The sequence below is a fragment of the Aromatoleum tolulyticum genome, assembly GCF_900156155.1.
Classification (GTDB): Bacteria; Pseudomonadota; Gammaproteobacteria; order Burkholderiales; family Rhodocyclaceae; genus Aromatoleum; species Aromatoleum tolulyticum.
The window spans coordinates 1-362,783 of record NZ_FTMD01000004.1 but is presented as its reverse complement, the minus strand read 5'-3'; the positions used below and the strand labels follow the sequence as shown (position 1 = coordinate 362,783).

General features: G+C 67.4%; 336 protein-coding genes, 4 tRNA genes, 1 other RNA gene and 1 riboswitch. Of the genes, 202 read left to right on the top strand and 139 right to left on the bottom strand.

The genetic code is table 11. The features are described from left to right. The 5 genes from BW991_RS08650 to BW991_RS08630 form a co-directional block, all read right to left on the bottom strand. Nucleotides 1–270: transposase (locus BW991_RS08650; RefSeq protein ID WP_139335906.1), on the bottom strand; the 270-nt coding region annotated here is incomplete at its 3' end. A gap of 72 nt (nucleotides 271–342) precedes the next feature. Next, nucleotides 343–2,520: an nSTAND3 domain-containing NTPase gene (locus BW991_RS08645; protein ID WP_076601671.1), complete on the bottom strand. Its 2,178-nt coding sequence runs from the start codon at nucleotides 2,518–2,520 to the stop codon at nucleotides 343–345. A gap of 615 nt (nucleotides 2,521–3,135) precedes the next feature. Beyond that, on the bottom strand, nucleotides 3,136–3,804 hold the full coding sequence (locus BW991_RS08640; RefSeq protein WP_076601670.1) for a hypothetical protein: 669 nt from the start codon (nucleotides 3,802–3,804) through the stop codon (nucleotides 3,136–3,138). Between the two features lie 15 nt (nucleotides 3,805–3,819). After that, complete coding sequence (locus BW991_RS08635) at nucleotides 3,820–4,806, bottom strand: hypothetical protein (protein WP_076601669.1); 987 nt, start codon at nucleotides 4,804–4,806, stop codon at nucleotides 3,820–3,822. A gap of 422 nt (nucleotides 4,807–5,228) precedes the next feature. After that, nucleotides 5,229–5,305: transfer RNA gene (locus tag BW991_RS08630), tRNA-Met, on the bottom strand. Between the two features lie 55 nt (nucleotides 5,306–5,360). Between BW991_RS08630 and miaB the strand changes: the two genes are divergently transcribed. The 11 genes from miaB (at nucleotide 5,361) to BW991_RS08575 (ending at nucleotide 18,135) form a co-directional block, all read left to right on the top strand. After that, complete coding sequence (gene miaB / locus BW991_RS08625; protein WP_076601668.1) at nucleotides 5,361–6,698, top strand: tRNA (N6-isopentenyl adenosine(37)-C2)-methylthiotransferase MiaB; 1,338 nt, start codon at nucleotides 5,361–5,363, stop codon at nucleotides 6,696–6,698. Further along, complete coding sequence (locus BW991_RS08620; protein WP_076601667.1) at nucleotides 6,699–7,679, top strand: PhoH family protein; 981 nt, start codon at nucleotides 6,699–6,701, stop codon at nucleotides 7,677–7,679. Beyond that, nucleotides 7,679–8,173: an rRNA maturation RNase YbeY gene (gene ybeY / locus BW991_RS08615; protein ID WP_076601666.1), complete on the top strand. Its 495-nt coding sequence runs from the start codon at nucleotides 7,679–7,681 to the stop codon at nucleotides 8,171–8,173. Before BW991_RS08620 ends, ybeY begins: the two co-directional genes overlap by 1 nt. Before the next feature lie 12 nt (nucleotides 8,174–8,185). Then, nucleotides 8,186–9,019: a CorC family transporter gene (locus BW991_RS08610; RefSeq protein WP_076601665.1), complete on the top strand. Its 834-nt coding sequence runs from the start codon at nucleotides 8,186–8,188 to the stop codon at nucleotides 9,017–9,019. Continuing rightward, nucleotides 9,016–10,548: an apolipoprotein N-acyltransferase gene (gene lnt, locus BW991_RS08605; protein WP_084205012.1), complete on the top strand. Its 1,533-nt coding sequence runs from the start codon at nucleotides 9,016–9,018 to the stop codon at nucleotides 10,546–10,548. The genes BW991_RS08610 and lnt overlap by 4 nt, the downstream gene beginning before the upstream one ends. A gap of 141 nt (nucleotides 10,549–10,689) precedes the next feature. Further along, a complete protein-coding gene (gene glyQ, locus BW991_RS08600) occupies nucleotides 10,690–11,613 on the top strand; it encodes a glycine--tRNA ligase subunit alpha (RefSeq protein ID WP_076601664.1) in 924 nt (307 codons plus the stop codon). Further along, nucleotides 11,610–13,697 (top strand): glycine--tRNA ligase subunit beta, encoded by a 2,088-nt coding sequence (gene glyS / locus BW991_RS08595; RefSeq protein WP_076601663.1) that lies wholly within the window; start codon nucleotides 11,610–11,612, stop codon nucleotides 13,695–13,697. Before glyQ ends, glyS begins: the two co-directional genes overlap by 4 nt. A 12-nt stretch (nucleotides 13,698–13,709) precedes the next feature. Next, entirely contained in the window at nucleotides 13,710–14,249 is a 540-nt protein-coding gene (gene gmhB, locus BW991_RS08590; protein WP_076601662.1) for a D-glycero-beta-D-manno-heptose 1,7-bisphosphate 7-phosphatase, read from the top strand. Nucleotides 14,250–14,257: 8 nt separating this feature from the next. After that, entirely contained in the window at nucleotides 14,258–15,028 is a 771-nt protein-coding gene (locus BW991_RS08585; protein WP_076601661.1) for a lysophospholipid acyltransferase family protein, read from the top strand. A 77-nt stretch (nucleotides 15,029–15,105) separates the two neighbouring features. Next, nucleotides 15,106–16,791 (top strand): sensor histidine kinase, encoded by a 1,686-nt coding sequence (locus tag BW991_RS08580; protein WP_244551645.1) that lies wholly within the window; start codon nucleotides 15,106–15,108, stop codon nucleotides 16,789–16,791. 132 nt (nucleotides 16,792–16,923) lie between these two features. After that, on the top strand, nucleotides 16,924–18,135 hold the full coding sequence (locus tag BW991_RS08575) for a PilT/PilU family type 4a pilus ATPase (protein WP_076601659.1): 1,212 nt from the start codon (nucleotides 16,924–16,926) through the stop codon (nucleotides 18,133–18,135). A 246-nt stretch (nucleotides 18,136–18,381) separates the two neighbouring features. On the opposite strand, the gene BW991_RS08570 is transcribed toward BW991_RS08575, so the two are convergent. The 5 genes from BW991_RS08570 to BW991_RS08550 form a co-directional block, all read right to left on the bottom strand. Continuing rightward, entirely contained in the window at nucleotides 18,382–18,948 is a 567-nt protein-coding gene (locus BW991_RS08570) for a phasin family protein (protein WP_076601658.1), read from the bottom strand. 329 nt (nucleotides 18,949–19,277) lie between these two features. Beyond that, a complete protein-coding gene (locus BW991_RS08565) occupies nucleotides 19,278–20,054 on the bottom strand; it encodes an enoyl-CoA hydratase (protein WP_076601657.1) in 777 nt (258 codons plus the stop codon). A gap of 29 nt (nucleotides 20,055–20,083) precedes the next feature. Continuing rightward, on the bottom strand, nucleotides 20,084–20,632 hold the full coding sequence (gene lptA / locus BW991_RS08560) for a lipopolysaccharide transport periplasmic protein LptA (RefSeq protein WP_425290206.1): 549 nt from the start codon (nucleotides 20,630–20,632) through the stop codon (nucleotides 20,084–20,086). Then, nucleotides 20,629–21,210, bottom strand: a complete 582-nt coding sequence (gene lptC / locus BW991_RS08555) for an LPS export ABC transporter periplasmic protein LptC (RefSeq protein ID WP_076601656.1) — start codon at nucleotides 21,208–21,210, stop codon at nucleotides 20,629–20,631. The genes lptA and lptC overlap by 4 nt, the downstream gene beginning before the upstream one ends. Before the next feature lie 57 nt (nucleotides 21,211–21,267). Next, a complete protein-coding gene (locus BW991_RS08550) occupies nucleotides 21,268–22,263 on the bottom strand; it encodes a KpsF/GutQ family sugar-phosphate isomerase (RefSeq protein WP_076601655.1) in 996 nt (331 codons plus the stop codon). 142 nt (nucleotides 22,264–22,405) lie between these two features. On the opposite strand from BW991_RS08550, the gene BW991_RS08545 reads away from it, so the two are divergent. The 11 genes from BW991_RS08545 (at nucleotide 22,406) to murA (ending at nucleotide 31,593) form a co-directional block, all read left to right on the top strand. Continuing rightward, entirely contained in the window at nucleotides 22,406–24,376 is a 1,971-nt protein-coding gene (locus BW991_RS08545) for a monovalent cation:proton antiporter family protein (protein WP_076601654.1), read from the top strand. Nucleotides 24,377–24,536: 160 nt separating this feature from the next. Continuing rightward, nucleotides 24,537–25,355 carry an ABC transporter ATP-binding protein gene (locus BW991_RS08540; RefSeq protein ID WP_076601653.1) on the top strand — a complete coding sequence of 273 codons (819 nt, stop codon included), beginning with the start codon at nucleotides 24,537–24,539 and terminating at the stop codon, nucleotides 25,353–25,355. Further along, a complete protein-coding gene (gene mlaE, locus BW991_RS08535) occupies nucleotides 25,352–26,146 on the top strand; it encodes a lipid asymmetry maintenance ABC transporter permease subunit MlaE (protein ID WP_076601652.1) in 795 nt (264 codons plus the stop codon). The genes BW991_RS08540 and mlaE overlap by 4 nt, the downstream gene beginning before the upstream one ends. After that, complete coding sequence (gene mlaD, locus BW991_RS08530) at nucleotides 26,143–26,616, top strand: outer membrane lipid asymmetry maintenance protein MlaD (RefSeq protein WP_076601651.1); 474 nt, start codon at nucleotides 26,143–26,145, stop codon at nucleotides 26,614–26,616. The genes mlaE and mlaD overlap by 4 nt, the downstream gene beginning before the upstream one ends. A gap of 28 nt (nucleotides 26,617–26,644) precedes the next feature. After that, entirely contained in the window at nucleotides 26,645–27,421 is a 777-nt protein-coding gene (locus tag BW991_RS08525; RefSeq protein WP_076601650.1) for an MlaA family lipoprotein, read from the top strand. Nucleotides 27,422–27,479: 58 nt separating this feature from the next. Continuing rightward, the gene (locus tag BW991_RS08520; RefSeq protein ID WP_076601705.1) at nucleotides 27,480–28,100 is read left to right on the top strand and encodes an MlaC/ttg2D family ABC transporter substrate-binding protein; all 621 of its coding nucleotides are present in this window, start codon (nucleotides 27,480–27,482) and stop codon (nucleotides 28,098–28,100) included. Further along, nucleotides 28,097–28,381, top strand: a complete 285-nt coding sequence (locus BW991_RS08515) for an STAS domain-containing protein (RefSeq protein WP_076601649.1) — start codon at nucleotides 28,097–28,099, stop codon at nucleotides 28,379–28,381. The genes BW991_RS08520 and BW991_RS08515 overlap by 4 nt, the downstream gene beginning before the upstream one ends. A 13-nt stretch (nucleotides 28,382–28,394) precedes the next feature. Then, nucleotides 28,395–29,291, top strand: coding sequence for an ABC transporter ATP-binding protein (locus BW991_RS08510; protein ID WP_076601648.1), 897 nt, complete (start codon nucleotides 28,395–28,397; stop codon nucleotides 29,289–29,291). Beyond that, on the top strand, nucleotides 29,284–30,051 hold the full coding sequence (locus BW991_RS08505; protein ID WP_076601647.1) for an ABC transporter permease: 768 nt from the start codon (nucleotides 29,284–29,286) through the stop codon (nucleotides 30,049–30,051). The genes BW991_RS08510 and BW991_RS08505 overlap by 8 nt, the downstream gene beginning before the upstream one ends. 11 nt (nucleotides 30,052–30,062) lie before the next feature. Then, nucleotides 30,063–30,320 carry a BolA family protein gene (locus BW991_RS08500; RefSeq protein WP_076601646.1) on the top strand — a complete coding sequence of 86 codons (258 nt, stop codon included), beginning with the start codon at nucleotides 30,063–30,065 and terminating at the stop codon, nucleotides 30,318–30,320. 10 nt (nucleotides 30,321–30,330) lie between these two features. Continuing rightward, entirely contained in the window at nucleotides 30,331–31,593 is a 1,263-nt protein-coding gene (gene murA / locus BW991_RS08495; RefSeq protein WP_076601645.1) for a UDP-N-acetylglucosamine 1-carboxyvinyltransferase, read from the top strand. 41 nt (nucleotides 31,594–31,634) lie between these two features. On the opposite strand, the gene rnk is transcribed toward murA, so the two are convergent. Continuing rightward, nucleotides 31,635–32,042 (bottom strand): nucleoside diphosphate kinase regulator, encoded by a 408-nt coding sequence (rnk, locus tag BW991_RS08490; protein ID WP_076601644.1) that lies wholly within the window; start codon nucleotides 32,040–32,042, stop codon nucleotides 31,635–31,637. Nucleotides 32,043–32,174: 132 nt separating this feature from the next. Between rnk and hisG the strand changes: the two genes are divergently transcribed. Both hisG and hisD read left to right on the top strand, forming a co-directional pair. Continuing rightward, nucleotides 32,175–32,816: an ATP phosphoribosyltransferase gene (hisG, locus tag BW991_RS08485; RefSeq protein ID WP_076601643.1), complete on the top strand. Its 642-nt coding sequence runs from the start codon at nucleotides 32,175–32,177 to the stop codon at nucleotides 32,814–32,816. Then, a complete protein-coding gene (gene hisD / locus BW991_RS08480; RefSeq protein ID WP_076601642.1) occupies nucleotides 32,813–34,126 on the top strand; it encodes a histidinol dehydrogenase in 1,314 nt (437 codons plus the stop codon). Before hisG ends, hisD begins: the two co-directional genes overlap by 4 nt. 69 nt (nucleotides 34,127–34,195) lie before the next feature. Here hisD and hisC read toward each other — a convergent pair whose 3' ends face one another. Beyond that, nucleotides 34,196–35,266, bottom strand: a complete 1,071-nt coding sequence (gene hisC, locus BW991_RS08475; RefSeq protein ID WP_076601641.1) for a histidinol-phosphate transaminase — start codon at nucleotides 35,264–35,266, stop codon at nucleotides 34,196–34,198. Nucleotides 35,267–35,416: 150 nt separating this feature from the next. Between hisC and hisB the strand changes: the two genes are divergently transcribed. The 10 genes from hisB to tatC all read left to right on the top strand — a co-directional run bounded on the left by hisB (nucleotide 35,417) and on the right by tatC (nucleotide 40,932). Beyond that, nucleotides 35,417–36,004, top strand: coding sequence for an imidazoleglycerol-phosphate dehydratase HisB (gene hisB, locus BW991_RS08470; RefSeq protein ID WP_076601640.1), 588 nt, complete (start codon nucleotides 35,417–35,419; stop codon nucleotides 36,002–36,004). Between the two features lie 54 nt (nucleotides 36,005–36,058). After that, nucleotides 36,059–36,697 (top strand): imidazole glycerol phosphate synthase subunit HisH, encoded by a 639-nt coding sequence (gene hisH / locus BW991_RS08465; RefSeq protein WP_076601639.1) that lies wholly within the window; start codon nucleotides 36,059–36,061, stop codon nucleotides 36,695–36,697. 62 nt (nucleotides 36,698–36,759) lie between these two features. Continuing rightward, nucleotides 36,760–37,509 carry a 1-(5-phosphoribosyl)-5-[(5-phosphoribosylamino)methylideneamino]imidazole-4-carboxamide isomerase gene (gene hisA / locus BW991_RS08460; RefSeq protein ID WP_076601638.1) on the top strand — a complete coding sequence of 250 codons (750 nt, stop codon included), beginning with the start codon at nucleotides 36,760–36,762 and terminating at the stop codon, nucleotides 37,507–37,509. Next, the gene (hisF, locus tag BW991_RS08455; RefSeq protein WP_076601637.1) at nucleotides 37,509–38,267 is read left to right on the top strand and encodes an imidazole glycerol phosphate synthase subunit HisF; all 759 of its coding nucleotides are present in this window, start codon (nucleotides 37,509–37,511) and stop codon (nucleotides 38,265–38,267) included. Before hisA ends, hisF begins: the two co-directional genes overlap by 1 nt. Further along, a complete protein-coding gene (gene hisI / locus BW991_RS08450) occupies nucleotides 38,264–38,665 on the top strand; it encodes a phosphoribosyl-AMP cyclohydrolase (protein WP_076601636.1) in 402 nt (133 codons plus the stop codon). The genes hisF and hisI overlap by 4 nt, the downstream gene beginning before the upstream one ends. Further along, the gene (locus BW991_RS08445; RefSeq protein WP_076601635.1) at nucleotides 38,662–38,988 is read left to right on the top strand and encodes a phosphoribosyl-ATP diphosphatase; all 327 of its coding nucleotides are present in this window, start codon (nucleotides 38,662–38,664) and stop codon (nucleotides 38,986–38,988) included. The genes hisI and BW991_RS08445 overlap by 4 nt, the downstream gene beginning before the upstream one ends. A gap of 7 nt (nucleotides 38,989–38,995) precedes the next feature. Then, on the top strand, nucleotides 38,996–39,343 hold the full coding sequence (locus BW991_RS08440) for a histidine triad nucleotide-binding protein (RefSeq protein ID WP_076601634.1): 348 nt from the start codon (nucleotides 38,996–38,998) through the stop codon (nucleotides 39,341–39,343). Nucleotides 39,344–39,353: 10 nt separating this feature from the next. Then, nucleotides 39,354–39,578 carry a Sec-independent protein translocase subunit TatA gene (tatA, locus tag BW991_RS08435; protein WP_076601633.1) on the top strand — a complete coding sequence of 75 codons (225 nt, stop codon included), beginning with the start codon at nucleotides 39,354–39,356 and terminating at the stop codon, nucleotides 39,576–39,578. Between the two features lie 104 nt (nucleotides 39,579–39,682). Further along, entirely contained in the window at nucleotides 39,683–40,174 is a 492-nt protein-coding gene (tatB, locus tag BW991_RS08430) for a Sec-independent protein translocase protein TatB (protein ID WP_076601632.1), read from the top strand. Continuing rightward, on the top strand, nucleotides 40,171–40,932 hold the full coding sequence (gene tatC, locus BW991_RS08425) for a twin-arginine translocase subunit TatC (protein WP_076601631.1): 762 nt from the start codon (nucleotides 40,171–40,173) through the stop codon (nucleotides 40,930–40,932). Before tatB ends, tatC begins: the two co-directional genes overlap by 4 nt. A 19-nt stretch (nucleotides 40,933–40,951) precedes the next feature. On the opposite strand, the gene BW991_RS08420 is transcribed toward tatC, so the two are convergent. Further along, nucleotides 40,952–42,115, bottom strand: coding sequence for a Do family serine endopeptidase (locus BW991_RS08420; RefSeq protein ID WP_076601630.1), 1,164 nt, complete (start codon nucleotides 42,113–42,115; stop codon nucleotides 40,952–40,954). Between the two features lie 73 nt (nucleotides 42,116–42,188). On the opposite strand from BW991_RS08420, the gene BW991_RS08415 reads away from it, so the two are divergent. After that, a complete protein-coding gene (locus BW991_RS08415) occupies nucleotides 42,189–42,935 on the top strand; it encodes a Nif3-like dinuclear metal center hexameric protein (RefSeq protein WP_076601629.1) in 747 nt (248 codons plus the stop codon). A 40-nt stretch (nucleotides 42,936–42,975) separates the two neighbouring features. Here the strand turns inward: BW991_RS08415 and BW991_RS08410 are convergent, their stop codons facing one another. Further along, nucleotides 42,976–44,832, bottom strand: coding sequence for a type IV pilus assembly protein FimV (locus BW991_RS08410; RefSeq protein ID WP_076601628.1), 1,857 nt, complete (start codon nucleotides 44,830–44,832; stop codon nucleotides 42,976–42,978). A 259-nt stretch (nucleotides 44,833–45,091) separates the two neighbouring features. On the opposite strand from BW991_RS08410, the gene BW991_RS08405 reads away from it, so the two are divergent. The 5 genes from BW991_RS08405 (at nucleotide 45,092) to nifW (ending at nucleotide 49,678) form a co-directional block, all read left to right on the top strand. After that, complete coding sequence (locus tag BW991_RS08405) at nucleotides 45,092–45,646, top strand: DUF2889 domain-containing protein (RefSeq protein WP_076601627.1); 555 nt, start codon at nucleotides 45,092–45,094, stop codon at nucleotides 45,644–45,646. Between the two features lie 255 nt (nucleotides 45,647–45,901). Next, complete coding sequence (gene sucC / locus BW991_RS08400) at nucleotides 45,902–47,062, top strand: ADP-forming succinate--CoA ligase subunit beta (protein WP_076601626.1); 1,161 nt, start codon at nucleotides 45,902–45,904, stop codon at nucleotides 47,060–47,062. Between the two features lie 11 nt (nucleotides 47,063–47,073). After that, nucleotides 47,074–47,967, top strand: a complete 894-nt coding sequence (gene sucD / locus BW991_RS08395) for a succinate--CoA ligase subunit alpha (protein WP_018989085.1) — start codon at nucleotides 47,074–47,076, stop codon at nucleotides 47,965–47,967. Between the two features lie 251 nt (nucleotides 47,968–48,218). Further along, entirely contained in the window at nucleotides 48,219–49,355 is a 1,137-nt protein-coding gene (gene nifV / locus BW991_RS08390; RefSeq protein ID WP_076601625.1) for a homocitrate synthase, read from the top strand. Further along, nucleotides 49,352–49,678, top strand: coding sequence for a nitrogenase-stabilizing/protective protein NifW (gene nifW / locus BW991_RS08385; protein WP_076601624.1), 327 nt, complete (start codon nucleotides 49,352–49,354; stop codon nucleotides 49,676–49,678). The genes nifV and nifW overlap by 4 nt, the downstream gene beginning before the upstream one ends. Before the next feature lie 293 nt (nucleotides 49,679–49,971). Here nifW and BW991_RS08380 read toward each other — a convergent pair whose 3' ends face one another. The 8 genes from BW991_RS08380 to BW991_RS08345 all read right to left on the bottom strand — a co-directional run bounded on the left by BW991_RS08380 (nucleotide 49,972) and on the right by BW991_RS08345 (nucleotide 56,310). After that, nucleotides 49,972–50,250: an RnfH family protein gene (locus tag BW991_RS08380; RefSeq protein WP_076601623.1), complete on the bottom strand. Its 279-nt coding sequence runs from the start codon at nucleotides 50,248–50,250 to the stop codon at nucleotides 49,972–49,974. A gap of 29 nt (nucleotides 50,251–50,279) precedes the next feature. Then, nucleotides 50,280–50,963 carry an electron transport complex subunit E gene (locus tag BW991_RS08375; protein WP_076601622.1) on the bottom strand — a complete coding sequence of 228 codons (684 nt, stop codon included), beginning with the start codon at nucleotides 50,961–50,963 and terminating at the stop codon, nucleotides 50,280–50,282. Beyond that, nucleotides 50,960–51,604, bottom strand: coding sequence for an electron transport complex subunit RsxG (gene rsxG / locus BW991_RS08370; RefSeq protein WP_084205011.1), 645 nt, complete (start codon nucleotides 51,602–51,604; stop codon nucleotides 50,960–50,962). Before rsxG ends, BW991_RS08375 begins: the two co-directional genes overlap by 4 nt. Next, nucleotides 51,604–52,731 (bottom strand): RnfABCDGE type electron transport complex subunit D, encoded by a 1,128-nt coding sequence (locus BW991_RS08365; RefSeq protein WP_076601620.1) that lies wholly within the window; start codon nucleotides 52,729–52,731, stop codon nucleotides 51,604–51,606. Before BW991_RS08365 ends, rsxG begins: the two co-directional genes overlap by 1 nt. Next, nucleotides 52,728–54,248 carry an electron transport complex subunit RsxC gene (rsxC, locus tag BW991_RS08360; RefSeq protein WP_076601619.1) on the bottom strand — a complete coding sequence of 507 codons (1,521 nt, stop codon included), beginning with the start codon at nucleotides 54,246–54,248 and terminating at the stop codon, nucleotides 52,728–52,730. The genes BW991_RS08365 and rsxC overlap by 4 nt, the downstream gene beginning before the upstream one ends. 16 nt (nucleotides 54,249–54,264) lie before the next feature. Further along, nucleotides 54,265–54,792 (bottom strand): RnfABCDGE type electron transport complex subunit B, encoded by a 528-nt coding sequence (locus BW991_RS08355; protein WP_076601618.1) that lies wholly within the window; start codon nucleotides 54,790–54,792, stop codon nucleotides 54,265–54,267. A gap of 11 nt (nucleotides 54,793–54,803) precedes the next feature. Further along, complete coding sequence (gene rsxA / locus BW991_RS08350) at nucleotides 54,804–55,391, bottom strand: electron transport complex subunit RsxA (RefSeq protein WP_050414596.1); 588 nt, start codon at nucleotides 55,389–55,391, stop codon at nucleotides 54,804–54,806. Between the two features lie 229 nt (nucleotides 55,392–55,620). After that, nucleotides 55,621–56,310, bottom strand: coding sequence for a dioxygenase family protein (locus BW991_RS08345; RefSeq protein ID WP_076601617.1), 690 nt, complete (start codon nucleotides 56,308–56,310; stop codon nucleotides 55,621–55,623). A gap of 270 nt (nucleotides 56,311–56,580) precedes the next feature. Between BW991_RS08345 and BW991_RS08340 the strand changes: the two genes are divergently transcribed. Genes BW991_RS08340 through BW991_RS08330 form a run of 3 tightly spaced genes read left to right on the top strand, consistent with a single transcriptional unit; the run spans nucleotide 56,581 to nucleotide 58,289 of the window. Next, on the top strand, nucleotides 56,581–56,778 hold the full coding sequence (locus BW991_RS08340) for a 4Fe-4S dicluster domain-containing protein (protein WP_076601616.1): 198 nt from the start codon (nucleotides 56,581–56,583) through the stop codon (nucleotides 56,776–56,778). Between the two features lie 58 nt (nucleotides 56,779–56,836). Beyond that, complete coding sequence (locus BW991_RS08335; protein WP_076601615.1) at nucleotides 56,837–57,841, top strand: hypothetical protein; 1,005 nt, start codon at nucleotides 56,837–56,839, stop codon at nucleotides 57,839–57,841. 16 nt (nucleotides 57,842–57,857) lie between these two features. Next, nucleotides 57,858–58,289, top strand: coding sequence for a SoxR reducing system RseC family protein (locus BW991_RS08330; protein ID WP_076601614.1), 432 nt, complete (start codon nucleotides 57,858–57,860; stop codon nucleotides 58,287–58,289). A 16-nt stretch (nucleotides 58,290–58,305) separates the two neighbouring features. On the opposite strand, the gene BW991_RS08325 is transcribed toward BW991_RS08330, so the two are convergent. From BW991_RS08325 to nifN, 7 genes are read right to left on the bottom strand one after another with little or no spacing between them, the layout of a single operon-like run. Next, on the bottom strand, nucleotides 58,306–58,689 hold the full coding sequence (locus BW991_RS08325; RefSeq protein ID WP_076601613.1) for a NifB/NifX family molybdenum-iron cluster-binding protein: 384 nt from the start codon (nucleotides 58,687–58,689) through the stop codon (nucleotides 58,306–58,308). Between the two features lie 34 nt (nucleotides 58,690–58,723). Next, nucleotides 58,724–59,152, bottom strand: coding sequence for a nitrogen fixation protein NifQ (locus tag BW991_RS08320; protein ID WP_076601612.1), 429 nt, complete (start codon nucleotides 59,150–59,152; stop codon nucleotides 58,724–58,726). A gap of 1 nt (nucleotide 59,153) precedes the next feature. Then, nucleotides 59,154–59,450, bottom strand: a complete 297-nt coding sequence (gene fdxB, locus BW991_RS08315) for a ferredoxin III, nif-specific (protein ID WP_076601611.1) — start codon at nucleotides 59,448–59,450, stop codon at nucleotides 59,154–59,156. Between the two features lie 35 nt (nucleotides 59,451–59,485). Beyond that, on the bottom strand, nucleotides 59,486–59,677 hold the full coding sequence (locus BW991_RS08310; RefSeq protein WP_076601610.1) for a CCE_0567 family metalloprotein: 192 nt from the start codon (nucleotides 59,675–59,677) through the stop codon (nucleotides 59,486–59,488). 11 nt (nucleotides 59,678–59,688) lie between these two features. Then, nucleotides 59,689–60,162, bottom strand: a complete 474-nt coding sequence (locus BW991_RS08305; RefSeq protein WP_076601609.1) for a NifX-associated nitrogen fixation protein — start codon at nucleotides 60,160–60,162, stop codon at nucleotides 59,689–59,691. Beyond that, nucleotides 60,155–60,580, bottom strand: coding sequence for a nitrogen fixation protein NifX (gene nifX, locus BW991_RS08300; protein WP_076601608.1), 426 nt, complete (start codon nucleotides 60,578–60,580; stop codon nucleotides 60,155–60,157). Before nifX ends, BW991_RS08305 begins: the two co-directional genes overlap by 8 nt. A gap of 22 nt (nucleotides 60,581–60,602) precedes the next feature. Next, nucleotides 60,603–61,991 (bottom strand): nitrogenase iron-molybdenum cofactor biosynthesis protein NifN, encoded by a 1,389-nt coding sequence (nifN, locus tag BW991_RS08295; RefSeq protein WP_076601607.1) that lies wholly within the window; start codon nucleotides 61,989–61,991, stop codon nucleotides 60,603–60,605. Between the two features lie 430 nt (nucleotides 61,992–62,421). Between nifN and BW991_RS08290 the strand changes: the two genes are divergently transcribed. Continuing rightward, nucleotides 62,422–65,310, top strand: coding sequence for a response regulator (locus BW991_RS08290; RefSeq protein WP_076601606.1), 2,889 nt, complete (start codon nucleotides 62,422–62,424; stop codon nucleotides 65,308–65,310). 31 nt (nucleotides 65,311–65,341) lie between these two features. Here the strand turns inward: BW991_RS08290 and nifE are convergent, their stop codons facing one another. Next, nucleotides 65,342–66,757: a nitrogenase iron-molybdenum cofactor biosynthesis protein NifE gene (gene nifE, locus BW991_RS08285; RefSeq protein ID WP_076601605.1), complete on the bottom strand. Its 1,416-nt coding sequence runs from the start codon at nucleotides 66,755–66,757 to the stop codon at nucleotides 65,342–65,344. A 256-nt stretch (nucleotides 66,758–67,013) separates the two neighbouring features. On the opposite strand from nifE, the gene BW991_RS08280 reads away from it, so the two are divergent. From BW991_RS08280 to BW991_RS08270, 3 genes are all read left to right on the top strand, one after another. Then, nucleotides 67,014–67,520 carry a TlpA family protein disulfide reductase gene (locus tag BW991_RS08280; protein ID WP_076601604.1) on the top strand — a complete coding sequence of 169 codons (507 nt, stop codon included), beginning with the start codon at nucleotides 67,014–67,016 and terminating at the stop codon, nucleotides 67,518–67,520. A 130-nt stretch (nucleotides 67,521–67,650) separates the two neighbouring features. Next, a complete protein-coding gene (locus tag BW991_RS08275) occupies nucleotides 67,651–68,289 on the top strand; it encodes a DUF47 domain-containing protein (protein ID WP_076601603.1) in 639 nt (212 codons plus the stop codon). A gap of 23 nt (nucleotides 68,290–68,312) precedes the next feature. Continuing rightward, on the top strand, nucleotides 68,313–69,320 hold the full coding sequence (locus tag BW991_RS08270) for an inorganic phosphate transporter (RefSeq protein WP_076601602.1): 1,008 nt from the start codon (nucleotides 68,313–68,315) through the stop codon (nucleotides 69,318–69,320). Between the two features lie 54 nt (nucleotides 69,321–69,374). Here the strand turns inward: BW991_RS08270 and BW991_RS08265 are convergent, their stop codons facing one another. Further along, the gene (locus BW991_RS08265; RefSeq protein WP_076601601.1) at nucleotides 69,375–69,911 is read right to left on the bottom strand and encodes a DUF924 family protein; all 537 of its coding nucleotides are present in this window, start codon (nucleotides 69,909–69,911) and stop codon (nucleotides 69,375–69,377) included. Between the two features lie 502 nt (nucleotides 69,912–70,413). Between BW991_RS08265 and BW991_RS08260 the strand changes: the two genes are divergently transcribed. Together BW991_RS08260 and BW991_RS08255 are read left to right on the top strand one after the other, a co-directional pair. After that, the gene (locus BW991_RS08260; RefSeq protein ID WP_076601600.1) at nucleotides 70,414–70,767 is read left to right on the top strand and encodes a hypothetical protein; all 354 of its coding nucleotides are present in this window, start codon (nucleotides 70,414–70,416) and stop codon (nucleotides 70,765–70,767) included. Then, the gene (locus tag BW991_RS08255) at nucleotides 70,764–71,135 is read left to right on the top strand and encodes a hypothetical protein (RefSeq protein ID WP_076601599.1); all 372 of its coding nucleotides are present in this window, start codon (nucleotides 70,764–70,766) and stop codon (nucleotides 71,133–71,135) included. The genes BW991_RS08260 and BW991_RS08255 overlap by 4 nt, the downstream gene beginning before the upstream one ends. Before the next feature lie 110 nt (nucleotides 71,136–71,245). Here BW991_RS08255 and BW991_RS08250 read toward each other — a convergent pair whose 3' ends face one another. The 4 genes from BW991_RS08250 to nifH are packed head-to-tail and all read right to left on the bottom strand — an operon-like array spanning nucleotide 71,246 to nucleotide 75,486. Further along, nucleotides 71,246–71,593 (bottom strand): 2Fe-2S iron-sulfur cluster-binding protein, encoded by a 348-nt coding sequence (locus tag BW991_RS08250; RefSeq protein WP_076601598.1) that lies wholly within the window; start codon nucleotides 71,591–71,593, stop codon nucleotides 71,246–71,248. An 11-nt stretch (nucleotides 71,594–71,604) separates the two neighbouring features. Further along, nucleotides 71,605–73,134, bottom strand: a complete 1,530-nt coding sequence (gene nifK / locus BW991_RS08245; protein WP_076601597.1) for a nitrogenase molybdenum-iron protein subunit beta — start codon at nucleotides 73,132–73,134, stop codon at nucleotides 71,605–71,607. A gap of 11 nt (nucleotides 73,135–73,145) precedes the next feature. Beyond that, nucleotides 73,146–74,591, bottom strand: a complete 1,446-nt coding sequence (gene nifD / locus BW991_RS08240; RefSeq protein WP_076601596.1) for a nitrogenase molybdenum-iron protein alpha chain — start codon at nucleotides 74,589–74,591, stop codon at nucleotides 73,146–73,148. A gap of 25 nt (nucleotides 74,592–74,616) precedes the next feature. Next, entirely contained in the window at nucleotides 74,617–75,486 is an 870-nt protein-coding gene (gene nifH / locus BW991_RS08235) for a nitrogenase iron protein (protein WP_076601595.1), read from the bottom strand. A gap of 338 nt (nucleotides 75,487–75,824) precedes the next feature. Between nifH and BW991_RS08230 the strand changes: the two genes are divergently transcribed. The 3 genes from BW991_RS08230 to draG are packed head-to-tail and all read left to right on the top strand — an operon-like array spanning nucleotide 75,825 to nucleotide 77,762. Next, nucleotides 75,825–76,031 (top strand): FmdB family zinc ribbon protein, encoded by a 207-nt coding sequence (locus tag BW991_RS08230; protein WP_076601594.1) that lies wholly within the window; start codon nucleotides 75,825–75,827, stop codon nucleotides 76,029–76,031. Further along, nucleotides 76,006–76,863 (top strand): NAD(+)--dinitrogen-reductase ADP-D-ribosyltransferase, encoded by an 858-nt coding sequence (locus tag BW991_RS08225; protein ID WP_244551644.1) that lies wholly within the window; start codon nucleotides 76,006–76,008, stop codon nucleotides 76,861–76,863. The genes BW991_RS08230 and BW991_RS08225 overlap by 26 nt, the downstream gene beginning before the upstream one ends. Further along, nucleotides 76,860–77,762: an ADP-ribosyl-[dinitrogen reductase] hydrolase gene (gene draG, locus BW991_RS08220; RefSeq protein ID WP_076601593.1), complete on the top strand. Its 903-nt coding sequence runs from the start codon at nucleotides 76,860–76,862 to the stop codon at nucleotides 77,760–77,762. The genes BW991_RS08225 and draG overlap by 4 nt, the downstream gene beginning before the upstream one ends. A 3-nt stretch (nucleotides 77,763–77,765) precedes the next feature. Here draG and nifT read toward each other — a convergent pair whose 3' ends face one another. From nifT to nifB, 3 genes are read right to left on the bottom strand one after another with little or no spacing between them, the layout of a single operon-like run. Continuing rightward, the gene (gene nifT, locus BW991_RS08215; RefSeq protein ID WP_076601592.1) at nucleotides 77,766–77,978 is read right to left on the bottom strand and encodes a putative nitrogen fixation protein NifT; all 213 of its coding nucleotides are present in this window, start codon (nucleotides 77,976–77,978) and stop codon (nucleotides 77,766–77,768) included. Beyond that, on the bottom strand, nucleotides 77,975–78,307 hold the full coding sequence (locus BW991_RS08210; RefSeq protein ID WP_076601591.1) for a nitrogen fixation protein NifZ: 333 nt from the start codon (nucleotides 78,305–78,307) through the stop codon (nucleotides 77,975–77,977). Before BW991_RS08210 ends, nifT begins: the two co-directional genes overlap by 4 nt. 12 nt (nucleotides 78,308–78,319) lie before the next feature. After that, nucleotides 78,320–79,822: a nitrogenase cofactor biosynthesis protein NifB gene (gene nifB / locus BW991_RS08205; RefSeq protein ID WP_076601590.1), complete on the bottom strand. Its 1,503-nt coding sequence runs from the start codon at nucleotides 79,820–79,822 to the stop codon at nucleotides 78,320–78,322. Between the two features lie 386 nt (nucleotides 79,823–80,208). Here nifB and BW991_RS08200 point away from each other — a divergent pair, with 386 nt between their 5' ends. Then, nucleotides 80,209–80,778, top strand: coding sequence for a hypothetical protein (locus tag BW991_RS08200; RefSeq protein WP_076601589.1), 570 nt, complete (start codon nucleotides 80,209–80,211; stop codon nucleotides 80,776–80,778). Between the two features lie 326 nt (nucleotides 80,779–81,104). Here BW991_RS08200 and nifA read toward each other — a convergent pair whose 3' ends face one another. Next, a complete protein-coding gene (nifA, locus tag BW991_RS08195; RefSeq protein WP_076601588.1) occupies nucleotides 81,105–82,745 on the bottom strand; it encodes a nif-specific transcriptional activator NifA in 1,641 nt (546 codons plus the stop codon). A 213-nt stretch (nucleotides 82,746–82,958) separates the two neighbouring features. Here nifA and ndk point away from each other — a divergent pair, with 213 nt between their 5' ends. The 16 genes from ndk to BW991_RS08115 all read left to right on the top strand — a co-directional run bounded on the left by ndk (nucleotide 82,959) and on the right by BW991_RS08115 (nucleotide 98,438). Further along, on the top strand, nucleotides 82,959–83,384 hold the full coding sequence (ndk, locus tag BW991_RS08190) for a nucleoside-diphosphate kinase (protein WP_076601587.1): 426 nt from the start codon (nucleotides 82,959–82,961) through the stop codon (nucleotides 83,382–83,384). A gap of 85 nt (nucleotides 83,385–83,469) precedes the next feature. Further along, entirely contained in the window at nucleotides 83,470–84,603 is a 1,134-nt protein-coding gene (rlmN, locus tag BW991_RS08185) for a dual-specificity RNA methyltransferase RlmN (protein WP_076601586.1), read from the top strand. Continuing rightward, nucleotides 84,600–85,400 (top strand): type IV pilus biogenesis/stability protein PilW, encoded by an 801-nt coding sequence (gene pilW, locus BW991_RS08180; protein ID WP_076601585.1) that lies wholly within the window; start codon nucleotides 84,600–84,602, stop codon nucleotides 85,398–85,400. The genes rlmN and pilW overlap by 4 nt, the downstream gene beginning before the upstream one ends. Further along, nucleotides 85,397–86,353 (top strand): RodZ domain-containing protein, encoded by a 957-nt coding sequence (locus BW991_RS08175; protein WP_076601584.1) that lies wholly within the window; start codon nucleotides 85,397–85,399, stop codon nucleotides 86,351–86,353. The genes pilW and BW991_RS08175 overlap by 4 nt, the downstream gene beginning before the upstream one ends. A gap of 6 nt (nucleotides 86,354–86,359) precedes the next feature. Next, a complete protein-coding gene (gene ispG / locus BW991_RS08170) occupies nucleotides 86,360–87,616 on the top strand; it encodes a flavodoxin-dependent (E)-4-hydroxy-3-methylbut-2-enyl-diphosphate synthase (RefSeq protein ID WP_076601583.1) in 1,257 nt (418 codons plus the stop codon). Nucleotides 87,617–87,627: 11 nt separating this feature from the next. Next, nucleotides 87,628–88,947 (top strand): histidine--tRNA ligase, encoded by a 1,320-nt coding sequence (gene hisS / locus BW991_RS08165; RefSeq protein ID WP_076601582.1) that lies wholly within the window; start codon nucleotides 87,628–87,630, stop codon nucleotides 88,945–88,947. Next, nucleotides 88,934–89,581, top strand: coding sequence for a tetratricopeptide repeat protein (locus tag BW991_RS08160; protein WP_076601581.1), 648 nt, complete (start codon nucleotides 88,934–88,936; stop codon nucleotides 89,579–89,581). Before hisS ends, BW991_RS08160 begins: the two co-directional genes overlap by 14 nt. Before the next feature lie 3 nt (nucleotides 89,582–89,584). Continuing rightward, a complete protein-coding gene (bamB, locus tag BW991_RS08155) occupies nucleotides 89,585–90,727 on the top strand; it encodes an outer membrane protein assembly factor BamB (RefSeq protein ID WP_076601580.1) in 1,143 nt (380 codons plus the stop codon). Between the two features lie 14 nt (nucleotides 90,728–90,741). Further along, a complete protein-coding gene (der, locus tag BW991_RS08150; RefSeq protein WP_076601579.1) occupies nucleotides 90,742–92,070 on the top strand; it encodes a ribosome biogenesis GTPase Der in 1,329 nt (442 codons plus the stop codon). A gap of 98 nt (nucleotides 92,071–92,168) precedes the next feature. Then, nucleotides 92,169–92,414, top strand: coding sequence for an RNA chaperone Hfq (hfq, locus tag BW991_RS08145; RefSeq protein WP_026295813.1), 246 nt, complete (start codon nucleotides 92,169–92,171; stop codon nucleotides 92,412–92,414). 35 nt (nucleotides 92,415–92,449) lie between these two features. Beyond that, nucleotides 92,450–93,610, top strand: a complete 1,161-nt coding sequence (gene hflX / locus BW991_RS08140; RefSeq protein WP_076601578.1) for a ribosome rescue GTPase HflX — start codon at nucleotides 92,450–92,452, stop codon at nucleotides 93,608–93,610. Nucleotides 93,611–93,624: 14 nt separating this feature from the next. After that, nucleotides 93,625–94,887, top strand: a complete 1,263-nt coding sequence (hflK, locus tag BW991_RS08135; RefSeq protein WP_076601577.1) for an FtsH protease activity modulator HflK — start codon at nucleotides 93,625–93,627, stop codon at nucleotides 94,885–94,887. Continuing rightward, nucleotides 94,887–95,768 (top strand): protease modulator HflC, encoded by an 882-nt coding sequence (hflC, locus tag BW991_RS08130; protein WP_076601576.1) that lies wholly within the window; start codon nucleotides 94,887–94,889, stop codon nucleotides 95,766–95,768. The genes hflK and hflC overlap by 1 nt, the downstream gene beginning before the upstream one ends. Nucleotides 95,769–95,772: 4 nt before the next feature. After that, the gene (locus tag BW991_RS08125) at nucleotides 95,773–95,958 is read left to right on the top strand and encodes a DUF2065 domain-containing protein (RefSeq protein ID WP_076601575.1); all 186 of its coding nucleotides are present in this window, start codon (nucleotides 95,773–95,775) and stop codon (nucleotides 95,956–95,958) included. A 9-nt stretch (nucleotides 95,959–95,967) separates the two neighbouring features. Beyond that, nucleotides 95,968–97,122, top strand: coding sequence for an ATP phosphoribosyltransferase regulatory subunit (locus BW991_RS08120; RefSeq protein WP_076601574.1), 1,155 nt, complete (start codon nucleotides 95,968–95,970; stop codon nucleotides 97,120–97,122). Nucleotides 97,123–97,127: 5 nt separating this feature from the next. Next, the gene (locus tag BW991_RS08115) at nucleotides 97,128–98,438 is read left to right on the top strand and encodes an adenylosuccinate synthase (RefSeq protein WP_076601573.1); all 1,311 of its coding nucleotides are present in this window, start codon (nucleotides 97,128–97,130) and stop codon (nucleotides 98,436–98,438) included. Nucleotides 98,439–98,631: 193 nt separating this feature from the next. On the opposite strand, the gene BW991_RS08110 is transcribed toward BW991_RS08115, so the two are convergent. Further along, nucleotides 98,632–98,716, bottom strand: a tRNA-Leu gene (locus tag BW991_RS08110). A gap of 147 nt (nucleotides 98,717–98,863) precedes the next feature. After that, nucleotides 98,864–98,948, bottom strand: a tRNA-Leu gene (locus BW991_RS08105). A gap of 50 nt (nucleotides 98,949–98,998) precedes the next feature. Between BW991_RS08105 and rnr the strand changes: the two genes are divergently transcribed. The 20 genes from rnr to BW991_RS08010 all read left to right on the top strand — a co-directional run bounded on the left by rnr (nucleotide 98,999) and on the right by BW991_RS08010 (nucleotide 128,108). After that, on the top strand, nucleotides 98,999–101,839 hold the full coding sequence (rnr, locus tag BW991_RS08100) for a ribonuclease R (RefSeq protein ID WP_076601572.1): 2,841 nt from the start codon (nucleotides 98,999–99,001) through the stop codon (nucleotides 101,837–101,839). Nucleotides 101,840–101,915: 76 nt separating this feature from the next. Then, nucleotides 101,916–102,638, top strand: a complete 723-nt coding sequence (gene rlmB, locus BW991_RS08095) for a 23S rRNA (guanosine(2251)-2'-O)-methyltransferase RlmB (RefSeq protein WP_076601703.1) — start codon at nucleotides 101,916–101,918, stop codon at nucleotides 102,636–102,638. A 118-nt stretch (nucleotides 102,639–102,756) separates the two neighbouring features. Next, nucleotides 102,757–103,332 carry an ANTAR domain-containing response regulator gene (locus BW991_RS08090; RefSeq protein WP_076601571.1) on the top strand — a complete coding sequence of 192 codons (576 nt, stop codon included), beginning with the start codon at nucleotides 102,757–102,759 and terminating at the stop codon, nucleotides 103,330–103,332. A 471-nt stretch (nucleotides 103,333–103,803) separates the two neighbouring features. Beyond that, nucleotides 103,804–104,988: a CmpA/NrtA family ABC transporter substrate-binding protein gene (locus BW991_RS08085; RefSeq protein WP_425290208.1), complete on the top strand. Its 1,185-nt coding sequence runs from the start codon at nucleotides 103,804–103,806 to the stop codon at nucleotides 104,986–104,988. A gap of 16 nt (nucleotides 104,989–105,004) precedes the next feature. Then, nucleotides 105,005–105,943: a nitrate ABC transporter permease gene (ntrB, locus tag BW991_RS08080; RefSeq protein ID WP_084205007.1), complete on the top strand. Its 939-nt coding sequence runs from the start codon at nucleotides 105,005–105,007 to the stop codon at nucleotides 105,941–105,943. An 18-nt stretch (nucleotides 105,944–105,961) separates the two neighbouring features. After that, nucleotides 105,962–106,753, top strand: coding sequence for an ABC transporter ATP-binding protein (locus BW991_RS08075; protein ID WP_076601569.1), 792 nt, complete (start codon nucleotides 105,962–105,964; stop codon nucleotides 106,751–106,753). 147 nt (nucleotides 106,754–106,900) lie between these two features. Continuing rightward, nucleotides 106,901–108,274 carry a hypothetical protein gene (locus tag BW991_RS08070; protein WP_076601568.1) on the top strand — a complete coding sequence of 458 codons (1,374 nt, stop codon included), beginning with the start codon at nucleotides 106,901–106,903 and terminating at the stop codon, nucleotides 108,272–108,274. 600 nt (nucleotides 108,275–108,874) lie between these two features. Continuing rightward, on the top strand, nucleotides 108,875–109,639 hold the full coding sequence (gene cobA, locus BW991_RS08065) for a uroporphyrinogen-III C-methyltransferase (RefSeq protein ID WP_076601567.1): 765 nt from the start codon (nucleotides 108,875–108,877) through the stop codon (nucleotides 109,637–109,639). A gap of 11 nt (nucleotides 109,640–109,650) precedes the next feature. Continuing rightward, complete coding sequence (gene nirB, locus BW991_RS08060) at nucleotides 109,651–112,107, top strand: nitrite reductase large subunit NirB (protein WP_076601566.1); 2,457 nt, start codon at nucleotides 109,651–109,653, stop codon at nucleotides 112,105–112,107. A gap of 17 nt (nucleotides 112,108–112,124) precedes the next feature. Beyond that, nucleotides 112,125–112,460, top strand: a complete 336-nt coding sequence (nirD, locus tag BW991_RS08055) for a nitrite reductase small subunit NirD (protein WP_088179581.1) — start codon at nucleotides 112,125–112,127, stop codon at nucleotides 112,458–112,460. Between the two features lie 30 nt (nucleotides 112,461–112,490). After that, complete coding sequence (locus BW991_RS08050) at nucleotides 112,491–113,705, top strand: nitrate/nitrite transporter (RefSeq protein ID WP_076601565.1); 1,215 nt, start codon at nucleotides 112,491–112,493, stop codon at nucleotides 113,703–113,705. Between the two features lie 104 nt (nucleotides 113,706–113,809). Beyond that, on the top strand, nucleotides 113,810–115,504 hold the full coding sequence (locus BW991_RS08045) for a bifunctional protein-serine/threonine kinase/phosphatase (protein ID WP_076601700.1): 1,695 nt from the start codon (nucleotides 113,810–113,812) through the stop codon (nucleotides 115,502–115,504). A gap of 203 nt (nucleotides 115,505–115,707) precedes the next feature. Next, nucleotides 115,708–118,470: a nitrate reductase gene (locus BW991_RS08040; RefSeq protein ID WP_084205015.1), complete on the top strand. Its 2,763-nt coding sequence runs from the start codon at nucleotides 115,708–115,710 to the stop codon at nucleotides 118,468–118,470. Nucleotides 118,471–118,534: 64 nt separating this feature from the next. Then, nucleotides 118,535–118,702, top strand: a complete 168-nt coding sequence (locus BW991_RS23850) for a hypothetical protein (RefSeq protein WP_170879066.1) — start codon at nucleotides 118,535–118,537, stop codon at nucleotides 118,700–118,702. Beyond that, nucleotides 118,699–120,834, top strand: coding sequence for a putative bifunctional diguanylate cyclase/phosphodiesterase (locus tag BW991_RS08035; protein ID WP_076601563.1), 2,136 nt, complete (start codon nucleotides 118,699–118,701; stop codon nucleotides 120,832–120,834). Before BW991_RS23850 ends, BW991_RS08035 begins: the two co-directional genes overlap by 4 nt. 199 nt (nucleotides 120,835–121,033) lie before the next feature. Then, nucleotides 121,034–122,611, top strand: coding sequence for an ArnT family glycosyltransferase (locus tag BW991_RS08030; protein WP_244551643.1), 1,578 nt, complete (start codon nucleotides 121,034–121,036; stop codon nucleotides 122,609–122,611). A 29-nt stretch (nucleotides 122,612–122,640) separates the two neighbouring features. Beyond that, nucleotides 122,641–123,567 (top strand): SdiA-regulated domain-containing protein, encoded by a 927-nt coding sequence (locus tag BW991_RS08025; protein WP_076601698.1) that lies wholly within the window; start codon nucleotides 122,641–122,643, stop codon nucleotides 123,565–123,567. A 330-nt stretch (nucleotides 123,568–123,897) separates the two neighbouring features. Further along, on the top strand, nucleotides 123,898–125,586 hold the full coding sequence (locus BW991_RS08020) for an AMP-binding protein (protein ID WP_076601562.1): 1,689 nt from the start codon (nucleotides 123,898–123,900) through the stop codon (nucleotides 125,584–125,586). Between the two features lie 71 nt (nucleotides 125,587–125,657). Continuing rightward, nucleotides 125,658–125,756: signal recognition particle sRNA small type (ffs, locus tag BW991_RS08015), an RNA gene on the top strand. 138 nt (nucleotides 125,757–125,894) lie between these two features. Continuing rightward, nucleotides 125,895–128,108, top strand: a complete 2,214-nt coding sequence (locus tag BW991_RS08010) for a patatin-like phospholipase family protein (protein WP_076601561.1) — start codon at nucleotides 125,895–125,897, stop codon at nucleotides 128,106–128,108. Between the two features lie 31 nt (nucleotides 128,109–128,139). On the opposite strand, the gene cfa is transcribed toward BW991_RS08010, so the two are convergent. Continuing rightward, the gene (cfa, locus tag BW991_RS08005) at nucleotides 128,140–129,318 is read right to left on the bottom strand and encodes a cyclopropane fatty acyl phospholipid synthase (protein WP_084205006.1); all 1,179 of its coding nucleotides are present in this window, start codon (nucleotides 129,316–129,318) and stop codon (nucleotides 128,140–128,142) included. 299 nt (nucleotides 129,319–129,617) lie between these two features. Between cfa and dnaX the strand changes: the two genes are divergently transcribed. The 8 genes from dnaX to BW991_RS07965 all read left to right on the top strand — a co-directional run bounded on the left by dnaX (nucleotide 129,618) and on the right by BW991_RS07965 (nucleotide 136,491). Next, entirely contained in the window at nucleotides 129,618–131,555 is a 1,938-nt protein-coding gene (gene dnaX, locus BW991_RS08000) for a DNA polymerase III subunit gamma/tau (protein WP_076601559.1), read from the top strand. A 25-nt stretch (nucleotides 131,556–131,580) separates the two neighbouring features. Next, entirely contained in the window at nucleotides 131,581–131,904 is a 324-nt protein-coding gene (locus tag BW991_RS07995) for a YbaB/EbfC family nucleoid-associated protein (protein ID WP_076601558.1), read from the top strand. After that, nucleotides 131,904–132,500 carry a recombination mediator RecR gene (gene recR, locus BW991_RS07990; RefSeq protein ID WP_076601557.1) on the top strand — a complete coding sequence of 199 codons (597 nt, stop codon included), beginning with the start codon at nucleotides 131,904–131,906 and terminating at the stop codon, nucleotides 132,498–132,500. The genes BW991_RS07995 and recR overlap by 1 nt, the downstream gene beginning before the upstream one ends. A 198-nt stretch (nucleotides 132,501–132,698) precedes the next feature. Then, entirely contained in the window at nucleotides 132,699–133,292 is a 594-nt protein-coding gene (gene petA, locus BW991_RS07985; protein ID WP_076601556.1) for a ubiquinol-cytochrome c reductase iron-sulfur subunit, read from the top strand. Nucleotides 133,293–133,295: 3 nt separating this feature from the next. Continuing rightward, nucleotides 133,296–134,564 (top strand): cytochrome b, encoded by a 1,269-nt coding sequence (locus tag BW991_RS07980; RefSeq protein WP_076601555.1) that lies wholly within the window; start codon nucleotides 133,296–133,298, stop codon nucleotides 134,562–134,564. Beyond that, on the top strand, nucleotides 134,561–135,313 hold the full coding sequence (locus tag BW991_RS07975) for a cytochrome c1 (protein WP_076601554.1): 753 nt from the start codon (nucleotides 134,561–134,563) through the stop codon (nucleotides 135,311–135,313). The genes BW991_RS07980 and BW991_RS07975 overlap by 4 nt, the downstream gene beginning before the upstream one ends. Before the next feature lie 94 nt (nucleotides 135,314–135,407). Continuing rightward, nucleotides 135,408–136,007 (top strand): glutathione S-transferase N-terminal domain-containing protein, encoded by a 600-nt coding sequence (locus tag BW991_RS07970; protein WP_076601553.1) that lies wholly within the window; start codon nucleotides 135,408–135,410, stop codon nucleotides 136,005–136,007. Nucleotides 136,008–136,050: 43 nt separating this feature from the next. Next, entirely contained in the window at nucleotides 136,051–136,491 is a 441-nt protein-coding gene (locus BW991_RS07965) for a ClpXP protease specificity-enhancing factor (protein ID WP_076601552.1), read from the top strand. 6 nt (nucleotides 136,492–136,497) lie between these two features. Here the strand turns inward: BW991_RS07965 and BW991_RS07960 are convergent, their stop codons facing one another. Next, nucleotides 136,498–137,694 (bottom strand): glycosyltransferase, encoded by a 1,197-nt coding sequence (locus BW991_RS07960; protein ID WP_076601551.1) that lies wholly within the window; start codon nucleotides 137,692–137,694, stop codon nucleotides 136,498–136,500. A 70-nt stretch (nucleotides 137,695–137,764) separates the two neighbouring features. Continuing rightward, on the bottom strand, nucleotides 137,765–139,030 hold the full coding sequence (locus BW991_RS07955) for a D-amino acid dehydrogenase (protein WP_076601697.1): 1,266 nt from the start codon (nucleotides 139,028–139,030) through the stop codon (nucleotides 137,765–137,767). Between the two features lie 206 nt (nucleotides 139,031–139,236). Between BW991_RS07955 and BW991_RS07950 the strand changes: the two genes are divergently transcribed. Continuing rightward, nucleotides 139,237–140,238 (top strand): class 1 fructose-bisphosphatase, encoded by a 1,002-nt coding sequence (locus tag BW991_RS07950; RefSeq protein ID WP_076601550.1) that lies wholly within the window; start codon nucleotides 139,237–139,239, stop codon nucleotides 140,236–140,238. 521 nt (nucleotides 140,239–140,759) lie between these two features. Here BW991_RS07950 and BW991_RS07945 read toward each other — a convergent pair. Continuing rightward, nucleotides 140,760–141,239, bottom strand: coding sequence for a winged helix-turn-helix transcriptional regulator (locus BW991_RS07945; RefSeq protein WP_076601549.1), 480 nt, complete (start codon nucleotides 141,237–141,239; stop codon nucleotides 140,760–140,762). A gap of 186 nt (nucleotides 141,240–141,425) precedes the next feature. Between BW991_RS07945 and putA the strand changes: the two genes are divergently transcribed. Then, complete coding sequence (gene putA, locus BW991_RS07940; protein WP_076601548.1) at nucleotides 141,426–145,085, top strand: trifunctional transcriptional regulator/proline dehydrogenase/L-glutamate gamma-semialdehyde dehydrogenase; 3,660 nt, start codon at nucleotides 141,426–141,428, stop codon at nucleotides 145,083–145,085. Nucleotides 145,086–145,142: 57 nt separating this feature from the next. After that, entirely contained in the window at nucleotides 145,143–146,915 is a 1,773-nt protein-coding gene (locus tag BW991_RS07935) for an autotransporter assembly complex protein TamA (RefSeq protein WP_076601547.1), read from the top strand. A gap of 19 nt (nucleotides 146,916–146,934) precedes the next feature. Here BW991_RS07935 and BW991_RS07930 read toward each other — a convergent pair whose 3' ends face one another. From BW991_RS07930 to BW991_RS07915, 4 genes are read right to left on the bottom strand one after another with little or no spacing between them, the layout of a single operon-like run. Further along, nucleotides 146,935–148,647, bottom strand: coding sequence for a putative bifunctional diguanylate cyclase/phosphodiesterase (locus BW991_RS07930; protein WP_076601546.1), 1,713 nt, complete (start codon nucleotides 148,645–148,647; stop codon nucleotides 146,935–146,937). A 38-nt stretch (nucleotides 148,648–148,685) separates the two neighbouring features. Then, nucleotides 148,686–150,083: a cyclic di-GMP phosphodiesterase gene (locus BW991_RS07925; RefSeq protein WP_076601545.1), complete on the bottom strand. Its 1,398-nt coding sequence runs from the start codon at nucleotides 150,081–150,083 to the stop codon at nucleotides 148,686–148,688. Between the two features lie 6 nt (nucleotides 150,084–150,089). Continuing rightward, nucleotides 150,090–152,684: an EAL domain-containing protein gene (locus BW991_RS07920; protein ID WP_076601544.1), complete on the bottom strand. Its 2,595-nt coding sequence runs from the start codon at nucleotides 152,682–152,684 to the stop codon at nucleotides 150,090–150,092. Further along, nucleotides 152,681–154,141, bottom strand: a complete 1,461-nt coding sequence (locus BW991_RS07915; protein WP_076601543.1) for an ABC transporter substrate-binding protein — start codon at nucleotides 154,139–154,141, stop codon at nucleotides 152,681–152,683. Before BW991_RS07915 ends, BW991_RS07920 begins: the two co-directional genes overlap by 4 nt. A gap of 300 nt (nucleotides 154,142–154,441) precedes the next feature. On the opposite strand from BW991_RS07915, the gene BW991_RS07910 reads away from it, so the two are divergent. Next, nucleotides 154,442–155,638 (top strand): amino acid aminotransferase, encoded by a 1,197-nt coding sequence (locus tag BW991_RS07910; RefSeq protein ID WP_076601542.1) that lies wholly within the window; start codon nucleotides 154,442–154,444, stop codon nucleotides 155,636–155,638. A 92-nt stretch (nucleotides 155,639–155,730) separates the two neighbouring features. On the opposite strand, the gene BW991_RS07905 is transcribed toward BW991_RS07910, so the two are convergent. Beyond that, nucleotides 155,731–156,954 carry a CaiB/BaiF CoA transferase family protein gene (locus tag BW991_RS07905; RefSeq protein WP_076601541.1) on the bottom strand — a complete coding sequence of 408 codons (1,224 nt, stop codon included), beginning with the start codon at nucleotides 156,952–156,954 and terminating at the stop codon, nucleotides 155,731–155,733. Nucleotides 156,955–157,436: 482 nt separating this feature from the next. Between BW991_RS07905 and BW991_RS07900 the strand changes: the two genes are divergently transcribed. From BW991_RS07900 to BW991_RS07870, 7 genes are all read left to right on the top strand, one after another. Beyond that, a complete protein-coding gene (locus tag BW991_RS07900) occupies nucleotides 157,437–158,465 on the top strand; it encodes a TRAP transporter substrate-binding protein (protein WP_076601540.1) in 1,029 nt (342 codons plus the stop codon). A gap of 15 nt (nucleotides 158,466–158,480) precedes the next feature. Continuing rightward, the gene (locus tag BW991_RS07895) at nucleotides 158,481–160,382 is read left to right on the top strand and encodes a TRAP transporter large permease (RefSeq protein ID WP_084205004.1); all 1,902 of its coding nucleotides are present in this window, start codon (nucleotides 158,481–158,483) and stop codon (nucleotides 160,380–160,382) included. Nucleotides 160,383–160,474: 92 nt separating this feature from the next. After that, nucleotides 160,475–161,668 (top strand): acyl-CoA dehydrogenase family protein, encoded by a 1,194-nt coding sequence (locus tag BW991_RS07890; protein WP_076601539.1) that lies wholly within the window; start codon nucleotides 160,475–160,477, stop codon nucleotides 161,666–161,668. Continuing rightward, nucleotides 161,668–162,450 carry an SDR family NAD(P)-dependent oxidoreductase gene (locus BW991_RS07885; RefSeq protein ID WP_076601538.1) on the top strand — a complete coding sequence of 261 codons (783 nt, stop codon included), beginning with the start codon at nucleotides 161,668–161,670 and terminating at the stop codon, nucleotides 162,448–162,450. Before BW991_RS07890 ends, BW991_RS07885 begins: the two co-directional genes overlap by 1 nt. Before the next feature lie 17 nt (nucleotides 162,451–162,467). After that, nucleotides 162,468–163,484, top strand: a complete 1,017-nt coding sequence (locus BW991_RS07880) for a phosphotransferase family protein (RefSeq protein ID WP_076601537.1) — start codon at nucleotides 162,468–162,470, stop codon at nucleotides 163,482–163,484. Next, entirely contained in the window at nucleotides 163,484–163,852 is a 369-nt protein-coding gene (locus BW991_RS07875; RefSeq protein WP_076601536.1) for a DUF6285 domain-containing protein, read from the top strand. Before BW991_RS07880 ends, BW991_RS07875 begins: the two co-directional genes overlap by 1 nt. Before the next feature lie 27 nt (nucleotides 163,853–163,879). Continuing rightward, on the top strand, nucleotides 163,880–164,557 hold the full coding sequence (locus BW991_RS07870) for a histidine phosphatase family protein (protein ID WP_076601535.1): 678 nt from the start codon (nucleotides 163,880–163,882) through the stop codon (nucleotides 164,555–164,557). 81 nt (nucleotides 164,558–164,638) lie between these two features. On the opposite strand, the gene BW991_RS07865 is transcribed toward BW991_RS07870, so the two are convergent. Beyond that, nucleotides 164,639–165,328, bottom strand: coding sequence for a GntR family transcriptional regulator (locus BW991_RS07865; protein WP_076601534.1), 690 nt, complete (start codon nucleotides 165,326–165,328; stop codon nucleotides 164,639–164,641). A 41-nt stretch (nucleotides 165,329–165,369) separates the two neighbouring features. Then, a complete protein-coding gene (locus BW991_RS07860; RefSeq protein WP_076601533.1) occupies nucleotides 165,370–167,094 on the bottom strand; it encodes a thiamine pyrophosphate-binding protein in 1,725 nt (574 codons plus the stop codon). Between the two features lie 201 nt (nucleotides 167,095–167,295). Here BW991_RS07860 and BW991_RS07855 point away from each other — a divergent pair, with 201 nt between their 5' ends. From BW991_RS07855 to grxD, 22 genes are all read left to right on the top strand, one after another. Further along, on the top strand, nucleotides 167,296–168,864 hold the full coding sequence (locus tag BW991_RS07855; protein ID WP_076601532.1) for a class I adenylate-forming enzyme family protein: 1,569 nt from the start codon (nucleotides 167,296–167,298) through the stop codon (nucleotides 168,862–168,864). A gap of 93 nt (nucleotides 168,865–168,957) precedes the next feature. Next, nucleotides 168,958–169,938 (top strand): AEC family transporter, encoded by a 981-nt coding sequence (locus tag BW991_RS07850; RefSeq protein ID WP_076601531.1) that lies wholly within the window; start codon nucleotides 168,958–168,960, stop codon nucleotides 169,936–169,938. A 230-nt stretch (nucleotides 169,939–170,168) separates the two neighbouring features. Beyond that, nucleotides 170,169–170,780, top strand: coding sequence for a QcrA and Rieske domain-containing protein (locus BW991_RS07845; RefSeq protein WP_076601530.1), 612 nt, complete (start codon nucleotides 170,169–170,171; stop codon nucleotides 170,778–170,780). Nucleotides 170,781–170,852: 72 nt separating this feature from the next. Next, the gene (locus BW991_RS07840; protein ID WP_076601529.1) at nucleotides 170,853–172,589 is read left to right on the top strand and encodes a PQQ-dependent dehydrogenase, methanol/ethanol family; all 1,737 of its coding nucleotides are present in this window, start codon (nucleotides 170,853–170,855) and stop codon (nucleotides 172,587–172,589) included. 106 nt (nucleotides 172,590–172,695) lie between these two features. Beyond that, nucleotides 172,696–174,129, top strand: a complete 1,434-nt coding sequence (gene aldA, locus BW991_RS07835; protein WP_076601528.1) for an aldehyde dehydrogenase — start codon at nucleotides 172,696–172,698, stop codon at nucleotides 174,127–174,129. Nucleotides 174,130–174,259: 130 nt separating this feature from the next. Further along, complete coding sequence (locus BW991_RS07830) at nucleotides 174,260–175,129, top strand: transporter (protein ID WP_076601527.1); 870 nt, start codon at nucleotides 174,260–174,262, stop codon at nucleotides 175,127–175,129. Nucleotides 175,130–175,177: 48 nt separating this feature from the next. After that, the gene (locus BW991_RS07825) at nucleotides 175,178–176,167 is read left to right on the top strand and encodes a quinone oxidoreductase family protein (protein WP_342067288.1); all 990 of its coding nucleotides are present in this window, start codon (nucleotides 175,178–175,180) and stop codon (nucleotides 176,165–176,167) included. After that, nucleotides 176,164–177,591, top strand: coding sequence for an ATP-binding protein (locus BW991_RS07820; RefSeq protein WP_084205003.1), 1,428 nt, complete (start codon nucleotides 176,164–176,166; stop codon nucleotides 177,589–177,591). Before BW991_RS07825 ends, BW991_RS07820 begins: the two co-directional genes overlap by 4 nt. Then, the gene (locus BW991_RS07815) at nucleotides 177,575–178,222 is read left to right on the top strand and encodes a response regulator (RefSeq protein WP_076601526.1); all 648 of its coding nucleotides are present in this window, start codon (nucleotides 177,575–177,577) and stop codon (nucleotides 178,220–178,222) included. Before BW991_RS07820 ends, BW991_RS07815 begins: the two co-directional genes overlap by 17 nt. 94 nt (nucleotides 178,223–178,316) lie before the next feature. Next, nucleotides 178,317–178,985, top strand: a complete 669-nt coding sequence (locus BW991_RS07810; protein ID WP_212566869.1) for a hypothetical protein — start codon at nucleotides 178,317–178,319, stop codon at nucleotides 178,983–178,985. 296 nt (nucleotides 178,986–179,281) lie between these two features. After that, nucleotides 179,282–179,842 (top strand): YbhB/YbcL family Raf kinase inhibitor-like protein, encoded by a 561-nt coding sequence (locus tag BW991_RS07805; RefSeq protein ID WP_076601524.1) that lies wholly within the window; start codon nucleotides 179,282–179,284, stop codon nucleotides 179,840–179,842. Nucleotides 179,843–180,354: 512 nt separating this feature from the next. Further along, nucleotides 180,355–180,645 carry a co-chaperone GroES gene (gene groES, locus BW991_RS07800; RefSeq protein WP_004311482.1) on the top strand — a complete coding sequence of 97 codons (291 nt, stop codon included), beginning with the start codon at nucleotides 180,355–180,357 and terminating at the stop codon, nucleotides 180,643–180,645. A gap of 45 nt (nucleotides 180,646–180,690) precedes the next feature. Beyond that, nucleotides 180,691–182,346: a chaperonin GroEL gene (gene groL / locus BW991_RS07795; RefSeq protein WP_076601523.1), complete on the top strand. Its 1,656-nt coding sequence runs from the start codon at nucleotides 180,691–180,693 to the stop codon at nucleotides 182,344–182,346. Between the two features lie 378 nt (nucleotides 182,347–182,724). After that, nucleotides 182,725–183,366: a response regulator transcription factor gene (locus BW991_RS07790; RefSeq protein ID WP_244551646.1), complete on the top strand. Its 642-nt coding sequence runs from the start codon at nucleotides 182,725–182,727 to the stop codon at nucleotides 183,364–183,366. After that, on the top strand, nucleotides 183,341–184,822 hold the full coding sequence (locus BW991_RS07785; RefSeq protein WP_076601521.1) for a sensor histidine kinase: 1,482 nt from the start codon (nucleotides 183,341–183,343) through the stop codon (nucleotides 184,820–184,822). Before BW991_RS07790 ends, BW991_RS07785 begins: the two co-directional genes overlap by 26 nt. 131 nt (nucleotides 184,823–184,953) lie before the next feature. Then, entirely contained in the window at nucleotides 184,954–185,262 is a 309-nt protein-coding gene (locus BW991_RS07780; protein WP_076601520.1) for a DUF485 domain-containing protein, read from the top strand. After that, nucleotides 185,259–186,974, top strand: a complete 1,716-nt coding sequence (locus tag BW991_RS07775; protein ID WP_076601519.1) for a cation acetate symporter — start codon at nucleotides 185,259–185,261, stop codon at nucleotides 186,972–186,974. Before BW991_RS07780 ends, BW991_RS07775 begins: the two co-directional genes overlap by 4 nt. A gap of 156 nt (nucleotides 186,975–187,130) precedes the next feature. Next, nucleotides 187,131–187,206, top strand: a tRNA-Phe gene (locus BW991_RS07770). A gap of 145 nt (nucleotides 187,207–187,351) precedes the next feature. Next, nucleotides 187,352–188,605 carry a glutamyl-tRNA reductase gene (gene hemA / locus BW991_RS07765; RefSeq protein ID WP_076601518.1) on the top strand — a complete coding sequence of 418 codons (1,254 nt, stop codon included), beginning with the start codon at nucleotides 187,352–187,354 and terminating at the stop codon, nucleotides 188,603–188,605. 59 nt (nucleotides 188,606–188,664) lie between these two features. Then, nucleotides 188,665–189,744 (top strand): peptide chain release factor 1, encoded by a 1,080-nt coding sequence (gene prfA / locus BW991_RS07760; RefSeq protein WP_076601517.1) that lies wholly within the window; start codon nucleotides 188,665–188,667, stop codon nucleotides 189,742–189,744. A 45-nt stretch (nucleotides 189,745–189,789) separates the two neighbouring features. After that, on the top strand, nucleotides 189,790–190,644 hold the full coding sequence (gene prmC / locus BW991_RS07755) for a peptide chain release factor N(5)-glutamine methyltransferase (RefSeq protein WP_076601693.1): 855 nt from the start codon (nucleotides 189,790–189,792) through the stop codon (nucleotides 190,642–190,644). Nucleotides 190,645–190,741: 97 nt separating this feature from the next. After that, the gene (gene grxD / locus BW991_RS07750) at nucleotides 190,742–191,062 is read left to right on the top strand and encodes a Grx4 family monothiol glutaredoxin (protein WP_076601516.1); all 321 of its coding nucleotides are present in this window, start codon (nucleotides 190,742–190,744) and stop codon (nucleotides 191,060–191,062) included. Nucleotides 191,063–191,105: 43 nt separating this feature from the next. Here grxD and BW991_RS07745 read toward each other — a convergent pair whose 3' ends face one another. The 6 genes from BW991_RS07745 to argH all read right to left on the bottom strand — a co-directional run bounded on the left by BW991_RS07745 (nucleotide 191,106) and on the right by argH (nucleotide 197,158). After that, nucleotides 191,106–192,203, bottom strand: coding sequence for a nucleotidyltransferase domain-containing protein (locus tag BW991_RS07745; RefSeq protein WP_076601515.1), 1,098 nt, complete (start codon nucleotides 192,201–192,203; stop codon nucleotides 191,106–191,108). Between the two features lie 4 nt (nucleotides 192,204–192,207). Further along, nucleotides 192,208–193,071, bottom strand: a complete 864-nt coding sequence (locus BW991_RS07740; RefSeq protein WP_084205002.1) for an HprK-related kinase A — start codon at nucleotides 193,069–193,071, stop codon at nucleotides 192,208–192,210. 36 nt (nucleotides 193,072–193,107) lie between these two features. Further along, nucleotides 193,108–193,395: a hypothetical protein gene (locus BW991_RS07735; protein ID WP_076601513.1), complete on the bottom strand. Its 288-nt coding sequence runs from the start codon at nucleotides 193,393–193,395 to the stop codon at nucleotides 193,108–193,110. Nucleotides 193,396–193,420: 25 nt separating this feature from the next. Next, complete coding sequence (locus BW991_RS07730) at nucleotides 193,421–194,173, bottom strand: hypothetical protein (RefSeq protein WP_076601512.1); 753 nt, start codon at nucleotides 194,171–194,173, stop codon at nucleotides 193,421–193,423. A 272-nt stretch (nucleotides 194,174–194,445) separates the two neighbouring features. After that, nucleotides 194,446–195,726, bottom strand: a complete 1,281-nt coding sequence (locus tag BW991_RS07725) for a serine/threonine protein kinase (RefSeq protein WP_076601511.1) — start codon at nucleotides 195,724–195,726, stop codon at nucleotides 194,446–194,448. Nucleotides 195,727–195,739: 13 nt separating this feature from the next. Continuing rightward, complete coding sequence (gene argH / locus BW991_RS07720; RefSeq protein WP_076601510.1) at nucleotides 195,740–197,158, bottom strand: argininosuccinate lyase; 1,419 nt, start codon at nucleotides 197,156–197,158, stop codon at nucleotides 195,740–195,742. 167 nt (nucleotides 197,159–197,325) lie between these two features. Between argH and BW991_RS07715 the strand changes: the two genes are divergently transcribed. Beyond that, on the top strand, nucleotides 197,326–198,090 hold the full coding sequence (locus tag BW991_RS07715) for a LytR/AlgR family response regulator transcription factor (RefSeq protein ID WP_076601509.1): 765 nt from the start codon (nucleotides 197,326–197,328) through the stop codon (nucleotides 198,088–198,090). 15 nt (nucleotides 198,091–198,105) lie between these two features. Here BW991_RS07715 and ppc read toward each other — a convergent pair whose 3' ends face one another. Continuing rightward, complete coding sequence (gene ppc, locus BW991_RS07710; protein ID WP_076601508.1) at nucleotides 198,106–200,853, bottom strand: phosphoenolpyruvate carboxylase; 2,748 nt, start codon at nucleotides 200,851–200,853, stop codon at nucleotides 198,106–198,108. Nucleotides 200,854–201,020: 167 nt separating this feature from the next. Here ppc and hemC point away from each other — a divergent pair, with 167 nt between their 5' ends. The 4 genes from hemC to BW991_RS07690 are packed head-to-tail and all read left to right on the top strand — an operon-like array spanning nucleotide 201,021 to nucleotide 205,183. Further along, the gene (gene hemC / locus BW991_RS07705; protein WP_076601507.1) at nucleotides 201,021–201,968 is read left to right on the top strand and encodes a hydroxymethylbilane synthase; all 948 of its coding nucleotides are present in this window, start codon (nucleotides 201,021–201,023) and stop codon (nucleotides 201,966–201,968) included. Between the two features lie 23 nt (nucleotides 201,969–201,991). Continuing rightward, nucleotides 201,992–202,789 (top strand): uroporphyrinogen-III synthase, encoded by a 798-nt coding sequence (locus BW991_RS07700; protein ID WP_076601692.1) that lies wholly within the window; start codon nucleotides 201,992–201,994, stop codon nucleotides 202,787–202,789. Further along, nucleotides 202,786–203,997: a uroporphyrinogen-III C-methyltransferase gene (locus BW991_RS07695; RefSeq protein ID WP_076601506.1), complete on the top strand. Its 1,212-nt coding sequence runs from the start codon at nucleotides 202,786–202,788 to the stop codon at nucleotides 203,995–203,997. The genes BW991_RS07700 and BW991_RS07695 overlap by 4 nt, the downstream gene beginning before the upstream one ends. Before the next feature lie 10 nt (nucleotides 203,998–204,007). After that, entirely contained in the window at nucleotides 204,008–205,183 is a 1,176-nt protein-coding gene (locus BW991_RS07690; RefSeq protein WP_076601691.1) for a heme biosynthesis HemY N-terminal domain-containing protein, read from the top strand. 62 nt (nucleotides 205,184–205,245) lie between these two features. Here the strand turns inward: BW991_RS07690 and hemF are convergent, their stop codons facing one another. From hemF to BW991_RS07640, 10 genes are all read right to left on the bottom strand, one after another. Further along, nucleotides 205,246–206,175, bottom strand: coding sequence for an oxygen-dependent coproporphyrinogen oxidase (gene hemF / locus BW991_RS07685; RefSeq protein ID WP_076601505.1), 930 nt, complete (start codon nucleotides 206,173–206,175; stop codon nucleotides 205,246–205,248). A 13-nt stretch (nucleotides 206,176–206,188) separates the two neighbouring features. Next, entirely contained in the window at nucleotides 206,189–207,478 is a 1,290-nt protein-coding gene (gene purD, locus BW991_RS07680) for a phosphoribosylamine--glycine ligase (RefSeq protein WP_076601504.1), read from the bottom strand. Between the two features lie 20 nt (nucleotides 207,479–207,498). Beyond that, nucleotides 207,499–209,088, bottom strand: a complete 1,590-nt coding sequence (purH, locus tag BW991_RS07675) for a bifunctional phosphoribosylaminoimidazolecarboxamide formyltransferase/IMP cyclohydrolase (protein ID WP_076601503.1) — start codon at nucleotides 209,086–209,088, stop codon at nucleotides 207,499–207,501. 72 nt (nucleotides 209,089–209,160) lie between these two features. Beyond that, nucleotides 209,161–209,397, bottom strand: coding sequence for a helix-turn-helix domain-containing protein (locus tag BW991_RS07670; RefSeq protein ID WP_050414691.1), 237 nt, complete (start codon nucleotides 209,395–209,397; stop codon nucleotides 209,161–209,163). Then, a complete protein-coding gene (gene dusB, locus BW991_RS07665; protein ID WP_076601502.1) occupies nucleotides 209,394–210,416 on the bottom strand; it encodes a tRNA dihydrouridine synthase DusB in 1,023 nt (340 codons plus the stop codon). The genes BW991_RS07670 and dusB overlap by 4 nt, the downstream gene beginning before the upstream one ends. 89 nt (nucleotides 210,417–210,505) lie before the next feature. Continuing rightward, nucleotides 210,506–212,227, bottom strand: a complete 1,722-nt coding sequence (locus tag BW991_RS07660) for a diguanylate cyclase (protein WP_076601501.1) — start codon at nucleotides 212,225–212,227, stop codon at nucleotides 210,506–210,508. Between the two features lie 79 nt (nucleotides 212,228–212,306). Continuing rightward, nucleotides 212,307–213,464 carry an FAD-dependent monooxygenase gene (locus BW991_RS07655; RefSeq protein WP_076601500.1) on the bottom strand — a complete coding sequence of 386 codons (1,158 nt, stop codon included), beginning with the start codon at nucleotides 213,462–213,464 and terminating at the stop codon, nucleotides 212,307–212,309. Then, nucleotides 213,451–214,803: an aminopeptidase P N-terminal domain-containing protein gene (locus BW991_RS07650; protein ID WP_076601499.1), complete on the bottom strand. Its 1,353-nt coding sequence runs from the start codon at nucleotides 214,801–214,803 to the stop codon at nucleotides 213,451–213,453. The genes BW991_RS07655 and BW991_RS07650 overlap by 14 nt, the downstream gene beginning before the upstream one ends. 57 nt (nucleotides 214,804–214,860) lie before the next feature. Beyond that, nucleotides 214,861–215,541, bottom strand: coding sequence for an N-acetylmuramate alpha-1-phosphate uridylyltransferase MurU (gene murU, locus BW991_RS07645; RefSeq protein ID WP_076601690.1), 681 nt, complete (start codon nucleotides 215,539–215,541; stop codon nucleotides 214,861–214,863). Nucleotides 215,542–215,549: 8 nt separating this feature from the next. Further along, nucleotides 215,550–216,554 carry an aminoglycoside phosphotransferase family protein gene (locus BW991_RS07640; RefSeq protein ID WP_076601498.1) on the bottom strand — a complete coding sequence of 335 codons (1,005 nt, stop codon included), beginning with the start codon at nucleotides 216,552–216,554 and terminating at the stop codon, nucleotides 215,550–215,552. Nucleotides 216,555–216,668: 114 nt separating this feature from the next. Between BW991_RS07640 and BW991_RS07635 the strand changes: the two genes are divergently transcribed. From BW991_RS07635 to rsmA, 4 genes are all read left to right on the top strand, one after another. Beyond that, nucleotides 216,669–219,101 carry an LPS-assembly protein LptD gene (locus BW991_RS07635; protein ID WP_084205001.1) on the top strand — a complete coding sequence of 811 codons (2,433 nt, stop codon included), beginning with the start codon at nucleotides 216,669–216,671 and terminating at the stop codon, nucleotides 219,099–219,101. Between the two features lie 29 nt (nucleotides 219,102–219,130). Then, on the top strand, nucleotides 219,131–220,450 hold the full coding sequence (locus BW991_RS07630) for a peptidylprolyl isomerase (RefSeq protein ID WP_076601497.1): 1,320 nt from the start codon (nucleotides 219,131–219,133) through the stop codon (nucleotides 220,448–220,450). Nucleotides 220,451–220,456: 6 nt separating this feature from the next. Beyond that, nucleotides 220,457–221,443, top strand: a complete 987-nt coding sequence (pdxA, locus tag BW991_RS07625) for a 4-hydroxythreonine-4-phosphate dehydrogenase PdxA (protein ID WP_076601496.1) — start codon at nucleotides 220,457–220,459, stop codon at nucleotides 221,441–221,443. A gap of 274 nt (nucleotides 221,444–221,717) precedes the next feature. Further along, nucleotides 221,718–222,503: a 16S rRNA (adenine(1518)-N(6)/adenine(1519)-N(6))-dimethyltransferase RsmA gene (gene rsmA, locus BW991_RS07620; RefSeq protein WP_076601495.1), complete on the top strand. Its 786-nt coding sequence runs from the start codon at nucleotides 221,718–221,720 to the stop codon at nucleotides 222,501–222,503. A gap of 73 nt (nucleotides 222,504–222,576) precedes the next feature. Here the strand turns inward: rsmA and BW991_RS07615 are convergent, their stop codons facing one another. The 5 genes from BW991_RS07615 to BW991_RS07595 all read right to left on the bottom strand — a co-directional run bounded on the left by BW991_RS07615 (nucleotide 222,577) and on the right by BW991_RS07595 (nucleotide 226,571). Continuing rightward, nucleotides 222,577–222,771: a YgaP family membrane protein gene (locus BW991_RS07615; RefSeq protein WP_076601494.1), complete on the bottom strand. Its 195-nt coding sequence runs from the start codon at nucleotides 222,769–222,771 to the stop codon at nucleotides 222,577–222,579. Between the two features lie 91 nt (nucleotides 222,772–222,862). Continuing rightward, entirely contained in the window at nucleotides 222,863–223,540 is a 678-nt protein-coding gene (locus BW991_RS07610) for a Crp/Fnr family transcriptional regulator (protein WP_076601493.1), read from the bottom strand. Between the two features lie 11 nt (nucleotides 223,541–223,551). Continuing rightward, complete coding sequence (xth, locus tag BW991_RS07605; protein ID WP_076601492.1) at nucleotides 223,552–224,313, bottom strand: exodeoxyribonuclease III; 762 nt, start codon at nucleotides 224,311–224,313, stop codon at nucleotides 223,552–223,554. 205 nt (nucleotides 224,314–224,518) lie between these two features. Next, the gene (locus BW991_RS07600; protein WP_076601491.1) at nucleotides 224,519–225,061 is read right to left on the bottom strand and encodes a DUF3617 domain-containing protein; all 543 of its coding nucleotides are present in this window, start codon (nucleotides 225,059–225,061) and stop codon (nucleotides 224,519–224,521) included. A gap of 112 nt (nucleotides 225,062–225,173) precedes the next feature. Next, nucleotides 225,174–226,571: an undecaprenyl-phosphate glucose phosphotransferase gene (locus BW991_RS07595; RefSeq protein ID WP_212566868.1), complete on the bottom strand. Its 1,398-nt coding sequence runs from the start codon at nucleotides 226,569–226,571 to the stop codon at nucleotides 225,174–225,176. Between the two features lie 475 nt (nucleotides 226,572–227,046). On the opposite strand from BW991_RS07595, the gene epsL reads away from it, so the two are divergent. The 21 genes from epsL (at nucleotide 227,047) to BW991_RS07490 (ending at nucleotide 249,804) form a co-directional block, all read left to right on the top strand. Further along, nucleotides 227,047–228,201 (top strand): XrtB/PEP-CTERM-associated polysaccharide biosynthesis outer membrane protein EpsL, encoded by a 1,155-nt coding sequence (gene epsL, locus BW991_RS07590; protein WP_244551641.1) that lies wholly within the window; start codon nucleotides 227,047–227,049, stop codon nucleotides 228,199–228,201. A gap of 316 nt (nucleotides 228,202–228,517) precedes the next feature. Then, nucleotides 228,518–228,988, top strand: coding sequence for a hypothetical protein (locus BW991_RS07585; RefSeq protein WP_139335904.1), 471 nt, complete (start codon nucleotides 228,518–228,520; stop codon nucleotides 228,986–228,988). 91 nt (nucleotides 228,989–229,079) lie between these two features. Continuing rightward, a complete protein-coding gene (locus tag BW991_RS07580) occupies nucleotides 229,080–229,949 on the top strand; it encodes an EpsD family peptidyl-prolyl cis-trans isomerase (protein ID WP_076601488.1) in 870 nt (289 codons plus the stop codon). Between the two features lie 16 nt (nucleotides 229,950–229,965). After that, nucleotides 229,966–230,835 carry a polysaccharide export protein EpsE gene (gene epsE, locus BW991_RS07575; RefSeq protein ID WP_244551640.1) on the top strand — a complete coding sequence of 290 codons (870 nt, stop codon included), beginning with the start codon at nucleotides 229,966–229,968 and terminating at the stop codon, nucleotides 230,833–230,835. Nucleotides 230,836–230,849: 14 nt separating this feature from the next. After that, nucleotides 230,850–232,358 carry a GNVR domain-containing protein gene (locus BW991_RS07570; RefSeq protein WP_076601487.1) on the top strand — a complete coding sequence of 503 codons (1,509 nt, stop codon included), beginning with the start codon at nucleotides 230,850–230,852 and terminating at the stop codon, nucleotides 232,356–232,358. 16 nt (nucleotides 232,359–232,374) lie between these two features. Beyond that, the gene (gene epsG / locus BW991_RS07565; protein WP_244551639.1) at nucleotides 232,375–233,232 is read left to right on the top strand and encodes a chain length determinant protein tyrosine kinase EpsG; all 858 of its coding nucleotides are present in this window, start codon (nucleotides 232,375–232,377) and stop codon (nucleotides 233,230–233,232) included. 3 nt (nucleotides 233,233–233,235) lie between these two features. Next, entirely contained in the window at nucleotides 233,236–234,198 is a 963-nt protein-coding gene (locus BW991_RS07560; protein WP_076601485.1) for a glycosyltransferase family 2 protein, read from the top strand. Nucleotide 234,199: 1 nt separating this feature from the next. Next, nucleotides 234,200–235,603 (top strand): O-antigen ligase family protein, encoded by a 1,404-nt coding sequence (locus tag BW991_RS07555; protein ID WP_076601484.1) that lies wholly within the window; start codon nucleotides 234,200–234,202, stop codon nucleotides 235,601–235,603. Continuing rightward, nucleotides 235,600–237,039, top strand: coding sequence for an Atrophin-1 multi-domain protein (locus BW991_RS07550; protein ID WP_084204998.1), 1,440 nt, complete (start codon nucleotides 235,600–235,602; stop codon nucleotides 237,037–237,039). The genes BW991_RS07555 and BW991_RS07550 overlap by 4 nt, the downstream gene beginning before the upstream one ends. A gap of 39 nt (nucleotides 237,040–237,078) precedes the next feature. Continuing rightward, on the top strand, nucleotides 237,079–237,678 hold the full coding sequence (locus BW991_RS07545; RefSeq protein ID WP_076601483.1) for a serine acetyltransferase: 600 nt from the start codon (nucleotides 237,079–237,081) through the stop codon (nucleotides 237,676–237,678). Next, complete coding sequence (locus BW991_RS07540) at nucleotides 237,675–238,880, top strand: glycosyltransferase (RefSeq protein WP_076601482.1); 1,206 nt, start codon at nucleotides 237,675–237,677, stop codon at nucleotides 238,878–238,880. Before BW991_RS07545 ends, BW991_RS07540 begins: the two co-directional genes overlap by 4 nt. Next, nucleotides 238,877–240,061: a glycosyltransferase family 2 protein gene (locus BW991_RS07535; RefSeq protein WP_244551638.1), complete on the top strand. Its 1,185-nt coding sequence runs from the start codon at nucleotides 238,877–238,879 to the stop codon at nucleotides 240,059–240,061. The genes BW991_RS07540 and BW991_RS07535 overlap by 4 nt, the downstream gene beginning before the upstream one ends. Then, nucleotides 240,058–240,807: a WecB/TagA/CpsF family glycosyltransferase gene (locus BW991_RS07530; RefSeq protein WP_076601481.1), complete on the top strand. Its 750-nt coding sequence runs from the start codon at nucleotides 240,058–240,060 to the stop codon at nucleotides 240,805–240,807. The genes BW991_RS07535 and BW991_RS07530 overlap by 4 nt, the downstream gene beginning before the upstream one ends. Next, nucleotides 240,804–241,877, top strand: a complete 1,074-nt coding sequence (locus tag BW991_RS07525; protein ID WP_170879065.1) for an SGNH/GDSL hydrolase family protein — start codon at nucleotides 240,804–240,806, stop codon at nucleotides 241,875–241,877. Before BW991_RS07530 ends, BW991_RS07525 begins: the two co-directional genes overlap by 4 nt. An 8-nt stretch (nucleotides 241,878–241,885) precedes the next feature. Further along, a complete protein-coding gene (locus BW991_RS07520) occupies nucleotides 241,886–243,313 on the top strand; it encodes an MBOAT family O-acyltransferase (protein WP_076601479.1) in 1,428 nt (475 codons plus the stop codon). A gap of 41 nt (nucleotides 243,314–243,354) precedes the next feature. Next, nucleotides 243,355–244,392: a glycosyltransferase gene (locus BW991_RS07515; RefSeq protein WP_076601478.1), complete on the top strand. Its 1,038-nt coding sequence runs from the start codon at nucleotides 243,355–243,357 to the stop codon at nucleotides 244,390–244,392. Next, on the top strand, nucleotides 244,393–245,886 hold the full coding sequence (locus tag BW991_RS07510; RefSeq protein ID WP_076601477.1) for a lipopolysaccharide biosynthesis protein: 1,494 nt from the start codon (nucleotides 244,393–244,395) through the stop codon (nucleotides 245,884–245,886). A 54-nt stretch (nucleotides 245,887–245,940) separates the two neighbouring features. After that, the gene (locus BW991_RS07505) at nucleotides 245,941–246,759 is read left to right on the top strand and encodes a polysaccharide pyruvyl transferase family protein (RefSeq protein WP_084204996.1); all 819 of its coding nucleotides are present in this window, start codon (nucleotides 245,941–245,943) and stop codon (nucleotides 246,757–246,759) included. Between the two features lie 58 nt (nucleotides 246,760–246,817). Next, nucleotides 246,818–248,140, top strand: coding sequence for a UDP-glucose dehydrogenase family protein (locus BW991_RS07500; RefSeq protein WP_076601476.1), 1,323 nt, complete (start codon nucleotides 246,818–246,820; stop codon nucleotides 248,138–248,140). A 96-nt stretch (nucleotides 248,141–248,236) separates the two neighbouring features. Further along, the gene (locus BW991_RS07495; RefSeq protein WP_244551637.1) at nucleotides 248,237–249,328 is read left to right on the top strand and encodes a nucleotidyltransferase family protein; all 1,092 of its coding nucleotides are present in this window, start codon (nucleotides 248,237–248,239) and stop codon (nucleotides 249,326–249,328) included. A 281-nt stretch (nucleotides 249,329–249,609) separates the two neighbouring features. Next, nucleotides 249,610–249,804, top strand: a complete 195-nt coding sequence (locus tag BW991_RS07490; RefSeq protein ID WP_244551636.1) for a hypothetical protein — start codon at nucleotides 249,610–249,612, stop codon at nucleotides 249,802–249,804. Nucleotides 249,805–249,849: 45 nt separating this feature from the next. Here BW991_RS07490 and BW991_RS07485 read toward each other — a convergent pair whose 3' ends face one another. From BW991_RS07485 to BW991_RS07450, 8 genes are all read right to left on the bottom strand, one after another. Then, on the bottom strand, nucleotides 249,850–251,907 hold the full coding sequence (locus tag BW991_RS07485) for a M3 family metallopeptidase (protein WP_076601474.1): 2,058 nt from the start codon (nucleotides 251,905–251,907) through the stop codon (nucleotides 249,850–249,852). A 269-nt stretch (nucleotides 251,908–252,176) separates the two neighbouring features. Next, the gene (locus BW991_RS07480) at nucleotides 252,177–252,950 is read right to left on the bottom strand and encodes a DUF2189 domain-containing protein (protein WP_076601473.1); all 774 of its coding nucleotides are present in this window, start codon (nucleotides 252,948–252,950) and stop codon (nucleotides 252,177–252,179) included. Nucleotides 252,951–253,178: 228 nt separating this feature from the next. Then, nucleotides 253,179–254,114, bottom strand: a complete 936-nt coding sequence (locus tag BW991_RS07475) for a phosphoribosylaminoimidazolesuccinocarboxamide synthase (RefSeq protein ID WP_076601472.1) — start codon at nucleotides 254,112–254,114, stop codon at nucleotides 253,179–253,181. A gap of 71 nt (nucleotides 254,115–254,185) precedes the next feature. After that, entirely contained in the window at nucleotides 254,186–255,475 is a 1,290-nt protein-coding gene (locus tag BW991_RS07470; protein WP_076601471.1) for a DUF3422 family protein, read from the bottom strand. A 118-nt stretch (nucleotides 255,476–255,593) separates the two neighbouring features. After that, a complete protein-coding gene (locus BW991_RS07465; protein ID WP_076601470.1) occupies nucleotides 255,594–256,286 on the bottom strand; it encodes a YiaD family glycine zipper/OmpA-like lipoprotein in 693 nt (230 codons plus the stop codon). A gap of 98 nt (nucleotides 256,287–256,384) precedes the next feature. Next, the gene (locus BW991_RS07460) at nucleotides 256,385–258,955 is read right to left on the bottom strand and encodes a putative bifunctional diguanylate cyclase/phosphodiesterase (protein ID WP_076601469.1); all 2,571 of its coding nucleotides are present in this window, start codon (nucleotides 258,953–258,955) and stop codon (nucleotides 256,385–256,387) included. A gap of 113 nt (nucleotides 258,956–259,068) precedes the next feature. Beyond that, nucleotides 259,069–259,767, bottom strand: coding sequence for a methyltransferase family protein (locus BW991_RS07455; protein ID WP_076601468.1), 699 nt, complete (start codon nucleotides 259,765–259,767; stop codon nucleotides 259,069–259,071). A 113-nt stretch (nucleotides 259,768–259,880) separates the two neighbouring features. Further along, on the bottom strand, nucleotides 259,881–260,429 hold the full coding sequence (locus BW991_RS07450; protein WP_076601467.1) for a glutathione peroxidase: 549 nt from the start codon (nucleotides 260,427–260,429) through the stop codon (nucleotides 259,881–259,883). A 194-nt stretch (nucleotides 260,430–260,623) separates the two neighbouring features. On the opposite strand from BW991_RS07450, the gene BW991_RS07445 reads away from it, so the two are divergent. Continuing rightward, nucleotides 260,624–262,489, top strand: coding sequence for a diguanylate cyclase (locus BW991_RS07445; RefSeq protein ID WP_076601466.1), 1,866 nt, complete (start codon nucleotides 260,624–260,626; stop codon nucleotides 262,487–262,489). Between the two features lie 72 nt (nucleotides 262,490–262,561). Here BW991_RS07445 and BW991_RS07440 read toward each other — a convergent pair whose 3' ends face one another. The 4 genes from BW991_RS07440 to pyk form a co-directional block, all read right to left on the bottom strand. Further along, complete coding sequence (locus BW991_RS07440) at nucleotides 262,562–263,233, bottom strand: hypothetical protein (RefSeq protein ID WP_076601465.1); 672 nt, start codon at nucleotides 263,231–263,233, stop codon at nucleotides 262,562–262,564. 48 nt (nucleotides 263,234–263,281) lie between these two features. Further along, the gene (fba, locus tag BW991_RS07435; RefSeq protein WP_076601464.1) at nucleotides 263,282–264,346 is read right to left on the bottom strand and encodes a class II fructose-bisphosphate aldolase; all 1,065 of its coding nucleotides are present in this window, start codon (nucleotides 264,344–264,346) and stop codon (nucleotides 263,282–263,284) included. 135 nt (nucleotides 264,347–264,481) lie between these two features. Then, nucleotides 264,482–265,237 carry a 5,6-dimethylbenzimidazole synthase gene (bluB, locus tag BW991_RS07430; RefSeq protein WP_076601463.1) on the bottom strand — a complete coding sequence of 252 codons (756 nt, stop codon included), beginning with the start codon at nucleotides 265,235–265,237 and terminating at the stop codon, nucleotides 264,482–264,484. Between the two features lie 45 nt (nucleotides 265,238–265,282). Further along, a riboswitch (cobalamin riboswitch) is annotated at nucleotides 265,283–265,488 on the bottom strand. Nucleotides 265,489–265,526: 38 nt separating this feature from the next. Then, nucleotides 265,527–266,975, bottom strand: coding sequence for a pyruvate kinase (pyk, locus tag BW991_RS07425; protein WP_076601462.1), 1,449 nt, complete (start codon nucleotides 266,973–266,975; stop codon nucleotides 265,527–265,529). A gap of 201 nt (nucleotides 266,976–267,176) precedes the next feature. On the opposite strand from pyk, the gene BW991_RS07420 reads away from it, so the two are divergent. Together BW991_RS07420 and BW991_RS07415 are read left to right on the top strand one after the other, a co-directional pair. Continuing rightward, on the top strand, nucleotides 267,177–268,052 hold the full coding sequence (locus BW991_RS07420) for a cache domain-containing protein (RefSeq protein WP_076601461.1): 876 nt from the start codon (nucleotides 267,177–267,179) through the stop codon (nucleotides 268,050–268,052). 113 nt (nucleotides 268,053–268,165) lie between these two features. Continuing rightward, nucleotides 268,166–268,414, top strand: coding sequence for a hypothetical protein (locus BW991_RS07415; RefSeq protein ID WP_076601682.1), 249 nt, complete (start codon nucleotides 268,166–268,168; stop codon nucleotides 268,412–268,414). 102 nt (nucleotides 268,415–268,516) lie between these two features. On the opposite strand, the gene BW991_RS07410 is transcribed toward BW991_RS07415, so the two are convergent. From BW991_RS07410 to BW991_RS07385, 6 genes are all read right to left on the bottom strand, one after another. Next, nucleotides 268,517–269,701: a phosphoglycerate kinase gene (locus BW991_RS07410; RefSeq protein ID WP_076601460.1), complete on the bottom strand. Its 1,185-nt coding sequence runs from the start codon at nucleotides 269,699–269,701 to the stop codon at nucleotides 268,517–268,519. Between the two features lie 78 nt (nucleotides 269,702–269,779). Next, nucleotides 269,780–270,796, bottom strand: coding sequence for a type I glyceraldehyde-3-phosphate dehydrogenase (gene gap, locus BW991_RS07405; RefSeq protein WP_076601459.1), 1,017 nt, complete (start codon nucleotides 270,794–270,796; stop codon nucleotides 269,780–269,782). A gap of 97 nt (nucleotides 270,797–270,893) precedes the next feature. Further along, a complete protein-coding gene (gene tkt, locus BW991_RS07400) occupies nucleotides 270,894–272,939 on the bottom strand; it encodes a transketolase (RefSeq protein WP_076601458.1) in 2,046 nt (681 codons plus the stop codon). Nucleotides 272,940–273,087: 148 nt separating this feature from the next. After that, nucleotides 273,088–273,963, bottom strand: coding sequence for a phosphoribulokinase (locus BW991_RS07395; RefSeq protein ID WP_076601457.1), 876 nt, complete (start codon nucleotides 273,961–273,963; stop codon nucleotides 273,088–273,090). Between the two features lie 46 nt (nucleotides 273,964–274,009). Beyond that, entirely contained in the window at nucleotides 274,010–274,279 is a 270-nt protein-coding gene (locus BW991_RS07390) for a hypothetical protein (protein ID WP_076601456.1), read from the bottom strand. A gap of 65 nt (nucleotides 274,280–274,344) precedes the next feature. Then, a complete protein-coding gene (locus tag BW991_RS07385; protein ID WP_076601681.1) occupies nucleotides 274,345–275,154 on the bottom strand; it encodes an inositol monophosphatase family protein in 810 nt (269 codons plus the stop codon). A 179-nt stretch (nucleotides 275,155–275,333) separates the two neighbouring features. Between BW991_RS07385 and BW991_RS07380 the strand changes: the two genes are divergently transcribed. From BW991_RS07380 to BW991_RS07360, 5 genes are all read left to right on the top strand, one after another. After that, nucleotides 275,334–276,056, top strand: a complete 723-nt coding sequence (locus BW991_RS07380) for a 16S rRNA (uracil(1498)-N(3))-methyltransferase (protein WP_076601455.1) — start codon at nucleotides 275,334–275,336, stop codon at nucleotides 276,054–276,056. A 12-nt stretch (nucleotides 276,057–276,068) separates the two neighbouring features. Next, nucleotides 276,069–277,556, top strand: coding sequence for a polyphosphate:AMP phosphotransferase (gene pap / locus BW991_RS07375; RefSeq protein WP_076601454.1), 1,488 nt, complete (start codon nucleotides 276,069–276,071; stop codon nucleotides 277,554–277,556). 195 nt (nucleotides 277,557–277,751) lie between these two features. Further along, nucleotides 277,752–279,068: an amino-acid N-acetyltransferase gene (argA, locus tag BW991_RS07370; RefSeq protein ID WP_076601680.1), complete on the top strand. Its 1,317-nt coding sequence runs from the start codon at nucleotides 277,752–277,754 to the stop codon at nucleotides 279,066–279,068. 58 nt (nucleotides 279,069–279,126) lie between these two features. Beyond that, entirely contained in the window at nucleotides 279,127–280,866 is a 1,740-nt protein-coding gene (locus tag BW991_RS07365) for a sensor domain-containing diguanylate cyclase (RefSeq protein WP_170879064.1), read from the top strand. 3 nt (nucleotides 280,867–280,869) lie between these two features. Continuing rightward, the gene (locus BW991_RS07360; RefSeq protein WP_076601453.1) at nucleotides 280,870–281,142 is read left to right on the top strand and encodes an oxidative damage protection protein; all 273 of its coding nucleotides are present in this window, start codon (nucleotides 280,870–280,872) and stop codon (nucleotides 281,140–281,142) included. A gap of 97 nt (nucleotides 281,143–281,239) precedes the next feature. Here BW991_RS07360 and phoU read toward each other — a convergent pair whose 3' ends face one another. The 4 genes from phoU to BW991_RS07340 all read right to left on the bottom strand — a co-directional run bounded on the left by phoU (nucleotide 281,240) and on the right by BW991_RS07340 (nucleotide 284,760). Continuing rightward, complete coding sequence (gene phoU / locus BW991_RS07355) at nucleotides 281,240–281,941, bottom strand: phosphate signaling complex protein PhoU (protein ID WP_076601452.1); 702 nt, start codon at nucleotides 281,939–281,941, stop codon at nucleotides 281,240–281,242. A 75-nt stretch (nucleotides 281,942–282,016) separates the two neighbouring features. Further along, on the bottom strand, nucleotides 282,017–282,685 hold the full coding sequence (gene rpiA, locus BW991_RS07350; RefSeq protein WP_076601451.1) for a ribose-5-phosphate isomerase RpiA: 669 nt from the start codon (nucleotides 282,683–282,685) through the stop codon (nucleotides 282,017–282,019). Between the two features lie 22 nt (nucleotides 282,686–282,707). Next, nucleotides 282,708–283,961: a molybdopterin molybdotransferase MoeA gene (gene moeA / locus BW991_RS07345; RefSeq protein WP_076601450.1), complete on the bottom strand. Its 1,254-nt coding sequence runs from the start codon at nucleotides 283,959–283,961 to the stop codon at nucleotides 282,708–282,710. A gap of 169 nt (nucleotides 283,962–284,130) precedes the next feature. Next, nucleotides 284,131–284,760: a c-type cytochrome gene (locus tag BW991_RS07340; protein WP_076601449.1), complete on the bottom strand. Its 630-nt coding sequence runs from the start codon at nucleotides 284,758–284,760 to the stop codon at nucleotides 284,131–284,133. A 121-nt stretch (nucleotides 284,761–284,881) separates the two neighbouring features. Here BW991_RS07340 and yihA point away from each other — a divergent pair, with 121 nt between their 5' ends. Both yihA and hemB read left to right on the top strand, forming a co-directional pair. After that, the gene (yihA, locus tag BW991_RS07335) at nucleotides 284,882–285,532 is read left to right on the top strand and encodes a ribosome biogenesis GTP-binding protein YihA/YsxC (protein WP_076601448.1); all 651 of its coding nucleotides are present in this window, start codon (nucleotides 284,882–284,884) and stop codon (nucleotides 285,530–285,532) included. 195 nt (nucleotides 285,533–285,727) lie between these two features. Further along, complete coding sequence (gene hemB / locus BW991_RS07330) at nucleotides 285,728–286,744, top strand: porphobilinogen synthase (protein WP_076601447.1); 1,017 nt, start codon at nucleotides 285,728–285,730, stop codon at nucleotides 286,742–286,744. A 27-nt stretch (nucleotides 286,745–286,771) separates the two neighbouring features. On the opposite strand, the gene BW991_RS07325 is transcribed toward hemB, so the two are convergent. From BW991_RS07325 to bioB, 3 genes are read right to left on the bottom strand one after another with little or no spacing between them, the layout of a single operon-like run. Beyond that, nucleotides 286,772–287,407 carry a pyrimidine 5'-nucleotidase gene (locus BW991_RS07325; protein ID WP_170879068.1) on the bottom strand — a complete coding sequence of 212 codons (636 nt, stop codon included), beginning with the start codon at nucleotides 287,405–287,407 and terminating at the stop codon, nucleotides 286,772–286,774. A gap of 31 nt (nucleotides 287,408–287,438) precedes the next feature. After that, entirely contained in the window at nucleotides 287,439–288,332 is an 894-nt protein-coding gene (locus tag BW991_RS07320) for a methyltransferase domain-containing protein (protein WP_076601445.1), read from the bottom strand. Between the two features lie 14 nt (nucleotides 288,333–288,346). Next, a complete protein-coding gene (gene bioB / locus BW991_RS07315) occupies nucleotides 288,347–289,333 on the bottom strand; it encodes a biotin synthase BioB (RefSeq protein ID WP_425290207.1) in 987 nt (328 codons plus the stop codon). A 93-nt stretch (nucleotides 289,334–289,426) separates the two neighbouring features. On the opposite strand from bioB, the gene BW991_RS07310 reads away from it, so the two are divergent. Then, entirely contained in the window at nucleotides 289,427–290,107 is a 681-nt protein-coding gene (locus BW991_RS07310; protein WP_342067241.1) for a ComFC family protein, read from the top strand. Nucleotide 290,108: 1 nt separating this feature from the next. Further along, on the top strand, nucleotides 290,109–290,576 hold the full coding sequence (locus tag BW991_RS07305) for a tRNA (cytidine(34)-2'-O)-methyltransferase (protein WP_076601442.1): 468 nt from the start codon (nucleotides 290,109–290,111) through the stop codon (nucleotides 290,574–290,576). Between the two features lie 50 nt (nucleotides 290,577–290,626). Here BW991_RS07305 and BW991_RS07300 read toward each other — a convergent pair whose 3' ends face one another. The 6 genes from BW991_RS07300 to BW991_RS07275 all read right to left on the bottom strand — a co-directional run bounded on the left by BW991_RS07300 (nucleotide 290,627) and on the right by BW991_RS07275 (nucleotide 293,662). Beyond that, complete coding sequence (locus tag BW991_RS07300; RefSeq protein ID WP_076601441.1) at nucleotides 290,627–291,622, bottom strand: NAD(P)H-dependent glycerol-3-phosphate dehydrogenase; 996 nt, start codon at nucleotides 291,620–291,622, stop codon at nucleotides 290,627–290,629. Further along, a complete protein-coding gene (locus tag BW991_RS07295) occupies nucleotides 291,619–292,065 on the bottom strand; it encodes an SH3 domain-containing protein (protein ID WP_076601440.1) in 447 nt (148 codons plus the stop codon). Before BW991_RS07295 ends, BW991_RS07300 begins: the two co-directional genes overlap by 4 nt. Nucleotides 292,066–292,070: 5 nt before the next feature. After that, nucleotides 292,071–292,538: a protein-export chaperone SecB gene (secB, locus tag BW991_RS07290; RefSeq protein ID WP_076601439.1), complete on the bottom strand. Its 468-nt coding sequence runs from the start codon at nucleotides 292,536–292,538 to the stop codon at nucleotides 292,071–292,073. Nucleotides 292,539–292,588: 50 nt separating this feature from the next. After that, on the bottom strand, nucleotides 292,589–292,852 hold the full coding sequence (grxC, locus tag BW991_RS07285; protein ID WP_076601438.1) for a glutaredoxin 3: 264 nt from the start codon (nucleotides 292,850–292,852) through the stop codon (nucleotides 292,589–292,591). A gap of 2 nt (nucleotides 292,853–292,854) precedes the next feature. Continuing rightward, on the bottom strand, nucleotides 292,855–293,271 hold the full coding sequence (locus tag BW991_RS07280; RefSeq protein WP_076601437.1) for a rhodanese-like domain-containing protein: 417 nt from the start codon (nucleotides 293,269–293,271) through the stop codon (nucleotides 292,855–292,857). A gap of 61 nt (nucleotides 293,272–293,332) precedes the next feature. Next, on the bottom strand, nucleotides 293,333–293,662 hold the full coding sequence (locus BW991_RS07275; RefSeq protein WP_076601436.1) for an ArsR/SmtB family transcription factor: 330 nt from the start codon (nucleotides 293,660–293,662) through the stop codon (nucleotides 293,333–293,335). A gap of 159 nt (nucleotides 293,663–293,821) precedes the next feature. On the opposite strand from BW991_RS07275, the gene gpmA reads away from it, so the two are divergent. The 5 genes from gpmA (at nucleotide 293,822) to BW991_RS07250 (ending at nucleotide 298,757) form a co-directional block, all read left to right on the top strand. Continuing rightward, nucleotides 293,822–294,571, top strand: a complete 750-nt coding sequence (gpmA, locus tag BW991_RS07270; protein ID WP_076601435.1) for a 2,3-diphosphoglycerate-dependent phosphoglycerate mutase — start codon at nucleotides 293,822–293,824, stop codon at nucleotides 294,569–294,571. Nucleotides 294,572–294,639: 68 nt separating this feature from the next. Next, complete coding sequence (locus BW991_RS07265; RefSeq protein ID WP_244551635.1) at nucleotides 294,640–296,004, top strand: murein hydrolase activator EnvC family protein; 1,365 nt, start codon at nucleotides 294,640–294,642, stop codon at nucleotides 296,002–296,004. 44 nt (nucleotides 296,005–296,048) lie between these two features. Further along, nucleotides 296,049–297,449 (top strand): S41 family peptidase, encoded by a 1,401-nt coding sequence (locus BW991_RS07260; protein WP_076601433.1) that lies wholly within the window; start codon nucleotides 296,049–296,051, stop codon nucleotides 297,447–297,449. A 32-nt stretch (nucleotides 297,450–297,481) separates the two neighbouring features. Beyond that, complete coding sequence (locus BW991_RS07255) at nucleotides 297,482–297,934, top strand: hypothetical protein (RefSeq protein WP_076601432.1); 453 nt, start codon at nucleotides 297,482–297,484, stop codon at nucleotides 297,932–297,934. Nucleotides 297,935–297,998: 64 nt separating this feature from the next. Further along, entirely contained in the window at nucleotides 297,999–298,757 is a 759-nt protein-coding gene (locus BW991_RS07250) for a HesA/MoeB/ThiF family protein (protein WP_076601678.1), read from the top strand. A gap of 12 nt (nucleotides 298,758–298,769) precedes the next feature. Here BW991_RS07250 and ribD read toward each other — a convergent pair whose 3' ends face one another. The 9 genes from ribD to pmbA all read right to left on the bottom strand — a co-directional run bounded on the left by ribD (nucleotide 298,770) and on the right by pmbA (nucleotide 308,691). After that, complete coding sequence (gene ribD / locus BW991_RS07245) at nucleotides 298,770–299,864, bottom strand: bifunctional diaminohydroxyphosphoribosylaminopyrimidine deaminase/5-amino-6-(5-phosphoribosylamino)uracil reductase RibD (protein ID WP_076601431.1); 1,095 nt, start codon at nucleotides 299,862–299,864, stop codon at nucleotides 298,770–298,772. After that, nucleotides 299,845–300,360, bottom strand: coding sequence for a transcriptional regulator NrdR (gene nrdR / locus BW991_RS07240; protein WP_076601430.1), 516 nt, complete (start codon nucleotides 300,358–300,360; stop codon nucleotides 299,845–299,847). Before nrdR ends, ribD begins: the two co-directional genes overlap by 20 nt. Nucleotides 300,361–300,458: 98 nt before the next feature. Further along, nucleotides 300,459–301,709: a serine hydroxymethyltransferase gene (glyA, locus tag BW991_RS07235; RefSeq protein ID WP_076601429.1), complete on the bottom strand. Its 1,251-nt coding sequence runs from the start codon at nucleotides 301,707–301,709 to the stop codon at nucleotides 300,459–300,461. A gap of 116 nt (nucleotides 301,710–301,825) precedes the next feature. After that, nucleotides 301,826–302,473: a histidine phosphatase family protein gene (locus BW991_RS07230; protein WP_076601428.1), complete on the bottom strand. Its 648-nt coding sequence runs from the start codon at nucleotides 302,471–302,473 to the stop codon at nucleotides 301,826–301,828. Next, entirely contained in the window at nucleotides 302,464–304,149 is a 1,686-nt protein-coding gene (locus BW991_RS07225) for a TRAP transporter large permease (protein WP_076601427.1), read from the bottom strand. The genes BW991_RS07230 and BW991_RS07225 overlap by 10 nt, the downstream gene beginning before the upstream one ends. Then, entirely contained in the window at nucleotides 304,146–304,754 is a 609-nt protein-coding gene (locus BW991_RS07220) for a TRAP transporter small permease subunit (protein ID WP_076601426.1), read from the bottom strand. The genes BW991_RS07225 and BW991_RS07220 overlap by 4 nt, the downstream gene beginning before the upstream one ends. Before the next feature lie 135 nt (nucleotides 304,755–304,889). Then, entirely contained in the window at nucleotides 304,890–305,972 is a 1,083-nt protein-coding gene (locus tag BW991_RS07215) for a TRAP transporter substrate-binding protein (protein ID WP_076601425.1), read from the bottom strand. Between the two features lie 146 nt (nucleotides 305,973–306,118). Beyond that, nucleotides 306,119–307,201: a TRAP transporter substrate-binding protein gene (locus BW991_RS07210; protein ID WP_076601424.1), complete on the bottom strand. Its 1,083-nt coding sequence runs from the start codon at nucleotides 307,199–307,201 to the stop codon at nucleotides 306,119–306,121. Nucleotides 307,202–307,350: 149 nt separating this feature from the next. After that, nucleotides 307,351–308,691, bottom strand: a complete 1,341-nt coding sequence (gene pmbA / locus BW991_RS07205; protein WP_076601677.1) for a metalloprotease PmbA — start codon at nucleotides 308,689–308,691, stop codon at nucleotides 307,351–307,353. A 61-nt stretch (nucleotides 308,692–308,752) separates the two neighbouring features. Between pmbA and yjgA the strand changes: the two genes are divergently transcribed. After that, nucleotides 308,753–309,331 (top strand): ribosome biogenesis factor YjgA, encoded by a 579-nt coding sequence (gene yjgA / locus BW991_RS07200; RefSeq protein WP_076601423.1) that lies wholly within the window; start codon nucleotides 308,753–308,755, stop codon nucleotides 309,329–309,331. Between the two features lie 42 nt (nucleotides 309,332–309,373). Next, nucleotides 309,374–309,964 carry a molybdopterin adenylyltransferase gene (gene mog / locus BW991_RS07195; RefSeq protein ID WP_076601422.1) on the top strand — a complete coding sequence of 197 codons (591 nt, stop codon included), beginning with the start codon at nucleotides 309,374–309,376 and terminating at the stop codon, nucleotides 309,962–309,964. 147 nt (nucleotides 309,965–310,111) lie between these two features. Here mog and BW991_RS07190 read toward each other — a convergent pair whose 3' ends face one another. The 4 genes from BW991_RS07190 to BW991_RS07175 form a co-directional block, all read right to left on the bottom strand. Continuing rightward, complete coding sequence (locus BW991_RS07190; RefSeq protein ID WP_076601421.1) at nucleotides 310,112–310,792, bottom strand: protein-methionine-sulfoxide reductase heme-binding subunit MsrQ; 681 nt, start codon at nucleotides 310,790–310,792, stop codon at nucleotides 310,112–310,114. An 8-nt stretch (nucleotides 310,793–310,800) separates the two neighbouring features. Continuing rightward, the gene (gene msrP, locus BW991_RS07185) at nucleotides 310,801–311,745 is read right to left on the bottom strand and encodes a protein-methionine-sulfoxide reductase catalytic subunit MsrP (RefSeq protein ID WP_076601420.1); all 945 of its coding nucleotides are present in this window, start codon (nucleotides 311,743–311,745) and stop codon (nucleotides 310,801–310,803) included. A gap of 100 nt (nucleotides 311,746–311,845) precedes the next feature. Beyond that, entirely contained in the window at nucleotides 311,846–312,613 is a 768-nt protein-coding gene (locus tag BW991_RS07180) for an anti-sigma factor family protein (protein ID WP_076601419.1), read from the bottom strand. 2 nt (nucleotides 312,614–312,615) lie between these two features. Beyond that, nucleotides 312,616–313,119 carry a sigma-70 family RNA polymerase sigma factor gene (locus tag BW991_RS07175; protein WP_076601418.1) on the bottom strand — a complete coding sequence of 168 codons (504 nt, stop codon included), beginning with the start codon at nucleotides 313,117–313,119 and terminating at the stop codon, nucleotides 312,616–312,618. A gap of 249 nt (nucleotides 313,120–313,368) precedes the next feature. Here BW991_RS07175 and aroG point away from each other — a divergent pair, with 249 nt between their 5' ends. Then, nucleotides 313,369–314,454 carry a 3-deoxy-7-phosphoheptulonate synthase AroG gene (gene aroG / locus BW991_RS07170; RefSeq protein ID WP_076601417.1) on the top strand — a complete coding sequence of 362 codons (1,086 nt, stop codon included), beginning with the start codon at nucleotides 313,369–313,371 and terminating at the stop codon, nucleotides 314,452–314,454. Nucleotides 314,455–314,631: 177 nt separating this feature from the next. Here aroG and BW991_RS07165 read toward each other — a convergent pair whose 3' ends face one another. Continuing rightward, a complete protein-coding gene (locus tag BW991_RS07165; RefSeq protein ID WP_076601416.1) occupies nucleotides 314,632–315,183 on the bottom strand; it encodes a cob(I)yrinic acid a,c-diamide adenosyltransferase in 552 nt (183 codons plus the stop codon). Nucleotides 315,184–315,316: 133 nt separating this feature from the next. Between BW991_RS07165 and BW991_RS23845 the strand changes: the two genes are divergently transcribed. After that, nucleotides 315,317–315,475 (top strand): hypothetical protein, encoded by a 159-nt coding sequence (locus BW991_RS23845; RefSeq protein ID WP_170879063.1) that lies wholly within the window; start codon nucleotides 315,317–315,319, stop codon nucleotides 315,473–315,475. A gap of 103 nt (nucleotides 315,476–315,578) precedes the next feature. Beyond that, a complete protein-coding gene (alaS, locus tag BW991_RS07160; RefSeq protein WP_076601415.1) occupies nucleotides 315,579–318,200 on the top strand; it encodes an alanine--tRNA ligase in 2,622 nt (873 codons plus the stop codon). 413 nt (nucleotides 318,201–318,613) lie between these two features. Here the strand turns inward: alaS and BW991_RS07155 are convergent, their stop codons facing one another. The 5 genes from BW991_RS07155 to BW991_RS07135 form a co-directional block, all read right to left on the bottom strand. Then, nucleotides 318,614–320,005 carry a phosphomannomutase/phosphoglucomutase gene (locus tag BW991_RS07155; protein ID WP_076601414.1) on the bottom strand — a complete coding sequence of 464 codons (1,392 nt, stop codon included), beginning with the start codon at nucleotides 320,003–320,005 and terminating at the stop codon, nucleotides 318,614–318,616. A gap of 160 nt (nucleotides 320,006–320,165) precedes the next feature. Further along, complete coding sequence (locus BW991_RS07150; RefSeq protein ID WP_076601413.1) at nucleotides 320,166–320,597, bottom strand: YybH family protein; 432 nt, start codon at nucleotides 320,595–320,597, stop codon at nucleotides 320,166–320,168. An 81-nt stretch (nucleotides 320,598–320,678) separates the two neighbouring features. Then, the gene (locus BW991_RS07145) at nucleotides 320,679–320,879 is read right to left on the bottom strand and encodes a zinc-finger domain-containing protein (protein ID WP_076601412.1); all 201 of its coding nucleotides are present in this window, start codon (nucleotides 320,877–320,879) and stop codon (nucleotides 320,679–320,681) included. 13 nt (nucleotides 320,880–320,892) lie between these two features. Then, nucleotides 320,893–321,813, bottom strand: a complete 921-nt coding sequence (locus BW991_RS07140) for a branched-chain amino acid transaminase (RefSeq protein WP_076601411.1) — start codon at nucleotides 321,811–321,813, stop codon at nucleotides 320,893–320,895. A gap of 114 nt (nucleotides 321,814–321,927) precedes the next feature. Beyond that, nucleotides 321,928–323,133, bottom strand: coding sequence for a citrate transporter (locus BW991_RS07135; protein ID WP_076601410.1), 1,206 nt, complete (start codon nucleotides 323,131–323,133; stop codon nucleotides 321,928–321,930). 195 nt (nucleotides 323,134–323,328) lie between these two features. Between BW991_RS07135 and BW991_RS07130 the strand changes: the two genes are divergently transcribed. From BW991_RS07130 to mnmA, 3 genes are read left to right on the top strand one after another with little or no spacing between them, the layout of a single operon-like run. Next, nucleotides 323,329–323,784, top strand: a complete 456-nt coding sequence (locus tag BW991_RS07130) for an NUDIX hydrolase (RefSeq protein WP_076601409.1) — start codon at nucleotides 323,329–323,331, stop codon at nucleotides 323,782–323,784. A gap of 11 nt (nucleotides 323,785–323,795) precedes the next feature. Next, nucleotides 323,796–324,518 carry a hypothetical protein gene (locus BW991_RS07125; RefSeq protein ID WP_170879062.1) on the top strand — a complete coding sequence of 241 codons (723 nt, stop codon included), beginning with the start codon at nucleotides 323,796–323,798 and terminating at the stop codon, nucleotides 324,516–324,518. 16 nt (nucleotides 324,519–324,534) lie between these two features. Then, nucleotides 324,535–325,644 (top strand): tRNA 2-thiouridine(34) synthase MnmA, encoded by a 1,110-nt coding sequence (gene mnmA / locus BW991_RS07120; RefSeq protein ID WP_076601408.1) that lies wholly within the window; start codon nucleotides 324,535–324,537, stop codon nucleotides 325,642–325,644. Nucleotides 325,645–325,707: 63 nt separating this feature from the next. Here the strand turns inward: mnmA and BW991_RS23840 are convergent, their stop codons facing one another. From BW991_RS23840 to glnE, 5 genes are all read right to left on the bottom strand, one after another. Continuing rightward, entirely contained in the window at nucleotides 325,708–325,884 is a 177-nt protein-coding gene (locus BW991_RS23840) for a hypothetical protein (RefSeq protein ID WP_170879061.1), read from the bottom strand. Between the two features lie 59 nt (nucleotides 325,885–325,943). Further along, nucleotides 325,944–326,876: a hypothetical protein gene (locus tag BW991_RS07115; RefSeq protein WP_076601407.1), complete on the bottom strand. Its 933-nt coding sequence runs from the start codon at nucleotides 326,874–326,876 to the stop codon at nucleotides 325,944–325,946. A 174-nt stretch (nucleotides 326,877–327,050) separates the two neighbouring features. Beyond that, nucleotides 327,051–327,503 carry a SixA phosphatase family protein gene (locus tag BW991_RS07110; protein ID WP_076601406.1) on the bottom strand — a complete coding sequence of 151 codons (453 nt, stop codon included), beginning with the start codon at nucleotides 327,501–327,503 and terminating at the stop codon, nucleotides 327,051–327,053. A 62-nt stretch (nucleotides 327,504–327,565) separates the two neighbouring features. After that, nucleotides 327,566–329,092, bottom strand: a complete 1,527-nt coding sequence (locus BW991_RS07105; protein WP_076601405.1) for a CYTH and CHAD domain-containing protein — start codon at nucleotides 329,090–329,092, stop codon at nucleotides 327,566–327,568. A gap of 121 nt (nucleotides 329,093–329,213) precedes the next feature. Beyond that, a complete protein-coding gene (gene glnE / locus BW991_RS07100) occupies nucleotides 329,214–331,898 on the bottom strand; it encodes a bifunctional [glutamate--ammonia ligase]-adenylyl-L-tyrosine phosphorylase/[glutamate--ammonia-ligase] adenylyltransferase (RefSeq protein ID WP_076601404.1) in 2,685 nt (894 codons plus the stop codon). A 184-nt stretch (nucleotides 331,899–332,082) separates the two neighbouring features. Between glnE and BW991_RS07095 the strand changes: the two genes are divergently transcribed. From BW991_RS07095 to tldD, 3 genes are all read left to right on the top strand, one after another. After that, a complete protein-coding gene (locus BW991_RS07095; RefSeq protein ID WP_244551634.1) occupies nucleotides 332,083–335,940 on the top strand; it encodes a YhdP family protein in 3,858 nt (1,285 codons plus the stop codon). Between the two features lie 5 nt (nucleotides 335,941–335,945). Then, a complete protein-coding gene (locus BW991_RS07090; protein WP_076601675.1) occupies nucleotides 335,946–336,794 on the top strand; it encodes a carbon-nitrogen hydrolase family protein in 849 nt (282 codons plus the stop codon). A gap of 75 nt (nucleotides 336,795–336,869) precedes the next feature. Further along, complete coding sequence (gene tldD, locus BW991_RS07085) at nucleotides 336,870–338,315, top strand: metalloprotease TldD (RefSeq protein ID WP_076601402.1); 1,446 nt, start codon at nucleotides 336,870–336,872, stop codon at nucleotides 338,313–338,315. A 39-nt stretch (nucleotides 338,316–338,354) separates the two neighbouring features. Here tldD and BW991_RS07080 read toward each other — a convergent pair whose 3' ends face one another. The 4 genes from BW991_RS07080 to BW991_RS07065 form a co-directional block, all read right to left on the bottom strand. Then, entirely contained in the window at nucleotides 338,355–338,696 is a 342-nt protein-coding gene (locus tag BW991_RS07080; protein WP_076601401.1) for a BON domain-containing protein, read from the bottom strand. A gap of 229 nt (nucleotides 338,697–338,925) precedes the next feature. Continuing rightward, the gene (locus BW991_RS07075) at nucleotides 338,926–340,359 is read right to left on the bottom strand and encodes a sigma 54-interacting transcriptional regulator (protein ID WP_076601400.1); all 1,434 of its coding nucleotides are present in this window, start codon (nucleotides 340,357–340,359) and stop codon (nucleotides 338,926–338,928) included. Further along, nucleotides 340,356–341,009, bottom strand: coding sequence for a hypothetical protein (locus BW991_RS07070; protein ID WP_084204995.1), 654 nt, complete (start codon nucleotides 341,007–341,009; stop codon nucleotides 340,356–340,358). The genes BW991_RS07075 and BW991_RS07070 overlap by 4 nt, the downstream gene beginning before the upstream one ends. Further along, the gene (locus BW991_RS07065; RefSeq protein WP_076601399.1) at nucleotides 340,999–342,402 is read right to left on the bottom strand and encodes a sensor histidine kinase; all 1,404 of its coding nucleotides are present in this window, start codon (nucleotides 342,400–342,402) and stop codon (nucleotides 340,999–341,001) included. Before BW991_RS07065 ends, BW991_RS07070 begins: the two co-directional genes overlap by 11 nt. 332 nt (nucleotides 342,403–342,734) lie before the next feature. Between BW991_RS07065 and BW991_RS07060 the strand changes: the two genes are divergently transcribed. Then, nucleotides 342,735–343,379, top strand: a complete 645-nt coding sequence (locus tag BW991_RS07060) for a bactofilin family protein (RefSeq protein WP_076601398.1) — start codon at nucleotides 342,735–342,737, stop codon at nucleotides 343,377–343,379. 64 nt (nucleotides 343,380–343,443) lie between these two features. Here the strand turns inward: BW991_RS07060 and BW991_RS07055 are convergent, their stop codons facing one another. Genes BW991_RS07055 through BW991_RS07045 form a run of 3 tightly spaced genes read right to left on the bottom strand, consistent with a single transcriptional unit; the run spans nucleotide 343,444 to nucleotide 346,253 of the window. Next, on the bottom strand, nucleotides 343,444–343,809 hold the full coding sequence (locus tag BW991_RS07055) for a PilZ domain-containing protein (RefSeq protein ID WP_076601397.1): 366 nt from the start codon (nucleotides 343,807–343,809) through the stop codon (nucleotides 343,444–343,446). A gap of 30 nt (nucleotides 343,810–343,839) precedes the next feature. Beyond that, on the bottom strand, nucleotides 343,840–344,484 hold the full coding sequence (locus BW991_RS07050) for a lytic transglycosylase domain-containing protein (protein WP_076601673.1): 645 nt from the start codon (nucleotides 344,482–344,484) through the stop codon (nucleotides 343,840–343,842). Between the two features lie 20 nt (nucleotides 344,485–344,504). Beyond that, complete coding sequence (locus BW991_RS07045) at nucleotides 344,505–346,253, bottom strand: proline--tRNA ligase (protein ID WP_076601396.1); 1,749 nt, start codon at nucleotides 346,251–346,253, stop codon at nucleotides 344,505–344,507. Between the two features lie 218 nt (nucleotides 346,254–346,471). On the opposite strand from BW991_RS07045, the gene BW991_RS07040 reads away from it, so the two are divergent. From BW991_RS07040 to coq7, 7 genes are all read left to right on the top strand, one after another. Then, nucleotides 346,472–347,002 (top strand): RNA pyrophosphohydrolase, encoded by a 531-nt coding sequence (locus BW991_RS07040; RefSeq protein ID WP_076601672.1) that lies wholly within the window; start codon nucleotides 346,472–346,474, stop codon nucleotides 347,000–347,002. Between the two features lie 365 nt (nucleotides 347,003–347,367). Continuing rightward, the gene (locus tag BW991_RS07035) at nucleotides 347,368–347,847 is read left to right on the top strand and encodes a CBS domain-containing protein (protein ID WP_244551633.1); all 480 of its coding nucleotides are present in this window, start codon (nucleotides 347,368–347,370) and stop codon (nucleotides 347,845–347,847) included. Between the two features lie 144 nt (nucleotides 347,848–347,991). Continuing rightward, on the top strand, nucleotides 347,992–348,411 hold the full coding sequence (locus BW991_RS07030; RefSeq protein WP_076601394.1) for a rubrerythrin family protein: 420 nt from the start codon (nucleotides 347,992–347,994) through the stop codon (nucleotides 348,409–348,411). Between the two features lie 103 nt (nucleotides 348,412–348,514). Beyond that, complete coding sequence (locus tag BW991_RS07025; RefSeq protein WP_076601393.1) at nucleotides 348,515–349,855, top strand: heterodisulfide reductase-related iron-sulfur binding cluster; 1,341 nt, start codon at nucleotides 348,515–348,517, stop codon at nucleotides 349,853–349,855. Between the two features lie 12 nt (nucleotides 349,856–349,867). Beyond that, nucleotides 349,868–350,455, top strand: a complete 588-nt coding sequence (locus BW991_RS07020) for a DUF3501 family protein (protein ID WP_076601392.1) — start codon at nucleotides 349,868–349,870, stop codon at nucleotides 350,453–350,455. Further along, a complete protein-coding gene (locus BW991_RS07015) occupies nucleotides 350,452–350,976 on the top strand; it encodes a CNP1-like family protein (protein WP_076601391.1) in 525 nt (174 codons plus the stop codon). The genes BW991_RS07020 and BW991_RS07015 overlap by 4 nt, the downstream gene beginning before the upstream one ends. Before the next feature lie 23 nt (nucleotides 350,977–350,999). Then, entirely contained in the window at nucleotides 351,000–351,617 is a 618-nt protein-coding gene (coq7, locus tag BW991_RS07010) for a 2-polyprenyl-3-methyl-6-methoxy-1,4-benzoquinone monooxygenase (RefSeq protein WP_076601390.1), read from the top strand. A gap of 61 nt (nucleotides 351,618–351,678) precedes the next feature. Here coq7 and BW991_RS07005 read toward each other — a convergent pair whose 3' ends face one another. After that, complete coding sequence (locus BW991_RS07005) at nucleotides 351,679–352,098, bottom strand: OsmC family protein (protein WP_076601389.1); 420 nt, start codon at nucleotides 352,096–352,098, stop codon at nucleotides 351,679–351,681. A gap of 528 nt (nucleotides 352,099–352,626) precedes the next feature. After that, nucleotides 352,627–354,075 (bottom strand): tryptophanase, encoded by a 1,449-nt coding sequence (locus BW991_RS07000; protein WP_076601388.1) that lies wholly within the window; start codon nucleotides 354,073–354,075, stop codon nucleotides 352,627–352,629. Nucleotides 354,076–354,331: 256 nt separating this feature from the next. Between BW991_RS07000 and rplM the strand changes: the two genes are divergently transcribed. The 4 genes from rplM (at nucleotide 354,332) to erpA (ending at nucleotide 356,771) form a co-directional block, all read left to right on the top strand. Further along, the gene (rplM, locus tag BW991_RS06995) at nucleotides 354,332–354,760 is read left to right on the top strand and encodes a 50S ribosomal protein L13 (RefSeq protein ID WP_076601387.1); all 429 of its coding nucleotides are present in this window, start codon (nucleotides 354,332–354,334) and stop codon (nucleotides 354,758–354,760) included. Nucleotides 354,761–354,773: 13 nt separating this feature from the next. Then, nucleotides 354,774–355,166: a 30S ribosomal protein S9 gene (rpsI, locus tag BW991_RS06990; protein WP_018988797.1), complete on the top strand. Its 393-nt coding sequence runs from the start codon at nucleotides 354,774–354,776 to the stop codon at nucleotides 355,164–355,166. A 134-nt stretch (nucleotides 355,167–355,300) separates the two neighbouring features. Continuing rightward, the gene (gene argC / locus BW991_RS06985) at nucleotides 355,301–356,329 is read left to right on the top strand and encodes an N-acetyl-gamma-glutamyl-phosphate reductase (RefSeq protein WP_076601386.1); all 1,029 of its coding nucleotides are present in this window, start codon (nucleotides 355,301–355,303) and stop codon (nucleotides 356,327–356,329) included. Between the two features lie 91 nt (nucleotides 356,330–356,420). Continuing rightward, nucleotides 356,421–356,771, top strand: coding sequence for an iron-sulfur cluster insertion protein ErpA (gene erpA / locus BW991_RS06980; protein WP_076601385.1), 351 nt, complete (start codon nucleotides 356,421–356,423; stop codon nucleotides 356,769–356,771). Between the two features lie 76 nt (nucleotides 356,772–356,847). Here the strand turns inward: erpA and BW991_RS06975 are convergent, their stop codons facing one another. After that, a complete protein-coding gene (locus tag BW991_RS06975) occupies nucleotides 356,848–358,170 on the bottom strand; it encodes a M23 family metallopeptidase (protein WP_076601384.1) in 1,323 nt (440 codons plus the stop codon). 70 nt (nucleotides 358,171–358,240) lie between these two features. Between BW991_RS06975 and tyrS the strand changes: the two genes are divergently transcribed. Continuing rightward, nucleotides 358,241–359,440 carry a tyrosine--tRNA ligase gene (gene tyrS, locus BW991_RS06970; protein WP_076601383.1) on the top strand — a complete coding sequence of 400 codons (1,200 nt, stop codon included), beginning with the start codon at nucleotides 358,241–358,243 and terminating at the stop codon, nucleotides 359,438–359,440. 189 nt (nucleotides 359,441–359,629) lie between these two features. Further along, the gene (locus BW991_RS06965; protein WP_076601382.1) at nucleotides 359,630–362,620 is read left to right on the top strand and encodes an EAL domain-containing protein; all 2,991 of its coding nucleotides are present in this window, start codon (nucleotides 359,630–359,632) and stop codon (nucleotides 362,618–362,620) included. The last annotated feature ends 163 nt before the right edge of the window (nucleotides 362,621–362,783 follow it).

The following is a 362,783-nucleotide window of genomic DNA, read 5'->3' as shown; positions in this document are numbered from 1 at the left end:
AAAGAGAATGTTGTAGTCGAGCTGCTCGCAAAACTGCCGATCCGAGCGAATGGAGTACAGCGCGATCAGCAATTGCCCCTTGAGCAGGCGCTCGGGCGGGATCGACGGCCGTCCGACACTCGAATACAGCGCATTCAGATCCGCCGAAATGGCTGCGAGCGCCCGATCGGCGAGCTTCTTCACCCGCCGCAGCGGATGATCCGCGGGCACGCGCGACTCGGGCGAGAAGTAATGGAACATCGAGGACTGGGGATCGAGTTGGCCGCGCATCGCTGTCAGGACGGGAGTTTCGGGAATGCCTCTATGACAATCAACTCGTCAGTTCGTTCACTGGGTTTTGCATCACCCTGCTAACTGCGCTATCGCCGTGCCGAATTGGTATCCACACTTCTTCCCCAAGTCTTCGAGACTACTTACCAGGGACTTCTTGGCGTCCAGATCATCAACGTTCCGAAGTTCTTCGCGAATCCCTTGCACCTTATACTTCTCGAAGGCGGCGTCCAGCGCGGCCCTATCTTCTTCAGTGAGGTATTCAAGCACCTTTGGCGCGTCCAAGAGCTCGACCCATTGCTCAGCATCTGCCCATTCTGCTGCAGCAATGAGCTGATTCGTCACTTCTCGCCTTACCTCATCACCCCCGTTCAAGAGATACCACGGCAGTTCGCCAAGTTCGGTTAAGAGCCGCATGGTCGACCATACGCCGTTGAATGACCTACCCATATCATCAAGCAGCGATCTGACTATCGGCTGAAGGACTCGAGCAACCTCCGCCGACTCCTGTTGGTCACACATCTCAGCCAGGAAAATCAATCGGTCGGACTTTGAAAGATCTACTGTTGCTCCGAAGGTCTTGCCGGCTGCCCCTTTGTACCAGCGATGAGTAGGTGTATCCAGGAGTTCTCTAATACGAGTAATGAGTAGCGGTTGGGTACCTTGGAACAGCTTACTAACAGATGTCCGCGGCTTTGCCTTTGCAAGCTTCCAAAGCTCTCCCAACTGTTTCATGCGAGTAGCAGAGGCCAACACATCCCCAGCCACCTGCTGCTGTGAAGCGATTACGCCGGCAACGAACTCCTTCACACTGGGATTCAGGAAGCTGATGTGGCCACGCGAGAAGGAGAGGAATGCACCATCCAGCTCGCGAAGAGCGTCCTGACAGTCGCTTGCACTTGTACGGAAGTTGTACTTCTGCGCGCGTGCTGTATGTAGCGCTTGGAAATCCAGTTCGAAGTCCACTCGCTCACGCCAGTCACCTACCGTGTACAAGCATAGTAAAGCTGACCTGGCTGCCTCTGAAATCTGGTTTCGGAAGGCATGCTCCCAAAGCAGCTCGGGATTGTCCAGAAGCGCTGAAATAAAGCCCTGGTAACCCTCGGCACCTATCGCACGCACCCGGGTGAAGTCCGTCAGCCACTCGACCAATCGAGGGCTAAAATGCTGGTGCTTGATGATAGTAAGAAAGAAGTCGTTCGCTGTAATCTGCACCTTGTGGGCTAGTGGTAAATCGCTAAAGAAAACATGGTTGTAAAGCATTCGAGCGCGGTGGCCGAATGCGTACTCCGACATTGTTAGCACGATGCGGTCCCGGAGAACGTGACTGTGGCTCAGACGCTCTGAGAGAATCACGGCGTTCTGAAGAATATGCTCCCGGGTAGTGAGAATGAACCTCGATTCGTTGGAGGACCGGACCATTTCCATGAAATCGACGATGGCCCTATCCTGGTTCCCGCCAAGATAGTCACGAGAGTCTCCAAGGAAGGTCTGACCAAGAAAGTCGTCAAAGTAGAAAAGCTGCTTCTCTGAGGACTTAAAGAGGTTCCGCCCTTCCTTAACCTTCGACTCGATCACAACGGGTTCATATCCCATATCGAGATACGCATATAGCAGCATCTCCGCCAAGGTCGTCTTGCCGATGCCGGGCGGCCCGGAGATGATGAGAACCCGGTTATCGTCAAGCATTTGTCTTGCAAGATTGAACGATTCGCTTTGAACAAATAGCGGCAGTTTTCGCCGGATCCGTTCAACTTCGAAATCGGTTCTGCAGCGCTCAGCGTTGTGCAACACATTTTCCAGCACGGCAGTGCTGGTAAGCCAGAGCTTGAAGTTCGCCTGCTCTACTCTAGGATGGCGCGATAGAAGGCTTTCGATGTCGTCGCCTCCAAATATGTCCACGGAAGGATTCTGAACGTATGGAGCCATCGCCGCTGCGATGGCTCCCTTGTTGTCTGGGGTCAGGCGAACCGTTGTAACGACTACGTACCGGCAAGGTCGAAGTAGCCTAATTTTCGGAAGCTCGTTATCGCGTAGGTGCGCAAGCAGCTTTGAGAAACCGGACTGTGCGTAGTGCTTGCACTGCACGATCGTTCCCCGTCCGGGGCCGGGTGAATATCGCAAGTCGATCCCTCGATCGCGGCCGGCACGGAACGCTTCAAGCCTGACGCCCCACTCGGCTTGAAGCAGGTCTCTCGCCAGTTCCTCGAAGTCCTGCGGTGAAAGGGCGTCGAAGTTGTAGCGTGGCATATCGTCATTCTCCCTGCGCTTACCCGGACGACCGGTCCAGATCGTGCGGCGCAATTCTTCAATCTGATGAAATAGTGAAAGCGCGACCTACATGCGCCGAACTCCGGCCAATAGCAGGATCGTATTGCGACTGCGGGGCTGGACGTGGGGGCAACGCTAATAGGCTCTCACAAAGCCGATCGAGCGTTGGCGATGCAGCTCCTGCGTTCGCCACGTAGGCAAGCTTTGCACCGCTAAACATCGAATGCATCTTCGCGCTGCCAGGATTGCCACATCGGACACGTGCCTTTTTCATCACACTTTCAAACGCATCCTTGCCGAGTGAGGCCACGAGGTCGTCGTCTACGCAACTGGACAACTCGCGGGGCCACATGGCGAAGCCCGCCTCCAAAACGGGTGCGTCGGGGAGGAGTTCTGCTTCGTTGCCCCCATTAACCGAAGCAAGGAGCGGTTATCCCGCTCATGCGATTGGCGGTACGCCTCCTTCTCGATCCGCTGTGCGCTCGCCAGCAGTGGAGGCAGTGTGTCATGACCGTTTCTTCAGTGGGTCGCGGGTGAGGTGAGAATGTCAGCGGGCCACGTCGAAATGACGGTCATGCAGCCATTTGTCGGTAATCAGGGCGACGCGGCTTGCTGATTCTTCTTTGCTCGTTCTCGCCGTCGCCGTCGCCGCCGCTCGTCGACGATATTCATCATCGTGGTCGTGTAAATGTTTGCGACGAAGGACTGTAGCAGCATCACCATGTTGACCATCACCCCAGCCGTGAGGACAAACGAGATTGCGGCGACTTGCCAGCGGACTTGTTCAGCTCCTGATGGGAGTAGTGCGAGCAGGTTGGAAAGGGCGCCGTTGGGGCTGCCGAAGAGCTGTACTGCGAGGCAGTAGAGGAGGAAGCCGATGTATACCGCCATGACCCGCAGGAAGTGAAACGCGATGTACTTGATCCACGGCAGCCCGTTTCCGTTATGGCGGCGTTCGGAGAGTGCGACCAGCATGTCCGAGTTCGTTACGGTGAGGTAAATGGTGAATCCGGCGATCAGGAAGCTGAGTATGCTGATGGTGAACGTTAAGCCAGTGTTTACCAGCTCGCGCGTCAAGGTGGCCAGTTCCGATGCCGTTTGATTGCCTAGGTAAACTGATATGGCGAGAAGGGCAGCGAAGGTGATTGTTACTCTGCGGTTCAGCTTGCTCTCAGGAAGCGCTCGCGCGCACAAGTACACTGCGTGGAGATCCTTTTCCTGTAGCAACTCCTCATCGGTAATCGGGTCGTTTGCATTTGGCATGGCGAAACAATTGCATCACAGACTTAGGAATTCGCCTATGCGGCGTAGCTTGCTCTTGACGCCGGCCGTCACCGTTGGAACGTAGATGAGGCCTTCGGCAACCTTTTCACGGAAAATGCTAACCAGTTTAGGGGTGGCGGTCTTGATGTCTGTGGGAATGTTTTCAGCGGGGATGGTGATCTTGAAGTGGTCGTTGTTCCCGGTGAGTTGATCCCCGTTAGAGTCCAGACCCCGCAGTGATACATCGGTGTTCCCGTTCTCGGTCATCTCCGCAATACGGGTCGCAGCGCCCTCAATGTTCAGGCCGGTCGTGTTCGCGTACGTAACAGAGGTGTCGGACGCCCCGAAATCACCGCCGATCTCGCGGGTGGCTTTAAGCCACTCCATCGAATCGATCTCGTCATTTGGCTTTACGAGTTCGAGCTTTACTTGCCTCAGGACACTGAACCCCTCGAGAAACTTTTCGATGCTCGACTCGTTCGACAGCGGGAGAATGGTCAGCTTCGGTTCGGGCTCGTCCTCCCGCAGTTGCTTCAACGTGATCTGCTTTTCCGTGCTTTTTTCAATCTCTGCTTTCTTCTCACGAAGGTAGGCGTTCCAGCGGTCGCGAATCGCTCTGTGGATGGTCGCCCGTAACGCCTGCAATGACGGGGCCCCTTTTGTTTCTGGGGCGTAAATTAAGCGGTGGGTGTCGAACATCAAGACGAAGATTGCAGATGGCGCGCTCGGGAGGGATGTGCGATCCTTCACGATTTCCCCGTCCACCAAGTGCTGCTCACGCACGAGCACCGTGTTGTGGATTATGCGACCCGCGAGAACAATATCGGGTACGTCGGCCTTTGAAGCCAGATTGATTACCGCGCAGTCCTTCAGAATGTATTGCGAGTCGCCATACTTTCGGACGGCCCCCTTTTCGATTGCTGGAACAATTACCTCGGCGAAGTCGAGGAACACCTGTTTGTCAGATCGGCAGACGAAATTTGCGAAGTGTAAGTTGGCCATTCGTGCGGCTACTCAACGGAGGTTAAATCGGCGCCGCCCATGCGGCCTTGGTTCGGCGCCAAGTAAAGGCGACGGCCTGGGCTGGGGTCATCGGCTGCTGGCCGATTGGGCGATCATGAGGTCTTTAGCTCGCAAGCATAGCAGGAACGCATGTGCTTCCGTTCCAACTGCGGTCGCTCGGAGTGGTGTGGGTCTCGGCGCCCGGTGTGGTGTACGCCATGGCAGATGACCGACGCATTGTTGCCCGAGGCGGCCAGATCCTCAAGGTTGGCATTGGCCGACGAGCCGTTGTCGGCGATTCGACGCGAAGATGGGCGCCGTGCGGAATCTGGCTGGACTGGAAGCGATCTAGCTGCGACCAGATATCGACCAGAAAGCAAAAAGGCCAACCCGGTTGGGTTGGCCTAAGTGCTTGAATCCGTTGGTGGTGATGGGCAGAATCGAACTGCCGACCTATGGGTTATGAATCCATCGCTCTAACCGTCTGAGCTACATCACCGCTCGAGCCTGCTAATATAGCGGTTTGGGAAACCGCGCGTCAACACCGAGTAACGATGAAGAAGCTTTACATTCGCACCTTCGGGTGCCAGATGAACGAGTACGACTCCGACAAGATGGCGGATGTGCTCGGCGCGACCGAGGAACTGGTCAAGACCGACAACCCCGAAGAGGCGGACGTGATCCTCTTCAACACCTGTTCGGTGCGCGAAAAGGCGCAGGAGCGGGTGTTCCACGACCTCGGGCGGGTGAAGCACCTGAAGCAGGCGAATCCGAACCTCATCATCGGTGTCGGTGGCTGCGTCGCGAGCCAGGAGGGTGAGGCGATCGTTGCGCGCGCGCCCTACGTCGACGTCGTGTTCGGGCCGCAGACCCTGCATCGCCTGCCGCAGCTCATCGCCGAGCGGCGCTATAGCGGCAAGTCGCAGGTCGACATCTCCTTCCCGGAGATCGAGAAGTTCGACAACCTGCCGCCCGCGCGCGTCGAAGGGGCGAGCGCCTTCGTGTCGATCATGGAAGGCTGTTCGAAGTACTGCACCTACTGCGTCGTGCCCTACACGCGCGGCGAGGAAGTTTCGCGGCCGCTCGACGACATCCTGACCGAAGTCGCCGGCCTCGCCGACCAGGGCGTCAAGGAAGTGACGCTGCTGGGCCAGAACGTCAACGCGTGGCGCGGACCGATCACGAAGAAGGGCAGCGACATGGGCGACTTCGCCTTCCTGCTCGAATGCGTCGCCGAGATTCCGGGCATCGAGCGCATGCGCTATACCACCTCGCACCCGCGCGAGATGACGCAGCGCGTGTTCGATGCCTACGCGAACATCCCGAAACTCGTGAGCCATCTGCACCTGCCCGTGCAGTCGGGCTCGGACCGCATCCTCGCAGCGATGAAGCGCGGCTACTCGGTGCTGGAGTTCAAGTCGGTGGTGCGCAAACTGCGCGCCGCCCGCCCCGATCTGTCGCTGTCCTCGGACTTCATCGTCGGCTTCCCCGGCGAAACCGAGGAGGACTTCGAGAAGACGATGAAGCTGATCGAGGAGATCGGCTTCGACGCGTCGTTCAGCTTCGTCTTCAGCCCGCGCCCCGGCACGCCGGCGGCGGATCTGGAAGATCCGGTGTCGCAGGAGACCAAGCTGCGCTGGCTCGCGCGTCTGCAGAAGCGCATCGACGAGCAGGCGCAGGCGATCAGTCGGGCGATGGTCGGTCGCGTCGAGCGCGTGCTCGTCGAAGGGCATTCGCGCAAGGACGGGAGCGAGCTCGCCGGACGCACCGACAACAACCGCGTCGTGAACTTCGCCGGCAATGCGCGCCTGATCGGGCAGTTCGTCGACGTGACGATCACCGCCGCCCTGCCGCACAGCCTGCGCGGCGAAATCGTGACGAGAGAGATCTGAATGGGCCGACCCACCGAAGTGGTGCTGGAGCCGCTGGACAACCAGCGGCTGGCGAACCTGTGCGGCGTGCTCGACGAGAACCTGCGCCAGATCGAGACTGCCTACGACGTGACCATCGCCCGTCGCGGCGAGCGCTTCACGCTGCAGGGCGGGGCCGCGCAAGCGGCGCTCGCGGCGAAGGCGCTGCACGAATTCTACGAGCAGGCCAGCGAGCACCTCAGCGTCGATGACATCCAGCTCGGCCTGATCGAGATCGCCAACCGCCGCCAGTCCGACCAGGCGGCGCCGGCGCTGATGACGCGCAAGACCGAGCTGCACGGCCGTACGCCGCGCCAGGTCGAGTACCTGCGCCACATCCAGGCGCACGACATCACCTTCGGCATCGGCCCGGCGGGTACCGGCAAGACCTATCTCGCGGTCGCCAGCGCGGTCGATGCCTTCGAGCGCCAGCTGGTCGAGCGCATCATCCTGACGCGTCCCGCGGTGGAGGCGGGCGAACGGCTCGGCTTCCTGCCGGGCGATCTCGCGCAGAAGGTCGATCCGTACCTGCGCCCGCTCTACGACGCCCTCTACGACCTGATGGGCTTCGACCGCGTCGCCAAGCTGTTCGAGCGCGGCAGCATCGAGATCGCGCCGCTCGCGTTCATGCGCGGGCGCACGCTCAACCACGCCTTCATCATCCTCGACGAGGCGCAGAACACGACGCCCGAGCAGATGAAGATGTTCCTCACCCGCATCGGCATCGGCGCGAAGGCCGTCGTCACCGGCGACCTCACGCAGGTCGACCTGCCGCGCGGCCATCGCAGCGGCCTGCTGGAAGCGCGCGAAGTGCTCGCCGCCGTGCGCGGCATCGCGTTCACCGAGTTCCAGAAGGAAGACGTCGTGCGCCATCCGCTGGTCGCGCGCATCGTCGAGGCCTACGACAACCAGGCGACGCGTGCGGCGATGCAGGCCGCACTCACCAAGAAGGATCAGGCCTGATGATCGACTCCCTCCCGCATCTCGCGCTGATCATCCAGAAGGCCATCGGCAAGGCCAACCGCGAGAACGCGCCGTCCTCCGGCGACATGCGCCGCTGGGCGCAGGCCGCGCTGCAAGGCGGCGATGCCGAAGTCACGGTGCGCCTCGTCGGCGCGACCGAGGGGCGCGAGCTCAACCGCGACTTCCGCAGCAAGGACTACGCGACCAACGTCCTGACCTTCGTCTATGGTGAAGGCGGGGGCATGCCGGATGAGGATGGCGACGCGCCGCTCGCCGGCGATCTCGTGCTGTGCGTGCCGGTCGTCGTGCGCGAGGCGGCCGAGCAGGGCAAGCCGCTGGCCGCGCATTTCGCGCACCTCATCGTGCATGGCATGCTGCACCTGCAGGGCTACGACCACGAGGACAGCGACGAAGCCGAGGAAATGGAGGCGCTGGAAACACGGATTCTCGCCGAACTGGGCTATCCTGATCCCTACGCCGAACGATCCGCCTGACCCGCCCGACATATGGACCCCGCATCACCCCGACCTAGTCTGCTCGAACGCCTCTCCGCGCTGCTGTCGCGCGAACCCGAGGACCGCGAGGAACTCCTGGCCCTGCTGCACGCGGCCTGCGAACGCAACCTGCTGGATGCCGATGCGCTGGCGATCATCGAAGGCGCGCTGCAGATGTCCGAGCTGCAGGTCGGCGACGTCATGATCCCGCGTGCGCAGATGGACATCATCCGCCTCGACGATCCGGTCGACAGCATCGCCGCGCACGTCGTCGATACCGGCCATTCGCGCTTTCCGGTCGGCAACAGCAAGGACGACATCGTCGGCATCTTCCTCGCCAAGGACCTGCTGCGCTACTACGCCGGCCGCGACTTCGACATGCCCTCGCTGCTGCGTCCGGCCGTGTTCGTGCCCGAGTCGAAGCGCCTCAACGTGCTGCTGCGCGACTTCCGTGTCAGCCGCAATCACATGGCCATCGTCGTCGACGAGTACGGCAGCGTCGCCGGCCTCGTCACCATCGAGGACGTGCTCGAGCAGATCGTCGGCGACATCGAGGACGAGTTCGACCGGCTCGAGCCCAGCGACAACATCCAGCTCGACGCGGATGGCCGCTACCGCGTCCGTGCGACGACCGAAATCGGCGAATTCAACGCCGCCTTCGGCTCCGACTTCAGCGACGCCGAGGTCGACACCGTGGGCGGCCTGCTCATCTGCCAGCTCGGCCGCCTGCCGCGGCGCGGCGAAGTCGTGATGCTCGGCAAGCTGCGCGTCACCGCGCTGCGCGTCGATGGCCGGCGCGTGCATACCCTGCTCGTGCAGCCCGTCGCCGGAACGGCCGAAGCGTGACCGACCGCGTGCGGGACTCGGGCGCCGCACCGGCGCGCGGGCGGCTGGGCGGCCTGCTGGCGGCGCTGCTCGCCGGCGGCGCATCGGTCTTCGCCTTCTCGCCCTTCGGGATCTTTCCGCTGGCGGTCCTGAGCCTCGCCGTGCTGGCGGGCCTCGCGGCACGGGAGTCCCGCGCCCGTGGCGGATTTGCGCTCGGATTCGCGTGGGGGCTGGGCGCTTTCCTTGCCGGCGTGTCCTGGCTCTACGTCGCGCTGAACCGCTACGGCGGCATGCCGATGCCGCTCGCCGCGTTCGCGATCCTGCTCTTCTGCGCCTATCTCGCACTCTTCCCGGCCGCGGTCGGGGCGCTGTTCGTGCGCTTCGGCCGTGGCGCCGCGTGGCGGCGCGCGCTCCTTTTCGCTGGCCTGTGGATCGGCGCCGAGGTGCTGCGCGGCTGGCTGTTCACCGGCTTTCCGTGGCTCGCGCTCGGGTACTCGCAGACCCCGCCCAGCCCGCTCGCCGGCTACTTTTCCGCGCTGGGCGTGTATGGCGTCGGCGGCCTCGTCGCCTTCCTTGGGGCACTCGTCGCCCTCTCCGCCTGGCGCAACGCGCGCGCCGCTGCGGTGACGCTCGGCGCGATCCTCGTCGTGTGCGGACTCGGTTACGGCCTCGGGCGCGTCCCCTGGACCGCACCCACCGGCAAGCCGCTCGAAGTCGCGCTGATCCAGACCAACATCGAGCAGGGGTTGAAGTGGCGGCCAGAACTGCTGTCCGACTGGCTGGACGGCAACGCACGCCTCGTGCGCGAACATCCCGCGGATCTCGTCGTGCTGCCCGAGACGACGCTGCCGCTGCTTGCCGACCGGCTGCCCGACGGTTACCTCGAAGAGCTCGCCGCACCGGTCGCGGCGCGCGGCGGCGACCTGGTGTTCGGCGTGTTCCTGCGCGACGCCCGTGGCGCGATCTACAACGCCGCGCTGAGCCTCGGCGCGTCGCCGTCGCAGAACTACGCGAAGCAGCACCTCGTGCCTTTCGGCGAATACTCGCCGCCGCTCTTCGGCTGGTTCTACGAACTGGTCGACATCCCGATGTCCGACCAGACGCGCGGCGCCCCCGACCAGCCGCCGCTGCGCCTCGGCGACCAGCGCGTCGCGATCAACATCTGCTACGAAGACCTCTTCGGCCGCGAACTGATCCGTAGCCTCCCCGAGGCGACGCTGATGCTGAACCTGTCGAACCTCGCGTGGTACGGCGACTCCTTCGCCCAGCCCCAGCACCTGCAGGTCGCCCGCGTGCGCGCGATGGAAACCGGCCGGCCGATGCTGCGCTCGACCAATACCGGCATGACGGCGCTGGTGCAGCCCGACGGCCGCGTTGCCGACGTACTGCCCCCCTTCACGCAGGGGGCGCTGAACCTGTCGGTGCAGGGCTACGAGGGGCTCACCCCTTATGCGCGCTGGGGCGATTCCGCCGCGCTGCTGCTCGCCGTGCTGGCGCTCGTCGTCGCGGGGCGTCCGCGCGGCAAGACGGGCGTCGGAAGCGCGATCTGACCCGGGCGCGCGCGGCGTTTCATCCGTGAGACGAGCTATTTCCGGCGGGGAACTTCGCCCTGTCGCCGGAATGCCATTAAAATCCACCCTTTGCGTCCGCCGCGCGGCGCCCTTGTCGTCGCCTACTGCTGTCGAGAGACCATGTCCCTGCACAAACCCACCTTCCAGCAAGTCATCCTGACGCTCCAGCAATTCTGGGGCGATCGCGGCTGCGTGCTGCTGCAGCCCTACGACCTCGAAGTCGGCGCCGGCACCTCGCACACCGCGACCTTCCTGCGCGCGATCGGCCCCGAGCCGTGGAACGCCGCCTACGTCCAGCCCTCGCGCCGCCCCAAGGACGGCCGCTACGGCGAGAACCCCAATCGCCTGCAGCACTACTACCAGTTCCAGGTCGTGCTCAAGCCCTCGCCGCTGAACATCCAGGAGCTCTACCTCGACTCGCTGCGCGCGCTGGGCATCGACACCAACGCGCACGACGTACGCTTCGTCGAGGACGACTGGGAAAACCCCACGCTCGGCGCTTGGGGCCTCGGCTGGGAAGTGTGGCTCGACGGCATGGAAGTCACGCAATTCACCTACTTCCAGCAGGTCGGCGGCCTCGACTGCAAGCCGGTGCTGGGCGAGATCACCTACGGCCTCGAGCGCCTCGCGATGTACCTGCAGGGCGTCGAGAACGTCTATGACCTCGTCTGGGCGGTCTACCCCGACGGTCGCAAAGTGACCTACGGCGACGTTTTCCACCAGAACGAAGTCGAGCAGTCGACCTACAACTTCGAGCACGCCAACGTCGACTTCTTCTTCTCGCTGTTCGGCAACTGCGAATCCGAAGCGAAGCGCCTGATCGAAATCGGCCTCGCGCTGCCCGCCTACGAGATGGTGCTGAAGGCCGCGCACAGCTTCAACATGCTCGACGCCCGCGGTGCCATCTCCGTCACCGAGCGCGCCGCCTACATCGGCCGCATCCGCAACCTGTCGCGCGCTGTCGCGCAGGCCTATTACGACTCCCGCGAGAGCCTGGGCTTCCCGATGCTCAACAACGCTGCAAACAAGACGGAGGCCGCATGATGACCGCCTCCCTGCTCGTCGAACTGCTCACCGAAGAACTCCCGCCCAAGGCCCTGCCGCGCCTCGGTGAAACCTTTGCCGCGAAGATCTTCGATGGCCTCAAGGCGCGCGACCTCGTCGCCGAAGACCGCGGCTTCCGCTGGTTCGCCGCTCCGCGCCGCCTCGCGATCACCGTGCCGCAGGTGCGCGTCGCCGCCCCGGCGCGCGAAGTCACCGAGAAGATCATGCCGGTGCAGGTCGCCCTCGACGCCGAAGGCCGCCCGACCCCGGCGCTGCTGAAGAAGCTCGAAGCCAAGGGCATCCCGGCCGAGGCGGTCGCGCGCTTCGAGCGCCGCATGGATGGCAAGGCCGAAGCGCTGTTCTACACCCGTAACGAGGACGGCGCCGCGCTCGACGCGGTGCTCGCCGAGATCGTCCAGGACGCCGTCAAGGCGCTGCCGATCCCCAAGCTGATGCGCTGGGGCGCGGGCGATGCGCAGTTCGTGCGTCCCGTGCACAAGCTCTCGATGCTGCACGGCGACCGTGTCGTGCCGGGCCGCGTGCTCGACCTCGACTCCGACCGCGTCACGCGCGGCCACCGCTTCATGAGCCGCGGTGACATCGCGCTCGCGACTGCCGACGCCTACGAACCGACGCTGCTCGCCGAAGGCAAGGTGATGCCGGACTTCGCCGAGCGCCGCGCCGAGATCGAGCGCCAGCTCCTCGCGACCGCAGCACGCGAAGGCTCCAGCCTGGACGAGTACGCCGACCTCCTCGACGAGGTCACCGCGCTGGTCGAGCATCCGACCGTGTACGTTGGCGAATTCGAAGCCGAATTCCTCGCCGTGCCGCAGGAATGCCTGATCCTGACGATGCGCGCGAACCAGAAGTACTTCCCGCTGTTCGATGCGGCCGGCAAGCTGCGCAACCGCTTCCTGATCGTGTCGAACATGCGCCTCGAGGACGCCTCCAACATCATCAAGGGCAACCAGCGCGTGGTGCGCCCGCGCCTGTCGGATGCGCGCTTCTTCTTCGAGCAGGACCGCAAGCACACCCTCGACAGCCGGCTGCCGCGCCTCGGCCCGGTCGTCTATCACAACAAGCTCGGCAGCCAGCTCGAGCGTGTCGAACGCCTCGAGCGCCTCGCGAGCCGCATCGCCGCGCGCCTGCATGGTGACGCCGCCGCCGCCGCCCGCGCCGCGCGCCTCGCGAAGGCCGACCTCGTCACCGACATGGTCGGCGAATTCCCCGAGCTGCAGGGCATCATGGGGCGCTACTACGCGCTCAATGACAACGAAGGCGAAGTCATCGCCGACGCGATCCAGTCGCACTACCAGCCGCGCTTCGCCGGCGATGCGCTGCCCGCGGGCAACGTCGCCTGCGCGGTCGCGCTTGCCGACAAGCTCGATGCGCTGGTCGGCTTCTTCGGCATCGGCCAGCTGCCGACCGGCGACAAGGATCCCTTCGGCCTGCGCCGCGCCGCGCTGGGCGTGCTGCGCATCCTGATCGAAACGCCGCTGCCGCTCGACCTGGCCGAACTGGTCTCGGACGCGGCCGCCGGCTTCAAGCCGGGCCTGCTGACCGCGGCCGGCTTCGAGGCGCAGCTCCTCGACTTCATGTTCGAGCGCCTGAAGAACCTGCTGCGCGACGCCGGCCACGCGGTCGACGTCGTCGATGCGGTGCTCGCGCTACGTCCCACGCGCATGGACCTCGTCCCCGCCAAGCTCGACGCGGTGCGCACCTTCCGCGCCCTGCCCGAAGCCGAGGCGCTCGCTGCCGCGAACAAGCGCATCGTCAACATCCTCAAGAAGGTCGAAGGCGAACTGCCCGAGCCGGAGGTTGCGCTGCTGCAGGAAGAGGCCGAGAAGGCGCTGTTCCACCGCGTCATCGAGGTCGCGCCGCTGGTGCGTTCGCACATGGGCAACGAGGACTACACCGATGCGCTGTGCGTGCTCGCGGGCCTGCGCGCGGCGGTCGATACCTTCTTCGACGAGGTCATGGTGATGGCCGAGGAACCCATGACGCGCCAGAACCGGCTCGCGCTGCTGCGCCAGCTCGCCGGCCTGATGAACCAGGTCGCCGACTTGTCGCGCCTGTCCGCCTGACGGGGGCTGTTCATGCCGCAGAAACTCATCATCCTGGACCGCGACGGCGTCATCAACTACGACTCCGACCAGTTCATCAAGTCGCCCGACGAGTGGAAGCCGATCCCCGGCTCGCTCGAAGCGATCGCGCGCCTCAACCAGTGGGGCTGGCGGGTCGTCGTCGCGTCGAACCAGTCGGGCGTCGGGCGCGGGCTCTTCGGCATGGACACCCTCAATGCGATCAACGAGAAGATGGTGAAGAGCCTCGCCCAGGCCGGCGGTCGGCTCGACGCGATCTTCTTCTGCCCGCATCCGGCCGACTCCACCTGCGACTGCCGCAAGCCCAAGCCGGGCCTGTTCCTGCAGATCGCCGAGCGCTTCAACGTGAATCTCGACCGCGTGCCCGCGGTCGGCGACAGCCTGCGCGACCTGCAGGCGGGCGTCGCGGTCGGCTGCAAGCCCTACCTCGTCCTCACCGGCAAGGGCATGAAGACGCGCGACGATCCCGCGCTGCCCGAAGGCACGCTCATCTACCCCGATCTCGCGGCCGTGGTCGCCGATCTCACCGCCTGAAGGATACCGTGGTCGTCCTGCGCTCCCTGCTGTTCGCCATCGTCCTGGCGATTTTCACGCCGCCGTTCGCGTTGTTCGGCATCCTCGCCTATCCCCTGTCGCCGCGCACGCGACATCGCATCGTCACGGCCTGGGCGCCGCTGATGATGTGGTTCATCCCGCGCATTCTGGGCATCCGCTACAAGGTCATCGGGCGCGAGAACATCCCCTCCGTGCCGTCCGTGATCCTGTCCAAGCACCAGTCGGCGTGGGAGACGATGGCCCTGCAGGTGATCTTCCCGCCGCTGTGCTTCGTGCTGAAACGCGAACTGCTCAAGGTGCCGTTCTTCGGCTGGGGGCTTGCGGCGATTCCCGGCATCGCGATCGACCGCGCCGCGGGCAAGGACGCGCTCGCCCAGGTCGTCGAGCAGGGGCGGGCCCGGCTATCGGAAGGCTACTGGGTCGCGGTGTTCCCGGAGGGCACCCGTACCGCGCCCGGCGCCAAGCGCCGTTACAAGGCGGGCGGGGCCGCGCTCGCGCAGCAGGCGGGTGTGCCCGTCGTGCCCGTGGCGCATAATGCCGGGGAATTCTGGGGACGCGACGCCTTCCTCAAGTATCCCGGCGAGATCACCGTCAGCATCGGACCGGTGATCGATCCGACGGGGCTGGATGCCGCCGAGGTCAATCGCCGCTCTGCGGCATGGATCGAAGGCGAGATGCGCCGCCTGTTCCCGCACCACTACCGAAGCGGGCACGACACCACCGGAGCCGTTTCCGGCGAGGTCGAAGAGGCGGAGTGAACCGGGCGGCTTCGGTCGTCCCGCAAGCCGCCCCCCGGGGCGCGGAGCGTGGAATGGAAGGGGCGGAGGAAATGCAGATGATGGATCGTCGTGGCAGGCTCTCGTCGCAGCCGGCGGAGCAGCAGGCGCGCGACGCCGTCCGACATTTCCGCCTGATGCGCTATTTCACGCTCGCAAGCCTCGTCGCGTTCGTGACCGTCGCCGTCGTGCTGTATTTCCTGCAACGCGGCGAGATCACGTTTTTCGCCCAGGTCCAGCGCGAGCAGGGGGATTTCTTCGCCCGTGCGCAGAAAAATCTGGCCGCCAAGCAGGACCAGGCCGCGCGTGCGAGCCTGATCTCCCTGCACGAAGCCAGCCATGTCACGCTCACGCGCGTGGTCGGCAATGTGTTGTGGGACTCCCACATCGCGCCGTTTGCCGCGCGTGCGCAGGCCATTTCTGCCGCTCCCTGCCGCAGCCTGCCCGCGCCCGCGGCGGGCGGTCCCGATCCGCGGCGCGCATGCTTTGCGGAGCTGGGCCGGACGATCATGGGGCTGCCGGGCTTTGCCGAGCTCGACGCCAAGGCGTATGAGACGATGCAGGCGAGCAGCGTGTTCAAGATCAAGGTTTTCGACCTGCGCGGCATCACGATCTATTCGTCGGAGCACACACAGATCGGCGAGGACAAGGCGGACAACCAGGGCTGGAAGAACGCGGCGGCCGGTGTGCCTGCCAGCGAGGTCACCCACCGCGAGCGCTTCAGCGCCTTCGAGGGCGTGGTCGAGAACCGCGACCTCATTTCGAGCTACATTCCCGTGCGCGAGCGCGGCAGCGACCGTGTCGTGGGGGTGTTCGAGATCTATTCCGACGTCACGTCCTTCCTCGGGCGCATCCAGGCCGTTTCGGCCGAGCTCGGCGGGCTCGCGCGCGCGAACCAGGAGGAGCTGGAGCGGACCCTGGCCGAAAACGAGGACAAGGTGAGCGCCAGCTCGGAAGTCTTTCTTCTGATCGTGGGCGGCACCCTGGTCGTCCTCTATGGCGCGCTGTGGGCAATCGTGCGCATCGGCCAGCGCATCATCGACGCGCAGGCGGCGGCACAGGAGCGCGCGGCGGAACGCGAGGAGCGCTGGCATCACGAGAAGATGGCGGCCCTCGCGACGATGGCCGCGAACGTCGCCCACGAGGTCGGCAATCCGCTGGCGACGATCTCGATGCTCGCGCAGGAGATCCAGTTGAACAAGCAGCGCAACGGCTGCGAAAGCTGCCAGCCGGCGCTGATCCTCGAGCAGACCCGCCGCATCGCCGGGATGACCCGACAGATCTCGGAATTCGCAGCGGCGCGGCGCGAATCGCACGAACTCGTCGATATCAACGTGATGGTCAAGTCGATCCTCGATTTCCTCGGCTTCGACCGGCGTTTCCGGTCGATCCGGCTCGAATTCAAGGGCGGCGCCGATCTGCCCGCGGTCTCGGTGATCCCCGACTACCTCAACGAGGTGTTGATGAACCTGCTGCAGGCCTGCACGGAATGTCCCGCCGGTCCGGGCGGGAAGGGGGGCACCATCGTCGTCGAGACCATGGCCAGCGGGGCGGAGCTGCTGATCCGCATCACCAGCGAATGCAAGGCCTATCCCGGTGTATGCAAGGAGCATGTCCGGTTCGAGGACAGCCGCTTCGACGTGGTGCGGCGGCGTATCGCCAGCTTGGGTGGCCGTCTCACGCGCGAACGCATGTATTACGAGATCGCCCTGCCGGCCGAAGCGCCGGTCGTGCCCGCTTCCTGATTGCCGCCCGACCGGCTTCGGGTGGCGGCACCGTATCCGGTCCCGGCGGCGATGCCCTAAAATTCCATTTTTCGTGTTCGAACCGGACCGGCGGGTGAATTGACGCCGGGCCTGCCTCCTGAAGGAATCCTTATGTCGTCCGCCCTGGGCATAGAAGAAGCCCGCGCCTACATGCACAGGCTGCTCAATGCGATGCACCAGATGGACGGGTCCGACCTGTTCATCTCGGTGGATTTTCCGCCGACCGTGAAGGCGCATGGCACGATGAAAGCGCTCAGCCAGCAGCGGCTGACGCCCGACATCACGCGCTCGCTGGCCCTGAGCCTGATGAACGAGCGCCAGCGTGCCGAGTTCGAGGCCGAGATGGAGTGCAATTTCGCGATCGCCATTCCCGGCGTGTGCCGCTTCCGCGTGAATGTCTTCGTCCAGCAGCAGAACTCCGGCATGGTCATCCGCACGATCGCGTCCGAGATCCCCACGCTCGCCAGGCTCGGGCTGCCGGAGGTGCTCAAGGATATCATCATGACCAAGCGCGGCCTCGTGCTGGTCGTGGGCGGTACCGGTTCGGGCAAGTCGACGACGCTCGCGGCGATGATCGATCACCGCAACAGCACCGCCCCCGGGCACATCATCACCGTCGAGGATCCGGTCGAGTACGTCCATCGCAACAAGCAGTGTCTCGTCACGCACCGCGAGGTCGGCGTCGATACGCATTCGTGGGAACATGCGTTGAAGAACACGCTGCGCCAGGCCCCCGACGTGATCCTGATCGGCGAGATCCGCGACCGCGAGACGATGGAGCACGCGATTGCCTTCGCGGAGACGGGCCACCTGTGCCTGGGCACGCTGCACGCGAACAACGCGAACCAGACCATCGACCGGATCGTGAACTTCTTCCCCGAGGAACGGCGCAACCAGTTGCTCATGGATCTGTCGTCGAACCTGCGCGCGATCGTATCGCAGCGCCTGATCCGCACCGAGGACGGCAAGGGGCGCAAGGCGGCGATCGAGATCCTGCTCAACACGCCGACGATCGCGGAGATGATCTTCAAGGGGCAGTTCCAGTCGATCAAGGAGATCATGGCGAAGTCGCGCGAACTGGGCATGTGTACCTTCGACCAGGCGCTGTTCGACCTCTACGACGCCGGATCAATCAGCTACGAGGAGGCAATCCGCAACGCCGACTCGACCAACGAGCTGCGCCTGCAGATCAAGCTGAAGGCCGAGCGCGGCCAGCCAAAGACCTCTGCGGCCGCCGAGTTGAGCCTGTCGATCGAGGAGGAGAAGGACGAGGACGAGGAGGCAGAGGGCGGCGCAGCTCCAGGCGCCAAGGTCGCCGGCTAGGCGGGGAGTTGTTAGTCCGGCAACCAAATACCGTTCGGGCTGAGCCTGTCGAAGCCCTGCCGCTGCCCGATAGGCTAAGGGCGAACGGTTGTAGTTGATTGTCGGCGTGATGGTTCGCGGTCGCTCGGAACCCCGCCCGTACGATTTCTGCCGTAAAGCAAAAAGCCCCGCAGATTGCTCTGCGGGGCTTTTTGTTGCCGCGCCCGCCCCTGGCGGGGCCGGCGCGTCGATTCGATCAGACGGCGATCAGGCAGCCTTCTTCGACGCGGTCTTGGCAGTGGCGCTCACGGCCTTGACGGTGGCGTTGGTCGCGGCAGCGACGTTCGCTTCGGCGATCTCGGCGACTTGCTTGGCAGCCTTGCTGACGCTGTCGTAGGCGCTGTTGGCGGCGGCGATGGCCGACTTGACGGCGGCGACGGCGACGTCCGAACCGGCCGGAGCCGACTTGGCAGCCTTGTCGAGGGCAGCGGCCAGGCTCTTGTTCAGCTCGGCGATCTGGGCTTCGACCAGCTTCGAGACTTCTTCCTGACCCTGCGAAGCGATCTCATAGACGCTACGGTTGTAGGCCACGGCCTTCTCGACCAGCGGCTGCACCAGCGAGGCCTGCAGGCCCAGGAATTCCTGGGCGTCCTTGGCGCCGAGCAGGGCCTTGGAGTTGGCCAGGCCGTCTTCGAGGATCGAACGGGCGGTGTTCAGGTTCAGGGCGGCGAAACGCTCGGCGCTGGCGAAGGCATTGTTGGCCAGGGTCAGCAGGGTCTCGACGTTGGCTTTGTTGGCGGCGGCGAATTGCTCGGGGGTTGCAAACATTTTCATCTCCTGATGAAGGTTACGTTTGGATTCGGTTTGCTTCGCAACTGCCTGAGTGCTTGGTGCGTCGCAACATTGATCTGATTATAGGTGTGTGCCACCGGCTGTCAAGCGCTTTTGTGCGGCGCACAAAAAAATTCTTACAAATTACCCGGATGCCGCGTGCTGCCCTATGTAGCTGTTTTTATTTTGTTTCACTGTGAAACAAATGCCGATGGGCAGATCGCGGTCATTTGCCATTGGCATCAATGCCGCTACGCAGCATGCGCCGCGAAGATTACACGAAAATTACATGGAGAGGGCGCCGCCGCAGGATTGCGGCGGCGCAAGAAGCATCAGCGATGCTTGAAGTCGGGCTTGCGCTTCTCGATGAAAGCGGCCATGCCTTCCTTCTGGTCTTCCAGGCCGAAGGCCGAATGGAAGGTGCGGCGTTCGAACAGCAGGCCTTCGCTGAGGCTGCTTTCGAAGGCACGGTTGACCGATTCCTTGATCATCATGATGACCGGCAGCGAGAAGCCGGCGATGACCGTGGCGGCCTCGATCGCCTCGTCGACGAGGCGATCGGCGGGAACGATGCGGGCAACCAGGCCGGCACGTTCGGCCTCGGCGGCGTCCATCATGCGGGAGGTGAGGCACATGTCCATCGCCTTCGCCTTGCCGATCGCGCGCGGCAGGCGCTGCGTGCCGCCCGCGCCGGGCAGGACGCCCAGCTTGACCTCGGGCTGGCCGAATTTCGCGGTGTCGGCGGCGAAGATCATGTCGCACATCATCGCCAGCTCGCACCCGCCGCCCAGCGCGAAGCCGGCGACCGCCGCGATGATCGGTTTGCGGCAGCTCTTCAGGCGCTCCCAGTTGCGCGTGATGTAGTCGCCCTTGTAGGCGTCCATGTGCGAGTAGTTCGCCATCGCGCCGATGTCCGCGCCTGCGGCGAACGCCTTTTCCGAGCCGGTGATGACGATCGCGCCGATTTCCTCGTTCTTCTCGAAACCGTCGAGCGCGTGGCCCACTTCATCGATCAGCTGGTCGTTGAGGGCGTTCATCGCCTTCGGGCGATTAAGCGTGATCAGGCCGACCCGTCCGCGCGTTTCGACGATGATGTTGCTGTACTCCATGCAGTCTCCTCCGTAGCAGGGTGAAGCGGTCAGTGGGTCTTCTCGGTGCCGGAATTCTTGGGCTGGATCACCGCGCGGACGCGCCCGTCGCCGGCTGCGCGCGTCTCGGTCTTGCCGGGCTGGTTGGTGACCAGATAGTTCTCGCTCAGCGAGTCGTATTCGATGTAGTGGCCGCGCACTTCGTCGGCGCCCGACTTCACGTGGGCCTGGTTGAACAGGCGCGCCCGTTCGGCGCGGCTGTCGTACTCGATGCGCTCGGCTTCGCCTTCGACGTATTCGGTGCTGCCTTCGCGCTTCTGGCGGAAGGTCGCGAGCCGTTTCTCGCTGCCGGTCGCGACGCCGGACTGGAAGCCGTCCGGACCCTGGGTCACGACCAGCTTCGCGCCCTTGATCACCAGGGTGCCCTGGGTCAGGACGACATCGCCTTCGAAGACGTGGACCTTGTTGCGGTCATCGACGGTGACGCGGTTGGCTTCGATGTTGACGGGCTGGTCACGGTCGGCGCGCTCGGCGAGTACGGGTTGCGACAGCAGTCCGAGAGCGAGCGCCAGCAGGGCGGGGAGGGAAGTGCGCATCATGGTGGGTTCCGGTTGGTGCGCGGGATTTGCACGCGCGCGTTGCCGATGAGTTCCAGGGTGCCGAAGATGTTGTCGGACTTCATGCCGTTCGCGTGGGCCGTGCTCGCGCCCTGGGTGATCGCGACCGGGTCGGACGTCGCGGCACGTTCCTCGTCGGGCCAGATCGTGAGCGAGGCGGACGCGAGCGTCATTTCGGGGCTGCCCTGCGCCGCATCGCGCCGCGCGCGCACGTCGCCGGTCAGACGCACTTCGTCGCCCTGGCGGAGCACTTCGCCCTGTTCCGAGCTGAGGTGCAGTTCGCGCCCGTCGACCTCGTAGCGCAGGCGGGGGCGCTCGAGCGCCGTGGCATCCGTCTGCGGGTGGTGTGTGATCTTGTCCGCGAGCAGTTCGTAGTGCTGGCGACCGTCGCGGTCGAAGGCGATGAGGCGCGTCCGTTCGGCGACGAAGTCGGGCTCCAGGCGCGTCTGCGACGACGGGCGGGCCTCGTCGCCGGTGGTGACCCGCTCCAGCCACAGCGAGGCGCCGGCCACGATGATCAGGCCGGCGAGGGGGTAGAGTTGCTGGATGGACGGTTTCACGGCTGGGGCGTCAGACGGTGCAGGTCGTGCGCAGACGGGCGGGCAGGGAGGTACGCATCAGATCACCTTCGCCAGCATGAGGTCGTGGGTCGTCAAGGCGCCGGCGAGGGCGCCCTGATGGTCCACCACCAACAGCTGGTTGATGCGCTGCCGTTCCATCATCTCGGCGGCGGCCGCTGCGAGTGCGTCCGGGCCGATGCTGCGCGGGTTGTGCGTCATTACCGCGGCGATCGTCGCGCTGCGCGCGTCGCAGCCGCGTTCCAGCGCCCGGCGCAGGTCGCCGTCGGTGAAGATGCCGATCGGGCGGCCATCGGCGCCGACCACGGCGGTCATGCCCATGCCGCCGCGCGACATCTCGATCAACGCGGCCATCATCGAGGCGTCTTCGGACACCTGCGGCACGCGTTCGCTCGGGCGCATCACGTCGCTGACGTGGGTCAGCAGGCGGCGCCCCAGGCTGCCGCCCGGATGCGAACGCGCGAAATCGTCCGCACCGAAGCCGCGCGCATCGAGCAACGCCACCGCAAGGGCATCGCCGAGTGCGAGCGCCGCCGTCGTGCTCGCCGTCGGGGCGAGGTTCAGCGGACAGGCTTCCTCGGCCACGGCCGCGTCCAGATGCACATCGGCCTCGCGCGCGAGCGGCGATTCCGGCCTGCCGGTGATCGAGATGAGCTTCGCCCCCTGGCGCTTGACCAGGGGCACGATGGTGAGCACTTCCTCGCTCGCGCCCGAGTTCGACAGCGCGATCACGATGTCTTCGGGCGTGATCATGCCGAGGTCGCCATGGGCGGCTTCCGCCGCATGCACGAAATAGGCCGGGGTGCCGGTGCTGGCGAGGGTGGCCGCGAGCTTGCGCCCGATGTGGCCCGACTTGCCGATGCCGGTAACGATGACGCGCCCGCGGCGCTGCAGGATCAGGTCCACCGCCTGCTCGAATTCGGCGCCGAGACGGTCCGCGAGGGCGACGACGGCATCCGCCTCGATGCGCAGCACGCGCCGCGCCAGGGCGATGGCGCCGGCTTCCCGCGCGGATTTTGGCTGGGGTGGGTTCATGGCGTTCGGAGCGGTTACACTTTTCTTTTATAGATGGCGCGGCGGGGCATGAGTCGTCGATAATCGGACGCCGCTGCGGCGCACCAAGACGGACGAGTATACCCGAACCGTCTGCCGAACCCGATGCACAACGCGGAGCCCGATGCTCAATACCCTGGAGTTGGTCCTCCTCCTGCTGGCCGCTGCGGTCGTCACGGTGGCGATCTTCCGCAGCCTCAATCTGCCGCCCGTGCTCGGTTATCTGCTGGTCGGGGCGGCCGTGGGGCCGCATGCGCTGAAGCTGGTGCCGGCCTCCGAGGGCGCGAGCCATCTCGCCGAGTTCGGCGTGGTATTCCTGATGTTCTCGATCGGGCTCGAGTTCTCGCTGCCGCGTCTGCTGGCGATGAAACGGACGGTGTTCGGACTCGGCGCCGCCCAGGTCTTCGGCTGCATTGCGGTGGTCATGCCGGTGGGGCATCTCCTGGGGTTCGGCTGGGGGGCGGGGCTCGCCCTGGGCAGTACGCTGGCGATGTCATCGACCGCGATCCTGTCCAAACTCCTTGCCGACCGGATGGAGCTCGACAGCAAGCACGGACGCGAGACCATGGGCGTGCTGCTGTTCCAGGACATCGCCGTCGTGCCGCTGCTGATCCTGATCCCGGCGCTGTCGCAGCAGGCCGAGGCGCTGGCGGAAACCCTCGGGATCGCGGCCCTGAAGGCCGTCGTTCTGCTGGTGCTGGTGCTCGGTTTCGGTCAGCGGCTGATGCGCGCATGGTTCACCATCGTCGCGCGTCGCCGCTCCGGCGAGCTCTTCATGCTCAATGTGCTGCTGATTACGCTGGGGTTGGCGTGGCTCTCGCAACTCGTCGGACTGTCGCTGGCCCTCGGGGCCTTTCTCGCCGGCATGCTGATTTCCGAAACCGAGTTCCGCTACCAGGTCGAGGAGGACATCAAGCCCTTCCGCGACGTGCTGCTGGGGCTCTTTTTCGTCACGGTCGGGATGTTCCTCGATGTCCATGTGATCGTGAGCCACCTGTTCGCGGTGCTGGGCATGGTCGCGGCGCTGCTGGTCGTGAAGTGCGCGATCGTGTTCGCGGCCTCGCGCGCCTTCGGCTCCTCCGCCGGGACGGCGCTGCGCACCGGCCTGTGGTTGTCCGCGGGGGGCGAATTCGGCTTCGTGCTGGTGTCGCAGATCGACGGCCTCGGCCTGATGCCGCCTGCGCTGCTGCAGACCACGGTCGCTGCCCTGGTCGTCTCGATGCTGCTCGCGCCGCTGATCGTGCAGGCCAGCGACCGGATCGTGCTGCGCTTCGTCGCGTCCGAATGGCTGCTGCGCTCGATGGAGCTGACCCGCGTCGCGGCGCAGTCGATGAACACCAGCAAGCACATCATCGTCTGCGGCTACGGGCGCAGCGGGCAGTACATGGCGCGCTTTCTCGAGCAGGAGAATGTCAGCTACGTCGCGCTGGATCTCGACCCCGAGCGTGTGCGCGAGGCCGCGGCGGCCGGCGATACCGTCGTTTACGGCGACGCGTCGCGCCACGAGACGCTGATGGCTGCCGGCATCATGCGCGCGAGCGCACTGGTGATCTCCTTCGGCGAGGTCGAGGCGGCGCTGCGCGTGCTGCATCGCGCGCTCGCGCTGCGGCCGGACCTGCCCATCGTCACGCGCGCCGCCGACGAGAAGGACATGGATCGTCTGTCGCAGGGCGGTGCCGCGGAAGTCGTGCCGGAGGCTTTCGAGGGCAGCATCATGCTCGCGTCGCACGCCCTCGCGCTCATCGGTGTGCCGCTCAATCGTGTCGTGCGGCGCATCCGCGACGTGCGCAACCAGCGCTATGCGCTCATGCGCGGATTCTTCCACGGTACCTCGGATGCGGCGGACGGCCCGGAGTCGCGCCAGGTGCGGCTGCACCCGGTGACGCTGCCGGCCGGTGCGCACGCGGTCGGCCGTACCCTGGGGGCGATGGCGCTCGACGAGTTCGGCGTGACCGTGTCGGCCGTGCGCCGACGCAACATCCGCGGCCTCGCGCCGAGCGCGGAGACGCTGATGCAGGCGGGCGACGTCGTCGTCCTGATGGGCGTGCCCGCGGATCTGGAGCAGGCCGAAGGGCGGCTGTTGCGGGGGAAGTGAGCCGCAGCGGCGCCATTGCCGGCGTCCGCGCCCCCGATGCGCCCTGCTGCGCAACACTGTGTTCGTGTATTCGTTCCGCATCCGGTCGGCGCCGGTGGCTGTTGATGTCTGCCCGTCTGCTAAACTAACAGGTTTTGAGGATCCCCGAGGGGGCGTCGACTTGGTTTCCGAAACCGACAATCTGCTGGTGAGCCTGAAGGATGTCCGCTTCGCCTATGGCGAGCGCGAGATCCTGCGCGGCGTCAACCTGAAGGTGCCGCGGGGCAAGGTCGTTGCGATCATGGGCGGCAGCGGTTGCGGCAAGACCACCCTGTTGCGCCTGATCGGCGGACAGCTGCGTGCGACGGCCGGTACCGTCGAAGTCGCCGGCCGCAACGTCTCGGCCCTGAACACTGCCGAGCTCTACGAGATGCGCCGGCGCATGGGCATGCTGTTCCAGTTCGGGGCGCTATTCACCGACATGTCGGTGTTCGACAACGTCGCTTTCCCGCTGCGCGAACACACCGACCTGCCGTTCGGTCTGATTCGCGACATGGTGCTGATGAAGCTCAACGCGGTCGGGCTGCGCGGCGCGGCGGACCTCATGCCGGCGGAGCTGTCGGGCGGCATGGCGCGCCGCGTCGCGCTGGCGCGGGCGATCGCGCTCGATCCGATGCTGATCATGTACGACGAGCCCTTCGCCGGCCTCGACCCGATCTCGCTCGGCGTCATCGGCCAGCTGATCCGCAAGCTCAACGACGCGCTCGGTGCGACGACGATCATGGTGACGCACGACATCATGGAGTCGCTGCAGATCGTCGATTACATCTATTTCGTCTCCGAGGGCGGCATCGTCGCGGAAGGCACGCCCGACGAGCTGCGCGCCTCCAAGGATCCCTGGGTGTACCAGTTCATCCACGCCGAGCCGGACGGCCCCGTGCCTTTCCACTACCCGGCCGACGCGCTGGACGAGAGCCTCATCGGCGGGAGGGCCGCGTGAACGGCCTGCTGAACTTCATCCGGCGCCTCGGCGCGGCCGCGGTCGAAGGCGTGTGGCGCATCGGTTTTGCCGCGCGCTTCTTCATGCTGCTGCTGCGCCATTCGGGGCAATCGCTGACGCGCATCCACCTGACGGTGCGCGAGATCTACTTCAGCGGGGTGCTCTCGCTGCTGATCATCATCGTTTCCGGTCTTTTCGTCGGCATGGTGCTGGGCCTGCAGGGCTACGAAACGCTGCAGCGCTACGGCTCGGGCGATGCGCTCGGCGTGCTAGTGTCGCTGTCGCTGACGCGCGAGCTCGGCCCGGTCGTTGCCGGACTCCTCTTCGCCAGCCGCGCCGGCCTCGCCGTGACCGCGGAGATCGGCCTGATGAAGACCACCGAGCAGCTCGACGCGATGGACATGATGGCGGTCAATCCCATCGCCCGCGTCGTCGCGCCGCGTTTCTGGGGCGGCGTGATCTCGATGCCGCTGCTGGCGGCGCTGTTCTCCGCGATGGGGGTGTTGGGCGGCTGGCTGATCGGCGTCGTGTTCATCGGCGTCGATAACGGCGCGTTCTGGTCGCAGATGCAGGCGGCCGTGGACTTCCGCTTCGACATCATGAACGGCGTGATCAAGAGCTTCGTGTTCGGCGCCACCGTCGCGCTGATCGCCGTGTTCGAGGGCTACGACTGCACACCGACCGCCGAGGGGCTGTCGCGTGCGATCACCCGCACCGTCGTGACCTCCGCGCTGGCGATCCTGGCGCTCGATTTCGTGCTTACATCTCTTATGTTCCGAGGGCAGTCATGAGGCGTACAACGCTCGACCTGTGGGTCGGTTTCTTCGTCATCATCGGCATGGCCGCGCTGATATTCCTCGCGTTCAAGGTCGGCAACCTGGGCGCGGCGAACGGCGGGGAAACCTATGTCGTGAACGGGCAGTTCGACAACATCGGCGGCCTGAAGGTGAGGGCGCCGGTCAAGAGCGCAGGCGTGGTCGTGGGGCGGGTCAAGGAGATCCGCTTCGATCCCAAGACCTATCGCGCCGTCGTGTCCCTGTCGCTCGACGCGAGTTACCAGTTCCCGCGCGACACGATCGCGACCATCCTGACCTCCGGCCTGCTCGGCGAGCAGTACGTCGGGCTCGAGCCGGGTGGCGACGAGGCGATGCTGCAGACGGGCGATGCGCTGCAGATCACCCAGTCCGCGGTGGTCCTGGAGAAGCTCATCGGCCAATTCATGTTCGACAAGGCTGCCGAAGGCTCGGCGCCCGCGAACTGAGCCGGTTGCGCATGATCTGAATCCCATAATGAAAAAAACTACGTCCCCCAGATTCGTCAAGGCATTCGCCGTCGCGTCCGCCTGCCTCGCGCTGACCGCCTGCACGGCGCGTGTCGCCAATCCGGACGATCCGCTCGAAAGCTACAACCGCGCGATGTTCACCTTCAACGAGAAGGTGGACGAGGCTGCGATCCAGCCCGTTGCCAAGGCCTACGACAAGGTCACGCCGCTGCCGCTGCGTACCGGTGTCGGCAACTTCTTCGGCAACGTCGGCGACGTGTGGATCGGCGGCAACAACCTGTTGCAGGGCAAATTCACAGATGGCCTGAGCGACCTGCTACGCTTCGCGATCAACTCGACGGTCGGCATCCTCGGTCTCTTCGATGTCGCCAGCGAGCTCGATCTGCCCAAGCACGACGAGGATTTCGGCCAGACCCTGGGCTGGTGGGGTGTGGGCGAAGGGGCGTATTTCGTCGTGCCGTTCTTCGGCCCGCGCACCGTCCGCGACGCGGCGGTCCTGCCGATCGACCTGTACGGCGACGACGTGTGGGGCATCAGCGACGTCCCGACGCGCAACAGCCTCACGGCGCTGCGCCTCGTGCATGCGCGCGCCAACCTGCTCGGCATCGACAAGACGCTCGACGAAGGCACTCTGGACAAGTACGCCTACGCGCGCGACTTCTACCTGCAGCAGCGCCGCTACCGCGTGTTCGACGGCAATCCGCCGCTCGAGGAGATCGATTTCAACGGCGCCCGGCGGCAGCAGGATGACGCCGATGTGGTCGCGGAAACCGGTGCGCAATAACTTTATGACGGACAACCGGGACGCGCGCATGGTCGCCGATGTCCCCCGAGGAGTGATGATGAAGAAGTTCCTGCTTTCCCTGTGCCTGATGTTCTCGGTGCTGCCGGCGCTCGCCGCCGACGCGCTCAAGGGGCCCGATGCGCTCGTGCGCGAAGTCAGTGACGACGTCCTGACGATCGTGCGCAAGGACAAGGCGATCCAGTCCGGCGACACGCGCCGCGTGATCGACCTGGTCGAGGAAAAGGTCCTGCCGCACTTCAACTTCCGCCGCATGACGATGCTGGCGGTCGGCAAGGACTGGCGTCAGGCCAATCCGGAGCAGCAGGGCAAGCTCGTCGAAGCCTTCCGCACCCTGCTCGTGCGCACCTACTCCAACGCACTGACGCAGTACCGCGACCAGACCATCGGCTACAAACCCGCCAAGTTCGCGGAAGCCGATACCTCGGTGCGCGTGCAGACCGAAGTCCGTCAGGCCGGTGCGCAGCCGATCAACATCGACTACACGCTGGAAAAGACGCCCGAGGGCTGGAAAGTCTTCGATGTGGTCGTCGCCGGGGTGAGCCTCGTGACCAACTATCGCGGCACCTTCGCGCAGGAAATTCGCGCCGGCGGCGTGGATGGACTGATCCGCTCGCTCGAGCAGAAGAACCGCGACCTCGCGGCGCCGGCCCATTCATGAACGCTGACGCGGGCAAGGTCCTCGCCATCGAGGGCGAGCTGACGATGGCGACTGCCGCGCAGTGGATCGAGCGCGGCCGTGCCGTGGCGCGCGACGAGGATCTCGTCGTCGACCTGTCCGCCGTGAGCGCGGCGGATTCTTCGGCGCTGGCGCTGCTGTTCGACTGGATGCGCGTTGCCCGCGCGAGCGGACACAAGGTTCGCCAGACCGGCATGCCGGCGGGGATGCTCAGCCTTGCGACGCTCTATGGCGTCGACGAGCTGTTGCCCGCCGAAGCCTGACCTCCTGCCGTCGATGACTTCTCCTGCAATACGGATCGTTTCGGCGACCAAGCGCTATGGTTCGCTTCAGGCGCTCGCCGGCGTCGACCTCGAAGTTGCGCAGGGCGAATTCTTCGGCCTGCTCGGACCGAACGGCGCGGGCAAAACCACGCTGATCTCGGCCCTCTCGGGGCTCGTGCGTCCGGACGGCGGCATCTTCGAGGTCATGGGCTGCAACGTCGTCTCGGATTACCGCAACGCCCGGCGCAACCTCGGTGTCGTCCCACAGGAACTGGTGTTCGACCCGTTCTTCTCGGTGCGCGAGCTGCTGCGCATCCAGTCCGGCTACTTCGGCATCCGCGACAATGACGACTGGATCGACGAGATCCTCGCGAACCTCGACCTGACCGCCAAGGCCGGCGCCAACATGCGCACGCTCTCCGGCGGCATGAAGCGGCGCGTGCTCGTCGCGCAGGCGCTCGTGCATCGCCCGCCGGTGATCGTGCTCGACGAGCCGACCGCCGGCGTCGACGTCGAACTGCGCCAGGGCCTGTGGCAGTTCATCCGCAAGCTCAATCGCGATGGCCACACCATCGTGCTGACGACCCACTACCTCGAAGAGGCCGAGACGCTGTGCGGTCGCATCGCGATGCTGAAATCCGGCAAGGTCGTCGCGCTGGACACCACGGAGAACCTGCTGCGGCGTTTCGCGAGCCACTCGCTCAGCGTCCGCCTCGAGCAACCCGAGGTGGCCGCGGCGCTCGGCGGGGCGGTCACGGCCGGCGGCTGGGCCGACTTCCCGCTCGATCGCTACGAGGATCTCGAGCCGCTGCTCGCGCGGCTGCGCGAGGCGGGGGCGAAAATCCTCGAACTGCGCCTGGGCGAAGCGGACCTCGAGCGCGTGTTCGTGGAGGTCATGAATCGTGCATGACGGCCTGACCGGGTTCCGCACCCTGCTGTACAAGGAAGTGCTGCGCTTCTGGAAGGTGAGCTTCCAGACCGTGGGTGCGCCGGTGCTCAACGCGCTGTTGTATCTCCTGATCTTCTCGCACGTCCTCGACCGGCACGTCACGGTGTATGGCGACGTCGCCTACACGGCCTTCCTCGTGCCGGGTCTCGTGATGATGTCGCTGCTGCAGAACTCGTTCGCGAACAGCTCGTCGTCGCTGATCCAGAGCAAGATCACCGGCAACATCATCTTCGTGCTGCTGCCGCCGCTGTCCTACCGCGAGTTCTATGCCGCCTACGTCATCGCCTCGATGCTGCGCGGGCTCTTCGTCGGCTGCGGCGTGCTGCTGGTGTCGATTCCGTTCGTCGATTTGCCGATGGCCGCGCCGGCGTGGATCTTCGCGTTCGGGCTGATGGGCGGTGCGATCCTCGGCTCGCTGGGTGTCATCGCGGGCATCTGGGCGGACAAGTTCGATCAGCTCGCGGGCTTCCAGAATTTCCTGATCATGCCGCTGACGATGCTGTCCGGCGTGTTCTACTCGATCCACTCGCTGCCGGAATTCTGGCAGAAAGTCTCGCACATCAATCCGTTCTTCTTCATGATCGACGGCTTCCGCTACGGCTTCTTCGGTCAGTCCGACGTTTCGCCGTGGCTGAGCCTTGCGGTCGTGGGTGTCTGTTTCGTGTTCCTCGCAGTGCTGACCCTGGCGATGCTCGCCCGGGGCTACAAGCTGCGGGCTTGAGGGTAGTCAAAATGTTTGAAGCTGCAGAAATCAAGCGTCTCATCGAGCAGGGTATGGCCTGCGAATTCGTCGAGATCCAGGGCGACGACGGGGTCCATTTCACCGGCATCGTCGTTAGCGCCGAATTCGACGGCAAGCCCAAGGTGCGTCAGCACCAGGCGGTGTACGCGACGCTCGGCAAGTTCATGGGCAACGAGATCCACGCGCTGCAGCTGCAGACCTACACCCCCGCCAAGTGGGCCGAAGTCCGCAGCGACTTGGGCTTCTGAGCGGGACACGATGGACAAGCTTCTGATCGAAGGCGGCGCCCGCCTCACGGGCGAGACCGCCATTTCCGGCGCGAAGAACGCGGCGTTGCCCATCCTGTGCGCGGCGCTGCTGACGCGCGAGCCGGTCACGTTCACGAACGTGCCGCAGCTCAACGACATCGGCACGCTGCTGAAGCTCCTTGCGCAGATGGGCGTGAAGGTCAGCCGCGGCAGCGGTGATGACGCCGATACCGTCACGCTCGACGCCTCGGAGCTCGACAACCCGGTCGCGACCTACGAGATGGTCAAGACCATGCGGGCGTCGATTCTTGTGCTCGGCCCGCTGGTCGCCCGCTGCGGCGAGGCGAAGGTGAGCCTGCCCGGCGGCTGCGCGATCGGCGCGCGGCCGGTGGATCAGCACATCAAGGGCCTGCAGGCGATGGGCGCGCAGGTCACGGTCGAGCACGGCTACGTGCACGCGAAGGTGCCGCGTCTCAAGGGCGCGCGCCTGTTCACCGACATGGTCACCGTGACCGGTACCGAAAACCTGATGATGGCGGCCTGTCTCGCCGACGGCGAGACGGTCATCGAGAACGCCGCACGCGAGCCCGAAGTCGTCGATCTGGCGAACTGCCTGGTCGCGATGGGGGCGCGCATCTCGGGCGCCGGCACCGACGTGATCCGCATCCGCGGCGTGGAGAGCCTGTCGGGCACGACCCACCGCATCATGCCGGACCGCATCGAGACCGGCACCTACCTGTGCGCCGCGGCCGTGACGGGGGGCGAGATCCGCCTCACGCGCACCTCGTCGGCCTATCTTGATGCCGTCATCGACAAGCTGATGGACGCCGGCTGCGACATCGTCTCCGAGCGCGACGCGATCCGCCTGAAGGCGCCGCAGCGCCTCACCGCGGTGAGCATCCGCACGTCGCCGTACCCGGCCTTCCCGACCGACATGCAGGCGCAGTTCATGGCGATCAACGCGGTCGCGAACGGTGCCGCGGTGATCCGCGAGACGATCTTCGAGAACCGCTTCATGCACGCGGTCGAGCTTCAGCGCCTCGGCGCGGACATCCGCATCGATGGCAACACCGCGATGGTGCAGGGTGTGGAGCGCCTGCAGGGCGCGACCGTGATGGCCACCGACCTGCGCGCGTCGGCGAGCCTCGTGATCGCCGGACTGGTTGCCGAAGGCGAGACCGTGATCGAGCGCATCTACCATCTCGACCGCGGCTACGAGCGTCTCGGGCAGAAGCTCGCCGACCTCGGCGCGCAGGTGCGCCGGCTCGCCTGAGTGCGAGGGGTGCCGGTCGTTGTGCCGGCGCCCCCTTTCGGTCAAAGGTCGAAGCGTCCCGCAGCCTCCGGCTGCCACATGACGTCCAGCACCTCGAGCCGGATCGGCTGTCTGGCCGAGTTCTCCCAGTCGATCGTCTGGCCGACCGACAGCCCGAGCAGGGCGCTGCCGGCCGGCGTGAAGACCGAGACCTTGCCGGCGTCCGGCACGGCATCGCCGGGATAGACCAGCGTCAGCTCGTGTTCGCGGCCATCGGGCAGTTCGCGGAAGCGTGCGCGGCTGTTCATCGTGATGACCTTGGCCGGCATGTCCTGGGGTTCGCGCACATCCGCGCGCGCGAGCTCGTCCCGCAGGCCGTTCAGGTCGCTGCGGTTGCGTGCGGCCGGTGCGGCCAGCAATCCCTCGAGGCGATCGAGGTCCTGCGAGGAGATCACGATTTCGGGTTTCATGGCGTTTCGACTCCCTGCGTCGGGCAAAAAGTAAAAAAGGCCGAACCGCAGCGCGGTTCAGCCAGTGGCCAAAGGCTATCAGAAGGGCGGGCAGGTTACAATGTCAGCCCGTTTTTTCCCGAGGCACCCTTCGTGTCCAGCATCACCCTTGCCCTGTCCAAGGGCCGCATCTTCGAGGAAACGCTGCCGCTGCTCGCGGCCGCCGGCATCACCCCGACCGACAATCCCGAGACTTCGCGCAAGCTCATCATCGGCACGAACCGTCCCGACGTGCGCCTCGTGATCGTGCGCGCGACCGACACGCCGACCTATGTCCAGTACGGTGCGGCCGACCTCGGCATCGCGGGCAAGGACGTGCTCCTCGAGCATGGCGGGGCCGGGCTGTACCAGCCGCTGGACCTGAATATCGCGAAGTGCCGCCTGTGCGTCGCGACGCAGAAGGGCTTCGACTACGCCGCGGCGACGCGTCCCGGCGGGCGCATCCGCGTCGCGACGAAGTACATCAACAGCGCCAAGGCGCACTTCGCCGCGAAGGGCGTGCATGTGGACCTGATCAAGCTGTACGGCTCGATGGAGCTCGCGCCGCTGGTCGGTCTTGCGGACGCGATCGTGGACCTCGTATCGAGCGGCAACACGCTGCGCGCGAACAATCTCGAGGAAGTCGAGGAGATCATGTCGATCAGCTCGCGCCTGGTCGTGAACCAGGCGTCGCTGAAGCTGAAGCGCGAAATCATCCAGCCCGTGCTGGATGCCTTTGCCGGAGCCGTGAAATGAGCGATCCGAACCGCAGGATCCGTCGCCTCGACGCGCGCGATCCCGAGTTCCTGACGACGCTGGACGCGCTGCTCGCATTCGAAGGCAGCGCCGACGCGCGCATCGACGCGGCCGTCACCGAGATCCTGAGTGCCGTGCGCACCACCGGTGACGCCGCGGTGATTGAATACACGCGCCGCTTCGACCGCCTCGACGTGAAATCGATGGCCGGGCTGGAGCTGCCGAAATCAGAACTGAAGGCCGCGCTCGACAGCCTCACCGTCGAGCAGCGCGAGGCCCTGCGCATCGCCGCCGACCGCGTGCGCATCTACCACGAACGCCAGCGTGCCGAGTCGTGGGACTACGTCGAGGCCGACGGCACGCGCCTCGGCCAGAAGGTCACGCCGCTCGACCGCGTCGGCCTGTACGTGCCCGGCGGGCGCGCGTCCTATCCCAGTTCGGTGCTGATGAACGCCGTTCCGGCCAAGGTTGCCGGCGTCGGCGAGCTGATCATGGTCGTGCCGACGCCGAACGGCGAGAAGAACCCGCTCGTGCTCGCCGCCGCCGCCATCACCGGCGTCGACCGCGTATTCACGATCGGCGGCGCGCAGGCCGTCGCCGCGCTCGCCTACGGCACGCAGACCCTGCCGCAGGTGGACAAGATCGTCGGCCCCGGCAACGCCTACGTCGCCGAGGCCAAGCGCCGCGTGTTCGGCACGGTCGGCATCGACATGGTCGCCGGGCCGTCCGAGGTGCTGATCATCTCCGACGGCAGCGGTCATTCCGACTGGGTCGCAATGGACCTCTTCGCGCAGGCCGAGCACGACGAGCTCGCGCAGTCCATCCTGCTGTGTACCGATCCCGCATTCATCGATGCGGTGGACGCCTCGATCGAGCGTCTGCTGCCGATGATGCCGCGCCACGAGACCATCGCCGCCTCGCTCGCCAATCGCGGCGCACTGATCCACGTCGACAGCCTGGAGCAGGCCTGCGCGATCGCGAACAGGATCGCGCCGGAACACCTCGAGCTGTCGCTCGACGAGCCCGAGCCGTGGATCGACCGCATCCGTCACGCCGGCGCGATCTTCGTCGGGCACTGGTCCGTGGAGGCGCTGGGCGACTACTGCGCCGGCCCCAATCACGTGTTGCCGACGATGCGCAGCGCGCGCTTCTCGTCGCCGCTGGGCGTGTACGACTTCCAGAAGCGCACCAGCATCATCCAGATCTCGGAAGCGGGGGCGCAGACGCTGGGTCGCGTCGCCTCGACGCTCGCCCATGGCGAGGGCTTGCAGGCGCACGCGCGCTCGGCGGAGATGCGGCTGCACAAGTGAGACACGCCGCGCCGCTCGTGCGCGCAGGGAATCACGGAAGGGCGCCCCGACGGGGCGCCCTTCCTGCGTTTACGCGAGGATTTCGCGCAGCGCACCGATCAGGGCGCCGCACTGCTCGTCGGTGCCGACGGTGATGCGCAGGAACTGATCGATGCGCGGCTGGCGGAAGTGGCGCACGATGATCGCGCGCTTGCGCAGCTCGGCGGCGAGCTCGCCCGCGTCGCGCGTCGGGTGCGTCGCGAAGACGAAGTTCGCCGCCGACGGCAGCACTTCGAAGCCGAGTGCGGACAGGTCTGAAACGAGCTGGCCGCGCGTGCGAATCACCGCCTGGCGCGTGCGCTCGAAATACTCCTCGTCCTCGATCGCCGCGACGGCGCCGACGATTGCCAGCCGGTCGAGCGGATAGGAGTTGAAGCTGTCCTTCACGCGCACGAGCGCCTCGATCAGGTCAGGGTGGCCGATCGCGAAGCCTACGCGCAGCCCCGCGAGCGAGCGCGACTTGGACAAGGTCTGCACGACCAGCAGGTTGGGATAGCGGGCCGTGAGCGGAATCGCCGACTCGCCGCCGAAGTCCACGTAGGCCTCGTCGATGACGACCACGCACTGCGGATTGCCGGCGACGATGCGCTCGATCTCGGCGAGCGGCAGCAGGCGTCCCGTCGGCGCGTTCGGGTTCGGAAAAACGATGCCGCCCGCGGCCTGCCCGTCGGTCGGCAGGTAGTCGTCGGGGCGGATCGCGAGGTTTTCGTCGAGCGGCACCGTCGCGAACTCGATCCCGTACAGCCCGCAATACACGGGATAGAAGCTGTACGAGATGTCCGGGAAGCGCAGCGGCCGATCGTGCTTGAGCAGCGCCAGGAAGGCGTGCGCGAGCACCTCGTCGGAGCCGTTGCCGACGAACACCTGCTGCGGCGTGATGCCGTGGCGTGCCGCGATGGCGGCGCGCAGCCGTTCCGAGGTCGGGTCGGGATACAGGCGCAGCGCATCGGACGCCTCGGCGCGGATCGCCTCGATCGCCTTCGGCGAGGGGCCGTACGGGTGCTCGTTGGTGTTGAGCTTGACCAGGTTGGCGATCTTGGGCTGTTCGCCCGGGACATAGGGGGTCAGGCCGTTGACGACGGCACTCCAGTATTGGCTCATCGGAGGATCGGGTGCAGGATTGTCGGAGGGGCCCCGCGCAGGCCCGGCGGCCGCTGCGGCCGGCATTGCGGCGGGACAGTCAGGCGATGGTATCATGCCGGAGAGTGACGCCCGATCGCGTCCGGAACCCTTATTTTCAAGCAGAATCCCATGCGGCAAGCCGAAGTAACTCGCGACACCCTGGAAACCCGGATCACCGTCCGTATCGACCTGGACGGCAGCGGCAAGGCCAGTCTCGCCACGGGCGTGCCCTTCTTCGATCACATGCTCGACCAGATCGCCCGCCACGGCGCGATCGATCTCGATATCAAGGCCGAAGGCGACACCCACATCGACGACCACCACACCGTCGAGGATGTCGGCATCACGCTGGGGCAGGCCTTCGCGAAGGCCCTCGGCGACAAGAAAGGGATTTTCCGCTACGGCCATGCCTACGTGCCGCTCGACGAGGCGCTGTCGCGCGTGGTCGTCGATTTCTCCGGCCGTCCCGGGCTGCACTACTTCGTGAACTACACGCGTGCGCGCATCGGCAACTTCGATGTCGATCTCGCGCGCGAATTCTTCCAGGGTTTCGTCAATCATGCCGGGGTGACCGTGCATATCGACAACCTGCGCGGCGACAACGCCCATCACCAGTGCGAGACCATCTTCAAGGCCTTCGGTCGCGCGTTGCGCATGGCCGCCCAGCGCGACGAGCGCGCGGCCGGCGTGATTCCCTCGACCAAGGGCGCCCTCTGAATTTCCGCCAAACTCCCCGCCAAACCTTCTGATTTTCCTGCGAGCGATTCCGCGATGAGCGACGTAGCCATCATCGACTACGGCATGGGCAACCTGCGTTCGGTTGCCAAAGCGGTCGAACACGTAGCCCCCGGCAAGACCGTGGTCGTGACCTCCGACCCTGCTGTGGTCGCCGCGGCCGGCCGGGTGGTGTTTCCGGGGCAGGGCGCGATGCCCGACTGCATGCGCGAACTGGATCTGCGCGGATTGCGCGCATCGGTGCTCGAGGCCGCCGCGTCCAAGCCCTTCCTCGGCATCTGCATCGGCGAACAAATGCTTTTCGAGCACAGCGAGGAGGGCGACGTGCCGGGCCTCGGTATCCTTCCCGGCAATGTCGTGCGTTTTCCCGACGCGAACATGGTCGCCGCCGACGGCGCCCGCCTGAAGGTGCCGCACATGGGCTGGAACCGCGTGCAGCAGCGCATCGCGCACCCGTTGTGGGAAGGCATTCCCGACGGCGAGCGCTTCTATTTCGTGCACAGCTATTTCGTCCGGCCGGACGAGCCGTCGCTGGTCGCGGCCGAAACCGATTACGGTTTGATGTTTACCAGTGCGGTAGCGCGGGATAACATCTTCGCGGTTCAGTTCCATCCCGAAAAGAGTGCGCAGGCGGGCCTGCGGATGCTTGCGAATTTCATTTCCTGGGCCCCCTGACGAGCGCCGTCCGGACCCGTCTGTAGCTTCCCTTCCACTCCTCTGATGCCACTCATCCCCGTATGCTGCTGATTCCCGCTATCGATCTGAAGGACGGCCATTGCGTCCGCCTCAAGCAGGGCGAAATGGACGACGCCACGGTGTTTTCCCAGGACCCGGCCGCGATGGCACGGCACTGGATCGACCTCGGCGCACGCCGCCTGCACCTCGTCGACCTCAACGGCGCCTTCGCCGGCAAGCCGAAGAACGGGGCCGCGATCCGCGCGATCGCCGATGAGGTCGGCGACGACATTCCCGTGCAACTCGGCGGGGGCATCCGCGACCTCGACACCATCGAGCATTACCTCGACAACGGCATCTCCTACGTCATCATCGGCACTGCCGCGGTGAAGAATCCGGGCTTTCTGCACGACGCGTGCGGCGCCTTCCCGGGCCACATCATCGTCGGCCTCGACGCCAAGGACGGAAAGGTCGCCGTCGATGGCTGGTCGAAGATGACCGGGCACGACGTCGTGGATCTCGCGAAGAAGTACGAGGACTACGGCGTCGAAGCCGTGATCTACACCGACATCGGTCGCGACGGCATGCTTTCGGGCGTGAATATCGACGCGACCGTGCGCCTTGCGCAGGCCCTGCGCATCCCGGTCATCGCCAGCGGCGGCATCGCCACGCTGGCGGATATCGACGCGCTGTGCGCGGTCGAGTCCGAAGGCATCACCGGCGCGATCACCGGGCGCGCGATCTACGAAGGCACGCTGGACTTCGCCGCCGCGCAGGCGCGCGCGGACGAACTCAGCGGCGAAACGGCCTGATGCTCGCCAAGCGCATCATCCCCTGCCTGGACGTGAATGCCGGGCGCGTGGTCAAGGGTGTCAACTTCGTCGAACTGCGCGACGCCGGCGATCCGGTCGAGATCGCGCGCCGCTACGACGAGCAAGGGGCTGACGAGATCACGTTCCTCGACATCACCGCCAGCTCCGACGCGCGCGACACCATCATCCACGTCGTCGAGCAGGTGGCCGAGCAGGTCTTCATCCCGCTGACCGTGGGTGGCGGCGTGCGCACGGTCGAGGATGTGCGGCGCCTGCTCAACGCCGGCGCCGACAAGGTCAGCATCAACACTGCCGCAGTGAATAACCCGCAGGTCGTTGCCGACGCGGCGGGCAAGGTCGGCAGCCAGTGCATCGTCGTCGCGATCGACGCCAAGCAGACTGCCCCCGGCAAGTGGGAGGTGTTCACGCACGGCGGGCGCAACAACACCGGACTCGATGCGATCGAGTGGGCGAAGAAGGTCGCTGCCCTTGGCGCTGGCGAGATCCTGCTCACCAGCATGGACCGCGACGGCACCAAGATCGGCTTCGATCTTGCCCTCACGCGCGCGGTGTCGGATGCCGTCCCGATCCCGGTGATCGCCAGCGGCGGTGTCGGCACGCTCGAGCATCTGGCCGAAGGCGTGTCGGAAGGCCGCGCCGACGCCGTGCTCGCTGCGAGCATCTTCCATTTCGGCCAGCATACGGTGCGCGAGGCGAAGGAGCTGATGCGCAGCCGCGGCATCGAGGTACGACTGTGAGTAACGCCAATTCCGCCCGCTGGCTCAACGAGATCCACTGGGACGACCAGGGCCTCGTGCCGGTGATCGCCCAGGAGGCCTCGACCGGCGACGTGCTGATGTTCGCCTGGATGAACCGCGACGCCCTGCAGCGCACCGCCGAGACGGGCGAGGCGATCTACTGGTCGCGTTCGCGCCGCAAGCTGTGGCACAAGGGCGAGGAGTCCGGCCACGTGCAGAAGGTGCATGAGATCCGCATCGACTGCGACAACGACGTGGTGCTGCTGAAGGTCGAGCAGATCGGCGGCATCGCCTGCCACACGGGCCGCCACAGCTGCTTTTTCCAGCGTTATCTGAGCGCGGGTTCGTGGGAGGCCGTGGACCCCGTGCTGAAGGATCCCAAGGACATCTACAAATGATCGACATCGAAGTGCTGCACCGCGTCGCCGCGACCCTCGCCGAGCGCAAGAAGGCCGACCCCGATTCCTCCTACGTGTCCAGCCTGTACGCCAAGGGCACCGACGCGATCTGCAAGAAGGTCGCCGAGGAAGCCGCCGAGACCATCATGGCGGCCAAGGACAAGGACATGCTGCACATCGTCTGGGAGGTCACCGACCTGTGGTTCCATTCGATGGTGCTGCTGTCGCATTTCGGCCTCTCGGTCGACGATGTGCTGGCCGAGTTCCGGCGCCGCGAGGGCGTCTCCGGCATCGACGAGAAGAAGGCCCGCACGACGGTCTGACGTGAATATGAGCGACTGTATTTTCTGCCGGATCGCGGCCGGCGAGATCCCCGCGAAGAAACTGTACGAGGACGAGCACGTGCTCGCGTTCCACGACATCAACCCGCTCGCGCCGGTGCACTTCCTCGTGATCCCGAAGCTGCACGTCCCGTCGATGGCGGAACTCGGGCCTGAGCACATCGAGGTGATGGGGCGGGTGATGACCACGGCGGCCCAGCTCGCGCGCGAGAACGGGTGCGGCGAAGGCTTCCGCACCATCATCAATACCGGAAGGGTGGGGCGGCAGGAAGTGTATCATCTGCACGTGCACGTCCTCGGTGGCCCGGATGTGCTTCCGGCCATGTTGAAGCGTTAAGGAGAGCAGTATGGGTTCATTCAGCATTTGGCACTGGCTGATCGTCCTGGTGATCGTGGTTCTGGTGTTCGGTACCAAGAAGCTGCGCAACATCGGCCAGGATCTCGGCGGTGCGGTGAAGGGCTTCAAGGACGGCATGAAAGAGTCGGAGAAGTCCGACGACTTGCAGCAGAAGATCGGCGGTGAAACCATCGACGCCCAGGCGCGCGAAAAGTCCGACAAGCTGCATTCCTGAGTCTGTCCGGGCGATGTCGGCGGCAAGGGGCGCGGCGTCAGTGCGCCCCTTCGTTTTGAGGCCGTCACCGTACGCTCGACCCGGCCGGCAAAGGCTTCTACATCATGTTCGATCTAGGTTTTTCTGAACTCATCGTCATCGCGGTGGTGACGCTCATTGTCGTCGGGCCCGAGCGCCTGCCGAAGGTGGCGCGGACTGCCGGCCACCTTCTGGGGCGACTGCAGCGCTACGTCGGCGACGTCAAGTCGGATATCCAGCGCGAGATGCAGCTCGAGGAGCTGAAGAAGTTGCAGCAGCAGGTCGAGCAGCAGGCGCGCGATCTCGAAACGTCGATGCGCGGGCAGGTCCAGAGCGTGGAGGCGGATCTCGCGCAGACCGCTGCGGAGGCGAAGAGCGCGCTGGACGGACCGCACGCATCGGAGGCTGCGGTGAGCGCTGCTCCCGTGGCGGAGGCGGTACCCGCCGCAATCCCGGCGGAGGCCGCGAACCTTCCGGACGCACAGCTCCCCGGGCCCGTCGTCGATAATCGTCAGCTCGAACTCGGACTCGCTCCGGCTGCCGCGCCGCTCGCGAACACGACCACGGACAAAGCATGAGCGCTGTGCAGGAAACCTTCATTTCGCATCTCGTCGAGCTGCGCGACCGGCTGTTGCGCGCGATGCTGGCCGTACTCGTGGTATTCCTGTGCCTGATGCCGTGGGCGGGCGACGTCTACGACCTGCTGGCATTGCCGATGATGCAGACCCTCCCCGAGGGGACGCACATGATCGCGACCGGCGTGATCACGCCCTTCTTCGTGCCGGTGAAGGTGACGATGATGGCGGCCTTCGTGATCGCGCTTCCGGTCGTCCTCTATCAGGCCTGGGCCTTCGTCGCGCCCGGCCTGTACGCGCACGAAAGGCGGCTGGGCCTGCCGCTCGTGCTCGGCAGCACGATCCTGTTCGTGCTCGGGATGGCGTTCTGCTACTTCTTCGTGTTCGGGACGGTGTTCAAGTTCATCGCCGAGTTCGCGCCGAAGAGCATCACGCCGGCGCCGGACATCGAGCAGTACCTGTCTTTCGTGATGACGATGTTCATCGCCTTCGGCCTGACCTTCGAGGTGCCGGTGGCGGTGATCCTGCTCGCCAAGACCGGCGTGGTCAGCGTGGCCAAGCTGGCCGCGGCGCGCCCCTATGTGATCGTCGGCGCCTTCGTCGTCGCCGCGGTCATCACGCCTCCGGACGTGGTGTCGCAGTTGCTGCTGGCGATCCCGATGTGTCTGCTCTACGAGGTGGGCGTGATCATCGCGCGGATTCTCGTCAAGGATCGGCCCGACGGCGGCGAAGAAGCGCTCGAGCGCATCGAGAGCAACTAAGCCCGCGGCGGCGCAGCGTTCAGCGCTGCACGGAGGGGGCCGGACGGCGCCCGATTTCCACCTTCAGATCGACTTCGCTGTCGGCCCGGCGCACGCGGAAATTCGCGCTGTGGCCCGGCATCAGGCCGGCGACCAGCTCCAGCATGCCTTTCGGGTCGTGGACCGGCTTGCCGTCGACGCCGATCAGGATGTCTCCCGGGCGGATGCCCGCGTGCTCGGCCGGGCTGTCGCGCAGCACGCCGGCGATGAGGGCGCCCTCGGTGCCACGAATGCCGAAGGATTCGGCGAGTTCGGGCGTGATCTCCTGGATCTCGACGCCGATCCAGCCGCGCGTGACCTGGCCGGTCGCAATGATCTGCTCGAGCACGTCGCGCGCGGTCGACGCGGGGATCGCGAAGCCGATGCCGAGCGAACCGCCCGAGCGCGAGTAGATCGCCGTGTTGATGCCGACGAGGTGGCCCTGGCTGTCGACCAGCGCACCGCCGGAATTGCCCGGATTGATCGCCGCGTCGGTCTGGATGTAGTTTTCGAAGGTGTTGATGCCGAGCTGGCTGCGCCCGAGGGCCGACACGATGCCCATCGTGACGGTCTGGCCGACGCCGAAGGGGTTGCCGATGGCGAGGACGACGTCGCCGACCTGCAGCGCATCCTGTTTCGCGAAGGTGATCGCCGGCAGCGTGCCGTTACCCTGCAGGCGGAGCACTGCGAGATCGGTCTCGGGGTCGCGGCCGACGAGGCGCGCGGGGAACTTGCGCCCGTCGTTGAGTGCGATCTCGATCTCGTCGGCACCCTCGATGACGTGGTTGTTGGTCAGGACCAGTCCGTCGGGACTCGCGATGACGCCCGAGCCCAGCCCCGATGCGCGTTGCGACGGCGCGTTGCCCTGTCGGTCACCGAAGAAATGGCGGAAGATGGGGTCGTCGAGGAGGGGGTGGCGCGGGCGCGCGATGTCCTTGGCCGTGTAGATATGGACCACGGCCGGCATCGAGCGCCGGGCCGCGTCGGCATAGGAGTTCGGCGCCGGGGCGGGCGCCGCGGAGTCGCTTCCGGGGGCCTCGAGGATGGACACGACCGCGGCGGGGGCGGCGTTCTTGAACCATTCGGGTTTCAGGGTGTTCAGTACAAACAGGACCGCGACGCTCACCGTCACGGCCTGCGCGAAGATCAGCCACAGGCGGCGCATAATGTTGCTCGAATTGGGCGAGCGCGCGGTGTCGCGCTCGCCATGAGGCCCGGAAAACAGGAGTGGAGACCGCATGCAACTCGCCGAACTGCAAGCCCATCTGGATGAACTGCTGGAAGTCCCACGGTTCTGGGATTATTCCCCAAACGGCCTGCAAGTGGAAGGACGCGCCGAGGTGCATCGGGTGCTGTGCGGCGTCACCGCGAGCCAGGCGCTGCTCGACCGTGCCGTGGAGGACGGGGTCGATGCCGTCATCGTGCATCACGGCTGGTTCTGGCGCGGCGAGGACGGCCGCATCACGGGTATCCGCAAGCGTCGCATCGCCAGCCTGCTGCGTCATGACATCAGCCTGCTCGCGTACCACCTGCCGCTCGACGCCCACCCGCAGCTGGGGAACAACGCGCAGCTTGCGGCGCTCGCGGGCTGGGTCGGCGAAGGGCGCTTCGGCGAACAGGACATTGCGTGGATAGGCCGTCCCGAACGGCCGGGGAGTGCCGCGCAGCTCGCGCGTTCCCTGGCTGCGCGGCTCGGGCGCGAGCCGCTGCTGGTGGGTGACGGCGATCGGGCGGTGAGCCGCGTCGCGTGGTGCACGGGCGGCGCGCAGGGCTATTTCGAGCAGGCGATCGCGGCGGGCGCGGACCTCTACGTGTCGGGGGAGATTTCCGAGCAGACCGTGCATCTCGCGCGCGAATCGGGCGTGCCCTACCTCGCCGCGGGACACCATGCGACCGAGCGCTACGGCATCCACGCGCTGGCGCAATATCTGGAACAGACCTTCGGCATCGAGGCGCGTTTCGTCGATCTCGACAATCCGGTGTGAGCGGCTGACGCCGCAGGACGGGGCGGAGTCCTCCGCTCGCTCAGACGAGCTGAGGGGGTGTCTCGCGAGACGCGTCGCCGTCCGAAGGCCGCGGCGGGGCGGCTTCGGGCCGGTAGGGGCCGAGCTGGTCATCGAGGATTGCTTCGAGCAGCAGGATCTCGTCGATGACGCTGAGCGGGAAGCCTTCGCGCGTCCCGTCGCGATTGTCGCGCAGCAGATGCTCGAGGTAGGCCTGGCATTCGCGCGTGCCCCACATCTGCTGGACGTTTTTCGTCACGTGCGCCATCTGTTCCATCGAGTTCGTCGCCAGGCGCGCTTCGTCGAAGCTCTCCCAGGTGACGGTCTTGACGTTGAAGGTCTTGTTGAGCTGTTGTGCGAGAGCGTCGAACTCCTCGCGCAGGTCGGCGGTCCGGTAGACCTCCATGAGCTTGAGCCAGGGCGTGACCGCCTTCTTCGGGTTCGAGGCGATGAACTCGGCGAGCGTGTCGGCTGCGCCGCGGATGCGACCGAACCCCATCATGATCTCGGCGAGCTCGATTGCCGATTCGTGCTCTTCGGCGGATTCCTCGACCGCGACGGGAGCGATCGGGGCAATGGGGTCGATCGGCGCTATCGGGGCGAGCGATATCGGGTGGGCGAAGATGTCTTCCTCGGTCTCCCATCCGAGCGGTGAATGCTCGGGGGGACGTCCGGATGCGCTCGCCTCGGGTATTTCCGGCGGGAGCACGGGGGCGGCCGGGCTGGCCGGTGCGGCCGGCTTCGCGGCGGCGGGGCGCGCGGCCGGTTCCGCACGCGGGGCGGGCGGGCGGGCGGGCGACTTCTTCCGGGCCGGCGCGGGCCTCGACTTCGCTTCCGTTTCGTCGGCGGCAGGCGCCGTTTCGCGGCGCTTGCGGAGCCACGCGAGGACGGCGGCGAGCGCCAGGGAGACGAACCCGACTGTCAGCGTGCCCTGTTTCCAGGCCTCGGCGACGCTGTGGTCGGGCTCCGGCGGTTGCGCCTTCGGTGCAGGCGGTTCCGCCTCGTCAGGTTCGACGACCGGGGCAATGCCGGATGCCGACGCGGGCGTGCGGACATGCTCGGCCATCATGCGCGACTGCACGGCTTCGAGCTGCCGGATGCGCTCGTTCAGTTCGAGCTGGGCAACGATGGTCCGGTCGATCGCCATGATCACGGACTGCTCGCGGCGCAGCTCCTCGCGCCGGGCTTCGGTCGTCGCGTCGATGCGTGCGAGACTGCCGAGTTGCGTGCTCAGGCGCAGGCCGGCGCCGGGAATCTCCGATTCGCCGCCGCCGAGTTCGAGCCGGTCGCGGCCGGTGGTCGCCGGTGTCGCGACGCGGCGGGGTGCTGCGGCGGACGTCGTTGCCGGGGCGTCGGCGGAGGGCGTGGTGCGACGGTTCTGGCGCGCCCGGCGCGGCGCTTCCTGCGCAGGGGCGTCTGCAAGCGTGCCGCCGGACTGCAGCGGCGCTTGCGTGCCCGCGGATTCCGCTGCGGCGGCGGAGTCGTCGGGGAAGGCCAGCAGCACCGTGTACTCGCGGCGCAGACGGCTGTCGCAGATGTCCTCGATGGCGAATCGCAGTGCGGGATCGAAGCTGGGCAGGCGGTGCGAGAGCACGAGCCGCGCCTTCGGTGCGCGGCCGGCGAGGTCGAGGCGCGCATTGCGTACCCGCGGCAGGCCATCGGACGCCGCCGACGGGACCGCAGGGCGCAGGCACTCGGCAACTTGCGCGAGGTCGCCCTGGAGGACGGGAATCTCGATTCTCAGGGGTTCGCCGATCTTCGATAGCGGCACGGGTTCGCCGAGAACGAAGGCGCCTGACGGCGTCGGCGCGAACGTCAGCAGCGCCGCCAGGAGCAGAGGCGCGGAATCCCTCGGGTGCAGGCACTGCTGTTTTGTCATCGTCCGTTCTTATGCTGGCGAGAGCCCGGGCGTAAAGCCATATCTTGTATCAAATCGTTGCGGAGCATTGTAACGAATTTGCATTGCCGCCGCCCGCCGAAAACGGGAGATCTTACCCCGACCTTATGACATTCGGTAATTGCGGAGCGCCGGCGGGTGGAAGACGTCGACGTGCTGCCCGGAATGGGTGCATCTGCGCGCGCGGCCAACGTCCCGATTCGCGGTAACATGCGGTTTTCCATACGTTGCCGTACGTCCGATGCCGCTCTCTCCTCCCAAGTGCGCACGTACTCCGGCGCATCTGCGCCAGATCACGGTCGAGGGTTTTCGCCGCGACGATGGCCTGCTGGAGCTCGAGGCCTGCCTGCGCGACACGAAGGCCGTCGATTATCCGCTCGCGTCCGGCGTGCGCCGCGCCGGTGATCCCGTGCACGAGATGCGCGTGCGGATCACGATAGACGAGGCGTTCAACATCGTCGATGCCGAGGCATGTTCCGATCGTGTCCCCTACGCGGGCGAATGCGACACGATCGGGCCCGCCTACGGGCGGCTTGTCGGGCTGAACCTGATCCGCGGCTTTCGCCGCAATGTCGGGGAGATGTTCGCGGACGTGCGCGGATGTTCGCACGTGACCGAGCTGCTGATGAGTCTGCCGACGGCGGCGGTGCAGACTTTCGCGACTTACCGGCGCGATAACGAGGACTCCGTCGAGAAGCCCTTCCAACTCGACAAGTGCCACGCGCTGGAAAGCTCGCGCGAGACGGTGCGCCGCTATTACCCGAAGTGGTACCGCAAGCCCCTGGGCGAGGAGTAGCGGCGGGCGGCCGGACGGTTCGCGCGGGAGTTGCCGATTCTGCACTGCGCAATTGCGGGTATAATCCTGCGATCTTGCGACCTTCAGGCCCGTTTCGGGTCCGGGTCAATAGGTCGGGCCGGGCGGCATACGACCGGTCGGGAGCGGTATGCGTCGGTCGAGGGAGACGGCGTATGTCGCGGAGCGATGCTCCGAAGCGTCCCATCAACCTGTTCGCGGCGTCCAGGGCGTCGCGGCTTCGATCGAAGGGCAATCATGAAGATTCATGAGTATCAGGCAAAAGAACTACTAAGAAAGTATGGCGTCGTGACGCCGCGCGGTTTCCATACCGTGTCGGTGGATGGCGCGGTGAAGGCAGCCGAAGAGCTGGGCGGCAAGGTTTGGGTCGTGAAGGCACAGATCCACGCCGGTGGCCGCGGCAAGGGCGGCGGCGTGAAGCTGGCCCGCTCGCTGGATGAAGTGCGCCAGTACGCGAACGACATTCTCGGCATGCAGCTGATCACGCACCAGACCGGGCCCGAAGGCCAGAAGGTGCGCAACCTGCTGATCGAGGAAGGCGCCGACATCAAGAAGGAATACTACGTTGCTGCGCTGACCGACCGCGCCACGCAGAAGGTCGCGATCATGGCCTCCTCCGAAGGCGGCATGGACATCGAGGAAGTCGCGCACAGCACGCCTGAGAAGATCCTGAAGGAATTCGTGGATCCGCTGGTCGGCCTGACCGACGCGCAAGCGGAGAACCTGGCCCGTGGTATCGGCGTGCCGGAAGCCTCGGTGGCCAAGGCCGTGGATACGCTGAAGCGCCTGTACACCTGCTACATGGAAACCGATGCCTCGCTGGCGGAAATCAACCCGCTGATCCTCGAAGGCAACGGCAACATCAAGGCGCTCGACGCCAAGTTCAACTTCGATTCGAACGCGCTGTACCGTCATCCGGAGATCGTCGATTTCCGTGACTTCGACGAAGAAGACGCGGACGAGATCGAAGCCTCGAAGTTCGACCTCGCCTACATCTCGCTCGACGGCAACATCGGCTGCCTGGTGAACGGCGCCGGTCTGGCGATGGCCACGATGGACACGATCAAGCTGTTCGGCGCCGAGCCGGCCAACTTCCTCGACGTCGGCGGCGGCGCGACGACCGAGAAGGTCACCGAAGCGTTCAAGATCATGCTCAAGAACCCCAAGGTCAAGGGCATCCTGGTCAACATCTTCGGCGGCATCATGAAGTGCGACACCATCGCCACCGGCGTGGTTGTTGCAGCCAAGGAAGTTCATCTCTCCGTCCCGCTCGTGGTGCGCATGAAAGGCACCAACGAGGACCTCGGCAAGAAGATCCTTGCCGAATCGGGCCTGCCGATCATTACCGCCGACACGATGGCGGAAGCCGCGACCAAGATCGTCGCGGCGGTCAAGTAAGGAGAGTTTGAATGTCCATCCTGATCAACAAAGACACCAAGGTCATCACCCAGGGCATCACGGGCAAGACCGGTCAGTTCCACACCGAGAAGTGCCAGGAATACGCCAACGGCAAGAACTGCTTCGTCGCCGGCGTGAATCCGAAGAAGGCGGGCGAGAAGATTTTCGACATCCCCATCTACGCTTCGGTGAAGGAAGCTGCCGCTGAAACCGGCGCGACCGTGTCCGTGATCTACGTGCCGCCGGCGGGTGCCGCCGACGCGATCTGGGAAGCCTGCGAGGCCGACCTGGATCTGGCGATCTGCATCACCGAAGGCATTCCGGTCCGCGACATGCTGGTCGTGCGCAACAAGATGAAGCAGAAGGTTGCCAAGGGCGGCAAGGAAACCCTGCTGCTGGGCCCCAACTGCCCGGGCCTGATCACGCCCGACGAGATCAAGATCGGCATCATGCCGGGGCACATCCACCGCAAGGGCCGCATCGGCGTCGTGTCGCGTTCGGGCACGCTGACCTATGAGGCCGTGGCGCAGCTGACCGAAATCGGTCTGGGTCAGTCGTCGGCGGTCGGTATCGGCGGCGACCCGATCAACGGTCTGAAGCACATCGACGTGATGCGCATGTTCAACGACGATCCGGACACCGATGCGGTGATTATGATCGGCGAGATCGGCGGTCCGGACGAAGCCGAAGCCGCGCAGTGGTGCAAGGCCAACATGAAGAAGCCGATCGTCGGCTTCATCGCCGGCGTGACCGCGCCGGCCGGCAAGCGCATGGGCCACGCCGGTGCGCTGATCTCCGGCGGCGCCGACACCGCTGACGCCAAGCTCGCCATCATGGAAGAGTGCGGCTTCACCGTGACGCGTAACCCGTCCGAGATGGCCAAGCTGCTGAAGGCGATGCTGTAAGCGTCGTTTCTTCCGCAACACGAAAAAGCGCCGGCTGGTCCGGCGCTTTTTTTTCGCCGCGATGTTCGTGACGTGACGTTTGTCTGTGTCGGGTTCGTGCCAATTGTCGTGCCGGCAGGATGCCGCCTGGTGCGCGGCGGTGGGTGAATCCCCTGAACTGGCGCCGCCTGCGGGGCGATTTGCCGGCGGATGCCGGGGTGGCATCGTCCTTGCGGTAGCAGGGCAATGCCATTCACGGGACGCAGCACATCATGGTGACGATCAACGATACGACCTTGCGTGACGGCGAGCAGACGGCCGGGGTCGCCTTCACGGCGGACGAGAAACTGGCGATCGCGCGGGCACTGGCGGCTGCCGGCGTGCGCGAGATGGAGATCGGCGTGCCGGCGATGGGCGAGGCGGAGCGCGATGTGATCCGCGCGATCGTGGCGCTGAAATTGCCGGCGCGGCTGATGGTGTGGTGCCGCATGTGCGTGGCCGATCTCGACGCGGCGGCCGATTGCGGGGCGGACATCATCCACCTGGCACTGCCGGTGTCGGACCAGCAGATCGAGCGCAAGCTGGGGCGGGATCGCGAGTGGGCTCTGGCACAGTTGCGCGATACCTTGCGCGCGGCGCGCGAGCGCGGGCTGGTGGTGTCGATCGGGGGCGAGGATGCGTCGCGCGCCGATCCGGACTTCCTGTGCCACGTGCTGGACACGGCGCAAGCGGGGGGCGCGGTGCGCTTCCGCTACGCGGATACGCTCGGCGTGCTGGATCCGTTTTCGACCCAAGCCGCGATTGCTCGCCTGCGGGCGGCGAGCGACCTGGATATCGAGATGCACGCGCACGACGACCTGGGACTGGCGACCGCGAACACGCTGGCGGCGGTGAAGGCCGGTGCGACGCACATCAGCACGACGGTGAACGGTCTCGGCGAGCGCGCCGGCAATGCGCCGCTCGAGGAGGCGGTGATGGCGCTGCGCCACCTGCACGGCATCGAGTCGGGCATCGACACGCAGCAGCTGCCGGTGATTTCGGAGCTGGTCGCGGAGGCGTCGGGACGGCCGGTGGCGGCGAACAAGCCGATCGTCGGCGGCTGGGTGTTCACGCACGAGGCGGGTATCCACGTCGATGGGTTGGTGAAAGACGCGGGCAATTACCAGAGCTTCGATCCGGCCGAGGTCGGGCGCAGCCATCGCCTGGTGCTGGGCAAGCATTCGGGGGCGGCATCGATCGTGAATGCGTGCCGCGAACTGGGGCTGGAGGTCGATGCGGTGACCGCACGCCTCGTGCTCGAGCGGGTGCGCGAACATGCGATGCGGACCAAGCGCAGTCCGGACTTGCGCGAGCTGATGCGCTTTCACCGCGAATGTCGTGCGCTGCTGACCGAAGGAGTGATGCCGTGAATACCCTTGTCGAAGACCTGAAGCACCTCGAGAGCGCGGAGGATTTCCTCAATTACTTCGCGATCCCCTACGATGCCGCGGTCGTGCAGGTGAACCGCCTGCACATCCTGAAGCGCTTCCAGCAGTATCTCGCGCGTGAGGGCGGGGTCGAGAGCCTGCCCGCCGCGTCGGCGTTCGCGACCTGTCGCACGCTGCTGGCGCGGGCGCACAACGACTTCGTCGCCTCGAGCGGCATCGAGCAGAAGGTGTTCAAGGTGTTCCAGACGGCGCAGGGCGAGCACCGCGTTGCGATCGAGGGGCTGCGGCGCAAGGCCGGGTTCTGAACGCGGGCGGCTTCAGCCGCTCCCCTCCATCATGTGTTCGATGCGGACGTAGGGCGGGAGGAGCGCAGCGAATCCCGCCTCCGAATGCCTGAACATCGCTGCAACCGCATCCCCGGCGGAACCTGCTTTTTCGCCATCAATCTCTGCGCTCGCGGCCCAACACCGCGGATCGACCAAATGAATCTCGCCGCACGGGAGCGGCGAGATTGAGGGGGGGATTGGCGGGATGCGCTGCGCTCCTCCCGCCCTACGCCAACGAGCGAGCCGCTGGGGCGATAGCCCCGGATGCAGGCTCAATCCTCGTCGCCCTCCGCGAGGTCGCGGCGCGGGACGGTCTGCGGGTCGCACGTGATGGGGCGGTAGATCTCGATGCGGTCGCCCGCGCGCAGCGGGGCGTCGAGCTTCACGAGCTTGCTGAACACGCCGATCTTCTGCGCGGCGAGGTCGATGTGCGGGAACTGCCGCAGGATGCCGGAGTGTTCGATGGCGTCGCGGACGGTGGCTTCGTCCGGGACGTCGATCGTGACCCAGGCCTGCCGGCCCGGCTCGGAGTAGGCAACGCCGACTTGCATGGGGGACTCTCCTTCGCTGGTCGTTCCGCTCACGCCGACGCCGGGCCGGGAACGGAGCAGTGGGATTCGGTGGCTTGCGCGGTCTGGCGGCGCTTCAGCTCCCACGCGCGTTTGCCCGCGAGCATGAAGCCGAGCACGGCGAAGCCGCCGGGCGGCAGGATCATCAGCAGGGCGCCGTTCCACGCGCCGATCTTCATCTCGAGGAAGGCGAAGTGGCTGCCGAGCAGCGCGCTGGCCTGCGCGAACACGGTGGCGCTGCCGAGGATCTCGCGGATCAGGCCGATGACGGTGAGCGCGAAGGTGAAGCCGAGGCCCATCGCGAGTCCGTCGATGGCGGACGCGGCAACGGTGTTGCGCACCGCGAAGGCTTCCGCACGGCCGAGGATCGCGCAGTTCACGACGATCAGCGCGATGAAGAGGCCGAGCACCTTGTAGAGCTCGTGCAGCCAGGCGTTGAGGACGAGGTCGACGAGCGTGACGAGGGTCGCGATAAGGACGACGAACACGGGGATGCGCACCTGCGCGCTGACCGCGTGGCGGATCGAGGCGACGAGGATGTTGGAGACGATCAGCACCGCGGTGGTCGCGAGGCCCATGCCGAGGCCGTTGGTGCCGGAGGTCGTGACGGCCATGGTCGGGCACATCGCGAGGAGTTGGGCGAAGACGACGTTGTTGTCCCACAGGCCGTCGCGCATCAGTTTGGCGGCGTTCATGGTTGCACTCCGAGGATTTCGTTGCGATGGGCGGCGAAGTAGTCGAGGCCGCCCTTGACGGCCTTGACCACCGCGCGCGGCGTGATGGTGGCGCCGGCGAAGCTGTCGTAGATGCCGCCATCCTTCTTGACGGCCCACTTTGCGGGGGCGGGTTCGCCGAGCGATTTGCCGTCGAAGCTCGTGATCCACGGGTTGCGGGCGATCTCGATCTTGTCGCCGAGGCCGGGCGTTTCGGTGTGTTTGAGGACGCGCACGCCCAGTACCCTGCCGGCGGGATCGACCGCCATCAGCAGGCGGATCTCGCCCGAGTAGCCGCGCTCGGCGACGTTGAACACGGCGCCGGTGACGACGCCGGCCTTGCGCGCGATGTGGATCCTGCGGGTGCTGCCGGCGGCGGGGCCGGGCAGTTCGAGGACGTCCGCGAGCAGGTCGTTGTCGGCGCTGCCGGGCGGCAGGACCTGCGCGAGCGTCATCTGCGTGTCGTGCGCCTCGGCGGCGGCGATGGGGGCGCGCGTCGCGTTGCTGGCGAGCGTGAGCGCGGTGCCGGCGACGAGGGCGACGCCGCCGAGCAGCAGCGGCTGGTAGGCGAGCCGGTCGCGCAGCGCGTCGAGCGAGAAGCCGACGGATTGATCGGTGCCCATCATGCGCCTCCGGTGTTGTCGAGCGGGGTGGGTTCGAGCGCGCGCCCGTCGCGCCGGCGGCCGAGGATGCGCGGACGGCAGTAGCGGTCGATCACCGGGGTCAGCGCGTTCATCAGCAGCACCGCGAAGGCCATGCCTTCCGGGTAGCCGCCCCAGCTGCGGATGATCCAGGTGAGGAATCCGATGCCGAAGCCGAAGACCAGTTGGCCCGCCGGGGTGTTGGGCGAGGTGACGTAGTCGGTGGCGATGAAGAAGGCGCCGAGGAGTGCCGCGCCGGAGAGGAGGTGCTGGGTGGCGGAGAGGTAGCGTGCCGGATCGACGGCGTGGCCGATGAGGGCGGGCAGGGCGATGCCGGCGAGCACGGCGGCCGGGATGTGCCAGCGGATGATGCCGCTGGCGAGGAGGTAGAGCCCGCCCGCGAGCATCAGCAGGGCGCCGGTTTCGCCGAGGCTGCCGGTGCGCATGCCGGCCCAGTCGAAGAGCGCCTGCGGGCCGCTGGCGATCGCATCGGGTATGGCGACGCCGCGCGAGAGTTCGGTCTTGCTGTGGCCGAGCAGCGACGCGGAGGTGACGGCGTCGGGGTGGGCGGGCGCTTCGGCGGTGATGCGCAGGCTGTCGATGAAGCCGGGGGCCGCTGCCGAGAACAGCGGTTGAGGCACGACCCACTGCGTCATCGCGACGGGGAAGGACACGAGCAGGGCGACGCGCGCGACCATCGCCGGATTGAAGAGGTTTTGCCCCAGGCCGCCGAAGACCTGCTTGCCGACGACGATGGCGATGAAGCCGCCGAGGAGGCCGATCCACGCCGGCGCCCAGGGCGGCAGCGACAGTGCGAGGAGCCAGCCGGTGAGCAGCGCCGAGCCGTCGCCGAGGCTGCTCCGGCGGCCCATCAGGCGTTCGCAGAAGCGTTCGGCGAGCAGGCAGGCGCCGACGGTGACGGCGAAGAGGTTGATCGCCGGCCAGCCGAACAGCCAGAAGCCGAACAGGGTCGCGGGGGTGAGCGCGAGCATCACGCGCAGCATGACCTGCGCCACCGAGACGCCGCCGTGGGCGTGGGGCGACGCGGCGAGGGGGGGCAGGGCGCCGTCGTCGGTGGAGATCGAGCCTGAGATGCGGGTGGGGCTCATGCCGGTGCTCCTTCGGAGTTGGAAGCTGCGCTGGCGGCTGCCTCGCGCGCTTTTTGCGCCTTGCGCTCGGCGGCGCGGCGGGCTGCGGCTGCGGCTTTTTCGTGCGCTTCGCGTTCGAGGCGCTCCGCGCGCGCTTCGGCCATCCGGCGCGTCGCGTCCGTACGCTTCTTGTCGCGGTCGTGCGCGGCGAGTTCGCCCTTCGCGTGGTTGAAGGCCTGCACGAGCGGGATGCGCGCGGGGCACACCCAGGCGCAGCAGCCGCAGCCGATGCAGTCGTGCAGGCCGAGTGCGACGGCGGCATCGAGCGCGCCGTTGGCGATGCGGGCGTTCATCTCCAGCGGCAGCAGGCCGACCGGGCAGGCCCGGGTGCAGCTGCCGCAGCGGATGCAGGCGTCAGGCTCGTCGCGTGCGACTTCGGCGGCGGACAGCGCGAGGATGCCGCTGCAGCCCTTGACCACGGGCACCTTGGCCGAGGGCAGGACGAGGCCCATCATCGGGCCGCCCATGACGAGACGCGCAGGTTCGAAGCGCACCCCGCCGGCGAAGGCGAGGAGGTCATCGACGAGGGTGCCGATGGGGACCTCGTAGTTGCCCGGCTGGGCGAGGGCTTCGCCGTTGAGCGTCATGACGCGGCTGACCAGCGGGCGGCCGAGGTCGATCGCCTGATGGATCGCGAAGGCCGTGCCGACGTTGTGCACGAGCACCCCGACGTCGGCGGCGCGCGATTCGGCGGGCACCTCGATGCCGGTTAGCTCGATGATGAGCTGGCGGTCCGATCCCATCGGGTAGCGTGCGGGGACGACGCACACATGCACGTCGGCGTGGCCGTCGGCGGCGGCGCGCATCGCGGCGATCGCCTCGGGCTTGTTGTCCTCGATGCCGATGCGTACCTCGCGCGCGCCGGTGGCGTGGCGCATCAGCACGGCGCCGCGCACGATGCCCGCCGCGCGTTCGCGCATCAGGCGGTCGTCGCACGACAGGTAGGGTTCGCACTCGCTGCCGTTGAGGATCAGTGTGCGGATGCGCGAGCGGTGGCCGAGACCGAGCTTCACCGAGGCGGGAAAGGTCGCACCGCCCAGGCCGACGATGCCGGCTGCGGCGACACGGCGCGCGAGTTCCTGGGGTGAGTGGGCGAGCGGGTCGGCGAGGCCATCGAGCGGCGCCCAGCGGTCTTCCATGTCGCTGCGCAGCGTGATCGCCGTCATCTCGAGACCCGAGGGGTGCGGCGCGGTGATCGGCCCGATCGCGACGATCTCGCCGGAGGTCGGCGCATGCACCGGGGCGGAGATGTTGCCCGTGGCGGTCGCGAGGCACTCGCCCTTGAGCACCTTCTGCCCGATCCGCACGATCGGCTCCGCCGCCGCGCCGACGTGTTGCGACAGCGGCAGGTAGAGGAGCGGCGGAACCGGCAGGCGGCGGATCGGCGCTTCCGAGGCCGGGCGCTTGCGCTCGTCCGGATGCACGCCCCAGGGTTCGCTGCGGGCGAGGTGGCGGAAGATCTTGTCGAAGAATCCCATGATGTGCGTTCCGGGTTCAGGCGCGGGCCGGGTTCGGCCACACCCAGTGCTGCAGCGTGATCGGGACCGGCTTCAGGCCGATGGCTTCGGTCGGGCAGCGGTCGACGCAGTTGCCGCAGCCGGTGCAGGCCTCGCGCAGTACCGCGTGGATCTGCTTGGCGCCGCCGAGGATGGCGTCGGTGGGGCAGACCTTGATGCAGCGGCAGCAGCCGATGCAGATGTCTTCGGTGACGACGGCGAGCTGCGGGCCGGCGTCGGCGACCGTCGAGAGGTCGATTTCGAGTCCCAGCTTGGCGGCGATGCTCTGTGCGAGCGCCTTGCCGCCGGGCGGGCAGCAGGTGGCCGGCGCCTCGCCGCCGACGATCGCCGCCGCCGCACCGGCACAGCCGGGGAAGCCGCACTGGCCGCAGTTGGAGCCGGGCATCATCGTCTCGACTTCGGCGACGACGGGGTTGCCTTCGACGTGGAAACGGCGGCTCGCGAAACCGAGCAGCACGCCCAGAACGGCGCCGAGGACGGTGAGGCTGGAGACGGCAACGAGCATGGTGACGTTCCTCAGGAGATCAGGCCGGAAAAGCCCATGAAGGCGAGGCTCAGCAGGCTGATGGTGATGAATGCGGACGGCGCGCCGTTGAACGCGGCGGGCACGCGGGCGAGCGCGAGGCGTTCGCGCAGGCCGGCGAAGACCAGCAGGACCAGGGTGAAGCCGAGTGCCGAGCCGAAGCCGTACAGCACGCTCTTCATGAAGCCGAAGCTCTGCTGCACGTTGAGCAGCGCGAGACCGAGCACGGCGCAGTTGGTCGTGATGAGGGGGAGGTAGATGCCGAGGCTCTGGTACAGCGCCGGGCTGGTCTTCTTGATCACCATCTCGACGAACTGCACCGCTGCGGCGATCACGAGGATGAAGCACAGGATGCGCAGGAAGCCGAGCTCGAAGGGCGCGAGCAGCCAGTGGTCGAGCATCCAGCACAGCGCTGATGCGAGCGTGATGACGAAGGTGGTCGCGAGCCCCATGCCGAGGGCGGCGTCCATGCTCTTGGAGACGCCCATCACGGGGCACAGGCCGAGGAACTTGACCAGCACCACGTTGTTCACGAGGGCGGTCGAGAGTAGCAGCAACAGGATTTCGGTCGTGGCGGTCATGGCTGGCGCGTCGTGTCGGTTGCGGCGGGGGCCGTTACGACGGCGCTAGTGCATGGAGCGTGCCACGGGCTCCGCTGCGGGCGGAAAGTGTCGCGGATTCAGCGGTTTGCGATGCTGTGCGGGTTGCCCGGCAAGCGGGCTTTGAGGTGGGGCGTGGGGGGCAATCCTGACAAAGTCGACGCCGCTGTCGTCTTTGCGACAGCCCGCGTGGACTGCCCCGGGGACCTGTTCAGCGGGCGGCGAGGACGATGTCGAAGGTGGCCGCGGCGGGGGAGCCGGCCTTCGCCGCGGTGACGTCGACGCTCAGCGCTTCGCGCTCGGGCGGGGCGTAGCCGTTGCCTTCGCGGTTGTTGCCGCGGAAGTACATCTGCGTGACGAATTCGGCGCGCCCCGGCTGGGCGACGCGGAAGTGGATGTGCGGCGGCCGCGAACCGTAGCTGCCCGGCAGGATCGTGAGGAAGCTGTAGCGGCCCTGGGCGTCCGTCATCGTGCGGCCGAAGCCCTGGAAGGCGGGGTCGCGCGTGCGCGGATCGACGCCGGGGTGGCGGTAGCGGCCGCGCGCGTCGGCCTGCCAGATCTCGACGGCGGCGTCCGCGACCGGCTTTCCGGCGCTGTCGCGCACCGCGCCGCTGACGCGCAGCGGCGTGCCTTCGACCGCAGTCCCCGTTGCGCCCGCGAGCTTCGTCAGGTCGGCGTCGATGTCGCCGCTCCAGTCGAGCGGGTAGAAGGGGCCGATGTCGTCCGCGGGCGTGGGGTGCAGCGTGGCGGCGCCGGCCGGGAGGGCGGCGGCCAGCCCGAGCGGCAGGAAGGGGAGACCGCCGAGCCAGCGCAGGATGCGGCGGCGGGTCGTGTCGCGGGTCGCGTCGGGGCCGTGGGTACGGGTAAGGGGGGCATTTTTTGCGCGGGGCGGGGGGCGCATCGTGTCGTCCTGTCGGGGCGGGCCAATGTTCGATGGCTTTGATGTCGGCAGGTTCCGTGCGGCGTGGCACGTCGCATGTCACAAACCCGACATTCGCGACGCAGCATGTCAAGGCCGCGATTGGTCGGGTTGTTATTTGTTTTCAGTGGCTTGGGTGGGTAGATCGGCCTTGGCACCGTCCTTGCGATAAGCCCCGTGAGCCTCCCGCGCCGTCGTTGTCGCGACGGCGCGGGGAATCGGATCCCATCCCCCGTCCTGAAGGAGCCCACCATGGCCATGAAGATCATCGCTGACGAATGCACCGCCTGCGGCGACTGCAAGCCCGCCTGTCCGACCAAGTCGATCACCGAGAAGGGCGGCGTCTTCCACATCACCGCCGACACCTGTACGGAATGCGACGGCGACGCGGATTCGCCGCAATGCCTGGCGGTGTGTCCGGCCGGCGAGAACTGCATCGTCTATCTGTGATGCGCGTGCAAACCGCTGCCGGGCGCAGGTCGTCCGGCCATCCGGGAACGAGGTCCGCATGAATGCGCCCACTGCCTGGGGCGAGCGCTGCCGCCAGCTTGCCGAGCCCGTCGTCGAAGCCTGCTCCGTGACCTCCGCTGCCGCAGGGCCGGCGGCGCTCGCGCACGAGATCCGCAAGTATCTGCCCGACTGGCCGTTCCGCGAGGTGTTGTGCCGCGGCGGCTGGTACCGGCTGGGGGGCGTGATCGATGCGGACGGCGTGCGCGTGTCCGACAACCTCGAGCAGTGGACCGTCGCGGAGCTGGAGGCACGCGACGGTGAACTCGGCGTGCTGCTCGACGACTATGCGGGCTCGACGCTGCGCGCGACCCACCTGCGCGGCCGCACGCATTACTTCGCCGCCGCGACGCCGGGGCGCGCGAGCACGGATTTCGTCCAGCTGGAGGTCGAGGAGTTGCAGGAGACCTGGGCGTCGCCGCTGTTCCGCGACGATGCTTCGCCCGCGACGCTGGATGAGCTGATCGACGCGCCCTGCGGCGGCGAGGCATGCGCGGGCGAGCATGGGCCGCGCTGCGGCACGCCCGTCGAGGCCGCGCATTACCGCTTCCGCCGCCTCACGCACGTCGGCGACCTGCTCGCGCGCATGCGCACGCAGGCGCTCGAGCCGCAGCCCATCCACCGCTTCGTCGCGGACTGGGACGCCTCCAGCGCGGGGCCGGCGACGGCCTTCTGCAACCACTGGGCGATCGCGCTGCGCGAGCATCTGGACCGCTTCCGGCAGACCATCGTGCGTGCGACACCGATCCCCGCGCTGACCGGCGAGGCGCCGCGCTTCGGTGCGCGCGAGGGCACGAGCGGGCTGTCGCTGCACGCGGCGCTGCTCGCCTTCGACCGCGCCGTCGGTTATCCGATGGCGTGGTATTTCGGCATGCTCGCCGGCAAGGCGGTCGGGCACTGGGTGCCGGCGGCGGTCGCGTCCGACGCGGCGGCGGGGTTTTCCTATCTTCCCGAACGCGATCTCGCGGTGGTGCGGCAGTGGCTGCACCGGCCCTACGCGTTCTGAACGGAGGCTGGCGGCGATGTCCGATGCGGTAATGCACGAAGGCGTGGTCCGGTCGGTCGACGGCGGCAAGGCCGTCGTCGCGGTGCCGGTGCAGGGCTGCTCGAGCTGCGGCGAACGCAGCCGCTGCGGCGTCGGCAAGCTCGCGGGCGGCGGCAAGGTGTCGCTCGTGACGGTGCCCGTCGCCGAGAGCGAGGGCCTCGTGCCGGGCGATGCGGTGACGGTCGCGGCCGATCCGGACGCGATCAACCGCGCGGCGCTCCTCGGCTACCTGTTGCCGGCGCTGCTGATCGTCGCCGGCGCGGTCGGCGGGGACCGGCTCGCGCACACCGACGTCGCCGCGGTGCTCGGCGCATTCGGCGGCCTCATCCTGGGCGTGCTGGTCACGCGCGCGCTGCCGCGGGTGTTCCGCGCCGCGGCGGTGCCGCTGGTGCTGTCGCGGCGCGGCTGAGCGCGCGCGCCGCGGGTCAATGCTTCGAGAAAAGATCCCGCAGTTTGCATAGCAGTAGCGACACATCCCAGCGCGGGTCGGGCAGCGCCTCGCCCGCCAGGATCTTCTGCAAGGCGGGCGCGGCGTCGGTCTCGCTCGTCAGCAGGATGCTCACGCCGCGTTTCTGCATACGGCGCAGGAAGCCGTCGCCGGCGCTGCGCGCGACGATGACTTCGACGGTATCGAGGGGATGCGCTTCATCCGCATCCCAATGATGGAACACCTGGCGGCGCTCCAGTTCGATCCGCTGCGCCGCGGGCACCCCGGCGCCGGGTTCGCAGTCGTACAGCAGCCAGTGGCGTGCCTGTCCGGCGTGGCCGGCGACCTTGTCGAAGTCGTCCGTGGCGATCGCGATCTTCATGTTTCGGGAACCCCTGAAAATGTCCGGTTGACGCTCAGGCGAAGGCGAGCAGCGGCAGCTCCTCGCTGCCGAAGCATTCGCCGTAATGTGCGCACACGCCGCAGGACGGCGCGCGGCAGGCGGTGATGCCGACCTCTGCGCACAGCTGCTTGTAGAAGAACTTCTTCCAGCGCATGCCGTTCACGTTGCGTCCGGCGAGGCGCGGGAAGTGCTCGTGCAGCAGCGCCGACAGCTCGCCGCGCGAGGGCAGGCCGAGGTCGTGCCACAGGTGGTCATCGCCCATGCAGGCGCGCGCGACGCATTCGGCCAGCGCGACCACGTCGGCGCTGCGCCCCGCGGCGCCCTGCAGCAGCAGGCGGCGCACGTCCTCGTATTCGTCGTGGCGCGCGCCGTCGGCGAACAGGCTGCCGCCGGGTTTCCAGCGCGCGTCGATCATCGCGAGCCAAGCGGCGGCGGGGCGCATGTCACATCGCCTTCGGCGCATACGAGATGCAGCGCCGCGCACAGTTGTTGTTGCAGGACTCGCAGCCGACGCAGTTCTCCGGGTGTGCGATGTGCATCACCTTCTTCTCGTACTCGTCGTCCTCGTCCTCGATGGCGAACATCTCGCCCTCGTCGTCGACGGCCATCAGCTGCAGCACCTCGCGCGCACAGGTCTTGAAGCAGCGGCCGCAGCCGATGCAGCGCTCCTGGTTGATCGCGGCGATGAAGTTGGGCGTCCAGGCGACGCCCGAGGGCAGGGTGACGGTGAAATGGGACATGGCTGCTCCGTGAAAGGGTCGGGCGGGATCCGGGTTCAGCCGGCGGCGGCCAGCCGGGTGCGTGCCTCGGCGAGCTTCGCGTAGGCTTCGAAAGTCTTCTGTGCCTGTTCGGGGATGCGTTCCCAGCCGATCGGCAGTTCCTCGGACAGGTCGTGCAGGTCCATCTTCGCCTGCGTGGCCTGGGCGTTGAGCTTCTTCACCAGCGTCTTCAGTTCGTCGCTCGTCATCGCCGTCCTCCTCAGAAATTCGCCACTTCGGGGAAGCGGTCGATCATTGCGGCGGCCTCGTCGACGATGCGGTCACCGGCTTCGCCGAGCGCCTGCAGCGTGTCGAAGCCGAAGCGATGGATGTCGCGGTGGTACTTGGAATACACGACGAGCCGGCCCGCGGTCAGCATCGCGCGGCCGAAGCCTTCGTGATTGATCTTGATCGTCGGCGAGGCGATGAGGCCCGTCCTGCGCTCGACCGCAATGCCGGCGGCGTTGTAGAAGAGCTCCACGCGCCACAGCAGCTCCGGATCGGGGTCGCCGATGATGGGAATTTCGCGGCGCGCAGCGCGATCGACGACGTAGGGCGCGAGCACCGCGGCATCGGACTTGCCGTCCCAGGCGCCGAAACTGTCCTGCGCGCGCACCATGCCGACGAGCTGGGCGAGGAAAGGCGATGCGGCGATGACCGCCGCGGGCGATGCGCTCGCGGCGGCGTCAGGCATGTTCGGTCTCGCTCACGTCGGTTTCCGCATCGAAATCGAAGCTGCGTTCCCGGCCCTTCAGCAGCACCTTGCGCAGCCACGGCGGCGGCGTGCCCCGGAGCACTTCCTGCAGGCGCTCGATGATCGTCGCGATCGGCTGCGGGCTCGGCACCTTCACCGGGTGTACGCGCAGGTTCACGACCTTCGCCGCCGCCGAGCCGCCGATCGCCGCGACGTACAGCATCGCGCAGTCGCGCACCGCGTCGAGCTTGGGCACGAGCTTGTCCTCGGTGCCGTCCTCGGCGAGATCGCCGGCGAACTCGACGACTTCGACCAGCCGGCTCGCGTCCGGCTGCACTTCGTAGATCGCGATCTTCTTCGCCCAGCCGAAGTGGGCGTCCACGTCGATCAGGTTTTCCGTTGCAAAGGCGACTTTCATGCCGAGTTCTCCCAGGGACGAGTCAGTGACCAGCGTGAGCCGGCGCATCCACGGCCGGCGCGGCGCCGGGTCGATGGAGGTCGGGCCGGACGCTGGCGGGGGTGACGTGCTGTTCATGCGCGTGCAGTTGCTCCATGAAGACATTGCCCACCTCGAAGATCAGATCGCGCGTGCCGCGATAGCCGACAGTGACCTTGTGCGCGACACCGAGCCGGTCGAAGGTCGGCAGGCCAGCGCGCCAGAAGGGGATGCCCAGCCGCGCCGCGGCCTGGCGGCCGTGCGAATGCGTGACCAGCAGGTCGCAGCCGGCGGCGTGCTCCTCGAAGTCGCCCAGATCGCCGATGCGCACCGTCTGGGCCGCGACGCGCGCGAGCACCGGGGCATCCTGCGGCGCGATCGCGCACGTCACCTGCGCCCCCATGTCGGCGAAGAAGTGCGACAGCGCGAACAGCAGGTCCGGCTCCGCGGCGATCGCGACCTTCTGCTCGCCGAAGTAGAAATGCCCGTCGAGCATCGCGTCCTGCAGCTGGCTGCGCTGGCGGCGGTATTTCGCCGGCACGTCCTGTTCGGACAGTTCCGCCAGCAGCGCGATGAAGGCGTCGCAGGCGGCGAGCCCGGACAGGCGCTCGAACACGCGGAAAGGTACGCCGGCCTTCTTTTCCAGCAGCTCCGCGGCCGGGCGCATCTGCTCGCCGACCGCGATCGTGATCGCCGAGGCGCCCATGCGCTTCACGTCCTCCACGCGCGTGCCGCCCAGCGTGTGCGGCAGGAAGGTCTCGGGAATGTGGCCGTCGAGCGAGCCCGAGAGATCCGGCAGCACGATGGGCGTGAGGCCGAAGGCTTCGACCGTCTCGTGGATCTCCTCGATGTCGCCCGGCGTCAGGTGGCAGCCGGCGAGGATGTTCACCTGCCACGGCGTGCGCACCTTTGTCGGCGGCACCAGCGCGGCGATCATCGCGGTCACGGCCTTCGCCCAGCCGTCGGAGAAGCCGCCGACGAAGTCCGGCGTCGGCGCGAACACCACTTCCGTGCCGGCGAGTTCCGGGTGCTTCTCGCGGATCAGCTTCAGGAAGCCCGCGACGTCGTCACCCTTGGCCTCGGTGATGCCGGTCGAGCACAACCCGATCAGCGCCGGGTTGGCGCGCTTCTTGATGTTCAGCAGCGCCTGCTCGATGTTCTCCAGGCCGCCGAGGATCGTCGTGACCTCGTTCATCGCAGTCGTCTGCAGCGGGATGGTCTCGCGGAAGTGGCGCACGAACAGCACCAGCCCGAACGCGGTACAGCCCTGCGAGCCGTGCAGCAGCGGCAGCGCCCGCTCCATGCCGAGGAAGGCGAGCGCGGCGCCGATCGGTGCGCTCATCTTCAGCGGGTTCGTCGTGCAGGCTTTCCTGCCGGGAATGATCGTGGCCATGATGCGTGCTCGAAAGGGTACGAGCACTGCACAGCAGGAACGGTGCCAGACGCGCATTGCCAAGAAAAACAGGGACATGGCGCGGCGGCCGGAGTGTGCGGGGAGCGCATTGGCGGATGTCCGACACGAACGTGTCGCAAGCGCCACAAAGCCCGCGCGGCTCGGGCGCAAGTCGATCCGGGCGCGGTATGATGACGGCTGGCTGGAATCTGTGCGCCACGCCCGGTGTGACGGCGAGCACGCATGCATCCGGCCGTGCCTGGCCTCCGGCACGTATGTCGATGAACGTCAAATTCAGGACACGAGGAGCGCAGATGCCCGTCTATCGGATGCCTTTCGGCCGTTCCCAGCGAATCGCGGCCTTCCCCGCCGCCGTGCGCCGCGGCGTGCCCGTCACGCGACGCCCGGCCGCGAATGGAGTCGGCCGAAAATGACGCGCGACAGCGTCGGAATCGGCTCGCCCGCCGGCGAGGCGCGTTTCCACATGCTGTTCGAAGACGCGCGCCACGCGATCGTGCTCGTCGAGGACGGCCGCTTCGTCGCCGCCAACCGCGCGGCGCTGGACCTCCTGCGCCTCGACAACCTCGACCGGCTCCTCGGTCGTACCCTTGCCGACATCTCGCCGCCCCTGCAGCCCGACGGCCGGTCTTCCACCACGCTGGCGGAGGAGACGTCGCGGCGCGCGCTCGCCGACGGCGGCGGTCGCTTCGAATGGGAACACGTGCGCGGCGACGGTACCCTGGTCGAAGTCGATGTGCTCGTCACCGTGATCCACGACGGCGAGCGCGCCCTGCTGCATTCGGTACTCACCGACGTCACCGCGCAGAAGCAGGCGCAGCGGGAACTGGCGGACTACCGCGAACGGCTCGAAGCCCTCGTCGCCGAGCGCACGGCCGAGCTCGCCGCGGTCAGCGCCTCGCTGCGCGAGGCCAACGCCGAGCAGCAGGCAATCCTCGACACCGCGACCTCGGGCATCGCGCTGATCAAGGACCGCGTGCTCGTCCGCTGCAACCGGCGTCTGCACGAGATGTTCGGCTGGCCGCCGGGCGGACTCGTCGGCCAGCGCACGGCGGTCTGGTATCCCGACGAGGCGGCGCACAAGGCGGGCGGCGACCCGGTGTATGCCGCGATCTGGCGCGGCGAGTCGCACCGGCGCGAGCAGCAGCTCATGCGGCGCGACGGCTCGCTGTTCTGGGCGCGCCTGACCGGCACCGCGGTGGACCCGTCGGACCGCAGCAAGGGCTCCGTGTGGGTGGTCGACGACATCTCCGCCGAATTCGACGCCATCGAGCGGATGCAGAAAGCCCGCGCCCTCGCCGAGGACGCCGCGCGCATCAAGTCGGATTTCCTCGCCAACATGAGCCACGAGATCCGCACGCCGATGAACGCCATCATCGGCATGACCTATCTCGCCCTGCGCACGCAACTCGACGCGCGCCAGCGCGACTACCTCGAGAAGATCCTCGGATCCAGCCAGCACCTGCTCGGCATCATCAACGACGTGCTCGACTTCTCCAAGATCGAGGCCGGCAAGCTCGTCATTGAGCGCATCGACTTCGACCTCGAGAAGACCGTCGCGGACGTCGGCGCGCAGATCGTCGAGAAAACCAACGCGAAGGGCCTCGAACTGGTCATCGACGTCGCCGCGGACGTGCCCGCCAGCCTCGTCGGCGACCCCCTGCGCATCAGCCAGATCCTGCTCAACTACGCCAACAATGCGGTCAAGTTCACCGAACGCGGCGAAATCGTCATGCGCATCCGGCGCGAGCAGTTCGTGGATGGCGAGGTCGTGCTGCGCTTCGAAGTGCGCGACACCGGCATCGGCATCGACGACGAACTACGCGACCGCCTGTTCCGCAGCTTCGAGCAGGCGGACACCTCCACCACGCGCAAGTATGGCGGCACCGGCTTGGGGCTCGCGATCAGCAAGCGGCTCGCCGGCATGATGGGCGGCAGCGTCGGCGTGGACAGCCAGCCCGGCGCCGGATCCACCTTCTGGTTCACCTGCCGCCTCGGCATCGGCCGCTGCGAGGGACATCTGCTGATGCCCGCTCCGGACCTGCGCGGCCTGCGCGCCCTGATCGCCGACGACAACCTCAGCTCGCGCGAGGTGCTCGCCGAAATGATGCGCTGCATGACCTTCCGCGTGCATGCCGTGGACTGCGGGCGTGCGGCCGTCGTCGAAGTCGAGCGCGCCGCGCATGCCGGCGAACCCTACGACATCGTCCTGCTCGACTGGCAGATGCCCGAACTCGACGGCGTGTTGGCCGCGCGCGCGATCGGACTGCTCGGCCTGCCGCGGCTGCCCGTGCGCATCGTCGTCACCGCCTACGGGCGCGAGGACGTCGCGCGCGCGGCCGTAGGCGCCGGCGTCGACGACATCCTGCTCAAGCCGGTCACCGCCTCCGCGCTGTTCGATACCGCGATCCGGCTGCTCGACGGCGCCCTGCGTCCGCCCAGGCCGCACGCCGCCGCCGGCGAAGCGCCGGCCGACCTCGCCGCGATACGCGGTGCCCGGCTGCTGCTCGTCGAAGACAACGAGCTCAACCAGGAGGTCGCGAGCGAGCTGCTCGGCGCTGCGGGCCTCCGCGTCGATATCGCCGGCAACGGTGCGGAAGCCGTCCAGCGCGTGCAGCAGGCCGCCTACGACCTCGTGCTCATGGACATGCAGATGCCGGTGATGGACGGCGTGACCGCGACGCGCGCGATCCGCCGCCTGCCCGCCTGCGCCGACCTGCCCATCGTCGCGATGACCGCCAACGCCATGGCGGGCGACCGCGAACAGTGCATCGAGGCGGGGATGAACGACCACATCGCCAAGCCGATCCAGCCCGATCGCCTGTGGGCCGCGCTGCTGCGCTGGATTTCGCCGCGCGGCGCCGCGGACGGTGCCGCCGGCACGTCGGGCGCGCCGGCGGCACCGTCCGCGGCGCCGCGCGCCATCCTCGCACGGCTCAGGCGGGTTCCCGGCCTCGATCCCGATCTGGGCGTGCGGCGCCTGATGGGGAAGGAAGACTTCTACCTCTCGCTGCTGCGCAAGTTCGTCACCGGCTACGGGGATTTCACCGCGCGCCTGGACGCCGCGCTCGCCGGTGGCGACCTCGCCGCCGCCGAGCGCCTCGCCCACTCGCTGAAAGGGCTGGCGGGGCAGATCGGTGCGACGGTGCTGCAGGAAGTCGCAGCCGAACTCGAGCGGAACCTCCACGCCGGCTGCCCCGCCGCGGACATCGACGAAGCGCGCGACCGCGCCGCGCGCGCGCTTGCCGACCTGATCGAAGCGCTGTCGCAGGCGCTGCCGGCGTCGGCGCCGGCCCTGTAGCGCCGCGGCCCTCCGAGCCGCCCGCGGCCGCTCACTCCGCCGCCACGCGCTCCCCCCAGCCTTCGGTCAGCTCCCACGGCGCCGGCTGCCGCACCTGCGACCAGATCGGGTTGTAGAGCGCCTTGTCGATCTCGGCGACGAGATTCACCACCCCGTCGTAGCCCGCATAGGCGTGATGACGCTCCTGGTTGATCTCCACCCACGGCGTCTTCGCCTTCAGCGCGACGAACTGCGAGCGCCCGCCCGAGAGCATCACGTCGGCCTGCGACTCCTTCAGCATCCGGTACATCTCGCGCGGCGGCAGCTCGTCGAACATGTGCGCGTCGGTGCCCATGATCTCGACCACCTTCGCGCGGTCGCTCTGCGTCGATTTGCGCATCGAGGTGCCGACGATCTCCATGCCCACCTCCTGCAGCGCCGACACCACGCTCCACGACTTCACGCCGCCCGTGAACAGCAGCACCCGCTTGCCCGCGAGCCGCGCGCGGTACTTTTCCAGCCGCGCCCACGCGCGCGCCTCCTCGCGCGCGATCAGCGCCTCGGCGCGTGCCGGCAGGTCCGCCGGCGCGCCGCGCTCGACCAGCAGGCGCGAGATGCGGCGCAGGCAGTCCGACATGTCCGCGATGCCGTAGAAGCTGCCCTCGAAGAAGGGGATGTCGTAGCGCTCGTCCATCTTGCGCGCGATGTTGATCAGCGCCTGCGAGCACAGCATGATCGCCGCCTTGGCGCGATGCGAGCCGGCGATGTCGCGGTAGCGCGCGTCACCGCAGAAGGTCGCCAGCACGCGGATGCCCAACTCGTCGAAGAGCGGCTTCACCTGCCAGAACTCGCCGACGACGTTGTATTCGCCGATCAGGTTGATGTCGCAGTCCGTCGTGTATTCCGGCTCCAGCGTGCCGACGACGTGGTCGAGCAGCGCCTCGCCGCCCAGCTTGTTGCCGAGGTTCTTGCTGCCCGCGAAGCCCGGCGCGTTCACCGGGATCACCGGCGTGCCGAACTTCGCGCTCGCCGCCTTGCACACCCCCTCGACGTCGTCGCCGATCATCGCCGGCAGGCAGGTCTGGTACACGAAGATCGCCGGCGGATTCACCTTGTCGATGATCTCCTTGATCGCGCGGTACAGACGCTTCTCGCCGCCGTAGATCACGTCGAACTCCGCCATGTCGGTCGTGAAGCCGGTGCGGTAGATCTGCGGGCCGGACGAATACACGTGGCGCGAATCCCACGAATTGCCTTCGCACGCGATCGGTCCATGCACCAGGTGGGCGACGTCCACCACCGGCTGCAGCGCGATCTTCGCGCCGTCGAAGGCACAGCCGCCGGCTGCCGCGCCGGGCGTCAGCGGCTTCTTGCAGCCTTCCTTGCGTGCCTTGTCGCTCTTCGCCTGGTTCGTGGCGCAGCCGGGTTCGACCAGCAGGCTGTCGATTCTCTGTTTGAGTGCGCTCATGTCGGTTTCCTGTGTGCGCCCGTGACGCGGATGTCGGGGGGCGGGGAAACCGATGCACGATCGATGCCAGACAGCGTGGTGAGTAAAATCAATGGCTTGCGAAGCGCGCACGAAATCATCGCCGCCGCTGTCGAACTCGCGACAGCGCTTTTGTCGAACTCGTGACACGCCCCCGCGGCCCCTGCGCCGCGTGGCGCCTCCTGCTATGCTCACGTTTTTCCGGCGTACCGCGCCGAGCTTCCGACCTGCAGCCAAGATGAAGAAAGCCCTCGTTTCCCTCGCCCTGTGCCTCGCCGCGCTGTCCGGCTCCTCCTTCGCCACGCCGGGCGAAGTGCCCGAAGGCGGCACCCTGCGCCAGATGCCGATGCAGGGCCTCACCGCCGGCTCCAAGCTGCTCGGCGACTATCGCGGCAAGCCGCTGATCATCAACGTGTGGGCGAGCTACTGTCCGCCCTGTCTCGCCGAGATGGGCTCGCTGGAGCGCCTGTCGAAGCGCTACGGCAAGCAGTTCAACGTCATCGGCATCTCGATCGACGACTACCCCGAGCGTGCCATGGCCTTCCTCACCCAGGCGAAGACCAGCTTCCCGCACTTCATCGACCACAAGCTCGCGCTCGAGAACATGCTCGGCGCCAACCGTATCCCGCTCACGGTGCTGGTCGACGCCGACGGCAAGGTCGTGCAGAAGGTGTTCGGCGCCAAGGAGTGGGACAGCCCGGAAACCGTCGAGGCGATCGGCAAGGCCTTCGGCCTGCGCATGTAGGCGGTCGCGGGTGGGCATATAGCCCCGGAATGCGGGATTTCCAGCTGAATTTGCGCGCGGAACATTACAGGATTGTTTCCGCTGGTAAAATCGCGCCCTAACTCCATTCGGCCGGCAGGCAAAAACAATCATGTTCTCCCGCTTCATGCCCCGTGAGGGACAGTTCTTCACCCTTTTCAACTCCCACGCAGACGAGATCGTGGCCGGCGCCAAAGCCCTGGTCACGCTGATGCAGGCCGTCGGAAAGGACGCATCGGTCGCGGTAAAGGCCACCGCCGACATCGACGAGATCGAGACCCGCGCGGACAAGCTGAACCACGACGTGATGGCGCTGATGCACTCCACGTTCATCACGCCGCTCGACCGCGACGAGATCCATCAGCTCATCTCGCACATGGACGACGTGCTCGACACGATCCAGGACGTCGCCGAAACCGTCTCGCTGTACGACATCGTCGAGGTCACCGAGGAAGCCCAGCGTATCGCCGAGCTGTCCCTGTCCTGCGCCGAGAGCGTGCGCGCCGCAGTCATTCTGCTGTCCAACATGGACAACGGCCGCGAGATCCTGCGCATCTGCCACGAGATCGACGGCTTCGAATCCGACGCCGACCGCGTCCTGCGCAAGGCGCTGTCGGGCCTCTTCCGCGAAGAGCCCGACGTCCGTGTGGTCCTGAAGATGAAAGGCGTGTACGAACTGCTCGAATCGGTCACCGATCGCTGCAAGGACGTCGCCAAGATCCTCGAGGCCATCGTGCTCGAAAACTCCTGACCCGCGATCTCCAGGAAAACGACATGGCAACTTTGGAGATCGGGCTCGCCACGGTGATGTTGCTCGTGGTGCTGGCCCTGCTGTTCGACTTCATGAACGGCTTCCACGACGCGGCGAATTCGATCGCGACGGTCGTCTCGACCGGCGTGCTCAAGCCGCAGCACGCGGTCGCGTTTGCGGCCTTCTTCAACGTCGTCGCCATCTTCATCTTCCAGTTGAAGGTCGCGAGCACGATCGGCAAGGGCACCATCGACCCCGCGGTCGTCGACCACATCGTCGTGTTCGGCGCCCTGGTCGGGGCGATCGCGTGGAACGCCATCACCTGGTACTACGGCATCCCGTCCAGTTCCTCGCACGCGCTGATCGGCGGCCTCGTCGGTGCCGCGGTCGCCAAGGGCGGTTTCGGCTCGCTGCTCGCCTCCGGCCTCATCAAGACCGTCGCCTTCATCCTCGTGTCGCCGCTGCTGGGCTTCCTGCTCGGTTCGCTGCTGATGGTGGCCGTCTCATGGTTATTTTTCCGAACGCCCCAGCGCAAGGTCGACAAGTGGTTCCGCCGTCTGCAGCTCGTCTCGGCCTCGCTGTACAGCCTCGGCCACGGCGGCAATGACGCGCAGAAGACCATCGGCATCATCTGGATGCTCCTGATCGCCGCCGGCATCAGCCAGAGCACGGACCCCGTCCCGACCTGGGTGATCGTCATGTGCTACCTTGCCATCGGCCTCGGCACCATGTTCGGCGGCTGGCGCATCGTCAAGACCATGGGCCAGCGCATCACCAAGCTGAAACCCGTCGGCGGCTTCTGCGCCGAGACCGGCGGCGCGATCACGCTGTTCCTCGCCACCGCGCTGGGCATCCCGGTGTCGACCACCCACACCATCACCGGCGCCATCGTCGGCGTCGGCTCCTCGCGCAAGGTCTCGGCCGTGCGCTGGGGGGTGGCGGGCAGCATCGTCTGGGCGTGGGTCCTCACGATCCCGTGCAGCGCCCTGATCGCCGGCGCCGCCTGGTACGTCGGCCGCATGATCCTCTGACCAGTCTGCGGTAACAGAACGGCCCGCCCGTGCGGCGGGCCGAACCGGCCGCGTTCAGAAACGTGAGCCCGGCCGCTTCAGAAAATCGACCTCGTCCGGGGTCGATTCCCTTCCCAGCAACGCATTGCGATGCGGATAGCGCCCGAAGCGCTCGATGATCGCCTTGTGCCGCAGTTCGAAGTCCAGGTCGTCCGGGATGCCGTTGCGCTCGAAGAGCTGCACCGCAACCTCGTGGATGCGCAGCGACTCGCTGTGCATGAAGGGCATGTACAGGAAGCTGCGCTCGACCGGCCGCAGCGCCTGCTCCGCCCCCGCCGCGATGGCCTCCTGCGCCAGCACCAGCGCCATCCCGTCGCACGCGAACGCCGCCGCCGAGTCGCGGAACATGTTGCGCGAAAACTGATCCAGCACGATCACCTCCGCCAGCCGCCCGGCCGCCGTGCTGCGCCAGTCGAACAACTCGCCGCGCGCTGCTTGCGTGTGCACCTCGCCGAAACGCTCGGCGACCATGCGGTCGAAGGCGGCGTCCTTCTGCCACCATTGCGCGGGTGAGGCCTCATCGAACCAGAAATTCAGGATTTGTCGGTACATGGCCTTGATTCTCCACGTGCGCAGATTCTGGATTGGCGCGCCGACTGTCGCAAACCCTGAGCCGCCCTGACGCTGAGTGGCAGGCAGGATGAATGGGTGCGGGGTTGTCTGGTACGGCCAATGCCTGCCGTTCGCAAGCATGGCTGCAGTTGTTCGCCTCTTCGAAATCTTCGTGCGCGGTTCCTGCGCTCGTGAGGCGTCATTGCGCGGATCCAGCCTGTGAATTGCCCGAGAAAGAATCTACAATGCATAAATTAGAGGGCCTGATCCGCGAAAATTGATCCTGCGCGATGCCGTACGGTTTTCCTTCGGTTCGTCGACGGAGCGGCCAATCACTATCGACTCGATAGTGCAATTCTGCTTGATATAGGAGACCCACGTGAGGGAAGTTCCAGTTCAGGATTCTCGAAGATACTTCGTACTTCCCCAGGCGCCTGAAGGGGCTTTCTATTACACGTATGGAACGCCAGGTCGTGGTGCCGGGCAGTACTCCAGCGCAAGAATGCTTACATTCATTTTTCATCTCGAGCACCGGTGGGGAGCCATTCAAAATCGCAAGATCGGTATTGGCAACATCAGCCTTGCCAACGGCGCTGCGTTTCCTCCTCACCGCAGCCATAGAAGCGGACTGGAAGTCGATATCCGCCCGATCAGAAAAGACGGACAGCAGCTTCCGGTGCGATATACCGATTCCCAATACGATCAGGACGCGACGCGCGAGCTGGTTGAGTTGATATGGCAAACTGGTATGGTACGTCGCGTCGCGTTTAATGACGTGTCCCTTTCGAGGGTGCAGGGGATGCCGGGCCATGACGACCATCTTCACGTAGAAATAATCGCTGAGGGTGACAAATGAAGCCCCATCGATCGGCATTGCTCCTGTTGTTTGTGCTGCCTCTGGAAGTGTTTGCCAACGGCTGGGAATTCGACTATCGGCCAGCTCAGGCTGGCTTTGCCACATATGGCAATAGCCTGGGTGATCCGGTCGCCGCATCGAAGCAGGATACGAAGATTGCTTTCGAAATCAGAGGCCAGGCTGCCCGCGAGATGTTCGAGGCTATGGGGCCGGATCGACAGGATTCATGCTCTAAGGCGTCTGACGTACGTTTTCGCTTCCGCGATGACGAAAAGATCGTCTGCACACGAGGGCAAGGAGGCAAGTATGCCTGCTACTTCGGATTTGATCTCAAGACCGGAAAGAGCATTGGCGGTAGCATCTGCTGATGCCGCCACAGGCGTGGGTCGAGGCGCCGTAAAAAAGCCCGCCTGAATGGCGGGCCGGGCGGCATCCGGCGCGGAGAGATCGCCGGATGCCGTGAGCGAGGTTCAGCCGCTCAGAACTTCACCACGATGTCCTCATCCAGCAGCAGGTACTGGCACGCGAGCCGGTAGCGCGGCGCGAGGTCCAGCAGTTCCAGCTCCTCGAACTCCTGCCGCGCGAGCTTGCCGGACGTGAGCAGCGTGAGCTTTTCCTTCTCGGTGAGGTGCACCGCCATCGGCGGCTTGTTGCCGATGTGGATGACCTCGACCGTGCAGGAACCGCACTCGCCTTTCTGGCACTCGCAGTCGATCGCGACGCCGTGCTCCCGGGCGACGCCGAGGATGCTCTTGCGGTCGCCCGCAGCAGCATAGACCGTGAGGTCCCGGCGCATCTTCGGCGAACTGAAGGTCACGTTGGGCATCTTGGTCCTCCTCAGCGCACCAGGTCGAAGCTGGCCGAGTCGGAGGTCTTCGCGTCCAGCGTGTCGAAGATCTTGTCGAGGATCTTCACGAGGACGTTCAGGCCGCCTTGGTAGCCCCAGATCGGGAAGCGGTGGTGGTGGTGGCGGTCGAAGATCGGGAAGCCGATGCGGATCAGCGGCGTGCCGATGTCGCGCTCGAGGTACTTGCCGTGCGAGCTGCCGATCAGGAAGTCGACCGGCTCGGTCGCGAGCAGCGAGCGCAGGTGCCACAGGTCCTTGCCCGGCCAGGCCTTGGCGTCCTTGCCGAAGGGGCTGGCGGCGAGCAGCGCGTTGATCTTCGCGGTCCATTCCTTCGTCGCGTTGGTGCAGACGATATGCACCGGCTCGGCGCCCAGTTCGAGCAGGAAGGCGGTGAGGCCCAGCAGCATGTCGGGGTCGCCGAACAGCGCGAAACGCTTGCCGTGCAGGTGGGCCTGCGAGTCGGCGATGGCATCGACGAGGCGGCCGCGTTCGAGCTCCAGCGAGGCCGGGATCGGCTTGCCGGTGAGCTCGGACACCGCCATCAGGAAGGCGTCGGTGCCGGTGACGCCGACCGGACAGTGGAGCGACACCGCCTTCTGGCCTGCCTTCTCGACGTATTCGGCCGATTTCGCCGCCGAGATGCCCTGCATGAAGACCGTGCCCTTGGCGTTGAGCGCGGCTTCCATCTGCTCGGCGGTGGTGCCGCCCGCGTACATGCGGAATTCGCCGTCGGTCGGGGTATCGAAGACCTCGGACGGGTCGGAGATGATGGTCGCTTCGACGCTCATCTCCTTCATCATCCGCTTCAGCTCGCGGTTGTTGGCGACGCAGTAGCCGTCGAAGCCGCCGTTGATGTTGATCGCGGGTGCCGTGGTCTCGCTGCGCGTCTTGCCGTCCCAGAAGCTCGTGAGGAAGCCCTTGAGCATGTTGTCGTAGCCGGTGACGTGGCTGCCGACGAAGGACGGCGTGTGCGCGAAGGGCACGCGGAAGTCCTCGGGGATCGAACCCTTCTGCTTCGCCGTCTTGATGAAGGCGTCGAGGTCGTCGCCGATGACTTCGGCCATGCAGGTGGTCGATACGGCGATCATCTTCGGCTTGTACAGCGCGTAGGAGTTCGCCAGCCCGTCGACCATGTTGTTGAGGCCGCCGAATACCGCCGCGTCCTCGGTCATCGAGTCGGACACGGCCGAGCACGGTTCCTTGAAGTGGCGGTTGAAGTGCGAGCGGAAGTAGGCCACGCAGCCCTGCGAGCCATGCACGTAGGGCAGGGTGCCCTCGAAGCCGGACGCGCACAGCACGGCGCCGAGCGGCTGGCAGGCCTTGGCCGGGTTGATGACGAGGGCTTCGCGCTTGAAGTTGATCTCGCGGTATTCCATCGTCTTGGTCCAGTCGGCGATCTCCTGGACCTTGGCTGCACCGCAGCCGCCTTCGAAGCCCTTCTTGCGCTCGAAGATCTCCTGGTATTCCGGTTCCTTGAACAGCCCGGCGTGGTCGAGGACCTTTTCAGCTGATTGAGGCATGGTCGTGCTCCTTATTTCTTCCAGGGGGCCTTGGTCATGCCCCAAACCGGCGAGTTGATCGCCATGTCCATGTCACGCGCGAAGATGGCGAAGCCGTCGTAGCCGTGATACGGGCCGGAGTAGTCCCACGAGTGCATCTGGCGGAAGGGGATGCCCATCTTCTGGAAGATGTACTTTTCCTTGACGCCGGAGGCCATCAGGTCGGGGCGGATCTTCTCGGCGAACTTTTCCAGTTCGAAGCTGGTGACGTCGTCGTAGATCAGCGTGCCGTCCTTCACGTAGTGGGTCGTGCGCTGGTAGTCGTCGCCGTGGCCGAACTCGTAGCCGGTGCCGCACACTTCCATGCCGAGGTCCTCGTACGCGCCGACGACGTGGCGCGGGCGCAGGCCGCCGACGTAGAGCATCACCTTCTTGCCCGCGAGGCGCGGCTTGTACTTGTCGATGACCGCCTGCGACAGCGCGGTGTACTTGGCGATGACCTGCTCGGCCTTCTCCTTGATCGTGTCGTCGAAGAAGGCGGCGATGCCGCGCAGCGATTCGGCGATCTTGGTCGGCCCGAAGAGGTTGTACTCGAACCAGGGCACGCCGTACTTCTCCTCGACGTGGCGGGCGATGTAGTTCATCGAGCGGTAGCAGTGCAGCAGCAGCAGCTTCGCGCGCGGCATCATCTCGATTTCCTTCAACGTCGCGTCGCCGGTGCCCTGGCCGATCACGCGCAGGCCCATCTCTTCGAGCAGGATGCGCGAGCTCCAGGCGTCGCCGCCGATGTTGTAGTCGGCCATCAGCACGACGTCGTAAGGCGTCGATTCGAACGGCGCGTTGTAGTCCGCCTTGTCGAACACCCAGTCGCGGATCGCGTCGTTGGCGATGTGGTGGCCGAGCGACTGCGACACGCCGCGGAAGCCCTCGCAGCGCACCGGCACCATCGGCAGGTCAATTTCCTTCGACTTCTTCTTCGACACCGCCTCGATGTCGTCGCCGATCAGGCCGATCGGGCACTCGGATTGCACCGAGATGCCCTTCGCCAGCGGGAAGACCTGGGTGATCTCGTCGACCAGCTTGTCGAGCTTCTTGTCGCCGCCGAAGACGATGTCCTTCTCCTGGAAGTCGGACGTGATCTGCATCGCGCCGAAGGCATCCACCCCGGTCGTGCCGTTGTAGTAGTTGCGGCGCGTGGACCAGGAATACTGGCCGCAGCCGACCGGGCCGTGGCTGACGTGCACCATGTCCTTGATCGGGCCCCACACCACGCCCTTCGAACCGGCGTAGGCACAGCCGCGGATCGTCATCACGCCGGGCAGGGACTTGATGTTGGACTTGACGCCGCAGTCGGGCTTGCCTTCCTCATACACGTTGAGGTGCTTGGCGCGCTTCTTCGCGGCCTTCTCGGGGTAGACCTCGAGCACCTCGTTGATCAACGCCTTGTTGCGCGTCTTGTCATCCAGTACCGCACTCATATCGGTTCTCCTGTGCGCGTGGAAATCAGGCGACCTTGGCCTTGCCGACGATCGACTCGTCTTCCTTCTGCATGATGCCGAACTCGAGCAGCAAGTCTTCCAGCTCGTCCATGGTGATCGGCGTCGGGATCGTGCCGTTGCCCTTGTTGGCGTGGATCTTCTGCGCCAGGGTGCGGTACTCGGCGGCCTGCTTGGAGCCGGGGTCGTACTCGAGCACGGTCATGCGGCGCAGTTCGGCGTGTTGCACGACGTTGTCACGCGGCACGAAGTGGATCAGCGAGGTGCCGAGCTTCTTCGCCAGCGCGTCCGCCAGTTCGTATTCCTTGTCGGTCTGACGTTCGTTGCAGATCAGGCCGCCCAGACGCACGCCGCCCGCATTGGCGTACTTCAGGATGCCCTTCGAGATGTTGTTGGCGGCGTACATCGCCATCATTTCGCCGGACATGACGATGTAGATTTCCTGCGCCTTGTTCTCGCGGATCGGCATCGCGAAGCCGCCGCACACCACGTCGCCGAGCACGTCGTAGGAGACGTAATCGACACCGTCGTAGGCCCCGTTTTCCTCGAGGAAGTTGATCGCGGTGATGACGCCACGACCGGCGCAGCCGACGCCGGGCTCCGGGCCGCCGGACTCGACGCAACGGATGTCGCGGTAACCGACGCGCAGCACGTCCTCGAGCTCGAGGTCCTCCACCGAGCCGGCGTCGGCGGCGAGCGACAGCACCGTGTCCTGCGCCTTGGCGTGCAGGATCAGGCGGGTCGAGTCGGCTTTCGGGTCGCAGCCGACGATCAGGATCTTCTGGCCCATCTCGGCCAGCGCGGCGAGGGTGTTCTGCGACGTGGTCGATTTCCCGATGCCACCCTTTCCGTAGAACGCGATTTGACGAAGGGACATTTCATTTCTCCTCAAGAAAAGTGAGTCCTGCTTTCACACCCGGCGAACCGGCACGACTGTCCTATGGCAAGGGCTGTGCCAATGGCGCCAAATAGTCACGAAAGCCAGTCGCAGCAAGGGATTTTGGCGGGGAGGGGAGGGCAGCAGGAGCTGCGCCGGACCTGTCGGCAACGCGACAAGGACGCGGCGAGTGTCGGACATCGGTATGTCGCGTGATGAGGCGAATGTCGCGTTTGTGCATCGGCGCAAGGGGATATGCGCGCCAATTGGCGACCGTTGCAGGCGGCATCCTTCTTGCTGCTCGATGGCCGACCCGACCCAACCATTCCGGAGCCCCCATGCCGATCTTCGACTACCGCTGTCCCGCCTGCGCCAAGACCTTCGAGTTGCTCGTGCGCGCCAGCCAGACGCCACACTGCCCCCGGTGTGGCGGCGCCGCGCTGGAAAAACAGGTGTCGGCGCCCGCCGCGCCGCCGCAGTCCGGCGAACTGGTGAAGCAGGCGCGTGCGCAGGCGAAGCGTGAAGGCCATTTCAGCAACTACTGAGGCCCGCGCCGCCGTCGCATACGGCCACTCGACCAACCTCGTCGGCATCCCGACCGGGCTCGTCGCGAGCGTCGCGTTCAACGCGCATCCGCTGCCGCTGCACATCCACGGCGTGCGCGAAACCAACCGCGCGCTGTTCGCGATGCTCGACGACGCGACGTGCGCCGACGAGGCCGTGCTCGCCTTCCAGATCTACATGCGCACCGTGTTCGAGCTGGACCTGCCGGGCGAGCGCGACGCCGTGGGGCGCAAGCGCTATCGCGCGAGCTACCTGCGCCTGTTGCGCGGCTGGGGCTTCGACGCCAACGGCCGCGAAGGGGCGGTGCTCAAGGGCTGGGCGGAGTCGCGCTTCGGCCTGCATCCGACTTTCCACAAGCGGGTGCTCGGGCGCTACCCGTCCGAGGCGTGGATGCAGTACGTCGAGGAGAAGATGAACGCGCGCTTCCACAACAACTGCATCCACGCACAGCTCGACCTGCTGTACGAGTATGCGCAGCACGTGTTCCGCCGCTGGCTGTACCCCGGCCGGCGCCACCTCACGCTGTACCGTGGCGTCAACGATTTCGCCGAGCACCAGGTCGTCGCGTGGGTGCCGCGCGTCGATGGCAGGCCGCACCGCGCGCGCGAGGCCATCGCGCGGCAGAACAATCTTGTCTCGTTCACGACACGGCGTGACATCGCCGACCAGTTCGGCGACACCATCCTCGAAGTCGAGGTGCCGCTGTGCAAGGTCGTGTACTGCAACGATCTGATGCCGGGGCCCGTGCTGGGCGGGGAGGGCGAAATGCTCGTGCTCGGCGGCGACTATCGTGTCAGGATGGCGACCTTATGACGAAGGCGAATGGCCCGGCCCTCCGCGAACGCGCCCTGGGCGCCTACCTGGGGCTCGCCGTCGGCGATGCGCTGGGCGCCACGGTGGAGTTCCTGACCCCCTCCGAGATCCGCCACCAGTACGGCGAACTGCGCGATATCGTCGGCGGCGGCTGGCTCAGGCTCGCGGCCGGACAGGTCACCGATGACACGCAGATGTCGCTCGCGCTCGGCGCCGCGATCCTGGAGTCGGGCGGGTGGGACCTGCGCAACATCGCCGGGCACTGGCTCGTATGGCTGAAATCGAAGCCGATCGACGTCGGCAACACCTGCCGGCGCGGCCTCGTGCGCTACGGGCGCGACGGCTCGCTCGCATCGCCCTTCTCGGACGGGGATGCCGGCAACGGCGCGCTGATGCGCAACCTCCCCGCGGTGCTTTACGCCTTCCGCGATGGGGCGCTTCTCGAACGCTGCTCGATCGAGCAGGCGCACGTCACGCACAACCACCCGTTGTCCGACGCCGCGACGCTGTGCTTCGCACGCATGCTCGCCGACCTGCTTGCCGGCGGCCACTGGCGCGACAACCTCGCGAAGCTGCGTGCGCACGCCAAGGCCTTGGTCGAGGCGCACCGCCAGTTCCGCTTCGACCCCTATCCGAAGCGCGCGACCGGCTACGTCGTCGACACGGCGCAGACGGTGCTGCACGCCTTCTTCGCCACCGACAGCTTCGAATCCTGCCTGATCCGCACCGTGAATTGCGGCGGCGACGCCGACACCACCGGCGCGATCGCCGGCATGCTGGCGGGGGCGCACTACGGTGTCGACGCCATCCCGGCCCGCTGGATCAAGCGGCTGGACCGCGACGTGCGCGACGCGATCATGCGGCAGGTCGACGGCCTGCTCGCGCTCGGGAGCGCCTGAAGCTCAGCCCTCGCCCAGCCTGCGTGCCTCCACCGTGATCGGCAGGCGCGTGTCGGCCGCCATCGCCGGCATCTCCAGCGTCCAGCCGTTGTCGAGTTCCACCTTGCCGCCCCAGATCGCCGGCTGCTCGGCGCTCACGATGCGCGCCTCGAGATCCTTCTTCGCCACGTAGATCGAATAGTGGCCGGCCGCTTCCTTGCGCACGGTGACTTTCATCGCATCGTTTCCTCTTCGTCGAAATGGAGTGCGTCGTCTTCGTCGCAGGTGCCCGAGGAGGGCGCATCGAGCGAGCGCAGTTCGCGCCCCTTCATGCCCACCACGTAACCCAGGTCGACGAAGTCGATGCCGTAGATGTAGAACTGCTGCAGGAAGGTGCCGATGCTCTTCACGTAGCCGACGTCGCCCTTCTTCACCAGCACGTCGCCGATCTCGCGGCCGTGGAAGGTGCCGTCGTTCCTGACGTTCTTCCGCGAGATGACCTTCTCGCCGTAGTCGAAGGCCGGTTGCCCGTCGAGTTCGACGATCTCCGAATCGCGCGCGAACATGTTCCTTCCCCCTCAGGCGGCCATGGTGGCGGCGCCCGCGACCGACTTCGCGAACCAGTCGATCAGCGAGGCCTCGATGTATTCGTGCGCGTAGTCCTCGACCGCGGCGATGCCGGCCGCGGCGAGGTCCTTGCGCGGACAGTGGCCGATCTTCGCCACGAACACCGCGCCGCAGCCCGCGAGCGCCTCGACGATGCCCGGCAGCGCCTCGTCATCGTCGTAGCCGCCCTGGCAGTACAGCGCCACCTTGCGATGGCCGACGAACTTCGCGCCCGTGGCCGACACCTCGTACACCTGGAACTCCTCGGCGTGGCCGAAGTGCTGGTTGATCCGCCCCGAACCCTTGGTCGCGACCGCCACCAGCCGCGTCTCGGCTGTCGTACCGAGCTGGGACCAGGCCGCATCCGCCGCCTCGTTCTGATCGGCGCGCTCGCGCTCGACGAAGCTGCGATAGGCCGCGCGGCTTTCCGCCATCTGCGCCGCGTCGACCTCGGCTGCGATCGCATCGATGTTCTGCGACGTGAACTCCGCGCCGCGGTCCTCGCCCAGCATCCCCACCGCATCGGCGCGGCACTGGCGGCAGTGGCGCATCATCTGCATCTCGCCCTCGCACGCATCCTGCAGCGCTTTCAGCTCCGCCGGCGTCGGCCCGCGCTGCCCCGTCAGGCCGAAATGCGTTCCGTGCGCCGGGTCCGAGATCAGCGGCATGATGTTGTGCAGGAAGGCCCCGCGCGACTTCACCGCCTCGTTCACCTCGGCGAGGTGGCGGTCGTTGATCCCCGGGATCATCACCGAGTTCACCTTCACCAGGACGTCTGCGGCGACCAGCATCTCCAGCCCCTGCATCTGGCGCTCGTGCAGGATGCGCGCCGCCTCCAGCCCGCGCCGGCGCTTGTGCTCGAAGAAGATCCACGGATAGATCTGTGCGCCGACCTCCGGGTCGATCATGTTGATCGTGATCGTCACGTGGTCCACGCCCAGCGCCTTGATGCGCTCGACGTGCTCCGGCAGGGCCAGGCCGTTCGTCGATAGGCACAGCCGGATGTCGGGCGCCGCCTCCCTGATCAGCTCGAAGGTGCGGAAGGTCTTCTCGGCGTTCGCCAGCGCATCGCCCGGACCGGCCACGCCCACCACCGACAGCTGGGGAATGCGCGCCGCCACCGCGAGCACCTTCTTCGCCGCCAGCTCCGGCGTCAGCTTCTCCGACACCACGCCCGGGCGGCTCTCGTTCGCACAGTCGTACTTGCGGTTGCAGTAGTTGCACTGGATGTTGCAGCCCGGCGCCACCGCCACGTGCATGCGCGCGAAGTGGTGATGCGCCTCCGCGCTGTAGCAGGGATGGTCGTGCACGCGGTCGCGCACATGCTGCGGCAGTCCGGCGGAACTGCCCGACCCGCAACCGCCCGTGGTCGCGGTGCTGCAGCCGCCCGTGCGCGGGGCGGCCGTCCCCGCCACGGCGAGCGGAATGATCTTGCGGGCAGGGGCTTCGGGCACAACGAGGCCTTGCGTTGACATGGGGAACTCCCTTCGCAGTGATCCATCAGGCCGCAACGGCGCGAACGCACGCCGTGCAGCGAATGCGGGGATAACTGCAATGCCTGTGCCAGTGCCGCGCGATCAATGCAATGCATTGAAACAACAGGACTATTTTTGCCGTGTCGCCCCCGCGGCACGATGTCGCATGTGCGACAGCAATGTCGCGTCGATGTCCGGAATGTCGTCCCTGCGCCGTCGTCGCCGCAGCCCGCGCGCCGCATGCGCAAACAGTCCTCAGGGCGCGGAAAGGCCCGGGAAACCAAGGCCTTGTGCGGCGATCCGGGCCCCATTTCGTGCCGTGGCGCACTTCTTGCGGATCAGTGGCCGAACCGCCTTACCCACTGTCACTGCACGAGAGATCCAACATGACCACGCCGACCCTGTTCAGCGCCCTCGATGGCAAACTCCTGTCCCCGACCTTCTCCGGCCCCACCGGCAAGACCGCCCGCTACGGCTTCCGCGGTGAACTCGGCCTCAAATTCCCGCCCTCGATCGCGGGCGAAAAGCGTCCCCCCGAAATCAAGGCCGACCAGGTCATCCTCGCCGTCGAAGGCGAAACCGTGAGCTTCCTCGCCCTGCACGTCGATTCGCTCGCCCATCTCGACGACGTCCGCACCACCTTCGGTGCCGCGCTCGTCCCGACGGGCAAGTACTTCATCTTCGCGGGCAACGTCGACATCTCGAAGAAATACCTGCTAGACATCGACGGCGTGAGCTACTACGTCCTGCCGCTGGACGAGGCGACCGTCTACAACGAGCTCCTCGAACTCCTGTACCTGGAAAAGGGCGACCTCAAGAAGATGTCCTCCGAGGCCAAGATCGACGCGATCGTCGATGCGGCGGCGAAGATCGGCGGCGGCTTCCCGCGTGCCGAGTACGCGCAGGCGCTGGCCGAGATGGGGCCGGTGAAGGTCGCGGACAACCGGCCGGTGTGAGGGGGCGACGTTCCCTCCGGCGTCCCTCGGGCGCGGCAACCGAGGTTCCGGCCGGCGTAGCCCGGGCGCGGGGGGCTCCCCGCCGGGCTGTCCGTGAGCGCCGGATCGGGGCGGCGTGCGGGGGATGAAGGCGACGCATGTCTGAGCCGGCGCAGCCGGCGAGTTTGCGTCGCCGCCCCCGCGCGCTGCCCCGATCCGGGAAGCCGAAGGCCGCGAGCGCCTGCCCGGAGGGGAGTCCCCCGTGCCCGGGCGGGTCGAAGGCACGACTTCGAAAACCCGCTAAGCCGTGGCCGCGATCCCTCCTCAATGGGATCGCCCCGCAGCCATCAAAGCTGCTTCACCTCCACGTTGTACTTGCGCAGCGCATAGCCGATCTGCCGCGGCGTGAGCCCCAGCAGGCGCGCGGCTTTCGCCTGCACCCAGCCGCAGCGTTCCATCGCATCGACCAGACGCTCGCGCTCGCTGGTCGGCGCCCTGGCGGCCGCGACCTCGTCGCCCGGATCCGCAGCCGGCGCGGCGGGTGCCGTCCGCGCGGGCGGCGCACTGCGCACCGGCACCCCGATCACCGGGAAACACGCCCGCGACTGCGCGCTCTCCAGCAGCACCGCCGAGAAGCACTGCCCCTTCTGGCAGCGCATATCCACCTCGCGGATCGTGCTCGAGCGCGTCATCGTCGCCGCGCGCTGGATGCAGTTCTCCAGCTCGCGCACGTTGCCCGGCCAGTTGCACTGCATCAGGATCTCCAGCGCCCCCGGCGTTATCGTCAGCTGGCGGCGGTTCTCGCGGTTGAAGCGATCGAGGAAGAAATCCACCAGCAGCGGGATGTCGTCCTTCCTCTCGCGCAACGACGGCATGAAAATCGTCACCACATTGAGGCGGAAATACAGGTCGGCGCGGAACTCGTTCTTCTGCACCATCTCCTCCAGGTTGCGGTTCGTCGCCGCCACCAGCCGCACATCGGCGCGCAGCGTCTTGTTGCCGCCGACGCGCTCGAACTCCTGCTCCTGCAGCACGCGCAGCAGCTTCGCCTGGAAGGCCGGCGAGATATCGCCGATCTCATCGAGGAAGATCGTGCCGCCCTTCGCCAACTCGAAGCGCCCCTTGCGTTCCGAAGTCGCGCCGGTGAAGGCCCCCTTCTCATGGCCGAAGAGCTCGGACTCCAGCAGCGTTTCGGGCAGCGCCGCACAGTTGAGCTTCACGAACGGGCCCTTCGCGCGTGGCGACAGGTAATGGATCGCATGCGCGATCGCCTCCTTGCCGGTGCCCGACTCGCCGCGCAGCAGCACCGTCGCGCCGGACGGCGCGGCCTGATGCACGTCCGCGAACACCTCCTTCATGCGCTTCGAGCGCCCGACGACGTTCTCGATGTCATAGCTCCCCTGCAACTGCTTCTGCAGGCGGGCGGACTCCTCGATCAGCACCTGCCGGTCCGCCGCCACCGACTGATGCAGGCGGTAGGTCTGCGCCAGCAGGTTCGCGACCAGCGACAGGATGCGCACGTCGCGCTCGAAGTTCACCGGCTGCTCGGCGTCGGGATGGCGGTCGGCCGAGAGAATGCCGATCACCTCGCGGTCGAGCTTCAGCGGCACGACGACGTAGGACACCCCCGCGAGCTGCTGCGGGTCGCGCCCGGTGCGGTTCGTGAAGTTCGTATCCGCGGCGATGTCGGGGATCACGATCGGCGAGCCGCTGCGGATCACTTTGGAGATCACCCCCATGCCGGGGTCGAGGATCGGCGCCTCGCTCATCGGCCACGGCACACCCGCTGCACCAAGAATGTGCAGCTGCTCGTCCGACTGCACCAGGCCGACCAGTGCGTGGCGCATGTGGAGCTGCGTCAGCAGCAGGCGCAGCACGCTCTGCACGCATTGCCTGAAGTCGAGCGATGAAGTAAGAACCTTGCTGATCTCGTAAATTGTCAGCAGATCGATGTCGGATGTGCGTCGATGATTGCCGGAATGCGTCATGGCGGGACCTGTATTTCCATGTCTGTACCATGGTCTTCCGCAAGAAGCGCGCCACGCTTGTTGCAGTGCAAAAATGGTGCATCCGGCAAGGCCTTGCGTCAGGGGCGCGTTTTTGCCGTGCTGGGAGTCCGTCAAGAAAAACTGCTAGAATCGCGAGCTACGCTTTTCGCGCCCAATTTTTCCGCTGACCGATTCAAACCGGAGTTTTTTCAAATGGCTATCGAACGTACCCTGTCCATCATCAAGCCCGACGCCGTCGCCAAGAACGTGATCGGCAAGATCTATCAGCGCTTCGAGGATGCGGGTCTCAAGGTCATCGCGTCGAAGATGGTGCACCTGTCCGAGCGCGAAGCCGGCCAGTTCTACGCCGTGCACAAGGAGCGCCCCTTCTTCAAGGATCTGGTGTCCTTCATGATCTCCGGCCCGGTGATGATTCAGGTCCTGGAAGGCGAGAACGCCATCGCCAAGAACCGTGACCTGATGGGCGCCACCGACCCGAAGAAGGCCGCGCCGGGCACCATCCGCGCCGACTTCGCCGACTCGATCGACGCCAACGCCGTGCACGGTTCGGATGCGCCCGAAACCGCCGCGGTCGAAGTTGCGTTCTTCTTCCCCGGAATGAACGTTTACGCCCGCTAAGCCTCTCAGGGCTACGCCCGCGGATCGGCCCGCGCACTTCGTGCAACGCGGGCCGATTGCATTTTGAGGGCAGAACAGGAAACACATGGAAACACCGGTCAATCTGCTCGATTTCGACGTCGACGGTCTCGTCGCCTGGTTTGCCGAGCGCGGCGAGAAGCCCTTTCGCGCGCGTCAGGTGATGCGCTGGATGCACCGTTTCGGCGAAACCGATTTCGACAACATGACCGACGTCGCGAAGAGCCTGCGCGCGAAGCTCGCCCAGGAGGCGTGCGTCCGCCCGCCGCAGGCCATCCGTGACAGCGTGTCGGAAGACGGCACGCGCAAGTGGCTGCTGGATGTCGGCAACGCCAACGCGGTCGAGGCGGTGTTCATTCCCGAGACCAACCGCGGCACCCTGTGCATTTCGTCGCAGGCCGGCTGCGCGCTCGACTGCGCCTTCTGCTCGACCGGCAAGCAGGGGTTCAACCGCAACCTCACGGCGGCCGAGATCATCGGCCAGCTGTGGCTCGCGAACAAACTGCTGGGCGGCACGTCGACGCCGGCCGGGGCCAAGGATGCCGAGGGCGACGCGGATAACGGCCGCGTTATCAGCAACGTCGTCATGATGGGCATGGGCGAGCCGCTCGCCAATTTCGACAACGTCGTCACCGCGCTGCGCCTGATGCTCGACGATCACGCCTACGGCCTGTCGCGCCGCCGCGTGACCGTGTCGACCTCCGGCATCGTGCCGGCAATGGACCGCCTGCGCGACGAATGTCCGGTCGCGCTTGCCGTGTCGCTGCACGCCCCCGACGACGCGCTGCGCGACCGCCTCGTGCCGATCAACCAGAAATACCCGCTGCGCGAGCTGATGGCCGCGTGCCGGCGTTACCTCGAACGCGCCCCGCGCGACTTCGTGACCTTCGAATACGTCATGCTCGACGGCGTCAACGACTCCGATGCGCATGCGCGCGCGCTCGTCGCCCTCGTGCGCGACGTGCCGTGCAAGTTCAACCTGATTCCCTTCAACCCCTTCCCGAATTCCGGCTTCGACCGCTCCCAGCCCGAACGCATACGTCGCTTTGCAGGTATCCTGATCGATGCGGGCATCGTCACGACGACCCGCAAGACCCGAGGCGACGACGTCAATGCCGCGTGCGGACAGCTCGCGGGGCAGGTCCAGGACCGTACCCGCCGCACCGTTCGCCTTGTCAAACCGTTGGAGGATCGTGCATGACCCGGCTCTTCGTGAAGCTGTCGCTTCCGCTGTTTGCGCTGGCGCTCGCCGGCTGCAACGCCACCGTGAACACCGCCGGCACGCCGCTGGCGGATCGTCCTGTGGCGGATACGCCGGTGTCGGGCAAGGGCGAGGCGACGGCCAAGGTGCACGCCGAGCTGGGCGCAGCCTACCTCCAACTCGGCAACTACGCCGTGGCGCTCGACGAAGCGCGTGTGGCGCTGCAGAGCCAGCCCAACTACGCGCCGGCCTATCACCTGATGGGGCTGGTGTACATGGCCATCGACGATGCCAGCGCGGCGCGCGAGAACTTTCGGCGTGCGCTCGAGATCGCGCCGAACGACCCGGAATTCAACAACAGTTTCGGCTGGTTCCAGTGTCTCAACGGAAACCCGCAGGACGGCCTGGCGCGGCTGGCGTCGTCGGCGCGCAACCCGTACTACCGCACCCCGACGCGCCCTTACACCAACGCCGGCCTGTGCCATCTGCGCCAGGGTAACGACACTGCGGCGGAGGCGGAATTCCGCCGTGCCGTGCAGACCGATCCGGCGAATCGCCAGGCGATCTACCAGCTTGCCGGCATCTCCTACCGGCGCGGCGCGTACAGCGTTGCGAGCTCCCTGCTGGTCGACCTGCATCAGCAGGGCGAACCGACGCCGCAGTCGGTGTGGCTGGGGCTGCGCACCGCGCGCCGCCTGGGCAACCGTGACGCCGAAGCCAGCTACGCGGCGCAACTGCGCGGCCGCTTCGCCGACAGTCCCGAATACCAGACGATGATTCAGGGAAATTACGAGTGACAGAAGTGCATCTGGACCAGCACGAGGCGGCATCGTCCGACCCGGCTGCTGAGATGGGCGCGCAGCTTCGGCAATTGCGCGAAGCCCGCGGCGAAACGGCGAGCGACGTCGCGCATTCCCTCAAGCTGACCAGCCGGCAGATCGAGGCGATGGAAGCGGGGCGGCTCGACCTCCTGCCGGGCGCCGCGTTCGCACGCGGCTTCCTGCGCAACTACGCCCGCTACCTCGGCGTCGATGCGGCGACCGTACTCGCGGCCTTCGAGGCCGAAGTCGCTCCTCGCGTCGTCGAACTCGCGCCGGTGTCGAACGCCGTAGGCGTGATGCCCAGCGGCAGTGGCGGGCGCTCGGTACAGATCCCCGTCGGACTGATCGCCGGTGCGCTTCTGCTCGTCGTGCTGGTGGGGTGGTACTTCGACTGGTTCCGCATGCCTGAGGAGAATGCCGAAGCCGAGGAACACGTCGTCGAGCCGGTAGCGCAGGCCGTCCCCGCCGTGACCAGCGTCGCTGCGGCGCCGCAAGGTCAGGTGTCGGAATCCGCACTCGCCGCGAGTGGCGTCGTGCCTTCGCTTCCGGCCGCTGCTCCGGCAACGCCTGCCGCGCCTGCGCCGGAAACCGCGGCGGCGCCTGCCCCGGCTCCGCCGGCACCCCCGTCCGCTGCGCTTGCGCCGGTCCCCGCTGCCGCCACGGCCGTCCCGCCGGCACCCGCCGCCGAGGGCATCGAACATATCGTGTTCCGTTTCGAAGGCGAGTCCTGGATCGAGGTGCGCGATGCGCGCGGGGCCATCGTCTATTCGGGGGTCAATGGCGCCGGCAGTTCGCGCACCGTGCAGGGCAAGCCGCCCTTCGCGCTGGTCGTCGGCAACGCCAGGCAGGTGTCTCTCGACTATCGCGGCAAGCCGTACGACATGAAGCCTCACGTGCGCGTCAGCGTCGCTAGATTCACCCTGGAGTGAGTTGAATTGGCTACAACCCCCACCCCCGACAATCACGCCGGCCCCCTGCCGCGTCACCGTACGCGCCAGGTCCGCGTCGGGCGCGTCCTGATCGGCTCGGACGCCCCCGTCGTCGTGCAGTCGATGACCAACACCGACACCGCGGACGTGCTCGGTACCGCGATGCAGGTTGCCGAGCTCGCGCGCGCGGGTTCGGAGCTGGTGCGCATCACCGTCAATAACGAAGCCGCCGCGAAGGCCGTGCCGCATATCCGCGACCGCCTGCTCGCGCTGAACATGGACGTCCCGCTCGTCGGCGACTTCCACTACAACGGCCACAAGCTCCTCACCGACTTCCCCGCGTGCGCCGAAGCGCTCGCGAAGCTGCGCATCAACCCGGGCAACGTCGGCGCGGGCGTCAAGCGCGACCCGCAGTTCGCGGCGATCGTCGAACTCGCCTGCAAGTACGACAAACCCGTGCGCATCGGCGTGAACTGGGGCAGTCTCGACCAGTCCGTGCTCGCGCGCGTCATGGACCACAACGCCAAGCTCGCCGCGCCGCGCGACGCCGGCGCGGTGATGCGCGAAGCGCTCGTCGTCTCCGCGCTCGAATCGGCGGCCAAGGCCGAGGAATACGGCCTCGGCGGCGATCGCATCATCCTCTCGGCGAAAGTGTCGAGCGTGCAGGACCTGATCGCGGTGTATCGCGAGATGGCGCGTCGCTGCGACTACCCGCTGCATCTCGGCCTGACCGAGGCCGGCATGGGCTCCAAAGGCATCGTCGCCTCGACGGCCGCGCTCGCGGTGCTGCTGCAGGAAGGCATCGGCGACACCATCCGCATCTCGCTCACGCCCGAGCCCAACGGCAGCCGTACGCAGGAAGTCGTCGTCGCGCAGGAAATCCTGCAGACCATGGGCCTGCGCGCCTTCACGCCGATGGTCACCGCCTGCCCCGGCTGCGGCCGCACGACCAGCACCTTCTTCCAGGAGCTCGCGTCGACCATCCAGACCTACGTGCGCGAGCAGATGCCCGTGTGGCGCGAGCAGTACGACGGCGTCGAGAACATGACCCTCGCCGTCATGGGCTGTGTCGTGAATGGCCCCGGCGAGAGCAAGCACGCCAACATCGGCATCTCGCTGCCCGGTACCGGCGAGACCCCCGCGGCCCCCGTGTTCGTCGATGGCGAAAAAACGGTTACGCTGCGCGGGGACAACATCGCGGCCGAATTCATTGCGATCATCGACAACTACGTCGCGACCAAATACACAAAAAAGGCGGCCTGAGCCGTCCAGTTATGAGCGAAAAGAAAACAGTAATTCAGACACTGCAGGCCGTGCGCGGGATGAACGACATCCTGCCCGACGACGCCGAGGCCTGGGAACACTTCGAAGACATCGTGCGCGACTGGCTGCGTAGCTACGGCTACCGCCCGATCCGCATGCCCATCGTCGAGCCGACGCCGCTGTTCAAGCGCGCGATCGGCGAAGTCACCGACATCGTCGAGAAGGAGATGTACTCCTTCGAGGACGCCCTCAACGGCGAGCTCCTGACGCTGCGCCCGGAAGGCACCGCGTCCTGCGTGCGCGCCGCGATCCAGCACAAGATGCTCGCGACCGGAGCCCAGCGCCTGTACTACCACGGGCCGATGTTCCGCCACGAGCGCCCGCAGAAAGGCCGCTACCGCCAGTTCCACCAGATCGGCGTCGAGGCGCTGGGCTTCGACGGTCCCGACATCGATGCCGAGCACATCCTGATGTGCGCGCGCCTGTGGGACGACCTCGGCCTCGAGGACGTCCGGCTCGAACTCAACTCGCTGGGCTCCAGCGAGGAGCGTGCGCGCCACCGCGCCGAGCTGATCGCCTTCCTGTCCGAGCACGAAGACAGGCTCGACGAGGACAGCAAGCGCCGCCTGCACACCAACCCGCTGCGCATCCTCGATACCAAGAACCTCGATATGCACGAAATCGTCGAGGCGGCGCCCAGGCTGATCGATTTCCTCGGCGAGGAATCGCTCCGGCACTTCGACGGCGTGCAGTCCCTGCTCAAGGACGCCGGCATCCCGTACCGCATCAACCCGCGTCTCGTGCGCGGCCTCGACTATTACAACCGCACCGTGTTCGAATGGGTCACGACGCGGCTCGGCGCCCAGGGCACGGTCTGCGCGGGCGGCCGCTACGACGGCCTGGTCGAGCAGCTCGGCGGCAAGCCAGCCCCGGCGGCTGGTTTCGCGATGGGCGTCGAACGCCTGCTGGCGCTGTGGCGCGACGGCGGCGGCGAGATCGAGCGTGCGCTGCCCGACGTGTATGTCGTGCATCTCGGCGAGCAGGCCCAGCGCCTCGCCTTCCGCGCCGCCGAAGCCCTGCGCGGCTACGGTTTCGCGGTGCTCACCCACTGCGGCGGCGGCAGCTTCAAGTCGCAGATGAAGAAGGCCGACGCCAGCGGCGCGCAGCTCGCCGTCGTCATCGGCGACGACGAGGCCGCAGCGGGCGAGGTCGGTCTGAAGCCCCTGCGTGGCCCCGGCGGCCAGCAGCGCGTCGCCCTCGAAGTCCTCGGCGATGTCGTCGCCGAATGCCTATTTACTGAAGAAGAAGAGGAAAACGATGGCAGTGTATGACCTCGAAGAGCAGGAACAGATTTCCGAACTGAAGGCCTGGTGGGTCCGGTACGGCAATTTCGTGACTGCGATCGCAGTGGCTGCCGCGCTGGCCTCGGTCGGCTGGCAGGGCTTCCAGTACTACAAGAATCGTCAGGCCGGCGAAGCCGGTGCGCTGTACTTCGCGCTCGAGCAGGCGATGATGAAGGGCGACGCACAGAGAACGCGTGAAGCGGCCGGTCAGCTCATCGAAAAATTCCCCTCGACGGCGTATGCGGAATTGGCTGCGCTGGCCTCGGCCGGCGTGCAGATCGAGAAGGGCGATGCGAAGAACGCGCGCGCCCAGCTCGAATGGCTGCTCGCCAAGGGCAGCGATCCCGCGCTGAAGGACATCGCCCGCCTGCGCCTTGCGGCCGTGCTGCTCGACGAGGGCGCCTTCGACCAGGCGCTCGCGCAGCTCGCGAATGCGCCCGCTCCGGCCCTGAAGGCACGTTTCGAAGACCTGCGCGGCGACGTGCTGGCAGCGAGCGGCAAGCCCGCCGAGGCCCGCAGCGCCTATCAGGCCGCGCTCGATGCGCTGGCCGTGGAGGGTGCCGACGGCAGCGATACCCTGCGCGAAGTCATTCGCGTCAAGCAGCAGGCCCTGGAGGGCTGAGCGATGAAGCGACCGATCACCGCGCTCGCCTTTGCGGCCTCGCTGGCGTTCCTCGCCGGCTGCTCCTCGCTCAACCCCTTTGCCGAATCGGGGCCGAAGCCGGCCAAACTGCCCGACTTCAAGGCCTCCGCCGAGTTGCGTCCGCTATGGCAGGCGCGCATCGGCAAATCCGGCCCCTACGTGTTCCAGCCTGCGGTCGTCGGCGAAGACGTCTATGCCGCCGCCCATGACGGCGCCGTCGCGCGCTTCAAGGACGGCAAGGCGGTGTGGACGGTCAACGCCGCCAAGCGTCTGTCCGCAGGCGTAGGCAGCAACGGCAAGCTCGCCGTCGTCGCCACCACGGCCGGCGAGGTCGTCGCGCTCGACGCGGCGAACGGTGCCGAGCGCTGGCGTGCCGCGATTGGCGCCGAAGTGCTCGCCGCCCCGGCAGTGGGCGACGCCATCGTCGTCGTGCGCGCCTCGGACAGCCGCCTGATCGGTCTCGACGCCAACACCGGCGCACGCCGCTGGGTATTCCAGCGCGCGACGCCGCCGCTGTCGCTGCGCAGCTTTGCCGGCGTCACGCTGGAAGGTCCGGCGGCAGTGGCCGGCTACCCGGGCGGCAAGCTCGTCGCGGTAAGCCTCGCCAACGGTGGCCAGCTCTGGGAGCTGACCGTCGCGACGCCCAAGGGCGCGACCGAACTCGAGCGCGTCGCCGACGTCGCCGGCACGCCGGTGATCGGCCGCAAGGAGCTGTGCGCCGTCGCCTACCAGGGGCGTGCCGCATGTTTCGACGCCACCAACGGCAACGCACTGTGGTCGCGCGACTTCTCCAGCAGCGTCGGCATGGATCGCGACAGCCGCTTCGTCGTGATCACCGACGACAACGATGCGGTCCATGCGCTCGACGGCTCCAGCGGCGCGAACGTGTGGAAGCAGGAAGCGCTGCCGCGCCGCGCCCTGTCGCGCCCGCTGATCGTCGGCGACTTCGTCGCGGTCGGCGACTTCGAAGGCTATGTCCACCTGCTCAAGCGCGACGACGGCACCTTCGCCGCGCGCACGCGCGCCGACAGCAGCTCCGTTTCCGCCGACCTACGCCGTTTCGGCCGCGACGGCTTCGTCGTCCAGACGCGCGATGGCGGCATCCATGTGTATGAGGCCCGCTGAGCGGGAATGAACGCTTGAAACCCACCATCGTCCTCGTCGGTCGTCCCAACGTCGGTAAATCGACGCTGTTCAACCGGCTCACGCGCACGCGCGACGCCCTCGTCGCCGACCAGCCCGGCCTCACGCGCGACCGTCACTACGGCATCGGCCGTGTCGGCGACCGCGACTATCTGGTCGTCGACACCGCCGGCTTCGACCCGGTCGCCAAGACCGGCATCATGCACGAGATGGCCCGCCAGGCCGAACAGGCGATCGCCGAGGCCGACGTGCTGCTGTTCCTCGTCGACGGCCGTGCCGGTCTGACTCCGCACGACGAGCAGATCGCCACGCGCCTGCGGCGTGCCGGGCGCCCCGTGCATCTGGTCGTGAACAAGGCCGAGGGCATGGAGCGCAGCATCGTCGCCGCCGACTTCCACGCGCTCGGACTCGGTGCGCCGTTGCCCGTCTCGGCGGCCCATGGCGACGGCATCAAGCAGCTCATCGATCTCGTGCTCGCCGACTTCCCGCTCGACGACGAGCCGGAGGAGGCCGAGGACCGTGGCCCGCGCATCGCGATCGTCGGCCGCCCGAACGTCGGCAAGTCGACGCTCGTGAACAGCCTGCTCGGCGAGGAGCGCGTCATCGCGTTCGACATGCCCGGCACCACGCGCGACGCCATCGCGATCCCGTTCGAGCGCGACGGCCGCAACTACACCCTGATCGACACCGCCGGCCTGCGCCGTCGCGGCAAGATCTTCGAGGCCGTCGAGAAGTTTTCCGTCATCAAGACGCTGCAGGCGATCGAGCAGTGCAACGTCGTCGTGCTGGTGCTCGACGCGTCGCAGGACATCTCCGACCAGGACGCCCACATCGCCGGTTTCATCCTCGATTCGGGCCGTGCCCTGGTCGTCGCGGTGAACAAGTGGGACAGCGTCGACGACTACCGCCGCGAACTGATCAAGCGCGACCTCGCGCACAAGCTGGGCTTCCTGTCCTTCGCGCGCTTCCACTACATCTCCGCGCTCAAGGGCGCGGGTGTGGCTGCGGTCATGAAGTCGGTCGATTCCGCCTATGCGGCCGCGATGGTGAACCTGTCGACCCCGCGTCTGACCCGGACCCTGCAGGCCGCGCTGGCGAAGCAGGCGCCCCCGCGCCACGGCATCTTCCGCCCGAAGATGCGCTATGCCCACCAGGGCGGCAACAACCCGCCGATCGTCGTCATCCACGGCGCGGCGCTCGACCATGTGCCCGTGTCTTACATGCGCTTTCTGGAACGCACGTTCATGGAGGCGTTCAAACTGCAGGGCACACCGTTGCGGATACAATTCCGCACTTCGCACAATCCGTATATCGGAAAAGATTAGATTCCAACTCCACACCGGGATCGATTGTCTGTACAAATGTGGCAGTGCAACATGAAATCCTATACATTCACAAAAAAACGCAGCCTCGAGGTTTGAAAATGAGCAACAAAGGGCAACTTCTACAAGACCCGTTCCTGAACACCCTGCGCAGGGAGCATGTCCCCGTTGCGATCTACCTGGTCAATGGCATCAAGCTGCAGGGCCAGATCGAATCCTTCGACCAGTACGTCGTGCTGCTGAAGAACACCGTCACGCAGATGGTGTACAAGCATGCGATCTCGACCGTCGTGCCCGCACGTCCGGTCAACATCCAGCAGCAGGACTCGGGTGACGGCAATAGCTGATTCCCGCCGGCGCCCCATGGACGCCAAGCTCCTCCATGTTTGAGCGCCCCGATGCCGGTGAGCGCGCGGTACTCGTCCAGCTCGACCTGAACCAGGGCGCGCTGGACGAGCGCCTTTCCGAACTCAAGCTGCTCGCACTCAGTGCCGGTGCGAGCGTCGAGGCCGTCGTCGGCGGCCGGCGGGCACGGCCCGATCCCGCGCTCTTCGCCGGGCGCGGCAAGGTCGACGAGATCGCCGAGACGCTGCGCGCCCACGATGCCGATTTCGTCATCTTCAACCATGCGCTATCGCCCGGGCAGCAGCGCAACCTCGAGCGCGCGCTGCAGTGCCGCGTCGTCGACCGCACGGCCCTGATTCTCGACATCTTCGCGCAGCGCGCGCGCAGCCACGAGGGCAAGCTGCAGGTCGAACTCGCTCAGCTCGACCATCTCTCGACCCGCCTCGTGCGCGGCTGGACCCACCTCGAGCGCCAGAAGGGCGGCATCGGCCTGCGCGGCCCGGGCGAGACCCAGCTCGAGACCGACCGCCGCCTGCTCGGCAAGCGCGTCAAGGTGCTCAAGGAACGCCTCGCCCAGATCGAGAAGCAGCGCCGCGTGCGCCGTCGCGGGCGCGAAGGGCGCAACGTGCTGTCGGTGTCGCTCGTCGGTTACACCAACGCCGGCAAGTCGACGCTGTTCAACTCGCTGACGAAGGCCGGGGCTTATGCCGCCGACCAGCTCTTCGCGACGCTGGATACGACCTCGCGCCGGCTGTTCGTGGGCGAGGGCAGCAATGTCGTCCTGTCGGACACCGTGGGCTTCATCCGTGACCTGCCGCACGCGCTCGTCGCGGCCTTCCATGCGACGCTGGAAGAAACGGCGAACGCGGACCTGCTGCTGCACGTCGTAGACTCCGCGAGCGAGGACCGCGAGGCCCAGATCGAGGCGGTCAATGCCGTCCTGACCGAGATCGGCGCGGGCGCCGTGCCGCAGATCATGGTCATGAACAAGATCGACCTGACCCGCGCCGAGCCCGGGGTCCAGCGGGACGAGTATGGTAAGATCGTGCGCGTTTTTCTGAGCGCCAGGACTGGCGAAGGGCTCGGGCTGCTGCGCGAGGCCCTCGCGGAGGCTGCGCACGACGCAGCGACGGACGCGCCGGGTGATCCCGTCGGGATCGCGCCGGATTTCACCGATAAAGACCCAATTCAAACGTGATTACAGGCGTTCTAATGTCTCTCAACGATCCACGCTGGGGTAACAACCAGGGGAATGGCGATGACAAGCGCGGTGACGACAGGCGGGGGGGCAATCAAGGCCCGCCCGACCTCGAGGACCTGTGGCGCGACTTCAACCAGCGACTGTCGGGCATACTCGGCGGCAAGCGCGGACCGCGTGGCGGCGGCGGTGGCGACGGCGGCGGTCCGCAGTTCCCGCAGCTCTCGTTCAAGCAGTTCGGCGGCGGCATCGGCGCGCTGCTGGCCCTCATTGCAGTGATCTGGCTGGCGAGCGGCTTCTATATCGTCGATGCGAACCAGCGCGGCGTCGTCCTGCGCTTCGGCAAGTATGTCGAGACGACCGAGCCGGGCCTGCGCTGGCGCCTGCCGTATCCGATCGAGAGCAGCGACGTCGTCGACCTGACCGGCGTCCGCACCATTGAGGTCGGCTATCGCGGTTCGGAGCGCAACAAGATGCTGCGCGAAGCGCTGATGCTCACCGATGACGAGAACATCATCAACATCCAGTTCGCGGTGCAGTACGTGCTGACGAGCCCGGAGAAGTACCTGTTCAGCAACCGCTATGCGGACGAGTCGGTGATGCACGCGGCCGAATCCGCGATGCGCGAGATCGTCGGCATGAGCAAGATGGACTTCGTGCTCTACGAAGGGCGCGAGCAGATGGCGTCGAGCGCGCACGAAGCGATCCAGAAGATCCTCGACCGCTACGACACGGGTATCCAGATCAGCCGCGTGACGATGCAGAACGCCCAGCCGCCCGAGCAGGTGCAGGCCGCGTTCGACGATGCGGTGAAGGCCGGCCAGGACCGCGAACGGCTGCGCAACGAGGGCGAAGCGTACGCCAACGATGTCATCCCGCGTGCGCGCGGCACGGCCTCGCGACTCATCGAGGAGGCCAACGCCTACCAGGCCCGCGTGATCGCGAACGCTGAAGGTGACGCGAGCCGCTTCACCCAGATCCTGTCCGAGTACCGGCGCGCTCCCGAAGTGACGCGCGAGCGCCTTTATCTCGAAACGATGCAGCAGGTCATGTCGAAAACCAGCAAGGTCATGGTCGATGCCAAGGGCAATGGCAACCTCCTGTTCATGCCCCTCGACAAGCTGATGCAGGCTGCAGGCACACAGGCTTCGCATGACGCGACTCCCGCGCCGGCGCCCGGCGCCGCCGCTCCCGCGCCCGCGCCGCGGGCCGATGGCTCGATGGATTCACGCAGCCGCGACCTGATGGTGCGCGACCGCGAACGGGGAGAGCGCTGATGCGTGACAAGATGCCGATTTTCGCCGGCGCGCTGCTGCTGATTGCCGCACTCGCCTCGATGACGCTGTTCACCGTGGACCAGCGGCAGTTCGCCGTGGTGTTCCAGCTCGGCGAGGTCAAGGAGGTCATCGACAAGCCGGGCCTGAACTTCAAGTGGCCCATGATCCAGAACGTGCGCTACTTCGACCGCCGCATCCTGACGATGGATACGCCGGAGCCCGAGCGCTTCATCACCGCCGAGAAAAAGAACGTGCTGGTCGACCACTTCGTGAAGTGGCGCATCGTCGATCCCCAGCTCTACTACGTTTCCGTCGCCGGTGACGAGGCGCGCGCGCGCATCCGCCTGCTGCAGACCGTGAACGCCGGCCTGCGCGAGGAATTCGGCCGCCGCACCGTGCATGACGTGGTGTCCGGCGCGCGCGACAAGATCATGGAAGACATGCGCACCCGCGCCGACCTCGACGCGCGCAAGATTGGCGTGCAGATCCTCGACGTGCGCCTGAAGCGTGTGGACCTGCCGCTCGAAGTGTCCGAGTCCGTGTATCGCCGCATGGAGGCCGAGCGCAAGCGCGTCGCCAACGAACTGCGCTCGGAGGGCGGAGCGATCGCCGAGAAGATCCGTGCCGACGCCGATCGCCAGCGCGAGGTCATCATCGCCGAAGCCTACCGCGAGGCGCAGCAGATCAAGGGCGGCGGCGACGCCAAGGCCACCGCGACCTACGCCCAGGCCTATGGCCAGAGCCCCGAGTTCTATTCCTTCTACCGCAGCCTGGAGGCGTATCGCGAAAGCTTCGCGAACAAGAACGACGTGATGGTCGTCGATCCGAGCTCCGAGTTCTTCAGGTTCATGAAGGATTCCGGCGGGGGCAAGAAGAACTGAGCTCATGAGCAACAAGCTGCTGATGGCCTTCGCACTGATGCTGGTGATCGAAGGCATCCTGCCCTTTGTCGCGCCAGCCGCCTGGCGCGAAACTTTTTTACGGCTCGCGCACATGGCCGACGGCCAGATCCGTTTCATCGGACTGACCTCGATGCTGATCGGCGTGGTGTTGCTGGTCGTGTTTTTTTGATTGAATATCATGCGCTGGGTACTTCCCGATCACATCCAGGACGCGCTGCCGTCCGAGGCCGAAAAGCTCGAGCGCCTGCGCCGGCGCCTGCTCGACGCCTTCCGCAGCCACGGCTACCAGCTGGTGGTGCCGCCACTGCTCGAATATCTCGAGTCGCTGACGACCGGCGCCGGCCAGGATCTCAGGCTGCGCACCTTCAAGCTGGTCGACCAGCTGTCGGGCAAGACGATGGGCGTGCGTGCCGACATGACGCCGCAGGTCGCCCGTATTGACGCCCACCTGCTCAACCGCACCGGGGTTTCGCGCCTGTGCTACTGCGGCAGCGTGCTGCATGCGCTGCCCTCGACGCTCACCGCGACGCGCGAGCCGCTGCAACTCGGCGCCGAGCTCTACGGACATGCCGGCATCGACGCCGATATCGAGATCGTGCGCCTGCTCTCCGAAGTGATGCGACTCGCGGAAGTGCCGGCGAGCCGCATCGACCTGGGCCACGTCGGGCTGTTCCGCGTGCTCGCGGCACGGGCCGGGATGATGCCCGAGCGCGAGGAAGAGCTCTTCGATCTGCTGCAGGCGAAGGATGTGCCGGGTCTGCGCGAGCTGTTGGCGGACGTCGCCGAGCCGACGCGTTCGGCGCTGCTGGCGTTGCCGACCCTGTATGGCGGCGTCGAGGTGCTGGACGAGGCACGCCGCTGCCTGCCCGACGAGCCCGAGATCCGCGCCGCGCTCGACGACCTGGCCACGCTCGCGGCTGCGCTCGCCGACTTGCCGATCAGTTTCGACCTTGCCGATCTGCGCGGCTACCACTATCACAACGGAGTGGTGTTCGCGGCCTACGGCAGCGGCTCGCCTGCGGCGCTCGCGCTCGGCGGGCGCTACGACCGCATCGGTCAGGCATTCGGCCGCGCCAGGCCGGCGACGGGCTTCAGTCTCGACCTGCGCGAGCTGGCCCTGCATCTGCCGGACGCGACGGAGCCGGGCGCCATCCTTGCACCGACCGTCGCGGACGAGGCGCTGCAGGCAATGGTGGCGCAACTGCGCGCGCAGGGCGAGGTCGTGATGACGGCCCTGCCGGGACATGATGGAAGCTGGAAGGAGGCCGGTTGCGACCGGCAACTGATCGAGCGTGACGGCCGCTGGACGGTCGAGGCGCTTCAGGGAGAATGAAGTAAATGTCTAAGAACGTAGTGGTTGTCGGCACCCAGTGGGGCGACGAAGGCAAGGGCAAGATCGTTGACTGGCTCACCGATCATGCCAAGGGCGTGGTGCGCTTCCAGGGCGGCCACAATGCCGGCCATACGCTGGTGATCGGCGCCAACGAATACAAGCTGAATCTCGTGCCCTCGGGCATCGTGCGCGAAGGCGTGGCCTGCTACATCGGCAACGGCGTGGTGCTCGACGCGCATCATCTGTTGTCCGAGATCCGCGTGCTCGAAGCCGGCGGCATCAAGGTGCGCGAGCGCCTGCGCATCAGCCCGGGCTGCCCGCTGATCCTCGGCTATCACGCCGCCCTCGATCGTGCGCGCGAGGCCGCGAAGAGCGACTCCGACAAGATCGGCACGACCGGCAAGGGCATCGGTCCGACCTACGAGGACAAGGTCGCGCGCCGCGCGCTGCGCGTGTATGACCTGTTCGACCGCGAGCGCTTCGCCGAGAAGCTGCGCGCGAATCTCGAGTACCACAACTTCGTGTTGACGCAGCACCTAGGTGCCGATGCGGTCGACTTCCAGACCGTGTTCGACGAGGCGATGGCCGACGCCGAGGAAATCCGTCCGATGGTCGCCGACGTGTCGGCCGAGCTGTACGCGGTGAACAAGGCCGGTGGCAACCTGCTGTTCGAAGGTGCGCAGGGCACGTTGCTCGACATCGACCACGGCACCTACCCGTTCGTGACCTCGAGCAACTGCGTCGCGGGCCAGGCTGCGGCCGGATCGGGCGTCGGCCCCGGCCGCCTGCACTACGTGCTGGGCATCACCAAGGCGTACTGCACCCGCGTCGGCGGCGGTCCCTTCCCGACCGAGCTCGACATCGAGACGGCCGGCGTGCCGGGGCACCAGATGTCGACCAAGGGGCGCGAGTTCGGCACCGTGACGGGGCGCAAGCGCCGCTGCGGCTGGCTCGATCTCGCCGCGCTCAAGCGCTCGATCATCATCAACGGCGTGACCGGCCTGTGCATCACCAAGCTCGACGTGCTCGACGGCCTGCCCGAGCTGAAGCTGTGCACGGGCTACATGCTCGACGGCCAGCGTATCGACCTCCTGCCCATGGGCTCCGAGGAAGTGACGCGCTGCGAGCCGATCTTCGAGACGATGTCGGGCTGGAGCGGCACGACCTTCGGTGCGCAGAGCTGGGATGCGCTGCCGCAGGAGGCGCGCGCCTATCTGCACCGCATCGAGGAAATCATCGAGATCCCGATCGACGTGATTTCGACCGGTCCGGAGCGCGACGAGACCATCCTGCGTCGCCATCCGTTCGGGGCCTGAGCGGGCTTGACCGGTACGGAAGCGCTGAACGACCTGGGGCCGGCACCGACCGGCGCCGCGCACCCGCCGGTTCCGGCGGGTGCGGTGTCGGGCAGCGTTGGCGGGGCAGGGGGCAGCGCTTGCGGCTGCGGCCGGTCAGAACGGGAAGCACAAAAAGCAAAAGCCGGTCTTTCGACCGGCTTTTGCTTGGATCTGGTGCCCAGAAGAGGACTCGAACCTCCACGCCTTGCAGCGCTAGTACCTGAAACTAGTGCGTCTACCAATTCCGCCATCTGGGCAAGAGCGTGCATTATAGCGACAACTTTGCGAGAGGCCAAGCGCAATAGCGACGCCTCACAGCCTTCCGGGCAAGCCCGCAGCGAGGACGCGAAGTCCGCCGCACGCGCAACAAAAAAGCCGACACTAGGTCGGCTTTCCTGTAGAACTGGTGCCCAGAAGAGGACTCGAACCTCCACGCCTTGCAGCGCTAGTACCTGAAACTAGTGCGTCTACCAATTCCGCCATCTGGGCAAGAGCCGCGCATTATAAGCGCCAAATTTTGAATGTCAACGAGCAAAAAAATGAAAAAAGAAAAAGGGAAAACGACCACGGCGGCAACTTCTGCCAGCGCCCGCAAACCCAGCGCCATCCGCCGTGCCGATCCGTTCTACGAGCGCGAGTCGGCCAGCTACGAGCATCCCCTGCCGAGTCGCGAGTATGTCGAACAGACGCTCGCCGAGCAGGGCGTGCCGATGACTTTCCAGGAACTGTGTGCCGCGCTCGACGTGAGCGGCGACGAAGCGGGACTCTTCGAGCGTCGCCTGCGCGCGATGCAGCGCGACGGCGAGCTGCTGCGCAACCGGCGCGATGCCTATCTTTTGCCGAACAAGGCGGACCTGATCCGCGGACGCGTGTCGGGTCACGCCGACGGCTTCGGCTTCCTGATCCGCGACGACGGTCAGCCCGACGTGTTCCTCGGACCGAAGGAGATGCGCGAGGTGCTGCACGGCGACCGCGTGATCGTCCGCATCACGGGGCTCGACCGCCGCGGCCGTCCCGAAGGCAAGGTGGTGGAGGTCCTGGAGCGCGCCAACACGCGCGTCGTCGGCCGCGTGCTGAACGAGCATGGGGTGCAGGTGGTCGTGCCGGAAAACCGGCGCATAGCGCAGGACATCCTGGTGGCACCGGGGGGCAAGAAAGCCCTGCCCGGCCAGGTCGTTACCGTCGAGCTGATCGAACAGCCGACCAAGTTCGCACAGCCGATCGGACGCGTGATCGAGGTGCTCGGCAACTACGCGGATCCGGGCATGGAGATCGAGATCGCGCTGCGCAAGCACGAGCTGCCGTTCGAGTTCTCTCCCGAGGCGAAGGCGGAGACGCGCAAGCTGCCGGCGTCCGTGCGCAAGAAGGATTGGGCCGGCCGCGAGGACATCACGAAGCTGCCGCTCGTGACGATAGACGGCGAAACGGCGAAGGACTTCGACGACGCGGTGTATTGCGAGCGGCAGGGGCGCGGCTATCGCCTGATCGTCGCGATCGCGGACGTGTCGCATTACGTGCAGCCGGGCAGCGCGCTCGACGATGAGGCGCAGGAACGTGGCAACTCGGTGTATTTCCCGCGCCGCGTGATCCCGATGCTGCCCGAGAAGCTCAGCAACGGGCTGTGTTCGCTCAATCCGCAGGTCGAGCGCCTGTGCATGGTGTGCGACATGAGCATCGGCCCGACGGGGGAAATCAAGGCGTATCGCTTCTACCCGGCGGTGATGTTCTCGCATGCGCGCCTGACCTACACGCAGGTCGCGGCGGCGTTGTACGACAAGGATGCGGCGGCGCGCGACGTGGTGGGTGGGTTGCTGCCCCACCTCGAGAATCTCGACAAGCTCTTCCGCGTGTTGCTGAAGGCGCGTGCGAAGCGCGGCGCGATCGACTTCGAGACGACCGAGACGCGCATGATCTTCGACGCCGAGGGCAAGATCGAGCGCATCGTCGCCGAAGTGCGCAACGATGCGCACCGCCTGATCGAGGAATGCATGCTCGCGGCCAACGTGTGCGCGTCGGAGTTCCTGCAGGAGCGCGAGCATCCGGCGCTGTACCGCGTGCATGAAGGTCCGACGCCGGGCAAGCTCGAGAAGCTGCGCGGCTTCCTCGCCGAATTCGGCTTGGGCGTGGGCGGCGGCGACGAGCCGAAGGCCGGCGACTACGCGAAGCTGCTGGAGACCGTGAAGGACCGCCCGGACGCGCAACTGCTGCAGACGGTGATGCTGCGTTCGTTGCGCCAGGCGGTGTACAGCCCCGACAACGTCGGCCACTTTGGCCTGGCTTACGAGGCGTATACCCACTTCACGTCGCCGATCCGGCGCTATCCCGACCTGCTGGTGCATCGCTCGATCAAGGCGGCGCTCGAGAACCGTACCTACGAGGCCGGCGACTGGGACGAGATCGGCCTGCACTGCTCGGCGACCGAGCGGCGCGCGGACGAGGCGACGCGCGATGTGGTCGCATGGCTGAAGTGCTACTACATGCAGGACAAGGTCGGCGCCGAATTCACCGGCAGCGTGTCGGCGGTGGTACCCTTCGGCCTCTTCGTCGCCCTCGACGACATCTTCATCGAGGGGCTGGTCCATATTTCGGACCTCGGCAGCGACTACTTCCACTTCGACGAGACGCGCCACGAACTCGCCGGTGAGCGCACGGGTGCGCGTTTCCGCTTGTCGGACCGCGTGCGGGTGCAGGTCGTGCGGGTCGATCTGGAAACGACCAAGATCGACTTCCGCCTGATCGAAGGCGCGCCGCGCGCGACCGAACGGGCTGGGAAGACGGCGAAGGACAAGGCCGCTGCAGCGAAGGCCGTGCCTGACGCCGCAGTCGCGACCTCCGCTCCGGTGGCGGCAGCGCCGAAGGCGAAAGGCGGCCGGAAGACGACGGCCGCGCCCGCTGCGGCGCCTGCAGTGTCCGCAGTGCCGGTGAAGAAGGCACGGACGACGCGCGAGGCCGGTGTCGTCGCGACCCGCGAGGAAGCGCCCGCAGCGCCGGCCAAGGGCCCCGCGCGGGGCAGGGCGAAGGCGGAGGTGGTCGCGCAGAAGCCGACCAAGCTTGCCGACGCGCCGAAGACGGCGGCGAAGGCCGCGCAGCGCCCCGAGCCGGCGGCACCCGTCAAGGCTGCGGCCGCGAAGAAGGCTGCCGCGGAAACGACGGCCCGCAAACCTGCCAAGGCCGCCGCGGTGATGAAGACGAGCAAGGCGCCGAAGACGGACAAGGCTGCTCCGAAGGCGGAGAAGGCTGCGCCGAAGGCGGAGAAGGCTCCCAAGGCGGAGAAGGCTCCCAAGGCGGAGAAGGCTCCCAAGGCGGAGAAGGCGGAGAAGGCGGCCACCCCGAAAACTGAAACTGCAGCATCTACGAGGAAAGTGAAACGCCGTGGCTAACAAACCCACAAACCGTTCCCGCCCGCAGCAGGCGGATCATGCCGAGGCGCCCGCAGCAGGGCGCACGGAGTCGCGCCTGATCTACGGCTTCCATGCCGTGCTGGGCAAGCTGCGTCGCGACCCGGAGGCGGTGTTCGAGCTGTATCTGTCGTCCTCCCGCACCGACGCACGCTCGAAGGACGTGCAGCAGCTGGCCGAGGCGCAGAAGGTGCGCATCATCCAGGCCGAGGCGGACCGGCTCGACGGCATGGTCGGCACGCGCCGGCACCAGGGCGTGATCGCGCGTGTCGATGCGCGCAGCCGCGACATCAAGCTCGCCGATGTGCTCGACGTGCTGGAAGAGAATGCACTGATCCTGGTTCTCGACGGCGTGCAGGATCCGCACAACCTCGGCGCCTGCCTGCGCGTCGCGGATGCAGCGGGGGCGCACGCGGTGGTGGCGCCGAAGGATCGTGCCGTGGGGCTCAACGCGACCGCGGTGAAGGTCGCGAGCGGTGCGGCCGATTCGGTGCCCTACATCACGGTGACCAACCTTGCGCGCGCGTTGCGCGAGATGCAGGAGGCCGGTGTGTGGGTCGTCGGTGCGGCGGGCGAGGCGGAGAAGTCGCTGTACGAGATCGACCAGAAGGGGCCGGTCGCGTGGGTGATGGGCGCCGAAGGCGAGGGGCTGCGCCGATTGACGCGCGAGACCTGCGACGAGCTGGCGAAGATCCCGATGCTCGGTACCGTCGAGAGCATCAACGTGTCGGTCGCCAGCGGAATCTGCCTGTTCGAGGCGCGGCGCCAGCGCGGCGGCTGAATGCGGTCTTGGGGGGACGCGCCGCCGGCCGTTCCCCACGAGCCGTTTCGTGCCGTCCGCTAAGCTAGACTAATCTTGTTCCGGTTCGCGGCGGCGCGAATCTTGCATCGATTTAACCATGCTGCGCGTACTCGTCATCGATGAATCCCGTGCCCGGGCGGCCGAAATCTGTGCCGGGCTGGCGCTCGCCGGTCACCAGGTGGCCGCGGTGCTGGCGTCCTCTTCGGATCTGAGTGCGCAGATCGAGTCGATCCGGCCCGACGTGATCCTGATCGAAACCGATTCGCCCTCGCGCGACACGCTCGAGAACCTTGCCGTGATGAACGCGGCAATGCCGCGTCCGGTGATCATCTTCGCGCAGGAAGGCGACGAGGAGACGATTCGCGCGGCGGTGAAGGCGGGCGTGTCGACCTACGTGGTCGACGGGCTGGATCCCGGGCGCCTGAAGCCCGTGATCGACGTCGCCGTGGCCAGTTTCGAGGAGCATCAGGCCCTGCGCAGCGAGCTTGCCGCGGCGACGAAGAAGCTCTCCGAGCGCAAGCTGATCGATCGCGCCAAGGGCTTGCTGATGAAGTCGCGCGGGATGGACGAGGCCGAGGCCTACGCCGCCCTGCGCAAGCTCGCGATGGAACGCGCGAAACCGATGGCGGCGGTCGCGCAGGATCTCATCGACATGGCGAAGTACCTGCTGTAGCAGGGCTTGTGCGCAGTCCCGGCGGCTTGTCCGTCGCCCCTCGCCCGAACGGGCGAAATTCCCCGAATCAAGCCGAAGGGTCCGCGCACGATTGGTGCAGTAACCCTTCGTTGTGCACTGCAATAGTGCGGGCGCCATGCGTTCCCACCGCATCTTCCATCATGCCTCGTTGCTAACGAAACCCTTGTCGCTAAAGGTGTCTGGCGTCGTTTGCGGTGCCTGGCATGGCATCTGCTAAACGAGTCCTGAGTCGAATCAACGGCGGTTCGACAGCGGATTGACCGGTTCCAATGCAGGGACTGGTGCAAGCTACGGACAACGGCGTCCATCCCTGCGGAACGTGTTTCGCGGGCGGTGTGCGCCGTTTTTGTTTTTCTGGCCTGCAGGGAGATGAAGATGAGCGGATTGGACGACAACGGGATGAAGCGTCGGGAGTTCGTGCGGCGCACGGTGGCGCTTTCGGGAGCGGCGATGATGGGATCGGCAGGGCTGGGCGTGAGCGGCGGCGTGTGGGCGGCAGGTTCGGACGCTCCCGAGAAGAAGGAAATCCGCGTGGGCTTCATTCCGCTGACGGATTGCTCGTCGGTCGTGATGGCTGCGGTGCAGAAGTTCGACGAGAAATACGGCATCAAGATCATTCCGACGAAGGAGGCGAGTTGGGCCTCGGTGCGCGACAAGCTGGTGTCGGGCGAGCTCGACGCGGCGCACGTGCTGTACGGCCTCGTGTATGGCGTGCATCTGGGCATCGGCGGGCCGAAGAAGGACATGGCGGTGCTGATGAACCTGAACCACAACGGCCAGGCGATCACGCTCGCGAACAAGCTCAAGGAGCAGGGCGTCACGGACGGCGCCGGGCTGAAGAAGCTGATCACCGCGAAGCCGGGCGAGTACACCTTCGCGCAGACTTTCCCGACCGGCACCCACGCGATGTGGCTGTACTACTGGCTGGCCGCGCACGACATCAATCCGCTGAAGGACGTGAAGGTCATCACCGTGCCGCCGCCGCAGATGGTCGCGAACATGCGCGTGGGCAACATGGACGGTTTCTGCGTCGGCGAGCCGTGGAACAACCGCGCGATCATGGACAAGATCGGCTTCACCGCGGTGACGACGCAGGACATCTGGACCGATCACCCGGAGAAGGTGCTCGGCACGACCGCCGACTGGGTCGCGAAGCATCCGAACGCGGCGCGCGCGCTGACGGCGGCGATCCTCGAGGCCGGACGCTGGATCGACGCCTCGCTGCCGAACCGCCGTACGACCGCCGAGACGGTGGCGCAGAAGTCCTACGTCAATACCGACATGGACGTGATCCTCGAGCGCATGCTCGGCCGCTATTCGAACGGCCTGGGCAAGAGCTGGGACGACCCGAACTACATGAAGTTCTACAACGACGGCGCGGTGAACTTCCCCTACCTGTCGGACGGCATGTGGTTCCTGACGCAGCACCGCCGCTGGGGGCTTCTCGACCGCGACGTCGATTACCTCGCTGTGGCGAAGCAGATCAACCGCATCGACATCTACAAGCAGGCGGCGACGGCGGCGAACGTGCCGCTGCCGAAGAGCGACATGCGCAGCCACAAGCTGATCGATGGCGTGGTGTGGGATGGCAAGGACCCGAAGAAGTACGCGGGTTCGTTCAAGGTCAAGGCGTGAGCGGGAGGGGGCGGCGATGACGCTGGCAGCGGTGGCGGACCGGAACGATGCCGGGACCGCGGAAGTCGGGGGGCGGCGCGCGGTGCTCGCGGCGCGCGGCAAGGGCAGGACGGTGAAGGTGGTGGCTGCCGACGCGTCCGCGGCGGTGCCGGGGCGGGGGCCTGGTGCGCGCGTGGGCGGGTGGATGCGCGCGCTGATGCGGGTGTCGCTGCCGCCGCTGGCGGGGCTCGTGTTGCTGATCGGCTTGTGGCATCTGGCGACGATGAACGGCGGCGGGATCCCGACTCCGGCGAAGACCTGGGACGCGGCGGTGGCGATCTTTGCCGATCCGTTCTACCGCGCCGGACCGAACGACCAGGGCATCGGCTGGAACGTGCTCGCCTCGCTGCAACGCGTCGCCATCGGCTTCGGCATCGCGGCACTGGTGGGCATCCCGGCGGGTTTCCTGCTCGGGCGCTTCGCGGTGCTGTCGCAGATGATGAACCCGATCATCAGCCTGCTGCGCCCGGTGAGCCCGCTGGCGTGGCTGCCGATCGGCCTGCTGGTGTTCCAGCGCGCCGACCCGGCGGCGACCTGGACGATCTTCATCTGCTCGATCTGGCCAATGATCCTGAACACCGCGCAGGGCGTGACGCGCGTGCCGCAGGACTACCTCAACGTGGCGCGGGTGCTGAAGCTGTCCGAATGGAAGGTGTTCACGAAGATCCTGTTCCCGGCGGTGCTGCCCTACATGCTGACGGGCATCCGCCTGTCGATCGGCACGGCGTGGCTGGTGATCGTCGCCGCCGAGATGCTGACCGGTGGCGTGGGCGTCGGCTTCTGGGTGTGGGACGAATGGAACAACCTCAAGGTCGAGCACATCATCATCGCGATCTTCGTGATCGGCATCGTCGGCCTGATCCTCGAGCAGGCGCTGATGCTGGTGGCGCGACGCTTCAACTACGAAAACCGCTGAGCGGCGGAGGAGACCATCATGAAGAAGATCGTACAGATCGAGAACGTCGGCCAGGTCTTCAACACGAAGAACGGCCCCTTCACGGCGTTGCGCGACATCACGCTCGACATCCATGAGGGCGAGAGCATCAGCCTGATCGGGCACTCGGGCTGCGGCAAGTCGACGCTGCTGAACCTGATCGCGGGGCTGACGCGGCCGAGCTCGGGTGTGATGCTGTGCGACGGGCGCGAGATCGCCGGGCCGGGGCCGGAACGCGCGGTGGTGTTCCAGAATCATTCGCTGCTGCCGTGGCTCACCTGCTATGACAACGTGTATCTCGCGGTCGATCGCGTGTTCGGCGCCAAGGAGGGCAAGGCGAAGTTGAAGCAGCGCACGCAGGACGCGCTGGCGCTGGTCGGGCTGTCGCACGCCGAGACGAAGTTTCCGCATGAGATCTCGGGCGGCATGAAGCAGCGCGTCGGCATCGCCCGCGCGCTGTCGATGGAGCCGCGCATCCTGCTGATGGACGAGCCTTTCGGCGCACTCGACGCGCTGACGCGCGCCACGCTGCAGGACGAGCTGGTGAAGATCCTCGCGGCGACGAAGGCGACGATGGTGATGGTGACGCACGACGTGGATGAGGCGGTGCTGCTCTCGGACCGTGTCGTGATGCTCACCAACGGGCCTGCGGCGACGATCGGCGAGATCCTCGACGTGAAGCTCGAGCGTCCGCGCGACCGGCTGGCGCTCGCGGAGCTTCCGGAGTTCGCGCACTGCCGCGCGGCGGTGCTGGATTTCCTCTACAAGAAGCAGCTGAAGCGCGCGGCCTGAGCGGAGCGGCGGCGGGAGGGGGCTGTGCGACCTCCCGCTGTCGCGCGTCCGTCGATGCGTTAGTGTGGCCCGTGTCACGACGTACGGGTGACGTGGCAATGATGCGCGGTTATCATCTCCGAAGCCCGGAACCGGAGAAAAACTGCGATGGCAATGCACTTCTACTACAACGGACATACCTACGAGATCGAGACGGCCCCGCTGACGTGGGACGACGCCTCGGCGAACGCGCTGAGCCTCGCATGGAACGACGAAGGCCGGCTGCAGGGGGCCGGTCTCGGCGGCCCGTTGATCGTTCCGTCCTATCTGTCGTTGATCGGTTCCGCTGCCGAAAACGCTGCGATCCTCAAGAACCTGAAGCCGTCGGTTCCCAAGGGGGCGACCGTGGCCACGGACGGCGGAAACGCGAGCTATCTCTGGCTCGGCGCGTCGGACGTGCAAAGCGAAGGCAGCTGGCAGTGGCTGGACGGCACGCTGCTCGGGTCGGGTTACCAGAACTGGGGTTCCGGCAGCCTCGGCGGCGAGCCGGACAACTTCGGCGGGGTGCAGGATTTCCTCGCCATCGCCACGGGCAAGTGGCCGGCGCCGGCCGGCGGCCTCGGTGCGCCGGGGCAGTGGAACGACCTGGATGGCGCGAACCTGCTGTGGTCGGTCGTCGAGTGGGACGGCCTGATCGGCACGACCGGCAACGACAAGCTGACCGGCACTGCGGGCGACGACGTCATCGACGGCAATGCCGGCAACGATACCGTCAAGGCGGGCGACGGCGACGACATCATCTACATGGGCACGGGCGATGACAACGTCCAGACCGGCAACGGCAGCAATGCGGTGTTCGCCGAAATCGGCCTGGTGGATGATAACGACGGCAACGATCGCGTTACCGGCGGCAGCGGCGACGACTTCATTGCGCCGGGTACGGGCAACGACAACGTGCGCGCCGGCGACGGCAACAATGTCGTGATCGGCGGTTCGGGCGACGACATCATCACCACCGGTGCCGGCAACGACACCATCGATCCGGATGTCTACTATGCCGAGGACGGCGTCGAGGCGTCGGGCAATGACACGATCAAGACCGGCGCCGGTGATGACGTCATCTTCCTCGGCGAGGGCGCAGACAAGGTCTGGGGTGGTGCGGGCAGCGACACCTTCGTGTTCGACACGTTGTTCACCGCGCCCAGCACCACGGTGTTCAAGCAGGACGGCACACAGGTCACCAAGGCGACGGTGCATCGCATCAACGATTTCGACGCGACCGTGGACAAGCTGGGCTTCGATGCCAACGAGTTCGTGTCCCTCGCCGGCTTCACCGCGACGAACTTCGTCAAGGGTAGCGGACTGACCGGTGCCAGCGCGAACGAGACGGGTGTGGACGATTTCCTGATCTACGACACCGCGTCGGGCAAGCTCTACTACGATGAAGACGGCAACCACGCGGGAGCCGCGCCGGTGCTCCTCGGCGTCGTGACCGGCCGCATGGCCGATCTGGATGCCTCCGATATCGTGATCTTTGCGTAAGTCCTGGTCACGGCGCCCCCTCAGGGGCGCCGCGGCGGAATCGCTCGCCGTCCGCAGGCGGGCATGACGTCCTGCAGCCGACCGGGGCGGTCCTGATTCTCCGCTCCCGGTAGTCCTGCCGAGTGGGCGCCGGGGCTTCTGCCTGGCGCCGCCCCCCGATTCTCGCCTTCCTGGCTGATCGGCGTAGATCGTCCCCCTCCCTGATCACGTGCTCCCGGCCGGACCTCCGTGCACGGTGACGATCGTTCCCGATTGCGGTCTGCATCGCGGGTGCCGCCGTCCCGCGCGCGCCTCGGGTGCCGCAATGTTGTGGTGCAGCATTCTGCGCGATGCACCTGAATGGTGCGCCTATCTTCGTTCTTCGCGCACCGCTTGCGATCCGCGGTGTGTGAGTTATTGATTTAAAAATAATGACTTGCGTGAATGCGTGGGGACTGGCACCCATTTTGCGTTAGGTGAACCGCAAGCCGGGGCAACGAGGCTCCGGCGAAGTGCTTGGTGCAGAGCATGCGGACAACGGCGTCCGTCGTTTCTTCGGGATTTCGATCCTGGGGGCGACGCGATGCCGTTTTTTTTCGCCTTACGGAGTGGAGATCGATCATGGCCAAGGTGTTTCTCGTTGGTGCCGGCCCCGGAGCTGCAGACCTGCTGACGCTGCGCGCCGCCCGCGCCATCGCGGAGGCCGACGTGCTGCTGGCCGATGCGTTGGTGACGGACGAAGTGCTCGCGCTGGCGAAGCCGACGGCACGCGTGCTGCGGGTCGGCAAGCGCGCGGGGATGAAGTCCGCCGCGCAGGAGTTCATCCATCGTGCAATGGCACGCTATGCGCGGCGCGGGCTGACGGTGGCACGCGTGAAGGGGGGTGACCCCTTCGTGTTCGGGCGCGGCGGCGAGGAGATGGATTACCTGCGCGCACTGGGCATCGAGGTCGAGGTGGTCCACGGCCTGACCGCCGGCGTCGCGGTGGCCGGTGCCGCCGGCATCCCGGTGACGCATCGCGCGCACTGCTTCGGCGTGACGATGGTGACCGGCCACACCGAGGACGGCTCCGAACCCGACTGGTCCGCGCTGGCGAAAAGCGGCACGACGCTGGTGATCTACATGGGCCTGGGCGCGCTGTCGCGCATCGCCGACAGCCTCGCCGCCGGCGGCCTGTCGCGTGCGACACCCGCTGCGGTGATCGCCCACGGCACGCTGCCGACGCAGCGGCAGGTGGTCGGCACCCTCGCCGACATCGCCGAGCGCGCACGCGAAGCGTCGCTGCCGGCGCCCGCGCTGATCGTCATCGGCGACGTCGCGGCCTACGCCGAAAACCGCTTCGCCCTGTCCGAATCCTCCCCCGAATTCGTATCTCGCGCTGCCTGAAGGAGCCCGCCATGAAAAAACAGAAACTCGTGATGATCGGTAACGGCATGGCCGGCTGCCGCACGCTCGAAGAACTGCTGAAGCTTTCCCCGGACCTGTACGACATCACCGTGTTCGGCGCCGAGCCGCACGGCAACTACAACCGCATCCTGCTGTCGCCGGTGCTCGCCGGCGAGATGACGCTGCCGGAGATCATGCTCAACGATCTCGACTGGTACCGCGACAACGACATCACGCTGCACGCCGGCAAGATGGTGACGAAGATCGACCGCATCAAGCGCAAGGTCATCGCCTCCGACGGTACCGAAGCGGACTACGACCGCCTGCTGATCGCGACCGGTTCGACCCCGTTCATCCCGCCGATCCCTGGCGCGGACCTGCCGGGCGTGCTCGCCTACCGCGACATCGGCGACACCGAGGCGATGATCGAGGCGTCGACGCAGTACAAGCACGCGGTCGTGATCGGTGCCGGCCTGCTCGGCCTGGAAGCCGCGAACGGCCTGATGCTGCGCGGCATGAGCGTGACGGTGGTGCATCTGGCCGACTGGATCATGGAGCGCCAGCTCGACAAGCCGGCCGCCGACATGCTGCAGGCTTCGCTCGAAGCGAAGGGCATGAATTTCCTGCTGTCGAAGCAGACCGAGGCGCTGATCCGCGGCGAGGGTGGGCGTGTATCCGCGGTGCGCTTCAAGGACGGCATGGAGATCCCGGCGGACCTCGTCGTCGTCGCGGCGGGCATCCGCCCGAACTACGCGCTGGCGGAATCGGCCGGCATCTACTGCGGCACGGGGCGCGTGCGCGGCATCCACGTCTCGGACACGCTGCAGACCGTGACCGACCCGCGCGTGTATGCGGTCGGCGAGTGCGTCGCGCACCGCGGCATCGCCTACGGCCTGGTCGCGCCGTTGTTCGAGCAGGGCAAGGTCGCGGCGAACCACCTCGCGAATTTCGGCATCGGCCGCTACGAGGGGTCGGTCACCTCGACCAAGCTGAAGGTGACCGGCATCGACGTGTTCTCGGCGGGCGACTTCAGCGGCGGCGCGGACACCGAGGAAATCGTGCTGCACGACAAGCAGGGCGGTGTTTACAAGCGCATCGTGATCAAGAACAACCGCATCGTCGGCTCGGTGCTCTACGGAGATACCGCGGACGGCAGCTGGTACTTCCAGCTGATGAAGGACGGTCAGGATATCCATTCGATCCGCGATCACCTGATGTTCGGCCAGAACCATCTGGGCGACGCGGGCCACAAGGGCGAGAACAAGGCCGCGGCGATGGCCGACACCGCCGAGGTGTGCGGCTGCAACGGCGTGTGCAAGGGCACGATCGTCAAGGCGATCAAGGAGAAAGGCCTGTTCACGCTGGACGAGGTCAAGAAGCACACCAAGGCGGCGTCCTCCTGCGGCTCCTGCACGGGCCTCGTCGAGCAGATCCTGGCCTCGACCGTCGGCGGCGCCTACCAGGCCGTCTCCGCGCACGACAAGCCGGTGTGCGCGTGCACCGAGCTGTCGCATGGCGACGTCAGGAAGGCGATCCGCGATCACAAGCTGCTGACGATCCCCGAGACGATGGAAACGCTGTCGTGGAAGACGCCCAACGGCTGCTCGACCTGCCGCCCGGCGCTGAACTACTACCTGATCTCGACCTGGCCGCACGAGGCGAAGGACGATCCGCAGAGCCGCTTCATCAACGAGCGCGCCCACGCGAACATCCAGAAGGACGGCACCTATTCGGTGGTGCCGCAGATGCTGGGCGGCGTGACGACGCCGGCGGAGCTCAAGCGCATCGCCGAGGTCGCGGAGAAGTACAACGTGCCGACCGTGAAGGTCACCGGCGGGCAGCGCATCGACCTGCTGGGGATCAAGAAGGAGGACCTGCCGAATGTGTGGAAAGACCTCGGCATGCCTTCGGGGCACGCCTACGGCAAGAGCATCCGCACGGTGAAGACCTGCGTCGGCGCCGAGCATTGCCGCTTCGGCACGCAGCGTTCGATGTCGATGGGCATCGACCTCGAGAAGATGCTCTTCGGCATGTGGAGCCCGCACAAGGTGAAGCTCGCGGTGTCGGGCTGCCCGCGCAACTGCGCCGAGGCCGGCATCAAGGACGTCGGCGTGATCGGCGTGGATTCGGGCTGGGAGCTGTATGTCGCCGGCAACGGCGGCATCAAGACCGAGGTCGCGCAGTTCCTGTGCAAGGTCGCGACGCGCGAGGAGGTGATGGAGTACTCCGGCGCCTTCCTGCAGCTCTACCGCGAAGAGGGCTACTACCTCGAGCGCACCGTGCATTACGTCGAGCGCGTGGGCCTGGAGCATGTGAAGAAGCACGTGCTGGAGAACGCGGAGAACCGCAAGGCGCTGTACGAGCGGCTGCTCTTCGCCTTGCAGGACGCGAAGGACCCGTGGGCCGAGCGCTACGCCGCCGACGCCGCGCCTGCCGTGCGCCGCGAATTCGAAATCCTCGAAGTCTGACATCCGGGAGCCATTCAATGACCACCATAGCAATCAGCGTCGACGCGGGCTGGAAAGAGATCTGCGCGGTCGATGACATCCCCGTGCTCGGCTCGCGCCTCGTCAAGGCGGAGCGCGGCGGCGACATCGCGATCTTCCGCAATGCGGAGAACGAGGTGTTCGCGCTGCACGACAAGTGCCCGCACAAGCAGGGGCCGCTGTCGCAAGGCATCGTGCATGGGCGGCAGGTCACCTGCCCGCTGCACAGCTGGAAGATCGAGCTCGACTCCGGCAATGCCGTGGCACCCGACGTCGGCTGCACGAAGTCCTTCGAAGTGAAGGTCGAGGGCGGCAAGGTGCTGCTCAAGGTCTGATCCGCCCCGCATCGCAAAACGAGAAACGACATGGACAAGCAATCCTTCCTCAAGGCCGGCCACCCGCCGACGCTGCTGGCCTCCTTCCTGTACTTCGACCTCGCCTTCATGGTGTGGGTCATCCTCGGGCCGCTGGGCGTGCAGATCGCCAAGGACCTGGGCCTCGACCACGCGCAGAAGGGCCTGATGGTCGCGGTGCCGGTGCTTGCCGGAGCGATCCTGCGCATCTTCATGGGCGTGCTCGTCGATCATCTGAAGCCGAAGATGGCCGGGGCGATCGGGCAGGTGATCGTGATCTGCGCGCTGTTCGTCGCGTGGCAGTTCGGCATCCACAGCTACGAGCAGACGCTGCTGCTGGGCGTGTTCCTGGGCTTCGCCGGCGCGGCCTTCGCGGTGGCGCTGCCGCTCGCGTCGCGCTGGTACCCGCCGGAGCATCAGGGCACGGCGCTCGGCATCGCCGGCGCCGGCAACTCGGGCACCGCGCTGGCCGCGCTGTTCGCGCCGGGGTTGGCGATGGCTTACGGCTGGACCAACGTGTTCGGCCTCGCGCTGATCCCGCTGGTCGCGGTGTTCGTGTTCTACCTCGTCGTCGCCAAGGACGCGCCGGAGTGCCCGCCCGCCAAGCCGCTGACCGAGTATTTCAAGGTGCTGAAGGACAAGGACGCGTGGTGGTTCATGTTCTTCTACTCGGTGACCTTCGGCGGCTTCGTCGGGCTGGCGTCCTCGCTGACGATCTACTTCAATACCCAGTACGGGCTCGACGCGAAGATGGCGGGCTACTTCACCGCCGCCTGCGTGTTCGCCGGCTCGCTGGTGCGTCCCATCGGCGGCCGCGTCGCGGATCGCGTCGGCGGCATCAAGAGCCTGTCGGTGATGTACGTGTTCGCGGCGATCTTCCTCGCGATCGTCGGCATCGGGCTGCCGGAGGCGTGGATGGCGCTGGGGGTGTTCGTGCTGGCGATGCTGTCGCTGGGCATGGGCAACGGCGCGGTGTTCCAGCTCGTGCCACAGCGCTTCCGCAAGGAGATCGGCGTGATGACGGGCTTGGTCGGGATGGCGGGCGGCGTCGGCGGCTTCTACCTGGCGTCCTCGCTCGGCTACGCGAAGCAGGCGACCGGCAGCTACCAGATGGGCTTCATGATCTTCGCCGGCCTCGCGCTCGCCGCACTGATCGGGCTGACGTCGGTGAAGACCCGCTGGCGCACGACCTGGGGTGCGGCGCACCTCACGTCGGCGCGCATCTGAGGCGCGAGCCCGAGACATAGACGGAGAGCGCAGGCATGAACAAGGTCGCGACCGTGGAGCTTCCTCCCGCGACGCCCGAGACGGCGCGCCGGGCGGGTAAGGCCATGCCGCTCTCCGTGCGCCTCGGCCACGCGACCGAGCAGGGCCTGCGCCCGCGCAACGAGGATTTCGTAGGCGCGGCGACTCCGGAAGGGGCCGAGCTGGAGGCGAAGGGACTGTTGCTGGCGGTCGCGGACGGCGTCGGCGGACATGCCAACGGTCGCGAGGCGGCCGAATACACGGTGCGCGGGCTGCTCGCGGATTACTACGCGACGCCCGACACCTGGAGCGTCGAGAAGTCGGTCGATACCGTGGTCGGCGCGATCAACCGCTGGCTGCTGGCGCAGTCGGCGAAGTCGCGCGACTACGCCGGCATGGCGACGACGCTCACGGCCGTCGTACTGCGCGGGCGGCGCTACTACGTCGCCCACGTCGGCGACTCGCGCGCCTACCTGTGGCATGACGGGGCGCTGCGCCGGCTCACCGAGGACCATACCTGGGAGCACCCCGAACTCGACAACGTGCTGCGTCGCGCGGTGGGGCTGGATGCGCAGCTGCTGATCGATTTCGATGACGGCGAGCTTGCGGCCGGCGACCGCTTCCTGCTCGTCAGCGACGGCGTGTGGAACACGCTGGGCGACGCGGGGCTGGCGGAACTGCTCGCGCGCCACGACGACCCGCAGGCCGGCGCCGACGCGCTGGTGCTGGAGGCCCTGCACCGCGGCGCGACCGACAACTGCACGGCGCTGGTCGCCGATGTCGATGCGGTGCCGGCCGACAACCTGCGCGACCGCCTCGCGAGCGGCCGTCGCCTGCCCTTGCCGCCGCGCCTGAAGGCCGGCGAGACGCTGGACGGCCTGCGCGTCGAGGAGCTGCTGCACGAATCGCGCGTGACCCTGCTGTATCGCGTGACGCGACTTTCAGACGGCACCGCGCTGGTGCTGAAGACGCTGCGCCAGGAGGAGGGCGACGAGGAGGCGATGGCCGCGCTGGTGCGCGAGGAGTGGCTCGCGCGCCGCGTGCCGGGCCACGGTTTTCCGCGTGTCTGCGACCATCCCGGGCGCGACCACCTGTACTACCTGATGAGCTGGCACGAGGGCGAGACGCTGAAGGCGAGCCTCGTGCGCGGCCACCGCTACGCGCCGCACGAGCTGGTGCCCATCGGCACCGCGCTGCTGCGCGCGGTCGCGTCGCTGCACCGGCTGGGGATCGTGCATCGCGACATCAAGCCGGACAACATCCACATCGACCGTCACGGCGAGCTGCGCGTGCTCGACCTCGGCGTCGCGGCCTCCGACGGCGCGCATGGAGCCGAAACGCTGCGCGAGATCAACAACCCCGGCACGCCGTCCTACATGGCGCCCGAGCTCTTCGCCGGGCAGCAGGCCAACGAGTCCTCCGACCTCTATGCCTGTGGCGTGACGTTGTACGAGTTGCTGACGCGCAAGTATCCGTATGGGGAGGTCGAGCCTTTCCAGACCCCGCGTTTCGGCGAGCCCGTGCTGCCGACGCGCTATCGCCCCGATACGCCGGAGTGGCTGGAACGGGTCCTGCTGAAGGCCTGCGCGCGCGCGCCGAAAGAGCGCTTCGAGACCGCCGAGGAGTTCCTCGTCGCGCTCGAACGCGGTGCGCACCGCCCGCTCGCGACCCACCGGCGTGCGCCGCTCGCGACGCGCAACCCGACGCTGGCGCTGAAACTCGTGGCGGGCGCATCGCTGCTGCTGAACCTGGTTTTGCTCTACCTGCTGAGTCGGCACTAGTAATGGAATGTATGAATTTTTCGCGGACGCACGGTTCCTCCCCCTTCAAGGGGGAGGTTAGGAGAGGAATGGGTTTCCGTTGGGACTAACCGCCGCCTGTAGCAACCCCGTCCGAAACCCATCCCCACCCCAGCCCTCCCCTTGAAGGGGAGGGAGCAAGAGCGCGGCAATAAATAAACATGACGATCCCCGGAGAGATCACGATGGAAACGAAAGCCACCTGCCCGTACTGTGGCGTCGGCTGCGGCGTCCTCATCGAACATGACGGCGCGCGCATCACCGGCGTGCGCGGCGACCCCGACCACCCGGCGAACTTCGGCCGCCTGTGCACGAAAGGCGCCACGCTGCACTTCACGGCACGCCGCGAGACGCGCCTGCTGTACCCCGAGCTGCGCAAGGCGAAGGGCGACGCTCGCCGCCGCGTGAGCTGGGACGAGGCGCTCGACACCGCGGCGCAGCGCTTCGCCGACGTCATCGAGGAGCACGGCCCCGATGCGGTCGCGTTCTACATCTCCGGCCAGCTGCTGACCGAGGACTACTACGTCTTCAACAAGCTGATGAAGGGCCTGATCGGCTCGAACAACGTCGACACCAACTCGCGCCTGTGCATGTCGAGCGCGGTCGCGGCGTACAAGCAGACGCTTGGCGCCGACGCGCCGCCCTGTTCGTACGAGGACTTCGCCGAGACCGACTGCCTGCTGATCGCCGGCGGCAACCCGTCCTACGCCCACCCGATCGCCTTCCGCCGCATCGAGGACGCCAAGGCCGCGCGCCCCGACATGAAGATCATCGTCGTCGACCCGCGCCGCACCGACACCGCGGCGACCGCCGACCTGCACCTGCCGATCCTGCCCGGTACCGACATCTGGCTCTTCAACGCGATGCTCAACGTGCTGCTGTGGGAAGGGCTTGTCGATAACGCCTTCGTGCGCGAGCACACCGAAGGCTTCGACGCGCTGCGCGAGCACGTGCGCGAAATCACGCCGGCGGTCGCGGCCGAAGTGTGCGGCCTCGGTCCGAAAGGCGCCGACGACATCCGCACCGCGGCGCTGTGGTGGGGTCAGTCGCCGCGTGCGATGTCGCTGTGGTGCCAGGGCCTCAACCAGTCGACCCACGGCACGCACAACGGCGCGGCGCTGATTGCGCTGTCGCTCGCCACCGGCAAGATCGGCAAGCCCGGCTGCGGCCCGTTCTCGATGACCGGCCAGCCCAACGCGATGGGCGGACGCGAGGTCGGCGGACTCGCGAACCTGCTGTCGGCGCACCGCGACCTCGCCAACCCGGAGCACCGTGCCGAAGTCGCGCGCCTATGGGGCGTGGCCGATGTGCCGGAAAAGCCGGGCCTCACCGCGGTGGAGCTTTTCGACGCGATGCACGAGGGCCGCATCAAGGCGCTGTGGATCGCCTGCACCAACCCCGCGCAGTCCATGCCGGAGCTCGAGCGCGTGCGCGAGGCGCTCGCGCGCTGCGACTTCGTCGTGCTGCAGGAAGCCTACGGCAACACCGAGACGGTCCCCTTTGCCGACCTGATGCTGCCGGCCGCGACCTGGGGCGAGAAGGAAGGCACGGTGACGAACTCCGAGCGCCGCATCACCCACGTCAATCGCGCGATCCCCGCCCCGGGCGAAGCGCGCGCCGACTGGGCGATCGTGTGCGACTTCGCGCGCAAGCTGGGTTCGCTGATCGGCAAGCCCGAGGCCGGGCGCATGTTCGGCTACGCCGGCCCCGAGCCGATCTTCGCCGAGCACGCGGAGACGACGCGCGGGCGCGACCTCGACATCACCGGCCTCTCGTACGCCGTGCTGGATACCGAGGGGCCGCAGCAGTGGCCCTTCCCCGAAGGCGCGGCGGCAGGCCGCAAGCGGCTTTATGCCGACGGCCGCTTCCCGACCGCCGACGGTCGTGCGCGCTTCGTCGTGCCGACCGGCAAGCTTACCGCCGAGCGCGCCGACGCGCGCTACCCGCTGCACCTCACCACCGGCCGGCTGCGCGACCAGTGGCATGGCATGAGCCGCACCGGCAAGGTCGCGCGCCTCTACAACCACGTCGATGAGGCGCGCATCGAACTCAACGCCGACGACATGCATCTGCGCGGCATCCACGACGGCGACCTCGTGCGCGTGAGGAGCCGGCGCGGCGAGATCGTGCTGCGCGCCGCGGCGTCCGGCGAGATCCGCTCCGGCCAGGCCTTCGTCGCGATGCATTGGGGATCGAATGCGCTCAACTCTGCCGGCATCAACGTGCTGACGCTGCGCGAGTTCGACCCCTATTCGAAGCAGCCGGAACTGAAGCACGCGACCGTGCAGGTCGAGAAGGCGAATCTGCCGCATCAGGCACTGATCATGCGCGGCGAGGGTGAGCACAAGCGGGGCGAGGCGACGACGGGAGCGGAAGAGGAGAAAGACCCCACCGGCGTCACGCTCGAGCGCGCCGCGCTCCTCATACCGTGGCTGGAGCGCTTCGCCTACGCGTCGCTCGCGCTCGCCGGCCGCGACCATCCGGCGGTGGTGCTGCGCATCGCGCACGACCAGCCGATCCCGCCGGCATGGCTGGACGAGCTCGACGCGCTGCTGGGTCTGGACGACGACCACTGCCTCGCCTACAGCGACGCCCGCCGCGGCATTACCAAGCGTGCGCGCATCGAGGATGGCCTCCTTGTCGGCCTGCGCCTCACCGGCGAGACCGCCGCCGCGGGCTGGCTGCGCGACGTGCTTGTCGAGCGCCAGCCGACCGCGGAACTGCGCCGCTGGATCCTCGCGCCGCTCGCGAGCCCGCCGGCCGCCGCGAAGAGCCGCGGGCGCATCGTGTGCAACTGCCTCAACGTGTCGGAGAGCGACATCGTCGCCGCGATCGCCGGCGGGGCCGGTTTCGATGCGCTGCAGGAAAAGCTCAAGTGCGGCACGAGCTGCGGCTCCTGCGTGCCGGAGATCAGGCGCATGGTCGCAGCGGGGCGCAGCGCCGCGTGAGCGATTGAATATCTGTAACAAAAACGTCAAAGAATGGCGGTGGACATCAAGACGGAGAGTGTGCATGAACCAGTCGGTGCCGGCAGGTGCCGGGAGCGGTCCCGTTCGGCCCGTGCTCGCGCTGGGGGGGCCGCGCGAGCGCCAGCCCGCCTCGGGTGACGCCCGCCTCAGGGCGGCGCGGCGCTGCAAGCTCGGCGGCGCGGATGCGCGCGCCGCACGGGAGTCCGCATGAACGCACGCGACCAGTTCGGCAGCGAACATCCCTCCGGTGCGCCCGCCGGTACGACGCTCGATAGCGGGCGGGTGCTTGCGGACCTTATCGACAAGCTCGACGGCATGGTCTGCCGCTGCGCGATCGACGGCAACCGGACCGTGCTGTTCGTCAGCGAAGGCTCGCGCCGCCTGCTCGGCTACGCACCCGGCGAGCTCGTCGGCAGTTGTCACGTCGCCTTCGGGCAGATCATTCATAGCGCCGACCGCGCGCAGGTGCGCCGGGAAATCATGGGCGCGCTTGCCGCCGACGCCCATTACCGCATCGAGTACCGCGTGCTGTGCCGCGACGGCAGCATCAAGTGGGTGCTCGAACGCGGCGTCGGTGTGCGCGACGAAAACGGAGTGCGCGTCGTCGAGGCCTTCATCCAGGACATCACGGACCAGGTCGCCATCCGGCAGCGCCTCGCGGAAACCGAAAGCCGCTACCGCAGCCTGTTCGAGAATTCGGTGATCGGCATCTTCCAGACCTCCGCGGACGGCCGCTACATCGCCGCCAACGGCGCGCTCGCCCGCATGTACGGCTACGACTCGCCGGCGGCCCTGATCGCCGACCTGCAGGACATCGACCGTCGCCTCTACGTTGCGCCCGGGCGGCGCGAGAAATTCAAGCGCCAGATCGCCGAACGCGGCTACGTCAGCGATTTCGAGTCCGAAGTGTTCCGGCACGACGGCTCCACGCTGTGGATCGCCGAGACCGCCCACGCCGTATACGGCGCCTGCGGCGAGCTGCTGTATTACCAGGGTACGGTCGAGGACATCAGCGTCAGCAAGCGTTACCGCGAGCAGCTCGAGCACCAGGCCAATCACGACCCGCTCACCGGCCTGCCCAACCGCAACCTGCTGCGCGACCGCCTCGAGCAGGCGCGCGCGGTTGTCGAACGCGAAGGCGGAGCGGTCGCGGTGGCCTTCGTCGATCTGGACAACTTCAAGGTCATCAACGACAGCCTCGGCCATGCGATCGGCGACGAGCTGCTGCTGGTCGCGGCTTCCCGCCTGAAGGGCTGCCTGCGCGCGATCGACACCGTGGCGCGCTACGGCGGCGACGAGTTCGTGCTGATCCTGCACTGCGAGGCCGTTGCCGACACGCTGCAGCGCGTGTTCGAGCGTGTGCTGCGCGAGATCGCCCGGCCGGTGCAACTGGGTGGGCACGAACTGCAGGTCACGTGCAGTATCGGCGTCGCGATGCTCGACGGTGATCAGGGGGTCGATGAGCTGCTCAAGAACGCCGATGCGGCGATGTACGCGGCGAAATCGGCCGGCCGCGCGACCTTCGCGTTCTTCGAGGCCTCGCTCAATTCCGCCGCGGTCAAGCGGCTACGGCTCGAATCCGCGCTGCGTCACGCGCTGGCGCGCGGCGAAATCGAGGTGCATTTCCAGCCCAAGGTCGATGCCGCCGGACGTGCCTGTTCGGTCGAGGCGCTGGCGCGCTGGACCGGCAGCGAGTTCGGGGCCGTGTCGCCGGCCACCTTCATCCCCATCGCCGAGGAGACCGGCCTCATCGAGCCGATCACCGAGTTCGTGCTGCGCACCGCGTGCAGCCAGGCCGCGCAGTGGCACCGCGCCGGCTTCGGCCCGCTCGCCGTCGCGGTGAACCTCTCGCCGCGGCTCTTCCGCTCCGGCAGCTTCGCCGCGCAGGTTGCCGCCGCGCTCGCCGACTACGGCCTGCCGGCCGGCTGCCTGGAACTCGAGATCACCGAAGGCACGCTGATGGACGAGGGCGTCGATGCCATCGAGCAGCTGCGCGCGCTGAAGGCGCTGGGCGTGCGCCTCGCGGTCGACGACTTCGGCACCGGCTACTCCTCGCTCGCCTACCTGACGCGCTTTCCGCTCGACATCCTCAAGATCGACAAGTCCTTCGTGTCGCGCGCGACCGAGGGCGAGGGCGAGGCGATCCTGTCGCGGGCGATCGTCACGCTCGGGCGCGACCTCGGCCTGCGCGTCGTCGCCGAAGGGGTCGAGACCGAAACGCAGTGGAAGCTCTTCGCCGGCGCCGGCTGCCACGAGTTCCAGGGCTATCTCTTCGCCCGTGCGCTGCCGGCCTCGTCCGCCGATGCCTGGCTGGCGGCGAACACCGCGACCGCATCCGCCTGAGTCGTCATTGCGTGAGGCAGCCCCTCACGCGAGTTTGACGGTTTCTTGACATCCGCCTCGGTAGAGTCGCGCCTTGCCTGCGGGCGGCCGTCGTGCCGTCTCGCGGCGATCCCGATGTCCATGGACCGTCGCCATGCGCGCCCGGCAGGATCGATCCTGACGCGTCGCGTACGGAGCGCCGGCCAAAATCGAGAAAGGCATGCGCGACGACACCCAAGTTTCGGTTCTCGGCCCGGTTCCGCTCCGGCGCCCCCTCGGGCTCACGCTCGACCGTCCGCTCGTCGAGCTGATCGCGCTGATGCTGCTGGCGCTGCTGCTGATCGGTGCCGGCCTCGGCCTGCGCGAACCGTCCAACGTCGATGAGGAACGCTTCCTCGGCGTCGCACTGGAGATGCTGCAGAACGGCTCGTGGATCATTCCGCACCGGGCCGGGCAGATCTACCCGGACAAACCCCCGCTCTTCATGTGGGTCGTCGCGTTTTTCATCCGCGTCACTGGCTCGCCGCGGGTCGCCCTGTTCCTGCCGGCCCTGATCGCCGGTGCGGTGACCACCGGATGCCTGTACGACCTCGGGCGGCGCCTGTGGAACCGCCGCACCGGCGTCATCGCCGCGCTGCTCTTCCTCGCCTGCTTCCAGACCTACAACGTGCTGCGCGCGGGCCAGCTCGACGGGCTGCTGTGCCTGTGGATCGCGCTCGGCATGTACGGCCTCGTGCGCCACCTGATGGCCGGGCCGGCGTGGGGCTGGTTCTACGTCGCCTGCGCCGCGATGGGCTTCGGCGTCATCACCAAGGTCATCGGCTTCCTGCCGCTGTTCATGCTGCTGCCCTATGCGTGGGCCGTGCGCAAGGACTGGCACGGTGTGGGCCCCGTGCCGCGCGAGCCGTGGCGCTGGGCGCTGGGCCTCGCCGCGATGCTCGCAGCGGTCGCCGTGTGGGCGGTGCCGCTCGCGGCCACCGTGCTGCTGCAGGGCGACGCGGAAAGCCTCGCCTACGTGCGCGACGTGACGTTGCGGCAGACCGCGGAGCGCTACACGAATGCGTGGATGCATCGCGAACCGGCGTGGTATTTCGTCGCCAACGTGATCCCGGAAGTCTGGCTGCCGCTCGTCCTCGGGCTGCCGTGGCTGGTGCCGGCGTGGCGGCGGCAGCTCGCCCGGCGCGACGGCCGCGTGCTCGTGCTGCTCGGCTGGGCGGTGCTGATCGTGCTGTTCTTCTCCCTGAGTACCGGCAAGCGCAAGCTGTACATCTTCCCCGCCCTGTTCGGCACGGTGCTGACGGTCGCGCCGCTCGTGCCCTGGCTGCTGCGGCGCTGGTTCGGCGGCCGCCCGCGCGCGCTGCGCATTTTCCGCTGGGTCGCCGCGAGCTGGTTCGTCGCGTGGTTCGTCGCCGGCTTCGTCGAGCCGCTCAAGGAAGGTCCGAATCCCCACCAGGCCGTGATGCGTGCGGCGGCCGAGCTGACCGGCGGCGCGGATCTCCTCCTCATCGACTGGCGCGAGGGGCACTGGCTCTTCGCCCGCCAGCCCATCGTGCATTTCGGCTTCCAGTCCCGCGCCGGCGTCGACGAGGCCGCCCGGTGGCTGCGCAGCCACCCGGGCGCGTACGCCCTCGTGCCGGCGCGCGAACTCGCCAGCTGCTTCGTTCCGGACAAGGCACGCAGGGTCGGTGGCACTTCGCGCGACGAGTGGTACGTCGTCGGTGCCGACGCCGACAACGGACAGTGCCGCAGCGATCTCAAGCCGCGCGAATTCCGCTTCGCGTGGCAATCACCGCTCTGAATCAGAACAACAAGGACCAGGAGGCCAGGATGCCCGGAATCGACCGTGCCGCACGTTATACCCGCAGACGCCTGTATGGTCTGGCGCTGATCTCCGCGCTTGCGGTCGCAGGTGTCGCGAACCACGAGCTGCACTGGGGACAGAAGACCACCTCGCAGGCTGCGGCCCGGCAGCATGCGGCGACTCGGGCAATCTCGCTGCAGGACTACGAAGTCGTCATCGACGCGAAACCGATCCCCGGCGCCGCCGAACTGTCCGGCATCACCTACGACTTCGACCGCGACCGCCTGCTCGCGATCAGCAACGACGGGCCGGCCGAGGTCGTTGCCCTGAGCCGCAATGGCGACGTGCTCGAGCGCTACCGCCTGGAAGGCTTCGACGACACCGAAGCGATCGCCTACATGGGCAACGGGCGCATCGCGATCACCAACGAAACCCTGCAGCGCCTCAACTTCGTCGACATCCCGGCGCAGTCGGGCACGATAGCCGCGAAAGGATCGCCCTTCCTCACCCTCGGCCTGAACATGCATCGCGGCAACAAGGGCTTCGAGGGGCTCGCCTACGATGCGGCCGGCGACCGCGTCTTCATCGCCAAGGAGCGCGACCCGCGCCAGCTGTTCGAGGTGGACGGCGTCGCCGCCTCGCTCGGAGGCCGGCTGCAGCTGGCCCTGCAGGATCACACCGACTGGATCGACCGGGAGGTGTCCACGGGCGACCTCGCCGACGTCTGCTTCGACCCGAAGACCGGCCACCTCGTGCTGCTGAGCGAGGAATCGAAGGAGCTCGTCGAGCTCGATGGCGACGGCCGCTTCGTGAGCTCGCGGCCGCTTTCGGGCCGGCGCTCGGGCCTCGCGCATGACGCGCCCTCGCCCGAAGGCGTGACGATGGACGCGGCCGGCAACATCTACATCGTGAGCGAGCCCAACCTCTTCTACATGCTGCGCAAGAAATCCTGAGCCGCGGGCGCCTCAGGCGCCCCTCGGGCACCGGCCCGGCCACTCGCGTGCACACGCCCGGCGCGGCGGTCCGCCGGTGTCGTGCCGCGCAGGTCCTCGAGCGATTCCCCCGTCGACGGCCAAATTGGGCAGTACCACCGCGAAGCATGGTTGCATGACGTTTACGTCAACGTCAAAATACCGCCCGGCGTCCGACCAGGGCGCTGCGAGCCAATCAAAGTCGTCTGCGGCACGCGGTCCCGGCAGCATCGTCGGGGGCGGCGGCAAGCGGGCGTACAACTGGCGCGGCGGACGGCTGTCCGGCGTGCCGCTTCTGGGAAAGGAGAGGAAATGACTGCAGTTGCCGAGTTTCTGAAAGCGCGCGACTTCCTGCTGGCCAACCGCACCGACTACGCCACCGCGTACGCCGGTTTCCAGTGGCCGCAGCTTACCGAGTTCAACTGGGCGCTCGACTACTTCGACGCCATGGCCAAGGGCAACGAGCAGCCCGCGCTGTGGATCGTCGAGGAAGACGGCCGCGAATCCAGGCTCTCCTTCGCCGAGATGTCCGCGCGCTCGAACCGCGTCGCCAACTGGCTGCGCGAGCAGGGCGTCGCGCGCGGCGACCGCATCCTGATCATGCTCGGCAACGAAGTGCCGCTGTGGGAAACCATGCTCGCCGCGATCAAGCTCGGCGCCGTCGTGATCCCCGCGACCACGCTGCTGACCCCGGACGACCTGCTCGATCGCCTCGAGCGCGGCCAGGTCAAGCACGTCGTGATCGGCAAGGCCCACACCGACAAGTTCGCCGACCTCGCCGGCAGCTACACGCGCGTCAGCGTCGGCGGTGCGACCGCCGGCTGGCTCTCGTTCGAGGATGCCTACCAGGCTTCGCCCGAGTTTGCGCCGTCGGGCGTCACCAAGGTCACCGACCCGCTGCTGCTGTACTTCACCTCCGGCACCACCTCCAAGCCCAAGCTCGTCCAGCACAGCCACCAGTCCTACCCGGTCGGCCACCTGTCGACGATGTACTGGATCGGCCTGCAGCCCAACGACCGCCACATGAACATCAGCTCGCCGGGCTGGGCCAAGCACGCCTGGAGCTGCTTCTTCGCACCGTGGAACGCCGGTGCCTGTGTGTTCCTGTACAACTACAACCGCTTCAACGCCAAGGCGCTGCTCGACGTGCTCGTGAAGTACGAGATCACCACCATGTGCGCGCCGCCGACCGTGTGGCGCATGCTGATCCAGCAGGATCTCGCCTCGGTGAAGACCAATCTGCGCGAACTCATCGGCGCGGGCGAACCGCTCAACCCCGAAGTCATCGAGCAGGTGAAGAAGGCCTGGGGCATCACGATCCGCGACGGCTTCGGCCAGACCGAGACCACTGCGCAGATCGGCAACACGCCCGGCCAGCGCCTGAAGCCCGGCTCGATGGGGCGCCCGCTGCCCGGCTACACGATCGCGCTGCTCGACGCCGACAGCAAGCCGGTGGAAGAGGGCGAAATCAGCCTCGTCCTCGCCAAGCGCCCGCTGGGCCTGATGCTGGGCTACGCCGGCGACGAAGCCAAGACCGCCGAAGTCATGCGTGACGGCCACTACCGCACCGGCGACGTCGCGAGCATCGACGAGGAAGGCTACATCACCTACGTCGGCCGCGCCGACGACGTGTTCAAGGCTTCCGATTACCGCATCAGCCCGTTCGAGCTCGAATCGGTGCTGATCGAGCATCCGGCGGTGGCCGAAGCCGCCGTCGTCCCGAGCCCGGATCCAGTGCGTCTGGCCGTGCCGAAGGCCTACGTGATCCTCGCCGCCGGCTTCGAGCCGTCGAAGGAACTCGCGAAGGACATCTTCGCCTTCACGCGCGACAAGCTCGCCCCGTACAAGCGCATCCGCCGCCTCGAGTTCTCGGACCTGCCGAAGACCATCTCCGGCAAGATCCGCCGCGTCGAGCTGCGCAAGAGCGAGGAAGGCAAGGACGGCTCCGTGCGCGGCGCGCTGGAGTTCTTCGAGGAAGACTTCCCCGAGCTCAAGGGCTGAACCGCCGCGCATTGCGCATTGCATCAAGGGGCGCGTGCAGCGGCGGCATAAGCTGCTACAATGCGCCCCGTGGCGGGTCTCCCCGCATTGCAGCGCGGTGAACCTGGTCAGGGCCGGAAGGCAGCAGCCACAGCCGTTCCCTGCAAGTGCCGGGGGTCGGGCTCGCCACCCTGATTCGCGAACGGGCGCTCCGGAAACGGGGCGCCCGTTTCATTTTGTGCCTCCTTGCGGGACTTCCGTTACGCACGCCCCGCGGTCTTGCGCTATCTTCGGTCCGTCCCCTCACTGAGCACTCACCGAGCACGCGCTTGAAACTGCGTCCCTTCGTCCTTTCCCTGCTGTGCCTGGCCGGCCTCGCCGCCGCGCCCGCGAGCGCCGAAACATCCGGGTCGCCGCCGCAGGGCGTCGCCCTCGTGCTGTCGGGCGGCGGCGCGCGCGGCATCGCCCACGTCGGCGTGCTGAAGGTGCTCGAGGACATGCGCATCCCGGTCGATTGCATCGTCGGCACCTCGATGGGCGCGATCGTCGGCGGCGCCTACGCAGCGGGGATGGAGCTGGGCGACATGGTGCGCGAGATCCACGCCGTCGACTGGGTGAACATGTTCTCCAGCAGCGTGCCGCGCGAGGACCAGCCCTTCCGCGACAAGCAGGACGCTGCGCGCAACCGCTCCGCGATCACGCTGGGCTACGGTGACGGTGCCCTGTTGCTGCCGCAGAGCGCGATCTCGGGCCAGGCGATGGACCGCTTCCTCACGCGGCTCGCCGGTGACGCCGAAGTGCTCGACACCTTCGACAGCCTCGCGCTGCCGTACCGCGCCGTCGCCACCGACCTCGAGACCGGCGAACTCGTGCTGCTCGACAAGGGGCCGCTGTGGCGCGCGATGCGCGCGAGCATGGCCGTGCCCGGCGTGTTCCTGCCGATCGAGAACGACAAGCGCCTGCTCGTCGACGGCGGTCTCGTCATGAACCTCCCGGTCGACATCGGCCGCGAGCTGTGCGGCGGGCGCGTCATCGCCGTGAACCTCGGCACGCCGCCGCACGCGCGCGAGCGCCTGCGTTCCGCGACCGACATCGCGCTGCAGGCGATCAACCTCGCCCTCGAACAGAACGTGCGCCAGCAGCTCGCGCGCCTGGGTCCGGACGACGCCCTGATCCAGGTCGAGCTGCCCGGCATCACCTCGCGCGACTTCGAGCGCGTGCTCGAGACCATCCCCTACGGCACCGAGGCCGCGCTGCGCCAGTCCGCCTCGCTCGCGCGCTTCAGCGTCGACGAGGACAGCTACGCGAAGTGGCAGACACTGCGCCAGTTCCGCTGGCACAAGCGCGCCCCCGTCGTCGCCGACATCAAGGTCGAAGGCCTCAAGTTCGTGCCCGAACGCCTGTTCGGCGCCACGCTCACGCAGAAGACCGGCGAAGCGCTCGACCCCCAGAAGCTCGAGCAGGACATCGCCCGCATCTACGAGCGCGGCGACTTCGACCGCCTGCGCTACAGCGTGTTGCACGACGGGCCGCGCGCCACGGTGCAGCTCGATGCCGACGAAAAGGCTTCGGGGCCCAACCTGCTGCGCTTCGGCGGCGGCCTCGCGGCCGACTTCGAAGGCGGCTCCCAGGTCGGCCTCTACGCCGGCTTCTCGCGCCGCTGGCTCAACACCCGCGGCGGGCGCTGGGACACCGACCTGCAGCTCGGCACCACGAACCGCATCCGCAGCGAGCTGTTCCAGCCGCTCGACCTCGACAGCGGCTGGTTCGTCGCGCCGTCCGTCGAGCTCTTCAACCGAGTGCTGCCGGTCTTCGTCGATGGGCGCAAGCTGTCCGAGAACAAGGAGAAGGGCGGCCTGATCGGCCTCGACGCCGGCTACGAGGTCGGCATGTGGGGCGAACTGCGTGCCGGCTGGCGGCGCGGCCGACGCAGTTCGGAAGTCACCGCCGGTCCGGAGCTCTACCCCGAACGCCTCATCGAGGACGGCTGGGTGCATGGCACCGCCACCATCGACCGCCTCGACAGCCCCTTCTTCCCGCGCCGCGGCTACGCCGCCCGGCTGCGCGCGGAGCTGCACTCGCCGATCTTCGGCGCCGACCAGCGCTACTTCTTCACCGAGCTCGACGGCGACGCCGCGACCTCCTTCGGCCCCAACGTGTGGCGCATGCGTGCGCTGCTCGCCGGCAGCCCCGACCGCGACCTGCCCGAAGTCGGCCGCACGCTGCTGGGCGGCCCCTTCCGCCTGTCCGGCTACCGTTACGGCGAACTCGCCGCCGACCAGGTGGCGCTCGTGAGCGCCGCCTACTACCGCCAGATCACCCGCCTGCCCGACACGCTCGGGCGCGGCGTGTACGCCGGCGCGACCGCCGAGTGGGCCGAACTGCGCAACTACGGCACCTCGCTCACGCCCGATCCCGGCCGGCATCGCGCGTATTCGCTGTTCCTCGGCGCGGATACCGCCATCGGTCCGATCTACGTCGGCGCGAGCTACTCGCCCGAAGTCGGCGACGTGCGCTACTACCTGCAGCTCGGGCAGCCGTGAGACATCCCGGCGGCCCGTCCGCACGGCCGGCTCAGGACGGCCGCCGGTAGCCGCCCGGCACGCCGTCGGGCGACAGCACGATCTGCCACACCTGCAGATCGCGTGCCCGGAAGGCGCCCGCGCACACCCGCAGATAATAGGACCACATGCGGTGGAAGCGCTCGCCGTAGCGGTCTGCGAAGCGCGGCCACGCGGCTTCGAAGCGCCGATCCCAGGCCATCAGCGTGCGGTCGTAGTCGGCGCCGAAGTTATGCACATCCTCGATGACGAAAAGGTGTTCGACCGCCCGCGCGATCTGCCTCAACGCGGGCAGGTCGCCGTTGGGGAAAATGTAGCGGTCGATCCACGGATCGGTGTGCGCGGAGGGGGAGTTGTTGCCTATCGTGTGCAGCAGGAAGAGTCCGCCGGGCCGCAGGCAGCGGCGCACGACCTCGAAGTAGGTGCGCAGGTTGCGGCGGCCGACGTGTTCGAACATGCCGAGGCTGGCGATGCGGTCGAAAGGCTCGTCGATGTCGCGGAAGTCCATCAGGCGGACCTCCACCGGCAACCCGGTGCAGCGCGCGCGAGCGTGATCGGCCTGCGCCTTCGAGATCGTCAGTCCCACGCAGCGCGCACCGTAGCGTTCGGCCGCGAACTTCATCAGGCTGCCCCAGCCGCAGCCGATGTCGAGCAGGCGCATCCCGGGCTGCAGGCCGAGCTTGCGGCACACGAGGTCGAGCTTCGCCGTCTGCGCCGCCGCCAGATCGTCCGCATCGGCCCAGTAGCCGCAGGTGTAGGCCATGCTGGCGTCGAGCATCGCCTCGAAGAAGTCATTGCCGAGATCGTAATGCACCTCGCCGACGCACTTTGCCCGGCGCGGATTCTGCAGATTCACGAGATGCGTGCGCAGCGCGTGCCACAGGAACTTCGGCGAACGCACCTTGCGGTCGAGGCGGGCGCGAATGATGCGGTGGATCATCTCGTCGACCGCCGGGGCGTCCCAGTCCCCGTCCATGTAGCTCTCACCCAGTCCCAGGCTGCCGTGCAGCAGGATGCGGTCGGCGGCCTCGGGCCGGTGCAGGCGCATGTCCCACGGGCGCTCCCCGCCGAGGCGGACGTCGGCCTCCCGCAGCAGTTCGGCCAGCAGTTCCATGCCGCCGGTGCCGGAGGTCCGCTGCGACGTCCCCGTGTCCAGGGGCCAGTGCGGTTGATTCCGATATCCTTCAGCCATATGTCGGTCCTCCTCGCCGGCATGCCGGTGCTGCGGTGCGCCCTCCCGGGCGGAGGCTTCCTGCTCACATGCCTCGACCTACAAAGGATAGATCACGTTCGCGCAGGCGCCACGCGCGCCCCGCGCCCGGAGCAGCCCGTCCTCGATCACCATCGCCGCGTCGCCGGTGGGCGCTGCAGGCACCGGCCGGGAATTTCGATCGCAGCATTCGGATCCGGCGCGGAGCACGATTGTTGCGATGTATCGACCGCCGCAATCGTCCCGGGAGCGCGGCCGGCGCTCTGTTAGAATTCCGCGCCATGAGCTATCAAGTTCTCGCCCGCAAGTGGCGGCCGAAATCCTTTGCGACACTGGTCGGCCAGGAGCATGTCGTCCGCGCGCTCAGCCATGCGCTCGCGACCGGCCGGCTGCATCACGCCTGGCTGTTCACCGGCACGCGCGGCGTCGGCAAGACGACGATCTCGCGCATCCTCGCCAAGGCGCTGAACTGCGAGACCGGCGTCACGCCCGAGCCCTGCAACCAGTGCGCCGCCTGCCAGGCGATCGACGCCGACCGCTTCCCCGACTATGTCGAGATGGACGCGGCGTCGAACCGCGGCGTCGAGGACATGGCCGCGTTGCTCGACAAGGCCGTGTACGCGCCGGTGCAGGGCCGCTACAAGGTCTACATGATCGACGAAGTGCACATGCTCACCGGGCATGCCTTCAACGCGATGCTGAAGACCCTCGAAGAGCCGCCCGAGCACGTCAAGTTCATCCTCGCGACCACCGACCCGCAGAAGATCCCGGTCACGGTGCTGTCGCGCTGCCTGCAGTTCAACCTCAAGCAGATGCCGCCGGGCCACATCGTCGAGCATCTGTCGCGCATCCTCGCGGCCGAGGCCATCCCCTGCGAGACCCCGGCGCTGCGCCACCTCGCCAAGGCCGCCAACGGCTCGATGCGCGACGCGCTGTCGCTGCTCGACCAGGCCATCGCCCACGGCTCGGGCAAGATCGAGGAAGAACAGGTCACCCACATGCTCGGCACGGTCGGCGACGACCACCTGTATGCCGTGCTCGACGCGCTCGCTGCAGCCGACGTCGCGGCGCTGCTGGCGGTCGCCGACCGCATGGAAGCGCGCAGCCTCTCGTTCGACGCCGCGCTGCAGGCCCTTGCATCCCTGCTGCATCGCGTCGCCCTGGCGCAGTTCGCCCCCGCCGCGATTGCCGACGAGGCCGAGCGCCAGCGCGTGTCGCCCTACACAGAGCTCTTCGACGCCGAATTCCTCCAGCTCGCTTACCAGATCGCGATCCACGGCCGCGACGAGCTGCCGCTGGCGCCGGACGACTACGCCGGCTTCACGATGACGCTGCTGCGCCTGCACGCGTTCCGCCCCGACCAGCCGCCGGCCCTCGGCAGCCCCGCAGCCGCCGGCGGGGGAGGGGGCGTCGCACGCAGCCTGCCGCCCGCGGCCCCGCGACCTGCAGCCGCTCCGCGCCCCGCTCCCGGCAACGCAAGCGCCCAGCCCGCCCAGCCCGCTGCCGCGGCCCCGACAGCGGCCGTCACGCCTGCGACTTCCGCTGTGCCGGCGTCCGTGCCGGAGCCGCCAGCCCGCGCCCCGGCGGCCGAACCCGTGCAACGCCCGGCCCCGGCCGCGCCAAGCGCCGCGGCGGAAGCCCGTCCGGAGCCCTCCAACTCGGTGCCGCCGTGGGAGGATCTTCCCCCCGAAGCCTTTGCCGGCCAGAGCGCCGAACCGGCCGCGCTACGGTCCGAGCCCCCGGGCGAGGCCGCGCCGCCTCCGGCCGCGGCACGACCTGCGCCGGCTGCGCCCGCGTCCGGCGGTGACGGCGACGGCGACGCTGCAGCGGACTTCGCCGCAGGCAACTGGCACGGCCTCATCCGTCGTCTCGGACTCGGCGGCCTCGTGCGCGAATTCGCCCAGCACTGCGAGTGGCTGGGCTTCGCCGACGGCGTGATCGACCTGCGCCTGTCGAACGCCCACCGCCATCTCCTCGACATGAACCCGGGCGTGGTCGAGCGCATCCAGGACCAGCTCGCATCCCTGTACGGGGCGCCGCTGCGGCTGCGGACCGCCGTCGGCGCGATCGAGGGCGAGACGCCCGCGCAACGCGACGAGGCCGACCGCCGTGCGCGCCATGCCGAGGCGGTCGCGGCCCTCGAAAGCGATCCTTTCGTGCGCGAACTGATCGAACGATTCGACGCAACCCTCGTGGAAGCGTCGGTGAAGCCTCTTTGAATCCCCAATTGCGGAGAATCGCACCATGATGAAAGGCGGAATCGCCGGCCTGATGAAGCAGGCCCAGCAGATGCAGGAAAACATGAAGAAGATGCAGGACCAGCTCGCCCTCGTCGAAGTCGAGGGCCAGGCGGGGGCCGGCATGGTGAAGATCCTCATGACCTGCAAGCATGACGTTCGCCGCGTAACGATCGATCCCTCGGTCATGGACGACAAGGAAATGCTGGAGGACCTCGTCGCCGCCGCGATGAACGACGCCGTGCGCCGCGCCGAGACGACCACGCAGGAGAAGATGGCGGGCTTCACGGCCGGCCTCAACCTGCCGCCCGGGATGAAGCTCCCGTTCTGATGAGCTCCCCCTCGAGTCTCGACGAACTGATCGAAGCCCTGCGCGCGCTGCCCAGCGTCGGCCCGAAGTCGGCGCAGCGCATGGCCTACCATCTGCTGCAGCGCGACCAGCGCGGCGCCGGCCGGCTCGCGCGGGCGCTCGCGCACGCGCTCGAAGTGCTGCGCCACTGCGAGCGCTGCAACACCTTCTCCGAGACCGACATCTGCCAGCGCTGCGCCAATCCGCAGCGCGACCACTCGCTGCTGTGCGTGGTCGAGATGCCGGCAGACCTCGCGATGATGGAGCAGACCCAGCTCTACAACGGCCTTTACTACGTCCTCATGGGGCGCCTGTCGCCGCTCGACGGCATCGGCCCGCGCGAGCTGCGCCTCGACAAGCTCCTCGCGCGTGCCTCGGACGGCGCGGTGAAGGAAGTCATCCTCGCGACCAATTTCACCAACGAAGGCGAAGCCACCGCCCATGTCATCGCCGAGCTCCTCGCCGCGCGCGGCGTCAGGGTCAGCCGCCTGTCGCGCGGCGTGCCCGTCGGCGGCGAGCTCGAGCACACCGATTCGGGCACGATCGCGCAGGCCCTGGTCGAGCGACGCGCGTTGTAACGAGGAGCGCTGCTGCGCTGCGGAAGCTGCACTGCAGCATCCGCCTCGCATCGATTCCGCCCAGCGGCGCGGGAATGCGCTTGAGCGTGATGCCAGTGGCATGCTTTCGGCATGCCCTCTTTTTATGTATCAGGCTTTTTGCTAAAATCCCGCAGTTTTTTTGTATCCGGAAACGGGTTTCTTTTCAGGGATGAGGTCATGAGCGTGGATCAGAAGATGGACAGTGGCCGTCGGCAACTGCTTGTCGCGACGTCGGCCGCCGGTGGGGTGGCTGCGGTTGCGACGGCTGTGCCGTTCGTTGCCAGCCTGACGCCGTCCGAGCGTGCCAAGGCTGCAGGTGCGCCGGTCGAGGCGGACATCAGCAAGCTGGCGCCGGGCGAGATGATGACGGTGGAGTGGCGCGGCAAACCCGTGTGGATTCTGCGTCGGACCCCGGAAATGCTGTCGTCGCTGGAAAAGACCGATGCGGTGGTCAGCGATCCGGAATCCGGCAAGGAAATGCAGCCCGAGTACGCCAAGAACAAGCACCGCTCGATCAAGCCCGAGTACCTCATCGCTGTCGGCATCTGCACCCACCTCGGCTGCTCGCCCAGCGACAAGTTCAAGGTCGGTGCCGAGAGCGGCATGGGCGAGGAGTGGCACGGCGGCTTCCTGTGTCCCTGTCATGGCTCGAAATTCGACCTTTCCGGGCGCGTGTACAAGAGCATGCCGGCGCCGGACAACCTCGAGGTGCCGCCGCACAAGTACCTCTCCGATACCACGATCCTCATCGGTGACGACTCAAAGGCTTAAGCGATGACTACGAAATCCCAAGAGCTGCTCAACTGGATCGACGATCGGTTTCCGCTGACGTCGACCTGGAAGGCGCACCTGTCCGAGTACTACGCGCCCAAGAACTTCAACTTCTGGTACTTCTTCGGCTCGCTGGCCCTGCTCGTGCTGGTGATCCAGATCCTGACCGGCATCTTCCTGGTCATGCACTACAAGCCCGACGCCTCGCTCAACGCCTCCGGCATCCCGGTCGCGTTCGCCAGTGTCGAGTACATCATGCGCGAAGTCCCGGGCGGCTGGCTGATCCGCTACCTGCACTCGACCGGCGCCTCGGCCTTCTTCATCGTCGTGTATCTGCACATGTTCCGCGGCCTGCTCTACGGTTCCTACCGCAAGCCGCGCGAACTGATCTGGATCTTCGGCACCCTGATCTTCCTCGCGCTGATGGCCGAAGCCTTCATGGGCTACCTGCTGCCGTGGGGCCAGATGTCGTTCTGGGGCGCCCAGGTCATCGTGAACCTGTTCTCGGCGATCCCGGTGATCGGTCCGGACCTGTCGGTCGTCATCCGCGGCGACTTCGTCGTGTCCGACGCCACGCTGAACCGCTTCTTCTCCTTCCACGTCATCGCAGTGCCGCTGGTGCTGATCGGCCTGGTGCTCGCGCACATCGTCGCGCTGCACGAAGTCGGCTCGAACAACCCCGACGGCGTCGAGATCAAGAAGAAGAAGGACGCCAACGGCATCCCGCTGGACGGCATCCCCTTCCACCCGTACTACACGGTGAAGGACATCGTCGGCGTGGTCGGCTTCCTGATCTTCTTCACGGCGATCGTGTTCTTCGCTCCGGAAGGCGGCGGCTACTTCCTCGAGTACAACAACTTCATCCCCGCCGACCCGCTGAAGACCCCGCCGCACATCGCTCCGGTGTGGTACTTCACCCCCTTCTACTCGATCCTGCGTGCGGTGACCTACCCGCTGTTCGGCATCGACGCGAAGTTCTGGGGCGTGGTCGCGATGGGTGCAGCGGTGGTCATCATCGCCTTCCTGCCGTGGCTCGACCGCAGCCCGGTGAAGTCGATCCGCTACAAGGGCGGCCTGTTCAAGGGCGTCCTCGCAGTGTTCGTCGTCTCCTTCTTCATCCTCGGCTACCTCGGCGTTCTGCCGCCGACCCCGGGTCGTACCTTGGTCGCGCAGATCTGCTCGGTGATCTATTTCGCCTTCTTCCTGGCGATGCCGTGGTACAGCAAACTCGACCAGTGCAAACCCGAACCGGATAGGGTGACTTTCAAATGACTATTAGCGTAATCAAGACCCTGAAGCGCCTGGCCGCTGCTGCGCTGTTTGCGCCGACGCTGGCGCTGGCCGCCGGTGCCGTGCTGCATCTGGACAAGGCGCCGGTGAGCAAGGACCAGGCCTCGCTGCAGGCGGGTGCCAAGACCTTCGTCAACTACTGCATGAACTGCCACAGCGCGAGCTTCGTCCGCTACAACACGCTGACGCAGATCGGCCTGACGGAGCAGGAGATCCGCGACAACCTGATGTTCACGGGCGAGCGCATCGGCGATCTGATGAAGGTCTCGGCCAGCACGAAGGAGCAGAAGGCCTGGTTCGGTGCGACCCCGCCCGACCTGACCCTGATCGCGCGCCAGCGCGCGTCGGAGTTCGGCAGCGGCGCCGACTGGCTGTACACCTACCTGCGCCAGTTCTATCGTGACCCGAACCGCCCGACGGGCTGGAACAACAAGGTCTTCGAAAACGTCGGCATGCCGCACGTGCTGTGGGAGCTGCAGGGCGAGCAGATCGCCAAGGTCAGCGAGCATGACGGCGTGAAGTCGATCGAGCTGGAACTCGCCAAGCCCGGCAAGCTGTCTGCGCAGGAATACGACAAGACCGTCGCCGACCTCGTCTCCTTCCTCGTGTGGATGGGCGAGCCCGTCGCCGAGAAGCGCAAGACCATCGGCGTCGTCGTGCTGATCTTCCTGGCCGGCCTGTTCGCACTGACTTTCGCGCTCAAGAAGAACTACTGGAAGGACATTCATTGAGCGTCGGCGCGAACTGATTCGGCGCCTTGAAGTCTGACGCACCACGCGAACCCCGCGTGGTGCGCTTTGTTTTTGTATCGGGAGCTGTAACACCATGATGAACCTGTATTCCGGCACCACCGATCCGTTCAGCCATCGCTGCCGGATCGTGCTGTTCGAAAAGGGGATGGACTTCGAGGTCATCGACGTCGATCTCTACAACAAACCGGAAGATATTGCCGTCATCAATCCGTACAACCGGGTGCCGGTGCTGGTGGATCGCGACCTCGTCCTGTACGAGTCCAACATCATCAACGAATACATCGACGAGCGCTTCCCGCATCCGCAGCTGATGCCGCCCGACCCGATCATGCGTGCCCGCGCACGACAGCTGCTGCACACCTTCGAACACGAGCTGTTCTCGCACATCGACACGCTCGAGAAGAACCAGAAGGCCACGGTGGAGAAGAGCCGCGCGCACGTTCGCGATCAGCTCGTCCAGCTCGCGCCGATCTTCACCAAGCAGAAATTCATGCTCGGCGACGAATTCTCGATGCTCGACGTCGCGATCGCGCCCTTGCTGTGGCGTCTCGAGCACTACGGTATCGAACTGCCGAAGGCCGCCGCGAACCTCATGAAGTACGCCGAGCGCATTTTCAGCCGCCAGGGCTTCATCGACGCCCTGACGCCGTCCGAAAAGGTAATGCGTCGTTGACGCGCAGGCGGCCCCGCGCGTCGGGGCCCCACGGATCGAATCCATGAGCAAGGTATCCACAAAACCCTACCTGGTGCGCGCCATCTACGACTGGTGCCTCGACCAGGGCTTCACGCCCTACATCGCGGTTGCGGTCGATGAGCGCACGGTCGTTCCGCCCGGCTACGCGCGCGACGGTCAGATCGTGCTCAACCTGGCGCCGGATGCGACCAACCATCTGGTGATGGGTAACGACCTGATCACTTTCCAGGCACGCTTCGGCGGTGTCGCGCATGCGCTGTCCCTGCCGGTGTCCAACGTGCTCGCGATCTATGCGCGCGAGAACGGGCACGGCATGGCGTTCGAGCCGGAGCTGGCGGGCGCTGAATCGCAGCCCGAGGAAGACGTGTCGGTAGAAGGCGGTCCGGACGACGGCGAAGGGCCTGACACTCCGTCGGGCGCCGGCCGGAGCGCGGCCCGCAATCACCTGAAGGTCGTGAAGTAAGCAGGATCAGGACAGCAGGGCAGCCGGCGCGTCGCCGGTCTGCGCTGCTGCCTCCGCATACTGTCGGTACAGGCGTGCGAGCTGAGCCGCCGTCTCGTAGGCGCTCCAGCGCCGCGCGTATTCGCGCGCCTCGTTCCCCATGCGTTCCAGACGGACCCTGTCGTCGAGCAGTTCGGCGACCACGGCCGCGAAGCCCGATGCGTGGCCCGGTGCGATGCGGCAGCCGCTCTGCGGGCCGAGGATGTCGCGCGTACCCATGGCCGCGATCGCGACCACGGGGGTGCCCAGGGCCATCGCTTCGAGCAGCACCAGCCCCTGCGTCTCCGTGCGCGAGGCGAACACGAACAGGTCCGCGGCCCGATAGCAGTCGTGGAGCTCGGTGTCGCGGTCAAGGTAGCCGAGGAAGCACACATGCCGTTCGAGCTGCCGCCGCCGCGCTTCCGCGCGTAACGCACCGACCGCGGGACCTGCGCCGGTAATCAGCAGCAGCGCCGAAGGATGAGACCGGCGCAGTTCGTCGATCATCCGGATCAGCAGGGCGATGTTCTTTTCGTGCGCGACGCGGCCGACGTACAGCAGAACGCTCCGTTCAGGGGCGATGCCGTGGCGTTGGCGGAAGGCCGCGCCATCGCCGCCGACGAACTGCACCGCGGGCAGCCCGGTCGGCAGGATCGCGCGCGGCCGCGTGACGCCGTACGCGCAGAGAACCCCGTCCATCGCGGTCGACGGCACGACCACCGCGTCCATGTCGTTGCACTGGCTGCGCGTGACCTGGCGGGCGGCTGCGCGCAGCACGCCGCGCGGCAGGAAGCGCACGTAGTGGAAGAGGTATTCCTCGAAGAAGGTGTGACAGGTCGCCATGCAGGGCAGGCCGAGTTCGCGTGCCAGAGCATGCCCCGCATAGTGGGCGACGAAGGGCGTGTGGATGTGCACGAGGTCGTAGTTGCGTGCGCGCAGGCGCGGGGCCAGCGCGCGGATCGCGCCCGTGCGCATGATGCGGTCCTCGGGGTCGAGCGGCAGGTAGCGCGACGGGATGCGCAGGATGTCGAGTTCGGGGTCGTCGACGGGGGCGCCTGGGTATGCGGGGGCGATCAGGGTGCTGGTCACGCCGTGTGCTGCCAGGGCTTGGCGGAAGGTCTGGATCGACGTGCTCACGCCGTTGATGCGCGGGAAATACACGTCGGAAATCATCAGGATGTTCATGGGCCGGGTCCGGTGAGCCAGACCCACAATGTAGGCCCTGCGCATGACGGCTTCGTTGCGGCCGGAGGGGTCAGCGCTGGCCGTCGAGGAAGGGAAAATGCTCGACCGGCGGACGACGGCCGGAGATGAGGTCGGTGAGTGCGCTCGCCGAACCGCATGCGAGGGTCCAGCCCAGCGTGCCGTGGCCGGTGTTGTACCACAGGCCGGGAATGCGGCTGCGTCCGATCAGCGGGATGTTGCCGGGTGTGGCGGGGCGCAGGCCGGTCCAGCGCTCCGCCCGGGTGAGGTCGACGGCACCGGGAAAGCGTGCCTCGACCCAGTCGAGAATCGCCTGGCAGCGTGCCGCGTTGATGTTGGTGTCGAAGCCGTTGAGCTCTGCCGTGCCCGCCACGCGCAGGCGGTCGCCGAGGCGCGAGCAGACGATGCGGCGCGATTCGTCGGTGAGGCTGACGCTGGGCGCGCGCGCGGGATCGATGACGGGCGCGGTGATCGAGTAGCCCTTGACCGGGTAGATCGGCAACTTCTCGCCCAGCGGGGCGACGAGGGCGCGGCCGTAGCTGCCGAGGCAGACGACGTAGGCGTCGGCGGTCAGCGCGCCCGCGCGGCCCTGCGCGTCGCGCACTTCGACCGCGTCGATGCGGCCGCGCGTGCATGACAGGCCGGTGATCGTGGTGTCGTAGTGGAAACGCACGCCCGCGTCGGCGGCGAGGCGCGCGAGCTCCTGGGTGAAGCGGCACGCGTCGCCGGATTCGTCTCCGGGCGCGTACAGCCCGCCGGCGAGCTGGGTGCGGGCCGAAGCCAGGGCGGGTTCGAGCGCCACGCATTCGTCGGCTTCGCACGCGCGCGCGACGATGCCGTAGGCGGCAAGTTCGGCGACGCGCCCGCGGGCATGCGCGAATTCCTCCGGCGTGAAGAAGAGGTGCAGGATGCCGCGCTCGAGGTGATCGTAAGCGAGCCCGGTTTCCGCTCGCAGCGCCCGCAGTTTCTGGCCGCTATGCACGGCGAGATTGGCGATCGCCGCAGTGTTGCGCCGCGTGCGCCCGGGCAGGCATTCGCGCAGGAAGGCGAGGGCCCAGCGCCACTGGGCGCTGTCGGCATGCGGACGGAACAGCAGCGGCGCGTCCTCGCGGCCGAGCCAGCGCAGCGCCGTGAGCGGCGCGCCGGGATTGGCCCACGGTTCCGGGTGGCTGATGGAGATCTGGCCGCCGTTGGCGCGGCTGGTTTCGAGCGCCGCTTGGGGCTCGCGATCGACGACGCTGACTTCGAATCCGGCTCTGGCGAGATACCAGGCCGTCGTGACGCCGGTGACGCCGGCGCCGAGAACCAGAACGTGCATAGTGAGTGATCGGGTGTTGCGGTCGCCGGACCGGCCGTCGCCGCCGGTGCGCGGGGAAACCCGCGGAATGGCGATCATAACCCCTTCGCCGGGCGGCCGGTGCGCGGATCTTGATGCGTTCGGCCGCGGTACGCGGGATAATCCGCATTTTTCAGCTTGCACCACTATCTGCATCCGGCCCGGCCGGATCCACAAGGAGTCATTTCATGCGACGCGTCACGCTAACCCAGTTCCTGATCGAGCAGCAGCGCGCGGGCCGGACCACGCCCGAGCTGCGCCTGCTGATCGAGGTCGTCGCCCGCGCCGTGAAGGCGATCAGCGTCAATGTTTCCAAGGGCGCGCTGGCCGGCGTGTTGGGCGAGGCCGGCACCGACAACGTGCAGGGCGAGGCCCAGAAGAAGCTGGACGTGATCGCGAACGAGATCCTGCTGCAGGCGAACGAGTGGGGCGGCCATCTCGCGGCGATGGCGTCGGAGGAGGTGGAGGAGGTGCATCAGATCCCCTTCGATTATCCGAAGGGCGGCTTCCTGCTGCTGTTCGATCCGCTCGACGGTTCGTCGAACATCGACGTGAACATCTCGGTCGGCACGATCTTCTCGGTGCTGCGCAATCCGGAGGGCGACGGCGAGCCGACGGAGCAGAACTTCCTGCAGCCGGGCCGTGATCAGGTCGCCGCCGGTTATGCGCTGTACGGTCCGTCGACGCAGCTGATCCTGACCGTCGGCGATGGCGTGCATGGTTTCACGCTGGACCGCGAGATGGGCAGCTTCATCTACACGCATCCCTTCATGACCGTGCCGAACGAGACGCAGGAGTTCGCGATCAACGCGTCGAACGCGCGCTATTGGGAGCCGCCCGTGCAGCGTTACATCGCCGAACTGCAGGCCGGCAAGTCCGGGCCGCGCGGCAAGGACTTCAACATGCGCTGGGTCGCCTCGATGGTTGCGGACGTGCATCGCATCCTGACGCGCGGCGGCATCTTCATGTATCCGCTGGACGAGAAGTGCCGCGACAAGGGCGGCAAGCTGCGCCTGATGTACGAAGCAAATCCGATGGCGATGATCATCGAGCAGGCGGGCGGCGCGGCCACGACGGGGCGCGAGCGCATCATGGATCTGCAGCCGACCAAGCTGCACCAGCGCGTGCCGGTGGTGCTGGGCTCGGCGGCGGAAGTCGAGCGCGTGACGAAGTACCATCTGGAAAGTTGAGTTTGGCGCCCCGTTCCGGGGCGCCCCGCCCGCGCGCGGTCCGGGGGCGGCTCCGGGCAGGCGCTCGTGGCCTTCGGCTTCCCGTCGCGGCGTGCGTTGCGGGAGCGGCGACGCAAACTCGCCGGCTGCGCCGGCTCAGACATGCGTCGCCTTCACCTCCCGCAACGCACGCCGCGACGGCACTCGCGGACAGCCCGGAGCCGCCCCCGGCCCGCGCACGGGCGGAAATTCGGACCATCCCATCGGCCTCGATATTCGCCCGGCCGTTCACACGCCAGGCGGTTCGGCGTCCTCTGCCGGGCTGTCCGTGAGCGCCGGTACGAAACAGTCTGCGGGGGAAACAAGGCGACGCATGTCTGAGGGCGCAACGCGCCCGAGTTTGCGTCGCCGCCCCCGCAGGCTGTTTCGTACCGGGAAGCCGAAGGCCGCGAGCGCCTGCCCGGCAGAGGACACCGGACCGCGGGGTGGTTCACGCAGGCACGGACCTAGCCTTCGACCAGGGCGGATTGGCCCGAATCTCCTCACCCCGACCGTCGTCCCTCGCCGGTCCGTATCTCTATCGTCTTCTCGTCCTTCACTACTTCCATCACCACATAGGTGTGCGTCTGCTTGACGCACGGCAGCTCCGAGATTTTCTCGCCCAGCACGCTGCGATAGGTCTGGATGTCGCGTGTGCGCACCGTCAGCAGGTAGTCGAAGTCGCCGGCGATCATCTGGCAGGTCTGGATCTCGGGGATGCGCTGCACGGCCTCGTTGAACAGCTTCAGTTCGTGCGCGGTCGTGCCGCTCAGCAGCACCTGCACGATCACGACGTGCGCGCGGTCCATCGCGACGGGGTCGAGATCCGCGTGGTAGCCGCGGATGACGCCGCCTTCCTCCAGCTTGCGCACCCGCTCGGCGCACGGCGTCTTGCTCAGGCCGACCCGGCGCGCGAGCTCGACGTATGACAGGCGGGCATCCCTCTGGAGTTCGGCGAGAATCTTGAGATCGATGCGGTCCATTCCGTTTGCCTGCAGGCTATTCGTCTGAAAAATGTGAAATATGCAGGAATTATGGCTTATTGGGAGCGAATTTTAGAGCCATAAACTAGGATGTTGGGTGAAGAATCGGGTTTTCGACGGGCGGGTAAGCCCGTTCGGGCCGGCGGCTGGAGACCCCGCCGGGAATCCTTTGCGGAGTTATTCCTCATGAGCACCCAGAACAATCCTGACCTCCTCGCCGCCATCCCTGCCGAAGCGCGTCCGGAACTGCGCCGCCATATCTTCGACGCCTACCGCAGCCCCGAGCCGCAATGCGTGCCGCCGCTCGTCGAGGCCGCGCGCGTCGACGCGGTCATGCAGCGGCGCATCCATGACCTCGCGCGCCAACTCGTCGTCGGCCTGCGCTCGAAGCGCGCCCGTTCGAGCGGCGTCGATGCGCTGATGAAGGAATTCTCGCTGTCGAGCCAGGAAGGCGTCGCGCTGATGTGCCTGGCCGAGGCGCTGCTGCGCGTGCCCGACAAGGCCACGGCCGACCGTCTGATCCGCGACAAGCTGTCGCGCGGCGACTGGCGTGCCCACCTCGGCCAGAGTCCGTCGCTGTTCGTGAATGCGGCGACCTGGGGGCTGCTGATCACCGGGCGGCTGGTCGCGACGCGCAGCGAGGAGGGGCTCGCGAGTGCGCTGTCCAAGCTGCTGACGCGCGGCGGCGAACCGCTGATCCGCAAGGGCATGGACCTGGCGATGCGCCTGCTGGGCGAGCAGTTCGTGACCGGACGCACGATCGAGGAAGCGCTGGAGCGCGGCGCAGAGCGCGAGACGCGCGGCTACCGCTATTCCTTCGACATGCTCGGCGAGGCGGCGATGACCGCGGCCGATGCGCAGCGCTACTACGACGACTACGAGCACGCGATCCACGCGATCGGCAACGGCTCCGCCAAGCGCGGCGTGGTCGACGGCAACGGCATCTCGGTGAAGCTCTCGGCGCTGCATCCGCGCTACAACTGGGCGCAGCGCGAGCGCGTGCTGGACGAACTGCTGCCGAAACTCAAGCAGCTGTGCGAACTGGCGCGCGGTTACGACATCGGCCTCAACATCGACGCCGAGGAGGCTGACCGGCTGGACATCTCGCTGGACCTGCTCGAAGCGCTGGTCGAGGACAAGGACCTCGCCGGCTGGGAAGGCATCGGCTTCGTCGTGCAGGCCTACCAGAAGCGTGCCCCCCTAGTGATCGACTGGATCGTCGATCTGGCGCGGCGCAATCAGCGCCGCCTGATGGTGCGCCTCGTGAAAGGCGCCTATTGGGACGCCGAGATCAAGCGTGCGCAGATCGACGGCCTGGAGGGCTATCCGGTGTATACGCGCAAGGTCTACACCGACGTGTGCTACCTCGCGTGTGCGAAGCGGCTGCTGGCCGCGCGCGATGTGATCTATCCGCAGTTCGCGACCCACAACGCGCACTCGATGGCATCCATCATGCACATGGCAGAGGGTGACTACCGCAACGGCGAGTACGAGTTCCAGTGCCTGCACGGCATGGGCGAGCCGCTGTACGACCAGATCGTCGGCGACCCGGCGCTGCGCCGCATGGTGCGCATCTACGCGCCGGTGGGCAGCCACGAGACGCTGCTTGCCTACCTCGTCCGTCGCCTGCTCGAGAATGGCGCCAACACCAGCTTCGTGAATCTGATCGTGGACGAGAACGTGCCGGTCGAGGAACTCGTGCGCGACCCGGTCGCGCTCGCCGAGCCGCTCGCCGGCTCGCCGCATCCGCGCATCCCGCTGCCCAAGGATCTGTACGGCCAGGGGCGGCGCAATTCGCAGGGCTTCGACCTGTCGAGCGAGCCCGTGCGTTCCGCGATCGCCGCCGCACTGGCGCACAGCCGCCGGCAGCGCCATTCGGCCGGGCCGATGGTGGCCGGTCTCGTCATCGAAGGGTCGCCGCAGCCGGTGCGCAATCCCGCCGATCTCGAGGATGTCGTCGGGGAAGTCATCGAAGCCGATCTGGCCGAAGTCGAGGCGGCGCTGCGTGCCGCCGAGGCGGCCGCGCACGACTGGGCGGCGCGTCTGCCGGTGCAGCGTGCCGAGTGCCTCGAACGCACCGCGGATCTCCTCGAACGCGACGGGGCGGCGCTGATTGCGCTGGCGGTGCGCGAAGCCGGCAAGTCGTGGTCGAACGCGATCGCCGAACTGCGCGAGGCGGTGGACTTCTGCCGCTACTACGCGCAGCAGGCGCGCGAACTGGACAACGCCCAGCACCTGCCGCTGGGCCCGGTGCTGTGCATCAGCCCGTGGAACTTCCCGCTGGCGATCTTCGCCGGGCAGGTTGCCGCGGCGCTCGGCGCCGGCAACCCGGTGCTGGCGAAGCCGGCCGAGCAGACGCCGCTGATCGCCGCGTGGGCGGTGCGCCTGTTCCGCGAGGCGGGCGTCCCGGATGCGGTCGTGCAGCTGCTGCCCGGCCGTGGCGAGGTTGTCGGGGCGGCGCTGGTGCGCGATGCGCGCGTGCGCGGGGTGATGTTCACCGGTTCGACCGAGGTCGCGATGATCATCAACCGCACGCTCGCCGCGCGCGGCGGCGACGTGCCGCTGATCGCCGAGACCGGCGGCCAGAACGCGATGATCGTCGATTCGACGGCGTTGCCCGAGCAGGTCGTCGGCGACGTGATCGCGTCGAGCTTCGATTCGGCCGGCCAGCGCTGTTCGGCGCTGCGCGTGCTGTGCCTGCAGGAGGACATCGCCGACCGCGTGATCGAGATGATCGAGGGCGCCACGCGCGAGCTGACGGTCGGCAACACCGCCGACGTGCGTGCGGACATCGGCCCGGTGATCGACGCCGAGGCGCAGGCCGGGCTGCTCGCGCACATCGCGGCGATGCGCAAGGACGGCGCGAAGGTGTTCCAGCTGCCGCTGCCCGGGGCGTGCGCGAAGGGCACCTTCGTGCCGCCGACGATGATCGAGATCCGTTCGCTGTCGCAGTTGAAACGCGAGGTCTTCGGCCCGGTGCTGCACGTGCTGCGCTTCCCGGCGCACGAGCTGATGCGCGTCGTCGACGAGGTGAACGCGACCGGCTATGGCCTGACGCTGGGCATCCATTCGCGCATCGACGAGACCATCAACGACGTCGTCGCGCGTGCCCATGTCGGCAACATCTACGTCAATCGCAACATGATCGGCGCGGTCGTCGGCGTGCAGCCCTTCGGCGGCGAAGGCCGCTCGGGCACGGGGCCGAAGGCGGGCGGGCCGCTGTACCTGCATCGCCTGTTGCGCCGTAGCCCGGGCGCGGAGTTCGTGACGGCGGCCGCGGTGCCCGAGCTCTTCGAGCGCTTCGCCGCGTGGGTGGACGAGGCGGGACGCGCGCTCGTCGAGGGCGACGACACGATGGCGCTGCGCCTGCGCGCCGAGGCCTACCGCCGCCATCATCTCGCGCATCTGCGGCTCGCGCTGCCCGGACCGACCGGCGAGGACAACAGCCTGAGCTTCAGGCCGCGCGGTACGGTCGCGGCGGTGGCGGGGTCGATGGCGGGCTACTTCCACCAGCTGATGGCGGCGCTCGCGACCGGCAACAGCCTCGTGTTGGGCGACGATGCGCTCGCGCGCAAGTTCCTCGCGGCACTGCCGGCCGAGATCGCCCGCTGCGTGCGCATCGACGCGCAGTGGTTCGACGGCGAGTTCGGGGCGCTGCTGTTCGAGGGCGAGGAGGGGGCCGCGGACGAATGGCGCGTGCGCCTCGCGCGCCGCGACGGCCCGATCCTGCCGCTGGTGCGTCCGCAACCCGAGTACGACCTCGGCCGGCTGGTGGCCGAGCGCACGTTGAGCATCAACACTGCGGCGGCCGGCGGCAATGCGAGCCTGATGGCGATGGGCAACTGAGCGTAACGGCGCCCGTTCGGGACGCCGTTGCGTGGTCGTGGCCGGTACAATCCGGCCATGACCGTCCGTCGTGTCCGAGCGTCCGGCGTGCGCGCGTTCGTGGCGCTGTGCCTTGCCGTGCTGCCGCCACTCGCCGCCGCGCAGCAGCCCCTGCACGTGCAGCTCGATGCGCCCCCGAGCGTACGCCCGCTGCTCGAACGGCACCTGCGCATCCTCAACCGCAGCGATCAGACGTTGCCCGCCGAGCGCGCCGACCGCATCGCGCTCGCACGCCGTGCGCGACGCGAGGCGGCCGAACTGCTCGCGACCGAGGGCTATTTTTCGCCCGAAGTGCGGCTGGAACGTGAGGATGAGGACGACTGGGAGCTCACCGTCGTGCCGGGCACGCCGGCGAAGATCGTCGCGGTCGACGTGCAGTTCGAAGGTGCGCTGGCGGGCGAAGGCGAGGCACTCGCGGCGCGGCGTGCGCAGCTCCGCACTGCCTGGTCGCTCGCCGCCGGACAGGTGTTCCGCCAGTCGGCCTGGGATGACGCCAAGCGGCGTCTGCTCGACGAGGTCGCATCGCGCGACTACGCGACGGCGCGGATCGCCGACAGCCGCGCCGAGGTCGATCCCGACGCGGCGACCGTGCGTCTGGCGGTGACCGTCGATTCCGGGCCGCCCTTCTTCCTCGGACCCATCGAGGTGTCCGGGCTGAAGAATCTTCCGCCCGATCTCGTCGAGCGTTTCAGCCGGCTGCAGCCGGGGCGCCCGTTCAATCAGGACGAGCTGCTGGCGCTGCAGGGCACCCTGCAGAACGTGCCGCAGTTCGCGTCCGTGGTCGTCGACATCGAGCGCGACCCGGCGCTGGCGGCGGCGGTGCCGGTGCGCGTGCAGGTTTCCGAAGCACGCTCGCGCCAGCTCGGCTTCGGCGCCGGTTATTCGAGCAATACCGGCTTCCGTGGCGAGATCAGCTGGCGCGACATGAACCTGTTCGGCCGCGGCTGGGAGCTTGCCAGCGCCCTGCGCGTGGAGCAGCTGCGCCAGTCGCTGTTTGCCGACGTGTTCCTGCCGCCCGCGCCGGAGGGCCATCGCGACAGCGTCGGCGCCGCCGCCGAGCGCAGCACCGTCGAGGGACTCACGCTGACGACGCAGGCAGTCGGGGTGGCGCGAACGAACACCCGTGCGATCGCCGGCGGCACCACCATAGACACGCGGCTCGCGCTGCGCATGCAGCAGGAGGAGCGCAAGCTCGACGGCGGCGATACGACCCGGCGCAAGGCGCTGACGCTGAACTGGTCATGGACGCGCCGCGCGGTCGATGACGCGCTCGATCCGCGCCGCGGCGACGTGCTGCAGCTCGAGATCGGCGGCGGCTCGCGCGCGCTGCTGTCGGACCAGAACTTCGTGCGCCTGTATGGCCGCTACGTGCGCTATGTGCCGGTGGTCGAGCGCGACGTGCTGATCCTGCGCGCGGAGGGCGGCGCGACACTGGCGAAGAGCCGCGACGGCGTGCCGCAGGACTTCCTTTTCCGCACCGGCGGCACCCAGAGCGTGCGCGGCTATGCGTACCAGAGTCTCGGCGTGGAGGAGGCGGATGCGATCGTCGGCGGGCGCTACCTCGCGACCGCGAGCGCCGAGTACGTGCATTGGTTCCGGCCGCAGTGGGGCGCGGCGGCCTTCGTCGATATGGGCGATGCGGCGGACGACCGCGACATTTTCGAGCTGAAGAAGGGCTACGGCGTCGGCGCGCGCTGGAAGAGCCCCGCCGGCCCGCTCGCCCTCGACCTTGCGTGGGGGCAGGCGGAGCGGCGCCTGCGCCTGCATTTCGGCATCGCGATCGCGTTCTGACCGCGAAGCGGGCGCGGGCTCACTCCGCGTTGCGGGCCTGCACCCAGGGCACGAAATCCGCCGCGGGCATCGCCCGGGCGTACAGGAATCCCTGCGCGGTGTCGCAGCCCATGCGCCGCAGTTCGTCCGCGGTGGGCTGGTCCTCGACCCCTTCGGCCACCACGCGCATGCCGAAACCGTGCGCGAGCGCCTGCACCGTCGCGACGATCGCGTGATCGCGGCTCGAGCGCAGCATGTCGCGCACGAAGAGCTGGTCGATCTTGAGTTCGCTGACGGGGAGGTCGCGCATGTAGGCGAACGAAGAAAACCCCGTGCCGAAGTCGTCGAGCGACACGCCGCAGCCGAGCGCGCGCAGGGCCTGGATCACGCGGCCGGCGCGATCGCGATCCGAGATCAGCGCGCCTTCGGTGACTTCCAGCACCAGGCGGGCGGGGGGCACGCGCCAGGTTGCGAGGGTCTGTGCGACCAGTTGGGGCAGTTCCTCATCGTGCAGGTCTTCGGCGACGAGATTGAGCGACACCGGGATTTCGAGCCCCTGCGCATCGAGTTCGGACAGCATGCGCACCGCCTGGCCGAGGAGCCAGCGCGACAGCTCCGGCATCAGTCCCAGGCGGCCGGCGATGTCGATGATCTGCTGCGGCGACACCCACTCGCCGTCCACGCGCTGCCAGCGCAACAAGGCCTCGGCGCCGGCGCAGTGGCCGTTGTCGAGCCTGATCTGCGGCTGCAGCCACAGCTGGAACGGCGGATGGGTGATCGTGCGCGCGATGTCGCGCTCGAGGTCGATCTCGTGTTCCATGCGCGCGATCATGTCGGTATGGAAGCACACCACCGGTACCCCCGCACGGATCGCGCGGAGCAGCGCAGCGCGTGCCGCGTGCTCCAGGTCGTGTGCCGTGTCGCCGTCACCGGGGGCGCATGCCGTGCCGGCGTGAATCGATCCGCGCAACTGCGGCGTGCCGTGTTCGCGCAGCTGTTCGCAGATCTCGATCAGCCTGCGCGCGGCGAGCTGGACCTGGCCGGTGCTCTTCAGGTCGGGCATGATCAGCGCCCATTCCTGGTCCGCGATCGAGCACAGCATGTCGCCGGGGCGCAGCGCGCTGCTCATGGCGTCGCTGAGCTGCCTGCGCAGCCGGTCGCGCTGCGCGCTGAGCTGTTGCGGGCCGCCGCCGCCCCATGCGAGATGCAGCAATACGAGGCCGACCGGCTTGTGCTCGGCACTGTTCATCCGGCGCTCGAGCGTGTGCACGAACTGCGCGCGCGTGGGCAGCCCGGTCAACGGATCGACGCCTTCGCCCGCCGCAAGGCGCAGATCGAGGCGTTCGAACGATGCGCTTGCAAGCATCGCCTGCACCGCCTGGGTGAGTTTCGCCGTCGCCATCAGGATGTCGCATTCCGCATTGCCGGGCGGGCGCCCGTCGGCATGCAGCGTGGCGTGCACGGCTTCGAGCAGGCGCGTGCAGGCGGCCGCAGGCAAGGTCGGCGAACTGCCGTGCTGCTGGCAGTCCAGCCACGTCGCGGCGAGCGACTCGAGCCACGCGTTCGTGCCCCACTGCGACCGCTCGAGCAGTCGCGCATACAGCACCGTGTCGCTGGGTGCGGGCGGCCGCGCGCCGCCATGGCGTTCGAGGCATGCGGCAAAGGCGGCGTCGAGCGCGTCGTCGGGGACGGTCAGCGCGAACGCCCGCAGGGCCGCTGCGTCGGCCGCGGAATAACCGACCGCGGCGAGCATTTCGGCCGCGCGGCCCGGGGGAGCGTGCAGGGTCGTGTTCAGGATAGGTAGAACTCCGACGGGTCGATGCCATGGGCGCCGGTGGGCAGTGCGCGCAGGATCCGGTACGGTTCGCCAGCCGGTGTCAGGGGCGAGTAGAGCAGATCCAGCGTCGGCGGGTGATGGTTCGGCGTCTTGTCGGCGCACAGCAGCACCAGCACCCGCGGCTGCATGCGCCGGACGCGGTTCTGTGCGATCACGACGGCGATTTCGCCGGAATTGAGTTCGACCAGCGTTCCGGCGGGATACAGGCCGATGCACTGGATGAAGCCGTCGACGACATTGGCCGAGAACTTGACGTCGCGCTGCCGGATCAGCGCTTCGAGTGCACGCTGGGTGCTCAGCGGCTCGTCATAGGCGCGCTTGCTCGTCATCGCGCAGAAGGTGTCGACGAGGCCGGCCATCTCGGCGCGCAGGCCGATGGCTCCGTTGCTCAGTCCGGCAGGGTAGCCCGAGCCGTCGAGGCGTTCGTGGTGGCGGCTGACGATGTCGACCAGGCCCGGCATGGGATGGGGATCCTGCAGGATGATCTGCGTCGAGTACTCGACGTGCGCCTTGGCGATCTCCATTTCGATCCGGCTCAGGCGGCCTGCCTTCTGCAGCACGCGCTCGGGCAGGCGGATCTTGCCGATGTCCTGCATCATGCCGGCGACGCCCAGCACGGTCGCGCCGTCCTCGGAAAAGCCCATGCTGTGAGCGAACACCATCAGGTGCACGGTGACGTCGAGCGCGTGGTGGTAGCTGTAGCGATCGTACTTCTTGAGCCGGATCAGCCACAGCAGTGCGTCGGGGTTGCGCTTGACGCTTTGCAGCATGTCGTCGACGCATTCCGTCACCTGGGTGATGTCCGGCTTGCGGTTCTCGCGCACGTCCGCGATGACTTGTTCGAACACCGCTTCGGTCTGGGCAATGAGGGGAGATGCGCGGACCAGTTCGCGCTCGACGGAGTGGGTTTCAGGCCGATTCGCGACTGCTTCGCCCGCGAGCCGGCGCGCTGCGGCGGCGTCGAGGCCGCCCTTGCGCACGAGTGCGAGTGCTTCCAGGAAACTCAACGGGTTGCCGCCGGCGCCCGGCCCGGCAGCCGTCACCGCCTGGCGCCGTGCCGCGCGGCCCGGGTGCGGCGCGCTGGCGTCGTCCTGCGCGGCGGCGTAGTGCTCCCCGACCGAGCGGCTGCGGTCGATGAAGATGAAGCGGCAACATTCGCGCAGCTGCTCGAGGGTCCTGTCGTCGTCGATCAGGAAGCCCTGCAGCAGGAAGGGGGTGCCGATCCACGGGCGGTCGAGCTCGACGACGAACATGCCGATACGCGCGTCGGTCGCCGCGATCAGCTCCCTCCGCCCGTCCGACTTGTCGTCAGCGTCCGGTCTGCCCGGTCTCGTTCCGCCGCCCTTGCCCATATCCTGTCATGATGAGAATGCCCGACGACTAGGATTGTGCACCCAATCGGCGACAAAATCTTCAGGCGGAATCGGCGGCCCGAAAAGATATCCCTGCAGGACGTCCGATTCCTGATGGGCGAGGAAGCGCGACTGTACCTCGGTTTCGACCCCCTCGGCGACCACGCGCAGGCCCAGCGCGCGGGCCATGCGGATGGCCGCGACGACCAGGGCGCAGTCCTCGGCGTCGTCGGAGAGGTCGCGGATGAAGCTGCGGTCGATCTTGATCGTGTGGAAGGGGAAGGCGCGCAGGTAGCTCAGCGACGAGTAGCCGGTGCCGAAGTCGTCGAGGGCGACCGTGACGCCGATCGCCTCGAGTGCCAGCATCGCCTCGCGCACTTCGCCCGGATTGCGGATCAACAGTCCTTCGGTGACCTCGATCTCGAGCTGGTTGCGCGGAATCGCATGGCGCTCGACGCAGGCCCGGATGGTGTCGACGAGGCCGGGCGTGGCGAACTGGCGCGGCGACACGTTCACCGCGATCACGAAGTCGCCGCCGCAGGCCTCGCGCCAGCATGCCGCATGGCCACAGGCCTGATCCAGCACCCAGCTGCCGATGCTCACGATCAGCCCGCTCTGTTCGGCGATGGGGATGAAACGGTCCGGCGGCACACGCCCGAGTACCGGGTGCGTCCAGCGCAGCAGCGCCTCGGCGCCGACCAGCCGGCCGTCGCGCGCCGCGACCAGCGGCTGGAAATGCACCTGCAGTTCCCCGCGATCCAGCGCACCGCGCAGCTCGCGCTCGATCTCCATGCGCGCGACGGAGTCGTCGTGGATCTTCTGGTTGAAGAAGCGGAAGGTGTTGCGGCCCGCATCCTTCGCTTCGTACATCGCCAGGTCGGCATTGCGCAGCAGCACGGACGGGGCGTTGCCATCATCGGGGAAGAGCGATACGCCGATGCTGGGCGAGGCCGTGAACTCGCGCCCCTCGATCTGGAAGGGGGGCGTGAAGGCCTGGATGATCTTGGTGGCGACCGCGTCGGCATCGCTCGCCTGCGCGACACCGAGGATGATGAGGAATTCGTCGCCGCCCAGGCGCGCGACGGTATCCTCCGCACGGATCACCGAGCGCAGCCGCACGGACGCCTGGCACAGCAGCTCGTCGCCGGCGACGTGGCCGATCGTGTCGTTGATCTGCTTGAAGTTGTCGAGGTCGATGAACATCACGGCGCACATCGTGCCTTCGCGCGCCGCGCGCCCGGTGGCCTGCTGCAGGCGGTCGAGCGCCAGCGTGCGGTTCGGCAGTGCCGTGAGGCTGTCGTAATACGCCTGATAGGCGACCTTCTCCTCCTGGGTGCGCCGCTCGGTGATGTCCTCGCGCATCAGCAGGAGGTGCTCGGGCCGCCCCTGCTCGGTGCGCATCGCGACCAGGCGCAGGTGCTCCCAGTATTCGCTGCCGTCGGGGCGACAGCTGCGGCGTTCGCCGTCCCAGTCCTCGCAGGCCAGCAGGGCCGCGCGGAATTCCGCGTCGACTTCCCGGCTGCGTTCGGGATCGGCCGCCTCCGGCAGCGAACTCGCAAGCTGGGTGTCGGCCGGACGGCCGGTGACGCGCACGTAGGCGGCATTCGCATATTCCACGCGCCGGTCCGCGCTCGCGATCAGCACCCCGATGGGGTTCTGTTCGACGGCCTGCGACAGCATCCACAGCCGCGCGTTGGCCGTCGCCAGCGCCTGCGTGCGCTGCGCGACGCGATCCTCGAGCTCCTCCTGGGCGGCGCGCAGGCTGTGTTCGCGCGAGACGACGATCTCCTGCATCGCGTTGAACGCCTGGCCCAGGTCGCTGATCTCGTCGTCGCCGGAGATGGCGATCGGCTCGCGCTCCTCGCCCGCGGCAAGCCGGGTCGCGGCATCGCGCACCGTGCGCAGCCGGCGCGAGAGCGAGCGCGCGAAAACGACCAGCCCCGCAGCGAGGAACAGGAAGCCGCCCAGCGACAGCATGAGGAAGAAGCGCTGCTGCCGCTGCTGCTCTTCGCGCGCCTGCCGGTAGGCTTCGGTTGCGGCCTGCTCGGTCGCGCTGACCAGTTCGCGCAGGATCGACGATATCGCCGCGTGCGCGGTGCGCGTGCGCGTGCTGGTGATCGCTTCCGCCGCTGCGAGATCCATCTTTCCCGCGAGCTGGATGACTTCCTGCAGGTCGCCGCGGTAGTTGGCCCAGTGTTTTTCCAGCCGCCGCGCGTCGTCCGGGCGCGTGGACGCGAGCGCGACGAGGAAAGGCGCCAGCTCCGCGGTCATCGCCTCGATCTCGACCTGCATGCGCTCGGCGTATTGCGGGAGCGCGAACACGTCGCGCACCGTGGGCAGTTCGAGCTCCAGCGTGCGCAGCTCGTTGCTGCGCGTCTGCAGGCGATGGGTTGCGGCGAGCGGCTGCACCTGGCGGATGACGGTATTCTCGAGCCGCTGCTTCGCATCGTCGAGCACGCGGTTGCCGATCACCAGGATTGCCGCGACGAGCAGCCCCCCGAGCGCGAACATTATGGACAGCCGCACCAGCAGCGACTGGCGGAAGGGGCTCCGCCGGGCCGGCGCGGCGACAGCCGGGGAGGGGGCGTGCGGCAGGTTCATTTGCGGTTACCGAACTGGCGGCGGAACTCCGCCCACTGCCGGATCTGCTCGGCCCGGCCGAGCTTGTCCGTGATCTGTTCCCACTCGCTGCTCGTGCGGTTCATCGCTTCCTGCGCCCCGATCTCGCCGCGGGCGGCGGCAGTCAGGTTGCGGTCGAGCGCGGCGAGATACTGCGCGTCGCCGCGCAGTCCGGTGCCGGCCGGCTGCGTCACGGCCCATTCCCCGCTGAAGGTCTCGAGCGCTTCCGGCGTGTAGATCTTGCGGATGCGTGCGTCGCGCAGGTGGTTCCAGCGATACGGGTCGGCAAATCCGCCCGCCACGCCGATCGAGCGCGTCGATACGTCGGGGTCGGTCAGCCACATCGCGTACAGGAAGGCGAGGCGCGCATTGCGTGCCGACTTCGGAATCACGAGGTTGTTGCCGTAGATCAGCGTGTTGTGGCGCACGGTGCGGTTGTCCACGCGGCCGCCCGGCAAGGGGACGGCGGCGAATTTGCCGCGCACCGCAGAGCCTTCGGTGTTGAACATGCGCGCGGCGGCGATGGTGTTCATCGTCGCGAAGGCCTTGCCCTGGGCAAAAAGCGGCAGGGTGAAGTTGTAGTTCCGGCCGGCGTCGGTGATTCCCGGCGGCGAGTACTTCACCAGCGCAATGTAGTTTTCGGTTGCGGCGATGGCGCCGGGCATGTCGAGGCGCGGCCGCATCTGCTCGTCGAACAGCTCCGCGTGCGGCGCGGCGGACGACAGGAAGCGTGGCATCCAGAACATCCAGGCGCCTTCCTCGTCGCGCTCCTCGGCCGCTCCGTAAAGGCCCTGCGCCGGACGGTGGAAGAAGCGCACCAGGTCCTCGTACTCCGCCCAGGTCTTCGGCGCCGCGAGCGCACGCCCGTAGGTCTTGCGGAACGCCGCCTGCTCCTGCGCGTTTTCCATCAGGTCGCGGCGCAGGTACAGCAGCACCACGTCGCCGTCGGCCGGAATGGCGACGGTGCGCTCGCCCACCTTCGACTGCAGTTCCGGACGGATGTACCCGTCGCTGTCGTTGTCGTCGAAGCGATAGCCGTATTCGGCCATGAACGGCCCGATATCGGTGATCAGCCCGTCCGCCAGCAGATCCGGATACTCGTGGTTGCGTGCCACGGCGATGTCGATGTCGGGCGTGCCGCGCAGCGTCTCCCTGATCGGCTGCTGCGGCACGATATGGACGTCGAGCACGATGCCGGTCAGGTTTTCCCATTCCTTCTGCAGCGCCAGATCGGTGCCGAGGAAGGCATTGACGTTGCCCTGCTTGAATCCGAGGGTGAGTCGGGAGCCCGCTGGGACCTGGCCCGAGGCGATCAGCTTGCGCGCCGCGGCCACCGCCTTGTAGGCCTGCTCGCCGGCCCGTGCATCGGGGGCGACGAGCGCTCCGGCGGCGCACAGGGCGGCCGCGAGCAGCGGAACAAGGAATCTTCTTGAAGGCATCGCAGCTTGCATCCGTTCGTGTAGCTATAACCTAAGACGTAGTCGCGCTATTGTCACACAAAGTTACCATTTCCATGTCGTAGGGATGGCTGCGACCGGCTCGGCGGCCCCCCGAGGCGCGGGTGATCGGCGGTGCCCATATGATCCTGCGCGCCCCGACTGGTGCCCGACCGGTCCGATGGGCGACGCGCGGACCCGATCGGATACACTCCCGTACTTGCCGCCTGCGCGCGCCGTGTCACTTCGGCGCCGCCGCCGGCGACCGTTCAACCCGACCGATCATCGCGGAGCCGTTTGCCCATGTTCGAACACATCGACGCCTATCCCGGCGACCCCATCCTCACCCTCGTCGAAACCTTCATGCAGGATACGCGCGCGCAGAAGGTCAATCTCGGCATCGGCCTGTACTACGACGAGGAAGGCCGCATCCCGCTGCTCGGCTCCGTGCGCAAGGCCGAGGTTGCGCTCGCCGCGACCCCGCTGCCGCGCTCCTACCTGCCGATGGAAGGCGCGGCCGACTATCGCGCCGCCGTGCAGCGCCTGCTGTTCGGCCCGGAACACGCCGCGCTCAAGGCCGGGCGTATCGCCACGATCCAGACCATCGGCGGTTCGGGTGCGCTCAAGGTCGGCGCCGACCTGCTGAAGCGCTATTTCCCCGCCAGCGAGGTGTGGGTCAGCGACCCGACCTGGGACAACCACCGTTCGATCTTCGAGGGCGCCGGCATTGCCGTGCATGACTACCCCTATTACGACGCGGCCACCGGCGGCGTGCGCTTCGCCGACATGCTCGCGACGCTGAAGACCCTGCCGGCGCGCGCGATCGTGCTGCTGCACCCATGCTGCCACAATCCGACCGGCGTCGACCTGTCGCAGGAGCAGTGGCGCGAAGTCATCGCCGTCGCGAAGGAGCGCAATCTCATCCCCTTCCTCGACATCGCCTACCAGGGCTTCGGCGACAGCTTGGACGATGACGCCTTCGCCATCCGCGCGCTCGCGGATGCGGGCGTGAGCTTCCTCGTCAGCAACTCCTTCTCGAAGAACCTCTCGTTCTACGGCGAGCGCTGCGGCGGCCTCTCCATCGTGTGCAAGGACGCCGAGGAAGCTTCGCGCGTGCTCGGGCAGATGAAATTCACCGTGCGCCGCAACTACTCCAGCCCCCCGTTCCACGGCGGACGCGTCACCGCGATGGTGATGGACGACCCGGCGCTGTACGGCGAATGGACCGGCGAGGTCGACGCGATGCGCGACCGCATCCGTGCGATGCGCCGCAAGCTCCACGAAGTGATCAGCGCGCGCGTGCCCGGGCGCGACTTCAGCTACTTCATCAAGCAGCGCGGCATGTTCAGCTACACCGGCCTGAGCCCCGCGCAGGTCGACCGTCTGCGCGAGGAATTCGCCGTGTATCTCGTGCGCTCCGGCCGCATGTGCGTCGCCGGCCTCAACACCCGCAACGTCGAGTACGTCGCCGAAGCGATGGCTGCGGTCCTCAAGGACTGAGGTCGCGCCGCCTCTCCCCCGGTCCGCCGGGGGAGGGTGGCCGGGCAGTCTCTGCCGGCCCCATCGCCGCGGGACGCCCCTTGTGCGGGCGTTCACAGCACCCCGTCGGCGCGCAGGCGCGCGATCTCCCCGTCGGTCAGGCCGAGCGCTGCGCTCAGGATCTCGTCCGTATGCTCGCCGAGCGCCGGCGGCGGAAGGCGGTAATCGGGCGGCGTCGCCGACAGTTTCATCGGGTTCGCCACCAGCGGCACCGTGCCGGCGAGCGGGTGCGGAACCGTCACCTGCAGGCCGCGAGCAAGCACCTGCGGATCGGCGAAGACGTCGGCCAGCGTATTGATCGGGCCGCAGGGCACGGCCAGGGATTCCAGCGCCGCGATCCACTCCGCCGTGCTGCGCAGCACCGTGAGCTGCTTCAGCAGCGGGATCAGCGTGGCGCGGTGCCTGACCCGTTCCGCGTTGGTCGCAAAACGCGGGTCGCCGGCCAGTTCCGGGCGGCCCGCTTCGGCGCAGAAGCGCGCGAACTGCCCGTCGTTGCCGATCGCCAGGATCATGTAGCCGTCGGCGGTGGGAAAGTCCTGGTACGGCACGATGTTGGGATGCGCATTGCCCAGCCTTGAGGGCGAGCGGCCGGTGGCGAGATAGTTGGCCGCCTGGTTGGCGAGGCAGGCGACCTGCACGTCGAGCAGGGCGAGGTCGATGTACTGGCCTTCGCCGCTGCGCTCGCGCCACGCCAAGGCGGCGAGGATCGCGTTCGCGGCGTACAGCCCGGTTAGGATGTCGGTCAGCGCCACCCCGGCCTTCATCGGCCCGCCGCCTTCCTCGCCGTCGGGGCGGCCGGTGATGCTCATCAGGCCGCCCAGGCCCTGGATCAGGAAGTCGTAGCCGGCGCGCGAGGCGTACGGGCCATCCTGGCCGAAGCCGGTCACGGAGCAATACACGAGGCGGGGATTGACCGCCTTGAGCGATGCGTAATCGAGCCCGTACTGTTCGAGGCCGCCGACCTTGAAGTTCTCCAGCACGACGTCAGCCCCTGCCGCGAGGCGCTTCACGAGTTCCTGGCCCTCGGCGCGGGTGATGTCGATCGTGACCGAACGCTTGTTGCGGTTGGCGCACAGGTAGTACGCAGCGACGTCCGTGTCGGCGCCGTGCTCGTCCTTCAGCCACGGCGGGCCCCAGCCGCGGGTGTCGTCGCCGGTGCCGGGGCGCTCGACCTTGATCACGTCGGCGCCCAGGTCGGCGAGCATCTGGCTGCACCACGGGCCTGCCAGGATGCGCGAAAGGTCCAGTACGCGGATATGCGAAAGTGCGCTTGCCATGGGGTCTCGACCTGCGGAAAGCCCCCGGCCCATGTTGCGGCCGGGTGGTGTCTTGTGAAAAACGTGAACTGCAGCATTAACAGCGCGGCATGCTTCGGTCGCGTGCCGGCGCTCGGGCCTTGCGGCCGTTCCTCCTGCCGTGCGTTGCGTCGAGGATTGGCCCGAGCTTGATGCTATGCAACGCGGCGATCGGGTGCAAACGACATCTGCGCAGGGATTTGTGCGTTCTTGTCACTTCGAGCAGGGTACGGCGATCGGATCGTGTCCTCGCCTGCAGGGCGCCCGCGCGCACGGCATGCCCGTGCCTTGGGCGCTCCTTCGGTTTGTTGACATTGTTTGAATTCAGAATACACTAAGTCGTGCGTGAGCGAATTCCGAATTCAATGTGACGAGCGCAGAAGGGAGCGCCTGCGCAAACCGATTGCGACTCGAGCCGGCAAGGAGCACCGGCCGGGCACCGATACCCAAATGGAGGAGACACCATGGCAAACATCACCCGCAGACAATTCCTGACGGTCGCCGCACTCGCAGGGGCGACGGCGGTGAGTCGTAGCGCTTTCGCCCAGGCCGCCGCGGGCAAGCCGGCGGAATTCAAGCTGAAGCTCGGGACCGACCTGCCGGTGACCCACTCGGTCAATGTCCGCTTGAAAGAAGCCATCGATGCGATCGCCGCGGAAACGAACGGCCGCGTGGCGATCCAGCTGTTCCCCAACAACCAGCTCGGCAGCGACTCGGACATGATGTCGCAGATCCGTGCCGGCGCGCTGGAGCTGGCGACCTTCCCGGGTACCGTGATGTCGACGCTGATTCCGGCGACGTCCATCACCGGCGTGGGGTTCGCGTTCGGCAACTACAAGGAGGTCTGGTCGGCGATGGACGGCGAGGTCGGCAACCACATTCGCCGTTCGATCGAGAAGGTGAACCTGGTGCCGTTCGATACGGTGTGGGACAACGGTTTCCGCCAGATCACCAGCAGCACGCGTCCGATCCGCACGCCCGAGGATCTGCGCAACTTCAAGATCCGCGTGCCGGTCGTGCCGCTGTGGGTGTCGATGTTCAAGGCGATCGATGCGGCGCCGGTCAGCCTGCCGCTGAGCGAGGCCTATCAGGCCCTGCAGACCAAGGTTGCCGACGGCCAGGAGAACCCGCTCGCGCTGATCGATTCGGCGAAGTTCTTCGAGGTGCAGAAGTACTGCTCGCTGACCAACCACGCGTGGGACGGCTTCTGGTTCATCGCCAACGCGCGCGTGTGGAAGTCCCTGCCGGCCGACGTGCAGCAGGTGATGACGAAGCACATCAACGCCGCCGCGCGCAAACAGCGTGACGATATCGCCCGCGCGAACATCGACCTGCAGAAGACGCTGGAAGCCAAGGGCCTGACCTTCAACCAGGTGGATACCGCTGCCTTCCGCCAGGTGTTGAGCAAGAACGGTTTCTATTCGCAGTGGCGCGAGAAGTTCGGCTCCGAGGCCTGGGCCCTGCTGCAGCAATACGCCGGCGATATCGCCTGATCCCGCGAGGCCGTCATGAACACGATCGCCCATTCGCTGGGCGCGGCCGAGGCCGCGCCCGGGACTGCACACGCCAGCACGAAGAGCCGCCGGCTGCAATTCGCGCATGCTGCCGACCGGGTCTTCGCCTCGGCCGTCGAGGCTCTGGCCGCGACCCTCATCGTCGTCGAGATCTGCATCCTCTTCGCCGGCGTGGTCTCGCGCTACTTCCTGCACTCGCCGCTCGTGTGGACCGACGAGGCCGCGTCGATCCTGTTCCTGTGGCTCGCGAGCCTGGGTGCGGTGGTGGCGTTCCGTCGCGGCGAGCACATGCGCATGACCGCGCTGGTCGCGAAGGCGGCGCCGCACATGCAGGCCTTCCTCGACACGATCGCGGTCGCGGCGGCGCTCGCGTTCCTGATGTTCATCCTCGGGCCGGCGTACGAGTACGCGGCCGAAGAGGTCTATATCACGACGCCTGCGCTGGAACTCTCCAACGCGTGGCGCGCCGCGGCGCTCCCGGTGGGGCTCGCGCTGATGTGCGTGATGGGGATCATCCGCTTGCTGCGCGTGGGCAACTGGCGTCTCGTCGCGTCCGCGCTGGCGACCGTTGCCGTGATCTGCGGCGCCTTCTATGCGCTGGGGCCGGTGCTGCGCGAACTGGGCAACGCGAACCTGCTGATCTTCTTTGTCGGCGTCACGGCGGCGACGGTGCTGATCGGGGTGCCGATCGCGGTGTCCTTCGGGCTGGCGACCTTCGGCTTCCTGGCGCTGACGACCCACATGCCGGTGATGGTGCTGGTGGGACGCATGGACGAAGGCATGTCGCACCTGATCCTGCTGTCGGTGCCGCTGTTCGTATTCCTCGGCCTGCTGATCGAGATGACCGGCATGGCGCGCGCGATGGTCGCCTTCCTCGCGAGCCTGCTGGGGCATGTGCGCGGCGGGCTGTCCTACGTGCTCCTCGGGGCGATGTACCTGGTGTCGGGCATATCGGGGTCGAAGGTCGCCGACATGGCGGCGGTCGCGCCGGTCCTGTTTCCCGAGATGAAGGAGCGTGGCGCCAAGTCCGGCGACCTCGTTGCGCTGCTGTCGGCAACGGGGGCGCAGACCGAGACGATCCCGCCGAGCCTGGTGCTGATCACGATCGGATCGGTGACCGGGGTGTCGATTGCGGCGCTGTTCACCGGCGGGCTGTTGCCGGGGCTGGTGCTGGGGGTCTCGCTGTGCTTCGTCGTGTGGCTGCGCTACCGCAAGGAGGACCTGTCGAAGGTGCGAAAGGCGAGCCGCCGCGAAATCGGGAAGGCCTTCGTGGTCGCGCTGCCGGCGATCGCGCTGCCGTTCGTGATCCGCGCGGCGGTGGTCGAAGGGGTCGCGACGGCGACGGAAGTGTCGACGCTGGGCATCGCCTATGCCCTGATCGTCGGCCTGCTGATGCATCGCGAGGCGAAGTGGGGGCGCCTGTTCCCGATGCTGGTGGAAACGGCGGCGCTGTCCGGCGCGATCCTGCTGATCATCGGCACCGCGACCGGCATGGCCTGGTCGCTGACGCAGTCGGGCTTCTCGACCAGCCTCGCGCAGGCGATGGCCTCGCTGCCCGGTGGCGCGCCGATGTTCCTCGCGGTGTCGATCGTCGCCTTCATCATCCTCGGCAGCGTGCTCGAGGGCATCCCGGCGATCGTGCTGTTCGGGCCGCTGCTGTTCCCGATCGCGCGCGAGATGGGCGTGCATGAGGTGCATTACGCGATGGTCGTGGTGCTCGCGATGGGCGTCGGCCTGTTCGCGCCGCCGTTCGGCGTCGGCTACTACGCGGCCTGCGCGATCGGCAAGGTCAAGCCCGAGGAGGGGGTACGGCCGATCGTGGGTTACGTGCTCGCGCTCCTCGCGGGTCTCGCGATCGTCGCCGCCGTGCCCTGGATCTCCACGGGACTGCTGTAACCCCCCGGCAAATCAATGCGCGAGCGGTGGCGGGTGACGGCGCCCGCCACCGCAGCCCGAAAACCTATCGAACGAACGCAAAGGAGCAGGTAATGGATTTCTCCCTAAGCCCGGCGCTGCAGGAACTGCAGTTGCGAGTGCGCCGATTCATCGCCGACGAGGTGATCCCGCTCGAGAACGATCCGCGCCAGACGGCACATGGTCCGACCGAGGATCTGCGCAACGAGCTGGTCGCGAAGGCCCGCGCCGCGGGACTGCTGACCCCGCACGCATCGCGCGAGATGGGGGGGCTGGGCCTGTCGCACGTCGAGAAGGCGGTGGTGTTCGAGGAGGCCGGTTATTCGACGCTGGGGCCGACCGCGCTGAACATCCACGCACCCGACGAAGGCAACATCCACCTGATGGAAGCGGTCGCGTCGGACGCGCAGAAGGATCGCTGGCTGCGTCCGCTGGTGCAGGGGAAGACGCGCTCGTGCTTCGCGATGACCGAGCCGCCGCCGGGGGCCGGCGCGGACCCGTCGATGCTCGCGACGACCGCGGTGCGCGACGGCGACGAATACGTCATCGACGGTGTGAAGTGGTTCATCACCGGCGCGGAAGGCGCGTCCTTCGCGATCATCATGGCGAAGATGGAGGACGGCTCGGCGACGATGTTCCTGTCCGACATGGACCGCCCCGGCATCGAGCACGTGCGCACGATGAACGCCCTGGACTCGTGCTTCACCGGCGGTCACGGCGTGCTGCGCTTCAACCAGCTGCGCGTGCCGGCGACCGACGTGCTGGGCGAGCTGGGCAAGGGCTTCCGCTACGCGCAGGTGCGCCTCGCGCCGGCGCGCCTGACGCACTGCATGCGCTGGCTCGGCCAGGCGCGCCGCGCGCACGACGTCGCGCTGGCACACGCGCGCAGCCGCCAGGCCTTCGGCCGCACGCTCGGCGAGCACGAGGGCGTGAGCTTCATGCTCGCCGACAACGAGATCGACCTGCAGACCGCGCGCCTGCACATCTGGCACACGGCGTGGCTGCTCGACCAGGGCGAGCGCTGCAACTTCGAATCGAGCCGGGCCAAGGTCGCGTGCTCCGAGGCCGAGTGGCGCGTCGTCGACCGCAGCGTGCAGATCCTCGGCGGGCAGGGCGTCACGCACGAAACCATCGTCGCGCGCATCTTTTCCGACATGCGCGCCTTCCGTGTCTATGACGGCCCGAGCGAAGTGCACCGCTTCAGCATGGGCAAGAAGATCGTCGCCGGCCGCGGGGATGCGAGCGTGAAGCCAGGGGAGCAGCGCTGATGGACAAGGACTATCTAGGCAACCTGTTATCGCTCGACGGCAAGGTCGCGCTGGTCACGGGCGCCTCCAGCGGCCTGGGGCGGCACTTCGCGGCAGTGCTTGCCCGCGCCGGCGCCGAAGTCGTGGTCACCGCGCGGCGCACCGACAAGCTGCGGGACCTGGTCGGCGAAATCGAAGCCGCGGGCGGACGTGCGCATGCGGTTGCGATGGATGTGACGGATGCGCCGAGCGTCACCGCCGCCTTCGACCGCGCGGCGGCTGTCGCCGGCGTGCCCGACATCGTCATCAACAACGCCGGGCAGACGATCACCAAGCCCCTGCTGCAGCAGACCGAGGCCGACTGGGACAACGTGATCGATCCCAACCTCAAGGGCTGCTGGCTGGTCGGGACCGAGGCGGCGCGGCGCATGGTCGATGCCGGCAAGGCCGGGAGCATCGTCAACATCGCCTCCATCCTCGCCGAGCGTGTCGGCGGTGGCGTCGCCCCCTACACGATCTCGAAGGCCGGCGTGCTGCAGGCGACCAGGGCGATGGCGCTCGAACTGGCGCGTCACGGCATCCGCGTCAACGCGCTGATGCCCGGCTACGTCATCACGGACCTGAATCGCGATTTCCTCACCAGCGAGGCGGGCGACAAGCTGCGCATGCGCATCCCGAGCCGGCGTTTCTGCGAACTCGCGGATCTCGACGGGCCCCTGCTGCTGCTCGCTTCAGGGGCGGGCGGGGCGATGTCGGGGGCGAGCGTAGCGGTCGACCGCGCTCATCTGGTGAGCGGACTTTGAGCAGGATGGAAGGACTCATGGAAGAAACTTCACGCAAGGCGGTCGAACGCTTCGTCGCGACCGCCGCCGGGGCCTCCTCGGTCGCGATCGTCGGAGCGAAGCTGTTGTCCGGCGGGGCGGTGCAGGAAAACTGGCTCGTCGATCTGGAGATCGAAGGCGGCCCCCGCGCCGGTCGTATCGAGTGCGTGCTGCGCTGCGACTCGCCGACGGCGGGGGTGGCGATCAGCCACGGGCGCGCACAGGAATTCGCGCTGCTGAAGACGGTGTTCGACGCCGGCGTGCGGGTGCCCGAGCCTTTGTGGTTGTGCGCGGACGCGGCGGTGATCGGCCGGCCCTTTTTCCTGATGCGGCGCATCGCCGGCACGGCCGCCGCGCACGTCCTCGTCAAGGACCGTCGCGTCGGCGGCGACCGGGTGCGGCTTGCCGAGCAACTCGGCCGCGAGCTTGCGCGCATCCACACGGTGCGCCCGCCGCATGCCGCGCTAGACTTCCTGCCGCAGTATGAAGAGTCCCCGGCGCTGCACCGCGTCGCGCAGCATCGCGCCTTCCTCGACGCGCACCATACGGCGTACCCGGCGCTGGAATGGGGCTTGCGCTGGCTCGAGCGCCACGCGCCGGCGCGCGGTCTCGTCACGCTGTGCCATGGCGACTACCGCACCGGCAACTACATGGTCGACGACCACGGCCTCACCGGCATTCTCGACTGGGAGTTCGCCAGCTGGAGCGATCCGCTCGAGGACCTCGGCTGGCTTTGCGCGAAATGCTGGCGCTTCGGCAACGCCGCGGACGAGGCCGGCGGGATCGGCGCGCGCGAGGACCTCTATCGCGGCTACGAAAGCGAATCCGGGCGCCGCGTCGATCCCGACGCGGTGCGGTATTGGGAGGTCATGGCGCACACCGGCTGGGCGGTGATTGCGATCCAGCAGGCGGAGCGCCACTGCTCCGGCGAGGAAAATTCGTTGATGCTGGCGCTGACCGGCCATATCGTCCCGGAACTGGAATGGGAAATCCTCAACATGACGGAGAACGACTGATGCGCGAACAACCGAAGGGCGACGCACTGTTGGCCTGTGCGCGCCAGGTGCTGCGTGACGAAGTGATGCCGGCGCTGCCGGCAGAGCGCAAGTACGCGCTGCTGATGGTGATGAATGCGATGTTGATCGCCGAACGCCAGCTGCGTAACGGCGACGCGCCCGAAGCGCAGGAGCTGACCGAACTGCACGCCGCGCTCGACGACTCTAAGGTCGGGCTTGCCGAAGGCAACCGGCGCCTTGCGCGGCTGCTGCGCGAAGGCGCGGGCGACCCGGGCAAGCCGCGCCGCGCCGCGCTGTTCGCGCATCTGCGCGCGGCAGGCGGGCGGCGGCTTGCCGAAAGCAATCCCAAGGCGCTGCCGAAATCCTGAGCGGCGCGGCAACAGGAGGTTGATCCGGTGAGCGTCCTGATCCTGATGCGCCACGGGCAGGCCTCGTTCGGCGAAACGCACTACGACACGTTGTCGACGCTCGGTCGGCAACAGGCACGGGCGACCGGGCACTGGTTGCGTGAACGGGCCGAAACCTTGACGAGTATCCGGCATGGCCCGAGAGCCCGCCAAGTCGATACGGCGGGACTCGTGGTCGAGGCTGCCGACTTCGGGCTGTCGCCGGAACAGGTGACGGGGCTCGACGAGTTCGCGGAAGGGGAGGAAGTGCTCGCGGCCGCGGCCGCCTTGTTCGGCCGCCCGATGAGCGGGCCGGAGGCCCCTGCGCGCCGCGAGCAGCTGCGCTGCTACGAAGCGGCGTACGAGGCTTGGTCGCGCGGGGAGCTCGACATCCCCGGGCGTGCGTCATATGGCGAGTTCCGCTCGGACGTGCGCCAGTGGTTGCGTGACGTCGTCGCCGTCCCGGCTGCCCCCTCGGGGCAGCGGATTCTCGCGGTGACCTCGGCCGGCGTGATCGCCGCGGCGGTCTGCGATGTTCTCGGCCTGCCCGAGGCGCAGTGGTGCGCACTCGTGCGCGTCATCAACAACGCATCGACCACCGAGCTCGTATTTTCGCAGGGACGCGTCGCGCTCCGCACCTTCAACAGCGCCGCCCATCTGGCGCCCGAGCTGACTTCGCCCATCTGATGCTGCGCCCGCTCGCGTAGCGAGAAGCAAAAAAGGGGCAGACCGTGGCCACGGTCTGCCCCTGTCCGCTTGAACGGCGAATCAGGCCGTTGCTTCCTCGCTCTCGGAGGCCGTGCCGTTTTCCTGCAGACGCTGGATCATGAAGTTGGCGGCCTGGGAGATATGCTGCCGTCCGAGCTCCTCCGCCTTCTGTGCGTCCCCGACTGAGATCGCGTCCAGCATGGCCTCGTGCTGCCCCCAGACGTTGCGCGGCTGCTCGTCGTAGATCAGCACTTCGCCCATCACGCGCTGGGTGTTCGTCCAGTGGGCCTCCATTGCCGGCGCAATGAAGGGGTTCTCGGACAACGCATAGATGAAGTGGTGGAAGGCCATGTCCGCGGAAATCATCGCGCTGTACGAGCCCGCGGCGACCGCCTTGCGTCCGGCGCGGATGAGCGCCGGACCCTTGGCCTTCGCCTGTTTGGCATTGAGCTCCGCCGCCCGGCGGCAAGCGAGTCCCTCGATGACGGCACGTATGTCGTACATGTCGCGGACGTACTTGATGTCGAGCGGGGCGACCAGCAGACCGCGCCCCGGAGCGTCGCGCAGCACGCCCTGGTTGCGCAGCAGCGCCAGGGCCTGCTGGACGGGCTGACGGGAGACCCCGAGCTCCTTGGCGATCTGCTCCTGAATGATCCGCGTCCCGGGGCGCAGCTTGCCGCCCGAGATCTCTTCGAGGATCGCCTTTTGGACTTGCTCGACCAGCTTGGGTTGGGTTTCAAGGATTTTCATGGAGCATAACTCTATCGCGTCAAGGGGATATCAAGCTAGTTCTATTCCTGATCGTTGCCATCGCGCCAGCGGCGCTCCGCCTCGTTCCACGCGGCCAGCGGCTGCAGATCCGGAACCCATGCGAGGCCGGACTTGGCGTCGGAGGACGCGGCATCCGGCGTCACGAGGACGTCGAGCAGGGCCGGCCGGTTGGCCAGCGCGCGTTGGATCGCACCGGGCAGATCTTCCGCCTTTTCGACCCGCTCGGCGTGCATTCCGAATGCGCGCGCCATCGCGGCGTGGTCCGAGAACTGCAGGCGCGTGCCGCACACCTTGCCATGCGTTTCCTGCTGGTCGCGCACCTCGATCGCCCACGCCCCGTTATTGGCTACGACAACCAGGACGGGCGCTTTGTGCCGCACCGCGGAGTCGAGCTCCATCGCATTGAAGCCGAAGGCCCCGTCGCCGGTCGCGACCACCACCGTGCGGTCGGGGCAGGCGAGGCTGGCGGCCACGCCGAAGGGGGTGCCGACACCGATGCAGCCGAGCGAGCCGGGGTCGAGGTAGGTGGTCGCCGGCAGGCCGACGCGCGCGAAGCTCAGGAAGTCGCCGCCGTCGGCGACGACGACCGCGTCCGCAGGCAGCGCATCGCGCAGGGCTGCCACGAGGCGATTGGGATGCATCAGTCCGTCACTGCCGTCGGGTGCGGTGCGCATCGACGTCACGAGTTTGTCGGCCCGCTCGCAGTGCTTGGCGCGGAGCGAGTAGGTCCAGTCGGCATCGGTGGCGGAGATGCGGTCGCCCGCTGCCTGCAGAATCGCTTCGAGCGCCAGCGTCGGGGTGGCCATCAACTCCACCGCGCCGCGCCGGTTGTCGCGCAGTTCCGCGGCGCAGTCGGCGATGCGCAGGAAGCGTGCGTCGCCGAACACGGCGGGCGAGCCGTAGGCGAGCTGGAAATCCAGGCGCCGGCCGAGCGTGATCACCAGGTCTGCCTGCCCCATCACGGAGCCGCGCATGGCTGCCACGACGGAGGGATGGTCTTCGGGCACGAGGCCGCGGCTCTCGCCGGTGTCGAGATAGGCCGCGTTGAGGCGGCTCAGGAGCCGGCAGAGCGCATCGCCCGAGCCCTGCGCGCCGCGTCCCGAGATGAACAGCGGGCGCTTCGCCGACCACAGCAGCTCGACCGCGGCCTGCACGGCGGCGGGATCGGGGGCCAGCGTCGGCATCGGCTTCGGCGCGAAATGCTCGGGCAGCTGCACCGCGAGCGGAACCTCGCCGCGCAGCGTGTCGACGGGGAAGTCGAGATACACCGGACCGGGCTCTCCGCCCTGGCCCACGGCGCGGGATACCGCCTCGTCCAGCTCCTGCAGCACGAGTTCGGGCTGGCGCACGGTGCGCGCGTAGCGGGTGATCGAGCGCACGAGGTCGGTGTGCACGATGTCCTGCAGCGCGCCGCGGTTCTCCTGCGGGCGCGGCGGCAGGCCGGACAGCACCAGCACCGGCACGCGGGCGACGTGCGCGTTGGCGATGCCGGTCATGGCGTTGGTGACGCCGGGGCCGGCGGTCACCATCGCGACGCCGAAGCCGCCGTTGAGCTGCGCGTCCGCGTGGGCCATGTACACCGCCGCGCGTTCGTCGCGCACGTCGATGATGCGGATGCCCTCCGCGTCGAGCCGCATCCAGATCGGCATGATGTGGCCGCCGCACAGGCTGTACACGCGCTTTACGCCGCGCTGCTTGAGAAAGCGGGCGATGACCGCCGCCGCCGACTGCTCCGAAATTGCCATGGTACTCACGGTGTCTCCTCCTGTTGTTCGTGCCTGCAGCGCCCAAGGGGTTGTGGGTGTCGGGGTCGGGCGCATCGCAAAGCGGTGTTGCAAACGGGTTCGTTTCGCTTAGAATCCTATCGCATTCTGAATTCAGAAGTCTATAATTTCTTCAGCGTTCGGAATTCTGAACCCGGACACCACCCCAAGGAGACACCGCCCATGAGCCACCTGCTGACCATTTCCGATGCCGTTGCCACCCACGCCAGACTGACGCCCGAGAAGCTCGGCACGCGGGATTCGCGGCGCTCCCTGACCTACGCGCAGTGGGACGAGCGCGCCAACCGCCTCGCTGCCGGAATGCTCGGTCTGGGCCTGCACACGGGCGACCGGGTTGCGGTGCTCGCCTACAACTGCATCGAGTGGATGGAGATGTACGTCGCCCTCGCGCGTGCGGGCCTCGTGGCGGTGCCGCTCAATTTCCGCCTGACGGCGCCCGAGATCGCCTACATCCTCGGCAACTGCGAAGCGGGTGCGCTGATCGCGGGCGCCGAGTTCGTCGACACGGTGGATTCGATCCGCGACGAGCTGGGCGGGGTGCGGGGGCGCTGCGTCGTCCTCGGCGCGCAGGCCGGGGCCGGGTGGATCGGCTACGAGGACCTGGTTGCGCAGTCGAGCGCGGCGACCGAGTTTGCGCGCGTGAATGCGGAGGAAACCTGCGCGCTGCTCTACACGTCGGGAACGACGGGGCGTCCGAAAGGGGCGATCCGCAGCCACGCGGGCAGCACGCTGATCGCGCTCGCGACGGCGCTCGAAATGGGGTTCACGCGCGACGACACGGCGCTGCTGGTGATGCCGATGTGTCATGCGAACTCGCTGTACTTCGGCACGACCTTCATCCACATGGGCGCGACCTGCGTCATCGACGACCGTCGCAGCTTCGATCCCGAGGCGCTGGTGGCGACGCTGGCGCAGGAGAAGGTGACCTTCACGTCGCTGGTGCCGACGCACTACATCATGATCCTGGCGCTGCCGGACGAGGTGAAGCGGCGTTACGACATGAGCAGCGTGGGCAAGCTGATGATCTCATCGGCGCCCGCACGCAAGGACACCAAGCTCGCGATCCTCGAATACTTCCGCAACGGCAAGCTGTACGAACTCTACGGGTCCACCGAGGCGGGCTGGGTCACGCTGCTGCGGCCCGACGAGCAGATCGTCAAGCTCGGCTCGGTCGGACGCGAATGGGCCGGCAGCGGCGCGATCCGCCTGCTCGACGAGAACGGCTGCGAGGTGGCGGACGGCGAAGTGGGCGAGCTTTTCTCGCGCACGTCCTACGTGTTCGACGGCTACTGGAAGAACCCGGAAAAGACGACCGAGGCTTTCCGTGGTGAATGGTGCTCGGTGGGCGACATGGCGCGCCGCGACGCGGACGGCTACATCTGGCTCGTCGACCGCAAGAGCAACATGATCATCAGCGGCGGCGAGAACATCTACCCGTCCGAGGTCGAAGGCGTGCTGGGCGGCCATCCCAAGGTCAAGGACGTGGCAGTCATCGGCATCCCGCACGACAAGTGGGGCGAGACGGTCCAGGCCGTGATCGTCCTGCATGACGGCCAGAGTGCCGACGTCGAGGAGATGCAGGCGTGGTGCCGGCAACGCCTGGCGGGATTCAAGTGCCCGCGTTCGGTGATGTTCATCGCGGATTCCGAGATGCCGCGCACCGCCACCGGGAAGATCCTGCACCGCGTGCTGCGCCAGCGGCTCGTTCCCTCCGAGTCTGTCCCGGCATGACGGCCAGACGGCGGCAGTCCCGGTGGGGCTGTCGCCGGATCACATTTTCGGCCTCGCTGCCCCGGGGGCGATACGGACGAGAGAGACGTTTGCATGGAACAGATCCTGTTGGTGACCTTTCCTTTTTTCGCGCTGGTGTTGTGCGGCTATCTCGCGGCGCGGCACCGGATGCTGCCGCTGGAGGCGATCCCGGGTCTGAACACCTTCGTGCTGTACTTCGCGCTGCCGTGCATGCTCTTTCGCTTCAGTGCCGGGACGCCGATCGCCAAGCTCCTCGATGTCGGCGCATTCGCGATCTACGCGATCTGTGCGCTGGCGATGGTGGCCCTGACCGTCCTGACGACGCGAAAGGGGGCCGTAGGATGGAACGACGCCTCGTTCGGCGCGCTGGTGGCGGCGTTCCCCAACTCCGGCTTCATGGGCATGCCGCTGCTCGTGTCGCTGCTGGGCACGCGCGCAGCCGCTCCCGTGATGGTGCCCCTCGCGGTGGATATGGTGATCACCTCGTCACTGTGCATTGCGCTGTCGCGCGTGAGCACGGCCGACGCCGGCGGCGCGCGGATGGCGGCCATGAAAGCGCTCAAGAGCGTGATGGTCAATCCCCTGCCGTGGGCGATCATGCTCGGCGGCCTGTCGTCTGCGACCGGGTTCTCGCTGTACCAGCCCCTGATGCGCGTCATCGAGATGCTTGCCGATGCTGGGTCGCCGACGGCCTTGTTCACCATCGGCGCGGTGCTCGCGCGATCCCAGCTCGCGGCGAAAGCGCAGGCGGCCGGCGGCCGCGAGGTCGGTGACGTGCCGCAAGTGGTGTTCTTCAAGCTGATCGTCCATCCCGCGCTGGTGCTCGGTATCGGGACGCTCGCCATCGCGGCCGGACTGCCGCTGGAGCCGTTCACGCTGACTGTCCTCGTGCTCGTGGCCGCCCTGCCGAGCGCGAGCAACGTACCGATGCTCACCGAGCGGTTCGGCGCGGATACCGGGCGTGTCGCCCGCGTCGTCCTTGTCACGACGGCGTGTGCCTTCCTTACGTTCTCGGCCGCAGTGGCGATGCTGGTCGACCAAGGCGGCACTTAGGCCTGCCGTTCGTCCCGCGGACGGCGCGTGCAGGGCCGTGGCGGGCGCGCAGCCCGGGCAGTAGCGGATACCTGCGGCGACGGAATGGGAATTCTGAATTCAAAAAAACCGCAATAAGCTATTGCACTCTGAATTCAGAGTTTGTAGAGTATGCAACACATGAGCTGAGCCACAAGAATCCCCGCCGCAAGGGCTTGCGCAGGGGGTCGCCGAGGATGGAGATGAGTCAAATGGAACAGAGAGAAACTTGTGGGTGCACCGCGCAAGCGCCCGTCGATTCGACCCGGCGCAAGATCTTCAAGATCGCCGCGCTCGGCCTGGCAGCCGGAGTCGGGCTTCACGGGCGTGCGGCACTGGCGCTCGAAACGGTTCCCGAGGAGCTGCGCCATGCAACGGGCGACCTCCTCGTCGAGGAGGATGCCGAGGGCGAGCCGACACCGCTGAAGCTCACGGATCTGCGCGTCGGCAAGCCGTTGCTGGCCTTCCCGTACGACGCCGCTGCGAAGCGCATCCGCTCGGAGACGCGCCTCAACAAGGTCGTCCTCCTTCGCCTCCCCGAAGCCGAACTCGACGCGGAGACGAAAGCCCTGTCCGCCGGTGGCGTGCTCGCTTTCTCCGCAATCTGCACGCACATGGGCTGCGACATCAAGACCTTCATGGGCAGCGAGAAGGTCTTCGCGTGCTTCTGCCACGCCTCCAAGTTCCGCCCGCTCGAACGCGGATCGGTTGCGGGCGGGCCGGCGCCGCGCGCGCTCCCGGTGCTCCCGCTCAAGCTCGACGGCGACACGCTCGTCATTGCCGGTCCGTTCGCCACGCCGCCCGGATTCACGGCGCAGGCGTAGGACGCCTCACCGTTTTGCCATACCCGCGGCTTCCACCAAGCCGCGGCTTCCAACACAAGAGGAGACAAGAAAATGAAGGGTCTGATGAAGGGCATCGCCGTTTGTGCCGTCGCGGTACTCCCGGCGGCCGTGTCCGCCGCGCCCGGCGACTATGCGCCCGTTACCGACGCGCGGCTTAAGAACCCGGAAGCCGCGAACTGGCTCCAGTATCGCGGCAACTACGCGGGCTGGGGCTACAGCCCGCTGGCGCAGATCACCGACAAGAACGTCGGCAAGCTGCAACTTGCCTGGGCGTTCGCCACCGGTCAGAAGGAAGGCCACCAGTCCCCCCCGATCGTGAATAACGGCTACATGTTCGTCACGACGCCGGGCGCGCAGGTGATCGCGCTGGATGCCAAGACCGGCAAGGAGCTGTGGCGCTACAAGAAGGAACTGCCGGGCGAGATGCTCCAGCTCCATCCGACCAACCGCGGCGTCGCCCTGTATGGCGACAAGGTGTACGTGGCGACCGTCGATGCCCATCTCGTCGCGCTCGATGCCAAGACCGGCAAGGAACTGTGGATCAAGCAGGTCGGCGACTGGAAGGCGCTGCAGTACATCACGCTCGCCCCGCTCGCGGCCAAGGGCAAGATCATGGTGGGGTCCTCGGGGGGCGAAACGGGGGTGCGCGGATTCGTCGCGGCCTTCGATGCGGAAACCGGCAACGAGCTGTGGCGCACCTTCACCACCGCGGCGCCGGGCGAGCCGGGCGGCGATACCTGGCCGGGCGAGACCTACAAGAACGGTGGCGGCAGCATCTGGATCACCGGCACCTATGACCCCGACACCAACCTGGCGTACTGGGGCACCGGAAACCCGGCGCCCTGGCCGACCGAGGGGCGCAAGGGCGACAACCTCTACACCGGCTCGACGATCACCCTCGACGTCGATACCGGCGCCCTGAAGAGCTATTTCCAGTACAACCCCAACGACGCGTGGGACTGGGACGAAGTCTCGGCGCCACTGCTGATCGATACCGAGGTCAAGGGCAAGAAGGTCAAGACCGCCGTGCATGCCGGTCGCAACGGCTACCTGTGGGTGCTGGACCGTGACGGCCAGAAGCTGAACTTCGTCGACGCCTATCCCTACGTCAATAACAACACGATCAAGTCGATCGACCCCAAGACCGGCCGGCCGACCTATTTCGAGGAGCGCCGCCCGGGCATGGGCAAGGGTGACGTGCACTTCTGCCCCTCGTTGTGGGGCGGCAAGGACTGGACGCCGGAGGCCTACAACCCGAAGACCGGCCTGCTCTACATCCCGGCGAACAACAACCTGTGCGCCGAGCTGCCGGAACCCGAGCCGACCAAGTACAAGAAGGGCGACCTCTACATCGGCTACCCGATCGAGGCGATCCTGACCGGCCTGCGCTGGGAGATGGGCAAGAAGGACGCGCCGAAGACGATGGGCGAGATCCAGGCCTGGGACCTGAAGACCGGCAAGCAGGTATGGACGCACAAGTTCCCGACCTTCAACTGGGGGCCGCTGCTCACCACCGGTGGCAACCTGGTCTTCGGCGGAGGCACCAATGACCGCATGTTCCGCGCCTTCAACGCGACCACCGGCAAGCTGCTGTGGGAGGTGCCGACGCCGTCGGGCGTGACCGGCGTGCCGACCGCGTTCGAAGTCAATGGCGAGCAGTACATCGCCGTCCAGTCGGGCTGGGGCGTCGATGCCGAGCGCATGCAAGGGGGTATCAATCGACTGCTGGGCGAGAAGACGGTGGTGCCGCAGGGCGGGACCGTGATGGTCTACAAGCTCGCGAAGTGATCCTGGACGGGCTGCCCCGCGGCCCGGCTTTTTTGCCTCGGCTCGATGAATTCAGAGTTCGACAGGGCCGTGCCGTGGCACCCGTCAAGCACATGAGGACAAGCAAATGAGCAAGTCGTATCGCAACTTCATCGACAACCAATTCGTGGACTCGGAAGGGGGCGCGACGATCGAAGTGCGCAACCCCGCGACGCACGAACTCCTGGGCGTCGTCCCGGCCTCCACGCCAGCCGACGTCGATCGTGCGGTCGAGGCGGCCAGGCGCGCCCAGCCCGCGTGGGAGAAGCTCCCGGCGATCGAGCGCGCCGGCCACCTGCGCCGCATCGCCAACAAGCTGCGCGACAACAAGGAACGCCTCGCGCAGACGATCACGCTGGAGCAGGGCAAGATCCTCGACCTCGCGCGCGTCGAGGTGGATTTCACCGCCAACTACATGGACTACATGTCCGAGTGGGCGCGGCGCATCGAAGGCGAGATCATCCCCAGCGACCGTCCGGGCGAGACGATCTTCCTGCATCGCAAGCCGATCGGCGTGACGGCGGGCATCCTGCCGTGGAATTTCCCGTTCTTCCTCATCGCTCGCAAGATGGCGCCGGCGCTGATCACGGGCAACACCATCGTCATCAAGTCGAGCGAAGAGACGCCGCTCAACGCCGTCGAGTTCGCCGAGATCGTCGCCGAGTGCGGGCTGCCGGCCGGCGTGTTCAACCTCGTCAGCGGGGCGGGCAATACCGGCGCGGCGCTGAGCGCGCACAAGGATGTCGGCCTGGTGAGCTTCACCGGCAGTGTGCAGACCGGCATCCGCATCATGGAAACCGCGGCGCGCAACCTGACCCGCGTGAACCTGGAACTGGGCGGCAAGGCACCCGCGATCGTCCTCGCCGACGCCGACCTGGACCTGACGGCAAAGGCGCTGCATGCGTCGCGCGTGCTCAACACCGGGCAGGTGTGCAACGCCGCCGAGCGAGTGTATGTGCAGCGCGGCGTCGCCAATGCACTCGCCGAAAAGCTTGCCGCGCTGATGGCCGAGACTCGCTACGGCAACCCGATGGCCGAGCAGGGCCTGCACATGGGGCCGCTGGTGAACAAGCTGGGCCTCGACAAGGTCGCCGCACTGGTCGACAGCGCCCGCCAGCAGGGCGCCGAGATCCTCACCGGCGGCAAGGTCGCCGGCCGCGAGGGCTTCCACTACGAGCCGACGGTGTTGATGGGCTGCCGCTCCGACATGGACGTGATGACGAAGGAGATCTTCGGACCGGTTCTGCCGGTGCAGATCGTCGAGGACCTCGACGAGGCCATCGCGCTCGCGAACGACTCCGAGTACGGCCTGACCTCGTCGATCTTCACGCGCGACCTGAACGCCGCGATGAAGGCGACGCGCGAGCTGCGCTTCGGCGAGACCTACATCAACCGCGAACACTTCGAGGCGATGCAGGGCTTCCATGCTGGCCGGCGCAAATCCGGCATCGGCGGGGCCGACGGCAAGCACGGTCTGTACGAGTACACCGAAACCCACGTGGTCTATCTCCAGACCACCTGATCGCATCCGTTTCAAGCAGGGAGAAGGGGCCGGGATCCGCGCTGCGGGTCCCGGAGGGGCGAGTCACGCCCGCGAAATCGAAGATCGGCGCGTGTGTGCGCCATTCATCAGAAGAAGCAGGAGACCAAAAGTGAAAAACCGGAAGAGCGTCAAGAAGTCGTGCGTCACGAAAGTGATCCAGGGAGTGGCAGTGGCGGCGCTGTGTGCGGGCGCGACCGTCGCCAATGCGCAGGTCACGCGCGGTTTCATCGGCCCGCACGAATACTCGCTTCCCGACCCCAAGGGCATGAAGCCCTGGAACGTGTTCGTCGAGTACTCCACCTTCCAGAAGACCGGGGATGTGTGGGGCAACAACGGCGGCAAGGACAGTTCGGACGATGTCGAGGCCTTTGTCAGCCTTTCCAAGTTCGTGCACTTCTGGGAAGTCACCGACGGCGTCGGCATTGCCTGGGAACTCATCGTGCCGAAGGTCAGCATCCAGAACCGCGATACCGGCGATGGCGTCAGCGGCATCGCCGACCTGCTCACCGGCCCGGCGTTCTGGATCAAGCCGAACCAGAACTGGACCCTCGGCACCGACATGTTCTTCGTGCAGATTCCCGTCGGCGACCGCGACCTGCGTTCGACGCGCTGGAACGTCGTCGCCTCGGTGTTCTGGGACGCCCAGTACGACAAGTTCAACTACACCGGCAACCTCGGCGCGACGATCAACGGTCCCGTCGAGCGCAAGGGCGCGGCCGAGCCGGCCAACCAGTACTACTTCAACAACCGCTTCGGCTACCGCGTCTCGCAGCTGATCGAGCCGTACGTCGGCGTGGATTACCAGTGGCAGAACAGCAAGGACGGCGCTCCCGCCGCGCATGAACTTGCCGGGGCGGTCGGGGTGATGTTCCACCTGGCACCGACCTACCACCTGTCGGTCCATTACGAGGGCGGCATCGACGGCAAGAACATGCCGGTGTCGAACAACCTCAACGTGCGCTTCGCGTACGTGTTCTGACGTGTGCCGCGGGGGAGCGCCTGCTCCCCCGCGGGCATGAGAGCGAAGATGCCAACAATCGAACGTGCGATCCGCATCCACACGCCCGGCGGCCCCGAAGTGCTGCGTCTGGAGGAGGTGCCGGTCGGGATGCCCGGTCCCGGCGAAGTGCGCATCCGCCACCACGCCTGCGGCTTGAACTTCATCGACGTTTACTACCGCAGCGGGCTCTATCCGCTGGACATGCCGGCCGGCATCGGCATGGAAGGCGCCGGCATCGTCGAAGCGGTGGGGGAGGGCGTCGCCCACCTGCAGCCCGGCGACCGCGCCGCCTACGCCTGCCAGCCGCCGGGCGCCTATAGCACGGCGCGCGTATTGCCGGCGAAGAACGTCGTGCGCCTGCCGGACGAAATCGACTACGACACCGGCGCGGCGATGATGCTCAAGGGGCTCACCGTGCAGTACCTGCTGCGCCAGACGCAGCCGCGGGGCGGGCTCCTGCCGGGCGACTTCGTGCTGTTCCACGCGGCGGCGGGCGGGGTCGGCCTGATCGCCTGCCAGTGGGCGCGCGCCATGGGGCTCAAGCTCATCGGCACGGCCGGCTCGCCCGAGAAATGCGCGCTCGCGCTGCTCAACGGCGCCGCGCATGTGATCGACTACCGCCGCGAGGACTTCGTCGCGCGGGTCGCCGACATCACCGGCGGCCAGGGTGTGAAGGTCGTCTACGACTCGGTCGGCAACGACACCTTCGCGGGCTCGCTGCAGTGCCTGCGTCCGTTCGGGCTGCTCGCGGTGTTCGGGTCGTCCTCGGGGCCGGTTCCACCTTTCAGCCTGCAGATGCTCGCCGCCAAGTCCCTTTACGTCAGTCGTCCGACCCTCTTTACTCACCTGGCGAGCCGCGAAGCGACGCAGGAGATGGCCGACGACCTGTTCGGCATGGTCGCCCGCGGCGCGGTCACGATCCCGGTCGAGCGGCGTTATCCGCTGGCGGATGCGGCCCGCGCGCACCAGGATCTCGAGGCCCGCCTCACCACCGGCTGCAGTGTGCTGATCCCGTGAATTCCACCGCGACCTTCCTCTGGCCGTCGTCGTTCGGACGTGTCCGCGGGCGCACGGCGCGGTCTCGCCCGGTCTCGCTCGCGTCGCGCGTCGGCTTCGTCCTCTTCGCCGCCCTGATCGTGGTGCAAGCCGCCGGCATCGCATGGTGGTTGGGCGAGACCCGACGCGCGATCCGAGAGGAAGTGCATGCGGCGAGCCAGGTCGCCCAGCAGTGGCTCGTCGTGCTCGTGTCGGAGACCCTGCGCGACCCCGACGAGGGACCCGCGCGCCTGATGGGGCACCTGCGTGCGGTCGGCCGACTGCGCGCGAATCGCCTCGAAGTCGTCGCCGCCGACGGCCGGCTGCTCCACGTTTCGCCGGAATCCACCTACAAGGCGGGACGTTTCGCGCCCGCCTGGTTCTCGGACTGGGTCGCGCCGACGCTGCCGGTGCGCCGTTTCGACGCGGGCGACCGCGAGATCCTGCTGCGGCCCGACGCCTCGCGTTCGGTGCTCGACGCGTGGGACGACCTGCGGGCCGTCGCCGGCGGCGTGCTCCTGGCGCTGCTCGCCGCTGCCGTCGCGACGCGTTGGGCCGTGCAGCGTGCGCTGGCGCCCCTCGCGGAAATCGATCGGGCACTTGCCCGTGGCACGGAAGGACGCTTTGACCAGCGCCTGCCGAGCTACCGCGTCGCCGAACTCGACCGCGTCGCGACGAGCTACAACCGCCTCGCCGCGGCGCTGGACAAGAGTCGCGACCGGAACCTGCGCCTGGAAGAGGACCAGGCCTTCGCCAGCGCAGTGCAGGCGCGTCTCGAGGACGAACGCCGCCTCATCGCGCGCGAGCTGCACGACGAACTCGGTCAGGGCATCGCCGCCGTGCGCGCGATCTCCGGCGCGATCCTGCAACGCAGCGCCGACCAGCCCCGCATCCACGCCAGTGCACAGGCCATTCTCGCGATGACCGGCCAGATGCAGGACGGCGTCCGCGCGATCCTGCAGCGCTTGCGTCCGTCGATCGGCGCGGGATGCGGGCTCGACCAGGCGGTCAGCGAATACTGTCGGATCTGGTCGGAAATCCACCCCCATGTCGCGATCGACTGCAGTGCGTCGTCCGCGCGTCCCGCGAGCGCACGGATAGGCATCACGGTACTGCGCCTGCTGCAGGAGAGCCTCACCAACGTCGCGCGTCACTCCGGCGCCACGCGTGTCGCGGTACGCGTCGCGATGACGGACGACACGCTCGAGCTCGAAGTCTCCGACAACGGCTGCGGACTTCCTGCGCAAGCAGTCCCCGGCTTCGGACTGCGCGGCATGCGCGAGCGCGTCGCCGAACTGCAGGGCGAGTTCCGTCTGGGCAGCGCGCCCGGGGGCGGCCTGCGCATCACCACACGCCTGCCGGTTCCGGCCAATCAGGAGGAAAGCGACCATGGTTGCCACGCTTGAAGGTCTGCGCCTGGTCCTGGCCGACGACCACACCGTCGTGCGCATGGGATTCCGCATGCTGCTCGAAGGGGCGGGGGCGGCGGTCGTCGCGGAAGCCGCATCCGGGGAGGCAGCGTTCGCCGCCTTTGCCGAGCACCGTCCCGACGTGCTGGTCATGGATGTGACGATGCCGGGCCTCGGCGGACTGGGCGCACTGGAGCGGCTGCTCGCACACCACCCCGGGGCGCGGGTGCTGATGCTGTCCGCACACGACGACACCCAGGTTCCGACGCGCGCATTGAAGGCGGGCGCCGCCGGTTACCTCTCCAAACGCGCGCAGCCGACGGAGCTCGTCCGTGCGGTGGGCGAAGTCGCGCGCGGCCGGCGCTACGTCGACCCTGAAATCGCGTCACAACTCGCGCTCGCCCAGTTCGGCGACGGCGCCGACCCGGTCGATGCCCTCACGGACAAGGAATTCGCGGTCTTCCTGCAACTCGCGAAAGGCCGCGACGTCCGCCAGGTCGCGGATTCGCAGCGCGTCAGCGCCAGCACCGTCGGAACGCACCTGTATCACATCAAGCAGAAGCTGCAGGCGGCGAATTCGGCGCAGCTCGCGCTGATCGCCGTGCGCGCGGGGCTCATCGAAGCGTAGCCGCCGCGGTTCTTCTCAGGCAGCGCAGCGCAACACGTTGCACTCATCCATTCTGCCGGCTCGCAAGAGCCGCCTAAACGAAGAGGTGATACAGATGAAAACAACCTTGCCCGTCTCCCCGACTTCCCGCGCGCAAGCGCCTGGCGCCCCTCAGGCGAAGAGGAATCGCTTCGGGTCGATTGGCGCCGCATCCTTGCTGGCGTGCGCCATCGGCTTCACCCCCGCGCTGCACGCAAAGGAGATAGCGGTGGGCGATGGTTCATTCAAGTGCCTGAACGACATGGTCAAGGTGCGCCATTTCTACGTCGACAATCTTCTCGGCAACCGCGCAGCGACCATCAAGGTCGCCGAAAGGGGAAAAGGAAAGTATCCGCCCGGATCGGTGGTCCAGCTGATTCCCGGCGAGGTGATGGTGAAACATCCCGACGGCTTCAATCCCGCGACCAGGGATTGGGAATTCTTCGAATTGGACGTCTCGAAAGACGGATCCAGGATTCGCAGACGCGGCTTCGTGGACGTGGTCAACCGATTCGGCGGGAACTGCTTCGCCTGCCACGCAAAGGCGCGCCCCGAGTTCGACATGGTATGCGAGATCGATCACGGCTGTGACCCGATCCCCATCACCCGGCGGATGCTGGCGGCGCTGCAAAAGACCGATCCGCGGTGTTCGGCGCCTGCGGCCCTTGCCGACGACGATCGGCTCGCCCTGAAGGAGTTGGACGAGGTGTTGAAGACCATGACGATGCCTGCAGGTCCGAAGTGAGGCATCGATGATCACGCATCAGCGCATCGCCGCGGGCTGAGTTGCCCCGCGAATTCCATCCTCCGGCGTGCGGCGGACCAGACCGCCTGCGCTGCGATTGGCAGACACGAGTTTCGCTGAAGGGTGCCACGGACCAACGCCTGAACTGACTCCTCCTCTCCGCATCATTCATGCGGGCACCCTTCCTTTTTTGTTCTGCAGCAATCGCCCCGGCGATTGCTGAGCAGTCCCCGGGGCCGAGCGGACACGGCGCCCCGGCCCCGCTTCCACGATTCATCCAACGTGAGGTTGAACGCATGCGATACAAGAATTCCCTGACCCTGCTTGCCGCCGCGATGACGTTCGGCGCGACGTTCGCGGCCCATGGCTTCGAACTGAAGAGCAACCTGCGGAACGGCCAGGCGGTTCCGCCCGACTACTACCAGAACAACTTCGGCTGCAATGGTCCGAGCACGTCCCCGATGCTCGAGTGGAAGAACCCGCCCAAGGGGACCAGGAGCTATGCGATCACCTTCTTCGACAAGAGCGCACCGACCGGCTCCGGCTTCTGGCACTACCTCGCCTACGACCTTCCGGCCGACACGACCCGGCTGGAAGCGGGCGACCTGACGACAGCGAAGCTGCCTGCCGGGGCCAAGGAAGGAAACACCGATCTCGGCAAGCCCGGCTATTTCGGCCCATGCCCGCCCGTCGGGCGCAAGCACACCTACGTGTACACCGTACACGCGCTGAAGACCGAGAAGCTCGACGTCCCGGCCGGAGCGACCTCGGCCATCATCTCCTTCTACATCTGGCAGAACACGCTGGGGAAGGCATCGCTCGAGGTGACCGCGGGCCCCCGGACGGACAAGAAATAATTGTGAAAGCTTCGGAAGTCTGTAGCAGGAAGCAGCCGGACGGGGCTGTTGCGACGTGAATTCGTCGGACCTCCATGCCGGCTAATGACGCATGAGCATGCCTGGGCGACCTCTTCGCGTCGCTCGGGCGTAGCTCAAAACAACTCCGTGCGCGGCCTGCCCGTATCGGGCGCCGCTGCGGCGCGCGCACCGCGTCCGCGGGCTCACGGCCCGCAAGCGCTCAGGTCTCGCCTCGGCTAATGGCGGAGGCGGGCGCAAATTCTCACGGCCGGCCACGCCCTCGTCGGCCCTCATCCCGCTCGTAGCACTCCGAAAGCAAGCGACGTTGCCCGCGCGCGTGACGACCGGCGACAACATTTCTCACCGCCCTGCACTTGAAATCCCAAAAGTGCGTCCCTATTATTAGCACTCGTTGGCAGTGAGTGCTAACGGCCCGGGCAGCCCCCGAGGCCACAGCGAATTTTCCGGACGGGACATGTCCCGTGCTCGATGTAATAACAAGGAGTGAGTCAATGAAAATCCGTCCCTTGCATGATCGCGTGATCGTCAAGCGCCTCGAAGCCGAACGCAAGACCGCCAGCGGTATCGTCATCCCCGACTCGGCCGGCGAGAAGCCCGATCAGGGCGAAGTGCTGGCCGTCGGCAACGGCAAGATCCTCGACGACGGCAAGGTCCGTCCGATGGCCGTCAAGGTCGGCGACAAGGTCCTGTTCGGCAAGTACGCCGGCCAGACCGTCAAGGTCGAAGGCGACGAACTGCTCGTCATGCGCGAAGAAGACATCATGGGTGTCGTCGAGGCCTGAGCGCCCCGGTCGGACCGATCCAAAGAACTCAAGGAGCAATGAAGAATGGCTGCAAAAGAAGTCAAGTTTGGTGATTCCGCCCGCGACCGCATGGTTGCCGGTGTCAACGTCCTGGCCAACGCGGTCAAGGTGACCCTCGGCCCGAAGGGCCGCAACGTCGTGCTCGAGCGCTCGTTCGGCGCCCCGACGGTGACCAAGGACGGCGTGTCCGTCGCCAAGGAAATCGAACTGAAGGACAAGTTCGAGAACATGGGCGCGCAGATGGTCAAGGAAGTCGCTTCCAAGACCTCCGACATCGCCGGTGACGGCACCACCACCGCGACCGTGCTGGCCCAGTCGATCGTCCGCGAAGGCATGAAGTACGTCGCCGCCGGCATGAATCCGATGGATCTGAAGCGCGGCATCGACAAGGCCGTCGTCGCCACCATCGAAGAGCTGAAGAAGCTGTCGAAGCCCTGCTCGACCAACAAGGAAATCGCCCAGGTCGGTTCGATCTCCGCGAACTCGGACTCGGACATCGGCGAGATCATCGCCCGCGCGATGGACAAGGTCGGCAAGGAAGGCGTCATCACCGTCGAAGACGGCAAGAGCCTGAACAACGAACTGGACGTCGTCGAAGGCATGCAGTTCGACCGCGGCTACCTGTCGCCCTACTTCATCAACAACCCGGACAAGCAGGTTGCCATCCTCGACAACCCCTTCGTCCTGCTGTTCGACAAGAAAATCTCCAACATCCGTGACCTGCTGCCGGTGCTGGAACAGGTTGCCAAGGCTGGCCGTCCGCTGCTGATCGTCGCCGAAGACGTCGATGGCGAAGCGCTCGCCACCCTGGTGGTGAACAACATCCGTGGCATCCTGAAGACCTGCGCCGTCAAGGCCCCGGGCTTCGGCGACCGCCGCAAGGCCATGCTGGAAGACATCGCCGTGCTGACCGGCGGCCAGGTTATCGCCGAAGAAGTCGGCCTGACCCTGGAGAAGGCTGCCCTGACCGACCTCGGCCAGGCCAAGCGCATCGAAATTGGCAAGGAAAACACCATCATCATCGACGGCGCCGGCCAGACCGACCGCATCGAAGCGCGCGTCAAGCAGATCCGCGTGCAGATCGAGGAAGCCACCTCCGACTACGACCGTGAAAAGCTGCAGGAACGCGTGGCCAAGCTGGCCGGCGGTGTGGCAGTCATCAAGGTCGGTGCCGCGACCGAAGTCGAAATGAAGGAAAAGAAGGCCCGCGTCGAAGATGCGCTGCACGCCACCCGCGCTGCGGTCGAAGAAGGCATCGTCCCCGGCGGCGGTGTTGCGCTGCTGCGTGCCCGTGTCAGCCTGGCCAGCCTGAAGGGTGACAACCACGACCAGGACGCCGGCATCAAGATCGTGCTGCGTGCGATGGAGCAGCCGCTGCGCGAGATCGTCGCCAACGCCGGTGACGAACCCTCCGTGGTGGTGAACAAGGTTGTCGAAGGTTCGGGCAACTTCGGCTACAACGCTGCTACCGGCGAGTACGGCGATATGGTCGAGATGGGCGTGCTGGATCCGACCAAGGTCACCCGCACCGCGCTGCAGAATGCCGCCTCCGTGGCCAGCCTGATGCTCACCACCGACTGCATGGTCGGCGAAGCTGCCGATGACAAGCCCGCAATGGGCGGCGGCATGGGCGGCATGGGTGGCATGGGTGGCATGGGCGGCATGGACATGGGCATGTAATGTCCGTCTGAGGTCCGGCTCAGGTCCGCCTGAGCCAGGCCTCATGCACCCGGGCATCCGTGCCCGGCACAACGGCCCCGCTTCGGCGGGGCCGTTGTGCTTTCTGGCGGATGCCGCGCGCGCAAGAACGGGCCTCGATGCGCGGTCGCGCTCGAAGCGTGTGATAATCGGCGGGAGTACAAAAAAAGGCGGTCGGGAGTTTCCGGCGAAGTCAGCCGAAAGCTCCCGGGAGCGGGCGCGCTGGCGGCGCGGCCATTCCTCTGACCGGGTAAAGGAGAACAGCGGGTGTAAATCTAGGCGCCCCCGCTTACACGTAACTTACATCCTGATTCCATGCGGATTCTGCTTGCGGAAGATGATGCCGTCATCGCTGACGGTTTGTGTCGCGCACTTCGGCGTGGCGGCTTTGCGGTCGATCATGTGGCTTCCGGCATCGAGGCGGATACCGCGCTGGCATCGCAGCCCTATGATCTGGTGATCCTCGATCTGGGTTTGCCGCGCCTTCCCGGTATCGAGGTCCTGAAACGCCTGAGAGCGCGCAAGTCGACCATCCCCGTGCTGATTCTCACCGCCCAGGACGGCGTCGAGGACCGTGTGCGCGGCCTCGATGCCGGCGCCGACGACTACCTCACGAAGCCTTTCGCGCTGCCGGAACTGGAGGCGCGCGTGCGCGCGCTCACCCGTCGCGGCACCGGCCAGGCCCGCTGCATCGAGGTCGGCAGCCTCTCCTACGATCAGGCCGACCACGTCGTGAAGATCAACGGCCAGGTGGTCGAATTCTCCGCGCGCGAGATCGGCTTGCTGGAAGTGTTCGTCCTGCGGGTGGGGCGCCTCGTCAGCAAGGACCAGCTCGTCGATCACCTGTGCGGCTGGGGCGAGGAAGTGTCGAGCAACGCGATCGAGGTGTACGTCCATCGTCTGCGCAAGAAGCTCGAGGACAGCGGCGTGCGCATCGTGACGGTGCGCGGGCTCGGGTACTGCCTGGAAACGGTGGATGCTGGGCAGGCGGCGAAAGCCTGACAAGACGGCGACGGGCGGACGCTCGTCGACGCAGCCGAACTCGCTGTTCGGCGAGATCCTCGACTGGATGCTCGCGCCGCTGCTGTTCCTGTGGCCGATCTCCATCATCGTCACGCATAACGTCGCCGACAACATCGCCAACCAGCCCTATGACCGCGCGCTCGCCGACAGTGTGCGCGCGCTGGCGCGCCTGGTGTCGGTGGAGGAGGGCAGGGTCGCGGTGCATTTTCCCGCGCCGCCGCGGGCACTGTTCCGGGCCGACCAGGACGACGTCGTCTACTATCAGGTCGCGCACGAGGGGGGTGACCTCATCACCGGGGATCGCGAAATCGGCTGGACGCCGGCGCCTCCGATCCTGATTCCCGAGGACGTGCTGTACCGTGATGACGTCATTCACGGCGAGGAGGTGCGCATCGCCTACCAGTTCCTGCGTCCCTGGCCCGAACCCGTCAGTCCCCTCGTGCTCGTGCAGGTCGCCGAGACCCGCAACAAGCGCAGCGACCTCGCCTCGCGCGTCGTCACCGGCGTGCTGCTGCCGCAGTTTGCCATCATCCCGCTCGCGGTCGTGCTGGTGTGGGTGGGGCTCACGCGCGGCATCGCGCCGCTCAACCGCCTGCAGAGCCTGATCCGCCGCCGCCGTCCCACGGATCTCTCGCCGATCGCGGCCGCGAGCGTTCCCGAGGAAGTGCGCCCGTTGATCGTCGCCTTCAACGACATGATGGCCCGCCTCGAGGAAAACCTTCAGGCCCAGCAGCGCTTCATCGCCGACGCCGCGCACCAGATGCGCACGCCGCTTACCGGGCTGCGCATGCAAACCGAACTCGCGCTGCAGGAATCCGATCCGGTCGCGCTGCGCGAGTCGCTGTCACGTATCGCCCAGAGCACGGAACGCGCTAGCCACCTCATCAACCAACTGCTGTCGCTCGCACGTGCCGAGGCGAGCTTCGAGAAGCTCTATGCGGTGGAAACCATGGATCTGCGCGCGCTGGTGCGCGACGTGGCGCTGGATCTGTTTCCCCGCGCCCAGGCGAAGAACATCGACCTCGGCGTGGAGGGCGGCTCGGACCCGCTGACGGTCGAGGGCAACCCGGTGCTGTTGCGCGAGATGATCAAGAATCTCGTCGATAATGCGATCAAGTACACGCCCGCGGGCGGCAGCGTCACGGCAAACACGCGTTACGCCGGCGCGCCGATCCTGGAAGTCGAGGATACCGGCGTCGGCATCCCCGAAGCCGACCGCGAGCGCGTGTTCGAACGCTTCTACCGCGTGCTCGGCAGCGGTGAGGACGGCTCCGGCCTGGGGCTGCCGATCGTGCGCGAGATCGCCGAACTGCATCGTGCGACCGTCACGCTCAATCCCAATCCCGCCGGTCGTGGCACGATCGTGCAGGTCGTCTTCCCGCGCGGCCATGTCCCGCCGCCGATCCAGGTGTACGGCGACTTCCCGCTCGGCTAGGCGTCAGCAGCGGCCGCCTTGCGGCCTGGGGCACCCTTGTAAGCGCTCGTAAGGGCGTCGTAAGTCTCCCGCACTAAGCTTGCTGCAACCGGAGAAAAATCCCGGCTGACCACCGCTTTAAGGAGGGAGACATGCAAAACGATATGGTGACAAAAATCGTCGCCAACCCGAAGTACCAGAAGCTCGTGAGCACCCGCTCTTCGTTCGGCTGGATTCTGACGGCGATCATGATGGTCGTGTACTACGGCTATATCGCGGTCATCGCGTTCAACAAGGGCCTGTTCGCACAGCGCCTCGGCGACGGCGTCATGACCGTGGGCATTCCCGTCGGTCTCGGCGTGATCCTGTTTACGATCGTCATCACCGGCATCTACGTCCGTCGCGCGAACTCCGAGTTCGATGCGCTGACCCAGGACATCGTCAAGGAGAGCAGCAAATGAGCGGCCGCTACATGAAACTCGGCGGCGGGCTCGCGCTCGCCCTGGCGGCGGGCGTCGCCCTGGCCGCGGGCGCTGACCTCGGTCAGGCCGAAAAGCAGGCGACCAACTGGACCGCGATCATCATGTTCGCGGTGTTCGTGGCCGGCACGCTGTGGATCACCAAGTGGGCTGCAGCCAAGACCAAGTCGGCGGCCGACTTCTACACCGCCGGCGGCGGCATCACCGGCTTCCAGAACGGCCTGGCGATTGCCGGCGACTACATGTCGGCAGCGTCCTTCCTCGGTATTTCCGCCGCGGTCATGGCCAACGGCTACGACGGCCTGATCTACTCGATCGGCTTCCTCGTCGGCTGGCCCGTCATCACCTTCCTGATGGCTGAACGCCTGCGCAACCTCGGCAAGTTCACCTTCGCCGACGTCGCCGCGTACCGCTTCAAGCAGACCCCGATCCGCGCCTTTGCGGCGTCGGGTACGCTGGTCGTCGTGGCGTTCTACCTGATCGCGCAGATGGTCGGTGCCGGCCAGCTGATCAAGCTGCTGTTCGGCCTCGAGTACTGGATGGCGGTCGTCATCGTCGGCGCGCTGATGATGGTGTACGTGCTGTTCGGCGGTATGACCGCAACCACCTGGGTGCAGATCATCAAGGCCTGCCTGCTGCTCGCCGGCGCGTCCTTCATGGCCTTCATGGTGCTGCTCGCCTACGGTTTCTCGCCCGAGGCACTGTTCGCCGATGCCGTGCGGATCAAGGCCGAAGTCGCCGTCAAGGGTGGCAAGACCGTGGAAGAGGCCGGCATTCTCGGCCAGGCGATCATGGGGCCCGGCTCCTTCATCAAGGACCCGATCTCCGCGATCTCCTTCGGCATGGCGCTGATGTTCGGTACCGCCGGCCTGCCGCACATCCTGATGCGCTTCTTCACCGTGCCGGATGCCAAGGAAGCGCGCAAGTCGGTGTTCTGGGCGACCACCTGGATCGGCTACTTCTACATCCTCACCTTCATCATCGGCTTCGGTGCGATCGTGCTGGTGTCGACCAACCCGCAGTTCCTCGATGCGAAGGGCCTGATCGGCGGTGGCAACATGGCCGCTATCCACCTCGCCAACGCGGTCGGCGGCAACGTCTTCCTCGGCTTCATCTCCGCGGTTGCGTTCGCTACGATTCTCGCGGTGGTGGCCGGTCTGACGCTGTCGGGCGCTTCGGCGGTCTCGCACGACCTCTACGCCACGGTGTTCAAGCACGGCAACGCCGACTCGGCGTCCGAGCTGCGCGTCTCGCGCATGACGACGGTCGCGCTGGGCATCATCGCGGTCATCCTCGGCATCGCGTTCGAGAAGCAGAACATCGCCTTCATGGTGTCCCTGGCCTTCGCGATCGCTGCTTCGGCCAACTTCCCGGTGCTGTTCATGTCGGTGCTGTGGAAGGACTGCACGACCCGCGGCGCGTGCTGGGGCGGTTTCCTCGGCCTGATCACCGCGGTGGTGCTGACGGTCGTGTCGCCGTCGGTGTGGGAGGCTACGCTCGGCAATCCGAAGGGTTCGGCGCTGTTCCCCTACACCTCGCCGGCGCTCTTCTCGATGGCCGCGGGCTTCATCGGCATCTGGCTGTTCTCGATCCTCGACAACAGCGCGCGTGCCAAGGAAGACCGTGCGGGTTACCTCGCGCAGAAGGTGCGTTCGGAAACCGGCATCGGCGCGGAAGGCGCTTCCGGCCACTAAGATCCGCGACGCCGCCGGCCTTCGGGCCGGTGGCCGGGCGAATGATTCGGGGCAGCCACGGCTGCCCCATGTTTTTTGCGTATTCGCGATATTTCAGCGTCGTGAAGAAAATATGTTTGACACTCCGCTGAGAGCCGCTATAATGCGCGCTTCACCGGCCAGGTAGCTCAGTTGGTAGAGCAGCGGATTGAAAATCCGCGTGTCGGCGGTTCGATTCCGTCCCTGGCCACCAGTATCAGAAAACGGGCCGGTTCCATCCGGCCCGTTTTCGTTTACGTTGCGATATCTGCAACAGAAACGTCTGATTCCGCGCAATATTGCAGCGATTTTCGCGGTGCTATAATCCGCCGGATTAAGCTCTCCATTTGCGACCGCGCATGCAACTTTATGCTCTTGGCTTGAACCATCACACCGCCCCGCTCAGCATCCGGGAGCGGGTGGCGTTTCAGCCCGAGCGGCTGGACGATGCCCTGCACGACCTGACGCATGCGCGCACGGTGCGTGAGGCCGCGATCCTGTCGACCTGCAATCGCACCGAGCTGTACTTCGCCACCGAGCAGCCGCAGCACGCGGCCGACTGGCTGGCGCGCTTCCACCAGATGTCCCTCAAGGAAGTGTCGCCCTACCTCTATTCCTATCCTCAGCGCGACGCGATCCGCCACGTGTTCCGCGTCGCCAGCGGCCTCGACTCGATGGTGCTGGGCGAGCCGCAGATCCTCGGTCAGGTCAAGGACGCGGCGCGCCGGGCGGAAGAGGCGGGGACGATGGGTACCCTGCTGCACAAGCTGTTCCAGAACACCTTCGCGGTTGCCAAGGAAGTGCGCTCGACGACGGCGATCGGCGCCAACATCGTGTCGATGGCCGCGGCGGCGGTGCACCTGTCCGAGCGCATTTTCGAGCGCATCGCCGAGCAGCGCGTGCTGTTCATCGGTGCAGGCGAGATGATCGAGCTGTGCGCCGCGCATTTCGCCGGCGCAACCCCCAGGGAAATGGTCGTCGCCAACCGTACCGAGGCGCGCGCCCAGGTCGTCGCGAGCCGCTTCGGCGCCCAGGTGATGCGGCTGGATGCGATCGGCGACGTGCTGCCGCAATTCGACGTCGTGGTGTCCTGTACGGCCAGCCCGCTGCCGATCGTCGGTCTCGGCATGGTCGAGCGGGCGATCAAGGCGCGCCGGCACAAGCCGATGGTGATGGTCGACCTTGCCGTGCCGCGCGACATCGAAGCCGAGGTCGGAGCGCTGGACGACGTCTTCCTGTACACGGTCGACGACCTTGCCCAGGTGGTCGACGCCGGCCTCGAATCGCGCCAGCAGGCGGTGATCGAGGCCGAGGAGATCATCAACACGCGCGTGGATGGATTCCTGCACTGGATGCAGGCGCGCGATGCCGTACCGACGATCAAGGCGCTGCGCCAACACGCCGAGATGTTGCGCGCCGTCGAGCTCGAGCGCGCAAGCAAGCTGCTCGCGAAGGGCGAGGATCCGCACAAGGTGCTCGATGCCCTGAGCCACGGCCTGATCAACAAGCTGATGCACGGCCCGACCCGCTTCCTCAATCAATCCGAGGGCGAGCAGCAGGCCGACGCCGCGCGCGTGGTGCAGCAGCTCTTCAACCTCAATTCGCACGACTAGGCGAGCGCGCGCCCGCAGCGGGCGCGCAAGCCGCCGTCGTGCTCCCCTCCCGGTTCCCGATGAAGCAGAGCATCCGCGAAAAGCTCGATTTCCTGAGCAGTCGACTGGCCGAACTGGACCGCGAACTCGCCTCCGAGGATGCCGCGCGCGACATGGACGCCTTCCGCGCGCTCGGGCGCGAGCGCGCGGAGATCGAGCCGGTCGTGGCCCTGTACGAGGCATGGCGCAAGACGGAGAGCGATGCGGCGAGCGCCCGCGACATGCTTGCCGATGCGGAGATGCGCGAGCTCGCGGAAACGGAGCTGGAGGCCTGTGCGGAGCGGATTGCGGCGCTGGAGGATGAACTGCAGCGTGCACTGCTGCCGCGCGACCCGGACGACGAGCGCAACCTGTTCCTCGAGATCCGCGCCGGGACCGGCGGCGACGAGGCGGCGCTGTTCGCCGGCGACCTGCTGCGCATGTATACGCGCTACGCGGAACGTCAGCGCTGGAAGGTCGAGATCGTGTCGGCGAGCGAATCGGATCTCGGCGGCTACAAGGAAGTCATCGTGCGCGTGGTCGGCGCAGGCGCGTATTCGAAACTGAAGTTCGAATCCGGCGGACATCGGGTGCAGCGGGTGCCGGCGACGGAGACGCAGGGGCGCATCCACACGTCCGCCTGCACGGTCGCGGTGATGCCGGAGGCCGACGAGCTCGAGGCCGTCAACATCAACCCGGCGGATCTGCGCATCGACACCTTCCGTGCGAGCGGCGCGGGCGGGCAGCACATCAACAAGACCGATTCGGCGGTGCGCATCACCCATCTGCCCACGGGCATCGTCGTCGAATGCCAGGACGACCGCTCGCAGCACCGCAACAAGGCGCAGGCGATGTCGGTGCTGGCGGCGCGCATCCACGACATGCAGCTGCGCGCGCAGCAGGCGCGCGAGGCTGCGACGCGCAAGAGCCTCGTCGGCAGCGGCGACCGCTCGGAGCGCATCCGCACCTACAACTTTCCGCAGGGCCGCGTCACCGATCACCGCATCAACCTCACGCTGTACAAGCTGGACGCGGTGATGGAGGGCGAGATCGACGAGCTGCTCGGCGCGCTCACGGCGGAACATCAGGCCGAACTGCTGGCGGCGCTCGCCGGTGAGTGAGATGGCCGCGCCGCGATTGTCGAATTCGCCCTGGTGGAGGCGCTGATGGATACGCCCGACGCGGCGCCGGACATCGCCGGCGCGCTCAACTGGGCGCGTGCCCGCATCGCCGTCGTCGATGCGCGGGTGCTGCTGCGCCATGTGCTGCAATGTTCGGCGGCGCGGCTCGCCGCCTATCCGGAGGCACGGCTCGACGAGCGCGAATGGGCGGAATTCCGCAGCCTGATCGAGCGTCGCGAGGCCGGCGAACCGGTGGCCTACCTGATCGGCGAACGCGAGTTCTACGGGCGTCCCTTCATGGTCGGCCCGGCGGTGCTGATCCCGCGACCGGACACCGAGCTGCTGATAGAGCTGGCGCTGGCGCATTTCGGCGACAAGCCGCGCACGCGGATCCTCGACCTGGGCACGGGCAGCGGAGCGCTGGCCGTGACGCTGGCGCTCGAACTGCCCGACGCGGACGTGACGGCGGTGGATCGTTCCCGCGAGGCTTTGCTGGTCGCGATGGCCAATGCCGCGCGCCTCAAGGCGAGTGTGTCCTTCGTGCTCGGCGACTGGTTTTCGCAGCTGGGGGGCGACCGCTACCAGCTGATCGTGGCCAACCCTCCGTATGTTGCGGCGGGCGACCCGCATCTGGGCGAGGGCGACGTGCGCTTCGAACCGGGGACCGCGCTGGCCGCGGGGCCCCAGGGGCTGGACGACCTCGCGGCGATCGCTGCACAGGCGCCGCGCCACCTGGAGCCGGGCGGCTGGCTCTTCATGGAGCATGGCTACGATCAGGCGGCGGCCGTGCGCGGCCTGCTCACCGACGCGGGATTCTCGTCGATCACGTCATGGAAGGATCTCGGCGGCATCGAACGCGTGTCGGGCGGCCAGTGGCTGGGACGCGGCGAGCCGCGCTGAGTGGGTGCCGCAGTTTGGCCGCAGTTTGGCTATTGACGGGCGCAGCGGCAATCCCTAGAATTTCCTGAGTTAATTACTCAACTTTTGGAACGGCAACATGGACATCCAGAACGTCATCCGCGAGCAGGTCACCAACAACTCGGTCGTGCTCTACATGAAGGGCACGCCCCAGTTTCCGATGTGCGGCTTTTCCGCGACGGCCGTGCAGATCCTCAAGAACCTGGGCGTGACCGATCTGTTCTCGGTGAACGTGCTCGAGAACGAAGACATCCGCAACGGCATCAAGGAATACGCCAACTGGCCGACGATTCCGCAGCTCTACATCAAGGGCGAGTTCGTCGGTGGCTGCGACATCATGCGCGAGATGTACGAGAACGGCGAACTGAAGACGATGCTCGGCGAAGCCGGCGTCAAGTAATCCGATTCGTCCGGTGCGGCGTCCGGCCGCGCAGGGATTGAGATCAGGCCCGCCCTTCGACGGCGGGCTCGTCTTTTTTGAGCCGTGCAATCGACTTGTGCGCGAGGTGGCGCAGCAGGAGATGCGGCGGCATCCGCAGCCAATGGGCGCGGACGTAGATCGCGAAGCGGGCGAGCATGGCTGCGGGACTTTCGGTCGCCTCGTTCTCGGGGCGGATCGCGGTCGTGTACAGCATCGTCAACAGGCGCGAGGCCGGCCCGCCCGCGGCATTTCGCATGTCCGCAAGCACAGGCGGCGGAATCGGGCTGTCGAGCAGGTGTGCGGCAAGGTGCAGGCCGAATGCGACCGGCGCGACGACATCGAGCGTGCGTGAGGCGTCGACGACGCGCTGCCAGAAATCCGCTTCGTTGGCACCCGTGCGCAGCAGCCCGTCGATGTCGAACAGGTCGCGCAGGCCGTTGTGGAGTTCGCCTTCGTGCAGCAGGTGCACGATGCTGTGGATCAGCAGGTGTTCGGGGCGCGGGATGCGGACGGCGGGCAGGTCGGGCAGTGCGGATGCGGCCCGGATGATCGTCTCGGCGTCGGGGTTGTGCCGTGACGTGAGCGGCAGGATCGTGTGATGGACGTCGAGCACGGTGCCGCGTCGCACGCTCACCATCGGCGGCAACTCGTGCATCCACGTGCGGTAGTAGCGCTGGTCGTAGGGCGAGGTCTTGGCCGACGCCCAGCCCGCCACCATCAGGCGCAACTCGACATCGCCGAGGGCGTGGTGCGGCACGAGGATGTCGATGTCGCCGAACAGGCGGCCGCGCCCGACGGGGTGGTCGGATACGGCATAGGCGGCCCCCTTCAGCAGTACCAGCGGGATGCCCAGACGGCACAGGGCACGCTGCAGTCCGTGCACTTCCCAGCGGACCGATTGCGTCTGGCGCCGGCTGAGCTGGCGTACGGCCGCCAGGTGTCGTGCGGCCTCGGGTGGGACCTCGATCCCGGCCGTAGCGACGCGTTCGGCGAGCAGGCCCGCAAGGTTCGCCGCGCGCGCACTCGCGACCAGTTCCGACCACGCGGCAAGGTCCAGCGCGCAAGCCTGCGTCGGCGTCTTGAGGATCGAAACCAGGCGTCTGCAGGCGGCCGATTGCATCGCATCAGCGTCCGGTGATGTCGCGCACCATCACCAGCGCCGTCTCGGTCGAATCGTAGGCGATGTCGAAGCAGCGTGCCTTGTCGAGCATGCCGCACAGTGCGTGAAATCCGGTGTCGCCCATGCGGTCGCGATTGAAGGATTGCTCCGCGATGCGTGCGAATGCCTCGGCGCGGCCGATTGCCTCGCAGCGGGGAGCGGATCCCGGCGTGAAGCGGGGGAAAATCACCCAGCGGCACCGCGCCTGCCGGGCGACTGTACGCGATGCCGCGGGGGGAGCCGCGTGGCTGATGGTGCCCTTGCGGGTGTCCGCGTAGCGGCGCCCGAGCCGGGCGCCCGGAAAGCGCGCAACGATGTCGATCGATTCGTTCTTGAGGCTGATCGGCCGCGGATTGGGTTGCAGGCTGCCGCTCTCGGGCGCGAGGATCGCCAGTTCGTCGGACAGCAGCTGCCACTGGTCGATGAAGGTCAGCGCCGCGCACAGCGTGCTCTTGCCCGCGCCCGGGGACCCCGGCATGACGAGCGCGTCGCCGTCGCGGGCGACGACCGCTGCGTGCATGACAAGGTAGCCGAGCGGTCGGGAGGCGAGGCACCAGTTGAGCCCCCATTCGAAGAGCGGGGCGGCCTGGCTGGCCGGCAGGGGCAGGAAGGGTTCCGTGTTATCGAGCAGGAAGCGCGCCTGCGGCCGGAGCCAGCGGCGCCATCCCGTTCCGTGGGCGATGCGGATGTCGAAATCGATGAAATTCCCCGTCCTTCCGGAGGGGCGCAGTGCGTCCGGGTAGAAGGTCTCGAGATGGTGGCGCACCGTGCCGAAAGGTGCGCGCAAACGCACCGTGACCGGGGCGAGGTAGAGGGTGACGTCGATCAATCCGTTAGCCAGCGCGCGTCGCGGAACGAGTTGCGCTCAAGTGTGCGCGAGAATCGATAGCTGCACCAGTTCATCGATCACGCGGCGGATCGTTGCTTCGCCGGAGTCGACGCCATCGAGCACGACCGCCTGTGTGCCGACGTGGCGGATCATGGCGGATGCGTCCGCCGGGCCGGCTTCGGTCGCGTGCCTGACGATTTCGCGCGCCAGCGGGGAGAGCAACCAGTAGTCGCCGGAATTGCTGTCGAACAGCACGCTCACGCCTTCGTCGCGCCACTGCGGCGAGAATACGAACGCCCGGCCGTGAAGGACGCTCAGCGTCATTGCATCCTTCAGGGGGAGGTCGTCTTCACTTTGTGGTCGAGTTTTGTTTCTTGCAGACATACAGCAGGGGCGATTCGGTGCCTGAGTATGTGGTCTTGATGTAGCTGATCACTTCCGCGGCGGTCAGCCCCATCGTACCCGTGCATGCGAGGCTGGACGGGCAATAGGTGCCGCCGCGGCGCAGGCTCTGCCACATTTCCTGGATGTGCCAGGATTTGATCGGATAGTCCGGGAGCAGATTCGTGTTGATCCAGGCGGCGATGAGGTGGCGCATCAGTTCGCAGTCGGACAAGGTCGCGAAATTCTGCGGAAATGCGAGGAACTCCCATATCCCCGTCGAGCTGGGGACGTCAGCGTCGGGGAGAACCGCGGAAACCAGGGCCCCCACGCTGTTCATGACGCTCCTGGGGTTCTGCGAGATATCCTGGCCGGTCTTGTACGAACTCCCGTCGACATCGAGCAATGCGACATTCTGCTTGAATCTCGGAGCGTCAACGTTGCCCCAGGACGAGAGATTGATCTGCAGTTTCCAGTCGGTGGGCGACAGGCCTGCGGAACACACCACCTCGCCTGCGTGGTGGCTCAGGTTGCCGCTGACCATCGCTGACGGGCTCAGGCAACTGATTTGACCGAGCGCCGATTTCGCCTGCACGGCCAGCAGCACACCCACGCCGCCGGCGCTCGCCCCGATGAAGCGACGACGCGAACCCGCGGACGGGGGCACCGAACTTCCTTCGGGCTGCCCTGCGAGGTTGCTGCCGCTCGATTCCGGGGTCATCCCCATTTTCTTCGTCCCTGATGGCGAGTTTCGACGCTCTTGCTTGTCTCATATCTTGGAGCACGATTCGTGCCGAATTGGCGTGTGCTCCAGGGTGCTGATAATTAATGGTTTCCTGTGATCCAGGCATGCCGGTTTCGGCGGGGTGTAAAAAAATCCGACGTTTGCCGGCCTAACCTCATGCGGCGCTATCCGTCGTCCTTAAGCTAGCCGACCGGCCCGTGCGCTTCAAGCACAAGGGCCTCCGCGCCGTGACCTTCGTCATGCGGGCGCTATACATTGGCGATGCGCGAATTGGCGAGCGACAGGCGTGTTGCGAGCACTTCGAGAAATCCCTGGTAGAAATGCATGCGCGTCGTATCGGATGCCCGGTCGAGGGCCGCGGCGTCGATCCGCAGGACCTGGAGGGGGGTCGCTGCCTCGACGGTGGCGGAACGCACCGAGCCTCCGGCGGCGAACAGGGACATCTCGCCGAAGCACTCGCCTTCGCTGAGGAGGTTGAGCAGGCGTCCCTGCTTCTTCACGCGCGCCTCGCCGGCGGCGATGAAACAGAAGTGGTCACCCGGTTCGCCCTCGCGGAATACGACCGTGCCCGGTTGCACCCGGGTCCAGCGCGACAGGCCGATCACCTCCCACAGTTCCACGTCGCTGAAGTTGCGGAAGAAGCTCAGGCGGCGCAGGGTCTGGAATTTCTCCGCGTCCGGAATGGGGGTGTGGATCGAAGCCGTGGCGCGGTTGCGGAAGGCCTGCGCCAGGTCGTGTGCGAATTCCGACCAGTCGCGGTAGCGGCGCTCGAGATCCTTGTCCATCGCGCGCCGGACGATGGCTTCCAGCGCGTCCGGGACGTCGGGCCGGATCGACGAAGGAGGAGGGGCGTCGTCGTGGGCGATGCTGTACAGCAGGCTGAACTGGTTTTCGGATTCGAACGGCAGCCGGCCCGTGAGCAGCTGGTACATCGCTACGCCGAGGGAGTAGATGTCCGTCTGCTGGTCGAGCGGCATCGCCCGCACCTGCTGCGGCGACATGTAGGCGGGCGAACCGACCGAGGCAATCTGCGTGCGGTCGCTCGCGACGTCGCAGGCGGCGCCGAAGTCGGAAATCTTGATGTCCTGGCCGTCGCGGGCGGTCAGCAGGATGTTTGCCGGCTTGATGTCGCGGTGGGTGATGCCGCGGCGGAATGCGTAGTCGAGCGCGCGGGTGCACTTGAAGATGATTTCGATCAGGCGATCGAACGGCAGCAGCGCATCGGGCGTGCAGAAATCCGCGAGCGTGCCGCCGCCGACGTATTCCATGACGATCCAGGCATCCTCGTCGTCGACGTGCGCATCGAAGGTGCGGACGATGTGGGGATGGATCAGCTTCCCGGCGAGCGCAACCTCGTTCATCAGGAGGTGGCGATAGATGTGTCCGCGTTGCGGATCTCGCAGGATCTCGGGATGGATGCGCTTGATCGCGACCTCGCGTCCGGCGAAGGGATCCCACGCGAGATGAACGGAACTGGTGGCGCCCGCCCCGAGCGGGCGCCGTACTTCGTATTTGCCGATCCGTTCCATCGGCGCCGGGCGGTCAGTCTTGCGAGCTGCGCGCCCGCGCGATCGCGGCGCGGACCTGCTCGGGCGCCGTGCCGCCGATGTGCTTGCGCGAAGCGAGCGAGCCTTCGACGGTGAGCACGGCGAAGACGTCGTCCTTCACGCGCTCGGCCGCGCCCGGCACATGCGCCATCGCCGCACGCAGCTCGTCGAGCGTGAACTGCGGCAGGTCGCAGCCCTTCACGTCGGCCGCGCGCACGGCGAGCGCGACCGCTTCGTGCGCGTCGCGGAAGGGCAGGCCGTTCTTGACCAGATAGTCGGCGAGGTCGGTCGCGGTCGCGTAGCCCTGCTTCAGCGCGTCGCGCATCGCGTCGGCCTTCACGCGGATGCCGGTGATCATGTCGGCGTAGATGCGCAGCGTGTCGATCACCGTGTCGGCGGTGTCGAACAGCGGTTCCTTGTCTTCCTGGTTGTCCTTGTTGTACGCGAGCGGCTGGCCCTTCATCAGCGTCAGCAGCGCGATCAGGCTGCCGTTGACGCGCCCGGTCTTGCCGCGCACCAGTTCGGGCACGTCCGGGTTCTTCTTCTGCGGCATGATCGAGCTGCCGGTGCAGAAGCGGTCGGCCAGGTCGATGAAGCCCACGCGCGGGCTCATCCACAGGATCAGCTCCTCGGAGAAGCGCGACAGGTGGGTCATCAGCAGCGCCGAGGCGGCGCAGAACTCGATCGCGAAGTCGCGGTCGCTGACGGCATCGAGCGAGTTGTAGCAGACCTCGTCGAAGCCCAGTTCCCGTGCGACGAACTCGCGGTCGATCGGGTAACTGGTGCCGGCCAGCGCGGCGCTGCCGAGCGGCAGGCGGTTGACGCGCTTGCGGCAGTCGGCGAAGCGCTCGGCGTCGCGGCGGCTCATTTCGTAGTAGGCCATCAGGTGGTGGCCGAAAGTCACCGGTTGGGCGACCTGCAGGTGCGTGAAGCCGGGCATCGCCGTCGCGGCGTTGGCCTCGGCGACGTCGAGCAGGTTCTTCTGGAAGTCGCCGATCAGCGCGAGGATCTGGTCGATCGCGTCGCGCAGCCACAGACGGATGTCGGTCGCGACCTGGTCGTTGCGGCTGCGGCCGGTGTGCAGGCGCTTGCCGGCATCGCCGACCAGCACTGTGAGGCGCTTTTCGATGTTGAGGTGCACATCCTCGTCGTCGAGGTTCCAGCCGAATTCGCCACGCTCGATCTCGCCGAGGATCTGCGTCATGCCACGCTCGATGTCGGCGAGGTCCTGTGCGCCGATGATGCCCTGGCGCGCGAGCATCTTCGCGTGCGCGAGCGAGCCGCGAATATCCTGGCGCGCCATGCGCTGGTCGAAGAACACCGAAGCGGTGTAGCGTTTGACGAGATCCGAGACCGGCTCGGTGAAGCGGCCCGACCAGGCCTTGGCCGGCTGCGAGGAAGTGGTGTCTGTCATAATGTCCGTCAGTGGTATGGCGCGGTCGGGTGCGGCCGTCGCGGGGCGGGGCGCCGGTTGTCGCTGGCGCCGCGCAAACAGGCCAAAATTATAAAGCAAAAGCCCCGCATGCCCTGGGCGCCGGTTCGCCGGCGGGGCGAGAGTCGCGGGGGCGGGGAGGTTCGTTGATGGAGTCGGCACAGGTCTTGCGCGTGGTGATCGTCGACGACGAGGCGCCGGCGCGTGCGCGCCTGCGCGACCTGCTCGGTGACATCGCACAGGAGCAGCCGACCGTCGTCGTCGGCGTCGCAGCCAATGGTGTCGAGGCACTGCGTCTGCTCGAGAGCGAAGCGGCGGATGTCGTGCTGGCCGACATCCGCATGCCGGTGATGGACGGCGTCGAACTCGCACGCCACCTCGGCCGCCTGGAGAAGCCCCCCGCCGTGATCTTCACGACGGCCTACGACGAGTACGCGGTGCAGGCCTTCGAACTGTCGGCGGTCGACTACCTGCTGAAGCCGGTGCGGGCGCAGCGCCTCGCCGATGCGCTGGCGAAGGTGCATCGGCGCCAGCCGCTGGCGGATGCGGCACTCGCCGCGCTGGCGCCCGGTGCGCGGCAGCATTTCAGCGTCAGCGAGCGCGGCCGCATCCTGCTGGTGCCGGTCGCGGACGTCCTGTTCCTGCGTGCGGAACTGAAGTACGTGACGGCACGCACGGCCGAGCGCGAATACCTGCTCGACGAGTCGCTGGTGCAACTGGAGCAGGAGTTCGCCGGCCGCTTTCTGCGCATCCACCGCAACTGCCTCGTCGCGCGCGCGGCCGTGGTCGGCGTGGAGCGCGCGGGCGAGCACGACGGGGAACCGCACTGGGACATCCTGCTGGCCGGGTTGCCCGAAGGCCTGCCGGTCAGCCGCCGGCAGTGGCCGGCAGTGAAGCAGACGCTGGGGATCTGAAGGCCGTTTCCCCCGTCAGCCGCTGTTCCGGAGCCCTGCGGCGACTCCGTTGATCGTGATGTGGATCCCGAGACGCACGCGCGCGTCGTCGTGGCCGTCGCGGTGGCGGCGCAGCAGTTCGACCTGTACGTGGTTGAGCGGGTCGAGGTAGGGGAAGCGGTTGCGGATCGAGCGCTTGAGCAGCGGGTTGTCGTCGAGGAGCTCCTTCTGGCCGGTGATCGCGAGCAGCGCGTCGATGGTGTCCTGCCATTCGGCACGGATGCGGCCGAAGATCGCGTCGCGCAAGGCCGGGTCCTTGACCAGGCCGGCGTAGCGCGAGGCGATCGCGAGGTCCGACTTCGCCAGCACCATGTCCATGTTCGACAGCAGCGTGGCGAAGAAGGACCACTCCTTGTACATCGCCTGCAGGCGCGCGAGGCCGTCGTCGGGATGGGTCGCGCGCCACGCCTTCACCGCCGCGCCGAAGCCGAACCAGCCGGGCAGCATCAGGCGGCACTGCGCCCAGCTGAACACCCACGGGATCGCGCGCAGGTCCTCGATGCGCGTACCCTTCTTGCGCGAGGCGGGGCGCGAGCCGATGTTGAGTTCGGCGATCTCGGAGATCACCGTCGACTCCCAGAAGTAGCGCTCGAAGCCCTCGGTCTCGTACACGAGTCCGCGATAGGCGGCGAAGGCCGCGTCCGACAGCGCCTGCATCGTGTCGAGGAATTCGGCACGCGGCGCGGGGGCGTTGTCCGACAGCAGGCTCGCTTCCAGCGTGGCGGCAACCAGCACCTCGAGGTTGCGGCGGCCGACTTCGGGGTTGTTGTACTTCGCGGCGATGACCTCGCCCTGCTCGGTGAGGCGGATGCGGCCCTGCACGGCGCCGCCGGGTTGCGCGAGGATGGCCTGGTAGCTCGGGCCGCCGCCGCGGCCGACGGAGCCGCCGCGGCCGTGGAAGAGGCGCAGGTGCAGGCCGTGCTTGGCGAACACTTCGACGAGCCCGATCTCGGCCTTGTACAGCGACCAGCCGGAGGTGAGGAAGCCGCCGTCCTTGTTGCTGTCGGAGTAGCCCAGCATGATCTCCTGCATCCGCTCGCGCGATTCCAGCAGGCTCATGTAGGCCGGCAGCGCGAACAGGCGGTCCATGACCGTCGGCGCGTTCGCGAGGTCCTCGATGGTCTCGAACAGCGGGATGATGTTCACGTCGAGCGCCTGCTCGTGCGGGCGCAGCAGGCCCGCTTCCTTCAACAGCAGCGCGAGCTCGAGGAGGTCCGAGACGTCGTCGGTCTTGGAGATGATGCAGTTCGTGATCGCCTCCTTGCCGAAGCGCAGGTGCGCGTTGCGCGCGGCGCGGAAGATCGCCAGCTCGCCCTCGGTCTCGTCCGAGTAGCGCACGTGCGGCGAGGCGAGCAGCCGCGGCGTGGCGAGTTCGGTGAGCAGCACCTCGCAGCGGTCGGTCTCGTCCAGCGCGCGGTAATCGGTGCCGGGCTGGGCGGTCGCCAGCAGCTCGGCGACGACGCGCTCGTGCACGTCGGAGTTCTGGCGCAGGTCGATCGGGGCGAGGTGGAAGCCGAACACGCGCACGGCACGGCGCAGCAGGCGCAGGCGGCCGCGCGCGAGGGCGGCCGAGCCGTTGGCGACTAGCGAGCGGTGGAGGATGTCGAGGTCCTCGGACAGTTCGTACGCGTTCAGGTAGGGCTCCGCTTGCGCGACCGCGTGGCGCGGCGGCTCGCTGCCGAGCAGCGTGCGGTGGGTCGCCGCAAGGCGCGCGTAGATGCCGGAGATCGCGCGCCGGTAAGGCTCGTCCTTGCGGTGCGGAGACCGGTCGGGCGAGCGCTCCGCCAGTCCGAGGAGCGCGTCGGAGGCGCTCACGAGGCCCGCTGCGAGCGACAGGCGCGCGCCGAGCGTGTGCAACTCGTCGAGGTAGAAACCGAGTACGGCGGCTGCCTGCATCGCGAGCGCGCGCTCGAGCACCTCGGCCGTGACGAAGGGGTTGCCGTCGCGGTCGCCGCCGATCCAGCTGCCCACGCGCAGGAAGGCGGGCAGTTCGAGCGCGCCCAGCGCCGGGTCGCGCTGCGCGAGCTGGTCTTCGAGGGCGGCGTAGAGGCGCGGCACTTCGCGCAGGAAGGTCGCGTCGAAGTACGACAGGCCGTTGGCCACCTCGTCGACCACCGACAGCTTGGCCGGGCGCAGCATGCGCGTCTGCCACAGGATGAGCACGGCGCGGCGCATGGCTTCGTCGCTGTGCTCGCGCTCCTCGGGCGTGAGCACCATGCGGTCGCGCCGGTCGAGCAGGCGGGCGATGTCGGTCTCGCAGTTGAGGATGCTCTTCCTCTGCACTTCGGTCGGGTGGGCCGTGAGCACCGGCGAGATCGCCGCGGTGTCGAAGAACGCGGCCAGCTCCGATGCCTCGTGGCCGCTGGCGAAGGCGCGTGCGAGGGCATGCGCGAGGCTGCCTTCGCGCGGCGCGGAGCCGGCGATGAGGTGGGCGCGGCTGCGCCGGATGTGGTGCTGGTCCTCGGCGATGTTGGCGAGGTGCGAGAAATAGCTGAACGCGCGCGCGACCTGGATCGTCTGTTCGCGCGACAGCGCATCGAGGATGCCTTCGAGCTCCTGGCGCGCGGCGCGGTCGTCGTTACGGCGGAAGCGCACCGAGGTCTGGCGGATGCGTTCGATGAGGCCGAACACGGCTTCGCCCTGCTGGTCGCGCACGGTGTCGCCGAGCATGCGGCCGAGCAGTCGGATGTCTTCGCGCAGTGGTGCGTCCTTGTCCTGGTTCATGATGTTTCCGTGGCGGTGTTGGGGTTCGGGGGGCGAGAGGCGTGCTCGGACGTCCATGCTAGAATGCTGTTTCGCTGCGGCGCCATTGGCGCGAACCCTGATGCTGCGACGCGGTATGTGCCGCGCCTGTCAGGATCCTAAATCATCTGTCGACGAGTCCGTTTACCGTGAGCGCAACTTCCGCCGAATTCACCCCGCCCGAACGCATCGTAATCGCCACCCGCGAAAGCCGGCTCGCGCTGTGGCAGGCCGAGCACGTCAAGGCCCGCCTCGAGGCGCTGTACCCCGGCTGCCGGGTCGAGCTGCTGGGCATGACGACCCGCGGCGACCAGATCCTCGACCGCCCGCTGGCCAAGGTCGGCGGCAAGGGCCTGTTCGTGAAGGAGCTCGAGGCGGCGCTGCTCGAAGGGCGCGCCGACATCGCCGTGCATTCGATGAAGGACGTGCCGATGCAGCTCGCCGAGCCCTTCGCGCTGCCCTGCATCTCCGAGCGCGAAGTGCCGCTCGACGCCTTCGTGTCGCCGCGTTACGCGAGCCTCGACGAACTGCCGCCGGGCGCCGTCGTGGGTACGTCCTCGCTGCGGCGCGAATCGCAGCTGCACGCGATGTATCCGATGCTCGCCGTGACCAGCCTGCGCGGCAACCTCGACACGCGTCTGCGCAAGCTCGACGAGGGGCAGTACGACGCGATCATCCTCGCCGCGGCGGGCCTCAAGCGCCTCGGCTTGGCCGACCGCATCCGCAGCGAGCTGCCGTCCGAAGTGTCGCTGCCGGCAGCCGGGCAGGGCGCGCTGGGCATCGAATGCCTCGCGAGCCGCAAGGACGTCGCCGCCTGGCTGGCGCCGCTCAACGACGCCGACACCTCCGCGTGCGTGCGCGCGGAACGCGCCGTATCGCGCGCGCTCGCCGGCAGCTGCGAAGTGCCGCTGGGCGCCTACGCGGAGATCCGTGCGGGCAAGCTGTGGCTGCGCGGGTTCGTCGCGCTGCCCGACGGCAGCCGCATCGTGCGCGCCGAGCTCGAAGGCAATCCCGCGGACTGCGAGACGCTGGGGCTGGCGCTGGCGGCCGACCTGCGCGAGCAGGGGGCCGAGGACATCCTCGCCCAGATCGGCTGAGGCCGGCCGCGACGGTGGCGATCATGACCGCGGCAACGCTGTCCGGGCGCCACATCGTGGTGACCCGGCCGTCCGGGCAGGCCGACAGCCTGTGCACGGCGATCGAGGCGCGCGGCGGCATCGCGCTGCGCTTTCCGGTGCTCGCGATCGGCGAGCCCGAGGACGGCCGCGCCCTCGATGAGGTCATTGCCCGGCTGGACGAATTCGATCTCGCGTTCTTCGTCAGCCCGAATGCCGTGAGCCACGCCCTCGGCCCGGTTCTCGCGCGTCGCCCCTGGCCCGCCGGCCTGCGCGTCGCCACCGTCGGCAAGGGCAGCGAGCGGGCGCTGGCGGGCTACGGTTTCAAGGACGTCATCGCACCGCAGAGCGGCTTCGACAGCGAGTCCGTGCTGGCCCTGGCGGAGTTCCGGGCGGACGCGGTCGCGGGCAGGCACGTCCTGATCTTTCGCGGCGACGGCGGTCGCGACCTGCTCGGCGAGACCCTGCGCGAACGGGGCGCGACGGTCGAATACGTCACCTGTTATCGCCGCTATTGCCCCGCGATCGATCCGACGCCCTTGCTGCGTCTGGCTGCCGACGGGCGCCTCGATGCGATCACGCTCACGAGCAGCGAGGGCGTCGGCAACCTGCGCACCATGGTCGGCGACGATGGCTGGCCGGTGCTGCGCACGGTCGCCGTCTTCGCGCCCCATCCGCGCATCGTTGCACATGCACGCGCGGCGGGCTTCGAGCTCGTGCTCGAGACGCCGGCGGGCGACGAGGGGCTGGTCGGCGCCCTCGAGTCTCATTTTCGGCACGCCTCGGTTACACTCAGGCCATGAACCAAGAACAATCCGCGCTCACCCAGTCCAGTTCATCCGAATCCGCCCCCGCTCCGAATCGTGAAGCGGCGGGGCGTCCGTCCGCCTCCGCTGCTGCGGGCGGCAGTTCCCGTGGCGGCCTGGCCGTTGCGATCTCCGTGATTGCGCTCGTCGGCGCCGGCGTGCTCGGCTGGTACGTGCACGACATGCGCGGCAGCGTTGCCGCCGTGCGCGAGGAAGTTGCCCAACGCCTCGCGGCGGGCGACTCGGCCGCGACCGAATATCGCGCGCTCGCCCGCCAGCAGCAGGAGACCATCGCCGCGCTGCAAGGCAAGCTCGGGGCGCTCGAGGCCCAGGTGGCCGCCACCGAGGGGCAGGCCGCTACGCTCGAGACGCTTTATCAGCAGTTCTCGCGTACGCGCGAGGACCGCGTCATCGCCGAGGCGGAATACGCCGTGGCGATGGCGGCGCAGCAGCTGCAGCTCGCCGGCAACGCCGAGGCCGCGCTGGTCGCCCTGCAGGGCGCCGAGGGGCGCATCGCCGCGCAGGACGCCGGCCAGCTGCTGCCGCTGCGGCGCGCGCTGGCGCGCGATATCGAAATGCTGAAGGCCGCGCCGCAGGTGGATGTCCCGGGCATCGCGCTGCGCCTCGAAGGCCTGCTCGAACGAGTCGATGGCCTGCCGCTCGCGTTCGCCGGCGAACTCGCTGCGCAGCCGTCCGTCGATGGAGACACTGCCGCTGCGCCGGCCGCGGCCGCGCCGTCGCCGATGGATTTCATCAAGGAGGTGGCGCACGAGGTCTGGCACGAGATCCTCGCGCTGGTGCGCATCGAGCGTCTCGACCAGCCCGAGCCGGTTCTGCTCGCTCCGGCCCAAAGCACCTACCTGCGCGAGAATCTCAAGATCCGCCTGCTGACCGCCCGTCTGGCGCTGCTGGCGCGCGACGGGCGCACGTTCTCGGCGGACCTTGCCCAGGCGCAGAGCTGGGTGGGACGCTACTTCGACAAGCGCGACGCCAAGGTGCAGGAGACCCTGTCCGAGCTGGCGGCTCTCGCGGCGATGCCGGTCAAGGTGGAGCAACCCGCGCCGGTCGAGAGCATTGCCGCGCTGCGCCTGCTGCAGGCGCGCGCGGGCGAGGCGAACCGGAACGCTCCGGCGGTCGCCGTGCCGCCCGCCGAGCTACCGGCGAAGGGAAGTGCCGCGCAACAGCCCGCCGGCGCCGCGCGCTGAGGAGCCGGTCATGCGTGCATTGATCTGGCTCATCGGAATCTTCGCGCTTGCGGCCGGCGTCGCGATGCTCGCGAGCGTCAACGACGGCTATGTGCTGATCGTCGTTCCGCCGTGGCGCGTCCAGCTCTCGCTCAACCTGCTGATCGTCGGGCTGATCGTCGCGTTCTTCAGTGCCTACGCGGTGTTGCGGATCATTCGCCGGACGATGGCGTTGCCCGGGCGCGTCGTCCAGTACCGCGAGCGGCGCCGCAAGGAAAAAGCCGGCCGCGCACTGCGCGACGGGCTGCGCGCGCTGTTCGAGGGGCGTTTCGCGCAGGCGGTGAAGTTCGCCGGTGCGGCGTTTTCCGACAGCGACAACCGCTCGATGGCGGCGCTCGTCGCCGCCCGCGCGGCACACGCGATGCGCGACGACACGCGTTATCGCATCTGGCTCGGGAAATCGGCCGAGCAGGAAGACGAATCGCGCGTCGCGCGCCTGATGACGGAGGCGGAGCTGGCGGTGGAAGGGCGTCGTTTCGAGGAGGCCGCCGAGCGTCTCGAGAATTTGCGCCTTGCGGGCCATCGCCATATCGCCGCGCTGCGCCTGTCGTTGCGGGTCGCTTCTGCGCTCGCGCGCTGGGACGAGGTGCTGCGCACCGCGCGCCAGCTGCACAAGCACAAGGCCATGTCCGAGGAGCAGGTGCGTTCCGTGCTGCGGCGCGCGCATCTCGAGCGCATGCGCGAGTTGGCCGGCGACGCCGAGGGTCTGACCGCATACTGGCGGGAGATTCCCGCGGACGAGTTGAACGACCGGCGCCTGGTCGAACGTGCCGTGCCTTACCTCGCCGAGACGGGCCAGGGGGCGCTCGCGCGCCGGACGCTCGAGCGCCTGCTCGATGCGGAATGGGACAGCGGCCTCGCCCGCCTGTACGGTTATTGCTGCGAAGGCGACGCCGTCGATTGCCTCGCCCGCGGCGAGAAGTGGCTGCGCATGTATCCCAAGGATGCCGGCCTGCTGTTCGCGCTCGGGCGCCTGTGCCTGAACGCGCAGCTGTGGGGCAAGGCGCAGAGCTACCTCGAGGCTTCGCTCAACCTTGCACCGTCGGTCGAGACGCATCTCGCGCTGGCCGGTCTGCTCGAGCGCCTCGAGCGCGCGGACGAGGCGCAGGCGCACTATCGCGCCGCCGCACAGCGTTCCGCCGCCTGAAAACGAAACGGCCGCCCCGTGTGGAGCGGCCGTCGTTCATCCCTGCCGGCGCTTGCCGGAACTCAGCACCAGTCGCGCGGCTTGAGGAATTCGTCGTAAAGCTTCGCTTCCGCGCTCCCCGCTTCGGGATGCCAGTCGTAGCGCCATTTCACGATCGGCGGCAGCGACATCAGGATCGATTCGGTGCGTCCGCCCGACTGCAGGCCGAACAGCGTGCCGCGGTCGAACACCAGGTTGAATTCGACGTAACGACCGCGGCGGTAGGCCTGGAAGTCGCGCTCGCGCTCGCCATAGGCGATGTCCTTGCGGCGCTCGAGGAGCGGCAGATAGGCCGGCACGAAAGCGTCGCCGACGCTCTTCACGAGGCCGAAGCCGTCATCGAACGCGATCTTGCCGTCCGCGCCGAGGTCGTCGAAGAACAGGCCGCCGACACCGCGCGGTTCGTTGCGGTGCTTGAGGAAGAAGTAGCTGTCGCACCACTCCTTGAGGCGACGGTATTCCGCCTCGCCGCCGAAGGGCAGCACCGCTGCCTTGCAGGTGCGGTGGAAGTGGCGGACGTCCTCTTCGAACGGATAGTAGGGCGTGAGGTCCATGCCGCCGCCGAACCACCAGATCGGCGCTGCGTCGGGCTCGTTCGCCGGCGGCAGCGCGATGAAGAAGCGCACGTTCATGTGCGCGGTGGGACAGTACGGGTTGCGCGGGTGCAGGACCAGCGACACGCCCATCGCCTCGAAGGAGCGGCCGGCGAGTTCGGGGCGGTGCGCCGTCGCGGACGCTGGCATGCCGGCGCCCATCACGTGCGAGAAGTTCACGCCGCCGCGTTCGAAGAAGCGGCCTTCCTCGATGACGCGGGTGATGCCGCCGCCTCCGCCCGGACGGTCCCACGCGTCGGTGCGGAAGCCTTCGCCGTCGAAGGTCTCCAGCGCCGCGACGATGCGTTGCTGCAGGGCGAGGAGGTACTCCTTGACGGCGGAGCGGTCGGGCGCGCTCATCGTGGCTGCGTCCTCAGGCCTTGCGCGCGACGGCGCGGTGGCCGATGTCGCGGCGGAACTGGCGGCCGTCGAAGACGATCGCGTCGGCGACTTCGTACGCGCGCTTCTGCGCGCTGCGCACGTTGTCGCCCAGCGCGGTGACGCACAGCACGCGCCCGCCGGCGGTGATGACCTGCCCGTCCTGTTCGGCGGTGCCGGCGTGGAACACATGCACGTCCTCGACTTCGGTCGTGGGCAGGCCGGTGATGACGTCGCCCTTGCGTGGCGACTCGGGGTAGCCCGCCGCCGCGAGCACGACGCCGAGGGCGACGCGGCGGTCCCATTCGGCTTCGGCCTGGTCGAGGCGGCCGCCGATTGCGGCTTCGACGAGGTCGGAGAGATCGGTCTTGAGCCGCATCATGATCGGCTGCGTTTCCGGATCGCCCATGCGGCAGTTGAATTCGACCACGCGCGGCTGGCCGGCGTCGTCGATCATCAGGCCGGCGTAGAGGAAGCCGGTGTAGGGCAGGCCGTCGGCCGCCATGCCGGCGAGCGTGGGCATGATGATCTCGCGCATCACGCGCGCGTGCACTTCGGGCGTGACGACCGGGGCGGGCGAGTAGGCGCCCATGCCGCCGGTGTTGGGGCCTTCGTCGTTGTCCTTGAGACGCTTGTGGTCCTGGCTGGTGGCGAGCGCCAGCGCGTTCTTGCCGTCCGCCATGACGATGAAGCTCGCTTCCTCGCCGCGCATGAACTCCTCGATCACGACGCGCGCGCCGGCGTCGCCGTAGCTCACGCCCATGCGATTGTCGGTGAGCATCATGTCGATCGCGGCATGTGCCTCGTCGAGCGTCATGGCGACGACCACACCCTTGCCGGCCGCGAGGCCGTCGGCCTTAATGACGATCGGGGCGCCTTCGGCGTTCACGTAGGCGTGTGCCGCCGCGGCGTCGGAGAAGGTCTGGTACTTCGCCGTCGGGATGTTGTGGCGGATCAGGAAGCGCTTGGCGAAGTCCTTGGAGCTTTCAAGCTGTGCCGCGGCCTTCGTGGGTCCGAAGATCGGCAGGCCGGCGGCGCGGAAGGCGTCGACGACGCCGGCTGCGAGCGGCGCTTCCGGGCCGACGACGGTGAACTGCACCTGCTCGCGCTTCGCCAGCTCGACGAGCTCGGGGATCGCCGTGACGGCGACGTTCTCGAGCAGCGGCTCGCGCGCCGTGCCCGGATTGCCCGGCGCGACCAGGACGCGCGTGACCTTGGGCGACTGCGCGAGTTTCCAGGCCAGTGCGTGTTCGCGGCCGCCGGAGCCGATGACGAGAACTTTCATGCTGTTTCCTGCGCTGCGGATCAGTGGCGGAAGTGGCGGAAGCCGGTGAAGACCATCGCGACGCCCTGTTCGTCGGCCGCGGCGATCACTTCGGCGTCGCGCATCGAGCCGCCGGGCTGGATGACGGCGGTGGCGCCGGCCTGGGCGAGCACGTCGAGGCCGTCGCGGAACGGGAAGAAGGCGTCGGAGGCGACGACCGTGCCCTTGACCGTGAGGCCGGCGTTCTCGGCCTTGATCGCGGCGATGCGGGCGGAGTCGACACGGCTCATCTGGCCGGCGCCGACGCCGACGGTCATGCCGTCACGGCAGTAGACGATGGCGTTCGACTTGACGTACTTGGCGACGCGCCAGGCGAAGAGGAGGTCGCCCAGTTCCTGCTCGGTCGGCGCGCGCTTGGTGACGACCTTGAGGTCGGCGACTGCAATGCGGGCCTCGTCGGCGCTCTGCACCAGCAGGCCGCCGCCGACGCGCTTGTAGTCCAGCGCGCCGGCGGGCTTGCCCAGCGGGCAGGTGAGCACGCGCACGTTCTGCTTCGCGGTCAGCAGCGCCAGCGCATCGGCGGTGTAGGCGGGGGCGATCAGCACTTCGAGGAACTGCGCCGACACGGCTTCCGCCGCGGCGCGGTCGACTTCGCAGTTGAAGGCGATGATGCCGCCGAAGGCCGAGGTCGGATCGGTCGAGAAGGCCTTGCGGTAGGCGGCGGTCGGCGACTCGGCGATGGCGACGCCGCAGGGGTTGGCGTGCTTGACGATGACGCACGCGGGCGTCGTGCCTTCGAAGGCCTTGACGCATTCCCATGCGGCGTCGGCGTCGGCGATGTTGTTGTACGACAGTTCCTTGCCCTGCAGCTGCTTGTACGCGGCGATCGAGCCTTCGGGGGCGTTCGGCTCGCGGTAGAACGCGGCGGACTGGTGGGGGTTCTCGCCGTAGCGCAGGTCCTGCACCTTGTCGAAGGCGACCTGGTAGCGCTCGGGATAGGCTTTCTTGGCCACTTCGCCGTTGTCGCCGAAGGTCAGCGCGGTGAGGTGGTTGGAGATCGCGCTGTCGTAGCGGGCGGTGTGGGTGAAGGCCTTCACCGCGAGGGCGAAGCGGGTCTTGTAGCTCAGTTCGCCGCCGTTCGCTTTCAGCTCGTCGACGATCGCTGCGTAATCCTCGGGGTTGGTGACGATGCCGACGCCGCCCTTCGCGTCGCCGTGATTCTTCGCCGCGGCGCGCACCATGGTCGGGCCGCCGATGTCGATGTTCTCGATGGCGTCCTCGAGCGTGCAATCGGGCTTGGCGACGGTCTGCGCGAAGGGGTAGAGGTTCACGACCACGAGGTCGATGCGCGAGATGCCGTGCGCGGCAATGGTCTCCATGTGCTCGGGCAGGTCGCGGCGCGCGAGGATGCCGCCGTGCACCGTCGGATGCAGGGTCTTGACGCGGCCGTCGAGCATCTCGGGGAAGCCGGTGTGCTCGGACACGTCGGTAACCGGCAGGCCGGCCTCGCGCAGCATCGAGGCGGTGCCGCCGGTCGACAGGATCTTCACGCCGAGGCCGTGCAGGGCCTGGGCGAATTCGAGGACGCCGCGCTTGTCGGAGACGCTGATCAGGGCTTGGGAGACTTTCATCGTTCGGATCGCAGGAGGGAGTCGGAAGGCGGGAAGCCGTGCGCAAGCTGCGGCGCGCGGCGGAATTCGGGCTTACAGGAGTTCGTATTCGGTGAGCTTGCGCCGCAGCGTGTTGCGGTTGATGCCGAGCATCTCCGCGGCCACGGTCTGGTTGCCGTTGGCCTGGCGGAGGACGAACTCGAGCATCGGGCGTTCGACGTTGCGGATCACCATCTCGTAGATCGCGGCGGGTTTTTCACCGTCGAGGTCACGGAAATACTGGTCCAGGGTGCGCTGGACCGAGTCGGCAATTTCGTTGGGGCGGCTCATGCGGCAAGTTCCTGCGGGAGTTCTTCTTCGTAGCGCAGGCGGGCGTCCTGCTGGGCCAGTTGGCCGAAAAAGTCCTCGACGGCCGCCATCTGCGAGCGCACGTCGGGGAGCTGGTTCATCGCGCGACGGAAGGCGGCCGACCCGACCAGGCCCTTCGTGTACCAGGAGATGTGCTTGCGGGCGACCTTGACGCCGGTATCTTCGCCGTAGAAGGCGTACAGGTCGGCCAGATGTTCGCGGCACACCTGGAGGATCTCGCTGACCAGCGGCGCGGGCATCAGTTCGCCGGTCGCCAGGAAGTGTTCGGTCTCGCGGAAGATCCACGGCCGGCCCTGGGCGGCGCGGCCGATCATGACGCCGTCGGCGCCGGTGTAGTCGAGCACGTACTTCGCCTTCTCGGGCGAGGTGATGTCGCCGTTGGCGATGACCGGGATCTTCACCAGGGTCTTCACGTGCGCGATGGTGTCGTACTCGGCTTCGCCCATGTACTGGTCGGCGCGCGTGCGGCCGTGGATCGCGATCGCGCGGATGCCCGATTCCTCGGCGATGCGCGCGACGGTCGGGGCGTTGCGATGCTGGCGGTTCCAGCCGGTGCGGAACTTGAGCGTGACCGGGGTGTTCGGCACCGCAGCGACGACGGCTTCAAGGATGCGGGCGACGAGGGGCTCGTCCTGCATCAGCGCGGAGCCCGCCATCACGTTGCACACCTTCTTGGCCGGGCAGCCCATGTTGATGTCGATGATCTGGGCGCCGCTGTCCGCGTTGTAGCGGGCGGCCTCGGCCATCATCTGCGGGTCGGCGCCGGCAATCTGCACCGAGATCGGATCGACCTCGCCCTCGTGGTTGGCACGCCGGCGCGTCTTCGCGCTGCCGTAGAGCAGCGAGTTGGACGTAACCATCTCGCTCACTGCGACGCCCGCGCCGAGCTTCTTGCACAGCTGGCGGAAGGGGCGGTCGGTGACGCCGGCCATAGGGGCGACGAACAGGTTGTTGCGCAGGGTAAAGCCGGCGTACTGCATGGGCGGGGCGTGTTGCGGGGGAAAGGTCGGGATTTTACCCCATGCGGCGCCGGGCGAGCAGCCGAATGCTCGCCCCGGCAGCGACTGCGTCACACTGGTGTGGTATCCGCGCCCGTCGCCGCAGGCGTGCTCGGCTCGGGAGGCAGTGCGCGCGTGCTGCGGTTGCGCCCGCCTTCCTTCGAGCGGTAGAGCGCCGCATCGGCGGCCTCGATCAGGCCCTCCGGGGTCGAGACGGGAAGCTCGGGGAACGCGGCGACGCCGACGCTGATGGTGACCTTGAGGCCGTCGACTTCGGCGGCTTCGATTTCCACCCGCAGCCGCTCCGCGACGCAGAATGCGCCCTCGAGCGTCGTGTTGGGCAGGATGCCGACGAATTCCTCGCCGCCGTAACGGCACGCGAGGTCGTACTTGCGCAGCGCGTCGTGGAAATTCTTCGCTACGGATTGCAGCACGCGGTCGCCCTGGTCGTGGCCGTAGGTGTCGTTGAATTTCTTGAAGTGGTCGATATCGAACATCAGCACCGCGAGCGAGGTGCCGGTGCGCTGCGCGCGGTTGTATTCGGTGTCCAGCGTGGCGTCGAGGTGGCGGCGGTTGAACAGGCCGGTGAGGCCGTCGGTGGTCGAGAGCCGGCGCAGTTCGTCCTCGAGGCGCTTTTCCTCGGTGATGTCGCGCAGCAGTGCGGCCGATCCGACGATGTTGTGGTCGCTGCCGAAGATCGTGGAGGCGAAGACCTGCAGGACGCGCTCCTTGTAGGCGGTCGTGATCGCGCCGCCCTGCTCGGGGTCGGACAGCCACAGGCGCATCTGCTCCTCGTCGTCGAGGAGCGCGTAGAAACCTTCCTTGACGATCTGGCTTATGGGCTTTTCGAGCAGGCGTTCGGCGGCCGGGTTCACCAGCACGATCTCGCCGGTGCTGTCCGTGACGATGATGCCTTCGCCGGCGCCGTGAATGATGGTCGTGAGCTTGTCCTGCTCGCGGCGCAGGCCGTCGTAGGTGGTTCGCAGCTCCGAGGTCATGCGGTTGAAGCTGTTGGCCATCGTGCCGATTTCGTCGCGGCTCTGGATCGGCACCTGGTGGTCGAGGTCGCCGTCCGAGACGCGCGTCATCGCGTGCGTGACCTTTTCCAGCGGTTCGACGACGGTGCGGCCGAGCATGTAGCCGGTGAGCAGCATGGTCGCCATCAGCGCCAGGGCGAGGCCGCCGATCGCGTACTGGCGCACCTCGTAGATGTCGCGTTCGACGGCGGCGAGCGAGGTCGTGAGCTTGATTACGCCGCGCACCTTGTTTGCGGTGCCGTGGCATTTGCTGCAGGCCTCGATGTACTTGATCGGGGCGAGGAAGGTCAGGGTGCGGTGGCCGTCGAGGCCGGGTTCGTAGACGGCGAGCGTGCGGTTCTCGCTGACGGTCGCGAGCAGGTTGGGGTCGTCGGCCGGCAGCACCGGAATCTGCTGTTCGTGGTCGCGCGGCGTGAAGGTTTCCTCGCCGCGGCGGCGGTTCACGTCGTGGATGGTCTTGTTGTCGCGGAAGGCTTCGTCGCCATTGGTGCGCAGGATGCGGAAATCGATGATGTCGGTGACCTTCTTCAGGCGGTCCGCATAGGACTCGGCGATGTCCGCGGAACCCGCCAGCATCACCGCCTGCAGGCCCTGGGCCACGCTTTCGGTGAGCTTTTCCATCGTGCGCTCGTTCTGGCTCAGGACCGTTTGTTCCTGGAAGTGCGTATAGAAGAGTGCCATCGCCACGAGCACCACCGTGACTGCAATGCCGACCGCGAGGGTGATCTTGTAGCGAATCCGCATGTTCTTGTTCATGTTGTGGACTGTCGGTGCCTGGATTGTTCGGCTGCAATCATATAACGCGGGGTTGCCGGCGGGGCCGGCATCGCGCGTATCACGGCCAGGCGCGTGCGCCGAACATCATGCGGCGGGCGATGAAGTGGCGCAGCGGCGGCAGCATGTCGAGCGCGAACAGGGCGGCGCCGCGCGCGTGGTGCAGGGGGACGAAATCGTTGCTGAAGATGCGCACCAGGCTGTCGGTGAAGTTGATCGCGCCGAAACGGTCGAGCCGGCGGGCGTCGCGCCAGGCTGCGAGCGTGCCGGCGAGGCCGGGGTCGCCGCGGTAGTCGAGGAGGGTGCGGGCGAGCGCCCACACGTCGCGCAATGCGAGATTGAAGCCCTGGCCGGCGACGGGGTGCAGGGTCTGGGCGGCATTGCCCAACCAGACCGTGCGCGGGCCGACGGGGTCGCGCCGGTAGCGCAGCACCAGCGGGTAGCGCAGCCGCCCGGTGACGCGCGCGAGTTGCACGCGGCTGCCGAAGCGGCGCTGGAGGTGTTCGCGGTAGGCGGCATCGGGCAGGGCCAGGAGCTCGGTGGCGCGCTGGGGCGAGGCGACATGCACCAGCGCGTACTCGTCGCCGTGGGGCAGCAATGCGATCGGCCCCTCGCTCGTGAAGCGTTCGAAGGCGGTTTCGCGGTGCTTGCCGGCGATGCCCACGTTGGCGATGAGTGCGTGCTGGCCGTAGTCGCGCTCGACGATGTCCGGCGTGCCGGCCAGCAGGCCGCCTTCGGCACAGGCGACGAGGCGGGCGCCGGCGGCGGTGCCGTGGATGGTGGCGCCGGTGCCGGCGAGGCTGGCCGTCACCGAGTCGGAGTTCGAGTTCAGGCTGGTCACCTCGGTCTGGTCCATGACCGTGATGCCGGCGCATTCGACGGCGTCGCGCAGGGCCGCGGCCAGAGCGCCTGCCTGGACGACGTAGCCGAGTGCGGGCACGCCGTAGTCGTCGGCCTCGAGCCGGGTGCGGCCGAAGCCGCCCTGTTGCGACACGTGGATGTGGCGGATCGGTGTCGCCGGCAGATCGTTCCACACGCCCAGGCGTTCGAGCGTGAGGCGCGAGCCGTGGGCCAGCGCGAGCGCGCGCGGATCGGCGGCGACGGCGTCGCGCGGACGCGTGTCGGCCAGCGCGATCGCGAGGCCGCTGTCCTTGAGTGCGAGGGCGAGCGACAGGCCGACCGGGCCGGCGCCGACGATCAGCAGGTCATGCTGCGCCATCGGCGGCCTCGCGCATGACGTCCTCGATGTCGGCGACCGAGCGCGGCGCCGCTTCGGTGATGTATTCGCAGCCGTCTTCGGTGACCAGCGCGTCGTCCTCGATGCGCACGCCGATGTTCCAGAACGCTTCCGGCACGCCTTCGGCGGGGCGGATGTAGCAGCCCGGTTCGACCGTCAGCACCATGCCCGGCGCCAGCGGCCGCCACTGGCCGTCGAGCTTGTATTCGCCCGCGTCGTGCACGTCGCGCCCGAGCCAGTGGCCGGTGCGGTGCATGTAGAAGCGGCGGTAGTGTCCCTGTTCGAGGACTTCGGCGAGGCTGCCGGACAGGAGCTTGAGGTCGAGCATGCCCTGCGCGAGCACCGCGACGGCGGCGTCGTGCGGCATGTTCCAGTGCGCGCCGGGCCGGATCGCGGCCTTCGCGGCGGTCTGGGCGGCGAGCACGAGTTCGTAGATGTCGCGCTGCGGGCCGCTGAAGCGGCCGTTCACGGGGAAGCTGCGGGTGATGTCGGAAGCGTAGCCATCGAGTTCGCAGCCGGCGTCGATCAGCAGCAGCTCGCCGTCGCGCATCTGGCGGTCGTTCTCGACGTAGTGCAGCACGCAGGCGTTGGCGCCGCTGGCGACGATGGACGGGTAGGCGGGGGCCTGGCTGCCGGCGCGGCGGAAGGCGTGGATCAGCTCGGCCTCGATCTCGTATTCGAAGCGCCCGGGGCGGGTCGCGGCCATCGCGCGGCGGTGGGCTTCGCCCGAGATGTCGCCGGCGCGGCGCATGATCGCGATTTCGGCGGCGTCCTTGAGGATGCGCATCTCGTCGAGTTCGGCGCGCACGTCGCGGATCGCGTGCGGCGGGATCGCGCCGGCGCGGGCATTCGCGCGCACGGTGTTGAGTGCGCGCATCACGCGGGCGTCCCAGTCGCCGTTGTGGCCGAGGCTGCACCACAGCACGGGCTGTCCGGACATGAGGTCGGGCAGGCGCTGGTCGAGCTCGCCGATGGTCCAGGCTTCGTCGAAGCCGAAGTGCTCGCGCGCCGCGTCCGGGCCGTAGCGGTAGCCTTCCCAGATCTCGCGCTCCTCGCTCTTCTCGCGGCAGAACAGGATCGATTTCGGCGAATCGCCGGCGATCAGCACCACCACCGCCTCGGGCTCGCCGAAGCCGGTGAGGTAGTGGAAATAGCTGTCGTAACGGAACGGGTAGTTCGTGTCGCGGTTGCGCGCGTATTCCGGGGCGGTCGGCACGACGGCTACGCCGCCGCCGAGTGCGTTCATGCGGGCGAGCAGGCGCTCGCGGCGGGCGCGGAAGGGGGCGACGTCGAGCGTGGAGCGGTCGAGGGGCGTATTCATCGGCAGATTATGGCATGTGCGCTGGTGTCGGATTCGACCGGGCCGGCCGGAGCGCGTTCAGGTGCCGGCCGGCCGCAGCCGGGCGTCGAGTTCGGCCAGCCGTGCCGGGGTGCCGACGTCGAGCCAGTAGCCGGCGTGCGCTGCGCCACCGACACGCCCCGCGTCCATCGCCGTGCGCAGCAGCGGTCCCAGCGCGGCGCGCGTGCCCGCGGCGATGCCGGCGAAGAGGACGGGGTGGTAGATGCCGATGCCGGAGAAGGTCAGCCGCGGTTCGCCGTCGCGGTGGAGACGCCCGTCGGCGAGACGGAAGTCGCCGTCGGGATGGTGTTCGGGGTTTTGCACCATCAACAGGTGGGCAAGGTCGCCGTCGGCCGAGAGCGTGGCGCCGCGCTCGCGCAATGCCGCGAGGTCGGCGTCGCAGAACACGTCGCCGTTCACGACGAGGAAGGGCGCGTCGCCCAGCAGCGGCAGCGCCTGGCGGATGCCGCCGGCGGTCTCCAGCGCCTCGGCCTCGGGCGAGTAGCGGATGCGCACGCCGAAGGCGCTGCCGTCGCCGAGGGCGGCCTCGATCATCGCACCGAGGTGGGCGTGGTTGATCGCGATGTCGGTGAAGCCGGCATCGCGCAGGCGCTCGATGTGCCACACGATCAGCGCCTTGCCGCCCGCCTGCAGCAGCGGCTTGGGACAGGCGTCCGTCAGCGGGCGCATGCGTTCGCCGCGCCCGGCGGCGAGGATCATCGCGCGCATCAGAACGTGTAGCCGACTTCGACCGGCTCGGGGTCGAGGCGGTCCAGCAGCCGCAGCAGCGGCCCGAGGTCGCGGTAGCGCTTGCATGCGCGGCGCAGGTAGTCCATTACCAGCGGCATGTCGCGCAGATAGCCGTCCTTGCCGTCGCGGTGATACAGGCGCGCGAAGATGCCCAGCACCTTGATGTGGCGCTGCACGCCCATCCACTCGTAGTCGCGGTGGAAATCCGAGAAGTCTTCCCGCACCGGCAGGCCCAGCTTGCGCGCCGCTTCCCAGTAGCGCGCGAGCATGTCGAGGGTGAAGTCCTCTTCCCAGTGGATGTAGGCGTCCTTGAACAGCGAGGCGAGGTCGTAGGTGAGCGGGCCGTACACCGCGTCCTGGAAGTCGATGATGCCGGGGTTGACCTGGTCGGGGAGGTACATCAGGTTGCGCGAGTGGTAGTCGCGGTGCACGAAGACCTGCGGCTCGGCGAGGTTCACCGCGAGGATGCGGTCGAAGGTGTCCATCAGGGTGACGCGCTGGCGGTCGTCGAGGGTGACGCCCTTGTGGCGCTCGATGTACCACTCGGGGAACAGCATCAGTTCGCGCAGCAGCAGCTCGCGCGAGTATTCGGGCAGCACGTCGGGCCGGCTCGCGCGCTGGATCGCGATCAGCGAGCCGAGGGCGTCGGCGTAGAGGTGGGCAGCGTTGTCCTTGTTCAGCGCGGCGAGGTAGGTCGTGCTGCCGAGGTCGGAAAGCAGCAGGAAGCCCTGGTCGAGGTCCTGCGCGAGCACCTCCGGGACGTGTGCGCCGGCGGCGCGGAACAGCTCCTCCACCTTGAGCCAGGGGCGGCAGTCCTCGCGTTCGGGCGGGGCGTCCATGACGACCAGGCTGGGGCTGCCGTCGGCGAAGTTCACGCGGAAATAGCGGCGGAAACTGGCGTCGGCCGATGCGGGCGTCAGCTCGAAGGCCTTTCCGGACATGCGGTTGGTCAGCCAGTCGTTCAGTTGGGCAAGTCTGTGCACCGGGTTCTCCGCAACGCTTCGTGTAAAATCCGCGAGTTTATCAAAAGGCCGGGGCCGTGCCGGGTACGTGCCGCCGGCGATGAAACCAGGATTGGGGAAAGCGCTTTGCGCGATATGCGATTGAGAACGCAGCTGCGGGCGATCCCGCTGCTGCTGTGCTGTTTCTCGGGCTCGGCCCTGGCGGCCGGACTGCCGCCGCTGGTCGTGTCGCCGGATCTGCTCGGTGGCAGCAGCCCCCGTGCGCCGGCGAAACCCGCGCCCGCCGCTTCGCCGGCGGATGCCGCGCAGCCTGCGGCCGGCGGCCGCCCTGCAGCGAAGGCGGCTGCTCCGGCGCCCGCCGCGACACAGGGGCAGGCTGCGAAGACGCCCGCGCCCGCGCCGGCGACTGCCGCGCTGCCGCCGGGGGCGACCGAGGTGCGCGCCCAGCGCATCCGCGGTACGCGCTCGGTCGAGCTGCTGGCGGAGGGCGATGCCGAACTGCAACGCGACGACCTGCTGCTTTCCGCGGACAAGCTGACCTACCGCGAGCTCGAGGACGAGGCGCATGCGGAGGGCAACGTGCGCCTCAGGCGCGGCGAGGACAGCATGAGCGGACCGGAGGCGCGGCTCAAGCTTGAGGAGCGTCTGGGCTCGTTCGAGTCGCCGACCTACCGCATCAAGCGCCAGTCGACCGCGCCGGTGCAGCCGGGCGAGACGCCGCGCGAAGTCGCCGGGGGCGGTTCGGCCGATGTGCTGTATTTCGAGGGCGAGAACCAGTACCGCCTGAAGAACGCGACCTGGTCGACCTGCGAGGCGAGCGATCCCGACTGGTACCTGAAGGCGAGCGACCTGCACCTCGACTACGACCGCGAACTCGGCACCGCGCAGGGCGCGAGCCTGGTGTTCCAGGACGTGCCGATGCTGTGGTGGCCGTGGGCCGAGTTTCCGCTCGCCGGCCAGCGCCAGTCGGGTTTCCTCGCGCCGACCTTCGGCATGTCGAACAAGGTCGGTCTCGACATCTCGGTGCCGTACTACTGGAACATCGCGCCGAACTACGACGCGACGATCGCTCCGCGCGTCATGGGCCGTCGCGGCGTACAGCTGGCGACCGAATTCCGTTACCTGACGCCGACGCAGGCCGGCGAGGCGCGCGTCGAATACCTGCCGCGCGACAACGTCACCGGCGAGGAGCGCGCGCTGGGCTCCTTCCAGCACACGCAGGTCATCACGCCCAGCCTGTTCGCGGCGATCGACTGGAACGGCGTCACCGACAAGGAGTATTTCGAGGACCTCAGCTCGCGCGTGTCGGTCGCCTCGCGTGCGAACCTCGTGCGCAAGGGCACGCTGACCTATGCCGGCAGCGAGTGGTGGAACGCCTCCGCGCTGGTGCAGAGCTACCAGACCCTGTCGGGCGGCGAGCCGTACCGCAAGCTGCCGCAGCTGCTGCTGAACGTCAACCGCGGCGAACTGATCGGCGGCTCGGCCTTCGCGTTCCGCGGCGAATACGTGCAGTTCGATCATCCGGACTCGAATGTTGCGGAAGGCAGCCGCTTCACCCTCCATCCGCAGGTGTCTCTGCCTTTCGAGCGCGCCGGCTATTACGTCACGCCCAAGGTCGGCCTGCATTACACGCAATACGACCTTGACCGCGACCTGACCGGCAGCAGCCGCTCGATCACGCGCTCGGTGCCGATCTTCTCCGTCGACAGCGGCCTGTTCTTCGAGCGCGACACCAACCTGTTCGGCCGCGATTTCCTGCAGACGCTGGAGCCGCGCGTGTTCTACGTCAAGACGCCGTTCCGCGACCAGACCGACATCCCGGTGTTCGATTCGTCGCGCTACGACTTCGGCCTTGCGCAGATCTTCTCCGAGAATCAGTACTCCGGCGGCGACCGCATCGCCGATGCGAACCAGGTGACGGCGGCGGTGACCACGCGCCTGATCGACCCCGAATCCGGCGGCGAACGCCTGCGCGCGACCGTCGGTCAGCGCTTCTACTTCGACGACCAGCGCGTGACGCTGCCCGGCGAGGAGCCGCGCACCGGTCGCCGCGCCGACGTCCTCGGCCTCTTCAGCGGCTACGTGATGCCGAAGACCTGGCTCGATTCGACCCTGCAGTACAACCCGCGCGACAACTGGACCGAACGCTTCAACGCCGGCGTGCGCTACCAGCCGGACTTCGCCAAGGCGGTGAACCTGTCCTACCGCTATTCGCGCGGCCGGCTCGCCGACGAGAGCGACAAGATCCAGGATCTCGCCCTGTCCGGCCAGTGGCCGCTGGGCGGCGGATGGTACGGTGTCGGGCGTGTGACGCGCTCGCTGAAGGAAGACCGCATCACCGAAGCGATCGCGGGCATCGAGTACGATGGCGGCTGCTGGGTGGTGCGCACCGCGGTGCACCGCTTCGCGACCGACCCCAACGACGTGACCCAGGCCGTGTTCGTGCAGCTCGAACTCAACGACCTCGCGAGCGTAGGCACCAGCCCGGTCAATCTGCTCAAACGCAGCGTCGCCGGTTATGGGAAGATCAACGATCCCGTTTCCGATCGCGTTTTCGGCGCCGAATGAGCGCCCCACCATCCACACCACGACAGAACATGATCCGAATTCCCTCGCGCCTGTGCATCGCCCTGGTCCTCGGCCTGGCCGGCGCTCCCGCACTGCTCCCCGCGCACGCGGCCTCCGCGCGTCCGGTCGCGGTCGACCGCATCGTCGCCGTCGTCAATAACGAGGTCATCACCACGCTGGAGCTGCGCGAGCGCGTCCAGCAGGCGCAGCGCCAGCTCGCCCGCCAGGGCACGGCGCTGCCGCCGGCCGACGTGTTCGAGCGCCAGGTGCTCGAGCGGCTGGTGCTCGAGCGCGCGCAACAGCAGCTCGCCGCGGAAACCTCGCTCAAGGTCGACGACGCGACGCTGGAGCGGGCGATCGGCCGCATCGCCGACAACAACCGCATGAGCATGACCGACCTGCGTCTGGCGCTGGAAAAGGACGGCATCACGTGGAACCGCTTCCGCGACCAGATCCGTTCCGAGATCCTGCTCACGCGCCTGCGCGAGCGCGACGTCGACAGCCGCATCGTCGTCACCGACGCGGAGATCGAGAACTTCCTCGCGAACAACGCCGATGCGCTGTCGGGCGAGGAGTTCCACGTCGCCCACATCCTCGTGCGCGTGCCCGAGGGCGCAACCATGCAGCAGCAGTCGGAGCGCCTCGCGCGCGCCGAGAACGTCGTCGAGCGCCTGCGCGCGGGTGAGGATTTCGGCCGTATCGCAGCGTCGTATTCGGACGCGCCGGACGGCCTGAGCGGCGGCGATCTCGGCTGGCGCGGGCGCGATCGCCTGCCCGTGCTGTTCGCGGATGCCGTGCGCCAGATGCAGCCGGGCGAGGTCTCCAAGGTCATTCGCAGCCCGGCGGGCTTCCACATCGTCAAGCTCGTCGAGCGTCGCGGCGGGGCGGCCGCGGGGCTGCAGCAGATGCAGCAGACGCGCGCGCGCCACATCCTGATCCGCACCTCCGAGATCGTGACCGACGCGGACGCCGAGAGCCGCCTGAAAGGCCTGCGCGAGCGCGTCGTCAATGGCGGGAACTTCGCGGAACTGGCCAAGGTGAATTCGGCCGACCTGTCGGCCGCCAAGGGCGGCGACCTCGGTTGGGTCAATCCGGGCGACACGGTGCCCGAGTTCGAGCGCGCGATGGACGCACTGAAGCCGGGTGAGGTCAGCCCCCCGATCAAGTCGCCCTTCGGCTGGCACCTGATCATGGTCGAGGAGCGTCGCATGCAGGACGTCACCGACGAGCGCAAGCGCGCCGCCGCGCGCAACGCCCTGCGCGAGCGCAAGGCCGAAGAGGCGTACGAGGAATGGCTGCGCCAGCTGCGCGACCGCACCTACGTCGAGTACCGCATGGAGAAGGAGTAAGCCGGCGTGCCGGGGCTGGCCGCGCGGTTGCCTGTCCTCGCCGTCACGAGCGGCGAGCCGGCCGGGGTCGGACCGGAGCTGTGCGCGCATCTGGCCGGGCGCGGCTGGCCGGTGCGCACCGTCGTCCTCGGCGACATCGGGCTGATCCGCGAGCGTGCGGGGGGCCGTGTCGCGGTGGTGCCCTTCGAGCCCGCACGCGCTGCGGCGCCGGCGAACACGCTCGAAGTGCTGCACGTTCCGCTGGCGGTGCCGGCGCGCGCCGGCACGCTCGACGCGGCGAACGCCCCCTACGTGCTCGCGCTGCTCGACCGCGCGCTGGCGGGCTGCCGCAGCGGCGAGTTCGCCGGGATGGTGACGGCGCCTGTACACAAGGGCGTCATCAACGACGCCGGGGTGCCCTTCAGCGGGCATACCGAGTATCTCGCCGAGCATACCGGCACGCCGCTCGTCGTGATGATGCTGGTCGGCGGCGGCATGCGCGTTGCGCTGGCGACGACGCACCTGCCGCTGGCGGCGGTGCCGGCGGCGATCACGCGCGAACTGCTGGAGGCGACGCTGCGCATCCTGCACGGCGACCTGGTGCGGCATTTCGGCCTGACGGCGCCGCGCATCCTCGTCGCCGGCCTGAATCCGCATGCGGGCGAGGGCGGCCACATGGGGCGCGAGGAGATCGAGGTGATCACGCCGGTGCTGGAGAAGCTGCGCGGCGAGGGCATGCAGCTCGCCGGGCCGCTGCCTGCCGACACGCTGTTCGTGCCGCACACGCTGGAGCAGGGCGACGCGGTGCTGGCGATGTACCACGACCAGGGCCTGCCGGTGCTCAAGCACGCGAGCTTCGGTGGCGGCGTGAACGTGACGCTGGGCCTGCCGATCATCCGCACTTCGGTCGATCACGGGACTGCACTCGATCTTGCCGGAACGGGAAAGGCCGATCCGGGCAGCCTGTTCGCGGCGGTCGAGCTGGCGATCGCGATGTCGCGCGGGCGCGCCTGAGGCGTGGGCCATGCCGGCGATCCGCCCGCGCGGCGGCGGCTTCCGGTCCTCGTTGGCGCGTGGCGGACGCCTCGGCCCGAAAGCCGCCGCCGCGCGGGCTGCGGTGTGCATGCGACGCTTCCCGTGGCTTCGCGAAGCGCCCATAACGGCAACCAATTGGAGCGACGGCCGTTCGCCCTGAGCCTGTCGAAGGGCGCTGGTCGGATGGGCTTCGACAGGCTCAGCCCGAACGGAATTTGATCGCCGATTCAATAGACAACAATCGAGATTGCCGATGACCGAGCACTACGCCCGCAAGCGCTTCGGGCAGAACTTCCTGTCCGACCCCAACATCATCCGCAAGATCGTCGATGCGATCCGCCCTGCCGTGGGCGACACCATCGTCGAGATCGGCCCGGGGCTCGCGGCCATGACCGATCCGCTGGTCGAGCGCCTCGGGCACATGCACGTGGTCGAGATCGACCGCGACCTGATCGCGCGCCTGAAGGAGCGCTACACGCCCGAGCGCCTGACGATCCACGAGGGCGACGCGCTGAAATTCGATTTCGGCACCCTGGGGGCGCCGCTGCGGGTGGTGGGCAACCTGCCGTACAACATCTCGACGCCGCTGCTGTTCCATCTCGCGTCCTTTGCCGAGAGCGTCACGGACATGACCTTCATGCTGCAGAAGGAGGTCGTGATGCGCATGGTGGCCGAGCCGGGCACCGAGGAATACGGACGGCTGTCGGTGATGCTGCAGTACCGCTTCCGCATGGCACGCCTGTTCGACGTGCCGCCGGGGGCATTCCGGCCGGCGCCGAAGGTGACCTCCAGCATCGTGCGCATGGTGCCGCTGCCGCCCGAGCAGCTCGGTGCGGAGGACGAGGAGCTGCTCGGCCGCATCGTCGCGGCGGCCTTCGGCCAGCGGCGCAAGACGCTGCGCAACACGCTGCGCGATTTCATCGACGAGCAGGACTTCGCGGCCTTGGGCGTGGATCCGGGGCTGCGCGGCGAGCGGCTGAGCGTCACGGACTATGTCAATATCGCGAACCACGTCGCGAAAAAGGGCGTCTCCGCCTAGTTCGGGCGGAACGGGGCCGTAGACGACAAAAAGCCGGGTCGCCCCGGCTTTTTTGCGACGTCGCGAAGGACGTTCAGGCCTTCTTCATCGGGCAGGTGTTCACGCCGAAGATCGAGTAGGCCGGGCACCAGCCCATCAGGCCGGTGGCGAGGGGGACGACGCCGATCCAGGTCCAGGGGGCGCCGATGCCCATGATCGCGAGACCGATCAGGACCAGGCCCGCGACGATGCGAAGGATCTTGTCGATGCCGCCGACGTTTGCATTCATGATTTGCTCCGGGGGTTGTCTAGGTTTGCGAGCGTATTTCAACACTCGCGGGCCCGCCGGTCTGTAACCTCGGTTACACAGCCCCGCCCGTTCAGGTTTGCCGGCCGTCGCTCGCGATGCGGCGCAGGCCCGCGGGGTCGAGGATCTCGATCTGTTCGCGCGACAGCTTCACCAGGCCCTGCGCGGCGAAGCCCTTGAGCAGGCGGCTGACGAACTCGCGCACGCTGCCGAGCTCGTCGGCGAGCTGCTGGTGCGTGACGTGCAGCAGGCGTCCCTTGCCGAGGAGCTGGGCGGCGAGGCGCTGGTCGAGGCGGTGGAAGGCGACTTCCTCGATGAGCTGCATCAGGTCGGCGATGCGCTCGGCGAAGAGGTGGAACACGAAGCTGCGGAAGGCCGGTTCGCCGAGCAGGGCGTCGAACTCGGGCTTGGGCAGCATCAGCAGCACGGTGTCGGTCTCGGCGATGCCGCGCGCGTTGTAGTCGTCGTGCCCGAGCAGGCAGGACGAGGAGATGATGCAGGTCTCGCCCGGCGTGACGCGGTACAGCGGCAGCTCGCGGCCGTTCGCCGCGCATTTGACGACGCGCACCGAGCCTTCGACGACGAAGGGAAAGCCTTCGCAGGCTTGATGGTCGTCGAACAGCAGGGTACCGGCCGGCACGCGCGCCCAGCGGCCCGCCGCGAGCAGGCGCCCGCGCGCGGCTTCGGGCAGCGCTTCGATCATCGGGTAGCGTGCGGCGGCGAGGGCGATATCCGGAGTCGGCGTGCTCATGGCGGGGGTGCCTACAGGTCGAGTTCGACGACCACCGGGGCATGGTCGGACGGGCGTTCGAGCTTGCGCGGGGTCTTGTCTATCGCGCACGCGCGGCAGTTTTCGCGCAGCGCCGGCGAGACGAGGATGTGGTCGATGCGCAGGCCGAAGTTGCGGCGGAACGCACCCATGCGGTAATCCCACCACGAATAGCTCTTGTCGGGCTGTGTGAAGAGGCGGAAGGCGTCGGCGAGGCCCAGTTCCGTCAGCGCGGCGAATGCGGCCCGTTCGGGCGGCGAGACGTGGATCTCTTCCTTCCAGTCAGGGTGGGCATCGCGGTCCTCGGGGGCGATGTTGAAGTCGCCGGCGAGCACGAGGCGCTCGTGGGCCTTCATCTCGTCGCGCAGCCACTCGGTGAGGGCGGCGAGCCAGCGCAGCTTGTATTCGAACTTGTCGGAGCCGACGGCCTGGCCATTCGGAAAGTAGGCGCTGACGACGCGCACGCCGCCGATGGTGGCGGCGATGATGCGCTTCTGCTCGTCGGCGAAGCCGGGAATGTCGCGCGTCGTGTCATCCGGCGCCTGCGGGCTGAGGATCGCGACGCCGTTGTAGGTCTTCTGGCCGTTGAACACCGCGCGGTAGCCGGCCGCCTCGAGTTCGGCGGCGGGGAAGGCCTTGTCCTCCATCTTGAGCTCCTGCAGGCACAGGGCGTCGGGCCGGTTGGCGGCGAGCCAGTCGAGCACGTGGGGCAGGCGGACCTTGAGGGAGTTGATGTTCCAGGTGGCGATCTTCATTTGGCGGAGGATTTGGTGGCGCGGGACGCGCGGACGCGGCGCCCGCAATGCCGGCATTCTGCCCGAGCTCGCTGCCGCTGTGGGGGCGTCGGAGCAATCGCACGAACTCTCGTCACGCGGCGGTCGAGCGGATTCCCGCGGTTGGACTGGCGGGATGCGCTGCGCTCCTCCCGCCCTACGAATCCTGCATCGCCGCCGGGCGCAGCTAACCTTCGCGCCGCGCGCCGCAGTCGGCGCCGAGCCAGCGCGCGTCGGTGTCCATCTGCATGTCCCCGCGTTGGGAATTCATGTGTACCCGTGTCGTGAAGCGCTCGGGCGTCTGGACGTTTGCCTCGAAGTTGCCCGTGGCGGTGGGTTGCGTGCAGGTGAGATGGCCGCGTACGGTGCTGCCGGATTTCGTGACCTTGTCGAGCGTGCAGTTGCCTTCGGTCTTGCCCGAGAAGATGGTGTCGGATTTCGCCTGTGCGGGCGTGATGCAGCTGCGCACGGTGCCGTCGTTGCCGAGGCTGGCGCCGCGTGCGGCCATCTGCTGCTCGACCATGCGCCGCATGTCGGGCGGAAGGCTGCGGAGGTACTGCTGGGCCTGTGCCATCTGCGCGGACATGTCGGGCAGGCCGGCGATGTTGAGCCGGGTCGAGCGGAATTCCCACAGGCCGGGGCGGATGTCCGTCGGCTGTGTGGCGCCGGCGAGGCCGGTCGCGGCCAGGCAGGCGATGAGGAGGAGGGGGCGGTAGCGGGCAGGGGTCATGATCGGGATTCGTGAAACAGCGGTTTGACGGCGCGCGGCGCCGTTGGTTTCGCGCACGTCCTCGCGGGCCGGTCGCGCTCCGGCGCTGCGCATTGCGTTCGGCTGCCTCGCTTCAATACGCGTTGGGGTCGCGCACGACCATCAGCGCGGTCCTGACGATGATCCACAGGTCGAGGCCGAGCGACCAGTGGCGCAGGTAGTCGAGATCGTACTCGATGCGCTTCTGCATCTTGTCGAGCGTTTCGGTTTCGCCGCGGTAGCCGTTGACCTGCGCCCAGCCGGTGATGCCCGGCTTGACCTTGTGGCGGATCATGTAGCCCTTGATGAGCTTGCGGTAGGCCTCGTTGTGCGCGACGGCGTGCGGTCGCGGCCCGACGATGCTCATGCGTCCCTGCAGCACGTTGACGAACTGCGGCAGTTCGTCGAGCGAGGTGCGGCGGATGAAGGCGCCGAACGGGGTGATGCGGCTGTCGTTGCGGGTGGCCTGGCGCACGCTGGCGCCGTCGTCGCAGACGGTCATCGAGCGGAACTTGTAGACGAGGATCTCCCGGCCGTCGAGGCCGTAGCGGCGCTGCTTGAAGACGACGGGGCCGGGGGAGGAGAGCTTCACGCCGATGGCGATGGCCAGCAGCAGGGGGCTCAGCAGCAGCAGGATCAGCAAGGCGAGCACGAAGTCGGACCCGCGCTTGGCGACGTTGTTGAGGCCGGTGAACGGTGTCTCGCACACGGCGACGACCGCCATGCCGCCGACGTTGTCGACGCGCCCCTGGATCAGGTCGGTGACGAAGATGTCGGGCACGAAGTAGATCGATGCGGTGGTGTCCTTGAGTTCGTCGAGCAGGGCGAGGATGCGCGGTTGCGGGGCCATCGGCAGGGCTAGGTAGATCGCTTCGACCCGGCGGCGTTTGACGAACTCGGCCAGCCCGGCGAGCGGGCCGAGCAGCGGCGCCTCTCCGGTGTCGGGCAGGCGCGCGCGCGGGCGGTCGTCGAAGAAGCCGACGACGCGGGTGCCGAGGTAGGGGTGTGCGCGGAACTCGCGCGCGAGTTTCAGGCCGATGTCGTTCACGCCGGCTACGACGGCGATGCGCTGGTTGTCGCCGATCGCCATCCATGTCGGCAGGGCTTGCCGCGCGGTCGCATGGGCCGCGACCAGCGCGATCGGGGTGGCGGCGAGCCAGGCCACGAGCATCGAATGCGGAAAGTAGTGCAGGTAGCCGCTGGCGTAGCCGAAAGCCCCCGCGGCGCCGGCAAACAGCAGCCAGTTGGTGGCAACCTTGCGCACCATGGTGCGCGTGCTTTCATGCAATCGGATATTGCCGGGAAACGTCAGCGCAAAGGAAAGTGCGCCCAGGATCATATAGGCCGGACTCAGCAGGCGTTCGCCGTGCCATGCGGCGCAGGCATACAGAACAGCGACAACGGTGAGCGGATCGATGAATGCCTCGATTGCGCCGCTCAGCGTGAAGCTGCCGCGCAACAGGCTTCCTTGTCTATCCAGGGCTGCAAGCATGATTCCCGTAATTGTTTCTTGTGCACTGCGAAATGCCATCCGTCAGCACCGGAGGGGTGCCCGGATGACGCGGAAAGAGAATGTCGGATGATCCGCCGGATATCTTACGCAACGCGTTTCCGACAGCGTCCGGTTTTGTAAGAAAAAAATATTCGTGGAAATGCATGTGGTTCGCGCGGCGCGGAAACGGGGCGTACCGGTGCCTGATCGGTCGGGATAAAACGGCTGTAATGAAACGGCCTATAAAACAGACTGTTATGGCAATAAACCATCGCGCTGAAGTGGATAATATTTGCGCCGGAACAGGGGCCTGTGTCGCCGGATGTTCCGCCACCATTTTCGTCCGCGGCGTTTTAATGTCCTTACAAGCTTTTATTCCGGCCGATCCGTTTCGACTATGCTGACCCCTGATTCAAAGGGGAGACCGGGATTGCGAGCTTCAAGGTCGATCATGTGTGCAATTACTCTGACATCGATGTTCCTGCATGAATCCGCGGGAGCCGATGAAGGGGATGCATTGAATTTCGATGTCAGTCAGTCGATCCGGTATGAGAGCAATCTATTTCGGCTCGCGGACGACGAGCGTGCGCCCGAAAACAAGGCGCACGATACCGTGAGCGAAACGGGAATCGGCATGAAATTCGATCGCCATTATGGGCGGCAGCGCCTGTTGGCCGATCTGAATCTCGTGAGTGCGCGCTATGCGATCCATGGCGATCTCGACCACGACAGGCCGGACGCGAAACTGGCCTGGGAGTGGGGACTGGGCGATCGCTGGAGTGGGGAGCTGAGCCATGCCTACCGTGAGACCCTGACCGGTTTCGACGAGGCCGGCGGTACGCGGCGCAACATGAATGCCTACACGCGGACGCATGCGAGTGCCGACTACTGGTGGCATCCCCGCTGGGCCGTGGGCATGGGGTTCGCCCACACGAGAAGCCGTTTCGAGCGCAGCGATGCGGATGTGGCCGAGTTCGACGCCGACACGGTGGACGTGAACCTGACTTACCGGCCGCCGACGGGCAACCGCGTGGTGCTGACGCTGCGCGACACGGAGGGGGAGTACCCGGATCGCCCGGAGGTGACGGGCTCGATCCGCGACTACCGGCAGCAGGAGGTGCGTCTCGGCGGAGAGTGGCGACTTTCAGGCGCGACGCGGGTTTCGGGCTTCATCGGGCGGACCCGGGTGAGCTACCGGCTGGCGCCCGAGCGGGACTTCACGGGCACGATCGGGCGCATCGGAGTCGTCTGGGATGCGACGGCGAAGACGTCGGTGGAACTGAGCGTGCGGCGCGAGATCGGTGCCCGGCAGGACCTCGCCGCCAACTACGCGGTGACCGAGGCGGTGCGGTTGGTGCCGAAATGGGAGGTCACCGACAAGGTGACCCTCGGTGCGGGCCTCGAGTGGCGCCGGCGCGACTACCGCGGCGACCCGGAACTCCTCGGCGGCGGCGTGGTGCGCGAGCGGCCCGCGGACAACAGCTACCGCTATGGCCTGACCGCGGAGTACCGCCCCCTGCGGGCGCTGAGTTTCGCGTTCGGCGTGCAGCGGCAGGTGCGCGACGGCTCGCGTTCCTTGAGCGGTTATTCGGCAAATACGGCCGACGTGTCGATGCGTTTTCGCTTTTGACCCGGGATCGTGTCCGTCATGCACTTGAATGGCGCGTCCGGGGGCGAAGAGTGAATGAGCGCACCTGTCGGGTGCTATTGCGCACGTCAATAGTGCGGCCATGAAAATAATTCTTTCATAATCGTTGCAGTTATTTTTTGAATTGAAAGCGAGTTTTTCGTGTATTGACTGCGCTTATTGCGGTGGTTATGGTGCATGGCAATATAAATAATTCGTTCGGTACGATCCGGTCAAAAGTTGCGCTTATTGATCAGGTGACAGTCCGGATGGTGCAGGCGGTACGAATTGTCTGCATACCAATAGAGAGGTAATGCCCATGTCCATTGTCAATGGAAGATTGGTATTTGTTTCGGCCGTTCTGATGGGCGCAGTTGCCGCGGCAAATGCCGCCACCGTGACGCTGGCGGGTGATGGCGTGACGATCCGCTACGAGGACAAGGCCGCCGAGTTGACCGGTGCGCCGTCGCTGATCGCGACCGGATTGATGACGTCGCCGGCGAGCGTCGCCGGCGTCCGCCTTGACGCGGAAGGGGCCGGGACGGGGCTGCAGGCCTTGCCCGGCGGGGCTCTGGAGGGCGATGTGGCCGACGTTTCGACCGTCGGCCGCGCGGCGTCGCCGCAGTCCTTTGCCGAAGGCGTGGCCTTGCGCTTCTCCTTGGGCGACGTCGGGCAGGGCGAAGGCGGATTCGATGCGCTGCTGTTGGCCGGGCTGGCGCTTTTTGTCCTGATTGCGCGCCAGCGGATTCTTGCGCTGTCGCGCTCCAGCCATTCTCCGATATTCCAGTAATTCGATCGCGTGCAATTGCGGGCCGTATTGCGCCATGAATTGCCGCGGTGAATGCCGGGTTCTTGATTCGTACCAATAATCGGTAAGGTCGATGTCGTCGACTGCACGTTGCGTATTTCCGGTCGTCTTTGTTGCGGTTTTCCTTCTCAATGCCTGCAGCAAGGGCGAGGCGGAAGGAAAGCCCGCGTTCGAGGTCATTGCGAAAGTGAATGAGCAGGAAATCCAGGCGAATGAATTGAGCTCCGCGCTGGCGCGCACCGCGGCGCAGGGTGCGCCGGACGGCGCGGCGCTGGAGCGGCTGATCGACCAAGAGTTGATGGTGCAGCGGGCGCGCGAGCGCAGGCTCGATCGCGATCCGCGGGTGCTGCAGTCGTTCGAGGCGGCGCAGCGGGAGATCCTCGCGCGCGCCTATCTGGAGCAGGTGACGGCGCAGATCGCGCCGCCGGGCGATGCGGAGATCGCGGCCTTCTATGCGGCGAATCCGGAGTTGTTCGCGCGGCGCCGGATCTACAGCCTGCAGGAGCTCGAGATCCGCATCCCGGACGAGCGTTTCGGCGAGCTCGAGCGCCTGAGCGCGCGTGCCGAGGGCGTGCATGAGGTGAAGGACTGGCTCGCCCGCGAGCAGATCGAGTTCCGCCTCGCGACGGCAGTGAAGCCGGCCGAGCAGTTGCCGCTGGAGAGCCTGAAGGGCTTTGCACGCATGAAGGACGGGCAGATGGTGCTGAGCCGGACCGGCACCGGCGCGCTGCTGGTCCATCTGGTGACGTCGCGGGAGCAGCCGCTGGATGAGACCGCGGCGCGTCCGATGATCGAGCGTTATCTGCTCAACGCGCGCAAGACCGCGCTGGCGAAGGCCGAGGTGGAGCGCCTGCGCGACGGCGCGCGCATCGAGTATGCGCCGGCGGTTCCTGCCGCGCAGGCGGAGGTCGCCGCAGAGCAGGTCGCACCGCTATCCCAATGATCGAGGAAGTCCGCCCATGTTGCCGTTGAGATTGTTCCGAATTCCCTTCCTGATGTGCCTGTTGTGCGTGCATGCGTGGGCCGCGGCCCAGGTGCCCGCGGCCATGCCGGCAACGGCGCCCGTGCCGGCCGCGGTACCCGCGCCGGTGGCCGAGAGCTCGCGCGAGTACGTGCTGGGGTCGGGGGATATCGTGCGCATCAGCGTGTTCCAGAACCCCGACCTGACGACCGAGGGGCGGGTGTCGGAGACCGGCGCGCTGACCTTTCCGCTGATCGGCAGCGTGCCCTTGGGCGGGCGCACGGTGTCGGCCGCCGAGGCCCTGATCGCCGAACGCCTGCGCGAGGGGGGCTTCGTGCTGCAGCCGCAGGTGACGGTGCTGCCGGTGCAGATCCGCGGCAACCAGGTCGCGGTGCTGGGGCACGTGAACAAGCCGGGGCGCTATCCGCTCGATACCTTCAACGTGCGCGTGACCGACATGCTCGCGAACGCGGGCGGGATCGCCACGGGCGGCGACGACGTGATCGTGCTGGTCGGCACGCGCGACGGCCAGCGCATCCGGCGCGAGCTGGACCTGCCGGCGCTGTTCCAGCGCGGCGATGCGGATGCGGACGTGCTGCTGTCGCCCGGCGACGTGATCTATGCGCGGCGGGCGGATGTGTTCTACATCTACGGCGAGGTGCAGAAACCCGGCGCCTTCCGTCTCGAACGCAACATGACGGTGATGCAGGCGCTCGCGACCGGCGGCGGACCGACGCTGCGCGGTACGGTGCGCGGCCTGCGCATCCATCGTCGCGACCAGAAGGGCAGCCTCGCGGTGATCGAGCCTTCGCTGGAGGACCGGCTGCGGCCCGACGACATCATCTACGTGAAGGAAAGCCTCTTCTGAGGCGGGGGGCAACCATGAATCCCGGACAATTCCTGCGCGTCCTGCGCGCCCGCTCGCGGCTGGCGGGGGCGGTCGTGTTCGTCGTCGTCGCGGCGGCGTTCGCGGCGAGCCTCATGCTGCCGCAGAAGTATTCGGCCGAGACGGCGCTGGTCGTCGATGCGAAATCTTCGGATCCGATCGCGGGCGGCACGATGCCGTCGCAATTGATGGCAAGCCATATCGCGACGCAGGTCGACATCATCGGCTCGGAGCGCGTCGCGCTGCGTGTCGTTGAACTCGCCGGGCTCGACCGCATGCCGCAGTTCCAGGCGCAGTGGCTGGCGGCGACCGGGGAGGGGGGCGGCATCGGCGCCTGGATCGCATCCGCGCTGCGCGCTGCCGGACTCGACGGCGTGCTGCAACTCGAGGAGCCGCGGGCGGCGGCGCCCGAGGAGGCGGGCGACATCCGGGGGTGGATCGCTTCCGTGCTGCGTTCGGGCCTGGAGGTGAAGCCGGCGCGCGAGAGCAACGTGATCCGCATCCGCTATACGGCGTCGCAGCCCGAGTTCGCAGCGATGGTGGCCAATACCTTCGCCAAGGCCTACATGGAAACGGCGCTCGAGCTGAAGGTCGAGCCCGCGCGTCAGTACGCGCAGTGGTTCAACGAGCGCACGCAGGGCCTGCGCGACGAACTGGAGGCGGCGCAGAAGCGGCTGTCGGATTACCAGCAGAAGCACGGCGTGGTCTCGGCCGACGGGCGCCTGGACGTCGAGACGGCCCGGCTGGCCGAGCTGTCGACGCAGCTCGTGCAGGTGCAGGGGCAGCGCGCCGACAGCCGCTCGCGCTACAGCCAGGCCGGCTCGGCCGACTCCCTGCCCGAGGTGACGCAGAACCCGCTGATCGCGAGCCTGAAGGCCGAGCTGGCACGCCGCGAGGGCGAGCGCGAGCAGATCCTCGGCCGGCTGGGGCCGAACCACCCGGAGGTGGGCAAGCTCGCGGCGGTGATCGATTCGCTGCGCCAGCGCGTGGGCGCCGAGACGCAGCGCATTGCGGCCTCGCTGGGCACTTCGAGCCGCATCAGCGCGGCGCGCGAGGCGGAGGTCGCTTCGGCGGTCGCGGCGCAGAAGGCGCGCGTGCTGCAGCTCAAGGCGCATCGCGACCAGATCGCGGTGTTGCAGCGTGACGTCGAGAGCGCGCAGAAGGCCTACGAGCAGGTGGCGGCGCGCCTGACGGCGACGAGCCTGGAGAGCCAGAGCCAACAGACCAACGTGGCGGTGCTGACGCCGGCCGCGGCGCCGATGTGGCCGGCGGGCCCGCGCCTGCTGATCAAGCTGGCGCTGGCGCTGGTGGTCGGCGTCGTGCTGGGGGCGGGCAGCGCACTGCTGATCGAACTGATCGACCGGCGCGTCCGTGGCGAGGATGACCTCGCGGGGCTGCCGGGCATGCCGGTGCTCGGCAGCGTGCCGGGCAGCGACCGCGGCGGCCGGCGGGGTGGACTGACCTCCCGGGCGCGTGTGACGAGCCGAACCGCTGGAGCTTACTGATCCCATGAATGCACCCATGACCTCTGCCCTCGACCCCGCGGGCGAGCAGCCGCTCGGCGCGATCCTGATGGCGGCCGGACGCCTGCGCGCCGACGAGAACGAACGCATCCTGCGCCTGCAGCGCGACAGGGGGCTGCGCTTCGGCGATGCGGCCGTCGAGCTGGGCCTCGCGAGCGAGCGCGACATCCGCTACGCGATGGCGCGGCAGTTCGAGTATTCCTGCCTGCAGCCGGGCGAGAGCGCGGTGTCGGCCAGCGTCGTCGCGGCCTTCGATCCGTTCTCGGCCCAGACCGAGGCGCTGCGGGCGCTGCGCAGCCAGCTGATGCTGCGCTGGTTCGACCCGGCGGCCGGCCGCAAGACGCTGGCGATCGTCAGCGCCGCACGCGGCGAGGGGCGCTCGTGGATGGCGGCGAACCTCGCGGTCGCGTTCTCGCAGCTGGCCCTGCGCACGCTGGTGATCGACGCCGACCTGCGCCGGCCTTCGCTGCACACCTTGTTCGGGTTGGAGAACGGCAGCGGCCTGTCCGCCTTGCTGCTCGGTCGCGCCGAGCCGGACGCGATCCGGCGGGTGCCGGAGCTGCGCTCGCTCGCGATCCTGCCCGCCGGGGTGATCCCGCCGAACCCGCAGGAGCTGCTGTCGCGCCCGACCCTGAGCCGATTGCTGCAGCAGTACTCGGCGGCCTTCGACATCGTGATCATCGACACCGCGGCGGGAGACCGCTGCGCCGATGGCGTGATGGTCGCGGCCCGCGCGCGCGCCGCGTTGATGGTGGCCCGGCGCAACGCGAGCCGCATGACGGCGGTGCGCCGTTACGCGCAGCGCCTGGGCGAATCGGGTGTGGGCCTGGCCGGTTCCGTGATGAACGGGGGTTGAAGCATGAGCAGACTGATCGACGACCCTGAAATCGCCGCGGCCCGGGAGGTGTTGCGCCGGCCGCCCGCGCCGCTGGTGAGCGTGGTGATTCCGTCCTACAACCGCGGGCATGCGATCGGGGCGTGCATCGCCAGCGTGCTCGCGCAGACGCTGGAGGATTTCGAGCTTGTGGTCGTGGACGATGCGTCGACCGACGACACGCGTGCGCGCGTCGCGGCGATCGCCGATCCGCGCGTACGTTATGTCGCGCATGCGACGAACCGCGGCGGCGCCGCGGCGCGCAACACCGGCGTGCGGGCGGCACGCGGGGACTTCATCGCCTTCCTCGACAGCGACGACAGCTGGTCGCCGCGCAAGCTCGAGCGGCAGATCGCCCTGCTCGGCGAGCGCGGGCCGGAGTATGGCGTCGCCTACACCTGGTTCATCGGCCGCGACAAGGACGGACGCGAGGTGTCGCGCTCGGACCACAGCCTCGACGGCAGCGTCGCGGATGCGCTGCTGGTGGCGAACTACGTCGGCACCTTCTCCAGCATCGTCGTGCGGCGCGACGTGTTCGAGCACGTCGGCGGCCTCGACGAGAGCCTCAGGAGCTGCCAGGACTGGGACCTGTCGATCCGCCTGAGCCGCGTGACCAAGATCTGCTGCGTCGAGGACTACCTCGTCTCGTATTTCCACAACGGTGCCGACCGGCATCGCATCTCGTCGAACCCGGCGTCGCTGATCCAGGGGCACCGGCGCATGCTCGAGAAGTTCGCCGACGAGTACGCGCGGCTGCCGCGCGACAAGGCGGCGCAGGCGCTGAAGGGCTTCCTCGACGTGTTCGCCGGGGCCGGGTCGTTCGCCGACGTATTGCGGCTCGGACGGCGCATCGTCGCGACGACGCGCCGTCCGGGCGGGGTCGTCCTGTGCGCCATCGCCATGGCGCGTGCGGCCAAGCGCCGCATGACGGGGCAGTTCGGGTACTGACGTGGGCGACGCGCTGCAATCGCCCCATCCTGCCGCGCTGACCGGCGCCGCGCTGATCCTGGCGCTGGCGGTCGGGCTCGCGCTGCCGCTCTATGCGGATGCGATGGCGGAGAGCTATGTGCGGCTGCTGGCCTTGCCGGCGCTGCTGGTGCTCGCGATCCTGTTCCTGTACGACCGGCTCATGCTGCTCGCGCTGGTGCTGCTGTTCCGCGCCGCGGGCGACCTGGTGTTCGAGAGCACGCGCGTGTCCCTGGGGAGCCTTGCGATCGGCTTCGGCGGACTGGTGAACGCCTTCGTGATCCTGATCGCGGTGTTGCTGGTGGCGGCGCGGCCGGCGCGGTTTCCCCGCGGCATCGCCTCGGCCTGGGCGGCATTCCTGGTCGTGGCGGCGATCGGCGTGGGCATGGCGCCGGACGTCGGCGACGCGGCGCGCGGCTACCTCGGGCTGCTGTCCTACTTCGCGGTGTTCGTCAGTGCCTTCCATTTCGTGAAGGACGAGGGCGACTTCAAGGTGTGCGTGAAGCTGGTGCTGCTCTCGTCGCTGCTGCCGGCCGCCTACGGGCTGACGGAACTCGCCGCGCACGGGCTCGGCGGCGGGCTGCAGGCGTTCCGCCTGAAGAGCACCTTCAGCCATCCGAACATCTTCGCGTTCTACCTGACGCTGGTGCTGTCGCTGTCGCTGTACGCGCTGAAGAGCCCGATGGTGGCGCTGTCGCCGCTGCGCCGGGCGCTGCTGACGGCCTACGTGCCGCTTCTGCTGGGGCTGCTGCTGCTGACGCAGACGCGCAGCGCCTGGGTGGCCTGCTTCGCGATCTTCGCGCTGTACGCGCTGATGTTCGAGCGCCGCTATCTGGTCTACCTGCTGCTCGCGCCGGCGCTCGCGCTGCTGGTGCCGGGCGTGCGCGAGCGCGTGCTCGAGCTGGGCAGCGGCAACGAGATGGTGCAGTACGCGAAGCTCAATTCCTTCGCGTGGCGACTGCAGATCTGGGAATACGGCCTGCGCTGGATCCGCGCGGAGAACCTGCCGCTGGGCTACGGTCTGGGCGCCTTCAAGTACTTCGCCCCGACCTTCTTCCCCTATTCGGGCGGCGTGAACTTCGGCGCGCACAACATCTACGTGCAGATCCTGTTCGAACTGGGCGCGCTCGGCCTCGCGGCTTTCGCGTGGCTGTTCGTGCGCCTGTTCGCGACGCTGCGGCGCATGGTCGCCGCGGACCGGCTGGGCGCCTTCGTCGCGATCGCGCTGGTCGTCGAGTACCTGATCATCTCCGCGTCGGACAACGTCCTCGCCTACCTCGCCTTCAACTGGTACGTGTGGTTCGTGCTCGGGGCCGCCTGCGCGGTGGCGCTGCGCCGCACGGCGCCGGACGGGGGCGCGATGCGAACCAATGGAGTCACAGCATGACCGACAACATCCGCAACCCGGCGGCCGCGCGCGGCCTTCGCACGTCGTGGCTGATCGCCTGCGGGGCCGCGCTGGCCGTCGCCGGCGGCCCTGCGGCGGCACAAGTCAACGGTTCCGCGTGGGGCAGCTACGAGACCCCGTTCGCGGCGACCTCGCCGTGGAACAGCCGGCCCGTGGGGCCGAAGTTCGGCGATTTCGTGATTCCGAAGTCCGACTACTACCCGTCGATCGCCGAAGGGGCGTGGTCCACCGGCGTCTTCCTCGCCGGCAGCGGCGACGCGCCGGTGACCGTGGTCGGCCTGCCGAACAGCAAGGGGGTGTGGGATCCGGATGCGGGCGTCTATCGCACGGTCGACATCCCGCGCTGGCCTGCCGGCGTGATCCCGGCGAGCGCCGCGGACGGCCATGCGGACATCGTCGATCCGCTCGCCGGCATCGTCCATTCCTTCTACAAGCTGCGCCAGTCCGAAGGGCAGTGGATGGCCGCGCAGTATGCATGGACGCGGCTCGACGGCCGCGGTTGGGGCGATCCCGCCCATTACTTCCAGGGGGCGCGGGCCGCGGCGGTGCCGACCTCCGGCGGCCTGATGCGCAAGCACGAGATCGACGACGGGCGGCCGCTGTACCGCCACGCGCTGGCGATGTCGCTCACCTACAACGCGCTGTCGGCGAACCCGACCTACGTTTTTCCGGCGACCTCCGCCGACCGCGACGCGGCGACCACCAACACCGGCAAGATCCCCGAAGGCGCGCTGGTGATGCTGCCGCCCGAGTTCAAGGTCGAAAGCATCCAGACGGCGGCGGTGCGCAAGGTCGCCGAGACGCTGAAGACCTATGGCGCCTACGTCGTGGACCGCAATCGCGGCACGCCCTACGTGATCTACGTCGAGAACGGTTCGGGCTTCAACCTGCACCGCGGCGGCTGGAACACGGTGGCCGCGGCCGACCTCGAGCGCATCCGCCAGGGGCTGCGGCAGGTCGTCGCGGTCGATGGCTGGGTCGATGGCAGCGATCGCGCGGTCGAGCCCGAGCAGAACCTCAACCTGCTGTCGATGCGCGGTCCCTGGTACCGCCAGAGCGGCACGGTGTCGGGCAATTTCGAGACCTGGGAGCAGGCGGTGGTGTTCCCGCCCGCCGCGGCGTCCACGGTGATGGTGAACAGCAGCGGGCGCAGCCTGCAACCGGTCGCGTGGGCGATTCCGGTCGCGGGCCAGGCCTATCGCCTGCGCGCGATCGCGACCGGCGGGGCGCGCCTGCGCCTGCAGCTGCGCGACAAGGCGAGTGGCGCGACGCTGTTCGACAGCAAGGAACTCAACAACGACGAGGTGGCCGACTTCGTCTGGCCCGCCGGCAGCGTGACGCCCGTGGTGACGGCGATCGGCGGCGCCGGCGGCGGTTCGACGGTGCGCGGCGAGCTGCTGAGGACCGGCGGATGAGCGCGCCGGCGAGGGGCATCCAGGCCGGGCGAGGTGCGCATGCGGCGTGATCCCGAGTGGGCCGCGGACCTGCGCCGTTACGGCCTGCGCCGCCCCTTCCTGAAGGAGCAGTCGATCTGGGCGGTCGCGGTGTATCGCTTCGGCCGGCGCGTCGACGCGCGGCGCGAGGGTGTCGCCAAGCAGCTGCTGACGGCCGGCTACTGGCTGGCGTTCCGGCTGGTCGAGACCGTGGTCGGCGTGAGCCTGCCCAAGGCCGCGCACATCGGCGGCGGCCTGCGGATCTGGCATTTCGGCGGCGTGTTCGTGCATCCGGGCGCGGTCATCGGGCGCAACTGCACGCTGCGCCAGGGCGTGACGATCGGCAATCGCCACGAGGGTGGCCCCGCGCCGGTGATCGGCGACGACGTCGAGTTCGGTGCGTACGCGCAGGTGCTGGGCGGCGTGCGCATCGGCAAGGGCTGCCGCATCGGCGCGCTGGCGGTGGTGCTGTGCGACCTGCCCGACGGCGCGACCGCGGTCGGCGCACCGGCGCGCATCGTGGCGACACGCGCGGCGCCGTGCCCAGTCGCGCAACAGGAGGCGCAGCAGGAGGCAGAACACGTGGCAGACGTGGAGCTCGTCGTGGAGGGCGAACGTTGAGGATCGCCTACCTGATCAACCAGTACCCGAAGGTCAGCCACAGCTTCATCCGGCGCGAGATCCTCGCGCTCGAACGGCAGGGCTTCGACGTGCTGCGCATCGCGGTGCGCGGCTGGGATGCCGAGCTCGCGGATGCGGAAGACCGCAGCGAGCAGGCGCGCACGACCTATCTGCTCAAGGACGGGATGGGCGCGCTGGCGAAGGCCGTCCTGCGGGTCGCCACGCGCACGCCGGGCCGCTTCCTTGCCGCGTTGCGCCTCGCGCTGCGCATGGGGCGGCGCGCGGACCGCGCGTGGCCCTATCACCTGATCTATCTCGCCGAGGCCTGCCGGGCGCTGCCCGCCCTGCGCGAGTTCGACGCGCGCCACGTGCACGCGCATTTCGGCACCAATCCGGCCGAGGTCGCGATGCTGATCGAGGCGCTCGCGGGCCTGCCGTTCAGCTTCACCGTGCACGGTCCGGAAGAGTTCGACAAGCCGGGGTTCCTCGGCACCGGGGAGAAGATCCGGCGCTCGGCCTTCGTCGTCGCGATCAGCTCCTTCGGTCGCAGCCAGCTGTTCCGCTGGGCCGCGCATCGCGACTGGAATCGCGTCAAGGTCGTGCATTGCGGGCTCGAGCCTTCATTCCATGACGTGCCGCCGGCCCCCGCGCCGGCCGCGCCGCGGCTGGTGTGCGTCGGGCGCCTGTGCGAGCAGAAGGGCCAGCTGCTGCTGGTCGAGGCGCTTGCGCAGCTGGCGGCGAAGGGCATCGCCTTCGAGATGGTGCTCGCCGGCGACGGCGAGCTGCGCGGCGAGATCGAGGCCCTCATCGCCCGGTGCGGCCTGCAGGGGCAGGTACGCATCACGGGCTGGATCGACAGCGGCCGGGTACGCGACGAGATCCTCGCGGCGCGCGCACTGGTGCTGCCGAGTTTCGCCGAAGGCCTGCCGGTCGTGATCATGGAGGCGCTCGCCTTGCGCCGGCCGGTCGCGACCACCTACGTCGCCGGCATCCCGGAACTCGTGCGCCCGCACGAGAACGGCTGGCTGTTTCCCGCCGGCTCGGTCGATACGCTCGCGGCCGTGCTCGAGACGGTGCTGGCCACCCCGCCGGCGGAACTCCAACGCATGGGCGAGGCCGGTCGCAGGCGCGTACTCGAACGCCACGACGTGGACTGCGAGGCGGCGAAGCTGGCCCGCTACTTCGAGGAGGCGTGTGCGTGAGCGCCCTGAACGTGTTGCTCGCGGCCCTCGCCGCGTTCCTGCTCATGCCCGTCGGCCTGCTGCTGCTGCAGGTCCTCGTTGCGCTGGCGCCGCGCCGGCCGCGGCCGGTCAGGGTCACGCCACGTCCGCGCCTCGCCGTGCTGGTTCCGGCGCACGACGAGGCGCCCGGCATCGCCGCGGCCGTCGGCGGCATCCGCGCGCAGCTGCGCGACGGTGATCGGATCGTCGTCGTCGCCGACAACTGCAGCGACGACACCGCCGGGCGTGCACGCGCGGCGGGTGCCGAAGTGATCGTGCGCGACGAGCCGCTGCGCCGCGGCAAGGGCTATGCGCTCGATTTCGGCCTGCGCCACCTCGAGGCCGCGCCGCCGCAGGCCGTCGCGATCGTCGATGCCGACTGCCGTCTCGGCGAGGGAGCGCTCGACTGCCTCGCGCGGACCTGTGCCGCGACCGGGCGCCCCGTGCAGGCCTTGTACCTGATGCATGCGCCCGCCGGCGCCGGACTCAAGACGCGCATCGCCGAGTTCGCCTGGGCGATCAAGAACCGCATGCGTCCGCTCGGCTATGCGCGGCTGGGGCTGCCGTGCCAGCTGATGGGCTCCGGCATGGTCTTCCCGTGGGGGACGCTGCGCGACGCCGAGCTTGCCAGCGGCCATATCGTCGAGGACCTCAAGCTGGGGCTGGATCTCACGCGGGCAGGGCATGCCCCGCTGTTCTGCCCCGACGCGCGGGTGTTTAGCGAGTTCCCGCGCTCGGCCGAGGGTGCGCGCTCGCAGCGCACGCGCTGGGAGCACGGCCACCTCGCGGTCATCGCCGGCGAGGCCCCGCGCCTGCTGCTGGCGGCGCTCGCCCGCCGCGACCTGCGCCTGACGGCGCTGGTGCTCGACCTGTGCGTGCCGCCGCTGGCCCTGCTGACGCTCGCCGTGTTCGCGGTGCTGGCGGCGGCCGGCGTGCTGGCGCTTGCGGGGGGGGGCGTGCTGCCCTTCGCGCTGGCCGCGGGGGCCGGGGCGCTGCTCGGCATGGCCGTGCTGCTCGGCTGGCTCGGCTGCGGTCGCCACATCGTTTCCTTCGCGGATCTTGCCCGCGCACCGCTGTATGCGCTGTCGAAGATCCCGCTTTACCTGCGCTTCCTCGTCCGCCGCCAGGTCGACTGGGTGCGCTCTCGCAGGGATGCATCATGAATCCGCCAACCATCGTGCAGGCGCGCTGGACCCAGGTCCTGCGCCATCTCCGCACCATTCCCTCGCAAGACGAAGCGGCATTGCTCGCCGACGAGCTGGTCGACGGCCGTCAGCCGCGCATGCTCGCCTTCGTCAATGCCCACGCCATGAACTCCGCCGTCGGCGATTTCGACTTCTACAAGGCCTTGTGCGACGCCGATGTGCTGCTGCGCGACGGTTCGGGCATGGCGATGCTGTTCCGCATGCTGGGCGGGGAGCCCGGTCTCGACATGAACGGCACCGATTTCATCCCGCGCCTGCTCGAAGCCTATCGCGGCCGGCGCGTCGCGCTGTGGGGCACGCGCGAGCCCTGGCTCGCGGCCGCGGCCGAGCGTTGCCGGGCCGAGTTCGGAGTCGAGGTGGTGTCGTGCGAGAACGGGTTCCATCCGCCCGCGCACTACTGCGACGAGGTGCGGCGTACCCGACCCGAGCTGATCGTGCTCGGCATGGGCATGCCCAAGCAGGAGCGCGTCGCCCGCCTCGTGCGCGCGACCGCGACGGGAGCGCCGCTGATCGTGTGCGGCGGCGCGGTCATCGACTTCCTCGGCGGCAAGGTCCAGCGCGCCCCGCGCTGGGTGCGGCGCCTGGGCATCGAATGGGCGTATCGCCTGCTGCTCGAGCCGCGCCGCCTGTTCCATCGTTACGTCATCGGCAACCCGCTGTTCATGCTGAGGGCGTGGCGCTGCCGTGCGGCCTGGGCGCGATGAGTCGCACCGCCGGACCCGGGCGGCGCGTCTGGGCGGTCGTCCTGTGCGCAGCGCTGACCTTCATCGTCCTCGAAACCGCGCTGCAGGTGCGTTCGCAGCTGCGCTTCGGGCAGAGCGTGTTCAACGCCCTGCGCGGCGAGACGCGCTACGTCGAGGACGAACGCACCGGGCTCAAGCTGTTGCGCCCCAACCGCGTGTTCCCCGGCAAGGACGTCGAGATCCGCACCAACAGCCTGGGGCTGCGCAGCCCCGAGGTCTTGCCGCAGCGCGAGCCGGGCAGCCTGCGCGTCGCCGTGATCGGCGCCTCGACGGTCATGGGCGAACTCGCGCAGCGCAACGAGGCGACCTTTCCCGCGCTGCTCGGCGAGCGCCTCCGAGCGCGCTACCCGCAGCGCAAGGTCGAGGTCGTGAATGCCGGCATCTCGGGCTACCGCCTCGCCGACCAGCGGCGCATGCTCGCGGACATCGTGCTGCCGCTGAAACCGGATCTCGTCATCGTCTATCCCGGCTTCAACGACTTCGCCGACTATTGCCGTGACGGGGCGTCCGCGCCGGCCGCCCGGCGCCAGGGGCTGCCGCTGCTGAGCCTGCCCGGCTGGCTGCTCACCGTCGATGCCGTGCGGCGCCACACCGTGTTCCTGCGCGCGGGCCTGCCGGGCCGCAAGACCCTGCTCGACCCGCAGGCGGTCGACGTCGCCCCCTATCGTGCGCGGCTCGAAAGCCTGGTCGCGGTGGCGCGCGAGGCCGGTGTCCCGCTGCTGCTCGCGACCAACGCGCGCGCCTATCGCCCCGAGCAGCCGGAGGAGGAGCAGATGCGCCTGTCCGAGCAGGCGCGCTACTTCAACCCGTGTTTCGACCTGCCCGGCCTCAACGCGCTTTACGATCGGCACAACGCCGAGATCCTCGATGCCGGCCGCCGCCTCGGCGTGCCGGTGCTGCCACTGCACGAGCGCATCCCGGGCGGACGCCGCTACTTCGCCGACGCCAGCCACTTCACCTCCGCAGGCGAGCGGCTCGCGGCGGACGCGATCTTCGCCTTCCTCGTGAGCCGCGGCCTGCCCGGCGCCTGATTCCCGCGATGTCCTTCCAGTCCCTGCATTTCCTGTTGTTCCTGTGTGCCGTGTTCGCGCTGAACCGGCACTTCCTCCATCGCCCCGACGCGCGCAAGAACGTCCTGCTCGCCGCCAGCTACTACTTCTACATGTGCTGGGACTGGCGCTATGCCGGCCTGCTGCTGCTGATGAGCGCGGTGAACTTCGTCGCCGGGCGCAGGATCCACGACAGCGCCGACGCACGCGGCAGGAAGTTGTGGCTCGCGGTCTCGCTCGGCGTCTCGCTCGGGGTGCTGGCCTGCTTCAAGTACGCGAACTTCTTCATCGACAGCGCCGCGCGCCTCGCCGCGTCCTTCGGCTTCGCGGCGGATCTGCCCGTGCTGCAGCTGCTGCTGCCGGTCGGGATCTCCTTCTTCACCTTCCAGAGCCTCTCCTACACGCTGGACATCTTCCGCGGCCGCGAGCGCCCGACCGACAGCTTCCGCGACTTCGCGCTCTTCGTCGCCTTCTTCCCGACGGTGCTGTCCGGCCCGATCACGCGTGCGCGCCAGTTCCTGCCCCAGCTCGAGCAGCCGCTGCCGGACAGCCGCGAGCGCATGGAGGAGGGGCTGGTGCTGATCCTGCGCGGTTTCGTGAAGAAGATGGCCTTCGCCGACGTGCTCGCCGTGCATCTGGTGAATCCCGCCTTCGCGTCGCCGGCGGACTACTCGCCGCTGTTCCTGCTGGTCGCCGTGTATGCCTTCAGCTTCCAGCTCTACATGGACCTCTCCGGCTATACCGACATCGCGCGCGGCGTCGCCAAGCTCCTCGGCTTCGAGCTGCCGACGAACTTCGACCGCCCCTACCGGGCGACCAGCGTGTCGAACTTCTGGCAGCGCTGGCACACCTCGATGTCGGGCTTCTTCCGCGACTACCTGTACTTCGGTATCGGCGGCTCGAAGCATGGCAACGTGTATGCGAACCTCTACATCACCTTCGTCGCGATCGGCTGCTGGCACGGCGCGGGCTGGAATTTCGTGCTGTACGGCCTGATCCACGGCAGCTGCGTGTGCTTCGAGCGCTGGCGCCGCGGCCGGCGCGAGGCGCGCGGACTGCCCGCCGAGCCGCAGGGTCTCGCGCCGCGCCTCGTCGCGATCGTGCTGACCTTCCAGATCGTCGCGCTGTCGCGGATCCTGTTCCGCGCGCCGGACCTCGCCAGCGCCGCCGCCTATGTCGCGGCGATGCTGCAGCCGGTGGCCGCTGCGCCTGCGGCGGCGCCGTTCACCGCCGTCGGACTCGCGACCCTGCTCGCCGCGGTGCTGCTGCACTACCTGTCGCCGCGTCTCTTCGAGCACGCCGCGCGCGGCTACCTGCGCGCGCCGGTGGTGCTGCAGGGCGGGGCGCTCGCCGGCCTCGCGCTCATCCTGCTGGCCTTCTCCTCCGGCGGGGCCGCGTTCATCTACTTCCAGTTCTGAGCCCGGCCGCCGGGCCGAGCCGACCCTATCCGGAGACGTCAATGAGAGCCAGCCTTGCCATCGACAACGCACAACCGCCGCTCCGCGTGCTGCAGTCGCTGCGGCTGCAGACCGACGACAACCCCTACGTGAAGCAGGTCGTCGCGGCGGTGTCGCCCTACGCCGATGTCTCCTGGTTTTCGTGGCGCACCGCGCTGTTCGGCCGTTACGACGTGCTGCACGTCCATTGGCCGGAGTTCCTGCTGCGCGCGCCCGAGCGCAGCCGGGGGCTGCAGTACGCGCTGTTCCTCGCGCTGATCGCGCGCATCGCCCTGTTGCGACGCCCGGTCGTGCGCACGCTGCACAACCTCGAGCCGCACGAGGGCGCGAGCCGCGTCGAGCGCTTCCTGCTGGAGCTCCTCGACCGGCGCACGCGCATGTGGATCCGCCTCAACCCCGTGAGCGCCGAACGCCCGCCGCAGACTGCGACCATCCTGCACGGCCATTATCGCGACTGGTTCGCGCGCTTCGCCGTTCCCGACAGCGTGCCGGGCCGCCTGCTGTACTTCGGCCTGATCCGGCCCTACAAGGGCGTCGAGGCCCTGCTCGACGGCTTCCTCGGCCTCGACCCCGAGCTCGCGCCCGAAGCCGCACTGCGCATCGTCGGCCATGCCTCGACCGAGGACCTGCGTCGCCGCATCATCGACGCCTGCAATGCCGACCCGCGCGTCGGCGCCTTGCTGAGCTACGTGGACGACGCCACGCTCGCGGCCGAGATCGGCCAGGCCGAACTCGTCGTGCTGCCCTTCCGCCGCATGCTCAACTCGGGTTCGCTGCTGCTCGCGCTGTCGCTCAACCGCCCGGTGCTGGTGCCGCGCAACGAGGCCAACGAGGCGCTTGCGGAGGAGGTCGGCCCAGGCTGGGTGTACATGTACGACGGCGAGCTCGACGGCGACGTCCTGCTCGGTGCGTTGTGGCAGGTCAGGAACGTGCCGCGCACCCAGATGCCCGACTTTTCCCGGCGTGAGTGGGCCGACGCCGGCGACCGCCACTACCGCGCCTACCTCGCCGCCATCCGCGGCGAGGCGGTCGAGGCCTGAATGAGCGCCGACAACGTTTCCGTGGCGGCGCCCGCATCGGCCGCTGTCGCGCCGCGCCTGGGGCAGGTCGCCGCGCGCGGTGCGCTCCTCACCATGGGCGGGCAGGCGTGCAAGATCCTGCTGCAGTTCGGCGGCATCATCGTGCTCGCGCGTCTGCTGTCGCCGGGCGACTACGGCCTGCTCGCGATGGTCGCCGCGATCGTCGGCGTGGGCGAAGTGCTGCGCGATTTCGGCCTCTCGTCGGCGGCGGTGCAGGCGCGCGAGGTGTCGCCGCGGCAGCGCAGCAATCTCTTCTGGATCAATGCCGGCATCGGCCTGCTCCTCGCGCTCGCCGTGTTCGCCGCCGCACCGGCCATCGCCGCGTTCTACGCGCAGCCGGCGCTGCAGCCGATCGCGCAGGCGCTCGCGCCGACCTTCCTCATCAACGGGCTGGCGACGCAATATCGCGCCCAGCTCAACCGCGACATGCGCTTCGGCTGGCTCGCCGTCGCCGACGTGGGCGGGCAGGCGATCGGGCTGGCCGCCGGCGTGATCCTCGCGCTGCGCGGTCACGGCCACTGGGCGCTCGTCGCCCAGCAGCTCGCCCAAGGCTTCGCGACGCTGCTCGTGCTCGTCGCGACGACCGGCTGGCGGCCGGGGCTGCCGCGACGCGACGCCGCCATGGGCCACTTCCTGCGCTATGGTGGCAACCTGATGAGCACGCAGCTGGTCGTCTACCTCAGCCGCAACATCGACGCGCTGATCATCGGCCAGCGCTTCGGTGCCGAGTTGCTGGGCCTGTACAACCGCGCCTGCCAGCTGCTGATGCTGCCGCTCAACCAGATCAACGCCCCCGCGACCGCGATCGCGCTGCCGGTGCTGTCGCGTCTGAACGACGACCCCGCGCGCTACGGCCGCTTCCTGCTGCACGGGCAGTCCGTGATGCTGCACGTCACGGTCGCGATCTTCGCCTTCGCCTGTGCCCAGGCCGAGCCCCTGATCGTGCTCGTGCTCGGCCCGCAGTGGGCGCCCGCCGTACCGATCTTCCAGATCCTCGCAGTGGGCGGCGCCTTCCAGGTCGCGTCGCAGGCGAGCTACTGGGTCTTCCTGTCGAAGGGGCTCACCGCTTCGAACCTGCGCTTCACGCTCGTCTCGCGCGGGGTGCTGATCGCCGCCATCGTCTTCGGCGCGCAGTGGGGCACGCAGGGCGTCGCGACCGCCTATGCGTCCGGCGTCGCGCTCGGGTGGCTCGGCGGCCTCGCCTGGTTGCGCGATTCGGGCGCGCCGGTCGGCGCGATGGGGCGCAACGGCCTGCGCGTGATGTTCGCCTACGGCCTGTGCGGCCTGGCCTCCGCTGCGGCAGCGCTGCAATGGGGGAACTCGCTCGTCGCGCGCCTTGCGCTCGGCACCGCGGCAATGCTCGCCGCCTTCCTGCTGCTGGCCGCGCTGTGGCCGGCCTTCCGCCGCAGCCTCATGGACATCCTGCGCAGCCGCAGCCTGCTGCGCGCGGGTTGAGCTTCGCTCATGCGCTTCCCTTTTCCCCGGACTTGAATCCACTCGACCGAAACGATGCTCAAGCGAATCAGAACCCTCTTCGAAGCTGCTCCCAGGCCGCAGCCCCCCATCGCCGCGCCGCTTCCGTACCGCCACGTCTCGCTGTTCCACTGGCGGCCCGCGAATGGCAGCGTGAATTTCGGCGACCACTTGTCGCACGTCGTCGTCGCGCGGGTGCTCGGCCTGCGCGGCCTGACGCTCGACGACCAGGTCGAGCAGTCCGCACGCCTGCTCGCGATCGGCTCCATCCTGCATTTCGCGGCGCACGACGACGTCGTATGGGGATCGGGCGTCAACGGCAAGGTGCCCGAGTCCGCCTTCACCGCGCAGCGGCTCGACATCCGCGCGGTACGCGGCCCGCTCACCGAGGAGTTCCTGCGCAGCCGCGGGCACCGCGTCCCGATGGTGTATGGCGACCCGGCCCTGCTCGTGCCGCACCTCTTCGGCGGGCGCTTCCGCCCGACCGCCGAGAAGGCGCACGTCTTCGTCCCCAACCTGCACGACCTCAGGCTCGTCGCCGGCAAATCCGACGTCGTGTCGCCGCTCGCCGGCTGGAACACCGTGGTCGCCGAGATCCTCAAGGCGCGCCTGGTGCTCGCCAGTTCGCTGCACGGCCTCGTCATCGCCGAGGCCTTCGGCCTCCCGGCGCGCTATGTCCGACTCAGCGAAACCGAGAACCTGTTCAAGTACCGCGACTACTACTACGGCACCGGGCGCACCGACTTCGAATACGCGACCTCCATCCCGCAGGCGCTGGAGATGGGCGGCATGCCGGCATTCGATTTCAATGCGCGGCCGCTGCTCGACGCCTTCCCGTGGGACCTGTGGCGTTGAACCCCGCCCATCGCACGACCATCCAAACAATCAAATCGATAGAGAGGGGAGAGCCCCAATGAAACTGACCGTCATCGGCACCGGCTACGTCGGCCTCGTCTCCGGCGCCTGCCTCGCCGACGTGGGCAACGAAGTGCTGTGCCTGGACGTCGACGCCGCCAAGATCCGCATCCTCGAGCAGGGCGGCATTCCGATCCACGAACCCGGTTTGCTCGAGATCGTGCGGCGCAACGTCGAGGCCGGGCGCCTCGCCTTCACCACCGACGCCGAGCGCGCCGCGCGCCACGGAGAGATCCAGTTCATCGCCGTCGGCACCCCGCCCGACGAGGACGGCTCGGCCGACCTGCAGTACGTGCTCGCCGCCGCACGCACCATCGGCCGCCACATGGACGGCTATCGCGTGATCGTCGACAAGTCCACGGTCCCGGTCGGCACCGGCGACAAGGTGCGCGCCGCGATCGCCGGCGAACTCGCCGCGCGCGGCGTCGAACTGCCGTTCTCGGTCGTCTCCAACCCCGAGTTCCTCAAGGAAGGCGCCGCGGTGGACGACTTCATGCGCCCCGACCGCGTCGTCGTCGGCGCCGACGACGAGCGCGCGATCGGGCTGATGCGCCGGCTCTACGCGCCGTTCCAGCGCCAGCACGAGAAGCTCGTGATCATGGACGTACGCTCGGCCGAACTGACCAAGTACGCCGCCAACGCGATGCTCGCGACGCGCATCAGCTTCATGAACGAACTGGCGAACCTCGCCGAGACGCTCGGCGCCGACATCGAGCTCGTGCGCCAGGGCATCGGCTCCGACCCGCGCATCGGCTGGCACTTCCTGTACGCCGGTTGCGGCTACGGCGGCTCGTGCTTCCCCAAGGACGTCAAGGCACTGATCCGCACCGCATCCGAGCACGACATGGCGCTCAAGGTCCTGTCGGCCGTCGAGGCCGCCAACGACGCGCAGAAGCACGTGCTGGTCGACAAGATCGTGCGCCGCTTCGGCGAGGACCTCTCCGGCCGCCGCTTCGCGCTGTGGGGCCTCGCGTTCAAGCCCGACACCGACGACATGCGCGACGCCCCCAGCCGCGTGCTGATCGAGGAACTCTTCCGCCGCGGCGCGCGCGTCACCGCCTACGACCCCGTGGCGATGCGCGAAGCCGAAAGGATCTTCGGCGACGAGCCGCGCCTCGCCTACGCCGGCCGGCCGAAGAGCGCGCTCGAAGGCGCCGACGCGCTGGTGATCGTCACCGAATGGAAGGAATTCCGCAGCCCCGACTTCGCAGCGATCCGCAGCCGCCTGCGCCAGCCGGTGATCTTCGACGGTCGCAACATGTATGAGCCGGCGCGCATGCGCGACGAAGGCATCGAGTACTTCGGCATCGGGCGCGCCTGAGCCGTTCCCGTATCAATCCCCGCCACCGCGCGGCCGTGCGCCGCGCGGCGGGGGCCCCTTTTCATCCATGAGAGAGGTGTCGCTATGGCGAAAGCAATGATTCTGGCCGCGGGGCAGGGCACGCGGGTACGTCCGCTGACAAAGAACGTGCCCAAACCGATGGTGCCGATCCTCGGCAGACCGGTGCTGGAATACCTGATCGAACATCTCGCGCGCTTCGGCGTGAACGAGATCATGATCAACGTCGCCTTCAACCATCACAAGATCGAGGACTACTTCCGCGACGGCCACCGCTGGGGCGTCGAGATCGGTTACTCCTACGAAGGCGTGCGCGACCACGGCGAGATCGTCCCCAAGGCGCTCGGCTCGGCCGGCGGCATGCGCCGCATCCAGGACTTCGGCGGCTTCTTCGACGAGACCACGCTGGTGATCTGCGGCGACGCGCTGATCGACCTCGACATCCGCGCCGCGCTCGACGAGCACCGCCACAAGAAGGCGCTCGCGAGCGTCGTCACGCTCGAAGTGCCGCGCGAGCAGGTTCAGAACTACGGCGTCGTCGTCACCGATGCCGACGGCCGCGTGAAGTCCTTCCAGGAAAAACCCAAGCCCGCGGTATCCATATCCACGCTCGCGAGCACCGGCATCTACATTTTCGAGCCGGAAGTCATCGACCTGATCCCGCCCGGGCGCGAGTTCGACATCGGCAGCGAGCTCTTTCCGCTGCTCGTCGCCGAGGAGCGTCCCTTCTACGCCCAGACCCGCTTCTTCAACTGGATCGACATCGGCCGCCTCACCGACTACTGGGCCGTGTTGCAGCGCGTGCTGCGCGGCGAGATCGCGCAGATGGACATGCCCGGCACCGAGGTCCGTCCCGGCGTGTGGGTGGGCCTCAACACCTCGATCGAGTGGGACAGCGTGCAGATCGTCGGCCCCGTCTATATCGGCTCCGGCGTACGCATCGACCCGGGCGTATCGGTCATCGGCCCGACCTGGATCGGCCACGGCAGCCATCTGCGCGCCGGGGCACGGGTCGAGCGCAGCATCCTGTTCGAATACACGCGGGTCGGCGAGGGGCAACGCTTCAGCGAGAAGATCCTCTCGCCGCAATACTGCGTCGACCGTTCCGGCGACACGCTCTACGTCGGCGACGACCGCACGGAGCTGCGCTGGGGGGACGCCCGCGGCTGAAGGGCGCGCGCACCCGTTCCCGGGGGACGCCGTCGGGCAGCGCCCCGCAGGCGGGGGCGTTGTCGCTCCGCTCCGGTGGGGCGCTCGCGGGGAAAACCCGCTCGGCGCCTGCGATGGCGCGTGTCGGCCCGCTTTACAGCTTGTTTCATGTTCGCGGCGGGAACTGCCGCATGCCTGTGTATGTCTTTGTATATACGCGTTGTTTGCGTGAATGGCGCGAATCATGCTTCGAACTTTTCAGAGGGGCCGATCTTCAGTCCTTGAACAGTCCGGCGTCCCGCATGGAGATCACGATCGTGGAAAATCCCGGATTGGAGCAGCGCATCGACTGGGTGATGCGCCAGTACGTGGAAACGATCATCCAGTATCTCGCCCGCGGCGGCGACCGGGCGAACGCGCAAATGAACATGACCGAGCGCGGCGTCCCGGTCCATGTGCAGGAACGCGTGTTCCAGGGGCACGCCGCGCTGCAGTGACCCGCGGGAGCGGCAGCGCTGCAGGGCAGCGGCCTTGGCGCGCCGTTACGCCTCCACCATGCCGTTGTGGCGCAGCAGCGCGTCGACGCGCGGTTCGCGTCCGCGGAAGGCCTTGAAGGAATCCAGCGCCGGGCGGCTGCCGCCCACGGCGAGGATCTCGCGCCAGAAGCGCTCACCCGTGTCGCGATCGAGCAGCGTGCCCTTGCCGGCCCCTGCCTCCTCGAAGGCTGCGAACGCGTCGGCCGACAACACCTCCGCCCACTTGTAGCTGTAGTAGCCCGCCGCATAGCCGCCCGCGAAGATGTGCGAGAAGCTGTGCGGGAAGCGGTGCCAGGCGGGCGGGAACATCACCGCGACTTCGCGGCGCACCTCGTCGAGCAGCGCCATCACCTGCTCGACCGGCACGGGGCCTGCGGACGCGTCGAGTTCGCTGTGCAGGCGCAGGTCGAACATCGAAAATTCCAGCTGGCGCACCATCTGCATGCCGCCCTGGAAGTTCTTCGCCGCAATCATCTTGTCGAAAAGCTCGCGCGGCAGCGGCGCACCGGTGTCGACGTGGGCCGTCATGCCGGAGAGCACGTCCCACTCCCAGCAGAAGTTCTCCATGAACTGGCTCGGCAGCTCGACCGCATCCCACTCGACGCCGTGGATCCCCGACACCGCCAGGTCATCGACGCGCGTCAGCAGGTGGTGCAGGCCGTGGCCGCATTCGTGGAACAGCGTCAGCACGTCGTCGTGGGTAAACGTCGCCGGCTTGCCGCCCACCGGGCCGGGAAAGTTGCACACCAGGTACGCGACCGGCGTCTGCACGCCGCGCATGTTCGAGTAGCGGCTGCGCGCCGAATCCATCCATGCCCCGCCGCGTTTCGTCTCGCGCGCGTGCAGGTCGAGGTAGAAGTGGCCGACCGTCTCGCCCGCCTTCTCAATGCGGAAGAAATGCGCGCTGGGGTCCCACTTGGGCGCCTCCTCGGCGACGATATCGACGCCGTACAGGCTCCTGATCACCCCGAACAGGCCTTCGAGCACCTTCGGCTCGGGGAAGTACTGCTTCACCTCCTGCTCGGAAAACGCGTAGCGTGCCTGACGCAGCTTCTCCGACGCATAGGCGATGTCCCACGGCTGCAGGGGATCGAGACCCAGTTCCGCACGCGCGAATTCCTTCAGCGCGGCGAGATCCTGCTCCGCGAAGGGCTTCGCCTTCGCCGCGAGCTCGCGCAGGAAGCCGAGCACCTGCGCGGGCGATTCCGCCATCTTCGCGACCAGAGACACCTCGGCGTAGCTGCCGTAGCCCAGCATCTTCGCCTCCTCGGCACGCAGCGCAAGGATGCGGCCGATCAGCGGGCCGTTATCCAGCTCCGCCTTGCCCTGCTCGGACGCGCGCGTCGCGTAGGCGCGGTACATGCGCGCGCGCAGCGCCTGACTGTCGGCGTACTGCATCACCGGCAGGTAGGAAGGCATCTGCAGCGTGAATTTCCAGCCCGGCTTGCCCTCGCGCTCCGCGGCAGCGCGCGCGGCGTCGATCGCGTCCGCGGGCAGGCCGGCGAGTTCGGCCTCGTCGGTGATCCACTCGGCGTGCGCGTTGGTCGCGTCGAGCAGGTTCTCGGAGAACTTCGCCGCGAGCGCCGACATCTCCTCCTGGATCGCCTTGAAGCGCGGCTTGTCGGCGTCCGGCAGTTCCGCGCCGGACAGGCGGAAGTCGCGCAGCTCGTGGTCGATGATGCGCCGGCGCACCGGCGGCAGCTGATCGTACTCGGCGCTGTTGAAAAGCTGGCGGTACTTCTCGAACAGTTCGAGGTTCTGGCCGACCTCGGCGTAGAAGCTCGACACCTCCGGCAGCAGGGCGTTGTATGCCTCGCGCCATTCGGGCACGTCCATCACGCTGTGCAGATGGCCGACCACGCCCCACGCGCGCCCGAGGCGTTCGCCTTCCTCGGTGAGCGGCGTGACGAAGTTGGCCCATGTGGGCGGCGCGGTATCGGCGACGAGGGCGGTGATCAGCGCGCGCTCCTCGTCGATGAGCTGGCGGATCGCGGGCGCGACATGTTCCGGGCGGATCTCGTCGAAGCGCGGCAGGCTGGTGAAATCGAGCAGGGGATTGGGCATGCGTTTCTCGGCTGGCGCAATGATCGTTCTGGAAGGGGCGGGAACAGCGCTGCGAGTCGGGCGCGCGCAGCCCCGCCCGGTCATTCTAACCGCAGGGACTGCGTCGGGAAGCGTGCGCGCGACCCGATGCCGGGATTGGCGGGATGCGCTTCGCTCCTCCCGCCCTACAAAGTCGTTGGTCCATTACGCGTGTCACAGGCCACGAATGTAGGGCGGGAGGAGCCGCAGGCGTATCCCGCCACGCGGCGTTCGGGCGGCATCCTGCCCGCTTACTCGACCAGATCCTTGTACGCATGCCACGTGGCATGGCCGACGAGCGGCAGCAGCACCACCATGCCGATCATCATCGTCGCGAACCCGAGCCCGATCAGCGCCACGATCAGCGCGGCCCAGACCGCCATCGCGCCGAGGTTGAAGCCGACCGCACGGGCGCTCGTCATCATCGCCGTCACCATATCGCTGCTGCGGTCCATCAGCATCGGCACCGACACCACCGACAGCGCGAACACGAGGCCGGCGAGCGCACCGCCGACGACGAGGTAGGAAACGACGAAATGCACGTAGTTGCCGGACAGGAACACATCCTGGAAGAAGTTCGCCATGTCCGGCGGAACGCCGTGATAGAACAATGCGAACAGGATCGCCGACAGGCGCTCCCAGCCGAGCAGCACGAAGGCGAGAAACGCCCCGTAGTACAGCAGATGGTCGCCGTGCTGGCGCAACCCCTTCAGCGAGTCGATGAAGCCTGCCGCTTCGCCGCGCTCGTGGCGGCGCGAAATCTCGTACAGGCCTGCCGCGGCCAGCGGTCCGACGAGGAAGAAGCCGGAGATCGCCGCGGTGAACAGGTAAGGCATGCCCGTCGCGTAGGCGAGGATCAGGTAACCGAGCACGGCGAAGATCAGGCCGTAGCTCAGGCTCGCACCCATGTTCGCGCGCATGTCATCCCAGCCCATGCGCAGCCATTGCAGCGGCCGCGATGCTTCGACCTGCCTGACGTGGGGCAGGTTGAAATGGCGGTCGAGGGTATTGTAAGACTTGGCCATGGCAGCCTCCTTGGAGTTGGAAGTACCAGAGGGCGGAGCCGTCCAGCGCTGCGGCGATGGGGATAGCCCCCGGGTGGAATCTTAGAGCGGCCGCATTCGGGCAAGTTCACCCACTTCGCGGCAAGCCTGCGAGCGCGTTTCCGTGACCAGCGGCAAGCGCACGTGGAAAGGCCCGCCATCCCCGGCAGGATGCCGGGAAGGGCGGGCCCCGGAAGGACTGCGACGTCGTCAGGCCAGCGTCTGGCCGGTCAGGCGCTCGTAGGCTTCGCGGTACTTCGCCGCGGTGCGCGCGATCACTTCCGCGGGCAGCGACGGTCCCGGCGCCTTCTTGTTCCAGGTCAGCGTCTCGAGGTAGTCGCGCACGTACTGCTTGTCGTAGCTCGGCGGACTGATCCCTTCGCGGTAGCTGTCCGCCGGCCAGAAGCGCGACGAGTCGGGCGTCAGCGCCTCGTCGATGAGGTGCAGCGTGCCGGCGGCGTCGACACCGAACTCGAACTTCGTGTCGGCGATGATGATGCCGCGCCCGGCGGCGTAGTTGGCCGCTTCGGTGTACAGCGCGATCGCCGCGTCGCGCGCCTGCGCGGCGAGCTGGGCGCCGTTCCTGCCGGTGCCCGCGAGCTCGTTCGCCAGCGCAGCGGCGCAACGCGTCTGCGCCTCGGCGAAGGAGATGTTCTCGTCGTGATCGCCGACCTCGGCCTTGGAAGCCGGGGTGAAGATCGGCGCGGGCAGCTTCGCCGCCTGCTGGAGGCCCGCCGGCAGCTGGATGCCGCAGATCGCGCCGGTGTCCTGGTAGTCCTTCCAGCCCGAGCCGATCACGTAGCCGCGCACGACGGCCTCGATCGGCAGCGGCTTCAGGCGCTTCACCACCAGCGCGCGGCCGCGCACCTGCTCGCGCTCGTCGGCGGCCACCACTGATTCCGGATCGATGCCGGTGAGCTGGTTCGGCACGATGTGGCCGAGGCGCGAGAACCAGAAATTCGCCATCGCGGTGAGCACGCGGCCCTTGTCCGGAATCGGGTCCGGCAGGATCACGTCGAAGGCCGACAGCCGGTCGCTGGTGACGATCAGCAGCTTGTCGGCATCGACGGCGTAGATGTCGCGCACCTTGCCGCGCCCGAGCAGCTGCAGGCTCTTGATGGAGGATTCGAACAGGGGAGTGGCCACGATGGAAACTCTTTCAGGGCAAAGCGCAATTATAGGACAGCTTGGGCGCGGACCACCCCTCAATGGCCACCTCAATGACCGCCTTCCTCGGCGGCGAGCTGGCGGCGCATGCGGCGCAGCCCCAGGGCGACCAGGCCGGCGATCAGCGGGATCGACACCGCGGTGACGACCTCGGGCGTGGCCGGGTGGATGTAGTCCTTCACGCCCTTCGCGAGGTACTGCACGAGCTGCGAGCCGTAATACGTGATCGCGACGACCGACAGGCCCTCCACCGTCTCCTGCAGGCGCAGCTGCAGTTTCGCGCGGCGGTTCATCTGGCCGAGCAGCTCCTGGTTCTGGCGCTCGAGCTCGATCTCCACGCGCGTGCGCAGCAACTGCGAGTTGCGCGCGATGCGGCTCGACAGGTCTTCCTGCCGCCGCGCGACCGTCGCGCAGGTGTCGATCGCCGGCGTCAGCCGCCGTTCCATGAATTCGCGTATCGGCGGGTAGCCCTTCACGCGCACCTCGCGCAGGTCGTCGATGCGCTGGCGCACCAGCCGGTAATAGGCGGCCGCGGCGCCGAAGCGGAAGGTCGTGCGCGCGACCGAACGTTCGACGTGTGCAGCCAGCCGCGTCAGGCGGCCCAGCACATGGCGCTCGTCCTCGGGCGAGGTCGCCGCGCCCATCGCGTCCATCAGGTCGGCCAGTTCGTCCTCGGTGAGCGCGAGCAGCCGCCCGACCTCCTTCGCAACCGGGAAGGCGAGCAGGGCCATCACGCGGTAGGTCTCGATCTCGAGCAGGCGCTGCACCGTGCGACCCGCCTGACGCGGGGTCAGCGATGCGTCCAGGACGAGGAAGCGCGAGAAGCCGTCGGCGATCTGGAAGTCCGTGAAGACCCAGCCCGCGCCGTCGGCGATCTGCGACGCGACCGAGGTCGTGCCCGTCGGCGACAGCTGTGCGAGCACCGTCTCGGGGGCGACTTCATCGACGCCGCGCAGCTCGACGTGTGTGGCCACCAGCAGCTGGCCCGGGATCTCGCGCCGCCATGCGGCAGGGACGTCGAGCAGCGGGTTGTCGTCGCTCGTGCCGCTGAAGTCGATGCGGCGCACGAAGGTGTAGCTGGTGAATTCGTTGTGGCGTTCCCACTTCAGGCGGAATCCGCCGGCATCGAGGAAAACATGCCCGGACGCGGTGTCCGGCGGCGCCAATTCGAACTGTTCGGCGAGCAGGCGCAGGTGATCCGCCTCGCGTTCGGCGCTGCCGTCGACGTGCAGGAAGGCGAGGTAGGTGACGAATTCCGGCGTGTCCAGCGTGACCGGGGGGCGCGCGTGGACTTCGTCGTTCAGTTTGTGGCGGAGCGGATATTCGTCGAACAGGGGCATGGCGCGGCAGTCGGGTTGGACGCGCTAGGTTAGCGACCGCGGGGCGATAACGAAAGCCCCGCCGCGCCCGGGCATGGCTGCCGCGGGCAGGGCGGGGCTGCAGGAGTCCGGTGCGAGATCAGTAGCGGGGGCCGGGAGCCGGCTGCATGGCGCCGGGCTGCTGGGCCTGCGTGGGCACGATCAGCACTTCGACGCGGCGGTTCTGCGCGCGTCCCTGCGGCGTGCCGTTGTCGGCGACCGGTCGCGATGCGCCGTAGCCGACGGCGACCAGGCGGTTCGCGTCCACGCCGCGCTGGGTCATGTAGCTGCGCACGGACTCGGCGCGGTTTTCGGACAGCGTCTGGTTGAAGCTCGCCGCGCCGGTCGAGTCGGTATGGCCTTCGATCTGCACGACGGTGTCGGGGTATTGCTGGATGCTCTGCGAGACGCGCGTCAGCACCGGCTGGAATTGCGGCTTCACGTCGGCACGCCCGGTGTCGAAGGTGATGTTCTCGGGCGCCTGCAGCCGGATCGTGTCGCCCTGGCGCTGCACCTGCACGCCGGTGCCGGCCATCTGCTGGCGCAACTCGGCTTCCTGCTTGTCCATCTGGCGGCCGACGAGACCGCCGACGGTCGCGCCGATCGCGGCACCGACCAGGCCACCCGTCGTGCGGTTGCCCGAACCGGCGACGACGTTGCCGAGGATCGCACCGGCGCCGGCGCCGATGGCCGCTCCGCGGGTGGTCTGAGCGTGTTCGCCGTAGAACGGATTCTGCGCACAACCTGCGACCGTCAGGATCGACAAGGCCGTGACGATCAATGTTTTTTTCATTATTGCCTCCTGGGTTGAAAAGAGCGAACTGCCCTATTTTGAGCGCGTCCGCCCGCCCGGGGTTCCGGGAAGCATAACGAATTGTAAATGCGCAGGGCTCAGGTGCCGATGCCGATGGCCTGTTCGATGGACGGCGTGGGGCGCTGGATGTGATAGCCCTGCGCGAGATCGATCGACTGGGCGACGACCTTGTCGAGCACTTCCGCATCTTCGACATACTCGGCCACGGTGCGGATGCCCAACTCGCGGGCCAGTGCGACGATGCTGCGCACCAGCGCGCGATCCTTGTCGTTGTGCTTCATGCCGAGGATGAAGTCGCCCTCGATCTTCAGGAAGTCGATCGGGAAGCGCTTCACGTAATGGAAGGACGAGAAGCCCGAGCCGAAGTCGTCGATCGCGAGGCGGAAGCCTTCGCCCCGCAGGGTGTTGATGAAGCGCTCGAGCAGCGCCATGTTCTTGATCGTCTCGCGCTCGGTGATCTCGAACACGATGCGCGCGGGGTCGAAGCCCGACGCGCTGGCGATGCGCCGCGTCTCCTGCACGAAATCGTTGAGCACCAGTGCGCGCGGCGACATGTTGAGGAACAGCAGGCCCTGGTAATCGGCCGCGGTTGCCGCCTCGAGCGCGCGCTCCATCAGGATGTAGTCGAGCTTGTGCATCAGGCCCATCTTCTCGGCGATCGCGACGAAGGCGTCGGCGACCAGGATGGAGCCGTCGTCGAGACGGATGCGCGCGAGCACTTCGAGTGCCTCGACCTTGCCCGTCTTCGGGTCGATGATGGGCTGGTAGTAGGGGATCACGCCGCGCGCCTCGACCGCCGCGAGGATCAGCATGCTCTTCTCGGACAGCGAGCGGAACACCTCGACGACGTCCTGTTCGGTGGGGATCGCCACCCGGCCTTTGCCCTCGGACTTGGCGCGATACATCATGCTGTCGGCGAACAGGAACAGGTCCTTGGTCTCGATGGCATGGTCCGGATAGACCGCCATGCCGACCGACAGCGAGCCGCTCACGCGCGAGCCGTCCGGCGTCTCGATCCCCAGCGAGGTGACGATATCGACGATGCGCTGGGCGACCTCGAGGGTGCCGGCGAGGTCGGTCTCGGGCAGGATGGCGACGAATTCGTCGCCGCCGTAGCGCGCGAGCAGGTCGTCCTCGCGGATCGCGCGGCGGATGGCCGTCGCGACCTCCTGCAGGAACACGTCGCCGAAGCCGTGGCCGTAAGTGTCGTTCACCGACTTGAAGTTGTCGGCGTCGATCATCAGCAGCCCGAACTTGTAGCCGTGGCGACCCGAGCGCGTGGCCTCGCTATCGAGCAGCTCCCAGAACACGCGCTGGTTGTAGAGGTTGGTCAGCGGGTCGCGCGTCGCGTAGTACTCGAGGTCCTTCGTGTACTTGTCGATCGCCTTCACCGAGCCGACCACGTTCAGCAGCGTCGACAGGATGCTCTCGACCACCAGCCAGCGCGTCGCGTCGGTGCCGGCCTGCGCCTGCATGCCGATGCCGACGATGCCGCCGATCTTGGGCGCCTCGACCAGCAGGGATTTCGTCTGCACCTCGATGTCGCAGCGCGCCAGCTCCGGCGCGTTGCGCGAGCTGTCGGCGATGTTGTGCTCGATGCGTACGGCGTAGCCGTCGGCGAAGTAGGGGTTGCGGCGGAGCGATTCGCGCACCGTCTCCTCGAACAGCTGCCGGCTTTCCGTCGACGGCGCGTAGCGCCAGAACACCTCGAGGTCGAAGATGTCGTCGCCGGTCTTGAAGATCGAGAACAGCGCGTAGGCCGGCATCACGCCGTCGATGTCGATGAGCAGGCGATTCACGTACTCGCGCCAGTCCTTGACGACGTCGGACGTGAGGATGAATTTCTCCAGCAGGCGGATCTCGAACTCGAGCATCTCCTTGTCGACGGCCACGCCGCGCACGCGTTCGATGAGCTGCCTGACCTCGGTCGCCACCGGGCTGAATTCGCTGAAGCCGAAGTCGAGCGAAGCGCTTTCGAGTTGCTTCAGGTCCGAAAGCCGGCTGATCGAGCGGATGTTCGTCGCAAAACCCGCTATCGCCTTGTTCAGCCGGCGGCGGATATACGCCACCATCAGCAGCGTCGCCACGATCGCCACCGGCACCACCGGCGCGAAGGCGAACATGAACTGGCGGTTGCCGGCCTCGAGGAGCGGCCGGATGTCCTGGCGCACGTCGATCACGCCCAGCACTTCGCCGGGCTGCGCGTTCGTGTGGCACTGCCGGCATTCGGCCTCGGCACGCAGGGGGTTGATGAAGCGTACTTCCGGGCCGCGATCGAGGCGCAGGCTCTCGCCGGTGGAGATCACCCCGAGTATCGCGGCATCCATCTCGCGCTGCTTGATCTCCCCGAACAGTTCGGTGACGCGCGGTGCGCGGTAGATCGTGATCTGGTGCTGGGTCTTGTCGACGGAACGCTCGATCGCGCGGATGAACTCCTCGAGCTGCGTGCGCGTCCAGCCGGTGCGCATCAGCTGGAACATCGACTGGAAAGTCACTTCCGCGAAGGTGTTCGCGTCGCGCATCGCTTCCTCGCGGATCGAGCGCTCGTAGAGATCGGATACCACGTACTGGGTGGCGACCGCGAGCGCAGTCGAGAAGACGACGGCAGCAGTCAGCAGGAGTCCGCGGATGGTCTTGATCGGAGTCATTGCGTGGGGCGATCCCGGACCTGTGCGGACGCCGCACGCGGTCACCGCCGGGGACCGGTCCGACGCCCGAGGCGAAGTGTAAGAACGCGTAACAAAACAGAAATTTACGCGGACTATACTCTCCCGCCCCTGTTACGAAAAGCCTCAGGGGGTGTGTGGGTATCGACTTCGGCGAGGAGCGCTTCGGCCTGCTTACGCGTAAGGAATCGGCCCGGCAGGGGGACCAGCCCGGCGACGGCGGCACGGTAGCGGGCGTATGGCTTGCCGTGCAGGGCGAGCAGCTTGCGCTCCTCGAGCAGGGAGCCGACCCAGAGGTAGGCGGTGAGGCATAGCGACGACGTCAGCCGCGCAGCATCCATGTCGCGCGTCCACAGGATCAGCAGGCCCAGGAAGTACCACGGGTGGCGCACGATGCGGTGCAGCGGCGACAGCTGCAGGCGCCCTTCCTCGTGCGGTGGCCGATGGGTACCCGCGCGCCACTGCGCGAAGCCCGAAAAGCTGCCCATGTCGTAATGGCGCGTCGTCCACAGGAAGCCCGCCAGCGCTCCGAGCGCGACGGCGTTCGCGAGCCAGGCGCCGATGCCGGACCATTCCCACAGCAACGGGCCGCGCAGCTCGAAGGTGAGCCATGCGGGCGGCACGAGCAGCAGCGCCGCGATGGCGTTGAACGCCAGCCGATAACCGCGCGTCGCGGCAGGCCAGTGCCGCGCGACGAAGCCCTTCACCGCAAACGAGGCCAGCAGGGAATGGATCAGTCCGTACAGCGTCCACGCTGCGACGAGGACGGCAAGCTGTGCGGTGGAGGGGGGCATGGGCGGCCTCGCGGGTGTCGCGTGCGGGCGGATCCCGCGGCGACCGCGATGATGTCACGATTGCCCGCCCCGGTCATCGGCCGCGGCGCAGGGCGCCCCGCGGTCTTGCCGTCCTACAGCGCCCGTTCGATCGCGTCGCGCAATTCCCGGGAATCCGGCTCGACCCGGCTCGGGAACGACGCGATCACCTTGCCGTTGCGATCCACCACGTACTTGTGGAAATTCCAGCGCGGGGCGCCCGACTGCCGCGCGAGTTCGCGGAACACCGGGTGGGCGCTGTCTCCGCTGACGCCGATCGGCGCGAACATGTCGAAGCTCACGCCGTAATTCACGAAGCACACCTGCGCGGCCTCCGCCTCGTTCGCGGCTTCCTGGCGAAAATCGTTCGATGCGAAACCGACCACCTGGAGGCCGCGGTCCTTGTACTGCCGGTGCAGCGCCTCGAGTGCCTTGAACTGCCCCGTGTAGCCGCAGTGGCTGGCGGTGTTGATGATCAGCAGCGGCTTGCCGCCGTAGCGCTGGCGCAGATTGACCATCTCTTCGGAATGCAGCCGGCGCAGGGAGTGATCCAGGTAGGCAAGGCCGTCGGCCGGACCGGCCGCGAACGCCCCGAGGGGGAGCAGCAGGGCAGTACACGCCGCCGCGAGGAGTGCGCGGATCATTGATTTTTCTCGCTGTTGGGGTCAGGGGTGTGCGTAGGACCGCGAAGCCGGGGGCGAGTTCGTCGCCAACGCGCCCCGGTGATGCCGTGTGCAAGCAGGAGTACCCCCTTTGTCGGGTGTTACAAAGGATTTCCGGGCATAATTGCACCCCGGCGAAACTATCAAGCGGGGAGGCGCGCACCCCCGGAGTCCGAATGAATCTGAATCGAAAGATGACCCTGCTGTTCGGCGGCATCGCTGTGGGCACACTGGTGATGCTGATCCTGATCAGCCTTTACGCCTTCCGCAGCTATTCGATCGCCTCGTCGACCGCACACGTGCGCACCGCAGCCGAAGTCGTCCGCGTGCATCTGACCGAGTCGATGATCCTGGGGGTCATCAACAAGCGCGAACAATTCCTCAATCGCCTGCTCGAGGTCCAGGGGCTGCGCACGGCGCGGGTCGTGCGCTCCACGTACGTGAACGAGCAGTTCGGCGCCGGCATGAACCGCGAAATGAGCGCGGACGAGATCGAGAAGCTCGTGCTCGCCGACGGCCAGCCCCGCTACGAGATACGCGATGATGGCGGCGAGTCGGTGTTTCGCGGCACCATCCCGTTCGCCGCCTCGTCGCGCGGCACCCCGAACTGTCTGCAGTGCCACAAGGTCAGCGAGGGCACCGTGCTCGGCGCGGTCACGATGGAGCTGTCGCTCACCGAACTCAAGGAGAAGGCGCTCACGACCGTGACCTGGATCAGCGTCACGATGGCGATGTTCGCGGCGCTCTCCATTGTCCTCGCCCGGCGTCTCATCCTGCCGGTCGGCTCGACCGCGCAGGCGGTGGAGCGGGCGGTGCAGCGTGCGCTGAAGGGCGACTTCAAGGGGCGCGTGGAAAAGCGCACCGACGACGAGATCGGCCAGATCGCCAGCGAGACCAACAACCTGCTCAGCTTCCTCGACGATGGCCTCGCGCGCATCAGTCAGCGCGTGGTGCAGCTCACCGGCCGCACCCTGCGCCAGGACGACAACCAGCTCGAGGTCGCGATCGACATGGTCAACGGCCTGGCCGATGCGTCCAGCTTCAAGCAGGCGATCGAGGAGGACGAGACCAAGTCCGAGATCTTCGACCGCTTCGGCCGCGTGCTGACGGACCAGTTCGGCGTGCGCGAATTCTCCATCTACGAAACGTCCGGGCCGAAGCAGCTGGAGCCCTTCATGGTCGACGGCGTGCAGGGCAGCCCGTGCCGCTGGTGCGATCCGCAGATCCTGGTGCGCAGCGACATGTGCCGCGCCAAGCGCTCCGGCCACACCGTCGACGGCCTGACCCAGCCGGGCATCTGCTATGCGTTCAAGCAGCCCGACGATACGGGGGAGACGCGGCGCCACTATTGTGTGCCGATCATGCAGTCCGGCGCGGTGGGGAGCATCGTCCAGCTCGTCGTGCGCGAATCGGAGGCGGCGCGCTTCCATGCCCAGGTGCCGTACGTGAACGTCTATGTGCGCGAGATGGCGCCGGTGCTGGAGGCCAAGCGCCTGACCGAGACGCTGCGCGAGTCCTCGCTGCGCGATGCGATGACGGGCCTGAACAACCGCCGCTTCCTCGAGGAATACGTCGACACCCTGGTCGCCACGGCGCGCCGGCGCAAGATCGAACTGGCGCTCCTGGTGCTGGACATCGACTACTTCAAGATGGTGAACGATACCTATGGTCACGATGCCGGCGACGCGGTGCTGAAATCGCTGGCCGCGGTGCTGCGCACCTCGGTGCGGGCGTCCGACATGGTCATCCGCTTCGGCGGGGAAGAGTTCCTCATCGTCCTGCAGGAAACCGAGGCCGAGAATGCGCTGCGTGTCGCCGAGAACATCCGCGCGACCGTCGAGGACATGAAGATCCAGGTCGGCGGCGCCGTGCTGCAGAAGACGATCTCGATCGGCCTGGCGATGTTCCCCGAAGACAGCGAAACCTTCTGGCAGACCGTGAAATTCGCGGACGTGGCCCTCTATCGTGCGAAGGAGGACGGCCGCAACCGCGTCGTGCGCTTCAGGTCCGAGATGTGGGAAGGGCACGCCGACTCGTATTGAGCGGCGGCTGACGGCAGCATTCCCCAGGATCGCCCGCTGCGCGGCGGGTCGGGCTCGGCCCGATGGGCGGGCTCAGCCGCTCTTCTGCCAGATGGCGACGAGGGCGTCGCGGTGGGCGGCGAGTTCGCCGAGCGCGACCTCGATCACCGGGCCGCTCAGGGTGTGTCCGGCACAGGCGCCGGGCAGGCGCACGTCCGATCCCTGGATCGCCACCACCAGCCCTGCCTGGTTGGCCTGCAAGCGGCTCTGGCGGTCCTGTTCGCTCACCAGCACGCTGCCGTTGGTGAGGTTCAGCCGTGCGTTGAGGGTGGCATCCTTGCCCGAATTCAGGCGCGCCCCGATCAGGCAAGGCACCATGCGGAACTCGCCGGCGAGCGCGAGCGCGTGCCGACGCAGGAAACGCGCGCGCTCGACGTCGGCGAGGGGAACGCGCCCCGCCGCGCGGCGCGCGAGCTGGTCGAGCTCGTCGTCGGTGAGGTGCGGGCCGGCGGCGACCAGTTCCTCGCGGGGAACTGCCGCAGCCGCGGTGTTCAGGACGTCGAGGTGATGGTGGTGGGAAACCACCTCGATTCCGGCCTTCCCGAGTTGCTTGGCCGTGACCGTCGGCATCCCCTGCAGCACCATCGCACCGAGCAATTCCTGGACGGCCTTGCACAATCTTTCGTGGCTGGTGTCGAGCAAAGCGGCGGGCGCCTCGAGTTCGAACTCGAAGCCGACGGTGAGCTTCAGGTTTGCCTTGGACATGGGGCTGAGCTGGGCCCCGCGCCCGAAGGCGCGGGCCGGGTAAAGGTCTTAGCGGACGACCTGCGTGAGCTCGCCGGACTTGTAGCGTGCGGCGATCTTTTCCAGCGAAGCCGGCTTGATGCGGCTCGCCTGGCCGGCGCAGCCGAAGGCCTCGAAGCGTGCCTTGCACACCAGCTTGGCGGCTTCGCGCGCCGGCTTGAGGAACTCGCGCGGATCGAACTTCGACGGATTCTCGAACAGGAACTTGCGCACCGCGCCGGTCATCGCGAGGCGGATGTCGGTGTCGATGTTGATCTTGCGCACGCCGAACTTGATCGCGGTCTGGATCTCCTCGACCGGCACGCCGTAGGTTTCTTTCATGTCGCCGCCGTACTGGCGGATGATCTCGAGCAGTTCCGGCGGCACGCTCGACGAGCCGTGCATCACCAGGTGGGTGTTCGGCAGGCGCGCATGGATCGCCTTCACGCGCTCGATCGCAAGGATGTCACCGGTCGGCTTGCGCGTGAACTTGTAGGCGCCGTGGCTGGTGCCGATCGCGATCGCCAGCGCGTCGCAGTCGGTCTGCTTGACGAAGTCGGCGGCCTGGTCGGGGTCGGTGAGCAGCATCGAGTGGTCCAGCGTGCCTTCGGCACCGACGCCGTCCTCTTCACCGGCCTGGCCGGTCTCCAGCGAACCGAGGCAGCCCAGTTCGGCTTCGACGGTGACGCCGATGGCGTGGGAGAACTTGACGACCTCGCGGCTCACCGCGACGTTGTACTCGTACGAGGACGGGGTCTTGCCGTCTTCCATCAGCGAGCCGTCCATCATCACGCTGGAGAAGCCGGAGCGGATCGCGCCCATGCAGATCGCCGGCGACTGGCCGTGGTCCTGGTGCATCACCACGGGGATCTGCGGATAGGCCTCTACGGCGGCGTCGATCAGGTGGCGCAGGAAGGCTTCGCCGGCGTACTTCCGGGCGCCGGCCGAGGCCTGCATGATCACCGGGCTGTCGCACTCGGCCGCGGCTTCCATGATCGCCTGGACCTGCTCGAGGTTATTGACGTTGAACGCCGGCAAACCGTAGCCGTTTTCGGCGGCATGATCGAGCAGCTGGCGCATGGAAACGAGGGGCATTGTCCTTCTCCGGTATCAAGTGCGGGCACGACGAACGTGCCGGGTTGCGAATTGGCTCGCATTTTAGCGTTTGTTGGGCGGCGGTGGGCCCGGCGAAGGAAACGGTATGCAAATACCCGCCGCCGCACCGTCACGTCAGAGCGGCGGCAGCCCCCGCGCCGCGAGCGCCTGGGCGGCGCGCAGCTCCTCGCGCAGCGATCCGGCGTCCGCGCTGTCGCCGCCCCAGCCGTCGAAATGCACGAGCTCGTCGAGCGGCAGGCGCTGGCGCCAGCCGGCGGTCTGCAGCTCCGGCTGGTCGAGGAAGTGGCTGACGTGGCCGATGCACAGGTAGGCGACCGGCATCACGCGTTCGGGCAGCGAGAGGATCTCGCGGATCGCCGACTGGCGGAAGATGCTCACCCAGCCCACGCCCAGCCCTTCGGCGCGGGCGGCCAGCCACAGGTTCTGCACGGCACACACCGAGCTGTAGAGATCCATCGCCTTGATGTGCGTGCGGCCGATCACGACCGGGCCGGCGCGGTCGCGGTCGCAGGTGACGCACAGGTTGATCGGCGCCTCGAGGATGCCCTGCAGGCGCAGGCCGGAATACACCTCGCGCTGCTTGCCCTCGAACATCTGCGCGGCTTCGGCGTTGGCGAGCGTGAAGGCGTCGTGCACGCGCTGCTTCACGGCCCGGTCGCGGACGAGGACGAAGCTCCACGGCTGCATGAAGCCGACCGACGGGGCGAAGTGTGCGGCGGTGAGGATGCGCGCGAGCATGTCGTCGGCGACCGGATCCGGCAGGAACTGGCCGCGCACGTCGCGCCGCGCGAGGATGTTGCGGTACACGGCGGCGCGCTCGGCGTCGTCGATATGATGGTGGGCCTGATGGCCGGGAGTGGCGCTCTTCATCGATTCCCCTTGTGAAGCGCAGTGGACGGCGAACGGACCAGTCCGCCGCGTGTCTGCCTCCCGGCCGGTCTTCTGACTCGGGTTCGTCCCGCGCCGCGCCTTCCCGACCCTTTCGGTCAGTGGCGTCGTGCGGCGGCGGTCCCCCTCACAGCGTTGGGCACGTTGCGGAATCGTGGCGCCCCGGAAGGCGCCGCCTCACCGCATTCCCGATTCTCCCGCGGATCGCGGGCACCGGGAGGCGTCATGCAAAGTGTGCGAGTCTACCAGCCGCAGCCGGATTCTTGCGGGCTCATTGCTCGTTCAGATGCGGTGCCGGATGCTCGCCGACGCGCACGATCTTGAGCGTGTTCGTGCCGCCGGAGGCGCCGATCGGCTCACCGATCGTCAGCACGATGAGGTCCCCGTGCTCGACGACGCCCTGGTCGAGCAGGATCTGCTCGGCCTCCCACAGCATCAGGTCGCGGTCCTGGTGCGTCTGCGACATCAGCAGCGGGAAGACCTCGCGGTACAGCGTCATCTGGTTGCGCGAGGCCATCTCGGGGGTGAGCGCATAGATCGGCACGCCGCTGTTGAGGCGGCTCATCCACAGTGCGGTCGAGCCGGTCTGCGTGAGCGAGGCGATCGCCTTGACCTTCAGGTGCCACGCGGTCCAGATCGCCGCCATCGCGATCGACTGGTCGATGCGGGTGAACACGCGGTCGAGCACTTCGCGGTCGAGCGTGACCTCGGCGGATTTCTCCGCTTCGAGGCACACGCGGCTCATCGCCTCGACGACCTCGACCGGATACTTGCCCGAAGCGGTCTCCGCCGACAGCATCACCGCGTCGGTGCCGTCCAGCACCGCATTGGCGACGTCGGACACCTCCGCGCGCGTCGGCACCGGGCTGCCGATCATCGACTCCATCATCTGCGTCGCGGTGATCGTCAGTTTGTTGCGGTCGCGTGCGGCGCGGATCATCTTCTTTTGCAGCGCCGGGACGGCCGCGTCGCCGACCTCGACCGCGAGGTCGCCGCGGGCGACCATGATGCCGTCGGAGGCATCCAGGATCTCGCTGAGGTTGGCGACCGCCTCGGTGCGCTCGATCTTCGCGATCAGCAAGGCCTCGCAGCCGGCGGCGCGCAGGAGCTGCTGCGCCATGTACATGTCGGCGGCGCTCTTGGGGAAGGAGACGGCCACGAAGTCGACGCCGATGAGGGCGGCGGTCTTGATGTCGTCCATGTCCTTCGCGGTCAGCGCGGGCGCGGTGAGGCCGCCGCCCTGGCGGTTGATGCCCTTGTTGTTCGACAGTTCGCCGCCGACCCGCACGGTCGTGTGGATCTCGGCGCCGACCACGCGGTTGACGACCAGCTTGAGGCGCCCGTCGTCGAGCAGCAGGACGTCGCCCGTCTTCACGTCCCTGGGCAGGTTCTTGTAGTCGAGGCCGACACGCGTCGTGTCGCCCAGTTCGCAGTGTGCGTCGAGGATGAACTCCGCATCCTTGTGCAGGTGCACCCGGTCGCCGGCGAATTTTCCGACGCGGATCTTGGGGCCCTGCAGGTCGGCGAGGATGCCCACCGGCCGGCCGGCCCGCTCGGACGCCTCGCGGATCGCGGTGGCGCGGGCGATGTGATCTTCTGCCTTGCCGTGCGAAAAATTCATGCGCACGACGTCGATCCCCGCATGCACCATCCGTTCCAGAACTTGCGGGTCGGACGAGGCCGGACCCAGGGTGGCGACGATCTTCGTGTGGCGCGGCATGTTGTCTCCGTGTCGATATGCATCCGTGAACACGATTCTACCTGCGCGCGGCCGGGCGACGGAGCCGGCGTGGTCACGATGCGCGGCGGTTCGCCGTCGGGCAGAGGGCTTTCGCCCTTCGCCCGCAGCGGCCTCTCGACAGATGCTGAAGCTTCCTATAATTTTGCTTTCATCAATTCAATCACCGGACATCCGAACGCCATGAAACTCGCTCCCCTCGCCTCGTTGTGCGCGCTCGTCCTGATGGCGCAACCCGTGTTTGCCGCCGATCCCGCTCCCGCCTCGGGGCAGGGCTCCCTCGTGCAGCGCGCCGACGAGAACCGCAGCCTGCGCCTGCTCGACAAGGCGGTGGCGCGCTTCCGCGAAGTCGGCGATGCGGCGTTCGACGAGTTCAACGGTGCGCCGCAGTTCAAGGACCGCGAGCTTTACGTGTATGCGCTGAGCACGGACGGCACCATGCTCGCGAGCGGCGGCTCCTCGGTGGCCCTGGTGGGGCGTAACGTGGCGACCATGAAGGATGCCGCCGGCAAGCCCTTCTTTCGCGAAATGCTCGACGTCGCGGCGAAGAGCGAGGCCGGGCGCGTCGAGTATCGCTGGCTCAATCGCGTCGACAACCGCGAGGAGCCGAAGGTGACGCTGTTCCGCAAGGTCGGCGAGCGCATCATCGCGGTCGGCTATTACGTGCCGCGCGCGACGCCGGCACAGGCCAAGGATCTGCTGAACCGGGCGGTCGCGGCGGTGAAGGAGAAGGGCGCCCAGACGGCCGTCGCGGCCTTCAACGCGCTCGACGGCGGGTTCGTCCAGGACGACCTCTACGTGTTCGCGATCGACATGCATTCGCAGCGTTTCCTCGCGCACGGTGCGATGCCCAAGCTGGTCGGCAGCGACGGGCGCGCGGTGCGGGATCCCAAGGGCAAGGCGATCGTCGCCGACATGGTGAATATCGTCAGCCGCAAGGGCGAGGGGGAGCTCGACTACGCGTGGCGCAACCCCGTCACCGACAAGCTGGAGACCAAGCACTCGTTCATCCGGCGCGTGGACGACATGCTGGTCGGCGTCGGCTACTACACGCGCTGACGCATCCGGTTGACCTCCGACAATATCCCGCGGAGGCCGATCCCGGAGAATGTCTCGCCGCCGGATGCCATGTCGTCCGGCGAATGTTGACCCCCCTGAAGGATGAAGCGCCCATGATCGACGACGTTACCCGCTCCCTGCTCGACAGCCTGCCGCGTGGCGGCAGCTACGACCTTTCGGTCGCTCACGATCCCGCAAGCGACATGCACGCGCTGACCATCGTGATCGACGGCCAGGCCTTCCAGCCGGGGATCGGTTACGAGAGCAGCGACGATTTCGAATTCGACCGTGACCAGATTGCCAACTATCTCGTCACGCGCAAGCAGAAGTGCGGCGGGTGCGGGAGCTGCAGCTGCGGCTGAACACCGGTGCGACGCAGGAAAGGAAAAGGCCACCCGCGGGTGGCCTTTTCGTTGTGCGGCCCGCGGTGTTGCCGGGCCCGCATCGAGCGAAGATTGATTGCCTCAGTCGTTGAAGCGCGCTTCGAGCGCCGCGATCGCCGGCAGGGTCTTGCCTTCGAGGAACTCGAGGAAGGCGCCGCCGCCGGTCGAGATGTAGCCGACGTCCTGGGCGATGTGGAACTTCGCGATCGCCGCGAGGGTGTCGCCGCCGCCCGCGATGCAGAAGGCGTCGGAGTGCGCGATCGCCGAGGCCATCATCTTCGTGCCGCCGGCGAACTGGTTGTGCTCGAACACGCCCACCGGGCCGTTCCACACGATCGTGCCGGCGTGGGCGATGATGTCGGCGAGCTTCGCCGAGGTCTTGGGGCCGACGTCGAGGATGCGGTCGTGCGGTCCGACATCCTCGACCGGGATGCGGTTCGCGCGCGCCAGCGCGGAGACTTCGTCGGCGACGACGACGTCGACCGGCAGCGGCACTTCCGCGCCGCGGCCCTTCATGATGTCCATGACGGCCTGGGCTTCCTTGACCAGTTCGGGCTCGGCGAGCGAGTCGCCGATGCGGTGGCCCGAGGCGAGCAGGAAGGTGTTGGCGATGCCGCCGCCGACGATCAGCTGGTCGACCTTCTGCGCCAGCGTCTTCAGGATGGTCAGCTTGCTCGACACCTTGGCGCCGCCGACGATCGCGACCAGCGGGCGGGTCGGATTCTCGGTGGCCTTGGTGAGCGCGTCGATCTCCGCGCCCATCAGCATGCCGGCGCACGCGACCGGTGCGAAGCGGGCGATGCCGTGGGTCGTCGCCTCGGCGCGGTGGGCGGTGCCGAAGGCGTCATTGACGTAGATGTCGCACAGCGCGGCCATCTTCTTCGCCAGCTCTTCCTTGTCCTTCTTCTCGCCCGTGTTGCAGCGGCAGTTCTCGAGCAGGACGACGTCGCCCGGCTTCACCTCGAAGCCGCCCTCGACCCAGTCGCGGATCAGGCGCACCGGCTTGTGCAGCAGCTCGCCCAGGCGCACGGCGATCGGCGCGAGCGTGTCTTCGGCGCGGCATTCGCCTTCGGTCGGGCGGCCGAGGTGCGAGGTGACCATGACGGCGGCGCCGTTGTCGAGGCAGTACTTGATCGACGGCAGCGAGGCGCGGATGCGGGTGTCTTCGACGATGTTGCCCGCTTCGTCCTGCGGCACGTTGAGGTCGGCGCGGATGAAGACGCGCTTGCCGGCCACGTTGAGGTCGGCGAGTTTCTTGACTTGCATGGAGTGATCTTCCCGATGGAAAAACGCCCCGCGTAGCAGGGCGTAGGATTACTTGGCTGCGAGGGGCTTACTTCGCGCTTATTTGGCGTTGTGGAACGCGCGGGCGGCGTCGAGCATGCGGCAGGAGTAGCCCCACTCGTTGTCGTACCAGGCCAGCACCTTCACGAGGTTGCCTTCCATCACGCGCGTCTGGGTCGCATCGAAGATCGAGGAGTGCGCGTCGTGGTTGAAGTCCATCGACACCAGCGGGTCCTCGTTGACCGCCAGCACGCCCTTCAGCGCGCCCTTGGAGGCTTCCTTCATCAGCGCGTTGATCTCCTCCTTCGAGGTCGCACGGCTCGCGGTGAAGGTCAGGTCGACCAGCGACACGTTCATCACCGGCACGCGCAGCGCGAAGCCGTCGAACTTGCCCTTCAGCGCGGGCAGCACCAGGCCGACGGCCTTCGCGGCACCGGTCTTGGTCGGGATGATGTTCTGTGCGGCGGCGCGGGCGCGGCGCAGGTCCTTGTGGCGCACGTCGACCAGCACCTGGTCGTTGGTGTAGGCGTGCACCGTCGTCATCAGGCCCTTCTCGATGCCGATGTTGTCCTGCAGCACCTTCGCGACCGGCGCGAGGCAGTTGGTCGTGCACGAGGCATTCGACACGACGGTCATCGCCGAGGTCAGCACGTCGTGGTTCACGCCGTAGACGATGGTCGCATCGACGTCATCGCCGCCGGGAGCGGAGATCAGCACCTTCTTCGCGCCCTGCTTCAGGAGCACTTCGGCCTTCGCCTTGGCGGTGTAGGCGCCGGTGCACTCGAGCAGCACGTCCACACCCAGAGCGCCCCAGTTCACGCCCAGCGGATCCTTGGTCGAGAAGAAGGGAATGCGGTCGCCATTGACGATCAGCACGTTGTCGCCCTCGGTCTCGACCGGGAAGGCGAAGCGACCGTGGGTCGTGTCGTACTTCGTCAGGTGGGCGTTGGTCGCCAGATCGCCGGAGGCGTTGATCGCAACGATCTCGAACTGGTCGCGCAGACCCAGTTCGTACAGGGCGCGCAGCGTGCAGCGACCGATGCGGCCGTAGCCGTTGATGGCGAGTTTGATGGTCATCGAGGATTCTCCCGGAGCAATGATACGAACAGCACAATCTGATAGCCGGCGCCGCGGACTGCCGGCGCCGACTGCGCCGGGAGCGCGGCGACGACGCTTACTTCACGACCTGCTTCACGGCTTCTGCGACCGCTTCGGCAGTGATTCCGAAATACTTGAACAGCTCGCCGGCGGGCGCGGACTCGCCGAAGCGATCGATGCCGATCACCGCGCCTTCGAGGCCGACGTACTTGCGCCAGCCGTCGGTGACGCCCGCTTCGACGGCGACGCGCGGCATGCCGGCGGGCAGGACTTCACCCTGGTAGCTGCGGTCCTGGCGGTCGAACACGTTGGTCGAGGGCATCGACACGACACGCACCGCGATGCCTGCGTCGGCGAGCGACTTCTGCGCCGCGACCGCGAGGGCGACTTCCGAGCCGGTGGCGATGATCACCGCCTGCGGCTTGCCGCCGTTCAGGTTGGCCGGTGCGTCCGACAGCACGTAGCCGCCGCGGCGGATCGCCGCGATCTGCTCGGGCGAACGGGCCTGGAAGGGCAGATTCTGGCGCGAGAACAGCAGCGACGAGGGGCCGTCCTTGCGCTCGATCGCGCTGGCCCAGGCCATGGCCGATTCGGTCGTGTCGCAGGGGCGCCACACGTCCATGTTAGGGATCAGGCGCAGCGTCGCGGTCTGCTCGACCGGCTGGTGCGTCGGGCCGTCCTCGCCGAGGCCGATCGAGTCGTGCGTGAACACGAAGATCTGGCGGATCTTCATCAGCGCGGCCATGCGCAGGGCGTTGCGCGCGTACTCGCTGAACATCAGGAAGGTGGCGGTGTAGGGGATCAGGCCGCCATGCAGCGAGATGCCGTTGGCGATCGCGGCCATGCCGAACTCGCGCACGCCGTAGTAGATGTAGTTGCCGCCGCTTTCCTTGGTGACGCCCTTGGCGCCGGACCACAGCGTGAGGTTCGAGCCGGCGAGGTCGGCCGAGCCGCCGACGAGTTCCGGCAGCTTGGGCGCGAAGGCCTCGATGCTGTTCTGGCTCGCCTTGCGCGTGGCGATGGTCTCGGCCTTGTCGACGATCTTCGCGATGACGGCGTCGACATGCGCCGGCCAGTCGGCCGGCAGTTCGCCCTGCATGCGGCGCGTGAACTCGGCGGCTTCCTGCGGGAAGGCCTTGGCGTAGGCAGCGAAGCGTTCGTTCCAGCCGGCTTCCAGCGCCGCACCCCGGTCGCGTGCGTTCCAGGCCGCGTAGACGTCCGCGGGGATTTCGAACGGCGCATGCGTCCAGCCGATGTGCTCGCGCGTCGCGGCGATTTCGGCGGCGCCCAGCGGCGCGCCGTGCACGTCGTGGCTGCCCTGCTTGTTCGGGGCGCCCGCGCCGATCACGGTCTTGCAGCAGATCAGGGTCGGCTGGGTCGTGTTGGCCTGCGCGGCGCGGATTGCGGCATCGATTTCGGCCGCATCGTGGCCCTGCACGTTGGCGATGACCTGCCAGCCGTAGGCTTCGAAGCGCTTCGGCGTCTCGTCGGTGAACCAGCCATCGACGTGGCCGTCGATCGAGATGTTGTTGTCGTCGTAGAAGGCGATCAGCTTGCCCAGGCCCAGCGTGCCGGCGAGCGAACAGGCTTCGTGCGAGATGCCTTCCATCAGGCAGCCGTCGCCGAGGAACACGTAGGTGTGGTGATCGACGATGGCGTGGCCGGGGCGGTTGAATTCCGCGGCGAGCATCTTCTCGGCCAGCGCCATGCCGACCGCGTTGGTGATGCCCTGGCCGAGCGGGCCGGTGGTGGTCTCGACGCCGGGGGTGTAGCCGTACTCGGGGTGGCCCGGGGTCTTGCTGTGCAGCTGGCGGAAGCGCTTGAGTTCCTCGATCGGCAGGTCGTAGCCGGTCAGGTGCAGCAGCGCGTAGACCAGCATCGAGCCGTGGCCGTTCGACAGCACGAAGCGGTCGCGGTCGGCCCACTTCGGGTTCGCCGGGTTGTGGCGCAGATGACGGCGCCACAGGACTTCGGCGATCTCGGCCATGCCCAGCGGAGCACCCGGGTGGCCCGAGTTGGCCTGCTGTACGGCATCCATCGCCAGGGCACGGATTGCGCCGGTGACGGGGTTGAAGACCGGGGGCCGCACGTTGCGCGGGTTCTCGTTGCGGGCTGCCTGCATGGATCTCTCGGGCCGTTGGGCCGGCTGGGAAAAGGCCGGATTATCGCCGATAAAAGGGGGGCTTGTGTAGCGTCTGCTGCGCTGCAAAATGCGCCAAGCCCCTGTGCGCTCAGGCCAAATATCGTGCCGGCGCGCGTCCCGCGGGGCTTCAGATCGCTTCGCGCCGGCGCTCCATCAGCTTCCAGATCAACGGCGTGAGGATGAGTTGCATCGCCAGATCGAGCTTGCCGCCGGGGATCACGATGCTGTTCGCGCGTGACATGAAGGCGTCGTGGATCATGCGCAGCAGGTAGGGAAAATCGACGCCGCGCGGGTCCTTGAAGCGGATCACGACCATCGACTCGTCGAGCGTGGGCACTTCGCGCGCGATGAAAGGGTTGGACGTGTCGACCACCGGCACGCGCTGGAAGTTGATGTGCGTGCGCGAAAATTGCGGGACGATGTAATGCACGTAGTCGTACATCCGTCGCAGGATCGTGTCCTGCACCGCCTCGGGCGAGTAGCCGCGCTCGCGCGTATCGCGGTGCAATTTCTGGATCCATTCGAGGTTGATCGTCGGTGCGACGCCGATCAGGAGATCGACGTGGCGGGCGACGTCGACCTTGTCGGTCACGAGTGCGCCGTGCAGTCCTTCATAGAACAGGCAGTCGGTCCCGACGGGGAGATCCTCCCATTCCGCGAAGCTGCCCATCGGCAAGCCCGTGCGCGCCGCGCGCTCGGCGTCGTGGATATAGCTGCGGTGGCGCCCGGTCGCGGACTTGCCGTAGGCGCGGAACAGCGCTTCCAGTTCCTCGACGAGGTTCGCCTCGGGGCCGAAATGACTGATGCCCCGCAGACCCGCCCGTTCCGCTTCCTCGATCAGCTTCGTCATTTCGTCGCGCGTGTAGCGGTGGAAGCTGTCGCCCTCGACGATGGCCGCATTCACGTTCTCGCGATGGAAGATCGCCTCGAAGGTGTGCTTGACCGTCGTGGTGCCGGCGCCCGACGAGCCGGTGACGGCGATGATGGGATGTTTGGTCGACATGGTGGTTGCCGTTGCGGGGAGGTCGTGGGCGCGCGCTGCGCGGCTGTCATGCGTCGGTGAGGCGGGAGCCCCTGCTGCGGGCGGAATGGACGCGGTGCGCGGCGACGACCAGCACGTGCACTTCCTCGAAGGAGAGTTCGGGGTAATGGTCGCGCAGCACGCGGTAGGCGAGGTGGTCGAGCGTCGAGTTGCCCCATCGGTTCTCCCGCGCGAAGAAGGGCATGATCAGCTCGCACGCCTCGATGAAGATGTCGCGCACGCGGTGATGCGAGCGGCGTTCCTGCAGGCCCGATGGCGCGGAAGGGGGCGAAGTCATGACTCGGTTCCGGGAGCGTGGCGACGGGGGATCATGGCGGGGATCGTGGGATTCGAAGCGGGCGGTCAGGAGTGGGCGCTTACCCAGTTGCGCCAGTCCGTGAACAGCCCCGGGTTGGCGGCCGCGATCACGCCGCGCTTGATCGACGGTCCCGCGATCAGGGTCCCCCCGTCCAGCGCGCTCGCCATGCCGCCCGCCTCATCGAGGATCAGCTTGCCGGCCGCGTAGTCCCACAGCATCTGCCCGCCATGCACATACACGTCCAGCCGTCCGGCGGCGACGAAGCACCATTCGAGGGCGCTCGAGCCGAAATTGCGCTGCGAGAAATACGGCGGCCGCACCGCGAGCTCGTCGCCCAGGTGGTGGCTGATGCGCTTGAAGTCGATGCCCGCCACCGCATCCGACAGATGTGCGGCCGCCGCGCGCAGCGGCAGTTCGACTCCGTTCAGGAAGGCGCCGGCACCTTTGGCGGCGTAGAAGGATTCGTCGGTGACGGGGTTGTAGACGACGCCGAAGCGCGGTTCGTGATTCACCAGATAGGCGATCGAGACGGCGAAGAAGGGAATGCCGTTGGCGAAATTCGTCGTGCCGTCGATGGGGTCGATGCACCACAGGCCGCGTCGTCCGTCGCTCCACAGGTGTGCCTGTTCCGCGGCGCTCATCTCTTCGCCGAGCACGGCGCCGGGTACGAGCTTGGGCAGTTCCTCGGAAAAGCGGCGTTGCGATTCGAGATCGGCCTCGGTGAACAGCGTGCCGTCCGCCTTGCGGTTGCGCGCGGTCTTGAGGTAGCGCGGCAGGATCACCTCGCGGGCGACGTCGCGCACCAGCGATTCGAGCGCCCGCGCCTGCGCGAGCCGTTGGCTGGCGGTGGGCATCAGCAGCGCCCCGCGGTCATGCGCCGGGTGATGTTTGCGGGCGCACGCGCCGGCGCATTCCTGCGTGCCGTGTCGGCTGGCGCAGGGGTGGCGCATGAAGGGCGGTCGGGAACACTGGAAATCATGGCCGTGCCGGGCGCAGGTCTCGCGGGGATGCAGTGTCCTTATAATACACCACGATGATTTCGCGCTTCTTTTACCCCCTTCCGCTGCCGGCTGCCGGCGAGATCCAGTTGCCCGAGGCGCTGGCCCATCATGCTGCGCGCGTGCTGCGGCTGCGCGACGGCGATCCTGTCATCCTGTTCGACGGCACGGGCGGCGAGATGCCGGCCGTACTGCGTCTGCGCGGCAAGCTGTGCTTCGCCGAACTGCACGAGCGGAGCGAGGTCGAGCGCGAATCGCCGCTGCGGCTGGTGCTGGTGCAGGCGCTGGCGAGCGGCGACAAGATGGACTGGATCGTGCAGAAGGCGGTCGAGCTCGGTGTTGCCGCCGTCGTGCCGGTGCAGGCGGAGCGTTCCGTGCTGCGGCTTGCCGGCGAGCGCGCGGCCAAGCGTGTCGAGCACTGGCAGCAGGTCGCGGTGTCGGCGTGCGAGCAGAGCGGACGCAACCGCGTACCGGTCGTCGCGCCGATCTGCGGTTTGCGCGACTACCTCGCCCGCCCCTGCGAGGGGGTGCGCCTGACCCTCGATCCGACCGCCACGCAGCGTCTGCTCGACGCCGGGCGTCCGGCGGGGGAAGTGCACTTGCTGATCGGCCCGGAAGGGGGCTGGTCCGACGACGAACTCGCGGCCTGTCGCAGCGCGGGCTGCTCCGGCATGGGGCTGGGGCCGCGCGTGCTGCGCACCGAGACCGCGGGGCTTGCCGCGGTCGCCGCGCTGCAGGCGGTGTGGGGCGATTTTTGAGGAGACCGGGCGATGTTCGAATCGGCTGAACTGGGTCACAAGGTCGACAAGGATGAATACGACGCGGCCGAACCGGAGCTGCGCGCGCAACTGCTCGATGCGCAGTTCGATCTCCTCGAAGCGAAATCCTTCGCCGTTGTCGTGCTGATCAACGGCATCGACGGTGCGGGCAAGGGCGAGACCGTGAATCTCCTCAACGAATGGATGGATCCGCGCCACATCCAGACGCTGGCCTTCGATTCGGCGACCACGGACGAGGCCGAGCGCCCATTCATGTGGCGTTTCTGGCGCGCGCTGCCGCCGCGCGGGCGCATCGGCATCCTGTTCGGCAACTGGTACACCGACCCGATGCGCGAGCGCGTCGAGAAGGTCTCGAAGAAGGCCGACCTCGACCAGCGCCTCGACGAGATCAACCGCTTCGAGGCGATGCTGGTGCGCGAGGGAGTGCTGCTGCTCAAACTGTGGTTCCATCTGTCGAAGGACGGGCAGCGCAAGCGGCTCAAGGCGCTGGAAAAGGATCCGCGCACGCGCTGGCGGGTCACCGATCAGGACTGGCATTCCTACGAGCGCTACGACCGCTACCGCGAGGTGGCCGAACACACGCTGCGCCATACCAGCACCGGCGAGGCGCCGTGGATGATCGTGGACGGCTCCGATCCCTGCTATCGCGAACTCTTCGTGGCGCGCGCGCTGCGCGACGCGTTGCGCAAGCGCCTCGACGCCAGCGCGCGCCGCTGGGTGGCGCGCCAGACGGCGCCCCCGCTGCCGCCCGCGCCCGACGCACGCAACCTGCTCGGCAGCCTCGTGCTGCGGCAGCCACTGGACAAGAAGGAATACCAGGAACTCCTCGAGCGCTATCAGGGGCGGCTCGCGCTGCTCACGCGCGACGAGGCCTTCCGCGGCCGCTCGCTCGTGCTCGTCTTCGAGGGCGCGGATGCCGCAGGAAAGGGCGGCACGATACGCCGCGTCACCGCCGCGCTCGACGCGCGCCAGTACAACGTCGTGCCGGTGGCCGCGCCGACCGAAGAGGAGCGCGCCCAGCCTTACCTGTGGCGCTTCTGGCGGCATCTGCCGCGCCAGGGCAGGGTCGCGATCTTCGATCGCTCGTGGTACGGCCGCGTCCTCGTCGAGCGCGTGGAGGGCTTCTGTTCGGAGGCGGACTGGATGCGCGCGTACTCGGAGATCAACGACTTCGAGGACCAGCTGGCCGATGCCGGGGCGGTGGTGGTCAAGTTCTGGCTGCAGATCGGCAAGGACGAGCAGCTGGAACGATTCCGCGAGCGCGAGGCGGAGGCGCACAAGCGCTTCAAGATCACCGCCGAGGACTGGCGCAATCGCGAACGCTGGGACGACTACGCCCACGCCGTGTGCGACATGGTCGACCGTACCAGTACCGAGACCTCGCCGTGGACCCTGGTCGAGGCGGACAACAAGCTCTTTGCCCGCATCAAGGTGCTGCGCACGCTGTGCGAGCGGCTCGAGTCCGCACTGCGACGCTGACGATCGGGGCCGCCCGCCGATGCCCCGATCGCGTGCGGAGCTCGCACCGCGATGCGCCCTGTATTCCGCTAGAATGGACCGGGCACGCGTGCCCTGCGCGGCACCCGGCGAGTTTTCCGATTTCCTGATGGTGACGATTTGAGCGGCAACTCCAACCCCGGCTCCAACCCCAATCCGAATCCCGCGGCATCCGACATCGCGGCGTCGACGGAGCAGTTCGTCGCCTGGGTGCGCGGGGCCGCGCCCTACATCCATGCCTTTCGCGGGCGCACCTTCGTTCTCGCCTTCGGCGGGGAAGTGGCCGCCGGCGCGCGCGCCCAGAGCCTTGCCTACGATTGCAACCTGCTGGCCGCGCTGGGCATCCGCCTCGTGCTCGTGCATGGCGCACGGCCGCAGATCGAAGCCGAGCTCGCGCGCCGCGGACTCGAGCCGCGCTATCACAACGGGCTGCGTGTCACCGACGGCGATGCGCTCGAATGCGTGAAGGCTGCGATGGCGGTGACGCGGCTCGAAGTCGAGGCGCTGCTGTCGCAGGGGCTGCCGAATACGCCGATGGCAGGCAGCTACATGCGCGTGACGGGCGGCAACTTCATCACGGCCCGCCCGGTCGGGGTCGTCGACGGCGTCGACTACCAATACACGGGCGCCGTGCGCAAGATCATCGCCGAGGAGATCAACGCCGACCTCGACCAGCAGAACGTCGTGCTGATTTCGCCGATGGGCGTGTCGCCGGCGGGCGAGATCTTCAACCTCAGCATGGAGGAGGTCGCCGAGGCGGTCGCCGTCGCGCTGAAGGCGGAGAAGCTGATCTACCTGTGCGATGCCCCGGGCTTGCTGGATGCGGATCAGCGCCTGATCGATTCGGTGACCGCCGACGAGGCCGAGCGCATGTTCAACGCCGGCGAAGGGCTCACCGAGGATCTCGACCTCTACCTGCCGTGCGCGATCCGCGCGGTGCGCCGCGGCGTGGCGCGCGTGCATCTCATCGACCACGACAAGGACGGCGGCCTGCTGCTGGAGTTCTTCACCCACGCCGGGGTGGGCACCGTCGTGTCGCGCGATCCGCTGTTCCGCCTGCGCGACGCGAGTTTCGAGGATGTCGCCGCGCTGGTTGCGCTGATTTCGCCGATGGAGGCGGATGGTACGCTGGTGCGACGCGGGCGCGAACTGCTGGAGCAGGAGATCGACCGCTTCTCGGTCGTCGAGCACGACGGCGTGCTGGTCGGCTGTGCGGCGCTGTACCCGTTTTCCGACGAGCGTGCCGCGGAACTCGCCTGCCTTGCCGTCACGCCCGAGTACCGCCGCGCGGGGCTTGGCGACCAGCTGCTGCGCCGCATCGAGGAGCGCGCGCGCAAGCAGCGCCTCGAGCGCCTGTTCGTGCTCACGACGCGCACCGCGCACTGGTTCCGCGAGCGCGGTTTCAGCGAGATCGGTCCCGAGGCGCTGCCGCAGAAGAAGCGCGAGCTGTACAACTACCAGCGCCGCTCGAAAGTGTTCGTGAAGAAGCTATGACGGACGCGCGCGCATGGTCCGGCCGATGGTGTGCGTGCGGCATGCGTGCGGAGGCCTCGTGAGCGCAAAGGAAGCCCCTTCGCGGGCTGCGCCGGTATTCGCGGGCGCGGCGGGAGCCCTCCTGGCGGGACTTGGCGCGCTCGCCGGTGCGCACTTCGGCGTTGCGGGTGACTGGGGCCTGCTGGCCGTCGTGCTCTTCGCGGCAGGGGGGCTGGGTGCCGCGGCCACGCTTATATACGTCAATGCGGCGGTTCGCCGGCAGACGGGCGGCGACGCGGCGATCGTGTCGCGGCTCGACGCGCTGGACGCCGTCGTCCATCTTTCCGCCGGCGCCAGGGCCGGCGAGCCGGCGACCGACCATGCGAAGCGGCTGGATGCGGTTGCGGTCGGCGTGTCCCGCCTGCGCGAAATCGCCGAAGGCGTGCATGGCGTCGAGGCCCTGTTCGACATGCGCGGGCGCCTGACCTGGATCAGTCCGTCAATCGAACGGCTGACCGGCTGGAATCCCGCGGCGTGCCTCGAGGCGCCCGATGCGCTCGCCCTGCTGGTGCACGAATCCGACCGCCGCTATTGCCAGCGTATGGCGCAGCGCGTCGCCGAGGGAAGCCCGGGCGAGGACTTCGAGATGCGCCTGTTGCGCGAAGATGGCCACATCTGCTGGGTCGCGTGCCACTGGCGGCCGCTCGGCCGGGAAGGCGGGCAGCCGGCCGGCCTCCGGATGTCGGCCGAGGACATCCAGGCGCGCAAGGAGGCCGAATACAAGCTCCTCGAAACCGTCACCGAGCTGCGGCGGGCACAGGCGCTGCGCGAGCGCTACCTGGCGCGCTCGAACGACGAGCGCCAGCGCCTGTCCGCGCTGCTCAACGTCATCCGCCTGGGCATCCTGTTCATGGACCGCGATCACCGCGTGCTCTATTACAACCGTGCGATGCTCGACATCTGGGGTTTTCCGCCCGACGAGAACCTCATCGGCATGCGCGACGTGGTGCTGCAGAGCCGCGTCGCCGAGCTGATCGAACAGCCCGAGGCCTACTTCGAGCACATCGAGGCGGTGCTGCGTACCTATGTCGTCAGCGAACCCCACGAAGTGAATTTCAAGGATGGTCGCATCGTCACGGACATCGCTGCGCTGGTCGAGGCCGTGCAGGGGCGCCGCGGCATCGGGCGGGTGTGGATCTACGAGGACGTCACCGAACAGCGCCGCACCGCGCAGCGTCTGGTCGAACTGGCGGAGCACGATCCGCTGACCGGCCTCTACAACCGCCGGCGCTTCCACGAGGAGCTCGACCGGCAGCTCGCCGAAGCCTCGCGCCGCGGCAGCCAGGTCGGGCTCGTGGCGATCGATCTCGACGGCTTCAAGCCGATCAACGACGAGTTCGGCCATCAGGCCGGCGACGAGGTGCTGGTCGCCCTGGCGGAAAAGGTCGGCGACGTCATCCGCCGCAACGAGATGTTCTGCCGCCTGGGCGGCGACGAATTCGGCGTCGTGGCGCCCGATGCGGGCGAGGGCGAACTGTGCGAGCTGGCGCGCCGTATCATCGAAGTGATCGAGGGGCTGCGTTTCGATTTCGGCGGGCGCACCGTGGGCATCACCGCGAGCCTCGGCATCGCGATCTACCCGCGCCACGCCCACGCTGCCGAGCAGCTGATCGCGGCGGCCGATCAGGCCCTGTACCGCTCGAAGAGCGGCGGCCGCGATCAATGGACCATGGCGGAGAGCTGCGCGGGCGAATCCGCTAGAATGAGGCCCACCGAACCCGATGAACCCGATGAACCCGATTGCAGAAGAGAGGACTGAACGATGGCCCGTATGGTCAATTGCATCAAGCTTGGTCGCGAGGCGGAAGGGCTGGACCTGCCCCCGGTTCCCGGCGCGCTCGGAAAGCGCATCTTTGACAACGTCTCGAAGGAAGCCTGGCAGCAGTGGGTCAAGTACCAGACCATGCTGATCAACGAAAACCGCCTGAACCTGATGGATGCGCGTGCGCGCAAGTACCTGTCGGAGCAGATGGAGAAGCATTTCTTCGAAGGCGGCGCCGACCAGGTCGGCGGCTACGTCCCGCCGGCGCAGTGAGCGTCCGCCGCGCAATGCGGCGTGACTGAACGAAAAAGGGATGGCCGCGGCCATCCCTTTTTGCATCGCCCGCCGCCGCAGGGCGGCGTGATGGCCGTCAGTTGGGGCCGGAAGCGCGCTCCAGCGCCTCGACACCCTCGTGGCGCACGTCGCGGCCCTTGACCATGTACACGACGTACTCGGAGAGGTTCTTGGTGTGGTCGCCGATACGCTCGATCGACTTGGCGATGAACAGCACGTCCAGCGAGCGCGTGATCACGCGCGGATCTTCCATCATGTAGGTGATCAGCTGGCGCATGATCCCCTTGAAGATCGCATCGACCTCCTTGTCGCGCCGCACGATGTCGGGCGACGCCGTCGGGTCCATGCGGGCGAAGGCATCGAGGGCGCCCTGCAGCATCTCGACGACCATCGACGACACGTGGCGCAGCTCCACCTTGGGGACGAAGGCGGCGTCCGAGTCGATGATCTGGCGGCCGGCCTTGGCGATCTTCTTGGCCTCGTCGCCGATGCGCTCGAGGTCGGTGATCATCTGGATCATCGTCATGACCATGCGCAGGTCCCCGGCGGCGGGGGCATGGCGCGCGATGACGTGGATGCAGGCATCGTCGAGCGCGACTTCCTCGTCGTTGACCTTGCGGTCATCCGCGATGACCTGTTCCAGCAGTTCGTGGTTGCCCGTCCCGAGCCCTTCGATCGCACGCGTCAGCTGCTGGGCCACCAGGCCGCCCATTTCCAGCAGGCGCTTGCGGATGGCTTCCAGCTCGTTGTCAAACTGCGTGTAGGTGTGCTTGCTCATTTTCATGTTCCGGTCCCGAGAGAGCGCGAGGCTAGCAGGCGAATGTGACGGAAATATTGCACCGATGGTTGCGGCTCAGGAGCTCGCGGCGACGCGCCGCTCGACGCCTGTCGGCGTGGCCAGCAGCAGCAGGTCGGCGCCGCGCAGCGCAAACAGGCCGTTGGTGACGACGCCGGTGATCTGGTTGATCTCCGTTTCCAGGGCTTGCGGCTCCGGAATGCGCAGGCCGTGCACGTCCAGGATCAGGTTGCCGTTGTCGGTCACGAAGCCCTCGCGCAGCACGGGGCGTCCGCCGATGCGGGCGAGGCGACGCTCGACGTAGGCGCGCGCCATCGGGATCACCTCCACGGGCAGCGGGAAGGCGCCCAGGCAACTGACGAGCTTCGACTGGTCGCAGATGCACACGAAACGTTCGGCAACCGCGGCGACGATCTTCTCGCGCGTCAGCGCGCCGCCGCCGCCCTTGATCATCGCGAAGCCGCCGTCGATCTCGTCCGCCCCGTCCACGTAGAGTTGCAGCTCGGTCACGCCGTTGAGGTCGATCAGCGGAATGCCGTAGCCCTCGAGCCGGCGGGCGCTCGCGTCCGAACTCGACACGGCACCGGCGATGCGCCCGCGCATGTCCGCCAGACCGTCGATGAAGTGATTGACCGTCGAGCCCGTGCCGACGCCGACGATCATGCCGTCCTCGACGTAGTCCAGTGCCGCGTGCGCCGCGGCCTTCTTCAGTTCGTCCTGATTCATTGGGTATTCCTGTGGGTGGGTCTTACACGAGGCCGTCGAAGATCTGCACCTGCACCGTCTCGCCGGCGAGGACGTCGCCACGCTCTTCCGGCAGCACGATGAAGCAGTTGGCTTCCGACATCGAACGCAGCACGCCCGAACCCTGCGCGCCGGCAAGCCGCACCGTCTGGCGGCCGTCGACGAGGGTCAGGCGGCCACGCATGAATTCGCGTCGTCCGGGCTGCTTGCGGATGGTTTCCGCGCACACCACGTCGAACAACGCCGGCTCGGGCAGCGGCGAGACGCCGGACAGGGCTTGCAGGGCGTCCTGGACGAACTGGTAGAAGGTCACCAGCACTGCAACCGGATTGCCGGGCAGGCCGAACAGCCACGCATCGCCGACGCGTCCGAAGGCCATCGGCCGTCCGGGCTTGATGTCGATCTTCCAGAACGCGACCTCGCCGAGGCGATTCACGAGCTCGCGGATGAAGTCCGCTTCCCCCACCGACACGCCGCCGCTCGTCAGGATCACGTCGGCGTTCACCGACGCGTCGCGGAAGGCCGTTTCCAGCGCCTGCGGGTCGTCGCGCACGACGCCCATGTCGATGAGATCGCAACCCAGGCGTGAGAGCGCGCCGAAGAGCGTGTAGCGGTTGCTGTCGTACACCTCGCCGGGCGCGAGCGGCTTGCCGATTGACGCGAGCTCGTCGCCGGTGGAGAAGAAGGCCACGCGCAGGCGACGGCGCACGGCGACCTCGGCGATGCCGAGCGAGGCGATGAGGCCCAGTTCGGCCGGTCCGCAGCGCTTGCCCGCGGGCAGGGCGACGCCGCCCAGTGCCAGGTCCTCGCCGGCGCGGCGCAGGTTCTGTCCGGCGCGCTGTCCCGCGGGAACATGCACCTTGCCGTCGGCGGCGCGCGTCACTTCCTGCACGACGATCGTGTCGGCGCCTTCGGGAATCGCCGCCCCGGTCATGATCCGGACGGCCTGCCCGGCGCCGACGATGCCCGAGAAGGGCTTGCCCGCAAACGCCGTGCCGACGACGGTCAGGGTAGTCTCGCCCTGCGGCGCGAGGTCGACGTGGCGCACCGCATAGCCGTCCATCGCCGAGTTGTCATGAGCCGGCACGTTGCACGGCGCAATCACGTCCTCGGCGAGCACGCGCCCGAGGGCGCTGCGGACATTTACGCGCTCCCATCCGCCGACCGGCGTCAGCCGGTCGAGAATGGCCCGCCTCGCCTCGGCAGCGGTGTAGTTTGGAGCGCGGGCGGAGGTCGGGCTCCCGGGGTTCTGTGCCATGGTTTTCGTTCCTGGACGCGGCATTCGCTCGATCGTGGGAAAGGCGCATTATCGTCCGATCTTGCGCGCCGTGCGAAGGGCGGGCGCGAGGGCGACGCACGCAGCCGGCGCACGAAATGAAAAGGGGTGGCCATGCCACCCCTTTCGAGACCGCTGCGGCGCTGGACGATCAGCGCAGGCCGGCGGCGTAGTCGGCGACCGCCTTCATTTCCGGATCGGTCATCTTCAACGCGATGGTCTGCATCATTTGCGCCGGGTCGTTCTTGCGCACGCCGTCGCGGAAGGCCTTCAGCTGGGCCTCGGTGTAGTCGGCATACTGGCCCGCGATGCGCGGGAACTGCGCCGGCAGGCCGGCGCCGGCGGGGCCGTGGCAGCCGGCACAGGCGGGAACGCCCTTGGCCGGGAGGCCCGCACGCCAGATGTTCTGGCCGAGCTTGGCGAGGTCCGGGTTCTTGGCCGAATCGGGTTGCAGCGTCTGCGACGAGAAGTGGAGGGCGAGCGCCTTCATGTCCGCTTCCTCGAGCGCCGCGACCATGCCGCCCATGATCGGGTTCTCGCGTTCGGCGGGCTTGCCGTTCCAGCCCTTGAAGTTCTTCAGCTGCTTGAAGAGGTAGTCGGAATGCTGGCCAGCCAGTTTCGGGTTGACCGGAATCGGGCTGTTGCCGTCGGCGCCGTGGCACCCGACGCAGAGGGTTTCTGCAGTCTGTTTCGCCTTGGCGAGGTCGGGGGCCGCCTGGTCCTGGGCATGAAGGCCGCCCGTAACCAGCAGCAGCGAGAGCAGCAGGGAACGCTTGATCATGGTGTCCTCAGAAAGCCGTGAGTGGTTATCGCAAACGCGGTATTCTATAACAGCTGGCCCGATTTGCGCGATGCAATGTAGGCTGTCCGGCATAACCATCCGCGTTTTCGCCTCCCTTCCGATGTCCCTCTTCCGCAACGCAAAATTCGAGATTTCCATAGCAAAACCGGGCGATCTGCCGGTTCCGGACGGGGCCGAGATCGCTTTTGCCGGCCGTTCGAACGCCGGCAAGTCGAGTGCCATCAATACGCTTGCCGACCATACGCGTCTCGCATATGTGTCGAAGACGCCCGGGCGCACGCAGCTGATCAACTTCTTCCGTCTCGATTGCGGCGCGATTCTGGTCGACCTCCCCGGCTACGGCTACGCCAAGGTGCCCGAGGCGATCCGCCGGCAGTGGGTGAGCCTGCTGGAGAACTACCTGCGCCAGCGTCAGAGTCTCGTCGGGCTCGTGCTGATCATGGATTCGCGCCATCCGCTGACGCCGCTGGACCGCCAGATGATCGACTGGTTCCTGCCGAGCGGGCGGCCGATTCACGTGCTGCTGACGAAGGCCGACAAGCTCACGCGCAACGAGGCGGCGGCCACGCTGGCCGCGGTGCGCCGCGAACTGGCGCCGCTGGGAGCGCAGATCACGGCCCAGCTGTTCTCGAGCCTGAAGAAGGTCGGGGCGGAAGAGGTCGAACACACCGTGGCGGGCTGGCTGAACCTGCCGACGGAAGCGCTGCCCGCGATTCCCGCGACGGCGCGCCTGGGTGGTGCCGGAAAATAAAAGACCCCGGGCCAAAGGGGATAAAGCCCGGGGTCAAACGCCTTAACGGGATTAAGGCACCCGCTCAGGGAGGTGAAGCGGGGGACGGCTCGTCACCATCCGGACTTTCAGAGTAAATGGACTTTGAATAAGTTCCCACCCGAATTCGTTACCTTATGTTTCGTGTCGATTAACTGAACTGGAGCTGGATCGAACATGCGTCCCACCGGAATTTTTCCCGCGACCCGCATGCGGCGGATGCGCCGCGACGAATTCTCCCGCCGCCTGATGCGCGAATCGCGCCTGTCGGCCGACGACCTGATCTACCCCGTGTTCGTGCTCGAGGGCAACAACGTCACGCAGGCCGTGCCGTCGATGCCGGGCGTGACGCGGGTGTCGCTCGACAAGCTGCTGCACGTTGCCGAAGAGGCGGTGTCGCTGGGCGTGCCCGCGCTGGCCCTGTTCCCGGTGATCGAAGCCGTCGGCAAGACCGACGGTGCCGAAGAGGCGTGGAACCCGGACGGTCTCGTGCCGCGCGTCGTGCAGGCGCTGAAGGCGCGCTTCCCGGAACTCGGCGTGATCACCGACGTCGCGCTCGATCCCTACACCAGCCACGGCCAGGACGGGTTGATCGACCCGGATGACCCGCGCGGCTACGTGCTCAACGACGAAACGCTCGAGGCGCTCGCGAAACAGGCGCTGTGCCATGCACAGGCGGGGGCCGACGTGGTCGCGCCGTCCGACATGATGGATGGCCGCATCGCGCGCATCCGCGCCGAGCTCGACCGCGACAATCGCATCTACACGCGCATCCTCGCGTATTCGGCGAAGTACGCGTCGAGTTTCTACGGGCCCTTCCGCGACGCGGTGGGTTCGGCCGGCAACCTCGGCAAGGGTAACAAGTACACCTACCAGATGGATCCGGCGAACACCGACGAGGCGATCCGCGAGGTCGCCCTCGACATCGCCGAGGGTGCCGACATGTTCATGGTCAAGCCGGGCATGCCCTACCTCGACATCGTCCGTCGCGTGAAGAGCGAGCTGCAGGTGCCGACCTACGCCTACCAGGTGAGCGGCGAGTACGCGATGCTCAAGGCGGCGATCGCCAATGGCTGGCTGGCGGAAGAGGCGTGCGTGATGGAGGCGCTGCTGTCGTTCAAGCGTGCCGGTGCCGACGGCATCCTGACCTACTTCGCGCTCGATGCGGCGCGCTGGCTGAAGGACGCCGGCTGAGGTCGGGCGTATCCGGCCCCGGTATCCCTACCGGGGCAGCAGGCGGCCGGCCGCGCGACGCAGATCGAGGATCGATGCGATCCTGACGTCGACATAGGCCGGCCTCTTTACGTTGCGGCCGACCAGCACCGTCTTCATGCCCAGCCGGCGGGCGGTGCGCAGGTTGTCGGCGGAATCCTCGACCAGGATGCAGCGTTGCGGCCGCAGCCGCAGATCGTGCAGCAGGTGGCGGAAGGCGCGTGCCTGCGGTTTCGGGTGGAAGCGCATCTGCTCGATGCCATAGACCGCGGCGAAATGCCGGCGCATCCCCATTGCTTCGAGGACGGCGCCGGCGTAGCGTTGCGGTCCGTTCGAGAACACGATCTTGCGCCCGGGCAGGCGGCGCAGCAACGCGCCGAGTGCGCGGTCGAAGACCATCATCGCGTGCAGCCGTTCGAAGCGGTGCGTTTCCGCGAGGAAGTGGTGCGGATTCACGCCGTGGTGGCGCATGAGACCGGTCAGCGTCGCGCCGTAGCGTCGCCAGTAGCGCACCCGCAGGGCGTTGGCGTCCTCGTCGCTCAGCGCGAGGTGCCGCGCGAGGTAGGCCGTCATGCTCACGTTGATGTGCGGGAAGATGTGCGCGCTGGCGTTATGCAGCGTGTTATCCAGGTCGAAGAGCCACACCGGGCCTGCGCACGGTCTGCCCACGTCTATCTCAACCCTTGGCGGGGCGCGGCTGGAAACGGACGATGGCGCGGCCGTCGTCGCTCGTCTTCGGCTGGGCCTTCCACGCATGGCCCTGCACGATCTCGAAGGTTGCGGGCAGGCGACCATCCCGGCGCAGCGCCTCGAAGGTCTGCCGGGCGGCTTCCCAGCCGCCTTTCCCCGCCAGGCCGCGCGGGCGCGCGACGCTTGCATTGGCGCAGCCCGACAGGCGCAGGTCGCGCAGCAGTTCGTCGAGGTCCGCGTAGGTCAGCGTCAGCACTTCCATGTCCATCACGGGGTCGGAAAAACCGGCCTGTACCAGGGCGTCGCCCAGGTCGTGCATGTCGATGAAGCGGTGCACGCGCTCGCCCTGAGCGGCGGGCAATGCGGCGCGCAGCTCGCGCAGCGTGTCCGGGCCCAGCGTCGAGAACATCAGCATGCCGTCCACTTCCAGCACGCGATGCACTTCGCGCAGCGCCGGAAGCGGGTCGGCGAGCCAGTTGAGCATCAGGTTGGACCACACCAGCGACATGCTGGCGCGCGCAAAGGGCAGGGCGGCGGCGTCGGTACAGGCGAGCGTGGGCCCCTGGGGCCTTCCCAGGGCGCGCAGGCGGTCGAGCAGGCCGCGCGCGCCACGCGCGCGGGCGAGCATGGGCAGCGCGAAGTCGGCGCCGACGCGATGCGCCGCCGGGAAACGGCGGCCGAGCCCATCGAGGTCGGCTCCGGTGCCGCAGCCGAGGTCGAGGATGCGCTTCGGTTCGATGCGGATGTAGTCGAGCCGCTCATCCATGCGCCGCGCGACCTCGCGTGCGAGCACGGCAACCTCGTCGCAGGTTGCCGCCGCGCGCCCGAAGCGCCGGATCAGGAGTGTGCGGTCGAGCGCGAAGTCTGCGTCGCCGGCCATCCCGTGCGGACCGCTCAGATCGGGCGCAGGCCGAGGCGGGCGAACAGCTTCTCGTCGCGGTCGGCTTCGGGGTTGTCCGTGGTCAGCAGGCGCTCGCCGTAGAAGATCGAATTCGCGCCGGCCATGAAGCACAGGGCCTGCATCTCGTCGCTCATCTGCTCGCGGCCCGCGGACAGGCGCACGAAGCTGGTCGGCATCATGATGCGCGCCGCGGCGATCGTGCGCACGAATTCGAACGGGTCGAGCTTTTCGGCTTCGGCAAGCGGGGTGCCGGGGATCGCGACGAGGTTGTTGATCGGCACCGACTCCGGCGGACGGTCCAGGTTCGCGAGCTGCACGAGCAGGCCAGCGCGGCCGCTGCGGCCTTCGCCCATGCCGATGATGCCGCCCGAGCATACGTTGATGCCGGCATTGCGCACCTGGTCGATGGTGTCGAGGCGGTCGGCGAGAGTGTGCGTCGTGATCACCTTGTCGTAGTATTCGGGCGCGGTGTCGACGTTGTGGTTGTAGTAGTCGAGGCCGGCGTCCTTGAGCTGCTGCGCCTGGTCGCCCTTGAGCATGCCCAGGGTGACGCAGGTTTCCATGCCCAGCGCCTTCACCTCGCGCACCATCGCGAGGACCGTCTCCATCTCGCGCTCCTTGGGCCCCTTCCATGCGGCGCCCATGCAGAAGCGGCTGGATCCCTTGGCCTTCGCCGCCTTGGCCTTCTCGACGACCTCGGCGACCGCCATCAGCTGCTGGCGGTCGAGACCGGTCTTGTAGCGGGCCGACTGCGAGCAGTAGCTGCAGTCCTCGGAACAGCCGCCGGTCTTGATCGACAGCAGCGTGGAGCGCTGCACGGCATTGGCGTCGAAGTTCTCGCGGTGCACCTGCTGGGCGCGGAAGACGAGGTCCATGAACGGCATTTCAAACAATGCTTCGGCCTCGGCGACGCTCCATTGCTTGCGGGCGGCGGCGTTGGCGGCGGGCTGGGTTTCGAGGTTGCGGCACGCGGAAGTCATTGTCATGAAAGCAGTTCCGGGATGTAATGCGAAGCTTCCCATATTCGTTCATTCGGCGAAAACTTGTCAAACGTACTTCACCGTATGGAGGCGATGGCGCGAATCCTCGCGGCGCGGCTCATGCCGAACGAGTGCTTCGTGTGCGGCCAGGGGGCCGGCTCCGCGCTGGTTTGCGGGGCGTGCCGCGAGGGCCTGCCACGGCTGGCGACGGTCTGCCCGGTGTGCGCGATCCCGTCCGGCGAAGACCTGATCTGCGGCAGTTGCCAGCGCGCGGCGCCCGCCTTCGACGCGACGGCGGCGGCCTTGCCCTACGTGTTTCCGGTCGACCGCCTCGTTCAGGCGCTGAAATACGGACGACGGCTGGCGCTGACGCGCTTCCTCTCCGGCCTGCTGGAACCGCTCGCGCCGCCGCAAGGGGCTGCGGTCGTGGTGCCGATGCCGCTCCACCCGGGGCGCCTGCGCGAGCGCGGCTTCAACCAGGCTGCCGAGATCGCGCGACCGCTCGCCCGTGCCTGGGGGCTGCAGCTCGAGACTGGTGCAGTTGAGCGCATCCGCGACACGGCGCCGCAGGCCTCGCTGCCGTGGCTCGAGCGGCGGCGCAACATGCGCGGCGCCTTCCGTTGCCACGGCTCGTTCGAAGGCAGGACCGTGGTGGTCGTCGATGACGTGATGACCACCGGTGCAACGCTCGACGAACTCGCGCGCACGTTAAAATCGCACGGCGCAGCCCGCGTAGTGAACCGGGTCGTCGCGCGTACTCCATCGCCGGTCTGAAATGCTCGACATCGTCCTCTACCAACCCGAAATTCCGCCCAACACGGGCAACTCCATCCGTCTCGCTGCCAATACGGGCGCCCACCTGCATCTGGTCCGGCCGCTCGGTTTCGACCTTTCCGACCGGCAGCTCGCGCGCGCAGGCCTCGATTACCACGACCTCGCACGTGTCAGCGTGCACGACGATTTCGACGCGTGCTGCCGCGTCCTCGCCGGACGGCGCATGTTCGCGCTGAGCACGAAAGGGGAGCAGCGTTACGACAAGGTCGAGTACCGCGAAGGGGATGTGCTGCTGTTCGGGCGGGAAACCAGCGGCCTGCCCGCGGACGTGCTGTCAAAGCTGCCGCAGGGGAGCATGCTGCGCATCCCCATGTGTCCGTCGAACCGCAGCGTGAACTTGTCGAATGCGGTCGCGGTCGTCGTGTTCGAGGCGTGGCGGCAGCTGGGATTCGCGGGCGCGGCGCGGTAGGGAAGGTTGCCGCGGGCCGGCGATCGGGCAGGCGCGGGCAGCTGCCCGGCCTATTCCTGGCGCGGTTCGCGCGACAGCAACTGCTCGACGACTTCGCGCGGACCCAGGCGGTTGCCGTGGAGCAGCTCGTCGACCGCGGCGCACAGGGGCATGTCGACGCCGCGACGGGCGGCGAGGCTTGCCACCTCGCGTGCGGTGGATACGCCTTCGGCGACATGTCCCAGTTCGTGCAGGATCTCGGGGAGGGTCTTGCCCTGCGCGAGTGCGAGTCCGACGCGGCGGTTGCGCGACAGGTCGCCCGTGCAGGTCAGGATGAGGTCGCCCATGCCGGCCAGGCCCATCAGCGTGTCGGCGCGGCCGCCGAGTGCCGTGGCAAGGCGCGCGATCTCCGCGAGCCCGCGCGTGATCAGTGCCGCGCGCGCATTGAGGCCGAAGCCCATGCCGTCGGAAACCCCGGCGGCAATCGCCAGCACGTTCTTGATCGCGCCCCCGATCTCGGCGCCGACGACGTCGCTGTTGGCGTACATGCGCAGCCGCGGCTGGTGCAGCTTGTGCACCCACTCCCGGGCGAAATCGATGTCCGCCGCCGCCAGTGTGACCGCCGTCGGCATTCCGCGGGCGACTTCCGCGGCGAAGCTGGGGCCGGTCAGCACGCCGCAGGGCGCGTCCGCGCCGAGTTCCGCCGCGACGATCTCGTGCGGCAGGCGTCCGCTGCCCGCTTCCAGTCCCTTGCACGCCCAGATCAGCGGCGTGCGCGCCTGGATGTCGTGCAGGCGGCGTGCGGTCTGGCGCAATCCGGCGAGCGGCGTGACGACCAGATGAAGGTCGGCGTCGCGTGCCGCGGTCTCGAAATCCGATGTCAGTTCGAGCGCCTGCGGCAGCGGCACGTCCGGAAGGTAGCGGGCGTTGACGCGCGCCGCGGCGAGCGTGGCGATGTGGTCGGCGTCGCGCCCCCACAGGATCACGCGATGCTGCGCCGAGAAAGCCAGCGCCAGCGCGGTACCCCATGCGCCGGAGCCGAACACGGCGATGCGGGTCGGGTTCAAAGCCCCCAGACCTCCGTTACGCGGACGAAGCCGTTCGCGCCGTCCTTGTGGCGCACGGGGAGCCAGCCCTCGCTCGCGTTTCCGGTGACTTCGAGGACCACGTCCTTGGCGCTCTCGAACGCGACCGGCGCATCGGCCGCGGGGCGCTGGCGCGCCACGGCGCGGGCGCTCGTCACCATCACCGTGCGCTTGTCGGACAGGGCGCGGCGGTCGATCCAGTTGATCGAGCCGCCCGCGTCGCGCACCTTGGCCCACTTGTCGAGGCTTACGACCACTTCGAGCGGCGTGCCGGGCGCGACGATGAACAGCCGCTTGCCCTTGTCCGACGGCGAGTCGTACAGGATGGTCGGTTCCGCAACCGAGCGGTATTCGATCGCGTGCGCGCCCGCCGCCGGCAGGGCAAGGGCGGCGGCGAGTGCGATGCAGCGGAGCTGGGTGCGCATCGGGATTACTGGATCGGCAGTTCGCCCGGCTCGCGGGCTTCGGATTGCTGCTGCTGCGCCTGGTACAGCGCCTCGAAATTGACCGGGGCCAGCACCACGGGCTGGAAGCCCGCACGCGTGATCGCGTCCGAGATCGCCTCGCGCGCATACGGGAAGAGGATGTTCGGGCAGCCGATCATCGTCACCGGTTCGAGGTCGCCTTCGGGAATGTTGCGGATCTGGAAGATGCCGCCCTGGGCAACCTCGACGAGGAACACGGTGCGTTCGTCGGCGAGCTTGGCCGAGACGGTGACCGTCAGCGTGACTTCGTAGACGCCTTCGTCGACGCCGCTCGCCTCGGTGCGCAGTTGCACGTTGATCTGCGGATTCTCGCGCTCGAGGAAGATGCGCGGGGCGCCGGGCACTTCCAGGGACAGATCCTTCACGTAGAGCTTTTCGATCGAGAAGACGGGGGCTTGAGCGTTATCGGACATGTGAGTGCCTGAGGAATATTGAAAAGGGTGAAAGGGAAGGGGAAAGGGGCTCAGGCCTGCTGCAGCAGCGCGTCGAGCTTGCCCTGGTGTTCGAGTTCGTAGAGGTCGTCGCAGCCGCCGACGTGCGTATCGCCGATGAAGATCTGCGGCACGGTGCGGCGCCCGGTGAGGCCGATCATTTCGTCGCGGCGGGCAGGGTCCTGATCGACGCGGATCTTCTCGATGTCCTGCACGCCCTTGCGCCGCAGCAGCTGCTCAGCGCGCACGCAGTAGGGACACACTGCCGTGGCGTACATGCGGATCTTCGCTTGCATCGTCATTTCCTCTTGCGGCTGAGCGGCTGGCCCGCCTTCTCCCATTCGGCCAGGCCGCCGCGCAGGTTGAAGATCTTTTCGAAGCCGGCCTTCTTCAGGGTGGCGAGGGCCGCCGCGGAGCGGTTGCCCGTGGCGCAGCACAGGATGATGGGGCGGTCCTTGAACTTTTCCAGCTCGCCGCTGCGGCGCTCGAGTTCGGCGAGCGGGATATGGCGCGCGTTCGGAATGTGGCCGCCGGCGAATTCGCCCTGCTCGCGCACGTCGATGAGTTGGGCATCCTCGCGGTTGATCAGAAGGGTCGCCTCGACGGGCGAAAGCTGCGACTTGTCGCCCTGGCTGCGCGCGAGGTCGAACAGCAGCCATGCGCCGCTTGCTGCCGCGAGCGCGGCCCAGTACCAGTTTTGCTGCAGGAATTCCACGTAGATTTACTCCGTTTTCTTTTCTTGTCGTGTGGCGGGCGTGGCACCGCCCGCCCGGCTGTCAGTTCCGGCCGGGCTGGTCGTTGCAGAACACTTCGCGCATCAGGGCGATGAGCTGAAGCGTGCGTTGGTCGCAGATGCGGTAATAGACGCGGTTTGCATCCTTGCGGGTCTGCAGCACGGCCTTGTCGCGCAGGATCGCGAGATGCTGCGAGATGTTGCTTTGCGAGGTCCCGACCGCCTCGACGATGTCCTGGACGCACACCTCGTTCTCGCCCAGCACGCACAGGATCTTCAGGCGCAGCGGGTGGGCGATGGCCTTGAGCGCGCGCGCAGCGGTTTCGATGTGCTCGTGCTTGTCGATGAGATCGATGATGGTCTTGGTGTCCACGATGGCGGGAAGTGCAGATCAGGCGAGTAGTATAAAATACCGCGGCCCGTAAAAGCGTGCCATCGGTGCCTCCGTGCGCAGTCAGGCCCTTCGGGGCGTCTGCATGGTGCCGGCAGGGGGCGCAGGCCCTCTTCGCTCCCAACACATCTCTGAGCGCTCATGTACAGAATCGTTCTGCTCCGTCACGGCGAATCGACCTGGAACCAGGAAAACCGCTTTACCGGCTGGACCGACGTCGATCTTACCGAGAAGGGCGTCGAGGAGGCGCGCGCCGCGGGCCGGCTGCTCAGGCGCGAGGGCTACACCTTCGACCTCGCCTTCACCTCGGTGCTCAAGCGTGCCAACAAGACGCTCAACCTCGTGCTCGAGGAACTCGATGCGCTGTGGTTGCCGGTCGAGCATTCGTGGCGCCTGAACGAGCGCAGCTATGGCGCGTTGCAGGGCGCGAACAAGGCCGACACCGCAGCCCGGTTCGGCGAGGATCAGGTGCTGGCGTGGCGCCGCTCGTACGATGTTGCGCCGCCGCCGCTGGCCGAGGGCGATGAGCGCCTGACGATGAACGATCCGCGCTATGCGTCGCTGCCGCGTGCTCAGTTCCCCCGCACCGAATGCCTGAAGGATACGGTGGTCCGGTTCGTGCCGTACTGGGAAACCGTCATCGTTCCGCAGATACTGGCCGGTCGCCGCATCCTGATCGCGGCGCACGGCAACAGCCTGCGTGCCCTCGTCAAATATCTCGATAACGTCCCGGACGAGGACATCGTCGGCCTCGAGATCCCGATGGCGCAGCCGCTGGTGTATGAGCTGGACGCCAATCTGCGTCCGATCAAGAGCTATTACCTGGCCGACGAGGAGACGATCCGCGCGGCGCAGGCCGCGGTGGCTGCCCAGGGCAAGGCCAGGAGCTGAGACTGCAATTGCCGATGAACGGGAATCTGCGACTGCGTAGCCTGCGTCTTGCGCTTGGTGCGTGCGTCATGCTTGCGGTGGCAGTTGCGCACGGGGCCGACAGCCCGGAAGTTGCGCAGAAGCGTACCGACCTCGAGGAGGTGCGGCAGCGCATCCGCGATCTGCAGAAGGAGATCGCCGATACCGAGGAGTCGCGCTCGAGCGCGTCGGAGGAACTCGCGGAGGCCGAGCGGGCCGTTTCGCGGGTGCAGCGCGAGCTGCAGCAGCTTGCCTCGAACCGCGCCGCGGCGGAAAAGAACCTCGCCGTGCTGGAGGCCGAACGGCAGGCGGTCGAGGAACGCATCGTCTCCCGCCAGTCCGAACTCGCGGACTGGCTGCGGCGGCATTACGTGCATGGCGCAGCCGGCGGCGTTGCCCCCTTCCTGTCGACGCGCGACCCGAACCAGCTCGCGCGCGATGCGTACTATCTCGAATATCTCGGCAAGGCCCGTCTTGAACTGATCGAGACCCTGCGCACCGACCTCAAGGAAAAGAACCGCCTGGGCGAGGCGATCATCGCACGCCGGGACAGGCTGGTCGCGCTCGAGACCGAGCAGCAGGCGCGGCGCAAGGAGCTCGAGGCCGTGCAGGCGCGGCGCAAGGAGGCCGTGACCGGCCTCGCGGAGCAGTTGCGCTCGCAGCGCAAGGAGGAGCGGACCCTGCGCCAGGACCAGGAGCGCCTCGGGCGGCTGGTCGCGGTGCTGGCCCGGCGTGCGGCCGAGCGCGAAGCGGCGCGCGCCGCCGCCGCGGCGAAGGCGGCACGCGAGCAGGCGGTGCGTGAGCTGGCCGCGCGGGAAAAGGCTTCACGCGAACAGGCTGCGCGGAACGACTCCGCCGGGGATACGGCCGCACCGACTTCCGGCGCGGCGCTCGCCGCGAGCGGGGCTGCCGCCGAGGCCGCCCGGGAGCACCGGCAGACTCGTCCGGCGCCTGCCCGGTCCGAGCCGGTCGTCGGCGAGATCCGCCAGTCGGCCGGGCCGACTCCCACCGGCGTGAGCTTCGCGCAGTTGCGCGGCAAGATGAGATTTCCGGTGCGTGGAGAACTCGTGGGGCGATTCGGTGCTCTAAGGGCGGAAGGCGGAACGACGTGGCGGGGAGTCTTCATCCGTGCGGCGGGGGGCTCGCAGGTGCGCGCCGTGGCAGCCGGGGAGGTGGTCTTTTCGGACTGGTTGCGCGGATATGGCAACCTGATCATCGTCGATCACGGCGGCGACTACCTGACGATCTACGGCAACAACGATGCGCTGCTCAAGGAGCTCGGCGACGACATCACCGGCGGCGATGCGATTGCCAGCGTGGGCGCCAGCGGAGGCGGCAGCGAATCGGGTTTATACTTTGAAATCCGTCATCGGGGGCAGCCGCTCGATCCCCTGAAGTGGGTGCAGTTCAACTAGATTTTCCGGCGTGGGCCGGGCGACGTTTCCTCGATGGAGTGCTCATGCGCAACAAGCTTCAAAAAGCAGGATTGGTGATGACCGGCGTGGTGGCCGGCGTGCTGATCAGCCTCAATTTTTCCGCCAGCGCCGACAAGGCCACGCAGGCCCCCCTGCCGGTGGAAGAGCTGCGCGCGTTTGCCGACGTCTTCAACGCGATCAAGCAGGGCTACGTCGAGCCGGTCGAGGACAAGAAACTCATCAATCACGCCATCAGCGGCATGCTTAGCGGGCTCGACCCCCACTCCGCCTATCTCGACGCCGAAGCCTACAAGGAGCTGCAGGTCGGCACGCACGGCGAGTTCGGCGGCCTGGGCATCGAGGTCGGCATGGAAGACGGCTTCGTCAAGGTCATCTCGCCGATCGAGGACACGCCGGCCTATCGTGCCGGGGTGAAGGCGGGCGACCTCATCGTCAAGCTCGACGACACGCCGGTCAAGGGCATGAACCTGAATGACGCGGTCAAGCGCATGCGCGGCAAGCCGAAGACCGACATCACGCTGACGATCGCGCGCAAGGGCGAGCAGAAGCCCGTCGTGCTGAAGATCACCCGCGAGGTGATCAAGGTCCAGAGCGTCAAGTCCAAGGTCGTCGAGCCGGGCTATGGCTACCTGCGCGTCGCGCAGTTCCAGGAAAATACCGCGCAGGCGGTGGTGGAGCACCTCGGCAAACTGGCCAAGGGCAACGAGCTGAAGGGCCTGGTCCTCGACCTGCGCAACGACCCGGGTGGCCTGCTGCACGGCGCTGTCGGCGTTGCCGCCGCCTTCCTGCCGAGCAATACGCTGGTGGTGTCCACCGACGGCCGCACCGAGGACGCGAAGCGCGAATACCGCGCGAGCCCCGAGGACTACCTGCGCGGCACGCGCGAGGATTTCCTCAAGACGCTGCCGCAGGGCGCGCGCACGCTGCCGATGGTGGTGCTCGTGAATGCCGGTTCCGCGTCGGCGTCGGAGATCGTCGCGGGCGCGTTGCAGGACCACAAGCGCGCAGTGGTGATGGGCACGCAGACTTTCGGCAAGGGGTCCGTGCAGACCATCCTGCCGCTCAACGCCAGCACCGCCATCAAGCTGACGACCGCGCGCTACTACACGCCGAGCGGCCGTTCGATCCAGGCCAAGGGCATCGAGCCGGATATCGTCGTGGAGGAGAGCGCCAACGGCTCCTCGCGCCGTCTGCGCGAGGCCGATCTGGACGGACACCTCGGCAACGACAAGGATCCGGACGCCGAACGCAAGGCCAAGGCGGCGAGCCAGCAGCCGGCGGGCGAAGGCAGCAAGGCGCCGGCCGGTGACGACGAGGCGGCGTCGCCGCACCGTTTCGAGTTCGCCGGCAAGGATGATTATCAGCTTGGCCAGGCAGTGAATCTTCTCAAAGGCCTGCAGATCGTCCAGAATAAAAAACAATGAGCCGATAAGGCCTACTGGATGGGGAGGCTGGGATGCGCCGAGAAACCGCCTACAAACTCGCCGGCCGCCATCACGAGCATCCCGTGGCGGCGGCCGGGCTATTCAAGGAGCGGGAGATCCGCTTCTCCGAGTACCCGCCGCACCAGGCGGAGCAAGCGCTGCGCTCGCTGCGCCTGCTCAAGGGGCTGCATGCAGCCCCCCACGGCGAGCGCCTGCATTCCATCGTCGTTTCCTATTCGGTGCTCGAGCTCTCGCTCGAGGTGTTGGAGGACGCGCTGCGCGACGCGGGATTCCACCTCGACAACTCGCTCTACGTGAAGCTGACGCGCGCCGTCGTGTATTTCTGCGAGGAAACGCAGCGGCATAACGTCGAGTCGCCCGAGCGACTGCTCAAGAAGTCGAACGAGGTCTACGTGAAGGTGTACGAGCATCATCTCCACGGCGACCACGACGACACGCCGCCGGAATTCCGCGAATACAAGTGAGCCCGGTCCGACCGGGCGTCGATGTGCCGGCACTGCGTCCGGCACCATGTGGGTCTTTGTGCCGATGAATGACGATCAGCTTCTCCGCTACAGCCGCCACATCCTGCTCCCGGAAATCGGTGTCGAGGGTCAGGAGGCGATTCTTGCTGCGCGCGTACTCGTCGTGGGGGCGGGCGGCCTCGGCTCGCCGGCGGCGATGTATCTGGCTGCGGCAGGGGTCGGTACGCTGGTCCTGTGCGACGGCGACACCGTGGACCTCACCAACCTGCAGCGGCAGATCCTGCACAGCGCGGAGGGCGTGGGGCGTCTGAAGGTCGAATCGGGGCGCGATACGCTGTTGCGCCTGAATCCGTTCGCCCGTGTGGAAACGGTGGCCGAGCGGCTGGAAGGGGATGCCCTCGAGGCGCAGGTGGCGGCCGCCGACGTGGTGCTCGACTGCTCGGACAATTTCGCCACGCGCCACGCGATCAACCGCGCCTGCGTGCGTCATCGCAAGCCGCTGGTGTCGGGCGCGGCGATCCGCTTCGACGGCCAGGTCTCGGTCTTCGACCTGCGCCAGGCCGAGAGTCCGTGCTACCACTGCCTGTTCCCCGAGGGGCAGGAGGTGGAGGAGATCCGCTGCGCGGTGATGGGGGTGTTCGCCCCCCTTACCGGCATCATCGGTGCGACCCAGGCCGCCGAGGCGCTGAAGCTGCTGATCGGCTGCGGCACGACGTTGGACGGGCGGCTGCTGCTGCTCGACGGTCTCGGCATGGAATGGCGCAGCGTGACGCTCGGGCGCGATCCCGGCTGCGGCGTGTGTGCCGGTCGCGGCGAAGCCTGAGTTCCGCGCCGGTCAGATCGCGAGCGGGCGGGCAATGACCCGCAGGTCGCCGCCGATGCGGCGCACGTCGCGCAGATCGAGCCGCACTGCCTTGTCGAGGGCGGCGAGCTCCGGCAGGTTGAACAGCCCCTGTGCGGTGTCGCCCACGAGCATGGGCGCCATGTAGAGCAGGATCTCGTCGACGCAGCCTTCCCGCAGCAGCGAGCCGTTGAGCTTGAAGCCGGCTTCGGCGTGGACTTCGTTGAAGCCGCGACGTCCGAGTTCCAGCATCAGCGCCGGGAGGTCGACCTTGCCCGCGGTATCGGGCAGCACGACGACCTCGACGCCGCGCTCGGCGAGCGCGGCGATCTTGCCTTCGTCCGCGACCGCGGCGGCGACGAGGCACTTTCCGCCCTGCAGCAGCCTGGCCGAGAGCGGCACGTCGAGGCGTGCGTCGACGAGGACGCGCTGTGGCTGGCGCTCGCAGGGCACTGCGCGCACGTTGAGCTGCGGGTCATCCCCGCGCACCGTGCCGATGCCGGTGAGCACGGCGCACGCGCGCGCGCGCCAGCGATGGCCGTCGCGCCGCGCCGCTTCGCCGGTGATCCACTGGCTGACGCCGTTGTTCAGCGCAGTCTTGCCATCCAGCGTGCTCGCCGCCTTGAGACGCAGCCACGGGCGTCCGCGTGTCATGCGCGCGATGAAGCCGATGTTGAGTTCGCGCGCCTCGCCGGCCATCAGGCCGCTGCTCGCCGCGATGCCCGCCTCGCGCAGCATGGCGAGGCCGCGGCCCGCGACGAGCGGGTTGGGGTCCTCCATTGCCGCGACGACGCGGGCGATGCCGGCGCGGATCAATGCCTCGGCGCAGGGCGGCGTGCGGCCGTGGTGCGCGCAGGGCTCCAGCGTGACATAGGCGGTCGCCCCGCGTGCCGCGTCGCCGGCGACCCTGAGGGCCTCGATCTCTGCGTGCGCCTCGCCGGCGCGCCGGTGCCAGCCCTCGCCGACGAGTTCGCCGTCGCGCATCAGCACGCAGCCGACGCGCGGGTTGGGCGTGGTGGTTTCCAGGCCGCGCGCCGCGAGCTGCAGCGCGCGGGCCATCGCGCGGTGGTCAGTTGCCGAAAAGGTCATTCTCGGCACCTGCGGGGTCGGGACTGTCCTTGCGCCCGCGCTTCGGGCGCGTCTGCACTTCGCGGATCACTTCGGAGAATTCGTCGACGTCGGCGAAATTGCGATAGACCGACGCGAAGCGGATGTAGGCGACCTTGTCGAGCTTCTTCAGCTCCTTCATCACCAGCTCGCCGATCTTCTCGCTCGGGACTTCGGTTTCGCCCAGCGACAGGAGCCTGGCTTCGATGCGGTCGACCGAAGATTCGAGCGCCTCGAGCGTGACCGGCCGCTTGCGCAGCGCGAGCTTGAGGCTGCTCGTGAGCTTGTCGTGGTCGAACTCGGTGCGCATGCCGTTGCGTTTGATGATGTGCGGCATCTTGAGGTCGATGCGCTCGTAGGTCGTGAAGCGCTTGTCGCAGTGGGCGCAGCGGCGCCGGCGGCGGACGACCTCGCCGTCTTCGTTCTCGCGTGTGTCGGTGACCTGGGTGTTCGGGTCGCCGCAGAACGGACACTTCATGGTGTGTGTCGGCCTCTTTCAACTCGCACAAAAAAACGGGGTGTGCCGTGCAAGGACGGCACACCCCGGTTATTCACGCAGGACTCGTTGTCCGCGGATTATTTCCCATACACCGGGTGCTTGGCGCACAGTTCGGCGACCTTGCCACGAACGCGGGTGAGGACCGCCTCGTCTTCGGGGGCGTCGAGCACGTCGGCGATCAGGTGCGCGATCTGCTCGGCCTCGATCTCGGTGAAGCCGCGGGTGGTCATCGCCGGCGAGCCGATGCGGATGCCGGAGGTGACGAAGGGCTTTTCCGGGTCCTTCGGGATGGCGTTCTTGTTCACGGTGATGTGCGCGGCACCCAGCGCGGCCTCGGCGGCCTTGCCGGTGATGTTCTTCGCGCGCAGGTCGACGAGGAACACGTGGCTTTCGGTGCGGCCCGAGACGATGCGCAGGCCGCGCTCCTCACCGAGCACGCGCGCCATCACGCGCGCGTTGGCGATGACCTGTTCCTGGTAGTTGCGGAACTGCGGCGTCAGCGCTTCCTTGAAGGCGACGGCCTTGCCGGCGATGACGTGCATCAGCGGGCCGCCCTGCAGGCCGGGGAAGATCGCGGAGTTGATCGCCTTCTCGTGCTCGGCCTTCATCAGGATGATGCCGCCGCGCGGGCCGCGCAGCGTCTTGTGCGTGGTCGAGGTGACGACGTCGGCGTGCGGAACCGGGTTCGGGTAGTAGCCCGCGGCGATCAGGCCGGCATAGTGGGCCATGTCGACCCAGAAGGTCGCGCCGACTTCCTTCGCGACTTTCGCGAAGCGTTCGAAGTCGATGCGCAGGGAGTAGGCGGAGGCGCCGGCGACGATGATGCGCGGCTTGTGCTCGCGGGCGAGGCGCTCCATCTGGTCGTAGTCGATCTCTTCCTTCTCGTTCAGGCCGTAGGCGACGACGTTGAACCACTTGCCCGACATGTTCAGCGGCATGCCGTGGGTGAGGTGGCCGCCTTCGGCGAGGCTCATGCCCATGATGGTGTCGCCGGGCTTGGCGAAGGCCATCAGCACGGCCTGGTTGGCCTGCGAGCCGGAGTTCGGCTGCACGTTCGCGGCATCGGCACCGAAGAGCTTCTTGAGGCGGTCGATCGCGATCTGCTCCGCGACGTCGACGTGCTCGCAGCCGCCGTAATAGCGCTTGCCCGGATAGCCTTCGGCGTACTTGTTGGTCAGCTGGGATCCCTGCGCTTCCATCACGGCGTTGGAAACGTAGTTTTCCGAGGCGATGAGTTCGATGTGGTCTTCCTGACGGCGGTTTTCGGCCTGGATGGCTGCCCACAGTTCCGGATCGACCTTGGCGAGGGTGTCTTGCGCAGAGAACATGAAACGGTCTCGAAGGGGTGATTAAAGGCGGAGTTTAGCACGCACGGGGAGTGCGGATGAAACGCCGGCCGGGGGGCGCGACGATCGCCGGCGCCCGGTGCCGCGAAGGCTCGGCGTCACGCGTTCGGCAGTTCGTCGCGGGACGCTTCGAGGTGGCGCTTGTCGGCCCAGCTGACGAGGTGCCAGCGCGTGCCGTCGTATTCGATCCAGTTGAGGGCGGCGTTCGGGATGGTGAAGTCGCGCGGGGCGTCGAGCGGCTTGCCGGCGGCGAGGCGATGGACGATGTCGAGCACGCCGCCGTGCGTGACGACCAGGACCTGCTGACCGCTGTGCGAGGCGGCAAGATCGGCCAGGACACCTTCGACGCGGCCGGCGAACTCGGCGAGGCTTTCGCCGCCCCCGGGGAAGGTGAAATGCGGGTCGCGCTGCTTGAAGCGGCGATAGTCGTCCGGAAAGCGGGCTTCGGCCTCGGCGTAGGTCAGCCCCTGGAAGGCGCCGTAGTGGCGCTCGCGCAGGCGGTCCTGGAATTCGACCGCGGCGGCGCGATTGCGCGTAATGGCGACGGCGGTCTGGCGCGCCCGCTGCAGGTCGCTGCAGTAAACGGCGGCGAAATGCACGGTGGCAAGGCTGGCGGCGGTGGCCGCGGCCTGTGCCTCGCCAGTGAGGTTGAGGGGCACGTCGAGGTGCCCCTGCAGCCGCAGCTCCGCATTCCACGCGGTTTCGCCGTGCCGCACGAGGCACAGGCGGGTGGGTCTCACTTCCATGCGCCCCCGCCGCTCTCTCCCCAGCCGCTCTCGCCTGCGGGCTGCTGGATCTGGATGGTGTCGAGGTCGACCTTGGCCTTCTCGTCGAGGCCGCCCGAGACGAGTTCGGGGAAGGCGACGACCAGGGCGACCATGATCAGCTGGATGATCACGAAGGCCACCGAGCCGCGATAGATGTCGCCGGTCTTGAACCCTTCGATGCGTTTGTTCGTGATGCGGTCGAGGTAGGCGTTGGCCGGCGCGACGCTGCGCAGGTAGAACAGCGCGAAGCCGAAGGGCGGGGTCAGGAAGGACGTCTGCAGGTTCATCGCGATGATGACGCCGAACCAGATCAGGTCGATGCCCATCTTGTCGGCGACCGGCCCGAGGAGCGGCATCAGGATGAACGCGATCTCGAAGAAGTCGATGAAGCAGCCGAGGAAGAAGATCACGGTGTTCACGAACAGCAGGAAGCCGAGCTGGCCGCCGGGCAGCCGGTCGAACAGGTGCTCGACCCACTTCTGACCATCGACAGCCGTGAACACGAAGCTGAAGATCGTCGAGCCGACGAGGATGAACAGCACGAAGATCGACAGCCGCGAGGTCGATTCGAGCGCCTGGATCAGGGTCTTGAAGTCGAGGCGCTTGCGCGATGCGGCCATGATCATCGCGCCGACCGCGCCCATCGCGCCGCCTTCGGTCGGCGTCGCGACACCGAGGAAGATCGTGCCGAGGACGAGGAAGATCAGGATCAGCGGCGGGATGAGCACGAAGGTGACGCGCTCGGCGATGCGCGACAGCAGGCCGATCCTCAGCCCCTTGTTGATGAGGGCGAGGACGAGGGCGAGGATCGTGCCGAAGGTCAGTGCTACGACGATGACTTCGTCGAGGGCTGGCGCGACCACGTCCGGCCCCTTGAACCAGTGGAGGACCGTGTCGTAGTTCTTGCCCAGGGCAATCGACGCGGCGGTGACGACTATCGTCAGCGCTCCGAGCGAGCGCAGGCCGGAGCTGCCATCCGGTTCGCGGTAGGCGAGTGCCTCGGGGGGCAGCGCCGGCACCGTCTTGGGTTTGAATATCGCCAGGCCGATGATGAACAGCGCATACAGGCCGACCAAGGCAAGCGCAGGGATCATCGCGCCTTTATACATCTCTCCAACAGGCCGCCCTAGTTGGTCGGCCATCACGATCAATACTAGGGATGGCGGGATCGCCTGTGCGAGGGTACCCGAGGCGGTGATGACGCCGGCGGCGATCGGGCGGCTGTAGCCGTAGCGCAGCATGATCGGCAATGAAATCAGGCCCATCGAGATCACCGAGGCGGCGACGACGCCGGTGGTCGCGGCGAGCAGGGCGCCGACGAAGATCACCGCGAGCGCGAGACCGCCGCGCACCGGGCCGAACACCTGGCCGATGGTTTCGAGCAGGTCTTCGGCCATGCCGCTCCGTTCAAGGATCAGTCCCATAAGGGTAAAGAACGGAATTGCCAGCAAGTTCTCATTTTGCATGATTCCCAAAACCCGCAATGGCAGGGCCTGGAACAGCGTCGACGGAATGATGTCGAGTTCGAGCCCGACGAAGCCGAAGAACAGGCCGCAGGCCGATAGCGAGAAGGCGACCGGGAAGCCGGACAGAAGGAAGAAGATGATGACCCCGAACATGATCGGGGCGATGTTGGCGGAGACGAATTCGATCATTTCTGGGACTCGCCGGCAGCGTTGTTCGGGGGGGTGTCGCCGACGGCGGCGTGGAGGTGTTCCTCGGCGTCGTTATGCGTGTCGTGGGCGAGACTGTCGGGCCCCTTGCCGGTAAGGAAGGCGATGCGCTTGAATAGTTCGGAGATCGCCTGCAGCCCGAGCAGTGCGAAGCCGGCCGGGACCATGGCATAGACGGGCCAGCGGATCAGGCCGCCGGCGTTGGACGAGACTTCGCCCGAAACGTAGGCGCCGTGCACGACCGGCCACGAGAAGCTGATCATGAAGTAGCACAGCGGCAGCAGGAAGACGATGATGCCGATGACGTCCACGATGTTGCGCACCCGCGCACTCAGCTTCCCCGCGACGACGTCGATGCGCACGTGGGCGTTCTGCAGGAAGGCATAGCCGGCGCCGAGCATGAACACGGCGGCGAACAGGTACCACTGGATTTCGAGGAAGGCGTTCGAGCCGACGTTGAAGGCCTTGCGTGCCACCGCGTTCAATGCGCTGATCACCGCTGTGGCGAAGATGAACCAGATGACGATCCTGCCGATGAGCCGGCTGAGTGCGTCGATCGTTTGTGACAACTTGAGCAGAGTTCCCATCGGATACGTGCCTGAAACGGGTGGTAACGCAGGAGCATGGCTACGGGGCCATGCCCGCCGGATCGCCGGTGCAGCCGCGCAACGGCCGGCGGCGGAAGTGCAAACAGCCCGCCGAAGCGGGCCGTCCGGTGTCGCTTACAGTTTCTGTGCGGCCATGTACTGATCGTAGCTGCCTTCGGCGATGCCTTGCCACTGGTAGGCGTCGGCGAGGAAGCGCGAGTAGTCGCCGTAGATCTTCTTCCAGCTCGGGTTCTTGCCGTTCAGCTCGGCATAGACTTCGCGCGACGCCTTGAATGCCGCGTCCATGACATCCTTGGGCAGGCGCTGGAGCTTGGCGCCTTCGGCGATGAGTTGCTTGAGCGAGGTCGGGTTGCGCGCGTCGTAGCGGGCGAGCACCTCGATGTGAGCATCGGCGGCGGCCTGGCGCACGATCGACTGGTACTCCTTCGACAGGCCGTTGTAGGCCTTCGCGTTCACGAGCAGCGAGAACTGGGTGCTGCCTTCCCACCACGCAGGGTAGTAGTAGTTCTTGGCAACCTTGTGCAGGCCCAGGCGGAGGTCGTCGTAGGGGCCGATCCATTCGGCGGCGTCGACCGTGCCCTTTTCCAGCGCCTGGTAGATTTCACCGGCGGGGATGTTCTGCGGCACGGCGCCCAGTTTCGAGATCACGCGGCCGGCGAAGCCGCCGATGCGGATCTTGAGGCCGTTGAGGTCGGCGACCGACTTGATCTCCTTGCGGTACCAGCCACCCATCTGCGCGCCGGAGTTGCCCATCATGAAGTTCACGATGTTGAACTGGGCATAGAACTCGCGCAGCAGTTTCATGCCGTTGCCTTCGTTCATCCACGCGGCCATCTGGCGCGCATTCATGCCGAAGGGGATGGCGCAGTCGAGCGCGAAGGTCTCGTCCTTGCCGAAGAAGTAGTAGGGCGCGGTGTGTGCGCACTCGATGGTGTCCTGCTGCAGCGCGTCGACGACGCCGAAGGCCGGGACGAGTTCGCCGGCGGCATGCACGCTGACGGTGAACTTGCCGCCCGTCGCTTCGGTGACGTTCTTCGCGAAGGTTTCGGCGCCGCCAAAGAGGGTTTCGAGCGATTTCGGGAAACTCGACGCCAGGCGCCAGCGGATGGCCTGTTGTGCGCCGACGATCGCAGGAGCCGTGCCCGCAGCGATGATCCCGGCGAGGCCGGCATTCTTCAGAAATTTGCGACGTTCCACGAGATGTCTCCTCTCAGTGTGTTGCTGGTTGTAATGGCGCCGAGGGTACTCCGTTCGGAATAGGCCGAAAAAGCCGCGGAAAACCCTAACAAACGGCGACGGGGGGGCGGGCACGGGTGCCCGCCCCCCCGTCTGCGGCCGGCAACTCAGAGCTTCTGTGCGGACATGTACTGGTCGTAGCTGCTCTCGGCGATCGAGGTCCACTGGTACTGCTCCTTCATGAAGCGGGAGTAGTCGTCGTAGATCTTCTTCCAGTTCGGGTTCTTGTCGTTGAGTTCGGCATAGACTTCGCGCGAGGCCTTGAACGCCGCGTCCATCACGTCCTTCGGCAGGCGGCGGAGCTTCGCGCCTTCGGCGATCAGTTGCTTGAGCGCGGGCGGGTTGCGTGCGTCGTAGCGCGCCTGGGTGATGACGTGCGACTCGGCGGCGGCGCTGCGCACGATGGCCTGGTATTCCTTCGACAGCGCGTTGTAGGCCTTGGCGCTGACGTACAGGGTGGTCTGGGCGCTGCCTTCCCACCACGCCGGGTAGTAGTAGTAGGGCGCGACACGGTAGAGGCCGAGCTTGAGGTCGTCGTGCGGGCCGACGAATTCGGTCGCGTCGAGTGCGCCCTTTTCCAGCGCCGAGTAGATTTCGCCCGCGGGAATGTTCTGCGAGATCATCCCCAGCTTGGCGAGCACGCGCCCGCCGAAGCCGCCGACACGGAACTTCAGGCCGTTGAAGTCGGCGACCGACTTGATCTCCTTGCGGAACCAGCCGCCCATCTGCGCGCCGGTGTTGCCCATCGGGAAGCTGATGATGTTGTACGGGGCGTAGAACTCGCGCAGCAGCTTCATGCCGTTGCCGTCAAACATCCAGGCGTTGAGCTGGCGTTCGTTCATGCCGAAGGGGATCGCGCAGTCGAACGCGAAGGCTTCATCCTTGCCGAAGAAGTAGTACGGGGCGGTGTTGGCGCATTCGATGGTGCCCTGCTGGATCGCGTCGACGACGCCGAACGCGGGGACGAGTTCGCCCGCCGCGTGCACGGTGACCTGAAACTTGCCGCCAGTCATGTCCGAAACGCTCTTCGCGAACACTTCGGCGGCGCCGATCAGGGTGTCGAGCGACTTCGGAAAGCTCGAGGCAAGGCGCCAGCGGATGTTTTCCTGCGCATGGACGATTGCCGGTGCGGTGCCGCTGGCGAGCACGCCGGCAAGGCCGGCCCCTTTGAGAAACTTGCGACGTTCCACGATCTCTCCTTGTTATCCGTGCTGGAACCGAGACAATGACGCTGGGATGACCCGGGATGCGACGCAGTCGCGCCGGATCGCGCGCCGAATCATAGCCCAGCACGATGGAATTGCGACAATTGCGCGGCGGGGGCTCGCGCCGGAGGCGTTCAGCGTCCGGCGACCTTCATGCGCTCGATGAGGACCGAGCCGCAGATCTTGGCGCCGCGCGGCAGCGCGTCGTTACCGATGGCGACGATGTTGCGGAACATGTCGCGCAGGTTGCCGGCAATGGTGATTTCTTCCACTGCGTGCTTGATCTTGCCCTTCTCGACCCAGAAGCCCGCGGCACCGCGGGAGTAGTCGCCGGTGACGTAATTGACGCCCTGGCCGAGGAGTTCCGTGACGACGAGGCCGCGGTCCATGTGCTTGACCAGCGCGGCGAAGTCCATGTCGCCGGGCTTGACGATGAGGTTGTGCGAGCCGCCAGCGTTGCCGGTGGTCTGCAGGCCGAGCTTGCGTGCCGAGTAGGTCGACAGGAAGTATCCCTGCAGCACGCCGTCGGTGACGACTTCGCGGTCGTGCGTGGCCACGCCGTCGCTGTCGAAGGGGCTGGAACCGAAGCCCTTGGGCAGGTGCGGCCGCTCGGAGATATTCACGAGCGGCGAGAACACGGGCTGGCCGAGGCTGTCGAGCAGGAAGGAGGACTTGCGGTACAGCGAGCCGCCGCTCACCGCATAGACGAAGTTGCCGATCAGCGACACGGCGAGCGCCGCGTCGAACAGCACGGGCACTTCGCAGGTCTTGATCTTCTTCGCGCCGAGGCGCGCGAGCGCACGTTCGGCGGCGCGCCGGCCGACCGATTCGGCCGACATCAGCTCGGCGGCGTCGCGGCGCGTGTCGTACCAGTACTCGCGCTGCATGCCGTCGCCTTCGCCCGCGATGACGGAGCATGACAGGCTGTGGCGCGAACTGGCATAGCCGCCGATGAAGCCGTTGCTGTTGGCGGAGACGAAGTGCGATTCCTGCGTCGAGACGCTGGCGCCTTCGGAATTCGTGATCTTCGGACTGGCCGCAAAGGCGGCGTCCTCGCAGCGGCGCGCGGCGGCGATGGCCTCTTCGACGCTCGGGCGCCAGGGGTGGTGGAGATCGAGGTCGGGGCAATCCTTCGCCATCAGCGCGGCATCGGCCAGTCCGGCGCAAGGGTCGGGGGCGGTGAAGCGCGCGATCGAGACCGCCGCATCGACGGTGGCCTTGAGGGCCGCCTTCGAAAAGTCGGAGGAGCTCGCATGGCCGCGTTGCTGACCGAGGTAGACGGTTACGCCGATGCCCTTGTCGCGGTTGTACTCGATCGTATCGACTTCGCCCTTGCGTACCGTCGCGGACTGGCCGAAGCCTTCCGAGACGTCGGTTTCGCAGGCCGACGCGCCGCGCTTCTTCGCGAACTTGAGGATGTCGCTGGCGATTTCCTGCAGGCGGTCGGAGGGAAAGGAGAAGCCTTGATCGGACATGGGCGGGAGACCGTTGAGCAAAGGCTATAATCTTACCCCGTTCCCACCGACTGTACTTTTCATGAGCCACGCCCACGACGACGAAATGCTGCCGGACGACGAATCGGGGTTTCCGGAGCGGCCGAGCAAGAGCCAGCGCAAACGCGACATGCATGCGCTGCAGGATCTGGGCGAGCAGCTGGTGGCGCTGTCGCTGGATCAGCTGAAGAAGGTGCCGATGTCCGAGTCGCTTGCCGACGCGGTGCGCGAGGCCAAGCGCATCACCAGCCACGAGGGGCGCCGGCGCCAGATGCAGTATCTCGGCAAGCTGATGCGCAACGTCGATCCGGCGCCGATCCAGGCGCAGCTGGATGTCTTCAACGGCATTTCGAAGGCGGAGATCGCACGTCAGCATCGCCTCGAGCGCCTGCGCGCCGATCTGCTGGACGACGAGAAGACGCTGCAGGCGATCGGCGAGCTGTGGCCGGAAGCCGACTTCCAGCAACTGCGCACGCTGCGCCGCAATGCGATCAAGGAGCGCGAGCTGAACAAGCCGCCGCGCGCGTTTCGCGAAATCTTCCGCATCCTGCGCGATCTCGACGCCGCGGCGGGCGAAGGCGGCGCAGCGGATGCCGCAGCCGACGATGGCGCCGATGAATGAGCCGAAGAATGCGGGCTATGGAGACGCAATGAGGGAGACGCAATGAGCGACGAAATCACCATCGGCCTGGTTTCGATCAGCGACCGGGCTTCCGACGGGACCTACGAGGACCAGGGCATCCCGGCGCTGAAGGATTGGCTCGCGAAGGCGCTGACTTCGCCGTGGCGCGCGGAGACGCGGCTGATCCCGGACGAACGGCCGATGATCGAGCGTACGCTGCTCGAGCTGGTCGACACCGTGGGGTGTTCGCTGATCCTGACGACCGGGGGAACCGGTCCGGCCGTGCGCGACGTGACGCCGGAGGCGACGCTGGCGGTGGGCGAGAGGGAGATGCCCGGTTTCGGCGAGGAGATGCGCCGCATCAGTCTGAACTTCGTGCCGACGGCAATCCTGTCGCGCCAGGTTGCGGTGATCCGCGGCAAGTCGCTGATCGTGAATCTGCCGGGGCAGCCGAAGTCGATCCGCGAGACGCTGGAAGGGCTGCGTGCGGCCGACGGTTCGGTCGCGCACGTCGGCATCTTCGCGGCCATTCCCTACTGCATCGACCTCATCGGCGGGCCCTACGTCGAGACCGACGAGGCCGTGATCAAGGCCTTCCGGCCGAAGAACGCGATCCGGCCGAAGCAGGGCTGAGGTGTTCGCGGACTGGGGCGCTTTCGGCTTCGATCCGCCCCCGCCGCGCCGCATTTCGCGCTTCGTTGGCGCGTGGCGGACGCCTCAGCACGAAACGCGCCGCAACGGGGGCTGCGTTTCCGGCAGATGGGAGGCTTTAACGGTTGGCTATCTGGGTGATTTTGCGACGAGCGGGATGACCTTCCCGCCCGGCATCGGGCGCGGCATGCTCGCGGCGATCTGGCGGCGGCGCTCCTGCTCGCGCCACCAGCCGCGCATGCCGAGCAGGGCGGCGAGGATCAGGCCGTAGATCATCGGTTCGAGGATGTCGGCCTTCACCAGCCACCAGTAATGCACGATCGCGAGGATGCCGATCGCGTACACCGCGCGGTGCAGCGACTGCCAGCGCCGTCCGCCGAGGCGCCGGATCGCGTAGTTGTTCGACGTGACGGCGAGCGGGATCAGCAGCACGAAGGCCGAAAAGCCCACGGTGATGAAGGGGCGCTTCATGATGTCGTGCGCGATCGATTGCAGATCGAAGAACTGGTCGAGCCAGAAATACGTCGTGAAGTGCAGGCTGGCGTAGAAGAACGCGAACAGGCCCAGCATGCGGCGCAGGCGCAGCAGCCAGTTGAGCCCGGTGAGCTTGCGCAGCGGGGTGACGGCGAGCGTGATGAGCAGGAAGCGCAGAGTCCAGTCGCCGCTGCCGCGCGTGATCGCCTCGATGGGGTTGGCGCCGAGGGCGTCGTCGAACCAGCGCTGCGTGTAGAGCGCGAACGGCACGAGGCACAGGGCGAACAGCAGGGCCTTGATCGCGGCGAGCCGGGCGGCGGACGGGGTCTTGGTCATCGTGCGGATCAGAAGGACTTGCGCAGGTCCATGCCCTGATACAGGTTCGCGACCTGTTCGGCGTAGCCGTTGAACATCAGCGTCGGGCGCTTGCGGAATTCGCCTATCCGTCGCTCGGTCGCCTGGCTCCAGCGCGGGTGGTCGACGTTCGGGTTCACGTTCGAATAGAAGCCGTACTCGCTCGGCGCGGACTTGTTCCACGCGGTGCGGGGCTCCTTGTCGACGAGGCGGATCGCGACGATGGATTTGGCGCTCTTGAAGCCGTATTTCCACGGCACGACGACGCGCACCGGCGCGCCGTTCTGGTTCGGCAGCACTTCCCCGTACAGTCCGAGCGTGAGCAGCGTCAGCGGATGCATCGCCTCGTCGATGCGCAGGCCCTCGGTGTAAGGCCAGTCGAGCACCGGGCGGCGCAGCATGATCTTCGGGTCGTAATGGGTGACGAACTCGACGTACTTTGCGCTGCCTTGCGGATCGACCTGCCTGAGCAGCGCCGACAGCGGAAAGCCGACCCACGGGATGACCATCGACCATGCCTCGACGCAGCGCAGGCGGTAGATGCGTTCCTCGAGCGGCGCGAGCTTGAGCAGGTCGTCGATGTCGAAGGTGCGAGCCTTGCCCGCAAGGCCTTCGACGCGCACCGTCCACGGGCGCACCGTCAGCTTGCCGGCGTTCGCGGCGGGGTCTTCCTTGTCGGTGCCGAATTCGTAGTAGTTGTTGTAGGTCGTGACCGCCTTGTACGGCGTCTGGGGCTCGTCGCTGCTGAACGGCGAACGTGCCAGCGGACCGAGCTTGGCTGCCGCGGCGCGCGCTTCGGATGGAAGTCCGGCCCACATCGCGGCACCGGCGGCGAGCGTCGCGCCGGCGCCGAGGAGGAAGCGCCGCCGGTCCTCGAACAGGGCTCGCGGGGTGATTTCCGACGGCAGGATGTCGCTGGGCCTGAGGATTCGCATCGCGTCACTTCATGGGATGAAAGGTTGCTCGTTCGGCATCCGCATGATGCCGAAGTTCCGGCTGGTTGGGGAATTTGCCCCGCTCGATGCGGGGCGACCGTCAGGGAGCGATCTGGTGATAGACGCTGTTCGCGAGCGGCAGCAGCGTGTCGCGGCCGAACTGGCCGGACAGCGCGTAGGCGAAGCGGCCGTCCACCCAGTAGAACACGCCCACGTCGCCCTGCTGTGCGTAGCGGAAGGCGGTCGTGCCGGCGCCGTCGTCGCGCACGCTGAGGTACAGCGTGAGGCGGCGGCCGCCGTCGTTCTCGTACATGAACTGGGCGCTGGGGCCGTCGGCAGCAGGCAGCAGGCGGCCGCCGAGCAGCGCGAAGCCCTGCTCGCGCAGGTCGGGCAGCTTCACCGGGGCGCCGAGGCGCTTCGTCAGCCAGGCGACGAGATGCTGTTCCTGGTCTGCGCCGACTTCGACGGGATGGCGGACTTCGGGCGAATACACCGCGTGGGCGACCGCGGCGCGATGCGGCAGGGATGCGAGGGTGTCGCCATCGGTGGCGGAGGACTGACCCAGGCGGTAGCCGAGGCCCGCGCCCGCAAGCGCGCCGACGGTCATCCAGGCGGCAACGGCGGCGAAGCGGAGGGGGCGCGCGGGCCGGCGCCGTTCGAGCGAGGCACGCAGGCGTGCCGGGACCGGCTCGGCGAGGAGCGGATCGTAGGCGCTGCGCAGCGCTTCGCTGTTTGCTCGCCATTCCTCGATGCGCGCGGCGCGTGCCGGATCCTCGGCCAGCCAGGCGTCGACCTCGGCGCGACGGGCGGCGTCGAGTCGCCGGTCGACCCAGGCATGCAGATCGTCTTCGCAGATCGGGCGGGGCATGGCTATTTCACAACCTTCAGGTAGTCGGGTACGGCGGATTGCCCGGCAAGCACCTGACGCAGGCGTTCGCGCGCGCGCGACAGGCGCGACATGACGGTGCCGATGGGCGTCCCGAGGATGCGGGCGGTGTCCTCGTAGCTCATGTCTTCCAGCGCGACGAGCAGCAGCACTTCACGTTGCTCGGGGGACAGCTGCTGCAGTGCGCGCTCCAGCTCGCGCAGCTCGATCCCGTCCTGTTGTTGGGGGCGTACCGCGATCTCGGGCAGGTCTTCGGGGGGACGGAAGTCCATGGCGCCCGCGGCGCGGTACTGGTTCACGAACACGTTGTGCATCATCGTCAGCAGCCAGGCGCGCAGGTTGCCCGGGCGCCACAGGCGCCCTTTCTGCAGGGCGCGTTCGAGCGTGTCCTGCACGAGGTCGTCGGCGCGTGCGGCGTCGCCCGTCAGGCCGCGCGCATAGCGGCGCAGGCGCGGGATTTCGGCGAGAAGGGCATCGTCGGAGAACATGCGGGGCAATTGTCAGGGGCAGGCGGTGTGCCACACGTTGTTGCTCCCGTCGCCGGGCTGGCGGCACGTGTTCATGATCGGGTTCCTCGATGGTGGCTGGTAATGCATGAACAGGTCTGCTGCCGGGATTATTCCGTCGCGTCTCGGTTGTCCGTCGTCATTGCCTGCCGTGTGGTCCGGAGCCACGGCGGACGCCGATCTTCGGCTAGAATCGAAAGCTTGCCAATGCCACTCTGCAGAGTTTTCGCCATGTCCGCTTCAGTCAAGATCCACATCGACGACGTCCGCATCAAGGAAATCAAGGAGCTGGTGCCGCCCGCGCACGTGCTGCGCGAGTTTCCTGCGACCCCGAAGTCTGCGGAAGTGGCGTTCGAGGCGCGGCAGGCGATCCATCGCATCCTGTTCGGCGCCGACGACCGCCTGCTGGTCGTGATCGGGCCCTGTTCGATCCATGACATCGATGCTGCGCTCGAATACGGACGCAAGCTGAAGGCCGAGGCGGCCCGCTTCAAGGACGAACTCCTCGTCGTGATGCGCGTGTATTTCGAGAAGCCGCGCACCACTGTCGGCTGGAAGGGGCTGATCAACGATCCTTTCCTCGACAACAGCTTCCGCATCAACGAAGGCGTGCGCCTTGCACGCAAGCTGCTGTGGGAAATCAACGAGATGGGCCTGCCGGCCGGGACCGAGTTCCTCGACATGATCACGCCGCAGTACATCGGCGACCTGATTTCGTGGGGCGCGATCGGCGCGCGCACGACCGAGAGCCAGGTGCATCGCGAACTCGCGTCGGGACTGTCGTGCCCGGTCGGTTTCAAGAACGGCACCGACGGCAACGTGAAGATCGCCGTCGATGCGATCAAGGCCGCGCAATCCCCGCACCATTTCCTGTCGGTGACCAAGGCCGGCCATTCGGCGATCGTATCGACGATGGGCAACGAGGACTGCCACGTAATCCTGCGCGGCGGCAAGACACCGAACTACGATGCGGCGAGTGTTGACGCGGCCTGCAAGGAACTCGCGGCGTCGGGGGTGCCGGGCAAGGTCATGATCGACTTCTCGCATGCCAACAGCCGCAAGCAGCACCGGCTGCAGATCGACGTCGCGCGCGATGTCGGTACGCAGATGGCGGCGGGCGAGGACCGCATCATCGGCGTCATGGTGGAGTCGCACCTGAAGGACGGGCGTCAGGATCTGGTGCCGGGCAAGGAGCTCGAGTACGGCAAGAGCATCACCGACGCGTGTATCGGCTGGGAGGACACCGTGACGGTTCTTGAAGTCCTCGCCGAGGCGGTGCGCCAGCGGCGCGTGAGCCACGGCGCCGATCTGGAGTAAGGCGGGCATCCGCGCCGGAATGTTCCGGCGCGGAGAAATGTTCCGGACCCTTCCGGTCCGCCCGTCCGGGCGTGGCGAAGGGTCCGTGCGTGGCGCGGCTTTCACTCCGCAACGACCCGCGGTCCGCGCGCGACGGCCGTCAGCGCGGGGACTATTTCCGCTGCTGCCTGCGCCGGATCAGGCGTTCTTGCGCTTTTGCCACAGCACGTCGCCGCTGCCGCCGGCGCGGTTGAGCACGCGGCCGAGCACGAACAACAGGTCCGAGAGGCGGTTGAGGTACTGGCGCGGACCGTCGTTGACCGCCTCTTCGAGCGCCAGTGCGACCAGCGAGCGTTCGGCGCGCCGGCACACCGTGCGTGCGTGATGCGCCAGCGCGGCGGGGCGGGTGCCGCCGGGCAGGATGAAGTCCTTGAGCGGCTCCAGCGGTTCGTTGAAGCGGTCCAGTTCCTGTTCGAGCTTCTCGACCTGCTTCGAAGTGATCATGCTCATGCCCGGAATGCACACTTCGCCGCCGAGGTCGAAGAGGTCGTGCTGCGCGTCGGTCAGCAGCGTGCGCACGTCTTCGGGCAGTTCCTCGCACAACAGCACGCCGATCGCGGCATTGAGTTCATCGACTTCGCCGAGGGCATGGATGCGCAGGCTGTTCTTGGACACGCGCTTGCCGTCGCCGAGTCCGGTGGTGCCGGCATCGCCGGTGCGGGTGTAGATCTTGGAAAGTCGGTGTCCCATGTGCTCCTTGTCCTCTGTAAGTGCGGGTCGGCCGATTATAGGGGAAGCGTCGCAGCGCATCTGCCCCGTTCAGTCGGCATTCATTCGCGAACCGTATCCTTGCCTCTGTACGAACCCACACGAGGACGGGATCATGAAGTTCAGCGAAACGGAGTTCTTCGGCCAGTTGCTCAGTGTCGTCGCCGGCAGCGTGCTGCTGGTGATGACATGTGCCTTCATCTCGATTCCCGCCACGCTTGCGCGAGCGCCGGGCGCGGTGGCAGCGATCCCGGTAGCGGTGCATCTGACCTGAGAAGCGGGTGAGACCGCCCGGCGGCGGCGTGACGGCAGTTGGAGTTAGAATTCATCTTTTTACGAATTCCGCTGTGTCGACGCAGCCGAGGCGAACCTCATCCATGAAAAGCGCTGAAATCCGCGAGAAGTTCCTCAAGTTCTTCGAATCCAAAGGCCACCAGATCGTTGCCTCCAGTTCGCTGGTGCCGCACGAGGATCCCACCCTGCTGTTCACCAACGCGGGGATGAACCAGTTCAAGGACGTGTTCCTCGGCTTCGACAAGCGTCCGTACTCGCGCGCGACGACCTCGCAGAAATGCGTGCGCGCCGGCGGCAAGCACAACGACCTCGAGAACGTCGGCTACACGGCACGGCACCACACCTTCTTCGAGATGCTGGGCAACTTCAGCTTCGGCGACTACTTCAAGCGCGACGCGATCGCCTACGCGTGGGAGCTGCTCACCGGCGAATTCAAGCTGCCGAAGGACAAGCTGTGGGTCACGGTGTACGCGGAGGACGACGAGGCCTACGACATCTGGACCAAGGAAGTGGGTGTGCCCGCCGAGCGTGTGATCCGCATCGGCGACAACAAGGGTGCGCGCTACGCGTCGGACAACTTCTGGATGATGGGCGACACCGGCCCCTGCGGGCCGTGCACCGAGATCTTCTTCGACCACGGCCCCGAGATCTGGGGCGGCCCTCCGGGCTCGCCCGAGGAGGACGGCGACCGCTACATCGAGATCTGGAACAACGTGTTCATGCAGTTCAACCGCGACGAGGCGGGCGTGATGCATCCGCTGCCCAAGCCCAGCGTGGACACCGGCATGGGCCTCGAGCGCATCTCGGCGGTGCTGCAGCACGTGCATAGCAACTACGAGATCGACCTGTTCCAGAACCTGATCAAGGCGGCGGCGCGCGAGACCAAGGTCGCGGACCTCGACAGCCCGAGCCTGAAGGTGCTGGCCGACCACATCCGCGCCTGTTCCTTCCTGATCGCCGACGGCGTGATCCCCGGCAACGAGGGGCGCGGCTACGTGCTGCGCCGGATCATCCGCCGCGCGATCCGCCACGGCTACAAGCTGGGCGCGCGGGTGGCATTCTTCCACCGCCTGGTGGCGGATCTGGTGGTCGAGATGGGCGAGGCCTATCCCGATCTGAAGGCCGCCCAGGCGCGCGTGTCCGAGGTGCTGAAGCAGGAAGAGGACCGCTTCTTCGCGACGATCGAGAACGGCATGACCATCCTCGAGGCCGAGCTGGCGGCGATGGCGGCGGCCGGCGTCAAGGTGTTCAACGGCGAGACGGCGTTCAAGCTGCACGACACCTACGGCTTCCCGCTGGACCTGACCGCGGACGTGTGCCGCGAGCGCGACGTGACCGTCGATGCGGTGGCCTTCGACGCGGCGATGACGCGCCAGAAGGAGCAGGCGCGCGCGGCGGGCAAGTTCAAGATGGCGGCGAACCTCGACTACGACGGTCCGGCGACGACCTTCCACGGCTACGAGCGGCTGGAGGAGCGCGGCAACGTGCTGGCGCTGTACAAGGACGGCGCGCCGGTCAACGAGCTGGTCGAGGGCGAAATCGGCGTCATGGTGCTGGACAACACGCCGTTCTATGCCGAGTCGGGCGGCCAGGTCGGCGACCGCGGCGAGCTGCGCGGCGCGGCGGGCATCTTTGCGGTCGAGGACACGCAGAAGATCCAGGCCACGGTGTTCGGCCATCACGGCGTGGTGAAGACGGGCCGGCTGTCGGTTGGCCAGGGCGTGACGGCGAAGGTCGATGCGGCGGCGCGTGCGCGCACGCAGCGCAATCACTCGGTCACGCACCTGATGCACAAGGCGCTGCGCGAGGTGCTGGGCGCGCACGTGCAGCAGAAGGGTTCGCAGGTCGATCCGGACAAGACGCGTTTCGACTTCGCGCACACCGCGCCGATGACGGCGGAGGAGATCCGCGAGGTGGAGGAGATCGTCAATGCCGAGATCCTCGCCAATGCGGCGACCGATGCGCGCGTGATGCCGATCGAGGAGGCGCAGAAGACCGGCGCGATGATGCTCTTCGGCGAGAAGTACGGCGACGAGGTGCGGGTGATGACGATCGGTTCGACGCGGGAGCTGTGCGGCGGTACGCACGTCGCGCGGACCGGTGATATCGGCTTGTTCAAGATCCTGTCGGAAGGCGGCGTCGCGGCAGGCGTGCGCCGGATCGAGGCGGTGACGGGCGAGCTGGCGCTGCACTATGTGCAGGAGCAGGAGCGGCGCGTGCAGGGCGTGGCGGCGTTGCTGAAGGCGCAGCCCGACGAGGTCGCCGAGCGCGTGGCGGCGGTGCTGGACAACGTGCGGGCGCTGGAGAAGGAGCTGGCGCGGCTGAAGTCGAAGCTGGCGGCGAGTCAGGGCGACGATCTGGTGGCGCAGGCGACCGACGTGAAAGGCGTCAAGGTGCTGGCGGCGATGCTGGATGGTGCCGACGTGCCGACCCTGCGCGAGACGATGGACAAGCTGAAGGACAAGCTGAAGTCGGCGGCGATCGTGCTGGCGTCGGCGGCCGACGGCAAGGTGAGCCTGATTGCGGGCGTGACGGCGGACCAGACGGGCAGGGTGAAGGCCGGCGAACTGGTGAACTTCGTCGCACAACAGGTCGGCGGCAAGGGCGGCGGACGGCCGGACATGGCGCAGGCGGGCGGCACCGAGCCGTCGAAGCTGCCGGCAGCGCTGGCGGGCGTCGCGGACTGGGTGGCGGGTAAGCTGTAAGCCTTCGCCTCTTCGCGATGTCTCTCGGGAGCCCCGTCGGTCTTTGGCCGGCGGGGCTCTTCTACTTCCGGGGCGCGGTTTGTTGGCGTGCGGGACTCCGTGGTCGGCGGCGTCGCCTTCCCCCTCCGGGCAGACGTTCGCGGCCTTCGGCTTCCCGCCGACCAGACCGTTGCGGGGGCGTCGGCGCAAACTCGGGCGCTGCGCGCCCTCAGACATGCGCCGCCGTCCTTCCCCCGCAACGGCCCGGCCGGCGGCGCTCGCGACAGCCCTGCGGGGGAAGGCGACGACGCCTGGCATGGTGCCGGAGATGGGTGTGTGGGGTTTGTTCCGTGTGAAAGGAAAAGGCCCCGATCGCCGGTGGTTGCCGGTGATCGGGGCCTGGTGTTTGTTGTTATTGTTGTTATCGGATGTTCTTAGAACGGCAGCTTGAGGCCGGGCCAGACTTGGTCGATCGCGCTGCGGAAGGCGTTCTGGATGCGTGCGATCGCGGTCTCGTTGTCGGCTTCGAATCGTAGCACGACCACCGGCGTCGTGTTCGACGGACGTGCGAGTCCGAAGCCGTCGGCGTATTCGACACGTACGCCGTCGAGGGTGATGATTTCGGTGGCACCGTCGAAGCGGGCGGCTTCCTTGAGGCGGCGCACGAGTTCGAAGGGTTCGCCTTCGGCCATCTTGATGTTGAGTTCCGGCGTGCTGACCGCCTCCGGCAGGCCCTTCAGCACGGCGCTGGGGTTGGCGTGGCGCGACAGGATCTCGAGCAGGCGGGCGCCGGCGTAGAGGCCGTCGTCGAAGCCGAACCAGCGTTCCTTGAAGAACACATGGCCGCTCATCTCGCCGGCGAGCGGGGCGCCGGTTTCCTTGAGCTTGGCCTTCACGAGGGCGTGGCCGGTCTGCCACATCGTCGGCTTGCCGCCGTGCTGGCGCACCCAGCCGGCGAGGTTGCGGGTGCATTTGACGTCGTAGATGATCTCGCCGCCCGGCACCCGCGACAGCACGTCGGCCGCGAACAGCATCAGCTGGCGGTCGGGGTAGATGATCTCGCCGTCCTTGGTGACGACGCCGAGGCGGTCGCCGTCGCCGTCGAAGGCGAGGCCCAGTTCGGCATCGGTATCCTTCAGGGCGCGGATCACGTCCTGCAGGTTCTCGGGCTTGGACGGGTCGGGGTGGTGGTTCGGGAAGGTGCCGTCGACCTCGCAGAAGAGTTCGACGGTTTCGCAGCCGAGGCGGCGGAAGAGTTCGGGGGCGACGGCGCCGGCGACGCCGTTGCCGCAGTCGATGACGATCTTCATCGGGCGGGCGAGCTTGACGTCGGAGACGATGCGTTCGAGGTAGGCGTCGACGACGTTCTCCTGGCGCAGCCGGCCAGCGCCGTGGGCGAGGTCGTTGTCGGCGATGCGGCGGCGCAGGTCCTGGATCAGGGGGCCGTACAGCGTCTGGCCGCCGAGCACCATCTTCAGGCCGTTGTAGTCGGGCGGGTTGTGGCTGCCGGTGACGCTGACGCAGGAGTCGGTGCCGAGCTGGTAGGCGGCGAAGTAGGTGAGCGGGGTGGGCACGCAGCCGATGTCGACGACGTCGACGCCGGCGGCGCGGATGCCGTCGGACAGCGCGCCGGCGAGCTCGGGGCCGGAGAGGCGTCCGTCGCGGCCGACGGCGATCGCGCGCTGGCCGCGCGCCACGGCTTCCGAGCCGAGGGCGTGGCCGATGGCACGCACGGCGTCCGCGGTGAGGGTGCGGTCGACGATGCCGCGGATGTCGTAGGCCTTGAAGATTTCAGCTGCCGGGACGGCGTAGGAGGTCGATGTCATGGTCGGCGTGTTCTTGTGCAGAGTTCGGGGGCGGGGCCGGGCCCGACGCTCGGGCGCGTCGGGTCCGCCGAGGTGCGCAGGATAGCGCAGTTGCGTGATGCAGATGTGTCGGAACGGCGGAAAAAGCATAAGGGCATGTTGCGGCGCCGCATCGACGGAATCAGTGCACGATGCGCGGGCCGTCCTGCATGCCGGCGTGGTGGATTTCGGGGGCCGGCGAGGCGTGGTGCATGATCATCTTCCATCCGTGCGGCCCGCTGGCGTAGATGTTGGTCGCGATCATCGGCGGGGGCATGCGGTCGTCGCCCGGGAGGGCAACGTGTTCGATGACGTTGTGCGTCGCGAGCAGCGAGTTGCCTGCGGTGACTCGCTGGGAAACGCTGACCGTGAGGCGGGTGCCGCCGGAGAATAGCTGGCGCCAGGATTCGTGTACGGCGCGCAGGCCGACGAGGCGGGCGCCGTCCGGGTGGATGCACACGACCTCGTCGTCTTCGGACCACACCTGCATCATCGCGTCCAGGTCGGAGCGCGCGAGCGCATCGTAAAAGGCCGTCTCGGCCTCCAGGGCGGTGGTGTAGACGGGTTTGTTCACTTGTTGCTCGGACGATGGGCTGGATCGGAAAAGCAATGGGGGCATTGCTGCCCCCATTGTCGGTTCATGCGTCCCTCTGGATCAGTGGTGACCCTTCGGGTGTTCGCCGGTGAACACGTACTTGGCGCTGCAGTACGGGCAGACGGCTTCACCTTCGGCCAGCACGTCGAGGAAGACGCGCGGGTGGCGCGCCCACAACGGCGCGTCGGGGCGCGGGCAGTACAGCGGCAGGTCGTGCGCGGTGACGGCGATCGTTTGGTTCTTGTCCTGGTTTTCGGCCATGGCGAATGCGTCCTCAGATGAAAGAGAGCCAGCGCTCGTATTCGGGGGCGCGGCCATTGACGATGTCGAAGAAGCGCGCCTGGATCTTTTCCGTGATCGGGCCGCGCTTGCCGGCGCCGATCGTGCGGTTGTCGAGTTCGCGGATCGGCGTGACTTCGGCCGCGGTGCCGGTGAAGAAGGCTTCGTCGGCGATGTAGATGTCGTCGCGCGTCATGCGGCGCGATTCGAAGCGCAGGCCCAGCTCGCGCACCACGTTGATCACCGAGTCGCGCGTGATGCCGGTCAGCGCGGAGGCGATTTCGGGTTCATAGACCACGCCGTCCTTGATGACGAAGAGGTTTTCGCCCGCGCCTTCGGCGACGAAGCCCTGGGTGTCGAGCAGCAGCGCTTCGTCATAGCCGTCCTGCGTGACCTCGAGGTTCGCGAGGATGGAGTTGGCGTAGGTGCTGGCGAGCTTGGCGCGCGCCATGGTGACGTTGACGTGCTGGCGCGCGAAGGACGAGGTCCTCACGCGGATGCCCTTCTCGAGGCCTTCCTCGCCGAGGTAGGCGCCCCACGGCCACGCGGCGATGGCGACGTGCACGCGCGCGCCGCGTGTCGAGATGCCCATCTTTTCCGAGCCGTAGAAGGCGATCGGGCGCAGGTAGCAGGATTCGAGCTTGTTCGCGCGCACGACTTCCAGCTGGGCTTCCATGAGTTCTTCCTTGGAGAAAGGAATGTCCATCATGTAGATCTTGCCGGAGTTGATCAGGCGCTGGGTGTGCTCGGGGAGGCGGAAAATCGCAGTGCCCTTGGCGGTCTTGTACGCGCGCACGCCCTCGAATACGGACAGGCCGTAGTGCAGGGAGTGGGTCAGGACGTGCGTCGTCGCCTCGCGCCACGGCACGAGTTTTCCGTCCTGCCAGATGAAACCGTCGCGGTCAGCCATGGACATGGTGGGATTCTCCAGCGGAATTGTATTCAGGGGGGATCCGCCCCGGAGGGCGGAACGAATTCGCGATTTTAGCGCAATCCCGGCGGGAATGCCGGGATGCGGGCCGGTCGCGGCTTATTGCGGATGCCAGCCGATGATGAGCACCATCGCGATGAAGCCGGCGACATAGGCGACCGGCACGTGCCAGCCCTTGCGCAGCCACAGGACGGCCGAACGGGCTTCCGGATACATGTTCGACAGGGCGACGCCGGCCGAGGAGCCGAACCACAGCATCGAGCCGCCGAAGCCGACGGCATAGGCGAGGAAGCCCCAGTCGTAGCCGCCCTGGCGGATCGCCAGCGCGGTGAGCGGAATGTTGTCGAACACCGAGGAGACGAAGCCCAGTGCGAAAGCGCTCATCAGCGAGGCGGGCGGCAGCTCGCTGACCGGCATCATCGATGCGCAGCCCACCAGCGCGAGCAGGAAGATCGAGCCCTTGGCGGTTTCCGGCATGATCTCCCAGTCGTGGCGGCGCAGCTTCGCGGTGAGCAGGATCGCGACCCATACGGCGACGCCGATGAAGGGGAAGCTGCTGGCGATGCTGGGGGCGGTGATGTTGATCGTGACGTTGGTGCCGATCGCGAGGCCCAGCATGAGCATGACGATGAAGATGCGGCCCCAGTCGATGCGGGTATGTTCGTGCGCGTGCTTGTTGATCGGTGACCAGGCGTGCTGCTGTTTCGCGGCGATGGTGCCGAAGATGCACAGCGCGACCGCGGCCCCGAGCGCGGCTTCGAGGACGGCGAGCGGCGAGATGCCGGCGATCCACATCATCGTCGTCGTCGTGTCGCCGACGACCGAGCCGGCGCCACCGGCGTTGGAGGCCGCAACGATGGCCGCGAGGTAGCCGATATGCACCCTGGCGCGGAACAGCTGGTGCGCCATCGCGCCGCCGATGAGCGCCGCGGCGATGTTGTCGAGGATCGCCGAGATGAAGAAGATCATCACCAGCAGGGCGAACGGACCCTTCCAGTCGTGCGGCAGGAACTTGGGCAGGATCACCGGCACGTGGCTCTTCTCGAAGTGTCGCGCGAGGATCGCGAAGCCCATCAGCAGGCAGAACAGGTTGGCGAAGGTGACCCATTCGTGGCCGAGGTGGCCGAGCCATCCGGCGACGCCGGCGCCGGCTGCGAAGCCGGTGAACACGATCTTGTACAGGCTGATGACGGCGAAGCCGGTCAGCGCGACGTACAGGGTGTAGTGGTGGAACAGCGCCACGCCGAGCAGCGTGAGCGCGAACAGGATGAAATCGACGGGAATGCCAGCGAGTGAGGGTGTCATGATCGTTGTGAGTTGGTCTTGTTCGGACGAGCTGTCTCCTTCGCACGATCTTTTTCTTGGTTTGACGTGGAGAGCCTTGGATGATAATGCCTCTCAGCCTCTTGTGCGCGTCGCGCAGGATGCTTCCGCTTGCACTTTCGCGCGTTGCGGCGCGCGTGGCGCGTTAAGATCGCGCTTTTGCCTGCGATGGCTGCAATGGAACGAGTGTGGAAGCCGAATGTCACCGTGGCATCGGTGATCGAACGCGACGGGCGTTTCCTGGTGGTCGAGGAAGAAACGGCCGACGGGCTGCGCTTCAATCAGCCGGCCGGCCACCTCGAGGCGGGCGAGTCGCTGCTGGAGGCGGCGGCGCGCGAGACGCTGGAGGAAACGGCACACCGCTTCGTGCCCGAGTATGTGGTCGGGATCTATCAGTGGCCCGTGCCGCGGGGTGAAATCACCTATCTGCGCTTCACCTTCGGCGGCACGGTCGGTGCGCAGGAGGCGGGGCGCGAACTCGATGCCGGCATCGTGCGGGCGTTGTGGCTGACGCGCGACGAACTGCTGGACTGCCGCGCGCGGCATCGCAATCCGCTGGTGCTGCAGTGCGTCGATGACTGGATCGCGGGACGCCGCTACGCGCTCGACCTGATCCGGCATTATCCGGGCTGAGTGCCGACGCGATGCGTGCCGCGCTGCTCACCTGCGTATCTACCTGGCTGTTCGCCTGGCAGCCGTTGGCGCACGGGGCGCCCGCGGTCGAGGTGTGCTTCAACTACGGTTGCGCGAGCCGGGTCGAGGTGGTGCTGGCCGAGGACGGGCTTGCCGATGTCGCGGACGTGTTGGCGCAGGCTACGGATGCGGATTCGGAACGCGCCGCGATTGCCCGGGCGGTGGGCATGATGCAGCGGCTGTCCGCCGGGCAGGCCCCGATCGCGGCGGACCGTGGCGGCAATTACCGCGACGACGATGTCGAGGGGCGCATGGACTGCATCGATCATTCGACCACGACGACGCGTTTTCTCGAGCTGATGGCCGCGCGCGGCTGGCTGCGCTTTCATCGCGTGCTGGCGGTCGAGCGGCGGGCGCCTTATCTGGTGCTGCAGCACTTTTCCGCGGTGATCGAGGAGGCGGCCGCTCCGGGGCCGCAGGCGGCCGCGCCGGTCGCGTCCGCGCCGCTGCCCGACTACATCGCGCCCATGCTGGCGCTGTGCGACTGCGGCGACGTGCTGGCCGACATCGGGCCGGCCGTCATGCTGCGTCCGGCGCTGGAAGGGGCGCCGGTGCCGGGGCACAATCCCGGCGCACGCTTTGCGGTCGACAGCTGGTTCGTGGATCATGGCGAGCCTGCGGTGGTGCTGCCGCTGGCGGAATGGCTGAATGGAGAAGGACCGAATGTCCAGTAAGAAGGACCCGAACGGGATGAAGGTGGTCGTCGGCATGTCCGGCGGCGTGGATTCTTCGGTGACCGCGCTGCTGCTGAAACAGCAGGGCTATCAGGTGACCGGCCTGTTCATGAAGAACTGGGAAGACGATGACGACGACGAGTACTGCTCGACGCGTCAGGATCTTGTCGACGTTGCGTCGGTGTGCGACGTGATCGGCATCGACCTCGAGGTCGTGAATTTCTCGGCCGAATACAAGGACCGCGTGTTCGCCGACTTCCTGCGCGAATACGAGGCCGGGCGCACGCCGAACCCGGACATCCTGTGCAACTCGGAGATCAAGTTCCGCTGCTTCCTCGATCACGCGATGCAGCTCGGGGCGGACAAGATCGCGACCGGGCACTATGCGGGCGTGCGCGAGTGGGTCAATGACGGGCGTACGGAATACCAGTTGCTGAAGGCCGAGGACGGCACCAAGGACCAGAGCTACTTCCTCTACCGCCTGACGCAGGCGCAGCTCGCGAAGACGCTGTTCCCGCTGGGCAGCCTGTACAAGCGCGAGGTGCGCCGGATCGCGGCCGATGCCGGCCTGCATGTCGCCGAGAAGAAGGATTCGACGGGCATCTGCTTCATCGGCGAGCGGCCGTTCCGCGAGTTCCTGATGCGTTATCTGCCGACGAAGCCGGGCGAGATCCGCAACCTCGACGACGGGCGCGTGCTCGGCGAGCACCAGGGGCTGATGTACCACACCATCGGCCAGCGGAAGGGCCTGCACATCGGCGGCATCAAGGGCAAGCAGGACGAGGCGGGCGAGCACGACGCGTGGTATGTCGCCGCGAAGGACGTGAAGGCGAACGTGCTCTACGTCGTGCAGGGACACGAGCATCCGGCGCTGCTGAAGAGCAGCCTGACGGCGACGGAGCTCAACTGGATTTCGGGGCGCGACCCGCACACCCACTGGGTGTATACGGCCAAACCGCGCTACCGCACCCCGGACATGCCGTGCGAGATTGACGCACTGAGTGACGCGCTGGGCGACGCCCGTGCCGAGATCGTGTTCGCCCAGCCGCAGTGGGCGCTGACGCCGGGGCAGAGCGTGGTGGTGTATGAATCGAAGGTGTGTCTGGGTGGCGGCGTGATCGTCTGAACCGGAGCCCGTGGCGGTCAGTGGACTTCCGGACGGCGACGATCGCCGTCCGGGCGTCGCCGTTTACGCGTTGCCCTTGTCCTCGAGGCCCTTCTTCAGGAGCTTGGCAATGAGGGGGTTGACGCTGGATTCAGCGTTGGCCCCGCCCGAAGCCTTCGCAAAGCGGTCGGGGGTGTCGGTGTTCTTCATGCGGCCGCGGATTTTGAGGCCGTTGAGTTTCTCGAGGTCGGTCTTTTTCATTGCGTGTCGATCCTTGCCGGCGTACGGGGCAATGTGGAGGGCGGTCGTGCCGGACGCGATCAGGGGGCGACCGGCGAGGGGTGCAGGCGCAGACAGAGGCCGCTGCGCCAGTATTCGCAGCGTTCGACGTATTCGCGCGTGCTCTTGGGCATGGGCACCCGGGCGCGGGTGATGTAGCTCACGAGGTCGCGTCCCTGCACGATCAGGTTCATGCCGTCGACGGCGAGCTGCAGGTCTTCCGGCGCGGTGGCGCCGGCCAGCCGCGGCGTGACGCTGGCAAGCCGTTCCGCCGCGACGGCGAAATCGGCCCAGACGTCGAAGATCGCGGGGTCGGTGCGCAAAGTCTCGCACTTGACCTTGGCGGCTTCGGTGAAGCGCAGGGTCGGGTCCTCGATGCCTTCGAAGAAGCGCGAGCCGGCGAAGGTCTCGACCATCACGCCGCCGATGCGGTCGATGTCGCGCAGGGTCTGCGAGATCTTGATGTAGCGGCTGTCGTAGAAGGCTTCGATGGGGATCGAGAACGCGCGGAAGGGCTCGCCCCACAGTTCGTCGATGCCTTCCTCGCCGCTGCGGTGGCGCACGAGCTTGCCGAGGTTGAGCGCTTCCTGCAGGCAGAAGCCGCATTCGCGCATCAGCGCGTTGTCGGTCTGGATCTCGATGCCGAGTTCCTGCATCTCCATCAGCTTGGTGAAGATGTCGGTGGCGCGGTTGAACAGCGCGCCCGCGAGCATCGCGCCCTTCACGCGCTTGCGGTCCGGGTCCTGCTCGGCGTTGTAGGATGCGCGCGTCTCGGCGAGGCGTCTGCCGGGGATGTTGATGCCGTGTTCGACATGGTTGAACAGGCGTCGCGTGAGCCCCTCGATCAGCTGCCGTTTCATGCGCAGCGAGTCGGCCGGCGGTTCGTAGGCCTTGATCCAGTAGCCGTCGTAGAACACGCGTTCCACGCCGTCGATGACGCGCTTGGTGCCGTTGGCGGTGACGGTAGTATTCATCTATGGAATGCCCGGACGAGTTGAGCGGAAGGCGCGGGCGGGCGAACGGCGCCCTTGTCGCAGGGCGAATCTTACGGCAAGCGCCGCGTCAGCGATGTCGATTCGCGGACAAATTTTCTGCACTGCGCAAAGGATGGCCGCGGCGGCGGCATCCTGGCCCTGATGCGGCCGGCCTCAGGCGAGGTCGGGGGGGACGACCGCGCGCAGCACGGTCTGGGTTTCGCCTTCGCGCACGCGGTTGCTGAACCACCACAATGCGCCTTTCTTGATCGTCCAGTCGGCTTCCACGCCCGAGAGCAGCAGGGCGGCCATGCGGCCGAGCGCCGGCTGATGGCCGACGACCAGACAGGGGCCGGCGGAGTCCGGCCAGCCGGTGGCGGCGAGCAGGTCGGCGACGCTGCCTTCGGGGCCCAGGGAGGGGACGATCTCGAAGCGGTCGGTGAAGGCGCCTGCGGTCTGGCGGGTGCGCACGGTCGGGCTGACGAGCACGCGCAGGCGCTTGGGGCGGCGCTCTTCCAGCCAGGCGGCCATGCGCTGCGCCTGGCGCAGGCCGCGTTCGGTGAGTTCGCGCGTGTGGTCGGGACTGCCGTCGACCGCTTCGGCATGGCGCCACAGCAACAGGTCCATGGTGTCCTCCGTGTCCAAAGGTGCGACAGCCTATGGGGCGAGTGTTGCCGCGCGATGACGGCTTAGCCGCGTGCCGCCGCCCAAGGGGCGTCTTCGCCGAGCAGGCGCGCGACGTCGCGCAGCGCGCGGCGGCCGAGGCGGGCGTAGGCGGGGCCGTGCCAGCCGCACACGAAGGCGGCCGCGGCGCGCAGTTCGGGGTCGTCGCCGGCGTAGTGCGCGAGGCGGATGCGCGCGACATCGACGTCGTGCACGAACCCGAGCGCGTTCTGGGCGCGGACGATGGTCGCGACGTAGCGGCGGGTGGGCTTGGCCGGCAACAGCGGGGCGAAGAACTCGAGCGCGTAGCGCAGGCGCTTGAGGGCGATGCGCAGTGCGTGCAGGTGGGTGCGGCTGCGGTCGGCCGCCGCGGCATGGCGGCGCCGGACCTTCTTGCGCAGGCGCTCGAGCTGGCGCACCGTGAAGTCGGCGAGGGCGTGGTCGGCACGGGCGCCGTCGTCCGGCAGGGCGTGGAGCGCCGCGGTCAGGCCGATCATGAGCCGGCCCTGGGCGGCGGGGTCGAGCGTATGCAGCGATTCGCCGCGCGCGCGCTCGCGTTCGGCGCCGATGCGTTCGGCGAGGGCGATCACCGAGTCGGCTTCGCTGCCGCTGTGCCCGGCTTCGTCGGTCGCGACCGGCGTGAGGATCTCTTCGTACAGGACGTCGAGATCGCGCGCCTCGGCGAAGTTGCGTGCGTTTTCGCCGAGGCGCGCGCGCCAGTGCTCGACGAATTCGGGCGGCAGGATCGGTGCGAAGAGGCTCAGCAGGGTACGCAGGCGCCGCAAGGCGACGCGCAGCTGGTGGATGAATTCGGGCGCGCCGTCCTCGGTCGCGCCGACGGCGTTGGCCTGCCACTGGCGCAGGCAGGAGTAGGCGAGGGTGCGGAAGGCCGCGAGCGGTGAATCGCCGCTGTCGATGGCCGACGCTTCGGCGCGTGCGGGTTCGAGTCGTGTGCCGAGGTGGAGCGCGTAGCCGCGTTCGGCCTTGCTGATGTCACTGGGCATCAGCGGGTTGTCGGCGGCAAGGCGACAGGCGAGCAGCAGCAGGTCGAGCGGCTCGCCGGCGACGAGTTCGAGCTCGAGTTCGCTGATCGGCGCGCGCCGGTCGCCGGCGACGACTTCCCCGGTGTCTATCATCATCAGGATGCGCACCTTGTCGTCGGGCGCATACAGGCGCGTTTCGCGCCGGAAGCGGGTCGCGAAGACGGGGGCGAGGCTGGATGCGTGGCGGGTGAGGAGTTTGCGCACCTTGGGGGCATCGACTGCGCTGAAGTCGAAGCTGCCGGAAAAGGGCTGTTCCCATTCGGGCCGGCTCGTGAGGCCGGCCGTGGATTCGGCCGCGCACTTCACGGTCTGCAGTTCGACGCGACCCTGCCTGCGGGTGCGCAGGGCGATCTTGCGCTCCTTGAGCCGCAGGTCCGGCGTGTCGAAGTAGGTGTTGTCGAGCGTCTTCGCGCTGCCCTGGCGGGCGGCGCCGGCCACCAGCGGATGGCGCCGCAGCGCGGCCAGGGCCTTGGGGGGCAGCGCGAGTTTGAGTTCGATTTCCTGGCTCATGAGGCTCGTCTACCCGATGGAAGGAGCCTGATTCTAGTCGCGGACAACCTTCGCGTCATGCGTGGAATTTGAACTGAAATATTACAGTCGGCGTTTCCGCGCCCGTGCGGCGCAGCGTGCTTCAGTCCTCGCCGAACACCAGCTGCCACAGGCGGCGCACCGAGTCGCGCGCGAACGCGACTTCCAGCGGTTGGACGCGGGAGGGCAGGTCGTTGAGGCGCTGGCGGTGCTGCAGGTGGCGGAACATGCGGTAGCTGTCGCCGCAGCGGCCCGCGAGGCCGGCCGGGATCAGGTTGAGATCGCCGGCGATGCGCAGCAGGGCGATGTTGCCGAGGTTGCCGGTGAGTTCCGGATACTGGTGGGCATGGCCGAGCACGAGGTACTGGACGAGGAATTCGACGTCGATGAGGCCGCCGAGATCGTGCTTGAGGTCGAAGAGCTCGCTCTTGCCCGCGTGCGCATCGCGCATCTTGTGGCGCATCTCGAGCACGTCGGCGTGCAGCTTGTCGAGGTCGCGCGGCTGGCGCAGGACCTCGCAGCGGATGCGCTCGAAGGCTTCGCCGAGCTCCGGGTCGCCGGCGGCGAAACGCGCGCGCGTGAGCGCCTGGTGCTCCCACACCCAGGCGGACTCGAGCTGGTACTTGCGGAAGGAGTCGAGCGAGCACACGAGCATGCCGGACTCGCCGTTGGGGCGCAGGCGCAGGTCGGTCTCGAACATGATGCCCGCGGCCGTCTGGCTCGACAGCCAGGTGTTCAGGCGCTGGCCGAGGCGGGTGTAGACCTCGGGCGCTTCCGGGGCGTCGTCGTCGTGCAGGTACACGAGGTCGAGGTCGCTCGCGTAACCGAGCTCCTTGCCGCCGAGCTTGCCGTAGGCGATCACGGCGAACTTGGGTACGTCGCGGTGGCGGATCTTGATCTTGCGCCAGATCGTCGGGATGCTCAGGTCCAGCATCATGTCGGCGAGCGCCGAGAGGTGGTCGGCGAGCTTTTCGACCGTGAGCATGCCGGCGATGTCCTGCATCAGCAGCCGGAACACGAGCGCGTGGTGCTGTTCGCGCATCATGTCCATCTGCCGCTCCATGTCGGGTTCGACGGCGTCCACGGCTTCGGCGATCTGCTGGCGCAGCGTTGCCCACTCGGGGGCCGTCTGCAGCACGCGCGCGTCGAGCAGTTCGTCGAGCAGGATGGGGTGGCGGATGAGGAACTGCGCGGCCCAGCGCGACGCGTTCATGAGGTCGGCGACGCGGCGCAGCGCCTGCGGGTATTGCTGCAGCAGCGCGAGATAGGCGCCGCGGCGGCTGATCGATTCGAGGAGGTCGAGGCAGCGCCCGAGCGTCTCGTCGGCGCCCGAGGTGCCGGCGGCGGCTTCCACGACGCGCGGGATCAGCGCATCGAGGCGGCTGCGAATGTGGTTGGGCAGCTGTTGGTAGCGGTTGCCGGTGCGGATCGCCGCGAGGCGGCGCGCGGCGGCGGGCGGGTCGCGGTAGCCCAGCTTGGCGAGCGTGGCTTCGGCCTGGCCGGAGTCGCCGGCCGAGGCCCACATGCCGTCGAGGGTGTGGCCTTCCTCCGCGGGGTCGCCGAAGACGTGCTCGAAGTGCCGGCTCACCATCGCACGGTAGCGGTCGAGGACGTCGAGCAGGGCGGCGAAGTCGGGGAAGCCCATCGCGCGCGCGATGCGCGCGCGGTCCTCGTCGTTGCCGGGCAGGTCGTGCGTCTGCGCGTCGTCGAGGTACTGCAGGCGGTGTTCGAGGCGGCGCAGGAATTCGTAGGCCTCGCCGAGTTCGGCAACCGCCTCCGCGGCGAGGAAGCCGCGTTCGGCCAGGCGCGCGAGCACCTTGAGTGTCGGGCGGATCTGCAGCTGGGTCTCGCGCCCGCCGCGGATGATCTGGAAGACCTGGGCGATGAACTCGATCTCGCGGATGCCGCCGGGCCCCAGCTTGATGTTGTTGGCGCGGTCGCGGCGCGCGACTTCGCGGCGGATCTGCGCGTGCAGGTCGCGCATCGCGTTGATGGCGCCGAAGTCGAGGTACTTGCGGTAGACGAAGGGGCGGGCGATCTTCTCCAGTTCCTCGAAGCGTTCGCCGGCGAGCACGCGCGCCTTGATCCACGCGTAGCGCTCCCATTCGCGCCCCTGGGTGATGAAGTAGTTCTCCAGCATGTCGAAGGAGCACACCAGCGGCCCCGAGTCGCCGTTCGGACGCAGGCGCATGTCGACGCGGAAGACCTGGCCGTGCTCGGTGATCTCGGCCAGCGCCTGGATCAGCTGCTTGCCGAGACGTTCGAAGAACTCGAAGTTGCTGATGACCTTCGCTCCGCCGGTTTCACCGTCCTCGGGATAGATGAAGATCAGGTCGATGTCAGAAGAGACGTTGAGTTCGCGTCCGCCGAGCTTGCCCATGCCGACGACGAGCAGTTCCTGTTCCCAGCCGGTCTGCGACACCGGGGCGCCGTACCGTTGCACCATGGCCTCGCGCAGCACGTCGTGGGCGGCGCGGATCGTGACTTCGGCGAGCACGGTCATGGTTTCGGTGACTTCGGCGAGGTCGGCCTTGCCGTTGAGGTCGCGCACGATGAGGTGGCACATGACCCAGGTGCGCAGGTTGCGCAGCGTGCCGCGCAGGCGGGTCTCGTCGAGCCCGGATGTCGCCATGAAGGCCTGCATCGCCTCGGCATCGAGCGGCCGGTCGAGCGAATCAGCGAGCCGTTCGGCGAGCCAGGCGCGGCTGTCGAGCGTGCGCTGCAGGTAGCGCGACAGCGCGGCGGCGTAACAAATTGCTTCGGAGGGCTGCTTGGGTGTCTCGGACATGGGAGGCGAGCTCTGGATCGTTGATAGAATGCGCGGTTCCCCGGACGCTTGAGCTGATGCCGACGCTCAGGATGCAGACTGGATTGTATCGAACCCGGTCCGCATTCAGTCGCATCGCGGCGTCCCTTCCGCCTTATTGCCGATGAACGCTCCCCACGCAAACCTTCCTGACGTCCGCTCCCTGGTGTCCACTGCGCGTCGCGGTCGTCTGTGGCGCGTGCTGTCGGTCGTGCTGCTGGTGGCGTGGTTCGTGGCCGGGGCGGGCTTCCTGTTCGTGCGTGAGGTGCTGGTGCCGCGCGTGGGCGAGTTCCGCGCGGAAGTGGCAGATGCGATATCGGCCGCGGCCGGGCTGCCGGTGTCGATCGAGGGCCTGTCCGCCGACCTGTCGGGGCTGCGTCCGCGCCTGCACCTTGTCGGCTTCGAACTCAAGGACGGCGCCGGGCGCCCCGCGCTGCGCCTGGAAAGCATCGACGCGACCCTGTCGTGGTCTTCGCTGCTGCGCGCCGAGCCGCACTTTCACAGCATCGAGCTGAAGAGCCCCGTGCTTGCCATGCGACGCGAGGTCGACGGCGCGATCTACATCGCCGGCGTGCGCATCGACCCGGAGGCGACCTCCGACGGGACGTTTGCGGACTGGTTGTTCGCGCAGCGCGAGATCGTCGTGCGCGATGCGAGCCTGGGCTGGACCGACGCGTTGCGCGGTGCCCCGGAGCTGAACCTGACGGGCGTGCAGTTCCGCCTGCTGCGCAGCGGCCCGCGCTACCAGTTCGCGCTGCAGGCGCACGCGCCGGCCGAGCTCGCGCCGATGGTGGAGGTGCGCGGCGACCTGGCGAGCCGCACGCCGGCCGACCCTTCGTCCTGGCTGGGGCAGGTGTATCTGTCGGCGGACGATGCGAGCCTGGGCGGCTGGCGGACCTGGATCGACTATCCGGTCGCGCTCGCGGGCGAGGGGGAAGTGCGCGCCTGGGTGGGACTCGGCAACGGGGGCATCGACTCGCTGGCGGTCGATCTCGCCCTCGATGATGTGAATACGCGCCTCGGCGACGAACTGCCGGTGCTCGAACTCGCGGGCGTGCGCGGCCGCCTGTCGGGGCGGCGCACGCCGGATGGCATGGAGTTCTCGGCGCGCGGGCTGGAGCTCGCGACCGGCGATGGTCTCGCGATCGCTCCGACGGATCTGGATCTGGTGCTGCACGGCACCGGCGACGGCACGCCCGACGGCGGAAAGTTCACCAGTGGGCGCCTCGATTTCCGCGTGCTCAGCGACCTGGCGGCGCACCTGCCGTTCGATCCGGCCGTGCGCGAGCGTCTCGGCGCGTTCGCGCCGCAGGGCACGCTCGACAACCTGCGTCTCGAGTGGCGCGGTCCACCCGAGCGGCTCGAGACGTGGAAGATCCATGCCCGGTTCGACGGCATCGGGCTCAATCCGCAAGAGGGGCTTCCGGGCCTCGCGGGCATGTCGGGGGAACTCGAGGGCGACGAACGCAGCGGACGCTTCCGCATCGCCGGCCAGAACGCCGCGCTGGAGCTGCCGGCGGTCTTCCCCGAGTCGCGGATCGGTTTTTCGAGCCTGCGTGCGGACGGACGCTGGACGCGATCCGCCGACCGCCTCGAGATTGCGCTCGACAGTGCGAGTTTCGAGAATCCCGATGCGACCGGCACGGCGTCCGGGCGCTATTGGCCCGCCGCCGAGGGGGCAGGCGAGATCGACCTGAATGCCCGTCTCACGCGCGCCGAGAGTGGCGCGGTGTGGCGTTACCTGCCGCACGTCGTGAATGACGAGACGCGGACCTGGCTGCGGCACGGCATCGTAGGCGGGCGGGTGCCGGATGCGCGCCTGCGCCTGAAGGGCAATCTCGACGATTTTCCCTTCCGCGACCGCAAGTCGGGCGAGTTTCTCGTGACCACGCGGGTGTTCGGCGCGCGGCTGGACTACGCCGAAGGCTGGCCGTCGATCACCAACATCGACGGCGAGGTACGCTTCGAAGGGCCGGGCATGCGCATCACTGCCGACCGCGCGCGCATCTTCGGCGTTGCGCTTGCGAACGTCGTCGCCGACGTGCCCGACCTCGACGCACCGGGCGGCGAGATCATGACCATCCATGGCCGCGCCGCGGGGGCGACAGCCGATTTCCTGCGTTTCGTCTCCGAAAGCCCGGTGTCTCGCCGCATCGACGGGTTTACCGACGCGATGCGTGCCGAGGGCACGGGCGCGCTCGACCTCAGGCTGGTGCTGCCGCTGCGCCACATCGATACCAGCACGGTGAAGGGCGAATACCGGTTCGCAGCCAATCGCCTCACCGTGGTCGACGGCCTGCCGCCGCTGACCGAGGCTACCGGGGTGGTGCGTTTCACCGAGAACGATCTGGAAATCCCCGAGGCGCGCGCGCGCCTGTACGGCGAACCGATGCAACTTGCGGCGCACACCGCCAAGGACGGGGGCGTGGTGTTCGATGCCCGCGGGGCGCTCAAGGTGCAGGCCGTGCGCGAGGCGCACGATTGGCCCGGCCTCGATCACCTCTCCGGCGGCGCCGAGTGGCAGGCCAACATCGACGTGCGCTCGCAGGGCACGCGCGTGGTGGTCGACTCCACGCTGGCCGGCGTCGCGTCGAGCCTGCCCGAGCCGCTGAACAAGAGCGCCACCGCCGCGTGGCCGCTGCACGTGGCGCTGGACTTCCCCGCGCACGGCAAGTCGGAAAGCTTGCGCGTCGCGCTGGAGGGACGCGGCGAACTGCAGCTGGAGCGTCGCCGCGAAGGCGACACCTGGGGCGCGGCGCGCGGCGGGGTCGGCGTGCATGCCGGGATTCCCGCCGGGGAGTCGGGCATCGCGATCGCGGCGAAGCTCGACGAATTCGACGTCGATGCCTGGCGCAAGGTGCTCGACACCGCCGATGCGGGCGAGCACAAGGAGGCGCAGGCGGGGCGCTCGGTCGCCCTCGCCGGGGTGGACCTGCGGGCGAAGCGCCTGACCGGCTTCGGCCAGGAACTCGGCGACGCACACGTCAGCGCGCGTGCCGACGACGGCGGCTGGAAGGGGCGGATCGAAAGCCGCGAGGCGGAGGGGGATTTCGACTGGCGCGAAGGCGGCGATGGCACCCTGCGTGCCCGTCTGAAGCGCCTCGTCCTGGCCGGGAGCCATGACGCCGCCGCGGAGGCTCCCGACGCGGCCGAGAGCGCTGCGGAGACGGAGGAGCCGCCACGCCGCCTGCCTGCCCTCGACGTCGTCGTCGATCGCTTCTCGCTGAGCGGCATCGAGTTCGGCCGTCTCGAATTGCAGGCGCGCAATCGCGGCGGGATGTGGCACCTCGATTCCGTGTCCCTCGCGAATCCGGATGGAAAACTGGGCGGTTCCGGCCTGTGGCGTCCCGGCTCGCGGCCGCAGACGGATCTCGATTTCCGCCTCGAGGCGCGCGACATCGGTCAGCTCGCAAGCCGGCTCGGCTACGGGGAGGTCGTGCGCGGCGGCACGGCGGTGCTGGCGGGCAAGATCGCCTGGCGCGGGGCCCCGACGCGCATCCACTATCCCTCGCTGACCGGAACGATGATGGTCGAGGCCGAGGACGGGCAGTTTCGCAAGCTCAACCCGGGAATGGGGCGCCTGCTCGGCGTGCTCAGCCTGCAGTCCCTGCCGCGGCGCCTCACGCTCGACTTCCGCGACGTGTTCAGCGAAGGATTCGCCTTCGACAGCATTTCCGGTAGCATCAAGGCGGCCTCGGGGCAGCTGCGCACCGACGATCTGCGGATCCGCGGCCCCTCGGCACGGGTGCGGATGAGCGGTTCCGTCGACCTCGAGGACGAGACGCAGGACCTGCGCGTGACAGTGCAGCCGACGCTGGCCGAATCGGTCGCGCTGGGCGCCGCAGCCGGACTCATCAACCCGGTCGCGGGCGTGGTCGCCTATGTCGCGCAGAAGGCGCTGAGCGATCCGATCGAAAGGATGTTCGCGTTCAGTTATTCGATCACCGGCAACTGGGCCGACCCGAAAGTCGAGAAACTCTCCGCCGCGAACCCCGGCACGGCGGACCCATCGAAGCAGGAGTGAGCAGCTTGAACCGTTCCGCCCCGCCCGCCGCCCCCGTGCCTCCCGTGCGTATTGCCGCGATCCAGACCGTTTCCGGCCCCGACGTCGGCGACAACCTGCGCGTCGCGGGCGAGCTGATCGCCGAGGCTGCGGCCGCGGGCGCGAAGCTCGTCGCCCTGCCCGAGTATTTTCCGCTGATCACTGCCGACGAGACCGTCAAGGTGGCGATCCGCGAAACCGACGGCAGCGGCCCCATCCAGGATTTCATGCGCGAGGCCGCCGCGCGCCACGGCGTATGGCTCGTCGGCGGCACGATCCCGCTGGTGGCGGACGCCGACGCCAAGGTGCGCAATTCGACGCTGGTGTTCGACGACCGCGGCGAGCGTGTCGCGCGCTACGACAAGATCCACCTGTTCGGCTTCCAGAAGGGCGCCGAACGCTACGACGAGGCCGCGACGATCGAGGCGGGCAGGGAGGTCGTGACCTTCGACGCCCCCTGCGGCCGTGTGGGACTGTCGGTATGCTACGACCTGCGCTTCCCCGAGCTCTTCCGTGCGATGGGCGCGGTCGATCTCATCATCCTGCCTGCGGCCTTCACCTACACCACCGGCCGCGACCACTGGGAGGTGCTGCTGCGTGCCCGCGCCATCGAGAACCAGTGCTACGTGATGGCGCCGGCCCAGGGCGGGCGCCATCCGAGCGGCCGTGTGACCTGGGGCCACACGCTGATCGTCGACCCGTGGGGCGAAGTCCTCGCATGCCGCGACGAAGGCCCCGGGTTCATCTGGGCCGATGTCGATCCGGCGCGCATCGCGGCCGTGCGCGAAAGCCTGCCGGCGTTGCGCCACCGCTGCCTCGGCGCGGCGAGCGCCTGACGACAGCACCGACCTTTTGACCTTATTCGCGTTGTCCGTGTCGAACGGACCGGACCTCCCCAACCTGGACGAACAATGAGCCGAGCACAGAACCCCCTCAAGGTCGCCGACCGCTACCTCCTCAACCCCTACGATCTGGGCGAGGCGGAACTCGAGAAGGTGTTCCGCAAGCTGATGCGCCATCGCCTCGACTACGCCGACCTGTACTTCCAGTACCACCGTTCGGAGGGCTGGAGTCTCGAGGAAGGCATCGTCAAGTCGGGCAGCTTCAACATCGAGCAGGGCGTGGGCGTGCGCGCGATCAGCGGCGAGAAGACCGCCTTCGCCTACTCCGACGACATCTCGCTGCCCGCCCTTACCGCGGCCGCCGAAGCGACGCGCGCGATCGCCGAGGCGGGCGGCCGGCGCAGCGTCGCGATCGCCCCGCATGCCGGCAAGTCGCGCCTGTACCGCGGCGAGGACCCGCTCGCCTCGCTCGACGACACCGCCAAGGTGAAGCTCCTCGAGCGCCTCGAAGGCTTCGCGCGCGGCGAGGACCCGCGCGTCACGCAGGTCATGGCGCACATCGCCGGCTCCTGGGAAGTCGTGCTCGTCGCGCGCAGCGACGGCCACATGGCAGCCGACGTACGCCCGCTGGTGCGCGTGTCGGTCACCGTGATCATGGAAGACAAGGGCCACCGCGAGCAGGGCAGTGCCGGCGGCGGCGGGCGCTTCGACTACAGCTACTTCGACGACGGGCGCCTGCAGGAATACGCGCGCGCGGCGGTGCATCAGGCGCGCACCAACCTCGCGGCCGGCCCTGCGCCGGCCGGCACGATGAGCGTCGTGCTCGGCCCCGGCTGGCCGGGCATCCTGCTGCACGAGGCGATCGGCCACGGCCTCGAGGGCGACTTCAACCGCAAGGGCAGCTCGGCCTTCTCCGGACGCATGGGCCAGCAGGTCGCGGCGAAGGGCGTCACGGTCGTCGACGACGGCACGCTACCGGACCGTCGCGGTTCCCTGACCATCGACGACGAGGGCAATCCGACCGAGCGCACGGTGCTGATCGAGGACGGCATCCTCACCGCCTACATGCAGGACACGATGAACGCCCGCCTGATGGGCGTGAAGCCCACCGGCAACGGCCGGCGCGAATCCTTCGCCCACCTGCCGCTGCCGCGCATGACAAACACCTACATGCTGAACGGCGACAAGGCCCCCGAAGAGATCATCAAGTCGGTGAAGAAGGGCCTGTACGCGGTGAATTTCGGCGGCGGCCAGGTCGACATCACCTCCGGCAAGTTCGTGTTCTCGACCGCCGAGGCCTACCTGATCGAAAACGGCAAGGTCACCCGCCCGGTGAAGGGCGCGACGCTGATCGGCAACGGCCCGGATGCGCTCACGCGCGTGTCGATGATCGGCAACGACATGGCGCTCGACCCGGGTGTCGGCACCTGCGGCAAGGACGGCCAGAGCGTCCCGGTAGGCGTAGGCCAGCCCACGCTGCGACTCGACGGGTTGACCGTCGGCGGCACCGCCTGAGCGGGCGGGGGACCCCGGTATTGGCGGCGCGTCGACGGTTCAGCGTTCCGTCAGCTCCAGCGCGTTCTCGACCAGACGCACTCCGCGCACGTTCAGCACCGTACGCTGGGCGCGGGCGCGCTGCTCCTCGTTGACCACGACGCCGGCCAGCGTCACGCGCCCCGCATGCGCCGACACCGCGATGTGCGCGGTGTCCAGTTCGGGGTCCGCGCCGATCGCCGTCTTGATCTCGCGCTGGAGGTTGTGATCGTGTTCGTCGCGTGCCATGGCGGCTGTCGCCTGAGCCACCGCCACGAGGCCGTCCGCCCGCGCCGGCGCGCCGATACAGAATGCGATTGCGCTGGTGGTGAGTAGGGAAACGATGTTCTTGCGGGTAATCACGTCGGGGCTCCTTCTGCGAAGAGTCATGTAGCTGCGCGCGCGGTTGGGGACGCGCTTCGCTCTTCTTACAGCAGGCGGCGTGCCAGCTCCCGTCAAGGCCCTTGCGGAGGCGGGCCGGCCGGGGTGACCGGCGCATTTCGACATCTGCGCGGCGTACGCGGTGCCGGTTGGGGCCGAAAAGTGTCGTTATTCCCCGACGGCCATCGGCGGTGTGATGCAAGTCCCTGATTCAGTGGAGTTCCTGCTGTCGCTCGCGGGCGACGTCGGCGCTCTCGCCGCGGAACAGGCTGGGTGTCAGCGAGTGCCGCTGCAGCAGGCGGTAGAACTCGGTGCGGTTACGGTCCGCGAGGCGGGCTGCGTCGGACACGTTGCCGTCGGTGAGCTTCAACAGCTGGATCAGGTAGTTGCGCTCGAAGCGCATTTTCGCTTCGGCGTAGCTCAGCGCCTCCAGGCTCGGCCCGCGTAGCGCGCGCTCGACCAGGGCAAGGGGGATCAGCGGCATCGTCGCCAGCGCACTGGCCTGTTCCACGACGTTCTGCAGCTGGCGGATATTGCCCGGCCAGGCCGCGGTGGTCAGCGCCTCGAGCGCCTCCGGCGCGAAGCCGCGCAGCCGCTTCTGGTACTTGCGTGCGAGGCCCCGCAGGAAGTGGTTCGCCAGCAGCGGGATGTCCTCGCGCCGTTCGTCCAGCGTCGGCAGATTCAGGCCGACGACGTTCAGGCGATAGAACAGGTCCTCGCGGAATGTTCCGGCGACCAGCGCCGCTTCGAGATCGCGGTGGGTCGCAGAGAGAATGCGCACGTCGATCGCCTGCGCGCGGCTCGCGCCGACCGGACGCACCGCCCGCTCCTGCAGCACCCGCAGCAGCTTCACCTGCAGTGCGAGCGGCATGTCGCCGATCTCGTCGAGGAACACCGTGCCGCCGTCCGCGGCCTGGAACAGGCCCGTGTGCGCGCTCGCCGCGCCGGTGAACGCGCCCTTCACATGGCCGAAGAGTTCGGATTCGAGCAGTTGTTCCGGAATCGCGCCGCAGTTGATCGCGATGAAGGGCCGGGCCGCGCGCGGGCTGGCATCGTGGATTGCGCGCGCCAGCAGCTCCTTGCCGGTGCCGCTGTCGCCGCGTATCAGCACGCTGGCGTCGGAGGCGGCGACGAGTTGGGCCTCGTCCAGCACCGTCGCCATGCGGCTGCTGTGGCTGATGATCGCGTCGCGCCAGCCGGTGGCCGCCGTGCCCTCCTCGCAGGCGCGAGGCGTGCCGCCGATCTGCAGTGCCTGCGCGATCTTGCCGAGCAGCGCCTTGCTGTCGAACGGCTTGGTCAGATAGCCGAACACGCCGCGCGAGGTCGCCTCTACCGCGTCCGGGATGGTGCCATGGGCGGTCAGCAGGATCACCGGCAGGGCCGGCCAGGTCTGGCGGATCTCCTCGAACAGCAGCAGTCCGTCGCGGTCGGGCAGGCGCACGTCGCTCAACACCAGGCCGAAGCGTTCCACCGCCAGGCAGGCCAGCGCGGACTCGGCGCTTTCGGCCGTGCGGACGCGATAGCCGCTCGCGCGCAGGCGCATCGACAGCAGCCGCAGCAGGTCGGTGTCGTCGTCGACGAGCAGCAGATGGGCACCGTCCTGCGCCGTCCTTGCGTCGCTTGTAGTGCTCGGGCGCGTCGTCATTTATCGTTTCTCCTTTCCCGCGATGACGGTAGCGGCGGCGTCGGCGTGGACGGGCGCGCCGGCAGCGTGCGTTCGATTTCGGTCAATGCGTCGAGCTTCTCCTGAAGCTGGTCGCTCTGTTTCTGGGCATCCTTGAGCTGCTGTCCGGTTCGTTCGAGCTGCTGCGTAAGGCGTTCGGCGGTGTTCTCCAGGCGCACGCGTTCCTGCAGCTGCTCGGCCAGCAGGCGCGCGAGCGGTTGCAGCGCCACGGCGTCGGCCTTTTCCGACCCGTTGATCGCCTCCAGCAGCGACTGCGCACGCTGCAGGTTGTTGTTTCCCTGCGGATGGCTCAGCAGCATGGCCTGCTTCATCTGCGCGAGGGGGGCGTTGCCCGCGCCCGACAGCGCCGAGCGTTCGCGCGCGAGTTCGGCGGTGTTCAGGCCGCGAATCGTTTCGTGGTAGGCGAGGGCATTCCGCACCGGCGTATTGGCGTTGCTGAGCAGGGGCGGCATCTGCGGCAGGGCGGGCAGCTCGGCCGTTGCGCTGCGCACGTTCGCGCAGCCGCTCAGGACCGCCGCGAGCGCCAGTGCAAGGCCGGCAACGGCCCTGCGTTCGTAGCGTGACGCAGCGCTGCAGACGGGCGGCCGGTCGTGGGTGAAGTCAACGCTCATTCGGAAGTTCGATCCTGAAATAGGCACCTCTTGCCGACGGCTGCAGTCCGACGCGTCCACCGTGGGCGACGACGAACTCGCGCACGATCGACAACCCGAGTCCGCTGCCGTGGCGCGGCTCCTCCGGCTGCCGCGAGCCCTGGAAGAACGGGTCGAAGATGCGTTCGGCCTCCTCCGCGGCGGCGCCGGGCCCCTGGTCGAGGCAGTCGACGCGCACCCAGCCGGGGTGCGTGCTCAGCGTCACGCGGATCTCGCCGCCGCGGGGGCTGAAGGACACCGCGTTCGCGAGCAGGTTCGCCAGCACGATGCGCAACTTGTCGGGGTCGGCGCTGAACGGTGGCGGTTCGCCGTGCAGCACGACCTTCAGGTTGCGCGTCTGGATCGGCAACTGCTGTTCGGCGATGACCGATTCGGCCAGCGCCCTCAGCATCACCGGGCGCCGGCGCAGGTTGCGCGCGTGGAACACGGCGGCGTTGTAACCCAGCAGATCCTCGATGCGCTCCTGCAGCTCACGTATGTTGTGCTGCAGGATCGCGACGACCTCGCGCTGTTCGACGCTCAGCTCGCCGACCACGCCGTCTTCGAGCAGCGCAATCCCTTCGCGCACCGACGCGAGCGGCGTCTTCAGTTCATGCGACACGTGGCGCAGCACGCGATTGCGGTTCGCCTCGAAATCAGCCAGCCGCAGACGCAGCCAGTCCAGACGGCGGCCGACGCGGCGCAGGTCGGCCGGGCCGGGAATCGCCACCTGCTCGTCGAAGCGGCTCTCGCCCAGTGCCTCGATCGCGGCCTCGAGGCGGTTGATCGGGCGCAGCAGCCACCAGCCCGTGAGGGCAGCGAAGGTGCAGGCGGCGATGATCGCGGCGAGCACATGCCAGGCCAGCCTGCCGCGGTTCGCGTCGAGCTTTTCGAGCAGCGCCTGGCTCTGCTGGCCAAGCTGCGCCTGCACCTCGCCGGCGAGCTGCTCGTTCAGCGGCGGCACCCGGCTCAGTGCGTCCGTGGCCGATTCAGCCGGGCCGCCCTCGGCAAGAGCCGCCCCGGCCGCCTCGGCCGCCGTGCGCCATTCGTCGACCAGCGCACTCACGCTCGGCGCATGCAGCGCCGCGATCGTTCGCAGCGCGGTCAGCGACTCGCCGCGTGCCTGCTCGAAGCGTTCACGCAGCAGCGGATCCTTCAGGACGAGGAACTGGCGCGCGCTGCGTTCCATGTCGACACTGCGTTCACCCAGCTGCTGTACCGCACTGGAATACTTCAGCGCATCGCCGACGCTCTCGCGGTGTCGCGTCGCGAATTCCTCCAGCGTGATCAGCCCCCCCAGCGCGGTGGCGCCCAGGATCGCCGCAACGAGCAGGAAGCTGGCAAGCAGCGAATGACTGAAGGAAAGGCGCGACATGACTGGAGGATCTTCGTAAACCAGCGCGACAGTGTAGGTGGCGACCGAACGTCCGCGTCGTAAGCAAGTGCAAGGCGGTGTTTCTGAACGATTTCCGTGTCGCCTCCCGGCGACGCGCGAAAAATCAACAAAATCAATGTGATGAGTATTTGTGTCGCCAGACCTGTCGCCGGGCGGCGACAGAAATCCCGTCTGCGCCGCCCGATCTTCCATCGCCTGAGAATAAATCCAATAAATTCATGGGTTTGGATTGGTGGCATGGCACATGCTAGGGCGGCACACGGGGGCGATGATCGTCGGCCCGGAAACGTTTACGGATTCAAGGAGAGACCATGTTCAACAAACCCGCCCTGTTCCCCAAGGTTCCAGATACCCCGGCTTCGCGCAACAACGGCACAACGCGGTCTCCGTCGGGCAGTCTGACCACGGGGGCGGCGTCCTCCGGTGCAAGCCTGTCGCGCAGTTCGACCGAACTGCCGGCGTCGTCCAGCGACTCCTCTCCGGCCGCTGACGACAAGGCGCTTGCGTCCGCGAGCGTCGCGGCCGCCGCGATCGACGACACCCCCCAGGACACCGGCAGCCGCCTGATCGTCGGACCGGACGTCAAGCTGAAGGGCGCCGAGATCCTCGACTGCGACACCCTGGTCGTGGAAGGTCGTGTCGAGGCGACAATGGACAGCCGCGTGATCCGCATCGCCGAAAACGGCTCGTTTGCCGGTACCGTCGGCATCGATGTCGCCGAAGTGCGCGGCCGTTTTGAAGGTGAGCTGACCGCCCGCAGCCAGCTGATCATCCACTCGACCGGCCGGGTCAGCGGCAAGATCCGCTACGGCAAGATCCTGATCGAGGAAGGCGGCGAGATTTCCGGTGACGTCCAGTCGCTGGCCAATGCCAAGGACGCCAAGGATTCCGGACGCGAAACCGTGCGCGCGGTCGGGCGCGACGAGCCCAACGTGAAGGTTGCCGTCGGCGCCTGAGCGATTCTTCTGCGGTCCGGGAAGCGGCGGCCGACCTCCGACGAGGCCGGCTGCCGGTCGTTCTTCAATTGTCGCCGTCTTCGTCGTCGAAGCCGACCGTGAAGCGCGACAGCATCGATTTCAGCGCCGCCTCGTTTTCGGGGCGGTCCAGTTCGAACAGGCGGAAGCCCGTGCTGCAGAAATCCGGGTTGGTATCGTAGCCCGACCACATCGCCTTGGCCGGCAACACCACGCTGCGGCCTTTGCCGTGATCGTCGGGCAGGTCGATGCGCAGGCGGTACAGCTGGCCTGTCAGCAGTTTGCTGGGGCCGTACACGAGCAGGCCGCCCTTGCTGATGTCGCCGATGCGCCCAATGAATTTGCCCGTTTCCGCGTCGTACACGCGAAACGAAATCGAGATCGATCGGCGGCGAAACAGTCGGTGTTCCATGTCGGTTCCCGCGTCTGAAGATTGGGCGGCTCAGTTTGTCTGGCCGCGTGCCTCCGTCACGGCGAGCGTCAGCGGCTGGTAGCTCCAGTGGCGCTCCCACGCCGCGCGCACCATGTTCGGATATTCGGGGCGGCCGAGGCTGCCGTTGTAGCGTCCCAGCGCCCGGAACAGGTCGCCCTTCTCGACGTCGAGGTAGTGGCGCAGGATCGTGCAGCCGTAACGCAGGTTCGTGCGCAGGTGGAAGAGATTGTCGTCCGCCCCGCCTATCGTCCTGATCCAGAACGGCATCACCTGCATGTAGCCGCGCGCGCCGGCGCTCGACACCGCGTACTTGCGGAAACCGCTCTCTACCTGGATCAGGCCGAGGACGAGCTGCGGGTCGAGCCCCGCGCGGGTCGCCTCGTAATGCACCGAGGTCAGCAGGTCCTCGCGATAAGCGCGGTCGGGGATGCGCTTCTCCAGGCGGCGCGACATCTCCCCCAGCCAGCGCACACGTTCGCCCGCATCCGCGATCAGCAGCTCCGGCGCCCCCGCATCGCTCACCGCTGCATGCAGCGCGGCGCGTACGCTCGCCGCCATCGGCTCGTAGATCTGGTTCCCGGCCGATGCGCCGCCGCTGACGGCCAATGCGGCTGTCAGCGCGGCGCGCAGCAGCGTGCGGAGCGTGCGTGTCATGCGTCCGTTATAGCCGAAAGTCATTGGCCCCGCAGCTTCGCCGCGACGAAACCGGCAAGATCGCCGATTGCCACCTTGGTCGCCTCCGCGTCGCGCCGGCCCTGGTATTCGGCCATCCCTTCCTTCAGCCCGCGCTCGCCGATCACCACGCGATGCGGCACGCCGATCAGCTCCCAGTCGGCGAACATCACGCCCGGGCGCTCGTCGCGGTCGTCGAGGATCGCATCCACGCCCGCGGCGAGCAGCCCTTCATAGAGCTTCAACGCCTCGCTGCGTACCGCTTCCGATTTGCCCCAGCCCACCGGGCACACCACGATGCGGAAGGGCGCGAGCGCGTCCGGCCAGATGATGCCGCGCGCGTCGTTGTTCTGCTCGATCGCCGCGCCCAGGATGCGCGTTACGCCGATGCCGTAGCAGCCCATCTCGAAATGCTTGGGCTTGCCGTCCTCGTCGAGGAAGGTCGCGTTCATCGCCTTCGAGTACTTCGTGCCGAGGTAGAACACGTGGCCCACCTCGATGCCGCGCTGGATCGCGAGGCGCCCCTTGCCGTCCGGGCTCGGGTCGCCCTCGACCACGTTGCGCAGGTCGGCGACGAGGTCGGGTTCGGGCAGGTCGCGGCCCCAGTTCGCACCGGTGTAGTGGTAATCCTCGTCGTTGGCGCCGCAGATGAAGTCCGACATGTTCGCCACCGTGCGGTCGGCGACCACCTTCACCGGCTTCTTCATGCCGATCGGCCCGAGATAGCCGGGCTTGCAGCCGAAATGCTCGTGGATCTCGGCCTCGGTCGCGAAGCGGAAGCCTGCCTTGAGGCCCTCGACCTTGCTCGCCTTGACCTCGTTCAGCGCGTGGTCGCCGCGCACCAGCAGCAGCCACACCGTCACGCCGGCAGGCTGGCCCTTGTCGTCGACGTCGTCGGTCGCCAGCACCAGCGATTTCACCGTCGTCGCGAGCGGCAGGCCGAGCAGCTTCGCCACATCGGCGCAGGTCGCCGCGCCCGGCGTCGGCGTCTTCTCGAGCCCGTGCGTCGGCGCTGCGCGCGACGCCAGCAGCGACAGCGCCTCGGCCAACTCGATGTTCGCCGCGTAATCCGAATCCGGGCAATAGACGATCGCGTCCTCGCCGGTGTCGGCGATCACCTGGAATTCGTGCGAGCGGTCGCCGCCGATCGCGCCGGTGTCGGCCGCCACCGCACGGTAGGTCAGGCCCAGGCGGTCGAAGATGCGGCAATACGCCGCGTACATCGCGTCGTAGCTGCGGCCCGCGGCGTCCATGTTGCGGTCGAAGGAGTAGGCGTCCTTCATCGTGAACTCGCGCCCGCGCATCACGCCGAAGCGCGGACGGCGCTCGTCGCGGAACTTGGTCTGGATCTGGTAGAAATTCTTCGGCAGCTGGCGGTAGCTCTTCAGCTCCTGGCGCGCGATGTCGGTCACCACCTCCTCGGAGGTCGGCTGCAGCGCGAAGTCGCGCTCGTGGCGATCCTTGAAGCGCAGCATCTCCTCGCCCATCTTCTCCCAACGGCCGGTCTCGGCCCACAACTCGGAGGGTTGCACCATCGGCATCGTCAGTTCGAGGGCGCCGGCGCGGTTCATCTCTTCGCGCACGATCTCCTCGACCTTGCGGATCACGCGCAGGCCGATCGGCAGGTAGCTGTAGATGCCGGCGGCAACTTTGCGGATGAAGCCCGCACGCAGCATCAGCTTCTGGCTGACGACCTCGGCGTCGGCGGGGGCTTCCTTGAGGGTGGAGATGAAATACTGGCTGGCACGCATTCTTGAGTCCGCGGTTGTCGGTTGGGCAAACCACCGATTTTAGCCGGTCGCGTGCGCGTCGGGTATGCGCCGTACTGCACATTCGGGGCTGGCCCAATTTCCGGCCCACGCGCGGCAAAAAGCACTGCCAAAACGGGAACATGCCACGGCTCGCGCCTTTCCAAGGCAGGGTAAGTGTGAAAAAATTGCTACAACTCTCATGAATTGAAGGTTTGATCATGCTCGACCGTGAAGGCTATCGCCCGAACGTCGGCATCGTTCTGGTCAACGCGCGCAACGAGGTGTTCTGGGGCAAACGGATTCGCGAACATTCCTGGCAGTTCCCGCAGGGCGGCATCAAGCACGGGGAATCCCCCGAGCAGGCGATGTTCAGGGAGCTCTTCGAAGAAGTGGGTCTGCGCCCCGAGCATGTGAAGATTCTTGGCCGCACGCGCGGCTGGTTGAGGTATGACGTTCCGAAACACTGGATAAAGAGGGAATGGCGCAACACCTACCGCGGGCAGAAACAGATCTGGTTTCTCCTGCGGTTGGTCGGCCGTGATTCCGACGTCTGCCTGCGAGCCAGCAATCATCCGGAGTTCGATGCCTGGCGCTGGAGCGAGTATTGGGTGCCGCTGGAAGCTGTCATAGAGTTCAAGCGGCAGGTGTATCAGCAGGCACTGCTGGAGCTGGCAAAGAACCTGTTCCGGGTCCGTCCCGGAGAACTGCCTGAAGCCTACCGGGCCGCCGCGGAAGCGCGCGAGCCCTGAGCACGGCATCGACGCCGCTGCGGCGCAACCGGAGCCTCCGGACGCATCGCGGCGGCGTTTTTTTTGTTTCTGCCCGCCTGTTGCTGAACCGTTGAACGGGTGGCCGGTCGAACTCCTTATGCCGGTTTCCGACCGGCTGCGGCGTGCGCATCGACGGCGCCGTTCGCGGGGCGCGCGTGAAGTGTCTCGATGCGAAGTCCGCAAGGCAGCCATGCGCCCCTCCACGCCATCGTCTGCAATGGGAGGTGCTCATGAACCGGGAATTCGAACCGCTTCCGCAAGCGCGGCTGGCAGGCTTGCACTGCGAAGTCGCCAGAACGGATGAAAGCCGCAGGGTATCCGCGTCGTCTCCCGCGGTCGAGGTCATGACCGACTTCACTCGAGTCCCCGCCGCGACCATTTCCGGCGAAACGCCGCTCGACGACGCCAATCGCGCGATGCTCCTGCGCGGTGTCCGGCTCCTCCTCGTGAGCGATGCGCGCCACCTCGTGCGCGGCGTCATCACCGTCGCCGACCTGCTCGGCGAACGCCCCGTCCATACCGCACGCGACCGCGGCGTGACGCTCGGCGAACTGACTGTCGACAGCGTCATGACGCCGCTCGAGAAGACCGAGGCCGTCGAACTCGGCGAGATCATGCGTGCCGACGTGGGCCACATCGTCGCCACGTTGCGGCGCTCCGGCCGTCAGCATCTGTTGGTGCTGGAGCGCGAAGAGGGCGGTCGCGGGCTCATCCGCGGCATCTTCTCGGCGTCGCAGATCGCACGCCAGCTCGGCGAGCCGCAGCCGATGATCACCGAGATCGCGCGCACCTTCGCCGAGATCGAGGCCGCCATCGCGGCCTGACTTGCACAAGTCGTCCCTATAGCCGGGCACCATCGAAAACATAGTGCCATTCAATTTTCGCTTGGCGCCCGCGGCTTCTAGGCTTCAAGCATCCCCGGCGGCAGACCGGGGCGGATCTTCGATACATCCAACGAGGAGACGACCATGGAACTCAAGGGATCCAGGACCGAAACGAACCTGAAGGCCGCATTCGCGGGCGAATCGCAGGCCAACCGCCGTTACCTGTACTTTGCTGCGAAGGCCGACGTGGAAGGCCAAAACGACGTCGCCGCGGTGTTCCGCTCGACGGCGGAAGGCGAAACCGGGCATGCGCACGGACACCTCGAATATCTCGAAGCCTGCGGCGACCCGGCCACCGGCCTGCCGATCGGCGCTACGCGTGCCAACCTCGGCGCCGCCATCGCCGGAGAAACGCACGAGTACACCGACATGTACCCGGGCATGTCGAAAGTCGCGCGCGAGGAAGGCTTCGAGGAGATCGCCGACTGGTTCGAGACGCTCGCCAAAGCGGAACGCTCGCACGCCAACCGCTTCCAGAAGGCGCTGGACGTACTGCAGGACTGAGTCCGGAGGCGCATCCGCATCCGGCCACCGGCGGCCGCGCAGGCCGCCCTGACCCCTTATTGCACGCCGTGCGGCCGGCAGGTCGCGCGCCAAGGGAGGTCGCATGTCCAAGCGGGAAGGCAGTCTCGAGGCCCCCACGCGCCACCCGATCGCGTGGCAGGAGGCCGATTACTACGACGAAGCCAAGCTCGGCCGCGAGCTCGAACGCGTGTTCGACATCTGCCATGGATGCCGGCGCTGCGTGAACCTGTGCAATGCGTTCCCGACCCTCTTCGATCTCGTCGACGAGGGCAGTACCGGCGAAGTCGACGGCGTCGACAGGAAGGATTTCGTCAAGGTTGTCGATCAGTGCTACCTGTGCGACCTGTGCTTCATGACGAAGTGTCCCTATGTTCCGCCGCATCCGTGGAACGTCGATTTCCCGCACCTGATGCTGCGGGCCAAGGCGGTCAGGTTCCGCAAGGGCGAAGTGCGCCTGCGCGACAAGGTGCTCACCAGCACGGATGCGCTCGGCAAGCTCGCCGCGATTCCGGTCGTCGCCCAGACCGTCAATGCCGCCAACCGCAACGGCGCCGCGCGCGTGGTGCTGCAGTCGGTGCTTGGCGTCGACAAGCGCCGGGAGCTGCCGCCCTACGCCCCGACCCGCTTCCGCCGCGCCGCCGAGCTCCGGGCTGAGTGGCCGGTGCGCGACGGCGAACGCACGCCGGGCAAGGTCGCGATCTTCTCGACCTGCTACATCAACTACAACGAGCCCGGCATCGGCCACGACCTCGTCGCCGTGCTCGCGCACAACGAGATCCCGGCCGTCCTCGCCCGTCAGGAAGCCTGTTGCGGCATGCCCAAGCTCGAACTCGGCGATCTTGAGGGCGTGCGCCGCCTGAAGGACGTGAACATCCCCCAGCTTGCAGCGCTCGCGCGCGACGGCTACGCGATCCTTGCTGCAGTGCCTTCGTGTGCGCTGATGTTCAAGCACGAGCTCCCGCTGCTCTTCCCCGGCGATGCCGACATCAAGGCCGTCGCCGGCGCGATGTTCGACCCCTTCGAGTACTTCATCCTCCGCCACCGCGACGGCCTGCTGAAGACCGACTTCAAGCAGCCGCTCGGCAAGGTCTCCTACCACATCCCCTGCCACAGCCGCGTGCAGAACATCGGACAGAAAACGCGCGAGACCCTGCAACTCGTCCCCGGCACCGAGGTCACGACGGTCGAGCGCTGTGCCGGTCACGACGGCACATGGGGGGTCAAGGAAGAGTACTTCGACCAATCGATGAAGATCGGGCGCCCCGTGTTCCGTCAGATGGCGCAGGCCGCACCGGACTTCATCAGCTCCGACTGCCCCATCGCTGCCCGCCACATCCAGCAGGGCATCCGCGACGGCGGTACCGCGCTCGCGGCGGAGAAGGCCCATCCCCTGACCCTGCTGCGCAGGGCCTACGGACTGTGAGGATCCGACCCGATGAACGCCATTGCCCGCGACAGCCTTCTCAGCCTCGAAGCCTACGCCCGCCAGCGCTCCGCCTTCCGCAGCCGCGTCATCGCCCACAAGAAGGAGCGCACGCTGCATCTCGGCGAACACATCACGCTGATCTTCGAGGACGAACTCACGATCCGCTACCAGATCCAGGAAATGCTGCGTGTCGAGCGCACCTTCGAGGAGGCCGGCATCCGGGACGAACTCGACGCCTACAATCCGCTCGTTCCCGACGGCAGCAACTGGAAGGCGACGATGATGATCGAGTTCTCCGCGGAGGATCAGCGGCGACTCTGGCTTGCCCGCCTGATCGGGATCGAGCGTCGTGTCTGGGTGCGTATCGGGGGCGGCGAACCGATCTTCGCGATTGCGGACGAGGACCTGGAACGCGACAATGGCGAAAAGACGTCCGCGGTGCACTTTCTCCGCTTCGAACTGCCGCCCGCGCAGATCCGCGCCCTGCATGCAGGTGCCGCGCTCGCGATCGGTGTCGATCACCCCGCCCTGACGGCGGTCGCGGAACCCGTACCCGACGCGATCCGGCAATCCTTGTGTGGAGATCTGCGAGCTTGACGCTGCTGCAACCCATCATCCGCGGGGGCCTCGTGGCCCTCGTCTGTTTTTCGGCCCCGGCAATTGCCGGGCTCCTCACCGACAGCGATCCCGAGTGGAAAGAGGGCGAGCACACGCTGCCGGCGCCACCGCGCGAAGCAGGCCTGCGCGAATTCTTCGTCAGCAGCGCGTCGCCCAACCACTTCTACGTCGACGAGGACAGCATTGCGGTCGGGGACGACGGCGTCGTCCGCTACACCCTGGTGATCCGCAGCGCCGGCGGCGCAACGAACGTCACGCACGAAGGCATCCGCTGCGCCAGCGGCACCTGGCGCCTGTATGCGACCGGTCGCGCCGGCGGACAATGGTCTGCAGTGCGCGACGAGGAATGGAAGCCGATTTTCGGCAGCGTCTACAACGGACCGCGCGCGGCGCTTTCCGAAGACCATATCTGCGACGGCCCGGTGCCGCCGCGAGACCGCAACGAAGTCCTGCGGCGGCTGCGCGGCGAAGCCAGCACCTTCATGAAATCCGGAAAATAAGCCAGCCGACGGAGGAACCCCTCATGGATCAACTCATCGTCGAATTCGACAAGGCCCTGCGCACCCTGTTCGCCCCTGCGCGCTCGGTGCGCCCCGTGCCCGGCGGCGACATGCCGGATACCCTGCTCAGCGACGGCCAGCGCGAACACGTCGCCGGTCTCATGCGCGTCAATCACTGCGGCGAGATCTGCGCCCAGGCCCTCTATCAGGGGCAGGCCATCATGTCCCGCGACGCCAGCGTGCGGCGCGAGCTCGAGCAGGCCTCGAATGAGGAGACCGAACATCTCGCCTGGACCGAGCAGCGCATCGCCGAACTCGGCGGACGCAAGAGCCTGCTGAACCCCTTGTGGTACGGCGGGTCGCTGGCGCTGGGAATGCTGGCGGGGCGGCTCGGCGACCGCTGGAATCTCGGATTCCTCGCCGAAACCGAGCGCCAGGTGGAGGCCCATCTCGGCGGACACCTGGATCAGCTGCCGGCCGAGGACCAGAAGTCGCGCGAGATCATCGGGCAGATGAAGGTCGACGAAGCGCGCCACGCCGACACCGCCATCGGCCTCGGTGCGCACGAGCTTCCCGGCCCGGTCAAGACCGCGATGAAGCTCATGGCGCGGGTCATGACGACCACCGCGTACCGCCTCTGACCCGAAAACAGGGCAGGGGGGCGGCCTCGTCCCCCCGTCCGGCGACCCTGACCGGGGGGGCTTACTCGACGTCGACGATCGTCACTTCGTGGACCATCTCGGCCGTCTTCGCCAGCATGATCGACGCCGAGCAGTATTTTTCCGCCGACAGGTGCACGGCGCGTTCCACCGTTTCGCGCTTCAGCCCCTTGCCGGTCACCGTGAAGTGGAAGGTGATGCGCGTGAACACCTTGGGATCGGTCTCGGCCCGTTCCGCCATGAGCTTCACCTCGCAGTTGCGCACATCGTGACGGCCGCGCTGCAGGATCAGCACCACATCGAACGCCGTGCAGCCGCCGGCCCCCGCCAGCATCATCTCCATCGGCCGCGGCGCGAGATTGCGTCCGCCCGCCTCCGGTGCTCCGTCCATCGCAACGACGTGACCGGTGCCGGTTTCGGCAAGAAAGGTCATCCCGTCGACCCATTTGATCGTGCATTCCATCTTTGACTCCGTTGTCGGCTGGATTGGGGTCGCCATCGGTCGACCGGCTGGCGATTTTACCGGAATGCCGCGCGCGTCCGCCCGGCCACGTCATGCGGAATTGGTGCGACGCAGCATAATAATCCGCCAGACTGTCTGAAGCAGGCCGGCGCTATCCTGGTGTTCCCAGGGTGGCGCCAGGTAAATTGATATGCGTCAATGAGTTGTAATTTTATAAGCAAAGCTTATCTTTCGATTAAAACATTTATAGTGCAATGCACCAAAAAACCTTGCCACGCCAAGTTCGGCTGCGGATAATTGGAACCAGTCGGATCAATCGAGCTTCGTGATCCAAACCGTGTCTCCTCCACCCTCCTCCTTTGGTGTGGATTTAACGCAGTCCTTCAAGGACTGCGTTTTTTTTGGTGCAGTCCGGATCCGGCTGCACTCCTCGTGCAGCGTATCGCCGTCACTTGCCGACAGTTCCGTCGGGCCCGGTCTCGCGCGGCCGCTCCTTCCTCTCGGAAAGGGCGGCTACGCACCAGTGTTTCAGAGGCTCTCGCCCAAATCGGCGCGGAACTTGGCGACGAGCTTCTCCTGCCAGTCCGACACCGGCGTCAGGCGGCCGTAGAAGAAGCGCAGGATTTCCGGCTCCTCGGTGAACGCCAGGCCGCCAATGAGCCGGCGATGGGCGTACAACCATTCCAGCCGGTCGATCGCGTATTTGACCTGCGACAGCGTGAACACCCGTCGCGGCATCGCCAGGCGAACGAGCTCCATGTTCGCGAAGATCTCGCGTCCATCCGGTTCGCGCTGCTCGGACAGCGTTCCGCGCTCCATCCCGCGGATGCCGCTGGCGATATACAGCGCCGAAGCCAGCGCGCCGGCCGGGTATTCCGCCTGCGGAATGTGGTCCACGAACTTCATCGCATTGACGTGGCACCCCAGCCCGCCAGCCGGCGTGATGACCGGAATGTCACGCTTTTGCAGTTCGTCGACCATGTAGGCGATGAACTGGGGACCCTGGTTGATCACGTCCTCGTCCATCGTTTCTTCCAGCCCCACGGTGAGCGCCTCCATCTCGCGCACCGACATGCCGCCGTAGGTGAGGAAGCCTTCATATAAGGGCACCAGCCCCCGCATCCGGCGATACAGTTCCTCGCTGCGGATGCAGATGCCGCCGCCGCGGGCGCATCCAAGCTTGCGCGCCGAGAAATAGATGATGTCGCACTGGTCGGCGATCCTGCGCGTGATTTCGCGAATGGCGAGCGTCTTGCAGTCGGCCTCGCGCTGCTTGATGAAATGCAGGTTGTCCGCCAGCAGGCTCGCATCCAGCACCAGCAGCAGGCCGTGCTCAGTGCAGATCTTGCGGATGTCGACGAGGTTCTGCAGCGAGAACGGTTGTCCGCCGATGAGGTTGGTGCCGGCTTCCATGCGCACGAAGGCGATCTTGTCCGCACCGTGCAAGCCGATCACGTCGCGCAGTTTGCCCGTGTCCATATTGCCTTTGAACGGGTGTACGCTGACGACTTCCAGCCCCGAGTCGGCAACGAGTTCCTCCACTGTTCCGCCGTTGAGCGTGATGTGCGCCTTGGTGGTGGTGAAGTGATAGTTCATCGGCACGACCGACCCCTTCGACACCAGTACCTGCGACAGGATGTTCTCGCAGGCCCGTCCCTGGTGGGCGGGCAGGAAGTAGGGCATGCCGAAGATGTCCTCCAGCTTGCTCGCCAGGCGGGTGTACGTGGCGCTCCCGGCATAGCTGTCGTCAGCGATGAGCATTGCCGCCTGTTGCTGGTCGCTCATGGCGTTCACGCCGCTGTCGGTGAGCATGTCCATGAACACATCCGAATTGCGCAGCAGGAAAGTGTTGTTTCCCGCCTCCGTGATCGCCGCAAGCCGGCGCTCTACGGGTGGCAGCGTCAGCTTCTGGACGATGCGGACCTTGTGCATTTCGAGCGGGACGTTCTCGCCGCCAAAGAACTTCACTTCCGCCATACCCTCAAGCCTCCAGTCTCTTTAGCTAAAAGTGCACTATTATTCATGCGAGACCGCTCGCGGCTTTGACCTGACACAAATGTTGGCGAGTTTGTCTGTGGCGGTGGAGGCAGACGTGGTTCGAGCCCCTCGGGGCGATCGCAACCCCATCGGCGATAACTGATCCTGATTTGACTTTCGGGTGTGCTTCCTATTATCATCACGAGCTTTCCGTTTATTGGCCTCTGCCCCAGGCCGGACAAGATCGAGGATTCGAATGAAAACGTTTTCTGCCAAGCCGCACGAAGTCAAGCGCGACTGGTTTGTTGTCGACGCTGCGGACAAGGTGCTTGGCCGGGTCGCCGCCGAGGTAGCCCGCCGTCTGCGTGGCAAGCACAAACCCATTTACACGCCGCACGTCGATACCGGCGACTTCATCGTCGTGGTCAACGTCGAGAAGCTGCGTGTCACCGGTAACAAGGCGCAAGACAAGAAGTACTACCGCCATACCGGTTTCCCGGGCGGAATCTACGAAACCAACTTCACCAAGCTGCAGCAGCGCTTCCCGGAACGCGTGCTCGAAAAGGCGGTGAAGGGCATGCTGCCGAAGGGGCCGCTGGGTTACGCCATGCTGAAGAAGCTGAAGTGCTACGCGGGTGCCGAGCATCCGCATGCCGCTCAGCAGCCCAAAGTTCTCGAGATCTGACAGGAGCCGATCAATGGCTGTGACTTACAACTACGGCACTGGCCGCCGCAAGACCGCGGTTGCCCGTGTTTTCATCAAGCCGGGTTCCGGCAATATCGTCGTCAACGGCAAGCCCCTGGACGAGTTCTTCTCGCGTGAAACGGGTCGCATGATCGTGCGCCAGCCCCTCACGCTGACCGAGAACGAAAACCGCTTCGACATCATGGTGAACGTCACCGGTGGTGGCGAGTCGGGTCAGGCGGGTGCCGTTCGTCACGGCATCACCCGTGCGCTGATCGAATACGATGCCGAACTGAAGCCAGTGCTGCGCAAGGCCGGTTTCGTGACCCGCGACGCTCGCGAAGTCGAACGGAAGAAGGTCGGTTTCCGCAAGGCCCGTCGCCGCAAGCAGTTCTCCAAGCGCTGATACCTTTTCCCGGTATCCGCTGGAACAAGAAGCCGCCCGCTGGGCGGCTTTTTGCTTTTCGGCCCGCAAAACCGGCGGGCGATGGGTGAGATAATCAAAAGCTGCATCGGGGATTGCCCCGCCAAGGAGAAAGCATGATCAAGGTTGGTGTTGTCGGCGGTACGGGTTATACGGGTGTCGAACTGCTCAGGTTGCTTGCACGTCATCCCGACGTTCAATTGCACGCGATCACTTCGCGTGGCGACGCGGGCATGGCCGTGTCCGAGATGTTCCCGAGCCTGCGCGGCCGCGTCGATCTGCGCTTCGTCGCGCCCGCCGATGCCGAACTGGACCGCTGCGACGTCGTCTTCTTTGCCACGCCCAACGGCATCGCGATGCAGCAGGCGCGTGAACTCGTCGACAAGGGCGTACGCGTCATCGATCTCGCTGCCGACTTCCGTATCCGCGACGTCGCCGAGTGGCAGAAGTGGTACGGCATGACGCACGCTGCCCCCGAGCTCGTCGCCGAAGCCGTGTACGGGCTGCCCGAGCGCAACCGCGAACAGATCCGTTCGGCCCGCGTGCTGGCCAATCCCGGCTGCTACCCCACGGCCGTGCAACTGGGCTTCCTGCCGCTGATCGAGGCCGGTGTGGCGGACCTCTCGCATCTGATTGCCGATGCCAAGTCGGGCGTCTCGGGTGCCGGGCGCAAGGCCGAGGTGCATACGCTGTTCGCCGAGTCCGCCGACAGTTTCAAGGCGTACGGCGTCCCGGGGCATCGCCATCTGCCGGAAATTCGCCAGGGGCTGGTCGGCATGGCCGGCAAGGCGGTCGGCCTGACCTTCGTGCCGCATCTCACGCCGATGATCCGCGGTATCCACGCGACGCTGTATGTCCGGCTCACGCAGGATGTGGACGTGCAAGACCTTTTCGAATCGCGCTATCGCGCCGAGCCTTTCGTTGACGTTATGCCGGCGGGCAGTCACCCGGAAACCCGCTCGGTCCGTGCGAGCAACATGTGCCGAATCGCCGTTCATCGTCCCCAGGGCGGCGATGTGGTGGTCGTCCTGTCGGTCATCGACAACCTCGTCAAGGGGGCGGCCGGGCAGGCGGTGCAGAACATGAACATCATGTTCGGTCTGGACGAAGCCCTCGGGCTCGACATCGTGCCCGTCAGTCCCTGATGGAACCAATCGTGGCGATAGCTACTCTCATTTTGACGAAACGTGTCGGGTGACGCATTATTTGAAAGTGCACACCCCTTCAGGAGATAACATGAACACTGCAGTCGAAACGCCCGAACTGCTTGTCTTCACCGACAGCGCAGCCGGCAAGGTCAAGGAACTGATCGAGGAAGAGGGCAATCCCGAACTCAAGCTGCGCGTTTTCGTCAGCGGTGGTGGATGCTCGGGCTTCCAGTACGGCTTCACTTTCGACGAGGAAGTGAACGAGGACGACACTGCATTCGAGAAGAACGGCGTGACCCTGCTGATCGACTCGATGAGCTACCAGTATCTGGTCGGCGCCGAGATCGACTACACGGAAGGACTCGAAGGATCGCAGTTCGTCATCCGCAATCCGAACGCGACGAGCACCTGCGGCTGCGGGTCTTCGTTCTCCGCCTGACGCGGGCGCTGCGCATCAAGCAAAACGGGAGGCCGCAGCCTCCCGTTTTCTTTTCAGGTACCTTCCGCGTCGCAGGTCAGTCGGCGCGTGCCACCGTTGTACGGTCGAGCAGCGCAAGGCGTTCGAGCATCGGTGCCGTCTCACGACGGAAGCTTGCCAGCGCGCTGCCGCCGAGCGGCTGGGTTGTCGGCAGCGCGATCTTCATCGGATCGCGCGCAACTCCGCTCACGCGGATCTCGAAGTGCAGGTGTGCGCCTGTCGACCAGCCCGTCGATCCGACGTAGCCGATCACGTCACCCTGGCGAACACGCTGGCCCTTGCGCAGCCCCTTTGCGAAGCCGTTGAGATGTGCGTAAGCGCTCTCGTAGCCGTCCCGGTGCTGGATCACCACGATATTTCCGTAGCCGCCCTGGCCTCCCGCAAACTCGACGACCCCGTTAGACGCCGCCTTGACCGGCGTTCCCGTCGGCGCCGAGAAATCCGTGCCCTTGTGCTCCTTCCAGCGCTTGTGGATCGGATGCATGCGTCCCCCAAAATTGGACGAAATGCGTGAGAACTCGAGGGGGTAGCGCAGAAAAGCCTGGTTCAGCCCTCGTCCGTCGGGGGTGAAATACGTGTCTGCGCCGTCTTCGTCGCGATGCAGCACGACGGTGTGGCGCTTGCCGTCGTTGACGAACTCGGCGGCCAGGATGCGCCCGGCGCCGGCCGGGAGGCCCCGCTCATGCAGGGACTCATACACGACGCTGAAGTGGTCGCCGCGCCGCAAGTCACTGCTGAAGTCGATTTCGGTGCCGAATATTTCTGCCAGCTTGGTCGCGACGCTGTCCGGAATTCCCGCCGCGTCGGTTGCTCCGAACAGCGTCTGGCGAATCGTCCCCGATCGCATCTCGATGTTCACGTCGAGCGCTGCCGCGCTGGGCGTGCGCGATTCGATGCCGGCAGCGGTACGCTCTACGGTGTAGCGCTCGTCGCCGCCAGCGACCGGCAGGCTCAGCAAGACGATTCTTCCGTTCGCCTGGACCGTGGCGAGAACCGACCGGCCGGCTCGCAGCTGTTTCTGAGCCTGCAGCCCTGCCGGTTGATTCAGATAGTCGAGGACTTCCTGGTCGTTCGCGCCGATGCGGCGGAAGATTGCCTGTATCGTGTCGCCGGGGCGCACGCGTTCGTCGGAAACGAACGGCAGGTCCGAGGCGTCGGCGGGGGGGGGGGCAATCGGCCCGAGACGCTCCACGACCGATTCGGTGACGATGGACGTTTGAGGTGCCCCGGGGGGGACGGCTGTGGCGGCAACGACGCCCAGCAGTGACGTGCCGACCAGCGCGCCAACGGCCCACCGCTTGCGTCCGGTGGGGAGGACGCCGTTCAGTTCGGCTAGAATCCTGACTTTTCGTGCCTGCATGGGATTTTCGGACAAAAAACTTCCGCGAGTTTAGCAAAGTTTCTTGTCTTCCCGTTGAATGGAGAGTTGCATGACTGACGTACAGGGAGCCCTCGAACTGATCAAGCGGGGTGCCGACGAGTTGCTGATAGAGGCCGAGCTGGTCGACAAGCTGAAATCCGGCCGCCCGCTCAGGGTGAAGGCCGGTTTCGACCCCACCGCGCCCGACCTGCACCTCGGTCATACGGTCCTCATCAACAAGCTGCGTCACTTCCAGGATCTGGGTCATCAGGTGATGTTCCTCATCGGCGACTTCACCGGCATGATCGGCGACCCGTCGGGCAAGAACGCCACCCGTCCGCCCCTGTCGCGCGAGCAGATCATGGAGAATGCGCGCACCTATCAGGATCAGGTGTTCAAGATCCTCGATCCGGAAAAGACCGAGATCTGCTTCAACTCGGCATGGATGGAATCCCTCGGTGCGGCCGGGATGATCCGCCTCGCTTCGCGCAGCACCGTCGCGCGCATGCTCGAGCGTGACGACTTCGCCAAGCGCTACACCGCCAACCAGCCGATCTCCATTCACGAATTCCTGTATCCGCTGTGCCAGGGCTACGACTCCGTAGCAATGCGCGCGGATATCGAGCTCGGCGGCACGGACCAGAAGTTCAACCTTTTGATGGGGCGCGAACTGCAGAAACACGAGGGGCAGGCGCCCCAGTGCGTCCTGATGATGCCGCTCCTCGAAGGGCTGGACGGCGTGAACAAGATGTCCAAGTCGCTTGGCAACTACATCGGTATCGCCGAAGGGCCGCGCGAGATCTTCGGCAAGCTGATGTCGATTTCGGACGACCTCATGTGGCGCTACTACGAGCTGTTGTCCTTCCGCTCGATCAGCGAGATCGCCGGTCTGCGCCGTGACGCCGAGACGGGGCGCAATCCGCGCGACATCAAGGTCATGTTGGCGATGGAGTTGGTTGCCCGTTTCCACGGCGCAGTGGCGGCCGAGGACGCCCGCGCGGAATTCGAAGCGCGCTTCCAGCGCGGCGTGCTTCCCGAGGATATGCCCGAAGTGAATGTCGCCGTCGGCGCCGAGGGGATGCCCGTGTTCCAGGTGATCAGGCAGGCCGGCCTGACCGGGACGACATCGGAGGCGATGCGCATGATCGAGCAGGGTGCCGTGCGCCTCGACGGGGATCGCGTCGAGGACAAGGGGCTCCTGCTGCAGGCGGGCAAGACCGTCGTGTTGCAGGTCGGCAAGCGCAAGTTCGCCACCGTACACCTGGGATGACGGTTGGCGGCTTTTCGCCGACGTGTGACGTCCGTTGGTCCATACCTGCGCAAAAGCCATGTGTAATATAGTGTAAGTGCGCTTCGGGCTGGCGGCGGCGAAGGATTCCGGCCCGGATCGTCACCCGTGCGCCACCGGCTTCCGGCGCACCCTCATTGCGCCCGATCTTGAAGGCAGGGTTTCGCGACCATGAAGTTCCGGTCATTGTTCGGTTTGGGTGCCACGTTGCGCCCCGGATCCCTGGGCGCTATCGTTTTCGTGATCGCGCTCGGGGCTGCGGCACTGTTCGTGGCGCAGTCCGAACGCGAGAGCCTGCGCATCCGGCGTGCGGAAGTCGCCGACCAGAGTGGCGACAAGGCGCACGAGATCGAGAGCGCGGTTCGCCACGGTCTCACTGCAACCTATGCCCTCGCCGCGCTTGTACGGCAGGGGAAGGGGATGGTCCCCGATTTCGATGCCGTGGCGACCGAGATGCTGCGCTACTACCCTGGCGCCGACTCCCTTCAGCTCGCTCCCGGCGGAGTCATTCGGCATATCGTTCCGCTCGCTGAGAATGCCCGTGCGATAGGACACGATCTACTCGCAGATCCCGCCCGGAACAAGGAAGCGTTTCGCGCCCGGGATACGGGCGAACTCACCCTGGCCGGCCCGTTCGAGTTGATGCAGGGCGGCATCGGAGCGGTCGGACGTCTGCCCGTGTTCCTCGACGACGAAAACGGCCGGCCGAGGTTCTGGGGCTTTGCCACGGTACTGATCCGTTTTCCGCAGGTCCTGAGCAAGGCCCAGCTGCCCCAGCTCGTGAAGCGCGGACTGCGCTACCAGCTTTGGCGCGTGCACCCCGATACCGGTCTGAAGCAGGTCATCGCGGCATCCTCGGAGGAACCGCTCATCGATCCGGTGGATCGTGCGGTCATGATGCCGAACGGTACGTGGATGCTCAGCGTCGAGCCGATCGACGGCTGGATGCACAAATCGGCGCTCTCGCTCAAGCTGCTCCTCGGATTCATTTTCAGCGTGCTCCTCGGCTGGCTGGCGAAGCAGATGGGGGAGCTGAGGCTTCACCGTTACCGGCTGCAGACGCTGGTCGATGAGCGCACATCCGCGCTGGCGGCACGTGAATCCAAGCTCGGCGCGCTGATCGGCTCGCTACCCGACCAGCTGTTCGTGCTCGATGAACCGGGGCGTATCGTCGAAGTCTATTCGCCTGATCCTGCACTTCTTCCAATGGTCCCGCACGAGTTGCCGGGGCGGACTTACGGCGATGTCTTTCCGAAACCGGTCGCGCGCGCGGTTGGCGAGGCCCTTGCGGCAATCCGGAAGGATGGGCAGCGACATGAATTCGAATATGCACTGGACCTCCCGGGCGGGCGCCGGCAGTTCAGCGCGTCGATGAGTCAGCTCTCGCGCAGTGACGGAGCGCCGGCCGGTTTCATTGCTCTCGTGCGGGATGTCTCCGAACGCAAGCTGGCCGAGGAAAGGATGCGCGAGGCGATGGTGGTCTTCGACGCATCCAGCCAAGGGATCATGACCGCGGACGCCACGGGCGTCATTACCTCCGTGAATCCGGCCTTCTGTTCCATTACTGGCTACTCGGCGGACGAGGTCATCGGGCAGACGCCGGCGATGTTCAAGTCCGGGCGCCACGACGCCGTCTTCTACAAGAACATGTGGGCAGCCCTCGAGACGACCGGCCGCTGGGAGGGCGAGGTCTGGAATCGGCGGAGGGCTGGTGACGTCTATCCACAGTGGCTGACCATCTCGGCTGTGCGCGACGAATCGGGACGACTCATCAAGTATGTGTCGATTTTCAGCGACATGACGCGGCGCAAGCAGCGCGAGGAGGTTATCTGGCGGCAGGCGAATTTCGATGCCCTCACAGGTCTTGCCAACCGCAACCTGCTCAACGACCGACTCGAGCGCGCGTTGGCGCACAGTCGCCGTACGGGCAAGAAAGCGGGCCTGGTGTTCCTGGATCTCGACGGGTTCAAGTGGATCAACGACACCCTGGGGCACGACATCGGCGACGAGATGCTCATCGAGGTTGCCGCCCGGCTCAAGGACTGCGTCCGTAATCAGGATACGGTGGCACGGCTTGGGGGGGATGAATTCACGCTCGTCGTCGATGACCTCGACGATGCCGATGACCTCCAGATTGTCGGTGACAAGGTGTTGCGGGTCATTCGCGAGCCCTTCCTGCTGGCCGGAGCGAACCGATACGTCTCGGGCAGCCTGGGAATCACGGTGTTTCCTGACGACGGCGACAACGTGCAGACCCTGCTGCGCAACGCCGACATCGCGATGTACCAGTCCAAGCAATTGGGGAAGAACCGCTGCCAGTTCTATTCGCAGGACATGCAGGAGGTCGCCCGCCTGCGAGTGCAGATCGAAGCCGAGCTGCGCGTTGCCGTCGAGCGCCGGCAGTTCGTGCTCTATTACCAGCCCATCATCGATGCGCGAAGCGGCAGCGTGAACGGAGCGGAGGCCCTCGTGCGCTGGCAGCATCCCATGCGCGGGCTCGTCGCCCCCGATGAATTCATCGCCATCGCCGAAGATACCGGGCTGATTCTTCCGATCGGCGCATGGGTGCTGAACGAAGCCTTGCGTCAGGCGAACGAATGGCTGGTGCAGGGATTGCCGCCGCTGCGGATCGCGGTCAATGTCTCGGGCGTCCAGTTCCGGGAACAGGGTCTGCTCGAACTGATTGCGCAGGCCAGCCGGAAACCCGGATTCGACAGGATCAAACTTGTCCTGGAGATTACCGAGTCCGTGCTCATGCAGAGCAGCGATGCCACAGAAACCCTCATGCGCGAAATCGGCAAGCTCGGCGTCAATTACTCGCTCGACGATTTCGGAACTGGTTATTCATCGCTCTCATACCTGAAGCGTTTTCCCGTCGATCACGTCAAAATCGACCGGAGCTTCGTCAGCGACTGCGTTGACGACAAAAGCGACGCCCTGCTGGTCGAGGCAATCATCAACATGGCGCACAGTCTTGGGCTCAAGGTTACGGCGGAAGGGGTCGAGACGGATTCGCAGCGCGAGTTCCTCCGCGCGCGTCATTGCGATTACATCCAGGGCTACCTCGTCAGCGAGCCTCTGCCGGCGGACGAATTCAGAATACTCGCCCTGAGGTACCAGGCGGACAATGAACTGCCTGCTCAAACGCCGACGCCTTGGTGAGTGTCGCCTCGTTTCGCATGGGGCGAGTTGCAGACCGCTCGGACCTCGGGGTTCGTTGCGTGCCCGGAAAGAACTTAATTCCGGATGACCGCAAAAAGCGCTTGACGGCCTGTTTGAGGTCTATATAATTCGCGCCTCTTCAGCGCTGCGGCGGACTTGGCGG

Coding starts and splice junctions, on each gene's coding strand:
- BW991_RS08645 (WP_076601671.1), bottom strand. CDS start 2,520: ATGCCACGCTACAACTTCGACGCCCTTTCACCGCAGGACTTCGAGGAA.
- BW991_RS08640 (WP_076601670.1), bottom strand. CDS start 3,804: ATGCCAAATGCAAACGACCCGATTACCGATGAGGAGTTGCTACAGGAA.
- BW991_RS08635 (WP_076601669.1), bottom strand. CDS start 4,806: ATGGCCAACTTACACTTCGCAAATTTCGTCTGCCGATCTGACAAACAG.
- miaB (WP_076601668.1), top strand. CDS start 5,361: ATGAAGAAGCTTTACATTCGCACCTTCGGGTGCCAGATGAACGAGTAC.
- BW991_RS08620 (WP_076601667.1), top strand. CDS start 6,699: ATGGGCCGACCCACCGAAGTGGTGCTGGAGCCGCTGGACAACCAGCGG.
- ybeY (WP_076601666.1), top strand. CDS start 7,679: ATGATCGACTCCCTCCCGCATCTCGCGCTGATCATCCAGAAGGCCATC.
- BW991_RS08610 (WP_076601665.1), top strand. CDS start 8,186: ATGGACCCCGCATCACCCCGACCTAGTCTGCTCGAACGCCTCTCCGCG.
- glyQ (WP_076601664.1), top strand. CDS start 10,690: ATGTCCCTGCACAAACCCACCTTCCAGCAAGTCATCCTGACGCTCCAG.
- glyS (WP_076601663.1), top strand. CDS start 11,610: ATGATGACCGCCTCCCTGCTCGTCGAACTGCTCACCGAAGAACTCCCG.
- gmhB (WP_076601662.1), top strand. CDS start 13,710: ATGCCGCAGAAACTCATCATCCTGGACCGCGACGGCGTCATCAACTAC.
- BW991_RS08580 (WP_244551645.1), top strand. CDS start 15,106: ATGATGGATCGTCGTGGCAGGCTCTCGTCGCAGCCGGCGGAGCAGCAG.
- BW991_RS08575 (WP_076601659.1), top strand. CDS start 16,924: ATGTCGTCCGCCCTGGGCATAGAAGAAGCCCGCGCCTACATGCACAGG.
- BW991_RS08570 (WP_076601658.1), bottom strand. CDS start 18,948: ATGAAAATGTTTGCAACCCCCGAGCAATTCGCCGCCGCCAACAAAGCC.
- BW991_RS08565 (WP_076601657.1), bottom strand. CDS start 20,054: ATGGAGTACAGCAACATCATCGTCGAAACGCGCGGACGGGTCGGCCTG.
- lptA (WP_425290206.1), bottom strand. CDS start 20,632: ATGATGCGCACTTCCCTCCCCGCCCTGCTGGCGCTCGCTCTCGGACTG.
- BW991_RS08550 (WP_076601655.1), bottom strand. CDS start 22,263: ATGAACCCACCCCAGCCAAAATCCGCGCGGGAAGCCGGCGCCATCGCC.
- BW991_RS08545 (WP_076601654.1), top strand. CDS start 22,406: ATGCTCAATACCCTGGAGTTGGTCCTCCTCCTGCTGGCCGCTGCGGTC.
- mlaD (WP_076601651.1), top strand. CDS start 26,143: ATGAGGCGTACAACGCTCGACCTGTGGGTCGGTTTCTTCGTCATCATC.
- BW991_RS08525 (WP_076601650.1), top strand. CDS start 26,645: ATGAAAAAAACTACGTCCCCCAGATTCGTCAAGGCATTCGCCGTCGCG.
- BW991_RS08520 (WP_076601705.1), top strand. CDS start 27,480: ATGAAGAAGTTCCTGCTTTCCCTGTGCCTGATGTTCTCGGTGCTGCCG.
- BW991_RS08515 (WP_076601649.1), top strand. CDS start 28,097: ATGAACGCTGACGCGGGCAAGGTCCTCGCCATCGAGGGCGAGCTGACG.
- BW991_RS08510 (WP_076601648.1), top strand. CDS start 28,395: ATGACTTCTCCTGCAATACGGATCGTTTCGGCGACCAAGCGCTATGGT.
- BW991_RS08500 (WP_076601646.1), top strand. CDS start 30,063: ATGTTTGAAGCTGCAGAAATCAAGCGTCTCATCGAGCAGGGTATGGCC.
- murA (WP_076601645.1), top strand. CDS start 30,331: ATGGACAAGCTTCTGATCGAAGGCGGCGCCCGCCTCACGGGCGAGACC.
- rnk (WP_076601644.1), bottom strand. CDS start 32,042: ATGAAACCCGAAATCGTGATCTCCTCGCAGGACCTCGATCGCCTCGAG.
- hisD (WP_076601642.1), top strand. CDS start 32,813: ATGAGCGATCCGAACCGCAGGATCCGTCGCCTCGACGCGCGCGATCCC.
- hisC (WP_076601641.1), bottom strand. CDS start 35,266: ATGAGCCAATACTGGAGTGCCGTCGTCAACGGCCTGACCCCCTATGTC.
- hisB (WP_076601640.1), top strand. CDS start 35,417: ATGCGGCAAGCCGAAGTAACTCGCGACACCCTGGAAACCCGGATCACC.
- hisH (WP_076601639.1), top strand. CDS start 36,059: ATGAGCGACGTAGCCATCATCGACTACGGCATGGGCAACCTGCGTTCG.
- hisA (WP_076601638.1), top strand. CDS start 36,760: ATGCTGCTGATTCCCGCTATCGATCTGAAGGACGGCCATTGCGTCCGC.
- hisF (WP_076601637.1), top strand. CDS start 37,509: ATGCTCGCCAAGCGCATCATCCCCTGCCTGGACGTGAATGCCGGGCGC.
- BW991_RS08445 (WP_076601635.1), top strand. CDS start 38,662: ATGATCGACATCGAAGTGCTGCACCGCGTCGCCGCGACCCTCGCCGAG.
- BW991_RS08440 (WP_076601634.1), top strand. CDS start 38,996: ATGAGCGACTGTATTTTCTGCCGGATCGCGGCCGGCGAGATCCCCGCG.
- tatA (WP_076601633.1), top strand. CDS start 39,354: ATGGGTTCATTCAGCATTTGGCACTGGCTGATCGTCCTGGTGATCGTG.
- tatB (WP_076601632.1), top strand. CDS start 39,683: ATGTTCGATCTAGGTTTTTCTGAACTCATCGTCATCGCGGTGGTGACG.
- tatC (WP_076601631.1), top strand. CDS start 40,171: ATGAGCGCTGTGCAGGAAACCTTCATTTCGCATCTCGTCGAGCTGCGC.
- BW991_RS08420 (WP_076601630.1), bottom strand. CDS start 42,115: ATGCGCCGCCTGTGGCTGATCTTCGCGCAGGCCGTGACGGTGAGCGTC.
- BW991_RS08415 (WP_076601629.1), top strand. CDS start 42,189: ATGCAACTCGCCGAACTGCAAGCCCATCTGGATGAACTGCTGGAAGTC.
- BW991_RS08410 (WP_076601628.1), bottom strand. CDS start 44,832: ATGACAAAACAGCAGTGCCTGCACCCGAGGGATTCCGCGCCTCTGCTC.
- BW991_RS08405 (WP_076601627.1), top strand. CDS start 45,092: ATGCCGCTCTCTCCTCCCAAGTGCGCACGTACTCCGGCGCATCTGCGC.
- sucC (WP_076601626.1), top strand. CDS start 45,902: ATGAAGATTCATGAGTATCAGGCAAAAGAACTACTAAGAAAGTATGGC.
- sucD (WP_018989085.1), top strand. CDS start 47,074: ATGTCCATCCTGATCAACAAAGACACCAAGGTCATCACCCAGGGCATC.
- nifV (WP_076601625.1), top strand. CDS start 48,219: ATGGTGACGATCAACGATACGACCTTGCGTGACGGCGAGCAGACGGCC.
- BW991_RS08380 (WP_076601623.1), bottom strand. CDS start 50,250: ATGCAAGTCGGCGTTGCCTACTCCGAGCCGGGCCGGCAGGCCTGGGTC.
- BW991_RS08375 (WP_076601622.1), bottom strand. CDS start 50,963: ATGAACGCCGCCAAACTGATGCGCGACGGCCTGTGGGACAACAACGTC.
- rsxG (WP_084205011.1), bottom strand. CDS start 51,604: ATGGGCACCGATCAATCCGTCGGCTTCTCGCTCGACGCGCTGCGCGAC.
- BW991_RS08365 (WP_076601620.1), bottom strand. CDS start 52,731: ATGAGCCCCACCCGCATCTCAGGCTCGATCTCCACCGACGACGGCGCC.
- rsxC (WP_076601619.1), bottom strand. CDS start 54,248: ATGGGATTCTTCGACAAGATCTTCCGCCACCTCGCCCGCAGCGAACCC.
- BW991_RS08355 (WP_076601618.1), bottom strand. CDS start 54,792: ATGCTCGTTGCCGTCTCCAGCCTCACCGTCCTCGGCGCCGTTCTGGGC.
- rsxA (WP_050414596.1), bottom strand. CDS start 55,391: ATGACCGCCACGACCGAAATCCTGTTGCTGCTACTCTCGACCGCCCTC.
- BW991_RS08345 (WP_076601617.1), bottom strand. CDS start 56,310: ATGCGCCCCCCGCCCCGCGCAAAAAATGCCCCCCTTACCCGTACCCAC.
- BW991_RS08340 (WP_076601616.1), top strand. CDS start 56,581: ATGGCCATGAAGATCATCGCTGACGAATGCACCGCCTGCGGCGACTGC.
- BW991_RS08335 (WP_076601615.1), top strand. CDS start 56,837: ATGAATGCGCCCACTGCCTGGGGCGAGCGCTGCCGCCAGCTTGCCGAG.
- BW991_RS08330 (WP_076601614.1), top strand. CDS start 57,858: ATGTCCGATGCGGTAATGCACGAAGGCGTGGTCCGGTCGGTCGACGGC.
- BW991_RS08325 (WP_076601613.1), bottom strand. CDS start 58,689: ATGAAGATCGCGATCGCCACGGACGACTTCGACAAGGTCGCCGGCCAC.
- BW991_RS08320 (WP_076601612.1), bottom strand. CDS start 59,152: ATGCGCCCCGCCGCCGCTTGGCTCGCGATGATCGACGCGCGCTGGAAA.
- fdxB (WP_076601611.1), bottom strand. CDS start 59,450: ATGTCCCATTTCACCGTCACCCTGCCCTCGGGCGTCGCCTGGACGCCC.
- BW991_RS08310 (WP_076601610.1), bottom strand. CDS start 59,677: ATGACGAGCGACGAACTGAAGACGCTGGTGAAGAAGCTCAACGCCCAG.
- BW991_RS08305 (WP_076601609.1), bottom strand. CDS start 60,162: ATGCCTGACGCCGCCGCGAGCGCATCGCCCGCGGCGGTCATCGCCGCA.
- nifX (WP_076601608.1), bottom strand. CDS start 60,580: ATGAAAGTCGCCTTTGCAACGGAAAACCTGATCGACGTGGACGCCCAC.
- nifN (WP_076601607.1), bottom strand. CDS start 61,991: ATGGCCACGATCATTCCCGGCAGGAAAGCCTGCACGACGAACCCGCTG.
- BW991_RS08290 (WP_076601606.1), top strand. CDS start 62,422: ATGACGCGCGACAGCGTCGGAATCGGCTCGCCCGCCGGCGAGGCGCGT.
- nifE (WP_076601605.1), bottom strand. CDS start 66,757: ATGAGCGCACTCAAACAGAGAATCGACAGCCTGCTGGTCGAACCCGGC.
- BW991_RS08280 (WP_076601604.1), top strand. CDS start 67,014: ATGAAGAAAGCCCTCGTTTCCCTCGCCCTGTGCCTCGCCGCGCTGTCC.
- BW991_RS08275 (WP_076601603.1), top strand. CDS start 67,651: ATGTTCTCCCGCTTCATGCCCCGTGAGGGACAGTTCTTCACCCTTTTC.
- BW991_RS08270 (WP_076601602.1), top strand. CDS start 68,313: ATGGCAACTTTGGAGATCGGGCTCGCCACGGTGATGTTGCTCGTGGTG.
- BW991_RS08265 (WP_076601601.1), bottom strand. CDS start 69,911: ATGTACCGACAAATCCTGAATTTCTGGTTCGATGAGGCCTCACCCGCG.
- BW991_RS08260 (WP_076601600.1), top strand. CDS start 70,414: ATGCTTACATTCATTTTTCATCTCGAGCACCGGTGGGGAGCCATTCAA.
- BW991_RS08255 (WP_076601599.1), top strand. CDS start 70,764: ATGAAGCCCCATCGATCGGCATTGCTCCTGTTGTTTGTGCTGCCTCTG.
- BW991_RS08250 (WP_076601598.1), bottom strand. CDS start 71,593: ATGCCCAACGTGACCTTCAGTTCGCCGAAGATGCGCCGGGACCTCACG.
- nifK (WP_076601597.1), bottom strand. CDS start 73,134: ATGCCTCAATCAGCTGAAAAGGTCCTCGACCACGCCGGGCTGTTCAAG.
- nifD (WP_076601596.1), bottom strand. CDS start 74,591: ATGAGTGCGGTACTGGATGACAAGACGCGCAACAAGGCGTTGATCAAC.
- nifH (WP_076601595.1), bottom strand. CDS start 75,486: ATGTCCCTTCGTCAAATCGCGTTCTACGGAAAGGGTGGCATCGGGAAA.
- BW991_RS08230 (WP_076601594.1), top strand. CDS start 75,825: ATGCCGATCTTCGACTACCGCTGTCCCGCCTGCGCCAAGACCTTCGAG.
- draG (WP_076601593.1), top strand. CDS start 76,860: ATGACGAAGGCGAATGGCCCGGCCCTCCGCGAACGCGCCCTGGGCGCC.
- nifT (WP_076601592.1), bottom strand. CDS start 77,978: ATGAAAGTCACCGTGCGCAAGGAAGCGGCCGGCCACTATTCGATCTAC.
- BW991_RS08210 (WP_076601591.1), bottom strand. CDS start 78,307: ATGTTCGCGCGCGATTCGGAGATCGTCGAACTCGACGGGCAACCGGCC.
- nifB (WP_076601590.1), bottom strand. CDS start 79,822: ATGTCAACGCAAGGCCTCGTTGTGCCCGAAGCCCCTGCCCGCAAGATC.
- BW991_RS08200 (WP_076601589.1), top strand. CDS start 80,209: ATGACCACGCCGACCCTGTTCAGCGCCCTCGATGGCAAACTCCTGTCC.
- nifA (WP_076601588.1), bottom strand. CDS start 82,745: ATGACGCATTCCGGCAATCATCGACGCACATCCGACATCGATCTGCTG.
- ndk (WP_076601587.1), top strand. CDS start 82,959: ATGGCTATCGAACGTACCCTGTCCATCATCAAGCCCGACGCCGTCGCC.
- rlmN (WP_076601586.1), top strand. CDS start 83,470: ATGGAAACACCGGTCAATCTGCTCGATTTCGACGTCGACGGTCTCGTC.
- pilW (WP_076601585.1), top strand. CDS start 84,600: ATGACCCGGCTCTTCGTGAAGCTGTCGCTTCCGCTGTTTGCGCTGGCG.
- hisS (WP_076601582.1), top strand. CDS start 87,628: ATGAGCGAAAAGAAAACAGTAATTCAGACACTGCAGGCCGTGCGCGGG.
- BW991_RS08160 (WP_076601581.1), top strand. CDS start 88,934: ATGGCAGTGTATGACCTCGAAGAGCAGGAACAGATTTCCGAACTGAAG.
- bamB (WP_076601580.1), top strand. CDS start 89,585: ATGAAGCGACCGATCACCGCGCTCGCCTTTGCGGCCTCGCTGGCGTTC.
- hfq (WP_026295813.1), top strand. CDS start 92,169: ATGAGCAACAAAGGGCAACTTCTACAAGACCCGTTCCTGAACACCCTG.
- hflX (WP_076601578.1), top strand. CDS start 92,450: ATGTTTGAGCGCCCCGATGCCGGTGAGCGCGCGGTACTCGTCCAGCTC.
- hflK (WP_076601577.1), top strand. CDS start 93,625: ATGTCTCTCAACGATCCACGCTGGGGTAACAACCAGGGGAATGGCGAT.
- hflC (WP_076601576.1), top strand. CDS start 94,887: ATGCGTGACAAGATGCCGATTTTCGCCGGCGCGCTGCTGCTGATTGCC.
- BW991_RS08125 (WP_076601575.1), top strand. CDS start 95,773: ATGAGCAACAAGCTGCTGATGGCCTTCGCACTGATGCTGGTGATCGAA.
- BW991_RS08120 (WP_076601574.1), top strand. CDS start 95,968: ATGCGCTGGGTACTTCCCGATCACATCCAGGACGCGCTGCCGTCCGAG.
- BW991_RS08115 (WP_076601573.1), top strand. CDS start 97,128: ATGTCTAAGAACGTAGTGGTTGTCGGCACCCAGTGGGGCGACGAAGGC.
- rnr (WP_076601572.1), top strand. CDS start 98,999: ATGAAAAAAGAAAAAGGGAAAACGACCACGGCGGCAACTTCTGCCAGC.
- BW991_RS08090 (WP_076601571.1), top strand. CDS start 102,757: ATGCTGCGCGTACTCGTCATCGATGAATCCCGTGCCCGGGCGGCCGAA.
- BW991_RS08085 (WP_425290208.1), top strand. CDS start 103,804: ATGATGGGATCGGCAGGGCTGGGCGTGAGCGGCGGCGTGTGGGCGGCA.
- ntrB (WP_084205007.1), top strand. CDS start 105,005: ATGACGCTGGCAGCGGTGGCGGACCGGAACGATGCCGGGACCGCGGAA.
- BW991_RS08075 (WP_076601569.1), top strand. CDS start 105,962: ATGAAGAAGATCGTACAGATCGAGAACGTCGGCCAGGTCTTCAACACG.
- BW991_RS08070 (WP_076601568.1), top strand. CDS start 106,901: ATGGCAATGCACTTCTACTACAACGGACATACCTACGAGATCGAGACG.
- cobA (WP_076601567.1), top strand. CDS start 108,875: ATGGCCAAGGTGTTTCTCGTTGGTGCCGGCCCCGGAGCTGCAGACCTG.
- nirB (WP_076601566.1), top strand. CDS start 109,651: ATGAAAAAACAGAAACTCGTGATGATCGGTAACGGCATGGCCGGCTGC.
- nirD (WP_088179581.1), top strand. CDS start 112,125: ATGACCACCATAGCAATCAGCGTCGACGCGGGCTGGAAAGAGATCTGC.
- BW991_RS08050 (WP_076601565.1), top strand. CDS start 112,491: ATGGACAAGCAATCCTTCCTCAAGGCCGGCCACCCGCCGACGCTGCTG.
- BW991_RS08045 (WP_076601700.1), top strand. CDS start 113,810: ATGCCGCTCTCCGTGCGCCTCGGCCACGCGACCGAGCAGGGCCTGCGC.
- BW991_RS08040 (WP_084205015.1), top strand. CDS start 115,708: ATGGAAACGAAAGCCACCTGCCCGTACTGTGGCGTCGGCTGCGGCGTC.
- BW991_RS23850 (WP_170879066.1), top strand. CDS start 118,535: ATGAACCAGTCGGTGCCGGCAGGTGCCGGGAGCGGTCCCGTTCGGCCC.
- BW991_RS08035 (WP_076601563.1), top strand. CDS start 118,699: ATGAACGCACGCGACCAGTTCGGCAGCGAACATCCCTCCGGTGCGCCC.
- BW991_RS08030 (WP_244551643.1), top strand. CDS start 121,034: ATGCGCGACGACACCCAAGTTTCGGTTCTCGGCCCGGTTCCGCTCCGG.
- BW991_RS08025 (WP_076601698.1), top strand. CDS start 122,641: ATGCCCGGAATCGACCGTGCCGCACGTTATACCCGCAGACGCCTGTAT.
- BW991_RS08020 (WP_076601562.1), top strand. CDS start 123,898: ATGACTGCAGTTGCCGAGTTTCTGAAAGCGCGCGACTTCCTGCTGGCC.
- cfa (WP_084205006.1), bottom strand. CDS start 129,318: ATGGCTGAAGGATATCGGAATCAACCGCACTGGCCCCTGGACACGGGG.
- dnaX (WP_076601559.1), top strand. CDS start 129,618: ATGAGCTATCAAGTTCTCGCCCGCAAGTGGCGGCCGAAATCCTTTGCG.
- BW991_RS07995 (WP_076601558.1), top strand. CDS start 131,581: ATGATGAAAGGCGGAATCGCCGGCCTGATGAAGCAGGCCCAGCAGATG.
- recR (WP_076601557.1), top strand. CDS start 131,904: ATGAGCTCCCCCTCGAGTCTCGACGAACTGATCGAAGCCCTGCGCGCG.
- petA (WP_076601556.1), top strand. CDS start 132,699: ATGAGCGTGGATCAGAAGATGGACAGTGGCCGTCGGCAACTGCTTGTC.
- BW991_RS07980 (WP_076601555.1), top strand. CDS start 133,296: ATGACTACGAAATCCCAAGAGCTGCTCAACTGGATCGACGATCGGTTT.
- BW991_RS07975 (WP_076601554.1), top strand. CDS start 134,561: ATGACTATTAGCGTAATCAAGACCCTGAAGCGCCTGGCCGCTGCTGCG.
- BW991_RS07970 (WP_076601553.1), top strand. CDS start 135,408: ATGATGAACCTGTATTCCGGCACCACCGATCCGTTCAGCCATCGCTGC.
- BW991_RS07965 (WP_076601552.1), top strand. CDS start 136,051: ATGAGCAAGGTATCCACAAAACCCTACCTGGTGCGCGCCATCTACGAC.
- BW991_RS07960 (WP_076601551.1), bottom strand. CDS start 137,694: ATGAACATCCTGATGATTTCCGACGTGTATTTCCCGCGCATCAACGGC.
- BW991_RS07955 (WP_076601697.1), bottom strand. CDS start 139,030: ATGCACGTTCTGGTTCTCGGCGCCGGCGTCACCGGCGTCACGACGGCC.
- BW991_RS07950 (WP_076601550.1), top strand. CDS start 139,237: ATGCGACGCGTCACGCTAACCCAGTTCCTGATCGAGCAGCAGCGCGCG.
- BW991_RS07945 (WP_076601549.1), bottom strand. CDS start 141,239: ATGGACCGCATCGATCTCAAGATTCTCGCCGAACTCCAGAGGGATGCC.
- putA (WP_076601548.1), top strand. CDS start 141,426: ATGAGCACCCAGAACAATCCTGACCTCCTCGCCGCCATCCCTGCCGAA.
- BW991_RS07935 (WP_076601547.1), top strand. CDS start 145,143: ATGACCGTCCGTCGTGTCCGAGCGTCCGGCGTGCGCGCGTTCGTGGCG.
- BW991_RS07930 (WP_076601546.1), bottom strand. CDS start 148,647: ATGCTCGCCGCGGTCGGTTATTCCGCGGCCGACGCAGCGGCCCTGCGG.
- BW991_RS07925 (WP_076601545.1), bottom strand. CDS start 150,083: ATGGGCAAGGGCGGCGGAACGAGACCGGGCAGACCGGACGCTGACGAC.
- BW991_RS07920 (WP_076601544.1), bottom strand. CDS start 152,684: ATGAACCTGCCGCACGCCCCCTCCCCGGCTGTCGCCGCGCCGGCCCGG.
- BW991_RS07915 (WP_076601543.1), bottom strand. CDS start 154,141: ATGCCTTCAAGAAGATTCCTTGTTCCGCTGCTCGCGGCCGCCCTGTGC.
- BW991_RS07910 (WP_076601542.1), top strand. CDS start 154,442: ATGTTCGAACACATCGACGCCTATCCCGGCGACCCCATCCTCACCCTC.
- BW991_RS07905 (WP_076601541.1), bottom strand. CDS start 156,954: ATGGCAAGCGCACTTTCGCATATCCGCGTACTGGACCTTTCGCGCATC.
- BW991_RS07900 (WP_076601540.1), top strand. CDS start 157,437: ATGGCAAACATCACCCGCAGACAATTCCTGACGGTCGCCGCACTCGCA.
- BW991_RS07895 (WP_084205004.1), top strand. CDS start 158,481: ATGAACACGATCGCCCATTCGCTGGGCGCGGCCGAGGCCGCGCCCGGG.
- BW991_RS07890 (WP_076601539.1), top strand. CDS start 160,475: ATGGATTTCTCCCTAAGCCCGGCGCTGCAGGAACTGCAGTTGCGAGTG.
- BW991_RS07885 (WP_076601538.1), top strand. CDS start 161,668: ATGGACAAGGACTATCTAGGCAACCTGTTATCGCTCGACGGCAAGGTC.
- BW991_RS07880 (WP_076601537.1), top strand. CDS start 162,468: ATGGAAGAAACTTCACGCAAGGCGGTCGAACGCTTCGTCGCGACCGCC.
- BW991_RS07875 (WP_076601536.1), top strand. CDS start 163,484: ATGCGCGAACAACCGAAGGGCGACGCACTGTTGGCCTGTGCGCGCCAG.
- BW991_RS07865 (WP_076601534.1), bottom strand. CDS start 165,328: ATGAAAATCCTTGAAACCCAACCCAAGCTGGTCGAGCAAGTCCAAAAG.
- BW991_RS07860 (WP_076601533.1), bottom strand. CDS start 167,094: ATGGCAATTTCGGAGCAGTCGGCGGCGGCGGTCATCGCCCGCTTTCTC.
- BW991_RS07855 (WP_076601532.1), top strand. CDS start 167,296: ATGAGCCACCTGCTGACCATTTCCGATGCCGTTGCCACCCACGCCAGA.
- BW991_RS07850 (WP_076601531.1), top strand. CDS start 168,958: ATGGAACAGATCCTGTTGGTGACCTTTCCTTTTTTCGCGCTGGTGTTG.
- BW991_RS07845 (WP_076601530.1), top strand. CDS start 170,169: ATGGAACAGAGAGAAACTTGTGGGTGCACCGCGCAAGCGCCCGTCGAT.
- BW991_RS07840 (WP_076601529.1), top strand. CDS start 170,853: ATGAAGGGTCTGATGAAGGGCATCGCCGTTTGTGCCGTCGCGGTACTC.
- aldA (WP_076601528.1), top strand. CDS start 172,696: ATGAGCAAGTCGTATCGCAACTTCATCGACAACCAATTCGTGGACTCG.
- BW991_RS07825 (WP_342067288.1), top strand. CDS start 175,178: ATGCCAACAATCGAACGTGCGATCCGCATCCACACGCCCGGCGGCCCC.
- BW991_RS07815 (WP_076601526.1), top strand. CDS start 177,575: ATGGTTGCCACGCTTGAAGGTCTGCGCCTGGTCCTGGCCGACGACCAC.
- BW991_RS07810 (WP_212566869.1), top strand. CDS start 178,317: ATGAAAACAACCTTGCCCGTCTCCCCGACTTCCCGCGCGCAAGCGCCT.
- BW991_RS07805 (WP_076601524.1), top strand. CDS start 179,282: ATGCGATACAAGAATTCCCTGACCCTGCTTGCCGCCGCGATGACGTTC.
- groES (WP_004311482.1), top strand. CDS start 180,355: ATGAAAATCCGTCCCTTGCATGATCGCGTGATCGTCAAGCGCCTCGAA.
- groL (WP_076601523.1), top strand. CDS start 180,691: ATGGCTGCAAAAGAAGTCAAGTTTGGTGATTCCGCCCGCGACCGCATG.
- BW991_RS07785 (WP_076601521.1), top strand. CDS start 183,341: ATGCTGGGCAGGCGGCGAAAGCCTGACAAGACGGCGACGGGCGGACGC.
- BW991_RS07780 (WP_076601520.1), top strand. CDS start 184,954: ATGCAAAACGATATGGTGACAAAAATCGTCGCCAACCCGAAGTACCAG.
- BW991_RS07775 (WP_076601519.1), top strand. CDS start 185,259: ATGAGCGGCCGCTACATGAAACTCGGCGGCGGGCTCGCGCTCGCCCTG.
- hemA (WP_076601518.1), top strand. CDS start 187,352: ATGCAACTTTATGCTCTTGGCTTGAACCATCACACCGCCCCGCTCAGC.
- prfA (WP_076601517.1), top strand. CDS start 188,665: ATGAAGCAGAGCATCCGCGAAAAGCTCGATTTCCTGAGCAGTCGACTG.
- prmC (WP_076601693.1), top strand. CDS start 189,790: ATGGATACGCCCGACGCGGCGCCGGACATCGCCGGCGCGCTCAACTGG.
- grxD (WP_076601516.1), top strand. CDS start 190,742: ATGGACATCCAGAACGTCATCCGCGAGCAGGTCACCAACAACTCGGTC.
- BW991_RS07745 (WP_076601515.1), bottom strand. CDS start 192,203: ATGCAATCGGCCGCCTGCAGACGCCTGGTTTCGATCCTCAAGACGCCG.
- BW991_RS07735 (WP_076601513.1), bottom strand. CDS start 193,395: ATGACGCTGAGCGTCCTTCACGGCCGGGCGTTCGTATTCTCGCCGCAG.
- BW991_RS07730 (WP_076601512.1), bottom strand. CDS start 194,173: ATGACCCCGGAATCGAGCGGCAGCAACCTCGCAGGGCAGCCCGAAGGA.
- BW991_RS07725 (WP_076601511.1), bottom strand. CDS start 195,726: ATGGAACGGATCGGCAAATACGAAGTACGGCGCCCGCTCGGGGCGGGC.
- argH (WP_076601510.1), bottom strand. CDS start 197,158: ATGACAGACACCACTTCCTCGCAGCCGGCCAAGGCCTGGTCGGGCCGC.
- BW991_RS07715 (WP_076601509.1), top strand. CDS start 197,326: ATGGAGTCGGCACAGGTCTTGCGCGTGGTGATCGTCGACGACGAGGCG.
- ppc (WP_076601508.1), bottom strand. CDS start 200,853: ATGAACCAGGACAAGGACGCACCACTGCGCGAAGACATCCGACTGCTC.
- BW991_RS07700 (WP_076601692.1), top strand. CDS start 201,992: ATGACCGCGGCAACGCTGTCCGGGCGCCACATCGTGGTGACCCGGCCG.
- BW991_RS07695 (WP_076601506.1), top strand. CDS start 202,786: ATGAACCAAGAACAATCCGCGCTCACCCAGTCCAGTTCATCCGAATCC.
- BW991_RS07690 (WP_076601691.1), top strand. CDS start 204,008: ATGCGTGCATTGATCTGGCTCATCGGAATCTTCGCGCTTGCGGCCGGC.
- hemF (WP_076601505.1), bottom strand. CDS start 206,175: ATGAGCGCGCCCGACCGCTCCGCCGTCAAGGAGTACCTCCTCGCCCTG.
- purD (WP_076601504.1), bottom strand. CDS start 207,478: ATGAAAGTTCTCGTCATCGGCTCCGGCGGCCGCGAACACGCACTGGCC.
- purH (WP_076601503.1), bottom strand. CDS start 209,088: ATGAAAGTCTCCCAAGCCCTGATCAGCGTCTCCGACAAGCGCGGCGTC.
- BW991_RS07670 (WP_050414691.1), bottom strand. CDS start 209,397: ATGAGCCGCCCCAACGAAATTGCCGACTCGGTCCAGCGCACCCTGGAC.
- dusB (WP_076601502.1), bottom strand. CDS start 210,416: ATGCAGTACGCCGGCTTTACCCTGCGCAACAACCTGTTCGTCGCCCCT.
- BW991_RS07660 (WP_076601501.1), bottom strand. CDS start 212,227: ATGAACAAGAACATGCGGATTCGCTACAAGATCACCCTCGCGGTCGGC.
- BW991_RS07655 (WP_076601500.1), bottom strand. CDS start 213,464: ATGGCGCAGCATGACCTGCTGATCGTCGGCGCCGGCCCGGTCGGCCTG.
- BW991_RS07650 (WP_076601499.1), bottom strand. CDS start 214,803: ATGAATACGCCCCTCGACCGCTCCACGCTCGACGTCGCCCCCTTCCGC.
- murU (WP_076601690.1), bottom strand. CDS start 215,541: ATGATCCTCGCCGCCGGGCGCGGCGAACGCATGCGCCCGCTGACGGAC.
- BW991_RS07635 (WP_084205001.1), top strand. CDS start 216,669: ATGCGATTGAGAACGCAGCTGCGGGCGATCCCGCTGCTGCTGTGCTGT.
- BW991_RS07630 (WP_076601497.1), top strand. CDS start 219,131: ATGATCCGAATTCCCTCGCGCCTGTGCATCGCCCTGGTCCTCGGCCTG.
- rsmA (WP_076601495.1), top strand. CDS start 221,718: ATGACCGAGCACTACGCCCGCAAGCGCTTCGGGCAGAACTTCCTGTCC.
- BW991_RS07615 (WP_076601494.1), bottom strand. CDS start 222,771: ATGAATGCAAACGTCGGCGGCATCGACAAGATCCTTCGCATCGTCGCG.
- BW991_RS07610 (WP_076601493.1), bottom strand. CDS start 223,540: ATGAGCACGCCGACTCCGGATATCGCCCTCGCCGCCGCACGCTACCCG.
- xth (WP_076601492.1), bottom strand. CDS start 224,313: ATGAAGATCGCCACCTGGAACATCAACTCCCTCAAGGTCCGCCTGCCC.
- BW991_RS07600 (WP_076601491.1), bottom strand. CDS start 225,061: ATGACCCCTGCCCGCTACCGCCCCCTCCTCCTCATCGCCTGCCTGGCC.
- BW991_RS07595 (WP_212566868.1), bottom strand. CDS start 226,571: ATGCTTGCAGCCCTGGATAGACAAGGAAGCCTGTTGCGCGGCAGCTTC.
- epsL (WP_244551641.1), top strand. CDS start 227,047: ATGTTCCTGCATGAATCCGCGGGAGCCGATGAAGGGGATGCATTGAAT.
- BW991_RS07585 (WP_139335904.1), top strand. CDS start 228,518: ATGTCCATTGTCAATGGAAGATTGGTATTTGTTTCGGCCGTTCTGATG.
- BW991_RS07580 (WP_076601488.1), top strand. CDS start 229,080: ATGTCGTCGACTGCACGTTGCGTATTTCCGGTCGTCTTTGTTGCGGTT.
- epsE (WP_244551640.1), top strand. CDS start 229,966: ATGTTGCCGTTGAGATTGTTCCGAATTCCCTTCCTGATGTGCCTGTTG.
- BW991_RS07570 (WP_076601487.1), top strand. CDS start 230,850: ATGAATCCCGGACAATTCCTGCGCGTCCTGCGCGCCCGCTCGCGGCTG.
- epsG (WP_244551639.1), top strand. CDS start 232,375: ATGACCTCTGCCCTCGACCCCGCGGGCGAGCAGCCGCTCGGCGCGATC.
- BW991_RS07560 (WP_076601485.1), top strand. CDS start 233,236: ATGAGCAGACTGATCGACGACCCTGAAATCGCCGCGGCCCGGGAGGTG.
- BW991_RS07550 (WP_084204998.1), top strand. CDS start 235,600: ATGACCGACAACATCCGCAACCCGGCGGCCGCGCGCGGCCTTCGCACG.
- BW991_RS07545 (WP_076601483.1), top strand. CDS start 237,079: ATGCGGCGTGATCCCGAGTGGGCCGCGGACCTGCGCCGTTACGGCCTG.
- BW991_RS07530 (WP_076601481.1), top strand. CDS start 240,058: ATGAATCCGCCAACCATCGTGCAGGCGCGCTGGACCCAGGTCCTGCGC.
- BW991_RS07525 (WP_170879065.1), top strand. CDS start 240,804: ATGAGTCGCACCGCCGGACCCGGGCGGCGCGTCTGGGCGGTCGTCCTG.
- BW991_RS07520 (WP_076601479.1), top strand. CDS start 241,886: ATGTCCTTCCAGTCCCTGCATTTCCTGTTGTTCCTGTGTGCCGTGTTC.
- BW991_RS07515 (WP_076601478.1), top strand. CDS start 243,355: ATGAGAGCCAGCCTTGCCATCGACAACGCACAACCGCCGCTCCGCGTG.
- BW991_RS07510 (WP_076601477.1), top strand. CDS start 244,393: ATGAGCGCCGACAACGTTTCCGTGGCGGCGCCCGCATCGGCCGCTGTC.
- BW991_RS07505 (WP_084204996.1), top strand. CDS start 245,941: ATGCTCAAGCGAATCAGAACCCTCTTCGAAGCTGCTCCCAGGCCGCAG.
- BW991_RS07500 (WP_076601476.1), top strand. CDS start 246,818: ATGAAACTGACCGTCATCGGCACCGGCTACGTCGGCCTCGTCTCCGGC.
- BW991_RS07495 (WP_244551637.1), top strand. CDS start 248,237: ATGATTCTGGCCGCGGGGCAGGGCACGCGGGTACGTCCGCTGACAAAG.
- BW991_RS07490 (WP_244551636.1), top strand. CDS start 249,610: ATGGAGATCACGATCGTGGAAAATCCCGGATTGGAGCAGCGCATCGAC.
- BW991_RS07485 (WP_076601474.1), bottom strand. CDS start 251,907: ATGCCCAATCCCCTGCTCGATTTCACCAGCCTGCCGCGCTTCGACGAG.
- BW991_RS07480 (WP_076601473.1), bottom strand. CDS start 252,950: ATGGCCAAGTCTTACAATACCCTCGACCGCCATTTCAACCTGCCCCAC.
- BW991_RS07470 (WP_076601471.1), bottom strand. CDS start 255,475: ATGCCCCTGTTCGACGAATATCCGCTCCGCCACAAACTGAACGACGAA.
- BW991_RS07465 (WP_076601470.1), bottom strand. CDS start 256,286: ATGAAAAAAACATTGATCGTCACGGCCTTGTCGATCCTGACGGTCGCA.
- BW991_RS07460 (WP_076601469.1), bottom strand. CDS start 258,955: ATGACTCCGATCAAGACCATCCGCGGACTCCTGCTGACTGCTGCCGTC.
- BW991_RS07455 (WP_076601468.1), bottom strand. CDS start 259,767: ATGCCCCCCTCCACCGCACAGCTTGCCGTCCTCGTCGCAGCGTGGACG.
- BW991_RS07450 (WP_076601467.1), bottom strand. CDS start 260,429: ATGATCCGCGCACTCCTCGCGGCGGCGTGTACTGCCCTGCTGCTCCCC.
- BW991_RS07445 (WP_076601466.1), top strand. CDS start 260,624: ATGAATCTGAATCGAAAGATGACCCTGCTGTTCGGCGGCATCGCTGTG.
- BW991_RS07440 (WP_076601465.1), bottom strand. CDS start 263,233: ATGTCCAAGGCAAACCTGAAGCTCACCGTCGGCTTCGAGTTCGAACTC.
- fba (WP_076601464.1), bottom strand. CDS start 264,346: ATGCCCCTCGTTTCCATGCGCCAGCTGCTCGATCATGCCGCCGAAAAC.
- bluB (WP_076601463.1), bottom strand. CDS start 265,237: ATGAAGAGCGCCACTCCCGGCCATCAGGCCCACCATCATATCGACGAC.
- pyk (WP_076601462.1), bottom strand. CDS start 266,975: ATGCCGCGCCACACGAAGATCGTCGCCACCCTGGGTCCGGCCTCGTCC.
- BW991_RS07420 (WP_076601461.1), top strand. CDS start 267,177: ATGAAACTCGCTCCCCTCGCCTCGTTGTGCGCGCTCGTCCTGATGGCG.
- BW991_RS07415 (WP_076601682.1), top strand. CDS start 268,166: ATGATCGACGACGTTACCCGCTCCCTGCTCGACAGCCTGCCGCGTGGC.
- BW991_RS07410 (WP_076601460.1), bottom strand. CDS start 269,701: ATGCAAGTCAAGAAACTCGCCGACCTCAACGTGGCCGGCAAGCGCGTC.
- gap (WP_076601459.1), bottom strand. CDS start 270,796: ATGACCATCAAACTCGCCATCAACGGCTACGGCCGCATCGGTCGCTGC.
- tkt (WP_076601458.1), bottom strand. CDS start 272,939: ATGCAGGCAGCCCGCAACGAGAACCCGCGCAACGTGCGGCCCCCGGTC.
- BW991_RS07395 (WP_076601457.1), bottom strand. CDS start 273,963: ATGTCGACCAAACATCCCATCATCGCCGTCACCGGCTCGTCGGGCGCC.
- BW991_RS07390 (WP_076601456.1), bottom strand. CDS start 274,279: ATGACTTCGCCCCCTTCCGCGCCATCGGGCCTGCAGGAACGCCGCTCG.
- BW991_RS07385 (WP_076601681.1), bottom strand. CDS start 275,154: ATGCCCACCGCCAGCCAACGGCTCGCGCAGGCGCGGGCGCTCGAATCG.
- BW991_RS07380 (WP_076601455.1), top strand. CDS start 275,334: ATGATTTCGCGCTTCTTTTACCCCCTTCCGCTGCCGGCTGCCGGCGAG.
- pap (WP_076601454.1), top strand. CDS start 276,069: ATGTTCGAATCGGCTGAACTGGGTCACAAGGTCGACAAGGATGAATAC.
- BW991_RS07360 (WP_076601453.1), top strand. CDS start 280,870: ATGGCCCGTATGGTCAATTGCATCAAGCTTGGTCGCGAGGCGGAAGGG.
- phoU (WP_076601452.1), bottom strand. CDS start 281,941: ATGAGCAAGCACACCTACACGCAGTTTGACAACGAGCTGGAAGCCATC.
- rpiA (WP_076601451.1), bottom strand. CDS start 282,685: ATGAATCAGGACGAACTGAAGAAGGCCGCGGCGCACGCGGCACTGGAC.
- moeA (WP_076601450.1), bottom strand. CDS start 283,961: ATGGCACAGAACCCCGGGAGCCCGACCTCCGCCCGCGCTCCAAACTAC.
- BW991_RS07340 (WP_076601449.1), bottom strand. CDS start 284,760: ATGATCAAGCGTTCCCTGCTGCTCTCGCTGCTGCTGGTTACGGGCGGC.
- yihA (WP_076601448.1), top strand. CDS start 284,882: ATGTCCCTCTTCCGCAACGCAAAATTCGAGATTTCCATAGCAAAACCG.
- hemB (WP_076601447.1), top strand. CDS start 285,728: ATGCGTCCCACCGGAATTTTTCCCGCGACCCGCATGCGGCGGATGCGC.
- BW991_RS07320 (WP_076601445.1), bottom strand. CDS start 288,332: ATGGCCGGCGACGCAGACTTCGCGCTCGACCGCACACTCCTGATCCGG.
- bioB (WP_425290207.1), bottom strand. CDS start 289,333: ATGACTTCCGCGTGCCGCAACCTCGAAACCCAGCCCGCCGCCAACGCC.
- BW991_RS07310 (WP_342067241.1), top strand. CDS start 289,427: ATGGCGCGAATCCTCGCGGCGCGGCTCATGCCGAACGAGTGCTTCGTG.
- BW991_RS07305 (WP_076601442.1), top strand. CDS start 290,109: ATGCTCGACATCGTCCTCTACCAACCCGAAATTCCGCCCAACACGGGC.
- BW991_RS07295 (WP_076601440.1), bottom strand. CDS start 292,065: ATGCGCACCCAGCTCCGCTGCATCGCACTCGCCGCCGCCCTTGCCCTG.
- secB (WP_076601439.1), bottom strand. CDS start 292,538: ATGTCCGATAACGCTCAAGCCCCCGTCTTCTCGATCGAAAAGCTCTAC.
- grxC (WP_076601438.1), bottom strand. CDS start 292,852: ATGCAAGCGAAGATCCGCATGTACGCCACGGCAGTGTGTCCCTACTGC.
- gpmA (WP_076601435.1), top strand. CDS start 293,822: ATGTACAGAATCGTTCTGCTCCGTCACGGCGAATCGACCTGGAACCAG.
- BW991_RS07265 (WP_244551635.1), top strand. CDS start 294,640: ATGCTTGCGGTGGCAGTTGCGCACGGGGCCGACAGCCCGGAAGTTGCG.
- BW991_RS07260 (WP_076601433.1), top strand. CDS start 296,049: ATGCGCAACAAGCTTCAAAAAGCAGGATTGGTGATGACCGGCGTGGTG.
- BW991_RS07255 (WP_076601432.1), top strand. CDS start 297,482: ATGCGCCGAGAAACCGCCTACAAACTCGCCGGCCGCCATCACGAGCAT.
- BW991_RS07250 (WP_076601678.1), top strand. CDS start 297,999: ATGAATGACGATCAGCTTCTCCGCTACAGCCGCCACATCCTGCTCCCG.
- ribD (WP_076601431.1), bottom strand. CDS start 299,864: ATGACCTTTTCGGCAACTGACCACCGCGCGATGGCCCGCGCGCTGCAG.
- nrdR (WP_076601430.1), bottom strand. CDS start 300,360: ATGAAGTGTCCGTTCTGCGGCGACCCGAACACCCAGGTCACCGACACA.
- glyA (WP_076601429.1), bottom strand. CDS start 301,709: ATGTTCTCTGCGCAAGACACCCTCGCCAAGGTCGATCCGGAACTGTGG.
- BW991_RS07230 (WP_076601428.1), bottom strand. CDS start 302,473: ATGGAAGTGAGACCCACCCGCCTGTGCCTCGTGCGGCACGGCGAAACC.
- BW991_RS07225 (WP_076601427.1), bottom strand. CDS start 304,149: ATGATCGAATTCGTCTCCGCCAACATCGCCCCGATCATGTTCGGGGTC.
- BW991_RS07220 (WP_076601426.1), bottom strand. CDS start 304,754: ATGGGAACTCTGCTCAAGTTGTCACAAACGATCGACGCACTCAGCCGG.
- pmbA (WP_076601677.1), bottom strand. CDS start 308,691: ATGTCCGATCAAGGCTTCTCCTTTCCCTCCGACCGCCTGCAGGAAATC.
- yjgA (WP_076601423.1), top strand. CDS start 308,753: ATGAGCCACGCCCACGACGACGAAATGCTGCCGGACGACGAATCGGGG.
- mog (WP_076601422.1), top strand. CDS start 309,374: ATGAGCGACGAAATCACCATCGGCCTGGTTTCGATCAGCGACCGGGCT.
- BW991_RS07190 (WP_076601421.1), bottom strand. CDS start 310,792: ATGACCAAGACCCCGTCCGCCGCCCGGCTCGCCGCGATCAAGGCCCTG.
- msrP (WP_076601420.1), bottom strand. CDS start 311,745: ATGCGAATCCTCAGGCCCAGCGACATCCTGCCGTCGGAAATCACCCCG.
- BW991_RS07180 (WP_076601419.1), bottom strand. CDS start 312,613: ATGCCCCGCCCGATCTGCGAAGACGATCTGCATGCCTGGGTCGACCGG.
- BW991_RS07175 (WP_076601418.1), bottom strand. CDS start 313,119: ATGTTCTCCGACGATGCCCTTCTCGCCGAAATCCCGCGCCTGCGCCGC.
- aroG (WP_076601417.1), top strand. CDS start 313,369: ATGTCCGCTTCAGTCAAGATCCACATCGACGACGTCCGCATCAAGGAA.
- BW991_RS07165 (WP_076601416.1), bottom strand. CDS start 315,183: ATGGGACACCGACTTTCCAAGATCTACACCCGCACCGGCGATGCCGGC.
- BW991_RS23845 (WP_170879063.1), top strand. CDS start 315,317: ATGAAGTTCAGCGAAACGGAGTTCTTCGGCCAGTTGCTCAGTGTCGTC.
- alaS (WP_076601415.1), top strand. CDS start 315,579: ATGAAAAGCGCTGAAATCCGCGAGAAGTTCCTCAAGTTCTTCGAATCC.
- BW991_RS07155 (WP_076601414.1), bottom strand. CDS start 320,005: ATGACATCGACCTCCTACGCCGTCCCGGCAGCTGAAATCTTCAAGGCC.
- BW991_RS07145 (WP_076601412.1), bottom strand. CDS start 320,879: ATGGCCGAAAACCAGGACAAGAACCAAACGATCGCCGTCACCGCGCAC.
- BW991_RS07140 (WP_076601411.1), bottom strand. CDS start 321,813: ATGTCCATGGCTGACCGCGACGGTTTCATCTGGCAGGACGGAAAACTC.
- BW991_RS07135 (WP_076601410.1), bottom strand. CDS start 323,133: ATGACACCCTCACTCGCTGGCATTCCCGTCGATTTCATCCTGTTCGCG.
- BW991_RS07130 (WP_076601409.1), top strand. CDS start 323,329: ATGGAACGAGTGTGGAAGCCGAATGTCACCGTGGCATCGGTGATCGAA.
- BW991_RS07125 (WP_170879062.1), top strand. CDS start 323,796: ATGCGTGCCGCGCTGCTCACCTGCGTATCTACCTGGCTGTTCGCCTGG.
- mnmA (WP_076601408.1), top strand. CDS start 324,535: ATGAAGGTGGTCGTCGGCATGTCCGGCGGCGTGGATTCTTCGGTGACC.
- BW991_RS23840 (WP_170879061.1), bottom strand. CDS start 325,884: ATGAAAAAGACCGACCTCGAGAAACTCAACGGCCTCAAAATCCGCGGC.
- BW991_RS07115 (WP_076601407.1), bottom strand. CDS start 326,876: ATGAATACTACCGTCACCGCCAACGGCACCAAGCGCGTCATCGACGGC.
- BW991_RS07110 (WP_076601406.1), bottom strand. CDS start 327,503: ATGGACCTGTTGCTGTGGCGCCATGCCGAAGCGGTCGACGGCAGTCCC.
- BW991_RS07105 (WP_076601405.1), bottom strand. CDS start 329,092: ATGAGCCAGGAAATCGAACTCAAACTCGCGCTGCCCCCCAAGGCCCTG.
- glnE (WP_076601404.1), bottom strand. CDS start 331,898: ATGTCCGAGACACCCAAGCAGCCCTCCGAAGCAATTTGTTACGCCGCC.
- tldD (WP_076601402.1), top strand. CDS start 336,870: ATGAGCCGAGCACAGAACCCCCTCAAGGTCGCCGACCGCTACCTCCTC.
- BW991_RS07075 (WP_076601400.1), bottom strand. CDS start 340,359: ATGACGACGCGCCCGAGCACTACAAGCGACGCAAGGACGGCGCAGGAC.
- BW991_RS07070 (WP_084204995.1), bottom strand. CDS start 341,009: ATGAGCGTTGACTTCACCCACGACCGGCCGCCCGTCTGCAGCGCTGCG.
- BW991_RS07065 (WP_076601399.1), bottom strand. CDS start 342,402: ATGTCGCGCCTTTCCTTCAGTCATTCGCTGCTTGCCAGCTTCCTGCTC.
- BW991_RS07060 (WP_076601398.1), top strand. CDS start 342,735: ATGTTCAACAAACCCGCCCTGTTCCCCAAGGTTCCAGATACCCCGGCT.
- BW991_RS07055 (WP_076601397.1), bottom strand. CDS start 343,809: ATGGAACACCGACTGTTTCGCCGCCGATCGATCTCGATTTCGTTTCGC.
- BW991_RS07050 (WP_076601673.1), bottom strand. CDS start 344,484: ATGACACGCACGCTCCGCACGCTGCTGCGCGCCGCGCTGACAGCCGCA.
- BW991_RS07045 (WP_076601396.1), bottom strand. CDS start 346,253: ATGCGTGCCAGCCAGTATTTCATCTCCACCCTCAAGGAAGCCCCCGCC.
- BW991_RS07040 (WP_076601672.1), top strand. CDS start 346,472: ATGCTCGACCGTGAAGGCTATCGCCCGAACGTCGGCATCGTTCTGGTC.
- BW991_RS07035 (WP_244551633.1), top strand. CDS start 347,368: ATGACCGACTTCACTCGAGTCCCCGCCGCGACCATTTCCGGCGAAACG.
- BW991_RS07030 (WP_076601394.1), top strand. CDS start 347,992: ATGGAACTCAAGGGATCCAGGACCGAAACGAACCTGAAGGCCGCATTC.
- BW991_RS07025 (WP_076601393.1), top strand. CDS start 348,515: ATGTCCAAGCGGGAAGGCAGTCTCGAGGCCCCCACGCGCCACCCGATC.
- BW991_RS07020 (WP_076601392.1), top strand. CDS start 349,868: ATGAACGCCATTGCCCGCGACAGCCTTCTCAGCCTCGAAGCCTACGCC.
- coq7 (WP_076601390.1), top strand. CDS start 351,000: ATGGATCAACTCATCGTCGAATTCGACAAGGCCCTGCGCACCCTGTTC.
- BW991_RS07005 (WP_076601389.1), bottom strand. CDS start 352,098: ATGGAATGCACGATCAAATGGGTCGACGGGATGACCTTTCTTGCCGAA.
- BW991_RS07000 (WP_076601388.1), bottom strand. CDS start 354,075: ATGGCGGAAGTGAAGTTCTTTGGCGGCGAGAACGTCCCGCTCGAAATG.
- rplM (WP_076601387.1), top strand. CDS start 354,332: ATGAAAACGTTTTCTGCCAAGCCGCACGAAGTCAAGCGCGACTGGTTT.
- rpsI (WP_018988797.1), top strand. CDS start 354,774: ATGGCTGTGACTTACAACTACGGCACTGGCCGCCGCAAGACCGCGGTT.
- argC (WP_076601386.1), top strand. CDS start 355,301: ATGATCAAGGTTGGTGTTGTCGGCGGTACGGGTTATACGGGTGTCGAA.
- erpA (WP_076601385.1), top strand. CDS start 356,421: ATGAACACTGCAGTCGAAACGCCCGAACTGCTTGTCTTCACCGACAGC.
- BW991_RS06975 (WP_076601384.1), bottom strand. CDS start 358,170: ATGCAGGCACGAAAAGTCAGGATTCTAGCCGAACTGAACGGCGTCCTC.
- tyrS (WP_076601383.1), top strand. CDS start 358,241: ATGACTGACGTACAGGGAGCCCTCGAACTGATCAAGCGGGGTGCCGAC.
- BW991_RS06965 (WP_076601382.1), top strand. CDS start 359,630: ATGAAGTTCCGGTCATTGTTCGGTTTGGGTGCCACGTTGCGCCCCGGA.